General features: G+C 67.2%; 412 protein-coding genes, 1 tRNA gene and 2 pseudogenes (2 of these 415 cut by a window edge). 212 read left to right on the top strand and 203 right to left on the bottom strand.

Going from position 1 to position 456,193, the window contains the following annotated elements; genetic code table 11:
• The 7 genes in view from pknB to ACIP5T_RS11890 are tightly spaced (at most 54 nt apart) and all read right to left on the bottom strand, a layout consistent with a single transcriptional unit that may run on beyond the window.
• Positions 1–522, bottom strand: the start of a protein-coding gene (gene pknB / locus ACIP5T_RS11920; protein ID WP_400863342.1) for a Stk1 family PASTA domain-containing Ser/Thr kinase. It extends 1,173 nt beyond the left edge of the window; the window shows 522 of its 1,695 coding nt (coding positions 1–522); it begins with the start codon at positions 520–522; its stop codon lies beyond the left edge, outside the window.
• A gap of 54 nt (positions 523–576) precedes the next feature.
• Positions 577–2,331, bottom strand: a complete 1,755-nt coding sequence (locus ACIP5T_RS11915) for a serine/threonine-protein kinase (RefSeq protein WP_400863341.1) — start codon at positions 2,329–2,331, stop codon at positions 577–579.
• Positions 2,328–3,782, bottom strand: coding sequence for a peptidoglycan D,D-transpeptidase FtsI family protein (locus tag ACIP5T_RS11910; RefSeq protein ID WP_400863339.1), 1,455 nt, complete (start codon positions 3,780–3,782; stop codon positions 2,328–2,330). The genes ACIP5T_RS11915 and ACIP5T_RS11910 overlap by 4 nt, the downstream gene beginning before the upstream one ends.
• A 1-nt stretch (position 3,783) precedes the next feature.
• Complete coding sequence (locus tag ACIP5T_RS11905) at positions 3,784–5,169, bottom strand: FtsW/RodA/SpoVE family cell cycle protein (protein ID WP_400863338.1); 1,386 nt, start codon at positions 5,167–5,169, stop codon at positions 3,784–3,786.
• On the bottom strand, positions 5,166–6,461 hold the full coding sequence (locus tag ACIP5T_RS11900) for a PP2C family protein-serine/threonine phosphatase (protein ID WP_400863337.1): 1,296 nt from the start codon (positions 6,459–6,461) through the stop codon (positions 5,166–5,168). Before ACIP5T_RS11900 ends, ACIP5T_RS11905 begins: the two co-directional genes overlap by 4 nt.
• 7 nt (positions 6,462–6,468) lie before the next feature.
• On the bottom strand, positions 6,469–6,999 hold the full coding sequence (locus ACIP5T_RS11895) for an FHA domain-containing protein (protein WP_400863335.1): 531 nt from the start codon (positions 6,997–6,999) through the stop codon (positions 6,469–6,471).
• Positions 6,996–7,724 (bottom strand): FhaA domain-containing protein, encoded by a 729-nt coding sequence (locus tag ACIP5T_RS11890; protein WP_400863334.1) that lies wholly within the window; start codon positions 7,722–7,724, stop codon positions 6,996–6,998. Before ACIP5T_RS11890 ends, ACIP5T_RS11895 begins: the two co-directional genes overlap by 4 nt.
• 295 nt (positions 7,725–8,019) lie before the next feature.
• Here ACIP5T_RS11890 and ACIP5T_RS11885 point away from each other — a divergent pair.
• Positions 8,020–8,102: transfer RNA gene (locus tag ACIP5T_RS11885), tRNA-Leu, on the top strand.
• A gap of 73 nt (positions 8,103–8,175) precedes the next feature.
• Here ACIP5T_RS11885 and ACIP5T_RS11880 read toward each other — a convergent pair.
• Positions 8,176–8,589 carry a hypothetical protein gene (locus tag ACIP5T_RS11880; RefSeq protein WP_400863332.1) on the bottom strand — a complete coding sequence of 138 codons (414 nt, stop codon included), beginning with the start codon at positions 8,587–8,589 and terminating at the stop codon, positions 8,176–8,178.
• 160 nt (positions 8,590–8,749) lie between these two features.
• Between ACIP5T_RS11880 and ACIP5T_RS11875 the strand changes: the two genes are divergently transcribed.
• The 4 genes from ACIP5T_RS11875 to ACIP5T_RS11860 all read left to right on the top strand — a co-directional run bounded on the left by ACIP5T_RS11875 (position 8,750) and on the right by ACIP5T_RS11860 (position 11,759).
• Entirely contained in the window at positions 8,750–9,043 is a 294-nt protein-coding gene (locus ACIP5T_RS11875) for a hypothetical protein (RefSeq protein WP_400863330.1), read from the top strand.
• Positions 9,044–9,385: a hypothetical protein gene (locus ACIP5T_RS11870; RefSeq protein ID WP_400863328.1), complete on the top strand. Its 342-nt coding sequence runs from the start codon at positions 9,044–9,046 to the stop codon at positions 9,383–9,385.
• Between the two features lie 82 nt (positions 9,386–9,467).
• The gene (locus ACIP5T_RS11865; RefSeq protein WP_400863326.1) at positions 9,468–10,892 is read left to right on the top strand and encodes an LCP family protein; all 1,425 of its coding nucleotides are present in this window, start codon (positions 9,468–9,470) and stop codon (positions 10,890–10,892) included.
• A gap of 69 nt (positions 10,893–10,961) precedes the next feature.
• The gene (locus tag ACIP5T_RS11860; RefSeq protein WP_400863324.1) at positions 10,962–11,759 is read left to right on the top strand and encodes a siderophore-interacting protein; all 798 of its coding nucleotides are present in this window, start codon (positions 10,962–10,964) and stop codon (positions 11,757–11,759) included.
• A gap of 37 nt (positions 11,760–11,796) precedes the next feature.
• Here the strand turns inward: ACIP5T_RS11860 and ACIP5T_RS11855 are convergent, their stop codons facing one another.
• Positions 11,797–12,117 carry a DUF952 domain-containing protein gene (locus tag ACIP5T_RS11855; RefSeq protein ID WP_400863322.1) on the bottom strand — a complete coding sequence of 107 codons (321 nt, stop codon included), beginning with the start codon at positions 12,115–12,117 and terminating at the stop codon, positions 11,797–11,799.
• Positions 12,118–12,169: 52 nt separating this feature from the next.
• On the opposite strand from ACIP5T_RS11855, the gene ACIP5T_RS11850 reads away from it, so the two are divergent.
• The 4 genes from ACIP5T_RS11850 to arr all read left to right on the top strand — a co-directional run bounded on the left by ACIP5T_RS11850 (position 12,170) and on the right by arr (position 13,940).
• On the top strand, positions 12,170–12,736 hold the full coding sequence (locus ACIP5T_RS11850) for a TetR/AcrR family transcriptional regulator C-terminal domain-containing protein (protein WP_400863320.1): 567 nt from the start codon (positions 12,170–12,172) through the stop codon (positions 12,734–12,736).
• Positions 12,737–12,889: 153 nt separating this feature from the next.
• Complete coding sequence (locus ACIP5T_RS11845; RefSeq protein ID WP_042540995.1) at positions 12,890–13,126, top strand: hypothetical protein; 237 nt, start codon at positions 12,890–12,892, stop codon at positions 13,124–13,126.
• Positions 13,123–13,377, top strand: coding sequence for a hypothetical protein (locus ACIP5T_RS11840; RefSeq protein WP_400863318.1), 255 nt, complete (start codon positions 13,123–13,125; stop codon positions 13,375–13,377). Before ACIP5T_RS11845 ends, ACIP5T_RS11840 begins: the two co-directional genes overlap by 4 nt.
• 152 nt (positions 13,378–13,529) lie before the next feature.
• The gene (gene arr / locus ACIP5T_RS11835; protein WP_400863316.1) at positions 13,530–13,940 is read left to right on the top strand and encodes an NAD(+)--rifampin ADP-ribosyltransferase; all 411 of its coding nucleotides are present in this window, start codon (positions 13,530–13,532) and stop codon (positions 13,938–13,940) included.
• Between the two features lie 143 nt (positions 13,941–14,083).
• Here the strand turns inward: arr and ACIP5T_RS11830 are convergent, their stop codons facing one another.
• The 7 genes from ACIP5T_RS11830 to ACIP5T_RS11800 all read right to left on the bottom strand — a co-directional run bounded on the left by ACIP5T_RS11830 (position 14,084) and on the right by ACIP5T_RS11800 (position 21,785).
• Positions 14,084–14,758 (bottom strand): Pr6Pr family membrane protein, encoded by a 675-nt coding sequence (locus ACIP5T_RS11830; RefSeq protein ID WP_400863314.1) that lies wholly within the window; start codon positions 14,756–14,758, stop codon positions 14,084–14,086.
• A 127-nt stretch (positions 14,759–14,885) separates the two neighbouring features.
• Positions 14,886–15,839 (bottom strand): sugar kinase, encoded by a 954-nt coding sequence (locus ACIP5T_RS11825; protein WP_400863312.1) that lies wholly within the window; start codon positions 15,837–15,839, stop codon positions 14,886–14,888.
• On the bottom strand, positions 15,836–16,489 hold the full coding sequence (locus ACIP5T_RS11820) for a bifunctional 4-hydroxy-2-oxoglutarate aldolase/2-dehydro-3-deoxy-phosphogluconate aldolase (RefSeq protein ID WP_400863311.1): 654 nt from the start codon (positions 16,487–16,489) through the stop codon (positions 15,836–15,838). The genes ACIP5T_RS11825 and ACIP5T_RS11820 overlap by 4 nt, the downstream gene beginning before the upstream one ends.
• On the bottom strand, positions 16,479–17,705 hold the full coding sequence (gene manD, locus ACIP5T_RS11815) for a D-mannonate dehydratase ManD (RefSeq protein ID WP_400863309.1): 1,227 nt from the start codon (positions 17,703–17,705) through the stop codon (positions 16,479–16,481). Before manD ends, ACIP5T_RS11820 begins: the two co-directional genes overlap by 11 nt.
• A gap of 82 nt (positions 17,706–17,787) precedes the next feature.
• Positions 17,788–19,179 carry an MFS transporter gene (locus ACIP5T_RS11810; RefSeq protein ID WP_400863308.1) on the bottom strand — a complete coding sequence of 464 codons (1,392 nt, stop codon included), beginning with the start codon at positions 19,177–19,179 and terminating at the stop codon, positions 17,788–17,790.
• Between the two features lie 72 nt (positions 19,180–19,251).
• Positions 19,252–20,256: an L-idonate 5-dehydrogenase gene (locus ACIP5T_RS11805; protein WP_400863307.1), complete on the bottom strand. Its 1,005-nt coding sequence runs from the start codon at positions 20,254–20,256 to the stop codon at positions 19,252–19,254.
• Positions 20,253–21,785: a mannitol dehydrogenase family protein gene (locus ACIP5T_RS11800; protein ID WP_400863306.1), complete on the bottom strand. Its 1,533-nt coding sequence runs from the start codon at positions 21,783–21,785 to the stop codon at positions 20,253–20,255. Before ACIP5T_RS11800 ends, ACIP5T_RS11805 begins: the two co-directional genes overlap by 4 nt.
• Positions 21,786–21,937: 152 nt before the next feature.
• On the opposite strand from ACIP5T_RS11800, the gene ACIP5T_RS11795 reads away from it, so the two are divergent.
• Both ACIP5T_RS11795 and ACIP5T_RS11790 read left to right on the top strand, forming a co-directional pair.
• Entirely contained in the window at positions 21,938–22,900 is a 963-nt protein-coding gene (locus ACIP5T_RS11795; RefSeq protein ID WP_400863305.1) for a LacI family DNA-binding transcriptional regulator, read from the top strand.
• A gap of 99 nt (positions 22,901–22,999) precedes the next feature.
• Complete coding sequence (locus ACIP5T_RS11790) at positions 23,000–23,866, top strand: lysostaphin resistance A-like protein (RefSeq protein ID WP_400863303.1); 867 nt, start codon at positions 23,000–23,002, stop codon at positions 23,864–23,866.
• A gap of 15 nt (positions 23,867–23,881) precedes the next feature.
• Here the strand turns inward: ACIP5T_RS11790 and ACIP5T_RS11785 are convergent, their stop codons facing one another.
• Positions 23,882–24,871 (bottom strand): Clp protease N-terminal domain-containing protein, encoded by a 990-nt coding sequence (locus ACIP5T_RS11785; protein ID WP_400863301.1) that lies wholly within the window; start codon positions 24,869–24,871, stop codon positions 23,882–23,884.
• On the bottom strand, positions 24,868–25,113 hold the full coding sequence (locus ACIP5T_RS11780; protein WP_056275758.1) for a hypothetical protein: 246 nt from the start codon (positions 25,111–25,113) through the stop codon (positions 24,868–24,870). The genes ACIP5T_RS11785 and ACIP5T_RS11780 overlap by 4 nt, the downstream gene beginning before the upstream one ends.
• Positions 25,114–25,234: 121 nt before the next feature.
• Here ACIP5T_RS11780 and ACIP5T_RS11775 point away from each other — a divergent pair, with 121 nt between their 5' ends.
• Together ACIP5T_RS11775 and ACIP5T_RS11770 are read left to right on the top strand one after the other, a co-directional pair.
• Positions 25,235–25,507: a type II toxin-antitoxin system prevent-host-death family antitoxin gene (locus ACIP5T_RS11775; RefSeq protein ID WP_400863299.1), complete on the top strand. Its 273-nt coding sequence runs from the start codon at positions 25,235–25,237 to the stop codon at positions 25,505–25,507.
• 25 nt (positions 25,508–25,532) lie between these two features.
• Positions 25,533–26,231: a hypothetical protein gene (locus tag ACIP5T_RS11770; RefSeq protein WP_400863298.1), complete on the top strand. Its 699-nt coding sequence runs from the start codon at positions 25,533–25,535 to the stop codon at positions 26,229–26,231.
• A gap of 44 nt (positions 26,232–26,275) precedes the next feature.
• On the opposite strand, the gene ACIP5T_RS11765 is transcribed toward ACIP5T_RS11770, so the two are convergent.
• Together ACIP5T_RS11765 and ACIP5T_RS11760 are read right to left on the bottom strand one after the other, a co-directional pair.
• Positions 26,276–26,902 (bottom strand): response regulator, encoded by a 627-nt coding sequence (locus ACIP5T_RS11765; protein WP_400863296.1) that lies wholly within the window; start codon positions 26,900–26,902, stop codon positions 26,276–26,278.
• Positions 26,899–28,083 carry a sensor histidine kinase gene (locus ACIP5T_RS11760; protein ID WP_400863295.1) on the bottom strand — a complete coding sequence of 395 codons (1,185 nt, stop codon included), beginning with the start codon at positions 28,081–28,083 and terminating at the stop codon, positions 26,899–26,901. Before ACIP5T_RS11760 ends, ACIP5T_RS11765 begins: the two co-directional genes overlap by 4 nt.
• A gap of 164 nt (positions 28,084–28,247) precedes the next feature.
• On the opposite strand from ACIP5T_RS11760, the gene ACIP5T_RS11755 reads away from it, so the two are divergent.
• Together ACIP5T_RS11755 and ACIP5T_RS11750 are read left to right on the top strand one after the other, a co-directional pair.
• Positions 28,248–29,318 carry an FtsX-like permease family protein gene (locus ACIP5T_RS11755; protein ID WP_400863293.1) on the top strand — a complete coding sequence of 357 codons (1,071 nt, stop codon included), beginning with the start codon at positions 28,248–28,250 and terminating at the stop codon, positions 29,316–29,318.
• Positions 29,315–30,010: an ABC transporter ATP-binding protein gene (locus tag ACIP5T_RS11750; RefSeq protein ID WP_400863291.1), complete on the top strand. Its 696-nt coding sequence runs from the start codon at positions 29,315–29,317 to the stop codon at positions 30,008–30,010. Before ACIP5T_RS11755 ends, ACIP5T_RS11750 begins: the two co-directional genes overlap by 4 nt.
• Before the next feature lie 7 nt (positions 30,011–30,017).
• Here ACIP5T_RS11750 and ACIP5T_RS11745 read toward each other — a convergent pair whose 3' ends face one another.
• On the bottom strand, positions 30,018–31,019 hold the full coding sequence (locus tag ACIP5T_RS11745) for a hypothetical protein (RefSeq protein ID WP_400863289.1): 1,002 nt from the start codon (positions 31,017–31,019) through the stop codon (positions 30,018–30,020).
• Between the two features lie 9 nt (positions 31,020–31,028).
• On the bottom strand, positions 31,029–32,861 hold the full coding sequence (locus tag ACIP5T_RS11740; RefSeq protein WP_400863287.1) for a substrate-binding domain-containing protein: 1,833 nt from the start codon (positions 32,859–32,861) through the stop codon (positions 31,029–31,031).
• A 77-nt stretch (positions 32,862–32,938) separates the two neighbouring features.
• On the opposite strand from ACIP5T_RS11740, the gene fdhD reads away from it, so the two are divergent.
• On the top strand, positions 32,939–33,829 hold the full coding sequence (gene fdhD / locus ACIP5T_RS11735) for a formate dehydrogenase accessory sulfurtransferase FdhD (protein WP_400863286.1): 891 nt from the start codon (positions 32,939–32,941) through the stop codon (positions 33,827–33,829).
• Positions 33,819–36,173, top strand: a complete 2,355-nt coding sequence (locus ACIP5T_RS11730) for an FdhF/YdeP family oxidoreductase (protein WP_400863285.1) — start codon at positions 33,819–33,821, stop codon at positions 36,171–36,173. Before fdhD ends, ACIP5T_RS11730 begins: the two co-directional genes overlap by 11 nt.
• A gap of 16 nt (positions 36,174–36,189) precedes the next feature.
• On the opposite strand, the gene ACIP5T_RS11725 is transcribed toward ACIP5T_RS11730, so the two are convergent.
• The 3 genes from ACIP5T_RS11725 to ACIP5T_RS11715 are packed head-to-tail and all read right to left on the bottom strand — an operon-like array spanning position 36,190 to position 40,061.
• Positions 36,190–37,146 (bottom strand): glycoside hydrolase family 43 protein, encoded by a 957-nt coding sequence (locus ACIP5T_RS11725; protein ID WP_400863284.1) that lies wholly within the window; start codon positions 37,144–37,146, stop codon positions 36,190–36,192.
• The gene (locus ACIP5T_RS11720; protein ID WP_400863283.1) at positions 37,137–38,975 is read right to left on the bottom strand and encodes a glycoside hydrolase family 2 protein; all 1,839 of its coding nucleotides are present in this window, start codon (positions 38,973–38,975) and stop codon (positions 37,137–37,139) included. The genes ACIP5T_RS11725 and ACIP5T_RS11720 overlap by 10 nt, the downstream gene beginning before the upstream one ends.
• Positions 38,976–39,011: 36 nt before the next feature.
• Positions 39,012–40,061 carry a LacI family DNA-binding transcriptional regulator gene (locus tag ACIP5T_RS11715; protein WP_400863282.1) on the bottom strand — a complete coding sequence of 350 codons (1,050 nt, stop codon included), beginning with the start codon at positions 40,059–40,061 and terminating at the stop codon, positions 39,012–39,014.
• Between the two features lie 141 nt (positions 40,062–40,202).
• On the opposite strand from ACIP5T_RS11715, the gene ACIP5T_RS11710 reads away from it, so the two are divergent.
• Genes ACIP5T_RS11710 through ACIP5T_RS11695 form a run of 4 tightly spaced genes read left to right on the top strand, consistent with a single transcriptional unit; the run spans position 40,203 to position 44,317 of the window.
• Positions 40,203–41,513 carry an ABC transporter substrate-binding protein gene (locus ACIP5T_RS11710; RefSeq protein ID WP_400863281.1) on the top strand — a complete coding sequence of 437 codons (1,311 nt, stop codon included), beginning with the start codon at positions 40,203–40,205 and terminating at the stop codon, positions 41,511–41,513.
• Positions 41,506–42,480: a carbohydrate ABC transporter permease gene (locus tag ACIP5T_RS11705; RefSeq protein WP_400863280.1), complete on the top strand. Its 975-nt coding sequence runs from the start codon at positions 41,506–41,508 to the stop codon at positions 42,478–42,480. Before ACIP5T_RS11710 ends, ACIP5T_RS11705 begins: the two co-directional genes overlap by 8 nt.
• Positions 42,477–43,331, top strand: coding sequence for a carbohydrate ABC transporter permease (locus ACIP5T_RS11700; RefSeq protein ID WP_400863278.1), 855 nt, complete (start codon positions 42,477–42,479; stop codon positions 43,329–43,331). Before ACIP5T_RS11705 ends, ACIP5T_RS11700 begins: the two co-directional genes overlap by 4 nt.
• Complete coding sequence (locus tag ACIP5T_RS11695) at positions 43,328–44,317, top strand: glycoside hydrolase family 43 protein (RefSeq protein ID WP_400863277.1); 990 nt, start codon at positions 43,328–43,330, stop codon at positions 44,315–44,317. The genes ACIP5T_RS11700 and ACIP5T_RS11695 overlap by 4 nt, the downstream gene beginning before the upstream one ends.
• A gap of 69 nt (positions 44,318–44,386) precedes the next feature.
• On the opposite strand, the gene ACIP5T_RS11690 is transcribed toward ACIP5T_RS11695, so the two are convergent.
• Complete coding sequence (locus ACIP5T_RS11690) at positions 44,387–44,836, bottom strand: MarR family winged helix-turn-helix transcriptional regulator (RefSeq protein ID WP_400863275.1); 450 nt, start codon at positions 44,834–44,836, stop codon at positions 44,387–44,389.
• A gap of 113 nt (positions 44,837–44,949) precedes the next feature.
• On the opposite strand from ACIP5T_RS11690, the gene ACIP5T_RS11685 reads away from it, so the two are divergent.
• On the top strand, positions 44,950–46,137 hold the full coding sequence (locus ACIP5T_RS11685; protein ID WP_400863273.1) for an MFS transporter: 1,188 nt from the start codon (positions 44,950–44,952) through the stop codon (positions 46,135–46,137).
• Positions 46,138–46,169: 32 nt separating this feature from the next.
• Positions 46,170–47,003: an aldo/keto reductase gene (locus ACIP5T_RS11680; RefSeq protein ID WP_400863271.1), complete on the top strand. Its 834-nt coding sequence runs from the start codon at positions 46,170–46,172 to the stop codon at positions 47,001–47,003.
• 30 nt (positions 47,004–47,033) lie between these two features.
• Here ACIP5T_RS11680 and ACIP5T_RS11675 read toward each other — a convergent pair whose 3' ends face one another.
• A complete protein-coding gene (locus ACIP5T_RS11675) occupies positions 47,034–47,852 on the bottom strand; it encodes a shikimate 5-dehydrogenase (RefSeq protein ID WP_400863269.1) in 819 nt (272 codons plus the stop codon).
• 542 nt (positions 47,853–48,394) lie between these two features.
• On the opposite strand from ACIP5T_RS11675, the gene ACIP5T_RS11670 reads away from it, so the two are divergent.
• Positions 48,395–48,601 carry a cold-shock protein gene (locus ACIP5T_RS11670; RefSeq protein ID WP_042540947.1) on the top strand — a complete coding sequence of 69 codons (207 nt, stop codon included), beginning with the start codon at positions 48,395–48,397 and terminating at the stop codon, positions 48,599–48,601.
• Between the two features lie 259 nt (positions 48,602–48,860).
• On the opposite strand, the gene ACIP5T_RS11665 is transcribed toward ACIP5T_RS11670, so the two are convergent.
• Both ACIP5T_RS11665 and nucS read right to left on the bottom strand, forming a co-directional pair.
• Positions 48,861–49,526, bottom strand: coding sequence for an HAD hydrolase-like protein (locus ACIP5T_RS11665; protein ID WP_400863267.1), 666 nt, complete (start codon positions 49,524–49,526; stop codon positions 48,861–48,863).
• A gap of 63 nt (positions 49,527–49,589) precedes the next feature.
• Positions 49,590–50,285, bottom strand: a complete 696-nt coding sequence (gene nucS / locus ACIP5T_RS11660; RefSeq protein ID WP_400863265.1) for an endonuclease NucS — start codon at positions 50,283–50,285, stop codon at positions 49,590–49,592.
• 147 nt (positions 50,286–50,432) lie between these two features.
• On the opposite strand from nucS, the gene ACIP5T_RS11655 reads away from it, so the two are divergent.
• On the top strand, positions 50,433–50,855 hold the full coding sequence (locus ACIP5T_RS11655; RefSeq protein WP_400863263.1) for a response regulator: 423 nt from the start codon (positions 50,433–50,435) through the stop codon (positions 50,853–50,855).
• 1 nt (position 50,856) lies between these two features.
• Here ACIP5T_RS11655 and ACIP5T_RS11650 read toward each other — a convergent pair whose 3' ends face one another.
• On the bottom strand, positions 50,857–52,107 hold the full coding sequence (locus ACIP5T_RS11650; RefSeq protein WP_400863262.1) for an MFS transporter: 1,251 nt from the start codon (positions 52,105–52,107) through the stop codon (positions 50,857–50,859).
• A 59-nt stretch (positions 52,108–52,166) separates the two neighbouring features.
• Between ACIP5T_RS11650 and ACIP5T_RS11645 the strand changes: the two genes are divergently transcribed.
• Positions 52,167–53,228, top strand: coding sequence for a LacI family DNA-binding transcriptional regulator (locus tag ACIP5T_RS11645; protein ID WP_400863261.1), 1,062 nt, complete (start codon positions 52,167–52,169; stop codon positions 53,226–53,228).
• Positions 53,229–53,297: 69 nt separating this feature from the next.
• On the opposite strand, the gene ACIP5T_RS11640 is transcribed toward ACIP5T_RS11645, so the two are convergent.
• Together ACIP5T_RS11640 and ACIP5T_RS11635 are read right to left on the bottom strand one after the other, a co-directional pair.
• A complete protein-coding gene (locus tag ACIP5T_RS11640; RefSeq protein WP_400863260.1) occupies positions 53,298–54,797 on the bottom strand; it encodes a hypothetical protein in 1,500 nt (499 codons plus the stop codon).
• A gap of 48 nt (positions 54,798–54,845) precedes the next feature.
• Positions 54,846–55,172 (bottom strand): L-rhamnose mutarotase, encoded by a 327-nt coding sequence (locus ACIP5T_RS11635; RefSeq protein WP_400863259.1) that lies wholly within the window; start codon positions 55,170–55,172, stop codon positions 54,846–54,848.
• Between the two features lie 295 nt (positions 55,173–55,467).
• Here ACIP5T_RS11635 and ACIP5T_RS11630 point away from each other — a divergent pair, with 295 nt between their 5' ends.
• From ACIP5T_RS11630 to ACIP5T_RS11600, 7 genes and pseudogenes are all read left to right on the top strand, one after another.
• On the top strand, positions 55,468–58,410 hold the full coding sequence (locus ACIP5T_RS11630) for a Na+/H+ antiporter subunit A (protein ID WP_400863257.1): 2,943 nt from the start codon (positions 55,468–55,470) through the stop codon (positions 58,408–58,410).
• Positions 58,410–58,919: pseudogene (locus ACIP5T_RS11625) on the top strand (Na(+)/H(+) antiporter subunit C); the annotation flags it as partial. The gene ACIP5T_RS11630 and the pseudogene ACIP5T_RS11625, both read left to right, overlap by 1 nt.
• 263 nt (positions 58,920–59,182) lie before the next feature.
• Entirely contained in the window at positions 59,183–60,736 is a 1,554-nt protein-coding gene (locus ACIP5T_RS11620) for a Na+/H+ antiporter subunit D (RefSeq protein ID WP_400863256.1), read from the top strand.
• The gene (locus ACIP5T_RS11615) at positions 60,733–61,332 is read left to right on the top strand and encodes a Na+/H+ antiporter subunit E (RefSeq protein ID WP_400863255.1); all 600 of its coding nucleotides are present in this window, start codon (positions 60,733–60,735) and stop codon (positions 61,330–61,332) included. Before ACIP5T_RS11620 ends, ACIP5T_RS11615 begins: the two co-directional genes overlap by 4 nt.
• Entirely contained in the window at positions 61,329–61,598 is a 270-nt protein-coding gene (locus tag ACIP5T_RS11610; protein ID WP_400863253.1) for a monovalent cation/H+ antiporter complex subunit F, read from the top strand. The genes ACIP5T_RS11615 and ACIP5T_RS11610 overlap by 4 nt, the downstream gene beginning before the upstream one ends.
• Positions 61,595–61,984: a monovalent cation/H(+) antiporter subunit G gene (gene mnhG, locus ACIP5T_RS11605; protein WP_400863252.1), complete on the top strand. Its 390-nt coding sequence runs from the start codon at positions 61,595–61,597 to the stop codon at positions 61,982–61,984. Before ACIP5T_RS11610 ends, mnhG begins: the two co-directional genes overlap by 4 nt.
• A gap of 15 nt (positions 61,985–61,999) precedes the next feature.
• Positions 62,000–62,815 (top strand): DUF2510 domain-containing protein, encoded by an 816-nt coding sequence (locus tag ACIP5T_RS11600; protein WP_400863251.1) that lies wholly within the window; start codon positions 62,000–62,002, stop codon positions 62,813–62,815.
• Positions 62,816–62,841: 26 nt separating this feature from the next.
• Here the strand turns inward: ACIP5T_RS11600 and ACIP5T_RS11595 are convergent, their stop codons facing one another.
• Positions 62,842–63,603, bottom strand: a complete 762-nt coding sequence (locus ACIP5T_RS11595; protein ID WP_400863249.1) for an alpha/beta fold hydrolase — start codon at positions 63,601–63,603, stop codon at positions 62,842–62,844.
• A gap of 102 nt (positions 63,604–63,705) precedes the next feature.
• Between ACIP5T_RS11595 and ACIP5T_RS11590 the strand changes: the two genes are divergently transcribed.
• Positions 63,706–65,070 carry an MFS transporter gene (locus ACIP5T_RS11590; protein WP_400863248.1) on the top strand — a complete coding sequence of 455 codons (1,365 nt, stop codon included), beginning with the start codon at positions 63,706–63,708 and terminating at the stop codon, positions 65,068–65,070.
• 29 nt (positions 65,071–65,099) lie between these two features.
• Here ACIP5T_RS11590 and ACIP5T_RS11585 read toward each other — a convergent pair whose 3' ends face one another.
• From ACIP5T_RS11585 to ACIP5T_RS11560, 6 genes are all read right to left on the bottom strand, one after another.
• Complete coding sequence (locus ACIP5T_RS11585) at positions 65,100–67,742, bottom strand: penicillin acylase family protein (RefSeq protein ID WP_400863246.1); 2,643 nt, start codon at positions 67,740–67,742, stop codon at positions 65,100–65,102.
• Between the two features lie 135 nt (positions 67,743–67,877).
• Positions 67,878–69,797 carry a YhgE/Pip family protein gene (locus ACIP5T_RS11580; protein WP_400863245.1) on the bottom strand — a complete coding sequence of 640 codons (1,920 nt, stop codon included), beginning with the start codon at positions 69,795–69,797 and terminating at the stop codon, positions 67,878–67,880.
• Positions 69,794–70,765: a hypothetical protein gene (locus ACIP5T_RS11575; protein ID WP_400863243.1), complete on the bottom strand. Its 972-nt coding sequence runs from the start codon at positions 70,763–70,765 to the stop codon at positions 69,794–69,796. Before ACIP5T_RS11575 ends, ACIP5T_RS11580 begins: the two co-directional genes overlap by 4 nt.
• Entirely contained in the window at positions 70,762–71,385 is a 624-nt protein-coding gene (locus tag ACIP5T_RS11570; protein ID WP_400863242.1) for a TetR/AcrR family transcriptional regulator, read from the bottom strand. The genes ACIP5T_RS11575 and ACIP5T_RS11570 overlap by 4 nt, the downstream gene beginning before the upstream one ends.
• 173 nt (positions 71,386–71,558) lie before the next feature.
• Positions 71,559–72,992 (bottom strand): argininosuccinate synthase, encoded by a 1,434-nt coding sequence (gene argG, locus ACIP5T_RS11565; RefSeq protein ID WP_400863240.1) that lies wholly within the window; start codon positions 72,990–72,992, stop codon positions 71,559–71,561.
• Between the two features lie 49 nt (positions 72,993–73,041).
• Positions 73,042–73,446: a winged helix-turn-helix transcriptional regulator gene (locus ACIP5T_RS11560; RefSeq protein WP_400863238.1), complete on the bottom strand. Its 405-nt coding sequence runs from the start codon at positions 73,444–73,446 to the stop codon at positions 73,042–73,044.
• A gap of 98 nt (positions 73,447–73,544) precedes the next feature.
• Between ACIP5T_RS11560 and ACIP5T_RS11555 the strand changes: the two genes are divergently transcribed.
• The 3 genes from ACIP5T_RS11555 to ACIP5T_RS11545 all read left to right on the top strand — a co-directional run bounded on the left by ACIP5T_RS11555 (position 73,545) and on the right by ACIP5T_RS11545 (position 76,491).
• Positions 73,545–74,915 carry an MFS transporter gene (locus tag ACIP5T_RS11555; protein ID WP_400863237.1) on the top strand — a complete coding sequence of 457 codons (1,371 nt, stop codon included), beginning with the start codon at positions 73,545–73,547 and terminating at the stop codon, positions 74,913–74,915.
• Between the two features lie 14 nt (positions 74,916–74,929).
• The gene (locus tag ACIP5T_RS11550; RefSeq protein ID WP_400863236.1) at positions 74,930–75,721 is read left to right on the top strand and encodes an NAD(P)H-dependent oxidoreductase; all 792 of its coding nucleotides are present in this window, start codon (positions 74,930–74,932) and stop codon (positions 75,719–75,721) included.
• 62 nt (positions 75,722–75,783) lie between these two features.
• Complete coding sequence (locus ACIP5T_RS11545; protein ID WP_400863235.1) at positions 75,784–76,491, top strand: ZIP family metal transporter; 708 nt, start codon at positions 75,784–75,786, stop codon at positions 76,489–76,491.
• Between the two features lie 16 nt (positions 76,492–76,507).
• Here ACIP5T_RS11545 and ACIP5T_RS11540 read toward each other — a convergent pair whose 3' ends face one another.
• The 19 genes from ACIP5T_RS11540 to ACIP5T_RS11450 form a co-directional block, all read right to left on the bottom strand.
• Positions 76,508–77,356 (bottom strand): HpcH/HpaI aldolase/citrate lyase family protein, encoded by an 849-nt coding sequence (locus ACIP5T_RS11540; RefSeq protein WP_400863234.1) that lies wholly within the window; start codon positions 77,354–77,356, stop codon positions 76,508–76,510.
• Positions 77,353–78,540, bottom strand: a complete 1,188-nt coding sequence (locus ACIP5T_RS11535; protein WP_400863232.1) for a CaiB/BaiF CoA transferase family protein — start codon at positions 78,538–78,540, stop codon at positions 77,353–77,355. Before ACIP5T_RS11535 ends, ACIP5T_RS11540 begins: the two co-directional genes overlap by 4 nt.
• Positions 78,537–80,474, bottom strand: coding sequence for an SUMF1/EgtB/PvdO family nonheme iron enzyme (locus ACIP5T_RS11530; RefSeq protein ID WP_400863231.1), 1,938 nt, complete (start codon positions 80,472–80,474; stop codon positions 78,537–78,539). The genes ACIP5T_RS11535 and ACIP5T_RS11530 overlap by 4 nt, the downstream gene beginning before the upstream one ends.
• Positions 80,471–81,403 carry a ribokinase gene (locus ACIP5T_RS11525; RefSeq protein WP_400863229.1) on the bottom strand — a complete coding sequence of 311 codons (933 nt, stop codon included), beginning with the start codon at positions 81,401–81,403 and terminating at the stop codon, positions 80,471–80,473. Before ACIP5T_RS11525 ends, ACIP5T_RS11530 begins: the two co-directional genes overlap by 4 nt.
• On the bottom strand, positions 81,400–82,767 hold the full coding sequence (locus ACIP5T_RS11520; protein WP_400863228.1) for an ADP-ribosylglycohydrolase family protein: 1,368 nt from the start codon (positions 82,765–82,767) through the stop codon (positions 81,400–81,402). Before ACIP5T_RS11520 ends, ACIP5T_RS11525 begins: the two co-directional genes overlap by 4 nt.
• Positions 82,764–83,933: an ADP-ribosylglycohydrolase family protein gene (locus tag ACIP5T_RS11515; protein WP_400863226.1), complete on the bottom strand. Its 1,170-nt coding sequence runs from the start codon at positions 83,931–83,933 to the stop codon at positions 82,764–82,766. Before ACIP5T_RS11515 ends, ACIP5T_RS11520 begins: the two co-directional genes overlap by 4 nt.
• 70 nt (positions 83,934–84,003) lie before the next feature.
• A complete protein-coding gene (locus ACIP5T_RS11510; protein ID WP_400863225.1) occupies positions 84,004–85,296 on the bottom strand; it encodes an ABC transporter substrate-binding protein in 1,293 nt (430 codons plus the stop codon).
• Between the two features lie 74 nt (positions 85,297–85,370).
• Positions 85,371–86,210: a carbohydrate ABC transporter permease gene (locus ACIP5T_RS11505; RefSeq protein WP_400863223.1), complete on the bottom strand. Its 840-nt coding sequence runs from the start codon at positions 86,208–86,210 to the stop codon at positions 85,371–85,373.
• Positions 86,207–87,148, bottom strand: a complete 942-nt coding sequence (locus tag ACIP5T_RS11500) for a carbohydrate ABC transporter permease (protein WP_400863220.1) — start codon at positions 87,146–87,148, stop codon at positions 86,207–86,209. Before ACIP5T_RS11500 ends, ACIP5T_RS11505 begins: the two co-directional genes overlap by 4 nt.
• Positions 87,145–88,215: a LacI family DNA-binding transcriptional regulator gene (locus ACIP5T_RS11495; RefSeq protein WP_400863218.1), complete on the bottom strand. Its 1,071-nt coding sequence runs from the start codon at positions 88,213–88,215 to the stop codon at positions 87,145–87,147. The genes ACIP5T_RS11500 and ACIP5T_RS11495 overlap by 4 nt, the downstream gene beginning before the upstream one ends.
• 155 nt (positions 88,216–88,370) lie before the next feature.
• Positions 88,371–88,787 carry a PIN domain-containing protein gene (locus tag ACIP5T_RS11490; protein ID WP_400863217.1) on the bottom strand — a complete coding sequence of 139 codons (417 nt, stop codon included), beginning with the start codon at positions 88,785–88,787 and terminating at the stop codon, positions 88,371–88,373.
• Entirely contained in the window at positions 88,771–89,004 is a 234-nt protein-coding gene (locus ACIP5T_RS11485) for an AbrB/MazE/SpoVT family DNA-binding domain-containing protein (protein ID WP_400863215.1), read from the bottom strand. The genes ACIP5T_RS11490 and ACIP5T_RS11485 overlap by 17 nt, the downstream gene beginning before the upstream one ends.
• A gap of 39 nt (positions 89,005–89,043) precedes the next feature.
• The gene (locus tag ACIP5T_RS11480; RefSeq protein WP_400863213.1) at positions 89,044–90,168 is read right to left on the bottom strand and encodes a DUF4064 domain-containing protein; all 1,125 of its coding nucleotides are present in this window, start codon (positions 90,166–90,168) and stop codon (positions 89,044–89,046) included.
• Positions 90,162–90,947 carry a hypothetical protein gene (locus ACIP5T_RS11475; RefSeq protein ID WP_400863211.1) on the bottom strand — a complete coding sequence of 262 codons (786 nt, stop codon included), beginning with the start codon at positions 90,945–90,947 and terminating at the stop codon, positions 90,162–90,164. The genes ACIP5T_RS11480 and ACIP5T_RS11475 overlap by 7 nt, the downstream gene beginning before the upstream one ends.
• On the bottom strand, positions 90,944–91,969 hold the full coding sequence (locus ACIP5T_RS11470) for a VWA domain-containing protein (RefSeq protein ID WP_400863209.1): 1,026 nt from the start codon (positions 91,967–91,969) through the stop codon (positions 90,944–90,946). The genes ACIP5T_RS11475 and ACIP5T_RS11470 overlap by 4 nt, the downstream gene beginning before the upstream one ends.
• On the bottom strand, positions 91,966–92,952 hold the full coding sequence (locus tag ACIP5T_RS11465) for a VWA domain-containing protein (RefSeq protein WP_400863207.1): 987 nt from the start codon (positions 92,950–92,952) through the stop codon (positions 91,966–91,968). Before ACIP5T_RS11465 ends, ACIP5T_RS11470 begins: the two co-directional genes overlap by 4 nt.
• The gene (locus ACIP5T_RS11460; protein ID WP_400863206.1) at positions 92,943–93,434 is read right to left on the bottom strand and encodes a hypothetical protein; all 492 of its coding nucleotides are present in this window, start codon (positions 93,432–93,434) and stop codon (positions 92,943–92,945) included. The genes ACIP5T_RS11465 and ACIP5T_RS11460 overlap by 10 nt, the downstream gene beginning before the upstream one ends.
• Entirely contained in the window at positions 93,421–94,308 is an 888-nt protein-coding gene (locus tag ACIP5T_RS11455; protein WP_400863204.1) for a DUF58 domain-containing protein, read from the bottom strand. Before ACIP5T_RS11455 ends, ACIP5T_RS11460 begins: the two co-directional genes overlap by 14 nt.
• A 7-nt stretch (positions 94,309–94,315) precedes the next feature.
• Positions 94,316–95,476, bottom strand: a complete 1,161-nt coding sequence (locus ACIP5T_RS11450) for an AAA family ATPase (protein ID WP_400863203.1) — start codon at positions 95,474–95,476, stop codon at positions 94,316–94,318.
• Between the two features lie 232 nt (positions 95,477–95,708).
• Here ACIP5T_RS11450 and ACIP5T_RS11445 point away from each other — a divergent pair, with 232 nt between their 5' ends.
• Positions 95,709–96,587: a hypothetical protein gene (locus ACIP5T_RS11445; protein WP_400863202.1), complete on the top strand. Its 879-nt coding sequence runs from the start codon at positions 95,709–95,711 to the stop codon at positions 96,585–96,587.
• Here ACIP5T_RS11445 and ACIP5T_RS11440 read toward each other — a convergent pair.
• On the bottom strand, positions 96,562–97,284 hold the full coding sequence (locus ACIP5T_RS11440) for a Pr6Pr family membrane protein (protein ID WP_400863200.1): 723 nt from the start codon (positions 97,282–97,284) through the stop codon (positions 96,562–96,564). The genes ACIP5T_RS11445 and ACIP5T_RS11440 overlap by 26 nt on opposite strands.
• Before the next feature lie 113 nt (positions 97,285–97,397).
• Between ACIP5T_RS11440 and ACIP5T_RS11435 the strand changes: the two genes are divergently transcribed.
• Both ACIP5T_RS11435 and ACIP5T_RS11430 read left to right on the top strand, forming a co-directional pair.
• A complete protein-coding gene (locus ACIP5T_RS11435) occupies positions 97,398–99,557 on the top strand; it encodes an adenylate/guanylate cyclase domain-containing protein (RefSeq protein ID WP_400863198.1) in 2,160 nt (719 codons plus the stop codon).
• 1 nt (position 99,558) lies between these two features.
• Positions 99,559–101,004, top strand: a complete 1,446-nt coding sequence (locus ACIP5T_RS11430) for a mechanosensitive ion channel domain-containing protein (RefSeq protein WP_400863196.1) — start codon at positions 99,559–99,561, stop codon at positions 101,002–101,004.
• Between the two features lie 21 nt (positions 101,005–101,025).
• On the opposite strand, the gene ACIP5T_RS11425 is transcribed toward ACIP5T_RS11430, so the two are convergent.
• On the bottom strand, positions 101,026–102,063 hold the full coding sequence (locus ACIP5T_RS11425) for a DMT family transporter (protein WP_400863194.1): 1,038 nt from the start codon (positions 102,061–102,063) through the stop codon (positions 101,026–101,028).
• Positions 102,064–102,340: 277 nt separating this feature from the next.
• Between ACIP5T_RS11425 and ACIP5T_RS11420 the strand changes: the two genes are divergently transcribed.
• From ACIP5T_RS11420 to ACIP5T_RS11380, 9 genes are all read left to right on the top strand, one after another.
• The gene (locus ACIP5T_RS11420) at positions 102,341–103,627 is read left to right on the top strand and encodes an adenylosuccinate synthase (RefSeq protein ID WP_042540385.1); all 1,287 of its coding nucleotides are present in this window, start codon (positions 102,341–102,343) and stop codon (positions 103,625–103,627) included.
• Between the two features lie 7 nt (positions 103,628–103,634).
• Positions 103,635–104,744, top strand: coding sequence for a lactonase family protein (locus tag ACIP5T_RS11415; RefSeq protein WP_400863193.1), 1,110 nt, complete (start codon positions 103,635–103,637; stop codon positions 104,742–104,744).
• 57 nt (positions 104,745–104,801) lie between these two features.
• Positions 104,802–106,172: an MFS transporter gene (locus tag ACIP5T_RS11410; RefSeq protein WP_400863191.1), complete on the top strand. Its 1,371-nt coding sequence runs from the start codon at positions 104,802–104,804 to the stop codon at positions 106,170–106,172.
• A 291-nt stretch (positions 106,173–106,463) separates the two neighbouring features.
• A complete protein-coding gene (locus ACIP5T_RS11405) occupies positions 106,464–107,897 on the top strand; it encodes a dihydrolipoyl dehydrogenase family protein (protein ID WP_400863189.1) in 1,434 nt (477 codons plus the stop codon).
• 201 nt (positions 107,898–108,098) lie between these two features.
• Positions 108,099–108,401, top strand: a complete 303-nt coding sequence (locus ACIP5T_RS11400; RefSeq protein WP_056310755.1) for a DUF427 domain-containing protein — start codon at positions 108,099–108,101, stop codon at positions 108,399–108,401.
• Between the two features lie 64 nt (positions 108,402–108,465).
• Positions 108,466–109,353, top strand: coding sequence for an ABC transporter ATP-binding protein (locus ACIP5T_RS11395; RefSeq protein ID WP_400863187.1), 888 nt, complete (start codon positions 108,466–108,468; stop codon positions 109,351–109,353).
• Complete coding sequence (locus ACIP5T_RS11390; RefSeq protein WP_400863185.1) at positions 109,350–110,030, top strand: ABC transporter permease; 681 nt, start codon at positions 109,350–109,352, stop codon at positions 110,028–110,030. The genes ACIP5T_RS11395 and ACIP5T_RS11390 overlap by 4 nt, the downstream gene beginning before the upstream one ends.
• Positions 110,027–110,815 carry an ABC transporter permease gene (locus tag ACIP5T_RS11385; protein WP_400863183.1) on the top strand — a complete coding sequence of 263 codons (789 nt, stop codon included), beginning with the start codon at positions 110,027–110,029 and terminating at the stop codon, positions 110,813–110,815. Before ACIP5T_RS11390 ends, ACIP5T_RS11385 begins: the two co-directional genes overlap by 4 nt.
• A 48-nt stretch (positions 110,816–110,863) precedes the next feature.
• Positions 110,864–111,787, top strand: coding sequence for an ABC transporter substrate-binding protein (locus ACIP5T_RS11380; protein WP_400863182.1), 924 nt, complete (start codon positions 110,864–110,866; stop codon positions 111,785–111,787).
• 93 nt (positions 111,788–111,880) lie between these two features.
• Here the strand turns inward: ACIP5T_RS11380 and ACIP5T_RS11375 are convergent, their stop codons facing one another.
• Positions 111,881–113,158 (bottom strand): AI-2E family transporter, encoded by a 1,278-nt coding sequence (locus ACIP5T_RS11375; protein WP_400863181.1) that lies wholly within the window; start codon positions 113,156–113,158, stop codon positions 111,881–111,883.
• Between the two features lie 95 nt (positions 113,159–113,253).
• On the opposite strand from ACIP5T_RS11375, the gene ACIP5T_RS11370 reads away from it, so the two are divergent.
• Positions 113,254–113,553: a chorismate mutase gene (locus ACIP5T_RS11370; RefSeq protein WP_400863180.1), complete on the top strand. Its 300-nt coding sequence runs from the start codon at positions 113,254–113,256 to the stop codon at positions 113,551–113,553.
• A 138-nt stretch (positions 113,554–113,691) separates the two neighbouring features.
• Positions 113,692–114,870: an ROK family protein gene (locus tag ACIP5T_RS11365; RefSeq protein ID WP_400863178.1), complete on the top strand. Its 1,179-nt coding sequence runs from the start codon at positions 113,692–113,694 to the stop codon at positions 114,868–114,870.
• 50 nt (positions 114,871–114,920) lie between these two features.
• On the opposite strand, the gene ACIP5T_RS11360 is transcribed toward ACIP5T_RS11365, so the two are convergent.
• The 4 genes from ACIP5T_RS11360 to ACIP5T_RS11345 all read right to left on the bottom strand — a co-directional run bounded on the left by ACIP5T_RS11360 (position 114,921) and on the right by ACIP5T_RS11345 (position 118,711).
• Complete coding sequence (locus ACIP5T_RS11360; protein WP_400863176.1) at positions 114,921–115,400, bottom strand: hypothetical protein; 480 nt, start codon at positions 115,398–115,400, stop codon at positions 114,921–114,923.
• Between the two features lie 118 nt (positions 115,401–115,518).
• Positions 115,519–116,439 (bottom strand): carbohydrate ABC transporter permease, encoded by a 921-nt coding sequence (locus ACIP5T_RS11355; RefSeq protein WP_400863175.1) that lies wholly within the window; start codon positions 116,437–116,439, stop codon positions 115,519–115,521.
• Between the two features lie 2 nt (positions 116,440–116,441).
• The gene (locus ACIP5T_RS11350) at positions 116,442–117,416 is read right to left on the bottom strand and encodes a carbohydrate ABC transporter permease (RefSeq protein ID WP_400863173.1); all 975 of its coding nucleotides are present in this window, start codon (positions 117,414–117,416) and stop codon (positions 116,442–116,444) included.
• Positions 117,417–117,466: 50 nt separating this feature from the next.
• On the bottom strand, positions 117,467–118,711 hold the full coding sequence (locus ACIP5T_RS11345; RefSeq protein WP_400863172.1) for an extracellular solute-binding protein: 1,245 nt from the start codon (positions 118,709–118,711) through the stop codon (positions 117,467–117,469).
• Between the two features lie 291 nt (positions 118,712–119,002).
• On the opposite strand from ACIP5T_RS11345, the gene ACIP5T_RS11340 reads away from it, so the two are divergent.
• From ACIP5T_RS11340 to ACIP5T_RS11320, 5 genes are read left to right on the top strand one after another with little or no spacing between them, the layout of a single operon-like run.
• Positions 119,003–119,899: an SIS domain-containing protein gene (locus ACIP5T_RS11340; protein WP_400863170.1), complete on the top strand. Its 897-nt coding sequence runs from the start codon at positions 119,003–119,005 to the stop codon at positions 119,897–119,899.
• A 24-nt stretch (positions 119,900–119,923) separates the two neighbouring features.
• Positions 119,924–120,916 (top strand): ROK family protein, encoded by a 993-nt coding sequence (locus ACIP5T_RS11335; RefSeq protein ID WP_400863168.1) that lies wholly within the window; start codon positions 119,924–119,926, stop codon positions 120,914–120,916.
• A complete protein-coding gene (locus ACIP5T_RS11330) occupies positions 120,913–121,854 on the top strand; it encodes a 1-phosphofructokinase family hexose kinase (RefSeq protein ID WP_400863166.1) in 942 nt (313 codons plus the stop codon). The genes ACIP5T_RS11335 and ACIP5T_RS11330 overlap by 4 nt, the downstream gene beginning before the upstream one ends.
• Positions 121,851–122,705 (top strand): class II fructose-bisphosphate aldolase, encoded by an 855-nt coding sequence (locus ACIP5T_RS11325; RefSeq protein ID WP_400863164.1) that lies wholly within the window; start codon positions 121,851–121,853, stop codon positions 122,703–122,705. The genes ACIP5T_RS11330 and ACIP5T_RS11325 overlap by 4 nt, the downstream gene beginning before the upstream one ends.
• 28 nt (positions 122,706–122,733) lie before the next feature.
• The gene (locus ACIP5T_RS11320; protein ID WP_400863163.1) at positions 122,734–123,510 is read left to right on the top strand and encodes a DeoR/GlpR family DNA-binding transcription regulator; all 777 of its coding nucleotides are present in this window, start codon (positions 122,734–122,736) and stop codon (positions 123,508–123,510) included.
• Positions 123,511–123,518: 8 nt separating this feature from the next.
• Here the strand turns inward: ACIP5T_RS11320 and ACIP5T_RS11315 are convergent, their stop codons facing one another.
• From ACIP5T_RS11315 to ACIP5T_RS11295, 5 genes are all read right to left on the bottom strand, one after another.
• Complete coding sequence (locus tag ACIP5T_RS11315) at positions 123,519–123,950, bottom strand: hypothetical protein (RefSeq protein WP_400863161.1); 432 nt, start codon at positions 123,948–123,950, stop codon at positions 123,519–123,521.
• A 305-nt stretch (positions 123,951–124,255) separates the two neighbouring features.
• Positions 124,256–126,784, bottom strand: a complete 2,529-nt coding sequence (locus ACIP5T_RS11310) for a CHAT domain-containing protein (RefSeq protein WP_400863159.1) — start codon at positions 126,782–126,784, stop codon at positions 124,256–124,258.
• A 181-nt stretch (positions 126,785–126,965) separates the two neighbouring features.
• On the bottom strand, positions 126,966–128,540 hold the full coding sequence (locus ACIP5T_RS11305; RefSeq protein ID WP_400863158.1) for a S8 family peptidase: 1,575 nt from the start codon (positions 128,538–128,540) through the stop codon (positions 126,966–126,968).
• Positions 128,541–128,727: 187 nt separating this feature from the next.
• Positions 128,728–129,210, bottom strand: a complete 483-nt coding sequence (locus tag ACIP5T_RS11300; RefSeq protein ID WP_400863157.1) for a hypothetical protein — start codon at positions 129,208–129,210, stop codon at positions 128,728–128,730.
• The gene (locus tag ACIP5T_RS11295) at positions 129,207–129,833 is read right to left on the bottom strand and encodes an RNA polymerase sigma factor (protein ID WP_400863155.1); all 627 of its coding nucleotides are present in this window, start codon (positions 129,831–129,833) and stop codon (positions 129,207–129,209) included. Before ACIP5T_RS11295 ends, ACIP5T_RS11300 begins: the two co-directional genes overlap by 4 nt.
• Positions 129,834–130,210: 377 nt before the next feature.
• Between ACIP5T_RS11295 and ACIP5T_RS11290 the strand changes: the two genes are divergently transcribed.
• Complete coding sequence (locus tag ACIP5T_RS11290) at positions 130,211–130,429, top strand: SCO4848 family membrane protein (protein ID WP_400863153.1); 219 nt, start codon at positions 130,211–130,213, stop codon at positions 130,427–130,429.
• 4 nt (positions 130,430–130,433) lie between these two features.
• Here ACIP5T_RS11290 and ACIP5T_RS11285 read toward each other — a convergent pair whose 3' ends face one another.
• Both ACIP5T_RS11285 and ACIP5T_RS11280 read right to left on the bottom strand, forming a co-directional pair.
• On the bottom strand, positions 130,434–130,892 hold the full coding sequence (locus ACIP5T_RS11285) for a GyrI-like domain-containing protein (RefSeq protein WP_400863151.1): 459 nt from the start codon (positions 130,890–130,892) through the stop codon (positions 130,434–130,436).
• 163 nt (positions 130,893–131,055) lie between these two features.
• Entirely contained in the window at positions 131,056–132,477 is a 1,422-nt protein-coding gene (locus ACIP5T_RS11280) for an MFS transporter (protein WP_400863150.1), read from the bottom strand.
• A 75-nt stretch (positions 132,478–132,552) separates the two neighbouring features.
• On the opposite strand from ACIP5T_RS11280, the gene ACIP5T_RS11275 reads away from it, so the two are divergent.
• Complete coding sequence (locus ACIP5T_RS11275; RefSeq protein ID WP_400863148.1) at positions 132,553–133,134, top strand: ArsR/SmtB family transcription factor; 582 nt, start codon at positions 132,553–132,555, stop codon at positions 133,132–133,134.
• 3 nt (positions 133,135–133,137) lie between these two features.
• Here the strand turns inward: ACIP5T_RS11275 and ACIP5T_RS11270 are convergent, their stop codons facing one another.
• The 7 genes from ACIP5T_RS11270 to ACIP5T_RS11240 form a co-directional block, all read right to left on the bottom strand.
• Positions 133,138–134,292 (bottom strand): aromatic acid exporter family protein, encoded by a 1,155-nt coding sequence (locus ACIP5T_RS11270; protein WP_400863146.1) that lies wholly within the window; start codon positions 134,290–134,292, stop codon positions 133,138–133,140.
• Between the two features lie 158 nt (positions 134,293–134,450).
• A complete protein-coding gene (locus ACIP5T_RS11265) occupies positions 134,451–135,137 on the bottom strand; it encodes a hypothetical protein (protein WP_400863145.1) in 687 nt (228 codons plus the stop codon).
• Entirely contained in the window at positions 135,137–136,054 is a 918-nt protein-coding gene (locus ACIP5T_RS11260; protein ID WP_400863144.1) for an ABC transporter ATP-binding protein, read from the bottom strand. Before ACIP5T_RS11260 ends, ACIP5T_RS11265 begins: the two co-directional genes overlap by 1 nt.
• A complete protein-coding gene (locus tag ACIP5T_RS11255; protein WP_400863142.1) occupies positions 136,051–136,476 on the bottom strand; it encodes a GntR family transcriptional regulator in 426 nt (141 codons plus the stop codon). The genes ACIP5T_RS11260 and ACIP5T_RS11255 overlap by 4 nt, the downstream gene beginning before the upstream one ends.
• Before the next feature lie 695 nt (positions 136,477–137,171).
• Positions 137,172–137,972: an ABC transporter permease subunit gene (locus tag ACIP5T_RS11250; RefSeq protein ID WP_400863140.1), complete on the bottom strand. Its 801-nt coding sequence runs from the start codon at positions 137,970–137,972 to the stop codon at positions 137,172–137,174.
• A complete protein-coding gene (locus ACIP5T_RS11245; RefSeq protein WP_400863138.1) occupies positions 137,969–139,000 on the bottom strand; it encodes an ABC transporter ATP-binding protein in 1,032 nt (343 codons plus the stop codon). The genes ACIP5T_RS11250 and ACIP5T_RS11245 overlap by 4 nt, the downstream gene beginning before the upstream one ends.
• Positions 138,997–139,653, bottom strand: a complete 657-nt coding sequence (locus tag ACIP5T_RS11240; RefSeq protein ID WP_400863136.1) for a TetR/AcrR family transcriptional regulator — start codon at positions 139,651–139,653, stop codon at positions 138,997–138,999. Before ACIP5T_RS11240 ends, ACIP5T_RS11245 begins: the two co-directional genes overlap by 4 nt.
• A 283-nt stretch (positions 139,654–139,936) precedes the next feature.
• Between ACIP5T_RS11240 and ACIP5T_RS11235 the strand changes: the two genes are divergently transcribed.
• The 12 genes from ACIP5T_RS11235 (at position 139,937) to ACIP5T_RS11180 (ending at position 156,822) form a co-directional block, all read left to right on the top strand.
• Positions 139,937–142,942, top strand: a complete 3,006-nt coding sequence (locus ACIP5T_RS11235) for a hypothetical protein (RefSeq protein WP_400863135.1) — start codon at positions 139,937–139,939, stop codon at positions 142,940–142,942.
• Entirely contained in the window at positions 142,939–143,622 is a 684-nt protein-coding gene (locus ACIP5T_RS11230; protein ID WP_400863133.1) for a hypothetical protein, read from the top strand. Before ACIP5T_RS11235 ends, ACIP5T_RS11230 begins: the two co-directional genes overlap by 4 nt.
• Positions 143,619–144,608: a hypothetical protein gene (locus tag ACIP5T_RS11225; protein WP_400863132.1), complete on the top strand. Its 990-nt coding sequence runs from the start codon at positions 143,619–143,621 to the stop codon at positions 144,606–144,608. Before ACIP5T_RS11230 ends, ACIP5T_RS11225 begins: the two co-directional genes overlap by 4 nt.
• A gap of 83 nt (positions 144,609–144,691) precedes the next feature.
• Positions 144,692–145,504 carry a hypothetical protein gene (locus ACIP5T_RS11220; protein WP_400863131.1) on the top strand — a complete coding sequence of 271 codons (813 nt, stop codon included), beginning with the start codon at positions 144,692–144,694 and terminating at the stop codon, positions 145,502–145,504.
• Positions 145,505–145,562: 58 nt separating this feature from the next.
• Positions 145,563–146,351: a signal peptidase I gene (locus ACIP5T_RS11215; protein WP_400863129.1), complete on the top strand. Its 789-nt coding sequence runs from the start codon at positions 145,563–145,565 to the stop codon at positions 146,349–146,351.
• An 11-nt stretch (positions 146,352–146,362) separates the two neighbouring features.
• A complete protein-coding gene (locus tag ACIP5T_RS11210) occupies positions 146,363–147,343 on the top strand; it encodes a hypothetical protein (RefSeq protein WP_400863127.1) in 981 nt (326 codons plus the stop codon).
• 98 nt (positions 147,344–147,441) lie between these two features.
• Positions 147,442–148,644, top strand: a complete 1,203-nt coding sequence (locus tag ACIP5T_RS11205; protein ID WP_400863125.1) for a class I SAM-dependent methyltransferase — start codon at positions 147,442–147,444, stop codon at positions 148,642–148,644.
• Positions 148,645–149,076: 432 nt separating this feature from the next.
• Positions 149,077–150,381, top strand: coding sequence for a glycine betaine/L-proline ABC transporter ATP-binding protein (locus ACIP5T_RS11200; RefSeq protein WP_400863124.1), 1,305 nt, complete (start codon positions 149,077–149,079; stop codon positions 150,379–150,381).
• The gene (locus tag ACIP5T_RS11195; RefSeq protein ID WP_400863122.1) at positions 150,381–151,409 is read left to right on the top strand and encodes an ABC transporter permease; all 1,029 of its coding nucleotides are present in this window, start codon (positions 150,381–150,383) and stop codon (positions 151,407–151,409) included. Before ACIP5T_RS11200 ends, ACIP5T_RS11195 begins: the two co-directional genes overlap by 1 nt.
• Before the next feature lie 80 nt (positions 151,410–151,489).
• Positions 151,490–152,419, top strand: coding sequence for a glycine betaine ABC transporter substrate-binding protein (locus ACIP5T_RS11190; RefSeq protein ID WP_400863120.1), 930 nt, complete (start codon positions 151,490–151,492; stop codon positions 152,417–152,419).
• A gap of 323 nt (positions 152,420–152,742) precedes the next feature.
• A complete protein-coding gene (locus ACIP5T_RS11185) occupies positions 152,743–155,037 on the top strand; it encodes a GEVED domain-containing protein (RefSeq protein WP_400863119.1) in 2,295 nt (764 codons plus the stop codon).
• 264 nt (positions 155,038–155,301) lie between these two features.
• A complete protein-coding gene (locus tag ACIP5T_RS11180; RefSeq protein ID WP_400863118.1) occupies positions 155,302–156,822 on the top strand; it encodes a lipase maturation factor family protein in 1,521 nt (506 codons plus the stop codon).
• Positions 156,823–157,057: 235 nt separating this feature from the next.
• On the opposite strand, the gene ACIP5T_RS11175 is transcribed toward ACIP5T_RS11180, so the two are convergent.
• The 8 genes from ACIP5T_RS11175 to ACIP5T_RS11140 form a co-directional block, all read right to left on the bottom strand.
• Positions 157,058–157,825, bottom strand: coding sequence for an ABC transporter permease (locus ACIP5T_RS11175; protein WP_400863116.1), 768 nt, complete (start codon positions 157,823–157,825; stop codon positions 157,058–157,060).
• Positions 157,822–158,607: an ABC transporter ATP-binding protein gene (locus tag ACIP5T_RS11170; RefSeq protein WP_400863114.1), complete on the bottom strand. Its 786-nt coding sequence runs from the start codon at positions 158,605–158,607 to the stop codon at positions 157,822–157,824. The genes ACIP5T_RS11175 and ACIP5T_RS11170 overlap by 4 nt, the downstream gene beginning before the upstream one ends.
• The gene (locus tag ACIP5T_RS11165; RefSeq protein ID WP_400863112.1) at positions 158,604–158,975 is read right to left on the bottom strand and encodes a DUF1048 domain-containing protein; all 372 of its coding nucleotides are present in this window, start codon (positions 158,973–158,975) and stop codon (positions 158,604–158,606) included. Before ACIP5T_RS11165 ends, ACIP5T_RS11170 begins: the two co-directional genes overlap by 4 nt.
• A 1-nt stretch (position 158,976) precedes the next feature.
• Positions 158,977–159,339, bottom strand: a complete 363-nt coding sequence (locus ACIP5T_RS11160; protein ID WP_400863110.1) for a PadR family transcriptional regulator — start codon at positions 159,337–159,339, stop codon at positions 158,977–158,979.
• 226 nt (positions 159,340–159,565) lie between these two features.
• On the bottom strand, positions 159,566–160,882 hold the full coding sequence (locus ACIP5T_RS11155; RefSeq protein WP_400863109.1) for a threonine/serine exporter ThrE family protein: 1,317 nt from the start codon (positions 160,880–160,882) through the stop codon (positions 159,566–159,568).
• 17 nt (positions 160,883–160,899) lie between these two features.
• On the bottom strand, positions 160,900–162,255 hold the full coding sequence (locus tag ACIP5T_RS11150; protein WP_400863107.1) for an anaerobic C4-dicarboxylate transporter family protein: 1,356 nt from the start codon (positions 162,253–162,255) through the stop codon (positions 160,900–160,902).
• On the bottom strand, positions 162,252–162,980 hold the full coding sequence (locus ACIP5T_RS11145; protein WP_400863105.1) for a Type 1 glutamine amidotransferase-like domain-containing protein: 729 nt from the start codon (positions 162,978–162,980) through the stop codon (positions 162,252–162,254). The genes ACIP5T_RS11150 and ACIP5T_RS11145 overlap by 4 nt, the downstream gene beginning before the upstream one ends.
• A 603-nt stretch (positions 162,981–163,583) precedes the next feature.
• Positions 163,584–164,333: an SGNH/GDSL hydrolase family protein gene (locus ACIP5T_RS11140; RefSeq protein ID WP_400863103.1), complete on the bottom strand. Its 750-nt coding sequence runs from the start codon at positions 164,331–164,333 to the stop codon at positions 163,584–163,586.
• Positions 164,334–164,374: 41 nt separating this feature from the next.
• Between ACIP5T_RS11140 and ACIP5T_RS11135 the strand changes: the two genes are divergently transcribed.
• Positions 164,375–164,908: a cytochrome C5 gene (locus tag ACIP5T_RS11135; RefSeq protein ID WP_400863101.1), complete on the top strand. Its 534-nt coding sequence runs from the start codon at positions 164,375–164,377 to the stop codon at positions 164,906–164,908.
• A gap of 12 nt (positions 164,909–164,920) precedes the next feature.
• Here the strand turns inward: ACIP5T_RS11135 and ACIP5T_RS11130 are convergent, their stop codons facing one another.
• The 4 genes from ACIP5T_RS11130 to ACIP5T_RS11115 form a co-directional block, all read right to left on the bottom strand.
• A complete protein-coding gene (locus ACIP5T_RS11130; RefSeq protein ID WP_400863100.1) occupies positions 164,921–165,922 on the bottom strand; it encodes a magnesium and cobalt transport protein CorA in 1,002 nt (333 codons plus the stop codon).
• Positions 165,923–166,370: 448 nt separating this feature from the next.
• Positions 166,371–167,213, bottom strand: coding sequence for an SDR family NAD(P)-dependent oxidoreductase (locus tag ACIP5T_RS11125; RefSeq protein WP_400863098.1), 843 nt, complete (start codon positions 167,211–167,213; stop codon positions 166,371–166,373).
• Positions 167,210–167,977 (bottom strand): spermidine synthase, encoded by a 768-nt coding sequence (locus tag ACIP5T_RS11120; RefSeq protein WP_400863097.1) that lies wholly within the window; start codon positions 167,975–167,977, stop codon positions 167,210–167,212. Before ACIP5T_RS11120 ends, ACIP5T_RS11125 begins: the two co-directional genes overlap by 4 nt.
• On the bottom strand, positions 167,974–168,861 hold the full coding sequence (locus tag ACIP5T_RS11115) for a hypothetical protein (RefSeq protein WP_400863095.1): 888 nt from the start codon (positions 168,859–168,861) through the stop codon (positions 167,974–167,976). The genes ACIP5T_RS11120 and ACIP5T_RS11115 overlap by 4 nt, the downstream gene beginning before the upstream one ends.
• A gap of 74 nt (positions 168,862–168,935) precedes the next feature.
• Here ACIP5T_RS11115 and ACIP5T_RS11110 point away from each other — a divergent pair, with 74 nt between their 5' ends.
• From ACIP5T_RS11110 to ACIP5T_RS11100, 3 genes are all read left to right on the top strand, one after another.
• Positions 168,936–169,484, top strand: coding sequence for a hypothetical protein (locus ACIP5T_RS11110; RefSeq protein WP_400863093.1), 549 nt, complete (start codon positions 168,936–168,938; stop codon positions 169,482–169,484).
• Positions 169,485–169,579: 95 nt separating this feature from the next.
• Complete coding sequence (locus ACIP5T_RS11105; protein WP_400863091.1) at positions 169,580–170,128, top strand: ArsR/SmtB family transcription factor; 549 nt, start codon at positions 169,580–169,582, stop codon at positions 170,126–170,128.
• 10 nt (positions 170,129–170,138) lie between these two features.
• The gene (locus ACIP5T_RS11100) at positions 170,139–171,674 is read left to right on the top strand and encodes a serine hydrolase domain-containing protein (protein WP_400863089.1); all 1,536 of its coding nucleotides are present in this window, start codon (positions 170,139–170,141) and stop codon (positions 171,672–171,674) included.
• A 22-nt stretch (positions 171,675–171,696) separates the two neighbouring features.
• Here ACIP5T_RS11100 and ACIP5T_RS11095 read toward each other — a convergent pair whose 3' ends face one another.
• Positions 171,697–172,047 (bottom strand): TraR/DksA family transcriptional regulator, encoded by a 351-nt coding sequence (locus ACIP5T_RS11095; RefSeq protein WP_400863087.1) that lies wholly within the window; start codon positions 172,045–172,047, stop codon positions 171,697–171,699.
• Positions 172,048–172,175: 128 nt separating this feature from the next.
• Between ACIP5T_RS11095 and phnD the strand changes: the two genes are divergently transcribed.
• The 5 genes from phnD to ACIP5T_RS11070 are packed head-to-tail and all read left to right on the top strand — an operon-like array spanning position 172,176 to position 176,427.
• Entirely contained in the window at positions 172,176–173,120 is a 945-nt protein-coding gene (gene phnD, locus ACIP5T_RS11090) for a phosphate/phosphite/phosphonate ABC transporter substrate-binding protein (RefSeq protein ID WP_400863085.1), read from the top strand.
• Positions 173,117–174,139, top strand: a complete 1,023-nt coding sequence (locus tag ACIP5T_RS11085) for a phosphonate ABC transporter ATP-binding protein (RefSeq protein WP_400863083.1) — start codon at positions 173,117–173,119, stop codon at positions 174,137–174,139. The genes phnD and ACIP5T_RS11085 overlap by 4 nt, the downstream gene beginning before the upstream one ends.
• Complete coding sequence (phnE, locus tag ACIP5T_RS11080; protein ID WP_400863081.1) at positions 174,123–175,028, top strand: phosphonate ABC transporter, permease protein PhnE; 906 nt, start codon at positions 174,123–174,125, stop codon at positions 175,026–175,028. Before ACIP5T_RS11085 ends, phnE begins: the two co-directional genes overlap by 17 nt.
• On the top strand, positions 175,025–175,786 hold the full coding sequence (locus ACIP5T_RS11075; protein WP_400863080.1) for a tyrosine-protein phosphatase: 762 nt from the start codon (positions 175,025–175,027) through the stop codon (positions 175,784–175,786). Before phnE ends, ACIP5T_RS11075 begins: the two co-directional genes overlap by 4 nt.
• Positions 175,783–176,427, top strand: coding sequence for a TetR/AcrR family transcriptional regulator (locus tag ACIP5T_RS11070; protein ID WP_400863078.1), 645 nt, complete (start codon positions 175,783–175,785; stop codon positions 176,425–176,427). The genes ACIP5T_RS11075 and ACIP5T_RS11070 overlap by 4 nt, the downstream gene beginning before the upstream one ends.
• 424 nt (positions 176,428–176,851) lie before the next feature.
• On the opposite strand, the gene ACIP5T_RS11065 is transcribed toward ACIP5T_RS11070, so the two are convergent.
• Together ACIP5T_RS11065 and ACIP5T_RS11060 are read right to left on the bottom strand one after the other, a co-directional pair.
• On the bottom strand, positions 176,852–177,175 hold the full coding sequence (locus tag ACIP5T_RS11065; RefSeq protein WP_400863076.1) for a cupin domain-containing protein: 324 nt from the start codon (positions 177,173–177,175) through the stop codon (positions 176,852–176,854).
• A 483-nt stretch (positions 177,176–177,658) separates the two neighbouring features.
• Positions 177,659–180,199, bottom strand: a complete 2,541-nt coding sequence (locus tag ACIP5T_RS11060) for an MMPL family transporter (protein WP_400863074.1) — start codon at positions 180,197–180,199, stop codon at positions 177,659–177,661.
• A gap of 72 nt (positions 180,200–180,271) precedes the next feature.
• On the opposite strand from ACIP5T_RS11060, the gene ACIP5T_RS11055 reads away from it, so the two are divergent.
• Positions 180,272–180,859, top strand: coding sequence for a TetR/AcrR family transcriptional regulator (locus ACIP5T_RS11055; protein ID WP_400863073.1), 588 nt, complete (start codon positions 180,272–180,274; stop codon positions 180,857–180,859).
• A gap of 89 nt (positions 180,860–180,948) precedes the next feature.
• Here the strand turns inward: ACIP5T_RS11055 and ACIP5T_RS11050 are convergent, their stop codons facing one another.
• From ACIP5T_RS11050 to ACIP5T_RS11035, 4 genes are all read right to left on the bottom strand, one after another.
• The gene (locus ACIP5T_RS11050; protein WP_400863071.1) at positions 180,949–181,656 is read right to left on the bottom strand and encodes a DUF2786 domain-containing protein; all 708 of its coding nucleotides are present in this window, start codon (positions 181,654–181,656) and stop codon (positions 180,949–180,951) included.
• 199 nt (positions 181,657–181,855) lie between these two features.
• Positions 181,856–181,999: a hypothetical protein gene (locus tag ACIP5T_RS11045; protein ID WP_167947250.1), complete on the bottom strand. Its 144-nt coding sequence runs from the start codon at positions 181,997–181,999 to the stop codon at positions 181,856–181,858.
• Positions 181,996–184,329 (bottom strand): phosphoribosylformylglycinamidine synthase subunit PurL, encoded by a 2,334-nt coding sequence (purL, locus tag ACIP5T_RS11040; RefSeq protein WP_400863069.1) that lies wholly within the window; start codon positions 184,327–184,329, stop codon positions 181,996–181,998. The genes ACIP5T_RS11045 and purL overlap by 4 nt, the downstream gene beginning before the upstream one ends.
• 439 nt (positions 184,330–184,768) lie before the next feature.
• A complete protein-coding gene (locus ACIP5T_RS11035; RefSeq protein WP_400863067.1) occupies positions 184,769–186,232 on the bottom strand; it encodes a serine/threonine-protein kinase in 1,464 nt (487 codons plus the stop codon).
• Positions 186,233–186,499: 267 nt separating this feature from the next.
• On the opposite strand from ACIP5T_RS11035, the gene ACIP5T_RS11030 reads away from it, so the two are divergent.
• The 4 genes from ACIP5T_RS11030 to ACIP5T_RS11015 all read left to right on the top strand — a co-directional run bounded on the left by ACIP5T_RS11030 (position 186,500) and on the right by ACIP5T_RS11015 (position 189,452).
• Positions 186,500–186,925, top strand: coding sequence for a hypothetical protein (locus ACIP5T_RS11030; RefSeq protein ID WP_400863066.1), 426 nt, complete (start codon positions 186,500–186,502; stop codon positions 186,923–186,925).
• Positions 186,926–187,063: 138 nt separating this feature from the next.
• Positions 187,064–187,291 (top strand): DUF2188 domain-containing protein, encoded by a 228-nt coding sequence (locus ACIP5T_RS11025; protein ID WP_400863064.1) that lies wholly within the window; start codon positions 187,064–187,066, stop codon positions 187,289–187,291.
• Positions 187,291–188,049, top strand: a complete 759-nt coding sequence (locus ACIP5T_RS11020; RefSeq protein WP_400863062.1) for a 3-keto-5-aminohexanoate cleavage protein — start codon at positions 187,291–187,293, stop codon at positions 188,047–188,049. The genes ACIP5T_RS11025 and ACIP5T_RS11020 overlap by 1 nt, the downstream gene beginning before the upstream one ends.
• Positions 188,050–188,267: 218 nt before the next feature.
• Complete coding sequence (locus ACIP5T_RS11015; protein ID WP_400863060.1) at positions 188,268–189,452, top strand: MalY/PatB family protein; 1,185 nt, start codon at positions 188,268–188,270, stop codon at positions 189,450–189,452.
• A gap of 374 nt (positions 189,453–189,826) precedes the next feature.
• Here the strand turns inward: ACIP5T_RS11015 and ACIP5T_RS11010 are convergent, their stop codons facing one another.
• Together ACIP5T_RS11010 and ACIP5T_RS11005 are read right to left on the bottom strand one after the other, a co-directional pair.
• On the bottom strand, positions 189,827–191,005 hold the full coding sequence (locus ACIP5T_RS11010) for a MalY/PatB family protein (RefSeq protein ID WP_400863058.1): 1,179 nt from the start codon (positions 191,003–191,005) through the stop codon (positions 189,827–189,829).
• A gap of 177 nt (positions 191,006–191,182) precedes the next feature.
• The gene (locus ACIP5T_RS11005; protein WP_400863056.1) at positions 191,183–192,163 is read right to left on the bottom strand and encodes a hypothetical protein; all 981 of its coding nucleotides are present in this window, start codon (positions 192,161–192,163) and stop codon (positions 191,183–191,185) included.
• 275 nt (positions 192,164–192,438) lie between these two features.
• Between ACIP5T_RS11005 and gnd the strand changes: the two genes are divergently transcribed.
• Both gnd and ACIP5T_RS10995 read left to right on the top strand, forming a co-directional pair.
• Positions 192,439–193,500, top strand: a complete 1,062-nt coding sequence (gene gnd, locus ACIP5T_RS11000; protein WP_056510951.1) for a phosphogluconate dehydrogenase (NAD(+)-dependent, decarboxylating) — start codon at positions 192,439–192,441, stop codon at positions 193,498–193,500.
• 114 nt (positions 193,501–193,614) lie between these two features.
• Positions 193,615–194,079, top strand: a complete 465-nt coding sequence (locus ACIP5T_RS10995) for a GNAT family N-acetyltransferase (RefSeq protein WP_400863055.1) — start codon at positions 193,615–193,617, stop codon at positions 194,077–194,079.
• A 129-nt stretch (positions 194,080–194,208) separates the two neighbouring features.
• Here ACIP5T_RS10995 and ACIP5T_RS10990 read toward each other — a convergent pair whose 3' ends face one another.
• From ACIP5T_RS10990 to ACIP5T_RS10970, 5 genes are read right to left on the bottom strand one after another with little or no spacing between them, the layout of a single operon-like run.
• Positions 194,209–195,015 (bottom strand): ABC transporter ATP-binding protein, encoded by an 807-nt coding sequence (locus ACIP5T_RS10990; protein WP_400863054.1) that lies wholly within the window; start codon positions 195,013–195,015, stop codon positions 194,209–194,211.
• Between the two features lie 8 nt (positions 195,016–195,023).
• On the bottom strand, positions 195,024–195,911 hold the full coding sequence (locus tag ACIP5T_RS10985; RefSeq protein ID WP_400863053.1) for an ABC transporter permease: 888 nt from the start codon (positions 195,909–195,911) through the stop codon (positions 195,024–195,026).
• Between the two features lie 2 nt (positions 195,912–195,913).
• Complete coding sequence (locus tag ACIP5T_RS10980; RefSeq protein ID WP_400863052.1) at positions 195,914–196,918, bottom strand: ABC transporter substrate-binding protein; 1,005 nt, start codon at positions 196,916–196,918, stop codon at positions 195,914–195,916.
• 53 nt (positions 196,919–196,971) lie between these two features.
• Positions 196,972–198,693, bottom strand: a complete 1,722-nt coding sequence (gene atzF, locus ACIP5T_RS10975) for an allophanate hydrolase (RefSeq protein WP_400863051.1) — start codon at positions 198,691–198,693, stop codon at positions 196,972–196,974.
• Positions 198,690–199,421, bottom strand: a complete 732-nt coding sequence (locus ACIP5T_RS10970; RefSeq protein ID WP_400863049.1) for a GntR family transcriptional regulator — start codon at positions 199,419–199,421, stop codon at positions 198,690–198,692. The genes atzF and ACIP5T_RS10970 overlap by 4 nt, the downstream gene beginning before the upstream one ends.
• A gap of 261 nt (positions 199,422–199,682) precedes the next feature.
• On the opposite strand from ACIP5T_RS10970, the gene ACIP5T_RS10965 reads away from it, so the two are divergent.
• Positions 199,683–199,847, top strand: coding sequence for a hypothetical protein (locus ACIP5T_RS10965; RefSeq protein WP_309692902.1), 165 nt, complete (start codon positions 199,683–199,685; stop codon positions 199,845–199,847).
• Between the two features lie 73 nt (positions 199,848–199,920).
• Here the strand turns inward: ACIP5T_RS10965 and ACIP5T_RS10960 are convergent, their stop codons facing one another.
• Complete coding sequence (locus tag ACIP5T_RS10960; protein WP_400863047.1) at positions 199,921–200,307, bottom strand: VOC family protein; 387 nt, start codon at positions 200,305–200,307, stop codon at positions 199,921–199,923.
• 58 nt (positions 200,308–200,365) lie between these two features.
• Positions 200,366–201,079 carry a helix-turn-helix transcriptional regulator gene (locus ACIP5T_RS10955; protein ID WP_400863046.1) on the bottom strand — a complete coding sequence of 238 codons (714 nt, stop codon included), beginning with the start codon at positions 201,077–201,079 and terminating at the stop codon, positions 200,366–200,368.
• An 82-nt stretch (positions 201,080–201,161) separates the two neighbouring features.
• Between ACIP5T_RS10955 and ACIP5T_RS10950 the strand changes: the two genes are divergently transcribed.
• Complete coding sequence (locus ACIP5T_RS10950) at positions 201,162–202,022, top strand: NAD(P)H-binding protein (protein WP_400863044.1); 861 nt, start codon at positions 201,162–201,164, stop codon at positions 202,020–202,022.
• A 10-nt stretch (positions 202,023–202,032) separates the two neighbouring features.
• Here the strand turns inward: ACIP5T_RS10950 and ACIP5T_RS10945 are convergent, their stop codons facing one another.
• Positions 202,033–203,034, bottom strand: coding sequence for an Lrp/AsnC family transcriptional regulator (locus ACIP5T_RS10945; RefSeq protein WP_400863042.1), 1,002 nt, complete (start codon positions 203,032–203,034; stop codon positions 202,033–202,035).
• Between the two features lie 116 nt (positions 203,035–203,150).
• Between ACIP5T_RS10945 and ACIP5T_RS10940 the strand changes: the two genes are divergently transcribed.
• Genes ACIP5T_RS10940 through ACIP5T_RS10930 form a run of 3 tightly spaced genes read left to right on the top strand, consistent with a single transcriptional unit; the run spans position 203,151 to position 207,273 of the window.
• Positions 203,151–204,644 (top strand): MFS transporter, encoded by a 1,494-nt coding sequence (locus tag ACIP5T_RS10940; RefSeq protein ID WP_400863041.1) that lies wholly within the window; start codon positions 203,151–203,153, stop codon positions 204,642–204,644.
• Complete coding sequence (locus ACIP5T_RS10935; RefSeq protein WP_400863039.1) at positions 204,641–205,885, top strand: M20 family metallopeptidase; 1,245 nt, start codon at positions 204,641–204,643, stop codon at positions 205,883–205,885. Before ACIP5T_RS10940 ends, ACIP5T_RS10935 begins: the two co-directional genes overlap by 4 nt.
• A gap of 35 nt (positions 205,886–205,920) precedes the next feature.
• Complete coding sequence (locus tag ACIP5T_RS10930; RefSeq protein WP_400864715.1) at positions 205,921–207,273, top strand: L-serine ammonia-lyase; 1,353 nt, start codon at positions 205,921–205,923, stop codon at positions 207,271–207,273.
• A 4-nt stretch (positions 207,274–207,277) separates the two neighbouring features.
• On the opposite strand, the gene ACIP5T_RS10925 is transcribed toward ACIP5T_RS10930, so the two are convergent.
• Positions 207,278–207,679, bottom strand: coding sequence for a hypothetical protein (locus ACIP5T_RS10925; RefSeq protein WP_400863038.1), 402 nt, complete (start codon positions 207,677–207,679; stop codon positions 207,278–207,280).
• Between the two features lie 123 nt (positions 207,680–207,802).
• Here ACIP5T_RS10925 and ACIP5T_RS10920 point away from each other — a divergent pair, with 123 nt between their 5' ends.
• The gene (locus tag ACIP5T_RS10920; RefSeq protein ID WP_400863037.1) at positions 207,803–208,390 is read left to right on the top strand and encodes a dihydrofolate reductase family protein; all 588 of its coding nucleotides are present in this window, start codon (positions 207,803–207,805) and stop codon (positions 208,388–208,390) included.
• A gap of 126 nt (positions 208,391–208,516) precedes the next feature.
• Here ACIP5T_RS10920 and ACIP5T_RS10915 read toward each other — a convergent pair whose 3' ends face one another.
• From ACIP5T_RS10915 to ACIP5T_RS10905, 3 genes are read right to left on the bottom strand one after another with little or no spacing between them, the layout of a single operon-like run.
• Positions 208,517–208,954, bottom strand: coding sequence for a hypothetical protein (locus tag ACIP5T_RS10915; RefSeq protein ID WP_400863036.1), 438 nt, complete (start codon positions 208,952–208,954; stop codon positions 208,517–208,519).
• On the bottom strand, positions 208,951–209,961 hold the full coding sequence (locus tag ACIP5T_RS10910) for a hypothetical protein (protein ID WP_400863034.1): 1,011 nt from the start codon (positions 209,959–209,961) through the stop codon (positions 208,951–208,953). The genes ACIP5T_RS10915 and ACIP5T_RS10910 overlap by 4 nt, the downstream gene beginning before the upstream one ends.
• A 1-nt stretch (position 209,962) precedes the next feature.
• Positions 209,963–210,265: a hypothetical protein gene (locus ACIP5T_RS10905; RefSeq protein ID WP_400863033.1), complete on the bottom strand. Its 303-nt coding sequence runs from the start codon at positions 210,263–210,265 to the stop codon at positions 209,963–209,965.
• 135 nt (positions 210,266–210,400) lie between these two features.
• On the opposite strand from ACIP5T_RS10905, the gene ACIP5T_RS10900 reads away from it, so the two are divergent.
• Positions 210,401–210,970, top strand: coding sequence for a TetR/AcrR family transcriptional regulator (locus ACIP5T_RS10900; protein ID WP_400863031.1), 570 nt, complete (start codon positions 210,401–210,403; stop codon positions 210,968–210,970).
• 74 nt (positions 210,971–211,044) lie between these two features.
• On the top strand, positions 211,045–211,455 hold the full coding sequence (locus ACIP5T_RS10895) for a DUF1428 family protein (protein WP_400863029.1): 411 nt from the start codon (positions 211,045–211,047) through the stop codon (positions 211,453–211,455).
• Between the two features lie 10 nt (positions 211,456–211,465).
• On the opposite strand, the gene ACIP5T_RS10890 is transcribed toward ACIP5T_RS10895, so the two are convergent.
• Together ACIP5T_RS10890 and ACIP5T_RS10885 are read right to left on the bottom strand one after the other, a co-directional pair.
• The gene (locus ACIP5T_RS10890) at positions 211,466–211,846 is read right to left on the bottom strand and encodes a hypothetical protein (protein WP_400863027.1); all 381 of its coding nucleotides are present in this window, start codon (positions 211,844–211,846) and stop codon (positions 211,466–211,468) included.
• 31 nt (positions 211,847–211,877) lie between these two features.
• Entirely contained in the window at positions 211,878–212,192 is a 315-nt protein-coding gene (locus ACIP5T_RS10885) for a hypothetical protein (RefSeq protein ID WP_400863025.1), read from the bottom strand.
• A gap of 120 nt (positions 212,193–212,312) precedes the next feature.
• Here ACIP5T_RS10885 and ACIP5T_RS10880 point away from each other — a divergent pair, with 120 nt between their 5' ends.
• Complete coding sequence (locus ACIP5T_RS10880) at positions 212,313–212,783, top strand: hypothetical protein (protein WP_400863024.1); 471 nt, start codon at positions 212,313–212,315, stop codon at positions 212,781–212,783.
• Positions 212,784–213,388: 605 nt separating this feature from the next.
• Here the strand turns inward: ACIP5T_RS10880 and ACIP5T_RS10875 are convergent.
• Complete coding sequence (locus ACIP5T_RS10875; RefSeq protein ID WP_400863022.1) at positions 213,389–214,390, bottom strand: SDR family NAD(P)-dependent oxidoreductase; 1,002 nt, start codon at positions 214,388–214,390, stop codon at positions 213,389–213,391.
• A gap of 499 nt (positions 214,391–214,889) precedes the next feature.
• Here ACIP5T_RS10875 and ACIP5T_RS10870 point away from each other — a divergent pair, with 499 nt between their 5' ends.
• The 3 genes from ACIP5T_RS10870 to ACIP5T_RS10860 all read left to right on the top strand — a co-directional run bounded on the left by ACIP5T_RS10870 (position 214,890) and on the right by ACIP5T_RS10860 (position 216,660).
• A complete protein-coding gene (locus tag ACIP5T_RS10870) occupies positions 214,890–215,102 on the top strand; it encodes a hypothetical protein (protein ID WP_400863020.1) in 213 nt (70 codons plus the stop codon).
• Between the two features lie 84 nt (positions 215,103–215,186).
• Entirely contained in the window at positions 215,187–215,849 is a 663-nt protein-coding gene (locus ACIP5T_RS10865) for a hypothetical protein (RefSeq protein ID WP_400863019.1), read from the top strand.
• Positions 215,850–215,880: 31 nt separating this feature from the next.
• Positions 215,881–216,660, top strand: a complete 780-nt coding sequence (locus ACIP5T_RS10860) for a hypothetical protein (protein ID WP_400863017.1) — start codon at positions 215,881–215,883, stop codon at positions 216,658–216,660.
• 392 nt (positions 216,661–217,052) lie between these two features.
• Here ACIP5T_RS10860 and ACIP5T_RS10855 read toward each other — a convergent pair whose 3' ends face one another.
• Genes ACIP5T_RS10855 through ACIP5T_RS10835 form a run of 5 tightly spaced genes read right to left on the bottom strand, consistent with a single transcriptional unit; the run spans position 217,053 to position 234,995 of the window.
• Positions 217,053–218,828, bottom strand: coding sequence for an ATP-dependent nuclease (locus tag ACIP5T_RS10855; RefSeq protein ID WP_400863015.1), 1,776 nt, complete (start codon positions 218,826–218,828; stop codon positions 217,053–217,055).
• 28 nt (positions 218,829–218,856) lie between these two features.
• The gene (locus tag ACIP5T_RS10850) at positions 218,857–221,067 is read right to left on the bottom strand and encodes a 3'-5' exonuclease (protein WP_400863013.1); all 2,211 of its coding nucleotides are present in this window, start codon (positions 221,065–221,067) and stop codon (positions 218,857–218,859) included.
• Positions 221,068–221,069: 2 nt separating this feature from the next.
• Positions 221,070–227,450 carry a DEAD/DEAH box helicase gene (locus ACIP5T_RS10845; RefSeq protein ID WP_400863010.1) on the bottom strand — a complete coding sequence of 2,127 codons (6,381 nt, stop codon included), beginning with the start codon at positions 227,448–227,450 and terminating at the stop codon, positions 221,070–221,072.
• Positions 227,447–232,144, bottom strand: a complete 4,698-nt coding sequence (locus ACIP5T_RS10840) for an Eco57I restriction-modification methylase domain-containing protein (protein ID WP_400863008.1) — start codon at positions 232,142–232,144, stop codon at positions 227,447–227,449. Before ACIP5T_RS10840 ends, ACIP5T_RS10845 begins: the two co-directional genes overlap by 4 nt.
• 1 nt (position 232,145) lies before the next feature.
• Entirely contained in the window at positions 232,146–234,995 is a 2,850-nt protein-coding gene (locus ACIP5T_RS10835) for a helicase-related protein (protein WP_400863006.1), read from the bottom strand.
• Between the two features lie 256 nt (positions 234,996–235,251).
• On the opposite strand from ACIP5T_RS10835, the gene ACIP5T_RS10830 reads away from it, so the two are divergent.
• From ACIP5T_RS10830 to drmB, 3 genes are read left to right on the top strand one after another with little or no spacing between them, the layout of a single operon-like run.
• The gene (locus tag ACIP5T_RS10830; protein WP_400863005.1) at positions 235,252–239,886 is read left to right on the top strand and encodes a DEAD/DEAH box helicase family protein; all 4,635 of its coding nucleotides are present in this window, start codon (positions 235,252–235,254) and stop codon (positions 239,884–239,886) included.
• Positions 239,883–243,080, top strand: a complete 3,198-nt coding sequence (locus tag ACIP5T_RS10825; RefSeq protein ID WP_400863003.1) for a helicase-related protein — start codon at positions 239,883–239,885, stop codon at positions 243,078–243,080. Before ACIP5T_RS10830 ends, ACIP5T_RS10825 begins: the two co-directional genes overlap by 4 nt.
• On the top strand, positions 243,073–244,851 hold the full coding sequence (gene drmB / locus ACIP5T_RS10820) for a DrmB family protein (RefSeq protein ID WP_400863001.1): 1,779 nt from the start codon (positions 243,073–243,075) through the stop codon (positions 244,849–244,851). Before ACIP5T_RS10825 ends, drmB begins: the two co-directional genes overlap by 8 nt.
• Here the strand turns inward: drmB and ACIP5T_RS10815 are convergent.
• The gene (locus tag ACIP5T_RS10815) at positions 244,756–245,295 is read right to left on the bottom strand and encodes a very short patch repair endonuclease (protein WP_400862999.1); all 540 of its coding nucleotides are present in this window, start codon (positions 245,293–245,295) and stop codon (positions 244,756–244,758) included. The genes drmB and ACIP5T_RS10815 overlap by 96 nt on opposite strands.
• Positions 245,296–245,370: 75 nt before the next feature.
• Between ACIP5T_RS10815 and ACIP5T_RS10810 the strand changes: the two genes are divergently transcribed.
• On the top strand, positions 245,371–246,438 hold the full coding sequence (locus ACIP5T_RS10810) for a DNA cytosine methyltransferase (RefSeq protein ID WP_400862998.1): 1,068 nt from the start codon (positions 245,371–245,373) through the stop codon (positions 246,436–246,438).
• Positions 246,439–246,876: 438 nt separating this feature from the next.
• Here the strand turns inward: ACIP5T_RS10810 and ACIP5T_RS10805 are convergent, their stop codons facing one another.
• Positions 246,877–248,988: a DUF262 domain-containing protein gene (locus tag ACIP5T_RS10805; RefSeq protein ID WP_400862996.1), complete on the bottom strand. Its 2,112-nt coding sequence runs from the start codon at positions 248,986–248,988 to the stop codon at positions 246,877–246,879.
• 285 nt (positions 248,989–249,273) lie between these two features.
• On the opposite strand from ACIP5T_RS10805, the gene ACIP5T_RS10800 reads away from it, so the two are divergent.
• Positions 249,274–250,308, top strand: a complete 1,035-nt coding sequence (locus tag ACIP5T_RS10800; RefSeq protein WP_400862994.1) for a sigma factor-like helix-turn-helix DNA-binding protein — start codon at positions 249,274–249,276, stop codon at positions 250,306–250,308.
• Between the two features lie 50 nt (positions 250,309–250,358).
• Here the strand turns inward: ACIP5T_RS10800 and ACIP5T_RS10795 are convergent, their stop codons facing one another.
• The 8 genes from ACIP5T_RS10795 to ACIP5T_RS10760 all read right to left on the bottom strand — a co-directional run bounded on the left by ACIP5T_RS10795 (position 250,359) and on the right by ACIP5T_RS10760 (position 261,130).
• Positions 250,359–251,891 carry a pentapeptide repeat-containing protein gene (locus ACIP5T_RS10795; RefSeq protein ID WP_400862992.1) on the bottom strand — a complete coding sequence of 511 codons (1,533 nt, stop codon included), beginning with the start codon at positions 251,889–251,891 and terminating at the stop codon, positions 250,359–250,361.
• A 251-nt stretch (positions 251,892–252,142) separates the two neighbouring features.
• The gene (locus tag ACIP5T_RS10790; protein WP_400862991.1) at positions 252,143–253,021 is read right to left on the bottom strand and encodes a metallophosphoesterase; all 879 of its coding nucleotides are present in this window, start codon (positions 253,019–253,021) and stop codon (positions 252,143–252,145) included.
• Between the two features lie 40 nt (positions 253,022–253,061).
• On the bottom strand, positions 253,062–254,093 hold the full coding sequence (locus ACIP5T_RS10785) for a LacI family DNA-binding transcriptional regulator (RefSeq protein WP_400862990.1): 1,032 nt from the start codon (positions 254,091–254,093) through the stop codon (positions 253,062–253,064).
• Complete coding sequence (locus ACIP5T_RS10780) at positions 254,090–255,883, bottom strand: ABC transporter permease (RefSeq protein ID WP_400862988.1); 1,794 nt, start codon at positions 255,881–255,883, stop codon at positions 254,090–254,092. The genes ACIP5T_RS10785 and ACIP5T_RS10780 overlap by 4 nt, the downstream gene beginning before the upstream one ends.
• Before the next feature lie 100 nt (positions 255,884–255,983).
• Complete coding sequence (locus ACIP5T_RS10775; protein ID WP_400862987.1) at positions 255,984–257,000, bottom strand: ABC transporter ATP-binding protein; 1,017 nt, start codon at positions 256,998–257,000, stop codon at positions 255,984–255,986.
• 45 nt (positions 257,001–257,045) lie between these two features.
• Entirely contained in the window at positions 257,046–258,122 is a 1,077-nt protein-coding gene (locus ACIP5T_RS10770) for an extracellular solute-binding protein (RefSeq protein ID WP_400862985.1), read from the bottom strand.
• Between the two features lie 269 nt (positions 258,123–258,391).
• Positions 258,392–260,098, bottom strand: coding sequence for a dipeptide ABC transporter ATP-binding protein (locus ACIP5T_RS10765; RefSeq protein WP_400862983.1), 1,707 nt, complete (start codon positions 260,096–260,098; stop codon positions 258,392–258,394).
• A gap of 123 nt (positions 260,099–260,221) precedes the next feature.
• Positions 260,222–261,130: a LysR family transcriptional regulator gene (locus ACIP5T_RS10760; protein WP_400862982.1), complete on the bottom strand. Its 909-nt coding sequence runs from the start codon at positions 261,128–261,130 to the stop codon at positions 260,222–260,224.
• 133 nt (positions 261,131–261,263) lie between these two features.
• On the opposite strand from ACIP5T_RS10760, the gene ACIP5T_RS10755 reads away from it, so the two are divergent.
• The 4 genes from ACIP5T_RS10755 to ACIP5T_RS10740 are packed head-to-tail and all read left to right on the top strand — an operon-like array spanning position 261,264 to position 264,155.
• A complete protein-coding gene (locus tag ACIP5T_RS10755) occupies positions 261,264–262,577 on the top strand; it encodes a glucarate dehydratase family protein (RefSeq protein ID WP_400862981.1) in 1,314 nt (437 codons plus the stop codon).
• Positions 262,574–263,566 carry a 2-hydroxyacid dehydrogenase gene (locus ACIP5T_RS10750; protein WP_400862979.1) on the top strand — a complete coding sequence of 331 codons (993 nt, stop codon included), beginning with the start codon at positions 262,574–262,576 and terminating at the stop codon, positions 263,564–263,566. Before ACIP5T_RS10755 ends, ACIP5T_RS10750 begins: the two co-directional genes overlap by 4 nt.
• 59 nt (positions 263,567–263,625) lie before the next feature.
• Positions 263,626–263,823 (top strand): hypothetical protein, encoded by a 198-nt coding sequence (locus ACIP5T_RS10745; RefSeq protein ID WP_157534250.1) that lies wholly within the window; start codon positions 263,626–263,628, stop codon positions 263,821–263,823.
• A gap of 53 nt (positions 263,824–263,876) precedes the next feature.
• Positions 263,877–264,155: a hypothetical protein gene (locus ACIP5T_RS10740; protein WP_400862977.1), complete on the top strand. Its 279-nt coding sequence runs from the start codon at positions 263,877–263,879 to the stop codon at positions 264,153–264,155.
• 88 nt (positions 264,156–264,243) lie between these two features.
• On the opposite strand, the gene ACIP5T_RS10735 is transcribed toward ACIP5T_RS10740, so the two are convergent.
• Genes ACIP5T_RS10735 through ACIP5T_RS10720 form a run of 4 tightly spaced genes read right to left on the bottom strand, consistent with a single transcriptional unit; the run spans position 264,244 to position 268,525 of the window.
• On the bottom strand, positions 264,244–264,969 hold the full coding sequence (locus ACIP5T_RS10735) for a sulfite exporter TauE/SafE family protein (RefSeq protein WP_400862976.1): 726 nt from the start codon (positions 264,967–264,969) through the stop codon (positions 264,244–264,246).
• 7 nt (positions 264,970–264,976) lie between these two features.
• Positions 264,977–265,945, bottom strand: coding sequence for an ABC transporter permease (locus tag ACIP5T_RS10730; RefSeq protein WP_400862974.1), 969 nt, complete (start codon positions 265,943–265,945; stop codon positions 264,977–264,979).
• Positions 265,938–266,927 (bottom strand): ABC transporter permease, encoded by a 990-nt coding sequence (locus tag ACIP5T_RS10725; RefSeq protein ID WP_400862972.1) that lies wholly within the window; start codon positions 266,925–266,927, stop codon positions 265,938–265,940. Before ACIP5T_RS10725 ends, ACIP5T_RS10730 begins: the two co-directional genes overlap by 8 nt.
• Positions 266,928–266,956: 29 nt before the next feature.
• A complete protein-coding gene (locus tag ACIP5T_RS10720; RefSeq protein ID WP_400862971.1) occupies positions 266,957–268,525 on the bottom strand; it encodes an ABC transporter substrate-binding protein in 1,569 nt (522 codons plus the stop codon).
• A gap of 259 nt (positions 268,526–268,784) precedes the next feature.
• On the opposite strand from ACIP5T_RS10720, the gene ACIP5T_RS10715 reads away from it, so the two are divergent.
• From ACIP5T_RS10715 to ACIP5T_RS10700, 4 genes are all read left to right on the top strand, one after another.
• Entirely contained in the window at positions 268,785–269,762 is a 978-nt protein-coding gene (locus ACIP5T_RS10715; protein ID WP_400862969.1) for a 2-hydroxyacid dehydrogenase, read from the top strand.
• Positions 269,763–269,878: 116 nt separating this feature from the next.
• Entirely contained in the window at positions 269,879–270,814 is a 936-nt protein-coding gene (locus ACIP5T_RS10710; protein ID WP_400862968.1) for a 5-dehydro-4-deoxyglucarate dehydratase, read from the top strand.
• A gap of 39 nt (positions 270,815–270,853) precedes the next feature.
• Positions 270,854–272,440, top strand: coding sequence for an aldehyde dehydrogenase (NADP(+)) (locus ACIP5T_RS10705; protein ID WP_400862967.1), 1,587 nt, complete (start codon positions 270,854–270,856; stop codon positions 272,438–272,440).
• The gene (locus tag ACIP5T_RS10700) at positions 272,437–273,759 is read left to right on the top strand and encodes an enolase C-terminal domain-like protein (RefSeq protein ID WP_400862966.1); all 1,323 of its coding nucleotides are present in this window, start codon (positions 272,437–272,439) and stop codon (positions 273,757–273,759) included. Before ACIP5T_RS10705 ends, ACIP5T_RS10700 begins: the two co-directional genes overlap by 4 nt.
• A 62-nt stretch (positions 273,760–273,821) precedes the next feature.
• Here the strand turns inward: ACIP5T_RS10700 and ACIP5T_RS10695 are convergent, their stop codons facing one another.
• Positions 273,822–275,318, bottom strand: a complete 1,497-nt coding sequence (locus tag ACIP5T_RS10695) for a SulP family inorganic anion transporter (protein ID WP_400862965.1) — start codon at positions 275,316–275,318, stop codon at positions 273,822–273,824.
• A gap of 367 nt (positions 275,319–275,685) precedes the next feature.
• On the opposite strand from ACIP5T_RS10695, the gene ACIP5T_RS10690 reads away from it, so the two are divergent.
• From ACIP5T_RS10690 to panB, 3 genes are read left to right on the top strand one after another with little or no spacing between them, the layout of a single operon-like run.
• A complete protein-coding gene (locus tag ACIP5T_RS10690; protein ID WP_400862963.1) occupies positions 275,686–276,465 on the top strand; it encodes a Rossmann-like and DUF2520 domain-containing protein in 780 nt (259 codons plus the stop codon).
• Positions 276,462–277,331, top strand: coding sequence for a pantoate--beta-alanine ligase (panC, locus tag ACIP5T_RS10685; protein ID WP_400862962.1), 870 nt, complete (start codon positions 276,462–276,464; stop codon positions 277,329–277,331). Before ACIP5T_RS10690 ends, panC begins: the two co-directional genes overlap by 4 nt.
• Positions 277,328–278,197, top strand: a complete 870-nt coding sequence (gene panB, locus ACIP5T_RS10680; RefSeq protein ID WP_400862960.1) for a 3-methyl-2-oxobutanoate hydroxymethyltransferase — start codon at positions 277,328–277,330, stop codon at positions 278,195–278,197. Before panC ends, panB begins: the two co-directional genes overlap by 4 nt.
• Positions 278,198–278,414: 217 nt before the next feature.
• On the opposite strand, the gene ACIP5T_RS10675 is transcribed toward panB, so the two are convergent.
• The 3 genes from ACIP5T_RS10675 to ACIP5T_RS10665 all read right to left on the bottom strand — a co-directional run bounded on the left by ACIP5T_RS10675 (position 278,415) and on the right by ACIP5T_RS10665 (position 280,729).
• Positions 278,415–278,618, bottom strand: coding sequence for a helix-turn-helix domain-containing protein (locus tag ACIP5T_RS10675; RefSeq protein WP_400862959.1), 204 nt, complete (start codon positions 278,616–278,618; stop codon positions 278,415–278,417).
• A complete protein-coding gene (locus ACIP5T_RS10670; RefSeq protein WP_400862958.1) occupies positions 278,618–279,106 on the bottom strand; it encodes a DUF2975 domain-containing protein in 489 nt (162 codons plus the stop codon). Before ACIP5T_RS10670 ends, ACIP5T_RS10675 begins: the two co-directional genes overlap by 1 nt.
• 405 nt (positions 279,107–279,511) lie before the next feature.
• Positions 279,512–280,729: an MFS transporter gene (locus ACIP5T_RS10665; RefSeq protein WP_400862956.1), complete on the bottom strand. Its 1,218-nt coding sequence runs from the start codon at positions 280,727–280,729 to the stop codon at positions 279,512–279,514.
• 99 nt (positions 280,730–280,828) lie between these two features.
• On the opposite strand from ACIP5T_RS10665, the gene ACIP5T_RS10660 reads away from it, so the two are divergent.
• Positions 280,829–281,134, top strand: a complete 306-nt coding sequence (locus ACIP5T_RS10660) for an ArsR/SmtB family transcription factor (protein WP_400862954.1) — start codon at positions 280,829–280,831, stop codon at positions 281,132–281,134.
• Between the two features lie 166 nt (positions 281,135–281,300).
• Here ACIP5T_RS10660 and ACIP5T_RS10655 read toward each other — a convergent pair whose 3' ends face one another.
• Both ACIP5T_RS10655 and ACIP5T_RS10650 read right to left on the bottom strand, forming a co-directional pair.
• Positions 281,301–282,059, bottom strand: coding sequence for an SDR family NAD(P)-dependent oxidoreductase (locus ACIP5T_RS10655; protein ID WP_400862952.1), 759 nt, complete (start codon positions 282,057–282,059; stop codon positions 281,301–281,303).
• Between the two features lies 1 nt (position 282,060).
• On the bottom strand, positions 282,061–282,339 hold the full coding sequence (locus ACIP5T_RS10650) for a helix-turn-helix domain-containing protein (protein WP_400864712.1): 279 nt from the start codon (positions 282,337–282,339) through the stop codon (positions 282,061–282,063).
• Between the two features lie 77 nt (positions 282,340–282,416).
• Between ACIP5T_RS10650 and map the strand changes: the two genes are divergently transcribed.
• Positions 282,417–283,187, top strand: coding sequence for a type I methionyl aminopeptidase (gene map / locus ACIP5T_RS10645; protein WP_400862951.1), 771 nt, complete (start codon positions 282,417–282,419; stop codon positions 283,185–283,187).
• Between the two features lie 12 nt (positions 283,188–283,199).
• On the opposite strand, the gene ACIP5T_RS10640 is transcribed toward map, so the two are convergent.
• Entirely contained in the window at positions 283,200–284,774 is a 1,575-nt protein-coding gene (locus ACIP5T_RS10640) for a glycosyltransferase family 2 protein (RefSeq protein WP_400862950.1), read from the bottom strand.
• 144 nt (positions 284,775–284,918) lie between these two features.
• Here ACIP5T_RS10640 and ACIP5T_RS10635 point away from each other — a divergent pair, with 144 nt between their 5' ends.
• The 3 genes from ACIP5T_RS10635 to ACIP5T_RS10625 all read left to right on the top strand — a co-directional run bounded on the left by ACIP5T_RS10635 (position 284,919) and on the right by ACIP5T_RS10625 (position 289,713).
• Positions 284,919–285,539, top strand: coding sequence for a PadR family transcriptional regulator (locus ACIP5T_RS10635; protein ID WP_400862948.1), 621 nt, complete (start codon positions 284,919–284,921; stop codon positions 285,537–285,539).
• A 24-nt stretch (positions 285,540–285,563) separates the two neighbouring features.
• A complete protein-coding gene (locus tag ACIP5T_RS10630) occupies positions 285,564–287,252 on the top strand; it encodes an ABC1 kinase family protein (RefSeq protein ID WP_400862947.1) in 1,689 nt (562 codons plus the stop codon).
• Positions 287,253–287,682: 430 nt separating this feature from the next.
• The gene (locus tag ACIP5T_RS10625; RefSeq protein ID WP_400862945.1) at positions 287,683–289,713 is read left to right on the top strand and encodes a BCCT family transporter; all 2,031 of its coding nucleotides are present in this window, start codon (positions 287,683–287,685) and stop codon (positions 289,711–289,713) included.
• A gap of 565 nt (positions 289,714–290,278) precedes the next feature.
• On the opposite strand, the gene ACIP5T_RS10620 is transcribed toward ACIP5T_RS10625, so the two are convergent.
• A complete protein-coding gene (locus tag ACIP5T_RS10620; protein ID WP_400862944.1) occupies positions 290,279–291,895 on the bottom strand; it encodes an SDR family oxidoreductase in 1,617 nt (538 codons plus the stop codon).
• Between the two features lie 91 nt (positions 291,896–291,986).
• Between ACIP5T_RS10620 and ACIP5T_RS10615 the strand changes: the two genes are divergently transcribed.
• From ACIP5T_RS10615 to ACIP5T_RS10605, 3 genes are all read left to right on the top strand, one after another.
• Complete coding sequence (locus ACIP5T_RS10615) at positions 291,987–292,235, top strand: hypothetical protein (RefSeq protein ID WP_400862942.1); 249 nt, start codon at positions 291,987–291,989, stop codon at positions 292,233–292,235.
• Positions 292,236–292,291: 56 nt separating this feature from the next.
• A complete protein-coding gene (locus ACIP5T_RS10610) occupies positions 292,292–292,465 on the top strand; it encodes a CsbD family protein (protein ID WP_082477872.1) in 174 nt (57 codons plus the stop codon).
• A gap of 100 nt (positions 292,466–292,565) precedes the next feature.
• Complete coding sequence (locus ACIP5T_RS10605) at positions 292,566–294,143, top strand: MFS transporter (protein ID WP_400862940.1); 1,578 nt, start codon at positions 292,566–292,568, stop codon at positions 294,141–294,143.
• A gap of 45 nt (positions 294,144–294,188) precedes the next feature.
• Here ACIP5T_RS10605 and ACIP5T_RS10600 read toward each other — a convergent pair whose 3' ends face one another.
• Positions 294,189–294,746 carry a MarR family winged helix-turn-helix transcriptional regulator gene (locus tag ACIP5T_RS10600; protein WP_400862939.1) on the bottom strand — a complete coding sequence of 186 codons (558 nt, stop codon included), beginning with the start codon at positions 294,744–294,746 and terminating at the stop codon, positions 294,189–294,191.
• A complete protein-coding gene (locus tag ACIP5T_RS10595; protein ID WP_400862937.1) occupies positions 294,746–295,003 on the bottom strand; it encodes a hypothetical protein in 258 nt (85 codons plus the stop codon). Before ACIP5T_RS10595 ends, ACIP5T_RS10600 begins: the two co-directional genes overlap by 1 nt.
• 120 nt (positions 295,004–295,123) lie before the next feature.
• Here ACIP5T_RS10595 and ACIP5T_RS10590 point away from each other — a divergent pair, with 120 nt between their 5' ends.
• From ACIP5T_RS10590 to ACIP5T_RS10550, 9 genes are all read left to right on the top strand, one after another.
• The gene (locus ACIP5T_RS10590) at positions 295,124–295,573 is read left to right on the top strand and encodes a MarR family winged helix-turn-helix transcriptional regulator (RefSeq protein WP_400862935.1); all 450 of its coding nucleotides are present in this window, start codon (positions 295,124–295,126) and stop codon (positions 295,571–295,573) included.
• A 70-nt stretch (positions 295,574–295,643) separates the two neighbouring features.
• Positions 295,644–295,973: a hypothetical protein gene (locus ACIP5T_RS10585; protein ID WP_400862934.1), complete on the top strand. Its 330-nt coding sequence runs from the start codon at positions 295,644–295,646 to the stop codon at positions 295,971–295,973.
• A 3-nt stretch (positions 295,974–295,976) separates the two neighbouring features.
• Positions 295,977–296,267, top strand: a complete 291-nt coding sequence (locus tag ACIP5T_RS10580; protein ID WP_400862932.1) for a hypothetical protein — start codon at positions 295,977–295,979, stop codon at positions 296,265–296,267.
• Between the two features lie 91 nt (positions 296,268–296,358).
• Complete coding sequence (locus tag ACIP5T_RS10575) at positions 296,359–296,772, top strand: MFS transporter (RefSeq protein ID WP_400862930.1); 414 nt, start codon at positions 296,359–296,361, stop codon at positions 296,770–296,772.
• A gap of 63 nt (positions 296,773–296,835) precedes the next feature.
• Positions 296,836–297,582 carry an MFS transporter gene (locus tag ACIP5T_RS10570; protein WP_400862928.1) on the top strand — a complete coding sequence of 249 codons (747 nt, stop codon included), beginning with the start codon at positions 296,836–296,838 and terminating at the stop codon, positions 297,580–297,582.
• 136 nt (positions 297,583–297,718) lie between these two features.
• Positions 297,719–299,026: an ABC transporter substrate-binding protein gene (locus ACIP5T_RS10565; protein ID WP_400862926.1), complete on the top strand. Its 1,308-nt coding sequence runs from the start codon at positions 297,719–297,721 to the stop codon at positions 299,024–299,026.
• Positions 299,027–299,097: 71 nt separating this feature from the next.
• On the top strand, positions 299,098–299,970 hold the full coding sequence (locus tag ACIP5T_RS10560; protein ID WP_400862924.1) for a carbohydrate ABC transporter permease: 873 nt from the start codon (positions 299,098–299,100) through the stop codon (positions 299,968–299,970).
• On the top strand, positions 299,967–300,860 hold the full coding sequence (locus ACIP5T_RS10555) for a carbohydrate ABC transporter permease (RefSeq protein WP_400862922.1): 894 nt from the start codon (positions 299,967–299,969) through the stop codon (positions 300,858–300,860). Before ACIP5T_RS10560 ends, ACIP5T_RS10555 begins: the two co-directional genes overlap by 4 nt.
• A gap of 1 nt (position 300,861) precedes the next feature.
• The gene (locus ACIP5T_RS10550) at positions 300,862–301,560 is read left to right on the top strand and encodes an alpha/beta fold hydrolase (protein WP_400862920.1); all 699 of its coding nucleotides are present in this window, start codon (positions 300,862–300,864) and stop codon (positions 301,558–301,560) included.
• Between the two features lie 203 nt (positions 301,561–301,763).
• On the opposite strand, the gene ACIP5T_RS10545 is transcribed toward ACIP5T_RS10550, so the two are convergent.
• Genes ACIP5T_RS10545 through hisD (ACIP5T_RS10535) form a run of 3 tightly spaced genes read right to left on the bottom strand, consistent with a single transcriptional unit; the run spans position 301,764 to position 304,590 of the window.
• Entirely contained in the window at positions 301,764–302,504 is a 741-nt protein-coding gene (locus tag ACIP5T_RS10545) for an HpcH/HpaI aldolase/citrate lyase family protein (RefSeq protein WP_400862919.1), read from the bottom strand.
• Positions 302,504–303,262 (bottom strand): SDR family NAD(P)-dependent oxidoreductase, encoded by a 759-nt coding sequence (locus ACIP5T_RS10540; RefSeq protein ID WP_400862917.1) that lies wholly within the window; start codon positions 303,260–303,262, stop codon positions 302,504–302,506. Before ACIP5T_RS10540 ends, ACIP5T_RS10545 begins: the two co-directional genes overlap by 1 nt.
• Positions 303,259–304,590 carry a histidinol dehydrogenase gene (gene hisD / locus ACIP5T_RS10535; protein ID WP_400862916.1) on the bottom strand — a complete coding sequence of 444 codons (1,332 nt, stop codon included), beginning with the start codon at positions 304,588–304,590 and terminating at the stop codon, positions 303,259–303,261. The genes ACIP5T_RS10540 and hisD (ACIP5T_RS10535) overlap by 4 nt, the downstream gene beginning before the upstream one ends.
• A gap of 100 nt (positions 304,591–304,690) precedes the next feature.
• On the opposite strand from hisD (ACIP5T_RS10535), the gene ACIP5T_RS10530 reads away from it, so the two are divergent.
• The 4 genes from ACIP5T_RS10530 to ACIP5T_RS10515 all read left to right on the top strand — a co-directional run bounded on the left by ACIP5T_RS10530 (position 304,691) and on the right by ACIP5T_RS10515 (position 308,879).
• Positions 304,691–305,692: a LacI family DNA-binding transcriptional regulator gene (locus tag ACIP5T_RS10530; RefSeq protein WP_400862915.1), complete on the top strand. Its 1,002-nt coding sequence runs from the start codon at positions 304,691–304,693 to the stop codon at positions 305,690–305,692.
• A gap of 135 nt (positions 305,693–305,827) precedes the next feature.
• Positions 305,828–306,808: an ester cyclase gene (locus ACIP5T_RS10525; protein WP_400862913.1), complete on the top strand. Its 981-nt coding sequence runs from the start codon at positions 305,828–305,830 to the stop codon at positions 306,806–306,808.
• 30 nt (positions 306,809–306,838) lie between these two features.
• On the top strand, positions 306,839–308,008 hold the full coding sequence (locus ACIP5T_RS10520) for a hypothetical protein (RefSeq protein ID WP_400862912.1): 1,170 nt from the start codon (positions 306,839–306,841) through the stop codon (positions 308,006–308,008).
• The gene (locus tag ACIP5T_RS10515) at positions 308,001–308,879 is read left to right on the top strand and encodes a nitrilase-related carbon-nitrogen hydrolase (RefSeq protein ID WP_400862910.1); all 879 of its coding nucleotides are present in this window, start codon (positions 308,001–308,003) and stop codon (positions 308,877–308,879) included. The genes ACIP5T_RS10520 and ACIP5T_RS10515 overlap by 8 nt, the downstream gene beginning before the upstream one ends.
• Before the next feature lie 242 nt (positions 308,880–309,121).
• On the opposite strand, the gene ACIP5T_RS10510 is transcribed toward ACIP5T_RS10515, so the two are convergent.
• Positions 309,122–310,048 carry a LysR family transcriptional regulator gene (locus tag ACIP5T_RS10510; protein ID WP_400862908.1) on the bottom strand — a complete coding sequence of 309 codons (927 nt, stop codon included), beginning with the start codon at positions 310,046–310,048 and terminating at the stop codon, positions 309,122–309,124.
• A 76-nt stretch (positions 310,049–310,124) separates the two neighbouring features.
• Here ACIP5T_RS10510 and hisD (ACIP5T_RS10505) point away from each other — a divergent pair, with 76 nt between their 5' ends.
• Positions 310,125–311,441, top strand: a complete 1,317-nt coding sequence (hisD, locus tag ACIP5T_RS10505; RefSeq protein WP_400862906.1) for a histidinol dehydrogenase — start codon at positions 310,125–310,127, stop codon at positions 311,439–311,441.
• 213 nt (positions 311,442–311,654) lie between these two features.
• Here the strand turns inward: hisD (ACIP5T_RS10505) and ACIP5T_RS10500 are convergent, their stop codons facing one another.
• Both ACIP5T_RS10500 and ACIP5T_RS10495 read right to left on the bottom strand, forming a co-directional pair.
• Positions 311,655–312,407 carry an SDR family NAD(P)-dependent oxidoreductase gene (locus ACIP5T_RS10500; protein ID WP_400862904.1) on the bottom strand — a complete coding sequence of 251 codons (753 nt, stop codon included), beginning with the start codon at positions 312,405–312,407 and terminating at the stop codon, positions 311,655–311,657.
• Between the two features lie 70 nt (positions 312,408–312,477).
• A complete protein-coding gene (locus ACIP5T_RS10495) occupies positions 312,478–313,551 on the bottom strand; it encodes a LacI family DNA-binding transcriptional regulator (protein WP_400862902.1) in 1,074 nt (357 codons plus the stop codon).
• 196 nt (positions 313,552–313,747) lie between these two features.
• Here ACIP5T_RS10495 and ACIP5T_RS10490 point away from each other — a divergent pair, with 196 nt between their 5' ends.
• The 4 genes from ACIP5T_RS10490 to ACIP5T_RS10475 are packed head-to-tail and all read left to right on the top strand — an operon-like array spanning position 313,748 to position 318,461.
• Positions 313,748–315,130: an ABC transporter substrate-binding protein gene (locus tag ACIP5T_RS10490; protein ID WP_400862900.1), complete on the top strand. Its 1,383-nt coding sequence runs from the start codon at positions 313,748–313,750 to the stop codon at positions 315,128–315,130.
• Positions 315,130–316,068: a carbohydrate ABC transporter permease gene (locus tag ACIP5T_RS10485; protein ID WP_400862898.1), complete on the top strand. Its 939-nt coding sequence runs from the start codon at positions 315,130–315,132 to the stop codon at positions 316,066–316,068. Before ACIP5T_RS10490 ends, ACIP5T_RS10485 begins: the two co-directional genes overlap by 1 nt.
• Positions 316,069–316,076: 8 nt before the next feature.
• Complete coding sequence (locus ACIP5T_RS10480) at positions 316,077–316,910, top strand: carbohydrate ABC transporter permease (protein ID WP_400862897.1); 834 nt, start codon at positions 316,077–316,079, stop codon at positions 316,908–316,910.
• 36 nt (positions 316,911–316,946) lie between these two features.
• Entirely contained in the window at positions 316,947–318,461 is a 1,515-nt protein-coding gene (locus ACIP5T_RS10475; protein ID WP_400862895.1) for a glycoside hydrolase family 32 protein, read from the top strand.
• 57 nt (positions 318,462–318,518) lie between these two features.
• On the opposite strand, the gene ACIP5T_RS10470 is transcribed toward ACIP5T_RS10475, so the two are convergent.
• Positions 318,519–319,565, bottom strand: coding sequence for an NAD(P)-dependent alcohol dehydrogenase (locus tag ACIP5T_RS10470; RefSeq protein WP_400862894.1), 1,047 nt, complete (start codon positions 319,563–319,565; stop codon positions 318,519–318,521).
• 75 nt (positions 319,566–319,640) lie between these two features.
• A complete protein-coding gene (locus ACIP5T_RS10465; protein WP_400862892.1) occupies positions 319,641–320,501 on the bottom strand; it encodes an IclR family transcriptional regulator in 861 nt (286 codons plus the stop codon).
• Between the two features lie 112 nt (positions 320,502–320,613).
• Here ACIP5T_RS10465 and ACIP5T_RS10460 point away from each other — a divergent pair, with 112 nt between their 5' ends.
• The 10 genes from ACIP5T_RS10460 to ACIP5T_RS10415 are packed head-to-tail and all read left to right on the top strand — an operon-like array spanning position 320,614 to position 330,810.
• Positions 320,614–321,279 carry an ABC transporter permease gene (locus ACIP5T_RS10460; RefSeq protein WP_400862890.1) on the top strand — a complete coding sequence of 222 codons (666 nt, stop codon included), beginning with the start codon at positions 320,614–320,616 and terminating at the stop codon, positions 321,277–321,279.
• Positions 321,272–322,318 (top strand): ABC transporter ATP-binding protein, encoded by a 1,047-nt coding sequence (locus tag ACIP5T_RS10455; RefSeq protein WP_400862888.1) that lies wholly within the window; start codon positions 321,272–321,274, stop codon positions 322,316–322,318. Before ACIP5T_RS10460 ends, ACIP5T_RS10455 begins: the two co-directional genes overlap by 8 nt.
• Complete coding sequence (locus ACIP5T_RS10450) at positions 322,315–323,112, top strand: ABC transporter permease (protein WP_400862886.1); 798 nt, start codon at positions 322,315–322,317, stop codon at positions 323,110–323,112. Before ACIP5T_RS10455 ends, ACIP5T_RS10450 begins: the two co-directional genes overlap by 4 nt.
• 50 nt (positions 323,113–323,162) lie before the next feature.
• A complete protein-coding gene (locus ACIP5T_RS10445) occupies positions 323,163–324,095 on the top strand; it encodes a glycine betaine ABC transporter substrate-binding protein (protein ID WP_400862884.1) in 933 nt (310 codons plus the stop codon).
• The gene (gene fae, locus ACIP5T_RS10440) at positions 324,095–324,619 is read left to right on the top strand and encodes a formaldehyde-activating enzyme (RefSeq protein ID WP_400862883.1); all 525 of its coding nucleotides are present in this window, start codon (positions 324,095–324,097) and stop codon (positions 324,617–324,619) included. The genes ACIP5T_RS10445 and fae overlap by 1 nt, the downstream gene beginning before the upstream one ends.
• A complete protein-coding gene (locus tag ACIP5T_RS10435; protein ID WP_400862881.1) occupies positions 324,612–325,586 on the top strand; it encodes an NAD(P)-dependent oxidoreductase in 975 nt (324 codons plus the stop codon). The genes fae and ACIP5T_RS10435 overlap by 8 nt, the downstream gene beginning before the upstream one ends.
• A complete protein-coding gene (locus tag ACIP5T_RS10430) occupies positions 325,583–327,055 on the top strand; it encodes an NAD-dependent succinate-semialdehyde dehydrogenase (protein WP_400862879.1) in 1,473 nt (490 codons plus the stop codon). The genes ACIP5T_RS10435 and ACIP5T_RS10430 overlap by 4 nt, the downstream gene beginning before the upstream one ends.
• A gap of 55 nt (positions 327,056–327,110) precedes the next feature.
• A complete protein-coding gene (locus ACIP5T_RS10425) occupies positions 327,111–327,887 on the top strand; it encodes an SDR family oxidoreductase (RefSeq protein ID WP_400862877.1) in 777 nt (258 codons plus the stop codon).
• A 38-nt stretch (positions 327,888–327,925) separates the two neighbouring features.
• Positions 327,926–329,407, top strand: a complete 1,482-nt coding sequence (locus ACIP5T_RS10420; protein ID WP_400862876.1) for an FAD-binding oxidoreductase — start codon at positions 327,926–327,928, stop codon at positions 329,405–329,407.
• Positions 329,404–330,810, top strand: a complete 1,407-nt coding sequence (locus tag ACIP5T_RS10415) for an FGGY-family carbohydrate kinase (RefSeq protein ID WP_400862874.1) — start codon at positions 329,404–329,406, stop codon at positions 330,808–330,810. The genes ACIP5T_RS10420 and ACIP5T_RS10415 overlap by 4 nt, the downstream gene beginning before the upstream one ends.
• Before the next feature lie 191 nt (positions 330,811–331,001).
• Here the strand turns inward: ACIP5T_RS10415 and ACIP5T_RS10410 are convergent, their stop codons facing one another.
• The 3 genes from ACIP5T_RS10410 to ACIP5T_RS10400 all read right to left on the bottom strand — a co-directional run bounded on the left by ACIP5T_RS10410 (position 331,002) and on the right by ACIP5T_RS10400 (position 333,275).
• Positions 331,002–331,805: a hypothetical protein gene (locus tag ACIP5T_RS10410; RefSeq protein ID WP_400862873.1), complete on the bottom strand. Its 804-nt coding sequence runs from the start codon at positions 331,803–331,805 to the stop codon at positions 331,002–331,004.
• A 73-nt stretch (positions 331,806–331,878) separates the two neighbouring features.
• Positions 331,879–332,517 (bottom strand): RES domain-containing protein, encoded by a 639-nt coding sequence (locus ACIP5T_RS10405; protein ID WP_400862871.1) that lies wholly within the window; start codon positions 332,515–332,517, stop codon positions 331,879–331,881.
• Complete coding sequence (locus ACIP5T_RS10400) at positions 332,514–333,275, bottom strand: hypothetical protein (RefSeq protein WP_400862869.1); 762 nt, start codon at positions 333,273–333,275, stop codon at positions 332,514–332,516. Before ACIP5T_RS10400 ends, ACIP5T_RS10405 begins: the two co-directional genes overlap by 4 nt.
• A 315-nt stretch (positions 333,276–333,590) precedes the next feature.
• Here ACIP5T_RS10400 and ACIP5T_RS10395 point away from each other — a divergent pair, with 315 nt between their 5' ends.
• On the top strand, positions 333,591–337,289 hold the full coding sequence (locus ACIP5T_RS10395) for a hypothetical protein (protein ID WP_400862867.1): 3,699 nt from the start codon (positions 333,591–333,593) through the stop codon (positions 337,287–337,289).
• Positions 337,290–337,533: 244 nt separating this feature from the next.
• Here ACIP5T_RS10395 and ACIP5T_RS10390 read toward each other — a convergent pair whose 3' ends face one another.
• On the bottom strand, positions 337,534–338,859 hold the full coding sequence (locus ACIP5T_RS10390; protein WP_400862866.1) for an ISL3-like element ISPfr2 family transposase: 1,326 nt from the start codon (positions 338,857–338,859) through the stop codon (positions 337,534–337,536).
• Between the two features lie 107 nt (positions 338,860–338,966).
• On the bottom strand, positions 338,967–339,278 hold the full coding sequence (locus ACIP5T_RS10385) for a putative quinol monooxygenase (RefSeq protein ID WP_033107114.1): 312 nt from the start codon (positions 339,276–339,278) through the stop codon (positions 338,967–338,969).
• A gap of 107 nt (positions 339,279–339,385) precedes the next feature.
• Here ACIP5T_RS10385 and ACIP5T_RS10380 point away from each other — a divergent pair, with 107 nt between their 5' ends.
• Positions 339,386–340,327, top strand: coding sequence for a GlxA family transcriptional regulator (locus tag ACIP5T_RS10380; RefSeq protein WP_087136509.1), 942 nt, complete (start codon positions 339,386–339,388; stop codon positions 340,325–340,327).
• Between the two features lie 462 nt (positions 340,328–340,789).
• Here ACIP5T_RS10380 and ACIP5T_RS10375 read toward each other — a convergent pair whose 3' ends face one another.
• A complete protein-coding gene (locus ACIP5T_RS10375) occupies positions 340,790–341,185 on the bottom strand; it encodes a hypothetical protein (RefSeq protein ID WP_400862863.1) in 396 nt (131 codons plus the stop codon).
• Positions 341,186–341,375: 190 nt separating this feature from the next.
• Here ACIP5T_RS10375 and ACIP5T_RS10370 point away from each other — a divergent pair.
• Positions 341,376–341,552 (top strand): annotated as a pseudogene (locus tag ACIP5T_RS10370) (heat-shock protein HtpX); the annotation flags it as partial.
• A 194-nt stretch (positions 341,553–341,746) separates the two neighbouring features.
• Here ACIP5T_RS10370 and ACIP5T_RS10365 read toward each other — a convergent pair.
• From ACIP5T_RS10365 to ACIP5T_RS10290, 16 genes are all read right to left on the bottom strand, one after another.
• Positions 341,747–344,074, bottom strand: coding sequence for a zinc-ribbon domain-containing protein (locus tag ACIP5T_RS10365; RefSeq protein ID WP_400862862.1), 2,328 nt, complete (start codon positions 344,072–344,074; stop codon positions 341,747–341,749).
• A complete protein-coding gene (locus ACIP5T_RS10360; protein WP_124894640.1) occupies positions 344,071–345,114 on the bottom strand; it encodes a TniB family NTP-binding protein in 1,044 nt (347 codons plus the stop codon). The genes ACIP5T_RS10365 and ACIP5T_RS10360 overlap by 4 nt, the downstream gene beginning before the upstream one ends.
• Positions 345,111–345,893: a Mu transposase C-terminal domain-containing protein gene (locus tag ACIP5T_RS10355; protein ID WP_400862860.1), complete on the bottom strand. Its 783-nt coding sequence runs from the start codon at positions 345,891–345,893 to the stop codon at positions 345,111–345,113. Before ACIP5T_RS10355 ends, ACIP5T_RS10360 begins: the two co-directional genes overlap by 4 nt.
• Positions 345,894–345,945: 52 nt before the next feature.
• Positions 345,946–347,148: a hypothetical protein gene (locus ACIP5T_RS10350; RefSeq protein WP_400862859.1), complete on the bottom strand. Its 1,203-nt coding sequence runs from the start codon at positions 347,146–347,148 to the stop codon at positions 345,946–345,948.
• Positions 347,141–347,965, bottom strand: a complete 825-nt coding sequence (locus ACIP5T_RS10345; RefSeq protein WP_400862857.1) for a TnsA-like heteromeric transposase endonuclease subunit — start codon at positions 347,963–347,965, stop codon at positions 347,141–347,143. Before ACIP5T_RS10345 ends, ACIP5T_RS10350 begins: the two co-directional genes overlap by 8 nt.
• A 576-nt stretch (positions 347,966–348,541) precedes the next feature.
• Positions 348,542–348,748 (bottom strand): hypothetical protein, encoded by a 207-nt coding sequence (locus ACIP5T_RS10340; RefSeq protein ID WP_017201940.1) that lies wholly within the window; start codon positions 348,746–348,748, stop codon positions 348,542–348,544.
• Positions 348,749–349,098: 350 nt separating this feature from the next.
• On the bottom strand, positions 349,099–349,908 hold the full coding sequence (locus tag ACIP5T_RS10335; protein WP_400862854.1) for an RNA polymerase sigma factor: 810 nt from the start codon (positions 349,906–349,908) through the stop codon (positions 349,099–349,101).
• 266 nt (positions 349,909–350,174) lie between these two features.
• Positions 350,175–351,041: a WD40/YVTN/BNR-like repeat-containing protein gene (locus ACIP5T_RS10330; protein ID WP_400862853.1), complete on the bottom strand. Its 867-nt coding sequence runs from the start codon at positions 351,039–351,041 to the stop codon at positions 350,175–350,177.
• Between the two features lie 58 nt (positions 351,042–351,099).
• Positions 351,100–351,699 carry a DUF305 domain-containing protein gene (locus ACIP5T_RS10325; protein WP_056313436.1) on the bottom strand — a complete coding sequence of 200 codons (600 nt, stop codon included), beginning with the start codon at positions 351,697–351,699 and terminating at the stop codon, positions 351,100–351,102.
• An 82-nt stretch (positions 351,700–351,781) separates the two neighbouring features.
• On the bottom strand, positions 351,782–352,243 hold the full coding sequence (locus tag ACIP5T_RS10320; RefSeq protein ID WP_400862851.1) for a DUF6153 family protein: 462 nt from the start codon (positions 352,241–352,243) through the stop codon (positions 351,782–351,784).
• 51 nt (positions 352,244–352,294) lie between these two features.
• On the bottom strand, positions 352,295–354,415 hold the full coding sequence (locus ACIP5T_RS10315; protein ID WP_400862849.1) for a heavy metal translocating P-type ATPase: 2,121 nt from the start codon (positions 354,413–354,415) through the stop codon (positions 352,295–352,297).
• 55 nt (positions 354,416–354,470) lie between these two features.
• Positions 354,471–354,800 carry a heavy-metal-associated domain-containing protein gene (locus tag ACIP5T_RS10310; protein WP_400862847.1) on the bottom strand — a complete coding sequence of 110 codons (330 nt, stop codon included), beginning with the start codon at positions 354,798–354,800 and terminating at the stop codon, positions 354,471–354,473.
• A gap of 32 nt (positions 354,801–354,832) precedes the next feature.
• On the bottom strand, positions 354,833–355,114 hold the full coding sequence (locus tag ACIP5T_RS10305; RefSeq protein WP_400862846.1) for a metal-sensitive transcriptional regulator: 282 nt from the start codon (positions 355,112–355,114) through the stop codon (positions 354,833–354,835).
• A 209-nt stretch (positions 355,115–355,323) separates the two neighbouring features.
• On the bottom strand, positions 355,324–356,301 hold the full coding sequence (locus tag ACIP5T_RS10300) for an arsenic resistance protein (RefSeq protein ID WP_120227545.1): 978 nt from the start codon (positions 356,299–356,301) through the stop codon (positions 355,324–355,326).
• Positions 356,302–356,374: 73 nt separating this feature from the next.
• On the bottom strand, positions 356,375–356,770 hold the full coding sequence (locus ACIP5T_RS10295) for a low molecular weight phosphatase family protein (RefSeq protein ID WP_120227544.1): 396 nt from the start codon (positions 356,768–356,770) through the stop codon (positions 356,375–356,377).
• A gap of 22 nt (positions 356,771–356,792) precedes the next feature.
• Positions 356,793–357,467 carry a helix-turn-helix domain-containing protein gene (locus ACIP5T_RS10290; RefSeq protein ID WP_120227543.1) on the bottom strand — a complete coding sequence of 225 codons (675 nt, stop codon included), beginning with the start codon at positions 357,465–357,467 and terminating at the stop codon, positions 356,793–356,795.
• A gap of 48 nt (positions 357,468–357,515) precedes the next feature.
• Here ACIP5T_RS10290 and ACIP5T_RS10285 point away from each other — a divergent pair, with 48 nt between their 5' ends.
• Together ACIP5T_RS10285 and ACIP5T_RS10280 are read left to right on the top strand one after the other, a co-directional pair.
• A complete protein-coding gene (locus ACIP5T_RS10285) occupies positions 357,516–358,268 on the top strand; it encodes an MIP/aquaporin family protein (RefSeq protein ID WP_120227542.1) in 753 nt (250 codons plus the stop codon).
• An 11-nt stretch (positions 358,269–358,279) separates the two neighbouring features.
• Complete coding sequence (locus tag ACIP5T_RS10280; RefSeq protein ID WP_120227541.1) at positions 358,280–359,662, top strand: FAD-dependent oxidoreductase; 1,383 nt, start codon at positions 358,280–358,282, stop codon at positions 359,660–359,662.
• A gap of 174 nt (positions 359,663–359,836) precedes the next feature.
• On the opposite strand, the gene ACIP5T_RS10275 is transcribed toward ACIP5T_RS10280, so the two are convergent.
• A complete protein-coding gene (locus tag ACIP5T_RS10275; RefSeq protein WP_120230188.1) occupies positions 359,837–360,148 on the bottom strand; it encodes a thioredoxin family protein in 312 nt (103 codons plus the stop codon).
• Positions 360,149–360,294: 146 nt separating this feature from the next.
• Between ACIP5T_RS10275 and ACIP5T_RS10270 the strand changes: the two genes are divergently transcribed.
• Positions 360,295–360,654, top strand: a complete 360-nt coding sequence (locus ACIP5T_RS10270; protein ID WP_201468909.1) for a helix-turn-helix transcriptional regulator — start codon at positions 360,295–360,297, stop codon at positions 360,652–360,654.
• Complete coding sequence (locus ACIP5T_RS10265) at positions 360,651–361,298, top strand: cation diffusion facilitator family transporter (protein ID WP_120227539.1); 648 nt, start codon at positions 360,651–360,653, stop codon at positions 361,296–361,298. Before ACIP5T_RS10270 ends, ACIP5T_RS10265 begins: the two co-directional genes overlap by 4 nt.
• A gap of 670 nt (positions 361,299–361,968) precedes the next feature.
• Here ACIP5T_RS10265 and ACIP5T_RS10260 read toward each other — a convergent pair.
• The 3 genes from ACIP5T_RS10260 to ACIP5T_RS10250 all read right to left on the bottom strand — a co-directional run bounded on the left by ACIP5T_RS10260 (position 361,969) and on the right by ACIP5T_RS10250 (position 364,101).
• The gene (locus ACIP5T_RS10260; RefSeq protein WP_400862844.1) at positions 361,969–362,601 is read right to left on the bottom strand and encodes a hypothetical protein; all 633 of its coding nucleotides are present in this window, start codon (positions 362,599–362,601) and stop codon (positions 361,969–361,971) included.
• 91 nt (positions 362,602–362,692) lie between these two features.
• Positions 362,693–363,331, bottom strand: a complete 639-nt coding sequence (locus tag ACIP5T_RS10255; protein WP_400862842.1) for an RES domain-containing protein — start codon at positions 363,329–363,331, stop codon at positions 362,693–362,695.
• Positions 363,328–364,101, bottom strand: coding sequence for a hypothetical protein (locus ACIP5T_RS10250; RefSeq protein WP_400862840.1), 774 nt, complete (start codon positions 364,099–364,101; stop codon positions 363,328–363,330). Before ACIP5T_RS10250 ends, ACIP5T_RS10255 begins: the two co-directional genes overlap by 4 nt.
• 435 nt (positions 364,102–364,536) lie before the next feature.
• On the opposite strand from ACIP5T_RS10250, the gene ACIP5T_RS10245 reads away from it, so the two are divergent.
• Positions 364,537–368,118, top strand: a complete 3,582-nt coding sequence (locus tag ACIP5T_RS10245; protein ID WP_400862839.1) for a hypothetical protein — start codon at positions 364,537–364,539, stop codon at positions 368,116–368,118.
• A gap of 49 nt (positions 368,119–368,167) precedes the next feature.
• Here the strand turns inward: ACIP5T_RS10245 and ACIP5T_RS10240 are convergent, their stop codons facing one another.
• Positions 368,168–368,818 carry a hypothetical protein gene (locus tag ACIP5T_RS10240; RefSeq protein ID WP_400862838.1) on the bottom strand — a complete coding sequence of 217 codons (651 nt, stop codon included), beginning with the start codon at positions 368,816–368,818 and terminating at the stop codon, positions 368,168–368,170.
• Positions 368,819–369,055: 237 nt separating this feature from the next.
• Between ACIP5T_RS10240 and ACIP5T_RS10235 the strand changes: the two genes are divergently transcribed.
• From ACIP5T_RS10235 to ACIP5T_RS10140, 20 genes are all read left to right on the top strand, one after another.
• Positions 369,056–369,898, top strand: coding sequence for a hypothetical protein (locus tag ACIP5T_RS10235; protein ID WP_400862837.1), 843 nt, complete (start codon positions 369,056–369,058; stop codon positions 369,896–369,898).
• A 147-nt stretch (positions 369,899–370,045) separates the two neighbouring features.
• Positions 370,046–370,531 carry a heme-binding protein gene (locus tag ACIP5T_RS10230; protein WP_400862835.1) on the top strand — a complete coding sequence of 162 codons (486 nt, stop codon included), beginning with the start codon at positions 370,046–370,048 and terminating at the stop codon, positions 370,529–370,531.
• Positions 370,532–370,541: 10 nt separating this feature from the next.
• Positions 370,542–371,297 (top strand): GntR family transcriptional regulator, encoded by a 756-nt coding sequence (locus ACIP5T_RS10225; protein WP_400862834.1) that lies wholly within the window; start codon positions 370,542–370,544, stop codon positions 371,295–371,297.
• Positions 371,298–371,372: 75 nt separating this feature from the next.
• Complete coding sequence (locus ACIP5T_RS10220; protein WP_400862833.1) at positions 371,373–372,614, top strand: ABC transporter substrate-binding protein; 1,242 nt, start codon at positions 371,373–371,375, stop codon at positions 372,612–372,614.
• A gap of 22 nt (positions 372,615–372,636) precedes the next feature.
• On the top strand, positions 372,637–373,518 hold the full coding sequence (locus ACIP5T_RS10215; RefSeq protein ID WP_400862831.1) for a carbohydrate ABC transporter permease: 882 nt from the start codon (positions 372,637–372,639) through the stop codon (positions 373,516–373,518).
• Positions 373,515–374,357 carry a carbohydrate ABC transporter permease gene (locus ACIP5T_RS10210; RefSeq protein WP_400862829.1) on the top strand — a complete coding sequence of 281 codons (843 nt, stop codon included), beginning with the start codon at positions 373,515–373,517 and terminating at the stop codon, positions 374,355–374,357. Before ACIP5T_RS10215 ends, ACIP5T_RS10210 begins: the two co-directional genes overlap by 4 nt.
• Positions 374,354–375,565: a mandelate racemase/muconate lactonizing enzyme family protein gene (locus ACIP5T_RS10205; RefSeq protein ID WP_400862827.1), complete on the top strand. Its 1,212-nt coding sequence runs from the start codon at positions 374,354–374,356 to the stop codon at positions 375,563–375,565. Before ACIP5T_RS10210 ends, ACIP5T_RS10205 begins: the two co-directional genes overlap by 4 nt.
• A gap of 1 nt (position 375,566) precedes the next feature.
• Positions 375,567–376,520 carry an aldo/keto reductase gene (locus ACIP5T_RS10200; protein ID WP_400862825.1) on the top strand — a complete coding sequence of 318 codons (954 nt, stop codon included), beginning with the start codon at positions 375,567–375,569 and terminating at the stop codon, positions 376,518–376,520.
• Positions 376,521–376,530: 10 nt separating this feature from the next.
• Entirely contained in the window at positions 376,531–377,544 is a 1,014-nt protein-coding gene (locus ACIP5T_RS10195) for a Gfo/Idh/MocA family oxidoreductase (protein WP_400862823.1), read from the top strand.
• 165 nt (positions 377,545–377,709) lie between these two features.
• Positions 377,710–379,437 (top strand): RICIN domain-containing protein, encoded by a 1,728-nt coding sequence (locus ACIP5T_RS10190; protein WP_400862822.1) that lies wholly within the window; start codon positions 377,710–377,712, stop codon positions 379,435–379,437.
• Between the two features lie 353 nt (positions 379,438–379,790).
• Positions 379,791–381,080, top strand: a complete 1,290-nt coding sequence (locus ACIP5T_RS10185) for an ABC transporter substrate-binding protein (RefSeq protein ID WP_400862820.1) — start codon at positions 379,791–379,793, stop codon at positions 381,078–381,080.
• A 49-nt stretch (positions 381,081–381,129) separates the two neighbouring features.
• Complete coding sequence (locus ACIP5T_RS10180) at positions 381,130–382,068, top strand: carbohydrate ABC transporter permease (RefSeq protein WP_400862817.1); 939 nt, start codon at positions 381,130–381,132, stop codon at positions 382,066–382,068.
• Positions 382,068–382,886 carry a carbohydrate ABC transporter permease gene (locus ACIP5T_RS10175; RefSeq protein ID WP_400862816.1) on the top strand — a complete coding sequence of 273 codons (819 nt, stop codon included), beginning with the start codon at positions 382,068–382,070 and terminating at the stop codon, positions 382,884–382,886. The genes ACIP5T_RS10180 and ACIP5T_RS10175 overlap by 1 nt, the downstream gene beginning before the upstream one ends.
• On the top strand, positions 382,886–383,950 hold the full coding sequence (locus tag ACIP5T_RS10170; RefSeq protein WP_400862814.1) for a LacI family DNA-binding transcriptional regulator: 1,065 nt from the start codon (positions 382,886–382,888) through the stop codon (positions 383,948–383,950). The genes ACIP5T_RS10175 and ACIP5T_RS10170 overlap by 1 nt, the downstream gene beginning before the upstream one ends.
• Complete coding sequence (locus tag ACIP5T_RS10165; RefSeq protein WP_400862812.1) at positions 383,947–386,268, top strand: glycoside hydrolase family 3 N-terminal domain-containing protein; 2,322 nt, start codon at positions 383,947–383,949, stop codon at positions 386,266–386,268. Before ACIP5T_RS10170 ends, ACIP5T_RS10165 begins: the two co-directional genes overlap by 4 nt.
• 12 nt (positions 386,269–386,280) lie before the next feature.
• A complete protein-coding gene (locus ACIP5T_RS10160; protein ID WP_400862810.1) occupies positions 386,281–388,590 on the top strand; it encodes a glycosyl hydrolase family 95 catalytic domain-containing protein in 2,310 nt (769 codons plus the stop codon).
• An 87-nt stretch (positions 388,591–388,677) separates the two neighbouring features.
• Positions 388,678–389,508, top strand: coding sequence for an ATP-binding cassette domain-containing protein (locus ACIP5T_RS10155; RefSeq protein ID WP_400862808.1), 831 nt, complete (start codon positions 388,678–388,680; stop codon positions 389,506–389,508).
• Positions 389,505–390,164, top strand: coding sequence for an ABC transporter permease (locus ACIP5T_RS10150; RefSeq protein WP_400862806.1), 660 nt, complete (start codon positions 389,505–389,507; stop codon positions 390,162–390,164). The genes ACIP5T_RS10155 and ACIP5T_RS10150 overlap by 4 nt, the downstream gene beginning before the upstream one ends.
• Positions 390,161–390,832 carry an ABC transporter permease gene (locus ACIP5T_RS10145; protein ID WP_400862804.1) on the top strand — a complete coding sequence of 224 codons (672 nt, stop codon included), beginning with the start codon at positions 390,161–390,163 and terminating at the stop codon, positions 390,830–390,832. Before ACIP5T_RS10150 ends, ACIP5T_RS10145 begins: the two co-directional genes overlap by 4 nt.
• Positions 390,829–391,752, top strand: coding sequence for an ABC transporter substrate-binding protein (locus ACIP5T_RS10140; protein ID WP_400862802.1), 924 nt, complete (start codon positions 390,829–390,831; stop codon positions 391,750–391,752). Before ACIP5T_RS10145 ends, ACIP5T_RS10140 begins: the two co-directional genes overlap by 4 nt.
• Before the next feature lie 44 nt (positions 391,753–391,796).
• Here the strand turns inward: ACIP5T_RS10140 and ACIP5T_RS10135 are convergent, their stop codons facing one another.
• Positions 391,797–392,402, bottom strand: coding sequence for a cysteine hydrolase family protein (locus ACIP5T_RS10135; RefSeq protein WP_400862800.1), 606 nt, complete (start codon positions 392,400–392,402; stop codon positions 391,797–391,799).
• 111 nt (positions 392,403–392,513) lie between these two features.
• On the opposite strand from ACIP5T_RS10135, the gene ACIP5T_RS10130 reads away from it, so the two are divergent.
• Both ACIP5T_RS10130 and ACIP5T_RS10125 read left to right on the top strand, forming a co-directional pair.
• The gene (locus ACIP5T_RS10130) at positions 392,514–392,960 is read left to right on the top strand and encodes a MarR family winged helix-turn-helix transcriptional regulator (RefSeq protein ID WP_400862799.1); all 447 of its coding nucleotides are present in this window, start codon (positions 392,514–392,516) and stop codon (positions 392,958–392,960) included.
• Positions 392,957–393,937: a zinc-binding alcohol dehydrogenase family protein gene (locus tag ACIP5T_RS10125; protein WP_400862797.1), complete on the top strand. Its 981-nt coding sequence runs from the start codon at positions 392,957–392,959 to the stop codon at positions 393,935–393,937. Before ACIP5T_RS10130 ends, ACIP5T_RS10125 begins: the two co-directional genes overlap by 4 nt.
• Before the next feature lie 92 nt (positions 393,938–394,029).
• Here ACIP5T_RS10125 and ACIP5T_RS10120 read toward each other — a convergent pair whose 3' ends face one another.
• Positions 394,030–394,884 carry a 3-hydroxyacyl-CoA dehydrogenase family protein gene (locus tag ACIP5T_RS10120; RefSeq protein ID WP_400862795.1) on the bottom strand — a complete coding sequence of 285 codons (855 nt, stop codon included), beginning with the start codon at positions 394,882–394,884 and terminating at the stop codon, positions 394,030–394,032.
• Between the two features lie 183 nt (positions 394,885–395,067).
• Between ACIP5T_RS10120 and ACIP5T_RS10115 the strand changes: the two genes are divergently transcribed.
• Positions 395,068–396,447, top strand: coding sequence for an NAD-dependent succinate-semialdehyde dehydrogenase (locus ACIP5T_RS10115; RefSeq protein WP_400862793.1), 1,380 nt, complete (start codon positions 395,068–395,070; stop codon positions 396,445–396,447).
• Positions 396,448–396,583: 136 nt separating this feature from the next.
• On the opposite strand, the gene ACIP5T_RS10110 is transcribed toward ACIP5T_RS10115, so the two are convergent.
• On the bottom strand, positions 396,584–398,206 hold the full coding sequence (locus ACIP5T_RS10110; protein WP_400862792.1) for a flavin-containing monooxygenase: 1,623 nt from the start codon (positions 398,204–398,206) through the stop codon (positions 396,584–396,586).
• Between the two features lie 108 nt (positions 398,207–398,314).
• Positions 398,315–399,211 (bottom strand): LysR family transcriptional regulator, encoded by an 897-nt coding sequence (locus ACIP5T_RS10105; RefSeq protein WP_400862790.1) that lies wholly within the window; start codon positions 399,209–399,211, stop codon positions 398,315–398,317.
• Between the two features lie 104 nt (positions 399,212–399,315).
• Here ACIP5T_RS10105 and ACIP5T_RS10100 point away from each other — a divergent pair, with 104 nt between their 5' ends.
• Genes ACIP5T_RS10100 through ACIP5T_RS10080 form a run of 5 tightly spaced genes read left to right on the top strand, consistent with a single transcriptional unit; the run spans position 399,316 to position 404,538 of the window.
• The gene (locus tag ACIP5T_RS10100; protein WP_400862789.1) at positions 399,316–400,545 is read left to right on the top strand and encodes a CaiB/BaiF CoA transferase family protein; all 1,230 of its coding nucleotides are present in this window, start codon (positions 399,316–399,318) and stop codon (positions 400,543–400,545) included.
• A complete protein-coding gene (locus ACIP5T_RS10095; protein WP_400862787.1) occupies positions 400,542–401,741 on the top strand; it encodes an acyl-CoA dehydrogenase family protein in 1,200 nt (399 codons plus the stop codon). Before ACIP5T_RS10100 ends, ACIP5T_RS10095 begins: the two co-directional genes overlap by 4 nt.
• Before the next feature lie 42 nt (positions 401,742–401,783).
• Positions 401,784–402,569 carry a (S)-acetoin forming diacetyl reductase gene (locus ACIP5T_RS10090; RefSeq protein ID WP_400862785.1) on the top strand — a complete coding sequence of 262 codons (786 nt, stop codon included), beginning with the start codon at positions 401,784–401,786 and terminating at the stop codon, positions 402,567–402,569.
• Between the two features lie 37 nt (positions 402,570–402,606).
• Positions 402,607–403,365: an enoyl-CoA hydratase/isomerase family protein gene (locus ACIP5T_RS10085; protein WP_400862783.1), complete on the top strand. Its 759-nt coding sequence runs from the start codon at positions 402,607–402,609 to the stop codon at positions 403,363–403,365.
• Positions 403,366–403,368: 3 nt separating this feature from the next.
• Entirely contained in the window at positions 403,369–404,538 is a 1,170-nt protein-coding gene (locus tag ACIP5T_RS10080) for a thiolase family protein (protein WP_400864709.1), read from the top strand.
• 73 nt (positions 404,539–404,611) lie between these two features.
• Here ACIP5T_RS10080 and ACIP5T_RS10075 read toward each other — a convergent pair whose 3' ends face one another.
• On the bottom strand, positions 404,612–405,238 hold the full coding sequence (locus ACIP5T_RS10075; RefSeq protein ID WP_400862781.1) for a TetR/AcrR family transcriptional regulator: 627 nt from the start codon (positions 405,236–405,238) through the stop codon (positions 404,612–404,614).
• An 85-nt stretch (positions 405,239–405,323) separates the two neighbouring features.
• Here ACIP5T_RS10075 and ACIP5T_RS10070 point away from each other — a divergent pair, with 85 nt between their 5' ends.
• Positions 405,324–406,619, top strand: a complete 1,296-nt coding sequence (locus tag ACIP5T_RS10070) for an MFS transporter (protein ID WP_400862779.1) — start codon at positions 405,324–405,326, stop codon at positions 406,617–406,619.
• A 72-nt stretch (positions 406,620–406,691) separates the two neighbouring features.
• The gene (locus ACIP5T_RS10065) at positions 406,692–408,953 is read left to right on the top strand and encodes a glycoside hydrolase family 3 C-terminal domain-containing protein (RefSeq protein WP_400862777.1); all 2,262 of its coding nucleotides are present in this window, start codon (positions 406,692–406,694) and stop codon (positions 408,951–408,953) included.
• Positions 408,954–408,971: 18 nt separating this feature from the next.
• Here the strand turns inward: ACIP5T_RS10065 and ACIP5T_RS10060 are convergent, their stop codons facing one another.
• Entirely contained in the window at positions 408,972–410,228 is a 1,257-nt protein-coding gene (locus ACIP5T_RS10060; protein WP_400862775.1) for a glycoside hydrolase family 1 protein, read from the bottom strand.
• 136 nt (positions 410,229–410,364) lie between these two features.
• On the opposite strand from ACIP5T_RS10060, the gene ACIP5T_RS10055 reads away from it, so the two are divergent.
• The gene (locus ACIP5T_RS10055) at positions 410,365–412,632 is read left to right on the top strand and encodes a glycoside hydrolase family 3 C-terminal domain-containing protein (RefSeq protein ID WP_400862774.1); all 2,268 of its coding nucleotides are present in this window, start codon (positions 410,365–410,367) and stop codon (positions 412,630–412,632) included.
• Here the strand turns inward: ACIP5T_RS10055 and ACIP5T_RS10050 are convergent.
• On the bottom strand, positions 412,629–413,252 hold the full coding sequence (locus ACIP5T_RS10050; protein ID WP_400862772.1) for a TetR/AcrR family transcriptional regulator: 624 nt from the start codon (positions 413,250–413,252) through the stop codon (positions 412,629–412,631). The genes ACIP5T_RS10055 and ACIP5T_RS10050 overlap by 4 nt on opposite strands.
• A gap of 162 nt (positions 413,253–413,414) precedes the next feature.
• Here ACIP5T_RS10050 and ACIP5T_RS10045 point away from each other — a divergent pair, with 162 nt between their 5' ends.
• The 4 genes from ACIP5T_RS10045 to ACIP5T_RS10030 all read left to right on the top strand — a co-directional run bounded on the left by ACIP5T_RS10045 (position 413,415) and on the right by ACIP5T_RS10030 (position 417,796).
• Complete coding sequence (locus ACIP5T_RS10045) at positions 413,415–414,728, top strand: MFS transporter (RefSeq protein WP_400862770.1); 1,314 nt, start codon at positions 413,415–413,417, stop codon at positions 414,726–414,728.
• A complete protein-coding gene (locus tag ACIP5T_RS10040) occupies positions 414,728–417,031 on the top strand; it encodes a family 78 glycoside hydrolase catalytic domain (protein WP_400862769.1) in 2,304 nt (767 codons plus the stop codon). The genes ACIP5T_RS10045 and ACIP5T_RS10040 overlap by 1 nt, the downstream gene beginning before the upstream one ends.
• A 296-nt stretch (positions 417,032–417,327) precedes the next feature.
• Entirely contained in the window at positions 417,328–417,507 is a 180-nt protein-coding gene (locus ACIP5T_RS10035) for a hypothetical protein (protein WP_400862767.1), read from the top strand.
• Positions 417,494–417,796 (top strand): hypothetical protein, encoded by a 303-nt coding sequence (locus ACIP5T_RS10030; RefSeq protein WP_400862765.1) that lies wholly within the window; start codon positions 417,494–417,496, stop codon positions 417,794–417,796. Before ACIP5T_RS10035 ends, ACIP5T_RS10030 begins: the two co-directional genes overlap by 14 nt.
• Before the next feature lie 67 nt (positions 417,797–417,863).
• Here the strand turns inward: ACIP5T_RS10030 and ACIP5T_RS10025 are convergent, their stop codons facing one another.
• The 4 genes from ACIP5T_RS10025 to ACIP5T_RS10010 form a co-directional block, all read right to left on the bottom strand.
• Complete coding sequence (locus ACIP5T_RS10025; protein ID WP_400864706.1) at positions 417,864–419,228, bottom strand: zinc-ribbon domain-containing protein; 1,365 nt, start codon at positions 419,226–419,228, stop codon at positions 417,864–417,866.
• A 605-nt stretch (positions 419,229–419,833) separates the two neighbouring features.
• Positions 419,834–420,877 (bottom strand): TniB family NTP-binding protein, encoded by a 1,044-nt coding sequence (locus ACIP5T_RS10020; protein ID WP_400862763.1) that lies wholly within the window; start codon positions 420,875–420,877, stop codon positions 419,834–419,836.
• The gene (locus ACIP5T_RS10015) at positions 420,874–422,910 is read right to left on the bottom strand and encodes a Mu transposase C-terminal domain-containing protein (RefSeq protein ID WP_400862761.1); all 2,037 of its coding nucleotides are present in this window, start codon (positions 422,908–422,910) and stop codon (positions 420,874–420,876) included. The genes ACIP5T_RS10020 and ACIP5T_RS10015 overlap by 4 nt, the downstream gene beginning before the upstream one ends.
• On the bottom strand, positions 422,889–423,725 hold the full coding sequence (locus ACIP5T_RS10010; RefSeq protein ID WP_400862760.1) for a TnsA-like heteromeric transposase endonuclease subunit: 837 nt from the start codon (positions 423,723–423,725) through the stop codon (positions 422,889–422,891). Before ACIP5T_RS10010 ends, ACIP5T_RS10015 begins: the two co-directional genes overlap by 22 nt.
• A gap of 221 nt (positions 423,726–423,946) precedes the next feature.
• On the opposite strand from ACIP5T_RS10010, the gene ACIP5T_RS10005 reads away from it, so the two are divergent.
• The gene (locus ACIP5T_RS10005; protein WP_400862759.1) at positions 423,947–424,342 is read left to right on the top strand and encodes an ArsR/SmtB family transcription factor; all 396 of its coding nucleotides are present in this window, start codon (positions 423,947–423,949) and stop codon (positions 424,340–424,342) included.
• Position 424,343: 1 nt separating this feature from the next.
• A complete protein-coding gene (locus ACIP5T_RS10000) occupies positions 424,344–425,321 on the top strand; it encodes an SRPBCC domain-containing protein (RefSeq protein WP_400862757.1) in 978 nt (325 codons plus the stop codon).
• Positions 425,322–425,400: 79 nt separating this feature from the next.
• Here the strand turns inward: ACIP5T_RS10000 and ACIP5T_RS09995 are convergent, their stop codons facing one another.
• Positions 425,401–425,820, bottom strand: a complete 420-nt coding sequence (locus ACIP5T_RS09995; protein WP_400862755.1) for a DoxX family membrane protein — start codon at positions 425,818–425,820, stop codon at positions 425,401–425,403.
• A gap of 19 nt (positions 425,821–425,839) precedes the next feature.
• Positions 425,840–426,397 carry a TetR family transcriptional regulator gene (locus tag ACIP5T_RS09990; RefSeq protein WP_400862754.1) on the bottom strand — a complete coding sequence of 186 codons (558 nt, stop codon included), beginning with the start codon at positions 426,395–426,397 and terminating at the stop codon, positions 425,840–425,842.
• A 38-nt stretch (positions 426,398–426,435) separates the two neighbouring features.
• On the opposite strand from ACIP5T_RS09990, the gene ACIP5T_RS09985 reads away from it, so the two are divergent.
• Positions 426,436–427,620: an FAD-dependent oxidoreductase gene (locus ACIP5T_RS09985; RefSeq protein WP_400862752.1), complete on the top strand. Its 1,185-nt coding sequence runs from the start codon at positions 426,436–426,438 to the stop codon at positions 427,618–427,620.
• A 50-nt stretch (positions 427,621–427,670) separates the two neighbouring features.
• Here ACIP5T_RS09985 and ACIP5T_RS09980 read toward each other — a convergent pair whose 3' ends face one another.
• The gene (locus ACIP5T_RS09980) at positions 427,671–428,540 is read right to left on the bottom strand and encodes a ribonuclease H (RefSeq protein ID WP_400862750.1); all 870 of its coding nucleotides are present in this window, start codon (positions 428,538–428,540) and stop codon (positions 427,671–427,673) included.
• 84 nt (positions 428,541–428,624) lie between these two features.
• Between ACIP5T_RS09980 and ACIP5T_RS09975 the strand changes: the two genes are divergently transcribed.
• Positions 428,625–429,677: a mechanosensitive ion channel family protein gene (locus tag ACIP5T_RS09975; RefSeq protein WP_400862749.1), complete on the top strand. Its 1,053-nt coding sequence runs from the start codon at positions 428,625–428,627 to the stop codon at positions 429,675–429,677.
• A 17-nt stretch (positions 429,678–429,694) separates the two neighbouring features.
• Here the strand turns inward: ACIP5T_RS09975 and ACIP5T_RS09970 are convergent, their stop codons facing one another.
• The 3 genes from ACIP5T_RS09970 to ACIP5T_RS09960 are packed head-to-tail and all read right to left on the bottom strand — an operon-like array spanning position 429,695 to position 431,336.
• Positions 429,695–429,931, bottom strand: a complete 237-nt coding sequence (locus ACIP5T_RS09970) for a hypothetical protein (protein WP_400862747.1) — start codon at positions 429,929–429,931, stop codon at positions 429,695–429,697.
• Positions 429,932–429,991: 60 nt separating this feature from the next.
• Positions 429,992–430,297, bottom strand: a complete 306-nt coding sequence (locus ACIP5T_RS09965; RefSeq protein WP_400862745.1) for a protealysin inhibitor emfourin — start codon at positions 430,295–430,297, stop codon at positions 429,992–429,994.
• Positions 430,272–431,336: a M4 family metallopeptidase gene (locus ACIP5T_RS09960; protein WP_400862744.1), complete on the bottom strand. Its 1,065-nt coding sequence runs from the start codon at positions 431,334–431,336 to the stop codon at positions 430,272–430,274. Before ACIP5T_RS09960 ends, ACIP5T_RS09965 begins: the two co-directional genes overlap by 26 nt.
• Positions 431,337–431,574: 238 nt before the next feature.
• Between ACIP5T_RS09960 and ACIP5T_RS09955 the strand changes: the two genes are divergently transcribed.
• The 3 genes from ACIP5T_RS09955 to ACIP5T_RS09945 all read left to right on the top strand — a co-directional run bounded on the left by ACIP5T_RS09955 (position 431,575) and on the right by ACIP5T_RS09945 (position 435,775).
• Complete coding sequence (locus tag ACIP5T_RS09955) at positions 431,575–432,792, top strand: hypothetical protein (protein ID WP_400862742.1); 1,218 nt, start codon at positions 431,575–431,577, stop codon at positions 432,790–432,792.
• A 75-nt stretch (positions 432,793–432,867) separates the two neighbouring features.
• Positions 432,868–434,073, top strand: a complete 1,206-nt coding sequence (locus ACIP5T_RS09950; RefSeq protein ID WP_400862740.1) for a hypothetical protein — start codon at positions 432,868–432,870, stop codon at positions 434,071–434,073.
• A 181-nt stretch (positions 434,074–434,254) separates the two neighbouring features.
• Positions 434,255–435,775 carry an SDR family NAD(P)-dependent oxidoreductase gene (locus tag ACIP5T_RS09945; RefSeq protein WP_400862738.1) on the top strand — a complete coding sequence of 507 codons (1,521 nt, stop codon included), beginning with the start codon at positions 434,255–434,257 and terminating at the stop codon, positions 435,773–435,775.
• 378 nt (positions 435,776–436,153) lie between these two features.
• On the opposite strand, the gene ACIP5T_RS09940 is transcribed toward ACIP5T_RS09945, so the two are convergent.
• A complete protein-coding gene (locus tag ACIP5T_RS09940; protein WP_400862736.1) occupies positions 436,154–436,492 on the bottom strand; it encodes a winged helix-turn-helix transcriptional regulator in 339 nt (112 codons plus the stop codon).
• Positions 436,493–436,571: 79 nt separating this feature from the next.
• Between ACIP5T_RS09940 and ACIP5T_RS09935 the strand changes: the two genes are divergently transcribed.
• A complete protein-coding gene (locus ACIP5T_RS09935; protein ID WP_400862734.1) occupies positions 436,572–437,228 on the top strand; it encodes an FMN-dependent NADH-azoreductase in 657 nt (218 codons plus the stop codon).
• A gap of 433 nt (positions 437,229–437,661) precedes the next feature.
• Here the strand turns inward: ACIP5T_RS09935 and ACIP5T_RS09930 are convergent, their stop codons facing one another.
• Positions 437,662–438,738, bottom strand: coding sequence for a sensor histidine kinase (locus ACIP5T_RS09930; protein ID WP_400864703.1), 1,077 nt, complete (start codon positions 438,736–438,738; stop codon positions 437,662–437,664).
• Positions 438,739–438,766: 28 nt separating this feature from the next.
• Positions 438,767–439,438, bottom strand: coding sequence for a response regulator transcription factor (locus ACIP5T_RS09925; protein WP_400862733.1), 672 nt, complete (start codon positions 439,436–439,438; stop codon positions 438,767–438,769).
• A gap of 102 nt (positions 439,439–439,540) precedes the next feature.
• Here ACIP5T_RS09925 and ACIP5T_RS09920 point away from each other — a divergent pair, with 102 nt between their 5' ends.
• The 4 genes from ACIP5T_RS09920 to ACIP5T_RS09905 are packed head-to-tail and all read left to right on the top strand — an operon-like array spanning position 439,541 to position 443,266.
• A complete protein-coding gene (locus ACIP5T_RS09920) occupies positions 439,541–440,149 on the top strand; it encodes a M15 family metallopeptidase (protein WP_400862731.1) in 609 nt (202 codons plus the stop codon).
• Positions 440,146–441,282 (top strand): alanine racemase, encoded by a 1,137-nt coding sequence (gene alr, locus ACIP5T_RS09915; protein ID WP_400862730.1) that lies wholly within the window; start codon positions 440,146–440,148, stop codon positions 441,280–441,282. The genes ACIP5T_RS09920 and alr overlap by 4 nt, the downstream gene beginning before the upstream one ends.
• A complete protein-coding gene (locus tag ACIP5T_RS09910) occupies positions 441,279–442,235 on the top strand; it encodes a D-alanine--D-alanine ligase (protein ID WP_400862729.1) in 957 nt (318 codons plus the stop codon). The genes alr and ACIP5T_RS09910 overlap by 4 nt, the downstream gene beginning before the upstream one ends.
• Complete coding sequence (locus ACIP5T_RS09905) at positions 442,232–443,266, top strand: acyltransferase family protein (RefSeq protein WP_400862727.1); 1,035 nt, start codon at positions 442,232–442,234, stop codon at positions 443,264–443,266. The genes ACIP5T_RS09910 and ACIP5T_RS09905 overlap by 4 nt, the downstream gene beginning before the upstream one ends.
• Before the next feature lie 138 nt (positions 443,267–443,404).
• On the opposite strand, the gene ACIP5T_RS09900 is transcribed toward ACIP5T_RS09905, so the two are convergent.
• On the bottom strand, positions 443,405–445,918 hold the full coding sequence (locus ACIP5T_RS09900; RefSeq protein WP_400862725.1) for a DEAD/DEAH box helicase: 2,514 nt from the start codon (positions 445,916–445,918) through the stop codon (positions 443,405–443,407).
• 55 nt (positions 445,919–445,973) lie between these two features.
• Complete coding sequence (gene deoD, locus ACIP5T_RS09895) at positions 445,974–446,687, bottom strand: purine-nucleoside phosphorylase (RefSeq protein WP_400862723.1); 714 nt, start codon at positions 446,685–446,687, stop codon at positions 445,974–445,976.
• Positions 446,688–446,793: 106 nt separating this feature from the next.
• Between deoD and putP the strand changes: the two genes are divergently transcribed.
• A complete protein-coding gene (gene putP, locus ACIP5T_RS09890) occupies positions 446,794–448,308 on the top strand; it encodes a sodium/proline symporter PutP (protein WP_400864700.1) in 1,515 nt (504 codons plus the stop codon).
• Positions 448,309–448,345: 37 nt separating this feature from the next.
• Here the strand turns inward: putP and ACIP5T_RS09885 are convergent, their stop codons facing one another.
• Positions 448,346–449,014, bottom strand: a complete 669-nt coding sequence (locus tag ACIP5T_RS09885) for a DNA alkylation repair protein (RefSeq protein WP_400862721.1) — start codon at positions 449,012–449,014, stop codon at positions 448,346–448,348.
• A 104-nt stretch (positions 449,015–449,118) separates the two neighbouring features.
• Between ACIP5T_RS09885 and ACIP5T_RS09880 the strand changes: the two genes are divergently transcribed.
• Positions 449,119–449,307 carry a hypothetical protein gene (locus tag ACIP5T_RS09880; RefSeq protein ID WP_400862719.1) on the top strand — a complete coding sequence of 63 codons (189 nt, stop codon included), beginning with the start codon at positions 449,119–449,121 and terminating at the stop codon, positions 449,305–449,307.
• Positions 449,308–449,350: 43 nt separating this feature from the next.
• Here ACIP5T_RS09880 and ACIP5T_RS09875 read toward each other — a convergent pair whose 3' ends face one another.
• Positions 449,351–450,385 (bottom strand): aromatic acid exporter family protein, encoded by a 1,035-nt coding sequence (locus ACIP5T_RS09875; RefSeq protein ID WP_400862717.1) that lies wholly within the window; start codon positions 450,383–450,385, stop codon positions 449,351–449,353.
• A 121-nt stretch (positions 450,386–450,506) separates the two neighbouring features.
• Here ACIP5T_RS09875 and ACIP5T_RS09870 point away from each other — a divergent pair, with 121 nt between their 5' ends.
• The 5 genes from ACIP5T_RS09870 to ACIP5T_RS09850 form a co-directional block, all read left to right on the top strand.
• The gene (locus ACIP5T_RS09870; RefSeq protein WP_400862715.1) at positions 450,507–450,962 is read left to right on the top strand and encodes an SRPBCC family protein; all 456 of its coding nucleotides are present in this window, start codon (positions 450,507–450,509) and stop codon (positions 450,960–450,962) included.
• A 194-nt stretch (positions 450,963–451,156) separates the two neighbouring features.
• The gene (locus tag ACIP5T_RS09865) at positions 451,157–451,510 is read left to right on the top strand and encodes a hypothetical protein (RefSeq protein WP_400862713.1); all 354 of its coding nucleotides are present in this window, start codon (positions 451,157–451,159) and stop codon (positions 451,508–451,510) included.
• A 68-nt stretch (positions 451,511–451,578) separates the two neighbouring features.
• Entirely contained in the window at positions 451,579–454,476 is a 2,898-nt protein-coding gene (locus tag ACIP5T_RS09860; RefSeq protein WP_400862711.1) for an AAA family ATPase, read from the top strand.
• A gap of 77 nt (positions 454,477–454,553) precedes the next feature.
• Positions 454,554–454,757, top strand: a complete 204-nt coding sequence (locus ACIP5T_RS09855; RefSeq protein WP_042538190.1) for a cold-shock protein — start codon at positions 454,554–454,556, stop codon at positions 454,755–454,757.
• A 423-nt stretch (positions 454,758–455,180) separates the two neighbouring features.
• On the top strand, positions 455,181–456,193 hold the 5' portion of the coding sequence (locus tag ACIP5T_RS09850) for an iron-siderophore ABC transporter substrate-binding protein (RefSeq protein WP_400862710.1). It continues 22 nt past the right edge of the window; the window shows 1,013 of its 1,035 coding nt (coding positions 1–1,013); its start codon is at positions 455,181–455,183; the stop codon falls past the right edge of the window.

Here is a 456,193-nt window from a genome sequence, read left to right as displayed (position 1 = left end):
GGCGACGGTCGACGACGAGTCGGACACGGCTCGGGCGATGCCGAAGTCCATGACCTTGACCTGGCCCTTGTCGGTCACCATGACGTTGCCCGGCTTGATGTCGCGATGCACGACGCCCGCGCGGTGCGAGTAGTCGAGCGCCTCGAGGATGCCGTCGACGTAGCGCACGGCGTCTTCGACAGGCACCGGGCCCTTCGCGATGATGTCCTTCAGCAGGGTCCCGCTGATCAGCTCCATGATGATGTACGGAGGTTCGTCGGTGCTGCTGTCGGTGGTCGAGGGGTCGCCGGCGTCGTAGACCCGGACGATCGACGGGTGCGACATGCGAGACGCCGACTGCGCCTCGAGACGGAAGCGCGTGCGGAACGCGTTGTCCCGAGCGAGCTCGGGGTCGAGGATCTTGATCGCCACCGCACGACCGAGGGTCAGGTCGTACCCGCGGTACACCTTCGCCATGCCGCCGTGCCCGATGAGCTCGTCTACGCGGTAGCGCCCCGCGAGAACTCGTGGCTCTGTCGACACGTACTGACCCCCTGATACGACCTTGTGGATGCTCTAGCCTATGGCGAGAGCGAGTTATTCGCCTGAGTCGCCGCCGTCTGTGTCGCCCTCACCGGGATCCGGTGCGGCCGGCAGGATGGCGACGCCCGGCATGGCATCCGACTGCTCGGACGGCATGTCGCTTCCGCAGAACACGCGGAACGTGGCGGTGATCGTCTGTCCGGCCGTGCCGGGGATGATCTGCGTCGAGAGGATGCTCGGTCCGAAGCTGCGGATGGATTCACCCGAGTTGCCGCCCGAGAAGGTCGCATTGGTGAGCGTCACTTCGAAGGCCGATCGCGCCGGAGTGCCGGAGGGGCACTCGAAGCTCGGCCAGTTGAGCGTCACGGGAACGCCTTCGGTGGCGGTGCCGGCGATGGTCGGGGTGCCCGAGGGCTTGCCCACCTTCACCTGCTCCTTGAACGTGGTCAGCGTGATGACCGTGCCTTCGGGCACGTTTCCACCGGGCTGGACGGATTCGACCGTTCCGACCTGATTCGCGTTCGGAGCGATGGTGTTGCCCACCGTGCACTCGGCCTGCAGTCCGGCGTTGACCGCCGCGGCCTGCGCTGCCTCGCACTGCATTCCGACGAGGCCGAGCGCATCGACGTCGACCAGCTCGGGCTCGGGCGTCTCGGTCTCGGTCGGCGTCGGCTTGGGCGTCTGGGAGGTCGTCTCCGACTGGGTCGGCTCAGGTTCGGGGTCCCCCTGGTTCATCAGCGCGAACACGGTTCCACCGAGCACGATGACCAGGAGTGCGATGAGAGCGATGAGAGGCCACGTCCACGGGCTGCGCTTCTTCTTCTTCGCCTCGGCCTCCTCTGCGGCCTGCTCGCCGGTGGGCAGCTGAGCCGTGGTGGGGAGGATGCGCGTCGTGCCGTCGTCGCCCGAGGCCGTGAGCAGCCGGGTGGCGTCGTCCGATGCCACCCCGCCGGTCGCGATGGCGGGCACGGCGATCGCCGCGGAGTTCAGGTCTCCTCGGCGCAGCGCCTGTGCGGCGCGAGCCACGGTCGCCGAAGACGAGGGCCGGTCGGCAGGCTTCTTGGCGATCATCGCCATGACGAGGTTCTGCACGGGGATCGGCACGGTCGGCGGCAGCGGCGGAGGCTGCTCGTTGATCTGCGCCATCGCGATCGCGACCTGCGACTCGCCCGTGAAGGGGCGCTTGCCTGCGAGGCACTCGTACGCGACGATGCCGAGCGAGTACGTGTCGGTCGCAGGAGACGCCGGGTGTCCCGAGGCCTGCTCCGGCGAGAGGTACTGCACGGTGCCCATGACCTGACCGGTGGCCGTCAGCGGCACCTGGTCGGCGATGCGGGCGATGCCGAAGTCGGTGATCTTGACGCGGCCGTCCGGGGTGATCAGCAGGTTTCCGGGTTTGATGTCGCGGTGCACCAGACCGGCCGCGTGGGCGGCCTGCAGAGCGGATGCCGTCTGCGCGACGATGTCGAGGGTCTTGTCGGCGCTCAGCGCGCCGTCTCGCTCGAGCACGGTCGAGAGCGCCTCGCCGGGCACGAGCTCCATGACGAGGTAGGCGCTGCCGTTCTCCTCGCCGTAGTCGAAGACGCTCGCGATGCCCTCGTGGTTGACGAGGGCGGCATGGCGCGCCTCAGCGCGGAACCGCTCGAGGAACCCGGGGTCCCCCATGTACTCGTCCTTGAGGATCTTGATGGCCACGGTGCGGCCGATGACGTGATCCGTCGCCTCCCACACCTCGCCCATGCCGCCGATCGCAATACGCGACTGCAGCTCGTAGCGACCACCGAACGACACACCCTGCGTCGGTCTCATCTGCCCAGCACCGCCTCTATGACCTTCTTTGCAATCGGAGCGGCGATGGTGTCGCCGGATCCTGACTGCCCTTGTCCGCCGCCGTCTTCGACGAGGACCGCTACTGCCACTTCCGGGTCGTCCGCCGGCGCGAAACCGGTGAACCACAACGTGTAGGGCTTGTTACCGTTTTCGGTCGTGCCTGTCTTTCCAGCCACATCGACCCCGTCTATTCTTGCACCCTGCGCAGCGCCGTTTGAGACGCTCGCGACCATCGACGCCGTGATCTGATCGGCGATCGTCGCATCGGTCGTCTGACCGAACTGGGTGTCGTCGTACGAACGGATGACCGAGAGGTCGTTGCCGATCACCGTGTCTACCAGACGGGGGTTCATCACGACGCCGTCGTTCGCGATGCCGGCAGCCACCATCGCGATCTGCAGCGGCGTCGCGGTGACCTGTCCCTGGCCGAATCCGGTGAGGGCGGTCTGCGCGTCGTCGAGGGCACGCGGGTAGCTCGACGGAGTCGATTCGAGCGGCGTCGAGAAGCTCCGGTTGAACCCGAACTTCTCCGCCATCTCGCGGATCGCGTCATCGCCGAGCTCGACGGCGAGCTCGGCCATCGGGATGTTGCAGCTCAGGCGGATGGCTTCGGAGATCGTCACGGTGTCTCCACTGCCGCACGTGCCGCCCCACGCGTTCGCGACCGTGTTCGTCGAGCCGGGCAGCTGGTAGCGGGCCGGGTTCGGGAGCGTCGAGTCGGGTGTCCAGTTGCCCGACGCGTAGGCCGCGGCCGCCACGACGAGCTTGAACGTCGAGCCGGGAGGGTTGAGGTCGCCGGCGATCGCCCGGTTCGAGAGGGGCTTCGTGGGGTCTTCGTCGAGCTGATCGTAGGTCGCGTTCGCGGCATCCGCGTCGTGCGTCGCGAGCTGGTTGGTGTCGAACCCGGGGGTCGACACCAGTGCGAGGATGCGCCCGGTCTTCGGCTCGATCGCGACGACGGCGCCGTTGAGTCCCTGCAGGCCCTCGTAGGCCGCTCGCTGCGCGGCGGTGTCGAGAGTCAGCTCGACGCTGAATCCGCTCTGCGGCTGGCCCGAGAGGATGCGCTCGATCTCGGCGAAGAATGCATTCGAGCCGGTGCCGGAGAGGTCGGAGTTCATCGCCCGCTCGATCCCGGTCGCGGACTGCAGCGCGGGGTTGAAGTACCCGGTGACGGGCGCCCACATCGCGGCATCGGTGTAGGTGCGCTGGAACTGGTAGCGGTCGTCTGACGGCGTCGAGGATGCGATGGCGACGTCGTCGACGATGATCGATCCTCGCTGGATCTCATAGCTGTCGAGCAGCGTGCGCCTGTTGTTCGGGTTCTGCGCCAGAGAATCGGCCTCGACGACCTGGATCCAGCTGGTCGCGGCGAACAGCGACAGGAACATGAACAGCATCACGATGCTGAGACGGCGGAGCTCTTTGGTCATGTCAGCCGATCACCGCCCGGGGTTGGCTGCGGACGCCGTCGGAGATGCGCAGCAGGATCGCGACGATGAGCCAGTTGGCCACGAGCGACGAGCCGCCGGCGGCGAGGAACGGGGTGGTCAGACCGGTGAGGGGGATGAGCCGGGTCACACCGCCGACCATGATGAACACCTGCAGTGCGATGGTGAACGAGAGGCCGATGGCGAGCAGCTTGCCGAAGTCGTCCTGCCCCGCGAGCCCGATGCGCACGCCGCGGCTGACGAACACCATGTAGAGGCAGAGGATGGCGAACAGACCGATCAGGCCGATCTCCTCACCGAGGCTGGTGATGATGTAGTCGCTGTGCGCGAGCGGGGTCACCTCGGGGCGACCCTGACCCCATCCGGTGCCGAGCAGCCCGCCGTGCGCGAGTCCGAAGAGCCCCTGCATGGGCTGGAATCCGGCGACGTCCGGGTCGACCTTCTCCGAGTCGAAGAGGAACAGCCAGTTCGTGAATCGGCCCTGCACATAGCTGAGGATCTGCGTGGCGACCGCGACTCCGGCCGCGACGAGGCCGAGGCCGATGAGCACCCAGCTGGTCTTGCCGGTGGCGACGTAGAGCATCGCGACGAACATGCCGAAGATGAGGGTTCCGGTGCCGAGGTCGCGCTGGATCACGATGATGCCCAGCGAGATCGCCCACACGACGAGTACGGGCCCGAGCTCGCGCATGCGCGGCCAGGTGATGCCGAGGAACTTCGTGCCCACCGACGTGAGGCTCTCGCGGGTGCGCACCAGGTAGCCGGCGAAGAAGATGGCGAGGCAGATCTTGGCGAGCTCGCCCGGCTGGAACGCGAACATGCCGCCGAGCGACACCCACACCTGGGCGTTCGCGTCGGGGATGCGCAGGCCGGGCACGAACGGCAGCAGCAGGAGCAGGATGCCGGAGAGGCCGAAGATGTACGTGTAGCGGAACAGCACCCGGTAGTTGCGCAGCATGATCACGACGGTGATCGCACCGGCGAGGGAGATCGCGGTCCACGCGAGCTGCTTCGTCGAGTAGGCGTTCCACCCGGTCAGCGACTCGGCGATGTCGATGCGATAGATCATCGCGATGCCGAGTCCGGTCAGCAGCGTGGCGATCGGAAGCACGAACGGGTCGGCATCGGATGCCACGGCCCGCAGCACGAAGTGCACAGCGAACGCCAGCACGGCGAGTCCACCGCCGATCGCGAGGATCATCGGGTCGATCAGACCGAGCGCGCCGAGCTGCACGAGCGTGAGGGAAGCCCCGCTGATCGCGACGGCGAACAGCAGAAGCCAGAACTCGCGGTTGCGCTGCGTCTGCGGCATCCGCATCTTCTTGAGGGCCTTGATGACGCTCGTGTCGGCCGTGACGTCGGTGCTCATCCCGCATCCTCCGTCGGCGTCTCGGTGGGCATGGGCGTGGGCAGGGGAGTCTCGCCGATCACGCGGTCGGCTCCGGCCTGGAGTCGCGTGACGATCGCCTCGGCGTCTGAGAACGATCGAGCGGTGATGGTGCGTTCGACGGAATCGCGCTGATACGGCGGCAGGTTCGCGAGCAGGATGTCGGTGTCGCGCAGCGGCGTCGACAGCGTGATCGGGCCGATGTTCTGCTGAACGCCCTGATAGATCACGACGCTGTCCTCGTCGGCGCCGACGAAGTAGCGCGTCTGGGTCCAGCTGTAGGCGGCGAAGGCGGCGAACACGAGCATCGCGACGACCACCAGCATCCCGGCGATCCAGCCGAGGCGGCGGCGCTTGGCGCGGCGACGGTCTTCTTCGATGAGCTCCTCGAGGTACTCGGGGGCCGGCTCGAAGTGGCTGGGGTCGTTCGCTGCCTGTCGAACAGGGTGCAGCCAGTTGCCGCGCGGTGCGCGGACGGGCGGCACGGTGATGTTGGCGGGGTTCGACGCCGACCCGACGATCGTCGCGGTGCCGGAGTGCATGGCGTGCTGGCCGCCGACCTCGACGAGGACGATCGTCACGTTGTCGGGTGCACCGCCGTCGAGCGCCTGCTTCAGAAGGTTGTCGGCCGTGCGCCCGGGCGCCATGCCCATGCGCATCGCCTTCAGGATGTGCGCCTCGTCGACGACCCCCGAGAGCCCGTCGGAGCACAGCAGCCAGCGGTCGCCCGGCTGGGTGTGCATCACGAACATGTCGAGCTCGGGATCGGCGTCCATGTCGCTGAGCACGCGCATGAGGACCGAGCGGCGCGGGTGATAGCGCGCCTCTTCGGGAGTGATGCGACCCGAATCGACGAGTCGCTGCACGAAGGTGTGGTCGGCGGTGATCTGGGTGACCGCATCGTCGCGATAGAGGTAGATGCGCGAGTCGCCGATGTGGCCGATGACCGCGTAGTCGTCGACCATGATGATCGCGCTGAGCGTGGTTCCGAGGCCGGCGAGTTCCGGGCGATCCTTGGCGGCGCGGATCAGGTCGCCCGCTGCGGTGGTGGCTGCGGCCTGCAGGGAGGCCTGCGCGTCTTCGACCGACGTGTAGGGCTGATCGAGCGGCTCGAGGCGGTGGATCGCGATGCTCGAGGCGACGTCGCCGCCCGCGTGGCCGCCCATGCCGTCGGCGACGACGAACAGATTCGCTCCGGAGTATCCGGAGTCCTGGTTGTTGGAGCGGACCTTCCCGGTGTGGGAGATCGCGGCGCTCGAGCCTTCGAAGACCATGCCGGGGTCAGGCTCGCAGCTCGAAGGTCGTGGCGCCCACCTTGATCGGGGTGCCGAGGGCGAGGCCGACCGGGCCGCCGGTCACCCGCTGACCGGCGACGTACGTGCCGTTGGTCGAGTCGAGGTCCTGGATGGCCCAGCTGTCGCCTCGGAGCAGCAGGCGCGCGTGGTGGCTGGAGGTGTAGTCGTCGCGGATCACGAGAGCCGACTCGCTCGAGCGGCCGATCGTCAGCGTCTCAGAGCCGAGGGGGAGTTCGAGCCCCGCCTTCGGCCCGGAGGTGATCACGAGTCGCTTGGCCGTCGCCACCGTCGCGGGGCCGGTGCTGGGCTTCGACGAGGCGGAGCGAGGCGCCGGGGCCGACGCGGGTGCCTGCGCCGGGGCGGGCATGGCGGCAGCGGCTTCGGCGGGGAGCTTGCGCACCTTCATGCCGAACAGGTCGGCGCGCAGCGAGTAGACGACTCCGAACACGAAGAACCACAGGATCAGCAGGAAGCCGACGCGCAGCAGGAGCAGGACGAGCTCGCTGGGAGTGCTCACGAGATGGCTCCGAACGCGCGGGTCGCGTCGTCATCGCGCGGCCGCGGCGGGCGTGACGGAGTGGCGACGGGAACGATGCGGAACACCAGGTCGGTGCGTCCGATGGTCATGGTGGTCTCGGAGGGCAGCGCCGCTTCGCGAACCTTCTGACCGTCGACCTTGGTGCCGTTGGTCGAGCCGAGGTCGCGCATCATGGCCCGCTCGCCGTCCCAGAGGACCTCGACGTGCTTGCGGCTGGATCCGGCGTCGGCGATCGTGATGTCGGCATCCGTCCCCCGGCCGATGACCGTGCGCGCGCGGGTGAGAGAGTGGCGACGGCCGTCGACGTCGATCACGGCCTGCCAGTTGACGCGACCCTCGACCGTGCCCGAGCTGACGTTGATCGTGCCGGTGGCGATCTTGTCGTCGCCTTCGAGTGAGATCGAGAGCGGGCCGGAGAAGCTGTAGCCCTGCGCCTTCGCGTGCTTGGAGAGAAGCGCGTGGAGCTCATCGGTGAGGGCGCCGCCGAGGCCCTGCATCCGCTCGGCGTCGTCGGTGCTGAGGCGCACGACGAAGTTGTTGGGCGCGATGATGCGGTCCCTGCTCACCACAGCCGCTTTGGTGTCCGCTTCGCGCCGAAGGGCCGAAGCGATCTCCACGGGCTGGATGCCGCTGCGGAAGGTCTTCGCGAAGGCGCTGTTCACAGCGCGCTCGAGACCCTTCTCAAAGCTGTCAAGTAGTCCCACTGGGCTCCTCTGGCATACCGACCGGTACGGACATCGTAGCCAGGTGTGCTGAGTGAACGCCCTCGCGAAGCGGGAAAGCGCCGAGAATCCGGGGGAGTGGGGGGAGGGGAGACGCGTGCGAGTCCATCCCGTCGGGAGGAAAACTCCGCGTGGGGCGGTCGTATGACGGCCGAGGCTCCGCCCATCAGGGAGAAGTCCGCCCGAGGGTGCTGCGCCCGATGTGGCCCCGGTTTCTTGGTGGGGCGAAACGCGTGATATCTTTGGGAAGTTGAGTTCTTCGGAGCCCGACATACTCGCGCGAGTGGCGGAATGGTAGACGCGCTGGCTTCAGGTGCCAGTGTCCTTATGGACGTGGGGGTTCAAGTCCCCCCTCGCGCACAGCGAGAAGTAGATGTGAAAAGGCCCGGTTCCTCTCGAGGAAACCGGGCCTTTCGCATGCGTGGGAAGCGCGTCAGCCGCGGATCGACCGCCGTGCCGCTTCGAAGCGCACCCAGTCGTGGTCGGATGCCGGGGTCAGCTCCCACTCGTCGACGGGGCCGCTCTCCCACGCGGTCGCGGCCACAGCGCCACCGGCATCCGTGATGTCAGTGACGACCGCGGCGTCGAGTCGTCCGCCGGCGAGGAGCTTCTGCCGCGATGGCGTCTTCAGCCGACCCCACCACTCGGGCTCGGCCGTTGCGGTGAGCACCTCGCCCTTCTTCAGGACGACGGCGACAGCATCCGCATCTCCGGTGGCGGAGTCGTCGACGACGAGAACGGGCGCCCGCTTCACGCCCAGCGCCGCGATCACTGCCGCGCCGAGAGAGTCGTAGCTGCCGGTGCTCGTGTGGCGGCCGTCGAGGGTGTGCTCGATGTGGAAAGTCATGGATGAAGGCTACTCACCGCGGGTGATGGACGCGCCGATCGCTTCCAGTTATTTTGAATAACTCAAAATAAGGTACGGTGGAGGGACAACGTGGTGCCGGGGTTGCAGCCCCGGCACCACTGTCCGTGAGACACCACCATCCCTGACTGAGGAGGCTCGCATGAGTCACGAACACGCCCCAGAGTACCCACGCCAGACCGTGTCGATGGAGGAATCCATGGGGCGCGCAGGCCGGGAGCGGATCATCCGCGAGGCGCTCGAACGGATCGACGGAGCCCCCGCACCGAAGGTCGACATGATGCAGGCCGCTATGGGGGCGGAGGCGCAGATCCGCCTCGTCCACGACGTGATCCGCGCGTACCTCGACGAGCGCGGGCTGGCCGACACCCGGGCATGGGCTCAGGACCTGGGCGGACGATCGTCGCGCCGCGACTCGACGGCGAGTGTGATCTGAATGGGACTCGCATCGATCGTTCCTCTCTCGCTGTCGGCCTTCGCCCAGCACGAGGCCGTGCAGCGCATCACGTCCGCCGACCTGCTCGTCGCCCCGCCTCGCGTGACCGAGGACGGTCAGTTCGTCGGGCGGGTGGACTCGGGCGGTCTGGGCAACCCGCGCTACTTCGTCGGCGAGTACCGCGACGGGCGGATGCCGAGTGCGCTCGTGCTCGAATACGGTGCCACGTCCGCCGACCAGACGAGATCTGCGCGGGTGTGGAGCCTGGCCGATCACCGCGGAGCGGGTCCGGACTACCGCCTCGTCCACGACGACTCCTCACGCGGTTACGTCACGGTGTGAGACCGTCAGCTCACAGCACCCTCGCAGGACTCGCCGCCCCCACGTGTTCGTCGTCGGGCCCGAGTCGTGATGGTGTGAGCAGGTGAGACCGCCAGCATCCTCCCCCAGCGACGACCAGAGCGACCTGTCGCCCGAGTCCGGACCCGTCACCCGACCTCGCCGACGGCGTGGTCGGGTGATCGGGTGGATCAGCGTCGCGGTCGTCGCGGCGCTCGTCGCCGTCGGCGCGGTCGCCTACGCGCAGCTGCAGGGAAACGTCACGACCGCTCCGATCCGCTCCGACACCGGAGAGACCGAGCCCGAACTCGCGACGGGAGACCTGAACATCCTGCTGCTCGGATCCGACTCGAGGGCGCTCGAGTCGGAAGGCTTCGGCGAAGACGACGGCAGTGAGCGCAGCGATGCGATGGTCGTCGCTCACATCTCGAGCGACAACACCCGGATCGACGCCGTGCAGCTTCCGCGCGACACCCTCGGCGACCTGCCCGCGTGCGACGACAACGGACGCGGGTCTTACGGCGGCGGGTGGGGGATGCTGAACTCGGCCCTGCAATACGGGCCGGCCTGCTCCGTCGCAGCGGTCGAGCAGCTGACCGGCCTGCGCATCGACCACTTCGTGCAGATGGACTTCGAGGGGTTCATCGGCATGGTCGACGCGATGGGCGGCATCGACGTGTGCCTGCCCGAACCCCTGCAGGACGGACACGCGCGGCTCGATCTGCCGGCCGGCGCACAGTCGATCAACGGCGACCAGGCGCTCGCCCTCGCTCGCACCCGGCACGCGCTCGCCGAAGAGAGCGACATCGCTCGACTCGGGCATCAGCAGATGGTGCTCTCGGCGATCGTGCAGAAGGCCACGAAGTCCGACGTGCTGGTGCGCCCCGATCGTCTCTACGCGTTCCTCGACGCCGTCACATCATCGATGACCGTCGACCCGGGACTCGGCGCGCTGACCGATCTGGCGGGCCTCGCCGCGCGGGTCGCGAATGTCCCGCTGAGCAGCGTCACGTTCGTCACCATGCCGACGACCGAGGCACCGGAGGATCCCAACCGCGTCGTGCCCACCGCCGATGCCGATGTCATCTTCCGCGCGCTGATCGACGACGTGCCGATCGTGCTGACCACCGACGAGGTGCAGCCAGCGCCCACCGTGCGCACGGCTCCCGTGCAGATCCTCAACGGGGCCGGCGTGAGCGGGCTGGCATCCCGCGTCTCGGAGGACGCCACCGGCTACGGATACACCGTCGCCGGCATCGCCAATGCCGACCCGGTCGACCTGACGACGATCACCGCCGCGGACACCCCCGACGCCCAGCAGACGGCACAGGCGCTCGCCGCAGAACTCGGCCTCGCGGTGACGGTTCAGGTCGGAGAGGTCGACGGAGTGCAGCTGCTGCTCGGCGCCGACTACGAAGCGCTCGTCTCGCAGCCCAACGCGACCCCGGTGCCGCCACGGCCGGTCGACGCGGTCAACCGCAGCGCCGACACCGACCTCTGCGCCGGCTGAGCGGCCCTCGCCCCAGGCTGCGGCAGGCAGACTGGAGGGGACTTCGTTCCTCACCGTCAGGAGACGCACATGCCGGAGCAGCCTCGCCGAACCCCCAGCCAAGCCGTGCTCAGCGTGCAACAGGTGGAGCAGGTGAGCCCTGACCTCGTGCGCATCACGGCCGGAGGCGACGGGTATGAGGCCTTCACTGACAACGTCTTCGCCGACAAGTACGTGAAGATCCTGTTCGCAGACCCTCGTCACGGGCTCACTCCTCCCTACGATCTCGGGCAGCTGCGGGAGGAGAGCCCGGAGAAGCTCCCCACCCGGCGGACGTACACGGTGCGCGCGGCGGATGCCGAGCAGCAGCGCCTCGTGATCGACTTCGTCGTGCACGGTGACGAGGGGGTCGCGGGCCCGTGGGCCCGGTCGGCGCAGGTCGGCGACACTCTCGTCGTCAGCGGTGCCGGCGGCGGGTACCTGCCGGAGCCCGGAACTCCCTGGCATCTGCTCATCGGCGACCACACGGCCCTCCCCGCGATCTCCTCGGCTGTCGAGGCGATGGATGCGGATGCCGTCGGCTACGTCATCCTCACCGTCGCCGACCCCGCCGATCGCCTCTTGCCCGAGGTGCCGGCCGGCATGAGGGTCCGATGGACCGACACGGATGACGAACTGCTGGCCGTTCTCGCCGAGCTGCCCTGGGCTGCGGGTCACCCAGGAGTCTTCGCGCACGGCGAGCGCGGCACCATCAAGGCCGTCCGGGCACTGCTGAAGCAACGCGACGTGCCACGAGAGTCGCTGTCGATCTCGGCCTACTGGGCACGTGGCCGTGCTGAAGATCAGTTCCAGGCCGAGAAGCGCGAGCCCATCGGCCAGATCGAGTAGGCGTCAGCGGCATCGAGTATCCGGCCGCTCCCTCGAGTCAGCGCGCGATGGGCGTCTCCGAGGCCACCACACCGCTCGTCATAGGGAGGGCGCCGAGGATGTGCGCGTGGCCATCGACCCACTCGACGGCGATGCCCTCGGCGGCCAGACCGTCGGGACTGATCGCGATGTCGAGGAGGGGGAGCGTGAGGTCGCTGAAGCGGGCGGCGAGCACGTCATCGAGGCGGTCCGCGGTCGTCGCATGGATGAACCCCTCGTCGTCGAGATGGATGCCGCGCGTCGCGACGACGTACTCGCCGAACGCTCGGCTCATCTCCCAGTCGTCCTGGATGGCGATGTGGTGGATCAGGTCGGACATGACGGACTCCCTAAATGAAACGAACTCGTAGCATTATTGCTAGAGTCATCCTATGACGGGAAAACGAGGTCGGCCCTCCGCCGACGAGGCGACCGCCCGAGACGAGCGAGTGGTCGACGTCGTGGTCGCACTTCTCAGCGATGAGGGCTTCGAGGCGCTGATCTTCGATCGCGTCGCCGCCGACGCGCACGTCGCCAAGCGCACGCTGTACGGAGTGTTCGGCGACCGCGCCGGCCTCGTGCGGGCGGCGATCCGCAGACAGCACTCCTATCTCGGCGAGGCCGGGGACGCGGGAGACGACCTGCGATCCGCATCCCGAGCGATCCTGGCGCATCTGCTCGGAGACGAGGCGATCGGCATCCACCGCGCGATCATCGCCGCCGCTGGCCGGCATCCGTCTCTCGCTGTGGAGTTCTATGACGAGGGACCAGGGCGCGCTCAGGGCTTCCTCGCGTCGCATCTGCCGGCGGATGCCGTGGTGACCGCGGAGACGCTCTTCACCGCGCTGCTCGGCGAACCCCATCGACGTCGACTGCTGGGCCTGGCCGAACCCCCGACTCCAGCCGAGATCGATGTTCACGTCGATGGTGTGCTGCGCGCGCTCGGTCTGCCTGGCTGAGTTCGATCCGAACCCGAACCTGTACCCGAACCTGTACCCGTACCCGTGCAGACGGGCGGAATCCTCCCCGCCGCGAGGTCAGCTGTCAACCGCCCTGCGCTCGCCGCGGATCCGACGGATCATGATGATCCGGACGAATCAGAGGAGGGCACCATGTCGAACATCGACGCATTCGCCAACAGCTTCCCGCCGAACATGCCGGGAGTACCCCCGGTCGACGACTTCACCGACGGCACATTCCCCACCGACACCTCACAGCCTGAGACACAGGGCGACGAACCGCTCGAGGCCGAACTCGGCGAGGACGGGCAGGGCGATCTCGCCCCGGAAGACGAAGGACTGCCGCACAGCGGCGACGCGCCGTCGGATCTGCGGGACGGCACCGAGTGAGCGGTCGCGGCGAAGAGCCCGGTCACGATCTCGGGGGAGCCGAGCCCTCCGAGGAGGGGATCGCCGCGCTCATCGAGGACCGCAACGCGGATGACCCCGATCAGGTCGGCGAGACACCCGCCGGAAACGCGGGTGCCGATTCGGGTGGCTCCGGTGCGGTGCGCGTGGACCCGTCGTCCGAGTCGTCCGTGCAGGACGAGTCCATCCACAACGACGAGCCGGGTGTCGGCACGCGTCGCTCCGGCGACTGAGGCGGGCGCTCCGTCGGGAGGAGTTCTGCGCTTCGGGAGGAGAGAATCCCAGGATTCGTCCTCCCCAGGCACAGAACTCCTCCCGAAGCAGAGATCGCGTGCCCGGACACAGCGGCCTTTCGTGGCGTCCGGAGCAGTCGTAGGCTGTGCCGGTGAGCGACGCACTGGATGACGGTCCCTTCTTCCACGGCACCAAGGCGGAACTGCGCCCGAGGGATCTCCTCACGGCAGGTTTCGCCTCCAACTACCGCCCCGAGATCGTGATGAATCACATCTACTTCACGGCCGTGGCCGATGGTGCGGGTCTCGCCGCGGAGCTCGCCCCGGGAGATCGTGAGCCCCGCGTGTACGAGGTCGAGCCGACCGGAGCGTTCGAGGACGACCCGAACGTGACCGACAAGAAGTTCCCCGGCAATCCGACCCGCTCCTATCGCAGCGCTGCGCCGCTGAGGGTCGTCCGCGAAGTGCTCGACTGGACCCGCCTCTCACCGGAGGCGCTCGCCGCCTGGCGGGAGCGGATCGCGGCACTCCATGCCGACGAGCGCGCCGAGATCATCAACTGAGGCGGCGGGCTCGACACGTCTGCAGGACCCGAGCGCGGATGCGGGGCGGGAAGTCTCGTTCGATCCTGCATCCGTGCCGCAGTCCTGCAGATGAACCGGGGGACGCCTGCAATCGACGGGACGCCGACGGGAGAGGGGAGGGATCAGCGTCGCGCGACCCGCAGGGCGATCGAGCCGAGCGCACGGTCGATGATGACGAACACGAAGCCGACGGCGACGAGAGCCACCGTCAGGGCGATGATCCACTGGGCGACGCCGACGAGACCGAGCGCGTCGACGTCCATGAACGGGTACGGATACACCTGTCCGGGCGTGAACTCTCCGCCGAGCGCCCCATAGACGAATGCCCAGGTCAGATACGCGTAGGGGATGAGCGTCCACAGCAGCGGATCGACCCACCGGAACGAACCCTTCGGGACGAAGACCAGCCAGTCGACGATAACCAGCACAGGCGTGATGATGTGGATCAGGTTGTCGGTGAGCGAGAAGATCTCGGCGTCGCCGTCGGCGAACCTCGTGGGCACGAGCACGATCAGATAGATCAGCATCGTGACGGTGATCGCGAACATCACCGCTCCACTGCCCCTGGCGCTGGGCGTCGAAGTGCCCGACGGGCCGCTCTGACGCAGGTCTCGGATGGTGCGGGTGATGAGGAGCAGCACCCAGGCCAGACACAGCAGATTGCTGACCATCGTGTAGAACAGCACGGTGGTCCACGACGGCTCACCGGTCAGGAGGTTGGCGTGCCGGATGATGCCGGTGAGGATGACCGCCAGCGCTATGAGCCGGTAGACGAGGGCGACCGGTCGGGAGTTCACCGCAGCATGCGAGAACAGCGATCTGCCGGTGGGCTCTGAATCAGTGTGGCCGGAAGCCGTGGACGGAGAAATGACGGCTTTGGACATCTTTCGAGGCTACGCGTTCTCGGGCGGCGTCAACGCCGACTCAGCGCCGCACCGGGTCGGAATCCCCGTCGAGGAAACGCTCGAGGTCGCGCAGGGTGGGCGCAGCCTCCCAGTCGCCGGGAACGAGACACGCCATCGCGCCGCAGGCATTCGCTCGCCGGAGGACGGCGTCGATGTCGTGGCCGTCGAGCAGGGCGCTGAGGTAGCCGGCGACGAAGGCATCACCGGCACCCACGGTGTCGACCGGGTCAATCGCGAATCCGGGCGCGCCGACCACCGAACCAGTGGTGAAGACCGAGGCGCCGTCGGGACCCTGCTTGAGCACGGTCGTCGCGCAGCCGGCATCCTGCAGACGTGCAGCGGCATCCGCAGCCGACAGTCCGGGGTACAGGATGTCGAACTCCTCGGCGCCGCCGAAGACGATGTCGGCACGCTCGGCGAGATCGCGGAGCACCGGTCCTGCGATCTCGGGCGCTGCGAGAGCAGATCGGTAGTTGATGTCGAAGCTCACGGTCGTCCCGGCTGCGCGAGCCCGGTCGATCGCCGTGTGCAGAACGGCGCGTGCAGAAGCGGACAGCAGCGGAGTGATGCCCGTGATGTGCAGCAGCGCGGCGTCTTCGACCCAGCCGTCCGGCAGATCCTCCGGACGCAGCCTGGACCCGGCCGACCCCGCGCGGTAGTAGTGCACGGCGGTGGATGCGGCGGACGGCCGCTCCTTCACCATCAGGCCGGTCGCGGCATCCGGGTCGAGGATCGCTCGCACATCGACGCAGTCTCCGCGGATCTCCCGCGCGACGCGCTCGCCGAGGGAGTCGTCGCCGATCCGTCCGAGCCACGAGGTCCGGATGCCGAGGCGGGCGAGGCCGATCGCGACGTTGCTCTCGGCACCGCCGATGCCGAAGGCCAGGGAGTTCGCGTGCCGCAGCGAGCCGATCTCGGTCGTGCGCACGAGGGCCATGGTCTCACCGAGCGTGACGACCGATGGCACGGTCACGAGGATTCCCGCGCGCACACCTCGACGAACGCCGCCGCCCGCTCGCGCAGCGCGGCGAGGTCGCCGCCGGCGAAGGCGTCGCCGAGCAGCGGTCCGCCCACGCTCACGGCGACGGCGCCGGCCCGCAGCCACGCTTCCGCACCCGCGAGATCGACGCCCCCGGAGGGCACTGCGACGAGGTCGGGGAACGGGCCGCGCAGATCCTTGAGGTACGCGGGACCCACTTGCCCTGCCGGGAACACCTTCACCGCCGACGCACCGGCAGACCACGAGGCGAAAAGCTCGGTCGGGGTGAGTCCGCCAGGGACGATCGGCACACCGGCATCCGTCGCCTGCGCGACGAAGTCGGTCGAGGTGATCGGGGTCACGATGTAGGCCGCGCCCACCTCGATCGCCCGCGCCAGATCACCGGTGTTCGTGACGGTGCCGATGCCGAGGTCGACCGTGTCACCGAACCGGGCGAGCAGCTGGGGGAAGTGCTCGAACGTGCCCGGAGTCGTGAGTGTGAGCTCGACACTGCGGATGCCGGCGTCGACGAGCACGTCGAGCACGGCGTCGTAGTCCTCGGCCCGCTTCGCGCGGGCGACGACGATCAGACGGGAGTCGACCGTGCGCTGGGGCAGGGCGACCCGGCGTGCCTCACCAGTCATGGACGGTCCCGTCGAGCAGGCGGTTCACCGGCAGATACGCCTTGGTGTACTCGTGGCCGGCCGCAGCATCCTCATCGAGGTCGACACCGAGACCGGGCTCGTCGCCGGGGTGCAGGAAGCCCTTGTCGAACGTGAAGGAGGTCTGGAACACCTCGAGCGTCTGCTCGTTGTGGGGCATGTACTCCTGGATGCCGAAGTTGTGGATCGCGAGGTCGAGGTGCAGCGCCGCGGCCATGCCGACGGGCGAGATGTCGGTCGGACCGTGGATACCCGACTTGATGCCGTAGATCGCGGCGAAGTCGAGCAGCTTCTTCATGGCCGTGATGCCACCGGTGTGGGTGACCGCCGAGCGCACGTAGTCGATCAGACGCTCGGTGATGAGGGTCTGATAGTCGAACACCGAGTTGAAGACCTCGCCGATCGCGAGGGGCGTCGTCGAGTGCTGGCGCACCAGGCGCAGCGCGGTCTGGTCTTCACCCGGGGTGCAGTCCTCGAGCCAGAAGAGGTCATAGGGCTCGATGTCCTTGGCGAAGCGCGCGGCCTCGATCGGCGACATCCGGTGGTGTCCGTCGTGCAGGATGCGCAGGTCGGTGCCGAAGTCCTCGCGGATCTGCGAGAAGATCCCGGGCATGTGGTTGAGGTAGTTGCGGGTGTCCCACGTCTCCTCGCTCGGGCGATCGCCCGAGCGCTTGGCGGGCTCGTAGTCGTAGCGCACGCCGGGGCCGGCGTTCGAGACGCCGTAGATCTGGCCGAGGCCGGGCACGCCGGTCTGCACGCGCACGGCGGTGTAGCCGAGCTCCTCGTAGCCGGTGATCGCGTTCTTCAGCGCGGCGTAGTCGGTGCCGGAGGCGTGGGCGTAGACGCGGACGCCCTCGCGGCTGGCGCCGCCGAGCAGCTGGTACAACGGCATCCCGGCCTTCTTGGCCTTGATGTCCCACAGCGCCATGTCGACTGCGGCGATCGCCGCCATCGTCACGGGGCCGCGACGCCAGTACGGGCCGCGGTAGAGGTACTGCCAGGTGTCTTCGATGCGGTCCTCATCGCGGCCGACGAGCATCGAGGCGACGTGGTCGGAGAGGTAGGAGGCGACGGCGAGCTCGCGTCCGTTCAGCGTGGCGTCGCCCAGGCCGACGATGCCGTCGGAGGTCGTGATCTTGAGCGTGACGAAGTTGCGTCCGGGGCTGGTGATGTTGACGTCGACGATCTCGATGGTCATGTCGTTCTCCTGAGGATGCGGGGCGAGATGGGGGGTGCGGGCGTTCGGGCGCCCGCACCCCGGGTCGTGATGTGCGGGGCGATCAGATCGCGTCGCGGGGGTCCGTCAGGTCGCGGCCGGCGACCTCCGGCATCCAGATCGAGGCGATCAGCGCGCTCAGCGTGAAGATGAACAGCATGATGATGATCGGGATGAACGATCCGGTGACGGCGGACACCCATGCGGCGGCGATGACGGGGCCCGCGCCGGTCGCGACGATGGCGGCGATCTCGCGTGCCATGGCCGTGAAGGTGTAGCGGTTGCGGGAGCCGAAGAGCTCGGGCAGCGTGAGGTTCTCGAGCGACGCGAAGCTCATCACCGCGAGGTTGTGCAGCACGACGTAGCCGACGAAGACCTGCACGGTGTCCTTGCTGCTGATCATGAGAATCGTCGGGACGATGATGATCAGGGCGACGACCGACCAGACCATGTACATGCGCTTGCGGCCGAAGCGATCGCCGAGCCAGCCGGACAGCGGAACGGTGATGAAGGCGACGAGCGACGAGACGATCACGGCGTTGACGCCGATCGAACGGTCGAGCAGCAGCACGACGGTGATGTAGCTGATCAGGTAGGTCTGGATCATGCCGGAGTTGCCGGCCTGGCCGAAGCGCAGCAGCAGCGCGATCGAGAACGCCTTCCACGGCTTGCGCTGCAGCGCCTCGAGAGTGCGGATGTCGTTGGTCTCGGTGGCGAGCTTCACGACCTCGTCGCGGGAGAGCGCCTTGCCGTCGACGACGTCGTCGCGCTCCTCGAAGACCGGGGTCTCCTTGAGGTTGAAGCGCACCCAGATCGCGAAGAGCATGATGACGGCGCTGGCGATGAAGGGGATGCGCCACGCCCACGCGATGACCTCGTCTTCGCTGTAGGCGACGAGGAGGATGGCCCAGATGCCCGAGGCGAGCAGTGTTCCGCAGTTGGTGCCGAGGGCGACGAGCGAGGCGATGATGCCGCGGCGCTTGGCCGGTGCGTATTCGGCGAGCATGACGCCCGCACCCGAGATCTCGGCTCCGGCTCCGAAGCCCTGTGCGATGCGCAGCAGCACGAGGAGGATCGGCGCGAGCACGCCCACCTGGTCGTACGTCGGCAGGAAGCCGATCAGGGTGGTCGCGAGACCCATCAGGAGGATCGTGTAGAACAGCACCTTCGTGCGTCCGGTCTTGTCACCCAGACGGGCGAAGAAGAAGGCACCGACCGGGCGCGCGACATAGCCGACGCCGTAGGTGGCCATCGCGGCGACGACCGCGACCGCCGGGTTCTCGGAGGAGAAGAACAGATCGGCGAAGACCAGCGCGGCTGCCAGCGAGTAGAGCTGGTAGTCCATGAACTCCAGTGCCGTGCCGAGCCATCCGGATATGGCGGCGCGCACGAGGTCGCGGACCGACCTCTTCTCGGCGGGGTCGGCGGCCGTGGCCGTCGTCTGCGGTTCTGACATGGGAGGTACTCCTTCGGACCAGGAACAGGGTGGGGTTCTGCGGTGCGGCTCGGCCGCCGGGTGGGGGTGTTGCTACAGCGCCAGCAGGACCTTCGCCGAAGCGGACGAGTCGCGAGCGAGCTCGAAGGCCTGGACGGCGTCGGATGCCGGGAGGACGTGGGAGATGACGGAGTCGAGGGTGTCGGACTCGGCCAGCAGGGCGACCGCGTCGTCGATCTCGGTGGAGAAGCGGAAGGCGCCGCGGATCGTGAGCTCCTTGGCGAGCATCGGGGCGAGGTTCACTCCGATGTCGGCGTTGGGGAGCATCCCGACCTGCACGATGGTGCCGACACGGCGGGCGGCGCGCACGGCCTGCGTGAGCGCGACGCCGACGCCGGAGCACTCGAAGACGACGTCGTACGACTCGTTGTCGATCGTGTCGCGGCCGACGAGCGAGACCTCGGTCGCGCCGAGGGCCTTGGCCCGGTCGAGGGGTTCTTCGCGCACGTCGCTGGCGCCCACGACAACGGCGCCGGCGTGGAGTGCCGCGGCCACGACGAGCAGGCCGATGGGTCCGGCGCCGATCACGAGCACCCGCTTGTCGGTGATGTCACCGGCGAGGCTGACGGCGTGGATCGCGACGGCGAGCGGCTCGGCGAGGGCAGCACGCTCGAGCGGAAGGGATGCCGGGAGCACGCGGATCATCTGCTCTTCGACGATCAGCAGCTCGGATGCTCCGCCCTGGCGGTGCGGGTTCGCCGCGGCGCTGCCGAAGTAGTCGCCGCCGGGGCGCAGGTGCGGGTGAGCCTCGAGGCCGCTGACCTCGGGGCCGTAGCGCGCGGGGTGCACGGTGACGGGGGTGCCGGGAGCGAGGCGGCCCGAAGGGTCGAGGTCGACGACACCGGACAGCTCGTGACCGGGGGTCAGCGGCTCCTGGATCGTGTACTCGCCGTTGGCGCCGTGGAAGTAGTAGTGCAGGTCGGATCCGCAGATGCCGACGTAGTTCACGCGGAGGCGCACCTCGCCGTCGCCGGGGGTCGGCACCTCTCGGTCTTCCCAGCGGATGTCTTCTTTGCCGTGGATGGCGAGAGCCTTCATGGCTGCATCTCCTCTGCGCTGATGAATGATGATGTGCTTGTCTGGGATGCCGAGACGGCATCGGCGATCGCGGCATCGACGCCGCGTCGCTGGATGATGTCGACGAGCTCGCCGACGCGGGCGATGAACGCATCCTGCGATCCGAGTTCATCACCGAACAGGTGCAGCTCGCCGATCACGCGCTGTGCGAGCTCGCGGCCGTTGCGCGCGGTCTCTGCGAATCCGGCGAGGCGCTCACGGGCGCCGTCGGTCATCGCGGCGGCGTGCAGACCGGGGTCGAATCCGGGCAGGGGTGCGATGCACGACAGGTAGCCGGCGACCGTCAGGGCGATCAGGTGCGGCATCCCGCCGTCGCGCAGAACGAGAAGAGCGGGCTCGGGGATGCGCTGGCGCAGCTTGACCGATCCGTCCGTTCCGACCTGGCTCGTGCGGTGCCCGAGAGCGCTGTTGGCCCAGCGCTCGAACAGCTCGCTCTCGTAGGCGTCGATGTCGACGCCGGAGGGCACCTCGATCGAGGGCTCGTACTCGTCGCGCAGCACGGCGCGCGCCGCGCTCTCGATGCCGTCGAGTCCGATGGCCTCGGGGATCGTGCCGACACCGCTGAGCGCGCCGAGGTAGGCGATCAGGGAGTGCGTGCCGTTGAGCAGGCGCACCTTCATCTGCTCATAGCGTCCGACCTCGTCGGTGAATACGGCGCCGCCTGCCTCCCACGCAGGGCGGCCGCCGGCGAAGCGGTCTTCGATCGCCCACATCGTGAACGGCTCGGCGGGCACGGGGATGTCGTCGCGGGCGCCGAGCAGGGTGCTGACGCGGGTGCGCAGCTCGGCCGTGGTCGCCGGCACGATGCGGTCGACCATGCTCGAGGGGAACGACACGGCGCGGTCGAGGAACGCGAGGGCATCCGCGCCTTCGGAACCCGGAAGCTCATGCAGGAACTCGCGGACGAGCTTCTCGGTGTGAGCGCCGTTGGCCGAGAGGTTGTCGCAGCTGAGGATCGAGATCGGTGCGCCACCGGCGGCCGCACGAGCCTGCAGGCCGCGGGCGAGCTGGCCGATCGTCGAGCAGGCTGCGCCGCCGCGGAGGTCGGAGCGCACGGTGTCGTCGTCGAGATCGAGATGCTGCGTCGCGGGGGAGTAGCTGTACCCGTTCTCGGTGACGGTGAGGGTGACGATGCGGATGCCGGGGTCGGCGATCTGCGCGACGACGCGCTCGGGCTGCTCGGCGCCGACGAAGGCGTCGGTGTGCACGCCGGGGATCGTGAGCGAGGTGGTGCCTGGCGCGATGGTCGCGACCGAGTACAGCATGTCCTGGGCGTGCATCGCGTCGACGATGGAGCGTGAACGCGAGGCGACGCCGATGATCCCCCAGTCGCCGCCGGCGGACTGCAGTGCAGCTGCCGTGTAGACCGCCTGGTGTGCGCGGTGGAAGCTGCCGAGTCCGAGGTGCAGGATGCCTGCAGCGGTCGGGGCGACCAGCGGCGAGGCCGTCGCTGAAGTCGTGCGGCGCAGGGCCGGTGCTGGGATGCTCACGCGGTGGCTCCTTCGCTCGGGGCCGCGCACCGCTGAGGGTGATCGGCGTTGATCGTCATGAAAATCAGTGTGCAGTGTTTGTACAAACTTGTCAAGCCGTTTTACATCAGGGGTGAGGATCGTAGGATTGCCTGCAAGGGCGGGAGATCGATATGGCAGCGACGCTGACGGATGTGGCACGACGCGCAGGCGTGTCCATCGCGACCGCGTCGCGTGCCTTCGGCGAACCCGATCGCCTTGCGCCGAACACCCTCGGCCGCGTGCTCGAGGCCGCGGGTGAACTCGGCTACGCGACCTCGCAGTCCGCCACAGCGACCCGCACGTTCGGGGTCGTGGTGCCCGACGTCTCGAACCCCGTCTACGCCACTCTGCTCAAGGCGATCCAGGGACAGGCCTGGCACGGCCGCCATCGCATCGTGCTGTTCGACGCCGATGAAGACCTGCGCCGTGAGCGCGAGCAGATCGAACAGGCCCGCAAGCTCGACGGGATGCTGCTGTGCTCGCCGCGTCTGCCCGACGCCGACGTGCTCGAACTCGTCGGCGACACACCCTATGTCGTGGTCAACCGCCAGATCGACGGTGCTCCCTGCGTGCTGATGGACACCGAGCATGGGCCGGCCCAGGCGATCGAGCACCTCGCCGCTCTCGGTCACACGCACATCGCGTACGCCGCGGGTCCTCGTGGTTCGTGGGCGGACGTGCGCCGCGCAGACACCGTCGCCCGGGCGTGCGAGCGTCATGGCATCCGCCTCACCGGGCTCAGCCACCACGCCGCCTCGATCCAGGGCGGGCGAGCCGCCGCCGCGCCGGCCGCAGCGAGCGGTGCCACGGCCGTCATCGCCTATAACGACCTCGTCGCCCTCGGACTCGAGGCCGGGCTGCTCGAACTCGGCAAGCGCTGCCCTGCCGACATCAGCATCGTCGGAATCGACGACATCGACCTCGCGGGTGCGGTCACCCCGGCTCTCACGACGGTGCGGATGCCGATCGAACGCAGCGGTGCGCTCGCGGTCGACCTGCTGCTGCAGGCGATGAACGGCACCACGATCGACGATGTCGTGACGCTGGGGTCGCAGCTGATCGTGCGCGCATCGACTGCGGCTCCCGCCGCCTGACGACCAGCGTGGGGCGATGCTCGGCGGTCGCTAGTCTGAAACCGGATACTGCCGGAATATCGGCATACTGATGCACGGCTGAGGAAAGGTGACCGGCGCATGTCGCAACCCCAGGACGACACCAGCGAGCGAGTCGGTGACCGGGTGCCGAGACGCTTCTGGGTGGGCGTGGTCGCCCTCATCATCTACATCCTGTTCGCCGCTGTGCTCGGCAACATCGCCGGCTCTTTCGCCCCCGAGGGTGATGTCACGGCGGAGTTCGCGCTCAGCCATCTCATTCCGCTGCCGATCGCCATCGGTCTCGCACTGTGGTTCGTCTGGTGGGCGGGCTGGTGGCGTGATGTGTGGCGCAACACGTCGACGCTGCGCATGCGACCACGTCGTCTCTGGCTCATCGCGATCCCGGTGCTGCTGGTCGCGCTGCCTCTCGTGCAGCTGCCCGGCATCCCGTGGGCGGAGCGGGGGCTCGGCACGGTCATGATCGTGCTCGTCGGGACGATCATGGTCGGCTTCGGCGAGGAACTCGTGATCCGTGGCATCGTGTTCACCGCGCTGCGCGAACGGCACGGCGAACTCGTCACCCTGCTCGCCACCTCGCTGCTCTTCGGTGCCGCGCACACCGTCGGCAGCGTCTGGGCGGGCGTGCCTCCGGCGGCGATCGCCTTCCAGGTTGCCTTCCTGAGCATGACCGGCAGCCTCTATTACTGGGTGCGACGGGTCACCGGCCGCCTCTGGGTGGGCATGGCGATCCACGCCCTCACCGACTTCACGCTGTATCTCGCGTCCGGTGAGGCGAATGCTGTCGAGGCGCTGTCTTCCAGCGATGATCTGGGACCGATGACGCCGGTGCTCGTCACGATCCAGACGCTTCTCATCGTCCTCGCGATCGCCGGCGTGATCAGCGCCGCGCGGGAAGACCATCGCGCGCGCAAGGCGCGGAGAATCGCAGCGGACCCGCAGGCCTAGGTCACGTCGCCTCGATCAGCGGAATGCTCGGCTGATCGCGCCGCCGATCTGGAACAGGGTGATCCACACGATGAACTTCTGGATCGGGCGCAGGGGCAATCCCACCACCCGTCGCCAACCGGGACGGCGGGACCAAGACGTGGTGATGGACACCTGAGTACCGCCGTTGGTGGGCGCCAAGGTGAACTCCGCGAGAGTCCCATTGCTCCGCGGAGCATCGGGGTACGCGAAGCTCCATGCGAGCGTGTCCGGCCGGTGCGCCGCGACGAGCTCGATACGGCGGCGACGGAACTCGGGCTTGACCTTCACGAGCTTCCCATCGGGACGTCGTTCGCGTGCGAGGCCCGTCCACACCGCGCCGGCGGCGGCATCCTGTTCTGCATGCTCGATCGAACCCACACTCATCTGCCACTGGGGAACGTTCGTCGGCTCGGCGAGGTAGTCCCAGACCTGTTCGATCGGTGCGGGGACGAAGGTCTCCGTCGACCCTGAGATCCGGCCACTCACCGCGGGCGTGGCCGGCGCGGTCGCCCGCCGGGACGAGTCGACGGCGTCGAGCTGCTCGAGCAGCGCATCGGGACTGGTGCCCAGTCGCTCGAGTATGACGGCGATCAAGCCGCTCGGCTCGGCCACGAGTTCTCGGAGCACCGCAGCGGCGTCGCCCGCGTTGTCCTTCTCGGCCGAGCGAGCGATGAGGTCAGAAGCGCGCTTGCTCCACTCGTACCCGTCGGTCTCGTGGAATACGATGCGCCCTGCCTCGGGAAACGACGCTTCGATGCCGAGTGACGCCAGTTGTGCTGCGTGCTGTGCTTCGACGGCGCTGCGTGCGGTGCCGAGATCGATGCCGACGTCGCGCAGTGCCCGTCCCGCGGCTTGGTCGTTGATGACGAGGGCGAGGAACAGGTGCTCGATGTCTGGGGTGCGAAGCCCTAGTCGCGATGCTTCTTCCATAGCGGCGAGAGACAGAGACTGGCTCGTCTGAGCGACGCGAACGAACTTGCTCATGAGTTCCTCCTCGAGATCGGGATCGTGGGGTCCACTCGCTTGGAGTGCTTCTTGTGGACGGCCTGCCGGGTCACCCCGAGTGCATCGGCGATCTCCTGCCACTTCATACCCGAGCGGAGGGCAGCCTCGACCTGTCGAAGCTCCAGGGTGTCTGCGAGCACGCGCAACGACGCGACTGCACGCAAGCCGGTTCTCGGGTCGCTCGTGTCCGCTGCCACCGCGGCGATCTGGGAGGACTCCATGCTGTCAACTTAGGTTGCTATGGGGAGAGTTGTCAACCTTGGTTGCTCTAAGCGTGTCGGCGGTCAGCGCATACCGGAATGCTTCTACACACTTCTACATATTTGGGCGTAAAGTGGTGTCATGACTACCCAGCCTCTCACGATGTCTTCGACAGTCGCAGCCAGACGAGGCGTCGGCTTCCTCACTTCCGAGGCGCAGGATCGGCCGGTGAAGCTGACCAGCCATGGCAAGCCGGTTGCCGTCGTCGTGTCGGCGGCTGAGTACGACGAGCAGCGTCGTCTGCTGCGCGACGCGGAGCTCAAGGTTCTGAGCATCGCGGCCGATCTGGTGGCGGATCGCTCGACGATGCTCGCGGTCGATGAGGCGAGGGAGCGACTGCTTGCAGCCGGGTGAGCGGTTCCCCGACGATCAGGCAGAGGTGACGTTCAGCGCAGAGAGCATCGACTGGCTCATTGCGAACGTGAACCTCTCAGAACGAGAGACGGTCTTCGACACGATCGCCGGGCTCTTCGCCTCGCCCGAGGGAAAACACCGCCTGTCGAATCACAGGAGGACGAACCTCGTCGGCTTCAACACCGTGGAGGCGTGCCAGCGTGCCTACCGCATCATCTTCCGAGCCAAGATGCATGCCGATGTCGGCGCGATCGAGATCATCACCATCGGATTGCGACGAGACGACGACGTCTATGCGGAGGCGCACGATCTGATTCACTCGGGGAAGCTGAGCGAGGCCGAGCAGACGCAGATCTGGGATGCGCTGAAGCTGCTCGAGGAGACGAAGGAACGTCTGGGCCTCGAGGAGTGGGACTACTTCGAAGAGCCTGCACCGGTGGGAATGGTGAAGGCGGCAGTGGCGGCCGGCATCCTCGAAGAGGACATCGCCAGACGACTGACTCAGAGTGAACTCACGGCGGCGATGGCCGCAGCCTGGGAATCAGGGGAACTCGATACGCAGGCAGCGCTCGCCGCCGCGATGGAGCGCGTCGCCACGAGCGCGACCCCCGACCGGGTCTTCACCTCGAGACGATCGCCTCGGTGCGGCGTCTGGATGCCGATGGCGAACGCCCCATGCATCCGCGCGAAAGAGCATGCGGGTGCCCACCGCGCTCACCGGTGAGTCAGAGATGTCCGCATAGAGGATCCGCCGCGACGGGCCAGATCTCAGCGGAGGATGCCCTTCCGGCGGGCTGCCGAGACGGCCGCGGTGCGTGAACTGACGTCGAGCTTCGAGAAGATGTGCGCGAGATGCGACTTCACCGTCGTCTCGCTGACGAAGAGCTCGTCTGCCACTTCGCTGTTCGATCGCCCGGAAGCGACGAGCTCGAGCACCTCGATCTCGCGGCTGCTGAGGCTGACGCGGGGTGCGCGCATGCGATCGAGCAGGCGGGAGGCGATCACCGGCGCGAGAGCGCTCTCTCCGGCGGCCGCCGCGCGCACGGCGGCGGTCAGTTCGTGCGGCGGAGCGTCTTTCAGCAGATAACCGCTCGCACCGGCCTCGACGGCGCCGAGGATGTCGGCATCCGTGTCGTAGTTCGTGAGCACGAGCACATAGGGCGGTGCCTCGAGCGCACGGATGCGTCGAGTCGCATCCACGCCGGTGGTCTTGGCCTGAGAGCCGAATTGCAGGTCCATCAGGACCACGTCAGGGTTCTCACGCTCGGCGCAGGCCACTGCCTCATCGGGGGTGCCTGCCTCGGCGACCACCTCGAGATCCGGCTCGAGACTGAACAGAGCCGTGAGCCCGGCGCGGACGATGGGGTGGTCGTCGGCGATGACGAGGCGGATCATGCGAACTCCGTGAGCGGGAGGTCGACGGTGAGCGTCGTCCCACGACCGGACGCGGTGTCGATCTCGAGTCGTCCGCCCAACTGCTGCACTCGCTCGGCGGTGGCGCGCAGACCGAAGGAATCGGACTTCTCGGCGGTCCCCGGCGCAGGAAGCTCCGCATCGAATCCGGTTCCGTCATCTTCGACGGTGAAGCGGAGGCGGTCGTTCTCGATGCCGATGGTGACGGTCGCCGTCTTCGCGTGAGCGTGCTGGATGACGTTGGCGATCGCACCCTGCGTGATGCGCAGCAGCGCCGTCTGCAGGTGCATGGGGAGGACGATCGTGTCGGACACCCGCACGTGCACGTCAAGCCCCTGCGTCGCCCACTGCGTGCGGGCCAATCGGCGCAACGCCCCGCCGAGGGTCTGGTCGTCGAGCTGGGGAGGAGTCAGCTCGCGGATGAACCGCCGCGCCTCGACGAGATTCGCGGCAGCCGTCTCGCGCGCGAGCCGGATGTGCTCGATCCCCGGGCGCGTGTCGTCGGCGCGTTCCGCTGCGTGCAGCAGCATCTGGATGCTGGAAAGCCCCTGCGCGAGCGTGTCATGGATCTCGCGGGCGAGCCGGGCGCGCTCCGCGAGGACGCCTGATTCATGCTCACGCGCGGCGAGCTGTCCACGGGTCGCGAGCAGCTCGCGCACCAGCGCTTCTCGCTGCTGCGCCTCTCTCGCCAGAGCCTGGTAGCCGAGGCCGATCAGGAGTGCGACGGCGGCACCGACGAACGGGCCGACGACCCCGCCGACGCTCCACCCGCCACGGATGCCGAGGGCGCAGACCGCGACGATCGTCGACACGAATATCGCGGCAGATCCCGCCCAGCGCCCGAGCAGGTGGAGGAACAGGAAGAACAGCGGGAAGACGAGGTAGGCGGCATCGGCGCTCACCCAGAGCAGACCCAGCCACTCCGCCGAGAGCAGAGCCAGCCAGATCAGCGACACCAGACGTCGCCCATGCGAGAGGCGAGCGAGCAGCAGACCCGACGCGTACGTCGCGCCGACGATCAGACCCAGGACGATCGCGGAGACGCTCGAATCCGACGGGTCGAGCGCGGCGCGGGCGATGACGACCCCCGTCAGGGCGAAGAAGAGAACGTGGAGGCCGGTCCGCAGACCCACGAACACCGGGGTCAGAGCGGTATGCGCCATGGATCGAACTCTACGCCGCCGCACCGAGCGGCCGCATCGTACGAAAGGACGATCGAGGCGTACTCATCCAGGTCGCGAAAGCCCGTTCCGGTGGCCGATGACCGGGACGACGCCCGCGGCGAAAGTGGAATGGTCGCCGCATCGGAGACAGGAAAGGCCACACCATGTTCGTCGCGTTACGCGATCTCCGCTTCGCCAAGGGGCGATTCATCCTCATCGGCTCCGTCGTCGCCCTCATCACTCTTCTCGTCGGGTTCCTCAGCGGACTGACGGGAGGCCTCGCCATCCAGAACGTCTCGGGTGTGCTCGCGCTTCCCGCAGATCGCATCGTGTTCTCCGCCCCCTCGGGCGGCGACGGCGCGGCCAGCTTCGCGGACTCCGCCATCACCGAGCAGCAGGCGAAGGACTGGGCGGCAACGGCCGGCGTGACCGATGCGCGTCCCCTCGGCATCAGCCAGACCCGCGCCGAGACCGACGACACCCGTGCCGCGATCGCGGTGTTCGGTGTCGAGCCTGGTTTCGACGCCGGTGCGCCCTCCGCAGACGGTCGGCTGCGCCTCTCGGTGCCCGCCGCGGATGCGCTCGCCGTGAAGGTCGGAGAGCAGATCGAGATCGCCGGCGTCTCCTACGACGTCGAGACGATCGACGGGGACGCCTGGTACAGCCATGCGCCAGTCGTGCAGATGACTCTGCACGACTGGCAGGCGTACTCGGCATCCACCGGGAACCCCGATGCCTACGCCACCGTCCTCGCTGTCACGGGGGCTCCCGACTGGGATGCCGCGGACACCGCGAACGACACGATCTCCGAGACGACCCTCGGATCGCTGACGGCGCTGAGCGCCTTCCGCTCCGAGATCGGATCGCTGCTGCTCATGGTGGCCATGCTGTTCGGCATCTCGGGACTCGTCATCGGCGCCTTCTTCACCGTCTGGACCATGCAGCGCAAGGGCGATGTCGCCGTCCTCAAGGCGCTCGGCGCAAGCACGCGATCCCTGATCCGCGACGCTCTGGGACAGGCGCTGATCGTCCTGCTGGTGGGCATCGGCATCGGACTGGGGTTGGTCACCGCGCTGGGACTGCTCGCCGGCACCGCCCTTCCGTTCCTGTTGAGCCCTCTCACGACGATCCTTCCGGGCGGCATCATGATCGCCCTCGGTCTCGCAGGTGCTGCCTTCGCCCTGCGATCCGTCACCTCCGCCGATCCCCTCACCGCACTCGGGAGCAACCGATGATCCGCCTGAACGACATCACCCTGACCTTCCCCGACGGCGACTCGCGGGTGACTGCTGTGGATGGCGTCTCCCTCACCGCTCACCCCGGAACCGTCACCGGCATCACGGGCCCCAGCGGCTCCGGCAAGTCGAGTCTGCTCGCCGTCGCCGGCACCCTCCTGCGTCCGGATTCCGGCGAGATCCTCATCGACGGCAGCGACGTCTCCGCGCTCAGCCCGGCCGAGGCGACGCGTCTGCGGCGGGACCGGATCGGGATCGTCTTCCAGCAGCCCAACCTCATCCCGTCGTTGACTGCCCGCGAGCAGCTGAGCGTCATGAACGAGCTCGGCGCCCCGCACAGTCGGCGCCATCGCGCGAAGGCGTCCGATCGTGCGGATGAGCTGCTCTCGGCTGTCGGCCTCGCCGAGCACGGTCACAAGAGGCCGCACCAGCTCTCCGGCGGGCAGCGTCAGCGCGTCAACATCGCTCGAGCACTGATGAACGATCCGAGCGTGCTCCTGGTCGACGAGCCCACCAGCGCTCTCGATCAGGAGCGCGGGGCTCAGATCATCGACCTCATCCTTCGTCTCACCGACGAGCGGAACACGTCGACGCTGCTCGTGACCCACGACCTGGTGCACCTCCCGCGCATGCACGGGGTGCTGCACCTCGTCGACGGTCGTGTCGTCGACGCCGCCGTTGCGAGGCGCTGAGCAGTGACTAGTCGCCGGAACTCTGCTTGAACTGACGCTCCCAGTCGCGCAGCTCGCTGCGACCGATGAGCGAGTCGAGCGACACCTGGAACAGCAGTCCCTTGCGGGCGTTGACCTGCTTGATGTTGTCGACGATCTGGGTGGTCACCGACGACAGCGCTTCGCGCACCTCGGCGATGCGCTCGTCGGGGGCGTCCCACAGGTCGGGCCTGGTCAACAGATCGAGCAGGTAGTCGCGGTCCAGCGCGGCGACCAGGCGGGCGAGCTTGTCGGAGTACTCGGCCTCGGCCAGCACGCTCTGGTCCTCACCCGCTTTGGCATCGAGCCGGATGAACAGCTGCTCGACGTGCGAGGCCAGGGCATCGATCCCCGCCGCCGTCTCGGCGGCGACAGGGCTGCCCGGCACCGCCGCGTAGTCGGCCCGGAGCTCGCGCAGGCGATTCACCCGCAGTCGGATCCCGGCGGGCACCGGGTCGGTCGAGACGGCCGGCGTGCGACGTCGGCGACGTGCGATCAGCCCCACGGCGGTCACGGCGGCCGCGACGAGAACGACGCCGCCGATCACCAGCGGGATCGCAGCACCGCCGGCGACATCGTCACCCCCGCTCGACGAGGTCGGCGTCTCCGCCGAGATCTCCTGGACCGTCTCGACGAGCTGATCCTGCAGGCTCCCACCCGAGGACTCGTTCTCGTTGGCGATGCGCAGCGCGTCATCGCCGATCGCAGCCGATGCTGCCTGCAGGTCGTCGCCGATCGCGACGACCACGGTCTGCTGACTCGACCCCGCCGTGAGCTGCTCGAGGATGTAGGTGCTGTACGGGGTGTCGCGTGCGGCATCCGCCGGCAGCACCACCACCGCGATCGAACCGTCACCGGGAACCACCCCGGCGAGAGCGTCCGTCAGGCCCTGGCCACCGGACACGGCAGGATCGACATAGATGTTCTGACCGGATATGCCTCCAACGGCATCCTCGATCCACGGGTTGTTCGACGAGGAGAGATACGGCATCGCGAAACCTCAGAAGTTGTTGATCACGGAGGCGAAGACGAGATCGATGCGCTCGGCATCCGAGGCGTCGAACAGCTGCCCGCCGGTGACATCCGCGATCCGCTGCAGCGCAGACGTGTCCGCACCCTCTCCATACGCGATCGGGAATATACGCACGGGAGCGTCGTCGTCGCCACCCTCCTTCGTGCTCTTGCCGATCTTCGCGATGAGCGAGTCGAGCGAGGTGCTCGAGTCGGTGTCCTCGCCGTCGGAGAGCACCACGATCGCGTTGATGCGACCGGGTTCGGCCCGCTCGCTCATCGCCTCGTAGGCGAGCAGGACCGAGTCGTAGAGGGGAGTGCCGTTGCGCTGCGCGTAGCGCAGGTCGTCGAGCGACGAGTCGAGCTTCTCACCGTCCGAGCCGAGCGCAGTCACGTCGCGGAGAACCTGGATGCCTTCACCCTCGTCGGAGGAGATTCCGGTGGTGAACGCCCAGACGCCGATCTCGTCGGTCGAGCGGAAGTGATTCAGCGTCGACTGTGCGCCCTCGATCGCTCCGTCGAGACGGGAGCGACCGTCGCCGATCGGGTCGTCCATCGATCCGGAGATGTCGATGAGCTCGAGCACCGACGAGGGCTTGCGCACCTGCGTCCACTGATCGATGGCGGTGGAGATCACATCGACCTCCGGCTTCGGCAGCGTCACGGCGGGCTGCGCGGGGTCGACGCCGAACTTGGCGGTGAACAGGTCGCCGAGCGGCACCGATTCATCGAGCGGCCGGAACCCGTAGTCCGGGAGGATCTTCTGCGCCGCGGTGGTCTGCACGAACTCGGCGAACGCCTCACCTGCGGTGCGCTGCTCGGCGGTCACCCAGTCGGCGCCGAGCACCGTGATCGGGTTGTCCGACCACATCGAGCCGCCCTCGGGGTACACGGCGACGAGCTTCGTCTTCGGCGGGGTCAGGGTCTCACCCGGCTGCACGGTGTGCGAGTCGGGGTTGCCCTGGTTGTAGTTGAGCAGCGAGGTCTCCTCCAGCGCGACGGCCGAGACGTAGGCCGAGCCGTTCGAGCCGTTCTGGGTCTCGTCGTAGAGCGTCGAGAGCACGTTGCCGGTCGTGTCGCCGTAGTGGATGACGCACTCCTCGAACACGCGGGAGAAGTCGGCCGAGGCCTCGACGTCCGCCGAGGTGAGCCCTTCGGCCTTGCCCGTCGCCTCATAGGACTGCATGAGGATCGTCGAGAGCCCGGTCGTCGAGGTGTTCGGGTTCGTCTTCGAGATCTTGAAGGCGCCCCAGATGTCCTTGCCGACGCTGCCCCATCCGGCCGGGTCCTGGCAGAGGGTCTCGAGGTCGCTGATGCTGATGGGCGCGTTCGGCCAGCCGAGAGCGGTCGCCATCGGCTCGGGCATGCCGAACACGACCGGAGTGCGCGTGAACGACTTCGGCTCGCCCACGAGGCTGGGTGACGCGGCAGCGGCCACGCGATCGGTCCAGACGGTGGATGCCGGAGACCACAGGGTCGGCCAGAGCGACGTGTCATCGCTCGGCCAGTCCTCGCCGGAGGTGAGGAAGCGCGTCGCGTTGCCCGAGGAGACGTTGGTGGGGCGCACCGTGGCGCAGGTCTCGAGCCCTTCGTGCTCGGGCGAGTCCTTGAACGCCTTCGCCAGCTCGTCGAGCATGTTGACCTTCTCCGACGAGGTGGCGACGGCGATGTGGGTGCAGCCGTCGTCGGGGAATCCCTGGCCACCGTCGCTCGTCGTGCCCTGCTCGCCTCCACCGCCGGTGCAGGCGGTCAGTGCCAATGCGACGATTGCCGCCATGGCGAGGGCGGCGGGTGTCCGTCGTGCTGTGCGAGGCGCGCTCATGGGCTTAGGGTACCCAGGTATCGGCCTCCCGATCACGTATCGATCCGATCCCGTGACCCCGGAGTACGCTCGCTGGTGTGGGGCGGATCACGACGCGGAGACCGATTCTGAAGCTCACCCTCGGTGAGGGTGCGACTCGTCGCGCCGACACGCTCGCCGTCGAGGAGCCGTTGGAGATCCGTGTCGCGGGCGCGCCGCTGGCAGTCACGATGCGCACTCCGGGACATGACGTCGAACTGGCGGCGGGGTTCCTCGTGTCCGAGGGGATCATCGCCCGGGCCGACGAGTTCCATTCGGCGATCCACTGCGGCGGCCCAGGCACTGGCGGTCAGGAGAACACCTACAACGTCCTCGACATCAGCCTCGCCCACGGCGTCGCGCTCCCCGACCCCGACGCCGCTCGACGCTTCTACACGACCAGCTCGTGCGGGGTCTGCGGCAAGGCCAGCATCGACGCGGTGCGCACGGTGTCGCGGCATCCGGTCGGCGAAGACGACGTCCGGGTCGGAGCCGAGCAGATCGCCTCCTTCCCCGATCGGCTGCGCGCCGAGCAGGCGGCGTTCGATAAGACCGGCGGTCTGCACGCTGCTGCACTGTTCGACGCCGACACGGACGAGCTGCTCGTGCTGCGCGAAGACGTCGGCCGTCACAACGCCGTCGACAAGGTGGTGGGCTGGGCGCTGCTGAACGATCGACTGCCGCTGCGCCGGCAGGTCCTGCAGGTCTCGGGCCGGGCGAGCTTCGAGCTGGTGCAGAAGGCCGCCATGGCCGGCATCCCTCTGCTCAGTGCAGTCTCGGCGCCCTCGTCTCTTGCCGCCGAGCTCGCAGAGGAGTCCGGGGTGACGCTCATCGGGTTCGTCCGAGGGCGGTCGATGAACATCTACACGCACGCGCAGCGGGTGCATATCGGCGCCGAGTCACTCGCGCCGTCCGCGCACGCTGAAGGAGGGGCACGTCATGCTCGATAGTCAGGGACCCGCGGGAACGTCCGGAACCGCCTTCGGGCTGATGCCCGCCGAGCCGCGCCAGGGTGGCTACGGCCCTCGCACCGATCGGCCCTGGTCTCGCAAGCCCTATGGTCACCCCGCCGCGGGGTGGGGTGCGGCGGTGTCGGTGGGGCGCGTGGTGCTGGATCAACGCGAGCCGATCGCCGGTCCTCTCGCCATGCTGCAGATGAACCATCCGATCTCGGGCTACGACTGCCCCGGATGCGCCTGGCCGGACGACCCGGGCAATCTCAAGCTCGACATCTGCGAGAACGGCATCAAGCACGTCACCTGGGAGATGACGCGCAAGCGGGTCGACCGTCGCTTCTTCGCCGAGCACACGGTCACGGAACTCGCGACCTGGCCCGACTTCGACCTCGAAGACCAGGGCCGCCTGACCGAGCCGATGGTCTACGACGCCGCGACCGATCACTACGTGCCGATCTCGTGGGACGACGCGTTCGCGCTCGTCGGCGACGAGCTGCAGGGTCTCGACAGCCCGGACGAGGCCGCCTTCTACACGTCCGGTCGTCTGAGCAACGAGGCGACCTTCCTCTATCAATTGATGGTGCGCGAATACGGCACGAACAACCTGCCCGACTGCTCGAACATGTGCCACGAGGCCTCCGGCCGCGCGCTCAAGGCCTCGATCGCCACGGGCAAGGGCACGGTCGACCTGCATGACTGGGATGAGTGCGACGCGCTCTTCGTCCTCGGCGTCAACGCGGCATCCAATGCCCCGCGCATGCTCACGGCGCTCTCGGATGCCGTGAAGCGCGGCGCGCAGGTCGTGCACGTCAACCCGCTCGTCGAAGCGGGCGCGACCCGCACGATCGTGCCGCATGACTTCGTCGACATGGCGCGCTTCAAGGCCACGGGCACGAGCACCATGAACCTGCAGGTGCGCCCCGGGGGTGACCTCGCTCTCATCAGAGGCATGTCGAAGGTCGTCTTCGAGGCCGCAGCCACCGATCCTTCGGTGCTCGATACCGGGTTCCTCGGGTCGCTCACGAATGGCGTCGACGCCTACCGCGAGCTGGTCGACGCCACGCCGTGGGACGAGCTGGTCACGCAGTCGGGTCTCACCGAAGACGAGATCCGAGCGGCCGCAGCGGTCTACCTCGCCGCAGACCGCACGATCATCAGCTGGTGTCTCGGCGTCAGCCAGCATGAGCACGGCGTCGACACGGTGCGCGAGATCGTCAACCTGCTGCTTCTCCGTGGCAACATCGGCCGTCGAGGTGCAGGCCCGTCTCCGATCCGCGGGCACAGCAACGTGCAGGGCAACCGCACCTGCGGCATCGACCACCGGCCGACGGATGCCTGGCTCGATCGTCTCGCCGAGGTCTGCCGCATCGATCCGCCGCGGCACCCCGGACTCGACACCGTGCGCACCATCGAGGCGATGCACGACGGGCGGGTCAAGGTGTTCGTCGGCATGGGCGGGAACTTCGTGCTCGCCGCCCCCGACACCCCGTTCACGGCGCAGGGTCTCGAGAAGTGCCGGCTGACGGTGCAGGTCAGCACCAAGCTCAACCGCAGTCACCTCGTGCACGGTGAGAAGGCGCTGATCCTGCCCTGCCTCGGCCGCACCGAGCGCGACCGGCAGGCTCAGGGGCCGCAGGGAGTGACAGTCGAGGACGCGATGAGCATGGTGCACCTCTCGATGGGGCGCAAGCAGCCGGCATCCGCGTATCTGAGGTCGGAGCCGGCGATCATCGCCGGAATCGCGAAGGCCACGCTGCCGCACACCGCGACCCCGTGGGATTGGTACATCGGCGACTACGACAACATCCGCGACGTGATGGCGAGGGTGCTGCCCGGGTTCGAGGGGTTCAACGACCTTATCCGAGACAGGCACGGATTCCGCATCCCGCAGCCTGCCAGGGAGCGGGTGTTCGAGACCCCGTCGGGCCGTGCCGAGTTCTCCCTCGCGCCGCTGCCGAACGTCATCCCCGAATCGGCCGAGACCCTGGTGCTGCAGACCGTGCGCTCCCACGATCAGTGGAACACGACGATCTACTCGAACGACGACCGCTACCGCGGCGTGAAGAACCTGCGAGAGCTGGTGTTCCTGCACGAGGACGACATGCGCGACCGGGGGCTCGTCGAGGGCGACCCGGTCGACATCGTCTCGACCTCGAAAGACGGCTCGACACGGATGCTGACAGCATTCCGCGCGGTGCCGTACGACCTTCCTCGTGGCAGCGCCGCCGGGTACATGCCCGAGATGAACGTGCTGATCGGTCGCAAGGACTTCAGTGTGCAAAGCGACCAGCCGCTCATGAAGAGCATCCAGGTGACCGTCTCGCGCAGCGGTTCGTGAGCGCGCTCGCCGGGGACTAGACCCGGTCGCGCTCTTCCGGCTCAGGACCGGGCTCCTCAGCCGCGAAGTCGATGGATGCGACGTGCATCTGCCGCTCGGACCGGTCGGCGTTCCACGCATGGAAAGCGATGCGGTCGTCCCCGTCCGGCCCGATGAAGAGCGAGTTGTGACCAGGGCCGATCAACGAGCTGCCCGACTCGAGAAGAGGAGGCGCTGACGACGGTGCGGCGGTCCACGGGCCGAGCGGACTCGCTGACGACGCCCAGGACACCGCGTAGCCGGCGCCCGTCCATGCGCCGCCGGAGAACGTCATCCAGTACCTCTCCTGCCTGTGCACCACAGCCGGGCCTTCGAGAGTGTGCCAATCGAAGGTCCCGTCATACATCGGGCGTGCTCGTTCGTAGATCTGCCAATCGGCGTAGGGCTCGAGGACGCTCCGCGCCTCGGTGAGCTGCGCGGGCGCGGGCAGACGAGCGACGGCGAGATGCGTGCCGGGCCGCTCCGCATCGAGCACGTCACGCGCGAAGTACAGGTACCACTGCCCGTCAGCGTCCTGGAACGGGTGCGGGTCGATCGCGAAGGTCTCGTCAGCCGTGAGATTCACGCGCAGATCATGGAACGGGCCCGTCGGCTCAGCCGCGCGGGCGACGCGCAGATGATGGCCGCTGATGCCGTGCCCGACGGAGTAATACATCCACCACGCGCCGTCGCGGAAGCAGACCTCCGGCGCCCAGTACTCGTCGCCCGTCTCAGGGCTGAGCCGCACCAATGCCAGACCGGCACTGCGCCACGTGTCGAGATCGTTCGACAGCAGGACCTCGAAGACTCCCTCGGCCGACGTCGCCGTCGGATTCGTTCCGTACGCCGCATAAGTGCCGTCGGGCAGGCGAAGAACGAAAGGGTCGGCGAAGTAGCCGGGATGCACGGGCCGGTGGCCGGCATCGCCCGCCCTCTCGCGAATCCTCACTCCCACGGCTGTGCCCCTCTCGGCCCGACCATGATCGCGCGCAGCTCGTCCACGGGAAGCTTGGGGACCCGGTCGGCTCCGACGAGGCCGTTGGTCTCCTGAAGCGTGTCGGTGAGCTGGGTGTAGCAATACCCCGCAAGGGCGTCGCTGTCGTGGATCGCGGTCATCAGCGAGCTCAGCCGCTCACGGAAGTCAGCGTCGGAGCTGGCGCGCGTATAGCCCCAGGCGTGATCCGTGCGGTGCACGTCGAAGGAGATGCCGCCGAACTCCGTGAGCATCACGGGTGCATCGTCGACGTCACCTGTGAGCACGAGACGTCTGCCTGCCGGTCCGAGGCCCGTGATCATCGCGTCGACGGCACTCCGATCCCTGTAGCGCGCAGCCATCACGTCGCCATCGCCCTCGTAGTCATGGATCGCCACGATGTCGGTGTCGGCTTGCTCCCACCCGTCGTTCGACACGACAGGGCGGGTCGGATCGAGGGCCTTCGTCAGGTGCACGAGCGCCAGAGCATGGTGCAGCATGCGACTGTCGTGCGCGATGTGCTGAACGCCCCAGCTCTCGTTCAGCGGCACCCAGGTGACGATCGAGGGGTGCGAGAAGTCTCGGTGGACGACCTCCAGCCATTCGCGCACCGTGCGCTCGACGGCGGTCGACGTGAAGGCGAAAACGGCGGGCGCCTCAGCCCAGATCATGAGCCCGAGCCGGTCCGCCCAGAAGAGGAACCTCGGATCCTCGAACTTCTGGTGCACTCTGGCAGCGTTGAAGCCGAGTTCCTTGATGAGCTCGACCTCTTCGCGCAGGGCGTGCGCCGACGGGGCGGCGAGATGGGTGTCGGGCCAATATCCCTGGCTGAGCACTGAGCGGACGAATCGCGGTCTGTCGTTGAGCAGGAAGTGGCGCCGATCGACGCTGGTCGATCGAAGGCCGAGGTACGACGACACCGCATCGAGTGGCGCTCCGTCATCCGAGGTCCGGATGACGGCGTCGAGGAGCCGCGGGCTCTCGGGCGACCACAGCAGCTCCTCATAGGCCTGGCCGTTCTCCTGACCGGGCAGCGGGATGTCGATCTCGACCTCGGATTCGCGGGTGAGACTCGAGGCGCGCGCCAGCAGGGTGTCGCCATGACGCAGCTCGACCTCGACCACGCACTCGGTCGAGGGCGGACCGGCGAGGCCGATGCGAGCGTGCACGCGCCCGGACGGCAGATCAGCGCGCCAGTGGATCCACTCGATCGCCGGGCCGGAGGGAACGGATTCGAGCCAGACCGGCTGCCAGATGCCGCTCGTGCGGTGGTACCAGATCGCATGGGGCTCGTCACGCCAGTCCTGCTTGCCGCGGGGCTGGGCGACATCCGTCGCCCGATCCTCGACGCGGACCACGACATGGCCCCCGTTCTCGAGCTCGAGAGCATCGGTGATGTCGGCCGAGAACGGCGTGTGTCCTCCCTCATGCGAACCGACACGATGCCCGTCGACCCAGACGACAGCGCGGTAGTCGACTGCTCCGAAGCGCAGGATGAGACGTCGTCCGTCGCGATGGCCCGAGGCCAGGACCTCGTCGCGTGTGAGGACTCGGTGGTACCACAGCGCCGTGTGGGGGCGCGGGTCGCCGATGCCCGACGCCGACGACTCGGGCGGGAAGGGCACCACGATCGACGTCTCGAACGCAGGATTCACGAACCATCTCTCTCGGATGCCGCGGTCGTCGTCGTCGACGGCGAAGCCCCATCGGCCGGTGAGGTCGGTCCAATCGGTCCGGACCAGCTGAGGACGCGGGTAGGTTCCGTCCCCCTGGCTCGCGGTGGGGGGCGGCGACGCATCGATTCTCAGCATGCAGACCAGCATGCATCAAATATGCAGCGCTGTAAACTAGGCGGAATCCGAGACGGAGGTCGGCACGGAGTCGGATCCCGGGGCGAAAGGCGCACTCTCTCGGACCTCCAGTCGGTAGCCGACGAGCTCGTGGCGTCCGGCCGCGGAGAACCCGGAGATCCGCTCCGTGAGCATCTCGACCGCACGGCGAGCGAGTTCGTGGAGGTCGGGGGCGATGGTGGTGAGGCTCGGGAATGTCACCCTGCTCAGCTCGATGTCGTCCCAGCCCGTCACGGCGACGTCGCTGGGAATGCGGCGACCGCGCTCGTGCAGGGCACGCAGGGCGCCGATGGCGGCGAGGTCGTCGCGGCAGACGAGGCCGTCGAACTCGGCACCCGCGTCGATCGCTCGACCGACGCCTTCGACCGCCCCGGACGGCGAGATCTCGCGGCTGGGGAACAGCAGGAGCGGGTCGGGGCGCAGCCCTGCATCTTCGAGAGCCTGCTGATAGCCCGCGATGCGCTGCAGCGAGGTCGATGACAGGTCGGTCAGCTCGTGGCCTGCGAACCCGATGCGGCGGCGGCCCAGCGACACGAGGTGCGCGGTGGCGGTGCGAGCGGCTTCGAAATTGTCGATCATGACGCGGTCGACCGGGAGGGGTGCTGCCCCTTCTCCGAGGATCACCATCGGCAGATCGCTGCGGTGGCGCGAGATCTCGGCCGACGACATCGTCGACGGCTGGAACAGGATGCCGTCGACCATCCCCGATTCCGAGCTGGTGAGCACGGCGCGCTCGCCCTCCAGTGTTCCGTCGGTCTCCTCGAGCAGTACCCGGTAGCCTGCTGCGCCGGCCGCTGCCGAGACAGCGCGCGACAGTTCTGCGAAGTAGGGGAGGGCGACGTTCGCGAAGGCGAGCGCCAGCAGGCCGGTCCGCCCGGTCGCGAGGCGTCTGCCCATGAGGTTGGGCCGGTAGTCCAGCTCGTCGATCGCGCGCTGCACGCGTTCCCGCGTGGATGCGCTCACGTGCTCGTACCCGCGCACCACATTCGACACGGTCTTCATCGAGACGCCGGCGAGCTCCGCGACATCCTGCAAGCGCACACCCATGCGGTCTCCAATTGGTCGCTACGTCGTCAACCGCGATACTACCTTGACAACAAAATTCCAGCGCTGTAAATTGCGATCACGGCTGGGGTATCCGGTCATCCCGCTCCGGTGCGCCGGAGTCACTCAAAGGAGAGCAATCACATGAACAGTCCATGGGCTCGCCGAGCGATAGGTGCAGGCATCGCACTCGCCATCGGCATCACAGCATCAGGGTGTGCGGCGTCCGCCGGCACCGGCGGAGGCGCCGTCTCCGGCGACGGGGAGTACACCGGCCCGGATGTCGAGGTCACGTTCTGGCACGGCTGGACGGGTGGAGCAGCCCCCAAGATCGTTCCCGAGCTCATCGAGGAGTTCAACGCGGAGCACGACAACATCACCGTGAAGGCCGTTCCGCAGGAGTGGGCGGACATCACGGCGAAGATGCCGCTCGCCATCAAGGCGGGCAAGGGCCCGGATGTCGCCGTCCTGCACGGAGACGACCTGGCCACGTACGCGGCGCAGAACCTGCTGCTCGATTCCGGCGAGATCATCGACGGGCTCGGGTACGCGGCGGAGGACTTCCCGCCGACCGTCTTCGACAAGGGCAACTACCAGGACACCCAGTACGCCGTGCCGTGGAGCGTGACGCCGCTGGGGCTGTTCACCAACAAGACTGTTCTCGCCAAGGCGGGCATCACCGAGATCCCCACCGATGAGGCCTCCTATCTGGCCGCACTCGACGCGTTGAAGGGCGCCGGGGTCCAGGGCGAGTGGGTCGACGGATACGTCTTCACCGGCACGTTCGAGTTCCAGAGCCTGATCTGGCAGTTCGGGGGCGATCTCTACAACGACGATGTCACGGAGGCGACGTTCAACTCCGAGGCCGGTGTGAAGGCCCTGACGTGGATGACCGACATGGTCGACAAGGGCTACAGCCCTGCGAACGTGGCACAGGACGGCAACATCAAGGCGCTCATCGCCGGTGACACGGCGTTCAACTGGAACGGCGTCTGGCAGACCACGAACACGGCTTTCGACGATCTCGAGTGGGCGCCGGCGCCCGTGCCGCAGATCGGCGAGGAGAAGGCCGTGTGGTCGAGCTCGACCCACTGGGTGTTCCCCTCGAACAAGGGCCAGGATGCGAACGAGACGGCCGCCGCATCGGTTTTCGTGAAGTGGATGAACGACAACTCGCTCGGCTGGGCCGAGACCGGAGAGCTCCCCGCCGCCAACTCGGTCCGCGAGGACCCCGAGCTGCTGTCGACGTATCCGAACCTCGAACCCTTCATGGAGCAGCTCGATTACGCGCACTACGAGACCGTCTCTCCCGGGATCTCGGAGGTCAACGCACAGATCACCCTCGCGCTGAACGAGGCCCTCACCGGAAAGAAGGATCCGAAGACGGCGCTCGACGACGCCGCGGCCAAGGCCGACCAGATCCTCGAGCAGAACCGGGCGAAGTACGGTGACTGAGACAGCCACCCTCGTCGCCCCCCAGCGCAGCAGCGCTGGGGGGCGACACCCGCGAACGCGCCCGGGTTCCGCATCCTCTCGGCGCAAGACGCTCACCGCGTACCTGTTCCTCGCGCCGTTCCTCGTGCTCTTCGTGACGTTCGTCGCGGGTCCCGGGATCTTCGGCATCTGGATGAGCCTCACCAACTGGAGCCCGTTCCGCGACGTGCAGCAGTTCGTGGGGTTCCAGAACTACATCGATCTGTTCACCCCGGGCAACGTGCTCTCCAGCGACTTCTGGAAGTCGATGAGCGTCACCGGGATCTTCATCGTGATCAGCGTGCCGTTCCTCGTCGTGATCCCGCTTCTCGTCGCGATCCTGTTGAACCAGCGCATCCGCGCGGCCACCACGTTCCGGACGATCTTCTTCGCCCCGTACGTTCTCGGTGTCGCGGTCATCGGCGTGATCTGGGGCTACATCTTCGACACGCAGTCCGGGATCCTGAACCACCTGCTCAGCCTTGTCGGACTGCCCGCAGACATCCCGTGGACGGTCGACGTCCCCTGGGTCTGGGTATCCATCGTCGGCGTGACCGTCTGGTGGACCATGGGTCTCAACACGATCATCTTCCTCGCCGGCCTCAAGGGCATCAACGGCGACCTCTACGAGGCGGCCGCGCTCGACGGTGCTGGAGCGATGAGGAAGTTCTCGAGCGTCACGCTCCCAGGACTCCGCCCGGTGATGACCTTCATCACCACGACCACGATCCTCGCGTCGGCGAACATGTTCGGCCAGTCGTACCTCCTCACCAAGGGAGGGCCCGGCACTGAGACGAGGACGGTGATCATGTACATCGCCGACCAGGGCCTCTCGCAGAACAACATGGCCCCGGCCGCCGCCATGAGCTACATCCTGTTCCTCGCGCTCGCGATCGTCAGTGTGATCAACTTCCGCCTGCAGCGCGAGAGAGTCGAGAAGGCATCATGACCACAGCACTCACCCGCCGCCCGTCCGCCCGCCGTGCGTGGGCGCGGATCGCGCTGTATGCCGCCCTCATCGCGCTGGCTCTCGTGATCGTCCTCCCGCTGCTGTGGATGCTGATCACGTCCTTCAAGACCGACGCCGACGCCATCAGGTCTCCGTTCTCCTTGCCCGACCCGTTCTCGATCGAGGCCTACCAGAGCCTGCTCGGCTCGGGGGAGCAGCCGATCTTCCTCTGGCTGTGGAACAGCTTCGCGGCCGCGACTCTGCAGACCGTCCTGATCCTCGTGACGGCGTCGATGGGTGCGTACGCGCTGGCCCGGCTCGAGTTCGCGGGCAAGCGGATCGTCTTCGGAGTGATCATCGCGACGCTGCTCGTTCCTCCTGTGGTGTTCCTGATCCCCAACTACCTGATCGTGCAGAACCTCGGTTGGCTCGACACGATCTGGGCCATCACGGTGCCCGGTGCCGCCGGCGCCTTCGGCATCTTCTTCCTGCGACAGTTCTTCGTCGGGCTGCCGCCCGAGATCGAGGAGGCTGCCCGCATCGACGGTGCCGGCGACATCCGCATCTTCGTGCAGGTCGTGCTTCCGCTCGCTCGCCCCGCGCTCGCGACTCTGGCTGTGCTGTCGTTCCTCGGCAACTGGAACGACTTCCTCTGGCCCGTCTATGTGCTGCTGAGCCCCGAGAACCTCACATTGCAGCCGGGACTCAGCCAGCTGCAGGGCGCATACTCGACGCACTTCGCGATCGTCATGGCAGGTGCGGTGATCGCATCCGTCCCCGTCCTGATCCTCTTCGCGTTCGCGCAGCGACAGATCGTCGAATCCGTCGCCGGATCGGCGGTCAAGGGGTGACCGATACCGCCAGGCCCGCCCCCGCGGTCGCGGCGGGCATCCTGCTCGCACTGGGCGTCGGTCTCGTCGGATGCTCCGCGCCCGCAGAACCCGAGACGGCCGTGGAACGCGCGCCGTTCCTCATCGACCAGGACTTCGCCGACCCGGACGTGGTCGAGGGCGACGGGGTCTACGTCGCGTTCGCCACCGAGAATCAGGGCGCGAACGTGCAGTTCGCGACATCGACCGACCTGGTCTCGTGGGACGTCTCCACGGACGATGCGCTGCCGGACCTTCCGGAGTGGGCGAGCGCCGGGCGAACCTGGGCTCCGGACGTGTCGGAGCGGGCCGACGGGAGCTTCGTGATGTACTTCTCGGCGGAGCATGCGGCCTCCGGCAAGCAGTGCATCGGATCCGCCACCGCCGCCACGCTGACGGGCCCCTATGTCGCCGTGGGCACGGAGCCGATGGTCTGTCCGCTCGAGGAGGGTGGGGCGATCGACCCCGCCGCCTTCGTCGACGACGACGGGTCACGGTTCCTCCTGTGGAAGAACGACGGCAACTGCTGCGAACTCGACACCTGGATCCAGATCGCTCCCGTCTCGGCAGACGGCACCCAGCTGGCCGGGCCGGCGACCCGACTGGTCATGCAGACCGAGAGCTGGGAAGGGCATCTGGTGGAGGCGCCGGTGCTGGTCAAGCGCGACGGCACCTACGTGCTGCTCTATTCGGCGAACGACTACGGCTCCGAGGACTACGCGGTCGGGGCGGCGACAGCCCCTTCGCTGCTCGGGCCGTTCGAGAAGCTGCCGGATCCCGTCCTCTCCACGTCGTCCACCGACGACCGCTACCTCGGTCCGGGAGGTCAGGACGTCGTCTCCACACCCGATGGCGACGTGCTCGTCTTCCACGGCTGGGACGACCTCTTCATCTACCGAGGTCTCGCCGCTCTGCCTCTCGACTGGGAGGGCGCCTCACCCTCCGTTCGACTCTCGACCGCCGACTGACGCCGAACGTCACTCGGCGGAAGGTCTGATGTCGCGAGCGACGCGTGACCTCGGACCCCTCGCCGGGGACTAGGCGTCGACGGTCACTGCCTGCAGTGCGTGCACGACGGGCGCGAGCTCGGGCTGCGTGACTGCCTCGGCGAGGGCCCGTTCGAGTGTCTCGTCGTGGATCGGGTGCGCCTGCTCATACAGGGCCAGACCGGCCGGGGTGAGTTCGGTGTAGATGCCTCGACGGTCGTCGGCGCAGAGGATGCGCGTGAGCAGCCCACGGTCTTCGAGGCGCGTGACGAGTCGGGTCGTCGCGCTCGGGCTCAGAGCGGTGGCGCGGGCGAGCTGCTGCATCCGCATGTGCCAGCCGTCCTGCCGGCTGAGGGCGTCGAGCACCGTGTACTCGACCACCGAGAGGCCTGCGGACGCCCCGAGCGCCTTCTCGAGATCGGCCTCGATGATGCCGTGCAGTGCGGCGAGCGTGCGCCAGCCGCGCGCGCGGATCTCGACAGCGTCGTCTGAGATGCCCACAGTGACCTCCGAAGTAGTTGCTTGCGCTGGATAGTTGCGTGTGCAATGATTATCCGTCGGACGCAATATCCCGCGCCTGCAACTACTTTAGCAGAGGACCACGGAGCACACCCATGCCACTCGGACTCATCGCACTCGCCATCGGCGCCTTCGGGATCGGACTCACCGAGTTCGTGATCATGGGCCTGCTGCCCGAGGTCGCCACCGACTTCGGCGTCACCGAGGCCACCGCCGGCTGGCTCATCTCGGGGTACGCGCTGAGCGTCGTCGTCGGCGCTCTCGGTCTCACCGCCGCCACCACGAGGCTGCCGCGCAAGCCCGTGCTGCTCGGCCTCGTCGTGCTGTTCATCGTCGGCAACGCGATCACGGCTCTCGCCCCCGACTACACCGTCGCCATGATCGGCCGCATCATCGCCGCCCTGTGCCACGGTGCATTCTTCGGCATCGGATCGGTCGTCGCGGCCGAGCTCGTCGCCCCCGACAAGAAGGCGCGGGCGATCGCGATCATGTTCACCGGGCTCACGGCGGCCAACGTGTTCGGCGTCCCCTTCGGCACGTTCCTCGGCCAGCAGTTCGGCTGGCGTTCGACGTTCTGGGTGATCTCGGCCATCGGCGTCGTCGCCTTCGCGGGCATCGCGCTGCTCGTCACCGCTCCGAAGCCGTCCGGTGCGCAGGTGAGCCTGCGCAGCGAACTCCGCGCCTTCCGATCCGGCCAGGTGTGGCTCTCGCTCATCGTCACCGCCCTCGCCTTCGGCGGCATGTTCGGCGCGTTCACCTATATCGCCTACACGCTCACCGACGTCACCGGATTCGCCGACACCTCCGTTCCGTGGCTGCTCGTGCTCTTCGGCGCCGGGCTCGTCGCGGGCAACTGGATCGGCGGACGCCTGGCCGACCGCTCGATCGACCGCACCCTCCTGATCTTCATCTCGGCGCTGGTGGTCGTGCTCGTGCTGTTCGGATTCTTCTCCGGGTCGCAGCCCGCGACGATCGCGATCCTCGTCGCGATGGGCGCGTTCGGATTCGGCACGGTGCCGGGGCTGCAGAGCCGCATCATGCACTACGCAGGAGGGGCGCCGACGCTCGCCTCCGGCGCGAACATCGGCGCATTCAATGTGGGCAACGCCCTCGGCGCATGGGCCGGTGGCCTCGGCATCGCGGCAGGCCTCGGCTACACCTCGCCCATCCGGATCGGCGCCGCGATCACCGCATCCGCTCTGGTCGTCATGGTGATCGCCGTAGTCACCGCACGTCGGCCCGCGCCGGCAGCCACAGGCACGCTCCAGACCGTCGCCGCCTGACCGAACCGACCCGCAGAGAGAAAGAACCACGCATGCACGCTCCCACCATCCCCACAGTCACCCTGAACAACGGCATCGAGATGCCGCAGCTCGGCTACGGCGTGTTCCAGGTGCCCGATGCCGAGACGACGGATGCCGTCGCCGCAGCGCTCGACGCCGGATACCGCAGCATCGACACCGCAGCGGTCTACGGCAACGAGGCGGGCGTCGGGCGCGCGATCGCCGACTCGGGGATCGCCCGCGACGAGCTGTTCGTGACGTCGAAGGTGTGGATCTCCGACCACGGATTCGACGCCACGATGCGCGCCTACGACGCATCGCTCGAGCGTCTGGGGCTCGAGAGCCTCGACCTGTATCTGATCCACTGGCCGACCCCGGCTCTGGCCACGTATCCCGAGACCTGGCGCGCCCTCGAGCGACTCTATGCAGACGGGCGTGTGCGGGCGATCGGAGTCTCGAACTTCGAGCCCGAGCATCTCGAGCGGATCGCTTCAGACGGAGGCGTCGTGCCCGCGGTCAACCAGGTCGAGCTGCACCCGGCGCTGCAGAACCGCGCGGTTGCCGAGGCGAACGCTCAGCGGGGGATCGTCACCGAGGCGTGGAGCCCGCTCGCGCAGGGTGCCGTGCTCGGCGACGGCTCCCTCGTCGAGATCGCCGCCCGCCACGGAAGGACCCCCGCGCAGATCGTGCTGCGGTGGCATCTGCAGCAGGGGCGAGTCGTCATCCCCAAGTCGGTCACCCCCGCCCGCATCGCCGAGAACCTCGACGTGTTCGGTTTCGAGCTGACCGTCGACGAGCTCGCGGTGGTCGATCTTCTCGAGCGCGACGGCCGCACCGGCCCGCACCCCGCCGAGTTCAACGGCTGAGGGCTGTCCGATGCCATGCGGGCGCGGTGCTCACTGCGCCCGCATGAACTCCTCGGCCGCCTGCACCTGAGCTGCAGTGGGGCGGATGCCGGTGTAGAGCACGAACTGCTCGAGCGCCTGCAGCGTCGCCACCTCGGCTCCGGTGATCACGGTCTTCCCGGCTGCGCGCCCCGCCGCGATCAGCGGGGTCTCAGCAGGCAGGGCGACGACGTCGAACACGACGGATGCCGCCGCGATCTGCCCCTCGGTGAACGACAGTGCGTGCTCGTCGGCCCCACCCGCCATGCCGATCGGCGTGATGTTCACGATGATGTCGGCAGTCACGGCATCCGCATCAGCCGTCCAGGCGAACCCATAGAGGTCGGCCAGGCCCCGACCGCGCTCTTCGTTGCGAGCGGCGATCGTCACACGCGCGAATCCCGCATCGCGGAAGGCCGCGGCCGTGGCCTTGGCCATTCCGCCCGAGCCGCGCAGCAGCACGGATGCCGCAGGGTCGAGGGAGTTGCGCTCGATCAGCTGGGCGATCGCGCTGTAGTCGGTGTTGTAGGCGGTGAGCACGCCGTCGTCATTCACGATCGTGTTCACCGAGTCGATGGCGGTCGCGGAGGGGTCCATGCGGTCGACGAGCGCGATGACCTCCTCTTTGAAGGGCATCGAGATCGCGCAGCCACGGATGCCGAGCCCCCGCACGCCGGCGATCGCCTGCCCGAGGTCGGTCGGAGCGAACGCCTTGTAGATCCAGTTGAGGCCCAGCTCTTCATAGAGGAAGTTGTGGAATCTCGTGCCGTTGTTGCTCGGGCGTGCAGACAGCGAGATGCACAGGGTCATGTCCTTGTTCAGCATGGTCACCGCACCAGGCTACTCGGCGACTCCGTTCCGTCCGGATCACTGATGACCGCGATCGTCAATCCCCCTTGGCGGGATCCGACCGCCTCCCCTAGGGTGAAAGTGCGTGCACAGGGGATTGATCGTCTCCGTCTTCCCCAGAGACGGGCTGCCTTCCCCAGAGGCAAAGGCGATTCGTGCATGCGATTGGGCCCTCTCGAGTAGTTCTGTCCCCAACGGACTGCTCGAGAGGGCCGCTATCGTTTGTCCCCTTCTCACAAGTTTTCGAATTTGTCCCCCAAATGGGGGACAAACGCGTGCCGTAGGGGTTAGGCTGGAATCTGACGCACCCTCCGGTCGTCTTCGGCCCTCATCGCTCCCCCCGCGGTGAGGGCCACACCATTTTCTGGGGGAGTTCATCGCGGCCTCGTATGACCGCAGATGACCGCTCGTGCAACATTTGGGTTACGGGCTGACCTCGGGACTTCCGCTCAGCGCGTGCTCCACTAGCGTGGAGCACGTCGGGGCATCCTGCGTCGGCTTCTTTCCAGCAGAACAGGCAGTACATGAGCACCCAGGGCACGGTTAAGTGGTTCAACTCGGAGAAGGGCTTCGGCTTCATCTCCCCCGACGACGGCGGCGCTGACGTTTTCGCGCATTACTCCGCCATCGAGTCATCCGGCTACCGCTCTCTTGAAGAGAATCAGCGAGTCGAGTTCGACGTGGCGCAGGGCCCCAAGGGCCTGCAGGCTGAGAACATCCGTCCGCTCTGAGAGCGGACGTCATAGAACTCCCCGACCGGAGGCACGCACTCGCTGCGACCTTCGGCGGGGAGTTCTGTGCTTTCCGGGGTGTCGAGGCCGTGGCTGGGCCCTGAGGCCCCCGGGCTCGGTTCGGTTGCGGCGCCCGGTCGGGCGGAGAACTCCCTGATGGGCGGATGCTGTCGCGCGGAGGCTCCGCCCCACGCGGCGAAGTCCGCCTGACGCGGCGGGCCGGGTGCTCGCGGGGCAGGCCGCCGCCGAGCTCGTCCGCTCAGTTCAGAAGAAGGCCGCGCAGCTCTTCGGGGGATGCTGCGCGGAAGGCCGCCTCATCACCTTCATGCGTGTCGCTGAAGCCCCACTCGACGAAGATCACCGGGACGCCGTTCGCGTTGCCGCCCTCGACATCGTGGTGACGGTCGCCGATGAGCACCGGCCGCGAGACGTCGGCGCCGCGGTCGGCCAGGCGGCGCAGCGCCTCCGCCACGATGTCGGTCTTCGACGCGAGGGTCGACTCGTCCGGCGTCGCGCCGACGGTCGTCAGGAAGTACGGGCGGAGGTCGAAGAAGTCGACGATCGCGTCGACCTGGATCTCGGGCTTCGAGCTCGCGGTCGCCTGCGAAACACCGGCGGCGTGCAGATCGCGGATGATCTCGGGCACGCCGGGATAGGTGGCGACATCGGTCGTGTAGCCGTCGGCCTTGCCCAGTGTGCGGTAGAAGCTCACGGCCTCGGCAGACTCCTCGGGCGTCATGCCCGCCTGCGCCTGGAACGACTGGAACATCGGCGGCCCGATCCAGTGCACCAGCTGCTCGCGCGTGGGAGCAGGGTGTCCGAAGTGCGTGAGGGCGACATTCAGGCGGCGGAGAATGCCGACCGACGCGTCGGCGATGGTGCCGTCGACGTCCCAGAGCACGCACGAATAGGGGGAAGAAGCCATGTCTTCCAGCCTATGGGCAGTGCACGACGCGACCGAACGCGGTGAACATCTGTGCAGCTCGCCTCAGAAGAGACGGGGGATGCCGGACTCGATGCCCTTCATGTCGTCGTAGTCGAGCACGAGGCAGCGGATGCCGCGGTCCTCGGCGAGGACACGCGCCTGCGGCTTGATCTCCTGAGCGGCGAAGACGCCCTGCACGGGGGCGAGGTGCGGGTCGCGACCCAGCAGCTCGAGGTAGCGGGTGAGCTGCTCGACGCCGTCGATGTCGCCGCGGCGCTTGATCTCGACCGCGATGGCCGCGCCGTCGGCATCTCGCACGAGGAGATCGACCGGGCCGATGGCCGTCGGGTACTCGCGGCGCACCAGCGTCGCGCCATCCGAGATGCGCTCGACCTGCTCGGCGAGGAGCCGCTGCAGGTCCGCCTCGACGCCGTCCTTCTGCAGCCCGGGGTCGACGCCGAGGTCGTGGTTGGTGTCGTGCAGGATCTCGTAGATCTGCACTCGAAGGGCGTCGCCGGTCTTCTTGTGCGTGACGCGCCACACCTCGGTGACGCCGGCGATCGACTCCTCTTCTCCCGGCGCTTCGGAGGCGAGAGAGCAGGGCGGGCTCATCCAGTTCAGCGGCTTGTAGCTGCCGCCGTCGGAGTGCACGAGCAGACTCCCGTCTCCCTTGTGCACGAGCAGACGCGTGGCAAGCGGGAGGTGGGCATTGAGCCGGCCCGTGTAATCCACGGAGCAGCGGGCGATGACGAGACGCACCCGTCGAGCCTACTTCGTCGGGTCGACTCGTTCTGCTGATATCAGCATCAGCGGCGAAGTTTCCACATCTGCGGCGGATCGACTCCCGTCGTCGATTCCATCGGACTGGATCCTGACATTCTGGGCGGACGGGTCAAGGATGAGGAGATGACGGTGTCGATAGAGCTGGTGACCATGATCGTGACCGTCGCGACGACGCTGCTGGGGCTTGCCGCAGGCTTCGGATGGATGATCACGCGCACGGATGCGCGGTTCGAGATCTTCGAGCAGCGTATGGATGCGCGGTTCGAGAAGTCCGAGCAGCGCATGGATGCGCGGTTCGAGAGGTCCGAGCAGCGTATGGATGCCCGGTTCGAGAGGTCCGAGCAGCGTATGGATGCGCGGTTCGAGAAGTCCGAGCAGCGCATGGACGCGCGCTTCGAGAAGGCGGACGTCGTGTTCGATCGTGTCGACGCGAGATTCGATCGGCTGGAGGATGAGGTGAAGGGGGTGCGGTCCGAGCTCGGAGAGGTGAAGATCGCCATTGCCCGACTCGAAGGCCCGGCACCGCGTCTGCTTGTCGCCCGCTGATCTACGAGGCTGAGTTCGCGGTGACGGGCGGCGTCGACATCTCGTCTTTGCGCAGCGGGCGAGCGGCACCGGAGAAGAGGCCGGACAGCACGACGAGACCGACCAGGATGTAGAGGGTGTTGAGCAGGCCGATGTGCTCGCTGATGAAGCCGAGCACGGGCGGGCCTCCGAGGAAGGAGATGTAGCCGATCGTCGCCGCGGCGCTCACGCGCGCGGCCGCTTTGGCGGGGTCGTCAGCCGCGGCGGACATTCCGAGCGGGAAGCCGAGAGAGGCACCGACGCCCCACAGAGCCGCGCCCACGAACACGAGCGGCAGGCTCGGCGCCAGGATGAACAGCAGGATGCCGGATGCTGCGGCCACCGCGAGGATGCGCAGCACTGCCACGCGGCCGAACCGGTCGACCAGCGGGCCACCGAACACGCGGACCACGGTCATCGCGACCGAGAACGTGGCGAGGGCCGCAGCGCCGAGAGCGGTTCCGCCGCCGTGGTCCTCAGCGACGCCGAGCGCCAGCCAGTCGTTGGCGCCGCCCTCGGCGAAGGACATGCCGAGCATCACGACGCCGATCGCGTAGGTGCGCGGCTCGCGCCAGGCCGACATCGCGACGTGCATCCGCTCGCGCCAGTGCACCTTCTCGCCGTCATTCGTCGTCGGGTCGAGTGCCTCCGCACGGCGGGGGACGCTGGCGATGCTGATGATTCCGATGGTGGCGATCGCCACTGCGACGACGAGCGTATGTGTGAAGACGTTGATCTGAAGCTGGGCGGCCAGGGCGCCGAGACCGGCGCCGATCACAGTGCCGAAGCTGAAGAAGGCGTGGAAGAGCGGGAGGATCGTCTTGCCCGAGTGCTGCTCGATGGCTGTGGCTTCGACGTTCATCATGACGTCGACACAGCCGTTGCCGAGGCCGAACAGCACGAGACCGATCAGCACCACCGAGTACGAACCCAGCACATTGGCGCCGATGCCGATCAGGGCGACGCCGGAGGCGAACGTGAAGATCGACACCATCATGCCGAGGCGTGCACCGGTGCGCGCCATGATCGCCGGGCTGGTCGAGATTCCGATGATCGAGGCGATGCCCGCGCCGAGCAGCAGCATGCCGACCTGCGCCTTGTCGACCTCCAGCGCGAGCTTGATGTCGGGGACACGGGACGCCCAGGTCGCGATCGACAGACCGCTGGCGAGGAAGATCGCGAAGATCGCGGTGCGCCAGCGCACGTACTGCGATCGGGAGAGCACCGTGTCCATGTCGAACAGCATATCGAATCGATTCGATGATCGGGAACCCGGGGAGCTATCCTCGGAGTATGACGAGCCACGAAAGCCCGCGCCGAGCGACGATCGCCGATGTCGCACGCCAGGCGGGAGTAGCGACGTCGACGGCATCCGTCGTCTTCAGCGGCAAGACCAACGTCGCGCCGGCGACGCGGGAGCGGGTGCTCGCCGCCGCCGCCGACCTCGGCTACGCCGGACCAGACCCGCGAGCGGCCTCGCTGCGCCGAGGACGCAGTGGCATCGTGGCCGTCGTGCTCGAGGGGCATCTGCGCGCGGCCTTCCTCGACCCGGTGACCACCGCCATGATGGACGGCCTCACCGATGGGATGGCCGACCTGAGCGCCGGCATCCTGCTGATGAGAGATGAACCGGGCGATGACGGATCTTCGCTCTCGAGCGCACCCGTCGATGCGGTCGTGCTGATCGGATGCTCGGGACGCGCCAAGGCATCGCTCGACATCGTCCGCAGTCGTGGGCTGCCCGTGGTCGTGATCGAAGGCGATGCCGGCGAGGGCATCCCGAGGATCACGCTCGACAATGCCGCCGCTGCCGCAGACGTCGCGCGGCACCTTCGCGATCTCGGACACCGCGATGTGGCGCTCGTCACCCTGCCGCTCGACACGCGGCGCGAACGAGGCCCGGTCACGCAGGAGCGCATCGACGAGGCGACGGTCGATGTCACGGTCGATCGTCTCGCCGGCATGCGCGAGATCTTTCCCGACGCACCGGCGATCTCGGCGGGAGGCAGCTTCATCGACGAGGGCCTCCTCGCCGGGCGACGGCTGCTGGCGGATGCCGAGACGCGGCCGACGGCGATCCTCGCTCAGAGCGACCTGATCGCGGTCGGCGTCATCCGGGCGGCGGAGGAGCTCGGGCTGCGCGTGCCCGAAGACCTGTCGGTCGCCGGATTCGACGGCATCGCCGCCGATGGGCTCGGCGACCTCGTGCTGACGACCAGCGTGCAGCCGGCGGTCGAGAAGGGGCGCGCCGCGGGAGAGCAGGTCGCACGGATGCTGCAGGGAGAGCCTGGCCTCACGCTGCACCTCACCTGCCGATTCCGCGAGGGCACGACCACGGCGGCGCCCGCTCGCTGAGCAGGCGGGTCTCGTGCGGGTGGGGCGAAAAACGGTGCCCGCCGTCTCATGATCGAGCGTGCTCAGGCGTCAGGAGCGCTGCGGGCCCAACGGCAGCGTCTCGGTACCCAGGTCGAGGATCGAATACCGACCGCAGTCGACGACCCTCGCGGGGAGAACATCCTGCGGAAGATCCCACGGCACGGTCTGCGAATCCTCGACGAGGAATGACACCTCGCCGACCGTGAAGTCCGTGCGATTCACCAGCCAGGCGTAGGCATTGAGCTGATGATCGACCTGCACGAGTCGCGAGGAGTCGGAGAGATGCAGCTTGGGCAGGCGCACCGTCCAGAACTGCCCGGCCCCGGTGCGACCGGAGGCGTCGACCCAGTCGGCGACGCAGGCGAGATCGGCGTCGGGGCGGGTGGCGGCATCCGCTAGTCGAGGGATGCTGACCCCGCCGATGACCAGGAGCAGGACCGCGGTCAGCCCCGCCGCGGCTCGACGCACACGTTCGCCGACCCGCAGGGCCTGCGGATGGGAGACGAGCGCGAGCACCGGAGCGAAGGCGAACGGCTGCAGATAGCGCGCCGCATGGGTCCCCAACGCGATGGCCCCGACCACGACCATGACCGGCGAGACCCAGGCCATGGCGGCGACCAGCCGCGAGCCGGGGTGGCGCGGCCGCACGGTTCGCACGACGGCCACGACGAGGAGCGCAGCGGTGATGAGTATCCCGAGCACCCCGAGAGGACTCTGCAATCGTTCGCCGACGAGCCGCGCGTAGTAGTCGATCGACTCATGCCACTGCGCGGGCTGCACATATCCGATGCCGGTCTTCGTGATCCATGCCGCGAGTGGAATACGTGAGAGGAAACCGACCGTCGTGCCCGCGAGCAGCGCGACGATGATCACCGGAGTCCGCGTGCGCAGCCGGGGCGAGATCGACGCGATCGCCAGGAGGAGCGCGAGCGGAAGCGTCGTCCACACCGCGTAGAGCGGGTTCGAGAGTGTCGAGACGAGGGCGACGAGGCCCAGCGCGATCAAGGGCGACGCTCTGAGCTCGCAGCTGTCGACCATGCGTCGAACGATCCCGATCGTCACGACGACACCGACGACGGTCGCGGAGTAATAGGTGGTCGTCAGCTGCAGCGACGCGAGGTCCATCGCCTCACGTGATGCCGAGACATCGGTCATCGAGAGCACGCCGAACACCGCGAGTGCGACCACGGACCAGGCCACCGGCGCCATTCCCGTGCGGGCGCGACCGGCAGCCAGACGGATGGCCCCGTAGAGAGCGAGGAGGTTGACGATCGCGCTGATCGCGAAGAGGGCGTTCGCCTCCAGGGGCAACGCTGCGTCGAGAGCGGTGAAAGCCGCGGACTCCGGCAGGAACAGCACGCTCGACATCGCCCAGTCGAGGGGCTCTCCGGAGAGCAGCGAGCGGGCGAGCAGCGCCACGACCATCGAGTCACCGTCGCGGAACAGCAGATCGGCGCGGGCCGACGACGCGACCGCCGACGTCGTCGCCAGTGACACGGCGGCAGCGCTCAGCCAGCCAGCCAGCTCCCGCACCCACGCCCGCGTCACGGGGCTACTCTGCCACGGCCCCGGAGAAGACCGTGGACTCCGCGTCGATCAGGCGATCTGCGACCTGAGATCCCAGATCTGTTCGAGAGGAGCGGTAGCCTCGGCGCCGTCGGCGTCGCGGAACAGCTCGACGAAACGGCCGATGTCGGACTGCCACGCGTGATCTGCGGGGTCGTCCTTCAACGCCGCGACCGCAGCATCCCAGTCGTCGCAGTCGACGAGGTGGAAGAGGCGGTGACCCGACCGCCAGATGGTCCACTCGTGGATGCCGATGCGCGAGAAGGTCGCGGCGAGGGCATCGGGGATGCGAGCGTGGTTCGTGCGGTAGTCGTCGATCGCGCCGTCGCGGATCTCGGAGTGCAGGGCGATGCGCATGGGTGACTTCCTTCTGTCCGGCGGGGCGAGAGGTACCGCGACGGGTGCCGCGGCATCCGCCCCTGTCGACCAGGATGGCACCACGAGGTGCACTGGGAACAACCCGTCCGAATGACCTGATCCACGGATTCGAATCGCGCAAAGTGCCCGAAATTCCGGGCGAAACCGGCCATTTGCGTGAGTCGGCGCCGACATGATCGACCCTGAAGCGCAGAATATCAAGGTAAACTCGATACCGACACCCGCCCGCCCGCCTGCGCCGCCACCGGCCGACGAGCTTTGAGGAGCCGCGTATATGCTGACGCTCCTCGCCGTGTTCCTTCTCGGGTCTCTCCTGATGCCCGTTCTGGTGCGCTGGCTGGGGTCTCAGGCATTCGCCATCGCAGCTCTCATTCCCGCCGCGGCATTCATCCACGCCCTCGTCCTCACCCCCCAGGTGCTCGACGGTCCGACACCCTTCGTCTCGGTCGCGTGGATTCCGCAGCTCGGGCTGAACCTGTCCATGAACATGGACGTGCTCGGCTGGGTGCTGACCCTGATCGTCACCGGCGTCGGCGCCCTCGTGCTGCTCTACTGCCGCTGGTACTTCCACGACGACTCCGCGGGCATCGGCCAGTTCGCCGGAGTCCTGCTCGGTTTCGCCGGGGCGATGTACGGCCTCGTCCTGACCGACGACCTGGTCATGCTCGTCATGTTCTGGGAGGTGACGAGCATCCTCTCGTACCTCCTCATCGGCCACTACCGACGCCGCGCCGCCAGTCGTCGAGCCGCCCTGCAGGCGCTGCTGGTCACGACTCTCGGTGGACTCGTGATGTTCGTCGGTGTCGTGCTGCTGGTCGTCGATGCCGGCACCTCGAGCATCCGCGAGATCCTCGAGATCGCGCCCACCGGGGCGATCGTCGATGCTGCCGTGGTGATGCTGCTCGTCGGAGCGATCAGCAAGTCCGCGATCTTCCCGTTCCACTTCTGGCTGCCGGGCGCGATGGCCGCACCCACCCCTGTGAGCGCCTACCTGCACGCGGCGGCGATGGTGAAGGCCGGCATCTATCTGATCGCGCGCTTCGCACCGATCTTCGCGTTCACCGGACCCTGGCGCCCCATCATCATCTCGCTGGGAATCGTGACGATGCTGCTCGGCGGCATCCAGGCGCTGCGAGAGACCGACCTCAAGCGCATCCTCGCCTTCGGCACCGTCAGCCAGCTCGGCTTCTTCTCGATCGTGATCGGCTACGGCACGCAGGCGAGCGCCCTGGCCGGTCTCGCGCTCGTGATCGCGCACGCCCTGTTCAAGTCGGCGCTGTTCCTGATCGTCGGTGTGATCGACCGACAGCTGTCGACGCGTGACATCACCGAGCTCAGTGGCGTGGGTCGTCAGGCGCCGGTCATGGCGACTGCGGCTTTCATCTCCATCGCGTCCATGGCCGGGATCGCGCCGACCCTCGGATTCGTCGCCAAGGAGTCCACGCTCACCGCGCTCCTCGACGACGCGCTGCACGGATCGCCGTGGGGACTCGTCGCCATCATCGGCGTCAGCATCGGATCCATTCTCACTGCGGCATATGGCATCCGCTTCCTCTGGGGTGCCTTCTGGACCAAGCGCGACGCAGCAGGCGATCGCCTGCCGGACACCGCATGGCCCGACCCGCCCGTCGGATTCCTCTCGGCGCCGATCATCCTCGCCGGCCTCACGCTCGCGGCAGGCATCGGAGCCCCGGCTCTCGACGTCGCGCTGCAGGGCTACGCACTCACCGCGACGCCTGGACTCGACGCCGAAGGGGTCGCTGCCGAGGGGCCGGGGCACCTCGCCCTCTGGCACGGTCTCGAGCCCGCCCTCGGCATCTCGATCCTGTCGATCCTGCTCGGTGCCGGGGTCTTCCTCCTGACGCTGCGCACCGGCTGGGATCGCAAGGCGCGGATGATCCGCTTCACTGCGGCAGACGTCTACTACCTGGTCATGCGCGGCGTCGACAGGCTCTCGGTGCTGAGCACGACGCTCACCCAGCGAGGCTCGCTTCCGGTCTACGTCGGCACGATCTTCGTGGTCTTCGTCGCTGCCGAGATCACGGCTCTCGTCGCCAGCGACATCGACCGCTTCCAGCTCTCGGCCTGGCACACCCCCGCGCAGCTCGTGGTCGCGCCGATGATGGCCGCCGCCGGCATCATGGCCGTTCGGGCGCAGAAGAGATACACCGGGGTGGTGCTCGTCTCGATCACCGGCCTCGGGATGGTCGTGCTGTTCGCGACCAGCGGCGCCCCCGACCTGGCACTCACGCAGATCCTGGTCGAGACGGTGACGATGGTGACCTTCGCGCTCGTGCTGCGTCGACTGCCCGCGCGGATGGGCGAGCACAACGCCTCCGTCGGCCGCATCCCCCGTGCGCTGCTGGGTGTCGGAGTTGGGCTCACCATGGCCCTGGTCGCGGTCGTCGCGACCCAGTCGCGTGTCGCGGACCCGATCTCGGCGGCGTTCCCGAAGCTCGCATACGAGATCGGCCATGGGAAGAACGTCGTCAACGTCGCGCTGGTCGACCTTCGCGGCTGGGACACGATGGGCGAGCTCTCGGTGCTCGTGCTGGCAGCCACCGGCGTGGCGTCGCTCGTGTTCGTCACGCACCGCGCCGACATGCTGTCCGCGACCAAGACGCTGCCCAAGGCACGGCGCCGTCGAACCCTCAGCCGTCCCCTGGTCGAGACGACCGAGGGCGTGCGCTTCCAGACCGACGAGAACGAGAGCAGCCCCCGCGCGTGGCTCGTCGGCGGTCCGAAGATGAACCCGGAGAACCGGTCGATCCTGCTCGAGGTGATCGTCCGCATCCTCTTCCACACGATCATCGTCGTGTCGATCTTCCTGCTCTTCTCCGGCCACAACCTTCCGGGAGGCGGCTTCGCGGGCGGACTCGTCGCGGGCATGGCGCTCGTCATGCGCTACGTCGCCGGCGGACGCTGGGAGCTCGGCGCGGCCGCGCCCACGGACGCCGGCCGACTGCTCGGCGCCGGTCTGATCCTGGCCGTCGGCACCGCCGTCGTGCCCCTGTTCTTCGGCCTCGCCCCGCTCACCAGCAACTTCTGGGAGTGGGAGATCCCCGGCATCGGCCACATGGAGTTCGTCACCTCGACGATCTTCGACGTCGGTGTGTACCTCGTCGTGATCGGCCTCGTGCTCGACGTGCTGCGCAGCCTCGGCGCTGAGGTCGACCGTCAGGCGCAGGAATTCCGCGAACGGGGGGTGAGCATCTGATGGATGTCTCATTGACCCTGATCGTGATCATGGCCGTGCTGTTCGCCTGCGGTGTCTACGCGATGCTCGAGCGCAGTCTCACCCGTGTGCTGATCGGCTTCCTGCTGCTCGGCAACGCCACGAACCTGCTGCTGCTCATCGTGATGGGCGTGCCGGGCAACGCTCCCTTCTTCGGCACAGAAGGAGAGCTGAGCGATCCGCTGCCGCAGGCGCTCACCCTCACGGCCATCGTCATCACCTTCGCCGTCTCCGCGTTCCTCCTCGCGCTCATCTACCGCTCGTGGCAGCTGGGTCAGGCCGACACCGTCGAGGACGACGAGGCCGACATCGCCCTCCGCGAGCGCACCGACGCCGACGAGGACCTCATGGACGACGAGGCCGACGCCGCAGACGACGAGGCGACCACCGACTTCGTCGGCGTGCAGACGTCGCCGATCACCGTGCTGCACATGCGCGACCACCCGTCGATCCACGACGACGCCCCGACCGACCGGCCGACGGCGGCCCGCACCGCGCCCACGGATTCGGATGCGGATGCGGAAGCGGACGTGGATGCCGGAGCGGGTGCATCCGTCCTCGACGGAGAATCGGCCCCGCCTGACGATGGCGCCGCAGAGGACTCGGGGGACTCGTCGGCATTCCGGACGGACTCCGACACTCACGCGGCCGACGCCCACGAGACCGACGCCGCGGACGCCGCTCGCGACACGGCGGCAGACACGGCATCCGATGACAGCGCACCTGAGCACACCGACGACGGGGAGGACCGCCGATGAGCGCCCTCGTCCCCCTGCTCGTCGCCCTGCCGCTGCTCGGCGCGGCCGTGACCCTGATCTTCGGACGCAATCCGCGCCTGCAGGCCTTCGTCACCGTCGCGACGCTCGCGATCGTCTCGGTGATCGCGGCCGTCCTGCTGGTCGTCGTCGATGCCGGAGAGCCGCTCGCGGTATCGGTCGGCGGATGGCCCGTGCCGTTCGGCATCGTGCTCTACGTCGACCGGCTCGCAGCTCTCCTCGTGCTCATCTCGAGCATCGTGCTGCTCGCCGTTCTGCTCTTCTCGATCGGCCAGGGGGCGGCCGACGGCACCGATGAGACGCCGATCTCGATCTTCAACCCGTCGTACCTGATCCTCGCCGCGGGCATCTTCAACGCCTTCATCGCGGGCGACCTGTTCAACCTCTACGTCGGCTTCGAGATCCTGCTCGTGGCGTCGTACGTGCTGATAACTCTCGGCAGCACCGAGTCCCGCATCCGCACCGGAGCGGTCTACATCGTCGTCTCGCTGGTCTCGTCGATCCTGTTCCTCGCCTCGATCGCGATGATCTACGGGGCTCTCGGCACTGTGAACATGGCGCAGATCGCCGAGCGCATGACCGAGCTCCCGCAGGAGACGCAGCTCGTGCTGCACCTGATGCTCGTGATCGCCTTCGGCATCAAGGCCGCGATCTTCCCGGTGTCGTTCTGGCTGCCGGACTCGTATCCGACCGCCCCTGCGCCGGTCACCGCGGTGTTCGCGGGCCTGCTCACGAAGGTCGGCGTCTACGCGCTGATCCGCACCGAGACCCAGCTGTTCGCCGAGAACAGCATCGACACGGTGCTGTTGATCATCGCGTTGGCGACCATGATCGTGGGCGTGCTCGGCGCCGTGGCGCAAGCCGAACTCAAACGAATCCTGTCGTTCACGCTCGTGAGCCATGTCGGATACATGATCTTCGGTCTCGCGATAGCGACTCCGGCGGCGATCGGCGCCACGGTGTACTACATCGTCCACCACATCATCGTGCAGACGACGCTGTTCCTCGCCGTCGGTCTCATCGAGCGCAGGGCGGGCAGCACCTCGATCCTCCGGGTGAAGGGCCTGCTCAAGGTCGCGCCCGTGATCGCGGTGCTGTACTTCATCCCCGCGATCAACCTGGGCGGGCTCCCGCCGTTCTCCGGATTCATCGGAAAGTTCGCGCTGTTCGAAGCCGCGGCATCCGTGGGCACGCCGCTGATGATCGTGCTGATCTTCGGTGGGATCGTCACCTCGCTGCTCACCCTCTACGCGCTGATGCGCGCGTGGAACCTCGCGTTCTGGCGCGAGGAGGACGACTCGAGCGAGACCGAGGGTCGCATCTCGTACCTCGGCAACGCACCAGCCGCCGATGAGCAGCAGGAGCGTCGCCGCATCCCGAAGATCATGACCGTCGCCACCGCCGGCATGGTCGGCGTCACCATCGCGCTCACCGTGTTCGCCGGTCCGCTCTACGCGCTGTGCGACCGCATCGGCGCGGCGCTGCTCGACCCGGTCACCCTCGTGCAGCTGGAAGACGAGGTCGACGGATGAGCCCCACCGAGACCGGCCGCCATTTCTGGCGGGACATCCGCGTGCAGCTGCCGTTCCTGGCGTGGCTCGTCGTGCTCTGGATGCTGCTGTGGAGCCAGTTCACGGTGCTGGCCTTCATCTCGGGTCTCGTCGTCGCAGTGTTCGTCACCCGCGTCTTCCGGCTGCCGACCGTCGAGCTCTCCGGTCGCATCAACATCTGGTTCGCCGCCCTGTTCGTGGTGCAGTTCCTCTTCGCGATCCTGCGCGGAGCGGTGTCGGTCACGGCGCAGGTGTTCGACTTCCGCCGTCAGCCCGGCGCGGCGATCATCGCGGTGCCGTTGAAGTACGCCGACGACCTCATCATGACCCACGTGTCGGTGGTCTCGTCGCTGGTCCCCGGATCGCTGATCGTCGAGGCCGACCGCGATCGCCAGATCCTGTATCTGCACGTGATCGGGGTGCGGAACCTGGCCGACGTGGAGGCGCAGCGGGCGAACGTGCTGCGCTGGGAGCGACGGGTCGTGCGTGCGCTCGGCGCGCCCGACCAGTACCGTGCCCTCAAGGCCGACGAACGCGCGGCGCGTGCCGGCGGACCGACCCGGGGAGGTGCCCGATGAATGTGCTGATGCTGGCGATCATGATCGTCTTCGGGGTGGCCGCCATCCTGACGATCATCCGCATCGTGCGAGGACCCTCGATCCTCGACCGGGCCGTCGCCTCCGATGTGCTGCTCACCGAGGTCATGTGCGTGCTCGGCGCCGAGATGGCGATCAACGGCCACACCCGCAACATCCCGGTGCTGCTGATCATCGCCGCTGTGGGTGTCTTCGGCTCGATCTCGGTCGCCCGATTCGTGGCCAGAAGGGACAACACGACCCCATGAACGTGTTCGGTCTCGCCATTCCCGACGCCGTGATCGACGTCGCCATCCTCGTGCTGATCCTGCTCGGTGCGCTCCTCTGCCTGTCGGCTGCTGTCGGTCTGCTGCGGTTCCGTGACGTGCCGTCGAGGCTGCACGCCGCGACGAAGCCCCAGGTGCTCGGCCTGATCCTCATCTGTCTCGCGATCGCCCTGTCGCAGCGCACCGTCGGCGGAATCCTCATCGGGCTCGCGCTCGTCGCGCCGATCGTGCTGATGCAGTTCGCCACCGCCCCGCTGTCAGCGCACATCGTCGGCCGGCAGGCCTATCGCAACGGCACGACCGACGAGCGCAGCCTGGTCGTCGACGAACTCGCCGACTCGAAGCAGACTCCGCCCGGCGCCGGTTGAGAAGGAGTCGGATCGATGTCAGCACCACAGGGATGGTACGACGCGGGAACGCCCGGCCAGCAGCGCTGGTGGGACGGCGTGCAGTGGACCGCACATGAGCGGGCGGCGCCGCCGACCACCCTGTCGATGGGCTGGTACCAGGTGCCGGGAACCCCGGACGTCCGCTGGTGGGACGGTGTGATGTGGACGCCGTACCGCGTCCGCAAGGGCAAGCCGCGGCCCGACGCCCTGGCGGTCGAGCCGCCGGTGGTCGGTCTGGTGTTCGGAATCGTGTTCCTCGTGCTCGCCATGCTGCAGTTGACTGCGGCGGTGATCTCACAGAGCCCGGGCAGCTTCGCGCTTCCCGTGATCCTGATGTCGGTGGCCGTGATCTGGATCCTCGGCGCCGCGCACACGCGCGCCCTGCGCAGACTTCCCGCCCCGCAGTCGGCGCCGTTCGTCGACGCGTCCGTGCAGCCGTTGCCCGGCGAGGTCGACGGGCCGGATGCCGGGTGGTATCCGGTGACAGGGCAGGCCAGCCGCTGGTGGACAGGTTCTCGCTGGAGCTGGTACCTCGGAACGAAGTTCGGCCCACGCCCAGGGCACGCCGGGCCTCGCGGTTACCTCACGTCGATGATCGTCGGCTGGTGCGTCGCCGGCCTTGCGGTGATCGGTGCGGTGGTCGCGGTGGCCGGAAGCATCATGCAGCAGAACCTCGTCGCCGGGTTCCTGATCGCGTTCGGCATCGTCTTCGCCGTGCTTTTCGGCGGTCTGGGAGCATTCGTCCTGCTGCTGACGCGGTCGCGCCGCAACGCGCTGCTGCTTCCGACGACACCCCCGCCGCTGCGCTGAGGCCGACCCGCGCCGATGGGGGCGGATCAGAGGTTGTCGGCGAAGCTCTGGATCAGGCGGGCCGCCGGCTCGGAGTCGCTGATCAGCGTGCCGTGACCGTGGTAGGGGATGACCCGCAGATCGGCGCCCGGGATCTCGTCGATGATCTCCTGGCACCAGCTCATGGGTGCGAGCGGGTCGTCTTCCCCTCTGAGCACCAGCACCGGCTGATCGATGCGCGCGAACGCCTTCTCGGGCTGGTGCACGATGGTCGCACGGATCTTTCGGATGAGGTGCGGGCCGCCCCGGAGGTACTCCCTGGCGCCACGCCAGATCACCAGCGGCCGTTCGCCGACCAGGTCGGTGAGCAGGTAGCTCGCCTGCGCGGCGACGTTGCGGGCCGCTTTGTTGACGGTGGGGCCGGCGAGCACGACGCCCTCGACGAGTGCCGGATGCCGAGCGGCGAGCTCTGCGGCGATCTGGCTGCCCATCGAGTGGCCGATCGCGACGACAGGACCCTCGCCGGCATGCCGGAGATAGGCGGCGACGAGGTCGGCATGGCGTTCCATGGTGAAGGTGCGCGCGGGTTCGGGTGCCTCACCGAACCCGGGCAGGTCGAGTGCGATGACCCGGCCCCGCAGTCGCTGGACGACATCGAGGTAGACGCTGCGCCCCATGCCGATGCCGTGCAGCAGCAGGAACGTGCGGGGGCCCTCGCCGAAGGTCTCTGCGATGAGCGTCGCCCCTGCGTGCTCGAACTCGAGCAGGGTGACGGGGGTGCCCTTCGGGGCGAGATAGCTGGAGACCACCCACCAACGCTAACCGAGTGAGCACACTGGGGCTAACCCGATTCCCCGCGTCGTATGCCGATGTGCGGCGAGCTGCGAGTGCGCGCCGTGCGAGGATGAAGGGTGTCCTCGTCCCACCCCGATCCAGATCAGATCGAGACGGGGGGCAAGACGGAACCTCCGGCGAAGGGGTTCCTCGCACGCATCGCGGACGGATTGAGCGATCCGGTGCTGCGGGCTTTGGTCGCAGCGACCGCCGTGTCGCGCATCGGCCGTGGTGTCTTCCTCGCGGTCACGGTGCTGTTCTTCACGCAGATCATCGGTCTCTCACCCGCCCAGGCCGCGGTGGTGCTCGCGGTGTCGAGCGGATGCGGTGTCGTGGGTTCGCTGCTCGGTGGCTGGCTCGCTGATCGGTGGAGCGCGCGACGCCTCGCGTTCGGCTTCGAGATGGCCGGCGGCGTGCTGCTCGCCGCCTATGCGTTCGTCGGAGATTTCCTCTCGGCGCTTCTGCTCGCCAGCCTCTCGGGCTTCTTCGACTCGCTCGGATACTCGGCCCGGTCGGCGATCATCGCGCGAGGGTTCGCATCGGACAGACGGGTGCACGCCCGAGCCGTGCTGCGCACCGTCACGAACCTCGCGATCGCGGCGGGCTCGGGCTTCGGCGCGGTAGCCCTGGCGCTGGGCACCCCCGAGGCCTACCGGGCCGTGATCGCCGGCGCGGGGGCCGTCTGCGCACTCGGCTCGCTCTCGCTCCTTCGCCTGACATCGGCGGTCGACGCGCCTGCACGCAGTCGGGTCACGACCTCGCTCACGGAGACGGGGTCCATCGACACGCAGGCGACGGCCGCGGCATCCGCCGAACGCAGGGACTGGAACCGTCGCTCGCCGTGGCGTGACCCGCGCTACCTGCTGCTGAGCGGCCTCTCGGCGGTCTTCGGAATGCAGTTCGGGGTCGCTGAGCTCGGAGTGCCGCTCTGGATCAGCGAGTACACGAATGCCCCGGATGCCACGTTCGCGGTGCTCCTGATCGTCAACACCGCGCTGGTCGTGCTGTTCCAGGTGCGGGCCTCTCGCGGCACACACGACCTCCGGACCGCGGGAAGGGTGACGATGATCGCAGGGTGGCTCATGGTCGCGGCCTGCCTGATCTACGCGCTCGCCGCGGGCCTTCCGGCGTGGGCGGCGATCGTCATCCTCATCGTCGGCATGATCGCGCACACGTTCGCCGAGATCCTGTCGCAGGCAGGCGCGTGGGGACTCAGCTTCGAGCTCGCCGACCCGGTGCGGGCCGGTGCCTACCAGGGGGTGTTCGGCATGGGCTTCTCACTCGGAGCCCTCGCGTCGCCGATCGTGGTGAACGCCACCGCGATCACATTCGGATTCGCGGGCTGGGCGGTGCTGGCGGCGATCTTCCTCGCCGCCGCGGTGGGCATCTGGGCGATCGCACGCCGCGCAGCAGGATCCGCAGCGACCGCCGCGACCGCCTGACGCGCACTCCGACCCGTGGCCGTGCAGAGCTACCCGGCCGGTGTCAGCAGCAGGGTGTGCCGTGTCGCCGCGTCGACCGCCTTGTCGGAGAACGCCCACGGCTTCTGCGCACCGGCCACCCAGTCGGCGGTCTGATCGACGTAGTGCTCGTCGAACGCGTGACCCGATGCCCCGGTGAGGTGGATCCAGGTCGAGGCGTCGAGATCTGCCAGGTCGACGACCATCCGCATCGACGGCACGGTGGTCGTGGCATAGGAGGCACCGAGCTCCCAGCCGGTCGCGTTGACCACCGAGGCGCCGCCGCCGACGGCGTAGGGGCCGCGATTGAAGAGCATCTCGATCGGGGTGATGCCGGACGACCCGAGGGTGTCGCTCGTGAGGGTGATCGCGTGCAGATCGCCCCATCTCCACCCTGTGACCGCTTCGCCCTGCAGGGCCGAGAGCTCGTCGTATGCCTCTTCTGCAGACAGCGCCAGCATCTCGTCCATGCTCTCGACCTCGATGGCCGCGTTCGTCCAGAGGGGATCGGAGGGGTCGTCGAACAGATCGGCGACGACGGTGAAGAGGCGACCTTGGCCGTCGATCGGCAGAGGCTGGTCGCGTTCGGCGAACAGGTTCTGCACGAGGTTCGACCAGAGCACGTTCGCGTAGGCGGCGGCAGGGGATGCCGCGTCGTTCTGCGCGTCCCACGAGCGCAGCAGGGCCACGGCATCCGCGGTTCCTGCGCCCTTCACCTCGACCTCGTCCATCGCGGAGGCGAGTCGCTTGCCGATCCACATCTCGCTGTCCATCTGGATCTCGCGCATGTCCTGAGCGGTGAGCGAGGCCGCGGCGGCTCGTCGTTCGATCAGGTGCGCGATGCGATCCGCGCGGTAGCCGTAGTCCCAGTCCCGCGAGAGGAAGTAGGGGTAGTCGTCGGTGACGATCGCGTTGTTCGCGGTCACGATGTAGCCGGACTCGGGGTTGTACGACACCGGAAGCTCGTCGAAGGGGATGAACCCGGTCCAGTCGTAGCTGCTGTCCCACCCGGGCTGCGGCATCCATCCGTCGCCGGCTCCTCGCACGGGCAGGCGTCCGGGTGTCTGGTAGCCGATGTTGCCCTCGACATCCGCATAGATGAGGTTCTGTGCCGGCACATCGAACAGGGCCGCGGCCGAGCGGAACTCCTCGAAGTCCTGGGCGGATGACAGCGCGAAGATCGCCGTGGCGGCCGTGCCGGGGTCGAGCGCGGTCCAGCGCAGACTGACCGCGTATTCGGAGGCATCGCCTGTGGGTGCCGCACCCGTGGCGCCACCGCCGGTGAGGCCCGGCTCAGGGTCTTCGGCGATCGCGGTGAAGTCGTCTGTGAGACCCGAGATGATCGGCCCGTGCACGGTCGACCGGATCGTGAGGTCGATGTCGTCGCCTCCGGCCACCTTGATCGTCTCGGTGGTCTCCTCGATCGGCACCAGCGCCCCGTCGCGCCAGTACTGGTCGCCCTCGATCCGCTCGACATAGAGATCGGTGACGTCCGTGGTCAGGTTGGTGAATCCCCAGGCGATCTGCTGGTTGTGGCCGATCACGATGCCGGGGAGTCCCGAGAACGAGAAGCCGCCCATGTCGAACGGGCATTCGTCGGTGACCTCGCTGCAGCGCAGCTGCACCTGGTACCAGACCGAGGGGAGCGATGCGCCCAGGTGCGGGTCGTTGGCGAGCAGCGGCATGCCGGTCTCTGTGAGGTCTCCGGACACCACCCAGGAATTCGACCCGATGCCCTCGCCGACGTCGCCGACGAGCAGGCTCGCGGCTTCGATCACGTCGGATGCTCCCTGCCACTCGATCGTCGTCGCGGCCTGCTGCATCTCGTCGTCGTTCGAGTCGGTCGTGAACGAGGCAGGCTCGGCACCGGTCTCGAGAGTCGGCGTCGAGATCTCAGGGACGATCACCGGGTGCTCGTCGAACGGATACGCGGGGTAGAGCTCATCGAGAGTCGTGGTGATCCCCGTCGCATCGGAGCTGTCCGAGAGCTGCGCGGCGAGCAGCGCTCGCTCGGACTCGTCCTCGATGTTGCCGCGGAGGTCCCAGGCCATCGCCTTCAACCACGCGACCGAATCGGCGGGCTCCCAGGGTTCGGGCGCGTACTCGGGGTTCTGTATTCCGAGAACGGCATATTCGAGCGACAGCTCGGCACCCGAACGTGACGAGAGGTAGGCGTTGACTCCGTCGGCGTAGGACTCATAGTACCCGCGAGTGACGTCGTCCATCGCCTCGACCTCGGCCTCGGCGACCTTGCGCCAGCCGAGGGTGCGCAGAAAGGCGTCCGTTCCGGCCTGCGATTCGCCGAACATCTCGGCCACGCGCCCGGCCGTGACGTGTCGCCGGAAGTCCATCTCGAAGAAGCGGTCCTGCGCGTGCACGAATCCCTCGGCGTAGAAGAGGTCGTGCGACGAGTCGGCTGTGATGGTCGGGATGCCGCGGTCGTCGCGCTGCACCGTGACCTCGGACTGCAGGCCCTCGAGCGGCAGTGTGCCCTCGGTCTGCGCGAAGGACCGCTGGATGGTCCAGGTCACGAAGAAGGCGGCGGCGACAGCGATCACCACGACGGCTGCGACGACGAGGAAGACGATGCGGCCGATACGGGCACCCAGGGAAAGGCGCGACGCGTCGGCGGTCTCGGTCGAATGGGTTGTCATCTTCGAGAACTCTTTCGGGTGGCATGGCGGAACTCAGTCCCAGAGAGTCCCAGAGTGCGTCTCAGGAGACGCTTCCGGAATACTACCCACAATGATGCTGCGGGCGGGGGGAGTTCTCGCCCCCCGCCCGCGGTGTCAGCCGATCAGACTCGGCTGCAGATCGCGCAGCGTGCGCCGGTGCGTCATGCGCGTCACCCCGATGGCGGCGAGCAGCAGCGCTCCGACGAGCCAGATCCCGAGCACGACGAGATCCCATCCGGCCCTGCCGAGGTTGCCTCCGTACATGAGCTGTCGCATGGCGTCGACGACGTAGCCGAGCGGCAGCACATGGTGCAGCGCGGCCAGCGGGGCGGGGAGCGTCTGCCAGGGGAAGGTGCCGCCCGCGGTGACGAGCTGCAGCACCATGAGCACGAGACCCAAGAACTGCCCGACGGAGCCGAGCCAGACGTTCAACGTGAGGATGATCGCGGCGAACGTCGCCGACGCGAAGATCATCACGCCCAGCGTGCCGATGGGGTTGTTGAACGTGAAGTCCAAGGTGATCGCGAGGATGCCCATCAGGCCGACCATCTGCACCGCCCCCAGCATCGCCGGAGTCAGCCAGCCGGCCAGGGTCACCCGGACCGGGGAGTGCAGTGCGGTCACGGCACGACGCGAGATCGGTTTGACGATGAGGAACAGCGCGTAGATGCCGATCCAGGCCGACAGGGCGGCGAAGAACGGTGCGAGGCCTGCGCCGTAGTCCTCGGCCGACGCGACCTTGTCGCTCGAGACCTTGACGGGATCCGCGATGGTGTCGGCCTGCAGCGTGCGCAGATCGGGCGTCGAGACGGGGATCTGCGCGACGCCGTCCGAGAGCCCGTCGCGCAGCTCGGCGGTGCCCGACGCGAGGATGCCGAGTCCATCGCGCAGTTGGGTCGCGCCGTCGTTCGCGGCCGCCGCTCCCGTGGCGACGGTCTGCGCGCCACTGGCGACGGTCTGAGCGCCGCTGGCGAGCGTCTGCGAGCCGCTGGCGAGCTGCGAGGCGCCGGATGCCACCGACTCGGCTCCGGCGGCGAGCTGGTCGACCTTGTCGACCGCGTTCTGCACGGTCGAGTTGCCCTCCTGCAGCCGGGTCCCGAGCGGATCGAGGGTCGCGAGGACCCGATCGATCTGCTCCTGCGTCAGGCCCTGATCCGTGAGGACCGTCGCGATGTCCTGGCGTGCCTGGGGCAGAGCATCCGTCGCCTGCTGCACAGCCGACCCGGCGCGGTCGGCGACGTCGGCCAGCTGCCGGTTGCCGTCACTGACCTGCTGAGCCCCCGACGCCAGAGTCGCCGCGCCACCGGCGAGCTGAGCCGCGCCGCCCGCCAGCTCCGACGTTCCGCCCGCGAGCTGAGAGGTGCCGGCGGCGAGCTGAGATGTGCCGTCGGCGAGCGTGGCGCTGCCGGTCGCCGCGGTGTTGGCGCCATCCGTGAGCTGGCTCGCCCCGTCGACAGCGGTGACGAGGTTGTCGCGCACCTCGCTGAGTCCGGTGAGCAGGCGCTCGGCGGCCTCGCTGCCGACCATCTCGGCCACCGAGCTGCGGATCTTCTCGACCGCCTGTGTGCCCATGGACGACGCGAGATAGTTGTTCGCGTCGTTGGTCTCGAGCTCGATGCGCGCCTGGTGCGGGTCGTCGCCCGCGGCCGAGGTCAACGCCGCAGAGAAGTCGGTCGGGATCGTGACCGTGAAGTCGACCGTGCCCTCGCGCAACGCGTCTGCGGCCTCACCGGAGGACATGCGCTGCCAGTCGAAGGCGTTGCCGTCGATGAGGTTCTCAGCGACGTCCTCGCCGTAGTTCACGGTCTCACCGGTCGCGGCATCCGTCCCGGTGGTGGGTTCGGGGGCCCCGGCGTCGTCGACGACCAGCGCCACCGGCACCTCGGGGAACTTCGCATACGGGTCCTGGTTGGCCCAGAGATACAGGCCGCCGTAGAGGATCGGCACGCACACGAGCGCGATCAGGGCGATGATGCCCATCTTGCTCGCAGTGAGGCGCCGCAGCTCGGCGGCGATCATGGCGGGAACCTTCATCGCTCGCCTCCGTTCTGTTCGGTGTCTGTGTCGGTGTCGGTGTCCGTGTCGGTGTCTGTGGCGGGCGTGCCGTCGTGGTCGGCTTCGGGGGCCTCGCTCGGCGCGCCAGGGTCACCCTGGTCACCCTGGTCCGGAGAACCCAGAGCCTCTGGCGCGACCTCGGCGTGTTGGTCGTCGACACGCGGCGCTTCGAGCGGATCGTCTGGGCTTTCCGGCTGCGCGTCGGGAGTCGATTCAGGTGCGGATGCAGCCTCGGACAGGGATGCGGATGCGGATGCAGCCTCGGACAGTGATGCGGATGCGGATGCGGCCTCGTCGCCCGGCCGGTCGAGCACGAGGGGCTCGATCGGGCCGGAGGCGTTGATCGCCTCGAGCTCGTGCATGCGTTCGAGGGCGACCGCGGCGGATCCGCCGATGACGACGAGCATGGCGTAGCCGCGATCGGCGAACTCCGACGCGATGCGCCACCAGCCGTCCGGGCTGCCGCCGTGACGGTCGGGCGAGACGAGCACGATGCCTTCGGTGCCCTCGCGGAGGATCGCGAGTTCACAGAGGATGCGCACCCGTGCAGCCGGGTCGACGTTGCCGATCGGCACTCCGGCGAGCTCGCCGAATCCGAGCTGATTCAACCACCGACGAGCGTGCAGAGGAGTGGCGCCGACGCCGGCGAACATGAGCTCTTCGCCCACCACGCCGGAGAGGGCGATGTCGGCGTGGGGGTCGCTGACATCGGGGGCGTCCACGAGCGCGATGGTGCGGCGCAGCGCTCTGTTGTTCGAGTCGCCGTCGATCGTCACGCGCCCGGTGTCGGGCCGCATGCGTCCGCTGGCGATCAGGCCGAGCACGGTCGGGCGCTGTTCGGTCTCGGCGAGGGCGAAGCGCACCGCTCCGCTGTGGTATTCGAGGCTCGTCGTCGGCAGTGACTGCCCGCCGCGCCCTTTGCTCACCTCGTGCAGAGTGACTCTCATGCGCTGACCTCCTGAGATTCGACGATGTCGGGGTGCGCGCTCAGCAGCTCATCGGCCTCGCGCCAGGAGAGTCCGGCGATGCTGAGCAACGTGCGCACCGCGAGACCGGCGGCGCCGGTGCTGCTGGCATCCGTGCGCGAGACGACCGTGCGCGCGACCTCTTCGATGAGTCGGGCGAGCGTCGGGGCTGGGAGGTCTGTGCGGAAGCTGCCGTCCTCCTGCCCGCGACGCGCGAGGGCGGCGACGGTGCGACGGAGCGGGGCGAGGGCGTCGGCGGTGTGCTGAACGTGGGCCTCGTCGAGGGCGAGAGCCGCGGCGATCTGCACGTGCGCGGCCTCCTGCCAGAGACGGGCGGCGAGGCGGGCCAACGCGATGCGCGAGTCTCCGTCGGTCACGGACTCGGCGATCGCGTTGAAGCGCTGCGCTCCGACCGAGATCAGCTCGCGGATCAGAGCCTCGCGATCGTCGAAGTGGCCGTAGAGAGTGCGGCGGGAGAGCCCGGCGTTGCGTGCGATGACATCGATCGACGCGCGGGGGTCGGAGGCGAGAGTGGCGCGAGCCGCGTCGAGGATTCCGGCGCGGTTCTCGACGGAGTCGCGGCGGGGAGGACGGGTGGTCATGTGTCCATCGTAGTTAATGTGCACATGAGTGTGCAAGATAACTCGGAAGACTCACAGGGTCTGCGCCGAGCACCGAGCACCGATCTCCGGAGTTATGGAGCGGACACGGCGTGCACAGACAGAAAAGGGGGCGGATGCCGCAGCATCCGCCCCCTCCACAAGAACCGAGAGTGTCAGTCGAGCCCGGAGTCGAAGGCCGCGCCCTCGGATGCGTTGTCCACCGCATCCGCCAGGTTCTCGTCGACCTCTTCGACGGAACCCGTGATCTCGCCCGACTCGCCGGCCGTGACGCGTCCGACGAGCTCGCCCGTCGCGCCGCCGATGAGGCCGAGACCCGCGTACTGCTCGAGGCGCGAGCGCGAGTCGGCGATGTCGAGGTTGCGCATGGTCAGCTGTCCGATGCGGTCGACCGGGCCGAAGGCGGCATCGCCGACGCGCTCCATCGAGAGCTTCTCCGGTCCGTACGACAGGTTCGGCGAGGTGGTGTCGAGGATCGTCCAGTCGTCACCGCGGCGCAGGCGGATCGTGACGGTGCCCGAGATCGTGAGGCCGACCCAGCGCTGGATCGACTCGCGCAGCATGAGCGACTGCGGCTCGAGCCAGCGTCCCTCGTACATGAGGCGGCCGAGACGGCGACCCTGCTCGTGGTACGTCGCCAGGGTGTCTTCGTTCAGGATGCCGTTGACGAGGCGCTCGTAGGCGATGAAGAGCAGCGCCATGGCCGGAGCCTCGTAGATGCCGCGCGACTTCGCCTCGATGATGCGATTCTCGATCTGGTCGCTCATGCCCAGGCCGTGGCGTCCGCCGATGGTGTTCGCCTCCTGCACCAGCGCGACCGGATCGGTGTACTCGACGCCGTTGAGTGCGACGGGGCGGCCGGCTTCGAACGTGACGGAGACGTCCTCCGTCTCGATCGCGACCGAAGGGTCCCAGAACTTGACGCCCATGATGGGGTCGACGGTCTCGAGCGAGACGTCGAGGTGCTCGAGGGTCTTGGCCTCGTGGGTGGCACCCCAGATGTTGGCGTCGGTCGAGTACGCCTTCTCGACCGAATCGCGGTAGGGGAAGTCATGGGCGACGAGCCATTCGCTCATCTCCTTGCGGCCGCCGAGCTCGGTGACGAAGTCGGCGTCGAGCCAGGGCTTGTACACGCGCAGGCGCGGGTTGGCCAGCAGGCCGTAGCGGTAGAACCGCTCGATGTCGTTGCCCTTGTAGGTCGATCCGTCGCCCCAGATGTCGACGCCGTCTTCCTTCATGGCGCGCACGAGCAGCGTGCCGGTGACGGCGCGGCCGAGAGGAGTGGTGTTGAAGTACGTCCGCCCGCCCGAGCGGATGTGGAAGGCGCCGCACGACAGCGCGACCAGACCCTCTTCGACCAGAGCGGTCTTGCAGTCGACCAGGCGCGAGGCCTCGGCGCCGTACTCGAGCGCGCGGCCCGGGATCGACTCGATGTCGTCTTCGTCGTACTGTCCGAGATCACCGGTGTACGTGTAGGGGACGGCGCCCTTGTCGCGCATCCACGCGACGGCGACGGAGGTGTCGAGTCCTCCGGAGAAGGCGATGCCGACGCGCTCGCCGACGGGAAGTGACTGGAGGACCTTGGACATGCTTCCCAGTCTATCGGCGGCGTGTCGGCTGTTTCGGACGCGAGGAGAGTCAGTGCGCGACGGCGGCGTCCAGAGCCTCGGGCTCGGCGGCGAGCCGTTCGAGTTCGCGCCGCTGGTGCGCCGCGTATCCGCCGCCCCAGTCGGTCAGAGCCTGGACGAGCGGCATCGATCCCCGACCCAGGTCGCTCAGCCGGTATTCGACCTTGGGCGGGACCTGCCGGTAGACCGTGCGGATGAGCAGTCCGTCGTCCTCGAGCTCGCGCAGCTGACGGGTGAGCACGCGAGCGGTCGGCTCGTCGAGCAGCCGGCTGAGTTCGCCGAATCGCAGCACCTCATGCTCGCCGAGAAGGCTCAGGATGCTGGGCTTCCAGGCCCCGCCGAGCACTGCGATCGAGACCTCCGCGTCGCAGGCGTCGCCCCACTCCCGGACGATGCGCTCCGTCTTCTCCCTCATGGTCCGCCTTCCGTTCCCGTCCATAGTATCCACCTGGTCACTATGTACCCGGAATGACCGTACTTGTCTGAAGTGTACTCAGCCACAAGACTGAGGCGGTGACCTTCCCCACCCCCACGGCATCCGCCCGTCCGCGCGCGGCCCTGCATCCGTGGCTCGCGATGATCCCCCTGCTTCTCGGCATCCTGATCGGGGCGCTCGCGATCAGCAGCATGTCGACCGCGCTGCCCGCGATCCGCGGCGACCTCACGCTCAGTGACAGCGGCGCGCTGTGGCTCGTCGACATCTACGCGCTCTCGTTGGCGGCGACCCTCATCATCGCCGCCCGCATCGGCGACGCGTTCGGCCGCAAGCGGATCGTGCTCCTCGGCCTCGCCGGCTTCGCCGTGCTCAACCTGGTGGGCGGATTCGCGCAGGACGGGATGCTGCTGATCGTCGTGCGGGCGCTGCTCGGAGTGGCCGAGGCCTTCGTCGTCGCGGGCGTCGTCGCCACCATCGGGGCGCACTATCACGCACGGCAGCGGGTGCTGGCATACGGACTGTGGACCGCGACCTTCGGCGCGGGCAGCGCACTCGGCCCCGTGCTCGGCGGCCTCGTCACGGAGGGACCCGGGTGGCGCTGGCTGCTGCTGGGGAGTGTGCCGCTCGCGGTCGTCGCCTGTGTGCTCGCGATCTGGCTCGTGCCCGACTCCCGCAGCTCCCGGCGGCCGTCGTGGGACGTCCTCAGCATCGTGTCGTCGATCATCGCGCTCGGTGCCCTCGTCTTCGCCCTGCACGAGGTTCTCGCGGCTCCGGTACCCGCCACGATCGCCGGAGTGCTCGCGGTCGTGACGCTCGTGTTCTTCATCCGCCGCCAGCGGGCCCTCGCCGAACCCCTCATCGACATGAGGCTCTTCGGAGTGCCGGGGTTCAGTCCGGCGATCGTGCGCATCGTGGCGAGCGGTGGCGTGTCGACGGCATCCGTTCTCCTGGTGAGCCTGCACCTGCAGGATGCCAGAGGGTTCAGCGCGGCCGAAGCCGGAGTCGCCATCCTTCCGCAGGCGGTGGCGATCGCGCTCGGCGGGGTGCTCGCCCCACTGCTCCTGCGGTGGCTGAGCTCGCCGACGCTCACAGTGCTCGCTCTCGTGGTGCAGGGGGTGGGACTCGTCTGGCTGTCGACGGGGGTCGATCTCGTCGCGATCCCGCTCGTGCTCGTCGGTGTGGGCTTCGGGGTCGCGGCGACACTCGCCGCGACGACTCTCTTCGACGTGACGACAGAGGACGACGCCGGGCAGGTGGGGGCGATCCAAGAGGTCGGCTTCGCCCTCGGCGGCGGTCTCGGCATCGCCGTGCTCGGCACGATCGCCTCGATCGTCGGGTCTCGCGGTTTCGTCGTCGCCCTCCTCGTCGCGGCCGGGGCGGTCGTCGCCGCGGCGCTCCTCCCGCTGTGGCGGCGCACCCCTGACAACCCGGCGCACACCGCCCGCTGAAAGAAAGGCCATCCGTGTCAGCATCACGCCCGACCGTCCACTGGATCCATGCCCACCCGCAGGAGAACTCGTTCAACGCCCGACTGTTCCGCGACGGAGTCGAAGCGCTCTCGCGCGACCACGACGTCGAGATCACGGATCTCTACGCTCAGCGGTTCGACCCCGTTCTCGCGGCCCCGGACCTGGGCGAGCCCCTCGGCAGGGAGGGCAACGTCGTCGATCTCATGGGTGAGGCGTATGCCGCAGGGCAGCTGCCGCCGGATGTGACCGAGGAGCAGCGCAAGCTCGCGGCCGCCGATCTCGTCGTGCTCCAGTTCCCGCTGTGGTGGTACGGGCCGCCGGCGATCCTCAAGGGGTGGTTCGACCGCGTGTTCACGAACGGGTTCGCGTACGGCCCCGCGGATGCCGAGACCGGTCTTCCGCTGCGCTACGGCGAGGGCCCGCTCGCCGGCCGTCGGGCCCTCGTGATCGTCACGGCCGGGGAGGACGACCGCTCCATCGGAGAACGGGGCATCAGCGGTGATCTGGACTCGCTGATGTTCCCGCTCACCCACGGCACCCTCTGGTACACCGGCATCGAGCCGCTCGACCTTCATGTGGTCCACGATGCCGACGGTCTGGACTCGGGATCCATCGATCGCGAGAGCGCGCGTCTGGTCGAACGGCTCGCCGGAATCGGCGACGAATCACCGACCAGCCCGTATCGCAGGCTGCGCGACGGCGACTATCACGGCACCCGAGCGCTGCGAGCGGATCTGCTGCCCGGTCGCACCGACCTCGGCATCCATCGCGTGCCGATCGACTGAACGCGCGCCGCCTCTGCGGATTCCGTCGCGACGGTGGCAGAGTTGCCGTGAAGGAGGACGGCATGGGTGGAGCGATCCTGTGGGGCGTCGTCGCGGCGTCGCCCCTGATCATCGGCGCCGCGCTCGCCCTGCTGCGCACCTGGCCGCCGCGGTGGCTGGGCATCGTGCTGGGCTTCGGCGCCGGAGCGCTGATGGCATCCATCGCGTTCGAGCTGTGGGAAGAGGGCCTGGATCTCGCCGGTCCCATTCCGCTCGTCATCGGCGTCGCGGCCGGAGCACTGGCCTACTTCCTCGCCGACCGGATCCTCGATGCGCGAGCCGCGAAGTCGAAGGACCAGGGTGCGGGAGCGCCCCTCGCGCTCGGCGCACTGCTCGACGGCATCCCTGAGCAGCTGGTGCTCGGCATCGGCCTGGCATCCGGTGAACCGGTGAGCATCGCCCTCGTCGTGGCGATCGTGGTCTCGAACCTCCCCGAGTCCATCGGGTCTGCCGCCGACCTGCTGAAGGGCGGCATGGCCAAGCCGCGCGTGCTGCTTCTCTGGGCCGGCATCTCGGTGATCTGCGCCCTCGCGACAGTCGCGGGCTTCGGGCTGGCGAGCGCCACCGGCGACGAGTTCCGTGCAGGCGCGAGCGGCTTCGCGGCCGGCGCCCTGCTTGTGATGCTGGTGGACTCGATGGTGCCCGACGCACAGCAGAAGGCGAAGCAGGTGACGGGGCTCGCGACCGTGCTGGGCTTCGCGCTCGCCGCGGGTCTCTCGCTCGCGAGCTAGCGCAGGAGATCGCCGCTCACTCGGTGCCGCCGCGTTCGAGAACGCGGCGGGCGGCGTGCACCATCGCTGCGTCGACGAAGGTGCCGTCCTCCAACGCGAACGCACCGGTGCCGTCTGCGGCGGCCGAGCGCACGCGCTCGATGACATCCCGGGCGGCGGCGATCTCGCCAGCATCGGGCGTGAAGGCACGACGGATCACCGGGACCTGGCGGGGATGCACCGCGGTCCGCCCGCCGAAGCCGAGAGCGCGACCTGCGCGGCAGCTCGCCTCCAGTCCGTCGAGATCGGCGACGTCGGCATACACGGCCATCATCGGCGCCGGCAACCCCGCCGCTGCGGCGGCGTTCACCACTCGGCTGCGCGACCAGGCGAGACCTGCCTCGCCGGCAGGACCGGCCGGCACGCCGAGCTCGGCCCGCAGATCGGCCTCGCCGGTCGCGATCGACCTCACACCCGAGGAGGCGATCTCGAACGCCCTCTCGATCGACAGAGCGGACTCGAGCAGCGCGTGGATATCGCGCGCAGGCAGGGCGCGGCGTATCGCCGCCACATCGTCGGCAGAACCGGTCTTCGGCAGCCTCACTCCGAAGGACACGGGGAGGGCGGCGATCGCCGCCAGGTCGGCATCATGAAAGGGCGAGCCGAGTGCGTTCACCCGCACCTGCACCACGGGGGCGCCCTCGCCGAAGGCAACCCATGCACGAGCGAACTCGAGCAGAGCGGCGCGCGCGACGCTCTTACGTGAGGCCGCGACAGCGTCCTCGAGGTCGACGACGACGGCGTCGGCGCCTGCTCGCAGCGCCTTCTCGAATCTCTCCGGCCGGTCGGCCGGGGCGTACAGCGCGGTGATGATCGGCCTGCTCATCGGATGCTCCCGTCGTCGCGCAGCGCAGCGAGGTCTGCGTCCGAGTAGCCGAGCTCACGCAGCACGGCATCCGTGTCCGCTCCATGGGATCGGCCGGTGAACGCGATCGTCGCATCCTCTCGGGACAATCGGAACAGCGGCCCCTGCATGGCCATGTCGCCGAGGTCGTCGTCGTGAATCCGGTGGATGGTCCCCAGGGCGTTGAACTGCGGGTCTGAGACGATGTCCGACGGATCGTAGATCGGCGCGACCGCCGCCTCTGCGGCCTCGAACGCTGCGACGACCTCATCGCGCGTGTGCCGGGCGATCCAACCGCCGACTGCGTCGTCGAGGACGTCGGCGTGCTCGGCGCGGGCGGCGCCGGTGGCGAACCATTCCTCATCGGCGAGCTCGGCGCGGCCTACCAGGGTGACGACCCGCTCGGCGATGGACTGGGCGCTCGTCGAGACGGCCACCCACGATCCGTCGACGGTGCGATAGGCGTTGCGTGGGGCGTTGTTCACCGAGCGATTCCCGGTGCGGGGCTGCACGGTGCCGAGCTGGTCCCAGCGAGTGATCTGCGGACCCAGCATCGCGAGGATGGGTTCGATGATCGCGACATCCACCTCCTGCCCGACTCCCGTCCGGTCGCGGGAATGCAGAGCGACCATGATGGCGTAGGCGGTGGCGAGGGAGGCGACCCCGTCGGCGAGACCGAACGGCGGCAGGGTCGGTGGTCCGTCGGGCTCGCCCGTCGAGGAGGCGAAGCCGCTCATCGCCTCGGCCAGCGTGCCGAATCCGGGCCGGCGGCGGTAGGGTCCGATCTGCCCGAACCCGGTGACCCTGGCGAGCACGAGACCCGGGTTCTCGGCCGAGAGCTCGGCGTACCCCAGGCCCCAGCCTTCCAGGGTGCCCGGCCGGAAGTTCTCGATCACCACATCGGCGTTCCGGGCGAGCCGCAGAAAAGCATCGCGCCCACCGTCTGTGTGCAGGTCGATCGCGACGGTTCGCTTGTTGCGTCCCAAGGTCTTCCACCAGAGATTCTGGCCGTCTTTGCTCGGGCCGTGACCGCGGGCAGGGTCGGGCCGCGTCGGGTGCTCGACCTTGATGACGTCCGCGCCCATGTCGCCCAGATGCATCGCGGCCATCGGGCCGGCGAAGAGGGTCGACGCGTCCACGACCCTCACATCCTGAAGCGGGCTCATGTCTTCTCCTCCCAGCAGATGCGGAAGCCGATCGACGGCGAGGCGTCGTGGCCGAGACCGGGCAGCAGTAGCTTGGCGCTGAACTCGGGCGGCCTCACGCCGCCGTCGAAGTACCAGTCGGACCCTTCGCTGCGGTGGTCGCTGCCTCCCTTCAGCATCACGAACCGAGTGCGCCCGTCGGAGTGCTCCGATTCCGTCCAGTTCCAGACCGCCGGAGCACGTCTGAGGAAACCGGGCATCGCAGCCGCGAGCTGCCATTCGTTCTCGGTGGGAAGGCGTCCGCCGGCCCACGCCGCGTAGTCGCGGGCGCGTGCGAGAGTGACGTCGGCGACCGGGCGTTCCCGGTCTTCTCCTCGAGGGATCTCCCCGATCGCGTCGAGGAAGCGGGCGTACTCCGCCTCGCTCACCTCGGCGACCGCGACCCGCACCGCGTGCTCGAGCGACACCGTACGCTCGAGCGTCCGCTGGTCGTGCAGGCGTGGGGGGAGGGGCTTCCACTCGCCGACGTAGGGTGCGCCGTCGTACATCCCGGTCTCCCGCATCCGGAAGCGCACGGTGAGAGTGTGCTCGCCAGCGGGTACCACGACCGAGCCGAGACCGGCAGGACCTTCCGACTTCGCAGGGCCGTTCCAGGCCGGAGCGGCCAGTCGCAGCGCCCGTCGGTGCGGGAACGAAGCGTCGGACTCGGCGGCCACGTCGACGAGTGCGGATCGGACGCCGGCGACCTCCTCCGAGGGGATGCTGTCGGCGCGCGACTGCACGGCTGCGGCGACTCCTCCTGCGGGCACGACGATGCGCTCGACGGTGTCTCCCGCGTGCAGCGGCGTCCACCCGTCTCCCGTCGGGCGGAACGCAGCATCGTCTGCTGACGTGTTGGCGAGAAGGAGCAGCGTGCCGTCGTCTGTCTCGAACGTCGATCCGACGATCGGCCCGTCGACGACCGCGAGCGGCGTCCATTCGCCCTGCGTGAGCCAGCGGTGCAGTCCGCGTTGCACAGGCAGCATCCGCCGCAGTGTCGCGGCATCACGATCGTTCCAACCGACCCAGGAGCCGAACACCACCTCCCACACCATGACCCCGACTCCGTTGAGCCAGGCTGATCGGAGTTCGGCCGAGTGGTCGCGATGCCAGCGGCGGATGTGGTGCTGCATGTGCCGGCGCTCGAACCAGTGTGCCCGAAGGACTCCCGGCATCTCGGAGTCGGCGAACCACTGTGCCCACGAGAGGGTGTGATCGGCGATTCGCTCGGTGGCGAGTTTCGATTCGCCCTCGAGACCGATGCCGGGACGGGCCGCGTCGAGCTCGGCCACGAGATCGGGGTCGGCCTTCTTGAGCGTGTCGAGGAAGACGCCGTCCGCGCCGAGGCGGCGCACCGTCGCGGCGAGTTCCGCCGGGTCATCGCCGGCACGCCTGGTGCCTGTGTCCCAGGGGTTGTAATCGAGGAAGACGGCGACCCCGGCGGCGCGCAGAACGGCTGCGGCGTCTGCCAGGCCGGGCACGTCGTAGAAGTCCCACTGGTTGCGGTCGTCGATCCCGATCACCGGGTAGGCATGCCAGAGCACGATTCCGTCGAGTCCGCCGAAGCGGAGCCGCGCGTCGTCGAGGAAGCGCTGCGGTGTGAACCGCTGGGTGTCGAAATTGAAGAACAGCTCGTCCCACAACCAGACCTGTGCCACGGTGAAGCAGCTGCTCGCCCAGTGCGACGCCGGGTCGTCGTACCGGACGGGTTCTCCGTGGCGGCGTCTGGCACCGTCGCGCCACGCGGTGAGCTGAGCGCGCCACTGCGCGATGTCGGCCGGATCCGACGGGGCCGCGAAGATCTTTGCGTCGTCGAGGGTCGTCGCCGCGTCTCCGTCGACGAGGTCGATGTGAAGCGGAACCTCCGTGGGGAGGTCGAGCGTTCGCGGCTGCAGCGGGTCGAATCCACCGCTCATGCGTTCGCTCCTGTGAGAAGTGCCGCGACCTCGGTGATGCTGGGCACGGCCTCCTGGGCCCCGAGTCGCGTGACCGCCAGAGCGGCCGCAGCCGCGCCCACGCGCGCCGCGTCGGTCAGCAGGGCGAGGTCAATGCTCTCCGGGGTGCGGTCGGAGGCGGCGAGAGCCGCGGCGAACGCGCCGCAGAACGTATCCCCTGCGCCCGTCGTGTCGACGGCCTCGGCAGGGAAGGCGGGCACTTCGGCGTGCTGTCCGCCGCAGAAGACCAGCGATCCGGCGCGGCCGAGTGTGATGACGAGTGCCCGCACGCGGGGGACGAGAGCAGCGACAGCCGAGTCGAGGTCAGCGGCGCGGGCCACGTCGAGAGCTTCGTGTTCGTTGACGATGAGGACATCGGCGATCGCCAGCAGGTCGGTGTCCGCGGCGACGAGCGGCGCCGACGGCGCGGCATTGAGCAGAAGCCAGCAGTCGGCGGCCTTGGCGGCTGCCGTCTGCTGCACGAGAGTGACCGGGATCTCGAGCTGCGTGAGGATCACCCGGGCGTGCGAGACCACGGAGCGCTGCACCTCGGTCAGGCGGGTGAGTGCGGCATTCGCGCCGGGCACGACGACGATCGCGTTCTCGGCACGGGTGTCGACGGAGATCAGGGCGACTCCGCTGGGCCCGTCGACCCGGGCGAGACCCGAGACGTCGATGCCGTCAGCGACGAGCGCGCTGCGCAGTGCGTCGCCATCCGCGTCGGATCCGACTGCACCGACGAAGGCGACCTCCGCCCCGCCCGCCCGGCGAGCGGCCACCGCCTGGTTCGCGCCCTTGCCTCCCCCCGAGCGCAGCAGCGTCGAACCGAGCACCGTCTCGCCCGGGGCCGGGATCCGATCGACGTGGGCGACCACATCCTGGTTGATGCTCCCGACGATGACGACGCTCATGACCCTGCTCCCGAGAGGCGCAGGGTGCGTTCGGCGAGTTCGCGGATCGATCGCTCGGCGCCGCCCGGCATCGAGGTCGCGATCCGATCGTGCAGCGGTGCGGTCCACGCCGCATCGATCCGGTCTGCTCCGATGAAACCGCCCACCACCGAGCCGACTGTCGCCCCGACCGAATCGGTGTCCCAGCCGCCGGCCACGGCGTAGGCGATGGCGGAGTCGAAATCGTCTCCATAGGCCTGCAGTGCGCACGCGGCGAGTGCGGCGTTGTTGAGGGTGTGCACCCAGTGCATCCCGGCGAACTCGGTGTGGAGACGATCGAGTGCTGCCGCGGAGTTCAGCGCGCCGTCGGCGAGTTCACGGCCCACCGTGCGTCCGACTCGCACGGCGCGTGCGAGTCGAGAGGCGGGTGGCACCACGGTGTCGGCGGCGTCCAGTACCTCGTCGACGGTCGTGCTCACGAGCGATGCCGAGCAGAGCGCGGCGGCCCACATCTCGCCGTAGATCCCGTTGCGCGTGTGGCTGAGGCGGGCATCGATCCATGCCGAGGCCGCAGCGGCCAGCACATCGCCCGGGTGCGCCCAGCCGTGCACGTCGGCGCGGATCAGCGCGCCGATCCATTCGCGGAAGGGATTGTGATGCGTCGCCGTCTCAGGCACGGGTCTGGCATCGAGGATGTTGCGATACGCGGCGCGTTCGGCGGTGAAGACCCGACCGGCCGGCAGCGCTGCGAGCCATGACTGAGCGACGTGGTCGGTCGTCAGGCCCGCACCGTGCGCCTCGAGCAGATCGAGGGCGAGGATGGGGAAGTTGAGGTCATCGTCCTCCGGCATCCCGTCGATGTTCTCGCGCAGGGAGGTCGGCGCCGACCGACGGTTCCACGGCCAGCGCTCGGCCGTCTCCGCCGGTAGTCCGACGGCGGTGAAGTAACGGCGGATGGGCCAGTTGTCGGTAGCCCGCGCGATCTGCTCGATGCCTTCGCGGGGGATCTTCTCGACGGGCTTGCCGAGCAGGCAGCCGGCTGCACGGCCGAGCCACGCGCCGTGCATCCGGTCGAGTGAGACGTGCGCTGCTGCAGTGCGCGCTGCGGGCTCGATCAACGCGGCGATCGTCGTCCAGTCGTCCGGTTCTTCGGTGCTCGCCCCCTGCAGGTGCTGCAGTTCGTCGAGCACGACACGGGCGAGGGCTCGCACGGCCGCGGGTGCGGGAATGTCGCTCGCCCCCGACGGAACGAGCACTGTCGAGCCCCCTCCGTCGGTCCAGCGCCGCTCTATCAGCGCCAGGTCGCGCTCGGCCACGCCCTGTTCGCGCAGAGCTGCGAACTCCGCCGGCACGAGGTCCTCCGGCTGCGCCCAGGTGAGCCTCACGCCGCACCCTCTCGGTCGAGCAGGCCAGCCACAGTGATCGCACGGCTGGTCGCGCGGTCGGCATCCGCGCTGATCACCTCTCGCACGACCTCGGTCATGGTCGAGACGACGCCGTCGAGGTCGAGCCGACTCGCCGTCGTCACCCCGTCGACCCATTCAGGGGGAACCCCGTCGGCGCCGTGCAGTCCGCCGCAGATCGCGCCGGCCATGGTGGCGATCGAGTCGGAGTCGCGACCGTAGTTGACGGCATCGAGGACCGCCTCTCTCAGGTCTCCGTCGCGGGCGACGACGAATCCGAGTGCGACGGGGAGCTCCTCGATCGACTTCGTCCGAGAGGGCAGCCGTGCATCCATCGCCGGGGCGCGGTAGTGCTCGCCGACCGTGTCGAACGGGGCGACAGCGTCGCGGACCACCCGAGCGAGCTCGCGCGGGTCCTGGGGCGCGCCCGACTCGAGCAGCGAATCCACTGCATCGAAGACGGCGCGGATCGCAGCGGCAGTGCCGTCATGGGCGACATCGAGCACGGCGGTGCGCACGTCGGCCACCGTCGCCCCGGGGGCGGCCGATGCGGCGACGGCCGCAGCGAACACACCGGCCGCCTCACGGCCATACGACGACTGGTGGGCCCCGGCGATGTCGATCGCCTCGGCGTACGCCCCGCCCGGGTCGCCGATGTGAACGAGTCCCACCGGAGCCATGTACATCGTCGCGCCGCAGTTGACGATGTTGCCGACGCCCGCTTCGCGAGGGTCGGCGTGACCGTAGTGGAGCTTCGCCACGATCCACTTCTCCGCGAGGAACACGCGCTGCAGGATGAGCGCATCGTCTTCGAGTTCGGGCACCCACCGGCGTTCGCCGATCATGAGCGGCACGAGATCGGAGGCGACGTCGTAGGCGTCGAGATGGCGGCGCCGCTTCGCATAGACCTCCACGAGCGCATGCGTCATGAGGGTGTCATCCGTCACGTGGCCATCGCCCTTGTGGTACGGAGCGATCGGGCGTGCGGTCTTCCAGTCGGCGAGGAACGGCCCGACGATGCCTTCGACTCGGCCGCCGTGACGCTCCTCGATCTGCTCGGGAGTCCATCCTTCCGTCGCTCCGCCCAACGCGTCTCCCACTGCGGCGCCTGCGAGCACCCCGGCCACTCGATCCTGCAACACGAACATTCCCACTCCTTCTTGCGTCGTTCTGTCGATGACGGACGGGGGCGACCGGTCGGGTCGCCCCCGAGCATCATCAGCCGGCGATGTCCGCCCAGCCGTCGGTCAGCTGGGTCGAGAGCTGCTCGCTGGTGATCTGATCGGCCAGGTACTGCTGGAAGGCGGGAGTGGCGATCGTGTCCTTCCACTCCGTGTACTTGTCGACACTGAGGAACGGAGGTCCGACGAGTCCGTCTCCGGAGGCGAGCACCTGCGTCCAGGCCGGGTTGTCTGCCGCGAGCTTCTCGACCTCTGTCCGGGCTGAGCCCGATGACGGGATGAGCGCGTCGGCGTAGGCGATCGATGCGAGGTTGTCGGCACCCATGAAGAAGTTGAGGAAGTCGGCCGACTCCTCGACGTGCTCCGAGTCGACGTTCACCGAGTACGTCTGCGGGTTCGCCGCCTGGATGGCGCCCTCGGAGCCCTCGAGCGGGGGCAGGGCGACCCAGTTGAATCCCTCGGGGGCGTCGTTGGCGATGTTCGTCGCCTGGAATGACCCCTGCACCGTCATCGCGACCTTGCCGCCGTAGAACGAGGCGAGCACGTCGGAACCCGACTGGGTGAGCGAGGTCGGCTGGATCGACTTGTCGGTGTATGCCATCTCGTGGATCAGCTCCGGTACGGCGAGCTCGTTCTCGCCGATCTCGATCGACGCGTCGGTGCCCTCGCCGGAGAAGTATCCGCCGTCGAACCCGAGTCCGAGGCTCATCATCGTCGCGGTCGGCGAGGCGAGGCCCCAGCCGAGACCGTAGGTGTCGCCCGCAGTGGTCGCCTTCGCGATCTCCTGCATCTCCTCCCACGTCATGGTGTCGCCGCTGGGGATGTCGATCCCCGCCGCCTCGAGCAGGTCGGCGTTGGCGAACACCATGTACGACTGCAGTGTCGACGGGTATGCGACGATCTGACCGTCGTGGGTGACCGACTCCCAGATGCCCTCGGAGATGTCCGACTTCAGGTCCTCATCGATGTAGTCGGTGAGGTCGGCCAGGTAGCCGTCCGCTGCGAAGGACACGATGGAGCTGGCCTCGTAGTGGATGATGTCTGGCGCGGTGCCGCCGGTGAACTGCGTGATGAGCTTGTCGAAGGTGCCGTCCCAGCCCGCCTGCACGATCTCGACCTGAACGTCTTCGTTCTCGGAATTCCACTCGTCGACGATCGATTTCACGGCCGCCTGGGTTGCCGGCTGATCCGACAGCGACTGGAACTGCAGCGTGACTGCGCCGTCTTCGCCTTCGGATCCGTTGCTCGCGCTGCCCTGCTGACAACCGCTCAGGGAGAGGATGGCGACGCCTGCGAAAGCGATGGCGCCGATGCCTCGGATGCTGTTCATGTTGCTCGCCTTTCTTGGTGTTCTTGGTGTTCTTGGTGTTCTTGGTGTTCTCGGTATTGCCGGGTGGGCGTGGTTCAGCCCTTGACGGCACCGGCGAGCATGCCGCCGGTGAGTTTCTTCTGCAGGATGCTGAAGATGATGAGCGACGGGATCGTCGCGAGGATCGCACCGGCCGCCAACGGGCCGAGCTGGGTCTGTCCTTCGGCCCCGAGGAACGACCGCAGCGCGATCGGAAGCGTGTAGAGCTCGGGGCTCTGGAGCAGCACGAGAGCGAGGAAGAACTCGTTCCACGCCGAGACGAAGGTGAACATCGCGGTCGCCACGAGGCCGGGTGCGAGAAGGGGCAGGATGATCGTGCGGAGGATCGTGACCCTCGATGCCCCGTCCATCTCGCCGGCTTCCTCGAGCTCCGGGGGGATCGCGGCGACGTAGCCCTGGAGCATCCAGAGAGTGAACGGAAGCGTGAAGGTGACGTACACGAGGATCAGCCCGAACAGGGTGTCGTTCAAGTTGATGGACCTCAGCACGAGGAACAGCGGGATGATGATGAGGATCGATGGGAACACCTGGCTGGTCAGGATCCACACGGTTCCCGTCGCCCTGAGCCGGCCCTTCAACCTGGCGAGCGCATAGGCCATGGGCATCGACAGCAGCACCGTGATCACCATCGTCGCGATCGAGACGAGCAGCGAGTTTGCGGCCGCCGGGAGCAGGTTCTGGCGTTCGAGAGCCGACGCGTAGTTGCTGAAGTCCCACTCGGCGGGCAGCAGGTTGACGGCGAGCGAGTTCAGCTCACCCGACGACTTGAACGACGCGGACAGCAGCCAGAGCAGTGGGAATCCGAGGAAGAGGAGGAAGGCCGCGAGGGCCACGTACATCAGCACCGTCGCGTACCAGGGTCGCCGAGTGGTCATGAGCGCGCCCCCTTCGTCTGGCGGAACTGATTGACGAGGTACAGCGACAGGATCAACATGATGGCGATCACCAGGACATCGCCCATCGCCGATGCGTATCCGATCTCCCGGTTGCGGAAGGCCTCGAGGTACGTGAACAGCGGCGGGATCATGGTGCGGCCGCCGGGTCCGCCCTCGGTGAGCACGTAGATGAGCCCGAAGGAGTTGAACTGCCAGATGAAGTCGAGGGCCGTGACCGCGATGATGACCGGGCGCAGCGCCGGCAGCGTGATGTGCCAGAAGCGACGCAGCGCTCCTGCGCCGTCGACGGCCGCCGCCTCATGCTGCTCTGCAGAGATCGACTGCATTCCGGCGAGCAGCAGCACGGTGGTCTGCGGGATGCCCGCCCATACTCCCACCACGATGACGGCGGGCAGAGCGGTGGAGAAGTCGCCGAGCCAGTTCACTCCCGGAATCCCGACGGCCTCGAGTGCGCCGTTCAGGGGCCCTGAGTTCGGGTTGTAGATCATGCGCCACACGATGGCGATCACCACAGGCGGCATGGCCCACGGGATGAGGGCGAGGACCCGAGTGAGCCCTTTGAGCCTCAGATCGCTGTTGAGCAGCAGCGCGAGTCCCATCGCGCACACCAGCGTCAGGACGGCGACCGAGCCTGCCCATACGATGCCGATGCCGAACGATCCCCAGAACCGGTGATCGCTGAGCAACTCGATGAAATTGCCCAGCCCGATGAAGTTGATCTCCGCGTTGCGCTTGAGAGTCGCATCCGTGAAGCCGAGGGCCACGCCGCTGACGAGCGGGATGACGGAGAAGATGATGATCGGAAGAAGAGCGGGGATGACCAGGGCGATGGCCTCGCGGCGCTGAGCGCGGGTGCGATGGCCGATCTTCTTGGCGGGCGCCGATGCGGCGCTGCCAGTGACGGTGTCGGTGCTCATCCGAAGGCCCTCTCGTCATCGTGCGCGTCGCTCGCGGGCGCGTCGTCGGTGCGCGAGCCGAGGCTCGTGCGTCTGAGTGCGCGAGAGGATCCGCGGACGACGAGCGAGGGGGCGACCGTCACCGTATGCGCCGCTCTCGAGGGCTCCGCGATTCGGGCGAGGAGGAGTTCGGCCGCGACGCGTCCGCGCTCCTCAGCGCCGAGGTCCACGCTCGTGAGGCCCGGGCGAACGACGCCAGCGAGCTCGGTGTTGTCTATACCGGTGATCGCGATGTCACCGGGGACGGTGAGCCCGAGATCTTCTGCGGCGCGGAGTGCGCCGATGCCGATCAGGTCGTTCGCGGCGACGATGGCATCCGGTCGTCGCTCTCCGTCGAGCACGGTGCGGGCGGCGGAGTAGCCGGCGGCGATCGTGAAGTCGGGGATGCTGATGCTGCGGGTGGCCACCTGAGGGTGCGCGGCCGATGCTGCGGCAAAGCCGTCGCGTCGGAACGCTCCCGGCGTCGTGTCGGTGGGGCCGTTGAGGAATGCGATGTCTTCGCGCCCCTCGGCGATCAGGTGGTCGACGACCAGGCGCATCGCGGTGATGGAGTCGGCGCGGACCGTGTCGAGCGGGGTGCCGTCGGGCAGACGTCCGAGCACGACGACGGGCACGGGAGTGGCGGCGAGGGCGGAGAGGAGCTCGTCAGTGACCCGGAGAGGCGAGAGGATCATCCCGTCGACGTAGCCGCGCCCGAGGTCGCGCACCACGTCGAGAGACGACGACGCCGTGCCGGTCGACGAGAGCACCAAGCGGTACTCAGACGAGGAGATCACACGTTCGATCGCGCTCATCATCTCGACGTACACGGGGTTGCCGATATCGGCCACCGCGTAGGCGAGCTGGTTCGTACGACCCAGCTTGAGGGATCGCGCCGTCGCGTCGGCGACATAGCCGAGTTCGGCGGCGGCCTCCTGCACCTTGGCGACGGTCTCGGCGCTCGCGATCATCCCGTTCAGTGCACGGGAGGCTGACGCCACGGAGACACCGGCATGGGCGGCGACCTGCGTGATGGTGACTCGAGCCAAAGCGCTCTCCCTTGAGTGCTGTAAACGTTTCCAACGAACTACATCACGATCTCACCGGGCGCCTTCGCTGTCAAGCGCCCGGTCGGAATCCGTGCGTGAAGGACGATCGGTTCGACCAGCGGCGCGTGATCGGGAATGCGACCCCGCTCTCGGGATCAGACGATCTCGACGTCGACTCTCAGCTTCGCGTAGGTGCCGATCGCGCGCCGATCGCACGTGAGCAGGGTGATTCCCGCCGAGCGGGCCGCGAGAGCGACGAGGCCGTCGTATACCGCTCCGCCCGCGATGCCTGCCTCGGCGAGGACGGCCACCGCGCGCAGCGCATCCGCTTCAGGCACTGCGACGGAGCCGGGGAACTCATGAGCGATCACGCGCGCGGCGGCGGCGGGGCTGAGCCGGCTTCCGCCCGGCAGTCGGGTGAGCACCGAGTAGGTCTCGAGCAGCGCGTGCCCGGACAGACCCAGGACGAGTCCTGCGCACGCAGCGCGAACGCGCTCGTGCGCGTCGCTGTCTTCTGTGACCAGTGCGATCGCCGCGCTCGTGTCGAGAAGCAGATCAGCGCTGGTCGGCAAGACGAAGCTCTCTGATGTCGTCGGCCGAGAGCGTCGTTCCGCTGCCGCGGATGACGAGGCGTCCGTCCTTCTCGACGAGGTCATCCGGTGCAGTGACCTCGATGCGGATGCCGGTTCCGTCGATCATGATGTCGACCGGTCCTGGGACCATCCCGAGACGCTCGCGGATCGACGCAGGAATGACGATTCGCCCTGCCTTGTCAATGGTCACGTGCATGCCATGAGAGTACCATCGCGATGGCAGATCCACCAGGACTCAACCGAACCCGGGGTACTCCTGCAGCTTCTCCTCGAATTCGGCACGGTCGGCCTCGCTGAGCACCGCGCTCGCGATGACGACCATCTGCAGCCCCTCGAGTGGTTCTCCGGTGCGTGCGCTCTGGGCTTCCCGCGTCGTCAGGAAGTCGCCGGACGGGTCGTTCGAGAGGTCGAAGATGTTCGCGTAGAAGCGCATCGGGTCGGGGTAGTTCTCGGTGTAGTACTCCCAGGTGTGCTGCTCGCGCGGATCCTCGCTGCCGTAGAGCTTGGCGATCATCGACGGATCGATCCCCGAGTACTCGCCGTTGAACGAGTACAGCGACGGCAGGCCGTGCTCGGCGACGACCGAGTCGATCGTGGCCATGACCTCGAGCTTGAGGCTGTAGTCCTGGATCGGCTCGGTGGTCGCCCATCCGACGGAGGTGTACTCGATGAGCATCGACTCGCCGCCGTAGCCGTTGCGCTCGGGACGCAGATCCTCGTCGCCGACCTGCACCCACTCGTACCCGTATTCGGCGGTGATGCGGTCGCGGATGTCGGCGAACAGGCTGTCGGCCTCGGCCTGCACATCTTCGAGTGACTGCTGCCGCAGCGCATCCTGCGGATCGGTGCCCTTGATGCCGGGGTAGGCCTCTTCGTGCTTCTGCTCGTCGGACTTCATGCCGTCGTAGCTGCCGGAGGCCGACGTCTGCAGTGCGCCGATGCCGCCCACTGTGGCCACGTTGAAGATCAGGGTGATCGCGAGGGCGACGGCGGCCAGGGTGCGTCCACGGGCGGTGAACATCGCGCCGACGATGACTGCCACGACCACCAGCTGCAGCGCCAGCATCGTCACGCCGTAGAGCGCGTCGGTCGCGCCGATCGCCAGCGTGATGAGGAGGATCAGCGCGAACAGGATGCCGACGACCAGGGCGATCCAGCCGAGTGCGTTCGCCGGCTTCTTCGTCTCAGACGAGATCTCGGCCGCGCTCGCGGTGCCCGACAGGGCGGGGGCGCCCGGATGCTGCACGACAGGGCCGGCCTGGCGGCGTGCGTTGCGATAGCCTCCGGGCGGCGGCACGGGTGGTGCGCCCTCGGTGCCGGCGACGTAGCGGGCCCGCTGCTTCTCGTGATCCATCACCATGGCTTGTCCGTCCCCGAGCCTCCGCCGTCGTCGCCCTGCTGCTGATCGCGCTCCTGCGTTCCCTGCTCGAGCTTGTCCTCGAGCTCTTCGAGCTTCTCGTCCGAGGGCTGCGGCTCCTGCTCCTGCTCCTCCGGGGGCGGCTGCTGCTCGTCCTGCTGCTTCTGCTTGAGACGGTCCTCGAGGTCTTCCCTGCTCTGCTGCATGTCGCGGTCAGGGTCGGACGACTGCTCCTGCGCCTCTTCGCTGTTGCATTCCTCCGGCGACTCGGTCGTGACGGTGAGGGCTTCGCCGTAGAACTCGGCGGCTGCGGCGCCGTCGCCCCCGGTGCGCGCGGCGTCGCCCATGCGCTCTAGGACGAGGGCGAGGTTGATGCGCACCGTGCACACCTCGAGGCCGGTCGCGAGGTCGAGCGACTCCTCGAGTTCCGTCCGTGCCTCCGGCAGCTTCTCGGCCCCGGCAAGTGCGGTGCCCACGTTGAACGGCGCCTTGTAGGGCTCGAACCAGTTGAGGAACTCCTGACCGCGGGCCGATGCCTCGGAACCGGAGTAGTCGTCGGCCACGTAGGCGGTGATCGACTGGTGCGCGAACGCATACATGCTGAGGATCTTGCCGACGAACAGCAGCGCGGCCAGCGTGAGGGGCAGAGTGCCGATGGCGATCCACCGACGGATGCGGCGTCGGCGACGATTCGAGGCGAGAAGCGCCGCGGCGGCCGACGCCTTCAGTTCGTCAGGGGTGCCGGGCGGCGTCGCGCCCGCCCGAGTCGACAGATCGGTCATGCGGCACCTCCGCCGGTCGACTTCTTCCGACGAGGCGACGTCGAGGGCGCTCGCAGCAGACGCAGTCGGGCGACGAGCATGCTCGCCCTCGTGAGCTCCACCCCGAGCAGCGCCACGACCACGAGGGCCGCGATCCAGTACAGCTCGGTCACGTTGCCCACCGAACCCGACTCGGCATAGCTGGTGGTCGTCGACGGCGCGTCAGGCAGGACCAGCTCGGCATCGGCAGTGCGGTGCTGGTAGTCGACGCCGAGATCCGAGGCGATCGCCTCGAGGTTCGCCTCGTCGATCACCGACAGGGCGTTCGCCCCCTGATACTCGATGTACTCGTTCGACGACCCCTCGACGCTGCCGGTGGTGAGCTTCATCGGCCCGCCCTCCGTCGTGCCGTAGCCGAGGACCGCACCGGCATCCGTGAGCTCCTCGCTGCCGTCGAACGGTTCAGGCGCTGACGTGACCGTCTGCTCGCCGTCGCCGAAGTAGAACACCATGCGCGAGCGGTCGGGTGAGGCCTCGGCCGCGTTCGTCAGGGTGTCGGCGAGCAGCTGGTTCGCGATGCCGATGGAGCTGCCCCGTGACTGGCTGGTCACCTCGGGGCGCAGCACCTCGAGCGAGGAGACGAGCGCGGTGGTGTCGGTGGTGAGTGGCATGCGCAGGTCGGCTGTGGCGTCGAACGTGATCAGGGCGAAGCGGGCACCCGGGTACTCGTCGACGATCGCCTGCACATCGGCGCGGACGCCGTCCAGGCGCGGCTCGTCGCCGTTCCAGTCCTCGGCGACGATGCTCGCCGTCGTGTCGACGACGAGCACGATGTCGGTGTCTGTCGCGAGCGTCTCTGTCGCACCGCCTGGGAGCCCAGGGCGAAGGAACATGAAGAAGCAGGCCAACAGCATGACCAGCCGCATGGCCCACAGCGCTCTGTCGCGCCCCTTCGCCCTGGTCAGTGCAATCACGGCGAGAACGGCCACCGGCGTGCAGAGGAGCGCCAGGAGGAAGATGTTGAGCACGGGCTGGAAGATCACAGTCTCACCCTCCAGAGCACGACGATGAACGAGAGCATCGAGATCATCAGCACGACGATCCAGAGGTTCGGGGCGTCGGTCCAGACGACCTGCGCCTGACCCTTCAGCGCGGCCGCCTCCTGCTCCTGCACCTGGGTGACGATGTCGCTCACGGTGGTGGTGTCGCGCAGGCCGTAGGCCTGGCCACCCGTGGCCTCGGCCGCCTTCGCGAGCTCTGCACTGACGTCGGCGTCCTTGCCCTGCACGGGGTTGAGCGCGAACACCCGGACCCCGTTCGAACCGGCATACGCCGCCGCCTCGTCGAGAGTCACGATAGATGCGCCGTTCACCTCGTTGTCGGTGGCGAAGATGATCGAACGAGACCGCTCGTCATCGGGATGGTCGAACGCCATCGCGCAGGCCGCCAGGCCGTCGCCGATCAGCGAGGCGCCGTTGCCGTTGAGCGTGCCGACCCAGTGCTCGGGGATCGACTCGGTGAACTCGAAGCTCTCGCGGATGCTCTGCAGGTGGTCGCGGATGAACTCGTAGTCATCGGTCAGGGGGAAGATCTGCACGGGCGAGCTGTTGAAGATCGTGAGGCCGATGCGCTCGCCCTCGAAGTCCTCGAGCAGTTCCTCGAAGATGGTGAGCACCTCGACGTCGACTTCGCTCATCGAGCCCGAGACGTCGAGGCACAGCATGATGTCGCGGCTCGTGTTGACGGGCTGGATGGTCTGCGACGCCATCGGGCGCGCAGAGACGACTCCGGCCGCCAGTGTCGCGACCACGCCGATCAGCAGGATGCTCGAGAGTGCCAGCACGCGGCGGTTCAGTGCCTGCCGGAACGTCGGCAGGGCGCGCAGGCGTTCGGCTCGGGCGACGCGTGCGCGCTCGTGCGCCTCGGTCTTCGCACCGCTGCGCAGCCCGATGACGATGCCGATCCCGACAGCGATGACGACGACGCCCGCAGCGACGAGGATGAGCCACCAGTTCGCTAGTGCCATGTGCGCACCACCGTTCTGGCGGCCTCGGCGCCTGCGATCGGATCGATCGCGGGGCCCGGGCGGAAGATGCTCGGGTAGTAATGGCGCCCCATGGCGTCGACGAGGGCGGGATGCACTCCGCGGGAGACCAGGTCGTCGAGTGCGAGAACAGGGGCCTCGAGCCCGCTGTACTCGTTCACGAACATGCGCACCACACGGCTGAGCTCGAGGTTCGCGTTGCGGGCCGACAGGGTGCGGGCACGGTAGTCGTCCTCGATGCGCTGGATCCGATCGAAGTACTCGACCCTCAGCTGCGACAGCACGTCGGTCGTGAGCAGAGCGGGCCCCTCAGCGTCGCGCGTCAGCGTGAGGTCACGCCGCGGACGCGTCAGGGCGACGACCAGCCACGCCGCCGCGATCAGCAGCAGCAGGATGCCGAACGCGAGCAGGATCCAGCCCCAGCCGTACTGGAACGGCGGATAGAGCTCATCAGAGCCGGGCATTCGACCTCCGATTCAGCAGCTGGAGCAGCTGCGAGACGGCGTCGTCCTGGCCTGCCAGCACGCTGTGGCTGATCTCCATGCGCTTGAGCAGCTCTGCGAGACGCGCAGCGTCGGCCTCGGTCTGCGCCGCGAGCTCGCGGATGATGTCGGGGTCGCCCTGCACGAAGTCGGGCACCTCCCACATGGTGTCGACATCGCTGCGGATGGTGCCTGTCGCGTGGTCGAGCACCGGATCGGCGTCGCTCACGGTCAGCCACAGCACGTCGTGCTGCACGCGCAGCCGGCGCAGCATCCGCTCGGTCTCCGTCGTGACCGGCGCTTCGTCGGTGATGACGACCACGATCATGCGGCGAGAGATCGTGCGGGTCACGTGAGACAGGAGTGCGTCCCGGTCGCTCGATGCCGTGCTCGAGTCGATGGCCTGGTCGATCGTGCGCAGGGCGTGTTCGAGCGCGCCCTCGCTGCGGCCGGGTGCGCGACGGCGGATGCGGTCGGAGTCGCCGTAGACGAGGGAGAAGTCGTCGCCGTGGCGCAGCGCCAGCACGCCCAGCACTCCGGTGGCGAGGATCGCGAGTTCCTTCTTCGACTTCTCGTCGTGCGCGAGTGCGGCCATCGAGCGGCCCGTGTCGACCACGAACAGGATCGTGTGCATCCGCATCGCACGGTGCCGCTTCACCAGCGGAGTGCCGAGCCGAGCAGTCGCACGCCAGTCGATGTCGCGCACCTGATCGCCGTACTCGTACTTGCGCAGGTCCTCGAAGTCGAGGCTGCGGCCGTGCAGCAGCGACGCATAGGCGCCGTCGAGCGCGTGCAGCGACTTGCGCGACGAGTGGATGAAGAGCTTGCTCTTCACCTGGGCGATCAGGCTGGCCATGGCGAGGTCAGGGTGTGGGCACTGCGGCGAAGATCTGGTCGATGATCTCCTCGCTGCGGATGCCCTCGGCATCGGCCTCGAAGGTCAGCAGCACGCGGTGGCGCAGCACGAGGTGGCGCAGCGAGCGGATGTCTTCGGGGATCACGTGACCGCGGCCGTTCAGCAGCGCCAGCGCCCGGGATGCCTGCAGGAACGCGATGCTCGCACGAGGGCTCGCGCCGTACTTGATGAAGCGGGCGCGCTCTTCGCCGATGTAGGGCGCCGGGTTGCGGGTGACGTAGGCGATCGAGACGATGTAATTGCGGATGGCCGGGTCGACGTAGATGCGGCTCGCGACGTCCTGCAGCATGTGCACGTCGTCGAGGCTGATCGCGCTCGAGACGTGGCGGTCGGGGTCGAGCACACCCGAGTCGATGCGCCCGAGGATCTCGAACTCCTCGGCGGGGCTCGGGTACTCGACGATCTCCTTGAGCAGGAACCGGTCCATCTGGGCCTCGGGCAGCTCATAGGTGCCCTCCTGCTCGATGGGGTTCTGCGTCGCGATCACGAGGAACGGCTTGGGCAGGTGGTGCACCTCGCCGCCGATCGTCGTCTGGTGCTCCTGCATCGCCTCGAGCATGGCGCTCTGGGTCTTGGCGCTCGACCGGTTGATCTCGTCGAGCAGCACGAAGTTCGCGTGCACCGGGCCGAGCACGGTGCGGAACGAGCCCGTCGCCGCGTCGTAGATCTGGTTGCCGGTGATGTCGCTGGGCAGCAGGTCGGGGGTGCACTGGATGCGCTTGAACTGCGCCCTGACGGTGTCGGCGAGCGTGCTCGCCGCGGTCGTCTTCGCGAGACCCGGAACGCTTTCGAGCAGGATGTGCCCACCGGCGATCAGCGAGATCAGCAGGCTCATGCGCAGGCGCTCCTGGCCGACCATCTTCGCCGAGTACGCGTCTGACACGGTCTTGAGCACGGCGGTCGCGCGCTGAAGCTCGGCCTCGGTGGGAGCTTCGGATCTCTTGCTCGCCGATGTCGACGCCGCAGGGGCCGGGGGAGCGGATGCTGCGGATGCCTCAGCACGGGCCGCAGGAGCGGGAGGGGCAGGCGGGGCGGCCTGGGCGGAGGGGGCAGGTGGGGGCGGCGGCGTCGAACCTGCGGAGGGGCCGGGCGCGTAGGGCTCGTTCATCGGTATGTCTCCTCGTTCCCACGGGGGACGCGTCGACGACCCCCGTCGACCAGCGTAACCTCATCCGCTGGCGCGGCTCCGGCTCGGAGACGGATGGCGCGGATGCGGGGCGCGCAGGGGGACGGCATTCGTGACTCGGCATCGTGAGGTCTGGTCCGGTTCGACGCGTATATCGGCGGAGCGACGGACGCGTGCTTAGCTGAGAACTCGATCTTCGGATGATGCGGGAACGATGAAGCAGCCCAGAACGATGCCGCGCAGTGCGCTCGAGTACTCGATCGGACGACCGCTGTGGGTGGCCGTGGTCGTGCTGAACGTGATCCTCGCGGCCGTCGCCACTGTGCTGTGTGTCTGGACGTATCTGCATGACACCGCATCCATGCGCCCGATCCTGGGGGTGCTCATCGCCGTCCCCGCGCTCTGGTGGGTGATCGCGGTGACGCTGTGGCTCACGACCCTGTCTCGCCGACGCGTGAGCGCGGAGGACGTCAGTCGGGCGAGCGCGAGCGTCCCCGGGGGGATACTCCTTCCCGGATCGAAGCTCGTGCCCGCGACGACGCTGGTCGCGGCGCTCGCCGCAGCGGCGACCTTCGCGGTTGCCGCGGTGAGCGTCGGCGGTGCGTGGAGTGTGGTCTGGGCGGTGTTCGCCGTGCTACTGCTCGGTCCGATCGTCAGTCACCTGATCTCGCTGCGGCAGCCTCGGCGGCTGTTCCTGCATCCTCGCGGGCTCGGATCCGCGACCTTCCACCTCGATGCCGAAGTGCACTGGGATGACATCCTGAGCATCGACGTCGGCGTCGGGATGAACAACTCGATCGTGCTCAAGATCACCGTGCGTCCCGGGGCCGCCAGCTATCGCGAGCGGTGGCGTCATCCATTCTCACGCAGGCGCGGCGTGATCGACGTCGACCCCGCAGCGCTCGGGGTGGACGGGACGCTGCTGTGGCTCGCGCTCCGCCTCTATCGACTGGAGCCGTCGACGCGGGAGGAGCTCCGCGGCGACCGGGTTCCGATCCGACTTCTCGATCCGCGGGAGGCCGTCGCCACGACCCCGCAGCATGTGAGTGCTCCGGTGCTCTCGGTCTTCAGTCCTGAGGGCGCGATCCGCTAGCCGCGTCCGTCGCGCTGCCGCGCCGGCGGCCGACCCAGACCACGAAGCACGCGACACCGATGATGGCGATCGCGATGCCGACGATGTACCCCGAGACACCGAGGTAGCCGCCGGGCACCAGGTGCGGATTCAGGAAGGGGTACGGGTACCACCAGGCCTCGCCGGTGGCAGGGGCGATGATGAAGTTCGCGCGGATCATCGTGTAGACGACCCAGACGATCGGGAAGATCGCGACGATGGCGACAGCGCTCCAGCCGAGTGCCCGTCGTCGAGGGGCGAACAGCAGGTCGGCCAGGAGGAACAGTGGGATGACGACGTGCAGCACCTCGTTCGACCACGGCACGGTCACGCCCTGGGGCAGTTCGACGTTGCGGAGAAGCGTGTTGTAGACGATGCCGGTGACGATCATGTAGGTGCTCACGCAGGCCAGGGCGATCGCGAACCACGTCGGCTCGGGCTCGGTGCCGCGTCGGTGGCGCAGTGCCCAGATCGCGCCGATCGCCAGAATGATCACCGCGAGCACGTTCGACAGGATCGTGAAGAAGCTGAGGAAGTTCGCGGCGACAGTCGGGATGTGCTGGCCCCACTCGGTGGTGGCGTTCAGCGCGTTCTGGATGCTGCGGGCGAGCTGCGCGACGATCGCCGCGAGTCCGAGCACGGCTGCTGCGAGTCGTGCGTAGGGCCACCAAGTCGTCATATTCGCCTCCGCGCACACTTTATCGGTCGGGATCCGTCTGATCGCTAGACCGAAATACCGATATGTCGATAGCGTCTGCGCAAGAGCGCAGCGCACGCGGCCGGGAGGGGCACATGAGCGAGGGCACCGCGGGATCCAACGGCACGGGGGAGCGGCGACGACTGTGGCGCGGACGGGCTGGGCTCAGCATCCAGTCGAAGCTCCTCATCATGCTCCTGGCGGTGAGTCTCGTGTCATCCGTGATCGTGGGCGCGATCGGATTCGTCAACGGTCGGCAGTCGCTGCACGATTCGGCGGTCGATCAGCTCATCACGATCCGATCCATGAGAGCGGCGGAGATCACCGACGCACTCGAGACGGTCAAGCGCGATGCCTCGTTGCACTCGCGCAACCTCAGTGCGCAGACGCTCTCGACCTCCCTCAACGAGGGCTTCGAGGAGCTGCAGCAGCACGAACCCGAGCCGGGGGAACGCGAAGGACTCGAGGCGTACTACAGGGACTTCTTCATCCCTCAGCTCGAAGGGCGGACCGGCGACGAGTACGGGGACAGTGCCTTCATCCCCGACTCCGTGGCCGGCCAGCACCTGCAGTCTCACTTCACCACCCAGAACGAGGACTTCGACGCGGACTACGACACCCTCCTCAACGACAACGATCCTGATGACGGAACGCCCTACGGCGAGGCGACTGTGCGCTACGGCGACTACTTCACACGGCTGGTCGAGGAAGCCGGCTACGAGGATGCCCTGCTGATGAACCTCGACGGCGATGTCGTGTTCTCGGCATACAAGGGGCCGGAACTCGGCACCAACCTGCTGACCGGAGCCTACCGAGACACCGTGCTCGCGGGCGCGTACTCCGATGCCATCGCGACGAACTCGGTGAACACGGTGATCCTGACCGACTTCGAGCGGTGGATCCCGTCGCTCAACATCCCGACAATGTGGGTCATCTCGCCGGTGGGCAACGACGATCGGATCACGGGCGCGATCGCGTTCCAGGTCTCGATCCAGACGATCAACGACCTCACGACCGGCTCGGAGCAGTGGAAGTCGCAGGGACTCGGGGACACCGGCGAGGTCTACCTCGTGGGTCGCGACGATCTGATGCGCAGCAACTCGCGGCGGCTCATCGAGGACCCGGCGAGCTACCAGGAGATCGCGATCAACGGCGGCGTCCCGCCGAGCGTCGCCGAGCGAGCCGTCGAGGTGAACGGCACGGTGCTGTTGCAGCAGGTCAACACCCAGGCGGTGACGGATGCCCAGGCGGGCCGTTCGGGCACGACGATCGGGCGGGATTATCTGGGCCGCGAGAGCGTCACTGCCTACGCGCCGCTGGAGGTCGAGGGCCTCGACTGGGTGATCATCGCCCGCATCGACTCCGAAGAGGCGTTCGCGCCCGTCAGCGACTTCACCCGCACGGTGCTGCTGTCGCTGCTGGGCATCATGCTGGGGGTGTCATTGCTTTCATTGCTGCTGGCGCAGGTGTTCACCTGCCCCGTGCACAGGCTCGTCGGTGCGGTCCATCGCGTCGCCGAGGGCGATCTCGACGTGCAGGTGCCGCAGGGCTCGCGCGACGAGTTCGGCGATCTCGGCAGCGCGTTCAACGACATGGCATCGAGTCTGCGCATCAAGCAGGAGCTGATCGACGAGCAGCAGGCCGAGAACGAGAAGCTGCTGCTGACCCTGATGCCCGAGAGCGTCGCAGCCAAGTACAAGAAGGGCGACGAGGCGATCTCGGAGGCGCACGAGAACGTGTCGGTCGTGTTCGCCGAGCTCGTCGGCTTCGACGAGTACGCGCGGGGCCTGACCGCCGAGCAGGAGATCGGGCTGCTCAACACCCTCATGCGCGGGTTCGACGAGGCGGCCGAGAAGGCTGGGGTCGAGAAGGTCCGCACGCTGCGCGGCGGGTACCTGGCGTCGTCCGGTCTGATCGTGCCTCGCGTCGACAACGTGCGCCGCAGCGTCGACTTCGCGCGCCTCCTGCTCGGCGTCGTCGAGCGGTTCAACGCGCAGAACGGGTCGTCGATCGGCCTCCGTGCCGGGGTCGACACCGGCACCGTCACGAGCGGACTCGTCGCCCGCACGACTCTCGCCTACGACCTCTGGGGTGATGCGGTGAACCTCGCCTATCGGGTGCGCTCGGTCACCGGCGACCCCGGCGTGTATGTGAGTCAGACGGTCTACGACCGCACGCGGGAGATCTTCACGTTCACCGAGGCAGGCACGGTCGAGGCGCACGGGAAGAGCGAGACCGTCTGGAAGGTGAGCTGACATGCTCGACGACGCGTTCCGCGATGGCTGGGGGTGGTGGGTCGTCGCGCTCGCGGTCGGGGTGCCGGTGCTGCTCGTCGTTCTCACCGAGATGATCAACGGGCTCCGCCGTCGCAACAGCCCGCTCGCCGGCCCCCTCCGTCTGCTGCGCAACGGGGTGATCCCGGTCGGCGCACTGTTCGCGCTGCTGGCCTTCGCGATCCAGTCGCCCGCTGATCAGGTGTGGACCCGCGTCGCCGCGACCGTCTTCGGGTTCCTCGTGATCCTGCTGCTGCTCTCGTCGTTCAATGTGGCGCTGTTCGCCAACGCCGCCGAGGACTCGTGGCGCAAGCGGATCCCGACGATCTTCGTCGAGATCGCCCGTCTCGTGCTCGTCGCCCTCGGGCTCGCTCTCCTCTTCTCGTGGGTGTGGGATGCCGATGTGGGCGGCCTGTTCACCGCCCTGGGCGTCGGATCGATCGTCATCGGGCTCGCGCTGCAGAATGCGGTGGGCGGCGTCATCTCGGGCCTGCTGCTGCTGTTCGAGCAGCCGTTCAAGATCGGCGACTTCCTCGATGCGGCCGGCGTTCGAGGGCGCGTGGTCGAGGTCAACTGGCGCGCCGTGCACATCGATACGGGGTCGGGCATCCAGATCGTGCCCAACTCGAGCCTGTCGGGTGCGTCGTTCACGAACCTCTCCGAGCCGGACGGGCCGTACTCGGCATCGACCTCGGTGACCTTCGCGACAGACGATCCGCCGCACGAGGTGATGGCTCTGCTCGTCGAGGTCGCCGATGCGCTGCCCATGCTCGCCGATCGGGAGCGGGCCTCGGTCAGCTATTCCGGCGCCGGCGCATACGGTGTCTCGATTCCGGTCGCGGGACCCGCGGATGCCGGACGCGCACTCTCGATGTACCTGTCGTGGGTCTGGTACGCGGCGCGGCGGCGTGGATTCGCGCTCGACGGCGACGCCACCGACCCGATCGCCGAGCCCGGTCGCCTCGCCGAGGCGCTCGCCGAGATCGCCGGCACGCTGCATCTGCACGACGACGATCTCGAGGCGATGACGCAGAACTCGCATCTCGAGCGCTACGGCGTCGGCGAGGTTGTTCTCGCCAGTGGTGTCGTTCCCGACGAGGTGCGGGTGGTCGTGTCGGGCCGGGCGGTGCTCGCGATCGAGGTCGATGGCGGTCGCGTCGAGTTCACATCGGCGGAGAAGGGCGACCTGATCGGTCAGACCGCGCTCACCCGCGAGCGGACGCAGGCTGTGACGGTCGCGGGCGAGATCCTGACCGTGCTCGTGCTGCCGCTCGCGACGATCGACGAGCTGATCCGCACTCGCCCGAGGCTCGCCGCCGAGATCGGAGAGTCGCTCGAACTCAAGCGCAAGCTCGCCGGCGAAATGCTCGCGAGCGTCGAGGCGCAGCGCGGGTCGATCCGTCAGCGCAGGTCGGTGTCGCCGCGCTGAGGCTTTCTCAGCCCGCCTGGGTCAGGCCGTGCGGCGACCCCACTTCATCCGGGTGACGAGCACGCCGAGCAGGCAGAGTGCGCCGCCGACGAACATCAGCGGGGTCGGCACCTCGCCGAGGATCGCCCACGACATCAGGATCGCGATCGCGGGAACGACATAAGTCGTGGCCGACGTCTGCCCGGCGGTGCTGCGCTGCAGCACGTACGCCCACGTGGTGAAGGCGATCGCTGTCGGGAAGATGCCGAGATACACGACCCACAGAGTCGAGCCGAGCGGAGCCGTCTGCAACGCGCCGACCAGGCTGCCCACCCAGGGGAGCAGCGCGACGGTGCCGGCGGCGGCGCCGAGGAAGGTCAAGGTCGTCGCGTCGGTGCCCGCGCTGAGCAGACGCTTCTGCAGCAGAGTGCATCCCGCGTACATCACAGCGGCGAGCAGCGCGAGCAACAGGCCGGTGATGTCGGGCCCCTCGCTCGTGGAGGAGTTCATGCCGATCAGCACGACGCCGAGGAACGCGATCGGCGCTCCGATGATGAGCGGCTTCGGGAACCCCTCTCGAAGGAAGAGCCCGCTGAAGACCACGACCATGAGCGGCGCGAGGTTCACGACCATCGCCGCGGTGCCCGCGTCGAGCGTGCGCTCGGCGGCGTTCAGGGCCAGGTTGTAGACGCAGAACCACCCGATGCCCCACACCGCCACGAGCCACCAGTGCCGACGGTCGGGAAGACGGATGCCGTGGCGCACCGCGATGATCGCGAGCACCGCGGTGCCCACCGCCATGCGGAGCAGCGCCAGCGCGCCGGGGTCGAAGTGCGGCCCTGCACCGCGGATGCCGATGAACGCCGACGCCCACAGCACCACCGTCACCAGGGCGGCGACGAGCACGAGCGGCCCCTGGGTGCGGGGCTTCGCTGTGGTCAGGCTGTCGTCGCCGTGCAGGCGACCGGTCTTCGGCATCCTCCGATCGTGCCACCGGCCACCGACATCGGCGACCGGCTGGAGCGACAGCATCCGCTCGTTTTCCGCCAGCTGTCCGTCGGCTCCGCTCGGCAGGGTCATCCGCAGGACGTGAGCACGGTTGCAGGACGAGGCGCAGGCTTTCGTCCTGCAACCGTGCATCGGTCCTGCAGACGCACACCCCGTGCCCCGGGGATCGGCATCGGGTCGCAGCACCGGGCCCGGCGCCCGGACCCGGCGCCCGTCGGGTGAGCACCCCCGGAGGTGGCCACTCCACAGCCCGAAACGGCCGCGAAACAGCCCTTCGGTAGGATGGAGTCGCCCGACAAGGGCCAGCTCATCAGCCGGTGCAAACCCGGCGAAAGCAAGGGGGATACCCATGCCAGGAATCGTTATCGTCGGCGTCCAGTGGGGCGATGAGGGCAAGGGCAAGGCCACCGACCTGCTCGGCGAGCGCACCGACTGGGTCGTCAAGTTCAACGGCGGCAACAACGCGGGCCACACGGTCGTGGTCGGCAACGAGAAGTACGCGCTGCACCTGCTGCCCTCCGGCATCCTGTCGCCCGGTGTCACACCGGTGATCGGCAACGGCGTCGTCATCGACCTCGAGGTGCTCTTCAGCGAGCTCGAGGCGCTCGGCGGCCGCGGCATCGACGTCTCGCGCCTCAAGGTGAGCGCCAACGCGCACCTGATCACCCAGTACCACCGCACGCTCGACAAGGTCACCGAGCGATTCCTCGGCAAGCGCATGATCGGCACGACCGGCCGCGGCATCGGCCCGGCGTACGCCGACAAGATCAACCGCGTCGGCATCCGCGTGCAGGACCTCTTCGACGAGAACATCCTGCGCCAGAAGGTCGAGGGCGCTCTCGACCAGAAGAACCACCTGCTGGTGAAGATCTTCAACCGTCGAGCGATCACGGCCGACGAGATCGTCGAAGACCTGCTCTCCTACGCCGAGCGTCTGCGTCCGATGGTCGCCGACACCGGATACCTGCTCGACGAGGCCCTACGGCGCGGCGAGGTCGTCGTGTTCGAGGGTGGCCAGGCCACCATGCTCGATGTCGACCACGGCACCTACCCGTTCGTCACGTCGTCATCGGCCACCGCCGGTGGCGCGTCGACCGGATCGGGTATCGGGCCGGGCGCGCTCGACCGCATCGTCGGAATCGTCAAGGCCTACACGACTCGCGTCGGGTCCGGCCCGTTCCCGACCGAGCTGTTCGACGAGCAGGGCGAATGGCTGCGCTCGCGCGGCTTCGAGTTCGGCACAACCACCGGGCGCCCGCGCCGCGTCGGCTGGTACGACGCCCCGATCACCCGCTACGCGACCCGGGTCAACGGCATCACCGACCTCGTGCTCACCAAGCTCGACATCCTGACCGGTCTCGAGCAGATCCCGGTGTGCGTCGCCTACGACGTCGACGGCCGACGCTTCGACGAGGTGCCGGTCAACCAGACCGACTTCCACCACGCGACTCCCGTGCTGGAGTACTTCCCGGGCTGGAGCGAGGACATCTCGACCGCGCGCACGTTCGACGACCTGCCGAAGAACGCGCAGGACTACGTCATCGCGCTCGAGGGCATGAGCAACACGCGCATCTCGGTCATCGGCGTCGGCCCCGAGCGCGACCAGGTCATCGTGCGTCACGATCTGCTCGACTGAGCGCGCTGTGACACGGTTCTGGCTCGGCGGGTACGGCCCCGCGATGGAGGGCGCGGCAGACGGCATCGGTCTGCTCGCAGGCGACGAGAGCGCGCCGACCGCGCTCGAGTATCGCGGTGCGGTCACTCGGACCCCCTCGCCGTCGTGGCTGGCGCAGCATCCGACCCTCGACGTCGTCTACGCGGCGCTCGAGGGCGATGCGGCTGTTCAGGCGTTCTCGCGCAGCGGGGAGTCGGCGCTCCAGCCGATCGGCGAGCCCGTGCCTGCGGGCGACGGCGTGTGCCACGTGGCGGTCTCGTCGAGCGGATCGTTCCTCATCGCGAGCTGCTACGGCGACGGACGGGTCGTGCGCATCGGCATCGACGCGCAGGGGCGCCTGGTGCAGGATGCCGTGAACAAGGCCGCCGAACTGCGCGCAGCGCTCCTCGGCGAACCGCTCGAGGAGACGGCGCCGGCCGGTGTCGCCGCCTCGGCATCCGATCCGTATGCCGGTGCGCTCACCGCCACCGGAGACGAGCGCTCTTCGCACGCCCACTCCGCGGCGTTCCTCGCCGACGGGCGCATCGCGACGACCGATCTCGGATTCGACCTCGTGCGCATCTGGCGTCCGATCGCGGGCGGGCTCGTGCTCGATCACGAGGTCGTGCTGCCCGTCGGCACCGGTCCGCGTCACATGGTCGTGCACCCCAGCGGTCACCTGCACGTGGTGACCGAGTACTCGTGCGAGGTGTTCACTCTCGCGGCCGGGCGCGACGGCACATGGGCGGTCGTGTCGTCGGTGCTCACGAGCCCCATCGCCGAGATCGGCGTGGACTTCCCCGCCGAGCTCGCCCGCACGCGTGACGCCCAGTTCCTCTACACGGCTCTGCGCGGCAGCAACACCATCGCCGCTCTGCGTGTGCGCGGCGGGGGCGAGGCTCTCGAGTCGATCGCGCTCGCCGACTCGGGGGTCGACTGGCCGCGTCATCACCTCGTGCACGAGGGCAAGCTGCTGGTCGCGGGGCAGCGCTCCGACACCGTCGCGCTGATCGATCTCGACGAGCGCACGGGTGCACCTCTCGACATCCGGCACGTCGCTCAGGCTCCGGCGCCCACGCACATCCTGCCGGTGCGCTGAGGCGGTCGACGGGAGCAGCTTGACCTCAACCATTGTTGAGGTTCTACGGTCGACCCTATGACCATCGACACCGATGCGGTTCCGACCGCGAAGCCCGCCACCGGCATCCTGAGCGGCGCCTACGTCTGGATCACCATCGGCGCCTGCGCGCTCGTGTTCCTCGGGGCGTTCGAGTCCCTCGCCGTCACGACGGTGATGCCGGCGGTGAGCGCCGACCTCGACGGCGAACGGCTGTACGCCCTCGCGTTCGCCGGCCCTTTGGCGACGGGGGTCATCGGCATGGCCGTGGCGGGCAACTGGGCGGATCGCCGCGGGCCCGTGGCTCCGCTCTACGCGTCGGTGGTCCTGTTCGTCATCGGCCTCGTGGTCGCCGGACTCGCGCCGAGCATGGAGGTGCTCGTGGCCGGACGCTTCGCGCAGGGCCTCGGCAGCGGCGGGCTGATGGTGGCGCTCTACGTGGTCGTCGCTCGCGTGTACCCGCGGGACCTGCACCCGGCGATCTTCGCGGGGTTCGCCGCGGCCTGGGTCGTGCCCTCGCTCGTCGGGCCCACCGTCGCCGGCGCCGTCACCGAGATCTGGAGCTGGCACTGGGTGTTCCTCGGCGTGGTCTTCCTCGTCGTCCCCGCGCTGCTCATGGTCATCCCGGCGCTGCGCGGACTCTCCGGCGAGGGCGACGTCGCCACGCCCTGGGCCTGGGGACGACTCGGCTGGTCGGTGCTCGCCGCGGTCGCCGTGCTCGCCTTGAATCTCGTCGGCGATCTCCCGGGAGCCGGGCCCGTGCTCGCGGCCGCCGCCGTGGTCGTGGCACTGGTCGCGGTTCGTGCGCTGCTGCCGAAGGGCACGCTGCGGGCGCGACGGGGTCTGCCGTCGGTGCTGCTCGTGCGCGGGCTCGCCGCCGCCGGCTTCTTCGGCGCTCAGGTCTACATCCCCTACCTGCTGACCGAGCGCTATGAGGTCTCGCCCACCATCGCCGGACTCTCGCTCACCGGCGGCGCCCTCGCCTGGTCGGCTGCCGCCACCGTGCAGGGGCGCATGGGCGTCAGGCTCTCGAGTGTGCTGGCCGTGCGCCTCGGAACGGTGCTCGTCGTCGCGGGAGTCATCCTCGCGCTCGTCGCCACCGTGCTGTCCGCGCCGGTGATCGTCATCATCCTCGCCTGGGTGCTCGCAGGAGCCGGTATGGGGCTGATGAGCCCGCGCACCAGCGCGCTGACGCTCGAGATGTCGGCGCCCGAGAACCAGGGCTTCAACAGCTCGGCCATGACCGTGGCCGACTCGTTCGGGAGCGCGCTGGCACTCGCGATCACCGGAGTGCTGTTCACCGGGCTGGCCGCGGCGGGAGACCCGTTCATCGCGGTGTTCGCTTTCGCCGGGATCATCGCGCTCGCCGCGGCGGTGCTCGCGCCCCGGGTCGCTGCTCGTGGGGTGTGACCTGGTCCAGGCAGGTCTGCGTCGCCGAAACCAGGGGGATGCGAGCCGATACGGGGCGCCCGGATGCAGGACCGACGCACAGATGCAGGACCGAACCACGGATGGGGTCCTGCAGACGTGCCCTGATCCTGCAGACGGACCGGTCACCCGGCCGAGAAGGGGCCGGAAGGAGTGGAGGTGAGGTGGCCTGGAACCACGGTGACGACGCGCCCGGCGACGCGCCCACGGAACAACCACCCCGTGACTCGGCGTTGGTCTTGAGCAAGACTGGGCGACGGAGAGGTGCACCTCATGACTGCTGAGAAGACCGACGAATACGACCTGATCGTCCTGGGCGGCGGGCCGGTGGGCGAGAACGTCGCCGATCGGGCCGTGCAGAACGGACTGACCGCGATCATCGTGGAGAGCGAGCTGGTCGGCGGTGAGTGCTCCTACTGGGCATGCATGCCGTCGAAGGCGCTGCTGCGTCCGGCCCAGGCGCTGCGCGCGGCGCAGAAGGTGAAGGGCTCGGCCGAGGCGGTGACCGGAAAGCTCGACGTGCGCGCGGTGTTCGACCGCCGCGACTCGTTCACGAGCAACTGGTCTGACGACGGCCAGGTGAAGTGGCTCGATTCGGCGGGCATCGACCTCGTGCGCGGTCACGGTCGCCTGACGGGCGAGCGCGAGGTGACCGTGACGGATGCCGAAGGCGGCACCCGCGTGCTCCATGCGCGCCACGCGGTCGCCATAAGCACGGGATCGGATGCCGTGATCCCGCCGATCGAGGGGTTGAGTGAGTCCTCTCCCTGGACCAGTCGCGAGGCGACCAGCGCCGAGGAGCTTCCGGATTCGCTCGCGGTGATCGGCGGCGGAGTGGTCGCGGTCGAGATGGCCACGGCCTACGCGGCGCTCGGTTCGAACGTGACGATCATCGCCCGCAGCGGTCTGCTGGGGGCGATGGAGCCGTTCGCGGGAGAGCGCGTCGCGGCGGGGCTGAAGGAGCTCGGCGTCGACGTGCGCACCGATACCGGCACGACCAGCGTCACGCGCAGCGACGACGGCGTCGCGATCGTGCTCGACGACGGCTCAACGGTCACGGCGGCCGAGGTGCTCGTGGCGACGGGGCGATCTCCGCGCAGCGGTGACGTCGGGCTCGACGTCGTCGGTCTCGAGGCCGGTCGCTGGATCACCGTCGACGACACGATGCGGGTGCCGGGCTCTGACTGGCTCTACGCGGTGGGCGACGTCAACGGCCGCGTTCTGCTCACCCACCAGGGCAAATACCAGGCGCGGGCCGCAGGCGACGTGATCGCGGCACGAGCCAGGGGCGAGGATGTCGACGACGCCCCCTGGGGTCGGCACGTGGCGACGGCCGACAGCGCCGCGGCACCGCAGGTGACGTTCTCGTTCCCCGAGGTCGCGTCGGTCGGCCTCACCGAGGCCGAGGCGCGCGAAGCGGGCACCGATGTCGCCGTGATCGACTACGACCTCGGCGGGGTCGCCGGGGCGAGCCTCTACGAAGACGGCTTCGAAGGACAGGCGCGTCTCGTCATCGACAAGGAGCGCGACGTCATCATCGGTGCGACGTTCGTCGGACCCGAGGTCGCCGAGCTCGTTCAGACGGCGACCGTGGCGATCGTCGGCGAGGTGCCGATCGCCCGCCTGTGGCACGCGGTTCCGGCGTACCCCACCATCAGCGAGATCTGGCTTCGGTTGCTCGAGGCCTACGGGCGGGACTCGGCATGACGACGGTCGGCGGATGCGAAGAACGGATGCCGCGCGGCGCCATCCGTTCCGGCATCCGCTCCGAACAGCCGATGAGAGATCTGGTGCGATCGGTGCGCCCGGAGCAGGATTGTGTCCCACATTGACGACGTCGGGCACAACCCCCCGACGAATGTCGCACACCTCTTATACGCTCGAACCCACATCCGAGGAGGCAGGACCATGAAGGCTGTACTCGCAGGAACCGTCATCGCCGAGGCCGACGAGAGCGATCTCGCCCGCATCGAGGGAAACTGGTACTTCCCGCCAGCGTCGATCACCGAGGGAGCGCTCGTCGAGAGCCCGACCCAGTACACGTGCCCCTGGAAGGGCGCAGCGCAGTACTTCTCCGTGCAGGCGGGTGGCGAACTGCACACCGACTACGCGTGGTCCTATCCCACTCCGTTCCCGAGTGCCTTCGACCGCGTCGGCAAGGACTTCTCGGGCTTCGTCGCCTTCGACCCGCGGGTCGAAGTCTCCGCATGACCTCTGTATGCCGCAGCCGGGGTGCTGACGCCCGTCTCGTCGATCGACCGACCGGAGAATAATCGTGATCGAGTTCCGCAACGTCACCAAGCAGTTCCCCGACGGCACCACCGCCGTCAAGGACTTCAGCCTGGTGCTCCCGTCTCGCAAGACGACGGTGTTCGTCGGATCCTCGGGATGCGGCAAGACCACCCTGCTGCGCATGATCAACCGGATGGTCGAGCCGACGTCGGGCGAGGTCGAGATCGATGGCGAGAGCGTGCTCGGCGGCGACCCCGTCGCGCTGCGTCGCCGCATCGGCTACGTCATGCAGAACTCGGGTCTCATGCCGCACTTCACGGTGATCGACAATGTCGCCACGGTGCTGCGCCTCACCGGTGTGAAGAAGGCGCCGGCGCACGAGCGCGCGCGGGAGCTGCTGAAGACGGTCGGCCTCGACCAGTCGCTGGCCGAACGGTATCCCAGCCAGCTCTCGGGCGGTCAGCAGCAGCGCGTCGGAGTGGCCCGCGGACTCGCAGCCGATCCGAACATCCTCCTGATGGACGAGCCCTTCGGCGCGGTCGACCCGATCGTGCGCGCCGACCTGCAGCAGGAGACGCTGCGGCTGCAGCACGAGCTCGACAAGACCGTGGTGTTCGTCACGCACGACATCGACGAGGCCTTCCTGCTCGGAGATCAGGTCGTGATCCTCGACAAGGGCGCGCGGATCGTCCAGGTGGGCAGCCCCAGCGAGATCATCGAGAACCCCGCAGACGACTTCGTCGCCTCCTTCATCGGCGCCGACCGCGGGCGCCGCGCGCTGCACCTCAGAGAGACACCGCACGGCACCGTGGTGGTCGATTCCGAGGGACGCACCCAGGGCGCGATCGTGGCCGAGCCCGAGAAGTCCGCTGGTCCGCTCGCCGGCCCGGATGCCGCCGCCCTCGGAGCCGTGCAGAGCGGACTCACATGAACTGGGTCGTCGACAACCTCGATCTGATCGTCGACCTGACTCTGGTGCACCTGCGTCAGAGCATCGTTCCGATCGTGCTCGGCTTCGTGCTCTCGCTGCCCCTCGGCTGGGTCGCGTGGAGGTTCAAGCTCGTGCGCGGACCGATCATCGTGCTCACGGGGCTGCTCTACACGATCCCCTCGCTGGCGCTGCTGATCCTGCTGCCGTCGGTCGCGGGATACTCGGCCCGCAGTGAGACCAACCTCATCATCGCGCTGACGATCTACGCCATCGCCATCCTCGTGCGGGGGGTCTCCGACGGCCTCGACTCGGTCGACGACGACATCCGCCAGGCGGCTACGGCCACCGGGTTCGGGTCCTTCCGGCGCTTCTGGGCGGTGGAGTTCCCGCTCGCCGGCCCGGTGATCCTGGCGAGTCTGCGGGTCACTGCGGTCAGCACCATCTCACTCGCGACCGTCGGCATCCTGATCGGCATCACGAACCTCGGCTACCTCTTCACCAACGGCCTCGACCGCCGCATCATCGCCGAGGTGTTCGCCGGCATCATCGCCGTCGTCGTCATCGCGTTGGTGATCGACCTGCTGCTTCTGCTCGCGGGGCGGGCTCTCATGCCGTGGACGCGTGCGACGACCAAGACGAGCGCGGCGCGACCAGTCGTGGTGGGGGCGCCCGCATGAACCTCTTCCTCGAAGCATTCGCCTGGATGCTGGCCCCGGCCCAGTGGACCGGCAACTACGCACTGCCGAAGCTGCTCGGTGAGCACCTGACGCTCACAGCGATCTCGGTGGTCATCGCGGCGGCCATCGCAGTGCCGCTCGGGTGGCTCATCGGTCACACCGGCAAGGGACGCGAGATCGCGGTGGCCGTATCGGGTGCGGCACGCGCGATCCCGGCCTTCGGCCTCATGATTCTCCTCGTGCTCCTGCTCGGCGTGCTCCGCGTTCCCCAGGCCGCGATCACGACGTTCGTGCTGCTTGCGATCCCGTCCCTGCTCGCCGGTGCCTACACCGGGCTCGAGGCGATCGACCGACGGGTGATCGACTCGGCGAAGGCCATGGGGATGACGGGCTGGCAGATCTTCTGGAAGGTCGAGGTTCCGCTCGGTCTTCCGCTGCTCGTGGGCGGCATCCGCTCGGCTCTGCTCCAGGTCATCGCGACTGTCACGATCGCCGCGTACGTCGGCCTGGGCGGGCTCGGCTACCCGATCATCCAGGGCATCCCGCTGCAGCGCTTCGACCAGGTGCTTGCGGGAGCGATCCTCGTCGCCACGCTGGCGCTGATCGTCGACCTGCTGCTCGCCGCCGCCCAGCACCTCGCCGTCCCGAGAGGGCTGCGCACGGGCGGCCGCCCCTCACGCCGACGCTCGCGCGCGCTCGCTCCCGCGGCCGAGCCCTCGAACTCGGAGCCGCCCACCTCCGGTGACGGACCGACTCCGGTCGCCACCGAGCCCGCCACAGCCTGAATCCACAGCACAGCAGTCCCCAGAAGTCCCCCAGAGAAGAGGAAGTCCATGTTCACAGCACGAGGCAAGCGCTCTGTCTTCGCCGTCGGCCTTGTCGCCGCGGCGGCACTCACCCTGTCCGCCTGCGGTTCGAGCGAATCGCTCGGCGAGCCGGCCGACTCCGGCGAGAGCTCGGGCAGCGGCGACACGATCGTCGTCGGCTCCCAGGCGTACTACTCCAACGAGATCATCGCCGAGATCTACGCTCAGGCGCTCGAAGGCGCCGGCTTCGACGTCGAGAAGCAGCTCAGCATCGGTCAGCGCGACGCGTACATGCCCGATGTCGAGTCCGGCGAGATCGACGTCTTCCCCGAGTACACGGGCAGCCTGCTCGAGTACATCTCGGACGATGAGATCGACGTGACGAGCCCCGATGACGTCTATGCCGCTCTGCAGGATGCCCTGCCCGAGAGCCTCACGACCCTCGATTTCGCCGAGGCGACCGATCAGGACTCCTACACGGTGCTCAAGAGCTTCGCCGAGGAGAACGGCCTGACCACGATCGGCGACCTCAGCAAGGTCACCTCGCAGGTCACGATCGGCGCCGCGCCCGAGTTCGAGCAGCGTCCGTACAGCCCGGCTGCGGCCAAGGAGGTCTACGGCGTCGACCTGGCGTTCTCGGCCACCGGCCCGACCACGCTCGAGTCGCTGCTCGCAGGGCAGATCCAGGTCGCAGACATCTACACCGCCGACCCTGCGTTCGAGACGGAGGAGATCGTCGCTCTCGAAGACCCCGAGAACCTGATCATCTCGTCGAACGTGGTGCCGATCGTGTCGAGCGACATCGCCGATGACGTCTCCGATGTGCTCAACGCCGTCAGCGCCAAGCTCACCGGTGAGGAGCTCGTCGCCCTCAACGTGCTGAGCACGGTCGACCAGCAGTCGTCGGAGGACATCGCCAAGAAGTGGCTGGAAGACAACGACCTCGTCTGATCGCGAGTCGTTCTCATGAGAAGTGCCCGGGCCCTCAGGGTCCGGGCACTTCTGCGTGTGAGGTGCGGTGGTCCGCCTCGCCGGGTGAGTGCGCTAGACCCGGGCATCCTGCCGCGGGATCAGCACCTGCTTGATGATGATGAGGATGGATGCCGCGACGGGCACCGCCACGAGAGCGCCGAGCAGGCCGAGCAGCGTGCCACCGGCGAGGGCGCCGATCACGACGAGGGCTCCCGGAACGGCGACCGCCTTGTTCATGACGCGAGGGGTGATGACGTACGCCTCGATCTGCATGTACACGAGGTAGATGAGAGCGAAGACGAGCGCTGCGATCGGGTCGCTGAACAGCGCGAGGCTCGTGCCGATGATCCAGAAGATTACGGATCCGACGAGCGGGATCAGGGTGATGCAGAAGGCGACCGTCGCCATCAGCGGCGGGAACGGCAGCCCCAGGAATACGTAGAGCAGGAACGCGAGCACGGCGTTGCAGAACGCGAGCACGACCATTCCCATCACGTACGCGCCGACCGAGTCGGTGATCTGGTCGGTGATGTCGCTTGCGCGAGCGCGGTCACGGGCGGGAGCGAGACGCAGCATTCCCGTCTTGATCGAGGGCAGCGTCGCAACGAAGTAGAGCGTGAGCACGAGCACGACGATGATGCCCGAGACGGCGTTGGCGATCGAGGCACCGACCTGCAGCGCCCCACCGCCGATCGCGGCGATGTTGCCCGGATCGGAGAGGAACTTCTGCACCTCTGCGACGAGGTCCTGGAACTGGTCGCCGAACTGGGCGTCGAGTGTCGCATAGATGTCGCTGCGGGTGAACTCCTGGATCATCCCCGGCACCGACCGCACGAAGCTCGCGATCTGGTCGATCACGACCGGAAGCACCATCCACACGACGAGGCCCGCCACGACGACGAGTCCGAGGATCGCGACCACCACGGAGATGGCCCGCGACAGCCCTCGCCGTTCGAGGAACCGCACGGTGGGGTCGAGCCCCAGGGCGGCGAACAGGGCGAGTGCGATGTAGATGAGCACGGTTGACAGGTTCGCGACCGCCAGACCGAGCACGATGGCGGCGAGGCCGCCGAGCGTCACCAGGAATCCGAACACGAACGGACGGTCGATGCGCGTCCAGAACGACCGGCTCGGCGTCATGGGCTCGACGACGCCGTGACGGGAGGCGGGCGACGTCGACTCGCGCGGACCGGTCGCCGTGACGGCGGCGGGCCCTGTCGTCGGCGAGATCGCGGACGCGGAGCCGTCAGCGGATGCGTCGGTCGACGAGGGCTCGCGCTCGGACGCCGGGGGTGGGGCGGATGCGGCAGCGGATCCGCTCGAGGACGGCTCGTGCTCTTCTCGGCTCATGTGCTCACGATAGCGTTCGACCGGGGCGCGACCGAGGAGCCATCCCCTGTCCGGGGTGGGGTCGTTCAGCCCCGTGTTTCCGTAGAGTAGGGGGCATGACCGCCGCCGAAGACCCCCGGGCTGAACTCCTCCGACTGCGCTCGAGCATCGACAACATCGACGCAGCACTCATCTTCATGCTCGCCGAGCGCTTCCGTGCCACGCAGCAGGTCGGCCAGCTCAAGGCGGAGCACGAGATGCCCGCATCCGACCCGGGGCGCGAGGAGCAGCAGGTCGCACGCCTCAAGGCACTGGCCGAGGAGGCGCATCTCGATCCGGAGTTCGCCGAGAAGTGGTTCAACTTCGTGGTGGCCGAAGTCATCCGCCATCACACCGAAGCCGCCGAGGGGCGATGATCCGGCCGTCCGGGCGGATGACAGTGTGTGCAGCACTCACCCGCCCGGGGACCGAACTAAGTTTATTGAATAAACTATGACCGAGGGTACGCAGAACCACCAGGTCTGTCAACCAATTCCTGCAACGGGACCGGCACCATGCTGAACAGCGACGACGCACTCGACACGCAGGCCTCCGTTCGCCGCGCGAACCTGCGCCGGGCGCTGCAGCTCGTGTTCCGCAACCCCGGCTCGGAGACGAGGGCGGGAATCGCGCGCGCCACCGGTCTCACGGCGGCGACCGCCTCATCCCTGGTGGCCGAGCTCATCGATCTGCGGCTGATCGTCGACGGCGAGCAGGCGGCCAGCACCGGCGGCAAGCGGGCGACGACTCTGAGCATCGAGGCCGAGCATCACGTGATCCTCGTTCTCGTGATCAGGCCGACCGACGCACGGATCGCGCTGGTCGCGCTCGACGGCGCCGAGGTCGAGACGCGACGGGTCGCGTTCTCCGACGAGTCGCGGGACCGGATGCTCGACGACGCCGTGGCCGATATCGCGGCCGAGTATTCCGGACGCCTGCTCGTCGCCGGCGTGCAGCTTCCGGGCACGACGGACGGACGCCGCGTGTTCGAGAGCGTGCAGCTGGGATGGACGGACGTGCCGCTCGCCGAGCGCTTCGAAGCGGCGCTCGGGATTCCCGTGCTGCTCGTCAACGACGTGGATGCCGAGGCGATCGCCGAAGCGGCCAGGGAGGACGAATCCTCGGGCTATCGGCTGTTCATCCACATCGGCACCGGCATCGGCGCGGCGGTCACCCTCGACGGCGAGCTCGCTCCGGGCCCTCGTGATCGTGCGGGCGAGATCGGCCACGTTCAGGTGGAGTTCGGCGATGGCGCACGGACGTGCCGGTGCGGGCGGCGCGGATGCCTCGAGTCCGCATCGTCGATGACGGCCATGCTCGGTGATGACTTCGATGACGCCATGGACGACGGGGCCATCACGGCGCTCGCCGCTGCTGCCGACGGCGAGCACCTGGCTGAAGGAGCACGGGCGCTCGGCCGCACCGTCAAGCTCATCGCCGCCGTGCTCGACGCGGCCGAAGTCGTGATCGGCGGACCCGCGCGGGCGCTGGGCGACAGATTCCTGCCGCTCGTGCAGGCAGAGGTCGACTACACCGCCACAGGCACCGCGAACGTGCCGGTGCGGTACGCGGATTCGGACGCGTCTATCTCGACGGGCGTCGCTCAGGTGGCGCTCTCGAGTGCGTTGGGCGTGCGCTGGAGTCCGGCGCAGCTGCGCGCGGCATCCGCTCCGGAACCCGACGCCGGCGACTGACGCGCTGCGCGGCCGACACCGGAGGTCGCGGCCGCTCTCGCGTCCGACCCTCAGCGCGGTGAAGCGATCCCGACGAGTGCGGCGATGAGCCCGGCCATCACCAGGATCGCGATCGCGAGGTAGTGGACGATCTTGCCGGTGACGAGCATCGGGAGGTCCGGTCCGTCGTACGATGCGGGGTTGAACATCAGGCCGCGGGCGCCGAAGCTCCACCGGATGCCGAACCCGATCCGTCGCAGCGCACGCGATGGTGCAGCGAACGTCCGCCCGCTCTGCTCGCGAGGCGCCTTCCATGCCGCTTGCGCCGCGTACCAGGCGATGACGAAGAAGGGCATCGCGAGAGACACGGCCCAGGCGATGAGTGCGACGCCGATCAGGGTGCCCATCCCGGGGTCGAGCGATCGGATGAAGAACAGCCCGAGCGCCGCGAGTCCGACCGCTGCCGGAACGAGCACCACGCCCCAGCCCCATCCCGGGTGTGCGTCACCTGACGGTCGTCGATCGACCCGTCCAGCATCCTGCCATGTCATATTTCCCCCCTGCATCACCACCTTAGACGGCACCCGACGGGTCCCCTCGACATGCCTCGGGGAGACGACGATGCGGAGCGCCACCCCGGGGTGGCGCTCCGCATCCGGTCCGCAGGTTCTACTTCACGCTGCCGGCGGTGAGGCCGCCGACGAGGCGCTTCTCGATGAGCATGAACAGGATGACGACGGGCAGGATCGCGACGATCGAGACGCCGAACACGTACTGCCAGCTGGTCTCGTACTGACCGACGAACTTGGTGAGCGCGACCGACAGCGGCTGGTTCTTGTCGGTCGAGAGGATCACGAGCGATGCGGCGAACTCGTTCCAGCAGGCGACGAACGTGAAGACGATCGCCGTCACGATGCCCGGCCAGACGAGCGGCAGGTTGATCTTGAACAGCACGGTGAAGCGTCCGGCACCGTCGATCTGGGCGGCCTCGTCGATCTCCTTGGGGATGCCGGCGAAGAACGAGTGCATGATCCACACCGCGAACGACAGGTTGAACGCCGCGTTGATGAAGATCATCGCTGCCCACGTGTCGCTGAGCCCGAGCACCGTGAACTGGCGGAACAGGCCGGAGGTGAGCACGGCCGGCTGCAGCATCTGCGTCACGATCACGAGGAACAGGAAGACCATGCGCCCGGGGAACTTGAAGCGGGCCGTGTAGTACGCGGCAGGCAGCGAGACGACGAGCACCAGCAGCGTCGCGAACACGGCGATGATGATCGTCGAGATCAGGTTGTACGGCAGCGGCGTCTCGGGGGTCGACCACATCGAGATGTAGTTCTCCCAGTGCCACTCGATCGGCAGGTAGGTCGGGTCGACCGAGCGGATCTGCGACTTCGTCTTGACGGAGCCGAAGAACATGATCAGGTACGGCAGCACGAAGATCGCGAGCACGAGGATGCCGGCGGCCATGCGCAGGATGACGCGGGGCAGTGTCACCTGGTCTTCGGTGTAGCGGCGCTTGCGCCCCGGGATGCGGGGAGCGGCGTCGTCTCCGGCGGTGGTGACGAGGGCGGTCTCGGTCAGCGTCATGATCAGACCTCCTTCATGGGCTTGACGGCCTTGACGTAGATCGCGACGATCACGATCACGATGAGGAAGGCGACGACGGAGAGCGCGCTGGCGACGTCGACCTTCTTCTGCAGCTCGATGTATTTGAAGATCATCGTCATGATCGTGTCGGCGCCGTAGCCCGGTATCGACCCGGTCATCACCTTGAGGATCGGCAGCGAGTTGAACACGTTGATGATGTTGATGAGGATCGCGACCGCGAGGGCGCTGCGCAGCTGGGGGACGACGACGGTCCAGTAGGTGCGGGTGGGGCCTGCGCCGTCCATCTTCGCGGCCTCGAGGGTGTCGGCCGGGACCGTCTGCAACCCGGCCAGGATCGTGTACGTCGTGAAGGGCAGCGACACGAAGATCGCGATCACGATCGACCAGGCGAAGGCGGTGGCCGGGTTCTTGGTCCAGCCGTAGCCGACCGCATCGTCGGAGAGCCCGATGTCGTAGAGGAACTTGTTGAACACCCCGAAGTACGGCTCGAGGCTGTAGTAGAAGACCATCGTGGTCATCACGACGGATGCCGCCCACGGCACGATGACGGCCATGCGCACGATCTGCCGGCCGGGGAAGGCCTTGTTGAGGATCTGCGCGAGTCCGAGCGAGATCAGCACCGTGAAGGTCACGACCGCCACGACCCAGATGATCGTGCGGAAGATGATCGGCCAGAACTCGGCGAACGTGAACACGGTCACGAAGTTGTCGAAGCCGACCGAGCCCTTGTCGAGGCCCGAGAGCGAGATGTCGCGGGTGGAGTTGAAGAACATCACCCCGGCGGGGAACAGCACCACGCCGATGATGAGCAGCAGGGCGGGGGCGATCCAGGGCAGCGCCTGGAGCAGGTCCTTGCCTCCCGGCCTGCCGCGGGTCGCGCCCGTGCGGCGCCCCGGGGCGCGGGGGCGGCCGGTGGCCGCCCCCGCGAGGTTCGAGGATTCTTTCGTCTGGCTCATGGGAATACCCGAACCTCTCCGTCGCTTGGTGTGGACAGGGTCAGCGGGGCTCAGCCCGCGTCGACCTGTGCCTGGATCTCGGCGAGGACGTCCTGCGCCGGCTTCGACTGCAGCTGACCGAACAGCGCCTTGAAGGCTCCGTCGGTGGCCGACCACTTCTCATTCGTCGACGGGTAGAACTGCGCGTCGGGCAGCACGTCGAGGAAGGGCTTGAGAGCCTCCTCGCCGGCGAGCTGCTCGGCACCCGACTTGGTGACGGGCAGGAAGCCCTCGGCCTGCACCCACGGCACGTACACGTCGGCCGAGTAGTAGTAGTCGAAGAAGGCGGTGATCGCCTCCTGCTTGTCGCCGTCGTTCTGGAACGCCATCAGCTGGTCCATGACGCCGAGCGTGAACGGCGAGCCGTCTTCGGTCGGGATCGGGACGATCGAGTAGTCGAGCTCGGGGTTGCCCTCCTCGATCTGGCCCACCGTCGGCGGCAGGCCGACCTGCATGCCGATCTTGCCCTGGATGAAGATGTCCATCAGGGGCGAACGCTGGGTCGAACCGGGGTCTGCCTGAGTGGCGCCCGCGTCGATCATCTTCTTGATCTGCTCGGCACCGGCAAGGTTCTCGGGGGTGTCGATCGTGATCTCGGTGGCATCGCCGAACGAGCCGCCGCCGCCCCAGAGCCACACGGCCGCCTCGGCCTGAGCCTCTTCGGAGCCGAGCGGCATGCCGTATCCGGCCACGCCGCCGCCGAGTGCCGACACCTTGGTCGCGGCATCGAGCAGCTCGTCCCAGGTCGTCGGAGCCTCGACGCCCGCCTGCTCGAGCAGAGCGTTGTTGACGAACAGTGCGCGGGCCGACGCGATCAGCGGCAGGGCGTAGGCGGTGCCGTCGACCTCGGCGTTCGCGAGGAACGCGTCCTGGAAGTCGGAGTAGGTCTCCTCTGACACGACGTCCTCGACCGGGTAGAGCAGCTCGTCGCCGACGAAGCCGGCGAAAGGGCCGCCGTTGTAGATGTCGGGAGCCTCGCCGGCCTGGATCTTGGTGGAGACGACCTTCTCGAGGTTGTCCCACGACTGCACCTCGAGATCGACCTTGATGTCGGGGTTCTCCTTCTCGAACCCGTCGATCACGTCTTCCCACAGGCCCTTGGTGGCGTCGGAGTAGCTGGGGACGAGGAGGTTGAGAGTGGTCTCGCCCTCTGCGTCTCCACCGCCGCCGGTCGAGCCGCCGAACCCGCACGAAGCGAGCGTGAGAGTGGCGGTTGCCGCCAGGGCAACGGCGCCGAATCGCAGTGACTTCTTCATGTGTATTGCATTCCTCACTGTGTAGGTGGTGCACAGTCGCAAGCACAACTCACGCGACGGTGCGTGTGATCGCCTTCCCTGGGTGGCTGGGCGATCGGTTCGAGCCGGATCGGCTCGAGGAACCCTCCATGGACCGGATCTCCGGAGGGGCGGTGGAACTTGTTCGATTATTTGTCAGGAGAATAAACAAATCAAGAGGAACCTTGCAAGGATTCCTTTTGTCGACATACTATGATCGAATAAGCCGCTAAACAATCACAAACTTGCAACATCTGGTCCGGAGGGCCCGACATGACCGAACTTCTGCCCGGCGCACACATGCGCGAAGAACTGAACTCGCAGCCCGAGACCTGGGCCCGCGCGGCCGATCTCCGCGACATGCAGGCGCTGCTGCCGGCATCCGGAGCCCGCATCGCCGTCGTCGGATGCGGCACGTCGTGGTTCATGGCTCAGTCGTACGCGTTCCTGCGCGAGACGGCGGGGCAGGGCGAGACCGATGCGTTCGCGGCATCCGAGGCCTTCGTCGACCGCGGCTACGACGCCGTCGTCGCGCTGACGCGTTCCGGCACGACGACCGAGGTGCTCGAACTGGTCGAGCGCATCAAGGGCCGCGTTCCGACGATCGGTGTGATCGGCGACGAGACCTCGCCGCTCGTCTCGCTCGTCGACGAGGCCGTGCTGCTGCCCTTCGCCGACGAGAAGTCGGTCGTGCAGACCCGCTTCGCCACCACCGCCCTCGCGCTGTTCCGCGCCTCGCTCGGTGAAGACCTCACCGGCGCGATCGACGATGCCGCGGCCGTGCTCGCCGCCGACTACGACGACGAGCTGCGAGATGCCGAGCAGTACTCGTTCCTGGGTCGCGGCTGGACCGTGGGTCTCGCACACGAGGCCGCTCTGAAGATGCGCGAGTCGTCGCAGTCGTGGACTGAGTCGTACCCGTCGATGGAGTACCGCCACGGCCCGATCGCGATCGCCGCACCCGGCCGCGTGACCTGGCAGTTCGGCGAGGCGCCGGAGGGCTTGGCCGCCCAGGTCGAGGCAACGGGGGCGCGGTTCGTGCAGCATCCGATCGACCCGCTCGCCGACCTCGTGCGCCTGCACCGCGTCGCCCTGGACAGGGCCGTCGCCCGCGGGCTCGACCCCGACCAGCCGCGCAACCTCACGCGATCCGTCATCCTGGATGCATGACCCGACCCACCAGCGGAGCGATCGATGACCAGCCCTGAGAATGCCGCGAGCATCGCCGATGTCGTGACTGACGCAGCGGGCGAGAGGCTCGCCGCCGCTCGCCCGCTCGGCCACGGCGTGCCGGTGCTGGCTTTCGACGTGGGCGGCACCGACATCAAATCGGCGCTGTTCGATGCCGATGGCACCGCGCTGGGTCTGCGCCGCACCCCGACTCCCGTGGCCGCCGGCGATCGCACCGAGGTGTTGATCGAGCGGCTCGGAGTGCTCGCCGCCGAGCTGCGGGCCGAGCATCCCGACGTCGTGCCGCAGGCGGCCGGACTCGTGGTGCCGGGGATCGTCGATGCGGAGGCCGGGCTCGGCATCTTCGCCAGCAACCTCGGATGGCACGATTCGCCGCTGCGCGATCTCGCCTCGGCCAAGCTCGGACTGCCCGTGGCATTCGACCACGACGTGCGCGCGGCGAGCTGGGCCGAGCACCGCCTGGGCGGTGCCCGCGCCTACTCGAACTCGGTCGTGCTGGTGATCGGCACCGGCATCGCCGGCGCGCTGCTCGTCGGCGGAGAGCCCTACACCGCGGGCGGCTATGCGGGTGAGATCGGCCACTCGCCGATCGCCGACGGCCCCGCCTGCGCCTGTGGTGCCCGGGGCTGCCTCGAGGTGGTGGCGTCTGCCGGGGCGATCGCGCGCCGTTATCGCGAGGCGACGGGCATCACCCCCGCCGGCGCCAAAGACGTGATCGCCCGTGCCGCTGCCGGCGACCGCGTGGCCTCCGAGATCTGGAACTCGGCGCTCGACGCCCTCACTCTCTCGCTCGCCCAGCTCACTGCGGTCGTCGCGCCCGAGGCCATCGTGATCGGCGGCGGGCTCTCGCGGGCGGGCGGCGCGCTGTTCGACGAGCTGCGGGCACGGCTCGCCGAACGCCTGAGCTTCCATCGCCTACCCGAGCTCGTGCCGGCCGAGCTGTCGGGCAACGCCGGCATCCTGGGCGCGGCGCTGCGCGCGAGGGAGCTCGCATGATCCTCACCGTCACGCCGAACCCGGCCCTCGACCTCACCTGGCACGTCGATCGACTCACTCTCGGAGAGACGCACAGAGCGGATGCCGGCGCAGTGCGAGCCGGCGGCAAGGGCCTGAACGTCGCGAGGGTCGCCCACGCTCAGGGGGCCTCGGTGCTCGCCGTGTCCACCGCCGGCGGCCGCAGCGGCGTCGAGCTCGCCGCCGAGCTCGGTGCCAGCGGGGTTCCTCACCGGCTGGTGCCCGTGGTGGGTGCCACTCGGCAGAGCATCGCGATCGTCGACGCGGCGCTCGGAGACACGACGGTCGTCAATGAGAGGGGTGTGAACCCCTCCGATCCCGAGTGGGCGGCACTGCTCGGCGAGGTCGTCGATGCCCTCCCCGGCGCGCAGGTGCTCGTGATCTCGGGCAGCCTGCCGCCCGGGGCGCCCGAGACGCTGCTGCCTCTGCTGATCGGCACGGCTCGGGATGCGGGCGTGCCCGTGATCGTCGACACCTCGGGACCGGCTCTCCTGCACGCGGCGGATGCCGGCGCATCCGTGCTCAAGCCCAACGCCGCCGAGCTCGTCGAGGCGACCGGCATCACCGACCCGGTCGGCGGTGCCCGCTCGCTGATCGAGCGCGGTGTCGATCTCGTGCTGCTGTCGCTCGGCGCCGAAGGGATGCTCGCCGTCACGGCATCCGAGGTGCTGCACGCCCGTCTCGACGCCCCGCTCGCCGGAAACCCGACCGGCGCCGGTGATGCAGGAGTGGCCGCGTGCGCGGTGCTCTATGCCGACGGCATCCGTGATCCCGAGACCGTTCTGCGCCGCGCCACCGCGTGGTCGGCCGCCGCCGTGCTCATGCCGCTCGCGGGAGAGATCTCCGACGACTGGCAGGCGCTCGAGCAGCGCCTCGTCGTCGCCCCCTACGACTCCGCCCTTCGAGAGGACCCCCTGTGACCCTGGTCTCCGCCCGCGAGCTCGTGACGGATGCCGCGGTTCGCGGCACCGGCATCGGCGCCTTCAACGTGATCCATCTCGAGACCGCCGAGGGGCTGGTGCGCGCCTCGGCCGCCGCCGGGCTGCCCGTGATCCTGCAGATCTCGCAGAACTGCGCCGACTATCACGGTGGCCTCGAGCCGATCGCGCTGGCGACTCTCGCGGTCGCCCGTCACGCACAGACGCCGGTCGCGGTGCACCTCGATCACGCCGAGCGCCCTGAGCTCGTCGATGAGGCGATCGCCCTCGGCTTCGGCTCGGTCATGTTCGACGGCGGAGCGCTGCCCTATGACGACAACGTCGCGATCACGGCTGCCGTCGCCGAGCGAGCCCATGCGGCCGGCGTCTACGTCGAGGGCGAGCTGGGCGAGGTCGGCGGCAAGGACGGTGCCCACGCACCGGGCGTGCGCACCGACCCCGACGAGGCGCGGGCGTTCGTGGCCGCGACCGGAGTCGATGCACTCGCCGTCGCGGTGGGCTCGTCGCACGCCATGACGGACCGCACGGCATCCCTCGACCTCGCTCTCATCGCACGCCTGCGCGAAGCCCTCCCCGTTCCCCTCGTGCTGCACGGATCATCGGGAGTCTCGGACGCCGTGATCGCCGACGCCGTGCGCGCGGGCATGACGAAGATCAACGTCTCGACGCACCTGAACGGGTTCTTCACCCGTGCCATCCGCGCGACCCTCGACACCGATGAGAGGCTCGTCGACTCGCGCAAGTACCTCATCCCTGCGCGCGATGCGCTCGCCGGGGAGGCGGCGCGGATGCTGCGCCTGTTCGCCCTCGAGTCCACCGAGGTGGCGGGGTGAGTCACGCGAAGGCGGGCAGGATGGTGACATGAAGCGCGCCGCCCGTCTGAATGCGATCCTCGATCTGCTGGCCGCGGACGGCGAGGTGAACGTCGACGAGCTCGTCGAGCGCTTCGGCGCCTCGGCCGCCACCACCCGCCGCGATCTCGACTCGCTCGCCGAGCAGCGTCTGCTCACCCGCACGCATGGCGGGGCCGTCGCGCACTCGGTCGCCTACGAGCTGCCGATCCGCTACAAGAGCCATCAGCGCTCGCACGAGAAGGAGAGCATCGCCCAGGCCGCCGCCGCGCTCGTCACGCCGGGCATGGTCGTCGGGCTGTCCGGTGGAACCACGACCACCGCGATCGCCGCAGCGATCGCCGCTCGCGACGATCTCTCGGCCGGGCCGGGCATCACGGTGGTGACCAACGCCGTGAACATCGCCGCCCAGCTCGCGACCCGACCCGACATCAAGGTCGTGGTCACGGGCGGAGTGATCCACTCGCGCAGCTACGAGCTGGTGGGCCCGTTCGTCGAGCAGCTGCTGAGGGGAGTGCGGCTCGACATCGCCTTCATCGGAGTCAACGGAATGGATGCCGTTGCCGGAGCCACCACGCAGGATGAACGCGAAGCGGCGGTGAACCGCATGATGGCCGAACGAGCCCGCCGAGCCGTGGTCGTCACCGACAGCAGCAAGATCGGCACTGTGGCGTTCGCTGCCGTCGGCGGCCCGGAGCTGTTCCCCGTGCTCCTGACCGACGACGGCGCGGATGCCGCGACTCTGGCCGCGTTCCGCGACGCGGGCTACGAGGTCCAGACCGCCTGACCGGCCGATCAGTCCTCGGACCGCACCAGCTCGCCGGTCGGTCCGTCCGCGGGCCCGAAGAGCGAGAGCGCGTCGCCGCGCATCATCGCCCCATCGGACAGTGCGAGCCACGGCACGACGCCCTCGGGGCAGCCGGCTTCCGTGTGTCCCCCCGAGAACTCGAGGTGGATGATTCCACCGTCCCGGCCATTCCAGACCCCGGAGTGCGTGTTGCAGCCGTCGAAGCCGACCAACGACCCATCCGCATTCAGGGTCAGGGTCACGCCCGGATCGTCCGGGGACGTCCATTCGCCCACCGCCGCCGCACCCGGTGAGGGTGTCGAGTCAGTGGCCGTGGGGGTCGGCGTCGCTGAACTCATCCCCTGGTCGGTGCACCCCACCGACACCGCCGCGCCGAAGACGGCCACTGCGACGAATGCGAGCACTCGTTTCGACCTCATGACGACCAGCTCTCCGCACGCCGGGCACACTGCCGTCGGTGCTGAATGTGCCTGTGATCTTCGCATGCGGACTCGACTCTCACAAGCAACACAGTGCCGAACTCCTGGTGGGGATGCCGCGACCCCTCTCGCGACATCCCCGGAGTAGATGGTGTCCTGTCGTTCCCTCACACTCCCCAGTGCACGAGGGTTTCCCCAGTTCGACTGCGCCTCCCTCGCGCTTCGTTTCCGAAGCCCTTCGCCGGCACCTTCTGGAGATAAGGAGCGGCCCATCGATGTTCTGATACATCGACTGGAGAAAAGTTTCAGAGTCCGCTTCCGTGGCATTGGAAAGGCGCGCTGAGACCGGTGGATTCGGCTGCCGCGGCCAGGGCGACAGCCGGGCGTGCGCCGGCCGCCAGCTCGGAGTGCACGGCCCCGAGCAGCTCGCAGGCGATGTCGTCCGCCACGACCACGGGGGCGGCGATGACACAGCCCGTGCCGGCGTGCAGCCAGACCCGCGTCATCCCCAGTGCCTCCTCGCCCCAGCGCACCGATGAACGACCCAGCTCGCAGGCCGAGAGCACCACGGTCTCGGGCGCGCGCGAGATCAGGTCGACGTCATAGCCGAACAGGGTGCCGTCGTGGAGTTCGAACCCCGAGAACATCGGATTGTCGACCGCGTGCCGACCGTGGGCGGCGATGTGCAGCACGTCGACCTGCTCGGCGAGCTCTGTGACGGCCGATACCCGTGCACTCTCGCCGGTCAGCATCCGCGCGTCGCGCCACGCTTCGGCGGCCCGGCGCACCTCCTCCTCGGCGCGAGCAACCCGAGGCCCGGTCGCGAACCCCGCCGTCGGCCTCGGCGCCGCTGTCTCGCCTGCCGACGCGTCGCTTGCCGACGCCAGGCCCGGGCGTTGCGGCGCCACCGTCGGTGCCTCCGGCCGCTGATGCGCCGACGAGGGACCGGGGTGTCGACGCGCCCCGCCGAGCAATCGCGACACCGAGGTCGCGATCGTGAACGGCGTTCCACGCATGCCGGGGAGCATCGCCCACGGGATGCCGCCGAGAATTCCTGGAACCGTCAGCGCGAGACGGGCGGCCCCGCCCGTGGCCGCGCGGGTAGGTGCGAGGAGCGCGTCGTCGAGCAGCCGCAGCCTCTCGTCGAGCGACCGCGCCACGATGTGCGCCATCTGGCCGCCGCGGGTGAGGGCGGCGACGTCGAGGTCGGCGCGGAGTCCGTCGAGTGCGGCTTCGATGCGCGGCAGCGACAGCTCGACGATCGACGAAGCGGATGCCGTCACCACGACGCAGAGCAGCTCGTCGCGCGTGAAGACGTAGGCGAGGATCGCCGTGTCACCGTCGAGCCGGGCCATGGTCTCGCGCAGCCCGAGGCGTTCGTGGTTCCCGCCGACACCGGTCGACGACCATTGCCGGTCGCGAACCCGATCCCGCAGCTCGCGCACCCGGGAATCGGTCGTCCAGTCCGACCCTGCGAGGTCGGCGCGCAGCATGCGCAGTTCAGCCAGGTCGGCCGAGAGCTCCTCGTCGTGCGGTGGGCGCACCGGAGCGACCTGCTGACTCAGGTGCCTGGCGCGCTCCGACCACTCGAAGAGCACCCCGGGGTCGCGTGATCGTGCGGCGGCAGCGAGCCCGGTGAACATCAGCTCGGTGCCGTGCATCGCCACGGAGGCCTGCAGGTCGAGCGCGCCGAACGACTGCTGCCACGCGGTGAGCAGCTCGAGCCCGTCGGCGGCCGCGCGTCGGGCATCGGCATCCTTGCCTGCAGACGCCGCACGCACCGCACGCACCTCGTGCTGCCGCAGGCGCAGGGGGGTCGGGGCGTCGGCGGTGAGCCGTGGCAGTCGCCCTCCGTCCGCGAGGCGTGCCGTGAGAGACAGGGCGGTGGCCTCGGTGCGGAATCCTCCACGGGCGAGCGCTGCGGCTGTGCGCGTGAAGTCCTCGGTGTGCGGTGCGGCCTTCGGGTGGGCGAGCAGTCGGGCTTCCAGCCGCACCGCCTCGGCACGCGCGGCCCAGCTCTCGCTTCCCAGTGCGGCGAAGCGGCGGGATGCGGTCGCGGCGGAACGCTCGGCAGAAGCGGCGTCGTGCCGCAACAGCGACCGGGCGAGGTGGAACTCGGCCTCGCCGCGTGCCTGTCGCATCCGCTGTGCACCGAACCGCACCGCGACCGTGCCGAGCAGCTCTTCGGCCTCTGTGGTGAGGCCGGCGTCACGCAGCACCTCGGCACGGTCGAGGTCGCTGATCGCCGCGGCGAGGTCGCTCGTGGCGGCGAGAATCGGCCGCGATCGGGTCATCAACCCGAGCGCCGTGACGAGGTCGCCGCCGAGCAGTGCGGCGTAGCCGAGGTTGTGGCGGGCTTCGGCGAGCGGTGCGTCTGCCCCATGGGCCTCATAAGCGGCGATGGCCCGCAGCAGATCGGCTGAGCAGTCGTCGAGCCGGTGCCGCTGCATGCTGACGATCGACCGGCTCATCAGGCAGTTCGCGCTCTCGATCGAGCCCTCATCGAGGCCGTCGATCGCCTTCGTGAGAAACAGGTCGGCCTCGTCGAGGCGTCCGCCGTGCATGAGCAGCGTGCCCAATTGCCCGTTCGCGAGGGCCACCGTCTCGTCGCTGAGCCCCGGGCGCGACAGCGCTGCACGCGAGAGGCGCTCGGCCTCCGCCGGCTGGCCCGTCTGAGCGAGCACGTAGGCCATGGTCCCGTCGATGCGCGCGCGCAGATCGTCGTCGTCGGTGCGCGCGGATGCGGTCGTCAGCGCTCGCCGCGCCTGCGCGAACCGTCGGGAGTTGGCTGCGTCGACGCCGCGCTGATGCAGCTCGAGAGCAGACAGGGGCACTTCACCAGAATGCCGGTACGCCAGGTTTCAGGGAAGGGCTGCGGCCGCATCCGGTTTTCTGGGCGCCCGGATGGCTGGCCGATGCCCGGATGGCTGGTGATGTGATCGTGTGTGGTCGGCCATTCGGGCATCCTTCAGCCATCCGGTCCGTGGCGACCGGTTCGTGGCGACCGGTCCGCGGCTACCCGCCCGACGCCGGCGACGGCAGCGTCTTCAGCACCGCGGCGACGGCCTTGGCCGCGGCATCCGCGGTGATGCCCTGCGGTGGCACCGGGCCCAGCTGTGCGGCGATGCGCCCTGCGACGTAGGGAGCCGCGAACGACGTGCCGCTCCAGATCGAGAAGCCCCCGCGGTAGTCGTCGGGGTCGATGGTCTCGCGCCGCAGACCTTCGACGTCTGCCCTGGTGGTCGCCTGCTCGCCACCGACGAAGGCGGGTGACGTGCTGACCACGGCGGCGCCGGGCGCGTACACCTGCACCCACGGGCCGATGTTCGAGAACAGCGCGACCGACCGAGCCGAGGGGTTGAGGGCACCGACCGACACGTGCGGGGCGTCCTTGTCTCGAGGGATGCCGTTGTCCGCGCCCGGCCACGGCCACAGCGAGGCCGGGAACGACGGCCTGTCGATCGCGTCGTTGCCCGCCGAGCAGACCACCACGCACCCGAGCGCACGTGCCGTGGTGAGCAGGGCGTTGAGGGTCAGGCTGAACTGACCGTCGACCGGGGTCTCGTGGTAATACCCCAGCGACAGGTTGAGCACGTCGATCGGATGCCCGGTCGACGGGTCCTCGCGGTGTCGCCGCAGCAGCTCGACGACCTGCGCGACCGTGGTCAGGAAGGTGCTCTCGTCGATCACGCCGAGCGCGCCGGCCATGCGGATCGAGAGGATGTCGGCATCCGGTGCCGTCTGGCGGATGAGTCCCGCGATGAACGTGCCGTGCCCGGCGACCGCGTCGATCTCTCCATCGAGCTGTCCGTAGAGGTCGGGGTAGCGCTCGGGGTCGGCGTCGTCGGTGAGACCGATCGGCACGCCGTCGAGCTCGATGTGCCGGGTGACGATGTCGTCGGGCAGCCAGTCGTGCACTCCGCATCCGGTGTCGAGCACCGCCACCACGGGGCGGCGGCCGCGTTTCGGGGCTGCCGTGCGCCGTGGCGCCGGTCCGAGCCAGGTCACCGGCTGGCGCGCGCCGCGCCCCGGCTCGAGGTAGTCGTCGCTGCCGCCGGCTCCTCCGCCCGCGCCGCGCACCGGGTTGGTGCGGCTGAACGGGTTGGTGCGGCTGAAGGGATTCGTGCGGCTGAACGGATTGAGGCCGACAGGGTCGATCGACAGCACGTGCTCGAGGCTGGTCCTCGGCATCGGCGTGCCGGAGCTGCGGCGGGCGCGCTGCAGGACGCGCCAGGCATCGGGCGGCACCGGAGACTCGCCGCGGGTCGGCTCGTCGGGCGTGGTGAGGTGGGCGCGGAGGAAGCCGGGCACCCCGGGAACCAGCGGAACGGCGGCGCGGACAGCATCCGGTGATTCGATCTCGAGATTCCAGCCGAACGAGCCGGCCGCTGCGCGCAGCTCGCGGATCTCCTGGTCGTACGCCTCCTGGCCGTTCTCCTGATCCTGAGTGATCAGCAGGCGCTCCTGCAGGTAGGCCGTGGGAAATGCCCTGACGCCGTCGACGGGCTCGACCGACGGATCGAGAGCCGTCCCCCGTCTGATCGACCCCTCAGCTCGGTCCTGCCAGCTCCACCCCTTGGGCTGCTCCATCGTCGGTCCTCTCCTCGCGGGCGGACCCGCATCCTGTGCGGGATGAGCCCGCGTCCTGTGCGGGGGACCCCGCGATGTGTGCGGGTCGGCCCGCTTCCGGTGAGTGAGGTCCTGCGTGGTGCGGGAGTCGCCCAGCGGTGGTGTGCACGGGTCGCCCCGTCATGCGCGCGGGAGTTCCCGCGGTAGGTCACAACTCGAACTGCGGGGTCGACATGGTTCGCTCCTGATCGCCGACCATGGTGCGCAGACGCACGAGAGTCAGTCCGTCGGGCACATCGTCGAACATGAAGCGACCCGTGTCGTTGGTCGTCGTGGTGCGGATGCGCTCGCCCTGCGCGAGTTCGATCGCATTCGAGGTCGAGTCGACCCAGCCGTCGACGCGGTGTGCGCCGGTCGCCGTGCGGGTGACATGCAGCAGGATGCTGGTGGTGCCGTCGCTGAACTGCAGGGTCAGTGCATCGGCGTCACCGCGCACGGCGCCGAGCGGTTCCTCGATGAGGGTGAGCAGTGCGTACTCCTCCGAGAGACCCTCAGCCGCAACCGTCGCGATCATGCGATCGATCAGAGCGGCCGGCATCGGATCGACATCGCGCCAGAGCGAACGCAGCTGCGCGAACAGCTCGGCGTCTTCGTGGTTGTCGCCACCGTGGGCGCCGTCGTTCTCGCTCATGAGCTGCCCCCCGTTCGTGGTGTCGGTGCATCGAGCAGCTCGCGCAGTTTCGCGAGGCAGCGTTGACGGGTGGGTCCGATGCTGCCGACGGGCATCGCGAGGTCGGCGGCGAGGCGGGCGTAGTCCGGTCGCTCCTCGAAGGCGATCACTCGCAGCAGGCGCTGGCACCGGTCGGCGAGGAGGTGAACCGCGGCCCACAGCCGTCGCTTCTCGTCCCCGACGGTGGCGTGATGCTCGGCCGACTGCTGCTCAGGAAGCAGTGCGTCGAGGGCATCCGACTCCGTCGCGTCGACCCTGTTGTGAGCTTTGCCGGCTCGCCAGGCCTCGCGGCGTGCGGTGGTGGTGAGCCAGGCCGACACCGCCTTCGGATCGGTGATCGAGCGGTGCCCCCGAACCAGCTGCAGCCACGTCGTCTGGATGACGTCTTCGGCCAGGGTGCGGTCGAGCCCGTAGGCACGCACGACATGCCAGAGCACAGGCGTCATCAGCCGCACGAGGTCGTCCATCGCGCGGCTGTCGCCGTCCCGCCATGCGTCGAAGAACTCGGCGGCTCGCTTCCAGCGTGCCGCTCCGTCGTCCGGTGCAGGATCGAGGGCGGCGCCGTCGGGTGCGCCGTCGATCATGAGTCCCATTGTGATCACACCAGTCAGGAGCACGGCAAGAGCCTGGTGATACATGGACTCGGTATGTTTTTCGGAATATTGGAGAGATTGAGTCCGAGGGTCATCTCAGGTGCCGTCTGCAGGACGGATGAGCGTCTGCGGGAACAGGGCAGCGATCTGGTCCTGCAGACGTGCCTTGGTCCTGCAGGCGGTGCATGAGAGACGGCGGGAGACGGATGCCGGGTGGCGGATGCCGGGCGACGGGCGCCGGGTGGCGGGGTGGCGGGAGACGGATGCCGGATGCCGGATGCCGGATGGCGGGCGACGGGTGGCCGGGTGGCCGGGTGCCGGGTGGCCGGGTGGCCGGGGACTCGTGCCGCGGGCGTTAGCGTGGAGGGGTGATCGCTCTCGCCGTCGTGCTCTTCCTCAACGCCGCCTTCAACGTGCTGGTGTGGCCCCGTTTCTACAAGCGGGTCGCGACAGACCCCAGGGCCCGGGATGCCGAAGGCAAGGCCACGACGTTCCTGAAGGTGCACGCCGTGCTGATCGCGATCGCCCTCGTGCTCGCGCTGGTCTCGGTGATCGTGGGCGTCGCGGCGCTCGCCGGAGCGCTCTGACGGGTCAGGAGCGGGTGACCGGCTGCTGCAGCTCGGTGATCCAGTCGGCCTGATCTTCGGACTCCGACTGCAGATAGACCTCACGACAGGCACCCTGCGCCGTCGCTCCCTGGGCGATGATCGCCTGGTTCACCGCGTCCCAGCTGTCATCGATCGTCTCCATGGTGCCGAGGTGCGTGGCGGTGAACGCATCGTCGATGGCCGGCAGCTCGACGATGACGATCCCGTCGACGGCGGGGCCGTCGTAGACGAAGCCGACCGTGATGCGCACGCCGTGCTTGTTCATGTCGTATTCGGCGATGGGGAGTCCCGGGGTGGCGCCGGCGGCCAGGAGCACGTCTGCCACCTGGTCGAACAGCGGGCCCACGACGGCGGCGACCTCGGGTTGAGAGGCGACGGTCTCGGTCAGCGCCGCGAGGCGGACGTAGGGAAGTGGCTTCTCGGTGATCTGCATGTCTGACATCTTCGTCTCCTCAGGTCGGGTGCGCGTGTCGCCGATCCTATGCAGAGGCGCCGACATCTGGCCATCCCGGTCATCCATTTCGCGAGAATCCCCGCGAGCGCTCGATCGAAGTGGCACACGGCGGCGCCGACCGCCCTGTGTCGGATCGAGCGTCGGGTGCCGCTCAGGCGCTCTCGTACTGCTTCGCGTGCGCGGCCCAGCGGGACTCGACGGGCAGAGCGCGCAGCGCGCGGTTGCCGAGCGCCAGGGCGACGGCGAGCACGCAGAGCGCTGCGCACACGAGGATCGTCCATTCGCGTCCGATCCAGGTGAGGCCGAAGCCGGCGATCAGCGGCGCGAGCGGCATGGCGCCCATCCCCAGCACGCCGGCCGCGCTGTTGGCCCGCCCCAGCAGTTCGGTCGGCGTCGCGACCATGAAGTAGCCCATCATCCCCGCATTGAGCGCCGGCAGCAGCACCACCGAGGCGCCCAGCACGATGACGATCGCCCACGGCTCGGTGACCATCGAGAGCACGATCGTGCCGATGGTGCCGCCCGCGAGACCGGCGATCGCGAGGACTCCGGTGCGGATGCGCGGCACGAGCAGGGGCGCCACGATGGCACCGGCGAGCATGACCGCGCCGACCCCCGCACCGAGTGAGCCGATCAGCAGCTCCGAGTATCCGGCCTGCTGAAGCGCGTACATGACGGTCGTGATCGCGGCGTTGAAGCCGAGGTTGATGATCGTGATGATGACGAGCACGCCGCCCAGATCGGGGCGTGAGAACAGCCAGGCGAAGGCCTCGCGCAGCTCGGCCCAGGCGCTCGTCCTGGTCGGTGCGGCGACTGCGGCATCCGCACTCGAATCCGTGGGAAAGCCCAGACCATCCGCCGCGTCGAGGGCGAGTCCCGCCGTGACACGCCCTGCATCGACCGGGGGCTCTGGGTTTTCCCCGTCATCGCCCACCCGAAACCCGACGGCTTCGGCCCCTGCGTCCGCGATCCCGACGCGGCGAGCCTGGCGCTGCAGCATCCACGCCGTCACTGCGGCGACGGCATGGCAGAGCGTCATGACGACTCCGACGAGCCAGCCGCCGACTCCGAGCAGCAGCCCGCCCAGCGGGCCGCCGGCCAATTGCAGCGCGGCATCCCGACCCTGGTTCGCGGCCTGAGCTCTGCCCATCGCGTCATCGGGCACGATCTCCTTGATCGCGCTCTCGCCCGCGACGTCGAAGAGTCCGCTGCGAGCGGCCAGCAGGACGTTCGCAGCCAGCAGGGTGCCGAAGGTCAGCGCATCGGACACAGCCAACAGCGTGAATGCTCCGGCCAGCAGGATGCCGATGAGGGAGCCGATGAGCATGAGCAGGATGCGACGGTGCCGGTCGGCGAGGATGCCGCCGGCGAGTGTGAAGACCAGTCGCGCGACCATTCCCGTACCGCCGATCACCCCTGCCTGGGCGGGATCGTCGGTGACCACCAGGGCGAGCAGGGGGATCGCGAAGGCGAACAGTGTCGCGGCGAGGCCCTTGCTCGTGTCGCTCACGAGCCAGGTCAGGTACCGGGTGTTCCGCCAGAGCCGGTGGGGGTCGGTAACGGTCGTCGTCATGCCCCTCAGAGTAGTTACGCAAGAAGACTTGCGCAACTACTCTTGCGCAATAATTCCTGCAGGTAGGATCTGACCATGGGCGAGGGCATTCACGGCGAAGATCCCGTATGGATGACGACTGCCATGCTCAAGGCCTATACGCATCCGCTGCGCCGACAGATCCTCCGCCTGCTCGCCCGCCGCGACCATATGCGCGCGGCCGACATCGCCGCCGAGCTCGACGTCGCCGCGAACAGCGTCAGCTTCCACCTGCGCACTCTCGCCGACGCCGGACTCATCGTCGAGGCCCCCGAGCACGCCCGTGATCGCCGTGATCGAGTCTGGGCGCCGGTGAAGGGCGCGATGAGCGTCGGAGACCCCGACCATCCGGTGGCCGACGAGGAGCTCGGCGGAGCCGTGGTGCGAGCCCTGGCTGCCGAGCACCAGGACCTTCTCCAGCGTGTCATCGCGTGGTCGCCCGCGTACTACGGGGGTCGAGCCTCAGGCGTCCACGCCGTGTTCCAGCAGCGCACGACCCGGCTCACCGAGGCAGAGTTCACGGCGGTCATGGAGATCTTCGACAAGGCGGTGTCCGAGGCCGAAGCCGCGCATGATGATTACGACGCCGAGGGGCGGTTCTGGCAGATCGATCTCGTCGCGGCCGACGACACGATCTGATCGTCACGAGCCTTCGGTCCGGCCCTCCGACTCGTCCTCGTCGTCTGACTCGTCCTCATCCGACTCTCGGTGTCCGCTGAGGATCAGGATGCGGCGCAGCTGCATCGCCGCGAGCACGCCAGGGCCCATGGACCGCCGCACATCGATCGTGCGATCGTCGACGGTCTCGAGCAGCAGCCTGATCGCGCGGGCCGCCTCTCCGCGAGCGCGGTGATCTGCGGGAGTGAGCGGATCCTGCTGCGCGATGACGTCGGCGACGGCGTGGCACGCGGCCGAGAGCGGTTCGGGCAGTGCCGCATCCAGTTCGAGCGCGCCGGGGCGGTCCCAGATGGTGTCGGCGACCTCGTCGGAGATGTCGCGGATCAGGTGGGCGATGCGATCGAGGCGCGCGAGCTCCTCATGGATATGCCGCGTGTCACCTCGCCGCCCGAACGCCCGCGGGTTCCCTCGTCGGCTGTCGTCGGCGTCGGACAGCGCGGTGCGCAGCTCTGACGTGGTGTCGGCGAGAGAGGAGGCATCGTCGGCCCACTGCTCGTGCTCCGGCGGCCAGGACTCCGAGACGGCCGACCCGATGTCGTGCAGATGGTCGCTCAACTGCGCGCGGAAGGCGTCGACCTTCGCCGCGGCGGCGAGGGTGAGCGGAGCAGGAGCGATCACCAGGTTCACGATGAGACCGACGACCACTCCGACTCCCATCTGCACGAGATAGCCGAGCGAGTACTCGTCGGCGTTCTGGCCGCCGACGATCAGCACGAACAGCGCCGCCATGGGGACGTACTCGCGTCCTGCGCCGAACCAGCCGGTGCCCGAGACCAGCACGCCGACGCCGACCACGACCGGGATGCTCCACCAGGTCGGGCCGACGGTCAGCACGACGACTGCGGCCAATCCGATGCCGGTCGCGAGTCCGAGCAGCGTCTGGAGCCCCGATCGCACCGACCCCATGAGCGTCGGATACATGCTGACCAGCGCGCCGAGCGGCGCGTAATACGGGTACTCGTCGGTGACTCCGGGCGTGTGCGGGGCGATCAGCCACGCGAGCCCGACCGCCAGTGCGGTCTTGGCGACGAGCAGCAGCCGGGCGGGGTCGACCGCTTCGCGCAGCGAGCGCACGATGCCCGGGCGGCGCGCGCGCACTCGTGTTCTGATGTTCGTCACGGCATCCTCTCGTCATCCTCCCCGAAGGGTGACGCTAGCCGCTCGGCATCCGTCCTCGCACCTGGTTGCATCTGACCGCGAGGCCGAGTAGCGGTCTGAACGCGGTGATGCCGGCCGCCCCCGTGAGGAGCGACCGGCATCGAGCGATCATCGACCGATCAGGGGATGGCCCTGCGGAAGGCGAGGAACGATACGCCGGTGAGCACCGCAGTGGCGACGAGGCCCCACAGTGCGAGGCCGAGCGCGCCGGCGTCGAGGATGCCGGTCCAGACCTGGCCCCACAGTTCGAGTCTCGTCGCGAGGAACGCGAGCCCGACCAGGATGAGCGCGAGGCCGACACCGACGATCGTGAGCACCGTCGGTCCCCAGCTCTTGTAGATGGTCGCTCCTGTGAAGCCGACCACGAACAGGAACAGGGCGAGGGAGAAGTACACGATGAACGCCCCGCCGGGCCCTGCCTCCCACAGCCACGGAAGGTAGAAGACATACCCGTTGATGCCGTACCCGTTCGTCAGCGTCTCGATGGCGCCGCCGATCAGGAACACGATCCCCAGGAAGGCACTGCCGAGGATCGCCGTGAGCATGGTTCCGAAGAAGAAGTCGCGCCGCGTGATGCTCATCGCCTGCGAGAACGGGAAGGTGAGTGTCATCGCCGAGATCCCGATCGCGAAGAAGTACCAGAGCGGAGCCTGGCCGCCACCGCCGTACTTCGGGCCGTCGGTCGGGATCATCGCGTAGATGAGTATCGAGATGATCACGGCCGAGCCGAGGATGATCAGCGGCACCCAGATGAACGTCTGCCGGTTGATGAGCTGCAGGCGGATGACGTTGAGTGTGCGTCGCATCAGCGGACCTCCTCTTTCGCGGCGGAGGCTCTGGTGGCGGAGCCCGCCTCGGCCTTCTGCGTCAGACGCACGATCAGCTGCTGCAGTGACACCGGAGCGAGATCGAGACCGGATGCCGTGACCTCGGCGCGCTCAGCGGCAGACAGCGCCCCGAGCACGGTGACGGATGCCACCCGGCCGAGTGCCTCGCGGTGCAGCACCTCGCGGTCAGACGCCCACGCATCGACCTTGGTCGCATCGCCGATCACGGTGACGGCGCGGTCGCGCACGGCATCCGTGTCTTCGTCGAGCAGGATCCTGCCGTTGTCGATCACGATGACCTTCTCGATGAGGTTCGACACCTCGTCGATCAGGTGCGACGAGAGGACGATCGTGCGCGGGTGCTCGGCGTAGTCCTCGAGCAGACGGTCGTAGAAGATCTGCCTGGCGACCGCGTCGAGACCGAGGTAGGGCTCATCGAAGAAGGTCAGCTCGGCGCGCGAGGCGAGACCGATGATGACCCCGACGGCCGAGAGCTGGCCGCGCGAGAGCTTCTTGATCGTCTGCTTCATCGGCAGCTGGAACTGCTCGATGAGCTCGTCGGCCAACTCCTGGTTCCAGTTGTGGAAGAACAGGCTCGCGGCCTTGAACGCGTGACGCGGATAGGCGTCATCCGGGTACTTCTGGCTCTCGCGGACGAAGCAGATCCGGTTGAGGACGTGCGTGTTCTCGTAGGGGTGCTCGCCGAAGACGCGCACTGTGCCCGACGACTCGAAGTTCTGCGCGGTCAGGATCGACATGAGCGTGGTCTTGCCCGCTCCGTTGCGGCCGAGCAGGCCGTAGATCGCACCGCCCTCGAGGGTGAGAGACACGTTGTCGAGAGCGTTCTTCTCCTTGTAGTGCTTGGTGAGGTGCTGCACCTCGATGACGGCGGTCATGCGGGGGTCATCCCTTCTGTCTGTGATGTCTGTGATGTCTGTGATGTCTGTGATGCCTGGGGTTCCTGGGCCGCGCGCTCGCGGAGCAGCGCGGCCAGGTCGTCGGCGCCGAGACCCAGCGTGCGGGCCTCGGCGAGAAGCGGGTCGATGTAGCGATCGGCGAAGGCGGCGCGGCGCTCGCCGAGGAGCAGATCCTTCGCCCCGGCGGCGACGAACATGCCGATGCCGCGGCGCTTGTACAGCACTCCCTTGTCGGTGAGCATGGCGACTCCCTTGGCTGCTGTTGCGGGGTTGATCCGGTAGAAGCCGGCGAGCTCGTTCGTCGAGGGGGCCTGAGCTTCCTCCGTGAGTGAGCCGTCGAGGATCGAGTCCTCGATCTGCTCGGCGATCTGGAGGAAGAGCGGCTTGCCTTCTTCGATCACGAGTCCTCCGCAGCGGTTGGTGGGTTAGTTGCTCGACTAGGTAACCACTGAACCTCGGTTGTGTCAAGGGGTGGGTGAGGCGGATCCCGGGCAAGTGCGGGTCGCAGCGCGGGTGTGCCGTTCCCGTTCCGGCGCCCGTTCCCGCGGTGTCGTGCGGGGCCAGTTGCGCACCGGAAAACCCGGAATACGGTGCGGAACTGGCCCCGCATCCGTGGGGAGGTGCGGAACTCGCCCCGCATCCGTGGGGAGGTGCGGAACTGACCCCGCATCCGTGGGGCAGCGTCGGTTCCCGACGATGCCAGGTCGTGCGGGGCCAGTTGCACACCGGAAAAGCCGGATCAGGGTGCAGAACTGGCCCCGCATCCGGAGGGAGGTGCGGAACTGACCCCGCATCCGGGGGGAGGTGCGGAACTGGCCCCGCATCCGGAGGGAGGTGCGGAACTGGCCCCGCGCCCGTAGAGAGATGCGGAACTGGCCCCGCATCGTGGGGCAGCGTCCGTTCCCGACCATGCCATGTTGTGCGGGGCCAGTTGCACACCGGAAAAGCCGGATCAGGGTGCAGAACTGGCCCCGCATCCGTGGGGAGGTGCGGAACTGACCCCGCATCCGGGGGGAGGTGCGGAACTGGCCCCGCCCCGTGGGGAGGTGCGGAACTGGCCCCGCCCCGGAGGGTGGGCGAGCGCCGAGCGCGAACCTCAGCCGCGGAGGTCGCGGGCGCGGAGCGCGAGGGCCGACCCCACGACGAACGCGATCGCGAGGCCCCAGGTCAGGGCCAGTCCGCCGGGATCCACGCCCTCGGCGAGCGGCGACTGCCGGTAGACCCACGCGTAGGGGGAGAGAGCGTTCAGCCAGTCGAGGTCCTTCGACTGCTTGGCGAGTGCCTGCAGGATGTACCCGACGACGGCGATTCCGGCACCGACACCGGTGGCCCAGATGCGGCGACCCGTCGCTGCGCCGGCGAGCAGAGCGGCGGATGCCGTGAGGAACGCGAGTCCGGTGAGCGCCGCGCTGGCTCCGACGATGCGCCAGCCCTCGAGGCCCAGCTCGGAGGGGTCGTTCAGGCCCCAGACGACGATGCCCGCGAAGGTGCCGAGCCACAGCAGCCTGACGAGCACGGCCAGAGCGGACTCGAGTGCGTACTGACCGCGGCCGATGCCGTGCGCGAGGTCGAGTTCGGCGCGTCCGCTCTCCTCCGCGCCGGCGATCGCCGCGGACCCCCAGATCACCGCGGCGATCGTGAGCAGCAGAAAGCCCATCAGCCCGTAGAACGTGCTCTGGGTGTACCCGGCGCCGCTGGAGATCTGGTCGTACCCGATGGTCTCGACGAGCTGCTTCGGAAGGGCGTCGATGATGTCCTGCATCTGCCCGTTGCCCCCGATGCTCGGATACAGCGGCAGGTAGAGGAACAGTACGGCGGCGAGGCCGACCGTCCACCCGAGAAGGCTCCGCCACGATTCGCGCAGGTTGCGCCGGAACACCGGCAGGATGCCGTTCATCGCTCCGCCTCCCCGTCGCGGATCGAGCGTCTCGTCGGCAGCTGGGCGTCGGCCTCGGCAGCGCCGCGGCCGACCTCGCCCTGTGGCTGAGCCGACGCTGCACGCGCCGCCGGGTCTCCGTACAACCGCAGCACCGACTCTTCGAGGTCGGGCTCCTCGACCGTCAGGTCGCGCACCTCGAACCGGGCGAGCACCTTGATTAACGGATCGATGGCGCCGTCGATCGTGCCGGACAGCTGCAGGATGCCGTCGGCATCGCTCGCGTCGATGCCGCTGAGGCCGGGGACTCGATCGAAGGCGGCACGGGCCGCCGCGGCATCCGTCGCAGACAGCTCGGCACGCACCCGGCGGATCGAACCCAGGCGCAGGGAGGCGACGTCGCCGTCGGCGACGACCCGTCCGTTCGCGAGCACCGCGACCTCGTCGGCGGTCTGCTGGATCTCGCTGAGCACGTGCGAGCTCAACAGCACCGTCTGCCCGGCGTCCTTCGCCTCGCGCACCATCTGCAGGAACTCCCTCTGCACGAGGGGGTCGAGGCCGCTGGTCGGCTCGTCGAGGATCAGCAGCTCCGGTCGGTGCATGAACGCCTGGATCAGGCCGACCTTCTGCTTGTTGCCCTTCGACAGCGTGCGCACGGGCCGCGACAGGTCGAGCCCGAGCCGGTCGGCGAGCTCGCGTCCGGTGCGCAGCGTGGCAGCGGAATCGCGTGAGCCCGAGACCTGCGCGTAGAACCCCAGCATCCGGTGTCCGCTCGAGCGTCCCTCGAGGTGGAGCTCGCCCGGCACATATCCGATGCGCCGCCTCAGCGCCGCGCCGCCGTGTCGGGGATCTTCACCGAGGACGCGCACCGAGCCGGACGACGGCCGGATGACGTCGACGAGCGTGCGGAGCGTGGTCGTCTTGCCGGCGCCGTTGGGTCCGATGAGCCCGAAGACGGTGCCTGGGCGCACGCGCAGTTCGAGCTCATGCAGCGCGATGCGGCTGCCGTAGCGCTTGTTCAGACGGTCGATCTCGATGGTGTCGGTCATGATGCGTCTCCTCTCGGGGCGTTCCCCTCGGCCGCGAGTGCGTCGCGCGCGCCGTCGAGCAGTGCGGTCGTCGAATAGATGCCGTGCGTGAGCAGTTCGAGTGTCGGCAGGGTGGTGCGCAGCAGCCCGGCCGGGCTCAGCTGGTCCATTCCGAGGGTGCGCGCGATCTGGGCGCGCATCACGACGGGTCCGAGACCGATCAGCGTCAGCAGCAGCGTCGTCATCTCGGGATCGCTCATCGGCTCGAGCATGCCCGCGGTGCGCTGCTCGTCGAGCACCTGCCGCGTATTGGCGAGGAAGCTGTCGAACAGCCGGTCGGCGGCGGGTGAGCCGTCGACGAGCATGCGGGAGAGGTAGTCGATGTAGGGGCCGTAGCGCTCGAGATCGTGCAGCGCCGTGCGGATGCGGTCGCCGGTCGGCGCGGAGATGAGCTCGTGCTCCTCGTCGGTGAAGACGCTGACCACGTAGTCGTCGCATGCCGTGCGCAGGGCGTTCTTGTCGCCGAAGTGGTGCACGATCAGCGCCGGGCTGACGCCGGCGTCCCTGGCGATCGCACGCAGGCTCGAGGCGTCGTACCCATCACGGGCGAAGGCGGCGATGGCGGCGTCGCGGATCCGCGCCCGAGCGGTGAGGTCATCCGAAGCTGAACGCATGTACAGCAGACTAAACGCGTGTTCAGTCTCTGTCAAGGGCGTCGCTGTCCGGGAAGGGCTCGGACCGTCACGAAGAGCTCTGCGAAATAACGGTCGACCGGCAGTTTCTCCACCCGTGTGACGCGTACGTCACTCAGGGATGCCCCCACGAGTACCCAACTTCCGATCGTGCACCACTCATGATCGCTCGAACCCGGTGTGCCCCTCGCCGCCCGGAGATGTCATGGATGCGTCAGCCACTCCTGGACATCGCCGCGCTCCTGCGCAGTAGGGGAACTTTGAAATGCGAACTCGTAGAACCGATAGCGGACGCCGCCGCAAGGCCACCGCGCTAGGCGTGGCGCTCGCCATCGCAGCGGGACTGCTCACACCGATCGCCATCGCGAACATGGCCCAGGCGGCGACCCAGCTGTCGGTCGACTCCCTGGGTCTTCAGAGTGCTGCAGGCTCCCTCACAGACGGCATCTGCGAGTCCACCGTCGGAACGTGCACACTGCGCGCGGCCATCGAAGAATCCAATGCCCTCAACGCCGCCCCCGGTGAGGTGGCCATCGGGGTCGACCCCGACTTCGCAGGTGGCAACATCGCGATCAGCACAGCGACCCGGATGAGGACCACGGCCCTCTCCGGAGCCAACGGTGCGGTAGCCGGCGACGCCAGTGGTGACGGCAGCGGTGCAGTGTACGAGGTGACCGCGCCGGTCACCATCGACCTGGAGCACAGGATCACAGTCCACCCTGCCGGGGCAGGAGATATCACCGTCGCTCCGTTCCACCTCAACGGGCCTGACATCACCATCCGCGCCGTCGACGATGTCTGGGCGGGGGAGACCTCCTTCTACATCGGGCCGAAGGCCAAGCGGGTCACCCTCGACGACCTCGACGTGCGCACTGTCACCTATTACCCCGAACGCTTCTTCGTCGTGCGCGGGGGAGCTGAGGAGATCACGGTCTCGAACTCCACGATCAGCGGCTTCGCTTCCAGCGAGAGAGAGTGGAACTGGGGCGTGGTCGAGGGGACCAGTGCGTCATTCCCCGTCAAGGGGCTCACCGTCACCGGCAACACCTATCTCGCAGGCGACGCTTCCGGTTCGTGCAACGGAAGCACGGCAGCGGGATGCACCTCGACACCGGTCGAGGCCTATGAGCAGCACATCACGGAGCTCGAGTTCACCGACAACGTCGCGCCGAACATCAACCGCTCATCCGCCTCGGACGCTCGCGGCCTCGACCTCCGGTACGCCACCGTCGGCACGCTGACGGTCAGCGGCAACTCGTTCTCCGCCCCCTACTACCGCGCTCGTCAGCCGGTGGTCGACCTGGCCTACGCCAACCTCGACAGTTTCGAGATCGTCGGCAACGACTTCACGGGCATGTCGGGCAACGGTGATGTGCAGGACAACGCGGCGGCGATCATGCTCCCCACCGACAAGCGCATCGGCACCGGCGGCAGGATCGCCGACAACGAGTTCCTCGCAACGGGAACCATGAACACCCAGGCCGTCTACTGGGACGGTCTCGAGCCGACCGACTCCGCCATGAACCTCGCCGACTCGCGCGTCTCCATCGTGGACAACCACTTCGACGGATTCTCGACCAGTGCTTCCCGTTCCGGCATCCGGATGCTGCAGACGGGCGTCGTCGAGATCGCCCGCAACACGTTCGGACCGCGGTCCGGAAGCCAGACAAACACCGTCCTCGAGGAGTTCGCGGGCAACGGCTCTGTCGCGGCGACCCTCGTCAGCAACGTGAACGCGTCCGCGAACGCGAAGCTGAACACCTGGTGGCCGATCGCCCGCAGCAGCGCGAACGTCCAGGCCACTCCGATCACCGCGACCGAGTGCACGGTGCCCCTCGAAGTGGCCCCGCCCGCCGACGCAGCCAACACGGCAGACAACACCGCAGGGCGTTATCCCGGAGTGCCCGTCGAGCTCGACGTCTATTGGACCCAGGGCAACGACGCGGAGGTCTATATCGGCCGCTACGACGTCGACGCCGATGCGCGCCGGACGCTGCAGGTCGCTCTGCCCATGCCCGGTGACGAGCGACTCGAGACGAACAGCGGCGTCGGCCCCGTCCACCCCATCTCCGGAGCGGTGACGGGAGGACTGCGGGTGCAGACGATCGAACCCCTGTCGGGCTCCACATCGTCGTCGTCACAGTACTCGCGAGTCGCAGTCATCGACGGCAACTGCCGTCCAGTGCTCACCATCGCGCAGGCCACCACTCAGAACGAGGAGACGCACGCCCGCGACCTGCACTTCACGCTCACCTCGTCGATGCAGCTCGACACGTCGACGGTCGCCGGCGATGACTTCGTCGTCGAGGCGAAGCGAGCGACGTCCGAGGGACTCGACGGTGTCGCAGCAGGCATCAGCACCATCGACGCCGACAAGCTCAACCCGCGTATCGTCTCGGTCTCGGAGATCGCCGGAAGCTCGGGCACCCAGTTCGATGTGGTGGTGCGCGTCGACGACACCGCGCAGGTGACCGTGACCATCGGTGCGGGCACCGTCGCCATCCCCACGGGACTGGTGAACATCACGGCAGCCGCGACCGGGAGCGAGCGCGCCACCGACAACGTCGTGACGTTCGTGAACCCCATCACCGCTCAGCCGAACAGGTTCACGCTGGTGACCGGTGACGGGCGGGGTAAGAAGTTCACCTACATGCTGGCGGGCGGTGCACCCGTTCCGACCGAGCAGCTGAAGTTCCCGACGAGCGTCGATCAGCCCGAGGGGACGCCGAAGCTGTCGTTGAGCACCGCATCGCCGGTGATCGACGGCGGGGAGACTCAGTCGGCTGCCGTTGTCGTGACCGCCGCTGCAGGCGACGCTCCGGCAGGCACGAAGACGACGATCGCGGCGACCGTCGTGACCGGGGACAGCAACTACGACGGTCTTCTCGTGCCGGACGTGAACCCGTACCTCTACTCAACCGACCCGATCATCAACATCGTGAAGCGCGCGTACATCACTGTCGGCGATCCCTCCTCGGCTCAGCAGATCGAGGCCACGGGTACGCCCGCTCCGCGTGACAGCCGTCTCACAGACGGTCAGGCCGTGTGCTTCGTGTACACCGTCAGCAACACCTCCGCAGACGACTGGCTCACGGTCCTCCGCGATGTCGAGGTCATCGACTCTGACGAGCGACTCGGCAAGGGCGGAGTCATCGGTACGGTCGCGTCGCTCGACAGCGGTGACTCCGAGAAACTGTTCTCCTGCGTCTCCCTCCTTCCCGTGGACACCACGGCAGACGGCCCGAGCTCCGAGTCGGGTGAGACCCCGTGACCACGCGTGAACGACGCAAGCGGAGTCTCGAGCGACCGGGCCTGGGGGTCACAGCCCCGCTCCTGGTCGGGCTGCTCATCGCCGGCGCATCGGCAGGCGGAACCTACGCTCTGTGGTCTGCCAGCACTTCGGCCGGCGCGGGAGACATCACCGGTGGAAACCTGAGGCTGGTCTCGATGGAGACCACCTGGAGCCAGATCACTCCGGGACTCAGCGATTCCGAGCAGCGCCCGCTCACCGGAACGCCGGCGGACTTCGACCTGATGCCCGGAGACCTCATCACGATCACCCAGAACGTCGAGTCGTACCTCCAGGGGGACAACATCGCCGGGGGGCTCTCGGTGGACTACGCGACCGGGAGTGACGCGGCCCAGGCAGTCGAGGACGGACTGATCGCGCTGTCGTTCCACATCGAGGACGCGGACGGCGTTCAGGTCGCCCCTGAAACCGGCACCGCCCGCTTCGGCACGACTCTCGCGATGGGCGGTCTGACCGGCACAGACGAAGGGATGACCGAGGACTGGAAGGTCGTCATCTCTGCAGAGATCCTCGGCGACTACGACTGGGCCGATGGCGGATCCGTCGACGACGCACCCGACCAGTGGGCAGCCGGGAACATCGTCATCTCGCTCGAGCAGCTTCGCGAAGGATCCGGCTTCGTCGAGGGAGGCAACCCATGAGCCGCAAGAGCGACCGCATGGCGAAAGGGCTGCGCAGGCGCGACCGCGGTCGAGCGTACGCGAAGGCCGTGATCGGTGGACTCGCTCTGGGGGCACTTGCCGCCTCCACTGTTCCGGCGGCACACGCCCTGTGGGCGATGGATGACTCCGTCAGCATCCCTGCGTTCGACCTCGGCCGGGTCGCCTTCGCGGCGGCTCCGACGGACGGGTCGGCAGATCTCGTCCACAGCGAGGACGGCGCCCCCGTCGAACTCACCCTGCCGGGATCGACGTTGGCTGAGGTTCTCGGGCAGACGGGGCCTGACGCCGCGCCGATCATCTGGACGTTCGATGCCACCGGACGGGCGGACGGCATCGCCGGCCTCGTCTACGACGTGTCCGTCACCTCGCAGGTGGCAGGCGACGGCTCGGTCCACGACTTGAGCACCGGGGTCGGGGAAGAGAACACCCTTCTTCGGTATTCGACCCTCAAGGTGTATCCCGCTGACGCCGGCGGCGGCTGCGCAGACGTGCCAGCGACTCCTGAGACGGCCGAAGGGGAACTGCGCAAGAACGTCCTGGTGTTCGACGCTCAGGCGCACGAGCTCCAGGCACCGGGCGCCGGAACGAGCGGCGGATCGAGTCAGACCTGGTGTGCGGCGATGGCCTTCATCAACGCGCCCGATGGCAGTTATGTCAATGATGCCTACGCGCAGGGGATCGCCGAGGACGGCAAGGTCTACGAGGCTCTGGACACGTGGAGCACGTCTGTCAGCTTCCCGCCGTCGTTGCCGCTGCTGGGCACCTACATCAATGAGGTGGAAGCCAGCGGCATCGCGGAGGACCAGACACGCCCGCGGGACGTGGACGTCTGGAGTGCGGGGATCTACCCGGACCCGGACAACGAGCCGGACATCACCATCGTCCTCGACCCCGCGGTGACGAATCGCAACGCGGGAGTGACGCAGCCCAGCGACCGTTTCGCGCTCACAGCTTCGAACGAGTAGCACGTTCGGCACAGACCTCGACGACTAGCTGGGCGTCGGGTGAACCAGTCCCTTGTAGAGGGGCTACAAGCAGAAAGAGAAACATGGACAACCACGCAACAACCATCGTTGTCACGGAGGAGCGCAAGCGTCGCCGCGGACTGGTGTGGGTCGGGCTGGGCGCGGTCGCGCTCCTTGCGGGGGGCTCGACGTTCGCGCTCTGGAGCGCCGACGACGTCTTCGCCGGCGGCGAGATCACGGGCGGTGACCTCAACCTCGTCCAGACCGCGGACACCTCGTTCTACGACGTGTCCGCCGACCGATCCGACGCGACCGACACCCTCCCGGGCACCGACGGCACTCAGCTCGGACACCTGATCGACGACGCATCCTGGCGCGCCGTTCCGGGTGACAAGGTCGCCGCGGCGTTCTCCGCGGACGTCACGCTCGAGGGCGACAACCTCGTCGGCAAGCTCTCGGTCGCCGGTCTGGACGCCATGATCGACGGCAACGCATCCATGACCTGGTCTTACGAGGTCTACAACCAGGGTGCACTGCTCGTCTCCGAGACCGCGGTCCCCGCGGACAGCAGCCTGTTCTACCTGTCTGCACCGGCAACCGGTCAGGCTGACGGCGTCGACGACGGCGTTGCCATGGTCGCCACCGCAGGCGGCGCTGCGGAGTCGACCGTCTTCCAGATGACGGATACGTCCGAGGACGTCACCGTGGTCCTCTACGGCACGTTCGACAGCACCGCCGGCGACGCCGGCAAGGACACCCTCGCGGCGGACGGCAGCTACTCGGATCAGACCGACGCAGCCACGGGCACCCGCCAGGACGCCCTGACCGTCGACACCCTCGCCGAGCTGAAGCTGCAGCTCGATCAGGTCCGCGACACGGGCTCGCAGTTCAAGTAAGCAGGTCAGAGCAGTGGGGCACCCGCGTCAGCGGGTGCCCCACGTCAAGGAGAAGACAGTGCCTCGCAACCGAATCAGATCTCCCCGCACCCGGCCGGGTGCCGGACTACGTCTGGCACGTGTGCCCGGCTCGCTCTGGCAGGCACTCGGTGCCGTCCTGGGGGCGATCGCAGCTGGCGTCATCATCGTCGTCATCGCGACCCTGTTCCTCATCCCCCGCATTCTCGGGGGAGACAGCCTGACCGTGCTCACCGGTTCGATGGAACCCGGCCTCGGCCCCGGCGACGTCGTCGCAGTACGAGGGATCGCTCAGGAGGAGGTCTGCGACGACGTCTCGATCGGCGACATCGTGACCTACCACCCCACCCCGGACGACCCGGCACTCATCACCCACCGCGTCACCGCGAAGACCGTCGGCAACTACGAGGACGGTACTTCCTGTCGGCTCATCCTGCAGGGCGACGCCAACTCAGCCCCCGACGAGCCCGTCTCGCCCGAGCAGGTGCGTGGCGTGTTCATGTACGGCATTCCCGCCGTGGGCTGGGCGCGGAGCTGGGTCGACGACAACAAGATCCTCGTGTTCTCGATCTTCGCCCTCGTGGCGGTGGGCGTCTACGCACTCGATCGGGCACGTCCGCGAACGCGCGTTCGCGCCATCGCGGGGGCACTGACCGCACCGGATACGGCTTCGCCGTCTCCTGAGGGAAACCGCGGGGCCGACGATGACGCGTCGCTCAGAGCACGAGAACTGGACCTGCGGGAGCGAGAACTCGCTCTTCGTGAGCGCGAGGTCGCGCTTCTGGAACAGACATTTCACTCAACCGCACCCGTTTCACCGTCTCCGTGAGAGGAACACCCATGAGTGCCTACATCGACGTCTCCGGCGACAGCTGCTCTCTGAAGCAGCCATCGCGCCTGGCACGCGGCGCGCGATCACTGGGCGCCATCGCCCTCGTGCTGGCCGTCCTGATAGCGCTGGGGGTGTCCATGGCCCCCGCCAGCGCCACCGTCTTCGGGACCCGCCCTCCGGCGGAGGAAACTCCCCGCGGAGCTGCCGGGGCTGAGACTCACGCCACGGGAGCCGCCGGCGTCACATCGAGCGCCGCCACCCAGGCGGACCTGGTCTCGGGCCGGTGGGATGGGCATACGGTTCACCTGGACTGGCGAGGGTCCGAATACGCCACTGCCCAGGCGAGCTTCGTGGGCGAACGCCTGGTATCGCCAGGGGATCACGTCTCCCGCACCCTCCGCGTGCGTAACGACGGCCCATCCGACGGCGTCATGGCTGTCGGCCTCGTGCTGGCAGAGACCGTGCCCACCCTCGCTGCCAACCCAGCACTCGGCGACCACGTCACGCTCTTCTGGGACATCGCCGGTGTGACGGGCTCTGCGCCGTTCTCCGATCTGCTCGCCCTCGACGACGGACGTCCCGAACTCGTGCAGGTGCAGGTTCCGCGCGATGCGGATGTTCCCGTGACGGTCGGATTCGACGTGCCGGCATCTCTGGCCACCCAGAGGAGCGCGGATGCTGAGTCGACCGAGCTGCTTTTCGACATCGTCGTGCAGCTCGAGGGCGACACGAGCACGACACCCCCGATCCTGGCGGCGACGGGCGGCAGCGCGGCCATCACCGCGGCGCTCGTCGCTCTCGCTCTCGGCATCGCTGTCGCAGGGCTGCTCCTGCTGGCAGCCCGCCGTCGCCGTTGCGACGGATGCGATGACGCGATCGGACGAGGCGCACCCTGGGTCGCTCGGCGCACCGCATCCGGCGAGCGAGAGACGCTGTGCATCGGATGCGCGCCCGCGCCCCTTCGCACCGCCCTCGCCCTGTCGGCCTAGGACGAAGACGGTTCGCGACGGTCCGCCGAACGCGGGCGGCCCTGAGCCTGCCATCCCCCGTTCTGGTCCGCCGTCTCGGACGCTTCTAGTCTGGAGGGGTGGACTTCCCCTATAGCCGCCTGCGGCGCTGGCCCGATGTCGAGGCCGACAACCTGCAGGCCCACGACGCGACCGATCTGCTGCTCGTCGAGCGCGCTCTCGCGCTCGACGTGGCGGGGCGTGAGATCGCGGTGATCGGCGACGAGTACGGAGCGATCACCCTGGCGCTGACCGATGCCGGTCTCGACGGCCTCCGCGTGCATCAGGACCTCGCGACCGGGCGCCGAGCGCTGGACCGCAACGCCGACGAGCTCGGCCTCGTCGGCTTCTCTGGCCACGAGCTCGATGCGACTCTGCTCGACGGCGCGCGGCTCGTGCTGGTGCAGCTGCCGAAGGCGCTCGCCGAACTCGAAGAGATCGCCGATGCCGTGGCACGCTGGGCCGCCGCGGATGCCGTGCTCGTCGCCGGCGGCCGAGTGAAGCACATGACCATCGCGCAGAACGAGGTGCTCGGGCGCAGCTTCTCCCATGTGCAGGCCCAGCGCGCCGAGCGGAAGTCGCGCCTGGTCGTGGCCTCCGACCCCAGGACGGTGCCAGAGAAGCCGCCGTTCCCGGTGACCGAGCGGCACGACGGGCTCGTGCTGGTTGCGCACGGCGGGGCCTTCGCGGGGCCGAAACTCGACATCGGCACCCGGGTTCTGCTCGAGGTGCTCGGGCTCGGGGATCCGCAACTTCGGAAGAACGCAACCGGATCGGTCGAAAAGGCCCCGAATCGGCCCGATGCCGCACGTTCTTCCGGAGTTGTGGACGGCGAACAGCCGAGCCCGGCCCCGGTCGTCGTCGATCTGGGCTGCGGAACCGGCGCGCTCGCCGCGTCGTACGCCCTCGCGCACCCCGATTCCCGCGTCATCGCCACCGACCGGTCGGCCGCGGCGGTGGCCTCGGCCCGCGCCACCATGGCAGCGAACGGCGTCGACGATCGCGTCGTCGTCATGCACGACGACGCCGGTTCCGAGCTCGCCGACGCCAGCGCCGACGTCGTGCTCCTCAACCCGCCGTTCCACCTCGGCAGCAGCGTGCACACAGGGGCCGCGACACGTCTGTTCGAGGCCGCGGCCCGCATCCTCCGCCCCGGCGGCGAACTCTTCACCGTCTACAACTCCTCGCTCGGATATCGCGCCGAACTCACCCGGCTCGTGGGTGCCACCGAGCAGCTCGAGCGCACTCCGAAGTTCACGGTGACGCGCAGCATCCGCCGCTGATCCGTCTCCTCCTGCGCCTCGTTCGGCCATACGCGCTTCCCGCGGCCACACACTCGGAATGGGGCCGACGCAGGCGCGAACGGCCGCCCGAGAACGCGGGCCAGACCCCGGCGCGTCGCGTGGCCGAAACCCGCGCAATCCCCCGGTCAGCCACCGAAACTGAACGCCCGAAGAAATGGCGGATTTGCCCCTGACCGGCCATTTCGTTACGTTGGTTGGTGGGCCTGACGGCCCGAAGACCAGTCCGCGATCACGTCCTTCTTTCGAATGTGCTGTGCTGCGAAGAGGCGTGGACGTACGGTCGATGCTCTATCGCGGTGGATCCGAAATCCGCCGTCCGCGCCGCCACAGCACCATGTCGAAACGGCCGGGAGGATCACCCGGGCGTAACCGAAGCAGGCTCAGCCCCCGAAGGCGAGCCGCAGGGGAAACGTGTCCGAAATCGCTCTTGAAGCGCGCAATCTGTACAAGGTGTTCGGGAAGAATCCGAGCAGTGCCGTCCGTCGACTGAAGGCCGGTGAGAGCAGATCCGAGGTCGGCGACGCAGGAACCGCCGCCGTCATCGACGCCAGTTTCACCGTGAACCGGGGCGAGATCTTCGTGATCATGGGCCTCTCGGGCTCCGGCAAATCCACCATCATCCGCATGCTCAACGGGCTGCACGACGCGACCGACGGATCCGTCGTCGTGAACGGCGACCCCATCACCGGCATCCCCTCGTCGCGTCTGCGCGAGATCCGCCGCGACCGCATCTCGATGGTGTTCCAGCACTTCGCACTGCTGCCGCACCGCACGGTCGCCGCGAACGTCGCCTACCCGCTCGAGCTCAAGGGCGTGGGCAAGGACGAGCGGCTGAAGAAGGCGGAGGAGATCCTCTCGCTCGTGGGACTCGAGGGCCAGGCCGACAAGCTCCCCTCCGAGCTGTCGGGCGGCATGCAGCAGCGTGTGGGCATCGCCCGTGCGCTCGCCGCCGACTCCGACATCCTGCTCATGGACGAGGCGTTCAGCGCCCTCGACCCGCTGATCCGTCGGGAGATGCAGGAGCAGCTGCTCGAACTCCAGGAGAAGCTGCAGAAGACGATCGTCTTCATCACCCACGATCTCAACGAGGCCATGTTCCTCGGCGACCGCATCGCCGTGATGCGCGACGGCCGCATCGTGCAGATCGGCACGCCTGAGGACATCCTCATGGATCCCGCCAACGACTACGTCGAGCAGTTCGTGCAGGATGTCGACCGCGCCCGCGTGCTCACGGCCGCGAACGTCATGGAGCGCCCGCGCCCGGTCGTCGCCGAGACCGCCGGGCCTCGCACGGCGCTCCGCCAGATGCGCGACGCGTTCATGTCGGCCACGTACGTCACGGGTCGCGACCGCAAGCTGCTCGGGATCGTCACCGACCGGGATGCCGTCAAGCTCGTGCGTCAGGGTGTGTCGACGCTCGAGTCGATCATCAAGCCGGTTCCACAGAGCGTCAGCGAGGACGAGGTCCTCATGAACCTCTTCATCCCGTCGGTGGAGTCGCCGCTGCCGCTGGCGGTGGTGGATGCCGCGGGGCGCCTGACCGGCGTGATCCCCCGCATCACCCTGCTCGCAGCCCTCGGCCCCGGCCCCGGAGCCACGGGCGAGCTCACCCTGCCGCTTCTTCCGATGCCGCAGGCCGAGATCGACGCAGTGCTCGACGACGGATGGACGGCCGACCCGCAGCCGGCCGCCGCAACGACAGAGGAGGTGCGCTGATGGATGGTTTCCGCATTCCCCTCGGCAGCTGGGTCGCCACAGGAGTCGACTGGATCAAGACGAACCTCGACGGTCTGCTCGACGTCATCTCGTTCGTCGTCAGCTTCCTGGTCGACGGGCTCACCCGCGCCCTGCTGAGCCCGCATTTCGTGGTCATCATCGTGATCGCCGCGCTCATCGCCTGGCTCGTCCGGTCGTGGCAGCTCGCGATCGGCACGGTCGTCTCGTTCGGCCTCATCGTGGCCATGGGCCTGTGGGTCCCCGCGATGCAGACGCTCGCCCTCGTGCTCGTCGCGGCGGCGATCGCGGTGCTCATCGCGGTGCCGTTGGGCATCTGGTCGGCCCGCAACGCCACGGTGCGTGCGGTGCTCAAGCCCGTGCTCGACTTCATGCAGACCATGCCCGCGTTCGTCTACCTGATCCCGGCGATCGTGTTCTTCAGCATCGGCGTCGTCCCCGGACTCGTCGCGACCGTGATCTTCGCGCTTCCTCCGGGCGTGCGGCTGACCGAGCTCGGCATCCGCGGTGTCGACTCCGAGACCGTCGAAGCGGGTCAGGCGTTCGGCGCGAAGCCGGGGCAGATCCTGCGCGGCATCCAGCTTCCGCTCGCGATGCCGACGATCCTCGCCGGCGTCAACCAGGTCATCATGCTCGCGCTGTCGATGGCGGTCATCGCCGGTATGGCCGGCGCCGACGGCCTCGGAAAGATCGTCGTCGAGGCGATCTCCACCATCAACATCGCCAAGGGCGTCGAGGCGGGTCTGGGCGTCGTGCTCATCGCCGTCTTCCTCGACCGCGTCACGGCAGCGCTCGGCGACCTGGGCAGCAACCGCTCGTCGCTGCTCGGGATGCTGGCGCGTCGTCGCACGCAGCAGCGTCTCGCCGCGGCATCCGCAGCGTCTGAGTCCTCCGCATCCGCACCTGCATCTGCGTCGGCCGAGGCGGTCCACGCGAAGGAGGCCGAGGACGAGGCCGAGCGCCTGAAGGCCTCCCCGCGTCGCACCGCCGTCGGCGGCGGCGTGCACTGACTCATCCCTCCCGCAAGAGAACACGCAACACAGCAGTACACAGCAACACAGCACATATATACGGAACGAGAGAGATACACATGAAGAAGAAGATCCTGACGATCGCGGCCATCGGCGCCGCAGCGACACTGACCCTCGCCGGCTGCAGCGGCGACGGCATGGGCGGCACCGGCGGAGGCACCGGCGGCGGCACCGGCGGAGGCGACTCCGGTTCGGGCGACAAGGGCACGATCACCCTCGGGTTCCTGCCCTCGTGGACCGACGGCCTGAGCACCGCGTACCTGCTGCAGGACCAGCTCGAGAAGATCGGCTACAACGTCGAGATGAAGACGCTGACCGAGGCGGGCCCGCTGTACACCGGTCTCGCCCAGGGCGACGTCGACATCTACCCGTCGGCCTGGCCCGAGCTGACGCACGCCGAGTACATGAACACCTACGGCGACGACATCGAAGACCTCGGCGCGTACTACGACAACGCGAAGCTGACCATCGCGGTTCCGGAGTACTCCGAGCTGAACTCGATCGAGGACCTCGCGGGCAAGGGTGCCGAGTTCGACGGCAAGATCTTCGGCATCGAGCCGGGCGCCGGTCTCACCGCGCAGACCCAGAAGATGATGCCCGAGTACGGCCTCGACAGCGAGTACGAGCTCGTCACCTCGTCGACGGCGGCGATGCTCACCGAGCTGAAGTCCGCGACCGACAAGCAGGAGGACATCGTCGTGACGCTGTGGCGTCCGTTCTGGGCCAACGACGCCTTCCCGCTGAAGGACCTCGAAGACCCCAAGGGCGCCATGGGCGAGTCCGAGGCTCTGCACTTCCTGGGCACGAAGGGCTTCGCCGAGGAGTTCCCCGAGGCCGCTGAGCTGATCGAGCAGATCAAGCTCGACGACGAGCAGTACGGCTCGCTCGAAGACCTCGTCGTGAACGAGTACGGCGAGGGCAAGGAAGCGGATGCTGTCGACGCATGGCTCGAGGAGCACGGCGACGACTTCGACTGGGTCGTCAGCTGACCTCGCAGCGCTGAACTGATTCCGCCCCTGCGTCGGGCGGACTCCACCCCGATGGGCGGAGGATCTGTCACGGATCCTCCGCCCATCGCTGTGTTCTCCGCCCGATGGGGCGATCAGACGGACAGCCGTCATCCGGGGTATTGATGTACCGAAACAGCGCCTCGATCCACCCGTCACGAACAGTCGGAACCCCCGTCTTGTGAGTGCCGTCGAAAGATCGACGACACTCCAGACATGCTTCGCCGGGGCTGAAAGCTGCGCCCACCGGTCCGTCGGACGGATCGGGATCTCCCGCGGAGATGTCCCCTGTGATTGAGGACCTGATGACTGCACCAGCACCGGCATCCGCCCCCGTACCGCGGCGACGCCGCCTCCGAACGCTCCTCGGCGTGGCGCTGATCGGCGTGATCCTGCTGGCAGGAGGACTCCCGATGACGCAGGACCCGGCAGAGGCGATCGAGGATGCGGTGAGCACGACCCGCACCGCGACCTCCGCGACCATGAACTACCGGGGCGGAGTCACGGCGACGCTGACCCTCAACCCCTCGACCACGCAGTATGGAACCGCGGGTGTGCAGTTCCTGACCACGACCCCGCACTCCGGTTACGGTGCGACGCCGGCGATGTTCGCTCCCGGCCTCGATCCGGCGAACACCCCGACCGTCGGACTCGAGGCCTACGCCGGCATGTGCGGCAACCTCGACTACACGGGATACTGCCCGGGCAACGGCACGCTCACCGTCGCCTTCAATCGCCCCGTCACCGATCCGATCCTCGACATCTCGGGGCTCGGCGGCTACGCGCAGTGCTCGGAGAGGCGGAACTCGAGCGAGACCTTCTGCAACATCATCACCGGCAACGGCCTCACCGTCAGGACGAACGCCGAAGGAGACCGCACGGCTGCCGGATGGATCGTCATGCAGCTCGGCATCGTCACCCCGGGTGTGACGTTCTCGCAGTTCGCGGGCGCGCAGAACTTCCAGACCACCCCGACGACCCTCACCACGGTCGTCAAGACGAGCAGCTCGCGATGCGACACGATTCTTCCCGACGCCGCCGAGCTGGGCGGCCGCACCATGACCAGCACATCGCTCGCCGGGTGCGGCTCGGTCGCGCTGAAGGGCACCTTCCAGACGGTCACGCTGAGCCTCGGCACGCACATCCAGCGGGCTCCGGTCACCGACGGGTGGGCCAGCGGATACAACGTCGCCGACCTCGGGACGAGACTCGCCGATCTCTTCCGGCTGTCCATCCGTCTTCACGAGGACATGGGCGACGCCCCGAGCAGCTACGACGCCGCCCAGGCCGCCGTTCACGTGCAGGGTCCTCTGCGCATGGGTGCGGGAATCACCTCGGATGCCGACGCGACGGCCAAGCCGACGCTCTCGCCGAACGCCAGCGCGACCGCATCGCTCGACACGGATGACGCGATCGGCGACGGCATCCGTGCCCCGCGCGCGATCCGCGGCACCGCGTACTCGTTGCCGATCCCGCTGTCGGGCACCACGTCTGCGGGAACAGTCGCAGGGTGGATCGACTTCAACAAGAACGGCGCGTTCGATGCGACCGAGCGGGTGCAGGCGGCCTTCCTCGCCGGTGCGACCTCGGTGAACCTCGCGTGGACCGTGCCTGGAACCGCCGTCGTCGGAGACACCTACCTGCGTCTGCGCACCTCCTTCACCGCGTCGGAGGTCGCCGACCCTCGGGGCATCTCCCAGTCGGGCGAGGTCGAGGACTACATCCTGAACCTCGCCGCGGCGGCACCCGCCATCGAGGTCGTCAAGCTCGTGAACGGCGACGACGCGAACACGGCTCCGGGCGTCGCCGTCGATGCCGGGTCGGCGCTCACCTTCGAGTTCCGCGTGAAGAACACCGGAAATATCGTGCTGACCGCTGTGCAGCTCGCGGATGATGTCATCGCGGCGGCGTCGATCCTCCCCGTCGGCGCGTGGGACGGCACTCTCGACCCTGGCGAGACGGCGGTGTTCACCGCGACCATGCCCGCGCCGACGGCCGGCGGCGTGCTGCACAAGAACACGGCGACCGCCTCAGGCCAGCCGGCATCGGGAGGGGTGCGCATCACCGACACCGACCCTGCTCACGCGACCACGCGCGAGGTGCTGGCCTCGATCATCGTCGAGAAGCTCGGCGAAGACGTCAACGGGGACTGGGTGCGGATGGACGGATCGGGCTTCCGCCTGCTCGCCGACGCGGCGGGAAGCCCGGGCGCTCCGGTGACCCCGGGGCTGATCGCAGGGGCCGAGGTGGGGGTGTTCACCGCCGCCGGTCTGCGCCCGGGCACCTACTGGCTGGAGGAGACGAAGGCGCCGGAAGGGTTCTCGCTCCTCGCGGATCCGGTGAAGATCGTCGTGTCGGCGGCCGGTGCGCTGTCGATCGCCGACGGGCAGTCGAGCCCGCAGGTCACCCTCGAAGGGAGCACGGTGTCGGTGCGCGACGTGCCCGCCTTCGAGCTGCCGGCCGCCGGAGGAACCGGTTCCCAGGGCTTCACCCTCGCCGGTGGTCTGCTGATCGGACTCGCTCTCGCTGGCATGGTCGGGCTCGAGATCCGTCGTGCACGGCGAGGCCGCCGCGCCGAGGCGCTCGGCACGGTCGGCTGAGCGGGCTGAGGTCTGCGGGCTGAGGTCTGCGGGCTGAGGTCTGCGGGCTGAGGTCTGCGGGCTGCGTCGCCCTGTCGGGAGGAGTTCTCCCCGATGGGCGGAGGGTCACCCGCAGATCCTCCGCCCATCGGGGTGTTCGCCGCCCATCGCGGTCTTCGGGGTCTCGCCGACAAGCGTCGAGGGCGCGCAGCGAGTCGACACGTGCAGGGTGCCTCTCCCGCAACCCCCCTCTGCGTGGCGCGGTCCCGGGCGTAGCCTGTGCCCGTGGACGGGTTCGCGGCGGTCGACTTCGGGTTCGCCCGCGAGGTCCTCCAGCGGGGCATCGCGGCGCTGTACCTCGTTGCGTTCATCTCGACCCTGAATCAGTTCCGGGCGCTCCTCGGCGAGCACGGGCTGCTGCCGGCGCCCGTGCTGCTCGACTGGATAGGCGAGCAGAGCGCGCGACGGCGGATGCTGCATCCGACGCTCTTCACCCGCATCCGTTACTCCGATCAGCGCCTCGCGATTCTGTGCGGGGCGGGTATCGCCGTGTCGGTGCTGCTCGTGTTCGGCATCCCGCAGTGGGGTCCGCCGTGGGTGCCGATGCTGTGCTTCCTCGCGCTCTGGCTCGGGTACATGTCGGTGGTGAGCATCGGTCAGACGTTCTATTCGTTCGGCTGGGAGATGCTGCTGCTCGAGGCGGGGTTCCTGGCCGCGTTCCTCGGTTCGAACGAGCAGCCGCCGCCGACCGTCGTGATCGTGCTGTTCTGGTGGCTGCTGTTCCGGGTCGAGTTCGGCGCCGGGATGATCAAGATCCGCGGCGGGCAGGAATGGCGCGACCTCACGGCCCTGATGTTCCACCACGAGACGCAGCCGATGCCGGGTCCCTTCAGTCGTCAGGCGCATCTGCTGCCGCGGTGGTTCCACCGCGGTGAGGTGGTCGGCAACCACTTCGCGCAGCTCGTGGTGCCGTTCGTCGTGTTCGCGCCGATCCTGTCGGTGTGGATCCCCGGGCCGGCGCCACAGCTTGTGGGAACGGTGGCTGCGGCGATCATGATCGCGACTCAGATGTGGCTGGTCGCCACGGGCAACTTCGCCTGGCTGAACTGGGTGACGATCGTCATCGCGTTCTCGGCGATCGGGATTCCGGGCGTCGGGGGCTCGAGTGGCGGGGGCTCGGGGGCCGGAGCGCCCGGTGGCGAGGCGGCAGATGGCAGCCAGACGGATGTCGCAGCATCCCTCTGGCCCGGCATCCCGCTGTACTGGTTCGTGATCACCACGGCCGTCGGTCTGCTCGTCGTGGCGCTGAGCTGGCCCGCACTGCGCAACCTGTTCGCGCGACGCCAGCTGATGAATGCGAGCTTCAACCGCTGGCAGCTCGCCAACGCCTACGGGGCCTTCGGCACGGTCACGAAGCAACGGGTCGAGATCGTCGTCGAGGGGTCGCTCGATGACGATGCTCTGCTGTGGCGCGAGTACGAGTTCAAGGGCAAGCCGGGCGACGTGCGCCGCATCCCTCGGCAGTTCGCGCCGTATCACCTGCGACTCGACTGGCTGATGTGGTTCCTGCCGCTCGGGCGCTCTCTCGACGACTGGTTCACGGTGTTCCTGCTGCGACTGCTCGAGGCGGATGCTCCGACGCTGGCGCTGCTGCGGGGCGACCCGTTCGACGGCGAACCGCCGCGGTGGGTGCGTGCCGTGTCTTACCGCTACCGCTTCGCGACCCGTGCCGAACGGCGCGACGGCGCGGGAGTCTGGGTGCGCACCCGGCAGGCCGTGGTGCTCGGTCCGCTCGGGCTTCGGTAGGTCGCGCGCGCCGGGTAAGAGGTGGACCACCCCACCCGGTTAGGGAGGAGAACCGCCCTTCGGGAGGAGCCTCAGGGCAGGATCCTCCTCCCCACGCGCAGTCCTCCTCCCGAGGCGCAGTGTCGAAGTCAGGAGCCGTACACAAGTCGAAGCCGGGCCAGCCGACGCCGAGCGCGGCGAAACGCCCCGGCCGGGCGCGGGGCCCGGACGGAGCGTTCCGTCTCACTGCAGACGGTCAACTGACCTTCTTGCGGTACGCGATGATCGCGAACACGTACGCGACGATCAGGATGCCGACGCACCAGGCGAGGGCGACCCAGATGTCCGTGCCGACCGGCTTCTCGGCGAACAGCGCCTGCATGGTGTCGACGATCGACGTGACCGGCTGATTCTCGGCGAACCACCGCACCGGGCCAGGCATGGTCTCGGTCGGCACGAATGCCGAGCTGATGAACGGCAGGAAGATCAGCGGGTACGAGAACGCGGTGGCGCCGTCGAGCGTCTTGGCGCTGAGACCTGCGATGATCGCCAGCCACGTCAGTGCCAGGGTGAACAGCAGCAGGATGCCGATCACGGCGAGCCATGCCAGAGGGCCTGCCCCGGTGCGGAATCCCATCACGAACCCGACGGCGAAGATGATCGCCAACGTGATGGCGTTCGAGACCATCGAGGTGAGCACGTGCGCCCACAGCACACTCGATCGTGCGATCGGCATGGAGTGGAAGCGCTCGAAGATCCCGCTCTGCAGGTCGTTGAACAGGCGGTACGCCGTGTAGGCGATGCCGGATGCCACGGCGATCAGCAGGATGCCCGGGAGCAGGTAGTTCACGTAGTTCTCGGCGCCGATGCTCAGCTTGATGGCTCCGCCGAAGACGTATACGAACAGCAGCATCAGCGCGATCGGGGTGACCGCCGTGGTGATGATGGTGTCGGCGCTGCGGAAGATGTGCCGCATAGAGCGGCCGGTGAGTGTCGCGGTGTCGGCGACGAAGGGCGTGCTCATGCGGCGTTCTCCTTTCCGGGTTCGGTCGACGAGGTGGTGCCGACGAGAGTGAGGAAGATCTCCTCGAGGGTGGGCTGCTTCTCGACGTACTCGACCTTGGCCGCGGGCAGCAGTCGCTTGAGGTCTGCGAGGGTGCCGTTGGCGATGATCCGGCCCTCGTGGAGGATCGCGATGCGATCGGCCAGCTGCTCGGCCTCGTCGAGGTACTGGGTGGTGAGCAGCACCGTGGTGCCGGTGTTCGCCAGCTCCTTGATGACGTTCCACACCTCGATGCGGGCTTCGGGGTCGAGGCCCGTGGTCGGCTCGTCGAGGTAGATGACCTCGGGGTGTCCGACCAGGCTCATGGCGATGTCGAGGCGACGGCGCATGCCGCCCGAGTAGGTGCCGACCTTGCGTGCACCGGCATCCGTCAGGCGGAACCTCGTGAGCAGGTCGTCCGCCACCTTCGCGGCATCGGGCAGGTGCCGCAGCTTCGCGACCAGCACGAGGTTCTCGCGACCGGTCAGGATCTCGTCGACGGCCGCGAACTGACCGGTGAGGCTGATGATCCGCCGCACCGCGAGCGGGTCGGCCGAGACGTCGACTCCCTGCACGACGGCCGCGCCGGCATCCGACTTCAGCAACGTCGAGAGGATGCGCACCACCGTGGTCTTGCCTGCGCCGTTCGAGCCGAGGAGGGCGAAGATCGATCCCTTCTCGACGTCGAAGTCGACGCCGCGCAGCACGTGGAGATCCTTGTAGGACTTCTCCAGGCCGCGCACGGAGATGGCGGCGCCGGTCATGATCGTGTCTCCTTCTTCTTCGCGTCGTCGACCGCCTTGTTGAGGCGGGAGCGCTCCTTGTCGATCCAGTGGGTTCCGCCGTATGCCTCGGCGTAGGTCTCGGCGAACGAGACGGCGTCGTCGCCGACGATGTCGTCGATCGGGGTGCCGTCGATGGCGGCGCGCTCCCACAGATCGGCGAGATCGAGGAAGATCTGCACGAGGATGTCGCCGTCGGTGATGCCCCCGTAGTACATCGTGTAGCGGTGCTGGGCGTTGGCGACCGTGCGATACGGCTCGGGGAGGGCGTCGATGCGCTTCTTGGCATCGCGGTACTGCTTCTTCTGCTCGAGCGACCCGGTGAGCGCTTCGATCCACTTGGCGGCCATGTCAGTTCTCCTTGATGTTCGTGTCGATTTTCGTGTTCGGGTCTTCGGTGCGCAGGCTGTCGATGCGCTGCGTGAGGAAGCTCCAGGTCTTCCAGAACTCCTCGAGCTCCTGCGTGCCGGCAGGGTTGAGGGAGTACACCTTGCGGGGCGGCCCCTTCTCGCTGGGCACCTTCTCGACGTCGACGAGCTTCTTCTGCTCGACGCGCACGAGCAGGGCGTAGATCGTGCCCTCGGCGATGTCGGTGAATCCGTGGTCACGCACGCGGGTGGTGATCTCGTATCCGTAGGCCGGCTGCTCGGCGAGGAGGGCCAGGACGATGCCCTCCAAGGTGCCCTTGAGCATCTCGGTCATCTGCTTGCCCATGAGAGCCTCCTTTCGTTGGTTCGGTACTCAGTGATGCTGGGTACCGGTACAAAGTAACACTGAGTACCGGTACTTAGCAACACCGAATACTGAAGTTTCTCGGAAGGCGGGCACGGTCGATTGCCATAACTCCGGAGGAAGTCGGCAGGCGTGGCGATTCGGGGGCGATCCCCGTCGAACCTGGAGACAGCTCCGGAGTTATGGCGGCCGGACGACGGAGCCCGGCTCAGTCGCGAGCGCGCCGCCAGGGCAGCAGGCGGTCGAAGAACCGCCGCGGCGCCTCAGCGGCCACCGTCGGCGGTGCCACCGCGAACTGCACGATCTCTTCAGCTCCGTGGTGCACCACCCGATACAGCGCGGTGCCGATGAGCACGCCGAGAGCGATCGACATGATCGAGAGCAGGGCTTCCATGAAATCCGCGAGTCCGCTGTCGGTGGCGACGGCCTCGGTCAGTCCGACCAGCCCGGCGGCCCCGGGCACGAGCAGCCAGAACGCGGGCAGGAAGGTGATCTGCACGGGAGCCCCGTGGCGCAGTGAGGCGATCCAGAACACGACGAGCGCCATCGCGACGGCACCGACGAAGCCCCCCACGGTCGGTCCGAGCAGAGCTGTGCCCGCCCACTGCCCGGTGTACGCGACGATCAGAGCGAGCAGCACCCAGCCGAACGTCGAGGCGGGCGCCGAGAAATGCAGGTAGTTGCCGAGAGCGAAGACGAGGATGCCGATCAGCGCGACCCACCACGGCAGAAAGGATGCCGCCTCGAGCGGCTCGTACGTGCGCGACTCGACCCCGACGACCGTGCCGGCGGCGAGGATGCCGAACGCCAGTAGCGCGAGCTGCACGAAACCGTAGACCAGACGTGAGGCTCCCGAGATCATCTGCCCTGCGGCGAGCTCGACGGTCGCCGTGGTCAGCACACCCCCGGGCAGGAAGGTCACCAGCGGGGCGATGAGCAGGCGGATGGGATCGCCGATCTCGATCACCTCGGCGAGCAGGAACACGGCGGCGGCGCAGCCGAACGCCGCGGCGATCGGCATCACGAGCTGCAGCGTGGGAGACCGCACGAGCTTGAGCAGTCCGATGCCCGCGCCCAGCACGAACGCGACGATCGCGCCCTGCCAGGTCGGAGCGAGCAGCAGCGCGAGTCCGGTCGTCAGCACGGCATGCCCGAACGTGCGGGTGACCCAGCCGAGACGGGGGCGCATCGCGCCGATCTCGTTCAGGCGCCGGATGCCGTCGAGCGGCGGCACCGAGGCGTTGCGCGCCTGCGCGATCAGCTCGTACAGCGCCGCGATCTGGTCGAATCGGAACGACGCGTTCGTCGCCGACCTGATCGCCACCCGCGACTCCTCGTCATCGCCGGTCTCGACCAGGATGATCGTCGGCAGCACGACGAAGTCGGTGTCGTCGCCGCCGTACGCCTCGACGACCTCGGTCATCGTGTCGCGGATGCGGTCGACCGATTCGGCCGACGCGTTCATGCCCTGCGCGAGTCCGAGAAGGAACTGGCGCAGGGCCGAACGGTCGAGAGCATCCGGCATGTCAGCGGGCCCTCACGTCACGAGAACAGGAACGAGAGCGTCACGCCGACGACGATCGCGACGCCGATGTAGACGAGGTTGGGCAACTGGAACGAGTGGTCGAAGACGAACTTGCCCATCTTCGTCGTGCCGGTCTGGTCGAACGCGACGGTGGCCACCTGACTGCCGTTGGCGGGCAGCGTGTAGATGCCCATGGTCGACGGCCAGAGCCCGACGAGTAGCGGCGCGGGCAGTCCGATCGTGATGCCGATCGGGACGATCGCGTTGGTCGCGCTCGATTGACTCGTCGTCAGCATCGCCACCGCGAACAGGGCGAGGGCGAACAGCAGCGCGCCGAGGAACGCGGACGATCCCGAGACCACCGACCCGAGTCCGTCGACGATGAGCGTCTGGTTCGCCGCGACGAACGTGTTGGCGAGCCACGCGATGCCGAACAGGGCGATCGCACCGACGATGCCGGCGGGGAACGTCGGCTGCTTGGGGACGTCGGCGGCCTTGACCTTGCAGAACACGAAGATGAGAGCGGCGATGATGCCCATCACCACCTCGATGATCACGGTCACGCTCAGGCGCACAGGGTCGCCCGCGTCATCCGTGCCGATCACCGGGCGGAGGCCCTCGAAGAGGCCGAACATCACGATGACACCGACTCCGATCAGAAAGAGTGCGGCAGACAGCACCGCGGTGCGCGGCAGCTTGCTGTCGTGGGCGTCGACCGTCGGCGGCTGGATCTGGTGGCTCTCGAGGCGGCGCTGGAACTCGGGGTCGTCCTCGAGATCCTTGCCGTGCCGCATCATGACGAGCGCCGCGACGAAGAGCCCCGCGATCGACGCGGGCCACATGATCAGCAGCAGTCCGCCGAGATCGACGCCCTGAGGTGCGAGCAGCACGACCATCGAGGCGGTCGCTGCCGAGACGGGGGAGCAGAGGATGCCGACCTGCGACGCGACGGCCGAGACCGAGAGCGCCCGTTCGGGGCGGATCTTCTGCTGGTACGACACGTCGTAGATCACGGGAAGCAGCGGGTAGAAGATGTTTCCCGTGCCGGCGCCGACCGTGAAGAGGAACGACATCGCGGGTGCGAGGAACACCACGGACTTCGGCTTGCGCCTGATCACCTTGGCGGCGACCGACACCATCCAGTCGATTCCGCCGGCGGCCTGCATGGTGGAGGCGGCGGTGATCACCGTGATGACGATGAAGACGGCATCCACCGGGGCGTTGCCCGGGGCTTCCCCGAAGACGAAGATGAGCACGGCGACGCCGACGAGCCCCCAGACGCCGAGGCCGATCCCGCTCGTGCGGGTGCCCATGTAGATCGCGAGGATGACGACGATCAGCTGGGCGACGAGGATCCATACGTTGTCGTTCATGTCGACGGCCCCTTCGTGATGGGGCCGGAGCCGGTGAGGATCTCGGTCGCGAGCTCGGTCTCGACGATCTTGCCGCCGATGGCCTCGACGCGCAGCGCGAGCGGGTTCTCGACAGGACTGATCGCGGTGACGAAGTCGGAGTTCTCGAAGTGCAGCGACTGCAGGTTGCCGACCGCGTATCCGGTGGCGAGCTCGCCGCTGAGCAGGGATGCGTGGAACAGCGGCCGGCGCTGATCCTCGGCGTCGTAGTGCGGGCAGAAGCTGCCGTGCAGGAACCCGAGTCCTTCGGGCAGCACCTGCAGGGTCGGCCCGTAGCTGTCGGTGGTCCCGCCCTCGAACCAGCAGATGCCCCCGGCGCTGCCGCCGGTGAACACGACGTTCGACGCGGGGTCCTCCCACATCTCGCGCATGATGTCGTCGAGCCCCTGCCGCTTCCACACGTCGAGCATGTTCGCGGTATTGCCGCCGCCGACGTGGATGACGTCGAAGCCCTTCACGAATCCGGCGAGGTCGTCGACCGACCGGTGGAAGAGGGGAAGGTGACGCGGTGCGCAGCGGTCGGAGTCGTATGTCGAATAGAAGCTCACGATGTATGCCGCGTCATCGCCCGTGGCGGTGCCGACGAACAGCACTCGAGGCCTCTTCTTGCGTGTGAGCCCGAGGATGTAGTCGTGCGTCGGGTCGTTCCGACGCTCCATCATCGCCTTGCCTGCGCCTGTTGCCACCACATGAGACATGCCGCCACCCCCGCTGTCGTGTGCGAATGCGCCCAGGGTATTGGCGTTCCCGGCCAGTCGGGCGGCGACCTCACCCGGTCAGGGCGAGTGCGCCGATGCGCGTCTGCTGCGCGGCGCTCCGCCCCCGGCCGCGCGGGGCCACTTCCGCACCTCCCAGCGGATGCGGGGTCACTTCCGCATCGGAAACCTTGCTGCGCGGTGCGGAACTGGCCCCGCGTGGGGGCTCGGCGACGCGGGATCACTTCCGCATCTCGCCGACGGGTGCGGGGTCACTTCCGCACCTTCTAGCGGATGCGGGGTCACTTCCGCATCGGGAACCTTGCTGTGCGGTGCGGAACTGGCCCCGCATGGGGGCTCGGCGACGCGGGGTCACTTCCGCATCCCGCCGATGGGTGCGGGGTCACTTCCGCACCTCCCAGCGGATGCGGGGTCACTTCCGCATCGGAAACCTTGCTGTGCGGTGCGGAACTGGCCCCGCGTGGCGGCGGCGGCCGGGCGGGCGAGCAGCGGCGACGGACGCCGCGCCGTGCCGCGCGGGCCGGGGGCAGCCGGGGCCGGGGCGGGCCGGGGCGGGGCGGGGGATGCGGGCCGCTAGCCGTTCAGGCGCGCCGCCATCACCCGCGCCTCGAGCAGGGGGAGCGTCCGGTCGCGGTCAGGCTGCGGGCAGATGTCGAGGGTGTTCGCGAGTTCGAGGGCCAGGGCGGCGTGACCCGCGGCGTTCGGATGGAACGGGTCGTTCATCATCCCCCACGGCACTCCGCCGTTGCCGAGCTCGGTGAACCGCGCGTGCTGATCGACGAGGATCACGTCTTCCGAGGCGGCGACCTCGCGCACGGCATCCGCGAACTCGACGATCCGCTCGCGGCCCGGCGCGTTCGGGATGTCGATCGACGGCGGTGTCGGCAGCACGACGATCGCGCCCGCCGCCCGTGCGCGCGTGACGAACTCGCGCAGCGAAGCGGCGAAGTCCGAAGGCGCGACGGTGACCTGGCCTGGGCCGGTCGCCATGTCGTTCGTGCCGATCATGAGGGTGACGATGTCGGGCCGCCACGACGCGACGCGACGATCCCAGTCGCCGAGGATGTCGGTGAGGCGGTGCCCGCTGATCGCCGTGTTGATCACGGCGTCGCGGGTGCGCCCGAGTTCGCCGCGGATCAGTTCGTGCAGATGCTCGGGATAGCTGCGGCCACCCTGCGTGTGGACGAGTCCGTGGGTGATCGAATCTCCGGTGATGACCCAGTTCAACGGCTCCGGGCCGACGAGGGACGCCGCGAGGCGGCTGAGGTCGGATGCGGCGGATGCGGCGGATGCGGCGGAGGCGGGGGATTCGGCGTTCGGCACGTCCCCGAGCCTAGCGGCGGGGTCAGTGGAAGACTGGTCGCATGGCCTCCTCACTGCTCGACCACCTCCTCGCCCGCATCGTCGACAGCGGACTGCTCGACGATCCGGTCGCCGAGAACGGCCTCGTCTACGGCCGGGCCACCATCGACGCCGCCGGCGCGGTCGTCACCGTCAACGTCGACCCCGAGCTCGAGGACGACGAGGAGACCCTCGACGACGACACTCTGCTCGCGGCGATCGCGCGCATCCTGTCGGTGTCCGAGACGCGGTGGCGTGCGGTGATCGACGAGGTCGCCGACGACATCGACGAGGCGGTGGACGATGAGCCGGTGCTCGAGCAGATCGACCTGCGCGACGATCTCGAAGCCACCTCCGTCGTGGTGTTCGCCGATGCGGTGCTGATCGCCTTCGACGCGCCGAAGCAGTTCCCGGACTCTCGGATCCTGGTGCAGCTCGACGACGAGCTCGAGGTCGCCAACATCGAGGTGCGCGATCGTGAGGGCGCCGAGGCCGAGGTCATCGAGTTCGACGACCTCGACGGCCTGCTCGAGAGGCTCAGCGGCGACGACCGCTGAGCCCGACCGGCCTCACAACCACTTCTTGTACTTGAACACCCCGTAGAGGGCGACCGCGAAGGCGGCCATCGCTCCGATCGCCATCGGATATCCGTGGGCCCAGTGCAGCTCGGGCATCACCTCGAAGTTCATGCCGTAGACCGTGCCGACGAGCGTGGGCGCGAAGATGATCGCCGCCCACGAGGAGATCTTCTTGATCTCGTCGTTCTGGGCCAGCCCTGCCTCGGTCTGCCGTCGTGCGACCAGCGCGGAATGCACGGTCAGCGCGTTCTCGAGGATCGCCCGGAACGAATCGACCCGCTCGTTCACGCGGATGACGTGGTCGAGCACATCGCGCAGCGACCGCTGCAGCTCTTCGTCGATGCGGTACTTCTCCGACCCGCGGCGCAGCCATTCCAGCATCCCGGCGAGCGGGTGCACCGCCCTCTGGAAGTTGATGACCTCGCGCGAGAGCTCGTAGATGCGGCGCGAGAGGGCGTCGTCGTCGCTGTCGCCGAAGAGCTGGTCCTCGATCTCGTCGATGTCGTTGAGCAGACCGGCGACGATCGGCTCGTAGCCGTCGACGACCTCGTCGAGGATCGCGTAGAACACGGCCTCGGGTCCCATCGCGAGCAGCTCGGGCTGCGCCTCCATGCGGCGGCGGACACCGGCGAGGTCGGGCGACTCCGCGTGCCGGATCGTGACGACGAAGTCGGGGCCGACGAACAGGTGCAGCTCGCCGAACTCGATCGACTCCTGCTCGTCGCGATAGCGGGCGGGGCGCAGCACGGCGAAGAGCGTGTCACCGTAGCGCTCGACCTTCGACCGCTGGTGTCCCGACAGCGCGTCTTCGACCGCGAGCGGATGCAGGTCGAATTCGCGCGCGACCGAGGCGACCTCGATGGGGCTCGGCCGGTAGAGGCCGATCCAGGCGATGCCGCCGTGGGCGTCGAGCGACCGGTAGGTCTCGTCGAGGTTCTTCGGGGTCTCCACGCGACGTCCGTGGACGTACACGCCGTTGTCGATGAGGGCCATGATTGGCTCCGTTCTCGCAGGCGCACTGCCTCGTCAGAGAGGGCGTGCGCAGAATTCATCAGGGGGCGGAAGACGCCACCGACGGCTGCGGAGCAGGACGTGCAGGTGCGGAGCCGAAGCTCAACGCACGGATGCAGTCAGACGCGACGCAACGAAGGCGGCGTCGCAACTATCACCGGACATCGCCATCACCGCCTCTCGCGCTCTGAAAGGGTCACATGACCCGGTGTGCCAGCATACTCCTGCCGTCTGAGCGCGAGATCCAAGCGACCCCGCATGCGTGCCAAGCGACCCCGCATGCGTGCCTGGCCGCTCCGATCGTAGTTCGTGCCGCTCAAGTGCCCGCTGGGTCGGTTCCGGTCGCAGTTCGTGCCGTCGGGAACGTGGTGGGGCGGCACGAAGTGCAACCGGAGCGCGCCGGGGTGAACAGCCGGTGACCCGGATGCGGTCAGACGGCGTCGATCCCGACGAGCTCTGCGCTCTTCTGCCACAGCGCCTCGGCCAGTGCGGCGTCCTCGATCCGCGGGTTCACGCGGCGCGTCAGCACCCGTTCGTCGTAGTACTCGCCCGAGATCCAGGTCTCGTCGGGCGTTCCCTCGACGAACCAGCTCAGGGTGCTGCCGCCCTTCTCGCTGCTGATGAGGAGCAGGCGCTTGAGCGGGGTGCGGTAGACGAAGCGCATGAGGGTGTTCGAATCCGAGGCGAAGTTGGTCTGCACGGTGCCGGGGTGGAAGGCGACCGAGCTCAGGCCCTCGGCGCGGAACTTCGTGTGCAGGCTCTTCGTGAACAGCACGTTCGCGAGCTTCGCGTCGCCGTAGGCCCTGTTCGCGCTGAAGTTCTTGCGGTTGTCGAGGTCGTCGATGTCGAGCCGAGCGAACAGACGGTGCGCGACGCTCGACGTGTTGATGATCGCCGCGCGACCGGTGCGCAGCTGGGGCAGCAGCAGGTTCGTCAGCAGGAACGGCGCGAGGTGGTTCACCTGCAGGGTCTTCTCGAACCCGTCGACGGTAGGAGTCTGATCGCCGAAGATGCCGCCGGCGTTGTTCGCGAGCACATTGATCCCGCCGTCACCCACGGCCTCCGCGATCTTCGTCGCGAGACCGCGGACGTCGTCGAGCCGGGCGAAGTCGGCGGTGAACCACTCGGCCCCGGTGTCGGCGGCGACCGCCCGCGTCTTCTCGACGGACCGGCCGACGAGGATGAGCCGGTGACCGGATGCCGCGAGCTGGCGCGCGGCGGCCGCGCCGATGCCGTCGGATGCTCCGGTGAGCACGATCGTCTTCGGGGTCACGACGCCGACTCCGGTGCAGGTGCAGGTGCAGGTGCAGGTGCGACAGCGGCATCCGTCGCACGGCGACTGCGCGCGACGTACACGGTGTTCGACGACGTCCCGCCCGTCACGGCGTTCGCGAAGTCGACCACGTGGGCGACGGCATCATCGAATACGGTGCGCATCTCGCCCATGAAATCCTCGTCGGGCGGATCATCCGACCACAGCGCGAAGACACCGACGGCAGCGAGGTGCCGGTCGAGTGCGCGCAGGCCGGCCGCGGTGTAGAGGTCGGCATGCGTGGGGTCGAGTTGGTGACGCGGCGAGTGGTCGACGTCCAGGAGGATCGCGGAGTAGCCGGGGTGATCTTCGCGGGGTGCTGCCCGAACCAGGGCGAAGAAGTCGTCTTCGACCAGGTTCGTGCGCGGGTCGTCGACGAGTTCCGCCGACACGGGCAGCAGGCGCCGCTGATGCCAGCTGATCACCGCGCCGAGCCGATCGACCACCGTGAGCGAAGCCACACGGTCGTCGCGCAATGCGGCGACCGCCGTGTATCCGAGCCCGAGTCCGCCGACCAGGACCGAGAGATCATCGCCCTCGGCAGCAGCCAGACCCAGGTTCGAGAGCTCCTCCTCGGCCACGGTGAACAGGCTCGACATCAGGTATTCGTCGCCGAGCCTGACCTCGTAGATCTCCTGGCCGACCGCGGGCTCGGTGCGTCGGCGCAGCGTCAGCTCGCCGATCGGTGTCTCCTGCCAGTCGAGCTCTTCGAATCTCGTGATCATCGCGGGGTCTCCCGGTCGTCCTTGGTGCTCGCGGGCAGGGGTGCAGGTGCCTCTGTGCCGGGCCGGGTCACGGGAGCGTTCGTAGAGGGGGGCAGGAAGATCCTCTCGGGTTCCGGTTCAGGCGTGGTCTCCGTGGCGGGCGCGGGTGACGGGTGCGCCGGCAGCTCACGGGCCACCTGATTCTCGAGCACCTGCACGGCCTCGTCGCTCAGCAGGATCAGACCCTCGAGCTCGTCGCGCACGCGCCGATAGGCGATGTTGCGCTCGGCCTGGGTGGCCGATTCGTCGACGGCGACTTTGAGCAGCTGCTGCGCGCGATCGAGCCGCTTGCGCTCGGGCTCGGTGAAGGTCGAGTCGCGCAGGCGGCGGGCATCCTTCTCTGCGATCTCGAACGCCACGGCGTAGGCGCCCACGGCGTCGAGGTACTCCGAGACCTGCCGCTCGGTCACGGTCGAATCGGCAGACAGCGGGCGCAACGCATCCGCCGTCTTCTTGGCTCGCAGGAACGCGGCGACCAGAGGCTGGCGGCCGTCGCTCATGGCGGGGAAGGCGATCAGCTTCGCGACGTCGAGCTCGTAGTCGAGCCAGCGGGCGGTGATCTCGTCGTGCTCTGAGAAGAGGCGCTCGAGCAGGGTGTTCGGGGCGACCGATGCCCGGGTGTCGACGACCGCCGGGCCGATGCGCTTCGCCCGTCCGCTGCGCGCTTCGAGCTGGGCGGTCTTGATCTCGGCCTTGAGTCGCAGAGTCTCGATGCGTCGTTCGTGCCGGCGCTTCGCGCTGCGCTCCCACGCCTTCGCCGCGCCGCCGGCCATGCCGAGGATCGGGAAGGCGAGCCACCAGTAGTTGCCCGCAAAGATCCAGAAGCCCCGGATGAACTCGTCCATGATGCCCTCAGCCTACTTCTCGGGCTTCACGGAGTCGCCTGCTCCCGGCGCCGGCTGCCGGTTAGCCTGTGGGCATGATCATCGACGATTTCCCGCGGGACCTGCTGATGACCGGGGCGATCTTCGGGATCGCCGCCTTCGTGTGGGCGGGGTGGGCGCAGGAGCGCCCGCCGAAGCACTGGAGCTGGCGCGTGATCCTCGGGGTGCTCGGTCTCGGCGGCGCGGCTCTGGCAGGGATCAGTCTGCCCGCGGCGATCCGCAACTGGTCGGCGCCGACGGCGATCAGCTGGGGTGGCGCAGCGTCGACCTGGTATCTGATCGTCTTCTGGATCGAGGTGGTGGCGATCATCGTGCTGGCGATCTGGGCGACCAGGCGCAAGCGACAGGACCTCATCGCGCCCCTCGTGCTGGCTGTCGTCGGCATCCACTTCATTCCGCTCGCGTGGGTGTTTCAGCAACCGGTCTTCGTGTTCGCCGGGGCGCTCATGGCCATCGCCGCGCTGGCCGCCGCGCTGGTGCCCGACAAGGATGCCGCCCGAAGCTTCTGGTGCGGCATCGTGGCGGCGCCGATCCTGCTGACGGTCGGCACGATGTGCGCGGTGATCGCGTTCGGGAGCCTCTGAACCGGCATCCGTGCTCGGGGCCGCGCCCGCATCCGATCCGACCGTGTGAGAATCCCCCGTTTTCCGTAATTACGAACTTTTGATAGGTTCGGATCATGGAATCCGACGAGCAGAGCACGATCGAGCGCCGGCTCGCCGACCTCGAGCACGAGGTCGCGCGACTCTCCGCACTCGCCGCTCACTCTGCCGGGCCCGCCGACGGTGCGGAATCGGAAGCGACGGATGCTGCGCCCGAAGCCGCCGGCTCCGACGATCCGCTCTGGTTCGTGAACGAGCTCGGCCGCCGTGCGCCGGGGGCCGTGATGATGGCCGGCGCGGTCGAGACGCAGGCGGGCCCGGTCCGCTGGCAATACGGACTGCACGCCGAAGGGCTGCTCGCGAATGACTGGAGCGACCTCGCCCGTCCGCTCGAAGCTCTGGGGCACCCGGCACGCCTCGAGCTCGTGCGCCAGATCATGCGCGGCGCGCACACGACGGCCGAGCTGCTGCAGCTCGAGCACCTCGCCTCGTCGGGCCAGCTCTACCACCACCTGCGCCAGCTCGTCAGCGCGGGGTGGCTCGTCTCTCCGCGCCGCGGGTACTACGAGGTGCCCGCCGCACGCGTGGTTCCCCTTCTCGTCCTGACCATGATCGCCTCGAGCTGAGGAGCCCACCGTGACCACTCCCTCGAATCCCTCCGCCGACCTGCAAGACCCGCAGAACGCGCCGGATGCTCCACGCCGGCGCCCCACCCGAGCGATCCTCGCCGTGATCGGTGCGGCAGCGGTCGTGGGCGTCGCGCTCGGTGCGGCGATCGGTCCGCAGCATCAGACGGTCAGTGCGTCGACCGCGGGCGATGAGGCACTGGCTGACCGCATCCGCTCCCTTCCCGGGAGTCTCGACAGCTTCCGCGCACTCTCCGTCGCTGAGGTCGGCCCCGACGGCGCCGTCTTCGCCGGGCTCGGCGACGCCGACCCGTCGAACGCTGGAGCCCCGACCGCCGACACGGTGTTCGAGCTCGGATCCATCACCAAGACCTTCACGGGCGCGCTGTTCGCCGATGCGATCGAGCGAGGCGAGGTCGAGGCCGAGGATCAGCTCGCTGAGCACCTTCCCGAACTCGAAGGCACGGAAGCCGGCGAGGTGACGCTCGCGTCGCTGTCGCAGCACTCCTCCGGACTGCCCGGACTCGGTGCCACGGCGGAAGCGGAGTCGCTGACCGGCGTCCTCCTGAACGAGAATCCCTACGCGACGACCACGACCGAGCAGCTGATCGCCGACGCGGCGGTCGCGCCGGTCGACCCCGATCAGGGCTCGGTCTATTCGAACTTCGCCGTCTCGCTGCTCGGGACGGCACTCGTCGAAGCGGCGGATGCCGATGGCTACGCGGCCCTGCTGAGGGAGCGCATCACTGATCCGCTCGGTATGGACGACACGGTCGTCGCGGCGACGGCCGACGAGGTGCCCGCTGACGCGGTGCCCGGATTCCTGTCGAACGGCACGCCTGCACCGCGCTGGTGGGGCGAGGGATACCTGCCGGCCGGTTCGTCGACCTTCACGACCGCCGCCGACCTGGCGACCTGGGCGCAGGCCACTCTCGACGGGACTGCCCCGGGCGTGGCCGCTCTCGATCCGACCGCCCCCATGGGAGAAGGGGCCGAGATCGGATGGGGATGGATCACGTCGGCCGCGTTCGACGGCGACGGCCTGCAGACCTGGCACAACGGCGGAACCGGGGGCTTCCGCACCATGCTCACACTCGACCGGGAGGCCGGCACCGCATTCCTCGCGCTGTCGAACACGACCGCCCCGGCCGACTACATCGCCATGTCGTATGCGTCCGGCGCGCCGATTCCCGCGATCGACAGCGCGTCGGTCGGCATCGCGTGGGGCATCTTCGGGCTCGCTCTGCTGTTGAGCCTGGTCGCCCTGATCCGAGCGTTCCGGGTGAAGGCGCTTCTGCCGTCGATCGGCGACCTGATCTGGGCGGCCTTCGGCCTCCTGCTGCTCTGGCACAGCGGGCCGTGGTTCTCCGTCGGCGGCTGGGTGTGGGGCATCGCTCTCGCACCGGCGCTCGCTGCCATCAGCGTCCTGGTACTGCGTGGTTCGCGGACGCCGCTGCCCTTCCGGCCTCGCCGCCGCGCGTGGTACTGGTGGGCGGTCGCCGTGATCGGAGCGATGTTCGCCGTGGGGGTCACGTTCCTCTGGTGAGGTGATACCCGGGACCCCCGGCTCAGAGGCCGAGCTTCTCGGCACAGGCGACGCAGTGCGTGGCGAACGGGCGCACCTCGAGTCGCGCCTCCGGGATGGGGCGGCCGCAGTGGGCACACGCGCCGTAGGTGCCGGCATCCAATCGCGCGATCGCATCGTCGACCTGCTGGAGTTCGGATGCCGCCGCCTCGGCGAGCCCCGTCAGTCGTGACCACTCCGACGACAGCGTGACGCCCTCGGGATCGTGCTCGTCGTCGTCGTTCGAGCCCTCTCGGTCATGCATGAGCTCGGCGAGCGTGACCCCGGTCGCTTCGACCCGCTCCGCTGCCTGGGCGCGCAGCTGTTCGAGGCGAGCGCGGGCATCCAGGGTCATCCGCACACTCTAGGCGGGGGTTCCGACATCCGGGTCGGCCGGCCACCGACACCAGCCGTTCACTCAGCGTTCCGTTTCGAGTACGCCGGTCTCGTAATTCCCTGTCACCTTCGCGAGTTGGAATACTCATGTTCTCGGAATTCGGGAACGCCTCCTCCCGAAAGGTCATCATGCGCCGCCTCACCCTGCCCGCCGTCGGCCTCCTCGGGGTCGCCGCCCTCGCCCTCACCGGCTGCCAGAGCCCGACCGCCGAAGCGGCTCCCGCCGACCCGAACGCTCCCATCACAATCGCGACACTTCCCGTCGGCGACGACCCCACCGCCGAGAACCCGATCGAGGTCTTCGCCGACCTCCTCGAAGAGTCCACCGGGCGCGACGTCGAGATCACCGACGTGCCCGACTACCTGAGCGTCGTCGAGGCCATCCGCGCCGACCACGTCGACATCGGCATCATGAGCGGCTTCCCCTCGGCGCTCGCCGTGAACACCGGTGAGGTCGACGCGCTGGTCGCCTTCCAGGGCGACGGCAAGCCCGTCTCGACCTGCGTCGTGCTGAACGACTCGCCCATCGAGACCGTCGAAGACCTCGAGGGCAAGACCGTCGCGTTCGCCGACCAGGCGTCGAGCTCGGGCTACTTCATGCCGGTGTACATGCTGCACGAGGCCGGCCTGGAGCAGGGGACCGACTACGAGGCGATCTTCGCCGGCGGACACGAGGGCAGCTTCGCGGCGCTCCAGCAGGGACAGGTGGATGCCGCCTGCACCGCCGTCATGCTGACCGAGCTCGGCGCTCCGATGTTCCCGTTCGCGGACGGCGAGTGGCGCGCGGTCGGCGAGAGCCCCGCCATGGACATCCAGGGTGCGGTGCTGGGCCGTCAGTCGCTCGACGCCGACACCCGCAAACTCATCCAGGACGGCATCGCCGAGGTGTTCTCGCCCGAGAACGCGGAGGCGCTCGGAGCCTACGGCGCCTTCGCCGCTGCCGAGCAGACCGTCGACCCCGACGGCTCCTCCTTCACCTCGTTCGCTGAGATCGCCGCGGTCGCCGGCGTCGAGCTCAAGGACCTCAAGTGACGAACCCGTCCCTGATGAGGGCGGATGCCACGGCATCCGCCCTCCCGGTCTCGGCCGCCGCATCCGCCCTCCCGGCATCCGCCCTCGGTTCGAGGGAAATCGCAGACGGTTCGTCCGCCCGTGGGCAGGTCGAGGATCGACGCGCCGAGCCGGCATCCGTTGGTCTGGGTTTTCCGACGAACACGGGGGCGGGCGGGGGAGCGGATGCCGCGACCCACGCCCCCGGCCGCACCCCCACCGCCGAACTGCGCCAGGCGCTGCCGCTCGTGACCGTGCGCGACCTCAGCGTCGCGTACGACACCACCACGGTGCTCGACGGCGTGGACCTCGACCTGTTCCCTGGCGAGATGGTCGCTCTGCTCGGCGCCTCGGGCTCGGGCAAGTCGACCCTGATGCGCAGCCTCACGGGGTTCGCCCCGATCTCTGCGGGATCGGTCAGGGTCGCGGGCCACGACGTCACCAACCTCGCGCGCGGAGAGCTGCGCACGCTGCGGTCGGATGTCGGACAGGTGTTCCAGCAGTTCAACCTCATCCCACGTCTGAGCGTCATGACGAACGTGCTCGCCGGAGCCCTGCACGGAGCGGGCGCGATCAACCTGGTGGGCGGCTTCTCGAGCGCGCATCGTCGCCGCGCACTCGAACTGCTCGACCGGGTCGGCATCGCGCACAAGGCCAACGCCCCCGCGCGCTCCCTCTCGGGTGGGCAGCAGCAGCGCGTCGCGATCGCCCGCGCCCTCATGCAGCAGCCCAAGGTGATCCTCGCCGACGAACCGGTCGCGTCGCTCGACCCCAAGCTCGCCGACTCGGTGCTCGAACTCCTGCGCGAGATCGCCACCGAAGACGGAATCCCGGTGCTCGTCAGCCTGCACGTGCTGCCGCTCGCCCTCTCGCACAGCGATCGCATCATCGGGCTGCGGCACGGGCTGATGCTGGTCGCCGGCGCCACATCACAACTGGATGCCGCCGCACTGGCACCGCTTTACGACGACGAGGAGCACGACGATGACGCTCACCACTGATCCGCGTTCGACAGGCGGGGCGACAGGCGGCTCGACCGGCGGCCCGACGCGTTCGACGGGCGGCAAGGCCGATCGCGCGACCACGCGCCCGGCCCTCGACGCGGCCGAGCGATCGCGCCTCGAGCGTGCGTTCCGCGTGCCCCGCGCTCGTTTCCTGGTCGGTCTGCCCATCGCGGCCCTGCTGCTGATCTGGTCGTTCAACGGCGCGGAGTTCAACTTCATCAAGCTGGGCGACGGCGCGGTCAACATGGGCGAGTTCCTGTCCCGCCTGTTCCCGCCGGACTTCTCGAAGATCGGCACGATCCTCGCGCTGCTGCTCGAGACCTTCCAGATGGCGGTCGTCGGCACGGTGCTCGGTGCCGTGCTGTCGCTGCTCGCCGCGTTCGGGGCGTCGTCGAACATCGCACCCAAGTGGGTCTACTACCCGACGCGGTGGGTGATGAACATCATCCGCTCGGTGCCCGATCTCGTCTTCGCGCTCATGTTCGTCTCGGCTGTCGGACTCGGCCCGTTCGCCGGCATCCTGGCCATGACCCTCGGGTCGATCGGATCGATCGGCAAGATCTTCGCCGAAGCCATGGAGCAGGTCGACCGCGGACCCGTCGTCGCGATGGAGGCCGTCGGCGCCTCGAAGCGACAGGTCATCCAATACGGCATCCTGCCGCAGTCCGCACCACTGCTGACCTCGTACACACTGCTGCTGTTCGAAGGCAACGTGCGCGGCGCGACCATCCTCGGCCTCGTCGGCGCCGGCGGAATCGGCCTCGAGCTGACGACCGCGATGCGCATGTACGACTACGGGCACCTCAGCGCCATCATCATCTGCATCATCGTGCTCGTCACGGCGATCGACCAGGGCAGTGCCCTCATCCGAAGGAGAATCACATGACCATCGCCGACATCGACCTGGTGCTCAGCGCCCCCGTCAACCTGCGCGACCTCGGCGGAATCCCTATCGACGGGGGAGTGCTGCGCGAAGGGCTCGCGATCCGCACCGATGACCTCGCGTACGTCACGACCGAGGTCGCCTCGCAGCTGGTCGGGGCCGGCCTGACCGCGATCATCGACCTGCGCTCACCGCTCGAAGTCTCGGTCACCGGTCGTGGCCCCCTCGCCGACTACCCGGTCGCCTACCACCACCTGCCGCTGATCGCGGATGTCGGACGCTCGATGGGTGACGGCGCCCCCGAGCTCACCCACGACGCGATGGGTCAGATGTACCTGCGGATGGTGGAGGTCGCCGCGCCGCAGCTCGTCACGGCGCTGAATGTGATCGCCCACACGCCGGGGACCGCCGCGTTCCACTGCGCAGCCGGGCGCGATCGCACCGGTGTGGTCGCGGCGATGCTGCTGCTTGCACTCGGAACGGCGGATGACGACATCGTCGCGGACTACGCCCTGACCGGCCACAACATGGCCGCGATCATGCAGCGCACCGCGCCCGTCATGGGGGCGATGTGGAAGGCGCTCGGGTTCGACGCCGATGCCGCCGGCGCCAGCGCGGCGCTGCTCGAAGGCTCGATGGAGGTGTCGATGCGCACGCTGCTCGACACGCTTCGCGAGCAGCACGGCGATGCCCTCGCGCCGCTGCGCGCCGCCGGGCTGTCGGATGCGACCGTCGCGCGGCTCCGCGAGCGGGCGCTGTGACGACGATCGATGCCGTGACGGATGCTGCTGTTGGGGCTGCGGTTCGCCGCCGCCCCGGCCGTCCGCGCGACGAGGACATGGACGGGCAGATCGTCGCCGCGACGCTCGAGATCATCGACTCGGGTCTGGACGTCACCGTCAGCCGCGTGGTCGCACGGAGCGGGGTGAGCCGGGCGGCACTGTACCGTCGGTGGCCGTCGCTCACGACGTTGATCGCCGCCGCGCTCGACGTCGGGCGCATGGTGCCGCCGGAGTATCCGGACGATGTCGATCTTCGCGAGGCGCTGTTCGACGGGCTCGGGCTCGGCGAGAACGGAGTGGCCCTGTCTGTCGCGGCATCCGGTTATGCAGAGGAGCGATTCCGTCAGCGCATCCGGCTCGTGATGTCTGACCGCGCGCTGCAGAGGGCGTACTGGCAGTCGCATGTGTCGCGTCGGCGGGTGCCCCTGCTCAACGCGCTGCGCGCGGGAATCGCACGTGGTGAGCTGCGTGCCGACCTCGACGTCGACGCATGCTTCGATGCGATCGCCGGCACCGCGTACTACCAGATCGTCGTACGCGGCGACCGGATGGACGACCCCGCGGTCGCCGCCCGCCTGAGGGCTGCCGTCGAGGTGATCTGGCGCGGGATGGTGGTCTGACCCGGTGTGTGACCGTGCCGGTTCGTCTGGTCTGGCTGGGTGTCCGGTTCGTCTGTCTGGGTGTCCGGTTCGTTTGGCTGGAGGTCCGGTTCGTCTGGCTGGGTGTCCGGTTCGTCTGGCTGGAGATCGCACGCATGGCGGGCGAATCGCCGGGGCCTGTCCAGCCATCCGGGATTCGTCCAGCCGTCCGGCCGGTGACGAGCGCATCCGATCTTCCGCCTCATTCAATTGCATGCTCGGATCACGGATGCAGGCCGAGAACCCCAGATCCGGCCTGCATCTGTGATCTGGGCATGCGTGTGCGTGGGGGGCGGCTGTTCTGCTCGTGCATCCGGCTGATGAATCCCCGAATGGCGGGCGAATCCTCCCAGCCCCCGCAGCCACCCGGGATTCGGCCAGCCATCCGGCCGCTGACCGAGCGTGACTATTCGAGCCACTCCGTGATGAACCGGTCGCTCGAATGGATGTGGGTCGCCTCATACGTGCCGCCGTCGAGCACTTCGAAACGATGGTCGACGAGCTCCGGCACGACCAGAACCTGACCGCCGGTTCCCACGACCTGCTCGTCGCCCACGGTGAAGAGCGCGCGGCCGCGGTGGATCACGAAGGTCTCGACGTACGGATGCCGGTGCAGCCGCGGCCCGCTGCCGATCGACGAGGTGAACTCGCGGATGATGCTCACCGGCGAGCCGATCAGGTAGCCCTCGATGTTCGCGTCCAGGGCCACGTCGATGGGTGCGCTGGTCATGATGCCTCCTTGCTCGCCGAGGCTACCGACGCTCGCCCTTGCGCGGAAGGGGCGCTCGCGTGGCTCCGTCGGGTCCGGGGGCGATCGTCTCGGGCGGCGTGAGCTGTGTCAGGCGGAGTTCGCCGTGTTAGGGGGAGTTCGCCGTGTCGGGCGGAGTTCGCCCTGTCAGGCGGAGGTTCCGGTGCGAGAGTTCCGCCCAACGGGGAGTTCTCCGCCCAACGGGGAGTTCTCCGCCCTACGGGCCTAACCGTGACTCGAACCGGTGACCGCGTGCCAACTCGCCGGCTCGCGCATCCGCATCCGAGGGCGTCAGCGCTCGCATTCGCATCCGCATCCGCATTCGGACCCGCACCCGCATCCGCATTCGCATCCGCATCCGCACCCACATTCGCATCCGCATCCGCATCCGCATCCGGATCCGAGGGCGTCAGCATCCGCATCCGCACCCGAGGGTGCCCGCACCGCACCCGTACCCGAGGGCCGTCAGCGCGCGTCGGGCGTCTCCGAGCTCGCCACCACCTGAACAGTGTCGGTGCGCACACCGGGGTGGTCGCGCTCGAGCGCGGCACCTTCCATGTCGACGTTCGGGAGGATGCGGTCGAGCCACTGCGGCAGCCACCAGGCCGAGCGGCCGAGCAGGTGCATGAGCGCCGGCATCAGCAGCATCCGCACGACGAAGGCGTCGAGCAGCACACCGAACGCGAGGCCGAATCCGATCGAGCGGATGATGGTCGACTCCGAGAAGATGAACCCGCCGAACACCGAGACCATGATGAGGGCTGCGGCGATGACGACCGAGCGTCCGGCGCGGAAGCCCTGCGCGACGGCATCCCTCGCCGAAGCTCCGTGCACGTATGCCTCGCGCATCCCCGAGGCGAGGAACAGCTGATAGTCCATCGCGAGCCCGAACAGGATGCCGACCAGGATCACCGGCAGGAAGCTCAGAATCGGCCCCGGGCTGTCCAACCCGATGAGATCGGCGCCCCAGCCCCACTGGAACACGGCGACGATCAGGCCGTAGGTCGCGAACAGTGAGAGTACGAAGCCTCCGGTCGCGATGACCGGCACGAGGAGCGAGCGGAACACGACGATCATGATGAGCAGCGAGAGCCCGACGACGACCACCAGGTAGAGCGGCAGGACGCCGGCGAGAGCCTCGGAGATATCGATGTTGGTCGCCGCCTGCCCGGCGACGCCGAGCGTGATGCCGCCGTCGAGCTGCGGCAATGCGCGGATGTCCTGCACGAGCTTCTCGGTCGACGCGCTGTTCGGGCCTTCGGCGGGAAGCACCTGGAACGCGAGCAGCGTGTTGTCGTCGGAGTTCGCGATCGGCGCGACACCCACGACGTCATCCTGGTCGGCGAGGGTCTGCGCGATCTCGACCTGCGTGGCCAGCAGATCGTCGTCACTGACAGCGTCGTCGAGGGTCGCGGTGACGAGCAGCGGACCGTTCGCCCCTTCACCGAACTGGTCGTCGACGATGTGGAACGCGCGGTAGCTGGTCGAGTCGGAGGGCTCGCTCGCACCGTCGGGCAGCCCGAGGCGCATCGACATCGAAGGGATCGCGACGATCAGCAGGGCGATGACGCTGACGAGCACGGTGACGATCGCGCGCAGCGTCGACATCTGCTTCACGGGCTTGCCCGCGGCGTGCGGCTGCCCGATGGTGGCGCGAGCCTTGCCGCTGAGCAGGCGTGCGCCGACGAGTCCGAGGATGGCAGGGGCGAGCGTGATCGCGACGAGCACGGCGACCGCGACGCAGACTGCACCGACCGTGCCCATGAGCCCGAGGAACGGCACGCCGGTCACATTGAGGGCGAGCAGAGCGACGATCACCGTGGTTCCGGCGAACACGACGGCGGTACCCGAGGTGCCGGTGGCGAGTCCGATGGACTCCTTCACGGGAACGCCATTGAGCAGCTGCTTGCGGTGACGGTTGACGATGAAGAGCGAGTAGTCGATGCCGACCGCGAGTCCGAGCATCACACCCAGCACCGGGGTGACGGATGCCATGTCGACGACGCCCGAGAAGGCGAGGGATGCGGTCACGCCGACGCCCACGCCGACCACGGCCGTCACGATCGGCAGGGCCGCGCCGATGAGCGTGCCGAGCATCACGATCAGCACGACGGCCGCGAACGCGAGGCCGATCGCCTCTCCGACGCCGAAGATCTCGGGCACACCCTGCGCGATGTCGGTGCCGAAGTCGACCTCGACGCCGTCGATCGGCGACGACTCGAAGTGGTCGATCGTTCCCTGCTTGACCTCTTCGGAGAGCTCGAGGCGGGGGTCTTCGAACGAGACGTTCACGATGGCGGTCGAGCCGTCGTCGGACACGACGCCGATGCCGTTCGTGAGGTCGAGGAGAGTGGAGCCGAGCTCGACCTTCTCGGCATTGGTGTCGAGCTCTGCGCGAGAGTCGTCGATCGTCTTCTGCTGGGCGTCGAGCTCGGTGAGCTGCGTGTTCAGCGCGTCGAGCTGCGCGTCCAGAGCGGTGAGCTGCTCGGCGGGAGCGCCGCCCGCTTCGGCCTGCGACCGTGCGGCGGTCAACTGCTCGAGTCCGGCCTCGAGTTGCGCGCGACCGTCATCGAGCTGCGACTGGCCGGCATCGAGCTGGGCCCGACCGCCCTCGATCTGGTCCTTGCCGTCGGCGAGGTCCTGTGCCTGCACCGCCTGCTGCTGCTGAGCGTCGAACGGGTCGATCACCGACGCCACGCCGTCGAGGTCTTCGGCGCTCGCTGCGAGCTTCGAGATCTCGAGCTTCTGCGTCTCGGTGAAGGCCGAGCCGTCAGTCGTCTGATAGACCACCGTTCCCGTGCCGCCTGCGGTGTCGGGCAGCTTCTCGGCGAGCTGATCGGTGACGGCTCCCGAGGCGGTGCCCGGGATGTCGAAGCTGTTGCTCAGCGTGCCCCCGAGCGTGAGGAACGCGCCCACCCCCAGGCCGAGGATGATGACCCACGAGACGATCACCGTCCACGCCTTGCGTGCAGCGAACGAACCCAGGCGGTATAGCAGTGAAGCCAAAACGATCTCCTTCAGACGAATAGATCATACGGGGCGTCTCGTCTAGTGTTCTGTGGTTATCCTGAACGTGTGGTGAACGAGCATCGAAGCGGACCCGTGCGCAGCACGGCTGCCCGGGAAGCGATCCTCGACGCGACCTCTCGACTGTTCCACAACCAGGGGTACGACCGGCTCACGATCGAGGGGATCGCGAAGGAGGCCGGGGTGGGCAAGCAGACCATATATCGCTGGTGGCCGTCGCGCGGCGCATTGATCGGCGAGTGCCTCGCCGAAGGGCGACTCATCCCTGTCGACTTCATCGTTCCCGACACCGGAGACCTCGCCGCAGACGTCGAGACCTGGCTGCGCAGCGTGCTCTCGATCCTCGAAGCCCCCGAAGGAGGGGCTCTTCTCCGATCCCTCGTCGCTGCGGCGACGGAGGATGCGGGCGTCGGAGCCCACCTCGGCGAGAGCCTCGGCGTCGAGAAGTACCTCACCGAGCGCATGCGCGGCGGCATCCGCGACGGCCAGCTTCCGCAGAACGCACCCGTCGAGCAACTGGGACGTGCGATCCTCGGGGCGATCATCGTCGAATCCCTCGTGCGCGAGGAGCACGACACCGAGGCGATCGTCGCCCTTTCCAGATATCTCTTCGCCCCTGCAGCAGCGACCACGAACTGACGAGCTGAGCGCGACCCGCATCGCCGCGAACCGAATAGCTCCATGCCGACTCCGCGACCTGATGGGCGACCGACACCCGCGACCCGGCGTCACCCTCCCGCCACTGCCCTGTCTCCAGTGCGCGCGTCTCGACCTGATCGGTGCCCGTGCGCGAAGGAGCCGGCATCCGCACCGCGACGCCGTCGGGCGTGCGAGGTGTGCATCTCATCGACTGCGGCATCCACTCGACTCCGCCGTGACGAGAGCACGAGTTCCGTGCCCGTTCCGCTGTCTTCGACGGCGACACGACGACTCTCTTCGATGCGACTCATGGCGCCGACGGCGAATCCTCGGAGGAAGCCGCTGCGCGCACGCCGTTTCACGCCTTCGCGCTGGCCGACGTAGAAGGCGCGGTGCTCGAGCCACCAGCCGCGCATCGCGACCATGGCCTGCACCTGCAGGCTGGCTGTCAGGGTCTGCACCTGCGTCACATCAGACGTGTGCCCGACCAGCAGCAGCCCCGCGATCGGCGGGTACTCGGCGAGGATCGGGCGCACGGCGCCGAGTCCTCCGGCCACGCCGATGCCGATCTCGCGGAGATCTTTCGCATAGACGCCGCGGAACAGCATCCGCTCGGTGATGATCTGCTCCTGCGCCTGACCGAGAAGCCCACGTCGTTCGTCGATCTGTGCCTGCTCGATCCCGTACTTGACGATCAGTCGCTCGGCGTGCTCGGTCAGAGCCTCGGCCTCTTCAGGCGTGGTGCTCTCGGCTTTCGCCAGCAGTTTGGCGATCAGGTCGAGTTTGGCTTCGGTCATGGCATCCCCCTTGGATCTGTGATGCCTCGGATCCTTCGCGGGGGTGCCTACATTCAGGCGCCCCGTTCCGGGGGATGTGGAGAAGCCCAGATCACGGATGCCGGTGCAGAAGACGACTCCGACCACCGGAGTGTCGTCCGGGCACACCGAACTCGTGCCTGACGAACAGGAATCACAACCGGAAGGAGCAGACCCCGACTCAGCCGAGCAGCAGCGTGATCACGGTCGCTCCGCCGCCACCGAGGATGAGCGCGATGATGACGGTCCAAGCCACGATGCGCATGCGGCGGTTGCGCTTCTCGCCGAGATCGCCGTAGTCCTCGCTCAGGCCGTCGCCGCTCATGCGCTGACCGGCTCGCTGACTGTCGGTCCGAAGGCTGCGGGCAGGGTCGCCTGCGAGCGCTCGCGGATCTCGGCGACGGGAACCGTGAAGACGTCCTGCACCTCGAGCTTCGCGCCCTCGGAGTCGGTCACGCCGATGCGCATCACCGGGTAGTCGCGGCCTTCGCAGAGGCCGCGGAACTTCACGTCGTCCTCACGGGGCACGGTGACGATGACGCGACCGGTCGACTCGGAGAACAGGGCGGTTGCAGCATCCACACCGTCGCGCTCGATGATCTCGTTCAGCCAGACGCGCGCGCCGACGCCGAAGCGCGAGACGCCCTCGGCGAGAGCCTGCGCCAGGCCACCCTCCGACACGTCGTGCGCCGACGAGATCAGCCACTCGTCACGTGCTGCGCCGAGCAGACCCGCGAGGCGCTTCTCGCCCGCGAGGTCGACCTTCGGCGGGAGTCCGCCGAGGTGCTGGTGCACGGTCTCGGCCCAGGCCGAGCCCGAGAGCTCGGTCGAGGTCGTGCCGAGAAGGTAGATGTTCTGGCCCTCGTCCTGCCACCCCGAGGGGATGCGGCGCGAGACGTCGTCGATGATGCCGAGCACGCCGACCAGCGGGGTGGGGTGGATCGGCACGTCGCCGGTCTGGTTGTAGAACGAGACGTTGCCTCCGGTGACCGGGGTGCCGAGCTCGTAGCATCCGTCTGCGAGGCCGTCGACGGTCTGCCCGAACTGCCACATGACCTCGGGGTTCTCGGGGGATCCGAAGTTCAGGCAGTCCGTGATCGCGGTGGGCACGGCACCTGTGACGGCGACGTTGCGGTACGCCTCGGCGAGGGCCAGCTGAGCGCCCGCGTAGGGGTCGAGCTGGCAGTAGCGGCCGTTGGCGTCGGTCGAGATCGCGAAGCCGAGCCCCGACTCCTCGTCGACGCGGATCATGCCGGCGTCGTCGGGGAACGAGAGGGCCGTGTTGCCGAGCACGTAGTAGTCGTACTGGTTGGTGATCCAGCGGGTGTCGGCGAGATTCGGCGAGGCGACCAGGTTGAGGAACTGCTCGCGCAGCACCTCGGGGTCGTTCGAGCGGGGCAGCTTCTCGGCGGCATCCGCCTGCAGCGCGTCGATCCACGTCGGGTACGCGACCGGGCGGTCGTAGACCGGGCCGTCGACCGCGACGGTCGAGGGGTCGACGTCGACGATGCGCTCGCCCTGCCAGTCGATGATGAGGCGCCCATCGCCGGTGACCTCACCGAGCACCGACGTCTCGACGTCCCACTTCTCGACGACCGCGAGGAACGCGTCGAGCTTCTCGGGGGCGACGATCGCCATCATGCGCTCCTGCGACTCCGACATGAGGATCTCCTCAGCCGTGAGCGACGGGTCGCGCAGCAGGACGTTGTCGAGCGAGACCTTCATGCCGCTGTTGCCGTTGGCGGCGAGCTCGCTGGTCGCGCAGGAGATGCCGGCTGCGCCCAGGTCTTGGATGGCCTCGACGAGCTCGTCGCGGTACAGCTCGAGGCAGCACTCGATGAGCACCTTCTCGGCGAACGGGTCGCCCACCTGCACCGCGGGGCGCTTGGTGGGTCCGGTGCTGTCGAACGAGTCGGATGCCAGGATGCTGGCGCCGCCGATGCCGTCGCCACCCGTGCGGGCGCCGAACAGCACCACCTTGTTGCCGACGCCGGTCGCGTTGGCCAGCTTGAGGTCTTCGTGGCGGAGCACGCCGACCGCGAGCGCGTTGACCAGCGGGTTGGCCTGGTAGACGGAGTCGAAGACCGTCTCGCCGCCGATGTTCGGCAGGCCGAGGCAGTTGCCGTAGAAGCTGATGCCGCTGGTCACGCCGTGCACGACGCGGGCGGTGTCGGGGTGGTCGATCGCGCCGAAGCGGAGAGCGTCCATGATCGCGACCGGGCGCGCGCCCATCGAGATGATGTCGCGGACGATGCCGCCGACGCCCGTGGCCGCGCCCTGGAACGGCTCGATGAACGACGGGTGGTTGTGCGACTCGGCCTTGAAGGTGACGGCCCAGCCCTCGCCGACGTCGATGACGCCCGCGTTCTGGCCCATGCCCACCATCAGGCGTTCCTTCATCTCGTCGGAGACCTTCTGGCCGAAGCGGCGCAGGTAGTTCTTCGACGACTTGTACGAGCAGTGCTCCGACCACATCACGGAGTACATCGCCAGCTCGCCGGAGGTCGGGCGTCGGCCCAGGATCTCCTTGATGCGGGCGTACTCGTCATCCTTGAGGCCCAGCGCTGCGTACGGCTGCTCCTTCTCCGGAGTCGCGGTCGCGTTCTCGACGGAGTCGGGGACGTGCTTGTGGGCAGGTGCAGGGGCGGTGGTCACGCGCACTCCTAGATGAGGGGCCGGCGGGGCATGGCCAGTCTACCGGGGGATGCCGTGGCCGATCGCCGGTCAGGAGAGCATGCCGAGTGCGTGGTCGAAAACGCATCTTGAGCCCGGTGCGTGGTCGAAAAAGCATCCGAATCGAGGGCGGGGGATGCGCTTTTGACCCCACGCACGGGAGGCGACGCACGCCGCCGGTCATGATGGGTGCTCGACGTGCGGGTCGCGCACGCGGGCTGACAAGTTCGCGCTCCATAACTCCGGAGATTCGCTCTCGGATCTGCTCAGGCTCCGCCCAGGGGACGGATCGGGCGCACGGATCCGGAGTTATGGAGGGGCCGCGCGAAGCGCGTACCGCACGAAGGAGTCCCCGGCGGCAACTGTGCGAACACGGATCGGAGCTGACTGCCCCTCGACATCGGAAAGCTATCGGCGAGGACTATTTCTTGCCCGAATTGCCGTTCGTGTTGCCCTTGTCGCCCTTGTCGGCCTTGTTGCCCTTGTCCGAGTTCCCGGAGTTGCCCGGTTCGTCGGGTTTCCCGCCCTCGCCGGAGTTCCCGGAATCCTCTGACTCGGTGACGACCTCCACGGGAGCCGCGGGCGCATCCACCAGCGTCGCCTCGGCCGGTACTCGAACCACTGGCGCAGACGCGGTTCTCGACATGTCGGGGGATGTCGGGGCGGTGAATGCCGCGAGCCCGACGACGATCGCCCCGGTCGCGACCAGTCCGGCAGCGCCCGCGAGCACACGGTTTCGTGTTCGGTTGCGCGACGCGGCGGCATCGGTGGCGGGTGCGGCACCGGCGACCGCAGTGACGCCGGTGCCGTCTGTCGCGGGGAACACTGCCGTCGCGCCGGTCGGCGTGGGGTCATCGGCACCCGATCGCGCTGCGACAGGCTCTGCCGCCGGAGTCGCGCCCGGGTGTGCGCCGGCATCCGCCGCCGGGGTCGGGCCCGCGGCAGAAGCCGAACCGGCAGAAGCCGAACCGGCAGAAGCCGAACCGGCAGAGGCGACGATGGATGCGGCCGCCGCAGCGACTGCGGAACCGCCGACATCCGCGGCGTAGCCCCGCAGCAGACTGCGCGCGACGCGAGCGACCTCGACCGCTGTCGGTCGCTCTTCGGGCTCGAGCCGCGTCATGCGGGTCAGCAGATCGCGCCACTCCTCGGGAACCGTCTCGGAGATCCTCGGCGGTTGCGCGAGGCGGGCGATCGCCGCCGCACGTCCTGACCCGAGCGCGGCATACCCGGTCTCTCCCGAGAGGGCCTCGAGCACGACCAGCCCCAGCGCGAAGATGTCGACCGGCGTGCCGGGGTCGGCGTCGCGCAGTTGCTCCGGAGCCATATATGTGAGTGTGCCGAGCACGATTCCGGGGGTGGTGAGCCGGGTGTTCTCGATCGAGCAGGCGATGCCGAAGTCGGCGAGTTTCGCGGCGACGGGATCGCCGGAACGGCTCTGCGCGAGCAGTACATTCGACGGCTTGACGTCGCGGTGCACGATCCCTGCCGCGTGCACGGCGGTCAGTCCTCGGGCGAGATCGCGCGTGATGCGTGCGACGTCTCGCGGCGGCAGCGGGCCTGCGGCCATGCGCCCGGCGAGCGTGGGCCCGTCGACGAACTCCATCACCAGATACTGGGGTCGCCCGGGGATGAGCTGCGCGTCGTACAGCGTCACGAGCGACGGGTGGCTCAGCGATGCGAGCAGCGCTTTCTCGGTGTGGGCGCGCTCGATCGATGCGACGGGCCCGGTGCCCTCGTGGATCATCTTGATCGCCACGATGCGTCCGAGTTGTGTGTCCTCGGCGCGGTAGACGGTCGCCATGCCGCCCTGCCCCACGCGGTCGTGCAGTACATATCGTCCGTCGAGGAGTGCCGCCGTGGGCGAGATCACTTCCAGCGTCATCACTTGCTCCTTGCAGATGCATCCGGGTCATGCATGCATCAGACGACCGTATATCGGTCGCCTGACCCTCGTCATCGGGGTTGACGTGCGCGGGAATCAGTGGATGCGGTCGGCGCGTGGCACGCGCCGCGGGGCGAATTCGTCGACGATCGCATGCCGGGATGAGGGGATGGAGTCGCGCGAGCTGTGGATCTGGTGTCGTCGTGTGGGTACGCTCGGCTCCGGAAGCGCAGCCGTCGACAACGCCGTCGCTGGCACACCTTCCGCTTGAGCGAGAGGGGCGTCCGCGTGCGGATATCAGCGCCACCGGTGAAGGCCGGCATCATCGTCGCGGCCATCATCCTCCTGCCGATGGTCGGAATCGTCCTCTTGGCGATGAATGTCTACTGGGGCGTCGCCTGGACGATCCTCGCGGTCGCCGCGCTCGTCGTCTTCACGGCCAGGGTGTTCCGGGGCGAAGGGGAGTCAGCCGCACCACGACCCTGGTGGCAGATGACTGCCACGCGCGCTTCGAGCGGGCTGCTCTCGATCATGTTCCTCGTGCAGGCGGGATGCACGTTCTTCGGTTTCTGGGCACCGCTCCTCGTGTTCCCCGCCAAGATCAGCGCGGTGGTGCTCCTGGCGATCGGCGTCGCGTACGGTCACTCGGCGAGTCGACTCAGGCCCATCAGCCGTGCGACCGACGTCGCGTAGCTGGGTTCCGACTGGGGCGGGAACGATGGATGCCGATGCGACGACGGCCCCCGCCCGACGATTGCCCGGCACGCTGTCAAGGGTCTCTCCGGCGTCCGGGCCCTCGCGTAGAAAGGAGGTAGATCGAAAGGACGTGGCATGGCCGCAGGCGACATCGAGACCTTCCAACGTGACGGGATCTGGTTCAACCGCATCGAGGGCGAATCCCGCACCCTGGGTTCCAGCTTCGAGACCCAAGGCGAAGCCGTTCGGGCTGGCCGCGGAGCAGCGGCAGCGCGGCAGGTCCTGCACACCGTGCGCACCGACGAGGGGCCATCCGATACCGGAAACCTGCACGACTGGCATCCGCGCGACCTGATGAACTGATGGGCACGGATTCCGCAGAGAGACCAGAGCGACGGATGCTGCTGCAGGCGTGCATCAACGGCGCCCGTTCCGCCGCAGATCACCCGGCGTTGAGTGCAGACGCGACCCTCGCGGCTGCCGACGCCGCGCGAGCCGTGGCCGCAGGGGCGACGGAGATCCACGTGCACCCGAAGGATGCTGCGGGGCACGACAGCCTCGCTGCCGACGACGTCGAGCGGTGGCTGCGGGCGTTGCGAGCCGCGTGCCCCGACGTGCCGATCGGTGTGACGACCGGTGCGTGGATCGAGCCTGACGTCGAGCGGCGGCTGGCCGCGATCGCGGAGTGGACGGAACTTCCCGACGTCGCATCCGTCAACTGGCATGAGGCCGGCGCCGACCGGGTGGCCGAGCTGCTGCAGAGCCGAGGTGTCGGAGTCGAAGCAGGCATCTGGGATGCCACGGGACTCGAAGCCTGGAGCCAGTCACCGGTGCGCGACCGGTGCGCTCGCGTGCTCATCGAGCTGCCCGACGAGGCCGTCGAGGTCGTGCGGCGTCACGCCGAGGGGCTGATCGCACACGTTCGGCTCGACGAGCCGAACGTCCCGATCCTGCTCCATGGGGAGCTGCGGTCGGCGTGGCCCGCGTTCACGCTCGCCGTCGAGCTCGGGCTCGATTCGCGCATCGGACTCGAAGACACGCTCTCGCTGCCCGACGGGCGGACGGCGCCCGACAACGCGACGCTGGTGCGCACTGCGAGCGGGATCGCATTCGCGGGCTGACGGGACCGGACATCCTGACGGTCACGCGCTGAAACGAGAATCGCGCGACGGCGGGACCTTCTTTAGTGTGGAAGCTCTCGCTGTGAAGGAGTACCCGTGTCTGAGACCACGACCCCGACCGCATGCCGCTCCGGCCGCTCGACCACGGTGAGCGCGTGAGCACCCGTCGGGCCGGCGCCGTCGTCCGATGTCGGTTCGCGGGCTGAGAGCCGCTCGCCATGACCGACGACCGCGCGCGCACTGACCCGCATCCGTTCGACTCTCGCACGAGGTTCGACCTCGATCGGCCCGAGAGCCGCAAGTGGAGCCTGCACCCGGGGCGCATCGGCGCATGGGTGGCTGAGATGGACTTCGGCGTCGCGCCGGTGATCGCCGAGGCCATGCACCGCGCGATCGACGAGGAGACCCTCGGATACCTGTCGCTGCCGCTCGCCGCCAGGCTCGGAGAGGCGACGGCCGAGTGGATGAAGGGTGAGTACGGCTGGGCGATCGACCCCGACCGCGTGCATCCGGTGTCCGATGTGATGGCCGCGTTGCGCGTCGCCGTCGAGGAGTATGCGCCCGCCGGATCGCCGGTGATCGTGCCCACGCCCGCATATATGCCGTTTCTGACATATCTGCCGGCTATCGGACATCCGGTGATCGAGATCCCGGGTGTCGAGGTCGACGGACGCTGGCATCACGACCTGGAGCGCATCGACGAGGCGTTCGCTGCCGGTGCCCGGACGCTCGTGCTCTGCAACCCGCACAACCCGACCGGAACCGTCGTCGAGCGATCCGAGCTCGAAGCGCTGGCCGAGATCGTGGAGCGCCATGGCGGTCGGGTGTTCGCGGATGAGATCCACGCGCCGCTGCGCTTCGACGGTCGTCCGTTCATCCCCTACGCCTCGGTGTCGGAGGCGACGGCCGCGCACACGATCACCGGCACGAGCGCGTCGAAGGCGTGGAACATCCCGGGGCTCAAGACCGCACAGCTGATCACTTCGAATGATGCCGACCAGCAGCTCTATCGCCGGTTCGGGTTCTCGGTGCAGCACGGCGCCGCGACGCTCGGAGTGGTCGCGTCCACCGCGGCGTATCGCGAGGGCAAGCCGTGGCTCGACGGGGTGCTCGCGTACCTCTCCGAGACGCGACACCTACTCGCATCGCTCGTCGACGAGCATCTTCCCGGCGCGATCTATCGCGAACCTGATGCGACCTACATCGGCTGGATCGACACGGGTGCGCTGGGGATCGACGGCCCTCCGGCCGCGTTCTTCCGCGACCACGCCCGGGTGGTGCTGACCGAGGGCGCACTGCTCGGGCACGGGTACGAGGATTTCGTGCGAGTCGTGTTCGCGACGCCGCGGCCGATCCTGCACGAGGCGTTCGCCGCGATGGGGGCCGCCGTTCGAGCTCGCTGACGCATCGTGCGTCGTACCTTCTGCGGATGCCGGGTCGGAAACGCCCATCGTGGCGGATGCGGGGTCAGTTACGCATCCGAACTGCCGAGTTCCGGTGCTCAACTGGCCCCGCGCCGGCTCCCCGACTCCCGCGGCCGGTCGGGGCGGAAACGCACATCGTGGCGGATGCGGGGTCAGTTACGCACCGGAAATGCCGAGTTCCGATGCTCAACTGGCCCCGCGCCGGGCTCGAACAGCGAGCCACCCGTCAGCCCCGGGGTGCCGGACATATCTCATGTAACGACCCTTGACGATGGGACATGACATGAACAGCCGAGACCCGCTGGATCCGCTTATCGAGCGCTCAGCGGCGACGACCTCGCCCGCGACCTGGATCAGGTCGCGTTCGCGGCGCGCTCGCGCAGCGCCACGGCGATCCGATCGACCGCCTCGACCATGATCGGACGCGGCAGCGCGAACACGAAGCGCGTATACCCGATGGCGGCCACACCGCACGCGGCGCCATCCGTCATCGCGACGCCGGCGTGCTCACGGAACCACTCTCCGAGGTCTCCGGTCAACCCGGTCTCGCGGAAGTCGAGCAGGGCGATGTAACTCCCCTCGGGCACGATCATCCGCACGCCGGGCAGCTTCTCGTCGACCAGCTGCGCCAGCATCCGCCGGTTGCCGTCGAGGTAGTCGACCACCTCATCGAGCCACTCGCGGCCGCCGGTGTAGGCAGCGATGTTCGCGACGACACCGAGCGTCGAGGTGCCGTGCCCTGCCCAGAATCCGAGGCTCTGCCAGAGCGCGGCGTCCGCATCGTTCGAGAGGATGACCTGCGCGCACTTGAGGCCCGCGAGGTTCCAGGCCTTCGACGCGGACGTCGCGGTCAGCGTGTGCGACGCCGCCGCCTCCGACACCGATGCGTAGGGAATGTGCGTCGCCGGTGCGTAGACGATAGGGGCGTGGATCTCGTCGGAGAACACCCGGCCGCCGGCATCCGTCACGACCGAGGCGATCGCGAGCAGCTCGTCACGGGTCGCGACGGTTCCGAGCGGGTTGTGCGGGTTGCAGAGCACCAGCATCTCGCCGCCGTCGCGGAAGGCCTGTGCGACGGCGTCGAGGTCCATGACCCAGCGCCCATCGACCTCGATGCTCGGCACCTCGATGACCCGCCGGTCGCGCATGGGCGGCACCATGAGGAACGGCATGTACGCGGGAGTCGGCACGATCACGGCCGAACCCGGAGTGGTGAAGTGCTCGATCGCCAGCTCGAACGCCGCGATCACGTCAGGCACATGGTGCACGCGCTCAGCGGGGATCTGCCACCCGTACGAGTCGGAGTACCAGCGGGCCGTCGCCTCAGACAGGTCTTTCGCGAGCTTGTCGGGCAGGTAGCCGGTGACGCCCAGGTCGAGGGCATCCTTCACCGCGCTGTTGATCGCGGGGGCGAGGCCGAAGTCCATCTCGGCGACGAACGCGCCGATGGTGTCGGGAAACGCCGTCCATTTGACGCTGCCCGCAGCGCGCAGGTCGTCTTGCGTGATCTGGTCGAACGTGCCGGAAGTCATTCTTCAATCCTTCCATCCGCGGCGAGCCCTCGGCCCGTGTGCGGAAGGTTCGGGCGTGGCTCGTTCACACCTGCATGCCCGGATCACACATGCATGCCGAGACCGCCCGATCGGGCATGCATCCGTGATCTGAGCCTGCATCTGTGAGGGCGGCCCGGAGAAAGGCGACCCGCCCGCTCACTTCCGGGTGAAGGTCACCACGCCGTCGGCATCCCGGGTCACGGTGCCCTCGTAAACGGCGGGGGTCGGGTAGGAATCTCCGTCGGCGAGGAGCGTGAACCCCTTCGAATACTCGACCACCCCATCGGTGCCGCCGACGCCGTATCCCGACTCTTGCAGCCACTGCACGGTCGACGGGTCGACCAACGGCTTGTCGTATTCCACCACCGAGGCAGGGCACGAGGGCCCGGCCAAGCGCTCTGCCACGCAGGCGGCCGTGAGCTGCTCGATCTGCGCGTCGACGGCGTCGGTGATCTCGGTCTCCACGTATGCGATCACCGACACGTTCGCAGTGCTCACATTCACACGGGCGGGAAACTCGGTGTCGCGCGGCTGATCGTCCATCGGCCACGCGACGGTGAACTCGTTCGTGCCGTCGGGGTCGAGCTGCGTGGTGCCGGTGGGGTCGTCGTAGGTGAACTCGTAGAGCGCGGGCAGCAGGAACACCCGCTCCGCCTCGGCGCTGATCGGGTACTCCATCTCGTCGTTGAGCACGAGCCGGCCCGGGGAGCCGACGTTGATCACGCCGAACGACTCGTGGCTCCACGAGATCCGGCGCTCGCCGTCGCTGTTCTTGACCTTGTAGGTCGCCGTCATCGGGTTCTCGGGATCGTCGAGCACGTATTCGACGGTCGCTGTGACCGAGTACTCGTCGCTGCCCTCGACGTCGATGACCTTCGCGTCAGAGGGCAGAGCAGTGGATGCCGCATAGAAGTCCTCGTCGATGAACTCCTCGGGGAACTCGATGCTCGTCATCGCCGCGGCCTCCGCCGATTCCCCGCGCTCGAGGTGCGCGAAGAACTCGTCGAGCACGGCGACGCTCGCCTCGGTCGGGCCGTTCTCGCCGGTGTCGGCGGATGCGGTGCAGCTCACGAGGGCGGCCGCGCCGAACGCGGCGACGGTGAATGCCGCGAAGGTGCGAAGGCGTGGTGAAGGCATCAGATCTCCGGTCGTCAGGTCGCACAGCTCCCCCGCGCGATCAACATCATCAGGCTATCGGGGAAGGATCGGATGCCGTCAGCCCGCGTGCGGGAAACGACCCGCCCGAGGGCCTGGTGCGTGCGGGGTCACTTTCGCATCGGAAGAGGGCGCTGCGGGTGCGTTTTTGACCCCGCACCGAGCGCGCACCACCGCGCAACGCCATTGAGCACCTCACGCACCCGTGCCAGGATTGCCCCGACTCGGCTCACCGGGGCTGAGACGAAAGGATTCTCATGCAGCTGGCGATGATCGGACTCGGCCGGATGGGTGCCAACATCGTGCGCCGCCTCATGCGGGCGGGGCACGAATGCGTGGTCTACGACGTGAACGCGGATGCCGTGCAGGCGCTGGTCGCCGAGGGAGCGACAGGCGCCGACAGCATGGCCGACCTGGCGTCGAAGCTCGAGGCGCCGCGAGCCGTATGGATGATGGTGCCCGCATCGCTCACGGGCATGGTGGCCGATCAGGTCGCGGAGGTGCTCGACGAGGGCGACATCCTGATCGACGGCGGCAACTCGAACTACCGCGACGACGTGCGGCGGGCGAAGGCGTTCCGCGAGCGCGGCATCCACTACGTCGACGTGGGCACGAGCGGTGGCGTGTTCGGACTGGACCGCGGATACTGCCTGATGGTCGGCGGACCCGACGAGGCTGTGCAGCGCATCGAGCCGGTGCTGCGCACGATCGCTCCGGGTGTCGGCGAGATCGAGCGCACGCCCGGTCGCACCGGCGACCTCACCCCCGAGGAGCAGGGCTATCTGCACTGCGGGCCGTCGGGTGCGGGACACTTCGTGAAGATGGTGCACAACGGCATCGAGTACGGCATCATGGCGTCGATCGCCGAAGGGCTCAACCTGCTGCACAACGCGGATGCCGGAGTGCGCGAGGCCGAGCACTCGGCCGAGATCGCCCCGCTCGAGGAGCCGGAGTTCTACCAATTCCCGATCGACACGTCGAAGGTCGCGGAGCTGTGGCGACGCGGGTCGGTGATCTCCTCGTGGCTGCTCGATCTGACCGCCGCCGCGCTCGCCGACAACCCGCAGCTCGACGGTCTCGCCGGTCGGGTCTCCGACTCGGGCGAGGGTCGCTGGACGGTCAAGGCCGCGGTCGACGTGGGCGTGCCCGTGCCGGTGCTCGCGGCGTCGCTGTTCGAGCGCTTCGCCTCGCGCGACGAAGACAAGTTCGCGAACCAGGTGCTGTCGGCGATGCGCCTGCAGTTCGGCGGACACCAGGAACTGCCGGCGGGCGACGTTCTCGAAGCCGGTTCGCGAAAGGCCGACTCGGACAGCGCCTGACCGGCCTGCCTCTCGTCCGTCGGGCGGCCCCGCGCGGCCCCGTCTCCTTTCGATGAGCGGGGCCCGCGGAGCGGACCGAGACGAAACGCACCACGACACAGGAACGGCATCCGCATGACCCCAACCTCCCGCATCCGCCGGGCCGATCCCTCGGATGCCGAGCGCATCGCCGAGCTGCTCGATGCGTTCAACACCGAGTTCGACACCGAGACGCCCGGAGTCGCGGTGCTCGCGGAGCGGTTGCGGATGTTGCTCGCCGGAGCGTCGACGTTCGCCGTGCTCGGCGGCGAACCCGCGACCGGGGTCGCGCTCGTGACCCTGCGGCCGAACGTGTGGTCGGACGGCCCGGTCGCGCTGCTTGATGAGATGTACGTCGAGCCCGATCAGCGGGGCAGCGGGATCGGCAGTGCGATCCTGCAGCGGATGATCGAGATCTGCCGAGAGCTCGGAGTCGCGGCGATCGAGATCAACGTCGACGAGTCGGATGCCGGGGCGATGCGCTTCTACCAACGCCACGGGTTCAGCAGCGTCGACCCGGATTCCGGCGAGCGGGCGTTCTACTTCTACAGGTCGCTCTGAGCGAGCCCGGTCGTTGAGCGAGCCCGGCGGAGCCGAGCGAGACGAAACGCGGTGAGCTTCGGGAGGTCGGCTCTCGACGTTTCGTCTCAGTCGACTTCGTCGTCTTCGCTCAACGACCGGGCGCCGGGCTCAGACCAGCGCGGCGTCCACCCTGCGGTCGTTGCCCGCGTGCACGAGGGCGTCGATCCGGCGCTCGACGGCGTTGAACTCCGGGGAGTTCACGTCGCGCTCGCCGGGGAGGTCGACCGTCACGATCTCGCGCACGTGCCCTGAGTTTCCGTGGGCGGTGCCGCCCGCCATGACGAGCACGCGGTCGCCGAGGTAGACGGCCTCCTCGATGCTGTGCGTCACGAACAGCACGGTGATGCCGGCATCCCGCTGGATCCGCTGCAGCTCGTGCTGCATCTCGGTGCGCGTGAGCGCGTCGAGAGCGCCGAACGGTTCGTCCATGAGCATCACCGACGGAGTGTTGGCGAGCAGTCGCGCGATCGCGACGCGCTGCTGCATGCCGCCCGAGAGCTGGTGCGGGAAGGATGCCGCGACGCGACTGAGTCCGACGGAGTCGAGCGCCGCGGTCGCCCGCTCCTTCACGACCGCGCGGGGGAGGCGAGCCTGCCTCGGCCCGTACTCGATGTTCTCGCGCACCGTCAGCCAGGGGAACAGCCCGTAGTCCTGGAACACGACGCCGCGGTCGGGTCCGGGGCCGGTGACGTCGGTGCCTGCGACGGAGAGGGAGCCCTCGGTGATCGTCTCGAAGCCCGCGACCATGCGCAGCAGCGTCGACTTGCCGCATCCTGAGGCGCCGACGATGCAGACCACCTCGCCGGCCGCCACGGTGATGTCGACACCATCGACGGCGGCGATCGGCGAGCCGGGGTAGCGCTTGCCCACACCGTTCATGACGATGTCGGCTGCGTGCTGGGGAGGAATGCTCATGCGATCTCTCACTTCTGGATCGGTCGACGCCCGAAGGCGATGGCGAAGATGAGCGTGAGCAGGCGGTCGGCGATGAAACCGGCCAGGCCGATGACGACCATGCCCACGATGATGAGGTCGGTGCGCGACTGCTCCCGGGCCTGGGTGATGAGCGCGCCGAGACCGGTGCTGATGCCCACCGTCTCGCCGACGACGAGGATCACCCACGAGAGTCCCATCGCGATGCGCATGCCGCTGATGATCTGCGGAGCGGCAGCCGGGATGACGACCTTGTAGAGCGACTGCAGGCGGGGCGTGCCCAGCATCGCGGCGGCCTCGAGAAGGCGCCCCGGCACCTGGTGGACTCCGCTGATGGTGTTCAGCAGGATCGGGAACACCGCGGCGATGAAGACGAGGAACACCGTGGAACGGTCGCCGAAGCCGATGATCAGCAGTGTCAGCGGCGCCCAGGCGGTGACGGGAATCGGGCGGACGAGGTTGACTGTCGGCTCCAGCATGCGGAACAGGAGCTTCGATCGGCCCATCAGGACGCCGAGCGGCACGGCGACGATCACCGCGAGACCGAAGCCCTGCAGGACGCGCAGCGCCGAGGCGCCGAGGTGTCCCCAGAGGGTGCCGCTGAACGAGTCGTCGTAGATGCCGCCGAAGGCGAAGTCCACACCCCTCACCGCGACTTCTCCGGGGGTGGGCAGGAACGTCATCTTGATGTCGAACGGCAGCGTCCAGGCGTTCTGCACGCCCAGGTGCCAGCCGATGAGGAGGAGGATCGGAACGGGGAGCGCGATGGCCCATCCGAACGTCAGGCGGCGGCGCGGCCGAGCGGTGCGGATGCCGTCGGGCTGTGCCTCGGTGTTCTCGACGCCCTGGGGCGGATCGGCGAGTGCGGTGGTCGTCACGATCACTCCGTCCGTGCGGTCTCGACGAAGCTGACGTCGGTGAGGAGATCCTGGTCGACCTCGGCCGAGACCTGGTCGAAGGCGAGCATCTCCTCGCTCATCGCGGCGAGCGTCGAAAGGTAGTCGGTGTCGAGATCCCAGCGGGGCCAGATGTTCTTGATGGCCAGGTCGACGATCGCGGGGTCCAGGGCGAACTCCTCGACGAGGCCGTCGGCCCAGGCGGCGGTGTCGTCCGCCATGTGCTCGACCGCGGCGATGTGGGTGTCGACGACGGACTGCACGAGCTCGGGGTCGGACTCGATCAGGCTGTTGCTCGTGGCGAGCACGATGTTCGTCTGCCCGATCGGGGTGTCGTAGGCCGACATCAGCTCGTGCGCACCGCCCTCGATCGCGATCGACGGACCCACCTCGGCCGAGATGAACGCGTCGATCTGCCCGGAGGCGAACGCGGTGGCCATGTCGGCGAAGGGCAGGTTGACGAGCTCGACGTCGCTCGCGGGGTCGATGCCCTGAGCCTCGAGCGTGCGCTTGAGGAGGATCTCCTGGGTGGCGCCCATTGGGAAGCCGACCTTCGCGCCCGTGAGGTCATCCGGCGTCTCGATGTCCTCCGTGGCGACGATGCGGGTGCCACCGTCGGCGGCGGAGGCGACGATGCGCACATCCTGCTTCTCCGCGACACCGGCGATGACCGATGCCGCCCCGGTCACGCCGAAGTCGACCGACCCCGAGACGATCGCGTTCTTGATGTCGCTGGAGGTGTCGAAGAGCACGATCTCGACGTCGACGCCCTCCTCGGCGACCTCCTCGTAGAAGAAGGGGCTGAACAGGTGGGGCTGCGCACGCAGCGTGCCGATGGTGACGGACTGCCCGCCGCCGTCGCCGCTCTCGGAGTCGGCGGACGAGGACGCTGCGGAGCAGCCGGTGAGCACGAGCGCCGCGGCGGCGAGCGAGGCGACGGCGAGCGACGGCGTGCGGAAGGACGAGCGGGAGGGGGTGCGGAAGGTCATGTGTTCTCCTGGTGGGGGCGGGGTCAGGACGGCTGGTGGAGGGGTAGGGGGGGTCAGGCGTTGGCAGGGACGACGGATGCCGCGCGGTAGGCGCGCCAGCCACCGAAGGCGGTGACGTCTCGTTCGGTGAGGTCGACGGATGCGGTGAAGCCGAGCACCGACGAGCCGTCGGAGAGCTCGATCTCGCCGAGCGCGAGAGGAGCGGCGATGCTGCGCAGCAGCGTCGACAGTGCGAGCGGTGACAGGCGCCACAGCTCTCCGGGGAGCTCGGCGCCCTCGGTGGCGCGGATGACCGCCGGTCGGTCGACCGAGCCCTCGACCAGCAGCATCCGGAACCTGTCCGAGGTGCGAACCTCGCCGACGAACCGGGCACAGAGCGCCTGCAGCTGCGGGTTGAGCGGTTCACCGCTGAGGTGCGCACCGAAGACGGCGACGTCGACGCCGGGGGTGCCGAGCGCGGCATCCTGCTCCGACTCACCGAGAAGGCGGGCTGCGAGATCGAGCGCGACCTGGTCGTGGAACGTCGGCGTCACGATCGAGACCCCGAAGTGGCCCTCGCCGGAGACTTCACCCGTCGGCACGGCGACGGCGGCCATGTCCATGAGGTTCACGAAGTTCGTGAAGGTGCCGACGATGCTGTTCACGCCGAGTGGATCGGCCGCGACCTCGGCGACCGTGGGGTGGATCGGCGCGGTCGGGATGATCAGGGCATCCGTGCCGTCGAGGGCCTGCCGGGCGAGGAGCATCGCGGCGGCGACGGCCTGCTGGGCATCGATCACCGTCGTGCCGTCGATCTTTGCGGCGCGGGCGGCGATCGCGGCGACCGAAGGATCTGCCTCCTCCGGGTGTGCTGCGAGGAAGGCTCCGTACGACCAGGCCCGCTCGCTGACCAGGCCGCCGCCGTAGAGCAGCCGGGCGGTGGCGAGGAACGGAGAGATGTCGATCGTGCGGGTCTCGGCGCCCAGTGCCTCGAAGCGGGCGATCGTCTCGTCGAACGCGGCCAGGACCGCCGGCGAGAGTGAGGCGAGGTCGGCGCGTCGAGGCACGGCGATCACGGGGCGCGGCGGGGCCGCCTGCGGGGCGTCGAGCGCCCACGGCCTGCTCTTCGGGTCGGTCGTCGACGGGCCGGCGACGACCGACATCACACGCGCGGCGAGGCCGGTGGTGCGGGTGAAGACCGAGACCGTGTCGTATGAGGGGGATGCCGGGAGCACTCCGTCGAGGGGCAGCAGTCCGAGGGTGGGCTTCACACCGAGGATGCCGTTGAAGGCGGCCGGCACCCGCCCCGAGCCCGCGGTGTCGGTGCCGAGCGAGACGTCGACGAGGTCATGCCCGACGGCGGCGCCGGATCCCGAGCTCGATCCGCCGGAGACGCGCTCGGGGTCGAGCGCGCTCGTGACGACGCCGTAGGGGCTGCGTGTTCCGACGAGTCCCGTGGCGAACTGATCCATGTTCGTCTTGCCGACGAGGATGGCGCCCGCGTCGAGCAGCCGTGTGACGACGGTCGCGCTCTTCGCCGGGACCCGGGCGAAGGCGGGGTGTGCGGCGGTGGTCGGGAGGCCGGCCACGTCGATGTTGTCCTTGACGGCGAACGTCAGACCGGCGAGGGGGAGAGCTGCTCCCGCAGCGACGCGGGCGCGCACGCTCTCGGCATCCGCCTGGATCTCCTTGGCGCTGCGGCGGGTGATCCAGATGCTGGCGGGAGCGGCGTCCAGTGCGGTCTCGAGCGCCGCGACGTCGGTGGAGACGGAGTCGGAGGAGGAGAGGGAGATCATCGGTGCGGGTCCAATCCGTGGTTCATGTGGGAGATCTGCATGGCGCGAGCTGCGCGGGCTTCGACGATCGACTGCGACTGGCCGACGTGCGTGCGCAGGAAGTCGCGGGCGTCGCGGAGGCGCCCGGTGAGCACGAGCTCGAGGATCTCGAGGTGCTCGCTGATGGTCGCGTCGACCCGATCCTGGGTGAGGTAGTCGTGCATGCGGATCGGGCGGATGCGGCGGTTCACGCGCTCGAGCGCTCCGACCAGCTCGCGGTTGCCCGCCGCGCCCAGGAGCGCGAGGTGGAAGTGCTCGTCGGCGTCGACGAAACCGGGATCGGGGGTGATGCCGGTCTCGAGCCGAGAGATCCAGAGGTCCTGCTCGGCGGTGAGCTGGGCCCGCTCATGCGTGATCGTCGGGTCGGCGATGGCGCGATCGATGCCCTGCGACTCCAGCAGGATGCGCAGCTCGTAGAGGTCGGTGAATTCTTCGAGCGTGGGCATGTAGCGGTACAGCGCGCCGTCGCGCTTGACGAGGAGGCCGTCGGCTTCGAGCCGCGCCAGCGCGTCGCGCACCGGGGTGCGGGAGAGCTCGAAACGCTCGGCGACGTTCTCCTCGGTGAAGCGGTGAAAGGGCGAGTACGCCGCGGTCAGCAGCTCGGCCCGCAGCTGCTCGTAGACGCGGATGCGGGCGGGACGCCGGCGCGCGGAGCCCGGATCCTGCGATGTGGCCAATGATGTATCCATTGCTGGACATCGTTCGGTATCCATGTTTCCGCGGTGTATCTGGGCCGTACTCCCCGCGTTACGTTCTTCTCACATCTGAGGGTGTTCGATCCGCGGAGCGGCCGAGACGAAAGGCCCCCGCGGCCGACGTGTCGTGTCAGTCGACGTCGTCGTCTTCGGTTCAGTGGCGTCGACCCGGACTCCGGCGAGCGGACGTTCTACTTCCATCGGTCGCTCGAGGCGGGGGACTAGCCCTCACACCCCGATGGCTATCCTGGCGCCATGGACCCTCTTCTCCTCTCGATCCTCCTCCCCGTCGCCGGTTTCCTGATCGGCCTGCTGATCCTGTGGCTCGTGATCTACACGGCTGTGCGATCGGCGCTGACATCGCACCGCCAGGCGTTGGCAGAGGAGGCTCGACCAGCGCGGCCCTACGTCGGACGGTGAGCGGGAGTAGGCGCCAGGCTCGCTCCGCGAGCGCATCGGCGCCGGATCCGGACAGACCTTCTCGTCACCCGGGTCACTCTCCCCGAACGCGCTCCCACCCCACCCAATCCGGCCGATCCACGATGCAGAAGCGGTTGCCCTCGGGGTCTTCCATGATCACGAAGTCGGCATCCTCCGGCAGATTGTCCCAGTGCACCTCGCGGGCGCCGAGCTCGGCCAGGCGGCGCACTTCGGCATCCTGCTCTTCGGCATAGATGTCGAGGTGGATGCGAGGCGGCAGTACTCGCTCGGAATGGTGCGCATCGAGGGCGATGCAGGGGGCGTCCGCATCGCGCGGTTTCAGCACGACCCAGTCGTCGGATGCCGGGTCTCGCTCGACATAGTCGAGGGCCGCCTGCCAGAAGCGCGACTGAGCGGCGAGGTCGTTCACGCGGATCACGATCGACACGATCTTCAACATGGCCGTCAGATTAGATCGACGGACGCGTGCTGAACAGGGGCTTGCTCACCTCCCGTGATCAGCTCTTGATCGTGGTGGTCCGCCCGAAGTCGCTCGCCAGCCACTCCTCGATCGACGCGAACGGGAAGTCTCGATGCGAGTGCACCCCGGGAAGCAGGCTCGTCGACCGCATCCGATCCAGTCGGAAGAGGCGCCAGTCGTCGCGGTCGATGTCGAAACCGACGACGTACCACTGTCGCTTCCGCAGCACATGACGGTGCGGCTCGATCACCCGCGTCGACTGAGCCCCGCGCTGATCCGTGTAGTCGAATGCGACGCGGGCGCCCTGCGCGACGGCGTCCGACAGAACTCCGACGAGTGCCCAGTCGACGGGTGCGGGCGGCTCGTGCAGGATCTGCGTCGAGATCGCGGTGGCCGCTGCTCGCCGGCGCAGGGCGGGCGGCAGCGTCTGCTCGAGCTTCGAGCGAGCGACGGATGCCGAGGGGTCGTCGGGTGTCCAGGTCTCGAGCACGAGCAGGCTCGTGATGATCGTCGCGACCTCGTCGGCGCTGAGCAGCAGTGGCGGGATCTTCGTCCCCGGGCGCAGGCGATATCCGGCACCGGGACCCGGCCGCGACTGCACGTCGTAGCCGAGTTCGCGCAGCCGCTGCGCATCGCGGCGCACGGTGCGCGGGCTCACCTCGAGTCGATCGGCGAGCATATCGACGCTCCATTCGCCGCCCGTCTGAAGCAGCGTCAGCAGGTGCAGGGTGCGGTTCGATGGCGAGTCCACGATTCCATGATCACTCGAGATGCGGCCAAGAACAGGCCGCATCTGGTCCTAACGTGGCCAGTCACAGACGAAAGGACTCGCCATGAGAATCGCCGTCACCACTCCGAACGGCAACGTCGGACACCATCTCACGCGGATGCTGATGCGCGCCGGCATCCGTCCTCTGCTGCTCACGCGGCATCCCGAGCAGATCGCCGAGGAACTGCTCCCGCACGTCGATGTCGCCCGTGCCGACTCGCAGGATGTCGACGAGGTCGTGGCTGCGACCCACGGTGTCGATGCGATCTACTGGGTCGACCCGTCCGTGATGTCAGAGGATCCGCTGGCCGACTACGCCCGCGCCACGGACGCGCTGGTGCGTGCGGTCGTCGAGAACGGCGTCGGTCGCGTCGTGTTCCAGAGCAGCGTCGGCGCCGAGAAACGTCACGGGGCCGGCGAGATCGACGGACTCGCCGCGACCGAGGTGGCACTCGATGCCCTCGACATCGACGTCACCCATCTCCGGTGCGGGTACTTCTTCAGCAACCTGCTGCTCGATCCGGAGTCGCTGAAGGCCGGTCGGCTGCAGACCGTGCTGCCGCTCGATGCGCCGATGGCGTGGGTCGCGCCGCGTGACATCGCCGAGGTCGCGGCGCTGACTCTGCTCAACCGCGACTGGAGCGGGCACCGTGTGCGGGCCGTGCATGGACCCGAGGATCTGAGCTGGTCGCAGGTCGCCGAGATCCTCACGCAAGAGCTCGGGCGGAACGTGACGGTCGAGCGGATCGCGGACGACCAGATGCGGCAGGGACTGCTCGCGGTCAGGATGCCGGAGGCGATGGCGGATGCCGTGCTCGGGATGTCTACCGGGCTGCGCGACGGTTTCGTGCCCGAGCAGGAGCGGTCGGTCGCGACGACGACGCCGACCGGACTGCGGGGGTGGGTCCGGGAGGAGCTGGTCTGAGCCGGGCCCCTCAGATCGTGAGCGGCACGACCTCGCCCGACGCCCGCCCGTCGGCGTGCAGCAGGTGCCCGAGATGCTTCGTCGTCCGCAGCACGACCGACCGGTCGGCGATGCTGACCCCGGGCAGGCGCTCTTCGATGATCGCCTCCATGCGCCCGACGTCCTGCAGGGTGCGCAGCCAGACGGCCATGATCACGTTGTATTCGCCGACGGTGTTGGCGACGAGGCGCACCTCCTCGATGCGCCCGAGCTGCGCACCGATTCGCGCCGCCATCGCGGCCGGTACGCGCAGGAAGTACCACGCATAGATCGGCCAGGGTGTGTACCGCCGGGCGACGTCGACACGGATCGCCAGCCGCCCCGATTCGCGCATCTCGGCGATCGCGTCGCGCACGCGACGCGGCGCCATGCCGAGCCGCGAGGCCAGCTCCGTGATCCCGACACGGCCGTCGTAGGCGAGCTCCGACGCGATGGCGTTCCTCTGCTCCACCGACATGCGGACGGATGCCTCGGGCGCGCGGCGCTCCAGCCCCTCGATCTGCGTGACCTCCTGCGCCGTGAGCGCGCGGAGCCGCCACCCTCGCGCATCGCGGACGGTCTCCGACACCAGGTGAGTGCGCATAGAGCGGACGCCGGCGACGCCGCGGATGCGCTCCAGCGTCCAGACGGCGAGCGCCTCGGCATCCGGAACCGCGAGAGTGAGGAAGATGTCGCGTCCACCTGCGGTCAGATCGATCGTGAACGCTTCGGGGTCTCTTCCGAGGATCTCGGCGACCGCCAGCGTCTCGCCCGGACTGCATTCGATCTCGATCAGCACGAGCACCGCCGGAGCCCCGGCGCCGTATGCCGTGACGTAGATGATCCCCTGCTCGACGAGCCGCGCCCAGCGGCGCGACAGAGTGGCGGGGTCGGCGCCGACGATGGGTGCCAGCGCGTTCCAGGTGGCTCGCGGGCTCACCTGCACGGCGTGGATGAGTCGCTGGTCGAGGTCGTCCAGTCCGATTTCCTGCATTCGCAACTCTCCTGCATCCGATTTCGTGCACCTGACCGTGATCGTACAGGCCCGTTCCTAGAGTCGCTGCAACCCGATCCGCTCTTGCTCCACCCGATCCCTCTCAAGGAGTCCTCATGGCTGTCAACGCACCGCCTGGCAAGACCATCTCCGGCCGCACCGCCCTGCGCGGCGCCGTCGGCTTCCTCGTCGTCATGGAGCTCGGCTCCGGAATGCTGCAGGGCTGGTATCCCGTGCTGCTCGCTGCGATCGGCGAGGAGTTCGGCGTCGGCGCCGCTCAGCTCAACTGGGTCAGCGCCGCCTACATGCTCGCGACCGTCGTCTGTGTGCCGATCCTCGCCAAGCTCGGCGACCGATACGGACACAAGAAGCTGCTCCTGATCTCGACGGCGCTCGTCGCACTCGGATCGATCGTCGTCGCCATCGCGCCCAGCTACGAGGTCTTCCTCCTGGGCCGTGCGTTGCAGGCGCCGCTCGCCGCCTTCCTTCCGTTGGAGTTCGCGATCGTCCGCGACCGCGACGAGAAGTCCGCCGGCCGGTCGATCGGCAAGCTCGTCGGTGCGCTCACCTTCGGGGCGGCCCTCGGAGCCCTCGGCTCCGGCCTGCTCTTCGGAGCGCTCGGCGACCTCCGCGCGGTTCTCTGGTTGCCCGCGATCTTCCTTCTCATCTGCGTGCCGGTCGTGGCGTTCCTCGTTCCCGAGACCACAGTCCGCGCCGCCGGCAAGACCGACTGGCTCGGCGCATCGCTGCTCGGCATCGGACTCCTCGCCGCACTGGGCGGCATCTCGAACGCGTCGGCGTGGGGCTGGGGCAACCCGATCACGTGGGTCGCGATCGTCGGCGGTGTCGCTCTGCTCGTTGTCTGGGTGATGGTCGAGAAGCGCGTCGCGCATCCGCTCATCGACATCGCGCTGCTCACCAAGGGCGGCATCGGACTGCCGATCATCATCGCGTTCCTCTTCGGCGCCCAGCTGTTCGGCGGGCAGACGGCCTCCAGCGTCTACGTGCTCAGTGATCCGGATGCCGTCGGCTTCGGCCTCGGGTTCACCGCGGCCATGGTCGGCGTCATCTCGCTCGCCGCAGCGCTCTCGGCCTTCCTCGCGTCGATCGTCGGAGACCGCATCGCCGGCCGCATCGGAGCAAAGGGCGCGATCGTCCTGGGCGGTGTGCTGGTCGCGGGAAGCTACCTCGCCTTCATCACCGCGCCGACTGTCGTCGCGGTGTTCGTCGCGTCGATGGTGATGGGCGGCCTCGGCAACGGTCTGCTCATCTCGGTGCTGCCGACCATCGTCGTGCGTCGCGCCCCCGCCGACTCGGTCGGCATCGCCTCCGCCCTCTACAACACGTCTCGCACCGCGGCTGGAGCCGTCGCGGGTGCCGTGTTCGCCCTGGTCATGGGCAGCTTCCTCATGACCGTCGACACGGGTGACACCGCCGTGACCACCACCTCGTTCGGCGGATACGTCGCGGTGTGGAGCATCTGCGCAGCCATCGGTGGCGCGATCGCCGTGCTCGCACTGTTCCTCCGCGTGCCCGGTCCGGTCGCCGAGACCCCCATCCCTGTCCCCGCCACCACGGCCGACCCCGTTCTCGAAGGAGAAACCGCATGACCCTCGCCGACCCGTCCACCCGCACCCTGCTCGACCTCGCCGACGCGAAACAGCGCAGCGCCGATGCCGTGCACGCCTGGGAGCAGCGGCTCGTCGAGATCAGCCACGAGATCCACGACGACCCCGAGATCGCGTTCGAGGAGGTGCGCGCGGCGAACCTCGTCGCCGCGGCCCTGCGCGATGCCGGTTTCACCGCCACCGTCGGCGCGTTTGGTGTCGACACGGCCATCGACGCCAGCTTCGGGGACGGCGAGTTCGTGGTCGCGATCTGTGCCGAGTACGACGCTCTTCCCGGCATCGGGCACGCCTGTGGCCACAACGTCATCGCGGCCGCCGGTCTCGGTGCGGCCATCGCGCTCGCGGCCATCGCCGACGACGCCGGACTCACCGTGAAGCTCCTCGGCACGCCTGCCGAAGAGCACGGCGGCGGCAAGGTGCTCATGCTCGAGGGAGGAGCATGGGAAGACGCCACGGTGTCGCTCATGGTGCATGGTGCTCCCGGCATCGACGTGCGCTGCGAGAGCTTCGCGACCCAGGCCGTCGACCGCTTCCAGGTGACGTACGCGGGGCGGCCGGCACACGCCGCTGCGGCTCCCGACAAGGGCGTGAACGCGTTGGATGCCGCGACGATCGCGCTCACGGCGATCGGGCTGCTTCGTCAGCAGCTGCCGGGCACCGTCCGCACGGCCGCCGTGATCACGCAAGGCGGCGAGGTGACGAACATCATCCCCGCGCGCACCGTGCTGCAGGCCGAGGTGCGCTCGTTCGATCTCGACGAGCTGCGCGACGCCAAGCGACGGGTGATGGCCTGCTTCGAAGCGGGAGCGCTCGCCGCGGGTTGCTCGTGGGAGCAGGTGCGCACCGAGCCGCGCTACGACCCGCTCGTGCAGGAGCCGCTGCTCGCGGACGCGTGGAACGACGCACTGACCGAGCTCGGCCGCGAGCCCATCGCCTTCTCCGGAATGGCCGGCGGCTCGACCGACATGGGCAACGTCTCGCAGGTCGTGCCGTCGATCCACCCCGGCATCGCGATCATCGGCTCGACGTCGGCTCCGCACACCGAGGGATTCGCGGCGGATGCTGCGACATCCGCCGCCGACCGTGCCGTCGTCGACGCGGCGATCGGCCTCGCGTGGGCGGCGGCCACCGCGGCGCTCACGCTGGAGTCGCGGGCCGACCTGCTCGCTCGGCAGGCCGCGCGACCAGTCGGAGCGACCACCCACCCGCAGGGCGAGGAGTGACGACTCTCGCCTCCGCGACCGACGCCCGCAGCAGCGTGTACGTCTCGGCGTTCGACCTGTTCTCGATCGGCATCGGCCCCTCGTCGTCGCACACGGTGGGGCCGATGCGTGCCGGGCTCGACTTCGCGCGGCGGGTGCTGGCGCAGCATCCGCAGGGTCCGAGTCGCGTCGAGGTGGTGCTCTATGGGTCGCTCGCTGCGACCGGTCTGGGGCATGGAACGCCGGATGCTGTCGTTGCCGGTCTCGCGGGTCTGGATCCCGAGACATGTGATCCGGGATCCGTCCGTGGTGCGTGGTCGGGGCATCCGGCGGGGTCGCCGCTGCTGTTCGGTGGCATCGTGCCCGTGGCGTTCGACAGCTCCGATGTCGTGCTTGACCCGTTCACTCGGCAGCCCGCGCACCCGAACACCCTGGTGATCCGGGCGTTCGGACCCGGTGGGGTGTCGATGGCCGAGGAGACGTATCTCTCGGTGGGTGGCGGATTCATCCAGCGCGTCGGCGAGGTCGTCGAAAACGCGGTCGCGCGCGACGGGATGCCGTCGTTCCGGACCGCGGCCGAGTTGCTCTCGCTGTGCGTAGATGGTCGGTCTATCGCCGACGTCGCCCGGGCCGGCGAGCTCGCGGTCCGTGGCGCCGATGCCGTCGACGCGGGTCTCGACGCGATCTGGACCGCCATGCGCGACTGCGTCGAGGCGGGGCTGGATGCTTCCGGCGTACTGCCGGGTGGTCTCGGTGTGCCACGGCGGGCGCGGTCGATGCGCGACAGCATCCTCCGGGCAGAGGCTGCGGGGCAGCCGGTCACGTCCGACTGGCTGCAGGCGTTCGCGCTCGCCGTCAATGAGGAGAACGCCGGGGGTGGGCGGGTCGTCACCGCGCCCACGAACGGCGCCGCCGGCATCCTGCCCGCCGTGCTCATGTACTACTCGCGGTTCGTGCCCGGCGCGGATGCTGCGGCTGTGCGGACCTTCCTGCTCACCGCCGCCGCGATCGGCTCGCTCATCAAGGCGAACGCGTCGATCTCGGGCGCGGAGGGCGGATGCCAGGCCGAGGTCGGTTCCGCGTGCGCGATGGCGGGCGCGGGACTCTGCGCCGTGCTCGGCGGAACCCCGCAGCAGGTCGAGAACGCCGCGGAGATCGCGATGGAGCACCACCTCGGGCTCACGTGCGATCCGATCGCGGGCCTCGTACAGATCCCCTGCATCGAGCGCAACGCGGTCGCCGCGTCGACCGCCGTCACGGCCGCCCGCCTCGCCCTGCACGGCGACGGCAGCCACGTGGTGTCGCTGGATGCCGTGATCGAGACGATGCGTCAGACCGGCGCCGACATGAGCGACAAGTACAAGGAGACGAGTCGCGGTGGGTTGGCGGTGAACGTGGTGGAGTGCTGAGTGGTCAGCCCTTCGTCGAAAGCGATGCGCGGTAGTCCGAAACCGCCCGAACCATCGGGTCGGTAATCTCGCGCAACTCGTCAGTCAGTTGTTCGTCTTCGTCGTCGGCCGATAGGCGTGCGACCAAAGCGGTCTTCGCGGGTTCGCGGGCGATTCCGTCGGCCACCTCGAAGGCGAGAACATCGAAGTCGCGCTCGCCGGATCCAGGCACTTCGGCCCGAACTCGTCCGAGCCGAGGATCATCGCTCGTCAGGTGTAGGTATGCCCGCAACTCCGGATCGAATCCCGTACCGCCGATGTGGACGATCTCTCCACTGGCGGAGTCGAGCCAGACGTAGAGCCAGGAGCCGCTGGGGCGAACGCGACCGCTCCGAACAGCGATGATGCGGGGCTGGCTGGAGCTCATGCGCCAACCATATTCGCTGCCCGTGACGCTCTCGACGACCGCGGGGTGTTCGTCTCGGCGACTCGCAAGTACTCTGAGTCCACCCCGCACCACCCACCGCCCGCATCGAAGGAGATCGGCGAGATGAGAGCACTGCGCTACTCGATCAACGTCACGCTCGACGGCTGCGTCCATCACGAGGCGGGAGTTGCTCCCGACGAGGAACTGATGGGCTACTGGACCGCTGAGATGCAGCGGGCGGACGCCGTGCTCTACGGTCGAACGACCTACGAGATGATGGAGTCCGCGTGGCGGCGTCCGGAGTCGGGGGTGTGGCCCGGCTGGATGAGCGCGTGGGAGATCCCGTTCGCCGAGGCCCTCGACCGTATGCCGAAGTACGTCGTGTCGAGCACGCTCGACGCCGCCGACTGGAACGCCGAGCTGGTGCGAGGCGACCTGGGCGATGCGGTACGCGCACTCAAGGCGCAGCCGGGCGAGGGGCTATCGGTGGGTGGCGTCACACTGCCGGTGGCACTGGCCGAACTCGGACTCATCGACGAGTACACGTTCGTCGTGCATCCGGTGCTCGCGGGGCACGGGCCGCGATTGCTTGACGGGCTGAGTGAGCGGGTGCGGCTCGATCTGGTGGAGCGGCGGGAGTTCGCGTCGGGCGCGGTGGCGCAGCGGTATCGGACTGCAGCCATGCGCTACGTCGACGGACGTGAGAGATGAAGCATTTCATCGCCTGGAAGTAACCGGGACTGCGGATCAACTCTTCGACCGCTCGATCTCGCCTGTCGAGCGCGAAACGTCAGATTCGCGCGAACATCGAAGCGACTTCCAAGGCGTCGACATGAGTCACACGACCCGAGGTTTGCGCCACATCAACAGTGCGGTGAACCCTGCGTAGGCGACGAAGATCGTCACGTACCCCAGTACGAGGATCCACAGTCCGAGGCCAGCCTGGGACCACCAGCTCAGATAGACGAGAAGCGGCACACTGCCCACTGATCCGCCGAGGCCGGCGCCGGCGCTGATGCTCTTCCAGCCGGACGATCCGTTCGTTGCGTTCGTCGACATGCGCTTGCCGATGTATGCGCCGAGCGCTGCGGTCAGGCCCGAGACGATGCCTGTGATGGCCGTCGGAATCATGATGAGCCCGATGATCCAGCCGATGGAGGCGCGCGAATCAGGTAGGTTACGGATCACCTCGACCGCCTGGGCTCCCGCCATCACGAGGGTGAAGAAAACGAGACCGAAGAGAGGGAGGACCAGTGTCAGTATGCGTAGCTTCATGATCTCCCGTATTTGTCGACCACGTCTTTGAGGTTCTCGGCCTGGTCGTTCCAGGTGAGTTCCGCCATCCACTCTGCACCGATGGCGGCGGCTTGATTGGCATCCACCGCGATCGCCGTCTTGCGGAGAACCCATTCGCCGTCGGCCTCCACGATCGAGAACTCGATCGTGGATCCTGGCCCATCGAAGTATCTGTCGGAGACGACAGTGAACTTCACACTCGTGCCTGTCGTAGTGACGACGACATCACCGCTTTCGTACGGGTCGGCACTGCCGTTGTCGAAGATCGTGTCCGACAAGGTGAACAAGGCACCATCTCTGAAGGTGCTCGAGTTGCCAGCGACATCGAACGGAAAAACCTCTGTCGGATACTTCTTGAACAGTTCCATGAGCTCTTGCGCCGTGTACTCGTCGGTCGAGAACCCGAGTCCGTCGTCGATCACGTACTCGTACCCGGCCTGGTCGTACCAGGTGCGATCCGACGGATAGTCCTCCGGCGCTATCTCCCATGTCGTCGCGATGGCGGCACGGACCTCAGCAAGCACCGAATCGTCGGCGGACTGTCGCCGCACGGCCAGGGCGCGCAATGCCGCCACTGCGTTCTCGAGCTCTTGCTGGCCGGACCCGCCCCGTTCAGGGTCGAAAGCGCCGGGGTCGTTCACCAACTGATCCTGCAGGGCTTCTTGAGCGGCCTTGCGTCTTTTGATTTGAATGGCGGCGAGCTCCGTAATCTCCTCGACCTCGTCGGCATACCGGGGTAGCGCTTTCCGCACCCGGCGGATCGCCTTCTCGTATGCCTTCGCCATTGCAAGCAGGGAGGAGAGCTGTGTTCGCGCACCTGTCGCGGACTGGCCGATCCACTGATCGAGGAAGACATCGTCGGCCTTCCTCAGATCCGAAAGACCCGAATCGAGGTTCGTCTCAAGTTTGTTCAGTTGCGCAGCCAAAGAGCTCACGGATGTCATGCTGCCGGCGCCAGGATTGGAATCCGTCCACTGGGTGCTCACGTCAGTAGATTCCCTTCAGAGTGTCCACGAAGGAATCGAGCTCGGATTGATGAGTCGACTCTGTGCCGACGAAGTCTTCGGCGGTCAACTCGATGTTCTTCGCCAGCTTCTCGGACGATTGATCGGCATCATCCAGAGCCTCCTTGAGCAGGTCGAGGAAGAAATCGACTGTGGTGGCGACGAGCGAGCTTCCGCAGTCGCCGACGCGGTCCATGCCAGCGACACCCAATCCTGCGAGCGCGTTCCTCGTGTGTCCGGCCGAGTTCTGCATTCCGGATGCATTGAACGCAAAGTAATCCCCCATGCCGCGACTCTATCGGCGGGCCGAGCGTCGGTCACGGAATATCGCGCTGATCGGCGGTGGGCAACCGCGGGCAGGTTCGCTGGACGACGCCCCTCGGTGAGACGCTCCCCCTGGAGTCGTCGGTAGCCTGTTCAGGTGCCCCGTCCCCGAAGTGAAGCCGCGCGCCAGTCCGTGCTCGAGGCGATGCGCGCAGCCGTCATCGCCGGCACCTACGAAGCGGTGACGATCGAGGGACTCGCGGAGACAGCGGGAGTCGCCAAGCAGACGATCTACCGCTGGTGGCCGTCGAAGGCGGCGATCCTCGGTGAGGCGCTGCTCGAGGGAGACCTCCCAGGAGCCGACCCCGCCGTCGCGATGAGCGACGACATTCGGGCCGACCTGCACGCCTGGTTCTCCGCGATGTCCGCCGGACTCGCGCGGCCCGAGGGCGTCGCACTCGCCCGGGCGCTGATCGCGGTGACCGCCACCGACCACGAACTCGGCCTCGCGCTCAACGAGCGTCTTGCGGCGCCGATCCGCTCGTGGGTCGCCGAACGGATCGCGCGCGGACAGTCGGCAGGCGAGATCCGGGCCGACGTGGATGCTGACGCGATCGCCGACCAGCTCATCGCCATGGCGTCGTACGCGGCGCTGATCGGTCAGCCCTTGAGCGCAGAGCGTGTCGAGGAGACGGTGACGCGGCTGCTGCGGGGCATCGCTCGGTAGGCACGTCTGGCTGGGTGAGGCCGACGGTGGATACCCTTGCGACGGAGACTCACCGCTGAGGACTGGAGCAGAGAATGGTCATCGCTGACATCACCGTCGTTCCGGTGGCGACGGAACGCAAGGTCGCATACCTCGACTTCTCGAAGCGGATGGCGAGGGTCTACCGCGATCACGGTGCGATCAGTGTCGTGGACTACTGGCAGTCGAGCGAGTCAGCCGACCCGGGTGACTTCCATGCAGACGGGACCTCCTACGCATCAGGCGAACTCAAGAGCATCGCCGACCTCGCGGGCACGAGCGCCGAGGAATCCGTCGTGGTCATGGTGACGACCTGGCCGTCGCGCGAGGTTCGCGACCGCGGAACCGCTGCCGTCACGAGCGATCCTCGCGTTCTTGAGACGCTCGATGAAGACCCCGTCTTCGACGGAGGCCGCGTGATCGGCGACAGCTTCGAGATCGCGATGAGCGTTCAGCAGGAAGAGTGACGGGCTCCGGTTACGGGGTGCAGTAGGCGAGCATCGCGTCGGTGGCTGCGCGCATCTCCGTCGTCGCGGCTTCCAGGCCCGTGATGTCACCCGCGATGGCCTTCTCGCCCTCGGCGGCGAAGGCGTCGATGCTCGTGGTCCACGAGTCGCGGAGTGTGACGAACTCCTCGGGTCCGTCGACACCGCGGATGTTCTCGGCGACACTCTTGACCTCGTCGAGCGCGGCCTGCGCGGCCTCGGGAGTCGGCGAACTGACGCTGGAGATCACGCCGGTGACCTGCGCGGCCTGAGCGGCGACCTGGCCGCAGGCCGCGATGGTCGACGCCTGAGAGCATCCGGACAGCAGCAGGATGCCGACGGCGAGCGTCGCGAGCGCGGGGAGCTTCTTCATAGAGCCAGGGTAGGCGGGGGAGATGTGAGGACTACTGCGGCGAGCCCCAGGCGGGGCGGACGAACGTCACAGGCTTTCCGGCTGCGCGCGCATAGTCGATCTCCCGCGTCGTGGACTCGCCGAAGCGCTCGCCGCGGTTCACCACCACGACACGATCGGCCACGTCGATCTTGCGCAGGTGCAGCTCGCCGAGCGCGGCCTTCTGTTCGTCGGTGATCGGGGTGTCGATCTCGGCCGGCGTGAGGACGATGACGCCAGCGAGCGTCAGGCTTTGGCTCACCGCTCGCATCTCCTCGGCGAACCGCATGGAGCCGCAGATGCAGACAATCTCGGGACGCTCGGGCATGGGGCCAGTCTTTCATCCCGCCGTCTGCTTCAAGATAGGTTCTAAGGTACCTTGCAATCCCCCTCAAAGTGGTATTTACTAGGCTTAACCTAGCTTGCAACCTACCTTGAAGAGGCCGCGATGATTCCGATCACTGTCCACGTACCCGAGCGTCGTGTCGAAGAGTTCTACATCCGATTCGGCGAGTTCGTTGCTGAGACCCCCGATTCCGCTGAACCCGTGCGGCTCGAATCTGGAGCTGTTCCCTCATGGGTGCTTGCAGATGACGCGCAGGAGGTCGCTTCGAGGTTTTGGAGCGGAGTGTCGCTACCTGGCCGCTCAGTACTCACCTTCCTTAGTCGATCCGCGAAGCGCGATACGGTCCACTTCACTCCGGACCAACTGGCTTCGGCGCTCAACCACCCCAACGGCGTCTCGGGCATCGCGGGAATTCTCGGAGGGGTCGGCAAGGCGATACGGCGAGCCCAGCTTCCGCTATACCGCACTCCCAAAGGTGGGGATTGGCACTACGTCTGGGGCTGGGATGGCGAGAAGTACTCAATGACTCCTGAGGTTGCCAAGCTGCTTCGCGATGCGGAGCGCGCGAGTTGAACGGGCTCGGAACTGATTCTCAACAGAGTGGAAGGATGAACGTGCGCTATCAAGACATGCTGGTCGAGACGCCGTACCCGTTGGAGCAAGTGGCTGACCGAAGGGTGCGAACGGGCAACGAGAACTCAGGGCACTGCACATACTGTGGCGTTCAGGACGGTGACGCCTGGCATCCAATTCAGGACCTGACGGTGTACCGAGTCTGGACAGCCGATTCGGTCTATCGGCCGGATGCGGTCGGAGTTCATGAACAGGGTGGCAGCTGGCAGTGGAGATGCGAGGAGCATCCGAAACGCTCCTGGGCTCCATGGAGTCACCTCGCTCCTGAGGAGCTGCTCCCACCCGAACGAAACCCGTGCGAAGAGTATGACGGACTTGCAAAGCGGAAGTGTGGAGCAACCGAGGGCGCTCGGCATTTTGAGGAAGGCTGGTTCTGTCCTGACCACAGTCGTCAGTACGAGCTGAATGAGCGAGCCCGCCGGCTGCTCAGTGATGAAGACCCTGAAGCCGGTGACCGAGGAGCGGTATGAGGCTGCGCCGACTCGGCGGCAGCAAGAAGAACGCCCCTGCCGTTCGGGTCGGCAGGGGCGTGGTCATCGGGGTGCTTACTGCACCGACCATCCACCATCCGAGGCCAGCACGGCACCGTTGATGTTCACGGCGTCGTCTGACAGCAGGAACGTGATCGACGCGGCGAGGTGCTCGGCGGTCGCGACCGTGGGGATCGCCTGCTGGAACGGGGCCAGGCGACCCGAGCCGTACTCCGACATGTTCGGGGGCATCGGGATGCCGGTGGCGACGCCGCCCGGAGCGACGGAGTTCACGCGGATGCCCTTCGGCCCGTACATGAATGCCGCGGACTTCGTGACGCCGATGATGCCGTGCTTGCTGGCCGTGTAGGCGTTGCCCGACGAGTTGCCGCGCAGACCTGCTTCGCTGGAGACGTTGAGGATCGAGCCGCGGCCGGCCTTCTCCATGATCGGCAGCACCGCGCGCATGAGCTTGAACGGGGCGGTGAGGTTGATGGCGATGACGCGGTCCCAGACGGCATCCGTCGTCTCGCCTGCGGGGGAGAAGTCGTCGTTGATGCCCGCGACATTCGCGAGAGCATCGATGCGGTCGCCCGCGGCGGCGATGACGGCGTCGATCGCGTCCTGCTTGGTGAGGTCTCCGGCGACGGTGGTGATGTCGGTATCCGGCAGCTCGGCCTTCAGAGCGTCGAGCTTGTCGGCGGCGATGTCAGAGGCGATGACGCGTCCGCCTTCGCGGGCGATGCGCGATGCGGTCGCCTTGCCGATTCCGGATGCTGCGCCTGTGACGATCACGGTCTTGCCGGCGAAGCGTCCGGTGGTGGGCTTCTCCGTCCAGCCTTCGGACTCGTCAGCCTCGGGGATCTCGCCGCCGTTGGCTGCGCGCACGAGGTCGTCGACGATCGACTGTGGAAGCTGTCCCTGGCTCATGGCGACGAGCTGCTGCAGCGGTAGTCCGAGTACGGGGGTGAGGAGTTCGGGGTCGGCGCCCGTCTGCTCGAAGAGTGCGCGGATGAGCGGCCCGCCGGTCGGGTCGTTCATCCAGTCGCCGATGGTGGAGTGTGCGGTGAGGGCCATGGTCGAGCTCCTTGAGGCTTGGGTTTCGCAACGGTGCGTCTACTTATTATTCAGCATACGCTTGAGGACGCTCAAGTGGTGCCTCGTCTGCGCGGTGAATGAGCGTTCCAATAGAAAAAGTCCTCTACGCGATGCGCTCGGTGCTGACCTCGGGCGGGTAGCCAGTTCTTCATCCTGTGGATGCACTTGGGCTCGCCATCCGTGTGCTTGCAACTACTAGAGTGCGGCGCTATGACTGTCTATGGGAGCTTCAAGAAAATGGAGCATCATGTCTGATCTTTGGTCGACTGCGTTGGTCGCGGGTGTCATCAGTGCTTCTGTCGCGATTTGGGCGACAGCGCGGAACGTGCATCTGAAGGCGGTGGCCGAGCAGAGACAGGGATGGCGAGAGGCCGTTCGTGACCTCGTGTCACGGTTACTCAGCGAGAAGAAGAGGTCTGAGCGGGAGAAGCTGTGTGACTCGATCGTTCTCCGACTGAATCCGTCGAAGGATCGTGAAATGGTCGAGCTCCTCGAGAAGTTCGTGACCGAACCTTCAGGCCAGCACAGATCTCTCGTGCGTTCCCGAATCCAGAGGATGCTCAAACACGACTGGGAGCGCGCCAAGATCGAGGCGAAGGTGTTCCCGTACTTCGCTGACGCACGTGCTGCCGCTGAGTTGAGAAGGCAGGATCGTCGGTATGGCAGCGGTGACGCGATGAGGCCCCGCTAGGGTTGGACTCGACCAGGCCTCCCCGGGTGGGGCAGGCCAATAAGAATCGAGCGGCTTGATCAGCGGCCGAGGTGGGGGAGCAGAGTGCCGTTTCCGATCCTGGTCGTGCCGATCGCCGCGGCCGCCGTGGCTGTGAGCGCGGCCGTTTTCGCGGCTCTTCCGAGGATCTGGAAGATCCTCGACCAGCGCACAGTGGCGATCTTGGGGGCTCCGCAGACGGGCAAGACTGCGCTGATCAGGCTGCTCCGTGACGTCAATGCCCCCGACGATGGACTGCCGAGCGCGAAACCCGGTGCTGATCGTGGTCGTTTTCGATTGGAGATAAGGGGCAAAGCAGTCGACTTCGCGGTCCCTCGGGATCTCCCCGGGAGCGACGGCCTGAGCGTGGCCGAGTGGAAGGATGCCTTCGCGGTTGCCGATCACGTCTGGTATCTGTTCCGCGCTGATCTCGTCGCGCAGGGCGATGCCGGGACCATTCAACTGGTGCGCACCCACCTCGCGCTGTTGAGGAAATGGCTCAGCGCGAAGCCCGCCAGTGCTCCCAAGATCCTGCTCGTGGGCACGTGGGCCGACGAGCATCCGGACAACGCGCGCCACCCATCGCGAGTGGCCAAGCAAGTCCTGGAAGCCGATGTGATCAAGATCGGATCCATCCGACTCGGCGGAGCCGCTGTCGTCGTCGGAAGCCTGTCCACCTCGAAGGACGCCGATAGGCTTCTCCGAGGGATCAAGAGCCGGCTGCAGTAGTCGGCCCTCCGGCACAGGGAGCGTGGGACTCGTGATGGACACCCTGAACAACAGATCGCCTCGATCAGTGCTGGTCGCCGACGACAGCCTCTACCTGGACATCACCGGTGACTCTGACTCCGTCGCATTGGTCGACGATCTCGATGCGATGGTCGTTCCTTACTCCGTGATGCCCGCAGGTAACGAGACCCAGGTCAACGCCGTCCGTGAGCTCCTTCGAGCAGCAGGTCAACTGATTCCCGGAGCTCTGTTGATCAAGAATCCTTACGAGTCCGAGGTTTTCGAGTTTTCCGAGTACGCCCTCGAGTCGTTCGCGAGTGCGAAGTATCATCACCTTGCCACCGTCGCGAAGCTGCTCGGTGCGACGGACGTGAGATTCGAGGACGCGAAGATCGAGCGCCAGACCGCTTCGACGAACGGCGGTGTGAGGGCGATGATTCCTGGACTCGGCGGTGGCGACACTGACGTGTCAAAGGAGGTGGCGCGCAAGCTCGACGCACGCCTCGAGGGGCAGCTGACCTTCGGCGGCGGCGAGCCCGATCCGGAAGCCGCCCTGGAGTTTCTGCGCCGCCACAACCTCGCAAACGATCAACAATTAAAGTCGCTCGTCGAGATGCGGACGGGGTCCAACCCGATTCAGGGATACCGGATGACCCTCAGTGGAACCCGAGAGTCCGACGCGAACCTCCGCGCTGCGCTGTCGATCGCTGAGTCCGTCTCGGGTAAGAAGGGGATCAACGTGGGCGCCTCGTTCACCCGCGAGGTCAAGTCGATCCGGAGCATCGAGATCACGACGAGTATCAGGTTCTGATTCTGAGCTCCGTCAAATGACCGGCCCCATGCGCCGAGCTGTTGCTGTTGGCCCAGGGGAGTGACTGCGCGGACTCAGGCGGCGTGCGAAGCGAAGCTCGCCGGGTGCTTTTTGTGATCGGTGCGCCCGGCGACTCGGGCGTGAGCACCGCAAGGCGCGGCGGACCCGTGGCAGCACGCGACACTCCGCCGGACAGTCTCCGCATACTGCGCGGAGCTGTTCAGCGTACGTTCGCTCTATTAGGGACACGGCAATGCGTCGACCGAGGCCGAGCGGCTGGTCGAAGGCTTCTGGCGGAAGCGTGGGAGGTAGGTCGCGAGGGGCAGCATGCGGTGGTCAAGACGTGACTTCCATCCATCCGCGAGGTAGGCAGCAGGCACGTCAAGCGGCGATCAATGCGCAGCTAGGCGACGAAGTTCTCCGCGGAGTTCGAGGAAGAGCTCATGGTCCGTTGCGACCCGAGCTAAAGCCGCTCGTTGAGTGGCCAGGATGTCAGCAGCGTTCGGGGCCTCACTCGGGAGTAAGTCGAACTCGACCGACGCACGAGCCACCCACTCCTGCTTTCCCAGCTCAGGATCCGTAATGGACTCTCCCAACATCTCTAGTAATAGGCACTCGGGGTTCAGCCGGGTAGGGAGATAGTCGAGACGCTCGTTGACCCAACTGAGCGTGCGTCGTCGCGCCGAGCTGAGTTGCGTATCTTGGGCTCCATTTCCGCCATCGCGGATGAGTACCGAGGTGGGTATATTGATTTGGTCCAGCACTCCCTGCAACTGCTCGTCCGAAAGAATGCTGGCCTCCGAGGTGGCATCGGTGGGCCGCTTATCTCCATCGAGAATGACAACTACCAGGGAATTCATTTGCGCTTCAACGGGGATGAGGCGCTGCAAGATCGTGTCGGCACCCCCCGGGACAATTGTTATCGAGAGCCCGTTCAAGAAGTCTGTGCCTTCCGCGCGAGCGGCGCGGAGGAGAAACTCGCGCGCAAGGTCATCTTCCACGACGATTGATCTCCCGGAAAGATCACTGCCTACTCGTGAGAAAGACTCGGACACCGAAGCAGAATTCGAGACAACCTCAACCTTGCCTGTGGATGGGTGCGTGTCGAGCAGTTTTCTGGCGCAATCCGGCAGCTCGGCGACCATCGCGGGCGAGTGGGTGGCCATGATGACCTGGTGTTTCTTTTCTAGGCATTCGCGGGCAATGAACCGCATGAGCTCTCGTTGAGCACCTGGATGCAGGGAAGTCTCTGGCTCGTCGAGAACTATGAGACTTCGGGGGTTGGCTCGCGCGATCCGTCTCACGATCATCAACGCCGCGTATTCGCCGCTGCCGGCGTAGGCTTCTGAGTACTCCATCTTTTTCGTGGCCAAGGAAGCGGTGTATCCTGCAACGCCGAAATACTCGTGCTTAAGTAGGCGCACTGAATTATACTCTCGCCCCAGAATGAGATTGAGGGCTCTAAGCTCTTTATCTGAAAGCTCTTCCGCGGCCTCGAGTATTCTCTCTCTTCGATGCCATGAGTGTGATGATTCAAGGTTCTCCAGCGCAGCCGCCACATGACCTCCGCTGCGTCGAATTCGAGCCTTCTTTGAATCAATATCTGCATTTTGGCCGACAAACGCGAAATGCATGAGAATATCGTAAGCAGGCAGCTCCTGACGAAAATCGAGGTAGACTACTTCCTTCTGGATAGGTCGCCATCTTGTCTTCGTATACACCCCCGAGTCTTTGTCGGAAGTGAGTCCAGGCATTGCTGCCATCCGGTCTCGGCGCCGAGGCGCGCTCGTCTCAAAGTAGTCCGGTCCTCGGTCCTTTCTGTCGACGCGAACTTTCAGAACCTCCGCGACCCTTCCGGACGGCGTCCGGTACGTGTGAATGTATCGGTGGGGGTCAGCCTTTCCTTCGTCATTTCGGCCGATCGGGTCGAGCGGAGTGTCGAACCAGTGGTCCCCGATGTTGTACTGGTCAGGGCAGGCCTGAATGGCGCGAAGGATGGAACTCTTGTTGGTTCCATTGGGGCCTATCAATGCCGTGATCGGAAAATCGAACGTCAGGGTCAGATGATCACTCAAATTCTTGAATCTGGGAAACCGCACACTCCGAATTAATGGCTCTGCGACATTGTTCGGCACGAAATTGGCAAGTTGGTCGAAAGTATCTGTCATAGTCGTTTGCTCAGCATTTTGCTAGTCGTCAGTCGCCGAGAAGCAACGCGCTCGGCGCTCCCTTCCAAGTGACCACCAGCTCATCACGGGCGCGGCTGGCTGCGACGTACAACAGCGAACGGAAGCGCTTGTCGAGGTCCGGCTTCTCCTCATCGGGCACGCCCTTGTACGCAATGGCTGGCGGGAACGAACCGTCGGAGACGTCGAACAACACCACGCGTGAGAACTCCATGCCCTTCGCGTTGTGCATCGTCATCGCGACAGGCTGTCCGCCTGTGATCCGAGGCGAGTTCAGCAGTGCCACCGCCACGTCACGCTGTCCGAGCCCCTGCTGCACCTTCTTCGATGAGGTGTTCGACGACGACAGGATGGCGATGGTCTCCGGCTTCACGCCTTCGGCGATCCATCGCTTCACGTCGTCCGCGATCGCGTCGAACTGTGAGGCATCCGACTTTGACGGGCGGGTGACGGGCTTCGGTCCGCTGCGTGACGAGCGATAGCCCGCGGTCGTCACATCTTCCGCTTCGGCATCGGAGTACTCCACACCGGACAGGATCTCCATCGCGTATCTCAGGTTCTCGAGAGTCGTGCGGTAGTTCAGTGTGAGGCGGCGGGATCTGCCCTGCACGGCGATGCCGTAGCGTTTCAACACCGTGGGCTGCCCGTAGATCCGCTGATGCGTGTCGTCTGCGATGAAGAGGTCATCAGGGCCTTCGGCCACGAGAGCACGCAGCAACTGCCACTTCGACGGGACGAGGTCCTGGGCTTCATCGATCAGCACATGGTCAGCGAGGGTCTGCCCGTTCGATTTCAGCCACTCTGCCGAGATCGCAGCCACCTCGGCGAACGAGAGCGCTCCGGCGATCCGGTGGTTCTTGCGCGCCTGCTCGACGACTGCCCAGACCGCTGCGCGTCGTCCGCGGTCGAGCGCGACGCCGCGTCCTGGCCGGCGCACCAGCAGGTAGTCGTCGAGCTCATGGATGCGGTGTGGAAGCACCACCTGGGTGTACTCGTTGTCGAGGAATGCTTCGGACCTCAGAGCGATCGGCAGATCGCCACCGGCCTCCTGGATCGCCGACTTCCAGTCGATCTCTGCGGCACTCGCCATGCTGTCGCGGGACGAACCGATGGCCGCCAGTGACGCATCGCCGAAGGCTGCACCCCCGGCGGCTGCGCGCACATCGGACGCGATCTGATCGACTCCGCGGACGAGGATTCCCGGTTCTCCCAGCTTCGCCGCGAACGGGAGGTCGGGATCGAGGCGCTCCAGGTCGCGACGCAGATTCTCGGCCAGGGCTCGCGTGAACGTCGTCAGCACGATCCGTGCGTGAGGATCCTTCCGAGCCAGGTGCCGAGCGCGGTGCAACAGCACCACGGTCTTCCCGGTGCCGGCCCCTCCGGTGAGGCGGAACGAGCCGTTGCGGGGTCGCTCGGCGTACTCCCGCTGTTCCGGGTGCAGGAACACACGCCATGCGCCGAAGTCGCCGCCCTCAATGACACGGCGCAGCTCTTCGGTGTCGTCGATGAACGTGAACTGCATCTGGGCGGCGGGATGCCGCAGCGCTTCGACGAGCTTCGTGTCATCGTCCGCGCCCGGGTCGATGATGACAGGCTGGTCGAGCTTGAGTTCTTCCTTGATGAGGTGGAGCGCGGTTCCTGCGCCCATCGCGACGAGGACGTCCGCCTGCCAGGCGGTGTCGAGACCTGTCGCGAAGTCGAGAAGGGCTTCCTCGTCCGGAACGCGGAAGGCCGCCTCCGCCGCCTCCTGGTCGAAGCCGAACTCTTCGGTCAGGTCTGTGACGAAGAACCCGAGATCGGCGAGGAGTGCAGTCGTCTGCGCAGGGGCCTCATCGGCGATGGGCGCGGCCGCAGCAGGGGCCTGCGCCTCGATCTCATCGGCGGTGTCGAGCTCCTGCCGCAGGACGGCCAGACCGTTGACCGGATTCATGCTCAGCGTCGTGGTCCGGGCCCGCTTGATGGCCTCGTCGTGATGCCATGTCCCGGCGTACACGTATACGGGTTCGTCTCCGGCGGGCTCGAGCTTGAAGAGCACGGCGCGCCAGTGGATGTCGACCCGTCCCGTGCGCGCACGCGCATCGCGCGGCTTCTGCATCGGCTCGATGTGGAGTCCCGGCACGGTGTCGTCGTCGCTGAGCTTCCCCAGGAAGGTGTAGATCTTGGCCTTCACAGCCTGGTCATGCTTCGGGTCCTTCGCGGCCCCCCAGACGATCGTGGGCATGGTCAGTTCCTTCCTGAAGATGCGAGGGCATTCATGACCGCATCCGCCTCGGGTTCCACTGCGGTCCATCCGAGTGACGCGAGGGACTCTCGATCGTCATCATCGAGCCCCCAGGCGGTCGCGACGCGCTCATCCTCCCAGACGAAGGAGAACGGGATGCCGTCGCCCAACTCGAGTCCCATCTTCGGGATCGGGATGCCGGGGGCGGCGGCGAGCGCGGCGATCAGGATCTTCTCCGCGGAGGTGGCGCCCTCGGCGAGGGTCTTCCATTCGATGCTGACGTTCGCGAGCGGGAAGTCAACGTGCCCGAGCACGCCCGTCGAGCCAGCGTCCCCGCCCGCGTCGACGACCTGTGACAGCGCGAGGATCTCGACACCGCTGAGATCGTGTCTCCAACCGATCACGTTCGACAGATGCAACCAGAGTCGCCATGCGTCCGTGAAACCCTCAGCGCTGACAGCAGCGTCTCGGTCGTCGATGATCAGGGCGAACTCCGATGCGCCCTGATCGCCCATCCGAGTCGCGTGGACGAGAGCGCCGCGATCCACGACCCAGATCATTGAGTCGTCCGAAGTCGGATCGGCAGCCCCGCGCATCACCGCGGATGCCGAATCGACGGGCGTGACGTCGGGCGCCGGACCACCGGCGCTCCTCGTCATCATGGGGAATGCACGAGCGATCTTGTCGCGGCGCTTCGCCTCCCCGGCTGGGTCCTGCATCCACTCCATGAGCGTCGTCAACGGATCGGCGTGGAGTCGGTCGAGCTGCACCAGCGGAAGCTGATACATCGGAGCGATCCGCTCGGCGAAGCCGGGGTCGATCCAGTCGTGGGGCAGCGCGTCGTCGTCCTGCAGATCGGCCCACGTCACCGCGAGCACCCGGTGTCCGCCGTTGCGTGCGAGCGCCCGCTTCCCGGCATCTTCGGCGAGCTTATTGTGCTGGATGCTGGCGTGGAATGCCTTCCCGTCGGTGTAGATCGCGATGGGTTCGGCTCCGCCGCCGTGCTGTTCGAGGACGAAGTCAGGCTTCGTGAATCCGAGCGACACCTGCGGGCTCAGCTTCCAGATGCGCGCGTCCCCCGGGAAGCTCACCTGGACCTTGTTGCCCCAGTCCCCGGGCTTCTCCTTCACGGTTCCGCCGAGCTTCCGTGCTCGCTCGATGAAGCGCATCCTGAACAGTTGCTCGATCGTGGACTCGTCGAGCACGACTCCCGGGTCCTGCTCGACGGGCACGAATGCGTGGGGCTCACCATCGGTACCCACGCGCAGCAGTTTCGCGAGCGCCTGTTCGGCGCTCGCCCGCGAGACGACGCTCGTGTTCCCGCTCGCATACGGCAACAGGCACCGATGGCAGGCGGCGCGCTGCTCGCTACGGCATTCGCAGTCGCGGACGATCCTCCACGCCGTCGACAGCAACTCGAACATTTGATTCGGATCGGCGAGTTCGGCGAGGTAGCCCGTGCCACCCGGCACCGCGTCATGCACGAGCAGGGATTCCGCGGTCGTGTCGTCACCGACGGGCTCGATCGTCGAGATGACGCGAAGATGATCGGGGTCGCCACCTATGACCTCACGTAGCCCACGCATCAGCGCGGCCGCCAGGCTCGGCACGGCGAGCGAGTCGCCGAGCGTGATCCCGATGGGGAGACGCAGGAATGTCCCCTGCGTGACGAGCGTGCGGCTGAGCGCGAGCGCGATCGTGTGCTCTCGGGTCTCCCGGCGCCGAGCGCACCACGAACGATGATCGCTCGGGCGGTTTCCACCCGATTGCGAGTCCTGCTTGCCGCAGGTGTCACACACACGGAACAGCGGAGTGTGGTGTTCCCGACCGGCGATGATCCGTACCTCGCCTCCGGCACTCTGTCGTCCGAGGTTGAGCCACCGGATCGTCAGGTCGCGCGCGTAGGTGACACCGAAATGCGTCTCGTCGTCGAACCAGCGCCTGGCCACGCCGGCCGGGTCGAGATCTGCAGCGACCTGAACGGTGAAGCGCGTGCGGCGGCGCTCGTCGCTGCGGTCGCTGATCGAAGCCTCGTCGCGGCGCGCGATGGCCGACACCGTGTCGAGTTCGACCACGCGAAGTCGCTGGGCGACGTCGTTCAGTCCCTTCGCCCCGCACCGTGGACAGATGTTCAGCCCGTCTCCTGCCACGAGGTTGCGCCCATGACCGCATCGTGCGCAGAACGCCCACTCCTGCACGGCTTCGCCCCCGGGACCGAGATCGACGGCGTCGATCTCGATCTCCAAGCCCTGAGCGTAGAAGTAGGCGCCAGGCGCGAGCTCCTGGATCGCGACCGAGGCGCCGCGCTGATAGCTCACCGGATCCTCCTGCCAGCTCCCGGTCTCGGGGTCGACCCACGAGATCGCGGCGTCGAGCGTCACCGAGTCGTCGAGCAGGGTGTAGTTCGGCAGAAGGCCGAATCGCTCGAGCGAAGCGACCCAATGGTCGGTGTGCAGCTCGTTCAGCTGGCGGCCCAGCATACGGTGGGTGATCCTCGCCGTGCGAAGATTCTCCTCGGCGTCCGGCTCGAGGCCGAGATCCTTGGCGGCTTCCAGATCAGGGATCGCGTCGGCGATCTCCTTACGACGGAATGCCAGGGCTTCGATCTGCTTGTTCCAGCGCTGCACGGCATCGCGCACGGTATCCGCGAGTGGCGAGGTGCCGTCATCGCTGACGGGTGTTGCGAACGCACGCAACCGTTCTGCCGTCAGGGGGGCGATCCCGGGCAGGCTCGCGAGGAACTCCTCGACGTGCTGCTCGTGATGGCCGTCCGCGTCGTCGATCAGGTTGCCGAGAAGTGTGCCGCGTTCGCTGGACGCCAGCACGTCGTGGGTGTCGGTCTGCGTCAGCAGCCCGGCCCCGGTGCGTCGGTCGAGCAGAGACGCGATGTACTGCCGCTGGACGATCTCCTGGGCATCGAGATAGGTGGCCGGCGGGCGGACGGCTCCGTTGATGACCGACAGCGGATCACCCATTCGGGGCAGCTGGTCGCCGCGACCGGTGACCGTGGCGATCGAGAGAGCGTTGCCCGTGAGGCGTCCGGCGCGGCCCACCCGCTGCAGGTATGAGGCCACGGTTCGCGGCAGACCTGCGAGCATCACGGTCGACAGGTCGCCGATGTCGATGCCCATCTCGAGTGTCGGGGTGGCCACCAGCACGTTCGGTGCGGACGGGTCTTCGTCCGAGGACTTGAAGGCGTTCTCATACTGCAGCCTCAGATCGTCGTCGAGAAGACCTGTGTGCTCGCGCGCGACGACGCGCCGCATCTGCCCCTCGTCGTACAAGCCGCGGTAGTAGTTCTGACCTGTCTGCGCCGCGCGCAGCCTGCCGGGGCACCGCGCCGACATGCACGGCCCGTCGCGCAGGGCGGCCACAGCGGAGGGAAGGCCCGTGACCGGGTTCTGGCAGACGTCGCAGACGAGTCGGGTTCGTCCGTCGAAGAGTTCAGTGTCGGTCACCGGCGCCACGATCACGGATGCCGGGGGGATGGCGTAAACGGTGGCGGATCCGGTCGCGATGCTCATCGCGTGCAGCAGTCCGTCCTTCGCCAGAGAAGCCAGGAGCGCGGCAGTGAGTGTCGCCCCTTCGGCCGCCGTGACCGAGAGGGCCTTGCGCGCCCACGTCGCGAACCAACTCTGCGACGATGACACCACGTCGAGATGCGTGCGGTGCCCGTCCGTGCCCGTCGGCGCATGGGGTCCGACGCGCGGGAAGGCAGGCGCCTCTCGCCCGGGTGGGAACGCAGGCATGCCTGTCCCGCGGGGGCGTCCGCCCGACACGTTCCAGCGACGACCGTCTTCGGCGATGTACTTCGCGAACCACTCGTGCTCGATGGCACCGCGTTCGCGCATGCGCTCCAGCACGCCGCGCACCCAACGCAGCACGATCGCCGGATCCGCGTCGGCAGCCGACAGCCCTTCGAGGGTCTCCGAGCCTCCGTCGACCAGCACCTTCCGGCCGAGCGCCTCGAGCTTGGCGTCGGACGCGTCGACGCCTGCCGCCAGACTGCCGGTGAGTTCGAGCGTGCGTCCGACGCGGGAGTGCAGTCCGAACTCCATCGCCACGTCGAAGAGCAGGCGTCGGTTGATCCGAGTGCGCACCTGGGTCGGCACCTGGCGCAGGGTGTCGCTCGACCAGAACGGCGCGAAGTCCTCGCGCTCCACGAGCTCGGGAGCCACGAGCCGATACCTGGCGTCGGGGTCATCGCCTGCCTGCTGCACCATGCGGGTGACGATCTCGTCGAGCGGAGCAGGCTGATCGCCCACCGCCTGCCGGATGGCGTTGCGCAGCGCGAACACGTGTGCGCGGCTCTGTACGAATCCGGCCCGGTGCGCGGCATCCTGCACGCTGTCGGTGAAGATGAGGGCCTTCTTCTCCGCACGGTCGAGCTGGGCGTCGCCGAAGAGCGTGGTCACGATCACGCTGAGCATCGTCGCCATGGCCGACCCGAGGAAGCGGATGCCGTCACGGCGCTGACATGCCGGACACACGTCGTCGCGCGAGTCGTCGCTCGCGTCATCGCCGGTCAGAGTCAGGACGGGCAGATGGACCGCCGTGCCGTCGTCATCCTCAGGGACAGTCGCGGAGACGCGACGCAGCTCGGGATCGAACCAGGTCAAGCCCGCGACGGGGGTACCGGCCTCGAATGACTCGGCTTCGCCGGGAGCATGCAGCAGTGCCCGAAAGCGACTGCGCGTCTCGCGCGAGGCGTGATTGCGACGGATGCTCTCGTCATCGGCCGAAAGTTCGTTGCCGGTCGGGGCGAGCTCGACGCCCCAGCCGCTGCGACCGCAGTGGCGGCAGTAGATCGCTGGAAACACGGCGAACTCGCCGTCGTCGAGCAGGGCATCGCTCGGCCCGTCATCCGACCACGAGAATCGCACGATGGGGGAGGCGGCCCGGTCGATGCGGGTCAGTTCGCGAACCCAGAGGTTGAGGTCGATCGACAATGCGGCCCGGCCGACTCGTGCGCGCACATGGCTGAGCATCGCGAAGACGCGGGTGAGGAAGGTGCGTCGCACATCGCGCCGCGACTCGAACGTCTCGTCGGTCCCCAGGCCGCGCGGCAGCAGCTGATCGGCGAGGTCGTCGATCGAGATCGCCTTGTCAGCGGCCTGCGCGATGGAGTGGATCAGGGGGTGGGCAGCGACGCTCGCCAGGAGGTCCTCGTCCGGTAGATCCGCCCATTCGACGCGTGTATACGCCACGTCAGGATCGGTGGATGCCGAATACAGGAGGTCGAGCACAGTTGCGGCGATCTCCGACGAGGATGCGTCCTCCTCGATATCGGCCTCGGCGACGGCTGTGGCGAGAGCATTGTTGATGCCGGCCGCCGGGGTCGTCGGAATACGGCCGGCGGCGCGGGCGTTCTGGATCCACAGGCGCGCCGACTGCCGGGTCTCGGTGACGACGCTCGCGGTGTCGAACGGTCGGCGGAACACGGTCTCCGCGAACGCGAGCATGCCCGACGGGTCGCCGTCGTCACCGAGAGTCGCGCTGGTCGCGATCGGTGTCGCGTCACCGAGGGGGAAGGCTTCGAACTCGGCGTCGAGAGGTCGCGCGTCACCGCGTGAGCGACGCAACGCGAGCCCGAGTCGCCGCAGCAACATCGCGACGTCGGTGCCCTGCGCGCCGTCGTAGGTGTGGAACTCGTCGAGCACCAGGTATTGCAGGCCCTGGCTCATCGCCTCTACGAGTGAACGGTCGGCGGGGCGCAGCAGCACCTGATCGAGCATCTTGTAGTTGGTCAGCAGGATGTCGGGCGGATCGTCGCGGATCGTCTCGCGGTGGTTGATGAGGCCGTCGTCGGTGACTCGTGTGCGCTTCGCACCCGCCTGTTCACCGGTGTAGAGCGCCGCGCGCACGCCCTTGAGCGCGTCATGTCCGCGGATCATCTCAGCGATACGTCGCGCCTGGTCGTTCGCCAGTGCGTTCATCGGATAGAGGATGAGGGCCTTCACGCCGTCTGCGCCCGCCGCTTTCGCCCGCAACACATGATCGAGGATCGGATACAGGAACGCCTCGGTCTTCCCCGAGCCTGTTCCGGTGACGACGAGTGTCGGAAGGGGGTGCTCCTTCACCGATCCGTCGGGTTGCTGTCCCAGGTTCGAGCTGCTGAGACGACGGAACGCATCGGCCTGGTGGCCGTAAGGCGTGTTGCCCTCGTACCAGTCGAGTGTCTCCCGCCATCCGTCGTCTGCCGCACGGAACGGGATGCGCGCCCGGACGAACGGACCGCGGAAGATGCCCGCCTCGGGATCGGTGAGGAACTCGGTGAGCGACCGCTGAGCGTCGACATCCGACAGCGCGAAGGTCGTGGTGAGGTAGTCGATTAGAGCCTCGCGGATCTGCACCGCCTGACGCGAGGGAAGCAGTTCACTCATGAGCGCTCCTGCAGGATCTTCTCGAAGTGGGCGTAGGCCCGACGCATGTCGGTCTCACGGTCGAGCGTGACGAACGGCAGCTCGTACTCGTAGGTGTTGCCTGACGCGTTCGTCGCGGTTCGCTCCTCCTGTGAGATCGCCTCGCCCTTCTGGCGCCACACCCTCAGCACCTCGTTCGGGACGAGGCGCCCATTGGCGTCGTAGAAATACGCGTTGCGGTCGTAGCCGTAGAGCACGGCGAACTGAGTTCGATAGATCGTGCAGAGTTCGTCAGCGGTGATGCCGAGCGACAGTGCGACGATGGCGTCGATCTCGACCTGTGCCTGGCGGCGATCGGATGCTCGGCGAAGAGGGACGTCGGGAGTCCAGGAGGCACTGTCGACAGAAACAGATGCAGCGCCTGCGCCCTCCGCGTTGGTCGTCCATTGATCGGTCCGCCATTCGTCCTCGAACGCATCTGCCAGCAGCGGGGCATACGCCGAAGTGATCATACTCAATCGTGCAACTCGCAGAGTGAGCGCGGGCGTCAAATGATTCTGGCGACCTGCCAGGTTTGCAACGGTCTGAAAGCGAATGTTCGCCTTCGGCGCTGCGCGGACGACCATATCGTTACATATGGATGACATGCACGCCTGCAGAACGAGCAGGTCACGAGCCGTGGCTTTTGGCGCGCCGACCGTTTGCATGCCGTCAATATGCGTTGCTCCAGGTGGCACAAGTGAGCTAATGAGGGTTCGCTCGCCCGTGTTCGCTGCCATCTTCCGCCAGGCGATGCGGTAGTGGTCGCGGGCAGGAACTCGGTCCGGCCCCCAATGCGTGTAGGCGGCGTCGTACTCGGCGCGTGGCTTGGCTGGCTTATAGGAGGTGATGGGCATCGCATTCGGCGCGAGCGTTTCCAGGTCCACCGGCGACCAGTCCAGATTGTGGAGCATCGTCGAGTTCGGGGACTTGTAGAAGGGGTTGCTGACGAAGAGGTGCGGGCCTTGCAGGATTGCGTCATCCCAAGACGTCGACTCGCCCCAAGATTTTGAGAAGAACCCCTTGTTGAAGTCGGTTGTCTCATTCCAGCCCTGTGAGAACTCAAGACCGAAGGACTCGAGTCTGGGTGCGCTGGCGAGTTTCGCCAACACAGTGGCGGTAGCGCGATTGACCGCGTAAACCATCCGAGTGCGCCGGAGCGGCGTGGCTTCGTCCTCAAGTAGCGCGTGCCATGACCTCAGCACATCGTCGTCGACGGTCGTGATGCGGCCACTGTGCGCGCTGAGATCCCAATTGCCTTCGACATTCTTGATGCCGGGTTCGGCGCCGTCGCCGTTGTGTCGCAGTGAGCTGACTACGGTCTCCGGGTGATACAGGTTCGTCGCCATCCGGAACCGCGGCTGCCGTGCTGCCCCGTAGACATGCACGCCATAGGAGACGAGGTGGTGGATCTCGAACAAGGAGAGCTCGTTGATGAACTGCCAATGACGTCTCAGATGCTCGTACGTCGCTTCCCGAAGGTGGCCCGCTTTCTCATCTGTGAAGTGGCTCTCCGGGTGAATCAGAGCCACAGCGCCGGTCGGCTTGAGATGAGCCCAGGTCAGCTCCATGAAGCACCGGTAGAGGTCCGGTCGTAACCCAACAAGGTGGGGATAGTTGTTCAGGGAGCCAAGGTACGAGCGGGTCGCTACGGCTGCAACGGCGTCATCGACATGGGCTGCCGACGCCGCGAGATCCGCGGTGACGGCTGATCGGTGCTGAGTGAAGTCCTCAGTCGATGGTTTGGAGACTAACGCGAACCAGACATCATTCTCGGCCAGTGACGCAGCCGCATCGAAGTCAGGTCGCACCCATGGCGGGTTCCCGACCTGCAGGTCGAAGCCGCCTTGCGCGAATTCCCCCGCGAAGTCGAGTTCCCAGTGGAAAAAGCCGGTCGTATTGGCGATCCGTTCCGAAGCGCGCAGCCACGCATGCGCTCCCAGAGCGTCGTCGACACTCTCCACCTGTGCGAAGCCGAGCTCGACCTCCTCGGCTGCGTCGAGGTCGTGCCAGTTCGTCGGCAGACCCAGCGTCTGTGAACCATCCGACGCGCGCTTAGGGGCCTTCACCTCGGCGTGCACGCCGAGGAGGGCAGTGAGGCCGTCGAGCCACCCGTCGAACGTCGGCGGCGCTGCGCCATCCGTCAGGGAGTCGGTGAGCGGCCAGAACCACATCGCGCACCAGGCGTCCATCACGCGACGAAGGCGCTGGTATGCGCCATTCGGGTCCTTCAGGAAACGCTCGATCTCGTCGCGTGTGATCGCAGCAGCGGGCTCATGGGTCTCACGCGGGTCGTTCCACAACGTCACTTCTCGGCGCACCTGCGACTCGGCGATTTCCAGCCGACGCAGCGTGAACTGCCACAGCACCTCGACTCGATGGCTCAGACCGAGCAGCCGATCGAGCTGCTTCTTCGAGGGCTTTCTGCGCATCTCGTTGCGCCAGGCGCGGAGCTTCGCGTGTGCTTCGGGCGCGAGCTCCTTGCCTTCCTTGGCATCGACGGCGGCGCCCCAGCCTTCGGCGGGCAACAGGAAGTGATGGACCCGTCCGCTCGTCGCCGAGCCGATCCGGCCCTCCCGCATGTCGTCGACGAGCGAGGCCACGGGGACATCTGTCGGCACGTCCTTGAGCCATGCCTTGTCACTGACCTGTTGCGACGAGTACACCGCTCGCCGGGCACCGATGAGTGAGTTACCCCGCCGCAGGCGTAGCCCGAACCACGGTGCCTGCAGCCCGTCGACCATGGTGTCGAGCCACAGCGAGATCTCGGCGAGTTCCACGGCGGTCGCGTTGAGGTCGACGCCGTACACCTGGTGCAGGGCGATCGCGGCTTTGGCCCTCTGCAGCTCGCGCGGACGCTCGTCAGGGTCGATGCGTTCGCCGACCTCCCGCTCGCGACGGCTGAGATACTCATCGGCGAGTTGGCGCACCGCCTCGATGGCGAACGCACCCGAGCCGAGGGCGGGCTCACACACGCTCAGGCTGAGGATCTCTTCGGCCGACGTGGTGTGACCCTCCTGATCGAGCAGCTCCTCGAGTGCCTGGCCGACAACGAACTTCGTCAGGACTTCGGGAGAGTAATACGAGGCCGAGGTCTGGCGTTCACGGCCGGAGAGCCGGAAGACGAACTCGCCTCCGCGATACCGCCGCTGCACCCGCTCGTGGGTGATCGGGTCCTCGGCCATCACGAAGTGCTGCTTCGCGATGTCGTGCGCGCGCTCGACGGGCACGACCCACGAGCCCTTCGACGAGTCGCCGTCCTTCGCCACCTCGAACAGGTCGGTCTCGGCGAAGAAGCCGCTGTACGACATCAGGCCCTCGTACACGGCCCCGAGCTGGTTGATGCCGAGGTCGGCGTACGAGATGAAGCCGCGATCTCCGCCCTTCTCGGTCCGCTCCTCACGCGTGAGCAAGAGCAGCGAGAGCACGCGCTGCAAAGCTCCGTCGCCGAGTTTCGCCGCATCGATCAGCGCGACGGACTGTTGTCGGAACAGATCGGCGCTCAGCGGATGGAACTCGAGTCCTTCGGGGAGATCTGCCTCGTCGGTAGCGGTCGACTTCTCATGGCCGACGTCGACGAGGCGGAATAGGGTGTCGAGCGACTCGTGCAGGTGAGTGCGGTGGCGGGATTCCTCGCCGAGCTCGACGAGCACGAGCTCGCGCAGCCGGTCGAGGCCGTACCCCAGGGCGTACTCCGGTGCACCGACGGGAAGCACACGCAGCTCGGGCGATGCTTCGGCGAACAGCAGGAACAGCACGCGGTAGAGATATCTCAGCGACTGCCGGGCCAGTGTGTTCGCCTCGCTCGAGGGCAACGGGTCGAGTCCTTGCGCGGCACGGCGGCGCACGACCTCGTTGGCGATGATCTCGATCGATTCCCGCACGCCGTCACGGAGGTCTTTCGATACACCGACGGTGTGCTTGACCGAGTCGTCAAGCGTCTCGGTCCACCACGTGGTGCCGTCGACGTCGGGTGAGGCCGACTCCGCGGCAAGCGCAGCGACGGCACGATCGAACTCGCCACCCCGTTTCTTCACCTCGTTGCGGTCGAGTACGAGCTGCAGATCGACGGCGAGGTAGCGGCCTTCGGCCCAGCGCTCGCGTTCGACGACGAGCGCCTTCGCGCCGCTGAGCACCACCGCGAACGCCGGAGCGTCATCACTCGTGAACAGCCATGAGAGAGCCCGCGCCACGGACATGACCTCGTCGGTCTCGTCTTCCGGCAGGAACGGCTCGAGCAGTGTCGGCTTGTTCTTCGACAGGAGATGGACCACGTCGGCGACAGGGCAAGCGAAGACCAGGGCAGCTGAGACCTCGGTGGCGTCCTTCGGCGCGAGCAGCGTGATCGGCCCGTTCGTCTCGCGGCGCCAGCGAGCATCTTCGTAGCCGAGGGCGGTGGCGAGGGGAGCGAGGATCTCGCTGCGGTAGCGGCCCGCATCGACCTCGATCACCGCATCGTTGTCCGCGTCCGTGTCGACGTTGGAGAGCAGCGACGTTAGTGCGGCTCCTGCCGCCGCGAGGCGCGACCGAGGCGTCTTCTCTCCCGCGCTCTCGCGCTCCTCCCAGTCCTTGCGGCGGGTGATGACTCGGCCCAGGAACGACTGCTTCGCAGACTCTGTGTTGAAGTAGTGCTCGCTGATCCAGTCTTCCCCGACGATGAACGCGTCCGATGGCATCTCAGGCCTCCTCAGGGACGACGACGAGCAGCGGGCGGGCGAGGTGTCGCGAGGGAAGCATCGAACGAGCTGTGCGTTCCTCGTCCTTCACGGCGGAGCGGCGACCTTTGAGATCCGCACGCTGGACGAGGTCACCCGACGTCTCGATCCACGACTCCACCCGCTGGGACCATTCGTCGACGCGACGGCGTGCGTCGGCCGCCGCGGCCTCGGTCGTCACTACGAGATGTGCCACGGCTCGGTCCACGGCGCGCGGGATGAGATCCTGCAGCGCCTCGAAGTCGTCGATCGGACCCGGGTTCGTGTGGGTCGAGGTGATGCCGAGGTCTGCGAGCGCCTCTCCCGCACTCGCGTAGGGGTGGATCATCCCGCCCGCGACCGTCACGAAGCTCGTCGCGATCACCTGACCTCGGGCGTTGCTGAGAGTGCCGAGCAGCAGCACGGTCGGCACCGGCACGTCTCCACCCACGACGAAGATCTCGTTTCGCCCGAGCTTCGCGAGGACACGATCACCGGCCCAGTCGAGTACGGGATGCAGCGGCCCGAGATAGTGCGTTTCGGGCCACAGGCTTTGTCGTTCCGAAGTGTCGTCACGGGCGTCCTTGAGCGAGGCCTTGGCCCGGGTCTCGGTGGTCGCGAGCTTCATGTCGTCGAGCACCTTGCGCTCCTGCAGGTAGGTCTGCGGCAGGACGGTCAGTCGTTGCTTCAGGTCGTCGGTCGGGCTGAGCTCGACCATCCCGTATCCCGAGTGGACCTTCCAGTCCACGCCGCCCGCACCGAGGTTCTCGGCCGGTGTCTCGAACACCTCATGGAGGGCGGACTGCAGGTAGTCGGCATCCGACTCGAAGAGGCCGGTGGTGCCGCCGTCGTCGATGGCGGCGGAGACCGCGGTGGGGGTCGACTCGGAGTATCCCTGCAGGAACGCTCGCCACGGGTCGTCGGAATCGCCCGTGACGTCGGTGACTCCCGGGACGACCTCATCGAGCGGGTCGCCCTTCATCAGCGCCTGCTCGATCGCCTTCTCCTCGGCGGCGACGCTGTAAGCGCCCATGAGAACGGCAGCGTCGCCGAGAGCGCCATGAGCTTCGTTCTCGCGTTCGACGAGTCTTTGCAAAACCCGCATGTCACCCGAGAAGCGCTCATTCGACGGGCTCAGCAGCAGCGTGGTGATCTGGGGCGGGTGCTGCTGACCGTAGCGGTCGATGCGGCCGTTGCGCTGCTCGATGCGGATGAGGCTCCACGGAATGTCGAAGTGGACCAGTTCATGGCACTGCGAGTGCAGGTTCACACCCTCCGACGCGATATCGCCGGTGATCAGAACACGGATCGGTGACGAAGACTGCTTGAACGATTCGACCACGGCCTGCTGTTCGACGTCGGAGAGGCCACCGTGCAGGATCTCGACATGGTCGTCCTTGAGCTTGAGCTCTTCACGGAGGCGGGATCGCAGCCAGTGGAGGGTCGCGACTCGCTCCGAGAAGATGACCACACGTTCGGTCGAACCGCGCGCGATACCGATCTGCTTGAGGTAGGCGACGAGCTTCGTCAGCTTGGTCGACTCGCCCTCGGTGCTGGCCTTCGCCAGGGACTCCAAGCGCCGGAGGGCTTCCAGCTCACGATCCTGCTCGAGGGTGCGGGTGTCGCCGAGAGTGCGGATGCGGTTGCGAACGGATTCCAGAAGCGCGGGCGGGCTGGAGAGATACGCCTTCGCGAGGGTCCAAGGGAACAGTCCCTTGTTGTCCCCCGAGTATGGGTTGCTCACCTGCGGGTAGAGCCAGACCTCGGCGAGTTCGTCGGCGACGGCATCCTCTGCCGGTGACGCGGCGGCGACCAGATGCTGCAGCTCCTTGCGCTCCGCCCACTGATCGCCGACCTCACGCTTGACCTCATCTGAGTAACGGTGTCGCCGAATCACGAGGCGATCGAGGGCCTGTGGATCCACGTCACCGTTCGGGGAGACGGCGGTGGGCTCGAGAAGGCGGATGAGCTCGGCGAACGATTCCTTGCGTCCGTTGTGAGGAGTGGCCGACGCGAGGATCAGGGCCTCGGTGTTCGGGGCGAGCACGCGGGCGAGGGCGTTGTTCTTGGTGACGCCGGTGAGGTTGTGCGACTCGTCGACGACGACCGCATCCCACTGCTGCCGGCGCAGGTGATTCAGGTAGCGATCCTGCTTGAGGGTGTCGACCGAGATGATCACGCGCTTGTAGAGGCTGAAAGGATTGCGTGTGGCCGGCAGTCTCTGACGCACACGCTGGATGCCCACGGAGTCGAGGCGCACGAACGGGAGCGCGAAACGGGTCCACATCTCGAACTGCATCTGCTCGAGTACGTGCTTCGGCGTGACGATGAGGATTCGCTCGCCGCGCCCCCGTCGTACGAGCTCGGAGAGGATCATCCCGATCTCGATCGTCTTGCCAAGGCCTACGGTGTCGGCGAGGAGGACGCGAGGGCGGAGCTGTTCCGAACTCAGAGCCTTGCGCACCGCGCTGCGCTGGTAGCCAAGGGTGTCGGTGAGCATCCGCGTCGAAACCGACAGGTCGCCCTCGCCGAGCGGGAGAGGCGTGCGGCGCAGCGTGGACTCCAACCACAGGCGGCTCTGCCGGTGTCCTGGGGATGTGTCGGAGCGAAGCCGCGCGGCGCGTGGATCGAGCGGCACGATGTCGTCGAGGCCTTCGTAGAACGCAGCGCGGGTGTCACGGACCAACTCGGATAGTCCGGTGACCTCGACCAACAGGCCATCACGCGTCGGGGACGCGTTGGTCACGAGCCAGTCGGCGTCGCGAACCGTGACGATCGACCCCGGAGCCACATTGAGCGTGCTCGAAGCGGCATCCTGATGCGATGTCTGCACGACGTCGTACCTCCCCTGACCGGTCTGCGGTCGATCCGCTCTCCGCCATCGTATCGATCTGATCGGAACCGAAGAATTTATCGATTCGTCGGACATTCAACGGCTCGACTTCATGCGGACGGATGAATCCTCCTCCATAATGATCGCCAGGGGGTGGCGTTCGAAGCGGAATGTCTGAGGTCCTCCGTAACGTCACTCGGCTGAGCACTCGCCTCGGCGCGGACGAACGTTCCGCTGACAGGAGGAGAGGTTCGACATGAGCTGGCCGGAGCTGATGGATCCCACGTTGCAGGATCACATCTCGGAGCGACAGTCCAAGGCGCTGCGCGTCTACGAGGAAGACCATGATCTGCTGGTCGAGCATGTCCGTCAGGAGGACAGCTTCAAGTCCGGCGGTTACGGGACGAGGCAGATCCCGGAGCTGTTGCAGAACGCGGTGGATGCGCTCGCAGCGGGCGGATCCTCCGGAATGGTCGAGTTCCGCCTCGCCGACGGAGCGCTGTACTGCGCCAATGAGGGCGCGGGATTTGACGCCGACGGATTGACGGCCGTCACCTATGCGTTCCTGAGTTCCAAGCGCGGCGACGAGATCGGCCGCTTCGGGCTGGGCTTCAAGTCGGTGCTGGGGGTCAGCGATCACCCGCAGATCTTCAGCCGGGCGGTGAGTTTCGGTTTCAACGCCCCCGAGACCGCGGAGTTGTTCGCCGGCATCCCGTCAGCTGGGGGACGCTACCCGCTTCTGCGCGTGCCCAGCATGATCGATGTCGAGGCGGCTCGGCGCGAGGATCAGAACCTGGCGGAGATGATGGGGTGGGCGACGACCATCGTCAAGCTCCCGCTCAGCCGCGAGGGCGCACGACTGCGCGAAGAGCTGCAGGAGTTCAAACCCGAGTCGCTCCTCTTCTTCAAGGGGCTGGATCGACTCAGAATCACGCTGCAGGACCGACCCGGCACGGCGGCCGTCTCCCGTGACTTCAAGCGCGAAGGTCGGCTCGAACATGGCGAGGTGGTCATCGTCGATCCTGATGGAGAACGATCGCGTTGGCTCTTCGCGGAGCGGACGTACAAGCCGACCATCGATGTCGCGTCGACCCTTCCCGAAACCGCATTGCGCCAGACGATGACGATCTCGTATGCGGTACGCCCGGAGGGCCGCGCCATGCCTGGGCAGCTCTGGGCATGGTTTCCGCTCCGCGATGCGACGACCGCGAGCGGGATCTTCAACGCTCCATGGCAGGTGAACGACGATCGCACTTCGTTGATCGTCAGTTCCGCGTTGAATCGGGCGATGCTGGAGGTCGGTGCTGAGCTGTTCCTCGACGTCGTCGCGCGCGCTTCGACACCCGAAGATCCCGGAGCGCATCTCGATCTGTTCCCCGGGCGGGGGAAGGAGATCCGCAGCGCTGCCGACGCCGTGCTCTCGGCTGAAATCCCTCTCAGAGCACGAACTCGGGCGCTGATCCCGAACGTCGCGGGTGAGCTCAAGGTTCCGTCCTATTTCCGTGGCGTGCCTGACATAGAGAAGACCCCGCTCACGGTGGCTGCTGCTCAGATCTGGCAGTCGCACGCCCCGAGACAGACCATGCCGCATGCGCGGTGCTTCTCGAGCCCGACTCGGCGAAACAGACTGCGGGCGTTGCTCGGGGGCAGCGAGGACGAGCGGAGTGCTCAGGAGTCCGGCATCGCTGCCTGGCTCAACGAACTGGTCACGGACGATGGGACAGAGGGGCCGCTCGCGGCTTTAGACATCCTCGCTGAACTCCGGGCCGGCGCGCAGCAGACCTACGAGGCTGCTCGCTCCGCGCATGTGCTCCCGCTCCAGGGAAGCGGTTGGGCTCGGGCCGACCAGAGGGACACGGTGCTGCTGCCCGTGCCCGGAGCCGTGGTTCCGGATGGTGTGCGCCTCGTCCGCGCGGACATCGCGGAAGCAGCGGGGGATCGATTGCGCGAGCTCGGGTTCCGGGGGATATCAGGCGACGAAGCGGCTTCCGCGCTTGCGGCCTCGGCGACCGACCGGTGGGGGGAAGGCGAGTGGGAGAAGCTCTGGCGCACGCTGAACGCGGCGACGCCGCACGTCGCCGCCCGCGCTCTCGAAGGGATCCGGGCTCGCGGCGCGCGTGTCCTGATGAAGACCGAGGGAGGTACGTGGCGGGCGGCGGAAGACCTCGTCGCTGACGGAAGCGTCGCGCGCGACGTCTCGACCCGTCAGGTCGATGGCTCGGTCGTGCCTAATGTGGCCCTTCGAAAGGCTGCGGGGGCTTTCTCGGCGCCGGCACGAGACCGGGACCTCTGGCATGACCGCCTTCGAGCTGACTACGTCAGTACCATCGAGGACGTGGTCCGCCGCTATCTGGCGAAGAACGGCCTTTCGGCGACGCGGATCACTGTTCCCGACCTGCGGGGTGTCGGGCCGCTCGACCTGTTGGCCGATGATCTGAGCGTGCAGGATCGGGTCGCGTGGACACACGCTCTTCTGTCTGCAATGGGAGCCACGGAGTTCGTCCTCGACGTCCCGACCCGAGCCGGCAAAGCCGAGATCCGAGTCTCGACGATGGAGTGGTGGGCGGTTCGCACTCGCGGTCTGATCCAGACCTCGGGTGGGCCTAGAAAGCTGAGCGAGGCGGTCTCGGGCGCGCTTCGCCGATTCTCGACATTCCTGCCGGTGGCGATCGGCGATGCGGTTGTCGGCGTCCCGCTACCGAAGGAGCTGGATTCCGTTCCGAACGGCATGCTCGCGGACTTCCTGACGCAGGAAGGATATGAACTCAGGGATCCGCATGAGTTCGCCGAGCTCATCACCGAGTGCGCCACCCGTGCCGACCTGCCCACACCGGATCGAGTGCCAGCGGTCATCAACGGGACGGTCGTGCTCACGCCACGGGCGGAGGTCGCGGTGGTGGTGAACGGCGTCGGCATCGCAGACCTAGAGGAGGCCGGTGTCGCGTACATCCCCACCTCGGGTTCCGCTGACGTGCTCAAGAGGCGTTGGGGACTGATCTCCGCGGAGGACGCGCTTCACCAGTCGGTCGAAGTCAGTGGCATATCGGACGCGATCCCGCTTCTCGACATCCACCCGAGTCTGCAGAATCACGTTCTCACGCCGCTGGGAAAGATCACTGTGGCTCGCGCGTCATCCATCCATCGCGTGCTTCAGAGCTCGAGGGGAACAAAGAAGAAGCGTCTCCGTTCCACCCATCAGGAGCGCGCAGTCACCGTCGACGCATCGTTGGAGCCCGACGCCGCACTCGCCGCGATCTCCTCAGAGCTCGAGCTCGGGCTCGGGCCAGATGACGTCAGGTCTGTGATGCGTGATGACGAGCGGATGCGGCAGAGCGAACTCATAGCCTCAGCGCGTGCGGCCCGCAATGACGAAAAGCGGCTGTTGATCCTCGTGAGCGCGGATGAGCTGCGCGGCGCCCTGCCGGCGGGTTTGCTCGATGCGGTGGAGGCCAACACCGGAACTCTGGACGACCGCAACGTCGCCGAGCTCTTCCTGCGGGTGTACGGGCAGGACTCGGTGCGCGAACTGCGCGAGGTGCTTCGGCGTCGGGGCATCGCTGTCCCCGATCGATGGGACGGCTCGCCCGCGGCGCAGGCAGCGGTGAAGAATCTCGGGTTCGACACCTCGTACGCGGGAACGCGCGAGAAGCGGCCGTCGGCCGTGAGCCATATCCAGGGACAGCTCACACTCAGTCCACTCCACCCGTACCAGCGCGCAGTGGCCGACAAGATCCGCGACCTTGTCACCGCCGAAGACCCCGCGGGAAAGCGCGGACTTCTCTATCTGCCGACCGGCGCGGGAAAGACCCGTGTGACCGTGGAGGCGCTCGTCCATCTGATGAAGTCGGGCGAGATTCCGTCGCCGGTGCTATGGATCGCTCAGAGCGAGGAGTTGTGCGAACAGGCGATCCACTCCTTCACCGAGGTCTGGCGCGCGTTCGGGGACGAGCGTGCCCTCGACGTCAGCCGGTTCTGGGGCGGATACGAGTTGGATGAGTCGGACGAGGAGCTTCACGTGGTCGTCGCCATCGACGCCACTTTGGTCCGGCGACTCGGAGAGCCGCAATACAAGTGGTTGACGAACCCCGGAATCGTCGTCATCGACGAAGCTCACACCGCACTCTCGAAGTCGTACACGGAGATACTCCGGCACCTCGGGCTCACGGCGGCACGGACTGAGCGGCCGTTGCTCGGATTGACGGCGACGCCGTTCCGGGGCCGCAACGATGAGATCAACCAGCGTTTCGCCCAGCGTTTCGGTGAGAATCGACTCGAATCACTCGACCCTGACGATCCGATCGCGCAACTGAGGTCGTGGGACGTCCTGTCAGAGGTCGACTACGAGATCCTCAACGGCGTCGAGGTGGCCTTGGGTGACCAGGATGCCGAGTTCCAGCGGATGAAAGAGGTCACGCCGGGGATGCTCGCGGCGATCGGCCAGGACATGCAGCGGACTTTGACCGTCGTGGAGCACATCCAACGACAGAACAAGAAGTGGCCGATCCTAGTCTTCGCGGCGTCGGTGGCATCCGCGCACACCATTGCTGCGCTCCTGCGCTTGAACGATGTCAACGCGGATTCCGTGGATGGAGGTATGCGAAGGCAGCAACGTCGGCGCGTGATCGAACAGTTCAAATCCGGGGAGACGCAGGTACTGGTGAACTGCGACCTCCTCACCCAGGGGTTCGACGCCCCCAAGGTGCGTGCGCTCTATATCGCCCGCCCGACGTTCAGCCCGAACCGCTATCTGCAGATGGTGGGGCGAGGTCTTCGGGGCCCGAAGAACGGTGGTACCGAACGGTGCCTGATCGTGAACGTCGAGGACACCTTCGAACAGTTCGGCGAGGAACTGGCCTATAACGAGTTCGACTATCTCTGGAGCAAGGCATGACCGACATCGAGACGACCACTCTGGCGGAGCACGCTCAGCCGATCACCGATGCGCGCGAAGGAAGGGCGGCAGTCGTCGCCGAAGTGCGGCGTCGGTGGCTGGGGCCGCTTTACGGAGAGCGCGAGGTCTTGCAGCGCAGCCCTGTATACGCCTACCTTGTGGGCACGCTCTACCCCGTCGAACAGGGAACAGCGGTTCCTGCTGAACTGGACGAGGTCGAGGACTCAGCCGGAGCGGTGGCCGAAGAGGAGGAGATCGAGTGGGAATCGGCGGCCGATGACGGCGAGGGCGGTGACGCCGAGATCGAGGACCTCGGCGTCAACCTGACCGGTGCGTTCGGATGGGCACCGGCCTCCCTGGGAATGTCGTTCGTTCATGCCGGATCGACTCTGAGAGTCGATCTTTCGGCCGGGGTATATGAAAAGGGAAGCGACGAGCAGTGGACGCGACGGCCCTTGGGCGGCCGCGAGTTCATCGAGGTCGGTTCGAACGGTGAGATGTCGGTGCTCGAAGGGCGAGCGAAGCTGTCGTGGCGCTCGCGCCATCACAGGGGCCGCTGGCTGACCACAGTGGCGCTGTCCAACGACGCGAATGTCGCGGCAGGCGAAGCCAAGCGCTATCCGGAGCTGTGCCTCTTCCAGGTGGAGATGTCGTGCTCGGACGAGACCGGGCTGCTTCCCTACCCGCAGACGAGCGTTCACGTCTCCGCAGATGATCGCGAGCTGGCGTTCCGCTATCGGGACAAGCCGTCGTTCGCGATCGGCCATGGCGTTGCCGTCGAGTGCGTGCCGGCGTCGTCTCCGATCACCGTCCGAACGTCTGTCATTCCGCAGACCGAGGTGAGTGCGATCCGCGCGAAGCGAGGGGCCGGCGATGCCGTCAGGATGCGATGGCTGTCGGATGAGACGGTGCCCGTCCCCGACCTCGTCGAGGGGCTGTCGTCCGTCGCTCGGGATTACGCGGGTTGGATCTCAGAGCAGGAGGCCGAGGCTGCGAAGCTGGATGACGCCGACGGCGCTATCGCAGCAAGTATCGTCGAGCGGCAGCACCGCGCACTCGAACGTATCGAAGAGGGCATCCGAGTCCTCAGCGAGGATGCACAAGTACTGCAGGCGTTCCGGATGGCCAACACCGCGATGCGATGGCAGATGCTGCGGCAGCGCAAGGTCGTCGACAAAGAGACGCGTTACGGTCGGAAGCTCTTCGACGACAAAGGAGCAGACGAACCGACGTGGCGCCCGTTCCAGTTGGGGTTCATCCTCAGCGCGCTGGCTTCGACTGTGGATGATGCGCACGATGATCGCGATCTTGTCGATCTGATCTGGTTCCCCACGGGCGGAGGTAAGACCGAGGCGTACCTCGGCCTCGCCGCGATCGAGATGATCCGACGCAGGCTGGCCCGTGGACACAAGGGTGGCGGGATGGCTGTGCTGACGCGCTACACGATGCGCCTCCTCACCGCACAGCAGTTCCAGCGCGCGGCGACACTCATATGCGCGCTCGAACTGATGCGCGCGGACGATGAGCGGCTCGATGAAGCCCCCGATTTCTCGATCGGTCTCTGGTTGGGCAACTCCACCACTCCAGGCACGTACAAGCAGGCCGAGAAGCAGTTGCGCGAAGTGAGACAGCAAAGCCGCCCGGACAACCCTTTCCAACTGCTCGAGTGCCCGTGGTGCGCCGAGTCGATCATGCCGCCACGCAAGACGTCGAAGGATCGCCGATACGGGGTGAAGGCGAGCGCCTATGGGTTCGAGTTCTTCTGCCCGGATGACGATTGTCCCTTCTCCGACACGCTTCCGGTTCAAGTCGTCGATGAGGGCATCTACGCGAACCCCCCGACGATGTTGGTGGCCACAGTCGACAAACTCGCTCGTCTGGCCTGGATATCGGATGGATCCAGGATGTTTGGGATCGACAGCATCTGCGACGCTCCTTCGCTCGTGATCCAGGATGAGCTCCATCTCCTGTCCGGGCCGCTGGGCACCATCGTGGGTGCCTACGAGGCCGCGATCGGAGCCCTGCTCCGATGGAACGGCACAGGACCCAAGACGGTCGCTTCGACGGCGACCACCCGCGCGTCGGCGGACCAGGTTCAGGGGCTGATGGCGAAGAAGGTCGAGGCGTTCCCGCCTGCTGGGCTGCACGCCGAGGACAATCACTTCTCTGAACCCGACCCCGATGCTGCGGGAAGGCTCTATCTGGGAATCATGCCGCAGGCTCACACGCCTTCGTGGTCGATCGGTCAGATCGCGACCGAACTCCTCGACGCCCCGGTCGCCACCGGTTTGGCTGGGGAGGCGAAGGACCGGTACTGGACGCTTGCGGTTTACCACAACAGCCTTCGCGAACTCGGGCGCACGGTCACGATCCTTCGGGATGACGTTCAGAGCAACCTCGCGCGTCGGTCCGGCGGCGAGAAGCCGACTCGCGCTCTGGGCGCCGAAGGGGTGGAGGAGCTCAACGGCAACGTCCCCTCGGACGAGCTCATACGCCTCTTGCAGCGACTCGAGCGAGGGCCCGAGAACGCGGATGTGATCGATGCCCTGGCGACGACGAACATCATGTCGGTCGGGATCGACGTCCAACGGCTCGGGATGATGCTCGTGAACGGCCACACGAAGACGACCGCCGAGTACATCCAGGCGACCTCCCGTGTCGGACGTGGGACGACGCCGGGGCTGGTCGTCACGATGTTCCGCTCGGGAAAGCCGAGAGACAGGTCGGTGTTCGAATCGTTCGACGCGTATCACAGCGCCTATTACCGGTTCGTCGAACCGTCGAGCGTCACGCCCTGGTCTCTGCAGGCGCGGCGTCGGGCTCTGCGCGCAGCGCTGGTCATCCTCGTGAGGCATGGCGTCGGCAGGAACGGAAACGCTGATGCTGCGTACTTCGACGCTGATTCAGCGGGCGTCAAGAAGGCGGTTTCGTTGTTGAAGGAGCACATCGCATGCGCTGACCAACGCGAGGCGGAACAGGTCGGCCGCGAGATCGACGAGGCCGTCCTCGACTGGGTGGAGGTACGCGAGCGGGCTTCGTGGGCCGGCAAGTCGCTCGTGTACCAGTCGAAGGACCCGGAGGAGCGGCTGCTCCGCCAGTTCACCGAGCCAGGAGCGGGCTGGCCGGTGATGAACTCGATGCGGAATGTGGACAGGGTCGTGAAGGTGCGAGCGAAGGGAGAGAGAAATGGTTGAGTCGACGGTGAAGACGATCCGAGCCTCCGAGACGGTCGCCCCCTACGGTCCGGGAGCGATCGTGGACATCCTCGGTCAGTCGTTCATGGTGCCGACCGGAGACAAGTGGCCTTCGCAGAAGGTGCGAGAGAGGGTGGATTCGTCTCGACTCGCCGATGCCCTCCATGTTCAGGAACTGTGGGCGGCCCCGACGACGCACGAACCTGAGAAGGGCACGGTGCCGGGACTCGAGTTCGTCCGGTTCCCCGGGTGGCTCTTCTGTCAGGTGTGCCGCCGGTTGGTCAAGTGGAGCCCCAAGCTCGAGACCGGTCGCGCTCCACACTGCGCCGAGACCGGGTGCGACGGACGGCTTGTCCCGATGAGGTTCGTCCTCGTCTGCACGGAGAACAGCCACCTCGGTGACGTCCCATGGGGTGACTGGGCACATCGTGGATCTGAGGGCGATTGCAGATCATCCGAGAGGTTGCGCTTCCGCACGCTTGAAGGAGTCGGTGACGGTCTGAGCAGTCTCCAGGTCTCCTGCGATGCCTGCGGAGCGAAGAGGTCGCTGGGCGAACTCCGCCGCGATGCGTTGGCCAAGGACGGATTCTCCTGTAGGGGTACCCAGCCCTGGGAAAACGAGTGGACCGGCTGCGGAAAGCCCGTGGATGCGCAGCAGCGGGGCGCGACCAGCCTCCACTTCAGCGACTCCGTGAGTGCCATCGACATCCCGCCCGTTCCCAGTCGTGCATCCGACAAAGAGGACGCGATCCGTGGCCACGGGCTGTTCGACAGCCTCGGCGCCGCTGTCCCCGCGTTGCGCGACGGCATGGTCGCCCAGATGGTTACGGATCTCGGGGTATCGGTGGAGGAGATCGAGGCGCTGGTGGATGACGCCGGACCAGTCGAGCGCCGCGAGATCATGAGTACCCTTCAGAGCGACGAGTTCGAAGCATTCGTCAGGGCGGTTTCCGGAACCGCGCCCATGCAGGACTTCGTGACGAGGCCGATCAAGCTGCACCCGACGGGCGAGGATGCCAGCGATGGCGTGGCCGCGAGGATCCAGGACGTGGTGCTGGTCGACAGGCTCCGCGACGTCCGAGCGGTGCGAGGCTTCCGCAGGTACTCCCCGGAGGCGACTGCAGTCCCGGCTGTGCCGACACAGTCCTTCGAGAAGTCCTGGCTGCCGGCGGCCGAGGGATACGGTGAGGGGATCTTCATCCGTTTCGACGCTGCTGCCGTCGAGGAATGGGCAGCGCAGCCGGCGGTCAGAACTCTCGAGGAGACGCTCCTGGAGCATCAGAATCACTCCACTCTCGGGCTTCGCCTGCACGTCGTGTCCGCTGAGTACGTGTTGCTCCACTCGTTCGCGCATCTGTTGATGCGGGAGCTGGCATTCAGCAGCGGGTACACGGCGTCATCCTTGAGGGAGCGGGTGTACTGCGAGGATGCCGGCGACTACGGCGTCTTCATCTACACGACCACGGCGGACGTCGAAGGGACGCTCGGGGGTCTTGTCCGCCAAGGGGAGCGGGACCTGCTGGTGCCTGCGATCGTGGCAGCCCTCGAACAGGCCGCGTGGTGCCCGAACGATCCCGTGTGCGCTGAGTCGGAACCACAGAGCATCGACGGGCTGAATCTCGCCGCGTGTCACGCGTGCAGTCTCGCCCCCGAGACGTCGTGTGAATCGTCGAACCTACTGCTCGACAGGACGTTCGTGGTCGGAGGGGAGAAGGTCGTCGGGTTCTTCGGACCGGTTCTCGACGCTCTGCTCGGACAGCGCATCGGCTGATCGCGTTCGCACCGAATGGATGATCCGGGCGGCGACAGCATCGACGTCCGCCCGGATCTCGTGCTCCCAGAAACGCAGCACGAGCCATCCGCGTCGGGTGAGGGAGTCGGTGGTCTGTGCATCGCGCGCCCGGTTGGTCGAGATCTTGTCAGACCAGAACGCGGCGTTCGACTTCGGAGGTTGATGATGTTCCGGGCATCCGTGCCAGAAGCAGCCGTCGATCAGAACAGTGACCCGAGCGCGACGAAAAAGCATGTCGACCGTCCGGCGCAGATCTCGCTCGGGACGCGCGTGGACTCGGTAGCGGAGTCCCGCGGCATGAACGAGCCGTCGGACCTGCATTTCGGGCCCTGTGTCTCGGCCGCGGTTCGCGCGCATGGTCGCTCGTGCCGCGGGGCTGCTGGCCCACGAGGCGGATCCTTCAGATGCCGGCGACGCTTCCATCCGTCCATCCTGCAACGTCGTAGGATCAGATCAACCCGTTTGCTCTGCGGGTTTTCGACCGCCCGGGAGGCGCCGATGGGGAACGCCATCTCAGTGCTCGACCTGTTCGCGGGAGCTGGCGGACTCACCCAGGGGATGCATGAGGCATCGCCTCGTTTCGAGGTCGTTCGCGCGGTGGAGAAGGACCGCGATGCGGCCGCGACCTTCGCGCTCAATCACGGCGAGGGCGTCACCTACCAGGGCGGAATCGAGGAGTGGCTGCGCGAGGAGGAGGTGCCCTCTGTGGATGTGGTCGTCGGTGGACCGCCCTGCCAGGGATTCTCAACTCTCGGTAAGCAGAACGCCGAGGACGAGCGCAACACGTTGTGGCGTGAATACGCAGAGACGATCACCCGTGCTCAGCCGAAGTACTTCGTCCTCGAGAATGTCGCGGTTTTCGCGAAGTCGCCCCAGTTCCGGGATCTCACTCAGGCGACAGAGCCGGGGGGAATCCTCAGCGACTATGCGTTCGAATGGGACGTGCTCAATGCGGCCGACTTCGGTGCGCCACAGGCGCGCAAGCGCGCGATCCTCATCGGCCGGCACCGCGACATGCCGGACATCGGTCTACCGGCGGCGACTCACGATCGTGACCGACACATCACCGTGGGCGAAGTCTTCGCTGGCATCCCTCACATCGTCGGCCCCTCCTTATCGGATAAGCGAGTCACGATCGATGGGCGTGAGCATCGCGGATGGTGGGCTGCACGCGATCTTCACATCGGACGGGACTACGCGGAGCTCTCGCTGCGAAGGTTCTCCGAGATTCCTGAGGGTGGCAACAGGTTCGACCTCCCGGATGAGCTGCTCGCGCCGTGCTGGCGCAAGCACAAGTCGGGCTCAGGCGACGTCATGGGGCGTCTTCACATCGACAGGCCTTCTGTCACCATCCGGACGGAGTTCTTCAAACCGGAGAAGGGGCGGTATCTGCACCCGTTCGCGAACCGCGCGATAACCCACTACGAGGCGGCAGTCCTTCAGGGCTTTCCGATCGATTACCGCTTCGCGGGGTCTCGCACCGCCATCGCCCGACAGATCGGGAATGCCGTTCCGATCCCACTCGGACGGGCCATCGGTCGCCTGATCGCTGACGCGCTCGACTAAGCTCGCGGCCGCGCCGAACGTCCTCACATCCGGGGAGGGTGGATCGTGTGGACGATGCCGAGCTCTTCCAACAGATCCAACACGGGCCCGCTCGGGCCCAGGGAGTTTGACTCAGAGCTCGCGAAGATGTGCCAATGTGCCCCGTCGATGAGTCCGACGTCCATCAGGTAAGCAACTGACCGCAGCTGTCTTTCGATCGATGCCGTCAGAGACACGCCCTGGGAGCCCGTCGACGGCGGAGTCCCGGAGGCGATCAAAGCCCACGGCGACAGCGACGATCACCACCCGCGTGATCGTCATGATGATCGCTGCAATCGTCAGGACGGTTCTTCTCCGAGAGTGCGGTGTTTCGACGGTCGGGCTCGCGTCCGGCGGCGGAGTCGGACGCTGGATCACTTCTTCCCCCATGAGTGTCGCCTGTGAGTCATTGGGGACGGCTCAGGATCCGTCATCTGCGGGCATGGAGTTCTGGAACTCAGCTCGGACGTCCCGCAATCTGCGGCCATCAGCCACCGCCCAGTAGTACCAACCGTTCGTGGCCTTCTTCTGGAGCGCCCTTCCCGCAGCGGAGGGAGTGTCATAACGCTTGCCGTCGAGCTCGATCCCACCGTCGGCGGTCACGATCGCTTCCGCTCCCTTGTGGTCGCGATGTGTCGCTATCAACCTGTCTCCGGGCGAGATCAGATCAACTTCGATGAGGTGTTTGAGCTCAACCCAATCGCCCGCCTTCGTCTGGGGGTCGACCACCTTCCCGTGATGTCCCGGAGGAACGGGCCAGACACGAAGAACAACTTCAATAAGTTCGGAGGTTCGTTCGTCGATCAGCGCTTCGCTCCAGAGCTCGTTCTCGGTGCGCTTGATGACTCGGCCGGTGAGCGTGATGGTGTTGTGGTCCTGCAGAGCAGGCCTCTTTGTCTTCCATGAACCATTGGACACCTTCGAGTTCAGTGCTGTCGTGAGTAGGGTCAGATTGCCGATCCTGTGCACCCGAGCCTGCCGAGCTTCGGTCTCCTCCGGAGTCTCGACGGGCCAGGTCTCCTTCCATGTCCTCGGAAGAAGATGCTCGATCGGGTAACCCTTGCGCTCGATCTGCGGCTGTCCGGTCTCGCCACGGAAATGGTCTTCCGCAGCCTCGAGGAACATGCGGAGCCGGCTGCGCGGATAACGTGTGTACGCCGATTCGGTGGCGAGAGCCTGGCGCAGCTCTTCGTCTCCGGGCCAATAGGTGCTGGTGACGTTGAGTCGAGCGAGGTGTCCGATCACCCGGTCCTCGAGGTCGGTCCCAAGCGCGTCTGAACTCGCCGCGATCACATCGGCGACGATGCGCCCCAGGTCGCTACCGGTCAGACGCAACAGCTGGCGGCGCACCATCCAGCTCTCGGCCGCTCGCACGACGGAGTCGATGGTCGACGGGTCGGCACCCCGAACTGGATCGTGCAGCCAGATCAGGAGAGGCTTGAGCACTTCGACCCCGCTCGCCTGCATGCGGTACACGGCGAGTTCGGTAGCTCCGAAGCTTCCGCCGGTCTGGTTCGCTGCGTCTGTCCACGCTTCATACTGTTGAGCCTGAATTTTGATCTTCGGCAGAAGATCCGCCATCGCCTGGCCTGCTTCGAGTTCTACGTAGGATTTGAACCGGGAGAACGTGGACTGCGGGCTGATCTCCTCGCCGGTGCGGGCAACGAGCCATTGGTTCAGGAAAAGGGAACTGCGGCTGACAAAGTTCCGGCCGACGCTGACGTCCTTGGACCAGAACTTCGTCTCGAACGGCCAGTCCTCTCGATACGCCTTCGCGGTGTCGCCGCCCTCCGCTTCGAGACGCTGAAACACGAAGTTTCGAACCAGGTCCGCCGCGGTGAGAGGGGTTCCGCGAGCATTGAGCGTTTCGAAGATCTCCTGCGAGTTCTCCGAAGCCTCGAGCTCTATCGAGACCAGCTGTAGTCCGTCAAGGAGAACGCTGGCGAGTTCCTCCGCTTTCGCCCCGTAGAGGTTGGATTCAGCCGGGCCCAGCCACCGTTCGACGGTTCGCGAAAAGTATGCGTGTGCCTGGGCGACCAGGGAGTCTGAATGAGTGAGCTCGACGTGATCAACCGGTGGTTCTGCCGACATGACTTCATCGAAAGCTTGACGGTCTTTGTTCAGATGGCGGACTTTCAGGCGTGTGGCGCCGTCCTCGACATAGAGCTCCTCGTTGTGCGTCAGTCGCTCGAGTTGTCCCGCCAGCTTGAGCCGGCCGGACTCGGCAAGCAGCGCTCCGGTGGCGTCGGCGAGTATCTGCAATGTCGTGAGGCGTTGTTGACCGTCGATGACGTTCCACGTGGTGAGCTGCTTCGTCTTCGCGTCGTGAGCTTGAATGACCACCGCCCCGAGGAAATGGGTCGCATCAAGCAGAGGCTCCGCGATTCCAAGCTCCGCGACACGGCGGATGTCATTCCACAACGGCTCCCACTGCTCGCTCTCCCTCCACACGTATGGTCTCTGGAAGAGCGGGATCAGGAAGTTCTGCGGCAGATTGAACAACTGTCGCGGCGTCCGTTTGAATGTCTCCACGTTGCTCATCCTTGCGTATCGTGGCGACACCGGCGTCGCAGCGCGACCCAAGGAGCAAGCGGCGTGTACTGAGATGGCCGTGTCGCGCCGCTGTTTCCTTCCATGACCAGGTCTCGGACCTCTGCGAGACCCTTGGCGCGGTTGGCAGGGCCCATCAGTGGGTCATCGTGCCGAGCCGCGGGCCGCCGTGGCCTCCTCAGGTCCGGAGCGCGCCATCTGCGACGTCGCGGAGACCCGTTCATGCCGTGTCGCCGACCGCCTCTAGGATCGTGCGAAGGGGGACTCATGAATCAGAGGAACAAGGCCATCGTCGCGGCATACGCGGACGGTTCAACGCTCGAGGAAATCGGAGCGGAGCATGACCTCACTCGTGAGCGAATCCGACAGATCGTCCGCGCACACGGTGGTGTCGATGCAGAGCAATCCCGAGCAGCGAGAACGGCGCAGAAGGATGCCGATCGAGACGCCGCACGCGTCGCATTGCTTGAAGAGTTCGAGGAGACGGCTCGAGATCTTGCCGACCGCGATGTCACACGGCCTCGCGCAGTAGCCCGGATTCGCGCACTCTTCCCAAACGTCGACGGGGAGCTTCTCGACGAGGCGCTCCGACAGAGTGGCATCAAGTTCGAGACCGAGCGCAACGAGCTCTGGTTCTCCGACGCGGTGCTCGAGGCGGGCATCTGGTATCTCATCGGCGCCGAGCTCAGACTCAAGCCGGACCCGAAGTGGGCCGCGGTGCATCTTGATCAGATCCTTCTCGACGGCTTGAATGCGGTGCTTGCGGATGTGAAGGTGACGGACTCAGAGGCAGCTACGATCCTCGGTGTGATCGGTGCCTCGAAGCGCGCAGCAGCCGAACGCGAGCTGACCATCACCGGCGCTCGCTATCAGGAGCTCCGCCAACAGCTACTCGACGCGATGGGGCTGGAATCCTCGAAGGGGTCGAGCCCCTGGCCGGCAACGAGGCAGACGCTGCAGAAGCGTTATGGCGGGTGGAACGATGCGCTTGTCTCGATGGGACTGGGAACAGCGCGCAAGGGTCGCGCGAAGGGTCTCGTCGTGTTCACTGAGAGCGAGTACCTCGCAGCGGTACGGCATTTCTTGGCCGAAGCCGCTGGCGGCGGGCTGTCGACCACCTTTGCGGCTTACGAGGCGTGGGTGCTGAGCGCCCGCGACAACGGAATCCGACGGCCGTCCGGCGCGTCCGTGCGAAACTTCTTCGGTACCTGGCAGTCAGCGCAGCGGACGGCGTTGAAGGACGCTGCTGGCGCGGTCGTGCCCGAGCCACAATTGCTGGCCGGACCTGTCGGCGGACGCTGACTGGCTGCCGTCTTCCGAATCCCTTGTGAACGCAGTCGTCGTGCCGCGAACTATCGCAAGAGCGCGTTCGTCGCAGCCCCGAAAAAGCCCGAGATGTCCGCGAAGTCGCCGTGCCACCTGACGGTTTGCGCTGGAGCACCTGAGCTGATGATCGACCATCGCGCGGACATTTCAGTCTCGTCGTATACGACGTCGATCCTCGTTCTGTTCGAGCGACTGGCCGCGAGGGCAAGTTCGACCACCGAGCGCATCGCCTGGCCCCACGCGCGGGGCAAAGGCAATGGCGAAGTTCGAGCGCCATCGCACAGTCGAATCGCTATGGAAAGCTGCCAGCCGACGTAAGCATACGAGGCGATTCGCGTGACCGCTCCATTTTCGTAGTCGATGACAGCGACGCTGAAGCCCTCGTCGGGACTCGTCGTACTCGTCGTCAGCAACCGCTCGGGATCGGCCATGTCTCCAGGGCTCTCGCCGTCCCAAGAAAGCGAGTGCACCAGCCAAGGCGCACGAACGCGGAAGTCATATGCATCATCGAAGGGCGTGTACGGGAGGGCGAGTCCGCAGTCCGCGAACCACTGGAACAACGTTCGCCGCGCCGAATCGGGCGTTTCTTCAGCACCGGGACTGGCGCCGGACAGGTCAGTTTCGGTCAAGCTGCACGACAACAGGGTTGTCGCTGAAAAGTCCGCCCCTGTGGCATCCGCGTTGTCAAGAGTGCATTCCTCGAGAACCGTGCCAGTGAACTCGGCGACGTTGAGGTTCGCACCGGTGAAGCTGACATTGCGGAGCGAGGACGGCTCCTCGGGCGCGGGGAGGAAGAAGAGTGCGCGGGGGTCGGGCGGCGGGACAGACGTGGGTCGGGTGAAGTCCGCGCTGAACAGATTTGCGTCGGCGAACGACACGTTCTGCAGGTCGGCTGCCTGGAACTTGGCGTTTTCAAGCTCGGCACCGCAAAGATCCACGTTCTCGAAAGCGGCGTGAGAGAAATCGGCATTGGGAAACGACGCGCGTCGCCAGGTCAAGTCCTGAAACGTCGCCCGCCTGAATACCGCCAGATCGCACGCGACGCGGAAGGGATTTCCACTGTCGGACTTCATGGTGCGGAAGGTGGCGCCGGAGAAGTTCGTGCACTCGCCGCCCATGGCGTACAGCATGCCGTCTGCGTTCTCAGTCGTCGGCGATTCGAAATCGCACGCAGTAAATGTGGCGACAGAGAAGTCCGCATGGTCGACACCGACGCCCGAAAAATGACAATTCTCGAACGTGCTCGATCGAAGGTTCGCTCGGCTTAGGTCGAGGTACCGGAAGGTGCAGCCGCTGAAGGTTGCACCTTCGAAAGAGGCGAAGGAAGCGGGGACGATGTCGAACTCGCAATCCACGAACCGTGCGAATCTGAACGAGGCCCGACTGGCATCGCAGTTGAAGAAAGTGGCTCGAGTCAGTTGAGCACCCTCGAAATCCTTCTGCCGAAGATCGCAGTCCGAGAAAGTCGCGTCCGTGATGACGCTCTCTGTGAGCCCGACTTCGGTGAGCGCAGCTGTGGTCAGCGTGGCGTTAGAGATTGTGGTCGGTGTCTCGGCCATGGGGGGCTTTCTCGAGCAGGGCTGATCGCATCGGGTGGTTTAGCGTCGTGTAGGCGCTGCATCGAACCTATCGCGAGGGATCTGACGGCTTGGTGATGCGTCGCATGCTGGCAGTGCGCGTGTCGCGGAAAGTGCCCGAGGTCGATCAGATTCTCGTCGATCAACCCAGGTTGATCACGAATGCCGCTCGGTATGCGTGGGCGCTTCGTCTCGCTCAGCTGCGCCGGGCTCGCTCGACGAGCAGGGCTGACTTACACCCGCCAAGAAATCCCGCGCCCCGCGATCCGCCTCCCGGCCTCCTCGGCCGCAACCGGCTCGCCGACATCCGCCCCGACCTCAAGCCCGACCACCGAGTGCACGATCGTCCCCTCATATACGTGCACGAGGTTGTACCCCTGCGCAGCATCCTGACCGCGCGTAGCTCCAACGGGCTGAGCCAGATCCTGCCCGTACGCACTCGACGACGCGGCCGCCACCGGAATCCCGGCGAACGTCCCAAACGACGGGTGATGCACGTGCCCCGACAGGATCCCCCGCACATCCGACCCCGCCAGCACCGCAGCCAGCGCTGCCTGCTCCCGCAACTCGACCGTCACCGCCAGGTCGAGCACCGTCGGCAATGGCGGGTGATGGATCAGCAGCAGTGAACCCTCCGGCGCGGGCGTGGCCAGCTCAGCCGCCAGCCACTCCAACTGCGCCTCATCGACCCGCCCCCAGTGTTCCCCAGGAACGGTCGAATCGAGCACGATCACCCGCATCCCGCCGAACCAGCGCACCTCGACCACGGCATCCGAAGAGCCGCCGGCAAGTCCCAACTCCGCCCGCATCGCCCCGCGCTCGTCATGGTTGCCCATGGCCCACACGACCTCGCACCCCAGCGCCTCCACCGCCGGCGCCACCAGCTCCCGCAACCGCCGATACGACGACGCATCCCCTCGATCCGCGAGATCCCCCGTGAACAACAGAGCGTCAGGGCGAAGCCCCGAAGACACCAACCGCGACAGCACAGAAGACAGGTTCGCATCGGCATCCGCCCCACTGCCATACAGCGGCGCGCGTTCACCGGGAAGGTGCGTATCGGAGATGTGCACGAAGGTGTGCGATGGGCGAGAGTGCTCGGTGAGGATCATTTCTCTTCCAGTGAGACGACGAACAAGTACAGGACAGAAGTCAGATGGCCGCGGCAGTCGACCCGGGCACGAGGGTTCCGACGAACGGCTGCCGCACGGTCTCGGAAGAATCCGAGTCAGCTTCAGAACTGAGCAACCTCTGCATCGTCTCCACAGCCGCGGCGGCAACGGCCTCCACAGGAATTCGCAGAGTCGTCAGACCCAAGAGGTCAGCCCCGGGCAGGATGCCGTCGCACCCCGTCACGCTCACGTCGCCGGGCACAGACAACCCCGCAGCACGCAACGCCCGCATGACCGCGAGCTGCCGATAGTCCGACGCGCACATCACTGCCGTGGCCCCGTCGCGCACGGCCTCCAGCGCCTCATCCACTCCATCGGTCGGCGCCGCCCCCGCAGACACTCGAGTCACGGAAGCCCGACCAACGACCAACGTCGACTCCATCGCCGAAGCTCGAAGATGCTCGGCGAACGACACATCCTCGGCGCCGGAGAGCACGACCACGCGCCGGTGCCCCAGCGACAAGACATGCGAGGCCAGCATCCTTCCATGCGAAGGATCGTCGTAGTGCGCCGTATGAATCCCCTCCGCCGTCTCGACCCGCCCCGCGCGCACGATCGGCACCTGGTCGGCGAATGGCTCGAGCTGTGCGGCCGTGATTCCTCCGGTCGCGACGATCAACCCGGCGACGCGCATCCCGAGCAGCCGGTGCAGCGCGTTCACCTGTTCCGCACCCTGCTCGTCGGCGCCGATTGTCACGGTCACGAGGTCGAGGCCACGCCTGTGCGCCTCATCCTGCAGCCGCGAGAACAGCAGACCGTACGCCGGGTTGCTCGCATCGCGCAGCATCAGTCCGACGGTTCCGGTGCGGCCGGCGGCGAGCTCGGCGGCCATCGTGTTGCGCACGTATCCGAGGCGCTCGGCCTCGGCGAGGATCCGCTCCTGGGTTTCGGGCGCGAAGCGCCCCTCGCCCTTCAGCGCCCTGGTCGCGGTGGCCCGGGAGACTCCGGCGGCCGCAGCCACATCGCTCACCGTGACGCGCAGCCCCGGCCCGCCGGGCTCCACAGAACTCACGCGCGAGCCTTCTTGGCCTTGCGCGGCGCTCCTGCGCGCGAACCTCGTCCATACACGAGATACATGGTGACACCCATGATGATCATCAGCAGCACTGTGTAGACGAACGTGATCGGCATCGCGTCGAGATTGTTCTCGCCGCGCGTGCTCTCTTGAATCGCCACACCGAGCGGCTTGAACAGCGGGTGGTAGAGGAAGATCGCCGCGTCGTAGTCGTCGAGCAGGCTGTTGAAGTTCAGTGCCGTGATGGCCGCGGCCGTGGGCAGCACCAGCGGCACCAGCACCTTGCGGAACGTCGTCAGCGACTTCGCTCCGAGAATGCGCGAGGCGTCTTCGAGCGAATCGGGCACCGATGCGAACCCGGCCTTGAGTAGGCGCAGGGTGAACGGGATCTTCACGCAGATGTAGGCGATGAGCAGCAGGATCGGCGTGCCGGTGAGCACGAAGCCGCCCACGATCGCCCGCGGCTCGTCGAAGGCGGTCACCAGGGCGAGCGCGATCAGCACGATCGGCAGAATCCACGGGATGTGCAGCACGTACTCGATCGCGGTGGTCAGCAGATTGCGGTGCTTCTGCAGCATCCGCGCCACGAACAGCAGACCGCCGACCACGACGATCGACGCCACGGCGCTGTAGACGACGCTGACGATGAACGGACGGATCGCCTCGGCGCTCGAGAACACGGTGACGTAGTTGTCGAGCGTGAAGCTGTCGAGGGTGATGGACCCGGCGAGGATGCTGCGCGCATCGACGAACGAGAAGATCACGATCAGCACGACGGGGATCAGGTAGATCACCCACAGCAGGTAGGCGATGACGTGCACGACGACGTTCGCGAACGGGTTGCGGATCTTCTGCTTCTGGATCGGTGTCGCCACCTTCGCGACCGAGAAGTACACGCCCGACTTCTCGAAGCGGTTCATGATCGCGAGCAGGATGATCGTCGCGATGCCGAGCACGATCGCCAGGAGAGCCGCGATGTCACGCGTGATGGGGCTGCGCGAGAGGTCGATGATCAGCGGTGCGACGGTCTGGAAGTCGGGCCCGCCGAGCACGAGCGGAGCCGTCAGCGCTCCGAGTCCGATGAGGAACGTCAGCACCGTGACGGCGAACAGCATCGGCTTCATCACCGGCAGCACGATGCGGCGGAGGATCGTCCAGGTCGAGGCGCCCATGAGCTTCGCCGCCTCGATCGACGCGTAGTCGACCTTGCCGAGAGAAGAGGACAGGAACAGCATGTGGTTCGTCGTGGTCGCGAACGTCATCACGAAGACCACGGCGAAGTAGCCCGAGAACCAGTCGCGGTCCATGTCGGGCCACCAGTTGACCATCATGTTCGTGAAGAACCCGAACCGGCCGTAGATGAAGTTGTATCCGGCGGCCAGCACGATGCCGCCGTAGATCAGAGTGGTGGCATAGCCGAGCCAGAGGATCTTCGCGCCGCGCACCTGGAAGTACTTCGTCACCAGCACGATGAACACACCGACCACGTTGACCGTGATCGACAGGGTGACGGCGAGCAGGAAGCTGTTGCCGAGCGTCTTCAGTGCACGCTCGCTGCCGAACAGCTTCTCGACGGCCCGGATGCTGAACTGCCCGTCGGGGAAGAAGGTGACCCCGAGCAGGGCGGCGTTCGGCAGCACGAGGAACGCCGCAGCGAACCAGATCACGATGATGCCCGTGATCCACGCGAGCGGCGAGCGCAGCATCGCCTTCACGCTGCCGGGTCGCCCTCTCTTGTTGAGCCGCGGTCCCGCCGTCTGACCCTCGACGACAGCCTGTGTCGTCAAGGAGCCGGCTTCTCCGGTCACGGCCGCTGAGGGCGGGACCGCGGGGTCTGTGTGGTTCTGAGAGCTCGAGGGGTTCTGGGGCTTCTGCGCATCCGACATGTCACGCCGCCGGGTACTGCAGGATCCAGCGGGGATCCACGTCGACGCGCACGGCGTCGCCCGGGTTCCACTGGCGAGCGCTCGCCGCAGCCGGAACGCTGACGCGCAGCGCAGCATCCTCTGCCGTCACGGTGTAGACGCTGTGGCTGCCGTGGTACGTGCGGTCGACGATCGTGCCATCGAGTGAGGCGGATGCCGTCGAGCTGTCGCCCGCCTCGGCGAGGTGCAGCTTCTCTGGCCGCACATAGCTCTCTGCCGTGGCATCCAATCCGCCGCCGAGGCTCGTGATCTGCGCCGGGCTGAGACGGTTGTTCTCGCCGATGAACCGGCAGACGAACGGCGTCGCACTGCGGTCGTAGATCTCCTCGGGGGTGCCGACCTGCTGCAGCGTGCCGGCGTCGAGCACGGCGATGCGGTCGCTGAGGGTCAGTGCCTCTTCCTGATCGTGCGTCACGTAGACCGTGGTCACACCGACCTCGTGCTGCAGGTCTTTCAGCTGCTCGCGCAGCTGCACGCGCAGCTTGGCGTCGAGGTTCGACAGCGGCTCGTCGAGCAGCAGGATGCTGGGGGTCAGCGCGAGCGCGCGGGCGATCGCCACGCGCTGCTGCTGCCCGCCCGAGAGCTCCGACACGTTCTTCTCGAGCTGCGAGAGCGCGAGGCCCGTGCGGTCGGCGATCTCGTCGACGCGGCGGCGCTGCTCGGCCTTCGACGTCTTCTGGATCGAGAGCCCGAACGCGATGTTCTCGCGCACGTTCATGCTGGGGAAGAGCGCGTAGTTCTGAAACACCATGCCCACGCCGCGCTTCTCGCTCGGCACGCGTGTGACATCGCGTCCGCCGATCAGGATGCGCCCGCCGGTCGGCTCGACGAACCCGGCGAGTGCACGCAGGGCGGTGGTCTTGCCGCATCCGGACGGACCCAGGAGGGTGAAGAACTCACCCTCCTGGATCTCCAGATCGAGGTGCGAGACCGCGCGGTGATCGCCGAACGCGACCTCGACATCTTCGAAACGGATCATGTGTCTTTTCCGGTCAGTGCTGGATGAGGGGGTGTGGAGGCTCGATCAGCCGATGTACTCGAGCGTGACCTTCTCGACCCAGGCGCCGAGGTTCTCGCTCACGAAGCCGAAGTCGATGTCCTGACGGTCGAGGGTGCCCATGAGCTCGACGACCTCGGGGTTGGCCTGCTCGACCGCGCCCTCGTTGACGGGCATCGAGTTGAACTCGGCCGCGAACTCGCCCTGCACCTCGGCGCTGCCGAACCAGTCGATGAACTCCTGAGCCTTGGCCTCGTTGCCGGTGCCGTTGATCTGCGCGATCTGCTCGGTGACATACGGCACGCCGTAGTCGGGCACGATCATGCCGGTCTTCGTGCCGTACTCCTCGTCACGCGCGGCGATGCCGCTCGAGGGGAGCACGCCGTAGTCGATCTCGTCACGCGTGATGCGGGCGTAGAGGTCGGTGCCCTCGACCGCGGGCGAGCCGTTCGCGTAGTACGACTTCACGAGGTCCCAGCCTTCATCGCTGACACCGAGGTCGCCGTCTTCGTCGAGGTGACGCGACAGGATGCTGGCGAGCACGAGCTGCGGGGTGGCCTGGCCCAGTGCGGGGTTGACCTCGTAGCGACCCGCGTACTCCTCGCCGGTCCAGAGGTCCTCCTCGTCGGAGGGGGCGTCGGTGATCTTGTTCTCGTCGTAGACCGTGACGATGGCCTGCTCGACGAGCGGCCAGAACGCGCCGTCGGCCGGGTCGCCGGCGTCGGCCGGAACCTCGCCGCTCCACTCGGGCTCGTAGGCGGTGATCGCCTCTTCGGACTTGAGCTGCTCGAAGAACATGTTGTTCAGACCGAACACGACGTCGCCGACGGGGTTGTTCTTCTCGGCGATGATGCGGTTGGTCAGGTCGGCGCCGCCGAGGCCCACGATCTCGATGTCGATACCGGCATCCGCGGCCTTCTCGGTGATCCACTCGCCACGGCCGTCGCTGTTCGAGTTCGTGTAGACGATGAGGGTCGCATCCGACCCGCCGTCGCTCGAGCCGCCATCGGTCTCGGTGCTGCCGCCTGCGCAGCCGGTCAGGGTCACGGCCGCCACCGCAGCGATTCCCAGGAGAGACCAGCGCTTCTTTCGGATGTCGACCATGGTCGCCTTTCTCGTCATCGAGGTATGTCTGAGTCGACTTTACCCCGCTGTTGTGGTGTCTACACAACAATCTGGCTGTTTCTTAGCCGCGTTCGCGCGACCGCACTCAAGATAGGCGGCGAACGTGAACGCCGGGGGAGCGCGACGTGAACTGTCGACGCTTTGCCTCGCCTGACGCCTGTGCCGTGGGGTGGTCAGTTTCGCACCTGAAGTAGCCGTGAGGGGTGCGAAAGTGACCACTCACGCGCGGTCGAACCGAGGGCGACGAGTCAGGCGGAGAACGCGGGCACGGCCTCGATCAGCATTCGGGTGTACTCCTCTTGCGGAGCCGTGAAGATCTGCGCGGCGTCACCGCATTCGACGAGCTTCCCGTTCTTGAGCACGGCGACGCGGTCGGCGGTCTCGGCGACGACCCCGAGGTCGTGCGTGATGAAGAGGTAGGTCAGCTCGCGCTCGCGCTGCAGCTCGTCGAGCAGCTTCAGGATCTGCGCCTGCACCGACACGTCGAGCGCCGAGACGGCCTCGTCGAGCACGAGGAACTCGGGGTCGAGCGCCAGGGCTCGGGCGATCGCCACGCGCTGTCGTTGTCCGCCTGACAGCTCGTCGGGGAAGCGGCCCAGCATCCCGTCGGGCAGAGCGACCTGCTCGGACAGCTCCAGAGCGCGCTTCGATCTGGACTGTCGATCCCCTTCGCCGAACGACAGCAGCGGCTCGGTGATGAGCTGCTCGATCGTCATGCGCGGGTTCAGGGAGTCGAACGGGCTCTGGTAGACCATCTGGAACCGCCGGCGCAGCTGCCGCAGCTTCTCGCCCTTGAGGTGCGTGATGTCGTCGCCCGCGAACGAGATCGAACCGGATGTCGGCTCTTCGAGGCGCAGCACGAGCCGCGCCAGCGTGCTCTTGCCCGAACCCGACTCGCCCACGACGGCCATCGTCTCGCCACGCCGCACCTCGAGTGAGACGGCGTCGACGGCGGTCAGCGAGCGGCGTCCGCCCTCGCCCTTGGGCAGCGGGAAGATCTTGGTCAGCTCGGTCACGCGCACGATCGGCTCGCCGCCGAACTCGATGCGGGCCTGCGTCGATGCCGTCCGTCGCTCGTGGGCGCTCAACCGCGGCGCCGCGGCGATGAGCTTGCGCGTGTACTCGTGCGTCGGCGCGGTCATCACCTGCTCTGCGGGTCCGGAGTCGACGATCTCGCCCTGCTTCATGACCACGACCCTGTCGGCTCGCTCGGCCGCCATGCCCAGGTCGTGGGTGATGAGCAGGATCGCCGTGCCCAGCTCCCGCGTCAGGTTCGCGAGGTGGTCGAGGATCTGCTTCTGCACCGTCACGTCGAGCGCGCTCGTCGGCTCATCGGCGATGATCAGGCTCGGCTGCGCGGCCAGTGCCCCGGCGATCAGCGCACGCTGCTTCATGCCTCCGGAGAACTGATGCGGATACTGCTTCGCCCGCTCGGCCGGATACGTCAGTCCTGCCATCTCGAGCAGTTCGACCGCGCGATCGTGCGCGTCGTGCTTGGTCGCGAGTCCGTGCACGAGCAGCGGTTCGGCCACCTGCACGCCCACGCGGCGCACCGGGTTGAGAGAGAGCGCCGGGTCCTGGGGGACCAAGCCGATGAGCCGACCTCGGATGCCGCGCCAGCGTCGTTCGCTCAGCGGGATCAGGTCCTCGCCCTCGAACTCGATCCGCCCACCGACCACCTCGGCGTTCGGCGCGAGAAGATTCATGATCGACTGCGCGACCGTGCTCTTGCCCGAGCCTGACTCGCCCACGATCGCGACCACCTCGCCGCGACCGACGCTCAGGTTCACGCCGCGCACCGCCTCGACCTCGCGGTCGCCGATCCGATAGGCGACGCGCAGATCCTCGACGCGGAGGATGTCGTTGTGGGCAGCCGGCATCGCGCTGTCGGTCGGGTTCACGGACTCACCGAGTCGGGCGGGCTCATCGGCGGTGGCGGCGACATCGTTCGGCATGCGTCCTCCTCGTCGAGCACGGGTCGTGTCATCAGCACTGATCATCTTCCGTTCACGCTAAGCGTGGGGATTCATCCAGATCAAGCCCTACATCAGCATTGGGCAATGCGCTCAGTGCATCGATCAGCTCGCGCGATCCACGTCGTCGACCAGGCTGAGCAGCCGTTCGACGAGCGGATTGTGAGACTCCGAGTTCCACGCGATGTCGAGCTCGACGCTGTTGACGCGCGACGACGGATCCGCCTCGCTGATCGGCAGCAGCGTCACCGTGTCGGGGGAGATCCGCTCGGCGGACTCCGGCACCAGCGTGAACCCGATGCCGGCGCTGACCATCGCGAGCAGAGCGGGAACCTGTCCGGCGTACTGCACGATGTGCGGATGCACCCCGCTCGCCACGAACATCGACAGCAGCAGGTCGTGGAAGTACCGCGCGCCGCTCGGCGAGTACATGAGCAGCGACTCGTCCTTGAGGTCGATGAGCTTCAACGGCTCCGCGCGCTGCGCCAGGGCCGAGTCGCTGGGAAGCGCCACGGACAGGCGCTCGCGGTAGACCGCCCGGCTGCTGATCTGCGGTCGGGCGAGCAGTGGCCGCATCAGCCCGATGTCCACCGTGCCCTTCTCGAGCTCTTCCACCTGATCGAGTGAGACGAGCTCGCGCAGCAGCAGCGTGACGCCGGGCAGCTCGGCTGACGCGCGACGCAGCAGATCGGGCACGACCGCCTGCCCCGCCATCGCCGTGTACGCGATCGTGACGGTGCCGGCAGCACCCTCGCCGACCGAGCGCACGTCGGAGACCGCCTTCGCCGCGAGGTCGATGAGGCGCCGCGCGTTGGGAAGCAGCGCACGACCGGCCTGGGTCAGAGCGACGCGGCGACTGGTGCGATCGAAGAGCCTCGTCGACAGCTCGCGCTCGAGCTGCTGGATCTGACGACTGAGCGGAGGCTGCGTCATCTTCAGCCGTGTCGCCGCGGCCCCGAAGTGCAGTTCCTCGGCCACGGCGATGAAGCATTCGAGCTGTACCAGTGAGATCATCGATCCACTCCTGACATCAATCAGTGCGACTTTTGGTTTGTCTGCGCATCTGTCCCCACCATAGTGTCGGAGAAACTCGATGACGCGGAATCCGCCGATGCGGAGTCCCCGGAGTCTCACCAACGGAGGCGTGATGTCCGAAGAGCTCCTGCTGTCTGTCCCTGCCGCCACGCGGTTGCCGGAGAACGCGGTGCGGTCTGTCCGCATCACACCGGTCGCGTTCCAGGACCCACCCCTGCTCAACACCGTCGGGGTGCACGAGCCTCTGGCGCTGCGCGCCATCGTGCAGATGACCACCGAGTCGGGGGTCGTCGGGCTCGGCGAGACCTACGGCGACAGTGCGCACTTGCAGCGGCTGCGGGTCGCCGCCGACGCCGTCCTCGGCTGCGACGTGTTCGCGACCAACGATCTGCGGGCGCGGGTCGAACGCAGCGTGGCCGGCGACGGTGTACAGGGTGGGCACGGCATGTCGGGCATGGTCACGGGCACCAGCACCGGCGACCGGGTGCTCTCGCCGTTCGACGTCGCCGCCGTCGACATCCGCGGCAAGCTGCTGGGGGTGCCCGCCAGCGAGCTGTTGGGCGGGCGGGTGCGGGATGCCGTGCCGTTCAGCGGCTACCTCTTCTACAAATGGGCGGGTCATCCGGGCGGATCCGACGACGAGTGGGGCGAAGCGCTCACGCCCGACGGGATCGTCTCGCAGGCCCGTCGCATCGTCGACACCTACGGCTTCACCGCGCTCAAGCTCAAGGCCGGGGTGTTCGCCCCGGAGGAGGAGATCGCGGCGATCCTCGCGCTGCGCGAGGAGTTCCCCGATCACCCGCTGCGCATCGATCCGAACGGCGCCTGGACCGTCGAGACGTCGCTGCGGGTCGCCGACGCGTTGAAGGACGTGCTCGAATACCTCGAAGACCCCACCCCCGGTCTCGAGGGGATGGCAGAGGTGCGCCGCCACACCGACCTGCCCCTCGCGACCAACATGTGCGTGGTCGCGTTCTCGCACATCGCGGACGCCGTGCGCCTCGGCGCGATCGACATCGTGCTCTCCGACCACCACTTCTGGGGAGGCCTCGAAAGGTCGCGACTGCTCGCGGGCTTCGCCGAGACCCTCGGCTGGGGACTCTCGATGCACTCGAACTCGCACCTCGGCATCAGCCTCGCGGCGATGACACACCTCGCCGCGGCCACCCCGGGCGTCGGCTACGCGTGCGACACGCACTGGCCGTGGAAGCGCGAAGACGAAGACGTCATCGCGCCGGGCGCACTGGTGTTCCGCGACGGATCGCTGGCGGTGCCGACCGCACCGGGCCTCGGCGTCGAGCTCGACCCGGAGGCGCTGGCGCGGCTGCACAGGCAGTATCTCGACGGCGGCATCCGCGAGCGCGACGACACCGGCTACATGCAGCGGGTCGACCCGGGATACGTGCTGGAAAGCCCTCGCTGGTGAGCGCGGAGCGGCGGGATCCGTTGCGCATCGCGGTCACCGACCCGATCATCTCGGCGTTCGCCGACGACCTGCGCCGCACCGAGCGGCCGCACGAGTGGGTGTTCGCCGACCTCGAGGTGCCCGGCTCCGCTCGCGCGGCGATCGCGGGCGCCGATGTGGTGATCTGCTCGCGGCTCACGGCCGACGATATGGCCGACGGCGACCGCGTGCGTCTCGTGCACGCGACGGGTGCCGGGGTCGACCGGGTGGATGCCGGTGCCGTGCCCGACGGCGTGCCGCTCTGCAACACCGGTCACCACGGCGCCGCGATCGCCGAGCACGTGATCATGACCGCGCTCATGCTGCGCCGTCGAGCACTCTACGCGGACGCCGAGATGCGTCGAGGGGAGTGGCGCACGATCGCCACGGCCGACGCCCCGTACCATCGCTCGCTCGCCGGCAGCACTCTCGGGCTCGTGGGTTACGGCGAGATCGGCCGCTCCGTCGCCCACCTCGCGAAGGCCTTCGGGATGCGCGTCGTCGCGATGCGCCGGCATCCGGATGCCGGAGGCCCGGGAACCGAGCTGCTCGATCAGGTGTACGGCGAAGATCAGCTGCATCCGCTGCTCGCAGAGAGCGATGTCGTCGTCGTCACCGCACCCCTGACCGAGAGCACCCGGGGGATGATCGATGCCGACGCGCTCGCACAGCTGCACGCCGATGCTCTGATCGTCAACGTCGCCCGCGGCGCACTCATCGACGAGGACGCGCTGTATGCGGCCCTCGCCGAGGGACGCATCGGAGGAGCGGCGATCGACGTCTGGTGGGATGCCCCGCAGGGTGCCGAGGCGCCGCCGGTCGTGCAGAGATTCGCCGGGCTCGATCGGGTCGTGCTGACCCCGCACTTCTCCGGCCATGCCCGCGAGGTCTTCACCGCGCGGGCCGCCGACATCGCCCGCAACATCGATCTGCTCGACGCGGGCATGCCACTGGAACGTCAGGTGCGCTGAGCGGTCAGGCGTCGGCGCCTCCTTCCTGCCCAGCCAGAGGGGCGAGCTACGCTGTCCGCATGGTCGGTTCTGATGACGAGATCGTGCGATTGCGTCGGCGTCTCGCTGAGGTTCAGCGCCTCCACCGCGAAGCGTGGCTGAGCGGTCTGAGTATGGGTGGCGGCCTCGGCGCGCACCAACAGCAGAGTCTTCACGAGGACGAGGCGCGCGACATCCAGGCGCGCCTGACCGAACTCGGCGAAGACCCCGCCGGTTGACTGGGCAACGCCATCCCCGTTGTGCGTCGGCACCCTCTCGGTATGCTCTGCGCATGAGCGAGCCCGAGCCGTCCCTCACACAGCAGCGCCTGGCGCTGCAGCGAAAGAGAACGCTGGCGATCGCTCTTCTCGTCGTCTTTACTGTCAGCGCCGTATGGTGGCTGAGCTCCGGGTTGCTCGACGACTCTGCGGATCTCGACGTGACGCGGTTGATCGTGGGCGTTGTGAATGCTGGTTTGGCAGTTGCGCAGCTCTTCGTGCTCCGCCGAGTTCTTCGCGAGGTTCGAGCGTTCGAGGAGCGCCACGGCAAGGATGCTGGAGTACAGAAGTAGGTGATCAGTGGAGACGGCGCTCGCGCGGTTCTCTCCAGCCTTCGTGCTCCGCGTGACTCACCACATGGCTGAGCGCCTCGGCATCCGATCAGAACATCTCGAACAGGCGGGTGACGATCAGCGTCACCGCGCCCAGAGCGGATGCCCCGAGGGCGATCGCGCGCGTGCGCCGACGGTTGAGGAACCGGTTCACGAAGCGCGACAGCACCACCCCGCCCACGGCGAACGGCGCCATCCAAGCGGCTGTGGCGAGCGCATGAGCGGGAACTGCGCCCCACAGGAACAGGGCGACCAGCGACAGCGATGACCCGACGAGGAAGAACGCCGACATCGTGCCGCGCAGCCGCGGCCCCTCTGACCCCTGCCAGATGATCGCCATCGGCGTGCCGCCCACAGACGTCGTGGTGCCCATGAGGCCCGACAGCGCCCCGGCCACCGCCTGCGTCGTCCTGGTCACCCGCGGGTGCCAGCCGCGCAACGACATGACGACGCCCAGCAGCACGACGCCGGCGACCGCCCACGACAGCGCGGTCGCCGACATCACGGTGACGAGCCCTGCCCCGACGACGGTTCCGGGCACTCGCCCCGCCAACGCCCAGCCTGCGCCGCGCAGGTCGAGGGCTGCGCGATCCATCACCACCACGATCAGCGTCACGACCATCGCCAGCATGATCACGAGCACCGGCAGCATCGTGGCGTCGATGAGGGCGATGAACGGCGCCGCCAGCATGCCCATGCCGAATCCGATCGACCCCTGCAGGCAGCCGGCGGCGAGGATGACCGCCCCCAGCAGCACGAACTCGAGGGGCGTCACGACAGGCTCAGCGGCGCGGGGCGATCGAGCCGATCACACGACGACGCTTCTTGCTCTGCAGACGCCAGCGCTGTCCAGGGTCGGTGGCGAGGCGCAGCCACGCGGCCAGCACGTTCGCGCAGACCGTGGTGATCACGATCGCCAGACCCGGGAGCACCGACTGCCACCATGCTTCGGCGAGGTACTGACGTCCCTGCGAGACCATGAGGCCCCAGCTGACGTCGGGCGGCTGGATGCCGATGCCGAGGAAGCTCAGCGACGACTCGGCCAGCATCACGTAGCAGAACTCCAGCGTCGCCAGAGTGACCAGCGTCGGCAGGACGTTCGGGACGATGTGCCGGAAGACGATGGCGCGGTTGGTGGCTCCGAAGTTGGTCGCGGCGTCGACGAACATCCGCGAACGCAGCTCGGCGGCATCCGCTCGCGCGGTGCGCAGGTAGAGGGGGATGCGTGTGATCGCGAGCACGAGGACGATGTTCGCGGCGCTCGGGTTGAACACGTAGAGGATCACGACGGCGAGCAGCAGCGAGGGGAAGCTCATGATGACATCGGCGATGCGCATCGACACCGACTCGCGCCATCCGCGGTGGAACCCCGCCCACATGCCCCAGATCGAGCCGACGATCGCAGAGACGACCACGGCCGCGGCGGCGACGCCCAGGGTCGTGCCTGCCGCGGTGATGATGCGAGCGAGCAGGCTGCGACCCAGCGAGTCGCTGCCGAGGACGTACTCCCACCCGAGCTGGAAGCTGAAGGGCGGCATGTTGCGTGCCCCGAGGTCCTGCCGCTGCGCGATCTCGCCGAACAGCGGCGGGCCGATGATCGCGGTGAGCACGATGAACGACAGCACGAATGCCGCTGCGGTGGCCACCTTGTCCTTCAGCAGCAGCTGCCAGAGATTGGCGCGGCCCGACGAGCGTGCTCCGCGCGCCTTCTGAGTGAGGACGGTGACTGTCGATGCGTTGTTGTCAGACATTCGTCAGCACCTCTGCCTTCGTGTCGGAGAGCGCCCCGGGGCCGCGACGACGGGCGCGGGACCCGGCGGTCGGTCGCACGCGGGGGTCGAGCAGTGCGTAACCGAGGTCGATGATGATGTTCAGGGCGAAGATCGCCAGGGCGGTGATCAGCACCGCGGCCTGCAGCACCGCGAAGTCGCGTTGCAGGATCGAGTCGATCATGAGCTTGCCGATGCCGGGCCAGCCGAAGATCGACTCGACGACCACGGCGCCGTTGATGAGGCCGACGGTCAGGTCACCGGCCACGGTGAGGGCGGGCGCTGCGGCGTTGCGCAGCGCGTGCTTCGAGACGATGTGCATCTGGCCGGCGCCGCGGCTGCGGGCGACCTGGATGTAGGGCTGGCCCAACACCGTCACCATCGACCCGCGGATCACCTGGGCGAGCACGCCGACCGGTCGCAGCATGAGCGTCGCGACCGGCAGGATCCAGACGAGAGCGCCGGAGGTGCCGGAGGTCGGCAGCCAGCCCAGGGTGATCGCGAAGATCCAGATGCCGAGGATCGCCACCCAGAAGTCAGGCACGCTCGCCGCCGTCATCGAGAAGAAGCTCACGATGCGGTCGGCGATGCCGTTCGGCTTCAGCGACGCCCAGCTGCCGAGCACCACGGCGATGACGATCGCGAGGACCATCGTGACCGCGGCGAGCTGGAGGGTGGCGGGGAAGGCACGCAGCGCCATCTCCGCCGCCGGTTCCCCGGTGCGCAGCGACTGACCGAAGTCGAGCTGCAGGACGCCGAGGAAGTAATCGCCCATCTGCTGCCACAACGGCTGGTCGAAGCCGTTGCGGGCGGCGAAGTCCTCGCGCATCTGATCTGTCGCGTTCAACGGCAGATAGAGCTGGGACGGATCGCCGGTGAGACGGGCGAGCACGAAGACACCCAATACGACTGCGATCAGCGGCAGTGCGCTCTGCAGGATACGTCTTCTCAGGTAGGTCCACATGGTCGCCCGCCTCTCACTCTCGCTCGCGGTCAGCCCGCGAGCGAGACCTCCTTGATGCGCAGCTCGTCGCCGGTCGACGAGTTGGGCTCGTACGTCACCCGGTCTGCGAGGCCGAGCATCACCGTCTGGTGGGCGATCGGGGCGAGCGCGACCACGTTCTCGCGCTCGTAGGCGAACACGTCCTCGTATGCCGCCTGGCGCTCGTCGCCGGTGAGGGTGCGTGCGTTGGTGATGAGATCGTCCAGACCCGGGTCGCCGAACTCGGCCTGCGCACCGCCCGTGAGCATGTACTGCTCGACCGTGAACTGCGCATCACCTGCCTGGTTGCCGTGCTGGATGAGCATCGAGATCGGACCCTCATTCGTGACGAACGGGCTCAGCTGGTACTGCAGGTGCTGGGTGGTGTCGACCATGCGCAGCTCGACATTCAGGCCGACGGCGGCGAGCTGCTCGCGCAGGACCTCGCCGAGCTCGCTGACCTTGGGGAACTGGGCGGTGCGCACCGGCATGAGGATCTTCGTGTCCACCGGAACCCCGTCGGCAGCGGCCTCCTCGACGAGCGCGGTCGCCTTCTCGGGGTCGTACTCCCACGGCTCGAGGTCGGAGTTGAATCCGACGATGCCCTCGGGGATCAGCTGCGCAGCGACCTTGTCGCCGTCGGGGTAGAGCGACGAGACGATGCCCTCGCGGTCGATCGCGTAGTTGATCGCCTGGCGGATGCGGATGTCGTCGAGCGGCGCGGTCTGACCCGAGAATCGCAGGGCGATCGTCTCGTTGTTCGGGTAGCTCACACCGAAGTCGCCGATGCCGTCCTCGGCACTGAGGCCCAGGGCGATGTCGGCTTCGCCGCTGGTGATCATCGCCGCGCGGACGGTGCCCTCGGACCGCCACTGGTACTCGACATCGGCGAACTGCGGAGCGTCGCCCCAGTAGTCGTCGTTGCGCTCGAGCGTCAGCTTCGTGCCGGCCTGCCAGTCGCCGATCGCGTAGGGGCCGGTGCCGACCGGCTCGCGCACGAACTCGGTGTTGGAGGTCTCGGGCGAGACGATCTCGATGAACGAGAGCTTCAGCGGGAGGATCGGGTCAGGGCTCGGGGTGGTCACGGTGAGCGTCGTGGCGTCGGTGGCCTTCACCTCGAGGTCGTCGTCGCCGAAGATGTAGCCCTCGACGTTGCAGCCGAGGTCGCCGTTCACGGCGCGATCGATGGAGTAGGCCGCCGCTTCCGCGTCGAAGGGGGTGCCGTCCTGGAAGGTGACGTCGTCGCGGACGGTGAACGTCCACTCGGTGTCGCCGGTCTGCTCCCACTCGGTGGCGAGCAGCGGCTCGAGCTCACCCGTCGAGGGGTTGCGCTCGACGAGCGGTTCGGTGACCGTGCTGCGCACGACCACACCGGTGGAGGTGAGGTTCGCGTCGCATGCCTCGAGCGTGGGCGGCTCCTGCGTGAGGACGACGCGGAGGGTGTCATCCGTGCCACCCTCGCCGCCGCCATCCGACTCCGAGTTGGCGACGGAGCACGAAGCGAGCAGTGCGATCGATGCGATTCCGGCAGTGACCGCGGCTGCCCGGGTGCCTCTGCGTCGGGGGGAAGAAAGCTTCATCGGTTCCTCCAGGTAGGGGACGGCCTCGGCCCAGATTGGCTGTCGGCCCGTTGCGAATGTCGCAGACCGCTTCCCGAGCGTCAACCGATGCGCGGGATGCATCGGCGACCCATGCCGGGCCTCGGCGCCCCGCGGCATCCGTCGACATCGTCGCGATCCGCGAGATTCCGCCGTTCTCCCCCCATGAATGCCGCAGGCGCATCAATCCATGCAACTTCGCTTATGGAACTGCATCGTTGGCGGGTCATAGTCTCGCGCCATGACGAACTTCGCTGACACCACCTCTCCGCTCGCCCCCGGCTCCGTCGCTCAGGCGGGTCCGCTGCTCGGTTCGCTCGAGAAGACGCTGCAGGACGAGTACTCCGTGGTGCGCCTCCCCGACGACGTCGCGACCCTCGATCCGGCCGACGCGGCGAAGGTGCGCGCCGTCGTCACGAGCGGTCGCAACGGGGTTCCGTCCGCTCTGATGGCCGCGCTCCCGAACCTCGAGATCGTGACGAACTTCGGAGTCGGATACGACACCACCGACGTCGCTCAGGCGGTCGCCCGAGGCATCCAGGTGACACACACACCCGACGTGCTCACCGACTGCGTCGCCGACACGGCCCTCGCGCTCATGCTCGACGTGTTCCGCCGCTTCGGGGCATCCGAGAGGTTCCTGCGCGACGGCAGCTGGGAGTCCGGCGGGTTCCCTCTGACGCGGAGATTCTCGCGCAGCACGGTCGGCGTGCTCGGCCTCGGCCGCATCGGGCAGGCGATCGCCCGTCGCGCCGCAGCCTTCGACACGACGATCCTCTACACGACCCGTCGCCCGGTCGACGGGGTGCCGTGGGAGCACGTGGCATCCGCCGTCGAACTCGCACGCCGATCGGATGTGCTCGTCATCGCGGTTCCCGGAGGAGCCGCGACCGAGGGTCTGGTCGACGCCGAGGTGATCCGCGCCCTCGGGCCGGACGGTTTCCTGGTGAACATCGCGCGGGGATCGGTCGTCGACGAGGAGGCGCTGATCGCCGCTCTGGAGGGTGACGAGATCGCGGGCGCCGGGCTCGACGTGTTCGCCGACGAGCCGCACGTGCCGGAGCGGCTGATCCGCGACGACGTCACGCTGCTGCCCCACGTCGGCAGTGGCACTCACGAGACCCGGCGAGACATGCGAGACCTCACGCTGGCGAACCTCCGGGCTCACCTTTCCGGTCAGCCGCTGCCGACACCGGTGCCGGAGATGTCCGCGCTCTGATGCAGTTAGAGCATTGATCCATCCACCATTTGGTTTGTAGGCGCATCGTTTCACGCATAGCGTGACGAGTGTTCAGATCCGAGCCGGACACCGGCGCGACACCCCAGGAGTGCACCGTGGCACGATTCACGCCCACCGAGCTGGCCGACCACCTTCGCGAAGGTCTCCTCTCCTTCCCGGCGACGGCGTTCACGCCCGAGCTCGAGTTCGACGAGAAGCGCTACCGCGAGCACGTCGAGTGGCAGGCGGGATTCGACGTCGCCGGTCTGTTCGCCGCGGGCGGCACCGGCGAGGGCTTCAGCCTGGATGCCGCCGAGTCCGCCGCGGTCGTCCGTGCGGCCGTGCAGTCGTCGCGCCCCGAGGTGCCGGTGCTCGCATCGGCCGGCGGCTGGACCCGGCACGCGATCGCGAACGCCCGCGCGGCCGAGGAAGCCGGCGCGGAGGGCATCCTCGTGCTTCCCCCTTACCTCACCGAGTGCGACCAGCCCGGCCTCGTCGAGCACGTCTCGGCGATCGCCGCGGCGACGAAGCTCGCGATCATCGTCTACAACCGCGGCAACGCGATCTACTCGGCCGAGACGATGGCGATCCTCGCCGAACGGCACGAGAACGTCGTCGGATTCAAGGACGCGACGGGTGACATCGAGCACCTCGCGTCGGTCTACGTGCGCAACGGCGAGCGGCTGTTCTACCTGGGCGGACTGCCCACCGCCGAGACCTACGCGCTGCCGCTGCTGCAGATGGGCATGAGCACCTACTCGTCGGCGATGTTCAACTTCGTCCCCGAGTTCGCCCTCGAGTTCTACCGGGATGTGCGCGCTCAGGACCGCGCCGCAGTGACCGAGAAGCTGGGAAGGTTCGTGCTGCCCTACATCGAGATCCGAAACCGCGGACGCGGGTTCGGCGTCTCGATCGTCAAGGCGGGGCTCCGTCTGACCGGGCACGGCGTCGGGCCCGTCCGCCCGCCGCTGCACGACCTGTCGGCGCGCGATGACGCCGACCTGGCTCAGCTCCTCGAGCGGGCCGGACTGCTCGCGCCCGTTCCCGCCTGATCCCCCGCCGTACCCCGTCTTCGACCCAAGGAGTGTGACATGACCGCCGCCGTCCTCACCGGGCATTCTTCGATCGCCGGGCGTTCCGTGCCCGGCACCGGCACAGCGCTGCACGCCATCGCGCCCACCACCGGCGAGCAGCTCGACCCGCCCTACTCGCAGATCGACGTCGAGCAGCTCCGTGAAGCGACGGCAGCAGCGGCGGAGGCCTTCACCTCGTTCTCGCGCCTCGAGCCCGAGGCACACGCGGCGTTCCTCGAGTCGATCGCAGACGAGATCGAGGCGATCGGCGACACGCTGATCGAGCGGGCGATGCAGGAGACCGGACTGCCGCAGGCGCGTATCGTCGGGGAGCGGGCTCGAACGACCGGGCAGCTGCGACTGTTCGCCGAGGTCGTCCGCGCCGGTGAGCACCGCGGTGTGCGGATCGATCCGGCACTGCCCGACCGCACGCCGATGCCCCGCCTAGACATCCGCCAGCGCAAGATCCCCCTCGGGCCGGTGGGCGTCTTCGGAGCGTCGAACTTCCCGCTCGCGTTCTCGACCGCCGGGGGAGACACCGCATCCGCCCTGGCAGCAGGCTGCCCGGTCGTGTTCAAGGCGCACAGCTCGCACCCCGGCACGAGCGAGCTCGTCGCGTCGGCGATCGCACGTGCCATCGCCGCGCACGGTCTGCACCCGGGTGTGTTCTCGCACATCTTCGGGCCCGGACGCAGTGTCGGCCAGGCGCTCGTCGCCGACCCGAACATCCACGCGGTCGGATTCACCGGATCGCGCGAAGGCGGCCTCGCGCTCGTGCGCACGGCACAGGCACGGCCGGTGCCGATTCCCGTGTACGCCGAGATGAGTTCGGTGAACCCGGTGTTCATCCTGCCGGGTGCCCTGAACGGCGACGTGGAGGCGCTCGCCGCGGGATACGTGCAGAGCGCCACGGGCTCCAGTGGGCAGCTGTGCACGCAGCCCGGTGTCGTGTTCGTTCCGCGCGGAGAGCAGGGCGAGGCATTCCTGCGGGCCGTCTCGGACTCGCTTCGCTCGGCGACAGGGCAGACCATGCTCTCGCCGAGCATCGCCGCCGCGTGGCGCGAGGGCGTCGCGACGAGGGACGACAACGCGGAGGTGCTCGCGCGGGGAACGGACGGCGAGGGTCCGCACGCGCCGGCGCCGGTGATCCACGCCGCCGACCTGCCGACGTTCGAGGAGAACCACGTGCTGCACGAGGAGATCTTCGGCGCGGCGTCGCTGGTGGTGCGCTACGGAGATGTGTCGGAGCTGATTCAGGCGGCGTCGCAACTGGAGGGTCAGCTGACCGCCACGCTGCAGCTGAGCGCGGACGATCATGAGCTCGCGGCCGCCTTGCTGCCAGTGCTCGAGCGCAAGGTCGGGCGCATCCTCGCGGGGAGCTGGCCCACCGGGGTCGAGGTCGGGCACGCGATGGTGCACGGGGGGCCGTTCCCGGCAACGAGCGACTCGCGCACGACGAGCGTCGGAACGCTCGCGATCGAGCGGTTCCTGCGCCCGGTGGCGTATCAGAACATCCCCGATGAGCTGCTTCCGGAGGCGCTGCGCGAGGCCAACCCCTGGCATCTGCCTCGTCTCATCGACGGGCGGCGCGAGGCGTCGGCATGACCGCCGTGCCCACCATCGAGAAGATCGAGGTCGTGCCGGTCGCCGGCCACGACTCGATGCTGCTGAACCTCTCGGGAGCGCACGGGCCGTTCTTCACGCGCAACATCGTCATCGCGACCGACTCGGACGGACGCGAGGGCCTGGGCGAGGTCCCCGGCGGAGAGTCGATCCGCCGCACGATCGCAGAAGCCGGCGAGCTGCTCGTGGGCCGGCCGGTCGGCCGATACCGTTCGCTGCTCCGAGAGATCGCGACGCGCTTCGCCGATCGCGATGCCGGTGGCCGCGGGCTGCAGACGTTCGATCTGCGCACCACCGTGCACGCCGTCACGGGCGTCGAATCCGCGCTCCTCGATCTGCACGCGCAGCACCTGGGTGTGCCGGTCGCGGAGCTGCTCGGCGACGGTCAGCAGCGCGAGAGCGTGCCGATGCTGGGGTATCTGTTCTTCATCGGCGACCCCGACCGCACGGACCTTCCCTACCGACGCGAGAGCGGCGACGACTGGGAGAGCGTGCGTCGCGAGGAGGCGATGACGGCGGAGGGCGTCGTGCGCCTGGCCGAAGCCGCGCAGGCTCGATACGGCTTCTCCGACTTCAAGCTCAAAGGCGGTGTTCTCGACGGCGAGGTCGAGGCCGATGTCGTCACCGCGCTCGCGCAGCGTTTTCCCGAGGCGCGCATCACCCTCGACCCCAACGGCGCGTGGCTCCTCGACGATGCGGTGCGCATCGGCCGGCGTCTGCGCGATGTGCTGGCGTACGCCGAAGACCCGTGCGGTGCCGAAGGCCGGTTCTCGGGTCGGGAGGTGATGGCGGAGTTCCGGCGGCGCACCGGGCTGCGCACGGCGACGAACATGATCGCGACCGACTGGCGCGAGATGGCCCACGCGATCCGCTCGGATGCCGTCGACATCCCGCTCGCGGACCCGCACTTCTGGACCATGGCCGGTTCGGTGAGGGTCGCGCAGCTGTGCAACGACTTCGACCTGACCTGGGGGTCGCACTCCAACAACCACTTCGACATCTCCCTGGCGATGTTCACGCAGGTCGGAGCAGCGGCGCCCGGCGAGATCACGGCGCTCGACACGCACTGGATCTGGCAGGACGGTCAGCAGCTGACCGTCGATGCGCCACAGATCCGCGACGGTGCGGTGCGGGTGCCCGACCGCCCGGGGCTCGGGGTGACGCTCGACCGCGCGCGGCTCGCCGAGGCGCATGAGCTCTACGTCGAGCACGGGCTCGGCGCCAGGGATGACGCCATCGGGATGCAGTACCTCGTGCCGGACTGGCAGTTCGACAGCAAGCGGCCGTCGCTGGTGCGGTGACGCGGCCGGGCGCTGCAGTCAGCTCCTGACCGTGGCGGCCGATTCCCCCGAGGAGATCGGCTCTACTCGAACCCGCCCGTCAACCGCCCCCGCATCCGCTGGCTGCTCTCGTTCATCCCGACGATCTCGACCGTCTTGCCGAGAGCTGCGTACTTGGTCTCGATCGCATCCAGAGCGGCGACCGTCGACGCATCCCAGATGTGCGAGCCCGACAGGTCGATGACCACGTGCTCGGGGTCATCGGGGTACTCGAACAGGGTGGTCAGATCGTTGCTCGAGGCGAAGAACAGCTCGCCGTTCACGACGTAGCGGGCGACGTCGCCCGAGACCGAGCGGTCGACCGACACGAAATGCGCGACGCGGCGCACGAACAGCACCGACGCGACCAGCACGCCGCCGACGACGCCGACCGCGAGGTTGTGTGTGAGGAGCACGAGCACCACGGTCGCGACCATCACGAAGGTCTCGCTCTTCGGCATCCGCTTCAGGGTCGACGGCTTGACGCTGTGCCAGTCGAAGGCTCCGATGGCGACCATGATCATCACGGCGACGAGGGCGGCCATGGGGATCGTGCTGACGAAGTCGCCGAAGACGACGACGAGCAGGAAGAGGAAGATGCCGGCGCAGAAGGTCGAGATGCGCGTGCGGGCGCCCGAGGCCTTGACGCCGATCATCGTCTGGCCGATCACCGCGCATCCGCCCATGCCGCCGAAGATTCCGGAGAGCATGTTCGCCACGCCCTGAGCCCACGACTCGCGCGTCTTGTTCGAGTGGGTGTCGGTGATCTCGTCGACGAGCTTCGCGGTGAGCAGCGACTCCATGAGTCCGACCAGCGCGACCCCGAGCGCGAACGGCGCGATGATCGTGAACGTCTCCCACGTGAACGGCACGTTCGGGATGAACAGCTCCGGCAGGCTCTTCGGCAGCTCGCCCTGATCGCCGACCGTCGGCACCGCGATCGCGAAGGTCAGCACCACAGCCGTCACGATGACCACCGACACGAGCGGCGCCGGCACGACCTTGGTGATCTTCGGCATCGCGATCATCACGACGATTCCCAGCGCGACCAGCGGATACACCATCCACGGCGCATCGATCAGCTGCGGGAACTGCGAGCTGAACACGAAGATCGCCAGCGCGTTCACGAACCCGACCATGACGCTGCGGGGGATGAACCGCATCAGCTTCGCGACGCCCAGCACTCCGAGGATCACCTGGAAGACACCCGCCAGGATCACTGTCGCGATGAAGTAGTCCATCCCATACGTCGGCGCGACCGGTGCGATCACGAGTGCGACGGCTCCGGTCGCCGCGGTCACCATCGCCGGACGCCCACCGAGGAACGCGATCGACACCGCCATGATGAACGACGAGAACAGCCCCACCTTCGGGTCGACGCCCGCGATCACCGAGAAGGCGATCGCCTCGGGAATCAGCGCCAGCCCCACGACGAGCCCCGCGAGCACCTCGCGTGTCAGCATCCGCGGGCTCTTCAGTGCCTGAAGCACCGTGGGGTTCGCCCGATAGCGGGCACGATCGTCGACCGCGAGTGCAGACATGGGGATGCTCCAGAGAAGGTGCCCGGGGATGGGGCAGAACAGTTAAGGGTACGGCGGATGCTGGGGATGTCCCATCGAGTACGTGTCAAGCTGGTTGGCACGAGCGGAAGACGTGTAAAAAATTCGCGAGATTGTTTGAACGTTATTCCCAGGAGTGAAGAGATCACAGCGCGAAGTCGCGCGGCGTGCGTTGGTGCGAGCAGCGAGGTTTGCAGATCAGTGTGCCCAACATGAATCTCGCTTATTGCACTTTACTTGCAGTGCAAACCTCCTACACATGTGCACTCTGCTCCCAGATTTTGCGCGCACCCCGTCTCGGGCGGATACTCGTCCCATCCGCGCCTACCGTCTCGGCCGGGGAATCGACATGCACAGCACTCCTGCTCTCGCTCCTGAAACGACCATCGCCATCGTCGGTGCCGGCCGTCTCGGCGGCGTACTCGCACGGGCCCTTCGCGCGGCGGGTTTCGTCGTCGTCGGGCCTCTTCGCCGCGAAGATCGAGTTCCGGATGCCGACATCGCACTGCTCTGCGTTCCCGACTCGGCCATCCCCGCTGTGGCCTTCGCCGTTCGCCCCCATGTGCGGTTCGTCGCGCATGTCTCGGGTGCGACGCCGCTCACCGACGTCGACTTCAGCCTCCACCCGCTGCAGACCTTCACCGGCACCGAGTCGTCCGAGGTCTTCGACGGCATCGGCATCGCCGTCGATGGCCGCACGGCCGCGGCGCTCGAGGTGGCTGAGCATCTCGCGCGGGCGCTGGGCGCGAACCCGTTCCACGTCGACGACGCCCACCGCGCGGAGTATCACGCCGCGGCATCCTTCGCCTCGAACTTCGTACTCACCGTGCTCGATGCGGCTGAACACCTCGCGAAGGACGCCGGAGTCGATCGCTCTCACCTCGCACCGCTCGTGCGTCAGACGGTCGACAACTGGGCGGCATCCGGCGCGGCATCCGCTCTCACCGGCCCCATCGCCCGCGGCGACGAGGCCACCGTGGCGCGGCAGCGCGCAGCATCCGCCGACTACCGAGACCTCTTCGACGCGCTGGCCACCGCCACCCGTGCGGTCGCCGGGCGCGCGCCACGAACGGCCACTGCCGATACGGCCGCCGATCACGCGGCCACCACCGAGGAGCCCCGGTCATGAGAATCCTGCGCACGATCGCCGAGGTGCGAGCCGCGGTCCGTGAAGCCCGTGCCGAGGGCCGGACTGTCGGACTCGTCCCCACCATGGGCGCCTTCCACGAGGGTCACCTCTCGCTCATGCGCGCGGCACGCGAGCAGAACGGTCTCGTCGTCGTCTCCCTCTTCGTCAACCCGACCCAGTTCGCCGCGAACGAGGACCTCAGCACCTACCCGCGCGACGAGGCCCGCGACGCCGCGCTCGCAGAGGCCCAGGGCGTCGACATCCTCTTCGCCCCCGAGCCGGCAGAGATCTACCCCGACGGCTTCGCCACGAACATCCACGTCGCGGGCATCACCGAGGTGCTCGACGGCGCGAGCCGCGGACCCCACCACTTCGACGGCGTCGCCACCGTCGTCACCAAGCTCTTCGGCGTCGTGCAGCCCGACGTCGCCTACTTCGGACAGAAGGATGCGCAGCAGGTGCTCGTCGTCCGTCGGGTCGTGCGCGATCTCGACCTCGACGTGCGCATCGTGGCCTGCCCCATCGTCCGCGAACCCGACGGACTCGCCATGAGCTCGCGCAACGTCTACCTCGATGCGGATGCTCGCGCCCAGGCGACGGCGCTCAACCGGGCTCTCGACGCCGCGGATGCGGTGCACCGATCGGGGGAGCGCGACGGCGACAGCATCCGTTCCGCCGCGCAGTCTGTCCTCGTGGAAGCGGGGATCGCCGCCGAATACCTGGAACTCCGGGATGCCGAGACCCTGCAGCCGGTGACCCGTGTCGAGCGGGATGCGCTGCTGCTCGTGGCCGCCCGCGTCGGCGCCGCGCGACTGATCGACAACCATCTGCTGACCACCACCGACACCTCCGAGGCCACCCCGTGAGCACCCATGCCGCCCCGACCAAGCGCCTGACTCTGGGCGGCCTGTCCGCGAAGAAGGATTCCGGCGAGCCGATCGTCATGGTCACGGCCTACGACTTCCCCAGTGCGCAGATCGTCGAAGAGGCCGGCGTCGACATGGTGCTCGTCGGCGACTCGGCCGCGATGACCGTGCTCGGCTACGACAGCACCGTGCCCGTCACGGTCGACGAGATGCTGATGCTCACGAAGGCGGTGCGGCGCGGACTAGAGAAGCCGTTGCTCGTGGGCGATCTGCCCTTCGGGTCGTATGAGGCATCGGACGAGATCGCCGTCGCGACCGCGCAGCGTTTCGTGAAAGAGGCGGGAGTCGACCTGGTCAAGATCGAACGCGGCGGCGCCACGGTCGAACGGGCCCGCGCGCTCGTGAATGCCGGCATCCCTGTGGTCGGACACGTCGGGCTGACCCCGCAGACCGCGACGTCGCTGGGCGGATACCGCGCGCAAGGACGCACCGCCGATGCCGCGCTCACGGTGATCGAGGATGCCCTGGCCCTGCAGGATGCCGGAGTCTCGGTGTTGGTCATCGAAGCGGTGCCGTCGGAGGTCACCGCGGCGCTCGCGCCCCTGCTGCGTATTCCGCTGATCGGCATCGGGGCGGGAGCGGATGCCGACGGCCAGGTGCTCGTCTTCCACGACCTGCTCGGCATCTATGCGGGCGGGGTGGCGAAGTTCGTCAAACGCTATGCGGATGTGCGGGGCGTCTCGATCGCCGGGGTGGCGGCGTATGCGAGGGAGGTGCGGCAAGGTGTGTATCCCGGGCCCGAGCACGGATACGGGATGGCTGAGGGCGAGGCCGCCCGGCTGCAGGAGCTGCTCGCCGGGCGGTAGCGCGCCGCATCCGCATCCGGCATGCGCATCCGCATCCGCATCCGCATCCTGCATCCTGCATCCGCATCCTGCATCCTGCATCCGCACCCTGCATCCGCTCATTTCGTGCGCTAGCGGAGGAGATTCGCGCTTCCGAAGGAGATTTTCCCGGAAACTGGCCTTCGGAAGCGCAGATCTCGTGCGCTGCGGGTGCGAGGTCGGGATGCGGCCCGACCCCTCACGCCTCCCAGCGCAGGATGTCGCCCGGCTGGCACTCGAGCACTTCGCACAGCGCGTCCAGGGTCGAGAAACGCACGGCCTTCGCGCGACCGTTCTTCAGCACGGCGAGGTTCGTGGGAGTGATGCCGATGCGCTCGGCCAGCTCGCCGACTCCCATCTTGCGCCGCGCCATCATGATGTCGATGTCGACGACGACGGGCATCAGATCACCTCGTTGTCGAGCTCCGAGCGCAGCGACTGTGCTTCGGTGTCGCGCTCGATGGCCTGCCGAAGCAGCGCCTTCATGACGACGACCAGCAGGGCGATGCCTCCGAGCACGACGCCTGCCCCGCCGATGAGCGCGACGAGGCCGGGAGCGGCCGAGCCCGGTGCGAGTATCGCCGCAAGGATCCAGGCGAGTGCGGCGGCCACGAGGATCGCCCCGATGATGACGTCGATATAGCGGAAGGACGATGGGGAGAAGATCGATCCGCGCCGCACTTTCGTCAGCAGCATCCACACGCAGATGCCGAAGACCTGCAGGGTTCCGACGCCGAGGACCACGATCGATACGAGGGCGATCCGGCCCCACAGCTCCTCGGCGCCGAGGTCGATCCACAGCAGTGGCACGATGAGCGCCTGCACCGCCACGGATCCGATCAGCGCCAGCACGATCACGACCCGCAACACGATGATCGTCGACTTGCCCATGACTCCGCCTCTCGTCGAGTAACAACAGAAATCTATCGTTAATCGTTCGATAGGGGAAGACGCCGGATGTCGTGGGTCGCCGCCTCGGGAGGAGATCTCCCCTTTGGGAGGAGGTGTCCGCGGGAAATCTCCTCCCGAGGAGGAGTTCTCCGCCCCAGAGGGTGAGGGTCGTGTGCGCCCTGCTCGGGTCGCCGCCTGGGGAGGAGATCTCCCCTTCGGGAGGAGGGATTCGCGGGAAATCTCCTCCCCACAGGGAGTTCTCCGCCCCAGAGGGTGAGGGTCGTGCGCGGCGTGCTCGGGTCGCCGCCTCGGGAGGAGATCTCCCCATCGGGAGGAGGGATTCGGGGGAAATCTCCTCCCGAGAGGGAGTTCTCCGCCCGAAGGGGGAGGACCCGTGCCCGAGCCTTACTCCGCCCGCCGCACCCGCAGCAACAGTGCGACCAGTGCGAGCGCGATGACCACGACCCCGTATCCGACGCACACGACTCCGAGCCCGAACGCTCCGACCAGTGTCCCGGCGATGACGGCAGGCACCCCGAACGCGAGGTAGGCGAGCAGGTAGATCACGGCGAAGGTGTCGGCGCGGTCGGCCGCAGGAATGCGCGGTGCGAGTGAGGCGACGACTCCCGAGAAGGCGGTGCCGAAGCCCATGCCGGTCACCGCGGTCGCGGCGAGGTAGAAGGGGAGCGACTCGGACGAGAGGGCCCAGAGCGACAGCGCCGTTCCGGTCGCGAGCGCCGCGGTGCCGAAGATCACCGATGTGCGGGGCTTCCGATTGCGGAACACGAATGCCGTGATCGCGCCGACGCCCGCGAGCATCGCGACCGCGAGTCCCTGCCAGACGTGGGCGTCGCCGCCGAGTTCGGTGCGCACGATGTTGGCGCCGAGTGAGAGGAAGAGTCCGCCGGTCGCCCATCCGGCGATGATCGCCGGGGCGCCGCGCCAGAAGTCCGAGCGGATGCCGGCCGGCACCGACAGTCGGAAGCTCAGCGACCCCCATGCTCCGGGATGCAGCGGCGCGGTCTCGGGCGCCAGGAAGAACAGTGCGGCGAGCACGACGTAGATGATCGTGAGCGGCGCGAAGACGTCGAGCAGCGGTTGGTCGGTCACGTCCAGCGCGATGCCGGAGATGAGTGCTCCGAGCGCGAGGCCGATTCCGGGGCTGAGCGCATTCCACAGGGCGGCGACCCTCGAACGTCCGCCGGGGGCGAGGTCGAGGGCGGCGGCCGAGAGTGCGGCGATGAGCACGCCGCTCGCGGCGCCCTGCAGGATGCGCGCGAGCATGAGGGTCGCGACCGAATCGGCGTGCCAGAAGAGCAGCATGCTTCCGGCGAGGAGCAGCAGTCCGCCGATCGCGACGGGGCGACGTCCGATGTGGTCGGAGAGCGCGCCGGCCGAGAGCAGCGCCAGCAGCAGGGCGATCGCGTACACGGCGAAGACCGCGCTGATGACGATCGCGTCGAAGCCGATCTCTGCGGCGAGCACCGGGTAGAACGGGGAGGGAGCGCTCGCACCGGTCATCATCGCGATCTGCGTGACGATCGCCAGCGCGAATCCGAACCGAGGGCGGCGGATGACGGATGCTGACGCCGGGGTCGTTGCGATCGGTGCCGTGGTGGTCATGCGTGCTCCCGCGCGGTCAGTCTCGAGTCTTGAGTTCGAGAATCATCGAACTATCGGAGCGTACTCGCGTTCCGATGATTGTTCAACTATTCTCGAACCATGCCAGGCGAACTCCCGCATCCGGATCGTGCCGAGATCCAGCTCACTGACGTGCTCTTCGCGCTCAGCGACCCCGAGCGTCTGGCCATCGCGCGGCAGCTCGCCGACGGCCCTCTCGACATGGCCGAGTGCCACGCGACCGACCCGAACCTGCCCAAGTCGACGAAGTCGCACTTCATGAAGGTGCTGCGCGAGGCGGGGGTCATCCGCAACGAGCCCAACGGACGACGAAGGATGCTGACGCTCCGGCGAGACGAGCTCGACGAGTTGTTCCCGGGGTTGTTGGACTCGGTGCTGCGCATCTGAGGCGCCGGAACCCGGGTTCCCGGGGCGAGCTCGCCACCTGGGGGGAGAACTGCTTCTCGGGAGGAGGGATTCGCGAGGAATCTCCTCCCCAGGCGCAGTTCTGCTCCCAGGCGCAGTTCTCCTCCCGAGCGGCGGCCTGTTCGTGGGCTGGCACGCTGCCCGAAGCTCAGCGGAAGTACGACGCCCCGTTGAGGTCGAGCACCGTGCCCGAAGCCCACACCGCCGAGGAAGACGTGAGGTAGGCGACGGCATCCGCCACCTCTTCGGGTGTGCCGACGCGACCGAACGGACTCTGACCGCGGATGCTGTCGCCCTGATCTCCCTCGAGCTTCGCCGACTGCCGCTCGGTCGCCACCATGCCGGGGGCCACGGAGGTCACCGAGATGCCGTGCGGAGCGAGAACCAGGGCCATCGACTGGCCGAACGCCTGGAGTCCCGCCTTCGTCGCGGCATATGCGGGGTGGTCGGCCTCGCCGCGGAACGCCCCACGCGAACCCACGTTCACGATCGCCCCGCCGCTGCCGCGCTCGATCATGTGCTGCGCCACGAGCATCGTGACGTTCGATGCGCCCAGCAGGTTGACGGAGACCATGGCGGACCACGCGGCCTGCCACTCGGCGTACGACGTCGAGTCGACGCGATGCTCATTGGCCGCGCTCGGCGCGACCGCGGCATTGTTCACCAGGATGTCGAGGGAGCCCAGGGCGGCGATGGCCTCCTCGACCACGCGCTGCGCCTCGGCAGGATCGCCCAGGTCTCCCCCGACGATCGCGTGGCCGGTGCCGTCGAGCGACGCGACGGTCTCTTCAGCAGCATCCCGGTCGCGGACGTAGTGCACCACGACCCGATCGCCACGACGCGCGAACGCCTGAGCGACTGCGCGACCGATGCCGCGCGAGCTGCCCGTGATCAGCGCCTGCGCCATCTCAGGACGCGACCTGTGCGCGACCGATCGTGCGCACCGGAGGCTCGATCTCGGCCCAGACCGCGTCGAGCGAGAGATGCAGCACGCCGGCGATCGCGGCGATGGTCGAGAAGGCGGGAGTCGCGACGCGACCCGACTCGATCTTGCGCAGGGTCTCGGGTGAGACGCCCGCATCGAGGGCGACGCTCAGCATCGACCGCTCGCCGCGCGCTCGCCGCAGCAGGGCGCCGAGGCGCTCTCCGCGTTCGAGCTCGGCAGGAGTCAGCGGCATGCGCACCATCATGCGCCCATTCTAATACCGGGATAGTATTACCGGGATAGTTATTGGAACGGCCGACGCCGGATGCGGAGACAACCATGATCGAGATCCTCAACGACGACCAGCTCGCCCGGGCGAGGGATGCCGGCGCGCTCGTCGGCGGCATCCTGCAGGCGTTGGAGCAGCGCACGACGGTCGGCGTGAACCTGCTCGACCTCGACCGCTGGACGAAGCAGATGATCGAGGATGCCGGCGCCGAGTCCTGCTACGTCGACTACGCCCCCTCATTCGGACGCGGGCCCTTCGGCCACTATGTCTGCACCGCGGTCAACGACGCGGTGCTGCACGGGATGCCGCACGACTACGCCCTCGCCGACGGTGACCTGCTCACCCTCGACCTCGCGGTCACGCTGCGCGGGATCTCGGCGGATGCCGCCATCAGCTTCGTGGTGGGCGACACCGCTGCATCCGACGACCTCGCTCTGATCGACGCGACAGAACGAGCGCTCGCCGCAGCCATCGCCGTGGCTCGTCCGGGTGCCCGCATCGGCGATCTCTCGCACGCGATCGGCACCGTGCTGAGCGCTGCGGGCTACGCGATCAACCTCGAGTTCGGCGGCCATGGCATCGGCTCCACGATGCATCAGGACCCGCACGTCGCCAATGACGGGCGTCCAGGTCGTGGCTACCGACTGCGCCCCGGTCTGCTGCTCGCCCTCGAACCGTGGGTCATGGCCGACACTGCCGAGCTGATCACCGACGAAGACGGCTGGACCCTCCGCAGCGCGACCGGCTGCCGCACCGCGCACACCGAGCACACGATCGCGATCACCGAGACCGGGGCCGAGGTGCTCACGGTTCCGCGGTGAGGCGGCATCCCGTCACTTCTTGCGCGAACCGCTCCGCACCCGACGGACCGCACGGCCGGCGAGTTCTTTCAGTCGCCCGCCGGGCCACTGCCGGCGCAGCTCGACCGCACCGCCGCGACCCGCAACCGGTGTGCAGGTGCGCCCTGCGAGCAGGGGTGAGCGTCCGGCGGCGGCGAGCGTCGCAGCATCCGCGGTGAGGGGAACGTCGAACGTCCAGCCCCCGCGTCGCACCGTCACGACGAGCTTCGCTCCCCGGGTCTCGTCGTCGGGGCGGAACACCTTCAGCGGATCGATCGCCACGGGGATCGCGCCGAGATTCCGAGGGTGCAGGGTCGTCACGCGACGCTCGAATCCGGCTGCCTTGTCGCGCAGCAGCAGCTCGACGCGATCGTTCTGCAACTCGCGACCCGCCTCGACGAGGCCGGTCGGCAGGCCGTCCATCGCGACGGGCAAGGAGGTGAGGCGCCCCGTGCCCTGCTCGAACACGAGGGCGTCCCGCCCGTCGCGCGTGATCGAGATGTCGATCGTCAGGTACAGGCCGCCGCCCCGTGACCACCGCGCCGACGTCACGACCGCGCGGCACGTCATCTCCGTCTCGAACCGGGCGAAGCTCACCAGATCGGCTCGCCGATCCGCACGCAGCAGAGACGCCCTGATGCGGTTCGGGAACGAGAGGCCGCCGTCGACGCCGGGCCCGAATCGACGCTTCGCGAGCGGTCCGACCACATCGAGCAGACGCTCGCGATACTCGTCCGGGTACCCGAGGAACTTCTTGCCCGCCAGTCGCTTCAGGATCTTGCCGCGGAACCAGTGCCGCAGCAGTCTGTCACGCAGCCTTCCGGGTTCGGTGTATCGCTCGACCAGGTCGAGCACGGCCTCGAGGTGCGGGAAGTACGTCTCCGGCTCGATCCGCGACGAGCTCGCGCTGCCCGCGTGCTTGACCCACGCGTAGCAGGGTCGGCTCGCCAGGATGGAGATCGTCGACGCCTCGAAGTACGCCCGCATCACGAACAGGTGATCCTCGAGCCGCACCTTGCCATCGGGGAATCTGATGCGCTTCTCGCGCAGGAACGAGGTGCGGAACATCTTGTGCGGCGTCAGCATCTCGAGCAGCGGATCCTCGCCGAGGCGAGCGCGGGGGATGTCGCGGCGGAAGATCCGACTCGGCAGTCGACGTCCGATCCCGACCTCTCTGCCCACCACGACATCGGAGGAATGCTGGTCGGCATAGTCGCAGAGGGCTTCGAGAGCGCCGTCATACAGCCAGTCGTCCTGATCGACGAACTGGATGTAGGTGCCGCGAGCGTCGTCGATGCCGTGGTTGCGAGGCGTTCCCGGCCACCCGGAATGCGGCAGGTACGCGACGCGGACATAGGAACGATCGCGCGCGATCTCGACCAGCCGCGACGCTGTCTCCTCGCCCGAGCCGTCGTCGCACAGCAGCACCTCGAATCGGTCGTGGGCGAGCGTCTGCCGGTCGAGCGAGTCGATGAGTTCGTCGAACGCCGCTCCCGGTCGGAACACGGGGACGACCACGCTCACTCGGATGGAGGTGGACGCGGGGGAAACGGCAGGGATATTCGACATCGACATCAGTGAAACATCGTCGGCTGTGCGCCGCACGGGGCTTGCGTTCAGGAATGCACCGTGCAATCGGCGTCGGATTCCCACCCGACACTCAGCCTTAACGATATATCGTTGACTATCGCTCACCACTTCCGGGAGGTCATCATGAACAACGCATTCCCCTTCGGCACCGGCGCAGGCAACACCGACAACCCGCTGGGCGGCATCTTCGGATCCGGCGGCTTCGGCGGGACCAACGGCCCGGCCGGCACCCTCTTCGACGCACTCGACCAGCTGCGCAAGTCGTTCGAGCAGCGTCCGTCCGGCGGCACCCGCATGGCCAAGGGTGACGTTCGCGCCGCAGTGCTCTCGCTCCTCGCCGAGAAGCCCATGCACGGCTACCAGATCATCAACGAGATCGCCGAGCGCAGTGGCGGCTCGTGGAAGCCGAGCGCAGGCTCGGTCTACCCGACGCTGCAGCTGCTCGCCGACGAGGGCCTGATCGAGGCCGAAGAGCAGAACGGTCGCAAGACCTACTCGCTCACCGAGGCCGGCCGTGCGGTCGCGACCGAGACCACCGAGGCACCGGCACCCTGGGAGTCGAGCTCGACGAAGGACGGTCACCGCAACGATCCCCGTTTCACGGCTCTGCCCAAGGCGGGCGTCGACCTCGCAGCGGCAGCCGCGCAGGTGGGCCGCAGCGGATCGCCTGAGCAGGTGCAGGCGGCGATCGAGATCCTCGACGAGGCCCGCCGTAGGCTGTACTCGATCCTCGCTCAGGACTGATCGCACACGAACCAGGGACGACACATGACGGATGCTGCGGCGCAGGGCGCCCATCGTGCCCGGTACCGCCGCATCCTGTCGTTCGCGGCGCGCGAGTTCGTCAAGATCTGGTGGTTCGAGCTCGTCCTGCCGCGCTTCGGGATGAGCTCGATCGCCGAGCGCACCCGCGCTCCGCGCATGCAGCGCTTCGCGAAGAGGTTCCACGTGCTCGCGGTCGAGCTCGGCGGCCTCATGATCAAGGTGGGGCAGTTCATGTCGTCGCGCCTCGACGTGCTGCCACCCGAGATCACGAAAGAGCTCGAGGGCCTGCAGGACGAGGTTCCGTCGGTGCCGTTCTCCGGCATCCGCGCCGCCGCAGAGGCAGAGCTCGGGATGCCGCTCGAGCAGGCGTACGCCTGGTTCGACGAGACGCCGGTGGCCGCAGCATCCCTGGGTCAGGCGCATCGCGCCCGTCTCTCCGCCCAGGATGCCGTCGACACCGGTCTCGGCAACGTGGTCGTCAAGGTGCAGCGCCCCGGCATCGACGAGATCGTCGCGGTCGACCTCGCGGCTCTCCGCCGCGTCGCCCGGTGGCTGACGCGCGTGCGGCTGGTCGCCGACCGCGTCGACGCCCCGGGGCTCGTCGAGGAGTTCGCGCAGACGAGCCTCGAAGAGATCGACTACCTGCACGAGGCGGCCAGCGCCGAGCGGTTCCGCGAGAACTTCGCCGGCGATGCGCGTGTCGACGCCCCCGAGATCGTCTGGGAGCGCTCGACGCGTCGCGTGCTCACGCTGTCTGACGTCACGGCCGTCAAGATCAACGACACCGACGCTCTGCGGGCGGCCGGCATCGATCCGTCCGAGGTCGCCGACGTGTTCGCCGAGGTCATGTTCGACCAGGTGTTCACGCACAGCTTCGTGCACGCCGATCCGCACCCCGGCAACATTTTCGTGACACCTGAGCCGGCATCCGCCACCGGCCGCAACTTCCGGCTCACATTCATCGACTTCGGGATGATGGCCGAGGTGCCCGCGAACCTTCGCGACGGTCTGCGCACGCTGCTGATCGCCGTCGCCGGACGTGACAGCCGTGGTCTCGTCACCGCCGCGCAGGAGATCGGCGTGCTGCTGCCATCGGCCGACACCGCCGAGCTCGAACGCGCACTCCGGGCACTGTTCGCCCGCTTCGGCGGCATGGGCTTCGCCGAGCTGAGCAAAGTCGACCCTCGGGAGTTCACCGAATTCGCCGACGAGTTCGGTGACATGGTTCGCTCGCTCCCGCTGCAGCTTCCCGAGAACATGCTGCTGCTGATCCGCGCCGTGTCGCTGACCTCCGGCATGTGCTCGAGCCTCGACCCCTCGTTCAACGTGTGGGACGCAGCCGAGCCCTATGCCGCGCGGCTGCTGCGCGACGAATCGGGCAACCTCATGCAGGACATGGCGCAACAGGCCATGGAGACCGCCGCCGTCACCTACCGTCTGCCCAAGCGGATCGACGCGATCATCAGCCGCGTCGACGACGGCAACGTCACGTTCGACACGTCGGCCCTCGAACGCCGCCTCGACCGGCTCGAGGGCATCGCCCGACGCATCGGTTCGGGCGTGCTGTTCGCCGCCATGCTCGTCGGCGGGGCGCTGCTCGTCGCGACTCTGCCGCCGCTCGGCATCACCCTCATCTGCGTCTCGGCGCTGCCGCTGCTGCACTCGGTCTTCGGCGGGCGTCGCCAGCGCTGACGGTCATCGGGCGTCCCGGCCCGCGGCTGCGGCTAGCCCGTGCTGGCGCGCCCGTGCTGGCGGGTTCGAACCCGTGCTGGCGCGCGCGTGCTGGCGCATTCGAACCCGTGCTGACCGCCCGAACCCGTGCTGACCGCCCGAACCCGTGCTGACGCGCCCGTGCTGGCGCATTCGAACCCGTGCTGACCCGCCCGATCCCGTGCTGACGCGCTCGAACCCGTGCTGACGCGCCCGTGCTGGCGCATTCGAACCCCGTGCTGACCCGCCCGAACCCGTGCTGGCCCGCCCGAACCCGCGCTGACGCGCCCGGAGAACCCGCAGCGTCCGGCATCCGCGCGGCGCGTCCCACCCTGACGCACCGCGGATCGACCGAGTCATCTGGGTTTTCCCGTCCCCGCCGCAGAATGCCGGCATGGGAGAATTGGTTCTCATGGACACTCCGGACGACAAGACGCCCACGCGCACCGACGCTCCGAAGACCAACACCGCGGCAGTGCGCCAAGCGGCCAAGGCCACCGAAGCCGCGCAGAAGATCGTCCGTGACATAGCTGCCGTGCCGCCGCGCGGCGTGCACCCGGCGCTTGTTCCGGGCGTCTCGGTCGAAGAGACGGGGCGCACCTATCGCACCGATCCGCTGGTGTTCGGCGTCGCCGTCGCACTGACCATCGCGTTCATCGCGTGGGGAGTCTTCGCCGGCGACAACCTATCGGGCACGACCTCGACCGTGCTCGCCTGGGTGGTGGAGTACTTCGGCTTCTTCTTCACGACGATCGCCACCGTCATCCTGGTCTTCATGCTGTTCGTCGGCTTCAGCCGCTACGGACGCATCCCTCTAGGTCGCGACGACGAAGAGCCCGAGTTCTCGATGTTCTCGTGGATCTCGATGCTGTTCGCCGCCGGCATGGGCATCGGCCTCGTCTTCTGGGGCGCCGCCGAGCCGCTCACCTTCTTCGAGAACCCGCCGCCCGGCACCGTCGAGGCGAACACCCTCGAGGCCATGCACACGGCTCAGGCCCAGGTGCTCTATCACTGGGGACCTCAGGCGTGGGCGTTCTACGCGCTCGTCGGTGGTGCGATCGCCTACGGCGCGTTCCGCCGCGGCCGCACCCCGCTGATCTCATCGATCTTCGCTCCGCTGCTCGGAGAGGGCCGCACCGCCGGACCTCTCGGCCGCACGATCGACATCTTCTCGATCATCGTCACGCTCTTCGGCACCGCGGCCTCGCTCGGCCTCGGCGCCCTGCAGATCGGCCACGGCGTCGAGATCGTCAGTGGCATCGGCGAACTCGGCAACGGCGTGCTCATCGCCGCGATCGCCGTGCTCACCGCGTGCTTCATCGCGTCCGCCGTCTCCGGCGTCTCGAAGGGCATCCGCGCGCTCTCGAACATCAACGCGGTCGTCGCGCTGCTGCTCGCCTTCTTCGTCTTCTTCGTCGGCCCGACGCTGCTGATCCTCAACGTCATCCCGTCGGTCGCCGTGCAGTTCCTCGGCGATCTGCCCGAGATGGTCGCCCGCTCGGCATCGCAGGGCGACGAGGCTCAGATGTTCCTGTCGAGCTGGACGATCTTCTACTGGGCGTGGTGGATCTCGTGGTCGCCGTTCGTCGGCATGTTCATCGCGAAGATCTCGCGCGGCCGCACGCTGCGCCAGTTCGTGTCGGTCGTCATCGTCGTGCCCGCCGTGATCTCGCTCGTCTGGTTCGCGATCTTCGGCACGACGGCGATCCAGCAGCAGATGGACGGTGCGAACCTCTCCGTCGATCCGCCCGAGGAGGTGCTCTTCGGTGTGCTCGAGAACCTGCCCTTCCCCCTGATCACGAGCATCGTCCTGATCCTCCTCATCTCGATCTTCTTCATCACCGGAGCCGATTCGGCCTCACTCGTCATGGGCACGCTCTCGCAGCAGGGCCGTCCGGAGCCGTCCCGCTGGGTCGCCGTGGTCTGGGGCGTGCTGGTCGGGGTGATCGCCGCGGTGCTGCTCGTCACCGGCGAAGAGGGCAGCGGTCTGAAGTCGCTGCAGAATGTCACGATCATCGCCGCTCTGCCGTTCGCGGTGATCATGGCGTTCATGATGGTGGCGTTCATGAAGGATCTGCGGCGCGACCCGATGATCCTGCGTGATCGCTACGCCCGCATGGCCGTGCGCCACAGCGTCATGGCAGGTCTCGAGGAGTACGGCGACGACTTCGCCCTCGTCCCGGTGGAATACGACCACTCCGAAGACGACCTCGCCTGGATCGACGAGGCCGACGTCGATGACAGCCTCGCCGAGGTCTACGCGACCGCGACCGAGGCGATCGACATCATCCCCGATGCCGGCGCGATCGACACGGATGCAAGTGCCGGTGCCGGTGCGGATGCCGTTGCCGGTGCGGATGCGGGCGCAGGTGCAGGTGCGGATGCCGGTGCGGGCACCGAACCCGGTTCGGATCCTGCTGGCCTGGCTGAACGCCCGTCCTGACGAAGATGCGTTACTGACCCCGCGCGTGGTGTCGCCCCGGTGCGGGGTCAGTACTGCATCCGAATCGCCCGTTTCCGATGCGGAAGTGGCCCCGCACGGAATCGCCGATGCGGAAGTGGCCCCGCACGGAATCGCGAATGCGCCTACGGCCTCGCTGCTCGGCGTGGCTCCGGCCTCGCTGAGCGACCCTCTTCGCGCCGGTGCGTAACTGCGCTGCATGCGCCGTGGCCCGGTGCGGGGCCAGTACTGCATCCGAATCGCCCGTTTCCGATGCGGAAGTGGCCTCGCCTAGCATCCCGGGTGCGTAACTGGCCCCGCATGCGCGGTGGCCCGGGCGTGAGATTGCCCTACCCGCGGACCTCATCGCGGTGCGGGGTCAATACCGCATCCGATTCGGCCGTTTGGCGTGCGAAAGTGGCCCCGCACGTGAGTCGCGATGCGGAAGTGGCCCCGCATGGACCTGGCACGTGAGTCGCGATGCGAAAGTGACCCCGCCCAGGACCCCCCGTGAGTCCGGATGCCGAAACGGACCCCCATACGCGAAGGCGTGCGGGATGGGAGGGGCTCAGGCGGATGCCGCCTCCGGCGCCGTCGCATCCTCCGCACCCGGCGCGAGCGTCTCGACCGGCACCGCAGCGGCGGCGGTGATCTTCGCCGCCATCCCCGCGAAGATGAACCCGTGGAAGGGCAGCACCGCCAACCAGTACAACCGGCCGGCGAGCCCTCGCGGGAAGAACACCGCGCGCTGCTCGTAGCGCGATCCGTCGCCGTCCGGCAGCGCGCGCAGTTCGAGCCATGCTTCACCCGGCACCTTCATCTCGGCGCGCAGGCGCAGCAGTCCACCGCTCGCGGGTGACGAGTCGGTCTCGCGACCCGGCTCTTCGACGGCCTCGACGCGCCAGAAGTCGATGGCATCGCCGACCCGCGCCTCGGCCTTGCTGCGGCGTCCGCGGCGGAGGCCCACACCGCCGACGAGGCGGTCCATCCAGCCGCGCACGGCCCAGAGGAACTTGGACGAATACCAGCCGTTCGTGCCGCCGATGCCGATGATCACACGCCACAGTCCGTCGACCGGAGCGGCGGTGCGCAGCTTGCGTGTGTCGGTGAAGACGGTGCGACCGGCCCAGTCGGGGTCGCTCGGCAGCGGATCGCTCGGGGCGCCCGAGACCTCGGCATCCTGCCAGCTGGTCTCGATGGTGTCTGCGTCGACGCGGCCGAGCGCCAGCGAGACCGCCGTGCGATACGGCGTCAGCCCGCCGTCGGGGCGGGGGATGAGGTCGTCGATCGCTCGATCCTTCACGATGCACTCGTTCTGCAGCGAGGCGACGAGCGGGCGGGCGATCGACCGCGGGACGGGCGTCACGAGGTTCACCCAGTGCGATGCGAGACCGGGAGTCAGCACGGGCAGCGCGGCGATCGCACGCTGGCGGAGCCCCGCCTCGAGCGCATAGCCGTTCATCATCTGGCCGTAGCGGAGCACATCCGGTCCGCCGATGTCGACCGCGCGGTTCACGTCGGCGTCGACCCGGGCAGCGCCCAGCAGGTAGTGCAGCACGTCGCGCACCGCGATCGGCTGGATGCGGTTGCGCACCCACTTCGGCGCGGGCATGTACGGCAGCACATCGGTCAGGTGGCGGATCATCTCGAACGACGCAGAACCCGAGCCGATCACGACGCCCGCCTGCAGCACGAGCGTCGGCACCCCCGACTCGAGGAAGATCTCTCCCACCCGCACGCGGGAGCGCAGATGCGGCGACAGCTTCACGTCGTCGGGGTGCAGCCCGCCGAGGTAGACGATGCGTCGCACTCCGGCCTTCGCCGCGGCATCCGCCACCGTCGTGGCCGCTCGCTCATCGCTCTCTTCGAAGCCCTTGCCCGCGGTCATCGAGTGGATCAGGTAGTAGACCACGTCCACATCGCGCATCGCGTCGGCCACTGCGTCGGCGTCGTCGGCTGAACCCTCGACGATCTCGCACTCCGCACCCCAGGGGAAGGATGCCGCTCGCGCGGCGTCGCGGGCCAGTGCGCGCACCCGGTATCCGGCGTTCAACAGTCGCGGTGTCAGCCGCCCGCCGATGTATCCGGTCGCCCCGAGAACGAGGACGCGCGGTGCCGATCCGTCTTCGCGGGGGAGGGCGCGCAGGGCCTCTTCGTGCCCGGTGGGCTGCGTGAGTTCGGTCATGGCTCGAGCGTATGCGCGATGCCCGAACTTTTCACTAGGCTGGCAAATCACTAGTTCATCTAGTAATCTTTCGTTCGAGGAAGGGGAACCCATGTCGACAGCAACGCAGGAGCTCACCCGTCGTGAGCTCCGATCGCGCCGCGTCACCCCCATCGACTCCGTCGACCTCGCTCCGCTCTCGGCCCGGGAAGCCATCGGCCGCTCGACCGGAATGCGCGGCGTCCCGTTGGCCCCCTCGCGCCCTCCGCTCTGGAAGTCCGCCGGAGTCGTCGGCCTCATCGCCGTCATCGCCGCAGGATCCCTGCCGTTGGCCGCCTCGGCGCTCGACATCCCCCTGTGAGCACACTCCGCAGGATTCCGACCACAGACCACCGCTGATAAGAGAAAGGATCCCCCATGGGACTCGATGACAAGATCAAGAACGCCGCTCAGGACCTCGCCGGCAAGGCGAAGGAGGCTGCCGGCAAGGTGACCGACAACGAGAAGCTCGAGGCGGAGGGCCGCGCCGACCAGGCGAAGGCCAACGTCAAGAAGGCCGGCGAGAACGTCAAGGACGCCTTCAACAGCTGACATCGGCGACACAGGGCGGGGAGGTGGCGAAAGCCGCCTCCCCGCCGTCTGTGCGGCCCGTCATACGACGCGGATGCCGCAAGAGAAGGAAGATGGCAGGATGTCCGATCCCCAGAAGAGCACCCACCTGAGCCTGTGGCGGCGACTGATCCGTCGACTGCGACCGGCGACGGACGAACCGCGACGACTCACCGTCGAGGACGTCACCGTGGTCGACCGCCCGATGCTGCGCCGTGCCGTGGCCGGGACCGTCGTCGGCAACCTGATGGAGTGGTACGACATCGGTGTCTACGGCTATCTCGCCGTGATCATCGGACGTGCGTTCCTGCCGGACGCGTCCGCCGGCGCGCAGTCGCTCTTCTCGCTCGGCGTGTTCGCGGTGACCTTCGTCGCCCGTCCGCTCGGCGGCATCGTGCTCGGCCAGCTCGGTGATCGCCTCGGCCGCCAGCGTGTGCTGGCGTTCACGCTCATCATGATGGCGGCGGCGACGTTCCTCATCGGCGTCCTTCCCGATTTCTCGGTGATCGGCATCTGGGCCCCGATCCTGCTGATCGTCCTCAAGCTCGCGCAGGGCTTCTCGACCGGCGGCGAGTACGCCGGTGCCACGACCTTCATCACGGAGTACGCGCCGGACAAGCGCCGCGGTTTCTACGCCTCGCTGCTCGACCTCGGCTCGTACATGGGCTTCGCGATCGGCGCGGCGTTCGTGTCGATCCTGCAGCTCACACTGTCGGCCGAGACGATGCAGGGCTTCGCCTGGCGCATCCCGTTCCTCGTCGCGCTGCCGCTCGGGCTCATCGCGATCTACTTCCGTCTCAAGATCGAAGACACCCCGGCGTTCCAGGAGGCGCAGGAGTCGGCGAAGCGCGCGGCTGATGACGCACAGGCCTCTGCGGATGCGCCCAAGGGCGTCCTCGCACTGATCCGCGCGTACTGGCGCGAGCTGCTGACGGCATTCGTGCTCGTCGCCGCCGCCAACACGGTCGGCTACGCGCTCACCTCCTACATGCCGACGTACCTCACCGGCACACTCGGCTATGACGAGGTGCACGGCACCCTGCTCACCCTGCCGGTGCTCGTGGCGATGGCCCTCTGCATTCCGCTCACGGGCAAGCTGTCCGACCGCATCGGACGCAAGAAGGTGCTGTTCATCGGCTCGATCTCGGCGATCGTGCTGGCGGTGCCGTCGTTCCTGTTCATGATGCACGGCGAGATCTGGTCGACCCTGCTCGGGCTCGTGCTGCTCGCTTTCCCCGTGACGTTCTACGTGGCGAACCTCGCGTCGTCGCTGCCGGCGCTCTTCCCGACGTCATCGCGGTACGGCGGCATGGGCATCTCGTACAACCTCGCCGTCGCGCTCTTCGCCGGCACCGCGCCGGTGGTGATGGAGGCGCTCGTGCAGCTGACCGGGTCGTCGCTCGCTCCGGCGTTCTACGTGATCGGCACGTCGATCGCCGGCTTCATCGCCGTGATCGTGCTCAAGGAATCCGCACGCAGACCCCTCCCCGGCGCGATGCCGAGCGTGCAGACGATCGAGGAGGCCGTCGAGCTGGTCGAGACGCAGGAGGAGAACCCCGACCTCGATCTCGACGAGCTGTTCCCTGAGCGGGTGGTCGTCGCAGCGGATGCCGAGGGCGAGGCGGACACTCAGACGAACATCGACGCCGGCAAGGCCTGATCGGAGCGTCGGGTGGCCGGCCGATCATCGGCCGGCTCTCGGCGATCACTCGCCGGAGGACTCGGATTCCTCGTGCGAGCGGATGACGTCGCGCAGCTCCTGGTCGAGATCGGACGCCTCTTCGATGGCCGAGGTCATGCCGGCGAGGAACCGCGTGACCACTGAGCGTTCCTTGTCGCTCATCTCGTCGACGAGCGCCAGCATCCGCCTGTGCATCGCACCGAGCGTCTCGCGAACCTCGTCGTCGCTGCTGACCGTCGGCACCACGATTCCTGCGCGCCGATCGGTCGGATGCGGCTCTCGCTTCGCGTGCCCGCCCTTCTCGAGGCGGTCGATGAGCGTCGTCGTCGACGCCGTGGAGATGTCGAGCATGCGGGCGATGTCGATCGCTCGGACGATGCGACCGGCGCGCTGCTCACGCAGCAGGAAGCGCAGGGCCACGAGGTCGGTCTCGTTCATCTTCATCGAGACGCGGGTGCGTGCCCGCATCGCCGTCTCGGCCGAGCGGTAGCGACGCAGCATGTTGAGAACGTCGACCGTGCTCGCGCTGTCGGATTCGGGGTACCAGTAGCCCGACCGGCCGAACTCCTCAGGGCGCTCCATCAGGCCACCTCGCCATCGTCGCTCAGGCTTTCTTCACTTCCACGGGATTCCGCCTCGCGTGCGAGCATCTCGGCCGCGCCGGACTCGACCTCGGCTGGCACGATCCGCAGGATCCCACCGGTGATCGCGTCATGCTCGGCCGTGACGATCTGGTCGATCCGCCACGTGGGCACGGAAGGAAAGTCCGCGCGCAGGCGATCGATCATGTCGGCGTACATGATGTACCCGGCATCTTCGAGTGCGAATCGCTCGACCATGACTCCCCTTTCCCAGAATTCCATCATCTCACCTCGTAAGAGTGGCTGGTCGCATTGGATTTCACTAGGCAACCTGGTTACCTGTTTCTCGAGTACCATGGAGGGGTCAGGGGGTGACGCATGAACAGCAGGACCGAGACGACGACACGGGCGACCGAACTCGTCGCACGTGTCGATGAACTCCGCAGGGCGGAGGCCCAGTTCGGGCGACGCCTTGCCGCCGTGCGTGCGCCGAACGACACCGATCGAGAGGCGATGAGGTACATCCTCGACGCCTCTGACGACGCCCCCGCCACACCGGGCGGACTCGCCGCTCACCTGAACGTCAGCACGGCGGCGATCACGAGCCTCCTGCGTCGACTTCAAGAGCGTGGTCAGATCGTCGTGGGTCCGCATCCTGCCGACGCCCGATCGAAGGTGCTGCGTCCCTCGCTCCGTGATCTCAACGCCCAGGCCGATGAGCTGACGCAGCGTATCGAGTCGCTCGCCAGCGAGTTCACCCCGGATCAGACCGACGCGATCACTCGCTTTCTGCGACGTCTGGCGGAGGAGATCGGCGACCTTCCCTAGGTTCGACTGGGATTTAGCTAGGTAACCTAGTAATCTATCTCTCAAGGGAAGTTCGTCTGAGGGAGAGCACATGGGACGCCTGACGTACGGCAATACAGCGACGCCGATCGAGGTCGACGATCGGCTGCTGACGCACCTGCGGCTCGTGATCGTGACCAAGCTGCGGCGAAACGAGTCCTTTCCTCTGACGCTCGCGATGGGTGACGGGGTCGCCGAGACGATCTGGGTGCACGCGTCGATTCCTCTGCGCTTCTCCATGACCGAGGAGACGGATGTCGATCGTTCGCTGGTGGTCGCGATGATGAACGCCGCGAGCTCCGCTGGAGGCCTCGACCTCACCCGCGACGAGTTCGCCCGCGCGCTCGACGGGGCTCGCGCCCTGCATGCGATGAGTGCGTGAACCATGTCTGCACGAATCAGGAATGCCGCGAAGGCGGCGACGAGTGCGCGGGTTCGCGGAGCCTCGCGGCCCCGAGGGCTGTGGGTCGAGGTCGACCCCGGCTTCCACGTCGGCAACGACCGGCGTCAGTTCCTCGGGTCGATCACCGGGACGCCCCGCGAGGGCTTCCGGGCGTTCGGGGCGCAGTCCGAGTTCATCGGTCAGTTCGACCGTCTCGATGACGCGAAGGCCGCGATCGCCGCGGCGTCGGCGAGCGTCGGGGAGTCTGCTCGAGTCGAACCGCTGCTGGGCTGACCCGGACCCCGGTCGCGGCGTCGAGGTGCCTCGACCCCGGCTGCGCGGAGGCGATTTTCCACGGCGGGCCGCGGCGTGTACCGTCGTTGCTATGACTTCGATCGAATCGATTCGACGGCCCGCCGTGGACCGGGCGACCCGTCGCGCGCGGATCGCCGTCTCGGCGCTGTTCCTCACGAACGGCGCGCTGTTCGCCAACATCCTGCCGAGGTACCCGGAGATCAAGGCGGCACTCGAGCTCGACAACGCCGGCTACGGCCTCGCGATCGCCGCCTTCCCGGCAGGCGCCATCGCCGCCGGACTGTTCGCGGCCGTGCTGATCCGCCGATTCGGCTCGGCGCGGATCGCAGTGATCGGCACGATCGGAACAGGGCTCGGGCTGCTCGCCGCAGCCCTCGCGCCCTCCGGCATCCTGTTCGCGGTCGCCCTGCTGCTCGGCGGGGCCTTCGATGCGGTCACCGATGTCGCGCAGAACGCGCACGGGCTCCGAGTGCAGCGGCGCTAGGGCCGCTCGATCATCAACTCGTTCCACGCCATCTGGTCGATCGGCGCCGTGCTCGGTGGCGGCATGGCCGCAGCGGCGATCGCGCTGCAGCTTCCTCTCGGCGTGCACCTGGGCATCTCGACCGCGGTGTTCGCGGCTGTCGCTTTCACCGCCCTCTGGTTCTGCCTGCCCGGTCGCGACGAGGAGGCGGATGCCGAGGCGACGGCCGAACCGGTCGAACTGAAGACCGCGGTGCGCCGTGGTGTGAGCCCGCGGACCGTGATGATCCTCATCGCGCTCACGCTCATCGCGATGGCCGGGGCCATCGCGGAGGACGCGGGCAACTCGTGGGCGACGCTTTACCTCAGCGAATCTCTCGGTGCTGCGGCCGCGATCGCACCCCTCGGATTCATCGCGCTGGTGGGAGCGCAGTTCATCGGACGGATGCTGGGCGACGGCATGACCGACCGGTTCGGCCAGCGCGCCGTGGCCCGCGTCGGCGGGTTGATCGCCGCGGCGGGCATGACCCTCGCGCTCCTCTTCCCGAGCGTGCCCGGAACGATCGCCGGGTTCGCCGCCGTCGGCTTCGGCATCGCGACGCTGATTCCGGCGGCCATGCATGCGGCGGACGAGCTGCCGGGTCTGCGGCCGGGGGCAGGCCTCACGATCGTGTCGTGGCTGCTGCGACTCGGATTCCTGCTCTCGCCGCCGTTCGTGGGCTTCATCGCCGACACCGAGAGCCTGCGGGCCGGACTGATCGTGGCGCCGGCTGCGGCAGCGGTCGCGGTGCTGCTCGCCGGTGTGCTCGAGAAGCGTCGACCGCGGGGCTAGTCGGCGTCGGCGGGCGGATGCCGAACCTGTCCGGGCCCACCCCGGCGCGCGTTTCCGCAGTATACGTATTCAATCCCTAAAGTTTCCTGGAATGTAGGCTTCCCTAAGTCCGTTGCATACGTATACCATCAGCGACATGGGACACATCAAGCATCGGGCACTGCCGGTACTCGCCCTCGCAGCTGTGGGCATGGTCGCCCTCTCCAGCTGCGGCGCCGGGACCCGCACCGACAACGAGAACGCGACAACGGTGTCGTGCGACTACACCGCTCCGGAGGGCAAGACCACGGTCAACGTCCTCGCATACAACTCCTCCGCCATCGACCCCTTCACCGACACCATGGTCTCGAGCTGTTCGACCGATGACGTCACGCTGAAGCACGACCCGATCGACTTCGGCGGCCAGGTGACCAAGACCACTGCCACGCTCTCGGGCGAGACCGGCACGTACGACATCGTCGAGACCTACGGATTCGTGATCCCGAGTCTGGCTGAAGACGAGAAGCTCGTCCCGCTGAACGATCTCTTCGACAAGTATGCCGATGACTACGGTCTCGGTGACATCAGCGAGTCGATGCGCGAGGGCATGTCGTTCGACGGCGAGCTCTACGCGCTGCCCATGCAGGCGCAGATGTTCGTCATGGCCTACCGCACCGACATCTTCGAAGACCTCGGGCTCGAGGTGCCGACGACCTTCGACGAGATGATCGCCGCCGCCGAGGCGATCAAGGCCGAGGGCCTCATGGACTATCCGATCGCCCTCCCGTGGCTCGCGACGAGCGACGTGACGACCGGCTTCCAGGCCGCGATGAACTCGGTCGACGCCGACTTCGTGACCGCTGACGGCGAGGTCACGCTCGACACCGACGAGGCCAAGCAGGCCGTCGAGTCGATGCTCGCGCTGAAGCCCTACATGGACCCGCAGGTCACCACCTTCGATCAGCCCAAGGTGCAGCAGCAGATGTTCAACGGCACCGCGGCGATGTCGATCATGTTCTCCGGACGCATGATCGACCTCACCCTGCCGGCCAACTCGAAGCTGTCCGACTCGTTCGGCTTCGCGGGTGCTCCGAAGATCTCCGACGACGCCGCGTACTCGTACAACCGCCTGTCGATCGATGGCTGGTCCATCCCGTTCAACACCAAGCTCGACCACGACATGCTGTTCGTGATGATGGCCTCGGCCGTCAGCGAAGACGCGTCGACAGCGTCGGTCCCCGCCGCCTACCCGGCGCGCGAGGGCATGGTCACCGACGAGAACTCTCCCTACGGCGCCGCGGCGAACGACTCGCTCGCCTCGGCGAAACCTCCGATCGTGTCGCCGGTCATCGCCGACATCACCAACGAGATCCGACCGATCCTGGTCGAGATCCTCAACGGCAACGTCTCCGTCGACGACGGACTCGCGCAGATGCAGGCCGCCGGCGAGAAGATCGCCGGCTGACCCCGACCATCGGTCGATGACTGCGGCCTGAACTCGAGGTTCAGGCCGCAGTCCTTTCAGGAGGGACGAACATGAAGGCACGCGAATTCTGGTTGCTCTTCGCCCCGAGTCTGGTGGTGATGTGCGCTCTGCTGGTGCTGCCCCTGGTGCGCACGGTGCAGTGGAGCTTCGAGCAGGTCCGATACGGCACGCCGGGAACCTTCGTAGGGCTGTCGAATTTCACCGACGCGCTCACGGACCCGCGCTTCCACAAGGCGGTTCTCTTCACGGTGACCGTCACCGTGATCACGACGATCATCCTGCTGGTGGCCGGCTACATCATCGCCACCGGCATCAACCGCATCACGACATCGCGTCCGCTGGTTCTCGGGATCATGCTGGTGTCGTACGTGCTGCCGAACCTCGTCGGCGCCGTCGCGTTCTCGTGGCTGTTCGACGACAACTTCGGCGGCGTCGTGAACCGGCTGATCGGCTTCTTCGGCGGATCACAGGTGCTGTGGTTCACCGACCAGGTGCCCAACGGCATCCTGGTGATCGCGAACACCGTGTGGCACATGCTGCCGTTCGCCATGCTGATCATCCTCGCGGGTCTCCAGGGAGTGCCGGCCGAGCTCAAGGAAGCCGCCAAGATCGACGGCGCCAATGGGTTCCAGACCCACCTCAATGTGATCATCCCGACGATGAAGGGCGTGCTCGGATTCGTGACTCTGATCACGATCATGGACGTGCTCAGGATGTTCGACAACCTCATCCCGCTGTCGCCGCAGGCACAGTCGATCGGCAACGAGTCGATCATGCTCTACGTCTATTCGGTCGCGTTCGCCGACGGGGCGGAGAAGCTCGGGCTCGGCAGTGCGATCAACGTGCTCACGATCCTCCTGATCCTCGTGATGCTGATCCCCTTCATCCGCGACATCTTCAAGGAAGCGAAGGCAGAACGATGAGTCTCACCTCCTCCGAGCTCTCGACGAGGGCCATCATCACGAGCGGCGCGTCGAAGCGCCGCCGCCGCGGCCCCAGCCGTCCGCCGGTCATCACCGGCCTGCTCCTCGCGATCCTCTGCATCGTGATGCTCAGCCCGTTCATCTGGATGATGCTCTCGGTCACCAAGCCGACCGACGTCGCCTTCTCGAACCCTCCCGTGCTCTGGGACTACCAGCCGACGCTGCAGGCGTTCGTCGACCTCTGGGAGACCACGTACTTCGCCGACTACCTCATCAACACCCTCGTCGTCGCAGTGGTCTCGACGGTGATCGCCCTTGTCATCGGCATCCCCGCGGCGTATGCGCTCTCGCGGTTCCCGAGCTACGTCTCGGCTCTGCTGCTCGTGGTCGCCCTGGTCTTCCGCGCGCTGCCCCGCTTCGCCGTGGTGCTGCCGATGTACGACATCAGTCGAGCGCTCGGCATCTACGACACCACGTTCGCCCTGGCGATCGCCCTGGTCGCGATCAACCAGCCATTCACCATCTGGCTGCTGCGCAACTTCTTCGCCGAGATCCCCAAGGAGCTCGACGAAGCCGCCATGATCGACGGCTGCACCAGGATCGGGATGCTGCGCAGGGTCATGATCCCGTTGATGGGCCCGGGCATCCTGACCGCCGGGATCTTCGTGTTCCTCTTCGCGTTCCAGGAGTATCTGACTGCGCTCGTGCTCACCGACACCTCGTCCAAGACCGTGCCGGTCTTCATCGCGACGCAGCTCGGGCAGACGCTGCCGATGCTGCAACAGGCGGGAGCGGCATCCATGCTGCTGACGATCCCGGTGTTCGTGATCGCGTTCATCGCGCAGAAGTACCTCGTCGCCGGCCTCAGCGACGGTGCCGTGAAGGGCTGACGTGTCGGTCGCAGCCCCGCCGCTCGTGCTGCTCGCCGGCATGAACTGCACCGCCGATCTCTGGGCCGACGGCGGACTCGACGGGGCGATCCGGCCACTGCTGGATCGCCCCACCATCACGGATCAGGTCGCGGCGCTCCTCGACGGGCTGCCCGATCGGTTCGTGGTGGTGGGGCATTCCCTGGGCGGCATCGTCGGCATGGCACTCGCGCTCGCCGCGCCGTCGCGTGTCGCGGGGCTCTGCCTCGTCTCGACCAACGCCAAGGCGCCGACCGATGCGCAGCGCGCAGGATGGGGCGACTGGCTCGCGCAGCTCGACGAGGGCGGCGAACCGAGGGGGCTGCAGGAGAGCATCCTCTCTCCTCTTCTCGGGGAGGCGCTCGTGCGCGACCGACCAGATCTGGTGCAGCGGACGCTGAGCATGGGGGAAGAGACAGGCCTGGAGCGGCTGCGGGCGCAGTTGCGGATGCAGCTCACACGCACCGATCTGCTCGCCCGCCTGCCCGACCTGCCGATGCCGACGCTCGTGGTGTCAGGGCTCGACGACGTCATCTGCCCGCCGCACTTCCACACCGAGATCGTGTCGGCGATGCCCGACGCACGGCTCGTGACTCTGGATGCCGGTCATCTGCTCCCACTCGAGCGGCCGCGTGAGTTCGGGCGTCTCGTGCGGTCGTGGATGTCGCAGCAGCGACTCTGAGCCACTGGTGCGGGGAGTCATCGCGCTGACGCCCTCGTGGGAGGAGAACTCCCTCTCGGGAGGAGAGAATCCGGGGGAACCTCCTCCCGACGGGGAGTTCTCCTCCCGACGGGGTGGGCGGGATCCTCGGATGGCAGAGATCCGCTCAGCCCGGTCGCTCAGCCCGGTCGCTCACCCCACGTCGCTCAGCGCGCGGGCGTCGCTCAGCGCGCGGGTGTCGCGAGACCGCGCAGATGCGCCATGAGCGAGGATGCGAGGTTGTAGACCACGAGGTCGGCGCCGTCGACGAAGGCCGCGCTGGCGGCATCCCTGGTTCCGACGATGTCCATGCGCAGCGAGCCCGCCCGAGCCAGGGCGGAATGCACCGCAGCGATCGCCTCCGGCACCGGCAGATCCTCGGGGGTGGAGCTGGCCGCGAGGTCGGCAGGACCGACCATGATGCCATCGAGTCGCGGCACCGCGATGAGCGCATCGACGTTCGCGACTCCGCGGGGCGACTCGATCATGCCGAGCACCAGCGTGTTCTCGAGCCACCAGTCGCGGTGCTCCGCGGGGTCGACGAGCCCGAAGCGCCCCGCACGGCTGTAGGTCGCGAAGCCTCGGTCACCGACGGGCGGATACATCGACGCGGACACCAACGCCTCGGCATCCGTCGTCGTATCGAGGTGCGGTGCCAGGATGCCCTCTGCGCCCTGGTCGAGCACCCGCAGGATCTGCCCCCGGTCGCCTTCGCCGACCCGCACGATCACCGGCACGTCGTGCGCCTGTGCGAGCGCGATGTGCTGGCGCAGGGCGACGAGGTCGGCCGGTCCGTGCTCGCAGTCGATGAGCACGAAGTCGAACTCCGCGACAGCGAGCATCTCGACGAGCTCTTCCGACGGCATCCGCAGCAGGGCGCCGATCAGCTTCTCGCCCGCCCGGGCCCTGGCGCGCAGCGACGGCATCACGCCACCATCCCGGCCGAGAGGTCGATGTCGGCACCGCACATGCCCGGCATCCCGAGCATCGCGATGACCGCCGCGCCCACCTCGTCTTCGGTGACCATGCGGCCGAGAGCTGCGCGCGAGACGAAGGCCTGCTCGGCATCGCCGACACTCGTGCCCGATCTCTCGGCCTCGAGGCGGAAGTTGCGCTCCATGCGCGGCCCCTGCACCGGGCCCGGCGACAGCGAGTTCACGCGCACACCGGCGGGGCCGACCTCGAACGCGAGGGTCGATGTCAGCCCGATCACGGCCATCTTCGAGGCGCAGTACGGCGTGCGATGCGCCAGTGGACGCTTGCCGGAGACGGATGCCACGTTGATCACGTCGCCGTCGCCGCGCTCGACCATTCCGGGCAGCAGCGCCTTGCAGAGCAGGAAGGTACCGCGCACGTTGACGGCGAAGACCTCGTCCCAGTCGGCGACATGGACGTCGGTGAGGGCCGCGACCGGACCAGGGATGCCGGCGTTGTTGACGAGGATCGACACCTCGGTGCCGACGAGCTGCTCGCGCAGCGCCTCGACGGATGCCGGGTCGGCCACGTCGCACGCGATTCCCCGCGCCCGCGAGCCCAGGTCGGCCGAGACCCGATCGAGCTTCTCGGCGTCGCGACCGACCAGCACGACGTGGGCGCCGGCGGCGTGCAGCGCCCGGGCGATCGCCGCCCCGAGTCCGCTGCCGCCGCCGGTGACCACGGCAGTGCGACCGGCGAGGTCGGTCACCGCGTCTCCGCGCCGACCGCGGCGTGGCTCTCGTCGATCCAGGCGAACTCGGTGCCGGCATGCCGCCAGGCGCGTGCATCCCCGGACCGAGCGTGCCCCTCGAACAGCTCTACCCGTGCAGCGCGACCGCACACGGCACCGAGTTCGGCAGACGACTCGGTGTTCTGCACCTCCTGGTACGTCACGGTGCGCAGGTACTTGCCCACCCAGAGCCCGCCCGTGTAGCGCGCGGCACCGAGCGTCGGCAGCACGTGATTCGTGCCGATCACCTTGTCGCCGTACGAGACGCAGGTGTTCTCGCCGAGGAAGAGCGCGCCGTAGTCATGCATCTTCGTCAGGGCCTCGCGCGGGTTCTGGGTGAAGATCTGCACGTGCTCGAAGGCGAAGTCGTCGGCGATCCGGTAGGCCTCGTCGAGGTCGTCGGCGACGATCACCTGACCCCAGTCCCGCCAGGCGGGTCCCGCGTAATCGCGGGTCGGCATGCCGGGAAGGATCTTCTCGATCCAGTCCATGACCTCTTCGGCCAGCGTCTGCGAGGTCGTGACGAGCACCGCAGGGGAGTCGGGGCCGTGTTCGGCCTGAGACAGCAGATCGACCGCGGTGAAGAACGGGTCTGCGTGCTCGTCGGCGACGATGAGGATCTCGGTGGGGCCGGCGAACAGGTCGATGCCGACCTCGCCGAACAGCTGCCGCTTGGCCTCTGCGACATAGGCGTTGCCCGGCCCTGCGATCATGTTCACCGGCTCGATTGTGTCGGTGCCCACGGCCATCGCCGCGACGGCCTGCACTCCGCCGAGGATGTAGATCTCGTCTGCACCGGCCATCTTCATCGCGGCCACGGTCGCCGCGGGGATCTCGCCGCGGATGGGCGGGGTGCAGGCGACCACGCGGGGCACGCCGGCCACCTTGGCGGTGATGATCGTCATGTGTGCGGACGCCGTCAGCGGGTACTTGCCGCCGGGGATGTACGCCCCCGCGGCCTGCACGGGAACATGCTTCTGGCCGAGGAACACCCCTGGAAGCGTCTCGACCTCGATGTCGACGAGCGAATCGCGCTGCGCCTGAGCGAACCGCCGCACCTGACTCTGCACGAACTCGATGTCGGTGATGACCTGTGCGTCGAGCGTGCCGATGATCTGGGCGACCTCGTCGTCGGAGAGTCGGTACGAGTCGCGACTCCAGTTGTCGAACTGCTCGGCATACCGTCGCACGGCGGCGTCGCCGCTCTCTCGAATGTCGCCGATGATTCCTCTCACCCGCTCGGCGACGTCCTGCTGAGCGGTGTCCGCGAACGTCTTCGTCGGCGCGGTCTTGAGATGCAGGGGCATGGCCCTTCCTTCCGTTGCATACGTATGTGCTGATTATGACCGCGTATGCATTCGGGCGTCAAGAGCAGTAGAATCCGTGAGATCGAGGGGGAGGCGCCAGATGGTCGTCACGAGTCGTGATGTGGCCCGCTTGGCGGGTGTCTCGCAGCCGACGGTGTCACGCGCACTGCGCGACGATGCGCGGGTGTCCGAGGCGACGAAGCTCCGAGTGCGCGAAGCGGCCCAGCTGCTGGGCTACGTGCCGAGCGAAGCGGGGCGTGCTCTGTCGTCCGGACGCACCCGGCGCATCGGCCTGCTGCTGACCGATCTCGACAACCAGTTCTATTCGCACATCATCGCCCCGGTGCACAGGGAGCTCGAGGCTCTCGGCTACCAGCTCATGCTGCACACCGAGTCGGCCGACAACGACACGATCGTCGAGCGCCTGCTCGCCAACGGCCTCGACGGCGTGATCCTCGCGACCACCACGGTCGAGTCCGTCGCGCCGCTGCGTCTGAAGGACCGCGGTCTGCCGTTCGTGTATTTCAACCGCACCGGCTCGTTCGTCGAGGCGGATGCCACGGTGGTCGACCCCGGACCCGGATATCGAGATGCCGTTCGGCGAGCTGTCGAACTGGGGCACACGCGGGTGGGCGCGGTGCTGGGGCCGAGCAACACGAGCACGGCGCAGAGCCGAGAGGCGGCACTGCGCGACGCTCTGGCCGGGGAGGGTGTCGCGCTGAACGAGAGCGACGTCCGGCGTGTGCCCTACGGGGCCGCGGAGGGCGAAGCGGCGGCATCCGAGATCCTTGCGGGCGACGACCGTCCGACTCTGCTGTTCTGCGGCAATGACGTGGTGGCCTACGGAGCGCTGAACGCCGCCCACCGCGCGGGTCTGCGGGTGCCGGACGATCTCTCGATCCTCGGATTCGACGACCTGCCGGAGGCGGCCTGGCCGATCATCGACCTGGCCACGATCGGCTATGACATCGCCGGCATGGCTCGCACGGCTGCAGACCTCATCGTGCGTCGCATCGAGGACCCGCAGGCCGAACTCGAGAAGACGCGCTTCGAGTCCGTGTTCGTCTCCCGCAGCACTCTCGCGGCCGTGCACGCCGACTGACCTCGCCTCCCGGCGATGATCACCGTGTGCGCAGGATCGTCTCTTGCGTCCGTTTGTGCATACGCATACACTGGCGAAGACGAAGCCAGCGATCACCGATGAACCGCAGCTTCGCATCTCGAAGGAGTGAAAAGCGTGTCTCTCGACCCGGTTGCCTACCTGCCGTACAAAGACCCCGACGACTTCATCCGTGAGGTCACCGATCTGATCTGGGTCGATCGGTCGATCAGCTTCATCCGTGAAAACTACGAGCCCGACTCGATCGTGCACGGCGCCTACGGCACCTCGACCACGCGTCAGGAGGTCATCGAGGGAACGCTCATGCGCATCTCGGCGACGCCCGACCGCACCGGCCAAGCCGAAGACGTGATCTGGGAGGCGCGCGGCGACGATGCGTTCCTCAGCTCGCACCTGGTGCTCTCGGGCCATCTGCAGACGTCATCCCACAGTCGCACGATCGCCAACTGCCTCTACCGCAAGGGCCGCATGGTCGAGGAGTGGGTCGTGCGCGACTCACTCGCCGGGGCGCTCGAGCGGGGCGACGACCTCGACGAACTCGCACGCGCCCAGGCCTTCCGCGGCTACTCGGGTTCGTGGACCGAGGCCCCTCCTGTGGACCCGATCGCGAAGGGCGACTCGGGCGTGCGGCCCGATGACTACCGCTCCGAGGTCGAGACCGTGATCGACATGATCCAGACGGTGTGGAACGAGCGCGACCTGCAGAAGGTCGAGAAGTTCTTCCACCGCGACCTCGTGCTGCTGACGGTCGGCAACCGCGTCGTGATCCGTCCCGAGGGCTACCGCCGCGCGCTGCTGCGCTTCCTCGAGTCATTCCCTGCCGGACAGTTCGAGATCCGCGACATCCAGACCAACTACGACGTGCGGTATGCGGGCCTCCGGGTCGCCGTCACGTGGAAGTTCGTCGGCGACTACAACGGCGCCCCCAACTACGGAAGCCTCACCGGCAAGCCGGTCGATCTGATCGGCATCTCGCAGTTCACCTTCCACCAGGGCGCCCTCGTCAAAGAGGTGCGCCTGTGGGACGACATCGCGCTGCGCGCTCAGATCGCCGGCGCCCGCGGCGACGAGCCCGCCGCCTTCAGCAACATCTACTGATCAACGACTGATCGACTAGGAGAAGAAGAAATGAGCAACGCCATCGTCGACCAGGTCGACGTCATCGTCCCCGCGGACGAGATCGAACGCCGCACCATCCGTCGCACCGACTGGGTGCCGTGCAACTCGGCGTTCATCGACTGCCGCACTCCGGGTTCCGACCGCAAGGAGAACTACTCCTTCATCGGAGCCGGTGTCTCGCAGAACGCCAGCCAGCACGTGAACCTCGAGGTCAACCACGGCTTCAACACCGGCGCCGCCGGCATGCCGAACGGCATCTCGAACAACCTGCACCTGCATTTCACGGCTGAGGTCTTCATCAACCTCGGCGGCGAGTTCCGACTCCGGTGGGGCGTAGACGGCAAGCAGGGCGAGTACATCAGCCACGACGGCGACATCGTCACGATCCCCACGTGGATCTTCCGCGGCTTCACGAACGAGGGGCCGGATGACGGCATCCTCTACACGGTGCTCGGTCGCGACGACAACGGCGGCATCATCTGGGGCCCCTCGGTGCTGCGCGAGGCCGAGTCGTACGGGCTGCACCTGACGGCCGACAACAAGCTCATCGACACGGTCGCGGGCGACGTGCTGCCCGACGACGTGCCGCTGATCACGCCGATGAAGCAGCACTACATCGACGAGCTCACGACCTACACGGTCGAGGACATGCGCTCGCGCGTGATCCAGCCGGGCGACCGCAAGTACTCGGCGGCGGCGCTGCTCTGTGCAGCGGTCGACGGTGGTCGTGTCGAACTGGCCACCGCGATCGGGTACGGCATGAGCGAGAACCGTCGCCAGGTGCCGAACGTGACCGAGCCCCACTCGTTCAACCTCGCGTGGGTGCGGGCCGAGGCGGGGCAGGGTGTGCTGCGCCACCGGCACGACAAGACGCAGGCGCTGCTGTTCAAGACCGGTCGCTGGGAGGTCACCCTCAACGGCGACCCGTCGACCGCGGTCACGCTCGGCGCCGGCGACACGTTCTCGGTGCCCGAGGGCAGCTGGCGTTCGTATGTCTGCGTCGAGGGCGATGAGACCGGCACCGGAACGGTCCTCGTGATCAACGGCGGCGACGACCGCGTCTACCTCGAGTGGGCTCCCGAGGTCGTCGAGGCCGCTGCTGCCGCCGACTGGACCATCGACCCCAACGGCTACCTGGCCCCGCTCGGAGTGATGGTCACCGCCACCGAAGATGACTGAGACGACAGGGGCGCGAGGGGCTGCCGGCTCCTCGCGCCCCGGCGTCTCCGCGGATGGTGCGGGTGCAGCGGATGCCGGGGGGCTGCGCGTCGCGGCGCTGTCGCCCGAGATCGTGATCGGCGATCTGGACGGCAACCTCGACCGCATCCGTTCGGCGATCTCGGCGGCCGCTCGTCGCGGGGCGGAGCTGATCGTGCTGCCCGAGCTCGCCATCAGCGGCTATGTGTTCGCCGATCCGGAGGAGGCGCGCGAGGCGGCGATGGCTGCCGACGACCCTCGATGGGCTTCGCTGCAGGAGGCGATCCCCGAGGATGCCGTCGTCGTGGTCGGCTACGCGGAACGCGACGGCGACCGTCTCTTCAACACCGCCGCCGTGCTCACCCACGACGTGCGCCTGGCGGACTACCGCAAGTCGCACCTGTGGGGTGACGAGAAGCTCGTCTTCGACACTGGCTCCGAGGCCGGAATCGTGGTCGAGGCTCAGTTCGGGCGCCTCGGGGTGGCGCTCTGCTACGACAACGAGTTCCCCGAGGTGCCCCGCCGCCTCGCCCTCGCCGGTGCCGATGTGCTCGCGCTGCCCGTCAACTGGCCACTCGTCCCTCGCCCTGAGGGCGAACACGCTCCCGAGCTGATCCAGGCGATGGCGTCTGCGCGGTCGTCGCGGCTGCCGGTCGTGATCGCCGACCGCTGGGGCTCCGAGCGCGGGGTCGCGTGGACCGACGGCACGGCGATCATCGACGAGCAGGGCTGGATCGTCGCGTTCCGCGCCGTGATGGGGGCGACGGCTGTGCTGTCGCTGGACGCCGTTCGCAGCAAGGCGCTGCCGCCGCACAACGACCTGTTCGCCGACCGTCGGGCCGACCTGTACTGAGCGGGTATGTGAAGTCCGGCCCCGTGCCGGGTGCCGGACCTGACCCCGTGCCGGATGTGGGACCTGAGCACGGATGCAGGAACTGACCCCGTGCCGGTCGTGTCCTGACCCGTGCCGAATGCAGGACCGAGGCGCGGATGCAGGGTGGCATCGCCGATCTGGTCCTGCATCCGTGCTCTCGTCCTGCAAACGGCGTGCGGTGGGCTGGCGAGGCGGCGCCGCCCGCCCACCCGGAGTCGGCCTCAGCCGAGGGCCGTGCGCCCCTGATGCTCCGGAAGGCGTTCGCGCAGCATCCGCTCTGCCAGCTCGGCGAGCTTCTGCGTCGCCGGTGAGAGCAGCACGCCCTCGCGCTGCACGAGGGCGATCGTGTCGTGCATCGGCTCGGCGAACGGGAATGTGCGGATGCCTGAAGGAAAAGACTCGGATTCGGCGATCGAGCGGGACACGATCGTGTCGGCCGTGCCTGCGGCGACCAGACTGAGTGCTGTCTCGACGTGCTCGACCTCGACCGCGGGTTCGATGGTGAGCCCGCGCAGCCGTGCGCGTTCGAGCAACTGGCGCCTCGTGGGGTCGTCCCATCCGGCGAAGGCGTCGTAGAGCACCAGCTTGGCGTCGGCGACCTCGTCGACCGTGACGGCGCCTGCTTCTGGTGGCCGTGTGGCCGAGGCGTAGAGCACCTCGTCACGGAAGAGCGGGCGCACCTCGAGGCCGTCTTCGTCGACCGGCAGCACGAGCAGCCCGGCCTCGAGCTCTCCCGCGGCGATCGAGCGCGCCACGTGCGCCGAATTGATGCCGACCAGCCGCAGCCGCACGTTCGGATGCCGGTGATGGAACGTCTCTGCGAGGTCTGCCAGTGCGTAATACGCCGCGTTGCGCAGCACGCCGAACGTGCAGGTGCCGCGGTCCAGCGAGGTGAGCGAGTGGATGGTGTCGATCCCGTTCTGCACCGCGCTCACTGCCTGCGCCGCGTGGGGGCGCAGTTCGAGTGCAGCGGCCGTCGGCACGAGGCGTCGACTGCCGCGCGCGAAGAGAGCGACGCCGAGTTCGCGTTCGAGCCGCGCGACGAGCTCCGACACCGAGGCCTGAGTCATACCCAGGCTCTTAGCCGCCGCGGTGAACGAGCCGTCATCGAGTGCAGCGAGGAAGGCGGTCAGCTGCGTGATGGTCATATCCAATGGTAAACCCGATGGATCACCACGGATCATCAGGGTTGTCTCGTGGATGCGGCGGTTCTAGCCTTCCTGCATGCGCTACTCCTCTGCAGTCCTCGCCCGCTTCGACGGCGACTTCCGACACCTCAAGACCCCGCTCATCGATGCCCCCGCCGCGCAGCGGGATCCGGCAGTGATCGAGACCGTCACGAGCATGCTCGCCGACATCCGCGAGCGCGGCATGGATGCGGTGCTCGATTACGCCCGCAAGCTCGACAACTATCAGGGCACGGACATCGAGCTCACCGCCGAGCAGATCGCCACGAGTGGTGACCGCCTCGCTCCCGACCTCCGTGCGGCGATCGAGCTCGGCGCGGAGCGCACCCAGGCTTTCGCCCGCGCATCGCGCGAGCATCTGACCGATTTCGAGACCGAGTTCGTTCCCGGCATCGTGACAGGAGCGAAGTACATCCCGGTCTCACGCGTGGGCGCCTACCTTCCGGCCGGGCGCTTCCCGCTCACGGCGAGCGCCTTCATGACCGTGGGTGTCGCGAAGGCTGCGGGCGTGCCCACCGTCATGGCGTGCACTCCTCCTCAACCCGATGGCGCGGCGAACGACGCCGTCGTCTATGCCGCACATCTCTCGGGTGTCGACCGGGTGTTCGTGATCGGTGGCGTGCAGGCGCTCGCCGCCATGGCGTACGGGCTGCTCGGTGACCTGCCCGTCGACATGCTCGTGGGCGCGGGCAACGCGTTCGTGGCCGAGGCCAAGCGTCAGCTGTTCGGCACCGTGGCGATCGACCTGCTGGCAGGGCCCAGCGAGGTCGCCGTCATCTCCGATGAGACCGCCGACCCTGTGCTGGTCGCCGCGGATCTGCTCGGCCAGGCGGAGCACGGGCCGAACTCGCCCGCCGCGCTCATCACGACATCCGAAGAGCACGGGCATGCTGTGATCGCCGAGATCGAGCGACAGCTCGAGACGCTCGCGACTGTCGATATCGCCGGGGCCGCCTGGCGCGACTACGGCGTGGTCACGGTCGTGAAGGACCGAGAGACCGCAGTCGCCCTCATGGACGACCTCGCCCCCGAGCACCTCGAACTGCTCACCGCCGACGACGACTGGTACCACGAGAACCTGCGCAACTACGGCTCGATCTTCCTCGGGCCGTGGAGCACCGTGGCGTACTCGGACAAGGGGATGGCCGGCACCAACCACGTGCTGCCGACAGCCGGTGGGGCCAAGCACAGCGCGGGTCTCTCGGTGTCGAGGTTCCTCAAGCCCCTGACGTATCAGCGCATCAGCCGCGAGGCGACGCCCGAGCTCGCCAACGCGGTGCAGGTGATCTCGGACTCGGAGGGCATGGCCGCGCACAGCGCGACGGCGACCCTGCGGCTGGACCGCCTCGCCTGACTTCCTCGGGGCGGGAACTCCCGAGGTGACCTGGTCCGGTGTCGACGGGTAGGTCGGTGCCGGATGCAGGCCCTGGTCCGGTGTCGACGGGTAGGTCGGTGCCGGATGCAGGACCGAAGCACGGATGCAGGACGAGATGGTCGATCTCGTCCCGCATCCGTGCTTTCGTCCTGCACACGGGCCCAGCGCTGAGAGGCGCGCGGCGGCCGAGCCTCAGAGGGCGGTGTAGCCGCCGTCGACGAGGTGGTAGCTGCCGGTGATGAAGCTGGCGGCGTCGCTGGCGAGGAAGGCGATGAGGTTCGCGACCTCGTCGGCCTGGCCGAGACGGCCGATCGGGTGCTTGCTCACGAGGAATGCCTTGGCCTCGTCGCCCATGGTGGCGAGCAGCGGGGTGTCGATGAAGCCGGGGCCGACCGAGTTCACGCGCACGCCCTGGGCGGAGTATTCGAGGGCGGCCGACTTGGTCATGCCGACGACCGCGTGCTTCGCGGCGACGTAGGCGGGAGAGCCGGCGAAGCCGACGCTGCCGAGGATCGACGCGATGTTGACGACCGAGCCGCCGCCGTTTGCGAGGATCGACGGGATCTGCGCCTTCATGTTGCGGAAGACGGCGTTGAGGTTGATCGAGATGACCTTGTCCCACGCGGCGTCGTCGTATTCGGCGGTGGGGGCGGATGCTCCGCCGATGCCGGCGTTGTTCACGCCGATGCGCAGCGGGGCGAGCGTGTTCGCGAGTTCGACCGAGCTGGCGATCCAGTCGGTGTCGGTCGCATCTCCGACGGATGCCTCGGCGGTGCCGCCGGCGGCGCGGATCTCTTCGACGACCGCGTTCGCGTTGTCCGCGTTCAGGTCGTTGACGACGACGGATGCGCCGTTCTGGGCGAGCAGCAGCGCGGTCGAGCGTCCGATTCCGCTGCCTGCTCCCGTCACGATCGCCGAGCGGTTCGAGACGTCGTACTGAGCCACGAGTGGCTCCTCTCTCGGACGGTCACGGTGCCGGGAGATCTTCTCGGACGGTCCGTCCTCGGCCTCCAGCCTACGCCTGTCTCACGGAGATGGATTCGCCTGAATGAATCTCGGCTGCTCGATCGAGGCCCCGGATCGAGGCCCGTTCGATGACCGGCATCGGGATCAGCACGGCGTCGAGGGGGCGTTCGCCGAGCAGCATCTCGACCGCCGTGCGACCCATCACGTCGTACGGGAGCCGCGCGGTCGTGAGCCCCGGTCGCTGGAAGCTGGCGAGCTCCTCGTCGTCGAAGGAGGCGACCGAGATGTCGTCGGGAACTCGCAGCCCGCGCTCGGTGATCGCCTGGTAGGTGCCGAATGCCACGCCGTCGTTGCCTGCCAGGATCGCCGTGATGTCGGGGTGCGCGTCGAGCATCTGCAGCGTCCGCGTGTATCCGATGTCCGGGTTCCACTCCGGGACGTCGATGATGAGCGGATCGACGCCGGCCTCGGCGAAGGCGGCACGGATGCCGTCGAATCTCGGGCCGATGGTCACCGAGTGCAGGGGGGACGAGACCGCGCGCGGGTTGTTGCCGATCACGCCGATGAGTCGGTGCCCGGCGTCTGTGAGCAGGCGCGCCATCGCATGACCGGCGACCCGTTCGTCGGGGAGCACGGAAGGGTGCCCCGTCGTCGACGTGCCGTTGACGATCACGACCGGAACGTCGGCAGGGGTCTCGGGCACCTCGATCATGCGGGCGCCGAGGAGTCCGATCAGGATGCCGTCGACCCGGCGGTCGATCATCGCCTGGATCTCGTCCGAGATCTTCGCGTCGTCGCCCTCCGTCTCGGCGATCAGAACGGTGTGGCCATGCTCCTTCGCCGCGGACAGCAGGCCGCGGATCATCTCGGAGGCGTAGCGGGTCACGGTGATCTGATCCGAGATGAAGCCGAGAGTCTTCGTCTTGCCGAGGCGCAGGCTCTGCGCCGCGGGATTCGGCCGATAGCCGAGTTCCTCCGCTGCTGCCCGCACCCGTCGCGCCGCATCGACGGAGAGCCGAGAGCCCGGCCGGTCGTTGAGGATCATGCTGACGGCGGTCTTCGACATGCCCGAGAGCGCGGCGACGTCGGCGAGCGTCGGCCTGCGATCGACGTTCTTCGGCACCGGCTTCCTCCTGTCGTGACATCTCCAGCTTAGGCAGTGAATGGGATGCCGCGGAACCACGCATGTTGAATTGATTTAGCAAAATCGTTGCGGCGACACATCGGCGATGCTAACCTCGGCGATGCTGAATCAATTTAGCTTCCGCGGTCAGGGCCCGTTCCCTCGCCGCGAAGTCATTCACACAGGAGAGAACATCGTGGTTGATCTCACTCGCAGGGCTCTGTTCGGCGCGATCGGACTGGGGATCGTGGGCACCGTCGTCTCGTGGCCGAGACTCACCGGAGCCGACATCCCGGGACGCGGCAAGGACACTCTGACGGTCGCCCTCTTCGGCACCGCGCAGGATGCGGTGGCGCGTCAGGCGCTGGTCGACGGCTTCCAGCGCAAGCACCCCGGCATCGAGGTGCGCATCGTCGCCATCCAGGGTCAGGACTGGAGCGAGTACTTCGCGAAGATCCTCACGATGATCGCAGCCGGCACGCCGCCCGACGTCGTCACGGTCGCGACGGAGGGTGCGCAGCTCTTCGCCTCGCGTCTCGCGCACCCGCTCGACGACTATGTGCGCCGAGACGCATCGGAGATGCAGGAGTACTTCGACGACGTGAACCCGACCCTCATCGAGGCGTTCATGTACCAGGGCAGCCTGTTCCAGATGCCCGACAACTTCAATGCGGCCAACGTCTTCTACAGCACGACGGCGATGGAACGTGCGGGGCTCGAGCGCCCCGCCGACAACTGGACGCTGGAGGACTTCCTCGGCACCGCCCGTGCGATGAAGAAGAGCGCCTCGGGGCAGTTCCTGCCGTATTTCTGGAACAACCGGCTGTGGGGCGGCGTCGTCCCGTGGCTGTACGTGAACAACACGAGCTTCCTGCACGAGGAGAAGGCGAGCGGCGGCGACTGGCTGTGGGACCGTTTCTACCCCGACCAGCCGGCACGCAGCGGCGGCTACGTGTGGAAGCAGGCTGACGCTCTCAACGAGCACGCCGTCGAGAGCTTCTCGGTGCTCGAGCGGATGGTCTCGGAGGGGCTCGCCGCGAACCCTGCACAGGGAGGCGGAAACGAGCTGGTCTCCCTGTTCTCCACCGGCTCGGTCGGAATGACCCCCGCGGGAGGCTTCTGGGTCAGCGGCCTCGAGGAAGCGGGCGTCGCGAACGACGCCTACGACGTGACCTACTTTCCGAGGATGTCGGGGCAACGGCACCAGTTCGGGGCGGGAGGCTACGCGATCATGGAGACCTCGCCCCGCAAGGACGAGGCGTGGGAATGGCTCAAGTACTGCGTCTCGGTCGAGGGCATGACGATCGCCCACCCGAAGCCCGATTCGTCACTCCCTCGTCGCTCCCTGAACACCAAGCTGTACGGCGCGGGGGTGGGGCCCGCGCACTGGGAGGTCTTCTACGACACTCTCGACAAGTTCCCTGACACCGGTCCGATGCCGGCGCCTCCGCAGCAGGCCGCCGTCGAGTCCGCGCTGCTCAAGAACGTGGTGTCGACCATCACGAACGGTCCGTCCGGCGTCCGCCGCGGGCTCGAGACGATGCAGCGGGATCTCGAACTCGCATTGAGGGGAAACTGATGTCCGCAGACAGCACCCGCACACTCACCGTGCCGCCCGGAGCGCGGAGCGAGACCGGCACGGTCGCCCGCTCAGGCCGGTCCATCATCTGGGTCTTCCTGGCACCCACCCTGATCGGGCTCGGGCTGTTCAACTTCGTCCCGATCATCGGATCGTTCGTCCTGGCCTTCTTCCGCTGGGACATCATCTCGGATCCGGTCTTCGTCGGATTCGACAACTTCGTCGACCTGGTGGCCAACCCGACGGTGAGGGTGTCGTTCCTTAACACCATCGGCTTCGTCGTCGTCGCCGTCATCCTGCAGCTCGGCGTAGCCCTGGTGCTCGCCGTGCTCGTCCAATCGAAGATGCCGACGTGGCTGCGCACCTTCTTCCGATCGTCGCTGTTCTTTCCGCTGATCCTCTCGGCCGCATCCGTCTCCCTGATCATGGCGTACCTGTTCAACCAGGAATTCGGGCTCGTGAACCAGATGCTCAACCTGATCGGCATCGCCGACGTCGGGTGGCTGACGACGGGGTTCGGCGCGAAGGTCGTGGTGCTGCTGGTCTACGTGTGGCAGAACTTCGGCTTCACGTTCCTTCTCTTCATCGGCGGGCTCGCCGCGATCCCGAGCGAGGTCTATGAGGCATCCTCACTCGACGGCGCGGCCGGGTGGACCCAGTTCCGCATGATCACGCTGCCGCTGGTGAGCCCGACCCTCCTGGTCGCATCGGTCATGGCCATCATCAACGCACTGCAGATCTTCGACCAGCCGTGGGTCCTGACCCGCGGCGGGCCCGGCGATGAGACGCGCACCGCCGTGATGGTGATCTACGAATCCGCCTTCCGGGAGCTCGACTTCGGCGGCGCCTCCGCCATCGGAATCGTGCTGACGCTTCTGATCATGCTCGTCACGGCCATCCAGTTCCGGCTGAGCCGCCGATTCGTCTTCTACGGGTGAGGCCCATCATGACAACGACAGTGGTTACGAAGCGATCCTGGCTCTACACCCTCGGCACGGGCGGCAAGTTCGCCCTGCTCGGACTCGCGGCCCTGCTGACCCTCGGTCCCGTCGTCTGGACCCTGATCACGGCGCTGTCGCCGACCGACAGCGTCACCCAAGAGGTCACCGTGGGCTTCGGAGCCTTCGCAGACGTCTTCACCAAGATCCCGCTCTGGCTGTATGCCTGGAACAGCGCGCTCGTGGTGATGCTCGTCGCCGCCGGGCAGATGCTGTCTGCCGCGATGGCCGGCTACGTCTTCGCGAAGTTCGAGTTCCGCAGCAAGAAGCTGCTGTTCGCGTTGATCCTCGCGACCATGATGGTTCCGCTGCAGGTGACGATCGTGCCGGTGTTCATGCTGGTGAGGGGGATGGGGCTCGCCGACACGCTTCTGGCGCTCATCGTGCCCGCTTTGCCCACCGCGTTCGGCACGTTCCTGATGCGGCAGTACTTCATGGGGATCCCGACGGAACTGGGGGAAGCCGCGCAACTCGACGGCGCGGGACCCTGGCGCACGTTCTTCGGCGTGTACCTGCCGCTGGCGACGCCGGGTCTCGCGATCGTCGGCATCCTCGCCTTCAACTATCACTGGAACGAGTTCTTCCGGCCGCTGATCATGACCATCAGCGATCAGAACTTCACCCTGCCGTTGGGACTCGTGACGCTCCAGGGCAACCTCGGCACCGGGAGCATCTCGACCGTGCTCGCCGGGGTGATCCTCTCGATGATCCCCGCGCTCCTGGTGTTCTTCTTCGGGCAGAAACCGCTGCGCGAAGGACTCACAGCGGGCGTCGGCAAGTGACGCACGCCCCCATCGAATAGAAAGACGACTGCCCCGGTGACCCCCACTGACCTTCCCCCGGTCCGCACCACGAGCCCGCGAATGCACTTCGCTCCGCGCCACAACTGGATGAACGATCCGAACGGTCTCGTCTTCCACGACGGCCTCTACCACCTGTACTTCCAATGCAACCCGCACGGGGTCTCGCATGCAGACGTGAGCTGGGGGCACGCGACGAGCACCGATCTGATGCGGTGGACCGAGCATGACCCGGCGATCCTCTGGGATGACGATGCGCAGATCTACTCGGGCTCCGTGGTGGTCGATCACGGCAACACGTCAGGATTCGGTACCGCCGAGGAGCCCCCGCTCGTCGCGCTGTACACGGCCGCGGCGCCGGGGCATCAGGCTCAGGCGCTCGCGTACAGCACCGACGGCGGGTACGTCTGGACGAAGTACTCCGGCAACCCCGTGCTCGACCGCGGCACGCGCGACTTCCGTGATCCGAAGGTGTTCCGCTATGACGACGGAGGCGACGGGTACTGGGTGATGGTCGCGGTCGAGGCGGAGGACCGTCAGGTGCTGTTCCATCGCTCCGACGACCTCAAGACGTGGACGTATCTCTCGTCCTATGGTCCGGCCGGTCCCGTCGGCGGGGTCTGGGAGTGCCCGGACATGTTCCCGCTCGCCGTCGACGGCGACGAGGGCGATGGGCGCTGGGTGCTGTTGATCAGTCTCAACCCCGGAGGCATCGCGGGCGGCTCGGGCACTCACTACGTCCTGGGCGACTTCGACGGCACGACGTTCCGCGCCTCCGTTCCCCACCCGACGCCCTCGCGGCGGCTGATGGTCGACCGCAGTCAGTCGCGGGAAGAGCTGGAGGAGTACGGCTGGATCGACTTCGGTCCGGACTGCTACGCCGGTGTCACGTTCGACGGCCTCGCCGCGCACGAGCGGACGCTGATCGCTTGGATGGACAACTGGAAGTATGCCGGCAGCATCCCGGGCGAGGACTCCGACGAGCACCGTAGCGCGATGACTCTTCCTCGACGCCTCTCGCTCACTCGTGACGAGACGGGGGTCGAGCGACTGCGGCAGCAGCCGGCGGTCGGACTCGAGCTCGGTGAGAGCATCGACCTCGGCAGCAGTGTGACCGGTCGCGTCGCGCTCGCCGAAGGAGTCGCCGGTGCCGCACGGATCCGGTTGACCGCGACCTTGGGCGATGCCCAGAGCGTCGAACTCCACATCGACTCGGCATCGGATGACGGAGGGGTCGTGATCCGACAGGACCGCGCGAGTGGGCGCATCGAGCTCGAGCGTCCCGGCGCGGGAATGCCGTCAGGTTTTCATGGGTCGCCCTCGATGAGGCTCGACCGGCCGGGCGAGATCGGATGGGACATCTGGATCGACGATCTGAATGAGCGGGTGTCGTCTGTCGAGCTGTTCGCACAGAACGGCGAGAGGGTGCTCACTGCGCTGATCCCCGTAGCCTCGCCGCGCACCTACACCGTGGCGGCAGTCGGGGGATCTCTGCACGGGGCGCGAGCGGCTATCGCGGAGAGGGGATGCTGACTCCAAGCGGCCGCTCCGACGGCGAGTCGGAGCGGCCGCACTCTGCGGAATCGCCGTCTAGGGGACGATGACCGCGCGGCCGCGGATGCTGTTCGCGGCGAGATCTTCGTATGCTTTCGGGCCGTCATCGAGAGAGTAGGTCTCGGTCTGGACGTGAATCTTGCCGGCGCGGGCGAGATCGAGGACCTCGATCAGCTCGGAGCGCGAGCCCCAGTAGGGGATGCGCACGGCGGCGTCGTAGGCGATCGCACCGAAACCGAGACTCATCGTCCCGCCACCGATGCCGACGATCGTCACGTCCGAATCGAGAGCGGCCACGCTCTGCGCCAGGGCCATCGTCGGATTCGCGCCCACGAAGTCGAACACGGCGTTGGCGCCCAGGCCGCCGGTGATCTCGCGGATCTTGTCGGCGGCGGAAGCATCGCTGATCAGCACGTGGTCTGCACCGACCTCGGTGGCGAGCTCGAGCTTCGTGTCGTTCACGTCGAGAGCGATCACCGTGGCGCCGGAGATCGCCTTCAGGATCTGGATGCCGACGTGGCCGAGACCGCCGGTGCCGATCACGACGGCGAACGTGCCGGCGCCGAGCTTCGGGAGCGAGCGCTTGATCGCGTGATACGGGGTGAGACCGGCGTCGGTCAGCGAGACGTTCTGCACGGGGTCGAGGTCGCCGAGCGGTACGAGGTGGCGGGCGTCATCGACGATCATGTACTCGGCCATCGAGCCCTGGCTGCCGAGACCGGGAGGACGGATGCCCTCTGCAGCGGCGTTCGTGCAGTAGTTCTCCATGCCCTGTGAGCAGTTGTGGCAGCGGCCGCAGCCCCAGGGGCCGTAGACCGCCACGGCGTCGCCGACCTTCAGCGTCGAGTCGACGCCCTCACCGATCTCGTGCACGATGCCCGCGCCCTCGTGGCCGAGCGTCAGTGGCAGCGGATAGCTCTGCTCGAGGTAGTCCTTCTCCGGGAGGCCCATGACGTAGTCATCGGAGTGGCAGACGCCGCCCGCCGTGATCTTGAGCAGGACCTGACCCGGTCCTGGCTTCGGAATCGGGATGTCGACGACGACGGGGGGCTTGCCGATCTCGACGTAACGGAGAGCTTTCATGTGCTTCTTCTTCCTGGCGCCCGAGCGGTCTGCCGCGCGGTGCGGAGGCGTGGGCGCTCGGTGCCGTCCCTTCGATTATCCGCCCGGGGTGGCGCCGAGGCGTGAGGACAGCTCACGCGATGCTCGACCCACGAGGGTGCCGAGCGCATCCAGGCGCGAGCCGATTCTGACTTTGGGGGCGCTGACATTGATCGCCGCCACGACGCGCCCCGTGAAATCGGTGATCGGTGCAGACGCGGCGACGACGCCGAACTCCAGCTCCTCGTCCGAAAGCGCGTAGCCCTGGTCGCGGATACGCCCCAGCTCGGTGAGGAGGCTGGCGAAGTCCGTCACCGGGGCGTTGCCGGGATGCGGTGCATCGAGCACCGGGAAGACCGAGTCGTCGGACTGGTCGAAACGTCCCACGAGCGGCTGATCCCGTCCGTGGTCGTCATACCACTGCTCGAGCGCATCCTCATCCCAGTCGCTGAGGAGCGCGCGACCAGATGGCGTGCGCCACGCGGCGGTGGTGGTCCCCGCCCAACCGGTCGTGCGGACATCGTGAGGGCTCAGTTCGCTCATCAGAGTGAGCACGTTGCCACCTCTGAGTACGCACAGGTGGCTCGTCTCCCTCGTGGACTGCACGAGACGTCGGAGGATCCCCCGTGACGCATGAACGAGCGAGGTGCTGGCGGTTCGGGCGGCCAGCGCGTACAGCCGCGAGCCGAGCATGTAGCGAAGAGTCTCGTCATCGCGTTCCACGAGCCCGGTCTCGGCGAGAGTCGCGAGGGTTCGCGACGCGACGGCCTTGTCGCGTCCCGTCAACTGCGCGACCTGCGAGACGCCTAGCCCGCCCGACCGCAAGGCCTCGTCGGAGCCGAGGATCTCGAGGATCTCGAAGTCCCGAGCCAACCCCGACGAGTTGCGGCGCACACCGTTTCCCACTGAGCGATTCATGCTCGAAGTCTAAATGCCGTTGCCATATGCGCAACACCCTTTGACCAAATGGATACGGCCAGTACCGTGAGTACACACCGGTACCGGCCTCAACGACGAGACAGGAGCCCTCTTGACCGGATTCAACTGGGAAGACCTCACGGCCTTCCTCACACGCCGCGCTGACGACATCCTCGAGCTCACTCGGGATCACCTCGTCGTCGTCGTCATCTCCGTGCTGCTCGCGTCGGTCATCGGTGTCGGCCTCGGCATCCTGGTGCGCAATAGGCGGATCGCCCGGACGTCGGTGCTCACGGCAGCGGCCATCGCGATCACCATTCCGTCGCTCGCTCTGCTCGCTCTCCTCAGCCCCGTGCTCGGCCTCGGCTGGCTTCCTACCGTCGTCGCTCTCGTCTTCTACTCACTGCTGCCAGTCGTCCGCAACACCGTGGTGGGGCTCAGGGAGGTGCCGGTCTCCGTGCTGGAATCCGCTCGCGGAATGGGACTGGGGCCGACCCGCGTGCTGTTCACTGTGCAGCTGCCGATCGCGTGGCCGGTGATCATGACGGGGATTCGCGTCGCCGCGCAGCTCACCGTCGGCATCGCGGCGATCGCCGCCTACGTCGCGGGTCCCGGTCTCGGCGAGTACATCTTCAAGGGGCTGTCGTCGCTCGGGTCCAAGAACGCGCTCAACTATGCGCTCACGGGCACCGTCGCCGTGATCATCCTCGCGCTCGTCCTCGACGGCATCCTCATCCTCGTCGCCCGTCTCACCACCTCAAGGGGTCTCCGTGCCTGACATCACCACGAACACCGGCGTTCTCACGTCTCTCGCATCGCAGCAGGCGGGCGTCGACATCGTCCTCGACCAGATCACAAAGCAGTACCCCGGGCAGGCGGATCCTGCCGTCGAGGACTTCTCCATGCGGATCGAACCCGGTGAACTCGTCATGTTCGTCGGTCCGAGCGGATGCGGCAAGACCACCACGATGAAGATGATCAACCGCATCATCGAGCCGACCTCCGGGTCGATCCGCATCAACGGCGACGACGTCCTCTCCCTCGACGGCAACGAGCTGCGCCGCCACATCGGCTACGTCATCCAGCAGATCGGGCTTTTCCCGCACTTCACGATCGCCGAGAACATCGCGGTCGTTCCGCGCCTGCTCGGCTGGTCTAAACAGCGCACCGCAGCCCGGGTGGAGGAGCTGCTGACGACCGTGCAGCTCGACCCCGGCATCTTCGCCGACCGCTACCCGCGCCAGCTGTCCGGCGGTCAGCAGCAGCGGGTCGGTGTCGCTCGTGCCCTCGCCGCAGACCCGCCCGTCATGCTCATGGATGAGCCGTTCGGCGCGACCGATCCGATCACCCGCGAGAAGCTGCAGGCCGAGTTCCTTCGGCTGCAGGCCGATATCGGCAAGACCATCATCTTCGTCACGCACGACTTCGAAGAGGCGATTCGCATGGGCGACCGTATCGCGGTGCTCAGCGACCGCAGCCGGATCGAGCAGTTCGACACCCCGGCTCGCATCCTCGCCGAGCCCGCCAACGACTATGTGCGCTCGTTCATAGGCGAAGGTGCCGCCCTCAAGCGCCTCGCGCTGATCCCGGTCGGGACGGCGCGCATCGGCTCGATCGACCTGACAGCACCCGATGCCACGATCGATGAGACCTCGTCTCTGCGCCAGGCGCTCGACCTGCTCGTGCTCACCGGTGCGCCGCGCATCACTGTCTCCCGCGCGGGTCAGCCTGTCGGCTCGATCGATCAGGCTGCCATCTCGGCAGCCCTAGGTGCAGAGCCCCGCCCGCACGACGCCCGGCGCACGGCGGAGGCATGACGATGACAACCGACCAGGTCGTGCCGTCGGCGACGACGGTGCTGCAGACCCAGCGCGCTCCGCGTCGAAGGATGCCGACGCTGCTGAGACGGACGATGCCGCTGATCGTCGTCGCCCTCGTGCTTCTGGCGACATTCCTGTGGGTATCGAGTCTCGAACTCGACTCGATCGAACAGCGCACCCTCAACGGCGACTACATCATCGCCCGCATCGGCGAGCACCTGGTGCTGTCGATACTCGCCGCGGTGCTGGTCGCCATCCTCGCGATTCCGGCGGGCATCGCCGTCAGCCGGTCGGGCTCTCGGGTCTTCCGCGCAACGGTCATCGGCATCGCCAACATCGGGCAGGCGACGCCCGCGATCGGCGTCGTGATCCTGCTCGCCATCGTCTGGCAGACGGGCTTCACCACCGCCCTCGTCGCGCTCGTCGTGTATTCCTTCCTGCCCGTGCTGCAGAACACGATCACGGGTCTCGCGCAGGTCGATGCCAGCATCAAGGAATCCGCCCGTGGCATGGGGATGCGCCCTGCCCAGGTGCTGCGCCGGGTCGAGCTGCCATTGGCGTCGCCCGTCATCCTCGCGGGTCTGCGCACGGCGCTCGTCTTCGCGGTCGGAGTCGCCACCGTCGCGACCTTCATCAACGCGGGCGGGCTCGGCGACATGATCATCAACGGCTTGAAGCTGCAGCGGTACCCGGTGCTCGTCGTCGGCGCCGTGCTCGTCGCCTCCATTGCGGTCCTCATCGACTGGGCCGCGGGCCTCGTCGAGGAGATCGTCCGCCCCAAGGGCCTCTGACTTCTCTGAACTGCACGAACACACCCGAATCCCTCCGAAAGGAACTCGACATGAAGACATCCAGATTCGCCTCATCCTCGATCGCCGTCCTCGCTCTCGGCGCCATCGCCCTCACCGGCTGCTCCGCCGGCGCCGGCGGCGGCGCGGGCGCACAGGGCGACGAGCTCGAAGGTCTCACAGGCGAGATCGGCTCGAAGGACTTCTCCGAGCAGTACATCCTCGCCTACCTCACTGCCGAACTGCTCAACGCCCACGGCGCGGATGTCGAAGCGAACACCAAGCTCGTCGGTTCGGCGAACGTGCGCCAGGCGCTCGAGAACGATCAGTTCCTCGGCTACTGGGAGTACACCGGCACGTCGTGGATCACCTACAACGGCAACACTGCACCGGTGCAGGGAGCCGAGGTGCAGTTCGACGCCGTGAAGGAAGCCGACGCGGAGAACGACATCGCGTGGCTCGACCCGGCGCCGTTCAATAACACCTACGCCTTCGCGATCCGCGAGTCCGAGGCCGATGCGCTCGGGGTCGAGACTCTCAGCGACGTCGCGGCCCTGCCGGCCGGCGATCAGACATTCTGCATCGAGAGCGAGTTCTCGACTCGGGATGACGGGATGCCGGGGCTCAGCGAGGCGTACGGCTTCGATGCCTCCATCACCATGCTCGACACCGGCGTGATCTACACCGCGACCGAGAAGGGCGATGACTGCAACTTCGGCGAGGTCTTCCAGACCGACGGGCGCATCCCTGCTCTGGGGCTCGTGGTGATGGAGGACGACAAGGAGTTCTTCCCGAGCTACCAGGGCGGATTCACGCTCAAGCAGTCGACGCTCGACGAGTACCCGGCCATCGCCGACGTGATCGCCGAGGTCAGCCCGTTGCTCACCACTGAGGTGATGCAAGAGCTCAACGCCCTCGTCGACGTCGAGGGTGAGGACCCTGAAGATGTCGCGATCGAGTGGCTCGAAGATCAGGGCCTGATCTGATGACCTCCGCGCTGCAGATCGGCGAGAGCTTCATCGGAAGCGGCGTGAACGCCGCGCACATCAACACCGTCTTCGGGCATCGCGACGGCCCTGCGGGCACGGCGTGGGCCACGGCGCTGGCCACGCCGACCGCCGGGCACGTGCCCTTCGTCGCTGTCCTCCGACCGTCACTGCCCGTGAAACCCCTCACGCTGTTCGTCACGAAGGCGGCGCCGGCGAGCGACGACCACGGTCTCCTCATCTGGGGGCCGGCGCAGGCCGGAGTCGCCGCCGGCGTGGCCGACGCGGTGGCTGAGGGGCATGTCTCCGCAGAGCAGGCCGACACCCACGCGCTCGTCGCGGCGGTCTGGGTGAACCCGTCCGCCGACGACGCGGACCTCGTGTATCTGAACAATCGCGAGGCCACGAAGACCGCGCTCGCCAACGGGGCGCGTTCGCTCCCCACGATCGACGACGTGCTGGCCGCGCGGCACAGCCCGACGAATCCCTTCTACACCCCGAACCTCCCACCGAAAGATGCATAGCTCCATGAACGCTTCCACCGGGTCATCGCATGGCCCCCTCCCCACCGTCGGGTTCATCGGACTCGGCAACATGGGATCTGGGATGACCAAGAACCTCCAGGCCACGGGCTATCCCCTGGTCGTCACCGATCTGCGACGCGAGTCTGCAGAAGGGCTACTCGCAGGGGGCGCCCGCTGGGCCGATAGCCCACGCGAGGTCGCGGCCTCCAGCGATCTCGTCATCACGATGCTGCCGACCCCGAAGCACGTCGCGGCCGTCGCAGCCGGAGCAGACGGCATCGTCGCCGGCCTCCCGGACGGCGGCACGTGGATCGACATGTCGACCTCGGTCCCCGAAGTGCTCGACGGCATCCGCCGCACCGAGGAACATCGCGGCCTGCACCTGCTCGACGCTCCGGTCAGCGGGATGTCGGTCGGTGCCGCGAACGGGATGCTGCAGATCTTCGTCGGCGGCGATGCGGTCGACGTCGCTCGACTGCGTCCCGTCTTCGAGGCGATGGGCGATCCCGAACGGATCCTGCACGTCGGCGGCCACGGTGCCGGCTACGCCGTGAAGCTCATGATCAACCAGCTGTGGTTCTCTCACCTCGTCGCGACAGCCGAGGTGCTGTCGGTGGGTGTCGCCGCCGGCGTCGATCTCGGCGTGCTCCGCGATGCGCTCGTCGCGAGCCCGGCGAACAGCACGTTCGTCTCTCGAGACGTGCTCTCGATCCTCGACCACGGCGACTACGACGAAGGGTTCGCCATCGCTCTCGCCTGCAAGGACCTGGGTCTCTCGGTGGATCTTGCGCGATCTGTCGGCATGCCGGTGGAGCTCTCGTCGCTGGTCGAGCAGATCTTCCGCAGGGCGCGAGCGCGGTTCGGCGATCTCGCGGGGGAGATGACGCCGGTGCGTCTCTACGAGGAGATGCTCGGACGTGACCTGCGTCGCGAGGCCGGCGAGCACGCCGCGGAGGTGGCGGCATGACCGCCGCTCGGGAGCAGGAGCTGCTGGCGTCTCTGCCGACCGGGCTGTTCATCGGAGGCGAGTGGCGGGAGTCCACGACCGGTGGGACGTTCGCTGTGCACGATCCCTCGACAGGCGAAGTGCTGGCCCACGTCGCAGACGCTGCGCCCGAAGACGGCGCCGCCGCGCTCGACGCCGCCGCATCTGCGCAGGCCTCCTGGGCGGCGACTCCGTCGCGCGAGCGCGGTGAGATTCTCCGCCGTGCGTTCGAGCTCGTCACCGCGCGCGCTGACGATTTCGCGCTCGTCATGACGCTCGAGATGGGAAAGCCCCTGGCCGAGTCACGAGCCGAGGTCGGCTACGGCGCCGAATTCCTGCGCTGGTTCTCGGAAGAGGCGCCGCGCATCTCGGGGCGCTATGCCACAGCTCCCGACGGTCGCAACCGGCTGCTCGTCGCAAAGCGCCCCGTCGGCCCCAGCCTGCTCATCACGCCGTGGAACTTCCCTCTGGCGATGGCGACCCGAAAGATCGCGCCCGCGCTCGCCGCCGGATGCACGTCGGTACTCAAGCCCGCGGCCCTCACTCCGCTCACTGCCCTGCTGTTCGCCGAGGTCCTGCGTGAAGCGGGGGTGCCCGACGGCGTGGTCAATGTCATCCCCACGACGCGCGCCGGCGCCGTCACCGGACCGCTCATCAAGGATGCACGACTGCGCAAGCTGTCATTCACGGGATCGACAGAAGTGGGTCGACGGCTGATCGCCGATGCTGCCGACCAGGTGCTTCGCGTCTCGATGGAGCTGGGCGGCAACGCTCCGTTCCTCGTGTTCGACGACGCCGACCTCGACGCCGCGGTCGACGGGGCACTGATCGCCAAGCTCCGCAACGGCGGCGAGGCGTGCGTGGCTGCGAATCGCTTCCTCGTGCACGAGAGCATCGTCGACGAGTTCTCGAGACGTCTCGTCGAACGGATGAGAGAGACGGTGAACGCTCGCGGTACGGAGCCGGCGTCGACTCTCGGACCGCTGGTCGACGAGTCCACTCGCGAGAAGGTGGCTGAACTCGTCGGCGGAGCGGTGGAAGACGGCGCGCGTCTCGTGCTCGGTGGCGTGACGCCAGAGGGGGCAGGGTACTTCTACCCAGCGACGGTGCTCGTCGATGTGCCGCAGTCCGCGCGCATCCTGCAGGAGGAGATCTTCGGTCCGGTCGCGCCCATAACGGCGTTCCGCGATGAGGACGAGGCGGTGCGCCTCGCCAACGCGAGCGAGTACGGCCTGGTGTGCTTCGCATACACGCGCGACCTGAATCGCGCGCTGCGTCTCGCCGAACGACTGGAGACGGGAATGCTCGGGCTCAACACGGGCCTCGTCTCGAATCCCGCGGCCCCGTTCGGCGGCGTCAAACAGTCGGGCCTCGGCCGCGAGGGCGGTTTCGAGGGCATCGACGAGTACCTCGAGACGACGTACATCGGCATCTCAGATCCGTTCGCGTGACGTGGCGCGCCGGCATCCGGATCCCCGCAACCCCGCACTTCTGAAGGAGCATCTCTTGCACATCTCCGACTTCTCCCTGGATCACTTCTCTCTGCACGGGAAGCGCGCGGTCGTCACCGGCGGCAACACGGGGCTCGGTCAGGCATTCACCCTCGCACTCGCGAAAGGCGGAGCCGATGTCTTCGTTCCCGGCCTCTTCGACGACCGTGGCGAGACCGCAGCACTGGTCGAGGCCGAAGGCCGTCGTTACGCCGAGCTGACGGTCGACATCACTGCTCCCGGCGCCCCGCAGGCGGCGATCGCTGCTGCCTGTGAGGTGCTCGGCGGAGTAGACATCCTGGTCAATTCCGCAGGGATCAGTCGGATCGCGGACGTGAGCGAGTTCGGGCGTGCGGACTGGGACCCGATGGTCGCCGTCAACCTGACGGCAGCGTTCGAGATGGCGCACGAAGCGGGCAAGCGGATGATCGCTCAGGGCTCAGGCAAGATCATCAACATCGCCTCGCTGTTCGCGTTCCTCGGCGGCCTCGGCTCGCCCGCCTATGCGGCGACGAAGCATGGGATCGTCGGCCTCACACGGGCCTACGCCGATGAGCTCGGCGGTCACGGAATCCAGGTCAACGCGATCGCCCCCGGATACTTCACGACTCGCATCACTGAGCAGTCCCGAGCGGATGCTGAAGTGAACCGCCGGATCATCGAGCACACCCCGGCAGGCCGGTGGGGTGACGTCGCAGACCTCATGGGTGCGACCGTGTTCCTCGCCAGCTCTGCATCCGACTTCGTCAACGGTCACACCCTGACCGTCGACGGCGGCTACCTCGTGCGCTGACCGCGCCCCCACCTCTCTACGAACAGGACATCACCCTCATGGTTGCTTCACGATCCGCCCTTTCACGCGACGAGATCGTCACCCGCCTCGGCGAACTGATCGGCTCTGCCAAGGTCGACACCGACCTGCACGAGCTGCGGGAGGCGAGCGTCGATCGCTTCAAGAAGTACACGGCCGTGCACGACATATTCGATGGTCCGATCCCGGCGGCGATCGCGTACGCCGAATCGACGGACGACGTCGTCGCGATCCTGCGTTTCGCCGACGAGAACCTGATCAATGTCGTGCCTCGCACTGGCCGCACCGCGACCGAGGGAGGCCTCGAGACGATCGTCGACGACACGATCGTGCTCGACGGTTCACGCATGAACGCGATCCTCGAGGTAGATCCGGTCGACATGATGGTGACGGCGCAGTGCGGCGTGCCGCTGCAGGTGCTCGAAGACGCTCTTCGCGCGCAGGGCCTCACCACGGGGCACTCGCCGCAGTCGAAGCCTCTCGCACAGATGGGCGGACTCGTCGCCACCCGCTCGATCGGGCAGTTCTCGACCCTGTACGGCGGGATCGAAGACATGGTCGTCGGCCTCGAGGCGGTGCTCCCCGGCGGTGACGTCGTGCGGATCAAGAGCGTGCCCCGACGAGCCGCTGGTCCCGACATCCGCCACATCGTGATCGGCAACGAGGGTGCGCTGGCCGTCATCACCGAGGTCACTGTGAAGGTGTTCACATACCAGCCCGAGAACAATCGTTTCCTCGGATTCCTCGTGGACTCGCTGCCGGCCGGGGTCGCAGGGCTGCGCGATGTCATCGTCGCCGGCTACCGCCCCTCTGTCGCGCGTGCGTACTCGGAGGAGGACGCATCCCAGCACTTCTCGCATTTCGCCGAGGGGAAGGCGGTCGTCGTTCTCGTCGCCGAGGGGCCGAAGGGCGTGGCGGACGCTACAGCGGCCGGCATCGAAGCCATCTTCGCTGGCATCCCTCATCAGAAGGTCGACAGCGCGCTCATCGAGTCCTGGTTCGACAACCTCAACTGGGGGCAGGACAAGATCGACGCCGAGAGGCGGGAGATGCTGGAGAAGGCGCATCTCGGCTACACGACAGAGGTCTCGATCGACTGGTCGGGCGTCGAAGAGCTGTTCGAGTCGGTGATGCGGCGGGCGCGAACCGAGTTCCCGCGCGCAGCCGATCTGACGATGCTGGGTGCGCACTCCTCGCACAGCTACCAGACCGGAACCAACCTGTACTTCGTGTACGACTACGACATCAGCTGCGAGCCGCGCGAAGAGATCACGGAGTACCACGAGCCCCTCAACGCGATCGTGGTGGAGGAGGCTCTGCGCCTCGGCGGGTCGATGGTGCACCACCACGGCATCGGCAAGTACCGCACGCCGTGGACTCACGAAGAGCACGGGACGGCGTACTCGCTGCTGCATACGCTGAAGCAGGGACTGGATCCGAACGGCATCATGAATCGCGGAACCATCTACCCGCTCGATGACGCCGAGGTGATTCGCGCGTGACCGCGCCGGCTGCGGGATTCGTCGTCGCGATCGACAACGGCTCGCAGAGCACCAAGGTCCTCATCGTCGACGGGTCGGGGGCGGTGCATGCGAGCGCGCGTGTGCCGCTGAGGCCGTATGCCTCTCCGGCGCCGGGGCGGTGGGAGCATCCGGACGACGACCTGTGGGACTCGATCGTCACCGCGCTGCGGGCAGCGATGGCCGAGTTCCGTGGCGATCCGGCAGAGATCCGCGGGGTGGGCCTCTGCACCATACGATTCTGTCGGGCCGTGCTCCGAGCCGACGGGCATCTCGCCCAGCCCGTCATGAGCTGGATGGACGAGCGTGTTCCGAGGGCGTATGAACGCGAGACCGACGACGCCGTCTTCGTGACCACGTCTTCGGGGTACATCGGTCATCGGCTGACGGGGGAGCGGCGGGATGCCGCGGGCAACGTGCAGGGCGTATGGCCGGTGGACACCACTCGATGGACGTGGAGCGCGGATGCCGAGGACTACGTCCGCTGCGGCATGGACCCGTCGATGCTGTTCGAGCTCGTCGCACCCGGGGAATTGCTCGGCACGGTGACGCCAGAGGCGTCCGCCGTCACAGGACTGCCGGTCGGCATCCCTGTCATCGCCACCTCGAACGACAAGGCGGTCGAGGCGCTCGGCGCGGGGATGCGAGCCGAGGGCGATGCACTTCTCTCGCTCGGCACGTATGTAGCGACCATGACGCCGGGCAGCGAGGTGCGTCAGAGCGACGCCTTCTGGACGAACTTCGCCGCTGAACCGCACGGGTATCTCTATGAGAGTCACGGCGTCAGGCGTGGCATGTGGACCGTCAGCTGGTTCCGCGATCTGCTCGCCTCACCGTCAGGGGGATACTCCGAGACCGAACTCAACGTCGGCGCCGAACTGATACCGCCAGGGGCGGACGGTCTGTTCGTCGCCCTCGACTGGTTGGCGTCTGTCGACGAGCCCTGGAGGAGGGGTGCGATCGTCGGATTCGATGGAACCCAGGGCCGATTCCACGTCTACCGCGCGATCCTCGAGGCGCTCGCGATCGAGACTTCGTTCGCGGATGCGCGTGCTCGCCGAGCTCTCGGGCGACCGCTCGAGGGTCTGATCGTGACAGGCGGAGGCAGCGCCTCCGATCTGATGCTCACCATTCTCGCCGCCGTCTACGGCGTCCCGGTGCGCACCCCTGCGGTCTCCGATGCGGCGGGAATGGGCGCGGCGATCACGGCTGCGGTGGCCACCGGGTTGCACCGATCCGTTGCCGAGGCAGTGGCTTGCATGGTGCGGATCGACAAGCGGGTCTCCGTCGACCCGACCCTCAGGGAGTCGTACGTGGCGGTGGCGAACAGGTACGCCACCGTGCTTCCCCGCATACGCGAGCTCTTCGCGGGCACCGACTACTAGTTGTCGGAATCGCGATGAAATCGGACTAAGTCCGATGTAAAGCGCGAAGCCCACTCCCTCACCGAACCGCCTCACGAAGGGGCTGATTCGATCATACGGATGGGGTCGGACATCTCGCCTCGGGGAGTTCTGAATCCCATGGCGCGCATCTCGGCGACCCAACGCTCCCCGATCGACCAAGCAGGACAGCTCTAGCGTCGAAGTTCGTAACCCTGGTCGTTAAGGAGGTTGATTGCGATCTCGAGCAGCGTCCCAATGAACTCGATGAGGTCTGCAATCAACTCCTCGTCTGGTTCGTACAGAGTCCCGCCCATCTGAGGTATAGACGGGGGCGTCTCGATCGCGTGGCGCAGAGTGGTGATGAACTGCCCGTGCGCGTGGGCCGAAGTTATCGCCCAATAGTTGAAGGTCCGCAACGTGGGGCCTGGAACGCGACTCGCAATCTTCCTTGTGATCGAGGAGGGATCGATCAATGGCGCACTGAGAACGTCCTCTGGATCGGATCCGAGGTTCGTCGCCGTGGTCCTAAGGAAACGCCCCAGCGCGGCTATTCCTTGTTCCGTTCTGTCATCTGGTGTTTGAGCTTTGCGCAGAGCGTTCGTCAGCTTCACCCCGTGCCTGTACTCGATTCGGGCGATCTCGAGGGCCCTGCGGACTCGAGTAGAGGAATCGGTGCCGTCCAGGATCCAGATGACCTCCACGAGCCCCTCCAAGACAGGACGGAACAAGGTGTAGTCAGCCTGCATATGAAGGAGCAACACGTTCTCCTCGGGGCTAGCGGCAAGCTCCGCCCAGGCGGATACGTGGTCTGCGACGGTGAGGACGAGCCCGGAGACTATGGCATGAGGGATGACGATGTTTCCTGCGAGGGCTTGATCTTCCTCCGCCATCGACCCCTTTCGAACCGTGGGCACTCCACTCTTGATCGCCGCCGCGAAGTCCCGGAATCCTTCGACAGCACCGCCGAGAGTCTGCAAGGTGGAACGCTTTGGCATAGCACTGAGCGTACGGGTGGATCGAGCGTCATCTGATAATCCGAGAATCGCGGACTGCCGTCCTGGGGCGGTTCTACTTCTTGACGCGGTAGCCAAGCCTTTTCACAGCTTTCGCGAGGTACATGTTCGCACTGGATGAGTCCAGTCGGGTGTGCACCAACGGCAGCTGCGGGAACGAGTCCTCGGCGGACGAGAACAGCGTCACCATCGGGCCGAAGTCGATCGATGACACATGGTAGAGCCCGTCGATGCTCGACCCAAGCTGGTCATGGATCGCATTCGCCCAGTTCCGCGTATATCGCTTAGGCCCCATCTGAATCGAAGAGGTCGTCCCGTTGATCACGGGCCAGTTGCTGGTGAGATCCAGTAACCGAAGCTCACGCGTCGGCCGCCAAGCCGCGAGGGTGTTTCCACGAACGCGCCGATTGATTAGTCGGCCCTTCTGAAACACCTCGCCGAGAGCTGTTGTAGATCCAGCAGCTGCGTACATCACGCCATGATCGGCGTGATGCTGCTGCGGCTCGGGATGCGGGTCAAAGCGCATGGTTCTGATCGGCCCGAAGTGCCGCAGCTCATCCCACGCCTGTGGGTGAGCACCTCTTGTAGCGAAGACCCGCCAGAGGATTCCATCGAATGATCTCAGGTGCTCACTCGCGTCGAGTGTGAGCGGCGCCGGGGGTGTTGCGGGGACTTTCGCGTTCGACGGGCTCACGTGATGTCGGCGTCTTCGAGGATGTCCACTACGGGTGCAGGATCCTTCGCGGCAGCCAGCCACTCGATCGGCGTCATCCATTCCTGGGGCGAGACAGACCCATCGCTCGACCGCAAGTCGTCTTGAGGTGTTGTCATGAAGCCTTCGACGTCGGCCGGATCCCAGTCAGACGGGATCGCTCGGACGAGCAGCGGGAGGTGGGGGATCGTCGAGACCCTATCGCCGGGAATGAACTGCCATCGAGGGTAGAGGCGGATCCTTCCGGCCCGGAAGCCGTACAAGGTGTTCTTGCTCTGGCGGTGACGCACACTGGAGGCATCGATGCCGAGGAGCCCTGCGACCTCGGACGCGGTGTAGGTGTTGGTTAGGGCGCGCACGTGAGTCTCGCGCTCGAGCTTGGCGAGCCCACCGCTGGTGACGAATGCGGCTGCCTCGGCGAACTCCTCCGGAGTGAAATCGCCGGACTCGATCAGGAAGTTGGCTTCCTGCTCTGTGAGGCCCAGCTCGGTCGATTGACGGTCGGTCATGGCATCGGCGAGCTCGTCGATGAGTGCGTTGAACACGGATACGTCGACGTTTGACGTCTTCGCCACCTGCGCAAGGCGCTCGACACCGGCTTGCACGTCGGTCTTTGCGGGGGCCTTGGTCGCCACGACGAGCTTCGGGTTTCCGTTGAGGAATCGACCTGTCACTGTGCCGCGGTTCACAGTCGCCTCGCGAGCCGAGGCGGCACGAGTGCGACTTTTCTTCACGGCCATCTTGCCTCCTCGTGTCGTCATCTGGTTAGCACGTACACGCAATATCTTACGCGCGCTTTTGCGTGTATGCACCCCCGCGAGGTGACGAGGTGAGAGCGGTCAAGAGCTCCCTGGCCCGGGAACAGCGGCGTTGACGGAGACCTGTCGTCCGCGCGTTCGAGGCGGCACCCCAACTCTTCGCCACCTTCCTCCCCGGCGCAACGCTTTCAACGCTCAGCAATCAGTGCGGATGTCGTTGGCTTACGCTTGAATGCTTGCGTGGGGAAGAGCAAGAAAACTCGGAGAAGCAAGCGGTCTCGATCTCAACCGCGGGCGGTGAGCGCCGCGCGACGGGAGCCCGACGCACTCGAACTGGCCTTTTCAGCGTACGATCCGGACGAGCTCTGGACGCTGATTTTCGCCGCCGCCACGTCCCCCGGCAACAGGCATCGGTCGGTGACATTGGGGAGCAGCTTCGCGGCTGCGCTACGAGCCTCCGCCGCTCCGGCGCCAGACAAATACCAGCCGCTGCCTTCGATCCAAGCACTGTCCGATCTAGCGGCTACCACCTATGGGATCGGCCCGGCGCGTGAAGATTTCATCCCCACCGACCCGACCCGAACTGTCTTCCTCGCCGTCGGCTCGGAGCCGCTGCGCGCGGTGCCTGGCCTCACCGAACGGCCGGTCGCCGACCTCACGCGTGCGCTCAGGATGGCGGAAGCGGTAGACGGTCGGCTTCACAGACGATTTCAATTCGGCATCGCAAACGTGGTGAACGTGGCGATGAAGTACGGCGACTTCTGCGCCCGCCACCTTGCAGACGCATGGGTACCAGCCCCGAACCTCGAGCTCAACGACGAGGTCTCCCTGCCGGACGCGGAGTACGAAGCGACGCGGGCCTTCCTCAACCTGAACCCCCTCGACCACATCGAACTCGGTGAGGCTGACAAAAGGGCGTTGGAATGGATGACGAACTCCGCAAGTCGGGCCATGTTCGACGCGGAGAGTCTTTCCAGCCCGTTCGGGAGGTACCTTCGTTTCGCTGACTCGGCGGGTGCACATCGATGGGGGCCGCCACTTTTCATCCCAGAGATCATGGCCCATGCCGTACGAGAACTGGTGTCTGCGCTCGACCGGGACGGGCAAGCACGACGAGCCCTCCGGAGTTCTTGCCTGAACCAGATCCGCCAGTCCCTATGGCGCTTTTCCAACAGCTTGATCGGAGCTCCTCCCAGCAGCGAAGGTGTCGATTCCCCGCTTCGCGGGATTGATGTTCAGTGGTTGGTGCCGGTGAACCCGTCCACTTTCATCGCCGTCTCAGTCATCTACGTTCCCGACCTGGGGGCCGCGCCGCCGCCGTACATCGGCTCAGTGGAGCTGGCGAAACAGGTGAAGTCGCAATCAGACTCTGTGCCGGTGCGGATGGCGGGCGGGCGACGAGGAACCATCAGGCCGGGCGCGGAGGTCATCCCGTTGACGGTGTTCGCTGCGCCCGGTCACATCGCTGTGCCGCAGGCGGTCGGCGAAGCAAAACTCGCGCTCGAAGACCTGACCTGGATCGCGGAAACGGCTACGTCCGACGATGATCTCTACGCATTCGCGCGGGATCTGAGCGCTCCCGATTTCCCTGAGAGTTTCGGGTGGGAAGCGATCAACTACTGGGAGCCATGGAAAGCCAATGGCAAGTCGTTTTTCAAGGGCGTGGTACCCAATGCCGTCTACTTTGAAGCGCACGCGGGCGAGGCCGAGTGGGATCGAGCGGTAGAGCTATCGGATCTCGAAGTGGCGCTCCTCAGGGTTGGGCTTCCCCCGATTCGAGACCTCCGAGCGGCAGAAGTCGCCCCGGGGCCCGTCGCAAACGTCGCGACGATCGCAAGTGACCCCACGTACGACGCCACCCGCGGTGTCAACATCGCGCCGAGTGTTGACGGGTGGTCCCTCGCTCTCACCGAACCTCCCGTTGCCGTGGCACGGGCGAGCCTGGAGGAAGCATCTGCCGACCACCGACGGTTCTTCTTCGACTTCTGCGGCGGGCTAATCTACGGCTTCGCTGCGCTTGGTGATCGATGGCGTTTCGCACACCAGGAGATCGATGTGCCCGGATACGTCCTCTACCTCCACGCATCGGAAACGGTCTCGGGTGAACCGTCCGGCGTGGTCACGCCGTATCTCGACCCGCACGCGCGTGCCGTCGACGAACCAGTCAACTTCTTGTGGCGCATCGATGTCGAGGGATTTGCAGACTCGGCGAATGGAGATCCGCACGCGGCGAATGTCCTAACAGCGGATGCAGTGTTCGATCTGCTCCGCGCGGGAGGCATGGATATCGAAACCGCAGCGGCGCTCCGCGACCAGTGGCGCACAGCGAGACCCTTTCTCATCTTGGAGATGAAGCAGGCCCGAACCACTCTCAATCACCTGCCTGATCCGTGGCGTCTACGACCCTCTGATGAGAGCCGCATGGTTGCGGCTTTGGGACGACGACTCCACGATGCCAGCGTTCAACCGGGAGAGTACCGAGCGGACGACGCGAATCGACTCATCCGCGAGCATCTTGCGCCCCTTGCTCTCGAGACCCTGACTGAAGGAATCAAGAGACACGACGTGAGCGAGGTGGTGCTCATGGGGATCGAGCAGCTGGCGAGGGTGATGGACAGTGCCATTCATCAGCAAGACGATCTATCCCGAGTCGCAGCGAATCTCGCGACCGAATGGGATCCGCTCACCCGCACAGCCGAGCTCTCGGCGGAGACACTTCAGCTTCGTCAGTGTAACGAGATCGTGGTGGAGGCTGCCTTGCGCATCCTGGACAATCCGGCGGCGGTGAAGCCGATCACTCCTCAGGCGTGGAGCGGTCTTCTTGCCGCCGCAGATGCGTACCTCACCGCGACCACGCTGAGTGAGCGGATGTATCACCAAGTCGCGCCCGCAGTCATCAACCTCAGCCCGATGTACGAGCTGGCCGTTGACGACGATCCGCATCCCGACGCATCGGCGTGGGGCCTGCGAAACGACGAACTTACCCGTGCAGCTGCGAGCGTTCGGTTGCACGGCACTCAAGACGACGACTCGCTGCAACAGGCGAACGAAGAGGACGACGTCGAAGATGCGTTCCAGCAGGCATGGGGAGCGACGTCGCAGGACATGCTCGCCGCACTCGCCACCCTCGCAAAGTGGGAAACGTTCGACCCAGGCAGGACGACCGCGCACGTCACCGTGGCCGAGGCAACAGCATGGGTCTGTGACGCGCTGGGCCCGGACGCGGATGAGTCGCAAAGCACGCGTGTTGAGGCCGCTATTCGGATGCTCACCAGCACGGCCGAACAGATGCAAGCCGTGGAGTGGAAACCCTGGCAAACGCGCACACGGCGCCACCGGCTCCTCGTGCAACCGCTGGTGCAAGACTCGGACGGACGACTTATTGTCAGCCCGCAGTACTTACTGACGTCCTTCCAGGTCTACTACCGCCACCTCCTCCAAGGAGTTCTTCCCTGGGCGGGAGACGTTCCCCAGCCTGTCAGCAACGCGCTCGCGGACCGCCGTGCGCGCCGCAATATTCGGTTCGAAAGATTCCTTCAAGACCGGCTAGAGGAACTCGGCTACACCACGGTCGCCCGCGTGAAACCCAACGACCACGCGCGGCTCGGCGTGCCGATTCTCACGACCGAAGTTGACCTCGTGTGCGGACGCCCTGGCGATAGCACCATCTGGTTGATCGAGGCGAAGGATCCTGCGTCGGTGCACGGATTCGCTGAGACTGCACGCCAACTGCGCACCTTCTTCCGGGACCAGGTAGGAGACCGCGGGACCAAGCCCTGCTATACAACGCAGCTCGCGCGCAAGGAGAGCGAACTAGCGCCTCACGTCGCGAGCATTGCGACGCGCCTCGGACTCGGCGAGCCGCCTGACGGCGAGCAGTTTCACCTAAGCACCCTCTTCGTTACCCGAAACCTCACTCCGGCAAGCTATGTCGACGAGCGGTATCGGGTTGAGACGGCGACGGAGTTTCTCGCCGCTCGAGGTCGCACGCCTTAGACGACTCGTGAGCTGCGCGTGTTACGCCGTTGCGTTGCCATAAGCTCTATCGCCACTTCTGACCTTCGATGATCCGGGCTAGAGCTTGCACGTCTCCGCCACCCCTGAACCATTCCACAGGGCTGTGCTGACCGTCGGTGACCATGGTTGATTGAGGCGTCGCCGTCAGAGCAGATACCGACATCCATCCCTCATCTTTTACGATGTCGATGATCTCGGTTAGGTGCGGTAGGAGTTTCCCGCCTCATCCCAATCGGGGGTGTAGGAGTTGGGGTCTGAAGCCGCCGGTCTCGAGCAGGCTTCGGGCGATGTAGTTGGTCAGGTTGCGGAACCCGAGTGCGGAGCCGCGCAGGTGTTCGAGCCGTCCGTTGAGTGCCTCGGTCGGCCCGTTGCTGGTGCCGGGTCGTTCGAAGTAGGCGAGCACGTCGGTGGCTCGCTTCTTCAGGGTCCGGCCCAGGGTGGCGAGCTCGGTGAGCACCTTGGGGACGCCGGCGCTGAGGTCGGTGATCAGCTTCTCCATGAGCTCGCGGCCACGTTGCCGGTCCTCGTGGCGATAGGCGGCGATCATCCGCTGGTAGACACCCCAGGTCGCCTCGACCTCGACGTGAGCGTCATCAACGAACAGCGCGCGTAGCCTGTCGCTCTGCTTGTCGGTGAGCAGGTCCGAGCCGGTGTGCAGCGTGCGCCGCGACTTGTACAGCGGATCGTCCCTGAACCCACGGTGCCCGTGGATCGCGAGTTGGACCCGGCGCCGGCACCTGTCGAGGGCGTCACCGGCCAGGCGCACGACGTGGAAGGGATCCATCACCGTGACCGCGTCCGGGATCTCCTCCGCAGCGGCGGTCTTGAACCCGGTGAAGCCGTCCATCGCGACCACCTCGACCGCGTCACGGAAGGCGTCGTCGCGGTCGGCGAGCCAGGTCTTGAACGCCGCCTTCGACCGGCCCTCGACCATGTCCAGCAGCCTTGCTGGGCCGGCGCCATCGCGGACCGGGGTGAGGTCGATGATCACGGTGACGTACTTGTCGCCACGCCTGGTGTGGCGCCAGACGTGCTCATCGACGCCAATCACCTTCACGCCCTCGAACCGCGTGGGGTCGTTGATCAGCAGCCGCTTGCCTTCGGCCAGGATCGCGTTGTTGGCGGTGTCCCACGCGACCCCGAGTCCCTCGGCGACACGGGCGACGGTGAGGTGTGCGACCACGATCCCTTCCAGCGCCCACCGCAGCCCGGTGCGCGAGAGCTTCGCGCGTGGCTCCGCCGCGGCCCTGGTGTCTTGGCGCCACACGTGTCCGCAGTCTGCACAGCGGTAGCGGCGCACTACAACTTCCAGCACGGTCGGTCGCCAGCCCAGCGGCTCGTGGGCCAACCGCCGGATCACGGTGTCACGAGCGGCGCCTTCGCTGCCGCACCGTCGGCACCACTGATCTGGTTCCACCACGCGGCACGCGAGGACCGCACGATCCGGTTCAAGTCGTTGCCCGATCACGCTCAGACCGAGGCCGTCGAGTCGAGCGAAGGCGGTCAGGTCAGGGCGGCCGAAGCCGGGCGGCGGGGTAGCGTCGGGCACGTCGAGGTCTTTCCGATGGATGGCGTAGGAACCTCCATCGTCGGGAGACCTCGACGTCTATCTGCGGACCGACTCGGCGGGGCGCGATCGTCTCGTGCGTTGGCGGACTACGGGAGCTTGGACGCGAGGACGTCGGCCGCCAGGATCTCGGGTGCTGCGCCGAGGAGGTGCTGGTTGGCCATCAGGGCTGCGACGATGGCGCCGTTGGCGTGGGCGTCGCGAGCGGCTTCGTCGGGGAATGCATCGAAGATCCAGAAGGTGTCGGCGTGGGTCCTGACCGCGAACCAGACAATCGTTCCTACTTCTTCGTTGGCGAGTGCGACAGCGCCGGCGAGCAGATCGGCGACCGCGTCGTGCTGTCCATCGGCCGCGACGATCTTGGCGACGAAGGCATACGGAAGTGATGCGGGTGTGGACATGAGGGACTCTCCTTGACGTCGGGGTTCTTCGTGGGACGAGTTCAGCGTATGACGAGCGAGGGCCGGTGGGGAGTGGCGTATACGGCAGTATTGCTATTGTTTACGTCATGCGTATCGGACTGATCGCGATCGACGGCTGCTTCGGTTCGGCTATCGCGTCGATCATCGACATCGTGCGGGTGGCCGACGGAGCCCGCGGCGATGTCGACCCGCGGATCGACCCGATCGAACTCGCCATCCTCGGACCGAAACGGCGAGTGACCACGACGGCATCGATGACCCTGTCGGTGGACCACCCGCTGCCGGAGTCCGGAGAGTTCGACGTGGTCGTCGTCCCTGCGCTTGGAACCCTCACGGCCGCCGCGACCCACGACGCCCTCCAGAGTCGAGATGCTCGTTCGGTCATCGCCTCACTCGGGCGCCTCGACGACGCGACCACCCGGATCGCCGCGGCGTGCACCGGCGTGTTCGCCGTCGCCGAGACAGGACGGATGCATCATCGGCGGGCGACGACCAGCTGGTTCCTGGGGCCGGAGTTCCGGAAGCGCTATCCGACCGTCGCCCTCGATCTCGACACCATGGTCGTGGTCGACGGGAACCTCGTCACCGCCGGCGCCGCCTTCGCCCACATCGACCTCGCGCTCTCACTCGTGCGATCGATCAGCCCCGACCTGGCCCAACATGTCGCCAAGCTCCTCATCATCGACGAGCGCCCGTCGCAGGCGGCTTTCGTCGCCTACGAACATCTCCGGCACGAGGACCCGATCGTCGTCGAGTTCGAACGCTTCGTGCGCGCCCGCCTGGACGAACCGTTCAACGTCGCCTTCGTCGCGCAGTCGCTCGGCACCAGCCGGCGCACCCTCGAACGACGAGTCCGTGCGGCGCTCAACCTCACTCCGCTCGGCTTCGTCCAACGGCTTCGCACCGAACGAGCTCGACACCTCTCAGCAACCACGGACCTCACCTCCGCCGAGATCGCGCTACGGGTCGGCTACGCAAACGCCGAGACTCTGCGCTCCCTCCTGCGCAGGGAGCGACGCCGTTCCTGACCTATCGCCATGCCTGTAGCCGGTGTCCTAGCGCTCGACTGGAACCACCTCTCAGCACGTCGCGTCGACGCTCCTGCGTCGCCCCTGGACTACCCACTCGACACGCCCGCAGCACAGCCCATGTGACGTGCCCCGGCTTCCCGGACGGTCGGGGTTGGGTGGCTGTGATGTCGCTGCGTTCTCGTCGAGAGGGTCAGCAGACCCGATCAGAGCCGATTGGGATGAGCCGCGAAGGCGGTTAGGTCAGGGCGGCCGAAGCCGGCCGGCGGGGTAGCGTCGGGCACGTCGAGGTCTTTCGGATGGATGGCGTAGGAACCTCCATCGTCGGGAGACCTCGACGTCTATCTGCGGACCGACGCGCCCGGCCGACCTACACCTTCATCTGGGAAGAGCCAGTTTCCCCTGCGAGGAGAGGCTGAACTGCCACGACGGAAAACGCCGGGACTGGGCAACATCGACCATTTACAACTCGCCGCGATCGGCGGCAGCAAAGAGCGACTCTTCATCCATATGCAAAAACGCAGCGGCTGCGGGCGCAGATACGGTCTGAAGCACGCTCGCTAGAAGAGTGCTCGCTACACTCGCCAGAAGACCCCCGCGAGCAACTTCAGTTGATGTCGCCTCGAACGACTCTGGCGTGAACGCCTTGGACCGGATGAGATAGCCGACCTCCTGCGGAGTCAGCGCGTCCTGATCCGCGATCGGTCGCTCTGCACGGAGCTGGTCAGTCAGTGCTCGAACGATGAAGTCCCCGTCCGCGTTCAGCCGGGCGACGGCGTCGACGAACGCCGCGATCGCATCGGTGGATGGTTGTGCCTGCCAAGGGCGGGTCCGTGGCTGGCCATTGGTTTCATCCATGTGCGACAGCGTAGATGAGCCTCCGCCGGAAGGGGAGGCCTCCCGGGGCATCGACGTCGCGCATCCCATAGAGCCGGTGACAGTCGGCGAGATCGCAGACGTCGTCTGTTGGGCCCGGGCGCCTGCGGGTCTGGTCGGGCGCGTTCGCTCGCCACCAAAAGAACCCCTGCTATCGAGCGCATCTGCTTGCGAGACCTCTGACGTCGTGATCACCATGGGGTGTGGCGACGCGTGCCCGTTCTTCCCCGAAAAGCGCTACGAAGACCGGAAGCTCGACGACCCCGCTGGTCAGGGCATCGACGCCGTACGGCCCATCCGCGACGATATCCGTGGCCGCATCGAACAGCTGGTGAGCGAGCTCCTCTGAGAAGCGCACGGGCTCGACAATCCGCGACGCTGACGTGAGTGGCGAGTCGGCAGTGCGATCTTGGTCAGGCCATCATCGCTTCTCGACTCGCTCGCGTTTGGGTCAGCAGCGAACACGTGAGCCTTTGCCCTTCGTGCTCGAGGGGTTCAGCGTGGCCAACTGCGAGATCGATGGCGGTGGCACGTGGAGTGTCGCTATTTCCGGCATTCGGGGCAGCGGGCGTGGGGCCTGCGGGTTCTGGTCTGAACTCTCGATGGCCACGTGTACCCGCAGGCACAGTGCCAGGTGACTTTTCTCCCCGATCCGACGGTGACCTCGGTGGGCGAGAGGGTGTTAGAGGAGTCCCACTGCGCTGCGAGATCGGGTCGCAGGGTTGCAAGGTCGGTCTCCCCTGGGATGGGTAGCTTTCCTGTGCAGTAAGGGCAGCCGCAGCCGGACGTCCGGTTCTTGACTGTCGCGGGCCACGAGTGATTGCGGTGGCAGATCCACGACACTTTCACGTGGGAGGAGACCGTGACTTGATTCGGTGAGCAGTCGTTGCTGGGGTCCCATTGTGCGGCGATATCCGGTCGGCGTGTCGCGAGGTCAGTGGCTCCCGGGATGGCGACCCGTCCGGAGCATGAGGGGCACCCGGAGCCTGCGTGTCGGTTGGCGACTGTCGCTGGCCACGTGTGATTCTCAGCGCAGCGCCACTGGGCTTCATAGGAGCTACTAACGGTCACTTCGGAGGGTGTTCGGTCGTTCGCCCCCGCTTCATGGTCCCACTCCGAAGCCAGATGAGGGTCGAGGGTTCCCAAGTCGTTGAATCCCGCGAGGACGACCCGATTCGCGCACACGGGGCATCCCGTCTTGTCCTTCGTGCGACCCCAGACGGGAAGCTCCCACGTGTGACTCAGCGCGCAACGCCATACCGCGGGGTAATCCGAACCCGCGGTGACCTCGCGCGGAGTCTTGGAGTTTGCGGGGTCCCACTGGTCGGCGAGTTGAGGGTGGGTGGTGGCCAGGTCATTGAAACCGGCGAGGGTGCGTTGATTGGAGCAGTACGGGCAGCCGTGTCCTGAGCAACGGTCGCCGACGGCCGCGTCCCAGCGGTGGTCGCAGGGACCGCGCCACCAGACGACACGGTCCGATCCGGGGGTGACTGTCTCCGGAGTGATGGAGCTGTCGTTGCGTTCGCAATCCCACTCTGCTGCAAGGCCCGGGTGAAGTGTGGCTAAGTCTGTTTCACCCGGTATCGCCCGGCTACCGCTGCAGTAGGGGCAGCTGCTTTCTTGCGTGGTGCGGGAACGCACCTGGGCGGGCCAGGTGTGCTCTCGAGCAGTACACCTCCAGTTGATTCTCCGGGCAGAGGTGACGCTGACGTGATGTGGGTCCCCGCGGTTGGCTCCTGATGTGGTGTCCCATTCCGCGGCGATGTCTGGCCGCAGGGTGCCAAGGTCGGTGTGTCCAGGCCAGAAGTCCATGCCGATGCAGTACGAGCAGTTTGTCTCGGCAAAGCCTCGCACGTGGGGGCTTGCTTCCCAGGAGTGCCCCTCCTCGCACAACCACCAGGCTTTGTGGGAGACATCGACTCCGGACCAGGGGTCGCGGGTGGGCGGGTTGCGATCCCAGTCCCATTCGGAGATGGCTTTCGGGTGGCGGAGGATCCACAGCGGGTAGTTGGCGGTGGTGTCGAGGATGCGGGGTACGTCGACAGTGTCGAGGGCAGCTTCCAGGGGGCGGAACTTCGTGGGGATGGTGTGGCGGCGGAGGGGGCGGAGCCAGAGAATCACCCGTTCGACGAGGATGTCGCTATTGGTGAAGCCCAACGTTTCCTTGATATCGAGCCGTAGATCTGCCGCCGACTGAGTGCGCCATCGTGCGCAGTGCGAACGATTGGACAAGATCTGCAGAACGCGCACCGTCGCGCGGTACAGATGTGCGCGGCGATCGATCTCGCGTACCGCGCTCATCAAAGACGGACTCTGCCCGGTCTCTGCGTTCTGGGCGGAGAGCGTGTCGTTGTCGCGCACCATGGCCCACACCTGACCGTGCAGTTGCGTGGTGACCCGACCAGTAGCGACGAGTCGACGGAAGGAGAGTTCCGTGTTCCGAAGAGAGGGATCGAAGGGAACGATCACCTGGGTATCGGTTTCGGTTCCGGGACCGAACCACACCATCTGCCCCGGGTGTCGGAGACAGAAGTTCTCCCGATCGTGGGGAATCTGCTCGATCGTCTCCCCGGCACTGCATAGGCGGCACAGGAAGCGCTGCGGGTAGGCCCGTGTGGAGTCCGGTTGCGCTAGACGTTTCATGCGGAGGTAATGACCGGCCGGGCGCCCCGCCGTCGCCTCGACCGTCCGAGCGGCCGCTTCGTCGTCGATCCAGACGCGGTGGATGTTCGGTTGCGCTCGGCTGGTCAGTGCTCTCTCGGCGAAGTCGAACGGCACTCCTGCGGCGCGGCATTGCCGCTGCGCGTAGGAGCGTGGCGTCTCAAGATGATGCCACTTGGGTCGTTTCGCCCACGCCTGCGTGCTGATCATGCGGCGTCCACCAAGTCGTCCAGGGTGACGTTGTGTTTGTTGAGCGTGGTGCGCCGGAGAGTATCGAGAACCCCGAAGAGTCGCTCGCGGGTTACGGTCTCAGAGGTGCGCGATTCGTCTCGCAAGATGGACGCGACGAGGCGGTCCACAATCATCGCGAGAACGGCGAGCTGCCCGTCGGCGGCGTGGACTAGCGTGCCGGCGTTGCGGGTGAGAAGGCCGTGGGAGTGCCCGCATAGTGGTAGGAAGCTGTCGAAGGTGGCGACCCATTTGATCCATTGTTCGAAGTCCTCTTTGACGTCCGGGTCGATCTTGTCGAGTGTGACGAAGTCGCAGCGTGCGCTGACTTGCAGGCCGTCGCCCGTCTTGAATGCTTGGTCGAGACTGATTCCAACCAGGACGACGGTCGCACAGGACTCGTTCTGGAGGGCTTTGATGACACTGGAGGGTTCAGTCCCGCCGAGCTTGTGCGCTTCGTCGATCACGAGCAGCTTCGTGCCGTGACGGTGGAGGGCTTCGACGGCAAGTTTCCGCAGCCTGTCGGTGGCGATTTGTTTGGGGAGAACGATGGTGGGGGCGAGAAACTCCACGATCTGGGCAAGGAGAGCCTTCCCGGTCGAGTGTTCGGTCATCTCCACCCAGACGACCGGTGTGTCTCCGTCTCTGAGGTAGTCGGGGCGTTGGGCTGCGTGTCTGCGTTCTACGGATCGAGCCAACAGGAGAGCGAGCTCTGTCTTGCCGGAGAACATCGGCGCGGATATCATCAGCCCGCGCCGCGAGTTCTTCAGCCGAGGGTTGATCCGGATGAGGTCCTCCAGAATGCGAGCGCAGACCGCTTGCTCGCGTGTCTTCACCCTCAGCGTCAGCCGGAGAAAGTCTTCGCGAGCTTGGTCGTATAGCTCTCGGGCTTCACTGTCCAGATCTGTGTACTGCCGGAAGGTGATCTTCGGCGGGGATGCGGGCTCGGCGTCGAATGCTTCTCGAAGCCCTGCAAGGCTGGTCTTGCGGTCATGGTGGAGGACGAGTGGGGTGATCTTCATGAATCAAGCTCCTCTGCTTGCGCGAGATGTATGTCGGGGGACGTCCAATCGATGGTGCTGATGTCGACGGGTTTGGCCCATTGCCGTAATGGGATCGGTGTCGTTGTCGAGGGGCCTGACTCGCGTTGAGCTTCGACCTTGAGGCGCTGTTGCTCTCGCTTGTGCTGGGTGCGTTTTCGTTTGTCTCCTCGTTCCCGACTTTCGACATGATCGATCCACTCGCGACGGCGGTCGGGATCGTCGATCGCGGCGTCGGGGTATCGGGCAAGGAGTTTCATGTCTATCTCGGCGACCATCGGTGCTGTCTTTTCCCGCAGAGCGATGTCCCAGCACTCGATCCACACACCGGTTTCTGGGTGACGCACCCAGACGGCATTGGCGTTGTAGGGGTCGAAGCTCACTGGGAATTTCCTGGCTTTCGCGGATCCCGGTTCAGCGCCCGTGAGGGAGCGATTGCGCAGATCTTCCAGATGGGGTGAGTCGTAGCGGCGATTGTGGAGTTCGATCCCTGCACGGCCGATCATGCGTCGTTCGGTGGGCAAGAGCGCGAGGTACTCCTCAACTCCGAAAGGCACCGGAACGCCGGGTCCTACAGCGAACAGTTCGGCGTACATCTGATTCGGGGTGAAGATGCGCCCTGGATGCCTCATCGACTTCAAGCCACGGTGAGGCCTGTTCAGGTAGATATTCGTTATCCAGCTGTCGAGGATGAGGCGAAGCGAATCCAGGGTGAGCGTGGGGTCGTCTTTGGCGGCCCGATGGGCGACGGAGTTCCCCACGAATCCAGCCAGCCATGCGGCGAAGTCTGTCGAGAGCGTGCCGAAGTTGCGTTCAACATGTGGTTTTACCGTCGGTGTTCTGGAGGGGGGCAAGTTCCCTGTGGATTCCGTACGCGCTGCAGGCATCTCTGAACGTGCGGGACCGAAAATCTGCTCCACCATCGATGGTGATCGATCGCGGGAAGATCCACGGGACGGCCAGAGAATCGTCGGTGAGGAAGGGGTTCACCTGCTTCATCAGGTCGGACGGCAACGTGGCTGACCCTGCGAGGGTGGCTGCTCCTGAACCAGGTACGGCTTTGCGCCCGATGACAGCCCGGGCGAGCAGGAGCGCATGGTCGAATCCGCCGGGGCTGTCCGCGTGAATCGCCCAAGCGAGCGGTACCCGGCTTGCGACATCGAGAAGCACGGTGAGTGTCGGCCGGAACTCACTGTTCTCATCCCAGACGAGAACGTCGAGTTTCGTTGAATCGATCTCGCATCGCTCCCCAAGTTGATAGGCAGCCCCGGAGTAGTACTGACGCTTGGGGCTGTTGTCGGTGTTTCGCCGGGTGGTCGCTTTGTCGAAGCTGTAACGGCCGGCAGCCCGCTCGTTGATGTAGCCCTGGAGGGTGCGAGCCTTGATCTCACATAAAGGATCGCCGGGGTAGGTGGTCTCGAGCGCTCGCCTCACCAAGACAGCGCACCGGCGTTTGCTGCTCGTAGACTTGTCCGTCTGACGATCGAGGATTCGATCGATGATCGTCACCAGCCGTGGGTCTGCCCGGCTGATGGCGAGTCGCTGCTCGCCCTTGCGATGCATGCGGGCATTCAGTCCGGCTGCACCGCCTTGCTGGTACGTCTTCCACAGGAGGTGAAAGGTGCTGCGCGCTCGCCCAAGTGAAGTGCCCTTTAGCTCGAGCAGCTTCGCGTCAACACGTGCGTTCTGAGTTGTCAGCGCAGGGTCATATTGTGCCCGAGGAGCGGAGGCCAACGGATCCATCGGCTTGCCAGTGAACGCCTCAAGGAGATGGGCTTCCATATCGCATACGTCGGTCGGCCATGCATCCCCGTCCGGCCGAAGAGATACGATGCGATCCCGTTGGGCTGTTCCGGCCTGGAGCAGGAACTCGTCTACGGACATGATCAGGTGTCGGTGGGGTGCGGTCTCAGATCGGAGCTTCACCTCTAGGCCAGGGATGATGTGGACCCAGACCCAACTATCGCCGTCAATGTCGAAAGTCTCTCCGAGCTTCAGCTTCTTCTCGTCAGACACCGATCGCGTCCGTTCTCTCCCGATGGGCGGTAGTCAGTAGCGTGTTGCTGTTGAAGACCGCCGACAGATCGACCTCGAGCAGCCTGCGCCAGGCGAGGTTGTCAATCCAAGCGCAAGCAAGAGGTGGGCAATCTGGTGATGCCAGCTCGCATAACTCCCGGCGAGTCTTGCCGAGAGTTGCCGCCTCGAGGATCCTGTCCTCGACGGCAGCAGGCGGCCTGCAGCGGTCATGACGCGACGCCGACAACCATTCGACCACGCGGGTCGCATGAAGGCTGTGGCCGGAAAGCACCTGATAGTGCCAGCCGAGCGTTGCCGACACTCGCGCCGTCTCATCGAACTGCAGTTGCGCATACTCGTCGATGAGTTCCTCTGGCCTCACGTCCCGAACGGCATAAGAGCCGTCCGACATCTGCAACAGGAAATCCGGCACATGCCAATGACCGGCCATCGGCGAGCGGACGCCGAACACCACGCCAAACGGCTGCGACCACACCCTTTCGACCTGTCCGCCAAAATCGAGCCACATCAGTTCGTCGCGCTCGAACTGAGACTCGCACCAGACGTGACTGCGGGTGCGGCTCCAGAAGTACTCAGATCCCGTGAAGAAGTGGCTGGCGCCCTTCGATACTCGAACCTTCATGGGGTCGATGACCGACCAATCCAAACGGCCGAGACTTCGGTCGACCGGTGCGAACGAGGTGTTGTTCGCATAGCCAGTCTCCGAACGATGATCACGCGGCACCCAGTGCAGCTCCGACTCTTTCGAGAACCGTCGACGAGCGATCATCCGTGCGATCTCAGCTGGCTTCATCATCACTCCCGGAGGGAGGCGGAGTGCCGGTAGGCACATCTTCGTCGCCTGCGCCCAGGATCAGCCCGGTCGGCTTCGACGGGCTTCCGACACACCGGCGCGGACCGGATATCGTTCGATCTGATCACGAGTGGCCCGACGTGAAGCGAGAACCGCATCGTTGGTCGCCCGATGTCACTCGGGACTCAACCGGCTTCCGTCGCAAGGTCTAGGCAACGCAAGGCCAGACTTGAACAAACGATGGGAAAGCTCCCCCACTAGTCTTCGGGTGAACAGTACTCGCCGCCGGGTTCCGGGTGAACATTGCCGGCTCCGGCGCTGCGGCAGACATTGAGATGCCGGTCGGCGTTGCCGTCCCGGGCGCTCACGCCCTGGCGGCCGCGGAGACCGTTGCGGACGCCGACCTCGCGAGACTGACCATCCCGCTCCCCCAGTGCAGGACCCGTCCCGCACGAGATGCTCGACGGGAACCTCGTCATCGACAAGGTGAACTACTGACCGCCACCGACGGGGTTCTGGAGGCCCTCGACTTACACAACGAGGGCCTGCACGTGTGCACGTGCAGGCCCTCATGTTCGATTAGACGCGCTGGCTGATCGTGCCGCCCGGGTTGCGGTTGGCGGTCGATTCGGTGACGAACCGGCCCGACGACGCGGAGCGGTGCACCGTGGTCGAGTTGCTCGTGCCGGAACCGACACGTTCGGTGGTGGTCTTTCCGGGCCAGCGGGCCGCAGCGGCCTTGGAGACGAAACGACCGGTGGATGCAGAGCGACGAACGGTTCCCATGGGAACTCCTTCACTGATTGGTGCCGGGGTGCCATGAGATGGAGCGCCGCTAGTCTGCGGCTGCCAACTCCGGTACAGTCAGTGCTCTGGATGAGACCTGACCTTCTCAGGGCTTGTGAGCCGTCCCGTTACCGCGGGGCGGCTCTTTTCCGTTGTGATCCCGACATCTCGGTATATGTCCGCCGCTGGTCACTTCCCCTCGCGGCCTCTCAACTGCTTCGATTGAGTCTTGCCCGTCATCGATCGCGAGACGAGCGACTGCGCTTTGTTGGCGGAAACGGTTCGGCGTGCCGCCTTCGCGTTCTGGGTCCCGAAGGACGAGCGCTCGATCTTGCCTCGAAATTCACTGCTCATGCGGACTCCCGGTTCTGTCGTACTTGCTGACGTGCGCGCGCGATCGCCGACTCCACCGCTTTCGCGGTCATGCCAAGTTTCTCGCCGATCTCCGCGTGCGTGAAGCCATGCGTCACGTTCAGATAAAAGGCTGAGCGGACACGCTCGTCCTTGATGCTCCCGAATGCACGACGCAGCTCGTCCTTGATGTGCGCCGCCTCGCTCGCGTCGGGAGCAGCCGACGTCGACGGACCCTCCTCGAAGTCGTCAGCCCAGGCCGCTGCGGGCGGCGGGGCCTGCGGCTCGGCATATGAACGCAGCTCTTCTCGACGCCAACGCTTGTAGACGTTGCTGAACTGCAGCAGGCACTGGCCCACGAAGAACGTGCGCAGGGAGGCACCCTTGGCGGGGTCCCACTTGCCCGGAACGAGCACCTTGTCTCGAAACGCGGTGAGGGCGAGCACGATCGTCTCATCCGACAGGCTCTCGGCCTCTTCGATCATCGATCCCGGGCGGGGCTCAGGCTCCAGTGCGCCGAAGCCCTTCCGCTTCACCTCGCCACGAATCTGTCCTTTGTAGATCCACCCGCGGATGACAGCCCACCCGTACTTCGCGATCTCGTTCGCGAACAGCTCGTAGTTCCGGCCCCGGTATCCGCTGGCCCGAAGTGCGGTCGCGAGTTCGCGGTCTCCGGCGAGCCGGTCGAAGCGTTCCTCGGCGCGATCGCGGTCTGCCTCGGCCAGCCAGGCCTGATCCGTTGCCCACGCGCTGAGAGTAGGAACGCCATCGGGGGACGAATGCCCTTCGGGCTCGTCGTTACCGGTCATAGCGTTGCCTCACGATCCTGGTCAGCTCATAGTCACCACGATCCCTCATATGTCCGACATCGCAGGCTTCCCCTCGCCGCTCGCAAGAAAATGATGAGCAACCTCACGGCTCGGTGCCCCCGCCGTAAACGATCGTTGTGGCAGGAGCGGCTGGTCGTCGCTCGAGGGCCCGCCGCTATGGTTTGTCGAAACCTCCTAACGGCAGGGGAGTTTCGGTGAATCTCGGGGCAAGTGAGCGTCTGTTTCTGAAGATGTCGTCCTCTCGTTTACTTGGCTATTGCCGCCAGGCCGCTGTCATCGAAGACCAAGGTGTCACCGTCGTTCGTGGTCGCGAGCGCTTGCGCGGAGCCATGAGTGACGCCGGCTGGAACCCACTCGGCGTTGGATCCTGTGCTGGCCCAGATCTGTCCGCCGCGACCGACACCGACAAGCCGTTTGCCGTCAGGTGACACGGCGAGTAGATAGAGCGCAGGCGCCTCGTTCAGAGGTGTAAAAGTGGTGCCCTCATCAGTGCTGATTTGCACCCCGTCTGGGGTGGCGGCGATCAGTTGCCCTTCACTGTCGATGACGAGGCTGAACGCCAGAATTTCTCCGACCGCCGACCAGGTCTCACCGAGGTCGTCAGTGCGGAGGAGCTCCGCGGAGTCCGAGGCGATCCCGTAGAGGGTGTCGTTCTTCCCGGCGGCAAGCACGTGGAAGTCTTTCTCGTCGGTGAATGAGACGGGCGTCCAAGTTCTGGCGCTGTCGTCGCTCCGGATGATTCCGAGGTTGGGGGAGCCGAGTTCTGGGGCCGTGGTTGGTCCGGGGTGCCCGGACGCGAGGAGAGCGTCACCGACGGTGATGAGGCCCATTGCGTCGAAGTCGGTCGTCTCGATACGCGAGCCGACTTCGCCATCCGGTGTGGCCGTGTAGATCCCGTCGTGGGCGCCGAGGAGGTATCCGTCCTCGGAGGGGTTTGGCACGATTGCGTGGACGTGGCTGATGGACGTGGCGTGGTCGTGTCCGGTGGTGGGCTCGGCGGGTGCGGTGCAGCCGGCCAGCACGATGCTGGCTGCGATCGTTGTGGAGAGCGTGAGTGCCGCTCGGTGTCGCTGTCGAAAAGTGGGCAACGTGAGCTTCTTGAGGGTTCGCATGATGGTGTGCGCACAGATCACGAGGTGGGGTGCGGGAGCCCCGCACCCCACCCAGGGATCACAGAGTTGCGAGGATCTCCTTCATGGTGGCGATCTCTTCGGTCTGCGCGTCGATGATCGTCTCAGCGAGTGCGACGGCGTCGCTGTTCTGACCGTTGTCGACTTCGTTCTGCGCCATGTCGACAGCGCCCTCGTGGTGCTGGATCATCTGCTCAAGGAACAGACGCCCCGCATCGGGACCGGTGGCATCTTCGAGGGCCTGCATGTCTTCCTCAGACATCATGCCGCTGCCGTGATCCATGCCCTCCATGCTGTCCATCTCCGCGCCCCAGTCTTCGAGCCACTGGTCCATCTTCTGGATCTCCGGCTCCTGAGCGGCCTTGATCTCTTCGGCGAGAGCGACCACGCGCTCATCGACGCCGTCTTTGCTGAGAAGGACGTCGGACATCTCGATGGCTTGTGCGTGGTGCTCCTTCATCATGCTGGCGAACATGATGTCGGCGTCATTCGCGTCCGCTGTGTCGGTGGGCGCGGACGAGCTGCCGCCGTGGTCCATGCCTTCCATGCCGTCGCCGGAACCGGTGTTTCCGGCGCAGCCCGTGAGGGCGAGAAGGGCAGTGAGGGTGAGTGCGGCGATCGCCGCGGGTCGAATCTTCATGAGTGTTCTCCAAGGGTCGGTGATGAGGCCCGGCTATTGCCGGTGCCAGGGGTGCGTGCCCGCAAAGGGGGCTAGCGCGTCATCACGTGCGACTGATGCAGAGAACCGTGAGAGAGGGCGGTGGCGGAAGCGCGTGGGCACGGGCGGGCCAACGGGTCGTCGCGGCCACGAGTGCCGTGATCAGGGTGGCATGCCGCCAGCCGAGCCCGATCCGCCCGAGCAGGATCGTGGCGACCAGGAGTGCGAGGACGCACGCCATCCACGTCATCGGATCCCCGCCCCCACACGTCGCGCATCCCGCATCCGCCGTCGGTGAGTCCGGCACGGCGGCGGCTGCGGACGTGTCGTGGTGATGGGCAGATACATCGGCCTGGGTGCTGACAGCGACGGTGTCGTGGTGGCCGGCAGTTGTCGCGTGCGAGTTGAAGGAGTGCATCGCCAGCAGACCCGCGATGACGCCCACCGCGACCGCGAGGACGGCCAAGACGGTATGGGTGAGCGTGCGCGGTCCCCGCACCCGTTGTGCGACGTTGATCAGCGACATACCCACCTCCCGTTCTCCTCAGCCTACGTCCGTCACCCTGACCGTTTCTTGCTACTTACCCGCTACTGCGTCCGGGCGGAGATCCAGCCGGCGCAGCAGCTGCGCGTTGAGCGCGACGACGATGGTCGACAGGGACATCAGCACGGCCCCCACGGACATCGGGAGCACGAACCCGATGGGGGCGAGCACGCCGGCCGCGAGGGGGACGGAGAGCAGGTTGTAGCCGGCGGCCCACCAGAGGTTCTGCTTCATCTTCCGGTAGCTGGCCCGTGACAGTTCGATCACCGACAGGACAGACCGGGGGTCGTCGCTGGCGAGGATGACCCCGGCCGAGGCGATCGCGACGTCCGTTCCCGCGCCGATCGCGATACCGACGTCCGCTTGCGCGAGCGCGGGGGCGTCGTTCACACCGTCTCCGACCATCGCGACCTTGCGGCCCTCGCCCTGCAGTTCTTTCACCTTCGAGGCCTTGTCCTCCGGTCGCACTCCGGCGAAGTACCGGTCGATACCCAGCTCGCCCGCCACGGAGGCGGCCACCGCGTCGGCATCACCGGTGATCATGACGACTTGCACGCCCCGCTCGTGGAGGGCCTCGACGGCGTGACGCGACTCTGAGCGGATCTCATCCGCCAATCGCAGTGCGCCCGCGACCTGACCGTCGACGAGGACGTGGAGGATGATCGCACCCTCATTGCGCCACTCATCGGCAACCGCCAGCTCCTGGGCGTTCTCCTGCTCGAGCATGTACGGCCCACCGACCTGCACGATGTGCCCATCGACACGCGCACGGACCCCGACCGCCGGCGAGGACTCGAATTCGGACGAGGCAGGGACCGTGAGGTTCTTCTCTTTCGCCGCGTTGACGATCGCGCGAGCGAGCGGGTGCTCGGAGTCGGCTTCCGCAGCCGCGGCCCAGGCCAACAGCTGGTCAGAATCGGTGCCGGACACGGGGTCGATCGCGGTGACGGCGGGGGTGCCCTTGGTGAGCGTGCCGGTCTTGTCGAACAAGACGGTGTCGACGGTGCGCATGCTCTCCAACGCGAGACGATCCTTGATCAGCACACCCCCACGAGCCGCCCGCTCCGTCGCGATCGACACAACGAGCGGGATCGCCAGGCCCAGAGCGTGCGGGCACGCGATCACCAGCACGGTGATCGTGCGGATCACCGCGGCGTCGGGCATGCCGACAACCGTCCAGACGATCGCGGTGATCGCGGCAGCGCCGAGCGCGAACCAGAAGAGCCATCCCGCCGCCTTATCCGCGAGCCGTTGCGCCCGCGACGACGAGCTCTGCGCTTCGGTCACCAGCTTCTGGATACCTGCGAGAGCGGTGTCCTCGCCGATCGCGGTGATCTCCACCCGCACACCGGAGTCGGTCGCGACGGTGCCGGCGATGACCTGGTCGCCGTCGCTGCGGCGGACGGGCCGGGATTCTCCGGTGATCATCGACTCGTCCATGCTGGCCGAGCCCTGCACGATCCGCCCGTCTGCGGGGACCCGCCCGCCCGGGCGCACCACCACCACGTCACCCACCAGCAGATCAGACGGGGCAACCGTGACGGTTGTATCGCCCTCGATCTTTTCCGCCTCGTCAGGCAGCAACGCAGCCAAGGAATCCAACGCTGAGGTCGTCTGCGCGAGGGAACGCATCTCGATCCAGTGACCGAGCAGCATGATCACGATCAGCAGGGCCAGCTCCCACCAGAAGTCCAGTTCGTGGTGCAGCAGGCCCAGGCTCGCGCCCCATGAGGCGAGGAACGCGACCGTGATCGCCAGAGCGATCAGCAGCATCATGCCGGGCTTGCGGGCCCGGAGTTCGCTCACCGCACCGGTGAGGAACGGCGCCCCGCCCCACACATACATGACCGTTCCGAGAACCGGGGACACCCAACCGACCCACGCAGCGTCCGGCAGCGGGTATCCGAGCAGCATCGAGAACATCATCGAGAACCCGACGACCGGGACCGCGAGGATCAGCATGATCCAGAACAACCGCCGGAACTGGCCCACATGATCACCATGTCCACCATGTCCGCCGTGCCCACCATGTCCGCCATGATCTGGCGACGCATCGTGATCGTGGCTCATCGCCGCGTGGTCATGCTCCGTTGTCGGCGCCGCGCCGTGGCTCTCGTGTGCGGCGTGATGGCTGTGTTCGTCGTGCTGGCTCATCGGAATTCCTTGCTCAGATGCGCCCGGTTGAGCCCGGGTGCAGACGGTTAGCGACTCAGGCCTGGCTAGTCGCGAGGCTATACCCGGCCTCTTCGACCGCAGCCTTCACGACAGCAGGATCGACCGGGGCTGCGCTGTGGATAGTCACACGGGAGATGCCGCCAGCGTTCAGGTCGACGTCGACGGACTCGACACCGGCCACAGCCGCCAGTTCCTCACTGACGCTCGACACGCAATGCGAGCACGTCATCCCCGCAACCAAAACCTCTTCCGAGGACGAGGACGAGGCGGCAGCCGGCGCGGAAGCCTCGGTGTTCGAGGGGACAGCGCAGCACGCGCAGCCAGCGTTCGCGTCCTTTAGGCCAAGTTCAATGCGATCAGTCATTGTGTGCTCCTTCAGATAGACAGACGTGGCGGTCATGAACGGACAAGGCGGGCGATCGCTTCGTTGGCCTCGCGGACCTTCTCCGCCGCAACCTCGCCGCCCTCAGCGCGGGCCTCGGCAACGCAATGACTCAGATGATCGCCCAGCAGTGACAACGCCACCGTTTCGAGCGCTCTCGTCGCCGCAGACACCTGCGTCAGGATGTCGATGCAGTACTTGTCCTCGTCAACCATCCGTGCAATCCCTCGCACCTGACCTTCGACGCGACTCAACCGCTTAGCGAGATCTGCCTTGCCGTCGCTGTACCCGTTCATGGTTAGAAGATACCCCCTGGGGGTATCTAACTCAAGGTTGGTTGCGCGCATTCCCGCGTGACTCGGTCCTTCTAGCGGCGCGAGCCTGACGAGAACTTAGTGCGCCCACCGAAAACGATCGTTTTCGGCGTGAGACCGTTCTGTGGCCGTGAGCAGCTGCCGATAACGCTCTCCAGAAGTCCCTTACGGCAGGGGTTTTCGGCGGTGCCTCAATCGGTTGCGAGACGACGGTCACCCACGAGCCGGGGGATCAGGCGGACAAAGATCACCATGGCGACGAGCTCGACGAGTGTTTGCGTCACGACGGCGAGAGGGGCAAGGGCGAACGATGTGGGGAGCGCGAGGGCGAGCGGGAGAACCACTAGGGAGTTGCGGGTCGCGCCGGAGAATACGACGGCGCGAGTGCTGGAGACATCGAGTCGTGCCGCACGCCCCGCGAATATCCCTACCGGGATCATGACCGCCGCGAAGGCGGCATAGATCGGAACTGTGGCGAGCAGTGCAGGAAGTTGCCGGCTGACGCCGTAGACCTGGGAAGCGACGACGACGGCGAGCGTGAGCATCATCAGCGGCACCATGGCGGCTAGAGCGGTGTCTCGGAGAGTGCGGCCCCAGCGCGTGCGGGAGGCGACGTACTGGGTGAGGCCGGCCGCCATGAGCGGGAGCACGATGAGCAGGAGGAAAGCGTCGACGAAGGGCGCGAGGTCGACCGCGGCGACGAGTTCAGGGCCGACGAACAGCCAGAGGTATGCCGGCAGGAGCAGCATCTGTCCCAGCATGAGGATCGGCGCGGCCGCAAGTAGCCGTTCCTTCGCCCCTCCGGCGAGCCCCGTGAAGACGATCACATAGTCGATGCAGGGCGTCAGCAAGACGAACAGCACACCCACCAGCAGCGCCTGGTCGTGAGCGACGAACCGAGACAGGCAGAACACGATGACGGGGGCGATCACGAAGTTCACGACCAGCACCACGGACAGGAACCGCATATCGCGGAAGGCGCGTCCGATCATCGAGAAAGGGACACCGAGGAATGTCGCGTACAGCAACAGCCCGAGAACGGGGTTGATCGCGAGCTCGAGAGGGTGCGCGGCTCCTGGTGTCAACAAGCCCAGCACGACGCCCGCAGCGATCGCTGCGAGATAGAGGGCGATCTGATGACGTTCCCACCAGGCGACGAGGTTGCTCACGTTCCCAGCATGTCGACTCACCCGGTCCCGCACGAATCACCCACGCCAGGGCCGGGTTCGTGACAAGGGAAACTCAGGTGAGAATCGTCGTACGAATCTTCTCGGCCACCGCTTCCCGTAGCGGGCGCACTGCTTCGGCGTCCCAGGACTCGGGGTTGGGGAACGACCACTCCAGAACCTTTCCGCGAGGGGTGGAAGGCAGGGTGAGTCCGGGCTTCATAAGGACGATGAGGTCGGCGGCGTCCAGGTCTTCGACTGTGACGGCGCGCGGTACGCGATCGGTGATGTTCATTCCGAGTTCTGCGACAGTGTCGGCCACGGCCGGGTTCACTTCGTCGGCGGGGGAGAGGCCCGCAGACGTGGCCCGAAACCGGTCCCCGGCCAGGTGCTCTAGGAGAGCCGCGCCGAGCTGCGACCGGCCGGCGTTGTGCTGGCAGATGAAAAGGACGGTCGGAGTGGTGTCAGTCACGGGGGCTCTTTCAGGTTGGGTTTCAGCTGGCGGCGAGCCGGGGTGCGAGTTCCGCGATGCGGCGCTCCAGCTCGTCGTAGGCGGTGTCGAAGGCGTCATCGGTGCCGATCCGAACGGGGTCGGGGATCGACCAGTGCAGGTGTCCGATGGCGCCGAGTTCTTCGTGGGCGCTGTCGCACACCGTCACCACGAAATCTGAATCGGTCAGGACCGAAGTCAGAGCGCGGGGTGCCTCATCGTGCAGCGCGAGAGTGTGGCGATCGGCAGCGGCGACTGCGCCCGGATCTATCCGCCCCGTCGGGTGCGTTCCTCCCGACGTCGCGGGGATACTGCTGCGGGTCGACCACAACGCCGCGGCGAGCTGCGACCGGGCGGAGTTCGCCGTACAAACGAACACGACGCGATCTGCGCGCTCGACCCGGCCGGGTGTGAGCCCGCGGAGTGCGTTATCTGAGAGGTGAACGTAGCTGCGCCGTCTATCGGCCTCCGAGCGGGACCGCGAGACCATCCCCACCGACTCCAGCACGTTCAGATGATGGGTGACGAGGTTCGAGGGAAGGCCCAACGCCATTCCGATTTCGGTGGGCGAGAGGTCGCCCAGCGTGAGACGATCGACGATCCGCAGGCGAGATGGGTCGCTCAGCGCAGCGTGCTTCGCGGCGCGCACCTCCACCTGGTCAGTTCGTTCAGTGTTCATTGTCTCAATCTTGACTGAAGTACCCCGTTCGGGTCAAGATGAGCCGACATGAAAACACCTCACCCCGCCCTCGCACGGCCACACCTTCTGCGCCGAGCTACCGCCGAGTTCCTTGGAACTGGTCTGCTCGTCACTATCGTGGTGGGTTCCGGTATCGCCGCGCAGCGGTTGTCCCCGGATGATGTCGGCCTCCAGCTGCTGGAGAACAGCCTGACCACTGCCCTCGGTCTGACGGTGCTGATCCTGATGCTCGGGCCAGTGTCTGGCGCGCACTTCAACCCCGTGGTGACGGTCGCGGACTGGCTGCTTGGCCGCAGCGCCAGCACCGGGCTTCCGTTGCGCGACGTCGCTGCGTACGTGCTCGCGCAGATCTTCGGCGGCATCGCCGGCACCCTGCTAGCGGGGGTCATGTTCGACACCGGCCCCGGTTTCTCGTCCAACGACCGGGCCACAGGCGGGCACCTGGTCGGGGAAGTGGTCGCCACTGCAGGGCTCGTGCTGCTGATCTTCGCTCTCGCCCGCACCGGAAAGGGGTCGGTCACGGCCGCCGCGGTCGGTGCGTACATCGGCGCGGCCTACTGGTTCACCAGCTCCACATCGTTCGCGAATCCCGCCGTCACGATCGCTCGCATGTTCACCGATACGTTCGCCGGTATCGCACCGTCGTCTGTGGCGCCGTTCATCGCTGCACAGCTCGTCGGGGCTGCCATCGGCCTCGCACTGCTCCTCGCCCTCTATCCAATCGCCGCCCGCACGGCCGGCGACGTCGTGGTTCCTCAGAAACTCGAAACCCAGCCCTGAAAGGCGCCTTCATGCATCTTGTAGCGATCGGCGGAAGCGACGCCGGAATCTCCACCGCCCTCCGGGCCCGTGAACTCGACCCGTCCGTCGATGTCACAGTCGTCGTGGCCGACGCCTACCCGAACTTCTCGATCTGCGGCATCCCGTACTACTTCTCCCGGGAGGTGCAGCCCTGGCAGTCGCTCGCCCACCGCACCCACGCGGATCTCGAAGCCACCGGCATGAACCTCCGGCTTGACACCCTCGCCACCAGCATCGACGTCGACAGCCGCCGGCTCACCGTCCGCGACGCCGACGGCACGGAATCGACCATCCCGTACGACGAGCTCATGGTCGGCACGGGGGCAGCGCCGTCGACAGCCGGAATATCAGGGCTTGACCAGCTCGGCCCCGACGACGGCGTGCACCTGCTGCACTCGATGGGCGACACGTTCGCGCTCGAGAAGTACCTCGACGAGCATCAGCCCGAGACGGCGATCATCGTCGGAGCTGGCTACGTCGGCCTCGAGATGGCCGAAGCCCTCACTGTGCGCGGCCTCCAGGTCACCCAACTCCAGCGCGGCCCCGAAGTCCTCTCCACCCTCGATCCCGAACTCGGTTCCCTCGTACACGACGGACTCACCCGCCACGGCGTCGACGTCCTCACCGATACCCGCGTCGAAGCTGTCACACGCGACGCAGGACGAATCACTGTTGCAGGAACCCGAGACGGTGACCCGTTCTCCCGCACCGCTGACGTGGTGCTCGTCGTCGTCGGCGTACGGCCCAACACCAGCCTTCTCACCGCAGCCGGTGCAACCACGGGCGCGGGCGGCGCTGTGGTCGTCGACGATCGGATGCGCACCGGCCTGCCGCACGTTTGGGCGGCCGGCGACGGAGTGGTCACTCATCACCGCCTCCTCGGTGTCACGTATCTCCCGCTCGGCACGACCGCCCACAAGCAAGGCCGCGTCGCGGGCGAGAACGCGATCGGCGGCGACGCGCAGTTCGCCGGGAGCCTCGGCACGCAGGTCGTGAAGGTCTTCGACCTCGTTGCAGCTCGCACGGGCCTCCGCGACCACGAAGCAGCTGCCGCAGGCTTCGCACCACACAGTCACACCGCGATCGCGGATGACCACAAGCGGTACTACCCGGGAGCGACGCCCATCAGCATCCGCATCACCGGAGACACCCGAGATGGCCGTCTGCTCGGCGCGCAGCTCGTCGGTACCCGCGGTGCGGAGATCTCGAAGCGCGTCGACACCTATGCCACAGCGCTGCATCACGGGATGACGGTCGCGGCGATGAGTGATCTCGACCTCTCCTACACCCCTCCGCTCGGCTCCCCGTGGGACGCCGTCCAGGTCGCAACCCAGGCGTGGGAGCGCGAAACTCGGACGAGCGCTTTGGTCTAAGTCGCCCTGAGGCCGGCTCCCGCGCCGAGAGCCTAGCTAGGCAGGTGGTCCCGGCGGAGGCGCAGTGCTACCCACCAACCGCATCGTCGACAGATGAAAGCACCCCCGTCGCCTAGGGCGTGCAGTTTCTTTCGTGGCAGATGCCGGCCGCAGCACGTGCAGGCGGTATTGAGTTCAGTCGACATGAGCGTCGATCGCCTCTCGGATCTGTTCAACCGTCGGCATTCCCGCTAGCCCAGTGGGTGTGCTGTAGATACGGCAGGCCAAATCGCTGCTGCGATCCGAACCCGGGAAAAGATCGTTCCCATTCAGGGTGATCGTCGGGGAGCCTGCAAACGGGACTGCTGCGGCGTCTTCTTCGGTTCGTATGAGCCGGTAATGCAGAGTTGATTCGTCGCGCCCTGTCGCTCGGAGCGCCTCCGAAACGCGACGGCCAGCCTCAACCCAACTGGGGCAATCAGCGATGTGTAGCAGCTCGATCTTCATGGTTCCAGGATCCTCTTTTTCGATGCTCAATCTCGGTAGGTAGGTGCCCCTGCTGGAAACGATGAGCATGTGTCTCCGTTCACAGGTGCCCGGCGGCTGACGAGTATGCTTTGAGCATAGGTCACTGATGACTGTATAGTCATCGTATGCTGACTATTGCCTCTCGGCTCGACGTGATGAACCGTCTCGGTCGGGCCATGGCTGATCCCACCCGTTCCCGCATCTTGATGTCGCTGCTCGATGCACCGAGCTACCCGGTGGTCTTGTCCCGGTCCCTTGAGCTGTCCCGGTCGAATGTCTCGAATCACCTGACATGCCTCCGTGATTGCGGCATCGTAGTCGCGGAGCCCGAGGGGCGGCAGACGCGCTACGAGATCGCAGACCCGCACCTTGCAGCGGCTCTGAAGGCACTGGTCGACGTAACGCTGGCCGTGGATGAGAACGCACCATGCGTTGATGCCTCTTGCGCCGTTCCCGGATGCTGCGCTGTCGGAGCAGACGCATGAGCGCGCCGATGACGGCAGCACGGCGATCGACACTGCACCGTCGGGTGCGCTTCATCGTCGGGTTCACGATCTCGTACAACGTCATTGAGGCGATCGTCGCGATCTGGGCGGGAACCCTGGCATCGTCAGCCGCGCTGATCGGCTTCGGACTCGACTCGGTTGTCGAGGTGCTATCCGCCGCGGCGATCGCTTGGCAGTTCACCCGGAAGGACCCCGAGCGCTGGGAGAAAGTCACCGTTCGAGCGATCGGACTGGCGTTCTTTGCTCTCGCTGCTTACGTCACCGTCGACGCGGTGATGAGTCTGATTAGCCAGGAAGGCCCGGAACACAGCCCCCTCGGACTGGGCATCACCGCCCTGAGCCTGATCGTCATGCCGCTGCTGGCATGGTTCGAAGTACGCACCGGACGTGAACTCGAATCCAAGAGCGTGATGGCCGACGCGAAGCAACTGATCCTGTGCATCTATCTCTCAGGCGCAGTGTTCATCGGCCTCATCCTGAACACGCTGTTCGGCTGGTGGTGGGCCGACTCCGTCGCTGCACTCGTCGTCGCCGTTCTCGCGATCCGTGAAGGCATCGAAGCATGGCGCGGGGACGTCGAGTCTCCGTTCGAGGTACTCGAAGATCTCGACAACGACGACTGACACCAGGCTGAACCTCTGCCGGCCGCAAACGATCGTTTGCGGCCGGGGATCCTCGGTGCTGGTGGGAAGCGCGACACGCCGTGCCTCGCTCCGCCGTAACCCCCTGCCGAAACCGTAGGGCACCGAAACAGGTGATGTGTGGGTTTCGGCGCAGGCTCTGTCAGCAAGAAAGCACCCGTAATCGAGGTCTAGAGGTTCACTCGTCAAACCGTCGTCGCTCATGGGCCAGTCTGAAGATCTGACTCGTCTGCGTGACCTCAGCTGGCTGCATTGCCATCCCGAGGGTGGAGCGTCAGGTTCGTCACGCGTTGTGGCTTGCCCGCAGGATCAGCGCCGCACACCGCTGTCAATCTCCCGACACTTGCTTTAGCCCGGACTAAGTCCGATCGAGCGGCGGGTAATCCGATGTAAAGCGGTTAGTCCGATCTAAAGACGTAACTCACACTAGTTTCTTGTCAGAATCGCGGTGAAATCGGACTAAATCCGATGTAAAGCGAGAATCAGGTGTTCCCGCCGCTCGTGTTCCCTGGTGTTGAGATCATACGGGCGGAGTCTGACATTCACTATTGTGGCCTCGCTTCCCCGGAGCTTCTGCGGCCTCGCCCAAACGTCGTGACAGGTGCCGACTCGAAATCGGCCGGTTCAACGCCCATCGAGGCGCTCCGGTTCATCACCAGTCGCTCTCGTTCTCCGGCTGTGGTCCGGCGGCGTACATCTCGGTGATCCCATCGAGCATGCCTCCCAGGAGCTCGAACTCGGTGTCGATGAGGGCGACTAAGTCGAGGAAGTCGAGACTCTCCTGGATGTCGGGCATCTGCCCGGAGTAGCGAAAGGAGGTTCCTGTGCTGTCCGCTTCATGCAGAAGAAGCAGCAACTCCTTGATCGATTCTCGAAACGGCTCATCCGTTTCCAGGGCGTTGTAGTGACCTATCAACTCGTTCATCAAAGCGTCAAGGTTGTGACCCAGGATGCGAGACGTTCGAAGTCGCTGCTCGATTTTCGCTGCCGCAAGGTCCGGGTTGCCCGACTCATGAAAGCGTCGACGCAATGACGCAAATTCTCGGATCATGGCCTTCAGTCGGAGTTCGAACGCCTGCCGATAGAGCGTCAAGAATGGCAGAAGCATGGTGTCATCGATTGGCTCCCCTCTGAAGGTCCCGGCAAGGCGCCCGGCAGCCTGCTGAAAGCTCGCCGCGAGGAGCGCATCGTCCTGGTAGGGATAGCGGAAGATCAAGCGGTCGTACCGGTTGCCGGGAGCCTTAAGGAATAGGGACGTGGGCTCGCTCTTGCCGCTCTTGCGCATCCTCGATCGTCGCATCGCGTACGTGGTCGGCGCCACCCTAGAAGCAGAACTGCACAGTCGCATGCGCCCTGGCAGCAGCGAACGTCTACTCCTACTTCTTGATCCGATAGCCCAGTTTTCTTGCGGCCTTCGCGAGGTAGATGTTTGCACTCGAGGAGTCCAGGCGAGTGTGCACCAACGGAAGTAGAGGGAACGAGTCCTCGGCGCGGGTGAATAGGGTCACCATCGGACCGAAGTCAATCGAGGACATGTGGTAAAGGCCATCGATGTCCGCGCCGAGCTGGTCGTGGATCGCGTTTGCCCAGGTCCGCGTGTACCGTTTAGGCCCCATCTGAATCGAAGCTGTCGTGCCGTTGACCACGGGCCAGTTGCTGGTGAGATCCAGCAGCTTCAGTTCGCGGGTCGGCCGCCAGGCAGCGAGGGTGCTCCCACGAGCGTGCCTGTTGATGAGTCGGCGCCTCTGAAATACTTCGCCGAGAGCTGTGGTGGATCTACCGGCGGTGTACATCACGCCGTACTTCGCGTGGTGCTGCTGTGGCTCGGGATGCGGGTCGAATCGCATGGTTTCGACCGGCCCGAAGTGCCGTAGCTCATCCCATGCCTGCGGGTGAGCGCCCCTCGTGGCGAAGACGCGCCAGAGGACCCCGTCGTAGGTCTTCAGGTGCTCGCTGGCGTCGAGGGTGAGCGTCGCTGGTGGCGTGGCCGGGACCTTTGCGTTCGCCCGGCTCACGTGACGTCGGCGTTTTCAAGAATCCCCACCACGGGTGCGGGGTCCTTCGCGGCAGCCAGCCACTCGATTGGTGTCATCCACTCGTTGCGATCATTGGCGTCGTCTGTCGGCCGCAATTCGTCTTGCGGCGTCGTCATGAAGCCCTCGACGTCGGCGGGATCCCAGTCGGATGGGATCGCTCGGACGAGCAGGGGGAGGTGGGGGATCGTCGAGGCCTTCTCACCGGGAATGAACTGCCATCGAGGGTAGAGGCGGATCCTTCCCGCCCGGAAGCCGTACAGGGTGTTCTTGCTTTGGCGGTGACGCACACTGGAGGCATCGATGCCGAGTAGCGCTGCGACTTCAGATGCGGTGTACGTGTTGGTTAGGGCGCGCACGTGAGTCTCGCGCTCTAGTTTGGCGAGCCCACCGCTGGTGACGAATGCTGCTGCCTCGGCGAACTCCTCCGGAGTGAAATCACCGGACTCGATCAGGAAGCTGGCCTCCTGCTCCGTGAGGCCCAGCTCAGTCGATCGACGGTCGGTCATGGCATCTGCGAGCTCGTCGATGAGTGCGTTGAACACGGATACGTCGATGTTTGTGGTCTTCGCGACCTGCGCAAGGCGCTCGACACCGGCTTGCACGTCGGTCTTTGCCGGGGCGTTGGTCGCCACGACGAGCTTCGGTTTCCCGTCGAGGAATCGACCTGTCACAGTGCCGCGGCCCACAGCGATCTCGCGACCGGCGACGCGCGCCGAGGCGGCACGGGCGCGACTCTTCTTCACGACCATCTAGCGTCCTCTTATCGTCATCCGGTTAGCGCGTACACGCATTATCTTACGTGCGCTTTTGCGTGTATGCACCCCGCACGGCGTCCAGCTGAGAGCGGTCAAGCGCTCCCTGGCACCAGAGCAGTGGCGCTGATGGAGACATATCCTCCGCTCATTCAACGCGGCGCCCCGCCGCTCAGCCACCTTCCTCCCTGGCGCGCAGAGTCTTCCACGGCGGCAATCAGCGCGGATGTCGCCGGCCTGCGCTTGAATGCTTGCGTGGGGAAGAGTAGAAAATCTCGTGGGAACAAGCGGTCTCGATCTCAACCGCGGGCGGTCAGCGCCACGCAATGGGGGCCAGACGCACTCGAACAGGCCTTTTCAGCGTACGATCCGGGTGAGCTTTGGGTGTTGATGTTTGCGGCGGCCGCGTCCCCGGCTAACAGACATCGATCGGTGACGTTGGGAAGCAGCTTCGCGGCCGCACTACGCGCCTCCGCCGCTCTGACATCAGACGAGTACCAGCCGCTGCCGTCGATCCAAGCACTGTCCGATCTAGCGGCTACCACCTATGGGATCGGCCCGGCGCGTGAAGACTTCATCCCCACTGACCCGACCCGAACAGCCTTCCTCGCCGTCGGCTCTGAGTCGCTGCGTGCAGTTCCTGGCCTCACCGAACGGCCCGTCGCTGATCTCACGCGCGCGCTCAGAATGGCCGAAGCGGTGGACGATCGGCTCCGCAGGCGATTTCGATTCGGTATCGCGAACGTAGTCAACTTGGCAATGAGGTACGGCGATCTCTGTGTCCGCCACCTTGCGGACGCGTGGGTGCCAGTCCCGGACCTCGAGCTCAGCGACGAAGTTTCATTGCCGGACGCTGAGTACGAAGCGACGCGCGCCTTCCTCAACATGGACCCCGTCGACCACATCGAACTCGACGATGCTGACAAAAGGGCGTTGGAATGGATGACGAACTCCGCGGGTGGGGCCGCGTTCGATATCGAGAGCCCGTCCAGTCCATTCGGGAGGTTCCTCCGCTTTGGCGACTCCGCTGGCGGATTCCGATGGGTGCCGCCACTCTTCATTCCAGAGATCATGGCTCATGCCGTCCAAGAATTGGTATCCGCGCTCGATCGAGACGGGCATGCGCGACGGGCACTCCGGAGTTCTTGCCTGAACCAGATCCGCCAGGCCCTATGGCGCTTTTCCGACAGCTTGATCGAAGCCCCTCCCAGCAGCGAAGGTGTCGATTCCCCGCTTCGAGGGATCGACGTTCAGTGGCTGGTGCCGGTGAACGCATCCACCTGCATAGCTGTCTCGGTCATTTACGTTCCCGATCTGGGGTCTACGCCACCGCCGCGCATCGGCTCAGTGGATCTGGCGAAACAGATGAGGTCGCAATCCGGCCCAGTTTCGGTGCGCATGGCGGGCGGGCGACAAGGAACCATCAGGCCGGGCGCGGAGGTCATCCCACTGACGGTGTTCGCCGCGGCCGGCCACATCGCTGTGCCGCAGGCGGTCGGCGAAACAAACCTCGCGCTCGAAGACCTGACCTGGATCTCAGAAACGGCCACGTCCCGCGATGATCTCTACGCATTCGCGCGGGATCTGAGCGCTCCCGATTTCCCCGAGAGTTTCGGGTGGGAGGCGATCAACTACTGGGAGCCATGGAAGGCCAACGGCAAGTCGTTCTTCAAGGGCGGCGTGGTACCTACTGCCGTCTACTTTGAAGCGCATGCGGGCGAGGCCGAGTGGGATCGAGCGGTAGAGCTCTCGGATCTCGAAGTGGCGCTCCACAGGGTTGGGCTTCCCCCGATTCGAGACCTCCGAGCAGCTGAGGTCGCCCCGGGACCCGTCGCAAATGTCGCGATGATCGCTGGTGACTCCAAGTACGATGCAACCCGCGGCGTCGCCACCGCGCCTGGTGTTGACGGGTGGTCCCTCGCTCTCACCGAACCCCCCGTTGCGGTGCCACGGGCGAGCGTGGAGAAACTGTCTGCCGATCACCGACGGTTTATCTTCGACTTATGCGGCGGGCTAATCTACGGCTTCGCTGCGCTTGGTGATCGATGGCGTTCCGCGCACCAGGCGAACGATGTGCCCGGATATGTCCTCTATCTCCACACCTCGGAAACGGCCTCGGGTGAACCGTCCGGCGTGGTCACGCCGTATCTCGACCCGCATGCGCGTGCCGTCGATGAACCAGTCAACTTTTTGTGGCGCATCGATGTCGAGGGATTCGCAGATTCGGCGAATGGAGATCCGCACGCGGCGAATGTCCTAACAGGGGACGCAGTGTTCGATCTGCTCCGCGCGGGAGGCGTGGATATCGAAGCGGCGGCGGCGTTCCGCGACCAGTGGCGCACAGCGAAGCCCTTTCTCATCTTGGAGATGAAGCAGGCGCGGACCACTCTCAATCACCTGCCTGATCCGTGGCGTCTACGACCCTCTGACGAGAGCCGCATGGTCGCGGCTTTGGGGCGACGACTCCACGGTGCCGACGTCGAACCGGGAGAGTACCGAGCGGAGGACGCGAATCGACTTATCCGCGAGCATCTTGCGCCCCTTGCTCTCGAAACTCTGATGGAAGGAATCAAGAGACACGACGCGAGCGAGGTGGTGTTGACGGGGATGGAGCAGCTGGCGAGGGTGATGGACAGCGCTATTCATCAGCAAGACGATCTGTCCCGAGTCGCAGCGAATCTCGCGACCGAATGGGATCCGCTCACCCGCACAGCCGAGCTCTCGGCGGAGACACTTCAGCTTCGTCAGTGTAACGAGATCGTGGTGGAGGCTGCCTTGCGCATCCTGGACAATCCGGCGGCGGTGAAGCCGATCACTCCTCAGGCGTGGAGCGGTCTTCTTGCCGCCGCAGATGCGTACCTCACCGCGACCACGCTGAGTGAGCGGATGTATCACCAAGTCGCGCCCGCAGTCATCAACCTCAGCCCAATGTACGAGCTGGCCGTCGACGACGATTCGCATCCCGACGCATCGGCGTGGGGTCTGCGAAACGACGAACTGAGCCGCGCGGCCGCGAGCGTTCGGCTGCATGGCACTCGAGATGACGACTCGCTGCAACAGGCGAACGAAGGAGACGACGTCGAGGGCGCTTTCCAGCAGGCATGGGGGGCGACGTCGCAGGACATGCTCTCCACCCTCGCCGCACTCGCAAAGTGGGAGACCTTCGAGCCGGGCAGGACGACCGCGCACGTCACCGTGGCCGAGGCAACAGCATGGGTCTGTGACGCGCTAGGCCCGGGCGCGGATGAGTCGCAGAGAACGCGTGTCGAAGCCGCTATCGGGATGCTCACGAGCACGGCTGTTCAGATGCAAGCCGTGGATTGGAAGCCCTGGCAAACGCGCACACGGCGTCATCGGCTCCTCGTGCAACCGCTCGTGCAAGACTCGGACGGAAGACTCATTGTTAGCCCGCAGTACTTGCTGACGTCCTTTCAGGTCTACTACCGCCACCTGCTCCAAGGAGTTCTTCCCTGGGCGGGGGACGTTCCGCAGCCTGTCACGGACGCGCTTGCGGACCGCCGCGCGCGCCGCAACATTCGGTTCGAAAGGTTCCTGCAAGACCGGCTAGAGCAACTCGGATACACCACGGTCGCCCGCGTGAAACCGAACGACCACGCGCGACTCGGCGTGCCGATGCTCACTACCGAAGTTGACCTCGTGTGCGGACGCCCTGGCGACAGCACCCTGTGGCTGATTGAGGCCAAAGACCCCGCATCAGTTCACGGATTCGCCGAGACGGCGCGCCAACTGCGCTCGTTCTTCCGGGACCAGGTAGGGACCCGCGCCACCAAGCCCTGCTACACCACGCAGTTGGCCCGCAAGGAGAGTGAACTGGCGCCCCACGTTGCGAGCATCGCAGCGCGCCTGGGACTCGGCGACCCCCCGCAGGGGGAGCAGTTCCACCTGAGCACCCTCTTCGTAACGCGCAATCTCACTCCGGCAATCTACGTCGACGAGCGGTATCGGGTTGAGACGGCGACTGAGTTTCTTGCAGCTCGAAATCAAAATCCCTAGGCGGCATGCGAGCGGCGGCTAGTACGACGTCGTGGCATTAGATTGACCTCTATCGCCACTTTTGGGCCTCGATGATCTGCGCCAGAGCATCCACGTCGCCGCCGCGCCTGAACCATTCCACGGGGCTGTGCTGTCCTTCGGCGACCATGGTCGACTGCGGCGTCGCCATCAGAGCAGATACCGACACCCATCCCTTGTCTTTCACAATGTCGATGATCTCGGTTAGGTGCGGCAGGAGTTTCCCCGGCGAGGAGAGGCTGAACTGCCACGACGGAAAACGCCGGGACTGCGCAACATCGACCATGTACAACTCGCCACGGTCGGCGGCGGCGAAGAGTGATTCCTCGTCCATATTCAGGAAGGCAGCGGCTGCGGATGTTGACATGGTTTGAAGCACGCTCGTCAGAAGAGTGCTCGCTGCACTCACCACAAGACCCCCGCGAGCAACCAGAGTCGATGTCTTCTCGAGCGACTCTGGCGTGAAGGCCTTGGACCGGATGAGATAGCTGATCTCCTGCGGCGTCAGCTCTTCCTGATCCGCGATCGGTCGCTCTGCGAGCAGCTGGTCAGTCAGCGCTCGAACGATGAAGTCCCCGTCGGCGCTCAATCGGGTGACGGCGACGGTGAACGCTGCGATCACGTCGGTGGATGGCTGTGCCTGCCAAGGGCGGGCCAGCGGCGTCTCATCCGAGGTATCCATGTGCCACAGCGTAGATGAGGCTCTGGAAGAAGGGGAGGGTCATTCAGGCGGTTGTGCTTCGATTGCGAGCAAGTACCGATACGAGTGCACGCGACTTGTCGTGGCGGAGCTCGCTTGACGAAAGCATCATCGCGTTGAGGGTTGGGTTCCGCTGCTGTGTAGCCTGGCCTTCGGCCCGTTCCGAGCGCAGCGCGTCTCGGTGGTCGAATTGTCTCAGTGCTCTTTCGGAGGATGTTCGTGAGCGATCGTTGGTGGCTTTATCGCGGCGACACGCAGATCCAGTGGGATCGCAACGACGAGCCTCTCGCGCTTCTCGCAGTCTTCACGGAAGACGACATGCTCGTCGAGGAAGAGTGGCTGCAGGCGTTACGGAGGCTGGACGCCTCGGCATATGGGCCCGACGATGTTGCGCAACAGGAGGCTGACGAGCTGCGCCTTGAGTCGGCTGAGTCGGCGAGGGCGTTTGGATACCAGGCGCGGGCAGTTGCTGTACGCACGCGTTTGGCGCTCATGGGGTTCAGTGCGGAGGCGTGCAGGCGCGAGCTCTTGATGGCGCTGATGGACTCTTTCGACGGGGATGAGCGGCTAGGTTTTCTGCGCGTTGCGGTGGGGAAGAACGAGGATGAGTTCGTCGAAATCCCGTGGACGGGCGTCCTCGACCGGGGCATTGTCGCGTATGAGCAGAATCAAGTCGAGCGACTGACTGATCCGGTGGACCGCGTGTGTGCGGACCAGATCTTCAGTTTCATCGAAGCAGGGGTCGATCGGCGAGTGCTCTTGGCGCTTCAACTCGCATCAGCGGATGATGACACTGAGGTGTGGCTTGACCTGCATGACCTGAGTGCGGCCGGATACTTCGACGAGATCGAGAGCATCACACAACTCGCCATCGACGAGCTGGCCGCCAGTGTGAGCTCCGGCGGCCCCATAATTGTCGTCACTGAGGGCGTAACCGATGCTGCGTTCCTTAAGCGGGCTGCCCGCGCCGGATCCAAGGTCGTCGAGGTCAACACCTCCCACGTCCCCATGATCAGCAAGCCGCTCTCGGTGATCCAGATGATCAAGGACGCCGCCAAGTAGGACTCCACGCCGGACTCGCCGGGCGTCATGCCCGGCGCGTCCGGCGTCAGCGGCGCATCTTCGGTTGTCGGGCATGCGCGCAGATCGTGGAGGAGTCTTTCTGGCGGCACCATCGAGTATCCTGTCATTACCAATGATGGGAGCGGTATGGAGCACACGTTCGTCCGAGAAGAGCTCGCGCGAGTGCGCGCGCAGGCGCAGGTACGGAGTCGTTCCCGCTTCACTCACGCGGATGCCGTCGCGGTGGGGCAGGAGGCCCTGCGCATCGCCGCCGACGGAGCGCTTCCTGTGGTGATCGATGTGCGACGGGGAGACCAGGTCGTGTTCCATGCGGCGCTCGAGGGGACCACTGCCGAGCATGACGACTGGGTGCGGCGCAAGGTGAACACCGCTGTCCGGCATGAGATCCCGAGCTACGAGTTCCTCCTTCGACAGCGGGAATCGGCCCGGGTGCCCGATTGGCTCGATCCCACCGAGTTCGCCGTCGCTGGTGGGGCTGTCCCGGTGGTGGTCGAGGGCAGCGTGGTCGGCACGGTGACCGTATCGGGAATCGTGACATCGCCCGAGGGGGATCACGATCTCGCGATGGCGGCGCTCGGTGCGCTCGAGGCGCCTGTCTCGGTCGGGTCATAGGATCGCTCCCATGGGTGAAGAGTTGCAAGTGATCGATCGACGGTCGCCAGTCCCCTTCTACTCGCAGCTGAAAGCGCTGATGCTCGCCGACATCGCCGCCCGCGGACTCGAGCCCGGGGACCGGATCCCGACGGAGCGCGAGCTGTGTGAAGGGTACGACGTCTCTCGAACGGTGGTGCGGCAGACGCTGCTCGAACTGGAACACGAGGGCGTGATCAGCCGCGAGAAGGGGCGGGGTACGTTCCTCGCGGATCGACGATCATCTGCTGGCTTCGGTGGTGCGCTGATCGGCACTTTCGAGGACATTCAAAGCGCGGAAGGCCACCAGCACTCACGAGTCGTGCGTCGAGGGATCGTGCCGGCGCCGCAGCGCATCGCGGATGATCTGGGGATCGATGAGGGCGTCGAGGTCGTCGAGATAGAGCGCATCCGAGAAGTGGACGGTGTTCCCTGGGCGTTCACCCGGACCCATCTTCCGATCGACGTGGGGCGGCCACTCCTCGACGTCGCCCTCGAAGACGTCTCGCTCTTCGGGATCCTCGAGCGCGAGTTCGGGGTGAGATTCGACAGAGCTCGCCGATCCTTCGTCGCGGAGTTGGCTTCACAGCAGGTGGCGGACGCTCTCGAGGTCGAGCTCGGCTCGCCGATCCTCGCGATGCGGAGCGTGTCCTACGACGAGACCGGGCGCGCCGTGGAGCGCTTCGCCGGGTTTCACCGGGGTGACGTGAGTCGGCTCGATGTTGAAGTGCAACACGCCCGGAGTTGACATCCTGTAATTACCAATTGCATCATTGTCTTGTCGCCCCTACCCGAGGGGCAGTTTCGAGCAATGGAGCAGAACATGGCAATCAAGGCGCGGACAGGAGTCCTCCTCGGCGTCGCGGGTGTCGCCGTCGCCGCAATCGCAGCGACCGTGATCGTGAACGTGGCGCAGAACTCGGGCACCGACGATAACGTCGTCACCTGGTGGGTGCCGGACTGGGACTACGACGCTGCGGTCGCGCTGGTCGATGCATACGAGGCCGACAACCCGGGCGTCAGCGTCGAGCTCGTGCAGACGACCGGAGACACCGTCGCCAATCGCACGGCCGTCGCGCTGGACTCGGGCAACGTTCCCGATGTGATCACGGAGTCGATCTCCCGGGTCCGGACCTACGCCGACAAGGACCAGCTCGCCGACCTGAGCGACCTGTTCGGCACGGAGAGCCCGGCCGACGACTTCGCTCCCGGTCTCGTCGATGCGCTGACCTTCGACGACAAGACCTATGCGATGCCGTACCGTTGGGCGACCAACGCCCTCATCTACAACCCCGAGCTGTTCGCCGCGGCCGGCATCGACGCACCGCCCGCGACCTGGGATGAGTTCGTGGAGGACGCCAAGACGCTCACCTCGGGTGATGTCGTGGGGACCGCCTGGCCGATGCAGGGAGAGCCGAGCGACCTCACCCTGCGATTCCTCGAGTTCGCCGTCTCTGACGGCGCGGACATCGTCGACGGTGCACCGCAGCTGACCGAGGCATCGACGCAGGCCGCTGTCGAGATGATCGGCGGATCCGTCCTCGACGGCTGGGCGAGCCCGAGTTCTTTCGAACTCGACAACACCGCTATCCGCGAACTCTTCCTCCAGGGCCGTGTGGCCATGTACCCGGGTGGTGTCTTCGACGTCGCCGAGGCGCAGTCACAGGGTGCCCCCATCGCCACGGCAGTGCTGCCTGGCCCTGACGGTGCGGGAACGGCGCTCGGTGTCGGATGGGCGCACCTCGTGCCGGCCGAGAGCACGCACCTGGATGCCGCGAAGGACTTCGTCTCGTTCCTCGCGGAGCCCGAGAGCATGGCTGCTCTCACACTCACCTTCCCTGCACGGATCAGCGCGTCCGAGGGTGAGAAGTTCCAGACAGCCGAGCGGGTCGCCTACGCCGAGCAGCTTGCCGAGCACTCGGTACCCGCGCCGAATGATCCGCGCTGGAACGGTTCTGTGCAGGCCGTTCACGACCAGATCCAGGAGGTCGCCCTCGGCCGTAAGACGGCCGAGCAGGCCGCCTCCGACATCCAGCAGATCGTCGACCAGGCGTTCGCCGAGTAACTAGAGACAGATAGCAGAGAAGATGTCGACGCAGAGCATCATCACGGGGACGACCGGCACTCGCCGCCGGTCCGGCCGCCCGGTGGCCCTCATGCTCCCCGCGCTCGTGCTGACCGTCGTGCTGATGGTGGTGCCGATCGGCACCACCATCGTGCGGGTCATCGCGGATGGGGGAGAGGGCCTGGTCCGACTGTTCGCCGCCCCCAGCATCGGGCCCGTGATGTGGAACACCCTGGTGTGGACCGTGGGTTCGGTGATCGGCGGGGTCGTCATCGGCTACCTCGGCGCTCTCGTGCTGCAGTCCAAGCACCTGCGTCTCGTCGGGCTGTGGCGCGGCCTCGTGATGATCCCCTGGATCATCCCGGGTGTCGTCGCAGCGACCGTGTGGCGATGGACGCTCTCGACCGATTACGGCATCCTCAATCAGACACTCCTCGACATCGGTCTCATCGACGCGCCTGTCAGGTGGCTCTCCAACCCCGACATCGTGCTCATCGCGGTGGCGCTCATCCAGATCTGGGTCACCGCTCCGTTCGTCATGCTCATGGTCTCAGCCGCACTCACCGGCATCCCGGAAGAGCGCTACGAGGCGGCCCGGCTCGACGGTGCGGGCAGTGCGACGATCCTGTGGCACATCATCCTTCCGGCGATCCGCACGACCACCGGCATCTGCATCCTGACCCTCGCGATCTGGGCGCTCAACTCGTTCACGATCATCTACGTCACCACAAGCGGCGGGCCGGCCGGAGCGTCCACGATCCTGCCGATCCTGCTGTATCAGGCCTTCCAGCAGGGGGACCAGACCCTCGTCTACGCGGTCGCGTTCGTCCAGCTCGTGATCGGCGCCGTGTTCGCCGTCCTGTTCGCCCGCACCATGCGCACCGATATCGAGGAGCAGTCATGAAGAACCGTTCCCTCGCCCGCAGTCTCGCCGTCATCGGCGTCTGGTTCCTGCTCGCGCTCATCCTCGTGTGGTCGCTCGCCCCCGTCGTGGTGATGGTGTTCACCTCGTTCAAGCCCCGCGAGGAGATCTTCCGGGTCCCCACCCGGCTGCTGCCGGAGGCCTGGACATGGGACAACTTCGCCACCGTCTTCACCGCATCGAACATGCCGCAGGCGCTGCTGAACTCGATCATCGTGGGACTGCTCGTCGCCGTGGCCACGCTGATCTTCTGCTTCAGTGCGGGATACGCCCTGGCGCGCTTCAAGTTCCGCGGTGCGCGGCCCATGGCGCTGTTCATCCTGCTCGGGCAGGTGGTTCCGCTCACCGTCGTGCTGCTGCCGCTGTACCAGATCGTGACGTCGATGCAGCTGCTCGACACCACCATCGGTCTCGCCTTCGCCCACCTCGCGATCACGGTGCCGTTGGTGACCTGGATGGTGCGCAACCAGATCGCGGCCATTCCCGTCGACCTCGAGGAGGCTGCGCAGATCGACGGCGGCAGCCGGTTCGACGCCGTCACCTACATCACACTCCCGATCTGCGCGCCGGGTCTGGTCGCCGCCGGAATGTTCGCGTTCCTGCAGTCGTGGCACGAGTTCCTCTTCGCCTCGGTCATGACCAGCTCGACCGCCGCGCGGACCGCGCCTGTCTCGCTCACCGAGTTCGCGAACGAGTTCAGCGTGGACTGGGGTGCGACGATGGCGGCATCCGTCGTCCTCACCGTGCCGCTCGTCATCGCGTTCGTCGCCCTTCAGCGCTACTTCGTCGGTGGCCTGACCGGAGGGGCGGTCAAGGGATGAGGATCACCGACATCCGCCGCGCCCGCATCGGCCGGAGCCCCATCATCCGGGTGCTCACCGACGAACACATCGATGGTTTCGCCGAGATCGAGTTCTCGAAGCCGGCCGCGGTCGCGCGTTCGCTCGACATGTATCGGGCACTCCTGATCGGACAGGACCCGACCGAGGTCGAGCGCTGCATGATCCGCATCCGCAGGCTCGGAGCGTCGAAGCCGTGGGGAGCGGTCGTAAGCGCCATCGAGATCGCACTGTGGGACATCGCCGGCCGTGCACTCGATGTGCCCATCCACCGCCTTCTCGGCGGCAAGGTGCGAGACCGCATCCGCGTGTACAACGGCGGTATCCGCACGACGCTCGGCAACCACACGCCCGAGGACTACGCCTCGTCGATGCAGTACATGGTGGACTCTCCGGAAGGCTTCTCGATCTTCAAGGAGGGGGTCGGGCTGCACGGGTTCATGGCACCCAACACCCCCGACTTCCTCTACGGCGAGTTGCGGGAGGGGCCGCTGCATCCGAATCGAGGGTCGCTCACGCCTCGCGGCATCGGACACATCATCGACTGCGTCGCTGCGATGAAGGACGTCATCGGCCCGCATCGCCGACTCGCCCTGGACATGGGGCCCGGGTTCACCGTGCCGGACGCGATCACGCTGTTGAATGCTCTCGAACCGTACGACATCGCGTGGGCTGAGGATCTGCTCACGGGAGACTTCGTGCCGTGGAACGATGTGGCCGGCTATCGCGAGGTCACCACCTCGACAGCAGTGCCCACGCACACCGGTGAACAACTCTATCTGCGGCAGAACTTCCGAGAGCTCATCGAGCAGCGAGCGGTGCGCGTGATCGGTCCGGATCCTGGAGATGTCGGAGGTCTCGCCGAGTTCAAATGGATCGCCGAGTATGCCGATCTCCATGGAATCGGGGTCGCTCCGCATGGTGTGAGCAGCGGACTACTCGGCCTCGCCGCTTTGATCCAACTCTCAGCCACGCTTCCCGACAACCTCATCGCCTTCGAGTACCCGGTGTCTGCAGACCCGTGGTGGTACAGCATCCTCGATGGGTTCGACAGTCCGATCGTCGTCGACGGGCACGTGCGGGTCGGGGACCTTCCCGGACTCGGAGTCGAATTCGACCGTGAAGCCGCGTCTGCCTATCTCGAACCCGGCGCCGAGGACTTCTTCGACTGGAACACAAAGGAGAACTGACATGGAGTGGAACCTCCGGCCGCTCGGCGGCACAGGACTGCAGATCACCCCTCTGACAGTGGGCGGTGCTCCGCTCGGCTCGATGCCGAAGAACTTCGGTTACGACGTCGCAGAGGAGCGGGGCGTTGCGACAGCGCTCGCTGCGCTCACCGGTCGGATCCGCTCGATCGACACGTCGTGCGCGTACAGCGACGGTGAGTCGGAACGACGTATCGGGCAGGCGATCGCGCAGATCGGGGGCGTGCCGGAAGACTTCGTGCTTGCGACGAAGGTGACGCGCGACCTCACCACCGGCGACTTCTCGGGCGCGCAGATGCGGCGCGCGATCGAGGGCAGTCTCGAGCGGCTCGGTGTCGATCGTGTGCCTCTTCTCTACCTGCACGACCCCGAGAACACGACTTTCGCCGAAGCCACTGCGCCGGGTGGGCCCGTCGACGTCATCCGTGCGCTGAAGGATGAGGGGATCGCAGGGGCGATCGGGGTCGCGGGTGGCGACACGACGATCATCACGGAGTACGTCGAGACCGGATTCTTCGACGTCCTGCTCACACACAATCGGTGGACGCTCGTGAACCGTCGGGCCGGTCGGATGATCGACACCGCTGTGGAGCGCGGCATGGGGGTGGTCAACGCCGCCGTCCTCGGCGGTGGGATCCTCGCGACGGGAGCAGGATCCTCCACGCGGTACGGCTACCGCGAGGCGCCGGAGGAGCTGCTCGCAGCGATCCGCCGCATCGAGGAAGTGTGCGCAGAAGTCGACGTGCCGCTCGCGGCGGCGGCGATGCAGTTCTCGACCCGCGACCCGCGCATCGCCACGACCATCGTCGGCGTCTCCCGGCCAGAGCGCATCGACGAGAGCGTCGACGCGATCACCCGGAGTATCCCCGACGGACTGTTCGACGAAGTGGACCGTATCGTCGCGGGCCTTCCGTCGGATCTCGCCGGCCCCCGATGAGAGGAATCACATGAGCATCCGCACCGCCGTCATCGGCTATGGAATCGGGGGGAGCGTCTTCCACGCCCCCCTCATCGATGCCACCGGAGGGCTCGAGGTCACGGCGATCGTGACCTCGAACCCCGATCGTGCGCATCGAGCGCGAGAGCGCTACCCCCGCGCTACTGTCTTCGCGGACACTGACGCGCTGTTCGCCGCCGGGGGCTTCGATCTCGTCGTGATCACCAGCCCGAACGTCACGCACGCGCCGCTCGCCCACCGCGCGATCGCGGCCGGAGTCGCCGTCGTCCTCGACAAGCCGATCGCCACCTCGGTGAAGGAAGCGCGGGGGATCGTCGATGCGGCGGAGCATGCCGGCGTTCCGCTGACGGTCTTCCAGAACCGACGATGGGACGGGGACTTCCTGACGCTGCAGGACACGGTCAAGTCGGGTGCTCTCGGCGACGTGCATCAGTTCGACTCGGCGTTCGAATGGTGGGCTCCCGCGCTCGGCGACCGCTGGAAGGACACGGCGAGCCCCTCGGAAGGTGGCGGCATCCTCTTCGATCTCGGTCCGCACCTGATCGACCAGGCGTTGGTCCTCTTCGGAGAGGTCGAACACGTGCACGCCGAACTCGACAGCCGAAGGGGAGGGGCGAGTGATGACGATGCATTCGTCTCGCTCACGCACGTGTCCGGCGTGCGAAGTCGTCTCTGGATGAGTGCGGTCGCACCGGCAAACCGGCCACGATTCCGGGTCGTGGGTTCGGATGCTGTCTTTGAAAGCATCGGACTCGATCCCCAGGAGGCCCAGTCGATCGATGGGATGGCCCCGGATGCGCAGGGCTTCGGTGTGCATGAGGACAGTCGCATGGCGCGGCTCGACAGCTCAACAAAGACAGCTGAGGTGACGTTGCGCGCGGGACGGCACCTCACCTTCTATGAACTGCTTGCCGTGGCCCTGAACCGGTCCGCTGCTATGCCCGTAGACCCACACGACAGCGTGCGCGGCCTGGAGATCATAGAGCGCGCGCTCCTGAGCTGAGAGCTTCTCGCTTCCCGCCATCGAAGACGCAGCTTAGGGTCGATCCAGCCGGTCGTCCGGTGTGCGCCCGACCGAGGCGTACCGGCGACGGAAAGTGTTTCTGAGCTGCGACAGGTTCTCGCTCCCGAGTGTGTGGGTTCATGGATGCGGAAGGGAGTGACTTCAATGTCGAAGCACCGAAAACTCATCACAGGACTCGCGGCCGGGATCGCGATGCTCACCATCAGCGCGATCGGAGCCTCCGGGGCCTCGGCGTATGCGCCGGCGGCGAACACGGTCGTCCAGGCCGTCTCGCAGGCGTCGTGCAACAAGAGCCCCTGCATCCTCTATCCGAAGTCCGTGCAGCTGCCCGGCGGCCGGCTGCTCATGGCATACGAGGAGAGCACCGGGCCGGTGGTCGGTCAGGATCTGCCGGTCTACAAGAGTGACGACAACGGTGACACCTGGCAGAAGCTGACCGACATCGGGTCTCCCGCATCGCAGTCGAACGCGGCGCAGTATGCGGGGCTGACCAGCAACTGGACCAACCCCTACTTCTTTGTCCTGCCCGAAGACCTCGGACCGTACAAGAAGGGCACGGTGCTGCTGTCGACCGTCGCGTCGTCCGGTCAGTCCGGCAGCAACGACCGCTTCCGCTCGGCCATCGTGCTGTGGGCGAGCACCGACTCGGGCGCGACCTGGCAACTGATCTCGAAGGTGACTGCCAGCCCCACGCAGTATTCGGGAGCCCAGGGTGACACCGTCTGGCAGGACCCGGTGTGGGAGCCCTATCTCATGATGCGCAACGGGCGTCTGGTCGTCTTCTACTCCGATGAGCGGGACGCGCTCGGGGCGGATCCGGTCACCGGTGTCGTGCAATTCGATCCGGCGGACGCCTCGTCGCCTGATTCCGGAGGACAGATCCTCGCCCACACCACGTGGGACGGGGTCGGTGCGTGGACGGCTCCGGTTCTCGACGTCGCCGGCGTCACCGAGGTCAAGGACGGCAAGTCCCGTCTGGGGGGAGGGCGCCCGGGCATGACGAATATCGTCCCCACGACCGATGGCAAGTGGCTTCTCACCTACGAGTATTGGGGCGGTGGCGACGACGTGCGCTACAAGATCGTCGACGACCCGCTGAACTTCCGCTCCGTCGGCGGCGCGGCAGGCACAGGTATCTCCGCGCTTCCGGTTCCACCAGGGGCGAATCGCCTCGCCCAGGGCGGAAGCCCGGTGCTCATCACCCGACCCGACGGATCGATCGTCTACAACGCGGCGGGCAGCGGCAGCGTCTGGGTCAACCAGTCGGGTCGGAGCGACGGGATCTGGAAGGAATACCAGACACCGGTGGCTGCGGGCTACAGCCGCAATTTGCAGTACATCACCGCCACCGGACGTATCCAGATCCTGCAGGCGCCCTGGGGCACCGGCCCGGTCACGGCGGGTCAGGTCGATCTCGGCGCCTCCGCCGGCACGTACTACACGCTCGTGAACCGCGCGACGGGAGAGATTCTCAGCACGGAGGCGGACAAGACCCAGGATGCGAACCTCACTGGTGACCAGCCCGACATCATCACCTGGGGTGACAACCCCGTCAATGCCACTCAGCGTTGGCACGCGGTGCAGAAGGGGAGCTCGGTCACGTTCCTCAACAGGGCGGGTGGGCGAGCCTTGGGCATCTGGCAGGGCAATGCATCCGCCGGCGTGCGGATCGCGCAGTGGGTCGATGACGGCGGGGTCGACAAACGGTGGAACCTCGTTCCCACGTCCGACGGCTACGTGCGCATCCAGTCGGCGCAGAACACGTCGCTCTACATGACAGCGGCGGGATCGCACGGAGCGGTCGCCCTGCAGTTGCAGCTCTCGCCGACGAACGACGACCTGCAGGAGTGGAAGCTGGTCCCCAGCAACTGATCCGATGCGAGTGCCAGGACACCGTCACTCGACCGCCTCGGCGGTCGGGTGACGGTGTCTCTGTGTGCGACTCGACCGTGGTCGTCCGCCGACGCTGACCTCGAATGAGCGCCGAAGCAGTGCGACGAGTGCCGGCGACATCCCAGCGCAAGACATCGCGAATCGATGCGAAAAAGTTTCGTGACTTCGGACGATTTCCCGGCCAGTATGCCGGTTAGGTTTTCTCTTGTCCGGCGATGTGGCCGGACTTGCGTCGAGCGGCCCGCGCTGACGCGATCACAGTGCAGAGAGGCATTCTGATGATGAACTCCCGAGTTCGCGGTTCTTTTCGGATCGGTGCTGTGGGTGCTTCGGTGGCGATTGCCGGCGTGATTCTCGCCGGCTGCGCGAGCGGAGCTTCTGCAGAAGGCGGCAACACGAGCAGGCCCGAAGGCGAGATCCACGTCCTGGTCCTCGGCGACGCGGCGGCTTCGGCCGAGCAGGCAGCGGCCGACCGGTTCAACGAGACGTCCGATGTCAAGGTCGTGATCGACACCGGCTCGACGTCCGGCGCCGAATATTCGACAGCGGTGCGTAATTCCATCGGCACCGCCTCAGCCCCGGACATCTTCATGAGCTGGGGAGCGGCGAACATCGCGCCCTTGGTCGACGCAGGCGCGCTGATGTCGCTCAACGACTTCATCGACGAAGATCCCAAGCTCGAGTCCTCGTTCCTGCCCTCCGTCTTCAGCGAAGAGGTCGTCGACGGCGAGTCGTACGGAATCCCGATGCGTGGAGTCGCACCGACCTTCCTCTACTACAACAAGCAGGTGCTGGCCGATGCCGGTCTCGAGCCCGCCACCACGTGGGACGAGCTGCTCGAGCAGGTCGCCCCGCTGACGGACGCCGGCGTGACCCCCATCGGACTCGCCGGCTCCGACAAGTGGCCGACGCAGATGTGGTACCAGTACGTGTTCGACCGCGTCGCGGGTCCGGAGGCCGTGCGTGAGGGTCTTCTCGGCGACGGCGACGTCTGGGACAGCGACGAGAGCCGCGAGGCACTCGACGACATCAAGGAGATCGTCGACTCCGGCGCCTTCGGCAACAGCTTCGACTCGGTGACCTACGGCACCGACGGATCGGCCGCGCTCCTGCGCACCGGAAAGTCGGCGTACGAGCTGATGGGCACGTGGCATTACGCCACCATCGCCGGCGGCGACGAGGAGTTCGTCAAGAACGACCTCGGATGGACCGCCTTCCCATCGATCGGCTCGGACAACGCGACGGACATCGCCGGCAACCTCAGCAACTTCTACAACGTCGCCGCCGACACCCGTTACCCCGACACCGTGCGGGACTTCCTCGCCGAGCTGTACAGCGACGAGTTCCTGAAGGACCAGCTCGCGCTCGGCAACCTTCCGCCGACGAAGAACGCGGCCGACCTGGTCGCCGCCGACACGAGCCTCGACGAGACGAACCGCGAGTTCTTGACCTTCGTGGCAGGCCTCGTCGCCGATGCTCCGGCCTTCCAGCTGTCGTGGGACCAGTTCGTCCCCGCGGCCAGCCAGACGCCGCTGCAGAACGCGATGGCCGACTACTTCAACGGCACGATCGACGCCGACGGGTGGGTCGCCGCCGTGCAGTCCGCCACCGCGGGCGAGTAGTCCAGGAACCGATCGCAGCGATGCGATCCCGCTGAAAGGTAACAAGTCCATGACCGCTCTCCCCACGGAGAGGTCTCGGGCGAAGCGAGGCGGCCTGCAGAAAGCAGGCCGCCCCGGCTTCGTCTGGTCCCTTCCCGCGATCGCCGCCTTCGCCGTGTTCGCGCTGCTGCCGCTCGCCTTCGCGGTGTACCTCTCGTTCACGCAGTACAACGGCATCCGCCTGATCGCCCCCCAGTGGGTCGGTCTCGACAACTGGGCCCGCGTGCTGACCGACGAGGCTCTGCACCGCAGCCTCGTCGTGACGGTGGTGCTCGTGGTCCTCGCCGTCGTCACGCAGGTACCGGTGAGCATGCTGATCGGCGTGTGGGCTGCGGGCCCCCAGCGGGGTCGCGCGATCGTCGCGGCGCTCTACTTCATCCCGCTGCTGATGAGCACTGCGGCAGTCGCGGTGCTCTGGGCGTCGCTCGTCGACCCGAACTTCGGGATCCCCGCCCTGCTCGAACCTCTGCTGGGCAAGGACAATCCCTTCAGCAACATCCTGGGGGAGCCGGCGACGGCCATCGGCCTCATCGCGTTCATCTACCTCTGGGGCGCGACACCCCTGCACACGCTGATCTACCAGGGCGGGGCCCGCGCGATCCCCGAGACGCTGTATCAAGCGGCGGCGATCGACGGTGCAGGGACCGTTCGGCAGTTCTTCTCGATCACGATCCCACAGCTGCGCAACACCATCATCACCTCCACGATCCTCATGGTCGTCGGCACCTTCACCACCTTCGACCTGATCCTCATCCTCACCCGCGGCGGCCCCAGCGGGGCGACCTCGAACCTGCCGTTCTTCATGTATGACCGAGGGATCTCGGCTCTGGACTTCGGATACGGATGCGTGATCGCCGTGATCCTCATCGTGCTCGCCGCCCTCGTCTCGATCGGCATGGTGCGCGCCACCGGGTACGACAAGATGCAGGGCACCCAGGAAGGTCTGTGATGAGAACCCGTCCCAACTGGATCGCTGGGATCTTCGCCGCCCTCTGGCTCGCGATCATCATGATCCCCGTCTACGTCATGGTCCGCGCCTCCTTCGAGAGCCGCGAGACGTACGCGCAGAACGGCCCTCTCGGGCTTCCCCGCGAGTTCACCCTCGAGAACTACGTCTACGCGTTCGACCAGGGGTTCGGCCGATTCCTGCTGAACTCCGCACTGGTCACGCTCGGCACGGTGCTCATCATCCTCGTCGTGGTCCCCCCTCTCGCCTACGCGATCGTGCGCAGTGAGAGCAGGTGGGTAGCCCTCGTCTTCCGCATCATGCTCTTCGGGCTCGCGATCCCGGCGCAGGTCGTCGTGATCCCGGTGTTTTTCCTGATCGACCGGATCTCGCTCTACGACACGCTCCTCGGCATCATCATCCCCACCGCCGTGTTCCTGATCCCGCTCACCACGCTGATCCTCTCGGGAGCCATGCGCGAGATCGGCAACGAGCAGTATGAGGCGATGGCGCTGGACGGTGCCAGCTCGTTCCGGATCTTCTCGACGCTGGTCCTGCCGATGTCGAAGGGCGGGCTCGCGACGATCGTCATCTTCTCGGCCCTGAACGCCTGGAACAACTACCTGCTGCCGCTCGTGCTGACCCGCTCGGCCGACAACCGCGTCGCGACGCTCGCGCTCGGCATCTTCCGCCAGGAGTTCAGCCTCAACATCCCCGGCCTCATGTCTGCCATCGTGCTGACGGTCCTGCCGATCCTCCTGATGTACATCTTCGCCAGACGTTCGCTGGTGCGCGGGCTCATGGGCGTGGGAGGCAAGTGATGTCCGACGATCGTGCAGCACGAAAGCTCACGCTGCGGGACGTCGCGGATGCGGCCAACGTGTCGCTCGCGACGGCCTCGAAGGTCCTGAACAACCGCACCGGTGTCGGCGCGGACACCAGGGATCGCGTGAACCAGATCGCTCAGGATCTCGGGTTCGTCGCCCTCACGGAGCGTCAGCATGCGGCCCGTCAGGCGGGTGAAGCCACGATCGAGGTGCTCGTCGAGCCGGATGACGTCAGCAACCCCTACCTCGCGCTGCTGCTCGGCGGAGCCATAGAGGTGGCGAGCAGCCTCGACATCGGCCTCCTGATCCGCTCGATCGAGTCGGCGAAGGCACGCACGCCCACCGCGTGGGCGACCATGCTCGCCCGCTCGGGCCGGATCGGCGTCATCGAGGTCACCAGCGCCTACTCCGCGGCCCGCGAGCGCGCGCTCAGGGCGGCCGGGCTCACGATGGTGCTGATCGACCCGATCGACAGCCCGCGAACGACGACGTACAGCATCGGCGCGACGAACTGGGCGGGGGCCTACGAGGCCACCAAGCACCTGCTCGACCTGGGGCATCGACGTATCGACTACATCGGGGGGCCTCCCAAGGCGAGCTGCGACACCGTGCGTGCGCACGGGTGGGCGGCAGCCATGGCCGAGGCCGGCATCCGCGTCGACATCGAGGGGGTCCCTCGCAGAGCCTTCAGCTTCGACCACGGCCTCGCCGCCGCGACCGAGCTGCTCACCTCGACGAACCCGCCGACCGCGATCTTCGCCGGCAGCGATGCCTCCGCGATGGGCGTCCTCGAAGCGGCTCGACGACTCGGCGTGACCGTGCCGGACGAGCTGAGTGTCGTCGGGTTCGACGACACCGTGCTCGCCAGGGCATCCGCCCCACCGCTGACGACGGTGCATCAGCCCATCGCCGACATCGGCCGCGCCGCGGTCAGCACTCTGCTCCGGGTCTCCTCCGGAGAGCATCTCGCGACGAAACGCGTCGAGCTCTCCACCCATCTTGAAGTGCGGGCCTCGACAGCGCAGCGCCCCGAACTCCTCCGAAAGGCCGATTCATGACCCACGACGCACCCCGCGACGCCGCGTGGACCGACGTCACGCTGCCCCCTGCGCAGCGAGCCCGCGCGCTGCTCTCGCAGCTGACCCTCCGCGAGAAGCTCCAGCAACTGGGCAGCACCTGGCCGGGCTCGGAAGACCTCGAAGAGGCCGTCGCGCCGCTGCAGGAGTCGCACGAGATGGCGCTGCCGTTCGCCGAGGCGATCGTCGACGGCATCGGACACATCACGCGTCCGTTCGGCACAGCCCCGGTCGAGCCGTCCGACGGCGTCATCCGCCTCGCGAGCCTGCAGCGAGAGGTGGTGGCCGCGAATCGCCATGGCATCCCCGCGATCGCCCACGAAGAATGCCTCACCGGCCTCACAGCGTGGAAGGCGACGGTCTACCCGACGCCACTGGCCTGGGCTGCGACCTTCGACCCCGAGCTCGTCGCCGAGATGGGGGCGGCGATCGGATCCGACATGGCCGATCTCGGGGTGCACCAGGGCCTCGCGCCCGTGCTCGACGTCGTGCGCGACTACCGCTGGGGTCGCGTGGAGGAGACCCTCGGCGAGGATCCTCATCTGGTCTCCGAGATGGCAGCCGCATACGTCACGGGCCTGCAGTCCGCTGGCATCGTCGCGACGCTCAAGCATTTCGTCGGCTACTCGGCGTCGCGCGGAGCCCGCAACCACGCCCCGGTCTCGGTGGGCCCGCGCGAGCTGCGGGATGTTCTTCTTCCGCCGTTCGAGAAGGCGGTCGTCGCCGCGAACGTGCGCTCGGTCATGAACTCCTACACCGAGCTCGACGGCGTGCCGACGGCGAGCGATCGCGAGCTGCTTACGGGGGTCCTCCGCGACCAGTGGGGGTTCACCGGAACGGTGGTCTCCGACTACTGGGCGATCCCGTTCCTGCAGTCGATGCACCGCGTCGTCGATGGCCTCGGCGACGCGGGTGCCCTGGCGCTCGACGCCGGGATCGACGTCGAACTCCCGCACACGGCCGCCTATATCGAGGAACTCGCCGAGCGGGTCTCGGCGCAGACGATCGACACGGCCGTGCTGCGCGTGCTCACCCAGAAGGCCGAACTCGGTCTTCTCGATGCGGGGTGGTCGCCCGAGCGCGCCTCGACGGAGACCGTCGACCTGGACTCGACCCGCAACCGCTCGATCGCCGGCAGGCTGGCCGAGGAATCGGTCGTGCTCCTGCGGAACGAGGACGAGCGTCTCCCGCTGGCGGACGGTCCGCGGCGCATCCTCGTCGTCGGACCGACAGCGGATGACCCCAACGCGCTGTTCGGGTGCTATTCGTTCCCCAACCACGTGCTGCCGAACTTCCCCGATGCGTCGATGGGTGTCGAGGCGTCGAGCGTGCTCGAGGCCGTTCGCCGCGAGTTCCCGTCGGCGTCGATCCGATTCGTCGCAGGGAGCGCCGTGACCGCGGGCGATGACACCGGGATCGACGAGGCCGCGGTCGCTGCACGCGAAGCGGACCTCACGATCGTCGTGGTCGGCGACAGGTCGGGCATGTTCGGGCACGGCACGTCCGGTGAAGGATGCGACGTGCTCACGCTGGAGCTGCCCGGTGTGCAGCACCGTCTGGCGGAGGAGGTGATCACAGCGGCTGCGAGCAGCATCCTCGTGGTGCTCTCCGGACGCCCCTACGCGATCGGCGGGCTCGCCGGCGCGGCCGATGCCGCGCTGCAGGTGTTCTTCCCCGGGCAGGAGGGCGCGGCGGCCGTCGCGGGCGTCCTGTCGGGGCGGGTGCGGCCCAGCGGGCGACTGCCCGTGCAGATCCCCGGTGCCGCCTCGGCGCAGCCGGGGACCTACCTCGCACCTCCGCTCGCGCTGCGCAGCGAGGGCATCAGCAACATCGACCCGACTCCGGCGTTCCCCTTCGGGTTCGGGCTCGGGTACTCCCGCTTCGAGATCGCCGATGCTCGTGTCGACGGCAACACGATCGCGACCGACGGCACGGTCGTCGTCTCGACGACCGTCACGAACACAGGGGAGGAGCGGAGCACCGCGGTGCCGCAGCTCTACCTTCATGACCCGGTGGCCGATGTGACGCGTCCCGTGACTCAGCTGATCGGCTTCGCCCGTGTCGACCTCGATCCAGGCGAGTCGGCGGACGTCTCGTTTGCAGTGCACGCCGATCTCGCGTCGTACACGGACCGCTCGTTGCGGCGCAGGGTGGATCCGGGCGTGATCCAGCTACGGATCGATCACCACGCTGCCGGAGCGCAGGCTCCTGTCGCGGTCGAGCTCGTCGGGCCGGTCCGCACAGTGGACCACACGCGGGTCATGACGGTGCCGGCGACAGCCGCGATCCGAGTGCGCTGAGAGGGGCGCGGGATGAACGGATCACGGCAGCCCTGGAGCGCGTCGACGGCGGCCGTCTGGAGCGACGGCATCCTCGCAGGAACCGGCGTCGCGGGTGCCGTGCTGTACGGCGCCCCGACCCGGCACGTGATAGCGCTCGCGCATGAGGGCTTCTTCGTCCCCGCGAACAGCAGACGACCGGCGCCGCAGCTGGCTGAAGTGCTTCCGTCGGTACGGGACGCGCTCGGGGCCGGGGACGACGCCCTCGCTGCCGACCTCGTGGAGGAGGCGCTGCGGGCGCAGGAGTGGGATCCGGAGACGCTCATCTGGACCGATCCGCTCGGGCCCGTGGCGCAGCTCGAGTGGGAGCCCGACCTCGACGGGTGGAGCGACTATCGTCGCGTGGTCTCACCGGTCGACGGCGGAGCCGAAGTCGAGTGGAAGGGCGCAGGCGGCGAATCTGCGGGCATCCGCATCGTGGCCGTCCAGGGCGAACCCGGCTTCGACGTCGAGCTGTGGGCGGAGACCGTGCAGTGCGGGCGGGTCAGCCTGGTGCCCGTGAGCGAATCCGGCAGCGACGCATCGACCGTGCTCCCGGTCGACTACAGCGATCGGGTGCGCACCACCTCGCAGGTCACCGAGACCTCGCTGGCCGTGCACGTCCACGCGCAGGGGCAGACGCCAGAGGAGGATGCGGCCATCGGCGCCCGGGTGCACTCGCCGCGACCGATGCGACGGCATTCGGACGGCGGGTGGGAGGTCGTCGTCGGGCCCGACGGGGTTCGGTTCCGCGTCGATGTGGGAGAGCCGGCCGCATCGACGGTCGCCTTCGAGGATGCCGGTGCGCTCATCGGTCGTTCCGCGCTCTCGCTCGGTGGGGCGCGACGCGACGACGAGCCGGTCGAGGACATCTGGTCCGCAGCCCGGGCCGGCGATGCGAAGGCTGAGCGCCGCGTCTTCGAGATCGCCTACGCGGCGGGACGTCGCAACATCATCGTGTCGACCGGTGAGCTGCCGCCGACCCTTCAAGGGGTGTGGCAGGGCACGTGGGCGCCGGCGTGGTCGGCGGACTACACGCTCAACGGCAACGTGCAGCTGGGGTCGCTCGCGTCGGTGCTGTGGACCGGCACCCCCGAGCTTATGACCTCGCTCTTCCGGCTCGCGACCCGATTCACCGAGCACTACCGATCGAACGCCCGGAACATCTTCGGCGCCGCGGGCATGATGCTGCCTGCGCGGACGACGACTCACGGCCACGCCAACCACTTCCTGCGCGACTACCCCCACCAGTTCTGGGTGGGCAACGGGCCCTGGCTGCTGCGGCTCGCCGTCGATTACATCCTCGTGACGGGTGATCGCTCGGTGATCGACGAGTGGCTCTGGGAGTACGCCGTCGAGATCCTGCAGTTCTCGACCGAGGTCCTCGGCGCCGGGGGAGGGCACCTGAACCCGTCCTATTCGCCGGAGAACACTCCGCTGGGTCACGACAATCCGCTTGTCATGGATTCGACCGCCGACATCGCGGCGATCCGCGATGGCCTCGCCGCGGGTGCCTGGCTGGCGGGGCTGCGAGGCGATACCGCCAGAGCGAATGCATGGACGCAGGCGCGAGAGCAGCTCCCGCCGTATCAGGTCGCCGCCGACGGGGCCCTGGCCGAGTGGTCGACGCTGTGGCCCGAGAACGTCGCCCATCGCCACGCGTCCCAGCTGCAGGGGCTCTGGTACGAGCCGGATGAGCGCCTGGTCGGCGAGCTGCGTGATGCCGCCGCCCGCGCGGTCCGCAACAAGGTCGAGTGGCGGGCGGAGGATCCGTCGGGGCCCCCGGGCAACATGGAGATGGCGTTCGGCCTCACCTCCATCGCGCTCGCCGCCGTCTCGCTGGGCGATGCCGACACCGCGTACCAGTGCGCTCTGTGGCTGGCGCGGGATCACTTCACTCCCGCGCTCACGACCACGCACGACGCGGGCGCGATCTTCAATCTGGATGCCTCCGGAGCTCTGCCGGCGGTCGTCGCCGCGATGCTGCTGGGCTCCGGTTCCGGTCGGATCTCTCTCCTCCCGGCACTGCCCGATGCCTGGCCCTCGGGTCGTGTGACCGGGTTGCTCGCCAGGGGAGGCGTTCGTGTCTCGGTGCTCGACTGGGATCGGGGAGGAGTCCGCGCGACGCTCGAGCTCCCCGCGGCCACCCGCTGGTTGCGGCCTGAGGGCATCGTGGTGGTTCTCCCTGCTAACGGTCGCGTCGAGGCCGGTACCAACATCACGCAGCTCGATCGACGCAGCGTGTTCATCAGCGCGGACGCCGAGTCCGCCGAGCTGACGTTCCGCTTCGCCGAGTCCGAGTGACCGGAATCAGACCGGAATCCCACCACTCGTCACACGAAGGAATAGATTCCTAGGAATAATCTTCCTGCTCATGTAGTTTCGACTCTCGTGTCCCATCCCACCGCGCCCCGAATCGATTTCGAGCACGTCGACGTCCGATACGGTGCCGACGCGGTGCTCTCGGATCTCTCTCTGACCATCGAACCCGGGTCGCTCGTCGTGCTGCTCGGGCCCTCAGGGTCCGGCAAGACCACGCTGCTGCGCACGGTCAACCGCATGGTCGAGACCAGCGGCGGACGGGTGCTCATCGACGGTGAGGACGTCAGAGAGAAGAAGCCGGTCATGCTGCGGCGGAGCATCGGCTACGTGATGCAGGCGAGTGGCCTCTTCCCGCACCAGACGGTGGCAGACAACGTGACGACCGTGCCCCGGCTGAACGGGATGCGGCGTGCGGACGCCGCCGCGGTCGCGGATGCTCTTCTCGCCCGCGTCTCCCTCGACCCAGCGCTGGGGTCGCGGTACCCGCGTCAGCTCTCCGGCGGCCAGCAGCAGCGCGTAGGCGTGGCCCGAGCGCTCGCCGGCGATCCCCGTCTGCTCCTGATGGACGAGCCGTTCGCCGCCGTCGATCCGATCAACCGTCGCGCTCTGCAGAAGCAGACTCTCGCGCTGCATCGCGACACGGGCGCGACGATCCTCTTCGTGACGCACGACGTCGATGAGGCACTGCTGCTGGGGCAGCGCATCATCGTGCTGGGCGAGGGCGGCCGGATCGCGCAGGACGGCACGCCGTTCGACGTCCTCACCGCACCGGCCGACGCATTCGTCGCCGAGCTGATGGGCGCGACGTCGACCGAACGAGAGCTGCACATCGAGTCCACGCGAGACTCGGAAGTCGTGGTCGACGGCGCCGGACGGCCGCTGGGAGTCCTCCGGCGATGAACTGGTTCCTGAACAACCTGCCGCAGATCGGCGAGCTGCTCGGAGCGCACCTCGGTATCGCGGTGCCGGCGATCGTGCTCAGCGTGCTCATCGGGGTGCCGATCGGAAGGATCGCCCATGCGTCCGGGAGGGCACGCGGGGCGATCCTGACGTCGACGAGCCTGCTCTACGCCCTTCCGTCGCTCCCGTTGATCATCCTGATCCCGATCCTCACCGGGTTGCCGCTGCGCTCGCACGCCACGTTGATCACCGCGCTCACCGTCTACGGGGTCGCCCTGCTCGTGCGCTCGGCGGCGGACGCCTTCGCGACCGTGCCGCACGATGTCCTGGCCGCGGCGGATGCCACAGGGTATCCCCGCTGGCGGCGGGTGCTCCGGATCGAGCTGCCCCTCGCGATGCCCGTGCTGATCGCAGGCACCCGGGTGGTCGCGATGAGCTCCATCGGATTGACGACCATCGGGGCGCTCATCGGCATCCCCAGCCTCGGCAGCCTCTTCACCGACGGCTTCCAGCGGGGGATCGCCGCGGAGGTGACGACCGGGATCGTGCTGACCGTGGTGGTCGCGCTCGCCTTCGACGCCGCTCTACTGATCACCGGTCGGCTCGTGCAGCCGTGGGCCCGTGCCACGCGCCTGGCGGCGGGGGTCTCGGCATGAACCTCCTCGCAGACACGATCGCCTGGTTCGGTGATCCGGACCACTGGGTGGGGCCGTCCGGCATTCCCGTACGCGTGCTGCAGCATCTCGCACTGACGATCGCCGTCACCGTGATAGCCGTGCTCATCGCCCTGCCGATCGGCTCATGGATAGGCCACATGCGGCGTGGCGAGCTCTCCATCGCGGCGATCACGAACGGGGCGCGAGCGCTGCCGACCCTCGGGCTCGTGACCGTCTTCGCGCTGTGGCTGGGGATCGGTCTGCAGGCTCCGCTGATCGCGCTGGTCATCCTCGCCGTCCCGTCGATCCTCGCCGCGACCTATTCGAGCATCGCGTCCATCCCCCGGGAGACCATCGACGCCGCACGGGCGATGGGACACACCCGCATGCAGACGCTGGTGCGGGTGGAGCTGCCGATCGCCCTGCCCGTCATCGGGGGCGGTGTGCAGTCCGCTCTCCTGCAGGTGGTCGCCACGGCGACCATCGCCGCCTACGTCGCAGACGTCGGCCTCGGGCGCTACATCTTCGCCGGGCTGAAGTCCCGGGACTATCCCGAGATGGCGGCTGGATCACTGCTCGTCATCCTGCTCGCACTGTTCGTGCCCGCGCTCTCGGCTCTCGTCAGCAGACTCTTCATCCGATCCCCACGTCAAGGAGTACAGCAATGAACATCACCCGCACTGGCCTCGCCGCGCTGAGCGCTCTCTCGCTCGGCGGGCTGCTCGTCATGTCGGGCTGCGCGTCGGCCGATCCGCTCGGCGGCTCCTCCGGCACGGCCGACGACGACGACACGATCGTCGTCGGCTCGCAGGACTACTACTCGAACGAGATCATCGCCGAGACCTACGCGCAGGCTCTCGAAGAGGCCGACTTCACCGTCGATCGGCAGTTCCGCATCGGTCAGCGCGAGGCCTACCTCCCCGAGATCGAGGCCGGCGAGATCGACGTCTTCCCCGAGTACACCGGACCGCTGCTGCAGGTGTGGGAGCCCGACACGACGGCGCGCAAGTCGGACGACGTCTACCAGGCTCTCCAGAAGGCGGTGCCGGAGGGACTCCAGGTGCTCGACCAGTCGTCGACCACCGATGAGGACAGCTACGTCGTGACGAAGGCGTTCGCAAAGAAGTACGGTGTGACGAGCATCGCGGACCTCGCCGACGTGCCGGTGCCGCTCACGCTCGGCGGCAACTCCGAGGGCGAAGACCGTCCGAACGGTCCGCTCGGCCTGAAGGCCAGCTACGGCGTCGACGTGGCCTTCGCGCCGATCGAGGACGGCGGCGGTCCTCTCACCGTGAAGGCTCTGGTCGACGACCAGGTGCAGCTCGCGATCATCTACACCGCGAGCCCGTCGATGTCGTCGTCGGATCTCGTGGCCCTCGAAGACCCCGCCGGCCTGTTCTTGGCGTCGCACGTTGTTCCTCTCGCGTCGTCGGATCTGCCCGAGGATGCCGCGGACATCATCGACCGTGTCAACGCCGCGCTGACGCCGGAGATCCTGGTCGAGCTCAACACCGAGAGCGTCGAGACCGAGGCGTCGGCCGCGACGATCGCCACGGCGTGGCTCGACTCGATCGATCTCGAGGGCTGAGGCCTTTCGGCCCGCGGCGTGGATCGGCCGCGGCCCGACGTCGATCAGGACAGAGCGGAGACGACGGCGCTCGTGTCGGTGATCGTGGCGATGTTCTGCAGGGCGTAGTTCAACGCAGCTGCATGCCACTCGGCGTTGATGCTCGACGTGGCGTCCGAGACGATGACCGCGCGGTATCCGTGGTCGGCCGCGTCGCGCACGGTGTGCTCGACCGCCATGTTGGTCCAGACGCCGACGACGACGACGGTCGTGATGCCGAGGTTGCGCAGCATCGAGTCGAGGCCGGTGCCGTTGAACGCGCTCATGCGGGTGCGGTCGAGCACGATCTCATCGCCCGCCGTGAGGCCGTCGACGATCTCGGCTCCCCAGGTGCCGCGCTTGAGCGACTCGGGGCCGATCATGGTGAAGATCGGCGCGTTGGTGCCGCCCACCGCGACGCCGGGGTACGACACGATGCGGTTGTGGAACACCGGTGCGCCGGCGGCACGCGCGGCATCGAGGATCGTGCGCACGTGGCCGATCACATCCTGCGAGGCGGCGTGCTCGGCCGCTCCCGTCGATGCGAACGCGCCGTTCGGCAGGACGTTGTCGTTCTGCATGTCGATCACGAGGACGGCGGTGGTCGGAGCGGTGAGGGTGAGTTCTGACATGGTTTCTCCAATGAGAGTGGCGGAGTGGACGGCGTCGCCGCCGCTATATGCGAACGCATGCATGACTGTTTGTGTTCCCGAAAAGTATGTTCCCAGGAATATAATTCTCGGATGACGGTTACAGATCGTATGGACTTCTTCGACGCACTCGTCCGGTACGAGACCGACCTCTGGAACGCCGCAGAGCGCGAGCTCCAGAGTGAGACGCACATGGGGCTAGGGACGCTGCAGGCTCTGCGGGTGATCGCGAGCCACGCACCCGTGGCGCGGGTGAACGAGGTGAGCCGTGACCTCGGCATCACTATCGGAGCGGCGAGCAAGTTCGTCGACAGGCTCGAGCGTGACGGGCTCGCGGCTCGCGCGCCGCATCCGGATGACAGGCGCTCATCCCTCGTCACGCTCACCCAGACCGGAGAGCGGGCGAGGCGCGAGGGGGAGGGCGTCCTCGTCCGCTCGCTGGAGCGGCTGGTCGGAGATGTCGACCTCACTGCGGCGACGACGCTCCTCACCCGGCTCCAGGCACGGCTCGGCACGCTCGCAGAGGGGGACGCGTCGTGAGCGGCACCATGCGAGCGGTGGTCGTCGAGCATCCCGGCGGGCCGGAGGCGCTCGAGATCCGTGAGGTCACCGTGCCGACGCCGGCGAACGGCGAGGTGCTGATCAGGGTGAAGGCATTCGGGTTGAACCGATCCGAGCTGCACTTCCGCCGAGGGGCCGCGTACAGCGGCAGCTTCCCTCGCATCCCGGGAATCGAGGCGACCGGGGAGGTGGCGGAAGCGCCGGGAGGCGAGTTCGCCCCCGGGACGCAGGTCATGACGATGATGGGCGGCATGGGGCGGGAGTTCGACGGGGGCTACGCCGAGTACGTCCTGGTGCCGGCCGCGCAGGTGATTCCGTTCCGCAGCGAGCTGCCGTGGGAGCAGCTCGGAGCGGTTCCCGAGATGCTGCAGACGGCGAACGGCTCGCTCCAGGTCGGTCTGCAGGCGCAGCCCGGTCAGTCGGTGCTCATCCGCGGCGGCACGTCGTCGGTCGGCCTCGCCGCGGCAGTGCTCGCGAGGCTCCGTGGGCTCACGGTCATCGCCACCACCCGTCGCGAGCAGGCTCGACCGCTGCTCGAATCCGTCGGCGTCGATCACATCATCATCGACGACGGTGAGGTCGCTGCGCGTGTGCGCGAACTCGTGCCCGGCGGCGTCGACGGCGCGATCGAGCTGGTCGGCGTGAATGTCATGCGGGACACGCTCCGGTCGGTGCGCACCGGGGGGACGGTGTGCTTCACCGGAATGCTGTCGGACGAGTGGACGATCCCGGAGTTCTATCCGATGGAGTGGCTGCCCAATGGCGTGCGCCTCACGGCGTATTCGGGTGAGGCTGCCGACCTCGATGCGCAGGTGCTGCAGGACTACCTGGATGCGGTGTCCGCAGGAGCCGCGCGGATTCCGGTGGGTCACGTCTACGCGATGGACGAGATCGTGCAGGCGCACCGCGACATGGAGGCCGGCGTCATCGGTGGCAAGGGCGTGGTCCTCACGTGATCGGCTCTCTCGAGATCGCCCAGGCCCGAGTGCTCGCGGCCCGCGCTGCCAAGCGGTGGGCACGCGCCGCACTGGTAGCCGAGCAGACTGGGTCAGGAACTCGAATACTCGAAGAATCCTCGACCGGTCTTGCGTCCGAGGTGGCCCGCCGCGACCTTGTCCTTGAGGATCTGCGGCGGCGCGAAGCGCTCGCCGAGGGTTGCGTGCAGGAACTCGCAGATGTCGAGCCGCACGTCGAGCCCCACCAGGTCGGAGGTGCGCAGTGGCCCCGTCGCGTGCCGGTACCCGAGCTCCATCGCCGCATCGATGTCGGCGGCGCTCGCGACGTCCTCCTCGAGCATGCGCATGGCCTCGAGTGCGAGGGCGTTTCCCAGACGCGAGCTCGCGAAGCCGGGAGTGTCGTTCACGAAGATCGCGGTCTTGGCCAATGCGGCGATCCACTCCCCGGCGGCCGAGCGCATCTCCGCCGCGGTCAGCGGAGTGAGCACGACCTCGACGAGAGCAGACGGCGGCACCGGGTTGAAGAAGTGCAGACCGCAGAATCGCTCGGGACGCGAGAGGTGCTCGGCGATCTGCGTGACCGGAAGCGATGACGTGTTCGTCGTCAGCCAGGCTGAAGGGGAGAGGATCCGTTCGGCTCGCGTCAGCGCGTCGATCTTGAGGTCGAGGATCTCGGGAACCGCCTCCACCACGAGGTCGGCTGAGGCGAGATCCTCATACGCCGACGTGACGTGCAGGCGCGAGAGCGTCTCTGCCACGTCGACGGACTCGATGCGCGCCGCGGCCTTCGCGACGCCGTCGGTGAGGCGGCCGCGAGCGGATTCCATCGAAGCCTGGTCGCGCTCGACCACAGTCACCGTGGAGCCCGCCTGGGCGAAGGCCTGGGCGATCCCTGCGCCCATCCGCCCTCCGCCGATCACTCCGACGCGTTCCGGTGCACCGCTCATGACATCTCCTTCGATAGGGCCGCTCGGGCCAGACTCACATCTGCACCTATGCATGTCCAATACCTGATCGACCCGAGATTGATATCACACGTGGGTGATATGCGCGCGGCATCAGTATTGGACGACTGACCCTCTGGGGCTGCACGCTGGGTATGTACACCCGCGACGAAGCAGGAGCATTCGATGAGCGCATACAGGACGATCAACCCGACCACCGGAGAGACCCTCGAGGAGCATCCGGTCATCGACGATGCGGCGGTCGAGGAGATCCTCGCGCGATCGGCTGACGAGTACGAGCGATACCGCTCGCTGCCTCTCGCCGAGCGGACAGACACCCTCCGCCGTGCGGCAGAGCTCTTTCGCGAACGGATGCCGGAGCTCGCCGAGATCCTCACGGTCGAGATGGGCAAGCCGATCACCCAGGCCCGGGGAGAGGTCGCGCTCGTCGCGTCGATCTTCGAGTACTACGCGGACAACGCCGAGCGGTTCCTCGCCGAGGAGCAGCTCGACATCGTTGGCGGGGGAGAGGCGCGCGTGCGGACGGAGCCCATCGGTGCGCTTCTCGGGATCATGCCGTGGAACTATCCCTACTATCAGGTGGCCCGTTTCGCCGCCCCCAACCTCGCACTCGGAAACACGATCGTGCTGAAGCACGCACGCAACTGTCCTCGGGCGGCTCTCGCGCTCGAGCGCGTCCTGCACGACGCCGGGGTGCCGACGGATGCGTACATCAACGCCCTCGTCGACAGCGGCCAGGTCGCGAGGATCATCGCCGACGATCGCATCCGCGGTGTCTCGCTGACCGGTTCCGAGGCGGCCGGCGCGGCTGTGGGCGAGGTGGCCGGCCGGCACATGAAGAAGTATGTGCTCGAACTCGGTGGCTCCGATCCGTTCATCGTGCTCGACGACGCCGACATCGATGCGGCGGTCGCGGCGGCCGTCGTGGGGCGGTTCGCCAACGGAGGGCAGGCCTGCACGGCGTCGAAGCGCTTCATCGTGGTGGATGCCGTCTACGACGAGTTCACGCGCAAGTTCATCGACGCCGTGGCCGAGATCGCCGTCGGAGACCCCACGGATCCCGACACGTTCCTCGGCCCCCTCTCGTCAACCTCTGCGAGTGCGGAGCTCGACGAGATCGTCCGCGACGCCGTCGACAAGGGGGCGACTCTGCACGTCGGGCCGCAGGCGCGCCCGTCGGCGGCCTTCTACCCGCCGAGTGTGCTGACCGAGGTCACGCCCGAGATGCGCGCATACGAGGAGGAGCTGTTCGGACCGGCAGCGGTCGTCTACCGGGTCGCGTCGCCGCAGGCCGCGGTGCGACTCGCCAATTCGTCGCCCTTCGGGCTCTCCAGCAGCATCTTCACGCAGGATGCCGAACTGGCCGAGACCATCGCCGAGCAGCTCGAAGCGGGCATGGTGTGGATCAACAGCACGAGCAAGAGCGCCCCCGACCTGCCCTTCGGCGGCGTCAAGCGCTCGGGCGTGGGCCGCGAGCTCGCGAGGTTCGGCATCGACGAGTTCGCGAACAAGAAGCTCGTGCGGGTGCTCGAGCCGCTGCGCTGAGCCGACTCGCGACTGAGCCCCCGTGACATCCCGTCACGGGGGCTCAGTCGCGCACGTCCGGATCGCCGGATCGCTCTCACGTCGCAGACGACGATGCCCCGGAGTGCGGTTGCACTCCGGGGCATCCTCTGGTGTGTCAGGCGTCGACGGGCTGCTTCACCGGCGTCAGCCTGAAGCCCTTCATGCCGTTTGCCGCGACGTCGGCGAGCACCTCGCCGTACGAGCGGATGCCGGCCATGTAGAAGAGCACCGAGCTCTTCTTTCCCGGGATGTTGGCGCCGAAGATCCACGAGTCGGTCTTCGGGAAGACGGTCCCGTTCGCGATATCGCTGCAGATGACCGACCAGCCGTCCTCGACGTCCTGGGTGGTCTCGACGATCACCTGCTGCTGCTCTCCGGTGTCGATGAGCTTCGTGATGAACTCGACCTGCACCTCGATCGAGGGCACCAGGTTGGTGAACGGTCCGTTCGGCCCGAGCACCATGAACAGGTTCGGGAATCCGGTCGTCGCGATCCCGAGGTAGCTGGTCGGTGCCTCCTCCCAGTGCTGATCGGCCGTGATCCCGTCGCGACCGACCAGGTCGATGCGTCGGTAGTTGCCGTCGACGGCGTCGAATCCTGTCGCGAAGACGAGCACGTCCAGCTCGTGCACGACGCCGTCAGCCGTCTTCACGCCCTCGGGGACGATCTCGACGATCGGGTTCTCGAGGATCGAGACCAGCTCGACGTTCTCCTGGTTGTACACCTCGTAGTAGTTGTGGTTGCACAGCGGACGCTTCGCGTAGGCCTGGGTGGGCGTGAGCTTGCGGGCTGTCTCCGGGTCGTCCACGACCTGGGCGATCTTGCGACGGATGAAGTCCGCGGCGGCCTCGTTCGATTCGAGGTCGACGGCGAGATCGTTGAACGTGCCGAACATGAAGTAGAAGCCGTTGCCTCGCTGCCAGGCCTCTTCGAACACGCGCTCGCGCTCTTCAGGGGTGACCTCGGAGGCTGCGATCGTCGATTCCTCGAACCCGAATGCCACCTGCGAGCCGCGCACCTGCTTCCAGATCTCGTCGTAGCGGCTCTTGTAGCCTTCGACCTCACCCGGCTCGACCGGCCCGTTGCCGGAGGGCACGCAGTACTGCGGGTTGCGCTGGAAGACGGTGAGGTGATCGGCGATCTTCGACGAGGCGACGATGAACTGCGTGCCGGTCGAGCCCGTACCGACCACGCCGACTCTCTTGCCTTCGAGGGTGAGATCGTCCGGCCACTCCGCGGTGTGCACCGTGCGGCCGCGGAACGAATCCATGCCGGGGATGTCGGGGACATTCACCGCGGCGAGCAGTCCCAGAGCCGTCACGACATAGCGTGCGGTGTGGGATTCGCCTGCGGCGGTCGTGACGGTCCAGGTGTCGGTCGTCTCATCGAGCACGATAGAGCGGATCTCGGTGTCGAGCTCGATGTCCTTCAGAAGGTCGTGACGCTTCACGACCTCTTCGATATAGGCCAGGATGTCGGGCTGGTCGATGTACTTCCGGCTCCAGCTCCACTCCTGCAGCAACTCCTTGTCGAACGAGTAGCGGTAGAACGGGCTCTCGGTGTCGGACATCGCGCCCGGGTACTTATTCCAGTACCAGGTTCCGCCGACTCCGGATCCCTTCTCGAACAGACGGACCGTGAGCCCGAGCTGCTCGCGCAGCGTGTACAGCTGGTAGATGCCGGCGAATCCGGCTCCCACGACGATGGCGTCGTAGTCAGTCGAGTGAGGGTTCGTCATGGGAGACTCCTTCGTCTTTTCCAATCCTGGATGACCCCACTGTGCCACCGGAGGTTACATTCACTCCAATACCAAATGCACTGCTGATCGATACGCCTGAAAGATGAATTACCCGATGTCGGGGAGCACTTCCTCCGCAAGTCGCAGCACCGCGTGCATTGCGCGATCATCGCTGTCGGCTCGCCAGGCGATCCTCAGTTCGACCGGGTCGACATCGTCGCTCAGCCGCAGGAAGCGGAGATGCGGATCCGCGATGCTCGGTATGACCGATGACAGCGTCAGAGAGCATCCGACCTCCGCTGAGACGAGGGACATCAAGGTCCATGTGTCGGACGCATCCTGGACGATGTCCACCGAGAATCCGGCCTCTCGCGACATCTGCCTCAGCCGGTCGTTGAGTACTGAGCCGAGGTCCGTCGGCAGGGTGACGAAGCGATCGTCGCTGAACTCGGAGATCGAGACCGTGACCCGATCCGCGAGCCGGTGCGTCTCGGGAACGGCGATGACGAGCTCTTCCGAGGCCACGACGCGAGTGCGGATCCCGTCGGGCAGGTGATCCCAGCGGCCGAGAGCGAGGTCGATATCTCCGCGGGTGAGCAGGCGCATCGCCTTCTGAGCGAAGTTCTGACTGAGCAGTTCGAGATTGATGCCCGGATGCTGCTGGTTCACGGCGCGCGCCAGGCGCCCGACCAGCACGTTCGACGATGCGCCGGCGTACGCCAGGCGGACCCGACCGATTTCGCCCACTCCTGCGGCCTTCGCCGCTGTGCCCATGCGCTCGAGTGCAGAGAGCACATCTCGGGCCGGGGCGATCAGCGCCGACCCCACGGACGTGAGCGTCACCTTGCGGGTCGAGCGCTCGAACAGCAGGGCGCCGAGCTCTCGCTCCAGGTTCTTGATGTTCCGACTGACGGGAGGCTGCGCCATGTGCAGCTTCTCGGCCGCCCTCCCGAAGTGAAGTTCCTCCGCGACGGCGAGGAAGGAGCGGATCTGCTGGATCTCCATGCGTCGATTATTACAGAGAAGTATCAATCAAGGTGCTATCGAGTATTGGACGAGCATAAACAATCCTGCGAGGCTGACCAGACAGTTCCCACGAAGGTGATGCGATGACGATCTCCGATGCGCGATATGACGCGACCGACGACCAGCCGCCCAGCGGTCCGCTGCAAGGGGTGCTGATCGCCGATTTCGGCAGAGTTCTGGCCGGTCCGTACTGCACGATGCTGCTGGCCGACCTGGGCGCGACCGTGATCAAGATCGAGAGCCCGCTCGGTGACGAGACGAGAAGCTGGACCCCGCCGCAGCGTGAGGGCGAGTCCACGTACTACCTCTCGGTCAACCGAAACAAGCACTCGATCGTGCTCGATCTCAAGGATCCGGCAGACCTGCTCGTCGCGAAGGAACTCGCCGCTCGAGCGGATGTGGTCACCGAGAACTTCAAGCCCGGGGGCATGGCGCGGTTCGGTCTCGACTACGAATCGGTCGAGAAGGTCAATCCGCACGTGATCTACGCGTCCGTGACCGGCTTCGGCACGGCAGGTGGTTCCGACCTCCCCGGCTACGACCTGCTCGTGCAGGCGATGTCCGGGATGATGACGCTGACCGGTCCGGAAGACGGCGAGGGATACCGGTCGGGTGTCGCGGTGTTCGACGTGATGACCGGGCTTCACGCGGCCGTCGCGGTCGTCTCGGCTCTGTTCCACCGCTCGCGCACCGGCGAGGGCCAGCACGTCGAACTGAACCTGCTGTCGTCGGCGCTCTCCGGGCTCGTCAATCAGACCGGAGGATACCTGCTGAGCGGTAGCGTGCCCTCGCGTCTGGGGAACGACCACCCAAGCATCTACCCCTATGCGCCGTTCCCCACCGCCGACGGCGACCTGGTGCTGACGATCGGCAACGATCTGCAGTTCCGAGGACTCTGCGAAGCGCTCGGTCTCTCCGGCCTCGCCGACGACCCGCGCTTCCGGTCCAATGCGCTGCGCAGCACGCATCGAGACGCGCTCCGTCCCATCCTCACTGCTACTCTCACGCAGCACTCGGCGCGGGAATGGTTCGATCTCCTGTCAGCGCGGGGTCTTCCCTGCGCGCCCGTGCTCGATGTCGCCGAGGGCATCGCCTTCGCTGAGAGCATCGGCCTCGATCCGATCGTGACCTCCGGGCAGGGGGAGCGGGCGATGCCCGGCATCCGAAATCCGATGACCTTCTCTCGCACGCCAGTCGACTATCGGCTCGGGCCGCCGTCGCTGGGACAGGACGGCCAGTCGATCCGCGCGTGGCTGGAGGGCTCGATGACGAGCATGTCCGAGTCCCGGACCGAAGAAGGGCAGCCCGCATGACTTCCGACTCCTCCGTGATGGTGAACACGGACTTCTACCACCTCGACGACTATCTGGGTGATGACGATCGGGCTCTCGTCGCCAGAGTGCGCGCGTTCGTGAAAGAGCAGGTGCTGCCGAACATCAACGCCGCATGGGAGCGCGCGGACTTCCCCTACGAGATCCTCCCCGCCTTCGCGGAGCTGGGTATCGCCGGAACATCGATCGAGGGCTACGGCTGCCCGGGGCTAACCCGCCTGCAGGCCGGTCTCGTGGCCATGGAGCTCTCCCGCGGCGACGGGAGCGTCAACACGCTTAACGCCGTGCAGTCCGGGTTGGCTATGGGGAGCATCTCGCTCCTCGGCAGCGAGGAGCAGAAGCAACGCTGGCTGCCCGACCTCGCCGCCGTCCGCAAGCTCGGCGCCTTCGCCTTGACGGAGCCCGAACACGGTTCGGACTCGGTGGCTCTCGAGACCTCCGCGCGCCTGGACGGAGACCACTATGTGATCGACGGTGCCAAACGGTGGATCGGCCTCGGCCACGTCGCCGACGTCGTGATCGTCTGGGCGCGTGACGTCGAAGACGCCAAGGTGAAGGCCTTCGTCCTCGAGAAGAACGCCGACGGCACATATCCGGAGGGCTACGACGCACGTGCCATCGAGGGCAAGATCGCGAAGCGCGCCATCCAACAGGCGCAGATCGAGATCACCGGGCTGCGGATCCCCGCCGAGAACCGGCTGCAGAAGTCGACGTCGTTCAGGGATGTGGGGGCGATCCTCAACCGCACCCGCAGCACGGTCGCCTGGGAGTCGCTCGGGCACGCGCTCGCCGCCTATGAGATCGCGGCTCGTTATGTGCAGGAGCGTTCGCAGTTTGGCAAGCCGATCGCCAGCTTCCAGCTCGTGCAGAACAAGCTGGCGAACATGCTCGCCGACCTCACAGCCATGCAGCTCATGTGCTACCGCACCGGGGTCCTGCAGGACCAGGGGCGGCTGACGAACGAGCAGGCGTCGCTCTCGAAGATGTTCACCGGGCAGAAATCACGGCAGCTGTGCCGCGACGCCCGCGACCTGCTCGGCGGCAACGGGCTGCTCCTCGAGAATCACGTCGCGCGGCACCTCACCGACATGGAGGTCGTGCACACGTACGAAGGAACCGACTTCATCCAATCGCTGATCATCGGTCGCGAGATCACCGGGATCTCGGCATTCGCCTGATCCCCACCCGATTCACCACGATTCACAGAAGGAGTCACGAACATGACACGTCAGGAAAACGGCAAGGTCGCACTCGTCACCGGCGCGGGCCAGGGAATCGGCCAGGCCATCGCAGAGCGGCTGCATGCCGACGGCTTCCGCGTCGCGCTCGCCGACATCGATACGAGCAAGACGGACGCTGTCGCAGCGTCGCTGGGTGGCGAACAGGCGGGCGTGCTCAGCCTGCACATCGACGTCGCCGATCGGCACAGCGTGTTCGACGCCGTCGATGCCGCGAGGCGCCAGCTGGGCGGTTTCGACGTGATCGTGAACAACGCCGGTATCGCCCCTCTCTCGGCGATCGACGAGATCACGGAGGACGCGATCCAGCGGATCTTCTCGATCAACGTCAACGGAGTGATCTGGGGAACCCAGGCGGCGACCGCCGCATTCCGTGAGCTGGGCCACGGCGGCAAGATCATCGCTGCGGCATCACAGGCCGGACACGTCGGAAACCCCGGAATCGCGCTCTACTCTGCGACGAAGTTCGCGGTGCGTGGGTTCACCCAATCTGCAGCTCGAGACCTCGCCCAGTACGGCATCACGGTGAACACCTACGCGCCCGGGATCGTCCGCACGCCGATGATGGAGGCCGTGGCCAAGAACACGGCCGATGCCGCGGGACAGCCGGAGGAGTGGGGCTGGGCGCAGTTCACCTCCGGGATCACGCTCGACCGTATCTCCGAGCCTGCGGACGTCGCCAACGTCGTCGCCTTCCTCTCCGGCTCCGATTCGGACTACATCACCGGCCAGTCGATCCTCGTCGACGGCGGGATGGTCTTTAACTGATGCACCGGCGACGGGGTCGCGGCGAGAGCAGGCCTGCATGCGTGCGCTGAGGCTCGTCTCGGAGTCGGCCGATCGGATCCACATCGAGCTCGACCGCCCTGAGGTGCGCAACGCCATCGACGAGGTGATGGTCGCCGAGCTGCACGAGGTGTGCGCAGATCTCGAGCGTCACCCGAGGACGCTCATCCTCTCGGGAGCGAGCACCCCGGAGAAGGGCGTGTTCGCGAGCGGCGCCGACATCGGCGTCTTGCTCGGACGCGGACGCGGAGAAGCGCTGCGCGGCTACAACGCGCGCATCTTCAGCCGGGTCGCCGAGCTGCCCATGCCCGTGATCGCCGCCGTCGACGGGTACGCGATCGGCGGCGGAGCGGAGCTCGCCTACGCGGCGGACATCCGCATCGCCTCGGATCGTGCGGTCTTCGGCAACCCGGAGACAGGGCTCGGGATCATCGCGGCGGCCGGGGGCACGTGGCGGCTTCCGAAGCTCGTCGGCGCGCCTCTGGCGCGGCAGATCCTGCTCGCCGGGCGGCGACTCACGGCGCAGGAGTCACTGGATGCTCATCTCGTCGCCTCCGTGCACGCGCCCGATGAGATGATCGCCGCCGCCCATGGCATCGCCGATCGCATCGCCACCCAGGATCCCCTCGCCGTTCAACTGACGAAGCGCGTCCTCGACGCTCCTGAGAGCGCCCATCCGCTCATCGACGACCTCACCCAGGCGATCCTCTTCGAGTCGGATGCGAAGAGGGAGCGCATGTCCGCGTTCCTCGACAGATCCGCGACCAAGGAGAGATAGATGATGACCGCCAGTTTCGTGTACGACGCCGTGCGGACACCGTTCGGGCGCGCTGCCGGAGCGCTTTCCGATGTCCGCCCCGACGATCTCGCCGCCGTCGTCATGCGCGCGGTCGTCGCGCGCACCGGGATGGACCCTGCGCGCATCGACGACGTGATCTTCGGCGACGCCAACCAGGCGGGCGAGGACAACCGCAACGTGGCGCGCTTCGCCGCGCTGCTCGCCGGATTCCCCACCTCGGTGACGGGGACCACGGTGAACCGTCTCTGCGCCTCGTCGCTCGAGGCGGTGTTCCAGGGTTCGCGGGCCATCGAGGCCGGTGACGCTGACGTCATCCTCGCCGGCGGGGTGGAATCCATGAGCCGTGCGCCCTGGGTGATCGAGAAGTCTGCGAAGCCGTACGCCGCGGTCGGAAATCAGACGCTGTGGAACAGCGCGATCGGATGGCGCATGGTCAACCCCCGGCTTCCCGAGCATTGGACGATCTCGAACGGGGAGTCCGCCGAGAAGATCGCCCGTGAGTGGGGCATCACGCGGGAGATGCAGGATGCCTTCACCGTGCGCAGCCACGACCGTGCCGCCGCGGCGTGGCGCGAGGGACTGTTCGATTCGGAGATCGTCCAGGTCGACGGGCACGAGCTGACGCGAGACGAGGGCATCCGAGACGGGTCCACGATCGAGAAGCTCGCAGGTCTCCGGCCGCTCTTCACCACTGACGGGTCGGTCACAGCGGGCAACTCGTCGTCGATCAACGACGGCGCATCCGCGGTTCTCATCGGGTCCGAAGGTGCGTTCGCGGGGGAGCCGCTGGCGAGGATCGCCGGCAGGGGATGGCATGGTGTGGACCCGGATGAATTCCCGATCGCGCCGATCGAAGCGGCGAACAAGGCGCTGGCGCGGGCCGGGCGCACCTGGGCCGACGTCGATCTGGTCGAACTCAACGAGGCGTTCGCATCGCAGTCCCTCGCCTGCCTTAAGGGCTGGCCCGATCTCGATCCCGAGAATCTGAACGTCCACGGGGGCGCGCTCGCCATGGGGCACCCGCTCGGCGCCTCGGGCGGTCGTGTCGTCGGACACGCGGCGCATGAGCTGAAGCGCCGCGGTGGAGGCGTGGCGGTCGCGGCGCTCTGCATCGGTGTGGGACAGGGGCTGGCGGTGGTGCTCGAGCGCTGACGGACGTGCGCGGATGAATGGACGGCGCGGGTGATACCACCGTGAATCTCACGGTGGTCGTCGATGTCCGTAACTATTCACCCCGGTCGTGGTGGTCGCCCGTCGATGAATGCGTGGAGCCGGCGACGACGACCCGCCAGAGGTATTCGATGTGATCCGCCATGTCGATGGTGGGGTCGTACATCCACTGACTCTGCAGGCCGTCGACGACAGCGGTGAGGATGACGGCGAGCCTGTCGGCATCGATCTCCTGTGGGATTCCTCCCGACCTCTGCGCCTTCTCTATTCCTGCAGCATTGGTGGCGCGGACCTGATCGAATCGGTCTCGGAAATACGCATGTGAGGGATGAGTGGGATCGGCTGCGTCTGTCGAGAGGTGTGCGTAGAGCTGCACGAGGCCCGGGACATCCGCGTTGTGGCGCACGAATTCTGCAGTCGCGCCCGGCAGGTCGTCTGCCACGACACGGGAGTCTCCGAAATCCTGGAGGTCCCTTTGGTCCCGTCGCCGCAGGACCTCGGCGAACAGGGCCTCTTTGGTGCCGAAATAATGAAGGACACCCATCGGGGTGATTCCGACGGCGTCGGCGATCTGGCGCACAGTGGCACCGCTGTAGCCGTTCTCTGCGATCACTCGGAGCGCCATTTCGAGAATCTCTTCTCGTCGAGCGATTCCTTTCGCGTACGAACGTCGTTCAGCCATGCCGTGATCGTACCTCTTGTGATCAAAAAACTATATGGCGTAGAGTTTTGTCACGCACCGTCGCGCTCACACTCGAGGACCTGCCATGACATCGTCGTCACCACTCGCATCCCACCCTGACCGCAAGTCGCTGTCGACCCCCGAGACGGGCGATCCTGACCGGCCCGCGCGCATCCGCGGCTCTCTGCGCAGACTGCTGTTGTGGTTCATCCCGGGAACGATCGGCATCTCCGTGGTGTGGGGAACTGTGCCCGGCATTCTGCTCCCCCTCCAGGTGACTGCCATCGACGCCGCCGACAAGGTGGTCAACCTCGCGTTCGTCAGCACGATCGGCGCTTTCGCTGCGATGATCGCGCAGCCGATCTCGGGCATGATCAGCGACCGCACCCGCTCCCGATTCGGCCGCCGGTCCCCTTGGATCTTTGGTGGGGTGCTGTTGGGCGGTCTCGCTCTCATCGGAATCGGCCTCTCGAACAGCATCATCCTGGTGGCGGTCTCCTGGACAGTGGCGCAGTTCGCATACAACTTCGCGCAGGCGCCGCTGACCGCGATTCTGCCGGACCGCGTCCCCCGGTCGGCCCGAGGATCCTTCGCAGCCATCATCGGTGCGTTCACGATGGTGGGCGCCTTAGGGGGGTCGCTCGTCGCGGCTCAGTTCGCGGAGAACCTGCCGATGGGCTTCACTGTGGTGGCGGGGCTCTCCCTCACGCTGATCGCCCTCTTCCTGGTCTTCAACCCTGACGCCTCGAACAGGCGAGAACCGCGCGAGAGGTTTCGCGCGGGGGACTTCCTGAGTACGTTCTGGGTGAACCCGCTTCGGCACCCCGACTTCTTCTGGGCGTTCACGGGGCGCCTGCTTCTGTACTCGGGGTACTTCGCGATCACCGGCTACCAGCTCTTCCTCCTGCAGGACTATGTGGGCATGGGCGATGAGGCCGTCTTCTTCGTGCCTCTGCTGGCGCTGGCGGGACTGCCGACGCTGCTTCTATCGGTCGCTGTCTGCGGGCCGCTGTCCGACCGTTTGGGCCGGCGAAAGGTCTTCATCTTCGCGTCGGCGGTCGTGGTGGCGATCGCTCAGCTCATTCCTCTGCTGGTGCCGACCCTGGTCGGGATGATTCTCTTCGCGCTAGTCGCAGGGCTCGGGTTCGGAGCCTTTCAGGCGGTCGACACGGCCCTGATGACCGAGGTGCTGCCGGACCCCGACGCGTTCGCCAAGGATCTCGGCGTCATCAATATTGCAGCCACACTGCCGCAGACAGTGGCTCCCGCGGTCGCGGGCGCCATCGTTCTCACCGTCGGCTACGCCGGGTTGTTCCCTGTGGCGATCGGCCTGAGCTTGCTGGGTGGCGCCGCGGTCTATGCGATCAGATCCGTGCGCTGACCGTCTATGCGGCAGTGCCCCTTCCATCCCCTCGCTCTCAATGCACCAGCGATCACACAGAAAGAACGACACATGACCGACGTGAACCCCTACTTCCACGCAGAACTATCCCTCGAGCAGGCCGCTTCGCTGACGAGTGGAGCCGACTTCTGGAGCACGAAGTCGGTGGGCTCCGTGCCGTCGATCGTGTTGACCGACGGGCCGCACGGACTGCGGAAGCAGGAGATGACGATCGGCGGCGATCACCTGGGGATCGGTGTCAGCGTTCCTGCGACCTGCTTCCCGCCCGCCGTCGGGCTCAGCCAGAGCTGGAATCCCGAGCTCATCGCACGGGTGGGAGCGGCTCTCGGGGTGGAGTGCCAGACCGAGAAGGTCGGCGTATTGCTCGGACCGGGCATCAACATCAAGCGCGATCCGCGCGGTGGGCGCAACTTCGAGTACTACTCCGAAGACCCGCTCATCTCGGGCGAACTCGGCGCCGCCTGGGTGCGTGGGGTTCAGAGCGAGGGGGTGGGTGCCTCGCTCAAGCACTTCGCCGCGAACAACTCCGAGAACGATCGGATGCGTGCAAGCTCCAACATCGACGACCGGACTCTCCGGGAGATCTACCTGCGTGCGTTCCAGCGAGTGGTGACGGACGCGCAGCCATGGACCGTGATGTGCTCGTACAACCGGCTCAATGGCCTGCACACAGCGCAGCACGAGTGGCTGCTCACGACACTGCTGCGCGACGAGTGGGGGTTCGACGGCGCCGTCGTCAGCGATTGGGGGGCGGTGACCGACCGCGTCGCATCGCTCGTCGCGGGACTCGACCTCACCATGCCCGGTCCGGGAGAGAGCGGAGACGCCGAGATCGTGGCGGCGGTGAGAAGCGGGATCGTCGATCGCTCCGTGGTGGACCGTGCTGCGGCACGCGTCGCCGACCTCGCCAGCAAGGCGGGATCCGCGCATCGCGAGAGCAGCACTTTCGATCGAGACCGGCACCACGCCCTCGCGCGGGAGGCGGCGGCGGGCGGGATCGTTCTGCTGAAGAACGAGGGCGACCTGCTCCCACTCGGGTCTGGCGTCGCGACTCTTGCGGTGATCGGCGACTTCGCGACGAATCCGCGCTACCAAGGAGGCGGATCATCGATGGTCAACGCGACCCGGGTCGACGTGCCGCTCGATGAGATCAGCGCGCGAGCCGGCGATGCACAGGTGAGATTCGCGCAAGGCTTCACGACCGAGGGGCCCGGCGATGAGGACGCACTTCGCGCCGAGGCGGTGCACGCGGCTGCGGAAGCGGATGTGGCCGTGCTCTTTCTCGGGCTGGGTGCCCGTCAGGAGTCAGAGGGGTTCGATCGTGACGGGATCGAACTGCCGGCCGATCAGCTCCGGCTCCTCTCCGCCGTCGCAGAGGTCCGACCGCAGACGGTCGTGGTGCTGTCACACGGTGGTGTCGTGCTGTTGAACGAGGTGATCGCCCGGGTCCCTGCGATCCTCGATGGAGCGCTTCTCGGACAGGGGGGCGGTGCTGCGATTGCAGACGCTCTCTTCGGTCTGGTCAATCCGTCGGGTCGCCTCGCCGAGACCGTCCCGCTCCGTCTGGAGGATGTTCCGTCGTTCCTCGCCTTCGAACCCGAGAACTCCGAGGTCGGCTACGGCGAGGGGCTCTTCGTCGGATACAGGTGGTACGACGCCCGCGGCCTCGACGTGGCCTTCCCGTTCGGTCATGGACTCTCTTACACGACCTTCGAGTACTCGCAGCTGACCCTCGTGGCGACAGAGGCAGGCCTCATGGCGAGGCTGACAGTTACCAACACGGGCGAACGTGCGGGCCGCGAGGTCGTGCAGTTCTACGTGGGCATGCCGGCGACTTCCATGAAGCGCGCTCCGCGGGAACTGAAGGGTTTCGCCTCCGTGGAGTTGGCACCGGGGGAGAGCTCCGTCGTGGAGACGGTGCTGCGGCGAGAGGACCTTGCATACTGGGAGACGCGGCTCGATCGCTGGATCGTCGAGAGCGGTGACTACCGGGTGGACGCGGGAGCGTCGAGCCGTGATCTGCGCCTGAGCGCCTCAGTGCGGGTCGACGGTGATCCGATACGCATTCCTCTGCATCGGGAGTCGACTCTCGCTGAAGTGATGGCGAACCCGGTGGGAGCCGCGAGATTAGGGGGAGCTCTCCAGCAGATCTTCGGGGGATCCCCGGATCGAACAGCTGATCTCGGCTTCGATGTGATGCGGATGATCGGCTCCTCGCCTGTCGCTCGCTTCGCCGCCGGCCTCGGCGGGCAGATCACGCCCGAACAGCTCGACGAGATCCTGGCCGAGGCCAACGCAGACCGCGGCGAGTGATGTGGTGGAGGGCGCGACTCAGGTGAGCGCGTCCTCCGACCGCCTGTGGAAGCGGACTGCAGCGGCATACGACGAAGAACTGGGCTTCGGGGTGCGGACCAAGGTGTCGCGATCCACGGCGTGAAGTCCGAATCGGCGGGAATAGCCGAAGATCCACTCGAAGTTGTCGAGCAGCGTCCAATGGAAATAGCCCAGGACGGGTACGCCGGAACGGACGACGTCGGACAGCGCTTCGAGCGCTTCGGGGATGAATCGGGCCCGGATGCCGTCGTCACCCACACCGATGCCGTGCTCGGTTATCAGGACGGGCACCTGGCTCCGGTCGTAGGCGTACCTCACTGCCCCCGCCAGCGACGTGGGCTCGACCGCGGTCCCCATCTGGTTCAGCGTCGACCCGGGGGCCGGCGGAATCAGGCCATCGGTGCCGTAGACGGCCCGTTCGTAGTTCTGCACTCCGATGAAGTCGTCGTCCCTCGCCAGATCGAGCCAGTGCTCGTACACCTCGCGGCGCTTCAGGGCGACGACTGCCTCCCCGCCGGGAGCAGCGACGTCGTCGGAGATCGCGATGGAGAGTCCGACCGGGAGCTCGGGTCGCACTGCCTTGATGGCCTTCTTCGCCGCCACGTGCGCCCGAGTGAAAGCCGCGCAGACCTGTTCGTACTCCTCTGGCAGGATGACGTTGCCCGCTCGGTAACGTGCGACTCCAGCGGACTCGCTTGCGGCAGCGAGAGTCGCGCGCTCGAGGTCGTGCACGAATGCGGGGAGCCCTGCCCAGTCGAGGAGCGGCGAGAGATTGGGTTCGTTGAGAGTGATGACCGCAGCGAGGCGACTCCCGAACTCACGAGTGAGCAGTCCGCAGTGCTCAGCGAAACGATCGCTTGCGTCTGGCGCCAACCAGCCTCCACGCCGCGCGAACCAGTCGGGGCATGTGAAGTGGTTGTAGGTGGCGACAGCCTTCATGCCCCGCTGAGAGCACCCGTCGATGATCGCTCCATAGTGGGCGAGCGCAGCTCCGTCGATGCGACCGCGCTCGGGCTCAACACGCGACCATTCGATCGAGAAACGGAATGCGGACAGTCCCATCTCGGCTGCGAGATCGAGGTCACGCTCCCAGAGTTCCCAGGAGTTGCAGGCGTGCCCTGACGGCTCGGCGAAGACCGTCGGTGTCACGCGCTCGAGGAACCAGGTGTCACTCGCCACGTTGTGGCCCTCGGTCTGATGGCCCGACGACGCGACGCCCCAGAGGAAGTCCGCTCGGAATGAGGTGGCGTCCATGTGTCTCCTTCACTTGGAGCGGGGCGACCCGCTTGAGAAACATTACCAGAGTGGTATAGATTGTGGACGATAAGCACCTCAGTCCTCGCGGTTTCACGCCCGTGCTCACGCTTGCATCATTCGAAGGAGAATCGTCATGTCCGAATCCGAGGCGCGTGCCGAGCTCCCCGTCGACGACCTCACCCCGGCCGAGCTTGCGAGTGTGACGTCGGGGTCGGACTTCTGGAACACTCAGGCCCTGCCATCGCGCGGGTTGAGTGCTATGACGGTGACCGATGGCCCCCACGGGCTCCGCAAGCAGTCGGCCGACAGCTCGGGGATCACGCTCCAAGGCGCCGATCCGGCGACCTGCTTCCCGACGGCGGCAGGGTTGGCATCGACCTGGGATCGCGCTCTGATGCGCGAGATCGGAGAGGCCCTCGGAGCTGAGACCCGGGCCGCCGGTGTGGCGGTCATCCTGGGCCCGGGTGTCAACATCAAACGTCACCCGCTGTGCGGCCGAAACTTCGAGTACCTGTCGGAGGACCCTCTGCTGGCAGGCGAGATGGGCGCGCACCTGGTATCCGGCATACAGAGCGCCGGGGTCGGCGCATCCGTCAAGCACTTCGCCTGCAACAACCAGGAGACCAACCGCGCGCGACTCTCGGCAGACGTCGACGAGCGGCCGCTTCGGGAGATCTATCTGCGCCCGTTCGAGCGCGTCGTCCGCAAGGCGGCGCCGTGGACTCTCATGACAGCGAACAACAAGATCAACGGCGTGTACGCGTCAGAGCATGCCGAGCTTCTCGGGATTCTCCGGGATGAGTGGGGCTTCGATGGACTGGTGATGTCCGACTGGGGGTCGGTCTACGATCGCGTTCCCGCCTTGGTGGCGGGAATGGATCTGGAGATGCCGTCGAATCCCGCGGCGGATCAAGAGGTGAAGGCTGCGCTCGAGAACGGGAGCATCCCTGTCGAGATCGCGCGAGCGACGGCGTCGAGAGTCTTCCGGCTGGCCGAACGTGCCTCAGAGGCGCTGTCCGACCCAGGTGTCGCTGACTTGGACGCCCACCATGCCCTCGCTCGTCGTGCAGCGGCGCAGGCATGCGTGCTACTGGCTAACGATGGGACGCTTCCGCTCGACAGCGGATCCATTCAGCGGCTGTGCGTGGTGGGTTCCTTCGCCGCCGACCCTCGCTATCAAGGTGCGGGGAGTTCGCAGGTGACGCCCACGCGCATCGATGATGCCCTGACGGCAATCCGTGCCCGCCTTGCCGGCGCCGACGCGGAGGTCACGTTCGCTCAGGGGTTCGCCCGAACAGAGGTCGCTGGTCCCGACGTCGACAGCGACCAGCTGCGAGCGGAGGCGGTACGATCCGCCGCGGATGCCGATGCGGTCCTTCTCTTCCTCGGCCTGCCGGAGGGCGATGAGGCTGAAGGTGCCGACCGCGTCTCGTTTGAGCTTCCCGAAGTTCAGCGGCGACTGTTCGACGAGGTCGTGGCGGTGAACCCTCGCACTGTGGTCGTGCTGTCGAACGGATCCGTTGTGGGTGTGACCGCGTTCGTGGGCCGGGCGGCTGCAATCCTGGAGTCCTGGCTCGGCGGACAGGCCAGCGGCTCAGGCGTCGCCGATGTGCTCTTCGGTGATGTCGCGCCGTCGGGGCGACTGGCCGAGAGCATTCCGCTCCGAGTGGAGGATTGTCCCGCTCATATCGGTTGGCCGGGTGAAGAGGGGCATACCCGCTACGGTGAGGGTGTCTTCGTCGGATACCGGTACTACGAGACATTCGAGAGACCGGTGGCATTCCCATTCGGGCACGGTCTGGGGTACACGACCTTCTCGCACGCCATCACTGCGGTGCGTGCCGGCGAGACGACGGTGGAACTCGAGGTCGAGGTCACGAACTCTGGATCGCGTGAAGGCCGTGAGGTCGTGCAGATCTATGCGTGCCATCCGGCCGGGCCCGTGCATCGGCCTCGACGGGAACTCGCAGGTTTCGGCGACCTCATCCTCGCAGCGGGCGAGGTGGGAACAGTGACCATCACGGTCGATCTTGATGATCTCGCCTTCTGGTCGACGTCGGCGCATGCCTGGGTGCTGCCGGAGAGCGTGATTCACTTCGAGGTGGGCGCGTCCTCCCATGACATCCGAGCGTCAGTGGAGGTGTCCGTTCGCGGCAACGGGGTGCACGTCCCGCTCACCCCGATGCACACGCTCCGGGAGTGGCTCGAGGATCCGGTGGCGGGGCCCGTGCTCCGCGATGCGTTCGGCGTGAAGGAGGGCGACCCTCTCCCTGTCCCCCTGAATGACCCGGATGTGTTCAAGGTCGTCGCAGGCACCACGATGAAGAAGTTCGTCTACTTCGGGATGGGACTCGACGCGACCGCGTTCGACCGCGTCGTCCGAGGCCTCGGAATCGGTTAGGCCGAGGGGGCGGGGCGGAGCAGCCGCAGGAACTCCAGGACGTGGAGCTCCATGTCGAGGTCTTCGTCATACAGCCATTCGATCTGCAGGCCGATGATGAGAGCGCCGAGTTGGCGGGCGACGACCGGCAACGGCAAGCCTTCACGGATGACTCCACGCGACTCTTCTGCATGCAGTTGCTCTAGTACTTCTTTCACCGTGTCGGCAAAGAGCTGCTTCATGTAGTCGTGCGCGGGGTGGTTCGGGTCGACGGCCTCGACCTGGATCGTCGCATCGAGTTGGATGAGCGCACGCGATCGGGTGTTCCGCTTCATCATCACTGAGGCCGCTGCCTCGATGCCGGACTCGGCGAAGGCGGCGAGGCGCACGTCCTGATCGAGCGCGAGTCGACGTTCGAGTACGCGCTGGAAGAGCGCTTCCTTGGAGCCGAAGTGGTGCATCAGGCTGACATGGCTCGTGCCCGCGCGCTCAGCGATGGATCGCAGTGATGTCCCGGAGTAACCGTTCTCGGCGAAGACCTCGATCGCGGCTTCCACGATCTGCTGCCTCCGACGCTCGCCGTTCGCGTACGACGCTCGATCCGGTTTCGCGTTGGATGTGGACCGTGGTGCGTCGGGCATGGTTCCTCACTTTCCGACGTCGACGCTTCGCGGTGTCGACGTGCTCCGTTGATCATATCCGGGAAACATTTACCATTCTGGTAATAGTCTGTTATCGTGATCCGACCGCGTCTTATCGCGGGTATCTCTCTCCATCGGATTCGTACAGCAAAGGCGCTTGCCATGACTTCAGCCCACCCTTCCGGCCCAGCCGAAGCGATCACCCCCGCCGAACCCACGGCGACCGAGGCGTTCCGCGCGCTCGTGAGCCCACGTAGGGGCTTCGTGTTCTTCCTGGTCTTCGCGGCAGTCGGAGCCGCGGCGGTCCAGATGTCGACCGTTCTCTTGACGCTCTCCCTACGGGCGACCGAGATCAGTGGGGCGGATGCGGCATCGACAATCTCGCTCGCCACCGGACTCGCCGGCATCATCGCGCTCGTCGGCCTTCCGATCGTCGGTCGAATGAGTGATCGATCGCGGTCAAGGCTGGGCCGTCGTCGCCCGTTCCTTCTTCTCGGAGCCGGTGCGCTCGTGATCGGCTCAGTGGTCATGCTGCTCTCCACCGACGCATGGTCGCTCACCGTCGCAAATCTGCTGATCACGATCGGTGCCATCTGCGTCGGAGTGACCACGACCGCACTGATCGCGGAACAACTGCCGAGTGATCGCCGCGGGCCGGCTTCCGCGCTGATCAGCCTCAGCACGCCGATGGGAGCGCTCATCGGAATCGGGATCAGTCAGCCGTTCGGCGGGAACACCACGGCGATCGTCCTACTCCCCGCGGTGATCGCGCTGGTTGGCATTCTCCTCTTGGTGATCTTCGTCCGAGACCCCCAGGTGCTGCAGGAGAAGGGCGAAAAGGGGCGTCTGCTCGATCTCGTTGGCATTTTCTGGGTCAACCCCATTCGTCACCGAGACTTCTTCCTCGCTTTCACCAGCAGGATGCTCGTCTTCTCAGGCGTGGCGGCGATCAATTCGTTCCAGGCGCTTTTCCTCATCGAGCAGCTGGGATTCGCCCCCCAAGAACTCGGCACCGCGATCCTCCTCACGGTCGTGATCAACACCGGGGTCTCGCTGCTTGTAGCTCCCGCCATGGGCAAGCTGTCCGATCGAATCCGTCGACGCAAGCCCTTCGTGGTGACGGCCGCGATCATCTTGGGAGCAGGTCTTGTCATGGCTTCGCAGGCGACCGACTTCACGATGTACCTCGTAGCGGTCGCGGTGATCGCGATCGGCCAGGGCGTGTACTTCAGTGTGGAGCTGGCCCTCGCCACTCAGGTACTCCCTGATCCGGAGAACCCGGCGAAGGACCTGGCACTCATCAACGTCGCGAACAACCTGCCCACCTCGATCGTCGCCGCGGTAGCTCCGGCGCTTCTCGCCGTTGGAGTGGCCGGCGGAGGGCATTCGTCGAACTTCGCGGCGCTGTTCATCGCCGGCGCGGTCGCCGCACTGCTGGGGGGCCTCGTCATCAGCTTCATCCGCACGGTGAAGTAGTGGAATCGAACTGGTCCGGCAGATTCATCGCGGCGGACGACACGACGTGCACGGCACCGCTGCTGCGCCACGAATTCACTCTGCATCACGGCCATGGGGCGGTGCGTTCAGCCCAGCTGATCGCAACGGCTCACGGCCTGGTCGAACCCCATCTGAACGGGTTTCGGGTGTCGAAGGATCTTCTGACTCCTGGATGGTCCAGCTACGAGTGGCGTACCCGGTACGCCGAATACGATGTCACCGAATCGTTCGCGGACGTCGCACGCGCCGAAGGCGGAGTGCACGTGCTCGGCCTCATGTTGGGCAACGGGTGGTATCGCGGACGGCTGGCGTGGACGGGCGAAGCTGGATTCTACGGCGACAAGATCGCCGGATTCGCGGAGCTTCGCATCCTTTTCGACGACGGCCATGAGCAGATCGTGGCCACCGGGACCGGCACATGGCTCGCCGCGGCCGGCGGCACCGTCGCGAATGATCTCTACGACGGGCAGAGTATCGATGCTCGCGCGATCCCGCACGGGTGGTCGCAGGCTGGGCACGATGTGTCCCGGTGGCAGTCGACTCACATCGTCGACGCGCAGCTGGATCAGCTCGAGCCGTACATCGGCCCCCCAGTGCGCGCCGTGATGGAACGTCGAGCGGAGCGGGTGTGGCGTTCGCCCTCCGGGCGACTCCTGCTCGACTTCGGCCAGAACCTCGTCGGCTGGGTGCGCGCGACCGTGCGTGGCCGCGCCGGGCAGCAGCTCGTGCTGAGGCATGCCGAGGTTCTCGAGGGTGACGAACTCGGCACCCGACCGCTTCGCAGCGCGAAGGCCACGGACACCTTCATCCTGTCCGGAGGCGAAGACGTCTTCGAGCCGACTCTGACATTCCACGGATTCCGATACGTCGAGGTGGAGGGGTGGGAAGGGAACGACGACGATGTCACGGATGCCTTGGTGGCGGTCGTCATCTCCTCCGACATGCAACGAATCGGACACTTCTCGTGCTCCGACGAGAGGTTGAACCGCCTGCACGAGAACGTCGTGTGGAGTATGCGGGGTAACTTCGTCGATGTGCCGACGGATTGTCCACAGCGCGACGAGCGGCTCGGCTGGACAGGCGATCTCGCCGTCTTCGCGCCGACGGCGACCTATCTCTATGACACGCGAGATTTTCTCCGCGACTGGTATCGCGATCTGATCGCTGAGCAGTCTGCCGCCGGTGGTCGTACGCCGCTCGTCGTGCCCGACGTACTCAAGTACATCCACCAGCCGGAGCTTCCTCCAGTCGACACCGCCGCGTTGTGGAGCGATGCCACGGTCGTGGTCCCTTGGGAGATCTGGCAGGCGTACGGCGACGCCACGATTCTGCGGGAAGCCCGTGACGCCATGATCGCTCACGCGGATCGGGTGTGGTCCCGGCTCTCGCCTGCTCACTTGTGGGACAGTGGATTTCAGTTCGGGGATTGGCTCGACCCCGATGCTCCGGCTGATCAGCCGTGGGCGGCGAAGGCCGATCCCTCCGTTGTCGCTACCGCCTGCGCCTTCCGAACCTTCGATCTGCTCTCGCGGATGCTGAGTCACCTCGGCGACATCGAAGGCGAGGCGAGGCAGAGGACTCGAGCAGGCACAGTGCGGGCGGCCTTCCGGCGCTCTTATTTGGAGGGCGATCGGATAGTCAGCGATGCACCGACCGTGTACGCGCTGGCCGTGGTCTTCGGACTGCTGGACGAGACGGAGCAGGCTGCGGCAGGGGCTCGTCTCGCGAAACTGATTCGCGATGCCGGCCATCGGATCACTACGGGTTTCGCGGGAACACCATTCGCGATTCATGCGTTGAGCGCCACCGGGCACCTCAACGACGCCTACTCGATGCTGACCCGGTCTGACAGTCCTTCGTGGCTGTACCCCGTCACGATGGGAGCCACGACGATCTGGGAACGCTGGGACTCCATGCTGCCCGACGGCACGATCAATCCCGGCGATATGACGAGCTTCAATCACTATGCATTCGGGTCTGTTGCTGACTGGATGCACCAAGTCATCGGCGGGCTCCGTCGCACCGCTCCTGGATGGCGGAGCTTCGTAATTGCTCCTCGCCCGGGCGGCGGCATCACGTCCGCGGAGACCTCAGTGATGACCCCGCTAGGTCTGGCAGCGGTTCGCTGGGAGGTGCGCGCCTCGGTGCTGCGCGTCGAAGCCACGGTGCCTTCGGGAGCGACGGCTTCGATCGACATTCCTGGTCACGGGATTGAACCGGTTGCCGAAGGCTCATCCGTGCTCGAGTTCTCCACGACAGCGTCGCAGGCGGGTGTGGCATGAGAAGTCTGCGGTTGTCGTCTCGGATCGCCGCGACTTGTAAGTGACGCGAAGGCAGCTCGTCCAGCGACGCGGGGCTGCGCCGGATAGCTGCGGTAGGCGGTCTTTTCGTCGGTAAGCGGCCAGACAGGGAAGTGAGAAAGGGGCTGAGCAGGTGAGAGCGCGTTCTCAGTGCTGGCGCGGCGCGGTCGGCGACACGCGGACTTGATGCCGAACCTGAGAGCGAGCGAGCTAGCACGGAGTCGGAGGCGGTCATTTCGAGGGTGTCCCTATTGCAACCATGCGCATCGGCTCCGCGCATGGAACCGAACCCGCTGCTGCCGTCGTTCCCCGACTTGCTGCTGATCGTCGGTATCGCTATGGCCGTTATCGTGCTGCTCGGCGTCGTGCTCGGGGTGTGGCTGTCCAACCGCGCGCGGGCGCGGGGAGGTTCCGCCGGCGACGACGCTCAGGACGGCAACAACGATGCAGGACCGTGATGGCGACGACCGGATGTCCGAGGCTGAACTGAGAACTCAGCTTCGACGGATCGAGGAAGAGCACGCAGCTCTCCTGTCGACGACGATCGGTAGGGTCAGCGTGGGGAATGCCGAGCTCGCAGAGCGTGCCAATGAGCTGGAGCGCGAAGCAGATGTCGTGCGCGCCCGTCTCGGCGAGCCGACCCGGCATCCACCGGAGCCGTCGCGTCGCCGTGTGATTCTGGGATTGGTCACTCTGTGTGTGGCAGTAGTGGCAATCCTGGCGCTCGTGTTGCTATTGCCTCAGTGAGCGCCGGGACGCAGGAGTCTCCGTGCGACGACCCGCGGAGAGTCGGATCAGGCTTGAGCGGGAACCGTTACGCGATCGGTGGCCTGCGCTGTCGTCGCCGGTGGACGCGTACAGGAACGCCGTCTAGCGAGGTGGTGCCACGGCGTCGACACTCTGTGCAGTGCGCGTGCGGCCTGCTGGTTCGTTTTCCGATTCTTGACCGCCACGTATGTCCCTCGGAGCACCTCCAGGAGACTGTCCGTGACGATCCAGCTGAAACCTCGTCGGGGGATAGCGCGTTGGCTGGATCCCATTGAACTGCTAGATCCGGGCGGACGGTCGCAAGGTCGTTCTCGCCGCGGATGGGGCGCTTACCGGCGCAGTACGGGCAACCAGTTTTGTCCGCTGTACGGCCCCAGACGGCTACCTCCCAGGTGTGGTCGAACGCGCAACGCCATACTGCGCGGTAGACCGACCCAGCTGTGACTTCGTGGGGGCCTTTAGCGTTCGCACCGTCCCACTCATGGGCGAGCTGGGGATGGGTTGTAGCGAGGTCGTTGTAACCGGCTAGGGCGCGTCTGTTGGAGCAGTACGGGCAACCAGTCCCAGCGCAGCGGTCACTGATGGCAGCATCCCAACAATGGTCGCAGGAACCGTGCCACCAGGCGATGTGGGTTGATCCGGGACCGACGGTCTCCGGGGTGATGGAATCACCGTTGCGCTCGAAGTCCCACTCGAGTAGAAGATCGGGCCGAAGAGTGGCTAAGTCGGTTTCCCCCGCGATCGCCCGTCTCCCGGCGCAGTATGGGCAATTGCTCCCCTGCTTGGTGCGCTGGCTCACTCTCGCGGGCCAGGTGTGCCCTCGGTCGCATCTCCAGCTGATGTTGCGCGCCGAGGTGGCACTGACGTGGTGGGGATCTCCTCGGTTGGCGCCGGGGGCGGTGTTCCACTGCGCGGCGATATCGGGACGGAGGGTGCCTAGGTCGGTGTGGCCAGGCCAGAAAAACCTTCCGATACAGTAAGGGCAGTTCGTGGCTGCAGCACCGCGTACTTGCGGACTTGCCTCCCAAGAGTGCCCGTCATCGCATATCCACCACGCCTTCTGTGACACACCGATGCCGGACCACGGGTCGCGAGTGAGGGAGTTGCGCTCCCAGTCCCACTCAGAGATCGCCTTCGGGTGACGGCGGATCCAGTTCGGATAGTCGGACGTGACGTCGAGGATGGACGTGACGTCTACTCGGTCAATCGCGACCTCGAGGGGTTGGAACTTTGTAGGCACCTTTCGGCGGCGGAGGGGACGGAGCCAGAGCACGATACGTTCAACGAGGACCTCAATGTTTGAGAAGCCGAGAGTCGTATCGATGTCTCGCCGCAAATCCGCTGCCGGCAGCGACTGCCAGCGCGCGCGGTGCGCAGGATCGGACAGGATACGCAGGACGTGCACCGTCATGCGATACAGTCGCGCGCGAGCGCCGGCCTCGGCTGCGTCAGCTAGGGATGACGTGCCGCCTCCACTGTTTGATATGGAGAGCGCCTCATTGTCTCGCACCATTGCCCACACGCATGCATGTAATCGTGGAGTAACGCGCCCCATCGCCACTAGGCGTCGAAAGGACAACTCTGCTTTTCTGAGGCCGCGGTCAAAGGCGAGCACCATCTGGCTGTTCCGCTCGGTTCCCGGTCCGACCCAGACCATCTGCCCGGGGTGGCGAAGGCAGAAATTCTCCCCGTCGTGGGAGATCTGCTCGACCGTCTCTCCGCCACTGCAAAGCCGACATAAGTAGCGCCTCGGGTAATCCATCGAAGGGTGCCGCTGGGCGCGACGTTTCATGCGAACGAAGTGTCCAATTCCCCGCCCCGCGGCACCCTCGACGGTGCGCGCGGCACCTTCATCGTCGATCCAGACCCGGCTGATGTTGGGCTGCGCCGTGCTGGTGAGTCCCCTCTCGGCAAAGTCGAATGGCACGCCAGCGGCGAGGCATTGTCGCTGCGCGTAGGAGCGCGGCGTCTCAAGGTGACGCCACTTCGGGCGTTTCGCCCAAGCCTGTGAGCTGGTCATGCTGCACCCACAACGTCATCTAGTGTGACGGTGTTTTTGTTCAGTGTGGTGCGCTGGAGCGAAGTAAGAACTCCGAACAGTCTCTCGCGTGTCACGGCCTCGGACGTGCGTGATTCGTCTCTGAGAATCGAGGAGACGAGGCGGTCCACGATCATCGCGAGGACCGCAAGTTGTCCATCGGCAGCGTGCAGTAGAGTGCCGGCGTTACGGGTGAGGAGGCCGTATGAGTGCCCGCATAGCGGAAGGAAGTTGTCGAAAGTGGCAACCCATTTGATCCACTGCTGAAGGTCTTCTTCGACGTTCGGATCGATCTTGTTGAGTGTTACGAGCTCGCAGCGCGCGCTGACTTGCAAGCCGTCGCCCGCTCGGAACGCTTGGGCCAAGTCGATCCCGACCAGAACAATAGTCGCGGAGGATTCGTTCTGTATCGCCTTGATCACGCTGGACGGTTCGGATCCGCCGAGCTTGTGTGATTCGTCTATCACGAGCAACTTCGTTCGGTGGCGATGCAGCGCATCGACGGCTAGCTTTCGCAACCTGTCAGTAGCGACCGTTTTGGGAAGGACAATGGTGGGCGCGAGAAACTCGACGATCTGGGCGAGAAGTGCTTTCCCAGTCGAGTGTTCGGTCATCTCGACCCAGACGACCGGCGCGTCTCCATCTCTGAGGTAGTCGGGGTGGAGGCTCGCGTGTTTTCGCTCGACAGATCGCGCCAGCAGGAGAGCGAGTTCTGTCTTCCCGTAAAACATTGGTGCGGAGATCATCAGCCCGCGCCGCGAGTTCTTGAGCCGTGGGTTGATCCGGATGAGGTCTTCGAGGATGCGAGCGCAGACCGTTTGCTCGCGCGTCTTTACTCTCAGCGTCAGGCGGAGAAAGTCTTCGCGCGCTTGGTCGTACAGCTCGCGACTTTTAAGGTCGAGTTTGGAGTACCGCCGGAAGGACATATCTGGTGGGCATGCTGGCTCGGCCTCGAATGCTTCTCGGAGACCCGCAAGGGTCGTCTTGCGATCATGATGGAGGACGAGTGGGGTGATGTTCATAGGTCGAGCTCCTCTGCTTGCGCGAGATCTAGATCGGGGGATGTCCAATCGATGCTGTTGATGTCGATGGGTTTGGCCCATTGGCGCAGTGCGATCGGAGTCGTTGTGTCGGGACCAGGGTCGCGTTGGGCTTCGACTTTGAGGCGCTGTTGCCCCCGCTTGTGTTTAGTGCGCTTCCGTTTGTCTCCTCGCTCGCGATTCTCGACATGATCGATCCACTCCCGGCGCCGATGGGGATCGTCAATAGCGGCATCCGGGTATCGGGCAAGGAGATTCATGTCGATCTCGGCGACCATCGGTGCCGTTTTCTCCCGCAGAGCGATGTCCCAACACTCGATCCACACGTCGGTTTCCGGATGACGTACCCAGACGGCATTCGCGTTGTAGGGGTCGAAACTCACCGGGAACTTCCTCGCTTTCGGGGATCCGGGTTCAGCGCCCGTGAGGGAGCGATTGCGGAGATCTTCCAGGTGAGGCGAGTCGTAGCGGCGATTGTGGAGCTCAATCCCCGCGCGACCGATCATTCGGCGTTCGGTCGGTAACAGGGCGAGGTACTCCTCAACTCCGAAAGGCACTGGGACGCCGGGCCCTACGGCGAACAGTTCGGTATACATCTGATTCGGGGTGAATATCCGCCCTGGGGAGCTCGTCGACTTCAGGCCGTGGTGTGGTTTGTTCAGGTAGATGTTGGAAATCCAGCTATCGAGGATGAGGCGAAGCGAGTCCAAGGTGAGCGTGGGATTCTCGCGCGCGGCCCGATGCGCCACGGAGTTCCCCACGAAACCGGCCAACCATGCGGCGAAGTCCGTCGAGAGCGTGCCGAAGTTGCGTTCGACGTGTGGCTTCACGGTCGGTGTTCTGGAAGGGGCAAGTTCCCTGTGGATTCCGTACGCACGGCAGGCATCTCTGAACGTGCGGGATCGAAAATCGGCTCCTCCGTCGATGGTGATCGATCGCGGGAAGATCCACGGGAGGGCGAGAGACTCGTCGGTGAGATAGGGGTTCACCTGCTTCATCAGGGCCGCAGGCAAGGTGGCTGACCCCGCGAGGGTGGCTGCTCCCGAGCCAGGTACGGCTTTGCGCCCGATGACGGCTCGGGCGAGCAGGAGCGCATGGTCGAATCCGCCAGGGCTGTCCGCGTGGACTGCCCAAGCGAGGGGTACTCGGCTTGCGACGTCGAGCAGCACGGTGAGTATCGGACGGAACTCACTGTTCTCGTCCCAGACGAGAACGTCGAGTTTCGTTGAATCGATCTCGCATCGCTCTCCAAGTTGATAGGCAGCTCCGGAGTAGTACTGACGCTTTGGGCTGTTGTCGGTGTTTCGCCGGGTGGTCGCCTTGTCGAAGCTGTAACGGCCGGCAGCCCGCTCGTTGATGTAGCCCTGGAGGGTGCGAGCCTTGATCTCACACAGAGGATCACCCGGGTAAGTGGTCTCGAGCGTTCGCCTCACCAAGACAGCGCAACGGCGTTTGCTACTCGTCGACTTGTTCGTCTGGCGATCGAGGAATCGATCGATGATCGTCACCAGCCGTGGATCTGCCCGGCTGATGGCGAGTCGCTGTTCGCCCTTGCGATGCATGCGGGCGTTCAGCCCCGCTGCACCGTCGTTCTGGTACGTCTTCCATAGGAGGTGAAAGGTGCTACGCGCTCGCCCAAGAGAAGTGCCTCTTAACTCGCGCAGCTTCGCATCAACACGCGCATTCTGAGTCGTCAGCGCAGGGTCATACTGTGCCCGAGAAGCAGATGCCAACGGATCCATCGGTCTGCCGGTGAACGCCTCAAGGAGATGGGCTTCCATGTCGCACACGTCGGTCGGCCAGGCATCCCCGTCCGGACGCAGGGATATCGCGCGCTCACGTTGAGCCGTGCCTGCATGTCGCAAGAACTCGTCTACGGACATGATGAGGTGTCGATCGGGTGCGCTTTCAGACCGGAGCTTCACCTCCAGGCCAGGGATGATGTGGACCCAGACCCAGATCTCGCCGTTCACGTCGAACGAGTCTCCGAGCTTCAGCTTGCGCTCATCAGACATTGATCGCCTCCGTCCTCGCCCGGATGTGCGGTAGTCAGCACCGCGTTGCTATTGAAAACCGACGACAGATCGAGCGCGAGCAGTCTGCGCCAGGCGAGGTTGTCAACCCATGCGCACGCAAGAGGCGGGCAATCTGGTGATGCGAGCTCGCACAACTCCCGGCGCGTCTTGCCGTGAGTTGCCGCATCGAGGAGCCTGTCCTCGATATCAGCAGACGGCCTGCAACGGTCATGACGCGACGCCGACAACCACTCGACTACGCGAGTCGCATGGAGGCTGTGGCCGGAAAGCACCAGATAGTGCCAGCCGAGCGTTGTCGACACTCGCGCCGTTTCATCGAACTGCAGTTGTGCATGCTCGTCGATGCGTTCCTTTGGCTTCACGTCTCGAACGGCGTAGGAGCCGTCCGACATCTGCAATAGGAAATCCGGCACGTGCCAATGACCTGCCATCGGTGATCGCACGCCGAACACCAACCCGAACGGCTGCGACCACACCCTTTCTACTTGCCCGCCAAAATCGAGCCACATCAACTCGTCGCGCTCGAACTGAGACTCACACCACACGTGGCTGCGGGTGCGACTCCAGAAGTACTCAGATCCCGTGAAGAAGTGGCTGGCGCCCTTCGATACTCGAACCTTCATGGGGTCGATGACCGACCAATCCAAACGGCCAAGACTCCGGTCGACCGGCGCGAACGAGGTGCTGTCGGCATAGCCAGTCGCGGAACCATGATCGCGCGGCACCCAGTGCAGCTCCGAGTCCTTCGAAAACCGTCGACTAGCGATCAACCGCGCGATTTCAGCTGGCTTCATCACCACTCCAAGCAGAGGCGGAGTACCTGAGCAGGCACCTCGTTGTCGCCTGCGCCCAGGATCACGCTGCACACCCCTAACTGTCGTTTGACACTCCGCTTTGGGTCGGACTTAGTCCGGTTTGGTCGTGGGTAGTCCGATGTAAAGCGTCTAGTCCGATCTAAAGGCGTAATTCACATTTCTCTTGACATCCGCTTCGCCCAGGCATAACGTACAACCAAATGGTTGCACAACGAGAACTGAGCGAAGCGGAGGTCGACCGTGTGTTCCACGCACTGGCGACGTCGACCCGGCGTGACATCCTGCGCCGGACGATCGAGCGGGAGCAGTCCGTCTCGACCCTCGCCTCCGAATACGAGATGTCGTTCGCCGCGGTGCAGAAGCACGTGGCCGTGCTCGAAGCGGCGAATCTCATCGTCAAGCGCGCCGAGGGACGCGAGCGGCTCGTCCGCGCGAACCCCGAGATGATCGCCCGCGCCAGGGCGCTCCTCGCCCGATACGAAGAGCTGTGGCGGTCGCGCATCGCCCGACTCGACGAGCTGCTGGCCGAGACGCCGGCATCCCGCACTGACACGACCGACACCACCGATGATTCACGAACCGAAGAAGGAGACTGACATGCCCGTCACGGATGTCACCACCGATGCCGACAACCTCACCATGACCGTCGTCGCCGATTTCGCGGCGCCGATCGAGCGGGTCTGGGCCGCCTACAGCGACCCGCGCCAGCTCGAGCGCTTCTGGGGCCCTCCCGGATGGCCGGCCACCTTCACCGCCTGGGACCACTCCGTCGGAGGGCGTGCCCAGTACTCGATGAGCGGACCGCGTGGCGAGAAATCGTCGGGGTCGTGGGAGTTCCTCTCGATCGATGCCCCGCACAGCTTCGAGGTGCTCGACTCGTTCGTGGACGATGAGGGCAACCCTCTCGACGGCTTCCCCGCGCAGCGGATGTCGTTCGCCTTCGAGTCCACCGCCGACGGCACCCGCATGGTCACGACCAGTCACTTCGACTCGGTCGAGGCGATCGAGCAGGTCGTCGAGATGGGCCAGGTCGAGGGTCTGAAGCTGGCGATGAGCCAGCTCGACGCCGTGCTGCAGGATCTCCGCGACTACGCCCAGGGCAAGGGCACGCAGGTCGAGCTTCTCGACGACGTGCACGTGCGCATCACTCGTCTGGTCGAAGGACCGCGCGACCTGGTCTGGCGCGCACACAACGACCCCGAGCTCATGAAGCAGTGGCTGCTCGGACCAGACGGCTGGGAGATGACCGAGTGCGTCGTCGCCACCGAAGTCGGTCAGACGTACCGCAACTCGTGGGCGCCCGTGGGCGACACCGAGGGGCAGCCGTTCGGCTTCGAGGGTGAGGCGCTGCTGATCGACGCACCCCGGCGGTCGGTGCAGACCGAGCGCATGATCGGGATGCCGGTCGAGACGCTGAACGACCTGAACCTCTACGAAGAGGACGGTGCGACGCTGATCACGCTCTACATCGAGTACCCCGACAAGGAGACGCGCGACATGATCCTCGCCACCGGCATGGCCGACGGCATGGAGGCCTCGTACGCACGCCTCGAGCGGGAGCTGCTCGCGGTCTGAGATCCACAACTCCGGAAGACCGGTCGGTTCCCTCGGGGATCGGCCGGTCTTCTGCTGTCACCGGCGAGGTTCTCCGGAGTTATGGAGCGGACCGGGCGGTCGACGTGCGGCGCGGAGTGCGCGTCGACCAGATGGCCAGGGCGATGAGCACCGGCTGGAAGAACAGGCGCACGAAGCGCTTCATGTCGGTGTCGAGCCCGAAGGCATTCCGGTGCTCCACCCACTGTGCGATGTTGCCGGGGAAGACCGCGACGAAGAACAGCGCGGTGAGCACTCCGACCAGCCCCCGGCGCTTGCGCGCGACGAGCAGCGCCGCTCCGAGACCCACCTCGACGACACCCGAGGCGAGCACGGTCACGTCCGGATCCAGCGGCACCCAGTCCGGCACCTGCGCCTGGAACTCGTCGCGGGCGAACTTCAGATGCGAGACTCCGGCGAAGACGAGGAAGGAGCCGAGGAAGATCCGACCGACGGTGCGCGCGACATTCTTCTTGGGCATGGTGCGAGTGTACGCGGGCTCAATGGAGCATCGAGAGAAGCAGGTTCCCTGCGTCGTCTCGCGAGAGCTTCGCGAACATCGGCAGCGCCAGCACGTAGCGTCCGAAGAGGAACCCGACGATGACGACCGCCATCCGCTGAGCCTGCGCGCGGCCGAAGTCGTCGACCAGCGGCTCGAAGACGGAATTCTGGATGTAGTCGCTGATCGTCTCGGACGACCCGCTGCCGGATGCCAGTCGGCGCGCGAATCCCGCGAGTCGAGCGCCGTGCTCCGGATGCTCCCACACCGCGAGGATGCCGTGAGCGAGGCGGTTCACGTCGATATGTCCGTGATGGTCGCGCGACAGGGCGATGACATCGTGCGGGGCGGCCCGCAGGGCGATCGCCGCTGCGATCAGTCCGTCGCGGGAACCGAAATGATAATTGACCAGCGTGTGACTGACGCCGATCTCCGCGGCCAGCTCGCGCGACGAGAGCGAAGCCAGATCGCCCGCGTCGAAGTGTCTCTGCGCGGCATCCATCAGGCTCTGCCGAGCCGTCGCAGAGCCGCGGGGACGACCGGGTCTCTTATTGACCATGCTCGTATCGTCGCACCTGTTCGGTCGAAGCTCGACTCATGAACACGCGAATCGACACCGACTGCGTCATCGTGGGCGGCGGCCCCGCCGGGCTCATGCTCGGTCTGCTGCTCGCCCGTCAGGGGCGTGATGTCATCGTGGTCGAGAAGCACGCCGACTTCCTGCGCGACTTCCGCGGCGACACGATCCACCCCTCGACCCAGCAGCTGCTGGGCGAGCTCGGCCTGCTCGACGAGTTCCTTGCGAAGCCGCACGCCGACATGCAGCGGGTCATGCTCAGCTGGCACGGCACCGAACTCGCCCTCGCCGACTTCTCGCACCTGCCGACGGCTCGAAAGGTGATGTCGTTCATGCCGCAATGGGACTTCCTCGACCTGCTTGCCGCTGAGGCCGGCAGATACCCCGGGTTCCATCTGCTGCGGTCGACTCGCGTCGACAGGATCACTCATGACGGCGGGCGCATCGACGGCGTCGTCGCGACGGGCGCCGACGGCTCGCTCGACATCCGGGCGCGACTCGTCGTCGACGCGTCGGGGCGCGACTCGGTCGTGCGCGCCGCGGCAGGGCTCACGCCGTCGGGAGTCGCAGCGGCCATGGACGTGCTCTGGTTCCGGTTGCCGAAGAACGGCGACGAGACCTACCCGTTCGTGCAGGCCGGCGCCGGAATGCTCATCACCATCGATCGGGAGGAGTTCTTCCAGATCGCGCATGTCATTCCCGCCGGGACCTGGACGGGATCGGACGACGACCTCACCCGCATGAAGGAGCGCATCCGTTCGATCTCGCCCCGCCTCGGTCGGCTCGCCACCGAGCTCGTCGCCGATGATGTGCATCTGCTGCGGGTGCGGCTTGAAAGGCTGCGTCGCTGGTATCTCGACGGCCTGCTGTGCATCGGCGACTCCGCGCACGCGATGTCGCCCGCGGGTGGGGTGGGGATCAACCTCGCGATTCAGGATGCGGTCGCGGCCGCCCGCATCCTCGGACCGGCGCTCGAAAGGGGCGTGCCCGAACTCGCCTATCTGCGGCGCGTCCAGCGCCGCCGCGCCTGGCCGGTCATCGTGACGCAGACAGTGCAGCGCGCACTGCAGAGGCCGCTGCTGTCGACGACACGACCGGGAGCGCGGCTGCCCCTGCCGCTGCGGATGCTGCGTCGACATCCCGCACTGACTCGCCTGACCGGCCGCTTCGTCGGCCTCGGTGCCCGACCCGAGCGTCTCGGCTGAGCCGCTGGTTCGGTCGAGAGGCAGGCACTCGCGGGCAGCGCCTCCCGCCGTCAGATCAGACGGCGGAGCGCCTCCTCGAGAGAGATCCCCTGCGCCGTGGCGCGGTCGACGAGGCGGGCGTGCTCGGCACCCGTCAGCGAGATCGTCAGCTCGACCGGGTCGATCGCAGGCTCATCGTCGAGACCGTCGAACAGATCTGCCGCCTCAGCCCAGAGCGGCTCGGCGACCGAGACGGCGGCGATAGACGACGTGCCGGATGTCGATGCGGCGCCTGCGCCCTGCGATGCGGCGCCCCACGGATCGGCTCCGGAGTCGGCCGACGCGATCGACGCGGCATCCGCCTCGACGGCGTCAGCCCACGCGGTGTCGTCGTCGGTCGGAGTGCCTGCCGCGTCCGATCGCCCTGCGGCCGCGGCGATCGGCGCGGATGCTGCGACGGCGGCTCCGGCATCCGTCGCCAGGGTGAAGCCGGGCCCACGGCGCGGCTCCTGCTTCGCCTGGTAGGCCTTGGCCGCCGCGTTCGCGCGCTCGTCGGCAGCTTCGTTCAGCGGGTGGCCGGCGTGGCCCTTGACCCACGAGAACTCCACGTCGCGCCCGCGGATGGCCTCGTCGATGCCCTCGAGCAGGTCGCGATTGAGCACCGGCCCGCCGTCGGACTTGCGCCAGCCCTTGCGCTTCCACCCCGGCATCCACTTGGTCACCGAATCGATCACATAGCGACTGTCGCACTCGATCATCAGCTTCTCGGAGATGCCCGCCGTCGCCAGCAGCAGCTCGAGCACGGCCCGCAGCTCACCCTGATTGTTCGTGCCGTGCGGGGAACCGCCCGCGGCCCAGTTGTCGTCGTCGATGTACCAGGCCCAGCCGTTGGGGCCGGGGTTGCCCAGGGCGGAGCCGTCTGCGGCGGCGGTGATCGTCATTCCTCAACCGTAGCCGCGCCCGGCGACACCGCATGCTGGCCTGCGTCTTTCGCGCACTGCCCGGCCTCGACATAGTGTGGTCGGATGCCTTCCGACTTCACATGGGATTCCTGGATCGGCAGCGCGGTGGCGATCGGCACCGCGATCGTCGTCGCCGCAGCCGCCCTCACTCTGCTTGCTCTGGTCGCCGGCCTGATCAGCCGGCGCGTGCCGTGGGTGCGTGATCTCGCCCGTCGGGTGCGCAACGCGATGATCGCGACGGCGGCGGTGGTCGCGATCTGGATCGCCGCGTCCGTCACCGAACCCGCGGAGCAGCCCTGGTGGACTGCGGTCTCGAGGATCTTCCTGATCGCCACGATCCTGACCGGTTCATGGCTTCTCGCCGCCTCGGTCTCGTTCGGCTTCGAAAGGCTGATCGACCGCGAAGAGGCCGTGCTCGTCGGTCCGGAAGCACGCCGTCGGCGCACGCAGCTTCTCGTCATCCATCGCCTCGTGCTGGTGACGATCGCGGTCCTCGCGTTGGGCACCGTGCTGTTCACGTTCCCCGAGATGCGTGCGGTCGGCACGAGCCTTCTCGCGTCCGCCGGCATCGTCAGCATCATCGCGGGCCTTGCCGCGCAATCGATTCTGGGCAACCTGATCGCCGGTGTGCAGGTGGCGTTCACCGATGCCATCAAGGTCGGTGACGTCGTCGTCATCGAGGGGGAGTGGGGGCGCGTCGGCGAGATCAACCTCTCGTACGTCGTGGTCTACATCTGGGACGAACGACGGCTCGTGGTCCCGTGCAGCTACTTCACGACCACGCCGATCGAGACCTGGACCAGGAAGTCCGACAAGATCCTCGGCACGGTCTATCTGGACCTCGACTGGCGCGTGCCGATGGACGAGCTGCGCCAGGAGTTCCAGCGCGTCGTCGAAGCGTCATCGGTGTGGGACGGTCGTTCGTCGGATGCTGCAGTGACGGAGGCTCAGGGCGGATATGTCACCGTGCGTCTGGTGATGTCGGCCAAGGACTCGGGTGATCAGTGGACTCTGCGCTGTGAGGTGCGGGAGAAGATGATCAGCTGGCTGCAGCGGGAGCACCCCGAGGCGCTTCCTCGGACGCGAGTCGACTTCTCCCCGCAGCTCGCGGGCTGACCCCTGACCCGCGGAGGTCAGTCGTCGCGGTCTTGCGGTTCGCGATCCTCGATCGACGACGGCGCGGCCGCCGGCGGTGCCACAGGGAAGACCACGGAACTGACCGACACACCGGCGCCGAGCCCCAGGCCGATCGACAGCGGGTCGATGGCCGGCACCTCGTCGAGCACCTCGGACTCCGACCGTTCCAGCGGCTCGGAGGGCAGAGTCCACTGGTTCTCTTCTTCGTCGGTGCGCTGCTGGAAAAGTCCCATGCGTCCCATTCTCGACCTGCCCCGCACCCGGGCGGCCGGATTCACACCGGATTGATCGGTTCAGGCCGAGGCCTCGCGAACGGCGTCGACGAGTTCTCGCCACGGACCGTCGAGTGCGGAGTCAGGAAGCTCCCGTTCGCGCTCCTCCGAGGGCGTGCGCACTCTGATCAACCAGACGAAGCGGTCTGCGCCCGGATCGGTGTCGCTGTCGGCATCCCACGGGCAGCTGTCGATCATCGCGATCCAGTGATGCGTCTCGGCGGGATCGGGCTCGACCCGCCACTTGCGACGGATGCCGGCGATGCCGCCCGTGCGCACCACCGCGATGACGACCTGCGGGTCAGTCGGTGCGGGGGACTCGCTCATCTTCATAGACTCCCACGGTCGCCCACGCACGTCGAGCGGCTGCGGCCGTGTCGTCGTCGATGGCGGATGCCGCGGCGACGGTCGCGTCGGCGAACTCCGTGAAGGTGGCGGTGCTCGACAGGCCGCCGGTGAGTGCCCGGTACCACACGGTTCCCGCGGTCTCCCATGCGTTGCCGCCGAGGTCGATCGCGAAGAGGGCGAACGCGCGGTTGGGGATGCCGGAGTTGATGTGCACCCCGCCGTTGTCTTCGGTCGTGCGGACGAAGTCACGCATGTGCGCCGGCTGCGGATCTTTGCCGAGTTCGTCGTCGTCATAGGCGGTGCCGGGCTCGATCATGGACCGCAGCGCGCTGCCCTGCACGGCCTCTGTGAAGATCTCGGCCCCGATGAGCCAGGTCGCATCGGCTGCGGTCTGCTCGAGCAGATACTGCTCGGTGAGAGCGCCGAACACGTCGGCGATCGACTCGTTCAGCGCGCCGGGCTGGCCCTGATACTCGAGGTTGGCGGTGTATTGCACGACACCGTGCGCGAGCTCGTGCCCGATGACGGTGGTCGACGAGGTGAAGCCGACGAAGACTTCCCCGTCTCCGTCGCCGAAGACCATGCGCTCGCCGTCCCAGAAGGCGTTGTCGTAGTCGATGCCGTAGTGCACGGTCGCGTCGAGCGGGGCGCCGGCGTCGTTGAGCGAGTTGCGCCCGAAGGCGGAGAGCAGCATCTCGAACGTGGCCCCGAGGCCGTCGAACGCCTCATTGACCGAGGCGTCGGCGACGGGCCCGTCGTCTTCGCTGCGCACGATCGCACCGGGGAGGGTCTGTGTGTTGGCGGCGTCGCTGATCGTGCGATTCGGAGCGTCGGACAACTCGGCGACCAGGTCTCCGTTCTCATCGATCGAGAGGTCGAGGCGTGCCCGGAACGGCGGTCTGCCCGCCGTCAGCGTCTGCCGCGCGGCCGCGGCGGCACGGGGGTAGCGACCCGACTCGGCGAGACGCGCGAGCAGGTAGGACGGGACGACTCCTGGGGCTGCGGTGTGGCTGCTCATGTTCAGACCCTACGCCGGGGGTCCGACGTTCGGGCGAGGGCTGGCGGGGTCGTGCGGAGTCGCCGTCTGTGCGCCTCGGTCGGCCGGATGCGCCTGCATCGGCCGGATTCCGAGCCCCCGGCCGAGGGAAGCATGTGCCACCGAACCGGCGCACACGAACGGTGTCGGACCGACATGAGGATGACTCGAAATGGCCCCGACTTGATACTGAGAATCGTTATCAATAAAGTGAGGTCCTGTGACCCCCTCTCCTCGCACCGGCCGCACTCTGCTGTTCGCTTCCCTGCTCGCGGCCACCCTGACGGTGACCTCGTGCGCAGCATCCGATGCCCCGGCACCTGCATCGAGCGCGAGCATTCCGCCGAACGACGGGGTCGACGGCGGGGGAGCGGCCGAGGTCGCATCGCCGGCGCTCGCACTCCTCGTCGCCGACGCGAACGGAGACCTCACCCTGCTCGACCTCGAGACCGAAGAACGCTCGACGCTCGTAGAGGCGGACGCGGATGCGGATGCCGTTCTCGGCGTCGGCCGCTTCGCCCACGTGACCCATGTCGAGGGAGAGGCCACCGCCGTCGACATCATCGACTCCGGCCGCTGGACGGTGCCGCACGGCGACCACTCGCACTCCTTCCTCGGCGACGCGGGGGTGCTCGGAACCATCGACGGAGAGGGTCCTGCCGACATCCGAGTGGGTGACAGTGCGACCGCCATCCGCTTCGGCGGCGACGTCGCCCTCATCGACCACGAGAAGCTCGCCGATCTCGACGACGCGCCTCGACTCACCCTCCCCGTCGACCCGGCCGGCCCCGTGCTGCCTTTCTCCGGGCACCTCCTCGCCGCCACCGACGAGACGATCGAGATCCTCGACGCGGAAGGGACCGCGACCGGCATCACCGCGCCCTGCTCGACGGCGACGGATGCCGACATCACCCGCGTCGGCGCCGTCTTCGCCTGCGAGACCGGCGCCTTGCTCGTCACCCGCGAAGTCGGCGGTGCGCTCGCCGCGGAGCTCATCCCGTACCCGGCCGTCACCCCCTCGGCGCGCGACCTCTCCGGCCGTGCCGACCGTCCCGACCTCGCCGGCGTCGCGGGAGACCAGGGCGCCTGGCTGCTCGATTCCCGAGCCCGCGAATGGATGCTGCTCCCCACTGACCCCCCGCTGCTCCGCGCCGCGGCGATCGGCGACGACGACAGCCACACGGTCGTGATCGCGACAGACGGCACCGTGCGCGTGCTCACCGAGGACGGCTCCGAGCTCGCCCGCACAGCGCCCCTGCTCGCCGCATCCCTCTCCGACCCCACCCTGCGAGATCGGGTGCAGCTCCTCGTCGACGCCCGCCACGCCTATGTCTCCGACCCGGCGGCAGGAGCGGTGCACGAGATCGACCACGCCGACGGCGCGGTCACCCGCACCCTCGAGGGACTCGACCCCCATCGCATCCAGCTCGTCGGCTGAGCCGCCCGCACATTCTTCGACGGCAACCGCCGTCACGCGCCTTCCGCGCACCCACCCATAAGAAGGAGAAACCCCATGCATCGACCTGCCCGCAGCCGCCTCGCGGCCGGCGCGATCACCGCCATCGCCGCGGTCGCGCTCGCCGGATGCGCGACCGCCGCGCCGTCGGCATCCGGAGAACCGGAATCGTCCACGTCGCACGAGGGGGACACCCGCGTCGCGATCGCCTACGACGGCGGCATCGTCGTGCTCGACGGCGAGACTCTCGAGACGGTCGACACGGCCGAGCTCGACGGATTCCTGCGCGTCAACCCCGCCGGCGACCACGACGGACATGTCTTCGTCACGGCCGCCGACGGCTTCCACGTGCTCGACACCGGCCTCGCCTCCGACACTGTGGAGTTCACCGGTGAGGTGTTCGATGCCGTCACCCCAGGCCATGCGACCCCGCACGCCGGACGCACGGCCCTGTTCGATGACGGCACCGGAGACGTGACCCTCTTCGACACCGACGCGGTCGGCACCGGAACCGTGCCCGAATCGCAGACGGTCGAGTCGGAGGCCGCTCACCACGGCGTCGCGATCGAGCTCTCCGACGGCACGCTGCTGTCGACCATCGGCACGTCGGAATCGCGCAGCGGTGTGCGCCTGCTCGCCGGCGACGGATCGGAACTCGCCCGCAACGAGCAGTGCCCCGGTGTGCACGGAGAGGGAGCCCTGAAGGGTGAGACCATCGTCTTCGGCTGTGAAGACGGCGTGCTCGTGTTCGCAGACGGAGCCTTCACCAAGCTCGACGCCCCCGACGACTTCGGTCGCTCGGGCAACGCCTACGTGACCGACACGAGCGCGATCGCCGCGCTCGACTACAAGTCGGATCCCGACCAGGAGGGATACCTGCTCTCGCAGCTCGCCCTCGTCGACACCGATGCGCAGGAGCTTTCTGTGGTCGACCTGCCCGAAGGGGTCGAGTACACCTGGCGCGGCGTCGGCCGCGACGGCCACGACAACATCATCGTGCTCGCGTCGGACGGCACGGTGAACGTGCTCGACGAGGCCGGTGCGTTCGTCGATTCGTGGGACGTGATCGAGCCGTGGGAGAGCCCCGAAGAGTGGCAGCAGCCGCACCCGGGCCTCCGTGTCGTGGGCGACATCGCCTACGTGACGGAGCCCGCGGAGAACCGCATCCTCGCGGTCGATCTCCACACCGGAGAAGTCTCGGCCGAGGCGACCCTCGACATCGTGCCCGGCGAGTTCGTGGTGGTCGGCGCAGCCGGACACTGATCGGATCCAGGCACCTCTCCACAACTCCGGAGATCCACGTGGCTCTCGTTCCCCGATGTGCGCCGTTCCGGGGAGCGCGAACCCGGTGGTGCACGCGTCTCCGGAGTTGTGGAGGTCGAGCCCTGGCGCCCCGCCCGCGCTCTCAGGAAGACACCCCGAGCATTCGCGTAAAATCGGCACAATGACCGATGCTCCCTCCGACGCTGCACCCGACCTCGGACCCGGCATCGACCCCGAAGACCTGGCCACCACGCTGCGTGTCCTCTCGGAACTGCACCAGATCGACAACGAGCACCCTGACTTCGTAGCCGTCCGCCACGCGACGGCGGCGATGTTCAAGGCCGTCAAGCGCGTGCGTCGCAAAGAGATCCGCGATGCGATCGCCGACGCCGACAAGGCCGTCGTCGCCCGCACCGCGACCGGAGCCCCCGACCGCATCGACGACGAGACCCGCGGCCACGACCTGGCGACCAGCGTCGTCGACGCCCCGATCGCGGGCGAGCTGCTCAAGCCCCGCAACTGCTACATCTGCAAGCAGCCCTACACGGTGGTCGACGCGTTCTATCACCAGCTCTGCCCGGACTGCGCGCGCTTCAGCCACGGCAAGCGCAACGCTCGCACCGACCTCACCGGCAAGCGCGCGCTGCTCACCGGCGGTCGCGCCAAGATCGGCATGCACATCGCGCTGCGGCTGCTGCGCGACGGCGCGCACACCACGATCACGACGCGCTTCCCGAGGGACGCGGTCCGCCGGTTCTCCGCCCTTCCCGACTCGGGCGACTGGTTGCACCGACTGCGTGTTGTCGGCATCGACCTGCGTGACCCTGCTCAGGTCATCGGCCTTGCCGATTCGGTCGCCGCTCAGGGTCCGCTCGACATCCTGATCAACAACGCCGCGCAGACCGTGCGCCGCTCGCCGGGCTCCTATTCACTGCTGGCGGATGCCGAGCTTCAGCCGCTCCCAGACGGTCCGCTGCCCGAGATGGAGACGTTCGGGCACACGGTCGACCCGCATCCGCAGGCGCTGCAGGCCTCGGTCGATTCGCATCCGCTGCTGTCGGTCGCTGCCCTCGGCGGCACGGTCGCGGAGCAGGGCGGCCAGGCGCTCACTGCTGAAGACTTGGCACGTCTTGCGATGGCCCCGGGGTCGTCGTCGCTCGAGAAGCACGCAGACGGCACCGCGATCGATGCGGGCGGCCTCGTGCCCGACGTGAACCGCTCGAACAGCTGGGTGCAGTCCGTCGATCAGGTAGACCCGCTCGAGATGCTCGAGGTGCAGCTCGCCAATACGACCGCGCCGTTCCTGCTGATCAGTCGCCTGCGCGCCTCGATGGCGGCATCCGGTGCGCACCGCAAGTACGTGGTCAACGTCTCGGCGATGGAGGGCCAGTTCTCGCGACGGTACAAGGGCCCCGGGCACCCGCATACGAACATGGCGAAGGCCGCGCTCAACATGCTCACGCGCACCAGTGCGGGCGAGATGCTCGAGACCGACGGCATCCTGATGACCGCCGTCGACACCGGCTGGATCACCGACGAGCGCCCGCACTACACGAAGGTGCGACTGGCCGAGGAGGGCTTCCATGCCCCGCTCGACCTCGTCGACGGAGCCGCGCGCGTGTACGACCCGATCGTGCGCGGCGAGGCCGGCGATGACATCCACGGCGTCTTCCTGAAGGACTACGAGCCCAGCCCCTGGTGAGCCCTGCCCGAGAGCTATCCGGCATTCGGCATCCGGCATCCGGTCCCCGACGTCCGGTCTGCGGCGACTGGTCTCCGACGTCCGGTCTGCGGCGACTGGTCCCCGACGTCCGGTCTGCGGCGTCCGGCATTCGGCGACTTGGCTGACGATTCCCCGGATGGCTGGCTGAACGCGCCTCGCCGGTCAGCCAGCCGGGGATCGGCCAGCCAGGTGGAGATGCGGGCGCCCGGCTCTGCTGACCGAGGTGCTGTTCGTGGCGGTCTGGCTGACGATTCCCCGGATGGCTGGCTGAACGGGGCGGCCTGGTCAGCCAGCCGGTAGTCGGCCAGCCTGATGGGCGGAATCAGCCCAGCCCCTGGTGAGGGGGAGAGCCGACGCTCAGTGCGCGCGGATCTCGAGGTTCTCGGACGCCCAGGTGCCGAGCTGATCGAGGATGGGCAGCAGCCCGCGGCCGCTGTCAGTGAGGGCGTAGGAGACCGCGACCGGAGGGCCGGCGTCGACTGCGCGTGCGACGAGTCCTGCCTCGGCGAGTTCGGCCAGGCGGTCGGAGAGCACGGTGTCGCTGATGCCGGACACTCCGCGTCGCAGCGCGACGAACGTCGAAGGACCGCCGCCCAGTGACGAGACGATCATGCCGTTCCAGCGTTTGCCGAGCACGCTGAAGGCCAGTGTGACGGCGGCGTCGCAGACGTGACGCTCTTCGTCGATCTCGGCCATGCGCCCATCATACCTGTGCTACGTTAACGCGAGTCGCTAAGAAAAACAGAGTGACTACGAAAAACGAAAGGTACTCCCCATGTCCCTGTTCCGCCTGGATGCCAGCATCCTTCCTGCGTCGTCCGCCAGCCGTTCGCTCGCCGACCTCGTCGAAGCCGAGTGGACGGCATCTCACCCGGACTCCACGGTCACGCGTCGCGACCTCGCCGCCGACCCCGTGCCCGCGACGGCCTGGGCGGATGCCGTGACCGGCGGCTTCGTCGACGAGGCGCAGCGCACCGACGCCCAGCGCGCAGCGCGTGCCCTCGCCACCTCGTTCGCCGACGAGCTGATCGCCGGCGACGCGCTGCTGTTCGCCGTGCCGCTCTACAACTACGGCGTCTCGCAGCACTTCAAGACCTGGTTCGACCTGGCCTACACCGATCCGCGCATCGACCCCCAGGGCACCGCGCTCCGTGGCAAGCCCGCGACCCTCGTCACCGTGCTCGGCGGCAACTACGCCCCCGGAACCCCCAAGGAGGGCTGGGACCACTCCACCGGATGGCTGCGCCGCGTGCTCGAGGACGTCTGGGGCCTCGACCTGCGCATCGTCGAGCGGCCCTTCACGCTCGTGGGTGTGAACCCGGCGCTCGACGCCTTCGCCGACACCGCCCGCGAGCTCAAGGAGAACGCCGAAACGGATGCTCGCACGTACGGCCGCGAGCTCGCAGCACTCCGGGGCGACCAGGTCGCCTGACCTCCGGCGGGCGTGCACGTCTGCATCCCGGGATCACGTCTGCATGCCGAGATCACGGATGCATGCCGAGAACAGGTTTTCCGGGCATGCATCTGTGATCGGAGCATCCAGGTATGCGGACCAGTTCATCCGAGCCGGACCGTTTGCAGGATGAGAGCACGGGTGCAGGGCCGGAACACGGTTTCTGGTCCTGCATCCGTGCTTCGGCCCTGCATTCGGCGCGGACTCGACCGGGCCGCCTCCTCGATCGGCCGCGCCGACCGCGTCGCACGGGTGCGGGGCGAGATCACGGATGCCGAGAACAGGTTTTCCGGGCATGCATCTGTGATCGGAGCATCCAGGTATGCGGACAGCTCGGGCAGTCGGCCGCAGGTATGCGGACGGGCTCGGGCAGTCGGCCGCAGGTGTGCGGACGGGCTCGGGGAAGCCGCCCTCAGGCGAGCGGCCCGGGGTACGGATGCGGCAGCCACACCGTCACGTTCAACCCGCCGCCCTGGCGAGCCGTGAGGACGAGCGACCCGTCATGCGCCTGCGCGATGCGCTGCACGATCGCGAGGCCCAGGCCGACGCCTCCGTGATCGTCGCTGCGGGTGCGGTCGGCGCCTCGCTGGAAGGGCTCGGCGAGCGTCGCCACGAGGTGGGCAGGCAGCACGTCGCCGGTGTTCTCGACCACGAGCGCCACGGCGTGCGGCAGCGTGTGCGTCCGCACGACGACGGTGCCATCGGCGGCCCGATTGTGCACGATCGCGTTGTGCACGAGGTTGGTGATCAGCTGCTGGAGAAGCGCCGGCGACCCGAGCACGTTCGCCGTGTCGCCGCCGACGTCGATCGTCACGCCGCGGCGCTCGGCGAGCGGAAGCAGTGTCTCGGCGGATTCCTCGGCGAGCAGTGAGAGGTCGATCGGCTCGCGCGTGAATGAGCGGCGCTCGGCGCGGCTGAGCATCAGCAGCGCTTCGGTCAGCTCGATCGCCCGCGTGTTGACCTCGTGCAGCGGGTCGATCAGCGCGTCGACGTCTCGGCCGGGGTCGTTTCGGGCGACTTCGAGCATGGTCTGCGAGATCGCGAGCGGGGTGCGCAGCTCGTGCGAGGCGTTGGCGGCGAACCGCTGCTGTTCGGCGAGGTGCGCCTCGAGCTGTTCGAGCATCGAGTCGAACACGTCGGCCAGGTCGCGGAACTCATCGCGCGGCCCCTCGAGAGCGACGCGGTGCGACAGCGACCCTTGAGCCGCGAGCTGTGCGGCTTTGCCGATGCGGTCGAGCGGCGCCAGCATCCGCCCGGCGATGAGCCAGCCGCCGCCCAGCCCGAGAGCGAGGAGCACGAGCATCATCACGACCGCAGCGGGGATGAAGGCGCGGATCAGGTCGCTGCGGTTCGGCACGAACACGTCGTTGATGATCTGGATATCCGGCACGTACCTCAGCAGGTACATGGCGACCGCGGCGAGCAGCCCGATGCCCGACACCACCACGACGCCGGCGTAGCTCAGGGTGAGCTTCCAGCGGGCGCTCATGCCACGGCGGCGCTTCGGGCGGTTCGGGTCAGCCATCGGCATCCGTCCCGATGCGGTAGCCGACGCCCGGCACCGTGAGGATCAGCCAGGGCTCGCCCAGACGTTTGCGCAGCGACGAGACGGTGATGCGCACGGCGTTCGTGAACGGGTCTGCGTTCTCGTCCCACGCGCGTTCGAGCAGCTGCTCGGCGCTGACGACTCCGCCGGCCGCGTCGATGAGCACCTCGAGAACGGCGAACTGCTTGCGGGTGAGGGCGACGTATCTGCCGTCGCGGAAGACCTCGCGACGGAAAGGGTCGAGCCGCAGGCCCGCCACCTCGAGCACGGGCGGACGCACGCGCTGCCGTCGGCGGTCGAGGGCACGCAGTCGCAGCACGAGCTCGCGCAGCTCGAACGGCTTGGTGAGGTAGTCGTCGGCACCGATCTCGAACCCCGTCGCCTTGTCGTCGAGACGATCGGCCGCAGTGAGCATGAGGATCGGGATGCCGCTGCCCGAGGCCACGATCGAGCGGGCGACGTCATCGCCCGAGGGGCCTGGGATGTCTCGGTCGAGCACGGCGAGGTCGTAGGAGTTGATGCTCAACAGCTCGAGTGCCGTGTCTCCGTCGCCGGCGATGTCTGCGGCGATCGCTTCGAGCCGCAGACCGTCGCGCACGGCCTCTGCGAGGTAGGGCTCGTCCTCGACGATCAGCACCCTCACGACACAGCTCCCATGTGCTCAGAGCTTACGCACCCGGACATATCGGGAGCGTATGCAAAAGCGCATACGCCGTCGCAACAGGCGCCCTTCTTGACTGAGGACATGAACACACGCACTGCCCTCAGACAGCGACGCCTCACCGCGATCATCGGTGTCGCTCTGCTCGCCGCGGCCATCACGGGCTCGGTCGTGCTGATCGGCCGGCAGTCGCTGGCATCGGCATCCGTCCCGCCGACCGTCTCGCCTGCATCTCTCACCGAGGCCGACGGGCTGATCCGCGAGGAGGGCGCCGTCTCGGTGTTCGACGAGACGCCTGCGGTCACGAACCTCGACTCCGATCTGCTCGCCGCCGTGCGTGCCGCCGCCACCGCTGCCGAACGTGACGGCGTGCGCATGCACGTGAACAGCGGGTGGAGGTCGGCCGAGTACCAGCAGGTGCTCCGGCAGGATGCGGTCGCCGAATACGGATCAGAAGAGGAGGCGGCACGCTGGGTCGCCACTCCCGAGAACTCGGAGCACGTGTCGGGGGATGCGGTGGACCTCGGTCCGCTCACCGCGCAGGACTGGCTGGCGCAACGAGGCGACGAGTTCGGCCTCTGCCAGATCTATGCGAACGAGCGGTGGCACTTCGAACTGCGGCCGGCGGCCGTGGCGAACGGCTGCCCGCTGATGTATGACGATCCGACTGCCGACCCGAGGACCCAGCGATGACGAACGCGCTCACGACCCCGCGCCTCACGCTCTCGCGCATGCACGCCCCGACCCTGCACACGCTTCCCGATGCGATTGCGGCGAACGTCGAGCGGATGCGGTCGGCCACCGATGCCCGCATCATGGCGGTCGTGAAAGCCGACGGATACGGTCTCGGAGCCGTCAGCGTCGCCCTCTCGGCTGTCGGCGCCGGGGCCGAGTGGCTGGGGCTGACGGACGCAGGGGATGCCGCCGAGCTGCGCGATGCGGGCATCGAGGTGCCGATCCTCGCGTGGCTGAATCCGTCGGGTGTCGACGTCGCGCAGGTCGTCGCGGATCGCGTCGACATCGCCGTCGGCTCCGTCGACGAACTGCGGCAGCTGATCGCCGACGCGTCGTCGCTGCCGCACGCACGCGTGCGCGTGCATCTGCAGATGGATACGGGGATGTCGCGAGGCGGTGCGCCGGTCGAGGAGTGGGCGGAGCTGCTGCGGGTCGCCCGCTCGGGACGAGGTCGCATCGAGGTGGTCGGGGTGATGGGGCATCTGCCCGGCGCCGACGCGGCTGACCCCGCGATCAACGCCCCGGCGGTGCTGCGGATGAGACAGGCGAGGGATGCCGCGCTGCGTGCCGGATTCGGCCCGCTGATCGTGCACCTCGCGGCGACGTCGGGCACCCTGACGGATCCGGCGACGCACTTCGACATGGTGCGCGTCGGCGCCGGTCTCGTCGGCATCGACCCGTCCGAGACCGTGTCGTTGCGGGGCGCGGCGCGGTTGACGGCAGCGGTCGTGCACAGCAGCGTCGTGCCTGCGGGAACCCCCGTCGGGTACGGCGGCGTGTACGTGACCGAGCGCAGGACCCGCCTGAGCGTGATCGGCGTCGGTTATGCCGACGGTATCCCGCGCGAGCTGGCGCCCGGCTCGGGTGTGGCGATCGACGGCATCCGCTGCGCGGTCGTCGGGCGTGTGTCGATGGACCAGATCGTCGTGGACACGGGTGATCTGAGTGTGCTCAGAGGCGCGACAGCCGTCGTGTTCGGCCCGGAGGGTGGGGCGGTGCCGAGCGTGCAGGAGTGGGCGAGATGGGCGGGGAGCATCCCTCACACCATCGTCACGGGCATCGGTGCGCGGGTCGAGAGGGCGATCGCGTGAGCGTGCTGGTGATCGGAGGAGGGCAGAACGCTGAGCACGAGGTCTCGCTCGCGTCGGCAGCCGCAGTCGCCGAGGCGCTGCGGGTCGGGGGATACGAGGTCAGCACGGCGACGATCTCGCGCGAGGGCGTCTGGGAGGTGGCGGGCGTCTCGGAGGGTGCCACCGCCGCCGAATCCCTGAGTCTCGCGATGCCGCTCATAGCCGCAGCGGACGTCGTATTCCCCGCGGTGCATGGAGCGCTGGGGGAGGACGGTGTGCTGGCCGCGCTGTGCGCTCTCGCGGGCGTGCGATCGGTCGGATCCGGTCCGCGAGCTGGCGCGATCGGCATGGACAAGTGGGCGACGAAGCTCGTCGCGCAGGCGGCGGGGCTGCGTACGGCGAAGGGGCGGGTCGTCGATGCAGCTGACTGCGGGGATGCCGAGTTCGACGGCCCTGCGGTCGTGAAGCCGGTGTCGGCAGGGTCGAGCTACGGAGTCTCGCTCGTGCGGGAGGAGGGCGAGCTCGGAGCGGCGCTGCGGGAGGCGGCGCGGTTCGATCGGCGCATCCTCGTCGAAGAGGTCGTGCACGGGAGGGAGATCGACGTCGCGGTCATCCGCGAGGCCGGCGGGGTGCGATGGGCGGCGCCGCCGCTGGAGATACATGCGGCAGGGCTGTTCGACACCGCCATGAAGTACGACGGCAGTGCGCGGTTCACCGTGCCCGCGCAGCTATCGGCAGCCGAGACGACCTCACTCACGCGCGCGGCGCTGACCATGTTCGACGCTCTGGACTGCGCCGGCGTCGCGAGGATGGACTTCTTCCTCACCGCCGCGGGGCCAGTGCTGAACGAGGTCAACACGATGCCAGGTCTGACCGCGGCATCCCAGGTGCCCCGGATGTTCGCCGCCGCCGACGTGTCGTACGTCGACCTGGTGTCGCGCCTCGTGCGTGCCGCCGAGGTTCCAGGACGGTGACGGCACGCGTCGGCTGGCCCGATGTCGCGAAGGGCGTGTGCATCATCCTCGTGGTGCTGTGGCACGTGGTCACCAAGCACGCGATCGAGGTCGAGGGAGCGGGGCCGGTCACCGACGCCTGGGCGACGCTCAACGCGCAGTTGCTGCCGCTGCGGATGCCGCTGTTCTTCCTGATCTCGGGGATGTTCGCCGGTCGAGCCGTGAACGCTCCGGTCGGAGTCTCGTGGCGTCGCCGCGCGGGTCGACTGGCCGGGGTCTACGTCATCTGGGTCGTGATCCAGACGTTCGTGCTCGCCCTCACTCCCGACTTCGACACGGCCAGGGCGGAGAACGGATGGCAGCTGCTCGCGCAGCTCACGATCAGTCCGACGAACCTCTGGTACCTGCTCGCCCTCGCGGTGTATCTGCTCATCGCCCGCCTGGTGCGGCACGTGCCGACCGCCGTGGTGCTACCGGTCGCGTTCGTGATGGCTGCGGTTGCGGCGGCGGGCGTCATCCCCGACCTCGGGAACCTCTGGCAGCTGGTGCAGAACCTCCTCTTCTTCCTCGCCGGTCTTCGGCTGCGCCCGATGATCGAGCGCTTCGCCGCGGCATCCGGCCCTCTTCACACTCTCATGCTCGGAATGACATATGTTGCGACAGTCGGCGCTGTCGGAGTGCTCGGAATGCGGCAGTGGCCGGGCGTCTGGCCTCTGGTCGCGGTCGTCGCAGTCGCCTTCGGCGTCGCCGGGTGCGCGATGCTCGACCGCGGTGTGGGGGTGATCGCCCGGCCGCTGCGGTGGGTGGGTCAGCGCACGCTGCCGATCTACGTGATCCACATGATCCCGCTCGCCCTGATCGATGGCGCGCTGCGCGGAGCGGGCTGGGTCGCGACGCCGGCGGTCCAGGTCGCCTGGCCGATCGTGCTCACGGCGTTCGTCATCGTGATCTGCCTCGCAGCGCACGCAGTGCTCGTGCGTGTGGGGCTCGGGGTGCTGTTCGATCCACTGCGACCGATCGACCGCGTGGCTGCGGCCCGGGTGGCTGGCTGAGGCTCGGGTGGCTGAGGCCCGGATGGCTGACTGAGGCTCGCGGGACTCAGGCCCGGGTGGCTGACTGACGCCCGGATGGCTGACTGAGGAGGCCCGTGCGGTCAGCCATCCGGGGAAAGATCAGCCATCCGGCCGGGCTCACAGTCGATCGACGCCCGTCACGGTGAGCACCGCAGCGCCCTCCTCATCGGAGGCGGCGAGGTCGACGGTGGCCGAGATGCCCCAGTCGTGGTCGCCGGCGGGGTCGTCCAGGATCTGACGCACGGTCCACTCCGTGGGTCCCTCGGTCAGGAGCAGCAGCTGAGCGCTGCGGGCGTTGGCGCCGGTGAGGATCTCATCGTGGTCGGCGAAGTAGCCGTCGAGAGCGTCCGACCAGGCATCCGCACCGAACGTCGGGTCGAGCTCCGCGAGCGCCGAGACGTCTTCGCGGGCCGCGAGCTGCACCCGGCGGAACAGTTCGTTGCGCACCAGAGTGCGGAATGCGCGCGTGTTCGACGTCAGGCGCTTCGGTGCCGGCGGCACGATCGGCTCGTCGTCCGGGCCCTGGAGAACGCCGTTGACCAGCTCCTCCCACTCGTCGAGCAGGCTCGAGTCGACCTGGCGCACGAGTTCGCCGAGCCACTCGATCAGATCGCGGAGATCCTCGTCCTTCGCCTCTTCGGGAATCGTCTGCGAGGCCGCGCGATAGGCATCGGAGAGATACCGCAGAACGACACCTTCGGAGCGGGCGATCTTGTAATACGCGACATATTCCCCGAACGACATGGCCCGCTCGTACATGTCGCGCACGACGGATTTCGGATGCAGCTCGAAGTCGCGGATCCACGGCTGTGCGGCGCTGAAGGTCTCGAACGCGGCCGTCAGCAGCTCGTCGAGGGGTTTCGGATACGTGATCTCCTCGAGCAGCTCCATGCGCTCGTCGTATTCGATGCCCTCGCGCTTCATGACGGCGACCGCTTCGCCGCGTGCCTGGAACTCCTGCTGGCTGAGGATGGCGCGGGGGTCGTCGAGCGTCGACTCGACGATCGAGATCATGTCGAGGGCGTACGAGCCGGTGCCCGTGCCGGCCGAAGGATCGGGGTCGAGCAGGTCGAACGCCGCGAGTGCGAACGGCGACAGCGGCTGGTTCAGGGCGAAGTTCGGCTGCAGATCGACCGTCAGACGGATCTCGCCGTCCGCCGTCTGCTGCACGACGCCCGACTCGAGCAGCGTCCGGTAGATGCCGATGGCGCGCAGAGCCAGCTCGCGCTGCCTCTTGCGGGGCTCGTGGTTGTCGTAGACCAGTGCGCGCATGTTGCCGAAGACGTCGCCGCCGCGGCCGATCACGTTGAGCATCATCGCGCTCGTGATCTGCATGTGCGAGGTCAGAGTCTCGGGCTCGGCGTCGATGAGCTTGCGGAACGACGGCTCGCCCCACGAGACGAAGCCGTCGGGTGCTTTCTTGCGGACGATCTTGCGCTTCTTCTTCGGATCGTCGCCGGCCTTCTTGATCGCGGCGACGTTCTCGCTCTCGTGCTCCGGAGCCTGCGCGACGACCGTGCCGGCCGTGTCGAATCCTGCTCGCCCTGCGCGTCCCGCGATCTGGTGGAACTCACGGGCGCTGAGCTGCCGCATCCGGGTGCCGTCGAATTTGGTCAGCGCGGTCAGCAGCACCGTGCGGATGGGCACGTTGATGCCGACGCCGAGCGTGTCGGTGCCGCAGATCACGCGCAGCAGGCCGCGCTGGGCGAGCTGTTCGACGAGGCGTCGGTACTTCGGCAGCATCCCCGCATGGTGAACGCCGATACCTGCACGCAGGAACCGCGAGAGGGTCTTGCCGAACGCGGTCGTGAAGCGGAATCCGCCGATGAGCGCCGCGATCTCGTCGCGCTGCTCCCGCGTGGCGACCTTGGTGCTCGACAGCGCCTGCGCCCGTTCCATCGCCGCCGCCTGCGAGAAGTGCACGACGTAGATCGGCGCCTGGCCGGTGCCGAGCAGGTCGTCGATCGTCTCGTGGATCGGCGTGGTCTCGTAGAAGTAGTGCAGCGGCACTGGCCGCTCGACGCCCGTGACGGATGCCGTGTCGCGGCCGGTCCTGCGGGTGAGATCGCTCGACAGCTGCGAGACGTCGCCGAGGGTCGCCGACATGAGGATGAACTGCGCCTGCGGAAGTTCGAGCAGCGGCACCTGCCACGCCCACCCGCGGTCGGGGTCGGCGTAGAAATGGAACTCGTCCATCACGACCTGGTGCACCGCGGCATCCGTGCCCTGGCGCAGGGCGAGGTTCGCGAGGATCTCGGCCGTGCAGCAGATGATCGGGGCGTCGGGGTTGACCGACGAGTCGCCCGTGATCATGCCGACGTTCGAGGCGCCGAACACGTCGACGAGCGCGAAGAACTTCTCGCTCACCAGGGCCTTGATCGGGGCGGTGTAGAACGAGCGGCGCCCCTCGACGAGGGCGGCGAAGTGCGCGCCGACGGCGACGAGCGACTTTCCGGTGCCGGTGGGTGTCGAGAGGATCAGGTTGTTGCCCGAGACGATCTCGATGACCGCCTCGTCCTGTGCTGGGTAGAGGTTGATGCCGGTGGACTCTGCCCACTCGACGAACGCCGTGTAGACGGCATCCGCATCGGATCCGTCGGTCAGCGTGGTGTGGTCGAGGATCGCAGGCATGGTCTGTCGATCATCCCACCTTCGGCGCGGCGCCTCCTGCGAACGAGCGCGAGACTCAGACCGAAGTCGCGGCGCTCAGCGCGATGCGGATCATGTCGCCGAACGTCTGCTCGCGCTCCTGGGCGGTGGTCTCTTCGCCCGTGACGATGTGATCCGACACCGTGCAGATGGCCAGGGCGCGGCGGCCGTGGAACGCAGCGAGCGTGTAGAGACCCGCCGCCTCCATCTCGACTCCGAGCGCGCCGTGCTGCACGAACGGCTCGGTGAGCTCGGGGCGTGTGCTGTAGAACTGGTCGCTCGAGAAGAGCAGTCCCACATGCACGGCGGCGTCCAACGGCTCCGCTTCACTCGCCTCGACCGCGGCGCGCAGCAGTCCGAAGTCCGCGACGGGTGCGTAGTCGAGTCCGTGGAAGCGCACCCGGTTGATTCCCGAGTCGGTGCAGGCGCCGTTCGCGATGATGATGTCGCGCACCTTGATCTTCTCGGTCAGCGCCCCGCACGATCCGACCCGCACGATGGTCTGCACGTCGTACTCCTCGAACAGCTCGCTCGCGTAGATCGCCATCGAGGGCTGGCCCATACCCGAGCCCTGCACCGAGACTCGGTGGCCGTTCCAGGTGCCGGTGTAGCCCAGCATCCCGCGGGTCTCGGAGTACAGCTCGGCATCCTCGAGGAAGGTCTCGGCGATCCACTTCGCCCGCAGCGGGTCGCCGGGGAACAGGACGATGGGGGCGATCTGACCGGGCTCTGCGGCGATGTGCGTGCTCATGGATTCAGCGTAACCAGCCGGCTCTGCGTGGCGCGTCCGACGACGGCATCCGTCTTGAGATCATCGATACGGATGCGGTGATCGGCACCGCTCAGGAGGGACGATGATGTCCGACCAGATCTTCTTGTACGGGGCGCTCGGGCTGTATTTCGCCGGGATGCTGCTCATCGGATACTTCGCCTACAAGCGCACCTCCGACCACGAGGACTACATGCTCGGCGGTCGCAACCTGCCCCCGTGGGTCGCCGCGATCAGCGCCGGGGCGGCCGACATGTCGGGCTGGCTGGTGATGGGGCTGCCCGGCGCCATCTACGCCGCCGGGCTCATCGAGGCCTGGATCGCGATCGGGCTGACGATCGGCGCCTACCTCAACTGGCTGCTTGTCGCACCGCGGCTGCGGGCCTACACCGAGGTGTCGCGCAACTCGATCACGATCCCGAGTTACTTCGAGAACCGACTCCGCGACACGAGCCGCTCGTTGCGAGTGGTGTCCGGCCTCATCATCCTGGTCTTCTTCACGCTGTACATCTCCTCGGGCATGGTCGCAGCAGGCGTCTTCTTCGAGAGCTCTTTCAACGGCGACTACCTGTTCGGCATGCTGCTGGTCGGTGGGATCACGCTGCTCTACACGCTCTTCGGCGGGTTCCTCGGCGCTTCGCTCACCGATGTCGTGCAAGGGCTGATGATGGTGATCGCGCTGATCGTCGTGCCGGTCGCCGCCATCATCGCGATCGGCGGCCTCGACGAGACGTCGACCCTGATCACGGAGAACGGCGGAGAGGGATTCCTGTCGCTGCTCGGCGGCGGAGCCGTCACGGGTGGCACCTTCCTCGCCATCGTCTCTGCCCTCGCCTGGGGTCTCGGATACTTCGGCCAGCCGCACATCATCGTGCGCTTCATGGCGCTGCGCTCGCCGCGGGAGGCGAAGAGCGCCCGCCGTATCGGCATCTCGTGGATGGTGCTCTCGATGGGTGGCGCGGTCGTATCCGGTCTGGTCGGCATCGCGTACATGGCGCAGAGGGGCATCACGCTCGACAACCCGGAGACCGTGGTGCTGCTGATGTCGCAGACGCTGCTGCATCCGTTCGTCGCGGGCCTCGTGCTGGCAGCGGTGCTGGCGGCGATCATGAGCACCGTGTCGAGCCAGCTCGTGGTGTGCTCGTCGGCGCTGGTCGAAGACCTCTACAAGGTGGTGCGAAAGACCCCGCCGTCAGACAAGCGGCTCGTGCTGATGGGACGCATGGCTGTGCTCGTCGTCGCCGTGATCGCGATCCTCCTCGCGATCACGCCGAACGACTCGATCCTCGGACTGGTGTCCTTCGCGTGGGCGGGCTTCGGCGCCGCGTTCGGCCCGATCATCCTGCTCAGCCTCTTCTGGCGCAAGCTCACGAACTGGGGCGCGCTCGCTGGCATGTTCGTCGGCGCGGTCACGGTGTTCGTCTGGAAGGCGCTCGACACCGCGCTGTACGAGCTTCTCCCGGCGTTCGTGTTCGCATTCATCGCCGCGGTCGTGGTGAGTCTCGTGACCTACAGGCGCAACGAAGAGATCGAGCAGGAGTTCACCGACACCGAGACGATGCTCGCGGCACCCCGCGCTCAGGCGGTGGCAGACAGTCGCTGACGGTGTGCGCGAGGGCTGAGTCGGCGGATGCTGCGGCTCAGCCTTCGCGTCGCCTGACGATCTCGCCGATCCAGATCGGGGCGAACGGCGAGGTGCAGCCGGGGGCGGTGGGGTAGTCGGCCAGCACCTGCAGGCGCTCGCCGATCGCGAGCGCCCTGGCCCGCAGCTCGGGGTGGAAGATGCCGATATTCGCGAGCGTCTCGTTCATCGCCCATTGCAGGCGCTTCGGCGCATCCACCAGGTCACGCTCGATCAGGTCGAGCAGATGGTCGAGGTCGAGGCCGTCGGCATCCTTGGCCACCCGCACGGTCGTGAGCGACCAGGCGGCGGCGGCGACCGTCGGGTCTGCGTCGTCGAACCAGCGCAGTCGCAGCTCTTCAGCGAGCGGAGTCTTCTTGGCGACGTAGTTGACGAACCAGTCGTTGACCTTGGGGGCCTGCGTCTGGCGCAGCATCGCGTCGAGCTCGTCGGCGGTGAACTCGCGCGGCGTGCAGATGAGCAGGGCGAGCAGGCGGGCTGACGTCTCGCCGGTCGCCCACAGCTCCTTCGCCAGGGGCTGGTCGGTCTTGATGCGCTTGGCCACCCCGCGCAGACGGCTCAGGTTCATGCCGTGGTCGTCGCCGCGCTTCTCGTTGGCTGCGCGCATCTTCGGATCCTCGAGGGCGGCCAGTTCGGCGAGGGCTTCGGGCACGGTCATGTCGGGCATGAGACCAGGGTAGGCCTCCGGCGCTTGTCAAGGCCCGGGTCGCGGTGAGCGTCCGGCCGTAATCTGGCATGCACGCAGACCGAACGCCGACGAGAGGAACGCGCATGAACCGCGACAGCGACGACATCAACACCGACCGCAACGACCTGAGCACCGAGCCGTCGCCCGGCGCGGAGGAGAACGACAACCTCGGCACCGAGGACAACAAGGGCGAGCCTCCCACGGTCGTGCCGTCGGGCGCCGAGTCCGACGACGACGGCGACGTGCTCGCCGACGACCCCGACCAGGACTGACTCAGCCCCTGCCCCGTTCCGTGAACGGGGCAGGGCAGTGCGCTCACTCCTCTTCGACGAGCTCCCCGCGGATGCGCCGGAGGTCTTCCATCAGCGACCCGATCAGGATCCAGTGGGTCGACGACGGCGGCCGGATGACGAGCGGCGCAGTGAGCGCGGGGATCGCGGAGGTCAGGGTCTCGGGCTCCGGTGACACGTCGGCGATCTGCACGGCCAGCCGCACATCGTGCCCCGCCCGGCGCAGCTGTTCGGCGATCGCGGTGACAGCCGGCTCCTGGCCGATCGAGTCGTCGTAGTGGTCGAAGTAGGCGCGGGTCATCCCGATGGTCTGCGTCACGATCGGTGACAGGCGCTCGAGCAGGGCACGCATCTCGCGGAGCTCCTCGCGGTGCGTCGAGCGGCGCGGGTTCAGGGTGAGCGACTCCTCGCCGGCCGCGATGGAGGCTTCTGCGGCTTCTTTCATCGGGCGCAGCAGCCGCGCCTCGAGCATGAGCTCCTGCAGCTTCGCGGGCGTCTGAGGTTCGGGCAGCGCGTCGGCCAGACGGTCGAGGCTCGAGGCGAGTTCGCTGCCGAGCAGCCCGAGATCGCGGCGGGCGGGGGCGACCAGCACCGGTGGAACGATCAGCGCGTTCACGACGATGCCGATGACCACGCCGATCAGGGTCTCGAAGATGCGCGCGATCGCATAGTCGGGCGTCGAACCGAGTGCGAGCACGAGCATCGCCGAGATCGCGACCTGGTTTCCGGTGCCCGGGGTCGCCTTGAAGGCCCATGCGACCAGCATCGCCACGACGATGGCGAGCAGCACGATCCAGCTCGGGGAACCGAGCAGCAGGCCGAGCGCCACGGCGATCACGACGCCGACGATCACGCCGATGCTGCGCTCGAGGGCCTTCGACAACGATTGGTTGACGCTCGGCTGCACGACGAGCAGGGCCGCGATGGCGGCGAACACGGGCAGCTGCCCCGGAACCACCCACCCGGCCAGCAGCCACGCGGCGATCGTGGCCGCGGCGGACTTCACCACCTGCAGCAGGGGTGAGCGCTTCGAGGCGCGGATCGCGGCATGGATGCGCATGCCCTCAACGCTACTCGCGCGCATGCTCGGTCGCGGCGTCCTCGATGTCAACCCCATCGCGCATCTCAGGAGCATGCAGCTGAATGGGATCACACGAACGACGAACAGTGAGGAGCATCACATGGCGCAGATCATCGAGACCATCGACGTACACGTTCCGGTCGACATCGCTTACAACCAGTGGACGCAGTTCGAGAGCTTCCCGCACTTCCTCGACGAGGTCGAGTCGATCGTCCAGATCGATGACACCCACAACCGCTGGACCGTCAAGGTCGGCGGCGCGACGCGTGAATTCGACGCCGAGATCACCGAGCAGCACCCCGACGAGCGCGTCGCGTGGAAGAGCGTCGGAGGCGACACCGAGCACGCGGGCGTCGTGACGTTCCACAAGCTCGAAGAGCTCACGACTCGCGTGACGGTGCAGATCGACTGGGAGCCCGAGGGCCTTCTCGAGAAGGTCGGCTCGCTCGTGGGAGCAGGCTCGCACGCGGTGAAGAAGGACTTGAAGAACTTCAAGGAGTTCATCGAGAAGCGCGGCGCCGAGACCGGTGCCTGGCGCGGCGACGTCGACGCCTGATCGACCCCTGATCCGAGGTCCGGGTGGTGGTGCCCCCACTGCCGCCCGGGCCTCTTCTGCTGCCCGCTCGCAGCCTGTCCGCTGCCTGACTGAAGCCATCTAGGGCGCGCTCGATGCAGAAGATAGGGCATCCTCCCGATGTCGACCGGGCACCTCAGAGCGGAGTGTAGGGACATCCCAACCGAGGAGATGTCATGTACGAGCACCCCTACTTCACTGAGAAGGTCGCCGAGTACGAGAACGAGCGTCTGGAGCGAGCGGTCGAATGCCGTCGTTTCCTCGCCGAGCACGCCGACCAGCTCGTCCCGCGGGCTCCCGGCGCGGTCAGGCGCCTGGGACAGCGGATGCTGCGTGTCATCACCCGCCCGCGGTCGACTGCAACGGATGCTGTCGCGAACGCTGCGCCGGATGCTGTCGCGAACGCCGCGCACCTCGCCGCGACCCCCGCTCCGCGAGTGGCACGGGTCGCTGCGCCCGCCGAGATGGCGACCGCTGCGCCCGCCGACCGTCTGGCCGTCGTCGGCTGCGAGCCCGCGGCGGCTCGGTGAGTTCCACGTCCCTGTCGCAGGCCGCGCCACCCCGCCCGAATGTCGGAGGGGAGTGGGACGATGGGTCCATGTCCCTCTCCGCCGCGAGCGCTGCGATGGTCGGCCGTGAGGTCGAGATCTCGGTCGTGCGCGGGCTCTTCGATCGAGTCGTCGATGGAGTGCCTCTCGCGGCGCTCGTCGAGGGCGAAGCGGGCATAGGCAAATCCCGGCTGCTGCGCGAGTTCGGCGCCGAGGTGGTCAATCGAGCCGATGTGCATGTCGGATGGTGCCTCGATCTCGGGGCGTCGCGCACGCCGTTCGGGCCGATCACCGGCATCCTCCGCTCGATCGTCACCCGCATGGGCGCAGATCACGTGCGCGAAGAGCTCGGCGTCGGGGTCGAGGCTCTGGGCATGCTGCTGCCAGAACTCAATCCCACCGAGCGCTCCCAGACCAGCCCCGACCGGCTGCGCGACGCGATCGCCGCCCTCATCGAGGCCGCGGCCGAGCACGCGCCGCAGGTGCTCGTCGTCGAAGATCTGCACTGGGCAGACGAGTCGACGCTCGCGCTGCTCTCCTTCCTGCTGCGCACTCTGACCCACGGGCGCATCCTTCTGCTGCTCACCTGCCGCTCCGACGACGTCCGACGCGGTGACGCGGTCAGCCGGTTCATCGGCGAGGCCACGCGTGCGCGCCTGCTCGAGCGGGTCGCGGTCGAACGGCTCGAGACGTCGGCGGTTCGCCAACTCGCCGAATCGATCACCGGTCAGCCGCTCACCGACGCGGCGCTCGAGCGCATCCAGGACCGCGCCGAAGGAGTCCCGTTCTTCGTGGAGGAGCTCGCCGGATGCTCCTCGGGGCCGCTTCCCGGCAGCCTGCGCGACCTGCTCCTGGCCCGGTTCGACCGCCTCGGCGATGACGCGAGGCGGGTGGTGCAGGTGGTCTCGGGCGCTGAGCGCCCGCTGACCCATCCGCTGGTCACACAGCTCGCGGGTCTGCCCCAAGCACGCCTCGACGAGGCGATTCGCGAGGCGACGCTCAGTGGGATCCTCGTCGTGGGTGACGATGACTACCGGTTCCGGCACGCGCTGCTGCGCGAAGCCGTGCACGACGATCTGCTCCCGGGCGAGCGGGCGCGGCTGCACCGTGCGTATGCGGAGGCGCTGGAGGAGAACTGCACCGGCTCCGACACCGCCGACTCGGCCGCGCTCGCCTACCACTGGCAGCTCGCGCAAGACGATCGGCGCGCGCTCGCCGCGGCCGTCGCCGCCATGTTCGACGCCAAGTCGCGTTTCGCTTTCGCGAGTGCGGCCCGGTTCGGTGAGCTCGCCCTCGATCTGTGGATCCAGGTGCCCGATGCGGAGAGCGTGGTGGGCCTCGGTCGTCTCGAGATGCTCCGCGCACTCGGCTCGGTGCTGCGGAACGGAGGCGACGGAGAGCGCGCGCTCGCCGTCGTCAATCTCGCACTCGGGGAGGTCGACCCGACGACCGTCGACCCTCGCATGCACGCGAGGCTGCTGCGCGACAAGGCGTACTACACGATGAATCTCGGCCGCCGCGGCGCGATCCCGCTTCTGCAGGAGTCGCTCGAGATCCTCGACGGCAGGGTCGACGACGATCGGCTCCGCGCGTCGATCCTCAATCAGCTGGGCAGTCGCCACATGGTCGCGGGGCGATTCGAGGAGGCGATGGCGCTGGCCACGGAGGCCGGCGAGAGGGCGGCACGTGCCGGTTCCGACGATGAGGCATCGATCGCCGCGAATGTGCGCGGCGGTTCCAGGGCCCAGCTCGGCGACCTGGCTGAGGCGCATGATGAGTACGCGCTCGCTCTCAGCCTCGCGAGGAGCGCCAATCCAGAACTGCGCTACCGCGTCAACTACTCCGACCTGCTGGCGCTGCTCGGGCGTTACCGAGATGCCGTGGTCGTCGCAGAAGACGGCATGGCGCGGGCGCGTGCCTACGGGGTCGAGCGCACCACCGGTGCGATGATCACGCAGAACATGGCGGTGCCGCTGCTCGAACTCGGCGAGATCGAGCGCGTCGAGGGGATGCTGGCGCGCGAACTCGCCCAAGACACACTGCGGATCTTCCACATGTACTCCACGATGACGCGGGTTCGGGTGCTGTCGTGGCGCGGTCGACACGAAGAGGCCGCCGAAATCCTCCGCGAGTGGCATCCTGCGTTCGCCGAGACAGGCGAAGACGAGCGGCAGATCTGGTACGACGAGGTCATGATGAGGGTCTCTGTCGCCGAGAGCCGAGGAGACCTGGCGGCGGCGCTCGACGAGATCAGGCAGATGCTCCGCGATGCGGGACCCGTCTGCCTGCACCAGCGTCGCCTCCTCCTGGAAGCGGGGTGGTTGATCGCCGAGCTGCAGTCGTCCGGCACCGAGCACGGGATGACTGTCGATGATGCGATCGACGAGGTGCGCGCCGCGTGGCTCGCTCAGCCGACACAGCTGCTCGACGACAGGTGGTGGGCGATTCTCGATGCCCTGCTGGCGCCCTCGGTCCCGGCGCTGCGGGCGGCCGTCGAACTGGCGGACTCGGACGACGTGCCGGCGACCTTCCGTGTGACGACGCGGCTCGAACTCGCGCGCATGCTGGTCGGGGCAGGAGACCGCGCCGAAGCGGCCACTGTCCTCGGGCAGGCGCTGCATGAGGCCGAACGGCTCGGCCACGTTCCGCTTCTCCGCATCGTCAACGGGTTCTCGGCTGCGGCGGGCCTCGCCGCAGCATCCGGCATCGCCAGTGCCGAGGCATCGGCCGACCCGCTCACGGCACGCGAGAGGCAGGTGCTCGACCTGCTCGCCGAGGGGCTGAGCAACCGTCAGATCGGCGAGAGGCTCTTCATCAGCGTGAAGACGGTGAGCGTTCATGTGTCGGCCGTGCTGCGAAAACTCGGCGTCAGCACGCGCACTGAGGCGGCGGTTCTTCAAAAGAATCCGAACTTCCGGGTTTCACGTCAGGATGCCGTGGTACGTTGAGCTTGCGCGTATGTCGGACGTTCCGTCACGGCGCGGGCCGCGCAAGCGGCCGTTTGAAAACAGAAAGTAGAAAACACATGGCCACTGGCACTGTGAAATGGTTCAACGCTGAAAAGGGCTTCGGCTTCATCGCTCCCGATGACGGCACGGACGACCTTTTCGCCCACTACTCGGCAATCACCGGCTCCGGTTTCAAGGAGCTTCGTGAGAACCAGAAGGTCGAATTCGACGCTGAGCGTGGCCCCAAGGGCATGCAGGCTGCGAACATCCGCGCTCTCTGAGCGCGAGCAGACTTCCTGAAGCCGGTCGGATCCTCACGGATCCGGCCGGCTTTCTGCATGCCCGGGGGCTTTTCCGACGCGGGCGCGGGTCTCGTCCGCATTCGAACGTCGGTGCGGGGCCAGTAACGCATCCGAAGAGCCGGGTCCCGGTGTCCTTTTGACCCCGCCCGGTGCGGGGCCAGTAACGCATGTGAACGGGCGAGCGGGGTCAAAACTGCATGTGAACGGGCGAGCGGGGTCAGAACTGCATCCGAATCGGGCGTGGGGGATGCGTTTTTGACCCCGCACGCGGGGCACGGATGCCGCGTGAGTCCAGGTCCTCGAGATGAGGCTTGCCTAACTTTCTGTTAGATTAGGCGAGGCTTACCAAAGCCTGACGCGCTCTGCGTCCAGCCCCCTCACCTCGAACCCGAAGGAACGCCTGTGCGCACCTCTCGCCTTCTCGCCGCCGGTGTCGCCGCGGCTCTCGCCCTCGGCCTCACCGCCTGCGCGACACCCCCGACCGACTCGAACTCCGACTCCGCCGGTGGCAACCCCGCCGATGACAGCGCCTTCCCCGTCACGATCGAGCATGTGTTCGGCGAGACCACGATCGACGAGAAGCCCGAGCGCGTCGCCACGATCGCGTGGGCGAACCACGAGGTGCCCCTGGCCCTCGGCATCGTCCCGGTCGGCATGAGCAAGGCCTCGTGGGGAGACGACGACGACAACGGCATCCTGCCCTGGGTCGAGGACAAGCTCGACGAGCTCGGCGGCGAAGAGCCCGTGCTGTTCGACGAGTCCGACGGCATCGACTACGAGGCCGTCGCCGACACCCAGCCCGACGTCATCCTCGCGGCGTACTCGGGCCTGACGCAGGAGGAGTACGACCAGCTCTCGAAGATCGCTCCGGTCGTCGCCTACCCCGAGGTCGCCTGGGGCACTCCCGTCGACGACATGATCGAGCTGAACTCCAAGGCTCTCGGGCTCGAGGAAGAGGGCGACGCGCTCATCGAAGAGCTGCACGCCGACGCTGAGGCCGCGCTCGAGGAGAACAGCGCCCTCAAGGACAAGAAGGTGCTGTTCGCCTACATCGACCCGAGCGACCTGAGCCAGGTCGGCTACTACACCGCGATCGACACGCGCCCCGGCTACCTGCACGACGACCTTGGCCTTCCGCTGCCGTCGATCGTCGAGGAGAACGCCGACAGCGAGGAGTTCTACCTCTCGGTGAGCTCCGAGCAGGCTGACGCGTTCGACGACGTCGACGTCTTCGTGACCTACGGCGACGACTCGCTCATCGCCACCATGCAGGCCGACCCGCTGCTGTCGAAGATCCCGGCGATCGCCGCAGGCAACATCGTGATCCTGCCCGACTCCACCCCGATCGCAGCCTCGGCGAACCCGTCGCCGCTGTCGATCCAGTGGGGCCTGTCCGACTACCTCGGCCTGCTGGC

It is taken from the genome of Microbacterium sp. NPDC088619 (assembly GCF_044752825.1).
Classification (GTDB): domain Bacteria; phylum Actinomycetota; class Actinomycetes; order Actinomycetales; family Microbacteriaceae; genus Microbacterium.
The sequence above is the reverse complement of the archived record's forward strand: the minus strand, read 5'-3'. Positions and strand labels throughout refer to the sequence as shown.

Excerpts from the sequence above, each read along its gene's own strand:
- ACIP5T_RS11560 (WP_400863238.1), bottom strand. The coding sequence starts at position 73,446 with ATGAGGGAGAAGACGGAGCGCATCGTCCGGGAGTGGGGCGACGCCTGC.
- atzF (WP_400863051.1), bottom strand. The coding sequence starts at position 198,693 with ATGATCTCCCTCTCCTCCTCCGACTCCGTCTCCACCGACGTCGCGGCG.
- ACIP5T_RS10600 (WP_400862939.1), bottom strand. The coding sequence starts at position 294,746 with ATGGAGCGCCCTGAGGAGTTCGGCCGGTCGGGCTACTGGTACCCCGAA.
- ACIP5T_RS11600 (WP_400863251.1), top strand. The coding sequence starts at position 62,000 with ATGTCAGCACCACAGGGATGGTACGACGCGGGAACGCCCGGCCAGCAG.
- ACIP5T_RS11535 (WP_400863232.1), bottom strand. The coding sequence starts at position 78,540 with ATGAGCCCGCTTCAGGATGTGAGGGTCGTGGACGCGTCGACCCTCTTC.
- ACIP5T_RS11115 (WP_400863095.1), bottom strand. The coding sequence starts at position 168,861 with ATGGACGAGTTCATCCGGGGCTTCTGGATCTTTGCGGGCAACTACTGG.
- ACIP5T_RS10800 (WP_400862994.1), top strand. The coding sequence starts at position 249,274 with ATGAATCAGAGGAACAAGGCCATCGTCGCGGCATACGCGGACGGTTCA.
- ACIP5T_RS10135 (WP_400862800.1), bottom strand. The coding sequence starts at position 392,402 with ATGTCAGAACTCACCCTCACCGCTCCGACCACCGCCGTCCTCGTGATC.
- ACIP5T_RS11020 (WP_400863062.1), top strand. The coding sequence starts at position 187,291 with ATGGGCACGGATTCCGCAGAGAGACCAGAGCGACGGATGCTGCTGCAG.
- ACIP5T_RS11820 (WP_400863311.1), bottom strand. The coding sequence starts at position 16,489 with ATGACTGGTGAGGCACGCCGGGTCGCCCTGCCCCAGCGCACGGTCGAC.
- ACIP5T_RS11050 (WP_400863071.1), bottom strand. The coding sequence starts at position 181,656 with ATGACCGAAGCCAAACTCGACCTGATCGCCAAACTGCTGGCGAAAGCC.
- ACIP5T_RS10315 (WP_400862849.1), bottom strand. The coding sequence starts at position 354,415 with ATGAGCCAGCACGACGAACACAGCCATCACGCCGCACACGAGAGCCAC.
- ACIP5T_RS10305 (WP_400862846.1), bottom strand. The coding sequence starts at position 355,114 with ATGAACGGGTACAGCGACGGCAAGGCAGATCTCGCTAAGCGGTTGAGT.
- ACIP5T_RS11900 (WP_400863337.1), bottom strand. The coding sequence starts at position 6,461 with ATGGTCTTCGAAGGCTCGAGCGCCGCGATCTCCCACACCGGGAAGGTC.
- ACIP5T_RS10920 (WP_400863037.1), top strand. The coding sequence starts at position 207,803 with ATGAGAGCACTGCGCTACTCGATCAACGTCACGCTCGACGGCTGCGTC.
- ACIP5T_RS11750 (WP_400863291.1), top strand. The coding sequence starts at position 29,315 with ATGATCCGCCTGAACGACATCACCCTGACCTTCCCCGACGGCGACTCG.
- argG (WP_400863240.1), bottom strand. The coding sequence starts at position 72,992 with ATGTCCAAGGTCCTCCAGTCACTTCCCGTCGGCGAGCGCGTCGGCATC.
- ACIP5T_RS11585 (WP_400863246.1), bottom strand. The coding sequence starts at position 67,742 with ATGACAACCCATTCGACCGAGACCGCCGACGCGTCGCGCCTTTCCCTG.
- ACIP5T_RS11630 (WP_400863257.1), top strand. The coding sequence starts at position 55,468 with ATGCTGACGCTCCTCGCCGTGTTCCTTCTCGGGTCTCTCCTGATGCCC.
- ACIP5T_RS11340 (WP_400863170.1), top strand. The coding sequence starts at position 119,003 with ATGACCGAACTTCTGCCCGGCGCACACATGCGCGAAGAACTGAACTCG.
- ACIP5T_RS10565 (WP_400862926.1), top strand. The coding sequence starts at position 297,719 with ATGGGACACATCAAGCATCGGGCACTGCCGGTACTCGCCCTCGCAGCT.
- ACIP5T_RS10640 (WP_400862950.1), bottom strand. The coding sequence starts at position 284,774 with ATGTCGAATATCCCTGCCGTTTCCCCCGCGTCCACCTCCATCCGAGTG.
- ACIP5T_RS10430 (WP_400862879.1), top strand. The coding sequence starts at position 325,583 with ATGACCGCCGCTCGGGAGCAGGAGCTGCTGGCGTCTCTGCCGACCGGG.
- ACIP5T_RS10810 (WP_400862998.1), top strand. The coding sequence starts at position 245,371 with ATGGGGAACGCCATCTCAGTGCTCGACCTGTTCGCGGGAGCTGGCGGA.
- ACIP5T_RS11425 (WP_400863194.1), bottom strand. The coding sequence starts at position 102,063 with ATGACCCTGCCGAGCGGAGCCGACGGACAGCTGGCGGAAAACGAGCGG.
- ACIP5T_RS09960 (WP_400862744.1), bottom strand. The coding sequence starts at position 431,336 with ATGAGCAGCCACACCGCAGCCCCAGGAGTCGTCCCGTCCTACCTGCTC.
- ACIP5T_RS11380 (WP_400863182.1), top strand. The coding sequence starts at position 110,864 with ATGTTCACAGCACGAGGCAAGCGCTCTGTCTTCGCCGTCGGCCTTGTC.
- ACIP5T_RS09985 (WP_400862752.1), top strand. The coding sequence starts at position 426,436 with ATGAACACGCGAATCGACACCGACTGCGTCATCGTGGGCGGCGGCCCC.
- ACIP5T_RS11280 (WP_400863150.1), bottom strand. The coding sequence starts at position 132,477 with ATGACGACGACCGTTACCGACCCCCACCGGCTCTGGCGGAACACCCGG.
- ACIP5T_RS10000 (WP_400862757.1), top strand. The coding sequence starts at position 424,344 with ATGCCCGTCACGGATGTCACCACCGATGCCGACAACCTCACCATGACC.
- ACIP5T_RS11760 (WP_400863295.1), bottom strand. The coding sequence starts at position 28,083 with ATGGCGCATACCGCTCTGACCCCGGTGTTCGTGGGTCTGCGGACCGGC.
- ACIP5T_RS11010 (WP_400863058.1), bottom strand. The coding sequence starts at position 191,005 with ATGACTTCCGGCACGTTCGACCAGATCACGCAAGACGACCTGCGCGCT.
- ACIP5T_RS10775 (WP_400862987.1), bottom strand. The coding sequence starts at position 257,000 with ATGATCCGTTTCGAAGATGTCGAGGTCGCGTTCGGCGATCACCGCGCG.
- ACIP5T_RS11405 (WP_400863189.1), top strand. The coding sequence starts at position 106,464 with ATGACTGCTGAGAAGACCGACGAATACGACCTGATCGTCCTGGGCGGC.
- fae (WP_400862883.1), top strand. The coding sequence starts at position 324,095 with ATGACCTCCGCGCTGCAGATCGGCGAGAGCTTCATCGGAAGCGGCGTG.
- ACIP5T_RS10650 (WP_400864712.1), bottom strand. The coding sequence starts at position 282,339 with ATGGTGCGCATGCCGCTGACTCCTGCCGAGCTCGAACGCGGAGAGCGC.
- ACIP5T_RS10480 (WP_400862897.1), top strand. The coding sequence starts at position 316,077 with ATGACAACGACAGTGGTTACGAAGCGATCCTGGCTCTACACCCTCGGC.
- ACIP5T_RS11805 (WP_400863307.1), bottom strand. The coding sequence starts at position 20,256 with ATGAAGGCTCTCGCCATCCACGGCAAAGAAGACATCCGCTGGGAAGAC.
- ACIP5T_RS10100 (WP_400862789.1), top strand. The coding sequence starts at position 399,316 with ATGACGATCTCCGATGCGCGATATGACGCGACCGACGACCAGCCGCCC.
- putP (WP_400864700.1), top strand. The coding sequence starts at position 446,794 with ATGTCCGACCAGATCTTCTTGTACGGGGCGCTCGGGCTGTATTTCGCC.
- ACIP5T_RS11810 (WP_400863308.1), bottom strand. The coding sequence starts at position 19,179 with ATGTCAGAACCGCAGACGACGGCCACGGCCGCCGACCCCGCCGAGAAG.
- ACIP5T_RS10770 (WP_400862985.1), bottom strand. The coding sequence starts at position 258,122 with ATGGTCGACATCCGAAAGAAGCGCTGGTCTCTCCTGGGAATCGCTGCG.
- ACIP5T_RS10995 (WP_400863055.1), top strand. The coding sequence starts at position 193,615 with ATGACCCCAACCTCCCGCATCCGCCGGGCCGATCCCTCGGATGCCGAG.
- ACIP5T_RS10580 (WP_400862932.1), top strand. The coding sequence starts at position 295,977 with ATGTCTGCACGAATCAGGAATGCCGCGAAGGCGGCGACGAGTGCGCGG.
- ACIP5T_RS11485 (WP_400863215.1), bottom strand. The coding sequence starts at position 89,004 with ATGCACGTGACCATTGACAAGGCAGGGCGAATCGTCATTCCTGCGTCG.
- ACIP5T_RS10745 (WP_157534250.1), top strand. The coding sequence starts at position 263,626 with ATGGTCGGTTCTGATGACGAGATCGTGCGATTGCGTCGGCGTCTCGCT.
- ACIP5T_RS11035 (WP_400863067.1), bottom strand. The coding sequence starts at position 186,232 with ATGACGCTGGAAGTGATCTCGCCCACGGCGGCACTCCTCGACGGACGA.
- ACIP5T_RS11320 (WP_400863163.1), top strand. The coding sequence starts at position 122,734 with ATGAAGCGCGCCGCCCGTCTGAATGCGATCCTCGATCTGCTGGCCGCG.
- ACIP5T_RS11855 (WP_400863322.1), bottom strand. The coding sequence starts at position 12,117 with ATGTCCGACCTGATCCACCACATCGCCATCCAGGACGACTGGGAGATG.
- ACIP5T_RS11665 (WP_400863267.1), bottom strand. The coding sequence starts at position 49,526 with ATGGCTTCTTCCCCCTATTCGTGCGTGCTCTGGGACGTCGACGGCACC.
- ACIP5T_RS10790 (WP_400862991.1), bottom strand. The coding sequence starts at position 253,021 with ATGATCCTCACCGAGCACTCTCGCCCATCGCACACCTTCGTGCACATC.
- ACIP5T_RS10515 (WP_400862910.1), top strand. The coding sequence starts at position 308,001 with ATGACTGAGACGACAGGGGCGCGAGGGGCTGCCGGCTCCTCGCGCCCC.
- ACIP5T_RS10940 (WP_400863041.1), top strand. The coding sequence starts at position 203,151 with ATGGCTGTCAACGCACCGCCTGGCAAGACCATCTCCGGCCGCACCGCC.
- ACIP5T_RS11510 (WP_400863225.1), bottom strand. The coding sequence starts at position 85,296 with ATGAACAGCATCCGAGGCATCGGCGCCATCGCTTTCGCAGGCGTCGCC.
- ACIP5T_RS11235 (WP_400863135.1), top strand. The coding sequence starts at position 139,937 with ATGCGAACTCGTAGAACCGATAGCGGACGCCGCCGCAAGGCCACCGCG.
- ACIP5T_RS10825 (WP_400863003.1), top strand. The coding sequence starts at position 239,883 with ATGACCGACATCGAGACGACCACTCTGGCGGAGCACGCTCAGCCGATC.
- ACIP5T_RS11285 (WP_400863151.1), bottom strand. The coding sequence starts at position 130,892 with ATGTCAGACATGCAGATCACCGAGAAGCCACTTCCCTACGTCCGCCTC.
- ACIP5T_RS11375 (WP_400863181.1), bottom strand. The coding sequence starts at position 113,158 with ATGAGCCGAGAAGAGCACGAGCCGTCCTCGAGCGGATCCGCTGCCGCA.
- ACIP5T_RS10420 (WP_400862876.1), top strand. The coding sequence starts at position 327,926 with ATGGTTGCTTCACGATCCGCCCTTTCACGCGACGAGATCGTCACCCGC.
- ACIP5T_RS09990 (WP_400862754.1), bottom strand. The coding sequence starts at position 426,397 with ATGGTCAATAAGAGACCCGGTCGTCCCCGCGGCTCTGCGACGGCTCGG.
- ACIP5T_RS10215 (WP_400862831.1), top strand. The coding sequence starts at position 372,637 with ATGTCGACGCAGAGCATCATCACGGGGACGACCGGCACTCGCCGCCGG.
- ACIP5T_RS11275 (WP_400863148.1), top strand. The coding sequence starts at position 132,553 with ATGGGCGAGGGCATTCACGGCGAAGATCCCGTATGGATGACGACTGCC.
- ACIP5T_RS10025 (WP_400864706.1), bottom strand. The coding sequence starts at position 419,228 with ATGACGGTGCACGTCCTGCGTATCCTGTCCGATCCTGCGCACCGCGCG.
- gnd (WP_056510951.1), top strand. The coding sequence starts at position 192,439 with ATGCAGCTGGCGATGATCGGACTCGGCCGGATGGGTGCCAACATCGTG.
- ACIP5T_RS11870 (WP_400863328.1), top strand. The coding sequence starts at position 9,044 with ATGGGACTCGCATCGATCGTTCCTCTCTCGCTGTCGGCCTTCGCCCAG.
- ACIP5T_RS10980 (WP_400863052.1), bottom strand. The coding sequence starts at position 196,918 with ATGACCTTCCGCACCCCCTCCCGCTCGTCCTTCCGCACGCCGTCGCTC.
- ACIP5T_RS11155 (WP_400863109.1), bottom strand. The coding sequence starts at position 160,882 with ATGCCGGATGCTCTCGACCGTTCGGCCCTGCGCCAGTTCCTTCTCGGA.
- ACIP5T_RS10905 (WP_400863033.1), bottom strand. The coding sequence starts at position 210,265 with ATGGGGGATTACTTTGCGTTCAATGCATCCGGAATGCAGAACTCGGCC.
- ACIP5T_RS11500 (WP_400863220.1), bottom strand. The coding sequence starts at position 87,148 with ATGAGCACCGACACCGTCACTGGCAGCGCCGCATCGGCGCCCGCCAAG.
- ACIP5T_RS11480 (WP_400863213.1), bottom strand. The coding sequence starts at position 90,168 with ATGGTGATGGATCACGAGAAGCAGCGGGCCCGCTACGTCGCCGGCACC.
- ACIP5T_RS11110 (WP_400863093.1), top strand. The coding sequence starts at position 168,936 with ATGATCATCGACGATTTCCCGCGGGACCTGCTGATGACCGGGGCGATC.
- ACIP5T_RS11435 (WP_400863198.1), top strand. The coding sequence starts at position 97,398 with ATGAGCGAGGGCACCGCGGGATCCAACGGCACGGGGGAGCGGCGACGA.
- ACIP5T_RS10760 (WP_400862982.1), bottom strand. The coding sequence starts at position 261,130 with ATGATCTCACTGGTACAGCTCGAATGCTTCATCGCCGTGGCCGAGGAA.
- ACIP5T_RS11645 (WP_400863261.1), top strand. The coding sequence starts at position 52,167 with ATGACGAGCCACGAAAGCCCGCGCCGAGCGACGATCGCCGATGTCGCA.
- ACIP5T_RS11335 (WP_400863168.1), top strand. The coding sequence starts at position 119,924 with ATGACCAGCCCTGAGAATGCCGCGAGCATCGCCGATGTCGTGACTGAC.
- ACIP5T_RS09930 (WP_400864703.1), bottom strand. The coding sequence starts at position 438,738 with ATGAGCGCCCGCTGGAAGCTCACCCTGAGCTACGCCGGCGTCGTGGTG.
- ACIP5T_RS11220 (WP_400863131.1), top strand. The coding sequence starts at position 144,692 with ATGGACAACCACGCAACAACCATCGTTGTCACGGAGGAGCGCAAGCGT.
- ACIP5T_RS11075 (WP_400863080.1), top strand. The coding sequence starts at position 175,025 with ATGACCATCGCCGACATCGACCTGGTGCTCAGCGCCCCCGTCAACCTG.
- ACIP5T_RS10885 (WP_400863025.1), bottom strand. The coding sequence starts at position 212,192 with ATGCCCGAGCGTCCCGAGATTGTCTGCATCTGCGGCTCCATGCGGTTC.
- ACIP5T_RS10545 (WP_400862919.1), bottom strand. The coding sequence starts at position 302,504 with ATGCCGTCGCTGCGCGCCAGGGCCCGGGCGGGCGAGAAGCTGATCGGC.
- ACIP5T_RS10265 (WP_120227539.1), top strand. The coding sequence starts at position 360,651 with ATGAGCGCGCCGATGACGGCAGCACGGCGATCGACACTGCACCGTCGG.
- ACIP5T_RS11515 (WP_400863226.1), bottom strand. The coding sequence starts at position 83,933 with ATGTTCGTGTTGCAGGATCGAGTGGCCGGGGTGCTCGCAGGCGCCGCA.
- ACIP5T_RS10690 (WP_400862963.1), top strand. The coding sequence starts at position 275,686 with ATGCACAGCACTCCTGCTCTCGCTCCTGAAACGACCATCGCCATCGTC.
- ACIP5T_RS10165 (WP_400862812.1), top strand. The coding sequence starts at position 383,947 with ATGACCCACGACGCACCCCGCGACGCCGCGTGGACCGACGTCACGCTG.
- ACIP5T_RS10070 (WP_400862779.1), top strand. The coding sequence starts at position 405,324 with ATGACATCGTCGTCACCACTCGCATCCCACCCTGACCGCAAGTCGCTG.
- ACIP5T_RS10035 (WP_400862767.1), top strand. The coding sequence starts at position 417,328 with ATGGAACCGAACCCGCTGCTGCCGTCGTTCCCCGACTTGCTGCTGATC.
- mnhG (WP_400863252.1), top strand. The coding sequence starts at position 61,595 with ATGAACGTGTTCGGTCTCGCCATTCCCGACGCCGTGATCGACGTCGCC.
- ACIP5T_RS11245 (WP_400863138.1), bottom strand. The coding sequence starts at position 139,000 with ATGACCGACACCATCGAGATCGACCGTCTGAACAAGCGCTACGGCAGC.
- ACIP5T_RS11745 (WP_400863289.1), bottom strand. The coding sequence starts at position 31,019 with ATGCCGTATCTCTCCTCGTCGAACAACCCGTGGATCGAGGATGCCGTT.
- ACIP5T_RS10670 (WP_400862958.1), bottom strand. The coding sequence starts at position 279,106 with ATGGGCAAGTCGACGATCATCGTGTTGCGGGTCGTGATCGTGCTGGCG.
- ACIP5T_RS11390 (WP_400863185.1), top strand. The coding sequence starts at position 109,350 with ATGAACTGGGTCGTCGACAACCTCGATCTGATCGTCGACCTGACTCTG.
- ACIP5T_RS11915 (WP_400863341.1), bottom strand. The coding sequence starts at position 2,331 with ATGAGACCGACGCAGGGTGTGTCGTTCGGTGGTCGCTACGAGCTGCAG.
- ACIP5T_RS11210 (WP_400863127.1), top strand. The coding sequence starts at position 146,363 with ATGAGTGCCTACATCGACGTCTCCGGCGACAGCTGCTCTCTGAAGCAG.
- ACIP5T_RS10815 (WP_400862999.1), bottom strand. The coding sequence starts at position 245,295 with ATGGAAGCGTCGCCGGCATCTGAAGGATCCGCCTCGTGGGCCAGCAGC.
- ACIP5T_RS11315 (WP_400863161.1), bottom strand. The coding sequence starts at position 123,950 with ATGAGGTCGAAACGAGTGCTCGCATTCGTCGCAGTGGCCGTCTTCGGC.
- ACIP5T_RS11570 (WP_400863242.1), bottom strand. The coding sequence starts at position 71,385 with ATGACCACCCGTCCTCCCCGCCGCGACTCCGTCGAGAACCGCGCCGGA.
- ACIP5T_RS11260 (WP_400863144.1), bottom strand. The coding sequence starts at position 136,054 with ATGACCGCCGTCATCGAGGTGCAGCACCTCACCAAGCACTACAAGGAG.
- ACIP5T_RS10410 (WP_400862873.1), bottom strand. The coding sequence starts at position 331,805 with ATGCCAAAGCGTTCCACCTTGCAGACTCTCGGCGGTGCTGTCGAAGGA.
- ACIP5T_RS11460 (WP_400863206.1), bottom strand. The coding sequence starts at position 93,434 with ATGCCCGGCTCTGATGAGCTCTATCCGCCGTTCCAGTACGGCTGGGGC.
- ACIP5T_RS10895 (WP_400863029.1), top strand. The coding sequence starts at position 211,045 with ATGGTCATCGCTGACATCACCGTCGTTCCGGTGGCGACGGAACGCAAG.
- ACIP5T_RS11670 (WP_042540947.1), top strand. The coding sequence starts at position 48,395 with ATGAGCACCCAGGGCACGGTTAAGTGGTTCAACTCGGAGAAGGGCTTC.
- ACIP5T_RS11700 (WP_400863278.1), top strand. The coding sequence starts at position 42,477 with ATGACCACAGCACTCACCCGCCGCCCGTCCGCCCGCCGTGCGTGGGCG.
- ACIP5T_RS11305 (WP_400863158.1), bottom strand. The coding sequence starts at position 128,540 with ATGGAGCAGCCCAAGGGGTGGAGCTGGCAGGACCGAGCTGAGGGGTCG.
- ACIP5T_RS11505 (WP_400863223.1), bottom strand. The coding sequence starts at position 86,210 with ATGACCACTCGGCGACCCTGGTACGCGACGGTGCTGATGTACGTGGCC.
- ACIP5T_RS11015 (WP_400863060.1), top strand. The coding sequence starts at position 188,268 with ATGACCGACGACCGCGCGCGCACTGACCCGCATCCGTTCGACTCTCGC.
- ACIP5T_RS11120 (WP_400863097.1), bottom strand. The coding sequence starts at position 167,977 with ATGATCACGAGATTCGAAGAGCTCGACTGGCAGGAGACACCGATCGGC.
- ACIP5T_RS11135 (WP_400863101.1), top strand. The coding sequence starts at position 164,375 with ATGGCCTCCTCACTGCTCGACCACCTCCTCGCCCGCATCGTCGACAGC.
- ACIP5T_RS10290 (WP_120227543.1), bottom strand. The coding sequence starts at position 357,467 with ATGAACACTGAACGAACTGACCAGGTGGAGGTGCGCGCCGCGAAGCAC.
- ACIP5T_RS11655 (WP_400863263.1), top strand. The coding sequence starts at position 50,433 with ATGACGGTGTCGATAGAGCTGGTGACCATGATCGTGACCGTCGCGACG.
- ACIP5T_RS10665 (WP_400862956.1), bottom strand. The coding sequence starts at position 280,729 with ATGACCACCACGGCACCGATCGCAACGACCCCGGCGTCAGCATCCGTC.
- ACIP5T_RS10465 (WP_400862892.1), bottom strand. The coding sequence starts at position 320,501 with ATGAATCGCTCAGTGGGAAACGGTGTGCGCCGCAACTCGTCGGGGTTG.
- ACIP5T_RS10890 (WP_400863027.1), bottom strand. The coding sequence starts at position 211,846 with ATGAAGAAGCTCCCCGCGCTCGCGACGCTCGCCGTCGGCATCCTGCTG.
- ACIP5T_RS10225 (WP_400862834.1), top strand. The coding sequence starts at position 370,542 with ATGGGTGAAGAGTTGCAAGTGATCGATCGACGGTCGCCAGTCCCCTTC.
- ACIP5T_RS10830 (WP_400863005.1), top strand. The coding sequence starts at position 235,252 with ATGAGCTGGCCGGAGCTGATGGATCCCACGTTGCAGGATCACATCTCG.
- ACIP5T_RS10010 (WP_400862760.1), bottom strand. The coding sequence starts at position 423,725 with ATGAAGCCAGCTGAAATCGCGCGGTTGATCGCTAGTCGACGGTTTTCG.
- ACIP5T_RS10915 (WP_400863036.1), bottom strand. The coding sequence starts at position 208,954 with ATGAAGCTACGCATACTGACACTGGTCCTCCCTCTCTTCGGTCTCGTT.
- ACIP5T_RS10270 (WP_201468909.1), top strand. The coding sequence starts at position 360,295 with ATGCTGACTATTGCCTCTCGGCTCGACGTGATGAACCGTCTCGGTCGG.
- ACIP5T_RS10630 (WP_400862947.1), top strand. The coding sequence starts at position 285,564 with ATGACGGATGCTGCGGCGCAGGGCGCCCATCGTGCCCGGTACCGCCGC.
- ACIP5T_RS11265 (WP_400863145.1), bottom strand. The coding sequence starts at position 135,137 with ATGCGACGCACACTCAACGTCATCCGCCTGCAGCTCATCAACCGGCAG.
- ACIP5T_RS09855 (WP_042538190.1), top strand. The coding sequence starts at position 454,554 with ATGGCCACTGGCACTGTGAAATGGTTCAACGCTGAAAAGGGCTTCGGC.
- ACIP5T_RS10105 (WP_400862790.1), bottom strand. The coding sequence starts at position 399,211 with ATGGAGATCCAGCAGATCCGCTCCTTCCTCGCCGTCGCGGAGGAACTT.
- ACIP5T_RS09920 (WP_400862731.1), top strand. The coding sequence starts at position 439,541 with ATGAACACACGCACTGCCCTCAGACAGCGACGCCTCACCGCGATCATC.
- ACIP5T_RS11355 (WP_400863175.1), bottom strand. The coding sequence starts at position 116,439 with ATGACGCTGACCGAGACCGCCCTCGTCACCACCGCCGGAGACGACGCC.
- ACIP5T_RS11370 (WP_400863180.1), top strand. The coding sequence starts at position 113,254 with ATGACCGCCGCCGAAGACCCCCGGGCTGAACTCCTCCGACTGCGCTCG.
- ACIP5T_RS11170 (WP_400863114.1), bottom strand. The coding sequence starts at position 158,607 with ATGACCGGCGCCGCCATCTCCGTGCGCGGCCTGGAGAAGTCCTACAAG.
- ACIP5T_RS10030 (WP_400862765.1), top strand. The coding sequence starts at position 417,494 with ATGCAGGACCGTGATGGCGACGACCGGATGTCCGAGGCTGAACTGAGA.
- ACIP5T_RS11165 (WP_400863112.1), bottom strand. The coding sequence starts at position 158,975 with ATGGCCGCCAAGTGGATCGAAGCGCTCACCGGGTCGCTCGAGCAGAAG.
- ACIP5T_RS10175 (WP_400862816.1), top strand. The coding sequence starts at position 382,068 with ATGAGAACCCGTCCCAACTGGATCGCTGGGATCTTCGCCGCCCTCTGG.
- ACIP5T_RS10655 (WP_400862952.1), bottom strand. The coding sequence starts at position 282,059 with ATGGCGCAGGCGCTGATCACGGGCAGCTCGCGCGGCATCGGTCGCGCA.
- ACIP5T_RS10090 (WP_400862785.1), top strand. The coding sequence starts at position 401,784 with ATGACACGTCAGGAAAACGGCAAGGTCGCACTCGTCACCGGCGCGGGC.
- ACIP5T_RS11530 (WP_400863231.1), bottom strand. The coding sequence starts at position 80,474 with ATGAGCGGTGGATTCGACCCGCTGCAGCCGCGAACGCTCGACCTCCCC.
- ACIP5T_RS10700 (WP_400862966.1), top strand. The coding sequence starts at position 272,437 with ATGACCGCCGTGCCCACCATCGAGAAGATCGAGGTCGTGCCGGTCGCC.
- ACIP5T_RS11160 (WP_400863110.1), bottom strand. The coding sequence starts at position 159,339 with ATGGGCAAGCAGATGACCGAGATGCTCAAGGGCACCTTGGAGGGCATC.
- ACIP5T_RS11910 (WP_400863339.1), bottom strand. The coding sequence starts at position 3,782 with ATGACCAAAGAGCTCCGCCGTCTCAGCATCGTGATGCTGTTCATGTTC.
- ACIP5T_RS10445 (WP_400862884.1), top strand. The coding sequence starts at position 323,163 with ATGAAGACATCCAGATTCGCCTCATCCTCGATCGCCGTCCTCGCTCTC.
- ACIP5T_RS10610 (WP_082477872.1), top strand. The coding sequence starts at position 292,292 with ATGGGACTCGATGACAAGATCAAGAACGCCGCTCAGGACCTCGCCGGC.
- ACIP5T_RS11580 (WP_400863245.1), bottom strand. The coding sequence starts at position 69,797 with ATGAAGGTTCCCGCCATGATCGCCGCCGAGCTGCGGCGCCTCACTGCG.
- ACIP5T_RS10715 (WP_400862969.1), top strand. The coding sequence starts at position 268,785 with ATGACGAACTTCGCTGACACCACCTCTCCGCTCGCCCCCGGCTCCGTC.
- ACIP5T_RS10880 (WP_400863024.1), top strand. The coding sequence starts at position 212,313 with ATGATTCCGATCACTGTCCACGTACCCGAGCGTCGTGTCGAAGAGTTC.
- ACIP5T_RS09995 (WP_400862755.1), bottom strand. The coding sequence starts at position 425,820 with ATGCCCAAGAAGAATGTCGCGCGCACCGTCGGTCGGATCTTCCTCGGC.
- alr (WP_400862730.1), top strand. The coding sequence starts at position 440,146 with ATGACGAACGCGCTCACGACCCCGCGCCTCACGCTCTCGCGCATGCAC.
- ACIP5T_RS10705 (WP_400862967.1), top strand. The coding sequence starts at position 270,854 with ATGACCGCCGCCGTCCTCACCGGGCATTCTTCGATCGCCGGGCGTTCC.
- ACIP5T_RS11455 (WP_400863204.1), bottom strand. The coding sequence starts at position 94,308 with ATGGCCAGCCTGATCGCCCAGGTGAAGAGCAAGCTCTTCATCCACTCG.
- ACIP5T_RS09940 (WP_400862736.1), bottom strand. The coding sequence starts at position 436,492 with ATGGCCGAGATCGACGAAGAGCGTCACGTCTGCGACGCCGCCGTCACA.
- ACIP5T_RS10840 (WP_400863008.1), bottom strand. The coding sequence starts at position 232,144 with ATGCCATCGGACGCGTTCATCGTCGGGGAAGACTGGATCAGCGAGCAC.
- ACIP5T_RS10340 (WP_017201940.1), bottom strand. The coding sequence starts at position 348,748 with ATGGGAACCGTTCGTCGCTCTGCATCCACCGGTCGTTTCGTCTCCAAG.
- ACIP5T_RS10120 (WP_400862795.1), bottom strand. The coding sequence starts at position 394,884 with ATGAGCGGTGCACCGGAACGCGTCGGAGTGATCGGCGGAGGGCGGATG.
- ACIP5T_RS10365 (WP_400862862.1), bottom strand. The coding sequence starts at position 344,074 with ATGATCAGCACGCAGGCGTGGGCGAAACGACCCAAGTGGCATCATCTT.
- ACIP5T_RS11185 (WP_400863119.1), top strand. The coding sequence starts at position 152,743 with ATGACTGCACCAGCACCGGCATCCGCCCCCGTACCGCGGCGACGCCGC.
- ACIP5T_RS09860 (WP_400862711.1), top strand. The coding sequence starts at position 451,579 with ATGTCCCTCTCCGCCGCGAGCGCTGCGATGGTCGGCCGTGAGGTCGAG.
- ACIP5T_RS09950 (WP_400862740.1), top strand. The coding sequence starts at position 432,868 with ATGCATCGACCTGCCCGCAGCCGCCTCGCGGCCGGCGCGATCACCGCC.
- ACIP5T_RS10360 (WP_124894640.1), bottom strand. The coding sequence starts at position 345,114 with ATGAAGATCACCCCACTCGTCCTCCACCATGACCGCAAGACCAGCCTT.
- ACIP5T_RS11620 (WP_400863256.1), top strand. The coding sequence starts at position 59,183 with ATGAGCGCCCTCGTCCCCCTGCTCGTCGCCCTGCCGCTGCTCGGCGCG.
- ACIP5T_RS11540 (WP_400863234.1), bottom strand. The coding sequence starts at position 77,356 with ATGAGCAGGCCGATCATCACCGCGCTGTACGCCCCGGCCGACCGGCCG.
- ACIP5T_RS11880 (WP_400863332.1), bottom strand. The coding sequence starts at position 8,589 with ATGACTTTCCACATCGAGCACACCCTCGACGGCCGCCACACGAGCACC.
- ACIP5T_RS11635 (WP_400863259.1), bottom strand. The coding sequence starts at position 55,172 with ATGCGCATCGCCCTGCACTCCGAGATCCGCGACGGCGCGATCGACGAC.
- ACIP5T_RS11650 (WP_400863262.1), bottom strand. The coding sequence starts at position 52,107 with ATGGACACGGTGCTCTCCCGATCGCAGTACGTGCGCTGGCGCACCGCG.
- ACIP5T_RS11430 (WP_400863196.1), top strand. The coding sequence starts at position 99,559 with ATGCTCGACGACGCGTTCCGCGATGGCTGGGGGTGGTGGGTCGTCGCG.
- ACIP5T_RS10110 (WP_400862792.1), bottom strand. The coding sequence starts at position 398,206 with ATGACGAACCCTCACTCGACTGACTACGACGCCATCGTCGTGGGAGCC.
- ACIP5T_RS11105 (WP_400863091.1), top strand. The coding sequence starts at position 169,580 with ATGGAATCCGACGAGCAGAGCACGATCGAGCGCCGGCTCGCCGACCTC.
- ACIP5T_RS10555 (WP_400862922.1), top strand. The coding sequence starts at position 299,967 with ATGAGTCTCACCTCCTCCGAGCTCTCGACGAGGGCCATCATCACGAGC.
- ACIP5T_RS11765 (WP_400863296.1), bottom strand. The coding sequence starts at position 26,902 with ATGATCCGCCTCGTCATCGCCGACGACCACCCCATCGTCCGCGCCGGG.
- ACIP5T_RS10145 (WP_400862804.1), top strand. The coding sequence starts at position 390,161 with ATGAACCTCCTCGCAGACACGATCGCCTGGTTCGGTGATCCGGACCAC.
- ACIP5T_RS09880 (WP_400862719.1), top strand. The coding sequence starts at position 449,119 with ATGAACCGCGACAGCGACGACATCAACACCGACCGCAACGACCTGAGC.
- ACIP5T_RS10960 (WP_400863047.1), bottom strand. The coding sequence starts at position 200,307 with ATGTTGAAGATCGTGTCGATCGTGATCCGCGTGAACGACCTCGCCGCT.
- ACIP5T_RS11710 (WP_400863281.1), top strand. The coding sequence starts at position 40,203 with ATGAACAGTCCATGGGCTCGCCGAGCGATAGGTGCAGGCATCGCACTC.
- ACIP5T_RS11720 (WP_400863283.1), bottom strand. The coding sequence starts at position 38,975 with ATGCTGAGAATCGATGCGTCGCCGCCCCCCACCGCGAGCCAGGGGGAC.
- ACIP5T_RS11225 (WP_400863132.1), top strand. The coding sequence starts at position 143,619 with ATGAGCCGCAAGAGCGACCGCATGGCGAAAGGGCTGCGCAGGCGCGAC.
- ACIP5T_RS10570 (WP_400862928.1), top strand. The coding sequence starts at position 296,836 with ATGGCCGCAGCGGCGATCGCGCTGCAGCTTCCTCTCGGCGTGCACCTG.
- ACIP5T_RS11360 (WP_400863176.1), bottom strand. The coding sequence starts at position 115,400 with ATGACATGGCAGGATGCTGGACGGGTCGATCGACGACCGTCAGGTGAC.
- ACIP5T_RS11065 (WP_400863076.1), bottom strand. The coding sequence starts at position 177,175 with ATGACCAGCGCACCCATCGACGTGGCCCTGGACGCGAACATCGAGGGC.
- phnD (WP_400863085.1), top strand. The coding sequence starts at position 172,176 with ATGTTCTCGGAATTCGGGAACGCCTCCTCCCGAAAGGTCATCATGCGC.
- ACIP5T_RS11755 (WP_400863293.1), top strand. The coding sequence starts at position 28,248 with ATGTTCGTCGCGTTACGCGATCTCCGCTTCGCCAAGGGGCGATTCATC.
- ACIP5T_RS11730 (WP_400863285.1), top strand. The coding sequence starts at position 33,819 with ATGCTCGATAGTCAGGGACCCGCGGGAACGTCCGGAACCGCCTTCGGG.
- ACIP5T_RS11445 (WP_400863202.1), top strand. The coding sequence starts at position 95,709 with ATGAAGCAGCCCAGAACGATGCCGCGCAGTGCGCTCGAGTACTCGATC.
- ACIP5T_RS10205 (WP_400862827.1), top strand. The coding sequence starts at position 374,354 with ATGAGGATCACCGACATCCGCCGCGCCCGCATCGGCCGGAGCCCCATC.
- ACIP5T_RS11450 (WP_400863203.1), bottom strand. The coding sequence starts at position 95,476 with ATGAACGAGCCCTACGCGCCCGGCCCCTCCGCAGGTTCGACGCCGCCG.
- ACIP5T_RS10605 (WP_400862940.1), top strand. The coding sequence starts at position 292,566 with ATGTCCGATCCCCAGAAGAGCACCCACCTGAGCCTGTGGCGGCGACTG.
- ACIP5T_RS10260 (WP_400862844.1), bottom strand. The coding sequence starts at position 362,601 with ATGCGCAAGAGCGGCAAGAGCGAGCCCACGTCCCTATTCCTTAAGGCT.
- ACIP5T_RS10130 (WP_400862799.1), top strand. The coding sequence starts at position 392,514 with ATGACGGTTACAGATCGTATGGACTTCTTCGACGCACTCGTCCGGTAC.
- ACIP5T_RS09870 (WP_400862715.1), top strand. The coding sequence starts at position 450,507 with ATGGCGCAGATCATCGAGACCATCGACGTACACGTTCCGGTCGACATC.
- ACIP5T_RS10310 (WP_400862847.1), bottom strand. The coding sequence starts at position 354,800 with ATGACTGATCGCATTGAACTTGGCCTAAAGGACGCGAACGCTGGCTGC.
- ACIP5T_RS10850 (WP_400863013.1), bottom strand. The coding sequence starts at position 221,067 with ATGCCCACGATCGTCTGGGGGGCCGCGAAGGACCCGAAGCATGACCAG.
- map (WP_400862951.1), top strand. The coding sequence starts at position 282,417 with ATGATCGAGATCCTCAACGACGACCAGCTCGCCCGGGCGAGGGATGCC.
- ACIP5T_RS10585 (WP_400862934.1), top strand. The coding sequence starts at position 295,644 with ATGGGACGCCTGACGTACGGCAATACAGCGACGCCGATCGAGGTCGAC.
- ACIP5T_RS10345 (WP_400862857.1), bottom strand. The coding sequence starts at position 347,965 with ATGATGAAGCCAGCTGAGATCGCACGGATGATCGCTCGTCGACGGTTC.
- ACIP5T_RS10695 (WP_400862965.1), bottom strand. The coding sequence starts at position 275,318 with ATGTCTGCACTCGCGGTCGACGATCGTGCCCGCTATCGGGCGAACCCC.
- ACIP5T_RS11780 (WP_056275758.1), bottom strand. The coding sequence starts at position 25,113 with ATGGAGTCCTCCCAGATCGCCGCGGTGGCAGCGGACACGAGCGACCCG.
- ACIP5T_RS11345 (WP_400863172.1), bottom strand. The coding sequence starts at position 118,711 with ATGAAGAAGTCACTGCGATTCGGCGCCGTTGCCCTGGCGGCAACCGCC.
- ACIP5T_RS11440 (WP_400863200.1), bottom strand. The coding sequence starts at position 97,284 with ATGACGACTTGGTGGCCCTACGCACGACTCGCAGCAGCCGTGCTCGGA.
- ACIP5T_RS11775 (WP_400863299.1), top strand. The coding sequence starts at position 25,235 with ATGACTACCCAGCCTCTCACGATGTCTTCGACAGTCGCAGCCAGACGA.
- ACIP5T_RS10740 (WP_400862977.1), top strand. The coding sequence starts at position 263,877 with ATGAGCGAGCCCGAGCCGTCCCTCACACAGCAGCGCCTGGCGCTGCAG.
- ACIP5T_RS11175 (WP_400863116.1), bottom strand. The coding sequence starts at position 157,825 with ATGAGCACGCCCTTCGTCGCCGACACCGCGACACTCACCGGCCGCTCT.
- ACIP5T_RS10075 (WP_400862781.1), bottom strand. The coding sequence starts at position 405,238 with ATGGCTGAACGACGTTCGTACGCGAAAGGAATCGCTCGACGAGAAGAG.
- drmB (WP_400863001.1), top strand. The coding sequence starts at position 243,073 with ATGGTTGAGTCGACGGTGAAGACGATCCGAGCCTCCGAGACGGTCGCC.
- ACIP5T_RS10965 (WP_309692902.1), top strand. The coding sequence starts at position 199,683 with ATGGACCCTCTTCTCCTCTCGATCCTCCTCCCCGTCGCCGGTTTCCTG.
- ACIP5T_RS11250 (WP_400863140.1), bottom strand. The coding sequence starts at position 137,972 with ATGAACGGCATCCTGCCGGTGTTCCGGCGCAACCTGCGCGAATCGTGG.
- deoD (WP_400862723.1), bottom strand. The coding sequence starts at position 446,687 with ATGAGCACGCACATCGCCGCAGAGCCCGGTCAGATCGCCCCCATCGTC.
- ACIP5T_RS10675 (WP_400862959.1), bottom strand. The coding sequence starts at position 278,618 with ATGCCCGTCGTCGTCGACATCGACATCATGATGGCGCGGCGCAAGATG.
- ACIP5T_RS10560 (WP_400862924.1), top strand. The coding sequence starts at position 299,098 with ATGAAGGCACGCGAATTCTGGTTGCTCTTCGCCCCGAGTCTGGTGGTG.
- ACIP5T_RS10015 (WP_400862761.1), bottom strand. The coding sequence starts at position 422,910 with ATGTCTGATGAGCGCAAGCTGAAGCTCGGAGACTCGTTCGACGTGAAC.
- ACIP5T_RS10720 (WP_400862971.1), bottom strand. The coding sequence starts at position 268,525 with ATGAAGCTTTCTTCCCCCCGACGCAGAGGCACCCGGGCAGCCGCGGTC.
- ACIP5T_RS10970 (WP_400863049.1), bottom strand. The coding sequence starts at position 199,421 with ATGGATACATCATTGGCCACATCGCAGGATCCGGGCTCCGCGCGCCGG.
- ACIP5T_RS10200 (WP_400862825.1), top strand. The coding sequence starts at position 375,567 with ATGGAGTGGAACCTCCGGCCGCTCGGCGGCACAGGACTGCAGATCACC.
- ACIP5T_RS10385 (WP_033107114.1), bottom strand. The coding sequence starts at position 339,278 with ATGTCCACACCCGCATCACTTCCGTATGCCTTCGTCGCCAAGATCGTC.
- ACIP5T_RS11545 (WP_400863235.1), top strand. The coding sequence starts at position 75,784 with ATGGGTGGAGCGATCCTGTGGGGCGTCGTCGCGGCGTCGCCCCTGATC.
- ACIP5T_RS11130 (WP_400863100.1), bottom strand. The coding sequence starts at position 165,922 with ATGGCCCTCATCGACAACGGCGTGTACGTCCACGGACGTCGCGTGGAG.
- ACIP5T_RS11400 (WP_056310755.1), top strand. The coding sequence starts at position 108,099 with ATGAAGGCTGTACTCGCAGGAACCGTCATCGCCGAGGCCGACGAGAGC.
- ACIP5T_RS10065 (WP_400862777.1), top strand. The coding sequence starts at position 406,692 with ATGACCGACGTGAACCCCTACTTCCACGCAGAACTATCCCTCGAGCAG.
- ACIP5T_RS10925 (WP_400863038.1), bottom strand. The coding sequence starts at position 207,679 with ATGAGCTCCAGCCAGCCCCGCATCATCGCTGTTCGGAGCGGTCGCGTT.
- ACIP5T_RS10400 (WP_400862869.1), bottom strand. The coding sequence starts at position 333,275 with ATGGCCGTGAAGAAAAGTCGCACTCGTGCCGCCTCGGCTCGCGAGGCG.
- ACIP5T_RS10935 (WP_400863039.1), top strand. The coding sequence starts at position 204,641 with ATGACCCTCGCCGACCCGTCCACCCGCACCCTGCTCGACCTCGCCGAC.
- ACIP5T_RS10250 (WP_400862840.1), bottom strand. The coding sequence starts at position 364,101 with ATGGTCGTGAAGAAGAGTCGCGCCCGTGCCGCCTCGGCGCGCGTCGCC.
- ACIP5T_RS10095 (WP_400862787.1), top strand. The coding sequence starts at position 400,542 with ATGACTTCCGACTCCTCCGTGATGGTGAACACGGACTTCTACCACCTC.
- ACIP5T_RS10240 (WP_400862838.1), bottom strand. The coding sequence starts at position 368,818 with ATGGATACCTCGGATGAGACGCCGCTGGCCCGCCCTTGGCAGGCACAG.
- ACIP5T_RS10845 (WP_400863010.1), bottom strand. The coding sequence starts at position 227,450 with ATGAGTGAACTGCTTCCCTCGCGTCAGGCGGTGCAGATCCGCGAGGCT.
- ACIP5T_RS11095 (WP_400863087.1), bottom strand. The coding sequence starts at position 172,047 with ATGACCCTGGATGCCCGCGCTCGCCTCGAACAGCTGCGCGCCCAGGCA.
- ACIP5T_RS10875 (WP_400863022.1), bottom strand. The coding sequence starts at position 214,390 with ATGGCCCTCACCGCACACTCCACCATCGGCGACTGGATGAACGACCCG.
- ACIP5T_RS10945 (WP_400863042.1), bottom strand. The coding sequence starts at position 203,034 with ATGCAGGAAATCGGACTGGACGACCTCGACCAGCGACTCATCCACGCC.
- ACIP5T_RS10335 (WP_400862854.1), bottom strand. The coding sequence starts at position 349,908 with ATGACCGGTAACGACGAGCCCGAAGGGCATTCGTCCCCCGATGGCGTT.
- ACIP5T_RS11610 (WP_400863253.1), top strand. The coding sequence starts at position 61,329 with ATGAATGTGCTGATGCTGGCGATCATGATCGTCTTCGGGGTGGCCGCC.
- ACIP5T_RS11150 (WP_400863107.1), bottom strand. The coding sequence starts at position 162,255 with ATGAACGACAACGTATGGATCCTCGTCGCCCAGCTGATCGTCGTCATC.
- ACIP5T_RS10210 (WP_400862829.1), top strand. The coding sequence starts at position 373,515 with ATGAAGAACCGTTCCCTCGCCCGCAGTCTCGCCGTCATCGGCGTCTGG.
- ACIP5T_RS10855 (WP_400863015.1), bottom strand. The coding sequence starts at position 218,828 with ATGACAGATACTTTCGACCAACTTGCCAATTTCGTGCCGAACAATGTC.
- ACIP5T_RS10755 (WP_400862981.1), top strand. The coding sequence starts at position 261,264 with ATGTCCGAAGAGCTCCTGCTGTCTGTCCCTGCCGCCACGCGGTTGCCG.
- ACIP5T_RS10085 (WP_400862783.1), top strand. The coding sequence starts at position 402,607 with ATGCGTGCGCTGAGGCTCGTCTCGGAGTCGGCCGATCGGATCCACATC.
- ACIP5T_RS09875 (WP_400862717.1), bottom strand. The coding sequence starts at position 450,385 with ATGCGCATCCATGCCGCGATCCGCGCCTCGAAGCGCTCACCCCTGCTG.
- ACIP5T_RS10595 (WP_400862937.1), bottom strand. The coding sequence starts at position 295,003 with ATGGTCGAGCGATTCGCACTCGAAGATGCCGGGTACATCATGTACGCC.
- ACIP5T_RS10320 (WP_400862851.1), bottom strand. The coding sequence starts at position 352,243 with ATGTCGCTGATCAACGTCGCACAACGGGTGCGGGGACCGCGCACGCTC.
- ACIP5T_RS10635 (WP_400862948.1), top strand. The coding sequence starts at position 284,919 with ATGAACAACGCATTCCCCTTCGGCACCGGCGCAGGCAACACCGACAAC.
- phnE (WP_400863081.1), top strand. The coding sequence starts at position 174,123 with ATGACGCTCACCACTGATCCGCGTTCGACAGGCGGGGCGACAGGCGGC.
- ACIP5T_RS11195 (WP_400863122.1), top strand. The coding sequence starts at position 150,381 with ATGGATGGTTTCCGCATTCCCCTCGGCAGCTGGGTCGCCACAGGAGTC.
- ACIP5T_RS10195 (WP_400862823.1), top strand. The coding sequence starts at position 376,531 with ATGAGCATCCGCACCGCCGTCATCGGCTATGGAATCGGGGGGAGCGTC.
- ACIP5T_RS11420 (WP_042540385.1), top strand. The coding sequence starts at position 102,341 with ATGCCAGGAATCGTTATCGTCGGCGTCCAGTGGGGCGATGAGGGCAAG.
- ACIP5T_RS11860 (WP_400863324.1), top strand. The coding sequence starts at position 10,962 with ATGCCGGAGCAGCCTCGCCGAACCCCCAGCCAAGCCGTGCTCAGCGTG.
- ACIP5T_RS09900 (WP_400862725.1), bottom strand. The coding sequence starts at position 445,918 with ATGCCTGCGATCCTCGACCACACCACGCTGACCGACGGATCCGATGCG.
- ACIP5T_RS10055 (WP_400862774.1), top strand. The coding sequence starts at position 410,365 with ATGTCCGAATCCGAGGCGCGTGCCGAGCTCCCCGTCGACGACCTCACC.
- ACIP5T_RS10050 (WP_400862772.1), bottom strand. The coding sequence starts at position 413,252 with ATGCCCGACGCACCACGGTCCACATCCAACGCGAAACCGGATCGAGCG.
- ACIP5T_RS10285 (WP_120227542.1), top strand. The coding sequence starts at position 357,516 with ATGAAAACACCTCACCCCGCCCTCGCACGGCCACACCTTCTGCGCCGA.
- ACIP5T_RS10220 (WP_400862833.1), top strand. The coding sequence starts at position 371,373 with ATGGCAATCAAGGCGCGGACAGGAGTCCTCCTCGGCGTCGCGGGTGTC.
- ACIP5T_RS11740 (WP_400863287.1), bottom strand. The coding sequence starts at position 32,861 with ATGAGCGCGCCTCGCACAGCACGACGGACACCCGCCGCCCTCGCCATG.
- ACIP5T_RS11025 (WP_400863064.1), top strand. The coding sequence starts at position 187,064 with ATGGCCGCAGGCGACATCGAGACCTTCCAACGTGACGGGATCTGGTTC.
- ACIP5T_RS10990 (WP_400863054.1), bottom strand. The coding sequence starts at position 195,015 with ATGAGCATTCCTCCCCAGCACGCAGCCGACATCGTCATGAACGGTGTG.
- ACIP5T_RS09980 (WP_400862750.1), bottom strand. The coding sequence starts at position 428,540 with ATGACGATCACCGCCGCCGCAGACGGCTCCGCCCTGGGCAACCCCGGC.
- ACIP5T_RS11410 (WP_400863191.1), top strand. The coding sequence starts at position 104,802 with ATGACCATCGACACCGATGCGGTTCCGACCGCGAAGCCCGCCACCGGC.
- ACIP5T_RS10275 (WP_120230188.1), bottom strand. The coding sequence starts at position 360,148 with ATGAAGATCGAGCTGCTACACATCGCTGATTGCCCCAGTTGGGTTGAG.
- manD (WP_400863309.1), bottom strand. The coding sequence starts at position 17,705 with ATGACCATCGAGATCGTCGACGTCAACATCACCAGCCCCGGACGCAAC.
- ACIP5T_RS10950 (WP_400863044.1), top strand. The coding sequence starts at position 201,162 with ATGAGAATCGCCGTCACCACTCCGAACGGCAACGTCGGACACCATCTC.
- ACIP5T_RS10485 (WP_400862898.1), top strand. The coding sequence starts at position 315,130 with ATGTCCGCAGACAGCACCCGCACACTCACCGTGCCGCCCGGAGCGCGG.
- ACIP5T_RS10590 (WP_400862935.1), top strand. The coding sequence starts at position 295,124 with ATGAACAGCAGGACCGAGACGACGACACGGGCGACCGAACTCGTCGCA.
- ACIP5T_RS10725 (WP_400862972.1), bottom strand. The coding sequence starts at position 266,927 with ATGTGGACCTACCTGAGAAGACGTATCCTGCAGAGCGCACTGCCGCTG.
- ACIP5T_RS10765 (WP_400862983.1), bottom strand. The coding sequence starts at position 260,098 with ATGCCGAACGATGTCGCCGCCACCGCCGATGAGCCCGCCCGACTCGGT.
- ACIP5T_RS10150 (WP_400862806.1), top strand. The coding sequence starts at position 389,505 with ATGAACTGGTTCCTGAACAACCTGCCGCAGATCGGCGAGCTGCTCGGA.
- ACIP5T_RS10020 (WP_400862763.1), bottom strand. The coding sequence starts at position 420,877 with ATGAACATCACCCCACTCGTCCTCCATCATGATCGCAAGACGACCCTT.
- ACIP5T_RS11330 (WP_400863166.1), top strand. The coding sequence starts at position 120,913 with ATGATCCTCACCGTCACGCCGAACCCGGCCCTCGACCTCACCTGGCAC.
- ACIP5T_RS11575 (WP_400863243.1), bottom strand. The coding sequence starts at position 70,765 with ATGAGAGTCACTCTGCACGAGGTGAGCAAAGGGCGCGGCGGGCAGTCA.
- ACIP5T_RS09970 (WP_400862747.1), bottom strand. The coding sequence starts at position 429,931 with ATGGGACTTTTCCAGCAGCGCACCGACGAAGAAGAGAACCAGTGGACT.
- ACIP5T_RS11385 (WP_400863183.1), top strand. The coding sequence starts at position 110,027 with ATGAACCTCTTCCTCGAAGCATTCGCCTGGATGCTGGCCCCGGCCCAG.
- hisD (WP_400862906.1), top strand. The coding sequence starts at position 310,125 with ATGCGCTACTCCTCTGCAGTCCTCGCCCGCTTCGACGGCGACTTCCGA.
- ACIP5T_RS11045 (WP_167947250.1), bottom strand. The coding sequence starts at position 181,999 with ATGAGCGGCGACGGCCTGAGCGAGGACTACGGCGATCTCGGCGAGAAG.
- ACIP5T_RS11295 (WP_400863155.1), bottom strand. The coding sequence starts at position 129,833 with ATGATCGACGGCGCACCCGACGGCGCCGCCCTCGATCCTGCACCGGAC.
- ACIP5T_RS10620 (WP_400862944.1), bottom strand. The coding sequence starts at position 291,895 with ATGACCGAACTCACGCAGCCCACCGGGCACGAAGAGGCCCTGCGCGCC.
- panC (WP_400862962.1), top strand. The coding sequence starts at position 276,462 with ATGAGAATCCTGCGCACGATCGCCGAGGTGCGAGCCGCGGTCCGTGAA.
- ACIP5T_RS11300 (WP_400863157.1), bottom strand. The coding sequence starts at position 129,210 with ATGAGCGAGAACGACGGCGCCCACGGTGGCGACAACCACGAAGACGCC.
- ACIP5T_RS10375 (WP_400862863.1), bottom strand. The coding sequence starts at position 341,185 with ATGGATGAAACCAATGGCCAGCCACGGACCCGCCCTTGGCAGGCACAA.
- ACIP5T_RS10115 (WP_400862793.1), top strand. The coding sequence starts at position 395,068 with ATGAGCGCATACAGGACGATCAACCCGACCACCGGAGAGACCCTCGAG.
- ACIP5T_RS10170 (WP_400862814.1), top strand. The coding sequence starts at position 382,886 with ATGTCCGACGATCGTGCAGCACGAAAGCTCACGCTGCGGGACGTCGCG.
- ACIP5T_RS10795 (WP_400862992.1), bottom strand. The coding sequence starts at position 251,891 with ATGGCCGAGACACCGACCACAATCTCTAACGCCACGCTGACCACAGCT.
- ACIP5T_RS11350 (WP_400863173.1), bottom strand. The coding sequence starts at position 117,416 with ATGAGCCAGACGAAAGAATCCTCGAACCTCGCGGGGGCGGCCACCGGC.
- ACIP5T_RS10330 (WP_400862853.1), bottom strand. The coding sequence starts at position 351,041 with ATGCGAACCCTCAAGAAGCTCACGTTGCCCACTTTTCGACAGCGACAC.
- ACIP5T_RS11715 (WP_400863282.1), bottom strand. The coding sequence starts at position 40,061 with ATGGGTGTGCGCTTGCAGGATGTCGCGGAGCTCGCCGGCGTCTCGATG.
- ACIP5T_RS11685 (WP_400863273.1), top strand. The coding sequence starts at position 44,950 with ATGCCACTCGGACTCATCGCACTCGCCATCGGCGCCTTCGGGATCGGA.
- ACIP5T_RS09935 (WP_400862734.1), top strand. The coding sequence starts at position 436,572 with ATGTCCCTGTTCCGCCTGGATGCCAGCATCCTTCCTGCGTCGTCCGCC.
- ACIP5T_RS10530 (WP_400862915.1), top strand. The coding sequence starts at position 304,691 with ATGGTCGTCACGAGTCGTGATGTGGCCCGCTTGGCGGGTGTCTCGCAG.
- ACIP5T_RS10615 (WP_400862942.1), top strand. The coding sequence starts at position 291,987 with ATGTCGACAGCAACGCAGGAGCTCACCCGTCGTGAGCTCCGATCGCGC.
- ACIP5T_RS11190 (WP_400863120.1), top strand. The coding sequence starts at position 151,490 with ATGAAGAAGAAGATCCTGACGATCGCGGCCATCGGCGCCGCAGCGACA.
- ACIP5T_RS11615 (WP_400863255.1), top strand. The coding sequence starts at position 60,733 with ATGAGCCCCACCGAGACCGGCCGCCATTTCTGGCGGGACATCCGCGTG.
- ACIP5T_RS10230 (WP_400862835.1), top strand. The coding sequence starts at position 370,046 with ATGGAGCACACGTTCGTCCGAGAAGAGCTCGCGCGAGTGCGCGCGCAG.
- ACIP5T_RS10140 (WP_400862802.1), top strand. The coding sequence starts at position 390,829 with ATGAACATCACCCGCACTGGCCTCGCCGCGCTGAGCGCTCTCTCGCTC.
- ACIP5T_RS11850 (WP_400863320.1), top strand. The coding sequence starts at position 12,170 with ATGACGGGAAAACGAGGTCGGCCCTCCGCCGACGAGGCGACCGCCCGA.
- ACIP5T_RS09885 (WP_400862721.1), bottom strand. The coding sequence starts at position 449,014 with ATGCCCGACATGACCGTGCCCGAAGCCCTCGCCGAACTGGCCGCCCTC.
- ACIP5T_RS10510 (WP_400862908.1), bottom strand. The coding sequence starts at position 310,048 with ATGACCATCACGCAGCTGACCGCCTTCCTCGCTGCACTCGATGACGGC.
- ACIP5T_RS10520 (WP_400862912.1), top strand. The coding sequence starts at position 306,839 with ATGAGCAACGCCATCGTCGACCAGGTCGACGTCATCGTCCCCGCGGAC.
- ACIP5T_RS11465 (WP_400863207.1), bottom strand. The coding sequence starts at position 92,952 with ATGGCACTAGCGAACTGGTGGCTCATCCTCGTCGCTGCGGGCGTCGTC.
- ACIP5T_RS11875 (WP_400863330.1), top strand. The coding sequence starts at position 8,750 with ATGAGTCACGAACACGCCCCAGAGTACCCACGCCAGACCGTGTCGATG.
- hisD (WP_400862916.1), bottom strand. The coding sequence starts at position 304,590 with ATGCCCCTGCATCTCAAGACCGCGCCGACGAAGACGTTCGCGGACACC.
- ACIP5T_RS10470 (WP_400862894.1), bottom strand. The coding sequence starts at position 319,565 with ATGAAAGCTCTCCGTTACGTCGAGATCGGCAAGCCCCCCGTCGTCGTC.
- ACIP5T_RS11005 (WP_400863056.1), bottom strand. The coding sequence starts at position 192,163 with ATGCCTTCACCACGCCTTCGCACCTTCGCGGCATTCACCGTCGCCGCG.
- ACIP5T_RS11785 (WP_400863301.1), bottom strand. The coding sequence starts at position 24,871 with ATGAGCAAGTTCGTTCGCGTCGCTCAGACGAGCCAGTCTCTGTCTCTC.
- ACIP5T_RS10045 (WP_400862770.1), top strand. The coding sequence starts at position 413,415 with ATGACTTCAGCCCACCCTTCCGGCCCAGCCGAAGCGATCACCCCCGCC.
- ACIP5T_RS11845 (WP_042540995.1), top strand. The coding sequence starts at position 12,890 with ATGTCGAACATCGACGCATTCGCCAACAGCTTCCCGCCGAACATGCCG.
- ACIP5T_RS10660 (WP_400862954.1), top strand. The coding sequence starts at position 280,829 with ATGCCAGGCGAACTCCCGCATCCGGATCGTGCCGAGATCCAGCTCACT.
- ACIP5T_RS10380 (WP_087136509.1), top strand. The coding sequence starts at position 339,386 with ATGCGTATCGGACTGATCGCGATCGACGGCTGCTTCGGTTCGGCTATC.
- ACIP5T_RS10730 (WP_400862974.1), bottom strand. The coding sequence starts at position 265,945 with ATGTCTGACAACAACGCATCGACAGTCACCGTCCTCACTCAGAAGGCG.
- ACIP5T_RS10575 (WP_400862930.1), top strand. The coding sequence starts at position 296,359 with ATGACTTCGATCGAATCGATTCGACGGCCCGCCGTGGACCGGGCGACC.
- ACIP5T_RS11525 (WP_400863229.1), bottom strand. The coding sequence starts at position 81,403 with ATGAGCGTCGTCATCGTCGGGAGCATCAACCAGGATGTGGTCGCCCAC.
- ACIP5T_RS09945 (WP_400862738.1), top strand. The coding sequence starts at position 434,255 with ATGACCGATGCTCCCTCCGACGCTGCACCCGACCTCGGACCCGGCATC.
- ACIP5T_RS10625 (WP_400862945.1), top strand. The coding sequence starts at position 287,683 with ATGGACACTCCGGACGACAAGACGCCCACGCGCACCGACGCTCCGAAG.
- ACIP5T_RS09865 (WP_400862713.1), top strand. The coding sequence starts at position 451,157 with ATGTACGAGCACCCCTACTTCACTGAGAAGGTCGCCGAGTACGAGAAC.
- ACIP5T_RS10435 (WP_400862881.1), top strand. The coding sequence starts at position 324,612 with ATGCATAGCTCCATGAACGCTTCCACCGGGTCATCGCATGGCCCCCTC.
- ACIP5T_RS11790 (WP_400863303.1), top strand. The coding sequence starts at position 23,000 with ATGTCGCAACCCCAGGACGACACCAGCGAGCGAGTCGGTGACCGGGTG.
- ACIP5T_RS11365 (WP_400863178.1), top strand. The coding sequence starts at position 113,692 with ATGCTGAACAGCGACGACGCACTCGACACGCAGGCCTCCGTTCGCCGC.
- ACIP5T_RS11680 (WP_400863271.1), top strand. The coding sequence starts at position 46,170 with ATGCACGCTCCCACCATCCCCACAGTCACCCTGAACAACGGCATCGAG.
- ACIP5T_RS10005 (WP_400862759.1), top strand. The coding sequence starts at position 423,947 with ATGGTTGCACAACGAGAACTGAGCGAAGCGGAGGTCGACCGTGTGTTC.
- ACIP5T_RS11795 (WP_400863305.1), top strand. The coding sequence starts at position 21,938 with ATGGCAGCGACGCTGACGGATGTGGCACGACGCGCAGGCGTGTCCATC.
- ACIP5T_RS10280 (WP_120227541.1), top strand. The coding sequence starts at position 358,280 with ATGCATCTTGTAGCGATCGGCGGAAGCGACGCCGGAATCTCCACCGCC.
- ACIP5T_RS11240 (WP_400863136.1), bottom strand. The coding sequence starts at position 139,653 with ATGCGTTCAGCTTCGGATGACCTCACCGCTCGGGCGCGGATCCGCGAC.
- ACIP5T_RS10450 (WP_400862886.1), top strand. The coding sequence starts at position 322,315 with ATGACGATGACAACCGACCAGGTCGTGCCGTCGGCGACGACGGTGCTG.
- ACIP5T_RS09975 (WP_400862749.1), top strand. The coding sequence starts at position 428,625 with ATGCCTTCCGACTTCACATGGGATTCCTGGATCGGCAGCGCGGTGGCG.
- ACIP5T_RS10180 (WP_400862817.1), top strand. The coding sequence starts at position 381,130 with ATGACCGCTCTCCCCACGGAGAGGTCTCGGGCGAAGCGAGGCGGCCTG.
- ACIP5T_RS11475 (WP_400863211.1), bottom strand. The coding sequence starts at position 90,947 with ATGACCGATCTGTCGACTCGGGCGGGCGCGACGCCGCCCGGCACCCCT.
- ACIP5T_RS09965 (WP_400862745.1), bottom strand. The coding sequence starts at position 430,297 with ATGAGCGAGTCCCCCGCACCGACTGACCCGCAGGTCGTCATCGCGGTG.
- ACIP5T_RS11905 (WP_400863338.1), bottom strand. The coding sequence starts at position 5,169 with ATGAGCACCGACGTCACGGCCGACACGAGCGTCATCAAGGCCCTCAAG.
- ACIP5T_RS10060 (WP_400862775.1), bottom strand. The coding sequence starts at position 410,228 with ATGGACGCCACCTCATTCCGAGCGGACTTCCTCTGGGGCGTCGCGTCG.
- ACIP5T_RS10160 (WP_400862810.1), top strand. The coding sequence starts at position 386,281 with ATGAACGGATCACGGCAGCCCTGGAGCGCGTCGACGGCGGCCGTCTGG.
- ACIP5T_RS10870 (WP_400863020.1), top strand. The coding sequence starts at position 214,890 with ATGGTCGAGCTCCTCGAGAAGTTCGTGACCGAACCTTCAGGCCAGCAC.
- ACIP5T_RS10325 (WP_056313436.1), bottom strand. The coding sequence starts at position 351,699 with ATGAAGATTCGACCCGCGGCGATCGCCGCACTCACCCTCACTGCCCTT.
- ACIP5T_RS10080 (WP_400864709.1), top strand. The coding sequence starts at position 403,369 with ATGACCGCCAGTTTCGTGTACGACGCCGTGCGGACACCGTTCGGGCGC.
- ACIP5T_RS10190 (WP_400862822.1), top strand. The coding sequence starts at position 377,710 with ATGTCGAAGCACCGAAAACTCATCACAGGACTCGCGGCCGGGATCGCG.